This is a genomic window from Streptomyces sp. NPDC007808 (genome assembly GCF_042868655.1).
In the GTDB taxonomy this organism is placed as follows: Bacteria; Actinomycetota; Actinomycetes; order Streptomycetales; family Streptomycetaceae; genus Streptomyces.
On sequence record NZ_JBIAEQ010000001.1, the window covers coordinates 513,610 to 969,139 of the forward strand.

General features: G+C 71.5%; 396 protein-coding genes and 11 pseudogenes (2 of these 407 running past the window's edge). 202 read left to right on the forward strand and 205 right to left on the reverse strand.

The window, feature by feature from the left end; genetic code table 11:
- A protein-coding gene (locus ACFYNL_RS02260) for an ROK family protein (protein WP_388795067.1) crosses the window boundary here: on the forward strand, window positions 1–1,059 show its 3' portion. Its footprint begins 180 nt before the window's first position; the window shows 1,059 of its 1,239 coding nt (coding positions 181–1,239); the start codon falls outside the window, past its left edge; the stop codon is at window positions 1,057–1,059.
- A 149-nt stretch (window positions 1,060–1,208) separates the two neighbouring features.
- On the opposite strand, the gene ACFYNL_RS02265 is transcribed toward ACFYNL_RS02260, so the two are convergent.
- Window positions 1,209–1,496, reverse strand: a complete 288-nt coding sequence (locus ACFYNL_RS02265) for a hypothetical protein (protein WP_388795069.1) — start codon at window positions 1,494–1,496, stop codon at window positions 1,209–1,211.
- Window positions 1,497–1,580: 84 nt separating this feature from the next.
- Here ACFYNL_RS02265 and ACFYNL_RS02270 point away from each other — a divergent pair, with 84 nt between their 5' ends.
- Complete coding sequence (locus ACFYNL_RS02270; protein WP_388795072.1) at window positions 1,581–2,030, forward strand: RpiB/LacA/LacB family sugar-phosphate isomerase; 450 nt, start codon at window positions 1,581–1,583, stop codon at window positions 2,028–2,030.
- On the opposite strand, the gene ACFYNL_RS02275 is transcribed toward ACFYNL_RS02270, so the two are convergent.
- From ACFYNL_RS02275 to ACFYNL_RS02290, 4 genes are read right to left on the reverse strand one after another with little or no spacing between them, the layout of a single operon-like run.
- The gene (locus ACFYNL_RS02275; protein WP_388795075.1) at window positions 2,027–2,473 is read right to left on the reverse strand and encodes a tautomerase family protein; all 447 of its coding nucleotides are present in this window, start codon (window positions 2,471–2,473) and stop codon (window positions 2,027–2,029) included. The two genes, ACFYNL_RS02270 and ACFYNL_RS02275, sit on opposite strands and share 4 nt — an antisense overlap.
- Before the next feature lie 25 nt (window positions 2,474–2,498).
- Window positions 2,499–2,675 carry a DUF1272 domain-containing protein gene (locus ACFYNL_RS02280; RefSeq protein ID WP_388795078.1) on the reverse strand — a complete coding sequence of 59 codons (177 nt, stop codon included), beginning with the start codon at window positions 2,673–2,675 and terminating at the stop codon, window positions 2,499–2,501.
- A 19-nt stretch (window positions 2,676–2,694) separates the two neighbouring features.
- Window positions 2,695–3,267: a DUF4865 family protein gene (locus ACFYNL_RS02285; RefSeq protein ID WP_388795081.1), complete on the reverse strand. Its 573-nt coding sequence runs from the start codon at window positions 3,265–3,267 to the stop codon at window positions 2,695–2,697.
- Window positions 3,268–3,279: 12 nt separating this feature from the next.
- On the reverse strand, window positions 3,280–3,861 hold the full coding sequence (locus tag ACFYNL_RS02290; RefSeq protein WP_388795084.1) for a TetR/AcrR family transcriptional regulator: 582 nt from the start codon (window positions 3,859–3,861) through the stop codon (window positions 3,280–3,282).
- 194 nt (window positions 3,862–4,055) lie between these two features.
- Here ACFYNL_RS02290 and ACFYNL_RS02295 point away from each other — a divergent pair, with 194 nt between their 5' ends.
- Window positions 4,056–4,343 (forward strand): SHOCT domain-containing protein, encoded by a 288-nt coding sequence (locus ACFYNL_RS02295; RefSeq protein ID WP_388795087.1) that lies wholly within the window; start codon window positions 4,056–4,058, stop codon window positions 4,341–4,343.
- Window positions 4,340–4,556: pseudogene (locus ACFYNL_RS02300) on the forward strand (ABC transporter ATP-binding protein); the annotation flags it as partial. The gene ACFYNL_RS02295 and the pseudogene ACFYNL_RS02300, both read left to right, overlap by 4 nt.
- Window positions 4,557–4,699: 143 nt before the next feature.
- On the opposite strand, the gene ACFYNL_RS02305 reads toward ACFYNL_RS02300, so the two are convergent.
- Window positions 4,700–5,239, reverse strand: a complete 540-nt coding sequence (locus tag ACFYNL_RS02305) for an ATP-binding protein (protein ID WP_388795090.1) — start codon at window positions 5,237–5,239, stop codon at window positions 4,700–4,702.
- A 183-nt stretch (window positions 5,240–5,422) separates the two neighbouring features.
- Complete coding sequence (locus ACFYNL_RS02310) at window positions 5,423–5,746, reverse strand: hypothetical protein (protein ID WP_388795094.1); 324 nt, start codon at window positions 5,744–5,746, stop codon at window positions 5,423–5,425.
- Window positions 5,747–6,085: 339 nt separating this feature from the next.
- Here ACFYNL_RS02310 and ACFYNL_RS02315 point away from each other — a divergent pair, with 339 nt between their 5' ends.
- Complete coding sequence (locus ACFYNL_RS02315; protein WP_388795097.1) at window positions 6,086–7,210, forward strand: PLP-dependent cysteine synthase family protein; 1,125 nt, start codon at window positions 6,086–6,088, stop codon at window positions 7,208–7,210.
- A gap of 18 nt (window positions 7,211–7,228) precedes the next feature.
- Here ACFYNL_RS02315 and ACFYNL_RS02320 read toward each other — a convergent pair whose 3' ends face one another.
- Window positions 7,229–7,708 carry an SRPBCC family protein gene (locus ACFYNL_RS02320; protein ID WP_388795100.1) on the reverse strand — a complete coding sequence of 160 codons (480 nt, stop codon included), beginning with the start codon at window positions 7,706–7,708 and terminating at the stop codon, window positions 7,229–7,231.
- A gap of 74 nt (window positions 7,709–7,782) precedes the next feature.
- Window positions 7,783–8,613 (reverse strand): DeoR/GlpR family DNA-binding transcription regulator, encoded by an 831-nt coding sequence (locus ACFYNL_RS02325; protein WP_388795103.1) that lies wholly within the window; start codon window positions 8,611–8,613, stop codon window positions 7,783–7,785.
- 290 nt (window positions 8,614–8,903) lie between these two features.
- On the opposite strand from ACFYNL_RS02325, the gene ACFYNL_RS02330 reads away from it, so the two are divergent.
- Window positions 8,904–11,240, forward strand: coding sequence for a hypothetical protein (locus ACFYNL_RS02330; protein ID WP_388795106.1), 2,337 nt, complete (start codon window positions 8,904–8,906; stop codon window positions 11,238–11,240).
- 65 nt (window positions 11,241–11,305) lie between these two features.
- Here the strand turns inward: ACFYNL_RS02330 and ACFYNL_RS02335 are convergent, their stop codons facing one another.
- The 4 genes from ACFYNL_RS02335 to ACFYNL_RS02350 form a co-directional block, all read right to left on the reverse strand.
- Complete coding sequence (locus tag ACFYNL_RS02335) at window positions 11,306–13,744, reverse strand: right-handed parallel beta-helix repeat-containing protein (protein WP_388795109.1); 2,439 nt, start codon at window positions 13,742–13,744, stop codon at window positions 11,306–11,308.
- 109 nt (window positions 13,745–13,853) lie between these two features.
- A complete protein-coding gene (locus ACFYNL_RS02340; RefSeq protein ID WP_388795112.1) occupies window positions 13,854–14,459 on the reverse strand; it encodes a hypothetical protein in 606 nt (201 codons plus the stop codon).
- 179 nt (window positions 14,460–14,638) lie between these two features.
- Window positions 14,639–15,466 carry an MOSC domain-containing protein gene (locus ACFYNL_RS02345; RefSeq protein WP_388795115.1) on the reverse strand — a complete coding sequence of 276 codons (828 nt, stop codon included), beginning with the start codon at window positions 15,464–15,466 and terminating at the stop codon, window positions 14,639–14,641.
- A 42-nt stretch (window positions 15,467–15,508) separates the two neighbouring features.
- Window positions 15,509–15,937, reverse strand: a complete 429-nt coding sequence (locus ACFYNL_RS02350; RefSeq protein WP_388795118.1) for a DUF6643 family protein — start codon at window positions 15,935–15,937, stop codon at window positions 15,509–15,511.
- A 296-nt stretch (window positions 15,938–16,233) separates the two neighbouring features.
- Between ACFYNL_RS02350 and ACFYNL_RS02355 the strand changes: the two genes are divergently transcribed.
- A complete protein-coding gene (locus ACFYNL_RS02355; protein ID WP_388797240.1) occupies window positions 16,234–17,511 on the forward strand; it encodes a TerD family protein in 1,278 nt (425 codons plus the stop codon).
- Window positions 17,512–17,532: 21 nt separating this feature from the next.
- Here ACFYNL_RS02355 and ACFYNL_RS02360 read toward each other — a convergent pair whose 3' ends face one another.
- Window positions 17,533–18,726, reverse strand: a complete 1,194-nt coding sequence (locus ACFYNL_RS02360) for a glycosyltransferase (RefSeq protein ID WP_388795121.1) — start codon at window positions 18,724–18,726, stop codon at window positions 17,533–17,535.
- Between the two features lie 39 nt (window positions 18,727–18,765).
- On the opposite strand from ACFYNL_RS02360, the gene ACFYNL_RS02365 reads away from it, so the two are divergent.
- Together ACFYNL_RS02365 and ACFYNL_RS02370 are read left to right on the forward strand one after the other, a co-directional pair.
- Window positions 18,766–19,551 carry a glutamate racemase gene (locus tag ACFYNL_RS02365; protein WP_388795124.1) on the forward strand — a complete coding sequence of 262 codons (786 nt, stop codon included), beginning with the start codon at window positions 18,766–18,768 and terminating at the stop codon, window positions 19,549–19,551.
- 106 nt (window positions 19,552–19,657) lie between these two features.
- Complete coding sequence (locus tag ACFYNL_RS02370) at window positions 19,658–20,200, forward strand: hypothetical protein (RefSeq protein ID WP_388795127.1); 543 nt, start codon at window positions 19,658–19,660, stop codon at window positions 20,198–20,200.
- 261 nt (window positions 20,201–20,461) lie between these two features.
- On the opposite strand, the gene ACFYNL_RS02375 is transcribed toward ACFYNL_RS02370, so the two are convergent.
- Window positions 20,462–21,448, reverse strand: coding sequence for an O-antigen ligase family protein (locus ACFYNL_RS02375; protein ID WP_388795130.1), 987 nt, complete (start codon window positions 21,446–21,448; stop codon window positions 20,462–20,464).
- 522 nt (window positions 21,449–21,970) lie between these two features.
- On the opposite strand from ACFYNL_RS02375, the gene lnt reads away from it, so the two are divergent.
- From lnt to ACFYNL_RS02395, 4 genes are all read left to right on the forward strand, one after another.
- On the forward strand, window positions 21,971–23,584 hold the full coding sequence (lnt, locus tag ACFYNL_RS02380) for an apolipoprotein N-acyltransferase (protein WP_388795133.1): 1,614 nt from the start codon (window positions 21,971–21,973) through the stop codon (window positions 23,582–23,584).
- A 126-nt stretch (window positions 23,585–23,710) separates the two neighbouring features.
- A complete protein-coding gene (locus tag ACFYNL_RS02385) occupies window positions 23,711–24,190 on the forward strand; it encodes an NUDIX domain-containing protein (protein ID WP_388795136.1) in 480 nt (159 codons plus the stop codon).
- Window positions 24,191–24,244: 54 nt separating this feature from the next.
- Window positions 24,245–25,063 carry a 3-hydroxybutyrate dehydrogenase gene (locus ACFYNL_RS02390; RefSeq protein WP_388795139.1) on the forward strand — a complete coding sequence of 273 codons (819 nt, stop codon included), beginning with the start codon at window positions 24,245–24,247 and terminating at the stop codon, window positions 25,061–25,063.
- Between the two features lie 85 nt (window positions 25,064–25,148).
- Window positions 25,149–27,089: a helix-turn-helix domain-containing protein gene (locus ACFYNL_RS02395; protein WP_388795142.1), complete on the forward strand. Its 1,941-nt coding sequence runs from the start codon at window positions 25,149–25,151 to the stop codon at window positions 27,087–27,089.
- Window positions 27,090–27,147: 58 nt separating this feature from the next.
- Here ACFYNL_RS02395 and ACFYNL_RS02400 read toward each other — a convergent pair whose 3' ends face one another.
- The 7 genes from ACFYNL_RS02400 to ACFYNL_RS02430 all read right to left on the reverse strand — a co-directional run bounded on the left by ACFYNL_RS02400 (window position 27,148) and on the right by ACFYNL_RS02430 (window position 37,385).
- Window positions 27,148–28,533, reverse strand: a complete 1,386-nt coding sequence (locus ACFYNL_RS02400) for an MFS transporter (protein WP_388795146.1) — start codon at window positions 28,531–28,533, stop codon at window positions 27,148–27,150.
- A gap of 240 nt (window positions 28,534–28,773) precedes the next feature.
- Window positions 28,774–29,727 (reverse strand): cyclase family protein, encoded by a 954-nt coding sequence (locus ACFYNL_RS02405; protein WP_388795149.1) that lies wholly within the window; start codon window positions 29,725–29,727, stop codon window positions 28,774–28,776.
- 180 nt (window positions 29,728–29,907) lie between these two features.
- A complete protein-coding gene (locus ACFYNL_RS02410; protein WP_388795152.1) occupies window positions 29,908–31,071 on the reverse strand; it encodes a substrate-binding domain-containing protein in 1,164 nt (387 codons plus the stop codon).
- A gap of 67 nt (window positions 31,072–31,138) precedes the next feature.
- The gene (locus ACFYNL_RS02415) at window positions 31,139–32,308 is read right to left on the reverse strand and encodes an ABC transporter permease (RefSeq protein ID WP_388795155.1); all 1,170 of its coding nucleotides are present in this window, start codon (window positions 32,306–32,308) and stop codon (window positions 31,139–31,141) included.
- Window positions 32,305–33,810, reverse strand: a complete 1,506-nt coding sequence (locus ACFYNL_RS02420) for a sugar ABC transporter ATP-binding protein (protein ID WP_388795158.1) — start codon at window positions 33,808–33,810, stop codon at window positions 32,305–32,307. Before ACFYNL_RS02420 ends, ACFYNL_RS02415 begins: the two co-directional genes overlap by 4 nt.
- Before the next feature lie 117 nt (window positions 33,811–33,927).
- Window positions 33,928–36,783, reverse strand: coding sequence for a SpoIIE family protein phosphatase (locus ACFYNL_RS02425; protein WP_388795161.1), 2,856 nt, complete (start codon window positions 36,781–36,783; stop codon window positions 33,928–33,930).
- 86 nt (window positions 36,784–36,869) lie between these two features.
- Window positions 36,870–37,385 carry a hypothetical protein gene (locus ACFYNL_RS02430; RefSeq protein WP_388795164.1) on the reverse strand — a complete coding sequence of 172 codons (516 nt, stop codon included), beginning with the start codon at window positions 37,383–37,385 and terminating at the stop codon, window positions 36,870–36,872.
- 273 nt (window positions 37,386–37,658) lie between these two features.
- Between ACFYNL_RS02430 and ACFYNL_RS02435 the strand changes: the two genes are divergently transcribed.
- Window positions 37,659–39,194, forward strand: coding sequence for a fused MFS/spermidine synthase (locus ACFYNL_RS02435; protein WP_388795167.1), 1,536 nt, complete (start codon window positions 37,659–37,661; stop codon window positions 39,192–39,194).
- Between the two features lie 191 nt (window positions 39,195–39,385).
- Window positions 39,386–39,958: a hypothetical protein gene (locus tag ACFYNL_RS02440; RefSeq protein WP_388795170.1), complete on the forward strand. Its 573-nt coding sequence runs from the start codon at window positions 39,386–39,388 to the stop codon at window positions 39,956–39,958.
- 113 nt (window positions 39,959–40,071) lie between these two features.
- Here ACFYNL_RS02440 and ACFYNL_RS02445 read toward each other — a convergent pair whose 3' ends face one another.
- The 4 genes from ACFYNL_RS02445 to ACFYNL_RS02460 form a co-directional block, all read right to left on the reverse strand.
- Complete coding sequence (locus ACFYNL_RS02445) at window positions 40,072–41,082, reverse strand: DUF2278 family protein (protein ID WP_388795174.1); 1,011 nt, start codon at window positions 41,080–41,082, stop codon at window positions 40,072–40,074.
- A gap of 63 nt (window positions 41,083–41,145) precedes the next feature.
- Window positions 41,146–42,126: an endonuclease/exonuclease/phosphatase family protein gene (locus ACFYNL_RS02450; RefSeq protein ID WP_388795177.1), complete on the reverse strand. Its 981-nt coding sequence runs from the start codon at window positions 42,124–42,126 to the stop codon at window positions 41,146–41,148.
- 283 nt (window positions 42,127–42,409) lie between these two features.
- Window positions 42,410–44,599, reverse strand: a complete 2,190-nt coding sequence (katG, locus tag ACFYNL_RS02455) for a catalase/peroxidase HPI (RefSeq protein ID WP_388795180.1) — start codon at window positions 44,597–44,599, stop codon at window positions 42,410–42,412.
- Window positions 44,600–45,096: 497 nt separating this feature from the next.
- Window positions 45,097–45,534, reverse strand: coding sequence for a hypothetical protein (locus ACFYNL_RS02460; protein ID WP_388795183.1), 438 nt, complete (start codon window positions 45,532–45,534; stop codon window positions 45,097–45,099).
- An 84-nt stretch (window positions 45,535–45,618) separates the two neighbouring features.
- On the opposite strand from ACFYNL_RS02460, the gene ACFYNL_RS02465 reads away from it, so the two are divergent.
- The 5 genes from ACFYNL_RS02465 to ACFYNL_RS02485 all read left to right on the forward strand — a co-directional run bounded on the left by ACFYNL_RS02465 (window position 45,619) and on the right by ACFYNL_RS02485 (window position 51,746).
- Entirely contained in the window at window positions 45,619–46,350 is a 732-nt protein-coding gene (locus ACFYNL_RS02465; RefSeq protein ID WP_388797244.1) for a helix-turn-helix transcriptional regulator, read from the forward strand.
- A 26-nt stretch (window positions 46,351–46,376) separates the two neighbouring features.
- Window positions 46,377–47,063: a GTP cyclohydrolase I gene (gene folE / locus ACFYNL_RS02470; RefSeq protein ID WP_388795186.1), complete on the forward strand. Its 687-nt coding sequence runs from the start codon at window positions 46,377–46,379 to the stop codon at window positions 47,061–47,063.
- A 55-nt stretch (window positions 47,064–47,118) separates the two neighbouring features.
- Entirely contained in the window at window positions 47,119–48,981 is a 1,863-nt protein-coding gene (locus ACFYNL_RS02475; protein ID WP_388795188.1) for a glycoside hydrolase family 15 protein, read from the forward strand.
- Complete coding sequence (locus tag ACFYNL_RS02480; RefSeq protein WP_388795191.1) at window positions 48,978–49,466, forward strand: hypothetical protein; 489 nt, start codon at window positions 48,978–48,980, stop codon at window positions 49,464–49,466. Before ACFYNL_RS02475 ends, ACFYNL_RS02480 begins: the two co-directional genes overlap by 4 nt.
- Window positions 49,467–49,595: 129 nt before the next feature.
- Window positions 49,596–51,746, forward strand: a complete 2,151-nt coding sequence (locus ACFYNL_RS02485) for a SpoIIE family protein phosphatase (RefSeq protein WP_388795194.1) — start codon at window positions 49,596–49,598, stop codon at window positions 51,744–51,746.
- 283 nt (window positions 51,747–52,029) lie between these two features.
- Here ACFYNL_RS02485 and ACFYNL_RS02490 read toward each other — a convergent pair whose 3' ends face one another.
- The gene (locus tag ACFYNL_RS02490) at window positions 52,030–54,729 is read right to left on the reverse strand and encodes a SpoIIE family protein phosphatase (RefSeq protein WP_388795197.1); all 2,700 of its coding nucleotides are present in this window, start codon (window positions 54,727–54,729) and stop codon (window positions 52,030–52,032) included.
- Between the two features lie 259 nt (window positions 54,730–54,988).
- On the opposite strand from ACFYNL_RS02490, the gene ACFYNL_RS02495 reads away from it, so the two are divergent.
- Window positions 54,989–56,110, forward strand: coding sequence for a PP2C family protein-serine/threonine phosphatase (locus ACFYNL_RS02495; RefSeq protein WP_388797248.1), 1,122 nt, complete (start codon window positions 54,989–54,991; stop codon window positions 56,108–56,110).
- Between the two features lie 174 nt (window positions 56,111–56,284).
- On the opposite strand, the gene ACFYNL_RS02500 is transcribed toward ACFYNL_RS02495, so the two are convergent.
- Complete coding sequence (locus ACFYNL_RS02500; RefSeq protein WP_388795200.1) at window positions 56,285–57,055, reverse strand: DUF4328 domain-containing protein; 771 nt, start codon at window positions 57,053–57,055, stop codon at window positions 56,285–56,287.
- 227 nt (window positions 57,056–57,282) lie between these two features.
- A complete protein-coding gene (locus tag ACFYNL_RS02505; RefSeq protein ID WP_388795202.1) occupies window positions 57,283–57,633 on the reverse strand; it encodes a DoxX family protein in 351 nt (116 codons plus the stop codon).
- A 117-nt stretch (window positions 57,634–57,750) separates the two neighbouring features.
- On the opposite strand from ACFYNL_RS02505, the gene ACFYNL_RS02510 reads away from it, so the two are divergent.
- Window positions 57,751–58,653, forward strand: a complete 903-nt coding sequence (locus tag ACFYNL_RS02510; RefSeq protein WP_388795205.1) for a LysR family transcriptional regulator — start codon at window positions 57,751–57,753, stop codon at window positions 58,651–58,653.
- Between the two features lie 19 nt (window positions 58,654–58,672).
- Window positions 58,673–58,922: pseudogene (locus ACFYNL_RS02515) on the forward strand (sterol carrier protein domain-containing protein); the annotation flags it as partial.
- Window positions 58,923–58,978: 56 nt separating this feature from the next.
- Here the strand turns inward: ACFYNL_RS02515 and ACFYNL_RS02520 are convergent.
- Complete coding sequence (locus tag ACFYNL_RS02520) at window positions 58,979–59,746, reverse strand: class I SAM-dependent methyltransferase (protein ID WP_388795208.1); 768 nt, start codon at window positions 59,744–59,746, stop codon at window positions 58,979–58,981.
- 175 nt (window positions 59,747–59,921) lie between these two features.
- Here ACFYNL_RS02520 and ACFYNL_RS02525 point away from each other — a divergent pair, with 175 nt between their 5' ends.
- Complete coding sequence (locus ACFYNL_RS02525) at window positions 59,922–61,502, forward strand: Re/Si-specific NAD(P)(+) transhydrogenase subunit alpha (protein WP_388795211.1); 1,581 nt, start codon at window positions 59,922–59,924, stop codon at window positions 61,500–61,502.
- A 6-nt stretch (window positions 61,503–61,508) separates the two neighbouring features.
- On the forward strand, window positions 61,509–62,963 hold the full coding sequence (pntB, locus tag ACFYNL_RS02530; RefSeq protein WP_388795214.1) for a Re/Si-specific NAD(P)(+) transhydrogenase subunit beta: 1,455 nt from the start codon (window positions 61,509–61,511) through the stop codon (window positions 62,961–62,963).
- Between the two features lie 105 nt (window positions 62,964–63,068).
- On the opposite strand, the gene ACFYNL_RS02535 is transcribed toward pntB, so the two are convergent.
- From ACFYNL_RS02535 to ACFYNL_RS02550, 4 genes are all read right to left on the reverse strand, one after another.
- Complete coding sequence (locus tag ACFYNL_RS02535; RefSeq protein WP_388795216.1) at window positions 63,069–63,311, reverse strand: hypothetical protein; 243 nt, start codon at window positions 63,309–63,311, stop codon at window positions 63,069–63,071.
- Between the two features lie 69 nt (window positions 63,312–63,380).
- Window positions 63,381–63,803, reverse strand: a complete 423-nt coding sequence (locus ACFYNL_RS02540; protein WP_388795219.1) for a hypothetical protein — start codon at window positions 63,801–63,803, stop codon at window positions 63,381–63,383.
- A gap of 171 nt (window positions 63,804–63,974) precedes the next feature.
- Window positions 63,975–65,432, reverse strand: coding sequence for a hypothetical protein (locus ACFYNL_RS02545; protein ID WP_388795222.1), 1,458 nt, complete (start codon window positions 65,430–65,432; stop codon window positions 63,975–63,977).
- A 421-nt stretch (window positions 65,433–65,853) separates the two neighbouring features.
- Window positions 65,854–67,053 carry a hypothetical protein gene (locus tag ACFYNL_RS02550; RefSeq protein WP_388795225.1) on the reverse strand — a complete coding sequence of 400 codons (1,200 nt, stop codon included), beginning with the start codon at window positions 67,051–67,053 and terminating at the stop codon, window positions 65,854–65,856.
- Window positions 67,054–67,158: 105 nt separating this feature from the next.
- Between ACFYNL_RS02550 and ACFYNL_RS02555 the strand changes: the two genes are divergently transcribed.
- The 13 genes and pseudogenes from ACFYNL_RS02555 (at window position 67,159) to ACFYNL_RS02615 (ending at window position 82,204) form a co-directional block, all read left to right on the forward strand.
- Window positions 67,159–68,139, forward strand: coding sequence for an ABC transporter substrate-binding protein (locus ACFYNL_RS02555; RefSeq protein ID WP_388795228.1), 981 nt, complete (start codon window positions 67,159–67,161; stop codon window positions 68,137–68,139).
- Between the two features lie 80 nt (window positions 68,140–68,219).
- On the forward strand, window positions 68,220–69,311 hold the full coding sequence (locus tag ACFYNL_RS02560) for a FecCD family ABC transporter permease (RefSeq protein WP_388797251.1): 1,092 nt from the start codon (window positions 68,220–68,222) through the stop codon (window positions 69,309–69,311).
- On the forward strand, window positions 69,308–70,315 hold the full coding sequence (locus ACFYNL_RS02565) for a FecCD family ABC transporter permease (protein WP_388795231.1): 1,008 nt from the start codon (window positions 69,308–69,310) through the stop codon (window positions 70,313–70,315). The genes ACFYNL_RS02560 and ACFYNL_RS02565 overlap by 4 nt, the downstream gene beginning before the upstream one ends.
- Before the next feature lie 17 nt (window positions 70,316–70,332).
- Window positions 70,333–71,152: pseudogene (locus tag ACFYNL_RS02570) on the forward strand (ABC transporter ATP-binding protein).
- 58 nt (window positions 71,153–71,210) lie between these two features.
- A complete protein-coding gene (gene amiA / locus ACFYNL_RS02575; protein WP_004004115.1) occupies window positions 71,211–71,324 on the forward strand; it encodes a streptamidine family RiPP in 114 nt (37 codons plus the stop codon).
- 95 nt (window positions 71,325–71,419) lie between these two features.
- Entirely contained in the window at window positions 71,420–72,241 is an 822-nt protein-coding gene (locus ACFYNL_RS02580) for a hypothetical protein (protein WP_388795235.1), read from the forward strand.
- Entirely contained in the window at window positions 72,238–73,719 is a 1,482-nt protein-coding gene (locus ACFYNL_RS02585) for a CocE/NonD family hydrolase (RefSeq protein WP_388795238.1), read from the forward strand. The genes ACFYNL_RS02580 and ACFYNL_RS02585 overlap by 4 nt, the downstream gene beginning before the upstream one ends.
- Window positions 73,716–75,095, forward strand: coding sequence for a YcaO-like family protein (locus ACFYNL_RS02590; protein WP_388795241.1), 1,380 nt, complete (start codon window positions 73,716–73,718; stop codon window positions 75,093–75,095). The genes ACFYNL_RS02585 and ACFYNL_RS02590 overlap by 4 nt, the downstream gene beginning before the upstream one ends.
- A gap of 960 nt (window positions 75,096–76,055) precedes the next feature.
- Entirely contained in the window at window positions 76,056–76,487 is a 432-nt protein-coding gene (locus tag ACFYNL_RS02595; protein ID WP_388795244.1) for a hypothetical protein, read from the forward strand.
- Window positions 76,484–78,223, forward strand: coding sequence for an ABC transporter ATP-binding protein/permease (locus ACFYNL_RS02600; RefSeq protein WP_388795246.1), 1,740 nt, complete (start codon window positions 76,484–76,486; stop codon window positions 78,221–78,223). Before ACFYNL_RS02595 ends, ACFYNL_RS02600 begins: the two co-directional genes overlap by 4 nt.
- A complete protein-coding gene (locus tag ACFYNL_RS02605) occupies window positions 78,220–79,980 on the forward strand; it encodes an ABC transporter ATP-binding protein (RefSeq protein ID WP_388795249.1) in 1,761 nt (586 codons plus the stop codon). Before ACFYNL_RS02600 ends, ACFYNL_RS02605 begins: the two co-directional genes overlap by 4 nt.
- A 402-nt stretch (window positions 79,981–80,382) precedes the next feature.
- Window positions 80,383–81,813, forward strand: coding sequence for a hypothetical protein (locus tag ACFYNL_RS02610; protein WP_388795252.1), 1,431 nt, complete (start codon window positions 80,383–80,385; stop codon window positions 81,811–81,813).
- 4 nt (window positions 81,814–81,817) lie between these two features.
- The gene (locus ACFYNL_RS02615) at window positions 81,818–82,204 is read left to right on the forward strand and encodes a hypothetical protein (protein WP_388795254.1); all 387 of its coding nucleotides are present in this window, start codon (window positions 81,818–81,820) and stop codon (window positions 82,202–82,204) included.
- Window positions 82,205–82,227: 23 nt separating this feature from the next.
- Here the strand turns inward: ACFYNL_RS02615 and ACFYNL_RS02620 are convergent, their stop codons facing one another.
- Window positions 82,228–82,851 carry a glyoxalase gene (locus ACFYNL_RS02620; RefSeq protein WP_388795257.1) on the reverse strand — a complete coding sequence of 208 codons (624 nt, stop codon included), beginning with the start codon at window positions 82,849–82,851 and terminating at the stop codon, window positions 82,228–82,230.
- A 173-nt stretch (window positions 82,852–83,024) separates the two neighbouring features.
- Between ACFYNL_RS02620 and ACFYNL_RS02625 the strand changes: the two genes are divergently transcribed.
- Window positions 83,025–83,318 (forward strand): hypothetical protein, encoded by a 294-nt coding sequence (locus ACFYNL_RS02625; protein WP_388795259.1) that lies wholly within the window; start codon window positions 83,025–83,027, stop codon window positions 83,316–83,318.
- 128 nt (window positions 83,319–83,446) lie between these two features.
- On the opposite strand, the gene ACFYNL_RS02630 is transcribed toward ACFYNL_RS02625, so the two are convergent.
- The 4 genes from ACFYNL_RS02630 to ACFYNL_RS02645 all read right to left on the reverse strand — a co-directional run bounded on the left by ACFYNL_RS02630 (window position 83,447) and on the right by ACFYNL_RS02645 (window position 91,342).
- Complete coding sequence (locus ACFYNL_RS02630; RefSeq protein WP_388795262.1) at window positions 83,447–85,213, reverse strand: ATP-binding cassette domain-containing protein; 1,767 nt, start codon at window positions 85,211–85,213, stop codon at window positions 83,447–83,449.
- A gap of 26 nt (window positions 85,214–85,239) precedes the next feature.
- Window positions 85,240–86,295 carry a DUF1611 domain-containing protein gene (locus ACFYNL_RS02635; RefSeq protein WP_388795265.1) on the reverse strand — a complete coding sequence of 352 codons (1,056 nt, stop codon included), beginning with the start codon at window positions 86,293–86,295 and terminating at the stop codon, window positions 85,240–85,242.
- Between the two features lie 330 nt (window positions 86,296–86,625).
- Window positions 86,626–89,100 (reverse strand): SpoIIE family protein phosphatase, encoded by a 2,475-nt coding sequence (locus ACFYNL_RS02640; RefSeq protein ID WP_388795268.1) that lies wholly within the window; start codon window positions 89,098–89,100, stop codon window positions 86,626–86,628.
- Window positions 89,101–89,266: 166 nt separating this feature from the next.
- Window positions 89,267–91,342 (reverse strand): SpoIIE family protein phosphatase, encoded by a 2,076-nt coding sequence (locus tag ACFYNL_RS02645; RefSeq protein ID WP_388795271.1) that lies wholly within the window; start codon window positions 91,340–91,342, stop codon window positions 89,267–89,269.
- Between the two features lie 255 nt (window positions 91,343–91,597).
- On the opposite strand from ACFYNL_RS02645, the gene ACFYNL_RS02650 reads away from it, so the two are divergent.
- The 10 genes from ACFYNL_RS02650 (at window position 91,598) to hypA (ending at window position 102,544) form a co-directional block, all read left to right on the forward strand.
- Window positions 91,598–94,972, forward strand: coding sequence for a pyruvate carboxylase (locus tag ACFYNL_RS02650; RefSeq protein ID WP_388795274.1), 3,375 nt, complete (start codon window positions 91,598–91,600; stop codon window positions 94,970–94,972).
- Window positions 94,973–95,126: 154 nt separating this feature from the next.
- Window positions 95,127–95,933, forward strand: coding sequence for an aminoglycoside adenylyltransferase domain-containing protein (locus ACFYNL_RS02655; RefSeq protein ID WP_388795277.1), 807 nt, complete (start codon window positions 95,127–95,129; stop codon window positions 95,931–95,933).
- A gap of 149 nt (window positions 95,934–96,082) precedes the next feature.
- Window positions 96,083–97,615 (forward strand): hypothetical protein, encoded by a 1,533-nt coding sequence (locus ACFYNL_RS02660; protein WP_388795280.1) that lies wholly within the window; start codon window positions 96,083–96,085, stop codon window positions 97,613–97,615.
- Window position 97,616: 1 nt separating this feature from the next.
- Complete coding sequence (locus ACFYNL_RS02665; RefSeq protein WP_388795283.1) at window positions 97,617–98,705, forward strand: hydrogenase expression protein HypE; 1,089 nt, start codon at window positions 97,617–97,619, stop codon at window positions 98,703–98,705.
- 69 nt (window positions 98,706–98,774) lie between these two features.
- Entirely contained in the window at window positions 98,775–100,568 is a 1,794-nt protein-coding gene (locus tag ACFYNL_RS02670) for a nickel-dependent hydrogenase large subunit (protein WP_388795285.1), read from the forward strand.
- Window positions 100,561–101,124 carry a NifU family protein gene (locus ACFYNL_RS02675; RefSeq protein WP_388795287.1) on the forward strand — a complete coding sequence of 188 codons (564 nt, stop codon included), beginning with the start codon at window positions 100,561–100,563 and terminating at the stop codon, window positions 101,122–101,124. Before ACFYNL_RS02670 ends, ACFYNL_RS02675 begins: the two co-directional genes overlap by 8 nt.
- Entirely contained in the window at window positions 101,121–101,717 is a 597-nt protein-coding gene (locus ACFYNL_RS02680; RefSeq protein ID WP_388795289.1) for a DUF5947 family protein, read from the forward strand. Before ACFYNL_RS02675 ends, ACFYNL_RS02680 begins: the two co-directional genes overlap by 4 nt.
- A 39-nt stretch (window positions 101,718–101,756) precedes the next feature.
- Entirely contained in the window at window positions 101,757–101,963 is a 207-nt protein-coding gene (locus tag ACFYNL_RS02685) for a hypothetical protein (protein ID WP_388795292.1), read from the forward strand.
- A gap of 73 nt (window positions 101,964–102,036) precedes the next feature.
- Window positions 102,037–102,186, forward strand: a complete 150-nt coding sequence (locus ACFYNL_RS02690) for a hypothetical protein (RefSeq protein ID WP_388795295.1) — start codon at window positions 102,037–102,039, stop codon at window positions 102,184–102,186.
- Between the two features lie 7 nt (window positions 102,187–102,193).
- Complete coding sequence (hypA, locus tag ACFYNL_RS02695) at window positions 102,194–102,544, forward strand: hydrogenase maturation nickel metallochaperone HypA (protein WP_388795298.1); 351 nt, start codon at window positions 102,194–102,196, stop codon at window positions 102,542–102,544.
- Window positions 102,545–102,598: 54 nt separating this feature from the next.
- On the opposite strand, the gene hypE is transcribed toward hypA, so the two are convergent.
- The 9 genes from hypE to ACFYNL_RS02740 all read right to left on the reverse strand — a co-directional run bounded on the left by hypE (window position 102,599) and on the right by ACFYNL_RS02740 (window position 111,289).
- The gene (gene hypE / locus ACFYNL_RS02700; protein WP_388795301.1) at window positions 102,599–103,669 is read right to left on the reverse strand and encodes a hydrogenase expression/formation protein HypE; all 1,071 of its coding nucleotides are present in this window, start codon (window positions 103,667–103,669) and stop codon (window positions 102,599–102,601) included.
- The gene (gene hypD, locus ACFYNL_RS02705) at window positions 103,662–104,804 is read right to left on the reverse strand and encodes a hydrogenase formation protein HypD (protein ID WP_388795304.1); all 1,143 of its coding nucleotides are present in this window, start codon (window positions 104,802–104,804) and stop codon (window positions 103,662–103,664) included. Before hypD ends, hypE begins: the two co-directional genes overlap by 8 nt.
- A complete protein-coding gene (locus ACFYNL_RS02710; protein ID WP_388795307.1) occupies window positions 104,801–105,082 on the reverse strand; it encodes a HypC/HybG/HupF family hydrogenase formation chaperone in 282 nt (93 codons plus the stop codon). The genes hypD and ACFYNL_RS02710 overlap by 4 nt, the downstream gene beginning before the upstream one ends.
- 3 nt (window positions 105,083–105,085) lie before the next feature.
- The gene (hypF, locus tag ACFYNL_RS02715; RefSeq protein ID WP_388795310.1) at window positions 105,086–107,419 is read right to left on the reverse strand and encodes a carbamoyltransferase HypF; all 2,334 of its coding nucleotides are present in this window, start codon (window positions 107,417–107,419) and stop codon (window positions 105,086–105,088) included.
- The gene (gene hypB / locus ACFYNL_RS02720) at window positions 107,416–108,144 is read right to left on the reverse strand and encodes a hydrogenase nickel incorporation protein HypB (protein ID WP_388795313.1); all 729 of its coding nucleotides are present in this window, start codon (window positions 108,142–108,144) and stop codon (window positions 107,416–107,418) included. Before hypB ends, hypF begins: the two co-directional genes overlap by 4 nt.
- 50 nt (window positions 108,145–108,194) lie before the next feature.
- A complete protein-coding gene (locus ACFYNL_RS02725; protein WP_388795316.1) occupies window positions 108,195–108,782 on the reverse strand; it encodes a hydrogenase maturation protease in 588 nt (195 codons plus the stop codon).
- Window positions 108,779–110,488, reverse strand: coding sequence for an enoyl-CoA hydratase-related protein (locus ACFYNL_RS02730; RefSeq protein ID WP_388795319.1), 1,710 nt, complete (start codon window positions 110,486–110,488; stop codon window positions 108,779–108,781). The genes ACFYNL_RS02725 and ACFYNL_RS02730 overlap by 4 nt, the downstream gene beginning before the upstream one ends.
- Window positions 110,489–110,612: 124 nt before the next feature.
- Window positions 110,613–110,999: a VOC family protein gene (locus ACFYNL_RS02735; RefSeq protein ID WP_388795322.1), complete on the reverse strand. Its 387-nt coding sequence runs from the start codon at window positions 110,997–110,999 to the stop codon at window positions 110,613–110,615.
- Window positions 110,996–111,289 (reverse strand): ArsR/SmtB family transcription factor, encoded by a 294-nt coding sequence (locus ACFYNL_RS02740; RefSeq protein ID WP_388795325.1) that lies wholly within the window; start codon window positions 111,287–111,289, stop codon window positions 110,996–110,998. Before ACFYNL_RS02740 ends, ACFYNL_RS02735 begins: the two co-directional genes overlap by 4 nt.
- 279 nt (window positions 111,290–111,568) lie before the next feature.
- On the opposite strand from ACFYNL_RS02740, the gene ACFYNL_RS02745 reads away from it, so the two are divergent.
- Entirely contained in the window at window positions 111,569–111,961 is a 393-nt protein-coding gene (locus ACFYNL_RS02745) for a VOC family protein (RefSeq protein WP_388795328.1), read from the forward strand.
- Window positions 111,962–112,377: 416 nt separating this feature from the next.
- On the opposite strand, the gene ACFYNL_RS02750 is transcribed toward ACFYNL_RS02745, so the two are convergent.
- Both ACFYNL_RS02750 and ACFYNL_RS02755 read right to left on the reverse strand, forming a co-directional pair.
- Window positions 112,378–113,289, reverse strand: a complete 912-nt coding sequence (locus tag ACFYNL_RS02750) for an SDR family oxidoreductase (RefSeq protein ID WP_388795331.1) — start codon at window positions 113,287–113,289, stop codon at window positions 112,378–112,380.
- A complete protein-coding gene (locus tag ACFYNL_RS02755) occupies window positions 113,286–114,128 on the reverse strand; it encodes an SDR family oxidoreductase (protein ID WP_388795334.1) in 843 nt (280 codons plus the stop codon). The genes ACFYNL_RS02750 and ACFYNL_RS02755 overlap by 4 nt, the downstream gene beginning before the upstream one ends.
- A 78-nt stretch (window positions 114,129–114,206) precedes the next feature.
- On the opposite strand from ACFYNL_RS02755, the gene ACFYNL_RS02760 reads away from it, so the two are divergent.
- The 5 genes from ACFYNL_RS02760 (at window position 114,207) to ACFYNL_RS02780 (ending at window position 118,632) form a co-directional block, all read left to right on the forward strand.
- A complete protein-coding gene (locus ACFYNL_RS02760) occupies window positions 114,207–114,983 on the forward strand; it encodes an enoyl-CoA hydratase family protein (protein WP_388795337.1) in 777 nt (258 codons plus the stop codon).
- 14 nt (window positions 114,984–114,997) lie between these two features.
- Window positions 114,998–115,879 (forward strand): CoA transferase subunit A, encoded by an 882-nt coding sequence (locus ACFYNL_RS02765; protein WP_388797254.1) that lies wholly within the window; start codon window positions 114,998–115,000, stop codon window positions 115,877–115,879.
- Window positions 115,876–116,631, forward strand: a complete 756-nt coding sequence (locus tag ACFYNL_RS02770; RefSeq protein WP_388795340.1) for a CoA-transferase subunit beta — start codon at window positions 115,876–115,878, stop codon at window positions 116,629–116,631. The genes ACFYNL_RS02765 and ACFYNL_RS02770 overlap by 4 nt, the downstream gene beginning before the upstream one ends.
- The gene (locus ACFYNL_RS02775) at window positions 116,628–117,692 is read left to right on the forward strand and encodes an NAD(P)H-dependent flavin oxidoreductase (protein WP_388795343.1); all 1,065 of its coding nucleotides are present in this window, start codon (window positions 116,628–116,630) and stop codon (window positions 117,690–117,692) included. Before ACFYNL_RS02770 ends, ACFYNL_RS02775 begins: the two co-directional genes overlap by 4 nt.
- Window positions 117,693–117,795: 103 nt before the next feature.
- Window positions 117,796–118,632: an NAD(P)H-binding protein gene (locus ACFYNL_RS02780; protein WP_388795346.1), complete on the forward strand. Its 837-nt coding sequence runs from the start codon at window positions 117,796–117,798 to the stop codon at window positions 118,630–118,632.
- A gap of 58 nt (window positions 118,633–118,690) precedes the next feature.
- Here the strand turns inward: ACFYNL_RS02780 and ACFYNL_RS02785 are convergent, their stop codons facing one another.
- Genes ACFYNL_RS02785 through ACFYNL_RS02795 form a run of 3 tightly spaced genes read right to left on the reverse strand, consistent with a single transcriptional unit; the run spans window position 118,691 to window position 121,303 of the window.
- Complete coding sequence (locus tag ACFYNL_RS02785) at window positions 118,691–119,848, reverse strand: acetyl-CoA C-acetyltransferase (RefSeq protein WP_388795349.1); 1,158 nt, start codon at window positions 119,846–119,848, stop codon at window positions 118,691–118,693.
- 24 nt (window positions 119,849–119,872) lie between these two features.
- Window positions 119,873–120,460 (reverse strand): TetR/AcrR family transcriptional regulator, encoded by a 588-nt coding sequence (locus ACFYNL_RS02790; protein ID WP_388797257.1) that lies wholly within the window; start codon window positions 120,458–120,460, stop codon window positions 119,873–119,875.
- A gap of 51 nt (window positions 120,461–120,511) precedes the next feature.
- Window positions 120,512–121,303, reverse strand: coding sequence for an SDR family oxidoreductase (locus ACFYNL_RS02795; RefSeq protein ID WP_388795352.1), 792 nt, complete (start codon window positions 121,301–121,303; stop codon window positions 120,512–120,514).
- A 110-nt stretch (window positions 121,304–121,413) separates the two neighbouring features.
- Here ACFYNL_RS02795 and ACFYNL_RS02800 point away from each other — a divergent pair, with 110 nt between their 5' ends.
- The 4 genes from ACFYNL_RS02800 (at window position 121,414) to ACFYNL_RS02815 (ending at window position 125,238) form a co-directional block, all read left to right on the forward strand.
- Entirely contained in the window at window positions 121,414–122,271 is an 858-nt protein-coding gene (locus tag ACFYNL_RS02800; protein WP_388795355.1) for an enoyl-CoA hydratase, read from the forward strand.
- Window positions 122,271–123,437: an acyl-CoA dehydrogenase family protein gene (locus ACFYNL_RS02805; RefSeq protein WP_388795358.1), complete on the forward strand. Its 1,167-nt coding sequence runs from the start codon at window positions 122,271–122,273 to the stop codon at window positions 123,435–123,437. Before ACFYNL_RS02800 ends, ACFYNL_RS02805 begins: the two co-directional genes overlap by 1 nt.
- The gene (locus ACFYNL_RS02810) at window positions 123,437–124,426 is read left to right on the forward strand and encodes an acyl-CoA dehydrogenase family protein (protein ID WP_388795361.1); all 990 of its coding nucleotides are present in this window, start codon (window positions 123,437–123,439) and stop codon (window positions 124,424–124,426) included. The genes ACFYNL_RS02805 and ACFYNL_RS02810 overlap by 1 nt, the downstream gene beginning before the upstream one ends.
- Before the next feature lie 89 nt (window positions 124,427–124,515).
- Window positions 124,516–125,238 carry a maleylpyruvate isomerase family mycothiol-dependent enzyme gene (locus ACFYNL_RS02815; RefSeq protein WP_388795365.1) on the forward strand — a complete coding sequence of 241 codons (723 nt, stop codon included), beginning with the start codon at window positions 124,516–124,518 and terminating at the stop codon, window positions 125,236–125,238.
- Window positions 125,239–125,315: 77 nt separating this feature from the next.
- Here ACFYNL_RS02815 and ACFYNL_RS02820 read toward each other — a convergent pair whose 3' ends face one another.
- Complete coding sequence (locus tag ACFYNL_RS02820) at window positions 125,316–125,876, reverse strand: TetR/AcrR family transcriptional regulator (RefSeq protein WP_388795368.1); 561 nt, start codon at window positions 125,874–125,876, stop codon at window positions 125,316–125,318.
- A 96-nt stretch (window positions 125,877–125,972) separates the two neighbouring features.
- Here ACFYNL_RS02820 and ACFYNL_RS02825 point away from each other — a divergent pair, with 96 nt between their 5' ends.
- Window positions 125,973–126,575, forward strand: coding sequence for a DUF2867 domain-containing protein (locus tag ACFYNL_RS02825; protein WP_388795371.1), 603 nt, complete (start codon window positions 125,973–125,975; stop codon window positions 126,573–126,575).
- A gap of 429 nt (window positions 126,576–127,004) precedes the next feature.
- Complete coding sequence (locus ACFYNL_RS02830; protein WP_388795373.1) at window positions 127,005–127,442, forward strand: ATP-binding protein; 438 nt, start codon at window positions 127,005–127,007, stop codon at window positions 127,440–127,442.
- Between the two features lie 8 nt (window positions 127,443–127,450).
- On the opposite strand, the gene ACFYNL_RS02835 is transcribed toward ACFYNL_RS02830, so the two are convergent.
- From ACFYNL_RS02835 to ACFYNL_RS02850, 4 genes are all read right to left on the reverse strand, one after another.
- A complete protein-coding gene (locus tag ACFYNL_RS02835; RefSeq protein ID WP_388795376.1) occupies window positions 127,451–127,912 on the reverse strand; it encodes an ATP-binding protein in 462 nt (153 codons plus the stop codon).
- A 139-nt stretch (window positions 127,913–128,051) separates the two neighbouring features.
- Window positions 128,052–128,423: a PRC-barrel domain containing protein gene (locus tag ACFYNL_RS02840; RefSeq protein ID WP_388795379.1), complete on the reverse strand. Its 372-nt coding sequence runs from the start codon at window positions 128,421–128,423 to the stop codon at window positions 128,052–128,054.
- Between the two features lie 72 nt (window positions 128,424–128,495).
- Complete coding sequence (locus tag ACFYNL_RS02845; RefSeq protein ID WP_388795382.1) at window positions 128,496–128,783, reverse strand: DUF5133 domain-containing protein; 288 nt, start codon at window positions 128,781–128,783, stop codon at window positions 128,496–128,498.
- A gap of 88 nt (window positions 128,784–128,871) precedes the next feature.
- On the reverse strand, window positions 128,872–129,735 hold the full coding sequence (locus tag ACFYNL_RS02850; RefSeq protein WP_388795385.1) for an RNA polymerase sigma factor SigF: 864 nt from the start codon (window positions 129,733–129,735) through the stop codon (window positions 128,872–128,874).
- Between the two features lie 351 nt (window positions 129,736–130,086).
- Here ACFYNL_RS02850 and ACFYNL_RS02855 point away from each other — a divergent pair, with 351 nt between their 5' ends.
- On the forward strand, window positions 130,087–130,962 hold the full coding sequence (locus tag ACFYNL_RS02855) for an RNA polymerase sigma factor SigF (protein ID WP_388795391.1): 876 nt from the start codon (window positions 130,087–130,089) through the stop codon (window positions 130,960–130,962).
- Window positions 130,963–131,045: 83 nt separating this feature from the next.
- On the opposite strand, the gene ACFYNL_RS02860 is transcribed toward ACFYNL_RS02855, so the two are convergent.
- Window positions 131,046–131,516 (reverse strand): ATP-binding protein, encoded by a 471-nt coding sequence (locus ACFYNL_RS02860; RefSeq protein ID WP_388795394.1) that lies wholly within the window; start codon window positions 131,514–131,516, stop codon window positions 131,046–131,048.
- A 346-nt stretch (window positions 131,517–131,862) separates the two neighbouring features.
- Here ACFYNL_RS02860 and ACFYNL_RS02865 point away from each other — a divergent pair, with 346 nt between their 5' ends.
- Entirely contained in the window at window positions 131,863–132,264 is a 402-nt protein-coding gene (locus ACFYNL_RS02865) for an STAS domain-containing protein (protein ID WP_388795397.1), read from the forward strand.
- A 213-nt stretch (window positions 132,265–132,477) separates the two neighbouring features.
- Here the strand turns inward: ACFYNL_RS02865 and ACFYNL_RS02870 are convergent, their stop codons facing one another.
- The gene (locus tag ACFYNL_RS02870; RefSeq protein WP_388795400.1) at window positions 132,478–132,957 is read right to left on the reverse strand and encodes a MarR family winged helix-turn-helix transcriptional regulator; all 480 of its coding nucleotides are present in this window, start codon (window positions 132,955–132,957) and stop codon (window positions 132,478–132,480) included.
- Window positions 132,958–133,113: 156 nt separating this feature from the next.
- Here ACFYNL_RS02870 and ACFYNL_RS02875 point away from each other — a divergent pair, with 156 nt between their 5' ends.
- The 6 genes from ACFYNL_RS02875 to ACFYNL_RS02900 all read left to right on the forward strand — a co-directional run bounded on the left by ACFYNL_RS02875 (window position 133,114) and on the right by ACFYNL_RS02900 (window position 138,916).
- Entirely contained in the window at window positions 133,114–134,283 is a 1,170-nt protein-coding gene (locus ACFYNL_RS02875; RefSeq protein WP_388795403.1) for a PP2C family protein-serine/threonine phosphatase, read from the forward strand.
- A gap of 62 nt (window positions 134,284–134,345) precedes the next feature.
- Window positions 134,346–135,245 (forward strand): STAS domain-containing protein, encoded by a 900-nt coding sequence (locus ACFYNL_RS02880; RefSeq protein ID WP_388795406.1) that lies wholly within the window; start codon window positions 134,346–134,348, stop codon window positions 135,243–135,245.
- Window positions 135,242–135,664, forward strand: a complete 423-nt coding sequence (locus tag ACFYNL_RS02885) for an STAS domain-containing protein (protein ID WP_388795409.1) — start codon at window positions 135,242–135,244, stop codon at window positions 135,662–135,664. The genes ACFYNL_RS02880 and ACFYNL_RS02885 overlap by 4 nt, the downstream gene beginning before the upstream one ends.
- Window positions 135,661–136,107, forward strand: a complete 447-nt coding sequence (locus ACFYNL_RS02890; protein ID WP_388795412.1) for an anti-sigma regulatory factor — start codon at window positions 135,661–135,663, stop codon at window positions 136,105–136,107. Before ACFYNL_RS02885 ends, ACFYNL_RS02890 begins: the two co-directional genes overlap by 4 nt.
- Complete coding sequence (locus tag ACFYNL_RS02895) at window positions 136,107–137,177, forward strand: SpoIIE family protein phosphatase (protein ID WP_388797260.1); 1,071 nt, start codon at window positions 136,107–136,109, stop codon at window positions 137,175–137,177. The genes ACFYNL_RS02890 and ACFYNL_RS02895 overlap by 1 nt, the downstream gene beginning before the upstream one ends.
- Complete coding sequence (locus ACFYNL_RS02900; protein WP_388795415.1) at window positions 137,174–138,916, forward strand: PP2C family protein-serine/threonine phosphatase; 1,743 nt, start codon at window positions 137,174–137,176, stop codon at window positions 138,914–138,916. The genes ACFYNL_RS02895 and ACFYNL_RS02900 overlap by 4 nt, the downstream gene beginning before the upstream one ends.
- Window positions 138,917–138,925: 9 nt before the next feature.
- Here ACFYNL_RS02900 and ACFYNL_RS02905 read toward each other — a convergent pair whose 3' ends face one another.
- Both ACFYNL_RS02905 and ACFYNL_RS02910 read right to left on the reverse strand, forming a co-directional pair.
- Window positions 138,926–139,441: a MarR family winged helix-turn-helix transcriptional regulator gene (locus ACFYNL_RS02905; protein WP_388795418.1), complete on the reverse strand. Its 516-nt coding sequence runs from the start codon at window positions 139,439–139,441 to the stop codon at window positions 138,926–138,928.
- A 212-nt stretch (window positions 139,442–139,653) separates the two neighbouring features.
- A pseudogene (locus ACFYNL_RS02910) lies at window positions 139,654–139,791 on the reverse strand (sugar kinase); the annotation flags it as partial.
- A gap of 341 nt (window positions 139,792–140,132) precedes the next feature.
- Between ACFYNL_RS02910 and ACFYNL_RS02915 the strand changes: the two are divergent.
- The 3 genes and pseudogenes from ACFYNL_RS02915 to ACFYNL_RS02925 form a co-directional block, all read left to right on the forward strand.
- The gene (locus tag ACFYNL_RS02915; RefSeq protein WP_388795421.1) at window positions 140,133–140,594 is read left to right on the forward strand and encodes a hypothetical protein; all 462 of its coding nucleotides are present in this window, start codon (window positions 140,133–140,135) and stop codon (window positions 140,592–140,594) included.
- A gap of 57 nt (window positions 140,595–140,651) precedes the next feature.
- A complete protein-coding gene (locus ACFYNL_RS02920) occupies window positions 140,652–141,068 on the forward strand; it encodes a hypothetical protein (protein WP_388795425.1) in 417 nt (138 codons plus the stop codon).
- Between the two features lie 54 nt (window positions 141,069–141,122).
- Window positions 141,123–141,269: pseudogene (locus ACFYNL_RS02925) on the forward strand (transposase); the annotation flags it as partial.
- Window positions 141,270–141,331: 62 nt separating this feature from the next.
- On the opposite strand, the gene ACFYNL_RS02930 reads toward ACFYNL_RS02925, so the two are convergent.
- Complete coding sequence (locus tag ACFYNL_RS02930; RefSeq protein ID WP_388795428.1) at window positions 141,332–142,297, reverse strand: helix-turn-helix transcriptional regulator; 966 nt, start codon at window positions 142,295–142,297, stop codon at window positions 141,332–141,334.
- 107 nt (window positions 142,298–142,404) lie between these two features.
- Window positions 142,405–143,325 carry an NAD(P)-dependent oxidoreductase gene (locus ACFYNL_RS02935; protein WP_388795431.1) on the reverse strand — a complete coding sequence of 307 codons (921 nt, stop codon included), beginning with the start codon at window positions 143,323–143,325 and terminating at the stop codon, window positions 142,405–142,407.
- Window positions 143,326–143,474: 149 nt separating this feature from the next.
- On the opposite strand from ACFYNL_RS02935, the gene ACFYNL_RS02940 reads away from it, so the two are divergent.
- Both ACFYNL_RS02940 and ACFYNL_RS02945 read left to right on the forward strand, forming a co-directional pair.
- Complete coding sequence (locus ACFYNL_RS02940) at window positions 143,475–144,098, forward strand: TetR/AcrR family transcriptional regulator (RefSeq protein ID WP_388795434.1); 624 nt, start codon at window positions 143,475–143,477, stop codon at window positions 144,096–144,098.
- A gap of 51 nt (window positions 144,099–144,149) precedes the next feature.
- Entirely contained in the window at window positions 144,150–145,031 is an 882-nt protein-coding gene (locus tag ACFYNL_RS02945; RefSeq protein WP_388795437.1) for a PhzF family phenazine biosynthesis protein, read from the forward strand.
- Between the two features lie 516 nt (window positions 145,032–145,547).
- Here ACFYNL_RS02945 and ACFYNL_RS02950 read toward each other — a convergent pair.
- The 4 genes from ACFYNL_RS02950 to ACFYNL_RS02965 all read right to left on the reverse strand — a co-directional run bounded on the left by ACFYNL_RS02950 (window position 145,548) and on the right by ACFYNL_RS02965 (window position 150,805).
- Entirely contained in the window at window positions 145,548–147,452 is a 1,905-nt protein-coding gene (locus ACFYNL_RS02950) for a 3-hydroxyacyl-CoA dehydrogenase NAD-binding domain-containing protein (protein ID WP_388795440.1), read from the reverse strand.
- Between the two features lie 405 nt (window positions 147,453–147,857).
- Window positions 147,858–148,634: an SDR family oxidoreductase gene (locus tag ACFYNL_RS02955; protein ID WP_388795443.1), complete on the reverse strand. Its 777-nt coding sequence runs from the start codon at window positions 148,632–148,634 to the stop codon at window positions 147,858–147,860.
- 120 nt (window positions 148,635–148,754) lie between these two features.
- Window positions 148,755–149,972 carry an acyl-CoA dehydrogenase family protein gene (locus ACFYNL_RS02960; protein WP_388795446.1) on the reverse strand — a complete coding sequence of 406 codons (1,218 nt, stop codon included), beginning with the start codon at window positions 149,970–149,972 and terminating at the stop codon, window positions 148,755–148,757.
- Between the two features lie 32 nt (window positions 149,973–150,004).
- Window positions 150,005–150,805, reverse strand: coding sequence for a crotonase/enoyl-CoA hydratase family protein (locus tag ACFYNL_RS02965; RefSeq protein WP_388795449.1), 801 nt, complete (start codon window positions 150,803–150,805; stop codon window positions 150,005–150,007).
- A 101-nt stretch (window positions 150,806–150,906) separates the two neighbouring features.
- Here ACFYNL_RS02965 and ACFYNL_RS02970 point away from each other — a divergent pair, with 101 nt between their 5' ends.
- Complete coding sequence (locus ACFYNL_RS02970; protein WP_388795452.1) at window positions 150,907–151,419, forward strand: winged helix-turn-helix transcriptional regulator; 513 nt, start codon at window positions 150,907–150,909, stop codon at window positions 151,417–151,419.
- A 290-nt stretch (window positions 151,420–151,709) separates the two neighbouring features.
- A complete protein-coding gene (locus ACFYNL_RS02975; protein WP_388795455.1) occupies window positions 151,710–152,888 on the forward strand; it encodes a hypothetical protein in 1,179 nt (392 codons plus the stop codon).
- A 538-nt stretch (window positions 152,889–153,426) separates the two neighbouring features.
- Here ACFYNL_RS02975 and ACFYNL_RS02980 read toward each other — a convergent pair.
- From ACFYNL_RS02980 to ACFYNL_RS02995, 4 genes are all read right to left on the reverse strand, one after another.
- On the reverse strand, window positions 153,427–153,681 hold the full coding sequence (locus ACFYNL_RS02980; RefSeq protein WP_388795458.1) for an EF-hand domain-containing protein: 255 nt from the start codon (window positions 153,679–153,681) through the stop codon (window positions 153,427–153,429).
- A 174-nt stretch (window positions 153,682–153,855) separates the two neighbouring features.
- Window positions 153,856–155,487: a cellulase family glycosylhydrolase gene (locus ACFYNL_RS02985; RefSeq protein WP_388795461.1), complete on the reverse strand. Its 1,632-nt coding sequence runs from the start codon at window positions 155,485–155,487 to the stop codon at window positions 153,856–153,858.
- 48 nt (window positions 155,488–155,535) lie between these two features.
- On the reverse strand, window positions 155,536–156,678 hold the full coding sequence (locus tag ACFYNL_RS02990) for a GDSL-type esterase/lipase family protein (protein ID WP_388795464.1): 1,143 nt from the start codon (window positions 156,676–156,678) through the stop codon (window positions 155,536–155,538).
- A gap of 368 nt (window positions 156,679–157,046) precedes the next feature.
- On the reverse strand, window positions 157,047–158,492 hold the full coding sequence (locus ACFYNL_RS02995; protein ID WP_388795467.1) for a glyceraldehyde-3-phosphate dehydrogenase: 1,446 nt from the start codon (window positions 158,490–158,492) through the stop codon (window positions 157,047–157,049).
- Window positions 158,493–158,649: 157 nt separating this feature from the next.
- Here ACFYNL_RS02995 and ACFYNL_RS03000 point away from each other — a divergent pair, with 157 nt between their 5' ends.
- The 5 genes and pseudogenes from ACFYNL_RS03000 to ACFYNL_RS03020 all read left to right on the forward strand — a co-directional run bounded on the left by ACFYNL_RS03000 (window position 158,650) and on the right by ACFYNL_RS03020 (window position 164,336).
- A complete protein-coding gene (locus ACFYNL_RS03000) occupies window positions 158,650–159,609 on the forward strand; it encodes a LysR family transcriptional regulator (RefSeq protein WP_388795470.1) in 960 nt (319 codons plus the stop codon).
- A 195-nt stretch (window positions 159,610–159,804) separates the two neighbouring features.
- Window positions 159,805–161,739, forward strand: coding sequence for a collagenase (locus ACFYNL_RS03005; RefSeq protein WP_388795473.1), 1,935 nt, complete (start codon window positions 159,805–159,807; stop codon window positions 161,737–161,739).
- A 158-nt stretch (window positions 161,740–161,897) separates the two neighbouring features.
- A complete protein-coding gene (locus ACFYNL_RS03010; RefSeq protein WP_388795476.1) occupies window positions 161,898–163,040 on the forward strand; it encodes a helix-turn-helix domain-containing protein in 1,143 nt (380 codons plus the stop codon).
- A pseudogene (locus tag ACFYNL_RS03015) lies at window positions 163,037–163,584 on the forward strand (cysteine hydrolase family protein). The gene ACFYNL_RS03010 and the pseudogene ACFYNL_RS03015 overlap by 4 nt, the downstream one beginning before the upstream one ends.
- Entirely contained in the window at window positions 163,581–164,336 is a 756-nt protein-coding gene (locus ACFYNL_RS03020) for a Type 1 glutamine amidotransferase-like domain-containing protein (RefSeq protein WP_388795479.1), read from the forward strand. Before ACFYNL_RS03015 ends, ACFYNL_RS03020 begins: the two are co-directional and overlap by 4 nt.
- A 155-nt stretch (window positions 164,337–164,491) precedes the next feature.
- On the opposite strand, the gene ACFYNL_RS03025 is transcribed toward ACFYNL_RS03020, so the two are convergent.
- Entirely contained in the window at window positions 164,492–165,811 is a 1,320-nt protein-coding gene (locus tag ACFYNL_RS03025) for a phosphoribosyltransferase family protein (RefSeq protein WP_388795482.1), read from the reverse strand.
- Between the two features lie 404 nt (window positions 165,812–166,215).
- On the opposite strand from ACFYNL_RS03025, the gene ACFYNL_RS03030 reads away from it, so the two are divergent.
- Complete coding sequence (locus tag ACFYNL_RS03030) at window positions 166,216–166,617, forward strand: SseB family protein (RefSeq protein ID WP_388795485.1); 402 nt, start codon at window positions 166,216–166,218, stop codon at window positions 166,615–166,617.
- A 107-nt stretch (window positions 166,618–166,724) separates the two neighbouring features.
- On the opposite strand, the gene ACFYNL_RS03035 is transcribed toward ACFYNL_RS03030, so the two are convergent.
- From ACFYNL_RS03035 to ACFYNL_RS03055, 5 genes are all read right to left on the reverse strand, one after another.
- The gene (locus tag ACFYNL_RS03035; RefSeq protein ID WP_388795488.1) at window positions 166,725–167,114 is read right to left on the reverse strand and encodes a MarR family winged helix-turn-helix transcriptional regulator; all 390 of its coding nucleotides are present in this window, start codon (window positions 167,112–167,114) and stop codon (window positions 166,725–166,727) included.
- A 124-nt stretch (window positions 167,115–167,238) separates the two neighbouring features.
- On the reverse strand, window positions 167,239–168,270 hold the full coding sequence (locus ACFYNL_RS03040; RefSeq protein WP_388795491.1) for a LacI family DNA-binding transcriptional regulator: 1,032 nt from the start codon (window positions 168,268–168,270) through the stop codon (window positions 167,239–167,241).
- On the reverse strand, window positions 168,267–169,175 hold the full coding sequence (locus ACFYNL_RS03045) for a carbohydrate ABC transporter permease (protein ID WP_388795494.1): 909 nt from the start codon (window positions 169,173–169,175) through the stop codon (window positions 168,267–168,269). Before ACFYNL_RS03045 ends, ACFYNL_RS03040 begins: the two co-directional genes overlap by 4 nt.
- A complete protein-coding gene (locus tag ACFYNL_RS03050) occupies window positions 169,172–170,095 on the reverse strand; it encodes a carbohydrate ABC transporter permease (protein ID WP_388795497.1) in 924 nt (307 codons plus the stop codon). Before ACFYNL_RS03050 ends, ACFYNL_RS03045 begins: the two co-directional genes overlap by 4 nt.
- Complete coding sequence (locus tag ACFYNL_RS03055; protein WP_388795500.1) at window positions 170,092–171,408, reverse strand: extracellular solute-binding protein; 1,317 nt, start codon at window positions 171,406–171,408, stop codon at window positions 170,092–170,094. Before ACFYNL_RS03055 ends, ACFYNL_RS03050 begins: the two co-directional genes overlap by 4 nt.
- A gap of 183 nt (window positions 171,409–171,591) precedes the next feature.
- On the opposite strand from ACFYNL_RS03055, the gene ACFYNL_RS03060 reads away from it, so the two are divergent.
- The 15 genes from ACFYNL_RS03060 to ACFYNL_RS03130 all read left to right on the forward strand — a co-directional run bounded on the left by ACFYNL_RS03060 (window position 171,592) and on the right by ACFYNL_RS03130 (window position 188,461).
- Window positions 171,592–173,613, forward strand: a complete 2,022-nt coding sequence (locus tag ACFYNL_RS03060; RefSeq protein ID WP_388795503.1) for a beta-galactosidase — start codon at window positions 171,592–171,594, stop codon at window positions 173,611–173,613.
- A 109-nt stretch (window positions 173,614–173,722) separates the two neighbouring features.
- Complete coding sequence (locus tag ACFYNL_RS03065) at window positions 173,723–175,291, forward strand: arabinogalactan endo-beta-1,4-galactanase (RefSeq protein ID WP_388795506.1); 1,569 nt, start codon at window positions 173,723–173,725, stop codon at window positions 175,289–175,291.
- 299 nt (window positions 175,292–175,590) lie between these two features.
- A complete protein-coding gene (locus ACFYNL_RS03070; RefSeq protein ID WP_388795509.1) occupies window positions 175,591–175,878 on the forward strand; it encodes an ArsR family transcriptional regulator in 288 nt (95 codons plus the stop codon).
- A gap of 9 nt (window positions 175,879–175,887) precedes the next feature.
- Window positions 175,888–176,850, forward strand: coding sequence for an SMP-30/gluconolactonase/LRE family protein (locus ACFYNL_RS03075; protein ID WP_388795512.1), 963 nt, complete (start codon window positions 175,888–175,890; stop codon window positions 176,848–176,850).
- Window positions 176,851–177,011: 161 nt separating this feature from the next.
- Window positions 177,012–177,473 (forward strand): fluoride efflux transporter CrcB, encoded by a 462-nt coding sequence (crcB, locus tag ACFYNL_RS03080; protein WP_388795515.1) that lies wholly within the window; start codon window positions 177,012–177,014, stop codon window positions 177,471–177,473.
- Window positions 177,470–177,850 (forward strand): DUF190 domain-containing protein, encoded by a 381-nt coding sequence (locus ACFYNL_RS03085; RefSeq protein WP_388795518.1) that lies wholly within the window; start codon window positions 177,470–177,472, stop codon window positions 177,848–177,850. The genes crcB (ACFYNL_RS03080) and ACFYNL_RS03085 overlap by 4 nt, the downstream gene beginning before the upstream one ends.
- Window positions 177,847–178,221: a fluoride efflux transporter CrcB gene (gene crcB, locus ACFYNL_RS03090; protein WP_388795521.1), complete on the forward strand. Its 375-nt coding sequence runs from the start codon at window positions 177,847–177,849 to the stop codon at window positions 178,219–178,221. Before ACFYNL_RS03085 ends, crcB (ACFYNL_RS03090) begins: the two co-directional genes overlap by 4 nt.
- Window positions 178,222–178,504: 283 nt before the next feature.
- Entirely contained in the window at window positions 178,505–179,182 is a 678-nt protein-coding gene (locus tag ACFYNL_RS03095) for an FCD domain-containing protein (RefSeq protein WP_019760039.1), read from the forward strand.
- The gene (locus tag ACFYNL_RS03100) at window positions 179,179–180,618 is read left to right on the forward strand and encodes an amino acid permease (protein ID WP_388795524.1); all 1,440 of its coding nucleotides are present in this window, start codon (window positions 179,179–179,181) and stop codon (window positions 180,616–180,618) included. Before ACFYNL_RS03095 ends, ACFYNL_RS03100 begins: the two co-directional genes overlap by 4 nt.
- A gap of 47 nt (window positions 180,619–180,665) precedes the next feature.
- Entirely contained in the window at window positions 180,666–181,682 is a 1,017-nt protein-coding gene (locus ACFYNL_RS03105) for an asparaginase (RefSeq protein WP_388795527.1), read from the forward strand.
- A gap of 118 nt (window positions 181,683–181,800) precedes the next feature.
- Window positions 181,801–183,207 carry an aspartate ammonia-lyase gene (gene aspA / locus ACFYNL_RS03110; protein WP_388795530.1) on the forward strand — a complete coding sequence of 469 codons (1,407 nt, stop codon included), beginning with the start codon at window positions 181,801–181,803 and terminating at the stop codon, window positions 183,205–183,207.
- Between the two features lie 47 nt (window positions 183,208–183,254).
- Complete coding sequence (locus tag ACFYNL_RS03115) at window positions 183,255–184,196, forward strand: glutaminase (protein ID WP_388795533.1); 942 nt, start codon at window positions 183,255–183,257, stop codon at window positions 184,194–184,196.
- A gap of 75 nt (window positions 184,197–184,271) precedes the next feature.
- Window positions 184,272–185,591 (forward strand): tetratricopeptide repeat protein, encoded by a 1,320-nt coding sequence (locus tag ACFYNL_RS03120; RefSeq protein ID WP_388795535.1) that lies wholly within the window; start codon window positions 184,272–184,274, stop codon window positions 185,589–185,591.
- A gap of 108 nt (window positions 185,592–185,699) precedes the next feature.
- On the forward strand, window positions 185,700–187,094 hold the full coding sequence (mptB, locus tag ACFYNL_RS03125; protein ID WP_388795538.1) for a polyprenol phosphomannose-dependent alpha 1,6 mannosyltransferase MptB: 1,395 nt from the start codon (window positions 185,700–185,702) through the stop codon (window positions 187,092–187,094).
- On the forward strand, window positions 187,091–188,461 hold the full coding sequence (locus tag ACFYNL_RS03130) for a glycosyltransferase 87 family protein (protein ID WP_388795541.1): 1,371 nt from the start codon (window positions 187,091–187,093) through the stop codon (window positions 188,459–188,461). Before mptB ends, ACFYNL_RS03130 begins: the two co-directional genes overlap by 4 nt.
- Before the next feature lie 86 nt (window positions 188,462–188,547).
- Here ACFYNL_RS03130 and ACFYNL_RS03135 read toward each other — a convergent pair.
- From ACFYNL_RS03135 to ACFYNL_RS03150, 4 genes and pseudogenes are all read right to left on the reverse strand, one after another.
- Window positions 188,548–189,378 (reverse strand): annotated as a pseudogene (locus ACFYNL_RS03135) (D-alanyl-D-alanine carboxypeptidase family protein); the annotation flags it as partial.
- 92 nt (window positions 189,379–189,470) lie between these two features.
- Window positions 189,471–190,607 (reverse strand): transcription termination factor Rho, encoded by a 1,137-nt coding sequence (rho, locus tag ACFYNL_RS03140; RefSeq protein WP_388795544.1) that lies wholly within the window; start codon window positions 190,605–190,607, stop codon window positions 189,471–189,473.
- Window positions 190,608–190,853: 246 nt separating this feature from the next.
- Window positions 190,854–191,681 carry a class I SAM-dependent methyltransferase gene (locus ACFYNL_RS03145; RefSeq protein WP_388795547.1) on the reverse strand — a complete coding sequence of 276 codons (828 nt, stop codon included), beginning with the start codon at window positions 191,679–191,681 and terminating at the stop codon, window positions 190,854–190,856.
- Window positions 191,682–191,751: 70 nt separating this feature from the next.
- On the reverse strand, window positions 191,752–192,150 hold the full coding sequence (locus ACFYNL_RS03150) for a nuclear transport factor 2 family protein (RefSeq protein WP_388795550.1): 399 nt from the start codon (window positions 192,148–192,150) through the stop codon (window positions 191,752–191,754).
- Between the two features lie 70 nt (window positions 192,151–192,220).
- Here ACFYNL_RS03150 and ACFYNL_RS03155 point away from each other — a divergent pair, with 70 nt between their 5' ends.
- Complete coding sequence (locus ACFYNL_RS03155; RefSeq protein ID WP_388795553.1) at window positions 192,221–192,778, forward strand: PadR family transcriptional regulator; 558 nt, start codon at window positions 192,221–192,223, stop codon at window positions 192,776–192,778.
- A 5-nt stretch (window positions 192,779–192,783) separates the two neighbouring features.
- Window positions 192,784–193,515, forward strand: a complete 732-nt coding sequence (locus ACFYNL_RS03160) for a class I SAM-dependent methyltransferase (protein ID WP_388795556.1) — start codon at window positions 192,784–192,786, stop codon at window positions 193,513–193,515.
- A 9-nt stretch (window positions 193,516–193,524) separates the two neighbouring features.
- On the opposite strand, the gene ACFYNL_RS03165 is transcribed toward ACFYNL_RS03160, so the two are convergent.
- The 6 genes from ACFYNL_RS03165 to ACFYNL_RS03190 form a co-directional block, all read right to left on the reverse strand.
- Window positions 193,525–194,268: a GntR family transcriptional regulator gene (locus tag ACFYNL_RS03165; RefSeq protein ID WP_388795559.1), complete on the reverse strand. Its 744-nt coding sequence runs from the start codon at window positions 194,266–194,268 to the stop codon at window positions 193,525–193,527.
- Between the two features lie 129 nt (window positions 194,269–194,397).
- The gene (locus ACFYNL_RS03170) at window positions 194,398–195,564 is read right to left on the reverse strand and encodes a serine hydrolase domain-containing protein (protein WP_388795562.1); all 1,167 of its coding nucleotides are present in this window, start codon (window positions 195,562–195,564) and stop codon (window positions 194,398–194,400) included.
- Between the two features lie 142 nt (window positions 195,565–195,706).
- Window positions 195,707–196,675 (reverse strand): acetylxylan esterase, encoded by a 969-nt coding sequence (locus ACFYNL_RS03175; protein ID WP_388795565.1) that lies wholly within the window; start codon window positions 196,673–196,675, stop codon window positions 195,707–195,709.
- 301 nt (window positions 196,676–196,976) lie between these two features.
- A complete protein-coding gene (locus ACFYNL_RS03180) occupies window positions 196,977–197,561 on the reverse strand; it encodes a hypothetical protein (RefSeq protein ID WP_388795568.1) in 585 nt (194 codons plus the stop codon).
- An 83-nt stretch (window positions 197,562–197,644) separates the two neighbouring features.
- Entirely contained in the window at window positions 197,645–198,418 is a 774-nt protein-coding gene (locus ACFYNL_RS03185; RefSeq protein WP_388797264.1) for a ferredoxin reductase, read from the reverse strand.
- A 19-nt stretch (window positions 198,419–198,437) separates the two neighbouring features.
- Window positions 198,438–199,076, reverse strand: coding sequence for a sulfite oxidase-like oxidoreductase (locus ACFYNL_RS03190; protein WP_388795571.1), 639 nt, complete (start codon window positions 199,074–199,076; stop codon window positions 198,438–198,440).
- 327 nt (window positions 199,077–199,403) lie between these two features.
- Between ACFYNL_RS03190 and ACFYNL_RS03195 the strand changes: the two genes are divergently transcribed.
- The gene (locus ACFYNL_RS03195; protein ID WP_388795574.1) at window positions 199,404–200,231 is read left to right on the forward strand and encodes a putative protein N(5)-glutamine methyltransferase; all 828 of its coding nucleotides are present in this window, start codon (window positions 199,404–199,406) and stop codon (window positions 200,229–200,231) included.
- 165 nt (window positions 200,232–200,396) lie between these two features.
- Here ACFYNL_RS03195 and ACFYNL_RS03200 read toward each other — a convergent pair whose 3' ends face one another.
- Complete coding sequence (locus tag ACFYNL_RS03200) at window positions 200,397–202,478, reverse strand: SpoIIE family protein phosphatase (RefSeq protein ID WP_388795577.1); 2,082 nt, start codon at window positions 202,476–202,478, stop codon at window positions 200,397–200,399.
- Window positions 202,479–202,748: 270 nt separating this feature from the next.
- Between ACFYNL_RS03200 and ACFYNL_RS03205 the strand changes: the two genes are divergently transcribed.
- Window positions 202,749–203,621: a hypothetical protein gene (locus tag ACFYNL_RS03205; protein ID WP_388795580.1), complete on the forward strand. Its 873-nt coding sequence runs from the start codon at window positions 202,749–202,751 to the stop codon at window positions 203,619–203,621.
- A 127-nt stretch (window positions 203,622–203,748) separates the two neighbouring features.
- Window positions 203,749–204,129 (forward strand): hypothetical protein, encoded by a 381-nt coding sequence (locus ACFYNL_RS03210; RefSeq protein WP_388795583.1) that lies wholly within the window; start codon window positions 203,749–203,751, stop codon window positions 204,127–204,129.
- Between the two features lie 98 nt (window positions 204,130–204,227).
- Here the strand turns inward: ACFYNL_RS03210 and ACFYNL_RS03215 are convergent, their stop codons facing one another.
- The 3 genes from ACFYNL_RS03215 to ACFYNL_RS03225 form a co-directional block, all read right to left on the reverse strand.
- On the reverse strand, window positions 204,228–204,503 hold the full coding sequence (locus ACFYNL_RS03215; RefSeq protein WP_388795586.1) for a hypothetical protein: 276 nt from the start codon (window positions 204,501–204,503) through the stop codon (window positions 204,228–204,230).
- A gap of 609 nt (window positions 204,504–205,112) precedes the next feature.
- Window positions 205,113–205,592 (reverse strand): hypothetical protein, encoded by a 480-nt coding sequence (locus ACFYNL_RS03220; protein WP_388797267.1) that lies wholly within the window; start codon window positions 205,590–205,592, stop codon window positions 205,113–205,115.
- Between the two features lie 311 nt (window positions 205,593–205,903).
- A complete protein-coding gene (locus ACFYNL_RS03225; RefSeq protein WP_388795589.1) occupies window positions 205,904–206,326 on the reverse strand; it encodes a hypothetical protein in 423 nt (140 codons plus the stop codon).
- A gap of 626 nt (window positions 206,327–206,952) precedes the next feature.
- Between ACFYNL_RS03225 and ACFYNL_RS03230 the strand changes: the two genes are divergently transcribed.
- Together ACFYNL_RS03230 and ACFYNL_RS03235 are read left to right on the forward strand one after the other, a co-directional pair.
- Complete coding sequence (locus ACFYNL_RS03230; protein ID WP_388795591.1) at window positions 206,953–208,968, forward strand: FAD-dependent oxidoreductase; 2,016 nt, start codon at window positions 206,953–206,955, stop codon at window positions 208,966–208,968.
- A 31-nt stretch (window positions 208,969–208,999) separates the two neighbouring features.
- A complete protein-coding gene (locus tag ACFYNL_RS03235; RefSeq protein WP_388795594.1) occupies window positions 209,000–209,551 on the forward strand; it encodes a PadR family transcriptional regulator in 552 nt (183 codons plus the stop codon).
- Window positions 209,552–209,560: 9 nt separating this feature from the next.
- Here ACFYNL_RS03235 and ACFYNL_RS03240 read toward each other — a convergent pair whose 3' ends face one another.
- Window positions 209,561–210,097, reverse strand: coding sequence for a hypothetical protein (locus tag ACFYNL_RS03240; RefSeq protein WP_388795597.1), 537 nt, complete (start codon window positions 210,095–210,097; stop codon window positions 209,561–209,563).
- Window positions 210,098–210,265: 168 nt separating this feature from the next.
- Window positions 210,266–211,243, reverse strand: a complete 978-nt coding sequence (locus tag ACFYNL_RS03245; RefSeq protein WP_388795600.1) for a fibronectin type III domain-containing protein — start codon at window positions 211,241–211,243, stop codon at window positions 210,266–210,268.
- A 413-nt stretch (window positions 211,244–211,656) separates the two neighbouring features.
- Here ACFYNL_RS03245 and ACFYNL_RS03250 point away from each other — a divergent pair, with 413 nt between their 5' ends.
- Complete coding sequence (locus tag ACFYNL_RS03250; RefSeq protein ID WP_388795603.1) at window positions 211,657–212,352, forward strand: glycoside hydrolase family 75 protein; 696 nt, start codon at window positions 211,657–211,659, stop codon at window positions 212,350–212,352.
- Between the two features lie 273 nt (window positions 212,353–212,625).
- Here ACFYNL_RS03250 and ACFYNL_RS03255 read toward each other — a convergent pair whose 3' ends face one another.
- The 3 genes from ACFYNL_RS03255 to dhaK are packed head-to-tail and all read right to left on the reverse strand — an operon-like array spanning window position 212,626 to window position 214,695.
- Complete coding sequence (locus tag ACFYNL_RS03255) at window positions 212,626–213,036, reverse strand: PTS-dependent dihydroxyacetone kinase phosphotransferase subunit DhaM (protein ID WP_388797270.1); 411 nt, start codon at window positions 213,034–213,036, stop codon at window positions 212,626–212,628.
- 7 nt (window positions 213,037–213,043) lie between these two features.
- On the reverse strand, window positions 213,044–213,646 hold the full coding sequence (gene dhaL / locus ACFYNL_RS03260; protein WP_388795605.1) for a dihydroxyacetone kinase subunit DhaL: 603 nt from the start codon (window positions 213,644–213,646) through the stop codon (window positions 213,044–213,046).
- 56 nt (window positions 213,647–213,702) lie between these two features.
- Window positions 213,703–214,695, reverse strand: a complete 993-nt coding sequence (gene dhaK, locus ACFYNL_RS03265) for a dihydroxyacetone kinase subunit DhaK (RefSeq protein WP_388797273.1) — start codon at window positions 214,693–214,695, stop codon at window positions 213,703–213,705.
- 800 nt (window positions 214,696–215,495) lie between these two features.
- Here dhaK and ACFYNL_RS03270 point away from each other — a divergent pair.
- The gene (locus tag ACFYNL_RS03270) at window positions 215,496–217,040 is read left to right on the forward strand and encodes a carboxylesterase/lipase family protein (RefSeq protein ID WP_388795608.1); all 1,545 of its coding nucleotides are present in this window, start codon (window positions 215,496–215,498) and stop codon (window positions 217,038–217,040) included.
- Window positions 217,041–217,502: 462 nt separating this feature from the next.
- Here ACFYNL_RS03270 and meaB read toward each other — a convergent pair whose 3' ends face one another.
- The 4 genes from meaB to ACFYNL_RS03290 form a co-directional block, all read right to left on the reverse strand.
- Window positions 217,503–218,501, reverse strand: coding sequence for a methylmalonyl Co-A mutase-associated GTPase MeaB (gene meaB / locus ACFYNL_RS03275; protein ID WP_388795611.1), 999 nt, complete (start codon window positions 218,499–218,501; stop codon window positions 217,503–217,505).
- A complete protein-coding gene (gene scpA, locus ACFYNL_RS03280; RefSeq protein WP_388795614.1) occupies window positions 218,498–220,690 on the reverse strand; it encodes a methylmalonyl-CoA mutase in 2,193 nt (730 codons plus the stop codon). The genes meaB and scpA overlap by 4 nt, the downstream gene beginning before the upstream one ends.
- The gene (locus ACFYNL_RS03285) at window positions 220,687–222,498 is read right to left on the reverse strand and encodes a methylmalonyl-CoA mutase family protein (protein WP_388795617.1); all 1,812 of its coding nucleotides are present in this window, start codon (window positions 222,496–222,498) and stop codon (window positions 220,687–220,689) included. The genes scpA and ACFYNL_RS03285 overlap by 4 nt, the downstream gene beginning before the upstream one ends.
- A gap of 455 nt (window positions 222,499–222,953) precedes the next feature.
- Window positions 222,954–223,304: an STAS domain-containing protein gene (locus ACFYNL_RS03290; RefSeq protein ID WP_388795620.1), complete on the reverse strand. Its 351-nt coding sequence runs from the start codon at window positions 223,302–223,304 to the stop codon at window positions 222,954–222,956.
- A 258-nt stretch (window positions 223,305–223,562) separates the two neighbouring features.
- On the opposite strand from ACFYNL_RS03290, the gene ACFYNL_RS03295 reads away from it, so the two are divergent.
- The 3 genes from ACFYNL_RS03295 to ACFYNL_RS03305 all read left to right on the forward strand — a co-directional run bounded on the left by ACFYNL_RS03295 (window position 223,563) and on the right by ACFYNL_RS03305 (window position 226,804).
- Window positions 223,563–224,633 (forward strand): zinc-dependent alcohol dehydrogenase family protein, encoded by a 1,071-nt coding sequence (locus ACFYNL_RS03295; protein WP_388797276.1) that lies wholly within the window; start codon window positions 223,563–223,565, stop codon window positions 224,631–224,633.
- A 150-nt stretch (window positions 224,634–224,783) separates the two neighbouring features.
- Window positions 224,784–225,224, forward strand: coding sequence for a pyridoxamine 5'-phosphate oxidase family protein (locus ACFYNL_RS03300; RefSeq protein ID WP_388795623.1), 441 nt, complete (start codon window positions 224,784–224,786; stop codon window positions 225,222–225,224).
- A 689-nt stretch (window positions 225,225–225,913) separates the two neighbouring features.
- Window positions 225,914–226,804 (forward strand): universal stress protein, encoded by an 891-nt coding sequence (locus tag ACFYNL_RS03305; RefSeq protein WP_388795626.1) that lies wholly within the window; start codon window positions 225,914–225,916, stop codon window positions 226,802–226,804.
- An 11-nt stretch (window positions 226,805–226,815) separates the two neighbouring features.
- On the opposite strand, the gene ACFYNL_RS03310 is transcribed toward ACFYNL_RS03305, so the two are convergent.
- The 6 genes from ACFYNL_RS03310 to ACFYNL_RS03335 all read right to left on the reverse strand — a co-directional run bounded on the left by ACFYNL_RS03310 (window position 226,816) and on the right by ACFYNL_RS03335 (window position 233,129).
- A complete protein-coding gene (locus ACFYNL_RS03310) occupies window positions 226,816–227,841 on the reverse strand; it encodes a 6-phosphofructokinase (protein WP_388795629.1) in 1,026 nt (341 codons plus the stop codon).
- Window positions 227,842–228,124: 283 nt separating this feature from the next.
- Window positions 228,125–228,412 (reverse strand): metal-sensitive transcriptional regulator, encoded by a 288-nt coding sequence (locus tag ACFYNL_RS03315; protein ID WP_388795632.1) that lies wholly within the window; start codon window positions 228,410–228,412, stop codon window positions 228,125–228,127.
- A 124-nt stretch (window positions 228,413–228,536) separates the two neighbouring features.
- Window positions 228,537–228,827 carry a hypothetical protein gene (locus tag ACFYNL_RS03320; protein WP_388795635.1) on the reverse strand — a complete coding sequence of 97 codons (291 nt, stop codon included), beginning with the start codon at window positions 228,825–228,827 and terminating at the stop codon, window positions 228,537–228,539.
- Window positions 228,828–229,033: 206 nt separating this feature from the next.
- Window positions 229,034–229,990 (reverse strand): sulfite exporter TauE/SafE family protein, encoded by a 957-nt coding sequence (locus tag ACFYNL_RS03325; RefSeq protein ID WP_388795637.1) that lies wholly within the window; start codon window positions 229,988–229,990, stop codon window positions 229,034–229,036.
- 337 nt (window positions 229,991–230,327) lie between these two features.
- Window positions 230,328–231,713: a rhodanese-like domain-containing protein gene (locus ACFYNL_RS03330; RefSeq protein ID WP_388795640.1), complete on the reverse strand. Its 1,386-nt coding sequence runs from the start codon at window positions 231,711–231,713 to the stop codon at window positions 230,328–230,330.
- A 147-nt stretch (window positions 231,714–231,860) separates the two neighbouring features.
- Window positions 231,861–233,129, reverse strand: coding sequence for an FAD-dependent oxidoreductase (locus ACFYNL_RS03335; protein WP_388795643.1), 1,269 nt, complete (start codon window positions 233,127–233,129; stop codon window positions 231,861–231,863).
- 777 nt (window positions 233,130–233,906) lie between these two features.
- On the opposite strand from ACFYNL_RS03335, the gene ACFYNL_RS03340 reads away from it, so the two are divergent.
- From ACFYNL_RS03340 to ACFYNL_RS03355, 4 genes are all read left to right on the forward strand, one after another.
- Window positions 233,907–234,788 (forward strand): universal stress protein, encoded by an 882-nt coding sequence (locus ACFYNL_RS03340; protein ID WP_388797278.1) that lies wholly within the window; start codon window positions 233,907–233,909, stop codon window positions 234,786–234,788.
- 2 nt (window positions 234,789–234,790) lie between these two features.
- A complete protein-coding gene (locus ACFYNL_RS03345; protein ID WP_388795647.1) occupies window positions 234,791–235,549 on the forward strand; it encodes an HAD family hydrolase in 759 nt (252 codons plus the stop codon).
- Window positions 235,550–235,560: 11 nt separating this feature from the next.
- Window positions 235,561–237,930 carry a glycoside hydrolase family 65 protein gene (locus ACFYNL_RS03350; RefSeq protein WP_388795650.1) on the forward strand — a complete coding sequence of 790 codons (2,370 nt, stop codon included), beginning with the start codon at window positions 235,561–235,563 and terminating at the stop codon, window positions 237,928–237,930.
- 283 nt (window positions 237,931–238,213) lie between these two features.
- Window positions 238,214–239,092, forward strand: coding sequence for a universal stress protein (locus ACFYNL_RS03355; RefSeq protein ID WP_388795653.1), 879 nt, complete (start codon window positions 238,214–238,216; stop codon window positions 239,090–239,092).
- 76 nt (window positions 239,093–239,168) lie between these two features.
- Here ACFYNL_RS03355 and ACFYNL_RS03360 read toward each other — a convergent pair.
- Together ACFYNL_RS03360 and ACFYNL_RS03365 are read right to left on the reverse strand one after the other, a co-directional pair.
- Window positions 239,169–239,397, reverse strand: a pseudogene (locus ACFYNL_RS03360) (CBS domain-containing protein); the annotation flags it as partial.
- Window positions 239,394–239,858: a cyclic nucleotide-binding domain-containing protein gene (locus ACFYNL_RS03365; protein ID WP_388795656.1), complete on the reverse strand. Its 465-nt coding sequence runs from the start codon at window positions 239,856–239,858 to the stop codon at window positions 239,394–239,396. The pseudogene ACFYNL_RS03360 and the gene ACFYNL_RS03365, both read right to left, overlap by 4 nt.
- Window positions 239,859–240,049: 191 nt before the next feature.
- Here ACFYNL_RS03365 and ACFYNL_RS03370 point away from each other — a divergent pair, with 191 nt between their 5' ends.
- From ACFYNL_RS03370 to ACFYNL_RS03380, 3 genes are all read left to right on the forward strand, one after another.
- Window positions 240,050–240,982 carry a carbamate kinase gene (locus ACFYNL_RS03370; RefSeq protein ID WP_388795659.1) on the forward strand — a complete coding sequence of 311 codons (933 nt, stop codon included), beginning with the start codon at window positions 240,050–240,052 and terminating at the stop codon, window positions 240,980–240,982.
- A gap of 317 nt (window positions 240,983–241,299) precedes the next feature.
- Window positions 241,300–242,205 (forward strand): universal stress protein, encoded by a 906-nt coding sequence (locus ACFYNL_RS03375; RefSeq protein ID WP_388795662.1) that lies wholly within the window; start codon window positions 241,300–241,302, stop codon window positions 242,203–242,205.
- Window positions 242,206–242,230: 25 nt separating this feature from the next.
- The gene (locus tag ACFYNL_RS03380) at window positions 242,231–242,854 is read left to right on the forward strand and encodes a universal stress protein (protein ID WP_388795665.1); all 624 of its coding nucleotides are present in this window, start codon (window positions 242,231–242,233) and stop codon (window positions 242,852–242,854) included.
- A 14-nt stretch (window positions 242,855–242,868) separates the two neighbouring features.
- On the opposite strand, the gene ppk2 is transcribed toward ACFYNL_RS03380, so the two are convergent.
- Window positions 242,869–243,672: a polyphosphate kinase 2 gene (ppk2, locus tag ACFYNL_RS03385; RefSeq protein WP_388795668.1), complete on the reverse strand. Its 804-nt coding sequence runs from the start codon at window positions 243,670–243,672 to the stop codon at window positions 242,869–242,871.
- A 61-nt stretch (window positions 243,673–243,733) separates the two neighbouring features.
- On the opposite strand from ppk2, the gene ACFYNL_RS03390 reads away from it, so the two are divergent.
- Complete coding sequence (locus tag ACFYNL_RS03390) at window positions 243,734–246,118, forward strand: phosphoketolase (RefSeq protein WP_388795671.1); 2,385 nt, start codon at window positions 243,734–243,736, stop codon at window positions 246,116–246,118.
- Window positions 246,119–246,493: 375 nt separating this feature from the next.
- Here ACFYNL_RS03390 and ACFYNL_RS03395 read toward each other — a convergent pair whose 3' ends face one another.
- From ACFYNL_RS03395 to ACFYNL_RS03405, 3 genes are all read right to left on the reverse strand, one after another.
- On the reverse strand, window positions 246,494–246,844 hold the full coding sequence (locus ACFYNL_RS03395) for a hypothetical protein (RefSeq protein WP_388795674.1): 351 nt from the start codon (window positions 246,842–246,844) through the stop codon (window positions 246,494–246,496).
- A gap of 103 nt (window positions 246,845–246,947) precedes the next feature.
- Window positions 246,948–247,304 carry a DUF6479 family protein gene (locus tag ACFYNL_RS03400; protein ID WP_388795677.1) on the reverse strand — a complete coding sequence of 119 codons (357 nt, stop codon included), beginning with the start codon at window positions 247,302–247,304 and terminating at the stop codon, window positions 246,948–246,950.
- 38 nt (window positions 247,305–247,342) lie between these two features.
- Window positions 247,343–247,747 (reverse strand): ChaB family protein, encoded by a 405-nt coding sequence (locus ACFYNL_RS03405; RefSeq protein WP_388795680.1) that lies wholly within the window; start codon window positions 247,745–247,747, stop codon window positions 247,343–247,345.
- Between the two features lie 126 nt (window positions 247,748–247,873).
- Between ACFYNL_RS03405 and ACFYNL_RS03410 the strand changes: the two genes are divergently transcribed.
- A complete protein-coding gene (locus ACFYNL_RS03410) occupies window positions 247,874–248,248 on the forward strand; it encodes a four-helix bundle copper-binding protein (protein WP_388795683.1) in 375 nt (124 codons plus the stop codon).
- Between the two features lie 170 nt (window positions 248,249–248,418).
- The gene (locus ACFYNL_RS03415; RefSeq protein ID WP_388795686.1) at window positions 248,419–249,630 is read left to right on the forward strand and encodes an acyl-CoA dehydrogenase family protein; all 1,212 of its coding nucleotides are present in this window, start codon (window positions 248,419–248,421) and stop codon (window positions 249,628–249,630) included.
- Window positions 249,631–249,697: 67 nt separating this feature from the next.
- On the opposite strand, the gene ACFYNL_RS03420 is transcribed toward ACFYNL_RS03415, so the two are convergent.
- Together ACFYNL_RS03420 and ACFYNL_RS03425 are read right to left on the reverse strand one after the other, a co-directional pair.
- A complete protein-coding gene (locus ACFYNL_RS03420) occupies window positions 249,698–249,925 on the reverse strand; it encodes a hypothetical protein (RefSeq protein ID WP_388795689.1) in 228 nt (75 codons plus the stop codon).
- A gap of 197 nt (window positions 249,926–250,122) precedes the next feature.
- Window positions 250,123–251,895, reverse strand: coding sequence for a PucR family transcriptional regulator (locus ACFYNL_RS03425; protein ID WP_388795692.1), 1,773 nt, complete (start codon window positions 251,893–251,895; stop codon window positions 250,123–250,125).
- Window positions 251,896–252,118: 223 nt separating this feature from the next.
- Here ACFYNL_RS03425 and ACFYNL_RS03430 point away from each other — a divergent pair, with 223 nt between their 5' ends.
- The 11 genes from ACFYNL_RS03430 (at window position 252,119) to ACFYNL_RS03480 (ending at window position 263,049) form a co-directional block, all read left to right on the forward strand.
- Window positions 252,119–252,607 (forward strand): general stress protein, encoded by a 489-nt coding sequence (locus ACFYNL_RS03430; protein WP_388795695.1) that lies wholly within the window; start codon window positions 252,119–252,121, stop codon window positions 252,605–252,607.
- A gap of 51 nt (window positions 252,608–252,658) precedes the next feature.
- A complete protein-coding gene (gene dnaK, locus ACFYNL_RS03435) occupies window positions 252,659–254,569 on the forward strand; it encodes a molecular chaperone DnaK (RefSeq protein WP_388795698.1) in 1,911 nt (636 codons plus the stop codon).
- A 9-nt stretch (window positions 254,570–254,578) separates the two neighbouring features.
- Entirely contained in the window at window positions 254,579–255,196 is a 618-nt protein-coding gene (gene grpE / locus ACFYNL_RS03440; protein WP_388795701.1) for a nucleotide exchange factor GrpE, read from the forward strand.
- A 6-nt stretch (window positions 255,197–255,202) separates the two neighbouring features.
- Window positions 255,203–256,150: a DnaJ C-terminal domain-containing protein gene (locus ACFYNL_RS03445; RefSeq protein ID WP_388795704.1), complete on the forward strand. Its 948-nt coding sequence runs from the start codon at window positions 255,203–255,205 to the stop codon at window positions 256,148–256,150.
- Window positions 256,150–256,557 carry a chaperone modulator CbpM gene (locus ACFYNL_RS03450; protein ID WP_358315589.1) on the forward strand — a complete coding sequence of 136 codons (408 nt, stop codon included), beginning with the start codon at window positions 256,150–256,152 and terminating at the stop codon, window positions 256,555–256,557. Before ACFYNL_RS03445 ends, ACFYNL_RS03450 begins: the two co-directional genes overlap by 1 nt.
- Window positions 256,548–259,187, forward strand: coding sequence for an ATP-dependent chaperone ClpB (gene clpB / locus ACFYNL_RS03455; protein ID WP_388795708.1), 2,640 nt, complete (start codon window positions 256,548–256,550; stop codon window positions 259,185–259,187). Before ACFYNL_RS03450 ends, clpB begins: the two co-directional genes overlap by 10 nt.
- Window positions 259,184–259,642 (forward strand): thioredoxin, encoded by a 459-nt coding sequence (gene trxA / locus ACFYNL_RS03460; RefSeq protein ID WP_388795710.1) that lies wholly within the window; start codon window positions 259,184–259,186, stop codon window positions 259,640–259,642. Before clpB ends, trxA begins: the two co-directional genes overlap by 4 nt.
- A 6-nt stretch (window positions 259,643–259,648) precedes the next feature.
- Window positions 259,649–259,912 carry a UBP-type zinc finger domain-containing protein gene (locus ACFYNL_RS03465; protein WP_358331649.1) on the forward strand — a complete coding sequence of 88 codons (264 nt, stop codon included), beginning with the start codon at window positions 259,649–259,651 and terminating at the stop codon, window positions 259,910–259,912.
- Entirely contained in the window at window positions 259,912–261,693 is a 1,782-nt protein-coding gene (locus ACFYNL_RS03470; RefSeq protein ID WP_388795713.1) for an FAD-dependent oxidoreductase, read from the forward strand. Before ACFYNL_RS03465 ends, ACFYNL_RS03470 begins: the two co-directional genes overlap by 1 nt.
- A gap of 46 nt (window positions 261,694–261,739) precedes the next feature.
- A complete protein-coding gene (locus ACFYNL_RS03475; RefSeq protein ID WP_358314785.1) occupies window positions 261,740–262,237 on the forward strand; it encodes an Hsp20/alpha crystallin family protein in 498 nt (165 codons plus the stop codon).
- A gap of 419 nt (window positions 262,238–262,656) precedes the next feature.
- Entirely contained in the window at window positions 262,657–263,049 is a 393-nt protein-coding gene (locus ACFYNL_RS03480; protein WP_358314782.1) for a DUF2267 domain-containing protein, read from the forward strand.
- A gap of 72 nt (window positions 263,050–263,121) precedes the next feature.
- Here ACFYNL_RS03480 and ACFYNL_RS03485 read toward each other — a convergent pair whose 3' ends face one another.
- Together ACFYNL_RS03485 and ACFYNL_RS03490 are read right to left on the reverse strand one after the other, a co-directional pair.
- On the reverse strand, window positions 263,122–264,315 hold the full coding sequence (locus ACFYNL_RS03485) for a PP2C family protein-serine/threonine phosphatase (RefSeq protein WP_388795717.1): 1,194 nt from the start codon (window positions 264,313–264,315) through the stop codon (window positions 263,122–263,124).
- Between the two features lie 149 nt (window positions 264,316–264,464).
- A complete protein-coding gene (locus tag ACFYNL_RS03490; RefSeq protein ID WP_388797281.1) occupies window positions 264,465–264,914 on the reverse strand; it encodes a DUF1931 family protein in 450 nt (149 codons plus the stop codon).
- 600 nt (window positions 264,915–265,514) lie between these two features.
- On the opposite strand from ACFYNL_RS03490, the gene ACFYNL_RS03495 reads away from it, so the two are divergent.
- Together ACFYNL_RS03495 and ACFYNL_RS03500 are read left to right on the forward strand one after the other, a co-directional pair.
- The gene (locus ACFYNL_RS03495) at window positions 265,515–266,648 is read left to right on the forward strand and encodes a hypothetical protein (RefSeq protein WP_388795720.1); all 1,134 of its coding nucleotides are present in this window, start codon (window positions 265,515–265,517) and stop codon (window positions 266,646–266,648) included.
- Between the two features lie 123 nt (window positions 266,649–266,771).
- Window positions 266,772–268,947: pseudogene (locus ACFYNL_RS03500) on the forward strand (FUSC family protein).
- On the opposite strand, the gene ACFYNL_RS03505 reads toward ACFYNL_RS03500, so the two are convergent.
- Window positions 268,921–269,241: a phosphate-starvation-inducible PsiE family protein gene (locus ACFYNL_RS03505; RefSeq protein ID WP_388795723.1), complete on the reverse strand. Its 321-nt coding sequence runs from the start codon at window positions 269,239–269,241 to the stop codon at window positions 268,921–268,923. The pseudogene ACFYNL_RS03500 and the gene ACFYNL_RS03505 overlap by 27 nt on opposite strands.
- A 664-nt stretch (window positions 269,242–269,905) precedes the next feature.
- Between ACFYNL_RS03505 and ACFYNL_RS03510 the strand changes: the two genes are divergently transcribed.
- Entirely contained in the window at window positions 269,906–271,063 is a 1,158-nt protein-coding gene (locus ACFYNL_RS03510; protein WP_388795726.1) for an acetate/propionate family kinase, read from the forward strand.
- Between the two features lie 383 nt (window positions 271,064–271,446).
- On the opposite strand, the gene ACFYNL_RS03515 is transcribed toward ACFYNL_RS03510, so the two are convergent.
- Window positions 271,447–272,223 carry a hypothetical protein gene (locus ACFYNL_RS03515; RefSeq protein WP_388795729.1) on the reverse strand — a complete coding sequence of 259 codons (777 nt, stop codon included), beginning with the start codon at window positions 272,221–272,223 and terminating at the stop codon, window positions 271,447–271,449.
- Between the two features lie 545 nt (window positions 272,224–272,768).
- On the opposite strand from ACFYNL_RS03515, the gene ACFYNL_RS03520 reads away from it, so the two are divergent.
- From ACFYNL_RS03520 to ACFYNL_RS03530, 3 genes are all read left to right on the forward strand, one after another.
- On the forward strand, window positions 272,769–273,032 hold the full coding sequence (locus ACFYNL_RS03520) for a helix-turn-helix transcriptional regulator (RefSeq protein ID WP_388795732.1): 264 nt from the start codon (window positions 272,769–272,771) through the stop codon (window positions 273,030–273,032).
- Window positions 273,033–273,191: 159 nt separating this feature from the next.
- Window positions 273,192–274,100, forward strand: coding sequence for a DUF6083 domain-containing protein (locus ACFYNL_RS03525; protein ID WP_388795736.1), 909 nt, complete (start codon window positions 273,192–273,194; stop codon window positions 274,098–274,100).
- An 81-nt stretch (window positions 274,101–274,181) separates the two neighbouring features.
- Window positions 274,182–275,654 carry a UvrD-helicase domain-containing protein gene (locus ACFYNL_RS03530; RefSeq protein WP_388795739.1) on the forward strand — a complete coding sequence of 491 codons (1,473 nt, stop codon included), beginning with the start codon at window positions 274,182–274,184 and terminating at the stop codon, window positions 275,652–275,654.
- 12 nt (window positions 275,655–275,666) lie between these two features.
- Here ACFYNL_RS03530 and ACFYNL_RS03535 read toward each other — a convergent pair whose 3' ends face one another.
- The 4 genes from ACFYNL_RS03535 to ACFYNL_RS03550 are packed head-to-tail and all read right to left on the reverse strand — an operon-like array spanning window position 275,667 to window position 282,032.
- Window positions 275,667–277,646 carry a TniQ family protein gene (locus ACFYNL_RS03535; RefSeq protein ID WP_388795742.1) on the reverse strand — a complete coding sequence of 660 codons (1,980 nt, stop codon included), beginning with the start codon at window positions 277,644–277,646 and terminating at the stop codon, window positions 275,667–275,669.
- Window positions 277,643–278,893: an AAA family ATPase gene (locus ACFYNL_RS03540; RefSeq protein WP_388795745.1), complete on the reverse strand. Its 1,251-nt coding sequence runs from the start codon at window positions 278,891–278,893 to the stop codon at window positions 277,643–277,645. Before ACFYNL_RS03540 ends, ACFYNL_RS03535 begins: the two co-directional genes overlap by 4 nt.
- The gene (locus ACFYNL_RS03545) at window positions 278,890–281,268 is read right to left on the reverse strand and encodes a transposase (protein ID WP_388795747.1); all 2,379 of its coding nucleotides are present in this window, start codon (window positions 281,266–281,268) and stop codon (window positions 278,890–278,892) included. The genes ACFYNL_RS03540 and ACFYNL_RS03545 overlap by 4 nt, the downstream gene beginning before the upstream one ends.
- Entirely contained in the window at window positions 281,265–282,032 is a 768-nt protein-coding gene (locus tag ACFYNL_RS03550; protein WP_388795750.1) for a TnsA-like heteromeric transposase endonuclease subunit, read from the reverse strand. Before ACFYNL_RS03550 ends, ACFYNL_RS03545 begins: the two co-directional genes overlap by 4 nt.
- 435 nt (window positions 282,033–282,467) lie before the next feature.
- Between ACFYNL_RS03550 and ACFYNL_RS03555 the strand changes: the two are divergent.
- Window positions 282,468–282,923: pseudogene (locus ACFYNL_RS03555) on the forward strand (TniQ family protein); the annotation flags it as partial.
- A 1,017-nt stretch (window positions 282,924–283,940) separates the two neighbouring features.
- Window positions 283,941–284,873, forward strand: a complete 933-nt coding sequence (locus ACFYNL_RS03560) for a transposase (protein WP_388797284.1) — start codon at window positions 283,941–283,943, stop codon at window positions 284,871–284,873.
- Between the two features lie 545 nt (window positions 284,874–285,418).
- Here ACFYNL_RS03560 and ACFYNL_RS03565 read toward each other — a convergent pair.
- Window positions 285,419–285,619, reverse strand: coding sequence for a transposase (locus tag ACFYNL_RS03565; RefSeq protein WP_388795753.1), 201 nt, complete (start codon window positions 285,617–285,619; stop codon window positions 285,419–285,421).
- Window positions 285,600–287,120 carry a TerD family protein gene (locus ACFYNL_RS03570; RefSeq protein WP_388795756.1) on the reverse strand — a complete coding sequence of 507 codons (1,521 nt, stop codon included), beginning with the start codon at window positions 287,118–287,120 and terminating at the stop codon, window positions 285,600–285,602. The genes ACFYNL_RS03565 and ACFYNL_RS03570 overlap by 20 nt, the downstream gene beginning before the upstream one ends.
- Window positions 287,121–287,613: 493 nt before the next feature.
- Here ACFYNL_RS03570 and ACFYNL_RS03575 point away from each other — a divergent pair, with 493 nt between their 5' ends.
- The 7 genes from ACFYNL_RS03575 (at window position 287,614) to ACFYNL_RS03605 (ending at window position 296,428) form a co-directional block, all read left to right on the forward strand.
- A complete protein-coding gene (locus ACFYNL_RS03575; RefSeq protein WP_388795759.1) occupies window positions 287,614–288,840 on the forward strand; it encodes a VWA domain-containing protein in 1,227 nt (408 codons plus the stop codon).
- A gap of 130 nt (window positions 288,841–288,970) precedes the next feature.
- Complete coding sequence (locus ACFYNL_RS03580; protein WP_388797287.1) at window positions 288,971–289,507, forward strand: DUF6308 family protein; 537 nt, start codon at window positions 288,971–288,973, stop codon at window positions 289,505–289,507.
- 1,101 nt (window positions 289,508–290,608) lie between these two features.
- A complete protein-coding gene (locus ACFYNL_RS03585) occupies window positions 290,609–291,919 on the forward strand; it encodes an ABC transporter substrate-binding protein (RefSeq protein ID WP_388795762.1) in 1,311 nt (436 codons plus the stop codon).
- On the forward strand, window positions 291,916–292,935 hold the full coding sequence (locus tag ACFYNL_RS03590; RefSeq protein ID WP_388795765.1) for a carbohydrate ABC transporter permease: 1,020 nt from the start codon (window positions 291,916–291,918) through the stop codon (window positions 292,933–292,935). Before ACFYNL_RS03585 ends, ACFYNL_RS03590 begins: the two co-directional genes overlap by 4 nt.
- Window positions 292,932–293,816, forward strand: a complete 885-nt coding sequence (locus ACFYNL_RS03595) for a carbohydrate ABC transporter permease (protein ID WP_388795768.1) — start codon at window positions 292,932–292,934, stop codon at window positions 293,814–293,816. Before ACFYNL_RS03590 ends, ACFYNL_RS03595 begins: the two co-directional genes overlap by 4 nt.
- A 648-nt stretch (window positions 293,817–294,464) precedes the next feature.
- Window positions 294,465–295,949 carry an RICIN domain-containing protein gene (locus tag ACFYNL_RS03600; RefSeq protein WP_388795771.1) on the forward strand — a complete coding sequence of 495 codons (1,485 nt, stop codon included), beginning with the start codon at window positions 294,465–294,467 and terminating at the stop codon, window positions 295,947–295,949.
- Between the two features lie 95 nt (window positions 295,950–296,044).
- Window positions 296,045–296,428, forward strand: a complete 384-nt coding sequence (locus ACFYNL_RS03605) for a hypothetical protein (protein WP_388795774.1) — start codon at window positions 296,045–296,047, stop codon at window positions 296,426–296,428.
- Between the two features lie 491 nt (window positions 296,429–296,919).
- Here the strand turns inward: ACFYNL_RS03605 and ACFYNL_RS03610 are convergent, their stop codons facing one another.
- From ACFYNL_RS03610 to ACFYNL_RS03630, 5 genes are all read right to left on the reverse strand, one after another.
- The gene (locus tag ACFYNL_RS03610; protein WP_388795777.1) at window positions 296,920–297,060 is read right to left on the reverse strand and encodes a hypothetical protein; all 141 of its coding nucleotides are present in this window, start codon (window positions 297,058–297,060) and stop codon (window positions 296,920–296,922) included.
- Window positions 297,061–297,195: 135 nt separating this feature from the next.
- Window positions 297,196–297,720: a hypothetical protein gene (locus ACFYNL_RS03615; protein ID WP_388795780.1), complete on the reverse strand. Its 525-nt coding sequence runs from the start codon at window positions 297,718–297,720 to the stop codon at window positions 297,196–297,198.
- Window positions 297,721–297,831: 111 nt separating this feature from the next.
- Window positions 297,832–298,212 carry a PPOX class F420-dependent oxidoreductase gene (locus ACFYNL_RS03620; protein ID WP_388797290.1) on the reverse strand — a complete coding sequence of 127 codons (381 nt, stop codon included), beginning with the start codon at window positions 298,210–298,212 and terminating at the stop codon, window positions 297,832–297,834.
- Window positions 298,213–298,307: 95 nt separating this feature from the next.
- Window positions 298,308–299,597, reverse strand: a complete 1,290-nt coding sequence (locus tag ACFYNL_RS03625) for an aldehyde dehydrogenase family protein (protein ID WP_388797293.1) — start codon at window positions 299,595–299,597, stop codon at window positions 298,308–298,310.
- A 154-nt stretch (window positions 299,598–299,751) separates the two neighbouring features.
- The gene (locus tag ACFYNL_RS03630; protein ID WP_388795783.1) at window positions 299,752–301,260 is read right to left on the reverse strand and encodes an MFS transporter; all 1,509 of its coding nucleotides are present in this window, start codon (window positions 301,258–301,260) and stop codon (window positions 299,752–299,754) included.
- 170 nt (window positions 301,261–301,430) lie between these two features.
- Between ACFYNL_RS03630 and ACFYNL_RS03635 the strand changes: the two genes are divergently transcribed.
- Both ACFYNL_RS03635 and ACFYNL_RS03640 read left to right on the forward strand, forming a co-directional pair.
- Window positions 301,431–301,847, forward strand: coding sequence for a MarR family winged helix-turn-helix transcriptional regulator (locus ACFYNL_RS03635; protein WP_388795786.1), 417 nt, complete (start codon window positions 301,431–301,433; stop codon window positions 301,845–301,847).
- Between the two features lie 687 nt (window positions 301,848–302,534).
- The gene (locus tag ACFYNL_RS03640) at window positions 302,535–303,185 is read left to right on the forward strand and encodes a class I SAM-dependent methyltransferase (RefSeq protein ID WP_388795789.1); all 651 of its coding nucleotides are present in this window, start codon (window positions 302,535–302,537) and stop codon (window positions 303,183–303,185) included.
- Window positions 303,186–304,080: 895 nt separating this feature from the next.
- Here ACFYNL_RS03640 and ACFYNL_RS03645 read toward each other — a convergent pair.
- Both ACFYNL_RS03645 and ACFYNL_RS03650 read right to left on the reverse strand, forming a co-directional pair.
- Complete coding sequence (locus ACFYNL_RS03645; protein ID WP_388795791.1) at window positions 304,081–304,485, reverse strand: DUF4345 family protein; 405 nt, start codon at window positions 304,483–304,485, stop codon at window positions 304,081–304,083.
- A 43-nt stretch (window positions 304,486–304,528) separates the two neighbouring features.
- The gene (locus tag ACFYNL_RS03650) at window positions 304,529–305,290 is read right to left on the reverse strand and encodes an SDR family NAD(P)-dependent oxidoreductase (protein WP_388795794.1); all 762 of its coding nucleotides are present in this window, start codon (window positions 305,288–305,290) and stop codon (window positions 304,529–304,531) included.
- A 122-nt stretch (window positions 305,291–305,412) separates the two neighbouring features.
- Here ACFYNL_RS03650 and ACFYNL_RS03655 point away from each other — a divergent pair, with 122 nt between their 5' ends.
- Together ACFYNL_RS03655 and ACFYNL_RS03660 are read left to right on the forward strand one after the other, a co-directional pair.
- Window positions 305,413–306,021 (forward strand): TetR/AcrR family transcriptional regulator, encoded by a 609-nt coding sequence (locus ACFYNL_RS03655; RefSeq protein ID WP_388795797.1) that lies wholly within the window; start codon window positions 305,413–305,415, stop codon window positions 306,019–306,021.
- 1,057 nt (window positions 306,022–307,078) lie between these two features.
- Entirely contained in the window at window positions 307,079–308,617 is a 1,539-nt protein-coding gene (locus tag ACFYNL_RS03660) for a ricin-type beta-trefoil lectin domain protein (protein WP_388795800.1), read from the forward strand.
- 131 nt (window positions 308,618–308,748) lie between these two features.
- On the opposite strand, the gene ACFYNL_RS03665 is transcribed toward ACFYNL_RS03660, so the two are convergent.
- Window positions 308,749–310,272, reverse strand: coding sequence for a long-chain fatty acid--CoA ligase (locus ACFYNL_RS03665; RefSeq protein ID WP_388795803.1), 1,524 nt, complete (start codon window positions 310,270–310,272; stop codon window positions 308,749–308,751).
- 165 nt (window positions 310,273–310,437) lie between these two features.
- Between ACFYNL_RS03665 and ACFYNL_RS03670 the strand changes: the two genes are divergently transcribed.
- From ACFYNL_RS03670 to ACFYNL_RS03685, 4 genes are all read left to right on the forward strand, one after another.
- Entirely contained in the window at window positions 310,438–311,607 is a 1,170-nt protein-coding gene (locus ACFYNL_RS03670) for a PucR family transcriptional regulator (protein ID WP_388797296.1), read from the forward strand.
- 270 nt (window positions 311,608–311,877) lie between these two features.
- Window positions 311,878–312,675: an oxygenase MpaB family protein gene (locus ACFYNL_RS03675; protein ID WP_388797299.1), complete on the forward strand. Its 798-nt coding sequence runs from the start codon at window positions 311,878–311,880 to the stop codon at window positions 312,673–312,675.
- A 63-nt stretch (window positions 312,676–312,738) separates the two neighbouring features.
- The gene (locus ACFYNL_RS03680) at window positions 312,739–314,979 is read left to right on the forward strand and encodes a tetratricopeptide repeat protein (RefSeq protein ID WP_388795806.1); all 2,241 of its coding nucleotides are present in this window, start codon (window positions 312,739–312,741) and stop codon (window positions 314,977–314,979) included.
- 78 nt (window positions 314,980–315,057) lie between these two features.
- On the forward strand, window positions 315,058–316,632 hold the full coding sequence (locus ACFYNL_RS03685; protein WP_388795809.1) for a phytoene desaturase family protein: 1,575 nt from the start codon (window positions 315,058–315,060) through the stop codon (window positions 316,630–316,632).
- 76 nt (window positions 316,633–316,708) lie between these two features.
- Here the strand turns inward: ACFYNL_RS03685 and ACFYNL_RS03690 are convergent, their stop codons facing one another.
- Complete coding sequence (locus tag ACFYNL_RS03690; protein WP_388795812.1) at window positions 316,709–318,478, reverse strand: serine hydrolase; 1,770 nt, start codon at window positions 318,476–318,478, stop codon at window positions 316,709–316,711.
- A 167-nt stretch (window positions 318,479–318,645) separates the two neighbouring features.
- Between ACFYNL_RS03690 and ACFYNL_RS03695 the strand changes: the two genes are divergently transcribed.
- Entirely contained in the window at window positions 318,646–319,755 is a 1,110-nt protein-coding gene (locus tag ACFYNL_RS03695; RefSeq protein ID WP_388795814.1) for a nitronate monooxygenase, read from the forward strand.
- Window positions 319,752–321,305, forward strand: a complete 1,554-nt coding sequence (locus tag ACFYNL_RS03700) for an acyl-CoA synthetase (RefSeq protein WP_388795817.1) — start codon at window positions 319,752–319,754, stop codon at window positions 321,303–321,305. The genes ACFYNL_RS03695 and ACFYNL_RS03700 overlap by 4 nt, the downstream gene beginning before the upstream one ends.
- Window positions 321,306–321,353: 48 nt before the next feature.
- Here ACFYNL_RS03700 and ACFYNL_RS03705 read toward each other — a convergent pair whose 3' ends face one another.
- From ACFYNL_RS03705 to ACFYNL_RS03715, 3 genes are all read right to left on the reverse strand, one after another.
- Entirely contained in the window at window positions 321,354–324,263 is a 2,910-nt protein-coding gene (locus ACFYNL_RS03705; protein WP_388795820.1) for an AAA family ATPase, read from the reverse strand.
- Between the two features lie 187 nt (window positions 324,264–324,450).
- Window positions 324,451–325,494 (reverse strand): (-)-alpha-amorphene synthase, encoded by a 1,044-nt coding sequence (locus tag ACFYNL_RS03710; protein ID WP_388795824.1) that lies wholly within the window; start codon window positions 325,492–325,494, stop codon window positions 324,451–324,453.
- Window positions 325,478–327,334: a cytochrome P450 gene (locus tag ACFYNL_RS03715; protein ID WP_388795827.1), complete on the reverse strand. Its 1,857-nt coding sequence runs from the start codon at window positions 327,332–327,334 to the stop codon at window positions 325,478–325,480. Before ACFYNL_RS03715 ends, ACFYNL_RS03710 begins: the two co-directional genes overlap by 17 nt.
- Here ACFYNL_RS03715 and ACFYNL_RS03720 point away from each other — a divergent pair.
- Window positions 327,333–328,832: an acyl-CoA synthetase gene (locus ACFYNL_RS03720; RefSeq protein WP_388795830.1), complete on the forward strand. Its 1,500-nt coding sequence runs from the start codon at window positions 327,333–327,335 to the stop codon at window positions 328,830–328,832. The two genes, ACFYNL_RS03715 and ACFYNL_RS03720, sit on opposite strands and share 2 nt — an antisense overlap.
- Here the strand turns inward: ACFYNL_RS03720 and paaK are convergent.
- Window positions 328,829–330,169: a phenylacetate--CoA ligase PaaK gene (gene paaK / locus ACFYNL_RS03725; protein ID WP_388795833.1), complete on the reverse strand. Its 1,341-nt coding sequence runs from the start codon at window positions 330,167–330,169 to the stop codon at window positions 328,829–328,831. The genes ACFYNL_RS03720 and paaK overlap by 4 nt on opposite strands.
- A gap of 197 nt (window positions 330,170–330,366) precedes the next feature.
- On the opposite strand from paaK, the gene ACFYNL_RS03730 reads away from it, so the two are divergent.
- The 3 genes from ACFYNL_RS03730 (at window position 330,367) to ACFYNL_RS03740 (ending at window position 333,122) form a co-directional block, all read left to right on the forward strand.
- Entirely contained in the window at window positions 330,367–331,224 is an 858-nt protein-coding gene (locus ACFYNL_RS03730) for an alpha/beta fold hydrolase (protein WP_388795836.1), read from the forward strand.
- Window positions 331,225–331,355: 131 nt separating this feature from the next.
- Complete coding sequence (locus ACFYNL_RS03735; RefSeq protein WP_388795839.1) at window positions 331,356–331,841, forward strand: cation:proton antiporter regulatory subunit; 486 nt, start codon at window positions 331,356–331,358, stop codon at window positions 331,839–331,841.
- A 6-nt stretch (window positions 331,842–331,847) separates the two neighbouring features.
- Complete coding sequence (locus ACFYNL_RS03740) at window positions 331,848–333,122, forward strand: cation:proton antiporter (protein WP_388795842.1); 1,275 nt, start codon at window positions 331,848–331,850, stop codon at window positions 333,120–333,122.
- A gap of 218 nt (window positions 333,123–333,340) precedes the next feature.
- Here ACFYNL_RS03740 and ACFYNL_RS03745 read toward each other — a convergent pair whose 3' ends face one another.
- Window positions 333,341–335,515, reverse strand: coding sequence for a sulfatase (locus tag ACFYNL_RS03745; RefSeq protein ID WP_388795844.1), 2,175 nt, complete (start codon window positions 335,513–335,515; stop codon window positions 333,341–333,343).
- A gap of 116 nt (window positions 335,516–335,631) precedes the next feature.
- Window positions 335,632–337,260 (reverse strand): acyl-CoA synthetase, encoded by a 1,629-nt coding sequence (locus tag ACFYNL_RS03750; RefSeq protein WP_388795847.1) that lies wholly within the window; start codon window positions 337,258–337,260, stop codon window positions 335,632–335,634.
- A gap of 178 nt (window positions 337,261–337,438) precedes the next feature.
- Here ACFYNL_RS03750 and ACFYNL_RS03755 point away from each other — a divergent pair, with 178 nt between their 5' ends.
- From ACFYNL_RS03755 to ACFYNL_RS03780, 6 genes are all read left to right on the forward strand, one after another.
- Complete coding sequence (locus tag ACFYNL_RS03755; RefSeq protein ID WP_388795849.1) at window positions 337,439–338,239, forward strand: crotonase/enoyl-CoA hydratase family protein; 801 nt, start codon at window positions 337,439–337,441, stop codon at window positions 338,237–338,239.
- Window positions 338,240–338,464: 225 nt separating this feature from the next.
- A complete protein-coding gene (locus ACFYNL_RS03760) occupies window positions 338,465–339,445 on the forward strand; it encodes a Zn-ribbon domain-containing OB-fold protein (protein ID WP_388795852.1) in 981 nt (326 codons plus the stop codon).
- Window positions 339,442–340,491 (forward strand): thiolase domain-containing protein, encoded by a 1,050-nt coding sequence (locus ACFYNL_RS03765; RefSeq protein ID WP_388795855.1) that lies wholly within the window; start codon window positions 339,442–339,444, stop codon window positions 340,489–340,491. Before ACFYNL_RS03760 ends, ACFYNL_RS03765 begins: the two co-directional genes overlap by 4 nt.
- The gene (locus tag ACFYNL_RS03770; RefSeq protein WP_388795858.1) at window positions 340,488–341,654 is read left to right on the forward strand and encodes a thiolase domain-containing protein; all 1,167 of its coding nucleotides are present in this window, start codon (window positions 340,488–340,490) and stop codon (window positions 341,652–341,654) included. Before ACFYNL_RS03765 ends, ACFYNL_RS03770 begins: the two co-directional genes overlap by 4 nt.
- Window positions 341,655–341,764: 110 nt before the next feature.
- Window positions 341,765–342,010: a DUF397 domain-containing protein gene (locus ACFYNL_RS03775; protein ID WP_388795861.1), complete on the forward strand. Its 246-nt coding sequence runs from the start codon at window positions 341,765–341,767 to the stop codon at window positions 342,008–342,010.
- Window positions 342,011–342,188: 178 nt separating this feature from the next.
- A complete protein-coding gene (locus ACFYNL_RS03780; protein WP_388795865.1) occupies window positions 342,189–343,094 on the forward strand; it encodes a universal stress protein in 906 nt (301 codons plus the stop codon).
- 13 nt (window positions 343,095–343,107) lie between these two features.
- Here the strand turns inward: ACFYNL_RS03780 and ACFYNL_RS03785 are convergent, their stop codons facing one another.
- Entirely contained in the window at window positions 343,108–344,031 is a 924-nt protein-coding gene (locus tag ACFYNL_RS03785) for a phosphotransferase (RefSeq protein WP_388795868.1), read from the reverse strand.
- A gap of 161 nt (window positions 344,032–344,192) precedes the next feature.
- Between ACFYNL_RS03785 and ACFYNL_RS03790 the strand changes: the two genes are divergently transcribed.
- Together ACFYNL_RS03790 and ACFYNL_RS03795 are read left to right on the forward strand one after the other, a co-directional pair.
- Window positions 344,193–344,690 (forward strand): hypothetical protein, encoded by a 498-nt coding sequence (locus tag ACFYNL_RS03790; protein WP_250084667.1) that lies wholly within the window; start codon window positions 344,193–344,195, stop codon window positions 344,688–344,690.
- Between the two features lie 94 nt (window positions 344,691–344,784).
- On the forward strand, window positions 344,785–347,160 hold the full coding sequence (locus ACFYNL_RS03795; RefSeq protein ID WP_388795872.1) for a glycoside hydrolase N-terminal domain-containing protein: 2,376 nt from the start codon (window positions 344,785–344,787) through the stop codon (window positions 347,158–347,160).
- An 18-nt stretch (window positions 347,161–347,178) separates the two neighbouring features.
- Here the strand turns inward: ACFYNL_RS03795 and ACFYNL_RS03800 are convergent, their stop codons facing one another.
- Window positions 347,179–349,146, reverse strand: coding sequence for an N-acetylmuramoyl-L-alanine amidase (locus tag ACFYNL_RS03800; RefSeq protein ID WP_388795875.1), 1,968 nt, complete (start codon window positions 349,144–349,146; stop codon window positions 347,179–347,181).
- A 262-nt stretch (window positions 349,147–349,408) separates the two neighbouring features.
- On the reverse strand, window positions 349,409–350,551 hold the full coding sequence (locus tag ACFYNL_RS03805) for an aminoglycoside phosphotransferase family protein (protein WP_388795878.1): 1,143 nt from the start codon (window positions 350,549–350,551) through the stop codon (window positions 349,409–349,411).
- Between the two features lie 245 nt (window positions 350,552–350,796).
- On the opposite strand from ACFYNL_RS03805, the gene ACFYNL_RS03810 reads away from it, so the two are divergent.
- Window positions 350,797–352,293 (forward strand): hypothetical protein, encoded by a 1,497-nt coding sequence (locus tag ACFYNL_RS03810; RefSeq protein ID WP_388795881.1) that lies wholly within the window; start codon window positions 350,797–350,799, stop codon window positions 352,291–352,293.
- A gap of 181 nt (window positions 352,294–352,474) precedes the next feature.
- Here the strand turns inward: ACFYNL_RS03810 and ACFYNL_RS03815 are convergent, their stop codons facing one another.
- On the reverse strand, window positions 352,475–353,905 hold the full coding sequence (locus ACFYNL_RS03815; protein ID WP_388795884.1) for a PP2C family protein-serine/threonine phosphatase: 1,431 nt from the start codon (window positions 353,903–353,905) through the stop codon (window positions 352,475–352,477).
- 434 nt (window positions 353,906–354,339) lie between these two features.
- On the opposite strand from ACFYNL_RS03815, the gene ACFYNL_RS03820 reads away from it, so the two are divergent.
- Window positions 354,340–354,753 (forward strand): SsgA family sporulation/cell division regulator, encoded by a 414-nt coding sequence (locus tag ACFYNL_RS03820; RefSeq protein WP_388795887.1) that lies wholly within the window; start codon window positions 354,340–354,342, stop codon window positions 354,751–354,753.
- A gap of 32 nt (window positions 354,754–354,785) precedes the next feature.
- Here the strand turns inward: ACFYNL_RS03820 and ACFYNL_RS03825 are convergent, their stop codons facing one another.
- Together ACFYNL_RS03825 and ACFYNL_RS03830 are read right to left on the reverse strand one after the other, a co-directional pair.
- On the reverse strand, window positions 354,786–355,883 hold the full coding sequence (locus tag ACFYNL_RS03825; RefSeq protein WP_388795889.1) for a chemotaxis protein: 1,098 nt from the start codon (window positions 355,881–355,883) through the stop codon (window positions 354,786–354,788).
- Between the two features lie 71 nt (window positions 355,884–355,954).
- Entirely contained in the window at window positions 355,955–357,538 is a 1,584-nt protein-coding gene (locus ACFYNL_RS03830; protein ID WP_388795892.1) for an alpha/beta hydrolase, read from the reverse strand.
- A 269-nt stretch (window positions 357,539–357,807) separates the two neighbouring features.
- Here ACFYNL_RS03830 and ACFYNL_RS03835 point away from each other — a divergent pair, with 269 nt between their 5' ends.
- Both ACFYNL_RS03835 and ACFYNL_RS03840 read left to right on the forward strand, forming a co-directional pair.
- A complete protein-coding gene (locus ACFYNL_RS03835; protein WP_388795895.1) occupies window positions 357,808–358,467 on the forward strand; it encodes a chaplin in 660 nt (219 codons plus the stop codon).
- A 201-nt stretch (window positions 358,468–358,668) separates the two neighbouring features.
- Window positions 358,669–359,523, forward strand: a complete 855-nt coding sequence (locus ACFYNL_RS03840; RefSeq protein ID WP_388795898.1) for a GNAT family N-acetyltransferase — start codon at window positions 358,669–358,671, stop codon at window positions 359,521–359,523.
- A gap of 118 nt (window positions 359,524–359,641) precedes the next feature.
- Here ACFYNL_RS03840 and ACFYNL_RS03845 read toward each other — a convergent pair whose 3' ends face one another.
- On the reverse strand, window positions 359,642–360,067 hold the full coding sequence (locus ACFYNL_RS03845) for a VOC family protein (RefSeq protein ID WP_388795900.1): 426 nt from the start codon (window positions 360,065–360,067) through the stop codon (window positions 359,642–359,644).
- Window positions 360,068–360,116: 49 nt separating this feature from the next.
- Window positions 360,117–360,671, reverse strand: coding sequence for a nucleoside deaminase (locus ACFYNL_RS03850; RefSeq protein WP_388795903.1), 555 nt, complete (start codon window positions 360,669–360,671; stop codon window positions 360,117–360,119).
- A gap of 96 nt (window positions 360,672–360,767) precedes the next feature.
- Here ACFYNL_RS03850 and ACFYNL_RS03855 point away from each other — a divergent pair, with 96 nt between their 5' ends.
- Both ACFYNL_RS03855 and ACFYNL_RS03860 read left to right on the forward strand, forming a co-directional pair.
- A complete protein-coding gene (locus ACFYNL_RS03855) occupies window positions 360,768–361,544 on the forward strand; it encodes a GNAT family N-acetyltransferase (RefSeq protein WP_388795906.1) in 777 nt (258 codons plus the stop codon).
- A gap of 72 nt (window positions 361,545–361,616) precedes the next feature.
- Window positions 361,617–362,555 (forward strand): NAD-dependent epimerase/dehydratase family protein, encoded by a 939-nt coding sequence (locus tag ACFYNL_RS03860; RefSeq protein ID WP_388795909.1) that lies wholly within the window; start codon window positions 361,617–361,619, stop codon window positions 362,553–362,555.
- A gap of 19 nt (window positions 362,556–362,574) precedes the next feature.
- Here ACFYNL_RS03860 and ACFYNL_RS03865 read toward each other — a convergent pair whose 3' ends face one another.
- From ACFYNL_RS03865 to ACFYNL_RS03880, 4 genes are all read right to left on the reverse strand, one after another.
- Complete coding sequence (locus tag ACFYNL_RS03865; protein ID WP_388795912.1) at window positions 362,575–362,838, reverse strand: GlsB/YeaQ/YmgE family stress response membrane protein; 264 nt, start codon at window positions 362,836–362,838, stop codon at window positions 362,575–362,577.
- A 70-nt stretch (window positions 362,839–362,908) separates the two neighbouring features.
- Window positions 362,909–363,475, reverse strand: coding sequence for an AAA family ATPase (locus tag ACFYNL_RS03870; protein WP_388795915.1), 567 nt, complete (start codon window positions 363,473–363,475; stop codon window positions 362,909–362,911).
- 420 nt (window positions 363,476–363,895) lie between these two features.
- On the reverse strand, window positions 363,896–364,504 hold the full coding sequence (locus ACFYNL_RS03875; protein ID WP_388795917.1) for a hypothetical protein: 609 nt from the start codon (window positions 364,502–364,504) through the stop codon (window positions 363,896–363,898).
- 362 nt (window positions 364,505–364,866) lie between these two features.
- The gene (locus ACFYNL_RS03880) at window positions 364,867–365,307 is read right to left on the reverse strand and encodes an SPW repeat protein (protein WP_388795920.1); all 441 of its coding nucleotides are present in this window, start codon (window positions 365,305–365,307) and stop codon (window positions 364,867–364,869) included.
- Between the two features lie 552 nt (window positions 365,308–365,859).
- Between ACFYNL_RS03880 and ACFYNL_RS03885 the strand changes: the two genes are divergently transcribed.
- Window positions 365,860–366,570 carry a chitinase gene (locus ACFYNL_RS03885; RefSeq protein WP_388795922.1) on the forward strand — a complete coding sequence of 237 codons (711 nt, stop codon included), beginning with the start codon at window positions 365,860–365,862 and terminating at the stop codon, window positions 366,568–366,570.
- Between the two features lie 51 nt (window positions 366,571–366,621).
- Here ACFYNL_RS03885 and ACFYNL_RS03890 read toward each other — a convergent pair whose 3' ends face one another.
- Window positions 366,622–367,887: a cytochrome P450 gene (locus ACFYNL_RS03890; RefSeq protein ID WP_388795925.1), complete on the reverse strand. Its 1,266-nt coding sequence runs from the start codon at window positions 367,885–367,887 to the stop codon at window positions 366,622–366,624.
- 131 nt (window positions 367,888–368,018) lie between these two features.
- On the opposite strand from ACFYNL_RS03890, the gene ACFYNL_RS03895 reads away from it, so the two are divergent.
- A complete protein-coding gene (locus tag ACFYNL_RS03895) occupies window positions 368,019–368,924 on the forward strand; it encodes an aldo/keto reductase (RefSeq protein ID WP_388795928.1) in 906 nt (301 codons plus the stop codon).
- Between the two features lie 107 nt (window positions 368,925–369,031).
- Here ACFYNL_RS03895 and ACFYNL_RS03900 read toward each other — a convergent pair whose 3' ends face one another.
- Together ACFYNL_RS03900 and ACFYNL_RS03905 are read right to left on the reverse strand one after the other, a co-directional pair.
- Window positions 369,032–369,661, reverse strand: coding sequence for a hypothetical protein (locus ACFYNL_RS03900; protein WP_388795931.1), 630 nt, complete (start codon window positions 369,659–369,661; stop codon window positions 369,032–369,034).
- Between the two features lie 166 nt (window positions 369,662–369,827).
- Window positions 369,828–370,286 carry a pyridoxamine 5'-phosphate oxidase family protein gene (locus ACFYNL_RS03905; protein WP_388795934.1) on the reverse strand — a complete coding sequence of 153 codons (459 nt, stop codon included), beginning with the start codon at window positions 370,284–370,286 and terminating at the stop codon, window positions 369,828–369,830.
- Window positions 370,287–370,461: 175 nt separating this feature from the next.
- Here ACFYNL_RS03905 and ACFYNL_RS03910 point away from each other — a divergent pair, with 175 nt between their 5' ends.
- Window positions 370,462–370,848: a VOC family protein gene (locus ACFYNL_RS03910; RefSeq protein WP_388795936.1), complete on the forward strand. Its 387-nt coding sequence runs from the start codon at window positions 370,462–370,464 to the stop codon at window positions 370,846–370,848.
- A gap of 46 nt (window positions 370,849–370,894) precedes the next feature.
- On the forward strand, window positions 370,895–371,959 hold the full coding sequence (locus ACFYNL_RS03915; protein ID WP_388795939.1) for an adenosine deaminase: 1,065 nt from the start codon (window positions 370,895–370,897) through the stop codon (window positions 371,957–371,959).
- Here the strand turns inward: ACFYNL_RS03915 and ACFYNL_RS03920 are convergent.
- Window positions 371,947–372,456: a DUF664 domain-containing protein gene (locus ACFYNL_RS03920; RefSeq protein ID WP_388795942.1), complete on the reverse strand. Its 510-nt coding sequence runs from the start codon at window positions 372,454–372,456 to the stop codon at window positions 371,947–371,949. The genes ACFYNL_RS03915 and ACFYNL_RS03920 overlap by 13 nt on opposite strands.
- A gap of 51 nt (window positions 372,457–372,507) precedes the next feature.
- Window positions 372,508–373,416, reverse strand: coding sequence for a LysR family transcriptional regulator (locus ACFYNL_RS03925; protein WP_388795946.1), 909 nt, complete (start codon window positions 373,414–373,416; stop codon window positions 372,508–372,510).
- 140 nt (window positions 373,417–373,556) lie between these two features.
- Here ACFYNL_RS03925 and mgrA point away from each other — a divergent pair, with 140 nt between their 5' ends.
- Window positions 373,557–374,552: an L-glyceraldehyde 3-phosphate reductase gene (gene mgrA / locus ACFYNL_RS03930; RefSeq protein WP_388797302.1), complete on the forward strand. Its 996-nt coding sequence runs from the start codon at window positions 373,557–373,559 to the stop codon at window positions 374,550–374,552.
- On the opposite strand, the gene ACFYNL_RS03935 is transcribed toward mgrA, so the two are convergent.
- Window positions 374,542–374,829, reverse strand: a complete 288-nt coding sequence (locus ACFYNL_RS03935; protein WP_388795949.1) for a DUF1905 domain-containing protein — start codon at window positions 374,827–374,829, stop codon at window positions 374,542–374,544. The genes mgrA and ACFYNL_RS03935 overlap by 11 nt on opposite strands.
- A gap of 428 nt (window positions 374,830–375,257) precedes the next feature.
- Here ACFYNL_RS03935 and ACFYNL_RS03940 point away from each other — a divergent pair, with 428 nt between their 5' ends.
- The 4 genes from ACFYNL_RS03940 (at window position 375,258) to ACFYNL_RS03955 (ending at window position 379,653) form a co-directional block, all read left to right on the forward strand.
- Window positions 375,258–375,668 (forward strand): hypothetical protein, encoded by a 411-nt coding sequence (locus ACFYNL_RS03940; protein WP_388795952.1) that lies wholly within the window; start codon window positions 375,258–375,260, stop codon window positions 375,666–375,668.
- Window positions 375,669–375,739: 71 nt separating this feature from the next.
- Window positions 375,740–378,085 carry an FHA domain-containing protein gene (locus ACFYNL_RS03945; RefSeq protein WP_388795955.1) on the forward strand — a complete coding sequence of 782 codons (2,346 nt, stop codon included), beginning with the start codon at window positions 375,740–375,742 and terminating at the stop codon, window positions 378,083–378,085.
- A gap of 10 nt (window positions 378,086–378,095) precedes the next feature.
- On the forward strand, window positions 378,096–378,665 hold the full coding sequence (locus ACFYNL_RS03950) for a hypothetical protein (RefSeq protein ID WP_388795958.1): 570 nt from the start codon (window positions 378,096–378,098) through the stop codon (window positions 378,663–378,665).
- A complete protein-coding gene (locus ACFYNL_RS03955) occupies window positions 378,655–379,653 on the forward strand; it encodes a serine/threonine-protein kinase (RefSeq protein WP_388795961.1) in 999 nt (332 codons plus the stop codon). The genes ACFYNL_RS03950 and ACFYNL_RS03955 overlap by 11 nt, the downstream gene beginning before the upstream one ends.
- Window positions 379,654–379,664: 11 nt before the next feature.
- Here the strand turns inward: ACFYNL_RS03955 and ACFYNL_RS03960 are convergent, their stop codons facing one another.
- On the reverse strand, window positions 379,665–380,960 hold the full coding sequence (locus ACFYNL_RS03960) for a streptophobe family protein (RefSeq protein WP_388795964.1): 1,296 nt from the start codon (window positions 380,958–380,960) through the stop codon (window positions 379,665–379,667).
- A gap of 245 nt (window positions 380,961–381,205) precedes the next feature.
- Here ACFYNL_RS03960 and ACFYNL_RS03965 point away from each other — a divergent pair, with 245 nt between their 5' ends.
- The 3 genes from ACFYNL_RS03965 to ACFYNL_RS03975 all read left to right on the forward strand — a co-directional run bounded on the left by ACFYNL_RS03965 (window position 381,206) and on the right by ACFYNL_RS03975 (window position 383,525).
- Entirely contained in the window at window positions 381,206–382,387 is a 1,182-nt protein-coding gene (locus ACFYNL_RS03965) for a DUF6777 domain-containing protein (RefSeq protein ID WP_388795967.1), read from the forward strand.
- A gap of 99 nt (window positions 382,388–382,486) precedes the next feature.
- Window positions 382,487–382,942, forward strand: coding sequence for an ATP-binding protein (locus tag ACFYNL_RS03970; RefSeq protein WP_388795970.1), 456 nt, complete (start codon window positions 382,487–382,489; stop codon window positions 382,940–382,942).
- A 100-nt stretch (window positions 382,943–383,042) separates the two neighbouring features.
- Window positions 383,043–383,525 (forward strand): helix-turn-helix domain-containing protein, encoded by a 483-nt coding sequence (locus ACFYNL_RS03975; protein WP_388795973.1) that lies wholly within the window; start codon window positions 383,043–383,045, stop codon window positions 383,523–383,525.
- A 14-nt stretch (window positions 383,526–383,539) separates the two neighbouring features.
- Here ACFYNL_RS03975 and ACFYNL_RS03980 read toward each other — a convergent pair whose 3' ends face one another.
- The 3 genes from ACFYNL_RS03980 to ACFYNL_RS03990 form a co-directional block, all read right to left on the reverse strand.
- Entirely contained in the window at window positions 383,540–384,142 is a 603-nt protein-coding gene (locus tag ACFYNL_RS03980; RefSeq protein WP_388795976.1) for a ClpP family protease, read from the reverse strand.
- Window positions 384,142–384,783, reverse strand: a complete 642-nt coding sequence (locus ACFYNL_RS03985; protein WP_388795979.1) for an ATP-dependent Clp protease proteolytic subunit — start codon at window positions 384,781–384,783, stop codon at window positions 384,142–384,144. The genes ACFYNL_RS03980 and ACFYNL_RS03985 overlap by 1 nt, the downstream gene beginning before the upstream one ends.
- A gap of 87 nt (window positions 384,784–384,870) precedes the next feature.
- A complete protein-coding gene (locus tag ACFYNL_RS03990) occupies window positions 384,871–386,079 on the reverse strand; it encodes an epoxide hydrolase family protein (protein ID WP_388795982.1) in 1,209 nt (402 codons plus the stop codon).
- A gap of 122 nt (window positions 386,080–386,201) precedes the next feature.
- Between ACFYNL_RS03990 and ACFYNL_RS03995 the strand changes: the two genes are divergently transcribed.
- Complete coding sequence (locus ACFYNL_RS03995) at window positions 386,202–386,684, forward strand: VOC family protein (RefSeq protein WP_388795985.1); 483 nt, start codon at window positions 386,202–386,204, stop codon at window positions 386,682–386,684.
- A gap of 25 nt (window positions 386,685–386,709) precedes the next feature.
- Here ACFYNL_RS03995 and ACFYNL_RS04000 read toward each other — a convergent pair whose 3' ends face one another.
- From ACFYNL_RS04000 to ACFYNL_RS04020, 5 genes are all read right to left on the reverse strand, one after another.
- A complete protein-coding gene (locus tag ACFYNL_RS04000) occupies window positions 386,710–387,618 on the reverse strand; it encodes an SGNH/GDSL hydrolase family protein (RefSeq protein ID WP_388795988.1) in 909 nt (302 codons plus the stop codon).
- A 120-nt stretch (window positions 387,619–387,738) separates the two neighbouring features.
- Window positions 387,739–388,617 carry a geranyl diphosphate 2-C-methyltransferase gene (locus ACFYNL_RS04005; RefSeq protein ID WP_388795990.1) on the reverse strand — a complete coding sequence of 293 codons (879 nt, stop codon included), beginning with the start codon at window positions 388,615–388,617 and terminating at the stop codon, window positions 387,739–387,741.
- A gap of 50 nt (window positions 388,618–388,667) precedes the next feature.
- Entirely contained in the window at window positions 388,668–389,714 is a 1,047-nt protein-coding gene (locus tag ACFYNL_RS04010) for a family 2 encapsulin nanocompartment cargo protein terpene cyclase (RefSeq protein WP_388795993.1), read from the reverse strand.
- Between the two features lie 16 nt (window positions 389,715–389,730).
- Complete coding sequence (locus ACFYNL_RS04015) at window positions 389,731–391,173, reverse strand: family 2B encapsulin nanocompartment shell protein (RefSeq protein WP_388795996.1); 1,443 nt, start codon at window positions 391,171–391,173, stop codon at window positions 389,731–389,733.
- A gap of 188 nt (window positions 391,174–391,361) precedes the next feature.
- Complete coding sequence (locus tag ACFYNL_RS04020) at window positions 391,362–392,369, reverse strand: zinc-binding alcohol dehydrogenase family protein (protein WP_388797305.1); 1,008 nt, start codon at window positions 392,367–392,369, stop codon at window positions 391,362–391,364.
- Window positions 392,370–392,519: 150 nt separating this feature from the next.
- Between ACFYNL_RS04020 and ACFYNL_RS04025 the strand changes: the two genes are divergently transcribed.
- Together ACFYNL_RS04025 and ACFYNL_RS04030 are read left to right on the forward strand one after the other, a co-directional pair.
- Entirely contained in the window at window positions 392,520–393,320 is an 801-nt protein-coding gene (locus ACFYNL_RS04025) for a VOC family protein (protein WP_388795999.1), read from the forward strand.
- A 30-nt stretch (window positions 393,321–393,350) separates the two neighbouring features.
- Window positions 393,351–394,043 carry a ribonuclease H gene (locus ACFYNL_RS04030; RefSeq protein WP_388796002.1) on the forward strand — a complete coding sequence of 231 codons (693 nt, stop codon included), beginning with the start codon at window positions 393,351–393,353 and terminating at the stop codon, window positions 394,041–394,043.
- A gap of 30 nt (window positions 394,044–394,073) precedes the next feature.
- On the opposite strand, the gene ACFYNL_RS04035 is transcribed toward ACFYNL_RS04030, so the two are convergent.
- Window positions 394,074–394,898, reverse strand: coding sequence for a tyrosinase family protein (locus ACFYNL_RS04035; RefSeq protein ID WP_388796005.1), 825 nt, complete (start codon window positions 394,896–394,898; stop codon window positions 394,074–394,076).
- 48 nt (window positions 394,899–394,946) lie between these two features.
- A complete protein-coding gene (locus ACFYNL_RS04040) occupies window positions 394,947–395,336 on the reverse strand; it encodes a tyrosinase cofactor (RefSeq protein ID WP_388796009.1) in 390 nt (129 codons plus the stop codon).
- 340 nt (window positions 395,337–395,676) lie between these two features.
- Between ACFYNL_RS04040 and ACFYNL_RS04045 the strand changes: the two genes are divergently transcribed.
- The gene (locus ACFYNL_RS04045; protein WP_388796012.1) at window positions 395,677–396,900 is read left to right on the forward strand and encodes an FAD-dependent monooxygenase; all 1,224 of its coding nucleotides are present in this window, start codon (window positions 395,677–395,679) and stop codon (window positions 396,898–396,900) included.
- 6 nt (window positions 396,901–396,906) lie between these two features.
- Here the strand turns inward: ACFYNL_RS04045 and ACFYNL_RS04050 are convergent, their stop codons facing one another.
- Complete coding sequence (locus ACFYNL_RS04050; RefSeq protein ID WP_388796014.1) at window positions 396,907–398,598, reverse strand: cholesterol oxidase substrate-binding domain-containing protein; 1,692 nt, start codon at window positions 398,596–398,598, stop codon at window positions 396,907–396,909.
- A gap of 137 nt (window positions 398,599–398,735) precedes the next feature.
- Here ACFYNL_RS04050 and ACFYNL_RS04055 point away from each other — a divergent pair, with 137 nt between their 5' ends.
- The gene (locus tag ACFYNL_RS04055; RefSeq protein WP_388796017.1) at window positions 398,736–399,719 is read left to right on the forward strand and encodes an aldo/keto reductase; all 984 of its coding nucleotides are present in this window, start codon (window positions 398,736–398,738) and stop codon (window positions 399,717–399,719) included.
- 98 nt (window positions 399,720–399,817) lie between these two features.
- The gene (locus ACFYNL_RS04060) at window positions 399,818–400,312 is read left to right on the forward strand and encodes a DUF6328 family protein (protein ID WP_388796020.1); all 495 of its coding nucleotides are present in this window, start codon (window positions 399,818–399,820) and stop codon (window positions 400,310–400,312) included.
- Between the two features lie 37 nt (window positions 400,313–400,349).
- Here ACFYNL_RS04060 and ACFYNL_RS04065 read toward each other — a convergent pair whose 3' ends face one another.
- The 9 genes from ACFYNL_RS04065 to ACFYNL_RS04105 all read right to left on the reverse strand — a co-directional run bounded on the left by ACFYNL_RS04065 (window position 400,350) and on the right by ACFYNL_RS04105 (window position 411,452).
- Complete coding sequence (locus tag ACFYNL_RS04065) at window positions 400,350–401,393, reverse strand: hypothetical protein (protein ID WP_388796022.1); 1,044 nt, start codon at window positions 401,391–401,393, stop codon at window positions 400,350–400,352.
- A 118-nt stretch (window positions 401,394–401,511) separates the two neighbouring features.
- Window positions 401,512–402,489, reverse strand: coding sequence for an LLM class F420-dependent oxidoreductase (locus ACFYNL_RS04070; protein ID WP_388796025.1), 978 nt, complete (start codon window positions 402,487–402,489; stop codon window positions 401,512–401,514).
- Window positions 402,490–402,787: 298 nt separating this feature from the next.
- Window positions 402,788–404,416 (reverse strand): serine/threonine protein kinase, encoded by a 1,629-nt coding sequence (locus tag ACFYNL_RS04075; protein ID WP_388796028.1) that lies wholly within the window; start codon window positions 404,414–404,416, stop codon window positions 402,788–402,790.
- A gap of 156 nt (window positions 404,417–404,572) precedes the next feature.
- Window positions 404,573–405,532, reverse strand: a complete 960-nt coding sequence (locus ACFYNL_RS04080; RefSeq protein WP_388796031.1) for a threonine/serine dehydratase — start codon at window positions 405,530–405,532, stop codon at window positions 404,573–404,575.
- Between the two features lie 136 nt (window positions 405,533–405,668).
- A complete protein-coding gene (locus ACFYNL_RS04085; protein ID WP_388796034.1) occupies window positions 405,669–406,685 on the reverse strand; it encodes a polyprenyl synthetase family protein in 1,017 nt (338 codons plus the stop codon).
- Between the two features lie 44 nt (window positions 406,686–406,729).
- Complete coding sequence (locus tag ACFYNL_RS04090; RefSeq protein ID WP_388797308.1) at window positions 406,730–407,803, reverse strand: tetratricopeptide repeat protein; 1,074 nt, start codon at window positions 407,801–407,803, stop codon at window positions 406,730–406,732.
- 201 nt (window positions 407,804–408,004) lie between these two features.
- On the reverse strand, window positions 408,005–408,682 hold the full coding sequence (locus ACFYNL_RS04095) for an AIM24 family protein (protein ID WP_388796037.1): 678 nt from the start codon (window positions 408,680–408,682) through the stop codon (window positions 408,005–408,007).
- A gap of 65 nt (window positions 408,683–408,747) precedes the next feature.
- Window positions 408,748–410,118, reverse strand: a complete 1,371-nt coding sequence (locus ACFYNL_RS04100; protein WP_388796041.1) for a CAP domain-containing protein — start codon at window positions 410,116–410,118, stop codon at window positions 408,748–408,750.
- Window positions 410,119–410,207: 89 nt separating this feature from the next.
- On the reverse strand, window positions 410,208–411,452 hold the full coding sequence (locus ACFYNL_RS04105) for a serine hydrolase domain-containing protein (protein ID WP_388796044.1): 1,245 nt from the start codon (window positions 411,450–411,452) through the stop codon (window positions 410,208–410,210).
- A 145-nt stretch (window positions 411,453–411,597) separates the two neighbouring features.
- On the opposite strand from ACFYNL_RS04105, the gene ACFYNL_RS04110 reads away from it, so the two are divergent.
- On the forward strand, window positions 411,598–411,906 hold the full coding sequence (locus ACFYNL_RS04110; protein WP_388796047.1) for a hypothetical protein: 309 nt from the start codon (window positions 411,598–411,600) through the stop codon (window positions 411,904–411,906).
- On the opposite strand, the gene ACFYNL_RS04115 is transcribed toward ACFYNL_RS04110, so the two are convergent.
- From ACFYNL_RS04115 to ACFYNL_RS04130, 4 genes are read right to left on the reverse strand one after another with little or no spacing between them, the layout of a single operon-like run.
- Entirely contained in the window at window positions 411,864–414,824 is a 2,961-nt protein-coding gene (locus ACFYNL_RS04115) for a helix-turn-helix transcriptional regulator (protein WP_388796050.1), read from the reverse strand. The two genes, ACFYNL_RS04110 and ACFYNL_RS04115, sit on opposite strands and share 43 nt — an antisense overlap.
- A gap of 59 nt (window positions 414,825–414,883) precedes the next feature.
- Window positions 414,884–415,237: a UBP-type zinc finger domain-containing protein gene (locus ACFYNL_RS04120; RefSeq protein ID WP_388796052.1), complete on the reverse strand. Its 354-nt coding sequence runs from the start codon at window positions 415,235–415,237 to the stop codon at window positions 414,884–414,886.
- Window positions 415,234–416,679, reverse strand: coding sequence for an ATP-binding protein (locus ACFYNL_RS04125; RefSeq protein WP_388796055.1), 1,446 nt, complete (start codon window positions 416,677–416,679; stop codon window positions 415,234–415,236). The genes ACFYNL_RS04120 and ACFYNL_RS04125 overlap by 4 nt, the downstream gene beginning before the upstream one ends.
- A complete protein-coding gene (locus ACFYNL_RS04130) occupies window positions 416,676–418,352 on the reverse strand; it encodes an FAD-dependent oxidoreductase (RefSeq protein WP_388796058.1) in 1,677 nt (558 codons plus the stop codon). Before ACFYNL_RS04130 ends, ACFYNL_RS04125 begins: the two co-directional genes overlap by 4 nt.
- Before the next feature lie 437 nt (window positions 418,353–418,789).
- On the opposite strand from ACFYNL_RS04130, the gene ACFYNL_RS04135 reads away from it, so the two are divergent.
- Window positions 418,790–419,662 (forward strand): universal stress protein, encoded by an 873-nt coding sequence (locus tag ACFYNL_RS04135; protein WP_388796060.1) that lies wholly within the window; start codon window positions 418,790–418,792, stop codon window positions 419,660–419,662.
- Window positions 419,663–419,675: 13 nt separating this feature from the next.
- On the opposite strand, the gene ACFYNL_RS04140 is transcribed toward ACFYNL_RS04135, so the two are convergent.
- From ACFYNL_RS04140 to ACFYNL_RS04155, 4 genes are all read right to left on the reverse strand, one after another.
- Complete coding sequence (locus ACFYNL_RS04140; protein WP_388796063.1) at window positions 419,676–420,908, reverse strand: DUF4032 domain-containing protein; 1,233 nt, start codon at window positions 420,906–420,908, stop codon at window positions 419,676–419,678.
- 41 nt (window positions 420,909–420,949) lie between these two features.
- Window positions 420,950–421,696, reverse strand: a complete 747-nt coding sequence (locus tag ACFYNL_RS04145) for an MBL fold metallo-hydrolase (protein ID WP_388796066.1) — start codon at window positions 421,694–421,696, stop codon at window positions 420,950–420,952.
- Window positions 421,697–421,746: 50 nt separating this feature from the next.
- Window positions 421,747–422,928, reverse strand: a complete 1,182-nt coding sequence (locus tag ACFYNL_RS04150; protein WP_388796069.1) for an acyltransferase — start codon at window positions 422,926–422,928, stop codon at window positions 421,747–421,749.
- Window positions 422,929–423,036: 108 nt separating this feature from the next.
- Window positions 423,037–423,666, reverse strand: a complete 630-nt coding sequence (locus ACFYNL_RS04155; RefSeq protein WP_388796072.1) for an alpha-ketoglutarate-dependent dioxygenase AlkB — start codon at window positions 423,664–423,666, stop codon at window positions 423,037–423,039.
- Window positions 423,667–423,793: 127 nt separating this feature from the next.
- Here ACFYNL_RS04155 and ACFYNL_RS04160 point away from each other — a divergent pair, with 127 nt between their 5' ends.
- The gene (locus tag ACFYNL_RS04160) at window positions 423,794–424,543 is read left to right on the forward strand and encodes a TetR/AcrR family transcriptional regulator (RefSeq protein WP_388796075.1); all 750 of its coding nucleotides are present in this window, start codon (window positions 423,794–423,796) and stop codon (window positions 424,541–424,543) included.
- Window positions 424,480–426,153, forward strand: coding sequence for an FAD-binding dehydrogenase (locus ACFYNL_RS04165; protein ID WP_388796078.1), 1,674 nt, complete (start codon window positions 424,480–424,482; stop codon window positions 426,151–426,153). The genes ACFYNL_RS04160 and ACFYNL_RS04165 overlap by 64 nt, the downstream gene beginning before the upstream one ends.
- Before the next feature lie 33 nt (window positions 426,154–426,186).
- Here the strand turns inward: ACFYNL_RS04165 and ACFYNL_RS04170 are convergent, their stop codons facing one another.
- From ACFYNL_RS04170 to ACFYNL_RS04180, 3 genes are all read right to left on the reverse strand, one after another.
- On the reverse strand, window positions 426,187–426,540 hold the full coding sequence (locus ACFYNL_RS04170) for a DUF488 domain-containing protein (RefSeq protein ID WP_388796081.1): 354 nt from the start codon (window positions 426,538–426,540) through the stop codon (window positions 426,187–426,189).
- Between the two features lie 238 nt (window positions 426,541–426,778).
- The gene (locus ACFYNL_RS04175) at window positions 426,779–427,030 is read right to left on the reverse strand and encodes a WhiB family transcriptional regulator (protein WP_388796084.1); all 252 of its coding nucleotides are present in this window, start codon (window positions 427,028–427,030) and stop codon (window positions 426,779–426,781) included.
- Between the two features lie 106 nt (window positions 427,031–427,136).
- Complete coding sequence (locus tag ACFYNL_RS04180; protein ID WP_388796087.1) at window positions 427,137–428,354, reverse strand: saccharopine dehydrogenase family protein; 1,218 nt, start codon at window positions 428,352–428,354, stop codon at window positions 427,137–427,139.
- A gap of 130 nt (window positions 428,355–428,484) precedes the next feature.
- On the opposite strand from ACFYNL_RS04180, the gene ACFYNL_RS04185 reads away from it, so the two are divergent.
- Window positions 428,485–429,189 (forward strand): TetR/AcrR family transcriptional regulator, encoded by a 705-nt coding sequence (locus ACFYNL_RS04185; RefSeq protein ID WP_388796090.1) that lies wholly within the window; start codon window positions 428,485–428,487, stop codon window positions 429,187–429,189.
- Between the two features lie 20 nt (window positions 429,190–429,209).
- Here ACFYNL_RS04185 and ACFYNL_RS04190 read toward each other — a convergent pair whose 3' ends face one another.
- Entirely contained in the window at window positions 429,210–430,118 is a 909-nt protein-coding gene (locus ACFYNL_RS04190; protein ID WP_388796093.1) for a LysR family transcriptional regulator ArgP, read from the reverse strand.
- Between the two features lie 80 nt (window positions 430,119–430,198).
- On the opposite strand from ACFYNL_RS04190, the gene ACFYNL_RS04195 reads away from it, so the two are divergent.
- A complete protein-coding gene (locus tag ACFYNL_RS04195) occupies window positions 430,199–430,813 on the forward strand; it encodes a LysE/ArgO family amino acid transporter (protein WP_388796096.1) in 615 nt (204 codons plus the stop codon).
- Window positions 430,814–430,863: 50 nt separating this feature from the next.
- On the opposite strand, the gene ACFYNL_RS04200 is transcribed toward ACFYNL_RS04195, so the two are convergent.
- Complete coding sequence (locus tag ACFYNL_RS04200) at window positions 430,864–432,249, reverse strand: hypothetical protein (RefSeq protein WP_388797311.1); 1,386 nt, start codon at window positions 432,247–432,249, stop codon at window positions 430,864–430,866.
- 116 nt (window positions 432,250–432,365) lie between these two features.
- Between ACFYNL_RS04200 and ACFYNL_RS04205 the strand changes: the two genes are divergently transcribed.
- Entirely contained in the window at window positions 432,366–433,625 is a 1,260-nt protein-coding gene (locus ACFYNL_RS04205; RefSeq protein ID WP_388796099.1) for a molybdopterin-dependent oxidoreductase, read from the forward strand.
- Window positions 433,626–433,941: 316 nt separating this feature from the next.
- On the opposite strand, the gene ACFYNL_RS04210 is transcribed toward ACFYNL_RS04205, so the two are convergent.
- From ACFYNL_RS04210 to ACFYNL_RS04220, 3 genes and pseudogenes are all read right to left on the reverse strand, one after another.
- Window positions 433,942–434,706 carry a class I SAM-dependent methyltransferase gene (locus tag ACFYNL_RS04210; protein WP_388796102.1) on the reverse strand — a complete coding sequence of 255 codons (765 nt, stop codon included), beginning with the start codon at window positions 434,704–434,706 and terminating at the stop codon, window positions 433,942–433,944.
- A 404-nt stretch (window positions 434,707–435,110) separates the two neighbouring features.
- Window positions 435,111–435,728 (reverse strand): annotated as a pseudogene (locus ACFYNL_RS04215) (DUF2064 domain-containing protein); the annotation flags it as partial.
- A gap of 29 nt (window positions 435,729–435,757) precedes the next feature.
- Window positions 435,758–436,462, reverse strand: coding sequence for a glycosyltransferase family 2 protein (locus ACFYNL_RS04220; protein ID WP_388796105.1), 705 nt, complete (start codon window positions 436,460–436,462; stop codon window positions 435,758–435,760).
- Window positions 436,463–436,576: 114 nt separating this feature from the next.
- Between ACFYNL_RS04220 and ACFYNL_RS04225 the strand changes: the two genes are divergently transcribed.
- Both ACFYNL_RS04225 and ACFYNL_RS04230 read left to right on the forward strand, forming a co-directional pair.
- Window positions 436,577–437,308: a response regulator transcription factor gene (locus ACFYNL_RS04225; RefSeq protein ID WP_388796108.1), complete on the forward strand. Its 732-nt coding sequence runs from the start codon at window positions 436,577–436,579 to the stop codon at window positions 437,306–437,308.
- A gap of 2 nt (window positions 437,309–437,310) precedes the next feature.
- Complete coding sequence (locus tag ACFYNL_RS04230) at window positions 437,311–438,423, forward strand: sensor histidine kinase (protein ID WP_388796111.1); 1,113 nt, start codon at window positions 437,311–437,313, stop codon at window positions 438,421–438,423.
- Between the two features lie 212 nt (window positions 438,424–438,635).
- Here ACFYNL_RS04230 and ACFYNL_RS04235 read toward each other — a convergent pair whose 3' ends face one another.
- Window positions 438,636–439,640: an NAD-dependent epimerase/dehydratase family protein gene (locus tag ACFYNL_RS04235; protein ID WP_388796113.1), complete on the reverse strand. Its 1,005-nt coding sequence runs from the start codon at window positions 439,638–439,640 to the stop codon at window positions 438,636–438,638.
- A 124-nt stretch (window positions 439,641–439,764) separates the two neighbouring features.
- On the opposite strand from ACFYNL_RS04235, the gene ACFYNL_RS04240 reads away from it, so the two are divergent.
- Window positions 439,765–440,496, forward strand: coding sequence for a flavodoxin family protein (locus ACFYNL_RS04240; RefSeq protein WP_388796116.1), 732 nt, complete (start codon window positions 439,765–439,767; stop codon window positions 440,494–440,496).
- A 121-nt stretch (window positions 440,497–440,617) separates the two neighbouring features.
- Complete coding sequence (locus ACFYNL_RS04245; RefSeq protein WP_388797314.1) at window positions 440,618–441,181, forward strand: DM13 domain-containing protein; 564 nt, start codon at window positions 440,618–440,620, stop codon at window positions 441,179–441,181.
- Between the two features lie 68 nt (window positions 441,182–441,249).
- Here the strand turns inward: ACFYNL_RS04245 and ACFYNL_RS04250 are convergent, their stop codons facing one another.
- From ACFYNL_RS04250 to ACFYNL_RS04290, 9 genes are all read right to left on the reverse strand, one after another.
- A complete protein-coding gene (locus ACFYNL_RS04250; protein ID WP_019759018.1) occupies window positions 441,250–441,705 on the reverse strand; it encodes a cyclic nucleotide-binding domain-containing protein in 456 nt (151 codons plus the stop codon).
- Between the two features lie 346 nt (window positions 441,706–442,051).
- A complete protein-coding gene (locus ACFYNL_RS04255) occupies window positions 442,052–442,273 on the reverse strand; it encodes a hypothetical protein (RefSeq protein WP_388796119.1) in 222 nt (73 codons plus the stop codon).
- A gap of 35 nt (window positions 442,274–442,308) precedes the next feature.
- A complete protein-coding gene (locus tag ACFYNL_RS04260) occupies window positions 442,309–444,552 on the reverse strand; it encodes an FUSC family protein (RefSeq protein WP_388796121.1) in 2,244 nt (747 codons plus the stop codon).
- Between the two features lie 60 nt (window positions 444,553–444,612).
- Entirely contained in the window at window positions 444,613–445,998 is a 1,386-nt protein-coding gene (locus ACFYNL_RS04265) for an NAD(P)/FAD-dependent oxidoreductase (protein WP_388796124.1), read from the reverse strand.
- A 385-nt stretch (window positions 445,999–446,383) separates the two neighbouring features.
- Window positions 446,384–448,291 (reverse strand): AMP-dependent synthetase/ligase, encoded by a 1,908-nt coding sequence (locus tag ACFYNL_RS04270; RefSeq protein WP_388796127.1) that lies wholly within the window; start codon window positions 448,289–448,291, stop codon window positions 446,384–446,386.
- A gap of 133 nt (window positions 448,292–448,424) precedes the next feature.
- On the reverse strand, window positions 448,425–450,632 hold the full coding sequence (gene glgB, locus ACFYNL_RS04275) for a 1,4-alpha-glucan branching enzyme (protein WP_388796130.1): 2,208 nt from the start codon (window positions 450,630–450,632) through the stop codon (window positions 448,425–448,427).
- A 4-nt stretch (window positions 450,633–450,636) separates the two neighbouring features.
- The gene (locus ACFYNL_RS04280; protein ID WP_388796133.1) at window positions 450,637–451,998 is read right to left on the reverse strand and encodes a maltokinase; all 1,362 of its coding nucleotides are present in this window, start codon (window positions 451,996–451,998) and stop codon (window positions 450,637–450,639) included.
- Window positions 451,999–452,033: 35 nt separating this feature from the next.
- Complete coding sequence (gene treS / locus ACFYNL_RS04285; RefSeq protein ID WP_388796136.1) at window positions 452,034–453,758, reverse strand: maltose alpha-D-glucosyltransferase; 1,725 nt, start codon at window positions 453,756–453,758, stop codon at window positions 452,034–452,036.
- A protein-coding gene (locus ACFYNL_RS04290) for a maltotransferase domain-containing protein (RefSeq protein WP_388796139.1) crosses the window boundary here: on the reverse strand, window positions 453,755–455,530 show its 3' portion. 240 nt of this gene lie beyond the right edge of the window; only the last 1,776 of its 2,016 coding nucleotides appear in the window; its start codon lies off the right edge, out of view — the gene reads right to left on this strand; it ends in the stop codon at window positions 453,755–453,757. The genes treS and ACFYNL_RS04290 overlap by 4 nt, the downstream gene beginning before the upstream one ends.

A 455,530-nucleotide genomic window follows, 5' to 3' on the forward strand; every position in this document is an offset into this window, starting at 1 on the left:
GCCGAACTGGAGGCGCTCGGCCTGATCAGGGTCGACGCCCGACCCGGCGCCGCCGCGGGTTCCCAGGGGCGGCCTTCCCACCGGCTGGCGGTCGCCGAGGACGGCCCGGTCGTCCTCGCCGCACAGGTGCACGCCGACGGCTTCCGGGCGGCCCTGGTCGGGCTGGGCGGCCGTATCGTCGCCACCGCGCCGGGCTGCGAGACCGTGGACGCCGATCCCGCCAAGGTCCTCGGGTCGGTCGTGGAAGCGGGCGCCGACCTGCTGCGCGCGACCGGGCGGCGCTGCGTCGGCGCCGGCCTCGCCGTACCGTCCGCGGTCGCCGAACCGGACGGCCTCGCGCTGAACCCGCTGCACGTGGCGTGGCCCGTGGGCGCTCCCGTCCGCCGTATCTTCGCCGAGTGCGTGCGCGCGGCCGGGATCACCGGCCCCGCCTTCACCGCCAACGACGTCAACCTCGCCGCGCTCGCCGAGCACCGGCACGGCGCGGGTCGCGGCGCCCGTGACCTGCTGTGCGTGGCCACCGGGCACCGGGGTGTGGGTGGTGCGCTCGTGCTGGACGGCCGTCTGCACACCGGCAGTTCGGGTCTGGCCCTGGAGGTCGGCCACCTCACCGTGAACCCCGAGGGCAGACCCTGTCACTGCGGGAGCCTCGGCTGCCTGGACGTCGAAACCGACCCGCTGGCGCTCCTCACCGCGGCCGGCCGTGAGCCCGGCCCCGAGGTGTCCCTGCTCCAGCAGGCCAACGACCTGATCCGCACCCGGTACGACGACCCGACGGTCCGCACGGCGACCGAGACCCTCATCGACCGCCTCGGCCTGGGCCTGGCCGGCCTGGTCAACATCCTCAACCCGGACCGCATCATCCTCGGCGGCCTGCACCGCACCCTCCTCGACGCCGACCCCGAGCGGCTGCGCGCGGTCGTCGCCGACCGCAGCCTGTGGGGCCAGAGCGGCGGCGTCCCGATCCTCGCCTGCACCCTCGATCACAACAGCCTGGTCGGCGCCGCCGAGTTGGCCTGGCAGCCGGTGCTGGACGACCCGCTCGGCGCCCTGACATAGGGCCTGCCCCCTGGGTGTGCAGTCCCGGGACGCCTGGCACGCACTCTCGCCGCACGCACCGGACGCCGCAGGGCCCGCCCTCCCTCCGGGCGGACGACGGGACTTTGCGGACACGACCTACCTCGGCCCAGCGGCACGGACCTGCGGCCTCACGCCTCCTCGGCGGTCTCCAGGATCCGCGTGTGCGGCGCACCGGCCAGCGCCGGGGCGTTCTCCGACGACGACCACACCGTCGTCCTGAGGAACCCCAGGAACCGCTCGGCGTCGGCCACCGCGTCGAAGTCCAGGTCCACGACGACATAGGCGGGGTCGTCGACCGGCCGCAGGACGCGGTGGTGCCGTACGTCTGCCTCGGCGCGCTGGGGGGCGAAGCGGTCGAAGGCCGACTTCCAGGTGGCGAAGTCCTTGATCGGGTGCTCGATGTGCAGGGTCGCCATGGTCCCTCCTCGGCCGTCCAGCCGCTCACCTCCATGCTCGGCCGCGGCCCGGGCGGACGCATGCCCGGCGGGTAGGCTCGACCCATGCGGATCTCCGTCTCCTCGGACATGGACGAACCCGTGGCCCGTCTCCTCGTCGCCGAACTGCGCGAGCGCGGCCACGAGGTGGTCACGCACGGCGCGCTGAGCCCCGGGGACAACGCCCAGTGGGCCCCCTGCTCGGAGGCCGCCGCCCGCGAGGTCGCCGCCGGGACGGCGGACCAGGCGGTGGTGTGCTGCTGGACCGGCACGGGCGCGTCGATCGCCGCGAACAAGGTGCCGGGCGTACGGGCCGCCCTCTGCGCGGACGCCTACACCGCGGACGGCGCCCGCCGCTGGAACGACGCCAACGTGCTCGCGCTCAGCCTGCGTCTCACCTCCGAGCCCCTGCTCAAGGAGATCCTCGACGCCTGGTTCGCGGCCGAGGCGAGCGCCGACGCCGAGGACCGGGGGAACGTGGCACACATCGAGAGGCTGGACGACAGCAGGTCCTAGCCCTCCCGCGAAGGCGACGCCGTCCCGCGGGGAGCCGGGGCGTCGGCAGGGGCGGGGGAGTGGGCGTACTGCGCCACTCCCTCGCCGAACGACCAGTCGAGGGGCTCGTTCTCCAGCACGTTGACGAACACGTTGCGCGGCTCCGTGTCCGCGTAGGCGTGGGCGAGTTCGGCGATCCGCCGGTACAGCGCCTGCTTCTGCTCCGGACTGCGCCCGGAGCGCATGGTGATCGTGACGTACACCAGGCCGTCGTCCCGCCGGATGCCGAGGTAGGCGGGGTCGTAACGCAGGGTGCTGTGGGTGCCGTCGTGTCCGACCAGCACCTGGAACCGGTCGTCGGACGGAATCCCGACGGCCTCCACCAGGGCGTCGTGCACGGCACGGCCGAGAGCGTCGAGGCGCTCGGGGTTCGTGCCCAGCGCGTCGATGCGGACGAAGGGCATGTCTGTGGGTCTCCTGTTCAGAACGTCATGAACGGCGGGGCCTCGCGACCAACTCGCCACCGCAGTTGGGACAGATGTCCCGCATCGCGTCGCTGCACGGCACGCAGAAGGTGCACTCGTACGAGCAGATCCGGGCAGCCGCGTCGAGCGGCAGCGCCGCCGTCTCGCAGCGCTCACAGCGATCGCGCATCTCCAGTGCCATGTTTCCTCGTCCTCCCTCGTCAGCCCGGCAGCCGGTCCCGCCCCGGCGCGGACAGGTGCAGCACCTCGTAGGTGTCACCGTCGGCCTTGGGCAGGTGGCTGTCCCAGAGGGAGAAGTGGATCACCTCCCAACGGCCGGCGTCCACGGCGGACGCGGCGAGCACCGCGCCGTCCTCGGCGGCCAGACGCTCGGTCTCCCGGGTCGTCTCCGCCATGAAGTCGGCGAGCAGCCCCCCGTCAGGCACCCGACGCAGCCGGAGCACCGCCCCGCGCGCGGGGGAGTGGGCGGCGACACCGGCCGCGCAGGCCAGCCCGGACCACTGCCGCACCGACGGCCGTCCGAAGTCGTCGACGATGCCCTGGAACGGGCCTTCCCAGAGGAAGCGGTTCATGCCGGCGACGGTGTGCCACAGATAGAACGGCGCGTACTCGTTGACCGGGGATCCGTGCACGCCCCGCTCCCGCACCAGATACGCCTTGAGGCCCAGGCCCTCCCACGCGTCGAGCAGGTGCCCCCTGGTGGCGACGCGTCGGCGGATGATCTCCATGTCGTAGTCGGCGGGCAGGGTGAGTCCGTACCGCATCGCGAGCATCGGACCGCCTTCCTATCGCGACGAGAGAAGGGCGAGCAGTCCCCGTACACCGGTGTCGAAGGCCGCGGGCGACCCCGACGCGCGGGCGAGGACGTAGCCGCCCTGGACCGTCGCGACGATGGTCGCCGCGACCTCCTCGCTGTCCAGCCCCGAGGCGAACAGGCCCTGTTCCCTGCCCTCCTCGACGATCCCGGCGAGCCGTTCACGCAGCCAGTCGAGCGTCTCGTCGACCGGCGCGCGCAACGTGTCGCTCGCCATCACCTCGGGGTCCATCGTGAGCCGCCCGACCGGACACCCGCGCAGCACGTCGCGCTCCCGCCGCAGATACGCCTCGATGCGCTCGTACGGTGTTCCCGGACCGTCGAGTACTCCGGCGGCGGTGGCCCGCATCTCCTCGGCGGTCCGCCGGATCGCCGCCAGGGCGAGGTCCGGCTTCCCCTTGAAGTGGTGGTACATGCTGCCCTGCCCGGCGTCCGCGCGCTCCAGGATCGCCTTGGGGCTGGTGCCCACGTAGCCGCGCTCCCACAGCAGTTCACGGGTCGACTCGATCAGTCGTTCCGAGGTGTCCGAGGTGCTCATGCCCTCACTGTACATACTAGTAGTTACAGAAGTCGAGGGGTGAGCGAGGCAGAAGCCGATCGCCTCGGAGCAGCGCGGTCGACCCCGCGTACTCCCCGCGAGGTACGCGCACTGCAGCTGGCTGTACGACGACCCGGACCCCACGGCCGAGCGAGTCTCGAGGCATCACCGGACGACCCCGTCCGGACCGACTCGGGAGATGACCCGACATGCAGACCCTGGCTCACTTCGCCGACGGCGGGCCCGGCCCGTGGATCCTGTTCTTCCCGCTGGCCTGGGCGGCCGTCGTGATCGGTGGCATCGCGCTGCTGCGCCGCATGGCGTGGCGCGGGCGCGGACACGGCAACCCCTGGCGCGCCACCCCCGACGACAACTCGCCCCTCACCGTTCTGGGCCGCCGCTTCGCCTCCGGTGAGATCGACGAGGACGAGTACTGGCGCCGGCTGTCCGTCCTGGACGAGCAGTTCGGCCGTACCGGCAAGGGCGGCGCCGCGTGACGACCGCGACCCGGACCGCCGCCCGGCCCGGTCCACGCCGTGACGGCGTACGGGAGCGGCGGCACCGGCGTGCGGGCCCTGGACGAGGCGAGCGTCGGCTTCCCGGCCGGCCGCTTCACCACGACCACGGGGCCCTCGGGCTCCGGCGAGTCCGCCGTGACGCACCGCGCGGCCGGTCTCGACACGCTCACCTCGGGCAGAGCCCACGCCGGCCGTGCTGCCGGCCCCTGTCGGCCGCACCGCCGGGCTCTCGCGGGCCCGCGACGGGCGAGCCGGGCGGCACACCTGGACGCACTGCGGGCCATCGCCGCCGAGTGGCCGTCCCCGGCGGAGCGCCGCGAGGGGTCACCGCCCGGTCAGCCCGCAACGACCGACCGGGCGGGAGCACGTTCCGGCCTGCGCAGGTCCACCCGCGCTCCGACCTCGGCGAACCGCCGTACGGGCTCCTCGACCGCGACAGCCGTCCGCCGCGGTGTGCGCGCACCCGAGCCCCGTGAGGCGGGGGGCGCGGGCAGCGTGAACCACACGACCTTGCCGCAGTCGCCGTCCGGCCGCACGCCCCAGCTCTCGCTGACGGCGGCCACCATCGCCAGCCCGCGCCCGCACGTGGCGAGCGTGTCGCTGTCCGCCACGGCCGGCAGCCGCGGGTCGTTGTCGCGCACCGAGACGGTGAGCCGGTCGAGCAGCAGCTCGATCTCGACGGTGCACGTCTTGTCGGGCTGGGCGTGCAGGTGGACGTTGGTCAGCAACTCGGTCACACCGAGCGCGGCGCGGTCTATCAACGGATCCAGGTGCCAGTAGCGCAACTGCGCCGATACGATTCTGCGGACCTGACCGATCCGCGACGGCAGGGCTTGGAGCTCCACCGTGCAGTGCCTGCTTGGGTAGCTGATCACGGCTGCGACTCCCCGACTGAAGAGGTCCGGAAGAACACGGAGTACGGATCCAGCAGGGTGCTTCAGGAAACGGCCGCCTGCTGTCGTGGCCGGCGGGCTGGTTCGCAGCGTTATCGCCGGTAAACCCAGAGTGACGTGAGACCAGAGTGACGCAGGAGCTGCAATACCGCAACTCGCAGTGACTCAGCCCTTACGCCCCGCAGCCTTGCGTACGGCCTCGATGAACCGGCGTGCCGCGGGCGGTCCCGGCTCTCCCGGGGCGGGGTCGTGATCGCCCAGGGTCAGGGAGTAGCGCTTGCCGTTGATGTCCGCCAGCGCCCGGTCGTCCGGGGCGAACCAGGGCTTGGAGGCCCGTACCGCCTGCACGGGTGCGCTGTCGATCTCGCTGCCGTAGCTGGTGAGCAGCTGCAGCCGACCGTCGCTGATCCGCACCTGCCCGGCCCGGGTCAGCGAGCGCAGCCGCTTCCCGATGCGCACGCCCGTGGCCGTGAACTCCGCCTCCGCCATGCCCCGCCCCCTCGTGTGCGTCGGTGTGCCGGCGTGTCCTCGCGGATGCGGCCGGCTCCAGTCGTGATCCAGTGTGCCCCCGTTCGGGATCGTCGTCCCGTCCGGTGCAGTCTGCCCCGGTCCCGCGCCCAGCACCAGTCCATGTGGTCTCCCCGAGCGGGGTCGCTCGGAGCACTCGCGTGAATGCGCCCCCAGGAGTGGGGTGAAGGAGGCGACCCAGGGGTGACTTTGAGGCTCTCAAAGGCCTGTTTATGCAGGTGAGAAGCGTGCGGAAGATGTCTATGCTCGAAGCGACGGCCCCGCGAGTCGCCGTTGCCGCCGAGCCTGAGGAGTACCGCCGTGAGCACCGTCCAGCAGACCCCCTCCGGCGTGACCCTCGACGTCGACCGAAGCGACGGCGCCTATCGCGTCTGGCTCAAAGAGGCCGTCCGAAAGGTCCAGGCCGACGCCAACCGTTCGGCCGACACCCACCTGCTGCGCTTCCCGCTGCCGGAGCGCTGGGGCATCGACCTCTATCTGAAGGACGAGTCGACCCATCCGACCGGCAGCCTCAAGCACCGGCTGGCCCGCTCGCTCTTCCTCTACGGTCTCTGCAACGGCTGGATCCGGCCGGGCCGCCCGGTGATCGAGGCGTCCAGCGGCTCGACGGCCGTCTCCGAGGCGTACTTCGCGAAGCTGATCGGCGTGCCCTTCATCGCGGTCATGCCGCGCACGACGAGCGCCGAGAAGTGTCGTCTGATCGAGTTCCACGGCGGCCGGTGCCACTTCGTGGACGACTCGCGGATGATGTACGAGGAGTCCGCACGCCTCGCGGTGGAGACCGGCGGCCACTACATGGACCAGTTCACCTACGCCGAGCGGGCCACGGACTGGCGCGGCAACAACAACATCGCCGAATCCATCTTCCGCCAGCTCCGACTGGAGCGGTTCCCGGAGCCCGCGTGGATCGTCGCCACGGCCGGCACCGGCGGCACCTCCGCGACCATCGCCCGGTACGTCCACTACATGCAGCACGACACCCGTATCTGCGTCGCCGACCCGGAGAATTCCTGTTTCTTCGAGGGCTGGACCACCGGCGATCCGGACGTCACGTGCGACTGCGGCTCGCGGATCGAGGGCATCGGCCGGCCGCGTATGGAGCCGAGCTTCGTCCCCGGTGCCGTCGACCGGATGATGAAGGTGCCGGACGCGGCGAGCGTCGCCGCCGTACGGGCCCTGGAGCAGGCCATTGGACGCAAGGCGGGCGGCTCCACGGGCACCGGGCTGTGGAGCGCGCTGAAGATCGTCGCCGAGATGGTGGCCGAGGGACGGCGGGGGAGCGTGGTGACGCTGCTGTGCGACCCGGGGGACCGGTACCTGGACAAGTACTACTCGGACACCTGGCTGGCCGAGCAGGGACTGGACATCGCCCCGTACTCGGCGGCCATCGAGCAACTGCTGGACACGGGTGTGTGGCCCGAGTGACCCGCGAACCGGGATGGCCTAGGAGGCCGCTACCGCCAGCCGTCGGTCCAGCGTCGTGACCGTGTCCCGGAACACCCGGTCCAGGCCGGCCCGCGCGAGCCCGAAGGCGAACCGGAACGGAGCCGTCCCGTCCACCGCGAACGTCCACTGCAGCCGGGTGCCGGTCCCCGCAGGGGCGAGCCGCCACTCCTCGACGACCGCCCGCGCTCCGGGCGCGTTGGTGACGTCGACTCGGTAGGCGTACACCTCGGGGCTCTTCGCCACGAGGACCGTCTCCTCGAAGCGGGCACCGCCCCGCAGCCGGACCTCGCGCCGGGCCCCGCCGTCGAGCGGCCGGGCCAGGGTGACCGCCGAGAACCACTGTGCCCAGCCGGGCACGTCCTCGGCGAGCGCGTGGAACACGGCCTCCGGCGCGGCGGACATCTCCCGCGCGAAGACGTGCCGTACGGGCGCGCGCTCGATGAAGTCGAGCCCCACCTCGCGCAGCAGGTGAGCCATGGACGAAACCCCCTATGCCGACGCCGCTCCGGGCAGCGCCACCATAACTGGCACCTCGTCAGATGTCTGCACCCTCAGACGTCTACGTCCTCGTCGGGCTCGCCCGCCACCACCAGCCGCCGCAGATGCTCCGAGATCTCCGAGCGCGCCTCGGTCGCCAGACCGGAGTCCGTCACCAGGGTGTCGACCTGGTCCAGCGTCGCGAACGAACTCAACCCCACCACACCCCACTTGGTGTGGTCCGCGACCACGACGACCCGCCGCGCCGACTGCACCAGACGCCGGTTGGTCTCGGCCTCCGCGAGGTTCGGCGTGGACAGGCCGGCCTCGACCGATATCCCGTGCACGCCGAGGAACAGCACGTCGAAGTGGAGCGTTCCGATCGCCTGGTCGGCCACCGGGCCCACCAGTGAGTCGGACGGGGTGCGCACCCCACCGGTCAGCACGACCGTGGCCGCGCCCTGGCGAGGCCCCGACGTGCGCTGCGCCGCGTGGAAGACGTCGGCCACCCGCACCGAATTGGTGACGACGGTGAGGTCGGGAACGTCGACCAGTTGATGCGCCAGCGCGAACGTCGTCGTACCGCCCGACAGCGCGATCGCGGATCCGGGCGCGACCAACTCGGCCGCGGCCCGCGCGATGTCCTCCTTGGCCGTCAGCTCCAGACCGGACTTGGCTTCGAACCCGGGCTCGTGGGTGCTCGCCTCGACCACCGGGACCGCGCCGCCGTGCACCTTCTCCAGCACTCCCTGCCGGGCCAGCGCGTCGAGGTCACGGCGCACCGTCATGTCCGACACGCCGAGCTTGCGGGTCAGCTCGTTGACGCGGACCCCGCCTCGGCGCCGTACCTCGTCCAGGATCAGGGCGCGCCGCTGCTCCGCGAGGAGGTTCTGATTCTCGCTCACGTACGCTCCGGTCCTTTCGCCTCAGTCGTCCGACACACCCGCGCAACCCCTCCGACAAGGACATTCTCGCCCTCCCCGGGGCGCGGGAGGTCCCATACTCGCACGGGTCGGTACGGGTCGCGCCACTGGCCGTCACGACGCGCTCATGTCACTTCGCCAGGGTCCGTTCCCTTGTTCGTGTCACGGATCGGGGAGATTCCGTGACGAGAGGTGTAGGAAGCCTCATCAGCGGAGATCCTTGTGCCCGCACAGACAGAAGCCGACGGCTCGTCACGGGGGAAGTGCGAACCATGGAACATGCGCAAAAGCGCGTCGCGTCGAACGGGCCCCACGGCCCGGGTCCGCGGCCCGACGAAGCCCGGATCGCCCTGGAACTGCTGGTTCACGGGGTCGGCGGCACCACGCCGCAGGACATGCTCGACGATCCGCGCACCGTGCGGATCACCGGCGACGACACGGCCGCGGTGTTCCGGCGCGCCGACGACGTCGACGCGGAGGACAGATCGCAGGAGTACCAGGGCAGACCGGTGCCCGAGGCGTATGTCTGGTGCAACCTGACCTCGGGAAACAGCGCACGTGCCCTGTGGCTGCTGTTACTGCCGTTCATGGTGGTCAACCTCGCCCACTGGATGCGCCCCACCACCCGGGGGCGCGAGCGGACGGTGCGGCTGTACGGCCTGCTCGTGCGGCTCGCCGGGCTGACGCTCACGGTGCTGCTGGTCGCGGCCGCCTGCGAGGTCGCCCTCGACCTCACGGCCTGGCAGTGCGCGGGCACGCGCGCGTGCGCCGAGCGGCACAGCTGGCTGGGCTTCCTGTCGCCCGTGGTCTCCGACGGCGGCTGGTGGAGCCACCCCGGCCGCCGGCTCGCCCTGGCCGCCCTGGTCCCCGCCGCGCTGACCGGCCTGCTGTGGTACCTCTCCCGCCGGACCTGGAGCGCCTACGAGTCCCAGCAGCCCATGACCCACGAGCCCGAGCCCGCCGAGAAGCCCGGCCGTACCACCTTGGGCCGCCCCGGCTTCTGGTACGGCCGTCGCCTGGTCGCCCGACTGCGCGCCGCGCACACCACCGCCGGCCTGCTGACCGTCGTCGCAGCGGTCGGCTCGGCCGCGGCCCGCTTCGACCGCCGGCCGGGCGGCCCCGTCCTGCTCGACGTGCTGGGCCGGCTCCTGGAGGCGGCGATCGTCGTCGGGGCCGTCGCCGTGATCTGGGTGGTCTGCCGCCGGGGCCGCAGCGAGAACCGCCTCGACCGCGAACTCGACGAGCGTCTCGTACGGCGTCTGCCGCTCGCCGCCCTCGCCCTGCTGACGCTCACCCTGGTGTACGCAGGCTGGGAGCGGCCGGGCTGGCGGTCCGAGGGCCGCCTCCCGGGCGACGCGACCTTCGGTGCCCTCGCCTTCCTCCAGGGCCTGCTCGTGATCGTCCTGGCCGTCGTCGCCCGCGTCCTGCACCGCACCGACCCCGACCCGCGCGCCGCGATGCGGGGCCTGGCCGGACCGGCCGTGGCGATGCTGGCCTGCGCCCTGGGAGGCGTGATGTCCGGCGGCGTGTCCCAGCGGGTCTCCGACTGGCTGGACGGCACGGGCAGGTCCATCGACGGCCCGCCGGTCCTGCTGACCTGGCAGGCCTCCGTCATCCCACCGCTGCTCGTCCTGCTGCTGCTGCTCTTCGGCGTGCTGGCGTGGCGGGCCTGGCGGCTGCGCCGCGCCGAACTCGGCACGGTCGAGCGCGACTACGCCGGGGAGCCCCAGGACAGGGCCCGCACCCGCCGGATCGCGAGCACACGCGCGATGGCCACCCTCACCGACCGCGCCCCGCTCGTCGTCGCCGTCACGTCCACCGCGACCCTGCTCCTGGGTGCCGGAGCCCTGGTCGGCGCGCTGACCAGTGACAAGACACCGAGCGCGGCCGCCGACGGCACGTACGCCTTCGTCCACGGAGCCGCCGAGACGTCCCAGGCGCTCGGCTCCTGGCTGATCGGCGTCGGCTTCATACTCTTCGTCACCTGGGGCAGGCGCGCCTACAAGGACGCCTCCGCGCGCCGCACCATCGGCATCCTGTGGGACGTCGGCACCTTCTGGCCGCGCGCCGCACACCCCTTCGCACCGCCCTGCTACGCCGAGCGGGCGGTACCCGATCTGACCTGGCGGATGGCGACCTGGACACGAGCCGAGCCGGGGCGTCGCCTCGTCATCTCCGGACACTCCCAAGGCAGTGTGCTAGCCGCGGCCGCCGCCTGGCAGCTGCGGCCCTCGGACCGCAAGCGGGTCGCGCTGCTGACCTACGGATCCCCGCTGGAGCGCCTCTACGGCCGCTGGTTCCCCGCCCACTTCGGCCCGGCCGCGCTCGCCTCCCTGCACAGCGAGGTCGACTGCTGGCGCAACCTCCACCGGCCCACCGATCCCATCGGCGGCCCGGTCCGCCTGGCCGGCGCCTGCGGCCCCGCCGTGGACCGCGACGCCCTGAAGGACCCGCTGGCGTACGGCCGTACCGCCGAGCACCCGCTGCCCGCTCCCATCCGCGGCCACTCCGACTACCAGGCGGACCCGGCGTTCGCCGAGGAGCGGGAGCGACTGCTGGCGCGGCTGCGACCGGAGGTGCCCGGGCAACGGCCGGAGACCGACTGCTGACCTCCATGGTTCAGGAGGGCACGCGACGGCGGCGCCGCTCGCCCTGCCCGGCCCGAGCGGCGGCCTCAGGGCAGTTCCGGCAGGTCCTCCGCGTAGAGCAGGGTCAGCTCGTCCGTGCTCGGTTCGTCGAGCTGGGCGACCCGGCTCGCGTGTCGCTCCACCATGGCCTCGAAGGTCTGGCGTGCCGTGCGGCCGTTGCCGAACGCCGGGCCCTTGGGGATGGCCGTGAAGTACTTCAGCAGGGCCTCGGCGAGGCCCGGGCCGAGCCGGTACTCGTGCTCCTCGGCCTGCTGTTCCACGATCCGCAGCAGTTCGTCCGGGCCGTAGTCGGAGAAGGTGATGGTCCGTGAGAATCGGGACGCCACCCCGGGGTTGACCGACAGGAACCGCTCCATCTCGGCCGTATAGCCCGCGACGATCACCACCACCGCGTCCCGGTGGTCCTCCATCAGCTTCACCAGCGTGTCGATGGCCTCCTTGCCGAAGTCCCGGCCCGAGTCCTCCGGCGACAGCGCGTACGCCTCGTCGATGAACAGCACACCGCCGCGCGCCTTGTCGAACGCCTCCTGCGTGCGGATCGCCGTCGAGCCGATGTGCTCACCGACCAGGTCGACCCGCGAGACCTCGACCAGGTGGCCCTTCTCCAGGACACCGAGAGAGGCGAGGATCTCGCCGTAGAGGCGGGCGACCGTCGTCTTGCCGGTGCCGGGGGAGCCGGTGAAGACCAGGTGCCGCTTGACCGACGCCGCCTTGAGACCCGCCTGCCGACGGCGCCGGCCCACTTCGATCATGTCGGTGAGGGCGCGCACCTCGCGCTTGACGCTCTCCAGGCCCACCAGCGCGTCCAGTTCGCCGAGGACGGCCTTGGAGGTCCGCGCCGGCTTCTCCGGCTCGGCGGCGAGAAGAGGCTCCTGCTCGGTGCTGCGCTGGCCGGGGATCGCGCCCAGCAGGCCGGGGGACTGGCCCACGGTCTGCACGGCGGGTTCGGGCGTCGCCGGTGGCTGCCTCAGGCCGGCGCTCTCGTCACTGGTGCAGTCCTCCACCTCCGGGCCCGCCCCGGAGGCCGCGTCCGGGCCGCCCTCCGCGAACTCGTACCCGCCGCGCGCGCACCGCTCCGTACGGCACTTGCGCAGTGTCGTACGGCAGCCGTCGATCACGTGGAAGCCGTAACCGGCGCTGCCCCGCACCCGGCAGTTCAGGAAGGTGCCGCGCCCACCCGCCGAGACGTAGAACCCGGCCTCCGCGGGGGAGTCCACCGTGCAGCGCTCGATGGTGGGGTCGGCGCCCTTGGTGACGATGACGCCGGTCTGCATGCCGTCCAGGGTGCAGTTGTTGAGGGTGCCGCCACTGCCGTGGTCCCGGAACCAGGCGCCCGTCGCCGCGTCCCGGATCCGGCAGTCGTCGAGCTGCGCGGTGGCGCCGTCGCTCACCGACACGGCCGTGTTGCGCACCTGCGTCAGATCGCTGTCGACGACGTCCGCGCGCGAGCCGCGGTCCAGGACGAACAGGGCGTCCGGCACGTCGTGCACCCGGCAGGAGTCCAGAACCGCCGTGGCACCGTCGCTGACCCACACCGCCGGGTAGTCGCCCGTGCTGTCGAAGATCTCGCACTGGTTGGCGTCCACGCGGGTGCCCGGGTCCCACACCGAAAGGCCGTTGCGCCCGAACTGACGCACCGTCGTGCGGGTCAGGGTGAGCACGGAGCGGGACCGCAGATCGACGGCGTTCTCCGGAATGTCGTGGATCCGGCAGTCGGCCAGGGTCAGTACGGCGTCCGTGTCCAGCGTGACTCCGTCGGCGGTCGTGCGGTGCACATCGCAGTCGGTGAGATGGGCCGTCGCCCGGCCGGTGATCTGCACACCGGAACCACGGACCTCGTAGATCTCGCAACCGACCGCTTCCAGGGCGGAGTTCTCGCCGGTCGCCGTCAGGCCGGAGCCCGAGGCGTGGTGGATCCTGCAGCGCTCCAGACGAGGGTGGGCGCCGCCGCGCACGGCGATGCCCGCCTGGCCGGCCGCGACCACCTCGCACTCCTCGAACACCCCGCCGCCGCCGTCGAGTACGGCGATACCGATGCCGGCGGGATTGTCGACCGTGCAGCGGCGCACGGTCGGCCGGGCACCACCGCGCACCTCGATCCCGGCCGCGGACCGTGTGACGACCCGGACGTCCGCCAGCTCCGGGGCCCCTTCCTCGACCAGCAACGCGGGCGCCGCCGCGTCCTGGCCCTCCACATGCAGGTCCTGGACCACCGCGGAGGCACGCACCGTCAGCGGCACGCCGTCCACGGGCGCGATACGCACCGAGCCCGGGGAACCCTCGGGGCCGCGCAGGGTCACCGCCCGCTGGACGACGAGGTTCTCCCGGTACGTGCCGGGGGCGACGGTGAGGACGTCGCCGTCGGCCGCGGCCTCCAGGGCGGCGGCGAGCGAAGCGTACTCACCCGTGCGGCGCCGCCACCGCGATGTGCCGGTGTGCGTCACCTGGACCGTGCCCTGTGCCATGGCGTTGATGTGCCCCCACCTCGTAGTACGCGGGTTGTGCTGCCGAAGAGTTCGGCCGGTCCACCGTAGCGTGCGCGCGGACGGTGGGTTGACCAGAGCGGGAAGGCCGTCAGCTGCCGGTACCGGTCCGGCCCCAGTCGGGGCCCGCCTTGTCCCAGGCCTGGTCCCAACGGACGTACCGGCGAAGGACCATGCGCCACAGAACCAGCCGTCTGCCGCCCTCCACGAGGCCGGCGGCTATCAGGGCCGCGCCGAATCCGGCGAGCACGGCGTGCGTCGACGCCGTGGCGGAGTCCAGGGGACGGGGCACGGGGAGGCCCTTGCGGTCCGTCCATATCGTGAAGCGGTCGCCGGGGCGGGGGGCTTCGAGGTGCGCCGTGAGCGGTGCCCGGTGCACGGTGCCGTCCGGCGCGGTCCAGCCGGCCATGACGCGGCTGCGCGCGCTGCGACCCGTGGCGGACTCCGGGTCGGTGTCCAGCCGGGGGGCGTCCAGCTTGCGGAGCACGGTCGCGGTCACCAGGTGCCGGGACGCGCGCTGTTCGCGGACGGACTTCTGCAGGGCGTCCTGGGCCAGGCCGCCGACCAGGAAACCCGCCCAGGGCGCGACGACCAGGATCAGTGACAGGGCCGCGAGGGCGACCCAGGCCTCGACCAGATCGGTCGTACGCCGCAGCGGATTGCGCCGCCAGCGCCAGAGTCCGCTGATCGACCGCATCGTCCGGTCACCCCCCTTCCCGGTCCCGTGACAACCCCTGTCCGAGCCGTCCACCGACGAGCCCGTCGAAGACAGGGCGGCATCACCTGCGCCCGGGCCCCTCACGAATTTCTCACGACATCCCAACGCACCGGCCCCCGGCCCCGGTTCCCGGGCCGCGCGGCTCGGCGAGATCCTTCTCAGCCCAGGACCGTGACCGGGTCACCGACCCGGATCGTGCCGCGGGACAGGGGCACCAGATTCTGGCCGAACACCAGCTTGCCGTCGAGGCGTCGATGCCTGCCCAGGGTGTACAGGGGTTCCGTGCCGCGCTCGGCGGTGCTCTGGTCGGTCGTGGTCACCACGCATCGACCGCACTTCTTGGGGACGCGGAAGGCCACCTCGCCGATGGCGATGCGCGACCAGTCGTCCTCCGCCCAGGCAGGGCTGCCCGACACGACCACGTTGGGGCGGAAACGGTCCATCGGCAGCGGGCCCTCGTCCGCGTGGTCGCCTTGGGCGATGAGGGAGTTGAGGGCGTCGAGAGAGGCCGCCGAGGTGAGCAGCAAGGGGAAGCCGTCGGCGAAACCGACGGTCTCGCCCGGCAGCGCGTACTCGGGGTCCACGGGTCGGCGGGTGCCGGGGTCGTCCATGTGGACGAGTCGTACCGGCGTGCCGAGCCGGGCGCTGCACCAGGCATGCGCGGCCTCGTCCTCGGCGAGGACCGCCTCGACCTTGTCGCGGAAGATCTGCACGCGAACCGTGCCGAGCGGCCGGGGCACGGGCACGGTCAGTGGTTGCGCGTCCGGCCCGGACAGCCGGACGCCACCGCCGGGCAGCAGGTCGGCGGCGACGAGCGCGAGCCGTGGGTGCCGGCGCTGCGTCACGACCTTTCCCCCGTCGTCGATCAGCGCCCAGCGCCGGTCACCGGCCAGCCCCCAGGGCTCCACCACGGCCTCCCGGGGCGCGAAGCCCCGGCACGCCTTGACCGGATGGACGTGGATCGACAGCAGCTGAGCGTGCCCCATGGCGCCATCGTGCCAGGTGAGGCCGACAGCCCGGGGAACGGGTCAGTAGCCGCGGTACTGCTGGTTGTTGTACGGGTCCTGATAAGGAGCGGCGGGGCGCGGAGCCGCGGGGCGCATCGCCTCGTAACCCGTGCCGGGAGCCGCCGGCCGAGGCTGCTGCGCCTGCGGTCCCGGATAGCCGCGCGGCACGGCCGCCTGCTGCGGGATGTAGGCCGCGGGCGCCTGCTGCAGCGGAGAGGGCTGGGGCGCCTGCGGGTATCCGTAGGAGGGCTGGGAGGGTCCCGCGGGCAGGGCGGGCAGCGCGGACGGCAGGGCGGGCAGACCGCTGCCCGGAGTGTCGTACGCGGCGGGGACCCGGATCGGGGCGATCTGCGGGGTGCCCCGCTCGGCCACGAGCGAGTCGTAGATCGGGGTGTCCGGGAAGGAGGCGGAGTAGTAGCCGCCGCCATAGGTGGAGCGGGGGGAGGTCATGGCGCATACGTTAAGCCCACGATGTGCTGGTTGGGGAGACCGATAAGAGGGTTGTTTTATGTGTCCGTAGTGACGCGGGATCGCCAATGCGAGCGAACTTGTCAAAATGGGACGCAAACCCGGGCCTCAATCGTGTAAAGGCCGAGTTCCGGGCGGGTTACCGGCGGTTGAGCCCCCGGTTCACGGGCCCCTCATAGGACCGGCCCTGCCCGGGGAATAGGTTTGCCCAGGAGAGAACCCGATGAGCTGCCGGGGCGTGCCTGGCGCGGTGACCCGTGATGGGGGCGGACATGTCAATGCCGAAAGGATCGAATGCTCCGGTGCCGACCACGGCGCTGCGAGTCGAATTGGGCTGGCGCTCCGGGCCGGGCGTGCCCGACGCGGACGCCTCGGCGCTGCTGCTGGTCGGTGGAAAGGTGCGTTCCGACGGGGACTTCGTCTTCTACAACCAGCCCGAGCACGCCTCGGGCGCCGTCCGGCACGAGGGCAAGCAGGACGCCGGCGGCCGAGTGACCGACAGCCTGCTGGTCGACCTCGCGCGCGTGGAGCCCGCGATCGAGACCGTCATCCTCGCCGCCTCCGCCGACGGTGGTGCGTTCGGTCAGGTGCCCGACCTCTACATCGAGGTCAAGGATGCCGCCCGGGGCACCGTCGTCGCCCGGTTCGACAACCCGGGCGCCACCGTCGAAACCGCTTTCGTCCTCGGCGAGTTCTACCGCCGCCAGGGCGCGTGGAAGTTCCGCGCCGTGGGTCAGGGGTACAGCAGCGGCCTCGAAGGGCTCGCCACCGACTACGGCATCACGGTCGACGAGCCCCAGCAGCCCTCCCCGCCGGTCGCGCCCCCGGTGACCGTGCCCCCGCCCGTGGCGCCCCCGGTGACCACGCCGCCGCCCGCCGTGCCGCCGGTCCCCCCGCCCGTGCCCCAGGCACCGCCGGTCAGTCTCAGCAAGGTGACGCTCACCAAGGCGGCCCCCTCGGTCTCCCTGACCAAACAGGGCGGCACGTCCGGCGCCATGCGCGTGAACCTCAACTGGGAGGTGCGCAAGCAGTTCTCGGGCTGGGCCGCCAAACTGGGCCGCCCCGTCGCCATGCACAACGACCTCGACCTCGACCTGTGCGCCCTGTTCGAGCTCACCGACGGCAGCAAAGGTGTCATCCAGTCCCTCGGCAACGCCTACGGCGCCCTGCACCACCCTCCCTACATCCACCTCGACGGGGACGACCGCACCGGTGCCGTCGCCAGCGGCGAGAACCTCACCATCAACCTCGACCACCAGCGGGCGTTCCGGCGCATCCTGATCTTCGTGACCATCTACGAAGGAGCACGTTCCTTCGCCGACCTGCACGCCACGGTCACCCTCACACCGCAGCACGGCGCGCCGATCGACTTCTCGCTCGACGAGTGCACCGTTCCCTCGACGGTGTGCGCACTCGCCCTGATCACCAACACCGGCAGCGACCTGGTCGTGCAGCGCGAGGCCCGCTACCTGATCCCCGAGCGGGGAGTGAGCCCGCAGCGGACGGTCGACCACGCCTACGGGTGGGGCATGAACTGGACGCCCGGCCGCAAGTAGCGGGCACTCCACCGCCCGTGGTCACCCCTCGTCGGGCACCGCGTCCGGACGCGCGTAGGTACGCCCCTTCCAGGCGGCACCCCGCCCTCGGTAGTGCTGCACCGCGGAATCGACCGTCATGAGCAGATAGAGGAACGCGGTGACCGGCAGCAGCGGAGCGAGCCCCAGCGGCTGGCGGTAATGGCGGAGCATCGGCACGTACGTCCCGGTCATCACCAGCCAGGCGAGACCACCGCCGACCGCCGCGGCCGTGTCCCCGCCGACCAGACCCGCGACCGCGGCCACGGGCGGCACCAGGTACACCAGCACGAGCCCGGCGACCGTGCCGGCCAGCACGACCGGGCTGTGCCGCAGCTGCGCGTACGCGCTGCGTGAGACCATCCGCCACAGGTCGCGCAGCCGCGGATAGGGACGCACGCTGTCGACCCGCTCGGCCAGCCCCAGCCAGATGTGGCCGCCGCCGCCCTTGACGGCCCGCGCCAGCGCCACGTCGTCGATGACGGCGTGCCGGATGGCATCCGGAATCCGCGCCCGCTCGGCCGCCTCGGTACGCAGCAGCACACAGCCGCCCGCCGCGGCCGCCGTCCGCGCGCCCCTCCTGCCGATCCGGCGGAACGGATACAGCTGCGCGAAGAAGTAGACGAACGCCGGCACGACCAGCCGCTCCCACAGGCTGTCCACCCGCAGCCTGGCCATCTGCGAGACGACGTCGAAGCCCCCGGTGCGCGCCGCCGCGACCAGCACCCGCAGGCTGTCGGGCGCGTGCGCGATGTCGGCGTCCGTCAGCAGCAGGTACTCGGGGGCACGCGCGCGTGCCAGGCCGATGCCGTGCCGTACCGCCCAGAGCTTGCCCGTCCAGCCCGTCGGTGGCTCGCCGGGGGAGTCCACGGTCAGCGGCAGTCCACCGTGCCGCCGCGCGAGTGCGCGCGCCAGTTCCCCGGTGCCGTCCGAACTGCCGTCGTCGACGAGGAACACCTCCGCACGCCCCGGATAGTCCTGAGCGAGCAGCGACGGCAGGCTCGCGGGAAGCACCGCGGCCTCGTCGCGCGCCGGCACGACGACGCAGACGGGCGGCCACGCCCCCGGATCCCGCCGAGGCGGCAGCCTGGTGTCCGTACGCCAGAAGAAGCCCTGGCAGAGCAGCAGCCACACCCAGGCGGCCAGTGATACGGCGGAAGTCCACGCGATCGCGCTCACCAGCGCAGTCTGCCCCACCGGGCAGGTCCGCAAGGGCCCATCGTCTATCGTGGCCGGGTGAAGATCGCGCTGATGGACTCCGGAATCGGCTTGCTGGCGGCCACCGCCGCGGTACGGCGGCTGCGACCCGACGCACATCTCGTGCTCTCCCTCGACCCCGACGGCATGCCCTGGGGTCCGAGGACTCCGGAAGACCTCACGCAGCGCGCCGTGGCCGTCGCCGAGGCGGCCGCCGCGCACCGGCCGGACGCCCTGATCATCGGCTGCAACACCGCGACCGTGCACGCCCTGCCGACCGTGCGCGCCCGTCTCGAACCCGCAATCCCTGTCATCGGTACCGTGCCGGCGATCAAACCGGCCGCGGCCGGCGGCGGCCCGATCGCCATCTGGGCCACGCCCGCCACCACCGGCAGTCCCTACCAGCGCAACCTCATCAAGGACTTCGCCGACGGCGTGGAGGTCACCGAGGTGCCGTGCTTCGGCCTGGCCGAGGCGGTCGAGCACGCGGACGAGACGGCGATCGAGGCCGCCGTGGCAGCCGCCGCCGCGCTGACGCCCAAGGACGTGACGACCGTCGTCCTGGGCTGCACGCACTACGAACTCGTCGCCGAGCGCATCCGCACCGCCGTCCAGCGTCCCGGGTTCCCGCCGCTCGTCCTGCACGGTTCCGCCGGAGCGGTCGCCGCCCAGGCGTTTCGCCGCATCGGAGAGCAGCCCGCTCCCGGGGCCACCGCGGACGGGACCCTGACGGTGATCCTCAGCGGTCGCGAGGGAGCTCTGCCGGAGCCCGCCCTCGCCTACGAGGAAGGCCGCCTCCTCCAGGCGATCGCTTCTGCCCGGTGACCGGCGCCCCCGGCAACGGAAGCCCTCGCTCCGCCCCGCCACGGTCGGCCCAGTCACCCTCCGCAGCGCGGTACCAGCACAGCGAAACCTGAGTAACCTCATAGGCATGAGGGACCACCCCCACGGTAGGAAACCGCACCCTGATGTCTGGACCGGGCGGGCCACCAACCGGGTCCAGTGGCTGATGGCGCTCGTCGGCGCCGCCTGCATGGCGCTCGGCATCGAGCTCGCCATCGACTCGCCGTGGACGGACGGCGTCGCCCCGCTCGTCATGGCCGTCGTCGGCTGCATCGCCGCCGGTCTGCTGGTCCTCTTCGGCACCCTGGCGTTCGTGCACGTCGCGCTGAGAGTCGACCAGGAGTGCCTCGAAGTGCGCTGCGGTCACATCGGTGTGCCGCGTCGCCGTATCCCGCTGTCCGAGGTCGCCGGCGCCGACTTCGTCGCGCACGTCACCCCGCGTCACTGGGGTGGCTGGGGCTACCGGTGGCGGCCCGAGAAGGGCACGGCGGTCGTCGTACGGCGTGGTGAGGGCTTGGTGCTCCGGCTGTGGGACGGCCACACGTTCACCGTCACCGTGGACGACGCGGAGGCGGCCGTAGGAGTGATCAGGGACCGGATCCCGACGCGGGCGCCCGGCCCGGCGCACTGACCACGAGGGTTTCCTGCCTTCGCCGGGGGCGAGGCCGTCGACCATGCCGGTGTGAGGGAGGGCTCGCGGGTCGCGCCGGTGCGGGAGAGGGGGCCGCGGACCGTCACGGAAGGCGCCTCCGGTCCTCGCGCCGCCCGCCGGTGCCATGGACCGAGCCGGTCATCACGTGCGTGTACGTCCCGCTCGCTCTCCGGGCCTGTCGTTCGGATCATGCCGGTTTCGCGGGGCCCTGCTCGGGTCGGCTGAACGGAACCGTCTGTCTCAGCTCACCTGATCCGAGCGACAGGCTTTGGAGGGCTCGCCCAGGATCGGGCGTGCCGTGGCCAGGCCCGCCAGGAGGCCCGCGCCCACCGACACGGCCGTGAAGCTGAGCGCGTTGCCGACCGCGGCGATCGCCGCCAGGGCGGTGAGAGCCGCGCCCGCCGTGAGCGCGACGGGGGCGGGGCGCGCGGTGCGCCACAACGCGAACAGCATCCAGCAGAACGCCCCGGCCAGCAGGAGTACGCCGACGCCTCCTTGTTCCGCCGCCTGCTGCAGGGGCGCCGAGTGCGGCTTGCCGTCGGAGAGCAGTGTCCCGGACGCTGTCTGACTGAGCTCCCCGAAACGTCCGGGACCCACGCCCAGGACGAGATCCTCACGGGCGAGACGCAGTGCGTCCTGCCACAGCTGGATCCGGTGCGGTGTCAGCTGGTTCTCCAGCCAGGAGGCGAACCCGCCGGGCACCGCGCTCGCGGCGACCGCCCAGGTCAGGGCCGTGATCGCAGTCGCCGTCAGGACCAGTCCCGCGATCCCCGCGCCGCGTCGGCGGACGTGGCCGGCGGCGATCGAGCACAGGACGACAGCCGTACAGGTGACGAAGCCGACGGTCGAGCCGAGGACGGCCGCGGTCAGCGCGATCGCCACGGCCAGCGCGCGCAGCCCCAGTCGCAGGGCCGGTGCCGAGGCCGCCCAGGCAGCGCAGCACGCGGCACCGGCGGAGAGGGTCAGTACGGCGGCCGTCGCCCCGGCGTGGCCCAGCGGGGCGACGATCTGGGGCCCGGGGGACAGATGCGGAACGGCCAGCGTCAGCGCCGGTCCGGCCAGGGCTCCGGCGCAGGGCGCGGCCACCGGCAGCAGGGCTCCGCCGATCCGGCCGGCGGCGTAACCGGCGGCCACGGCGAGGATGGCGAGCAGGACACCCTCGGGTCGGCCGCCGTGTACGGCAGCCGAGATCAGCGACCACACGGCGCAGGCCCCCAGGACCACCACGCCCGCGGCATCAGAAACGTTTCGTCTGTCGCCGTCCTGATCCGGACCTGCCGCAGACGTCGTCTTCGTGAGACCCACCCCGCCCCCCGAACCCGGTCCCCCGACCTGTGACGGGCCTCAGCGCCTCCGCCCGGATCCGACCGGCCGGCAAGGCTGAGGCTCCGGCATACCGTAACCGCTGATGGGCGGTTTGTGGACGTCTCGTGCAGGAACGATGCGTCAGGTGGGTGCCGGGGGATCGCCGCGGACCGGGAACGGGCGCTGCGCGCTGAGCGGACGCAGACGGGAACCGCGCGCGTCGAGGACGGCCGAGGGGATCGGCCGAAGGGATCGGTCGAGGGGGTCGGCCGAAGGGACCGGTCGAGGGGAGTCGGCCGAAGGGATCGGCCGAAGGGATCGGCGCCGAGGCCGTGCGCCCGGCCGGGGCACTCCGGGTACCACGACCGCATACGCCCGCCTGGGAGCCCTGCTGTCGCCTGACCGCGCTGTCGGCGCCGAGGTCAACCGCCGTACACTCCCGGAGTGACCGTCACCGCAACTTCCGTGGACGAGTCGGACCAGGTGCAGCCGCAGATCGCCCCCGCCTCGCGGGCGGCCCGGCTCGTACGTCTGGTTCCGGCCCTCGCCGCGGCGCTCTCCGGAGTGCTGCTCTACGTCAGCTTCCCGCCGCGCACCCTGTGGTGGCTGGCCCTGCCGGCCTTCGCCGTCTTCGGCTGGGTGCTGCGCGGCCGCAGTTGGAAGGCGGGACTCGGCCTCGGCTACCTCTTCGGCCTCGGCTTCCTGCTGCCGCTGCTGGTGTGGACGGGAGTGGAGGTCGGCCCCGGCCCCTGGCTCGCGCTGGTCGCGATCGAGGCGGTCTTCGTCGCGCTCGTCGGCGCGGGAACCGCCGCGGTTTCGAAACTGCCGGGCTGGCCGGTGTGGGCGGCGGCACTGTGGATCGCCGGCGAGGCGGCACGCGCGCGTGCGCCGTTCAACGGCTTCCCCTGGGGCAAGATCGCCTTCGGTCAGGCTGACGGGATCTTCCTGCCCCTCGCCGCGGTGGGCGGCACACCGGTCCTCAGCTTCGCGGTCGTCCTGTGCGGCTTCGGCTTGTACGAGGCGGTCCGCCTGATGCTGGAGCGGCGCCGCACCCGGGCCGTCCAGCGGTCCGCCGCGGCGGTGGCACTGCTGAGCGTGGCCGTACCGGTGGTAGGGGCGGTGGCCGCGCGGCCACTGGTCAGCGACACGGCGGAGGACGGCACGGCGACGGTCGCCGTCATCCAGGGCAACGTGCCGCGCGCGGGCCTGGACTTCAACGCCCAGCGACGAGCCGTACTGGACTACCACGCGCGGGAGACCGAGCGCCTTGCCGCCGAGGTCAAGGCGGGCAAGGTCGAAAAGCCCGACTTCCTGCTGTGGCCCGAGAACTCCTCGGACATCGACCCCTTCGCCAACGCCGACGCCCGTGCGGTCATCGGCAAGGCCGCCAAGGCCATCGGTGTGCCCATCTCGGTCGGCGGCGTCGTCGAGCGGGACGGCAAGCTGCTCAACGAACAGATCCTCTGGGACCCGGCCAAGGGGCCCGTCGACACCTACGACAAGCGGCAGATCCAGCCCTTCGGCGAGTACCTGCCGCTGCGCTCGCTCGTCGGGGCGATCAACGAGAACTGGACCTCGATGGTCCGCCAGGACTTCAGTCGGGGCAGCGAGCCAGGCGTGTTCACCATGGACGGCGCCAAGGTCGGCCTGGTCACCTGCTACGAGGCGGCCTTCGACTGGACGGTGCGCTCCGAGGTCACCGACGGCGCGCAGATGATCTCCGTGCCGAGCAACAACGCCACCTTCGACCGCAGCGAGATGACCTACCAGCAGCTGGCCATGTCACGCGTGCGCGCCGTCGAGCACAGCCGGACCGTCACCGTTCCGGTGACCAGCGGGGTCAGCGCGATCATCATGCCGGACGGGACCATCACCCAGAGGACCGGCATGTTCGTGGCCGACTCACTGGTCCAGAAGGTGCCGCTGCGCTCCACCGAGACGCCCGCGACACGACTCGGCATCCTCCCGGAGATCGCCCTGGTGCTCGTCGCGGCGGGCGGTCTCGGCTGGGCGATCGGTGCCGGCGTGCGCACACGGCGCGCCGCCGACCCCGCCTAGCCCGCGCGGGAACCCGCGGGAACCCGCGGGAACCCGCTTGGATCGCCCGCGGAACCGGCCCGTACGGACGCCCCGCCCCCCGGAACTCGCCGGGGGGCGGGGCGTTCGCCCGTTAGGGTCGACGCCATGGCTACTCCTGACTTCATTCGCACGATCCGGGCCGCCGCCGGACACCAACTGCTGTGGCTTCCGGGCGTGAGCGCCGTCGTCTTCGACGACGAGGGGCGGGTTCTGCTGGGGCAGCGCGCGGACAACCGCAAGTGGACGGTGATCAACGGCATCCCGGACCCGGGCGAGCAGCCCGCGGCCTGCGCCGTGCGGGAGGTGTACGAGGAGACCGGCGTCCAGTGCGTCGCCGAGCGCGTGGTCCTCGTCCGATCCGGTGATGAGGTCACCTACCCCAACGGCGACATGTGCCAGTTCATGGACATCACCTTCCGCTGCCGGGCCGTCGGCGGCGAGGCGCGCGTGAACGACGACGAATCACTGCAGGTCGGCTGGTTCGAGGTGGACGCGCTGCCGGTGATGGGCGAACGTCAGCTGTTCCGTATCAAGCAGGCACTGTCCGATGAACCCACATGGTTCGAGCCCATGAGTTCTGGCTGAAGTATGGGTTTCGACCATATGTGGCCCAGCGACGGCGGTGCCTAGGGTCGAGCCATGACCCCGCCCAGCATCCTCCCGGCTCACGGCGCGTCCTCGCCCTCCCCGTCCTTCACGCTCGACCTCGGCGGCCGCAGCGCCCTCGTCACCGGTGCCGCCGGAGGCATCGGCCGTTCCTGTGCGCTGCGGCTCGCCGCCGCCGGGGCCAAGGTGAGAGCGGTCGACCGGGACGCCGAGGGCCTGGAGGCGTTGGCCGGGACGGCACGGACGCTCGCGGGCACGGTCGAGCCGCACGTCCTCGACCTCACCGACCTGGACGCCGCCGAGCTCGCCGCCGCCGGTACCGACATCCTCGTCAACAACGCCGGGTTCCAACTGGTGCGCCCCATACAGGACTTCCCACCGGACGTCTTCCACACGGTGCTCACCGTGATGGTGGAGGCGCCCTTCCGGCTCATCCGCGGCGCCCTGCCCCACATGTACGGGCAGGGCTGGGGGCGGATCATCAATGTGTCCTCGGTCCATGGGCTGCGCGCCTCAGCCTTCAAGTCCGCCTATGTGGCCGCGAAACATGGCCTGGAGGGGCTGTCCAAGACCGCCGCCCTGGAGGGCGCACCCCATGGCGTCACCTCGAACTGTGTGAACCCCGCCTATGTGCGCACCCCACTGGTCGAGAAACAGCTCACCGACCAGGCGCGGGCGCACGGCATCCCCGAGGAGCGGGTGCTGACCGAGGTGTTGCTGCAGGACAGCGCGGTCAAGCGGCTCATCGAACCGGAGGAGGTCGCCGAAGCCGTGGCCTACCTGTGCAGCCCCCACGCGTCCTTCGTGACCGGCACGTCCCTCGTCCTCGACGGTGGCTGGACCGCGCACTGACACACCTGACCATCGAACGTCCTGTCGACTTCCGAGTTGTCCACAGGGCTGACGAGGCGACGGGGAGTTGAGCAATCCTGTGACCATGCCCCGCGATCACGTCCACCCCGCCGAACGTTCCGCCACCGCTGCCGGAGCGCCCCTGAGCAGCGCCGAGACACCGTTCCTCGAACTGCTGGCCCGGGGCGCCTCGGCCGACGCCTACGAGCAGCCGGTGCTGCTCGCGCGGGCCGAGGGCAGACCCACCGAGCGGATCGTCGCCCTCGAACAGGCCAAGCTGCTCGCGCTGCGCGTGCGCTCCGAACTGGAGGGGCGCCGCAGACGGGAGGCCGAGCTGTCGGCCCTCTTCGAGACGGCCCACGACCTCGCGGGACTTCGAGACCTGGACGCCGTACTGCAGGCGATCGTGCAGCGCGCCCGCTCACTGCTCGGCACGGATGTCGCCTACCTCAGCCTGAACGACCCGGCGAGGGGCGACACCTACATGCGGGTGACCGAGGGGTCGGTCGCCGCCCGCTTCCAGCAGTTGCGGCTCGGCATGGGAGAAGGCCTCGGCGGGCTCGTCGCGCAGACGGCCCGCCCCTATGTGACCGACGACTACTTCAAGGACGACCGCTTCCAGCACACTCTCGCCATCGACTCCGGTGTGCGCGACGAGGGACTGGTCGCCATTCTCGGCGTGCCGCTGATGCTGGGTCACCATGTGATCGGTGTCCTCTTCGCCGCGGACCGCCGGGCCCGGGTCTTCGAGCGGGAGCAGATCGCGCTGCTCGGCTCCTTCGCCGCGCTCGCCGCGGCCGCCATCGACACCGCGAACCTGCTCACCGAGACCCGCTCGGCCCTCGCCGACCTGGAGCGGGCCAACGAGATCATCCGCGACCGCAGCGGAGTCATCGAACGGGCCTCGGACGTGCACGACCGGCTCGCCGAACTCGTCCTGCGCGGCGGGGGAGTGCACGACGTGGCCGCAGCGGTCTCCGAAGTCCTCGACGGCACCGTGGAGTTCACCGACGCCGCACCCGCCCAGGCACTGGAGGCCTCCCGCGCCGAGGGCCACGCCGTACGGCACGGCGTCGACTGGATCGCAGCGGTGTCCGCGGGCGGCGAACTGCTCGGCGCGCTCGTGCTGCGCGGGCACCCCGGCCTCGACCCCGTCGACCAGCGCACCCTGGAGCGGGCAGCCATGGTCACCTCCCTCCTGCTCCTCGCCCGGCGCTCCGCGGCCGAGGCCGAACAGCGCGTCCGGGGCGAACTGCTGGACGACCTGCTCGACGCCCGCGACCGCGACCCGCGTCTGCTGCGCGAGCGCGCCGCGCGGCTGCACGCCGACCTCGACGCCACCCATGTCGTGCTCGCCGCCCGCCTCGAAACCGCCGCGGCCGACGCCGACCAGGAAGCGGACACGCGTAGGCGCCTGTGGTCCGCCGCGTCCCACCTGGCCGCGACGCGACACGGCCTGGCCGCCGCCCGCGACGGCGGCACGGTACTGCTGCTCCCTCTCGAACCGGGCGACACCGCCTCCGCCCTGGCCCGCCGTACCGCCCGGCACCTCGGCACGGCCGTCCACGAGGCGGTCACCGTCGGCTCCTCCGCGCCCGTCGGGGACCTGGCCACCGACCCCGACACCGTGGCCGCCGCCTATGAGGAGAGCCGGCGCTGCCTCGACGCCCTGCGGCTGCTGGGTCGCTGTGGGGACGGCGCGGCCGCCGAGGACTTCGGGTTCCTCGGCCTGCTGCTGGCGGGGGACAGGGACATCACGGGCTTCGTCGGCCGCACGATCGGGCCGGTCGTCGCGTACGACGAACGGCGCGGCACCGACCTGCTGCGCACCCTCGACGCCTACTTCGCCTGCGGCATGAGCCCGGCCCGCACCAAGGACGACCTGCACGTCCACGTGAACACGGTCGCGCAGCGCCTGGAGCGTGTCGGCCGCCTCCTCGGCGACGACTGGCAGAGCCCGGCCCGTGCCCTGGAGATCCAACTGGCACTCCGTCTGCACCGGTTGTCGGGCTCGGCACAGCGCTGACCCCCGCACGCCGGGCGTACGGGGGTCGGATGCGCACAGCCGCCGGGCGGACCGCGGGTCAGACCCGGTGCGCGTCCGCCGCTCGGGTCGGCGTGGGCTCCGCGTCCGCCGAGGGCTCGATGTCGGCCAGGTCCCGGTGACGCGTCTCCTTGGCCACGCCCACCGCTACGACCGTCACGAGCGCCGCGGCCATGACGTACAGGGCGATCGGGGTGGAGCTGCCGTAGTCCTGGAGGAGCGCGGTGGCGATGAGGGGCGCGGGAGCACCCGCCGCGACCGACGCGAACTGGGCGCCGATCGAAGCACCGGAGTAGCGCACCCGGGTCGCGAACATCTCGGAGAAGAAGGCGGCTTGGGGCGCGTACATGGCGCCGTGCAGGACCAGGCCGACCGTGACGGCGAGGATCAGGTTGCCGAAGCCGCCGGTGTCGACGAGCCAGAAGAACGGGAACATCCACCCTCCCACGCCCACGGCGCCCAGCAGATACACGGGACGGCGGCCGATACGGTCGGACAACGCACCCCAGACCGGAATCACCGCGAAGTGCACGGCGGAGGCGATCAGTACGGCGTTGAGCGCGGTCTGCTTGGAGACACCGGCGGAGTTGGTGGCGTAGACGAGGATGAACGCGGTGATGACGTAGTAACTGATGTTCTCCGCCATACGCGCACCCATGGCCACCAGGACGTCACGCCAGTGGTGCCGCAGCACGGAGACCAGCGGCATCCGCTCGGCGTCGGCCGTATGCGCCGCCTTACGGGCCTCGGCCTGTGCCAGTGCCTGCCGGAAGACGGGCGACTCGTCGACAGAGAGACGAATCCACAGACCGACGATCACCAGGACACCGGAGAGCAGGAACGGGATCCGCCACCCCCACGTTCCGAAGGCGCTCTCCGAGAGCAGGGCCGTCAGCAGGGACAGCACGCCGGTCGCCAGGAGTTGTCCGGCCGGTGCGCCGGTCTGCGGCCACGAGGCCCAGAAACCGCGCCGCCGCGCGTCACCGTGCTCGGACACCAGGAGCACGGCCCCGCCCCACTCACCGCCGAGCGCGAAGCCCTGCACCAGGCGCAGCACCGTCAGCAGCACCGGCGCGGCGGATCCGATGGTCGCGTGCGTCGGCAGCAGCCCGATCGCGAAGGTCGCCCCGCCCATCAGCAACAGGCTCAGCACCAGCAGCTTCTTGCGGCCGAGCCGGTCACCGTAATGTCCGAAGACGAGCGCGCCCAAGGGCCGTGCGGCGAACCCGACGGCGTACGTCAGGAACGACAGAAGCGTGCCGACGAGCGGGTCGGAGTCCGGGAAGAACAGCTTGTTGAAGACGAGGGCGGCGGCGGAACCGTAGAGGAAGAAGTCGTACCACTCGATGGTGGTGCCGATGAGGCTGGCGGCGACGATGCGCCTGAGGTTGCCCGGCGGTGGGGGAGCGGTGGTTGCGGAGGCCATGTGCGCCACTTCCTCGTGTGCGGTGGGGACGGGTATGTGTTCGCACACCGTAGGAAGGTGCAGGTCAGGGGCACATGTGGTGGGGCAACATACTTCGGGGCGTAGTTGTGCGTGGGGCCACCATGCCCGTTCATGGACGCCGGCGGCGTCGAGTTCGCCGAGGCGGAGGTCGCCCAGGCGTTGCGTACGCCGCAGTCGAGGATGTCCCTGCTGACGCGACGCGGAGGTCCCCTCGGCCCCTCACAGCACCGCCACCGGGTTGACGGGCGAGCCGGTGCCGCCGGGGACGTTCAGCGGGGCCACGATCATCATGAATTCGTAGCGGGTGGCCTGCGCGCAGGCTGCGGAGAGTGCTTCCAGGTCCAGGTTGTCCAGCAGGGGCACGCCCATCGCGGTGATGGCGAGCGCGTGCACGGGGGAGGACACCCCCTCGACCGGGGAGGGCCGTACGTCGCTGTCGCCGTCGCCACCGAGCAGGGCGATTCGACGCTCGGCAAGCAGCGGCATGACGTCCACGTGGAAGCCGGCGCTGGCGTCGTCCGGGTTCCAGGCGCCGAGTTCCCGGCGGCGGCGAAAGTGGCCGGAGCGCAGCAGCACCGCATCGCCCTCGCCGATCGTCACGCCGAGTGCCTTCTCCGCGGCGAGGACGTCGTCGCTGCGCACGGCCCGGCCGGGCTCCAGCCAGTGGACGCCGAGGACGGCGGGCATGTCGATCAAAACGCCCCTGGCCACCAGGGGGCCGAGCGAGTCGACGGCGCCGAAGTGCGCGCCCTTGGCGTCGATGACCTCGGCGGCGGTACGGCCGTCGTAGAGCTGCCCCTGGTAAGCGATGTGGGACAACGCGTCGAGGTGGCTGACGCCCTTGCCGTGGTAGTCCACGGCGATGAAGTCCTTGTGGCAGGTGGGCTCAGGGGCCTCGATGTCGCCCAGCTCGGACATGTAGTGCAGGGCCGGCTTGCCGTTGTCCGGGCCCGGCACCGTGTTCCACGGCAGGGCCATCGGGACGACGGTCCCGGTGCGCACCAGTGCGGTGGCACGCCGGACGTGCTCGGAGGTCACCCGGTTCCAGGCGCCCCGGCTCGCGTCGGACCAACGCCCCCAGGTCCTGAGCGTGTCGAAGAGGGAGTCGAACTGCGCACGGGAGACGCGGGGTCCGTTGCCGGCCGCGGAGGGGAGAGGCGGGGAATCAGTCATGTGCTGCTCAGCGCTCCAAGGCTCACGGGTGTCGTCGACCGGCCCGGAAGGCGAGCCACGGTCGGGAATCCCGTCGGACTCCACGGCAGGGCATGCGCCGACGGCATTGTCGTCCGAGGCGACACGAGGGGCAAACGCACCGTTCCCCGACCTTGCGTGTCGGGCCACCGCGCCGAGCGCCTACTTGCCCCAGATCTCTCGGTATGCCTCCTGGTAGCCCGAGGGGTCCCACGCCGTGGCGCCGTCCGTGTTGTCGGCCGTACTGATGTGGACCGGGGCCACGTACCCGCTGGCGGGGCGGCCGGAGAAGGCGCGGTTGAACTCGTCGATGATCTGCCAGCCCTGCAGGGACAGCGGCTCGGGCACGGTGGCCGCCTGGTACTGCTCGCTGTCGATGCGCTGGAAGGCGGAGGGGTCGCCGTCTCCGGCGCCGATGTTGAAGGGTGGACCGGACCCCTTCCTGCCGGCCGCGCGGAAGGCCGGTGCGGCATCGGCGAAGTACAGGTCGTTGATGGCGACGGAGTGGGTCCACCGGTCCTGGAAGCGGGACAGGAGCGAGGAGACCGCCCGGGGCGTGCGGCTGCTCGCGTCCGGGATCGGGATGTTCTCGTACGCCAGCAGCCTGACATCCGAGCAGGTGGCCAGTTCCTTCCTGATCAGCTCCGACTTGTTCCGGGCGAAGGGGATCGAGGCGTCGGTGAAGACGACTACGCCGGCCCTGCCGCGGGACTGGGAGATCACCCATTGCGCGCTGACTCTGGCCACGTCCCGGACGTTGGTGGTGACGTTGGTGAACAGTTCGGGACGTCGGCTGGGGCCCGGGGAGGCGACCGCGTGCCAGCCGATGAGCGGGATGCGGGCCTCGTTCGCCCGTGCCACCTGCTGCGAGGTCGACTCGGGGTCGAAGCCGCCGATGATGATGCCCGACGGCCTGAGCGCCACCGCCTCGCTCATCGCCGCCTGAATGCCTGCCGGGGTGCCACCGCCGTCGATGACCCTGACCTTCCAGCCGATGACCCGCGCGGCCCTCCGCACGCCGTCGGCGGTGCCCGCGACGCCGGGGTTGGTCATGGTCTGGGCGACGTAGACGATGCTCTTGCCGGAGACCGCGGTCGGGCCGCTGGTCGGTCCGTCCCAAGGGACGTCGGTCCGTTCCGCCCGGCTGACGGCGGCCTCGGCTCTGGCGAGGGCCGCGGGGCAGCCGCTGGGGGCGGTGGCGGAGTCCTCCTGCCCCTCGGACGAGCCGCGTTCACAGCCGGCCAGGGCAGCCGCCACCACCAGCAGTGCGGCGGCGGCGGACCTCGCCCTGGGCGCTCCGGGGGTGGCCTTGAGGGTTGGGTGCACGGTGGCTCCTCGCGCAGGGATGCCGGGAGGACGCGGCAGGGAGCGGTCGCTGCGTCACCGGCCGTGGTCAGGGGGTGCTGCCGGAGGTGCCGTCGTCCTGAGTGGGGGAGGACGGCGGTTGTGTCGTCGCGGCGGGCGAGTCTCTGGCCGCGGTGGCGCCGGTGCGCAGTCGGCGGCGCGCGGCGTAGCCGGCGAGTCCGACGGCGAGCAGAAGCGTGCCGCCGTGGAACAACGGGACCGTCCAGAATTCGGCGCCCATCTGCCCGATGCCCGTGAGACCTACGGCGAGGACGGCGACGGCCACCAGGGTGCCCATGGCGTTGGGGCGCCCCGGCTTGATCGCGGTGGAGCCGAGGAGGGCGCCGACGAAGGCGGGCAGCAGATAGTCGAGGCCGACGCTCGGGTTGCCGATCTGCTGCTGTGCCGCGAGCAGCACTCCGGCGAAACCGACGAGCAGCCCCGACGTGGCGAAGGCGTACACGGTGTACTTGCGGACCGGGATGCCGAGCAGGTCCGCGGCGCGCGGGTTCGAGCCGACGACGTACAGGTACCGGCCCAGTGGCAGCCGCTCCAGCACCAGCCAGAGGACGGCTGCGAGCACGAGCACGTAGAAGGCGGGGACCGGAACCCCCAGGAAGGTGGAGTTGTAGACATCCGTGAAGGCGGCCGGCAGGCCCTGTGGACCGGGGACGATCCGGGCGCCGTCGGTGATCCAGCCGGTCACGGCGTACATCATGCTGCCGGTGCCGAGCGTGGCGATGAACGAGTCGATCCGGCCGAACTCGACGATGACACCGTTGAGTACGCCGACGGCACACCCGCCGATGACCACCGCGAGGCAGGCGAACGGCCAGGGCCACCCGCCGTGCACGACGAGCTGCATCACCATGACATGGGCCAGGCCGAGGCCGTAGCCGATGGAGAGGTCGAACGCGCCGGTCACGATGGGCACCATGGCGGCGAGGGCGAGCACCGCCGGGATCGACTGGGTGGACAGGATGGAGTCGACGGTGTCGAGGGTCGGAAAGGTGCGCGGCAGGGCCAGGGAGAAGATGAGGAAGAGCAGGGCGGTCAAGGCCAGGAGGCCGTAGGCGCCGACGAAATGCCCGGCCGTGTCGCGCAGCGCGGCGGGACGGCTCGGTCCGCCCCGCCGGCGGCGTCGGCCGAGTCGGCTCGGCCGCCCCGGGCGTCGAGATCGCGGGCGCCGGGGTGACGCGGGGGAGGGCGAGGCGGTCACCGGTTCGTCGCTGTCTCGGCAGGAGGCAGGGCCGAGGCCGCCCGGGTGAGCCCGGCGACGGTGAGGGACGGGCCGTTCAGCTCCGCCGCCACGCAGCCGCGGACGAAGACCAGGGCACGTCGGCAGACGCCGGCGACCTCCTCGAAGTCGCTGGAGATGAGCAGGACCGTGAGACCGGTGGTCAGTGCCTCGTCGAGCAGACGGTGAATCGTGGCCTTGGCGCCGATGTCCACGCTCGCCGTGGGCTCCTCCAGGATCAGCAGGCGTAGGTCCACCCGGAGCCATCGTCCGATCATGACCTTCTGCTGGTTACCACCGGACAGGGTGGCGATGGGGGCCTCGCCGTCGCGGGGCCGCACCGCGAATCTGTCGATCAGGGTCGCGGCCTCTCGGCGTTCCCGGCGCGGGCCCATCCAGCGCAGTGTGGGCAGACCACCCGCACGGGGGTTGGCCAGGAGGTTCTCCCTCACCGTCATGCCGCTGAGACAGCCCTCCAGTTGCCTGTCACCGGGCACCAGCGCAACCCCGCGTCGGACGGCTTCGGCCACCGCTCGGGGACGGTAGGGGCGTCCGCCGAGACTGGCCCGTCCGTCGAGGAGGGGCCGCGCACCCGCGAGGGCTCGGCCCAGTTCCAGGTGGCCCGCGCCCGTGAGGCCCACCAGCCCCAGTACCTCCCCGGCCCGCAGCTCAAGGCTCACCGGCCCCGCCCCCGCGGTCCGTACGCCGTCGAGGGTCAGGACGGCCGGCCCGTCGGCGGGCCGCCGGGCGGGGCTGTGCGGGGTCGGTGCCATGCCGATGATGTCGTGCACGAGGCGGGCCGGGCTGTGGCCGGCCGTGGAGCCGCGGCTGACGAGGCGGCCGTCGCGCAGGACGGCGAAGGCGTCGGCGACCTCGTACACCTCGTCCAGGCGGTGGGTGACGTAGAGGATGCCGTGCCCACGGTCGCGCAGGGTGTGCAGGACGTGGAACAGCCGGGCGCAGTCCGCGGCGGGAAGGCGCGCCGTCGGCTCGTCGAGGACGATGAGCTTCGCCCGTGCCGCCAGAGCGCGCGCGATCGCGACCAGGGCACGGTCGGCCGGGGTCAGCGCGGCGATCGGCGTGTCGGGGTCGAGATGTCCGGCGACGGCCCGTAGGGCCCCGGTGCAGCGCTCCCGGGTCCGCCGCCAGGAGATCAGTCCGGCGCGGCGCGGATACCCCGTGCTCAGGGCGATGTTCTCGGCGACCGTCATCCACTCCACCAGGCCGAGGTCCTGGTGGATGAAGGACATGCAGCGGGAGGTGCCGTGGCTTCCGAGCGGGTGCCCGTCCACGGTGATCTGCCCGGCGTCGGCGTGGTGGACGCCGGCGAGCACTTTGATGAGGGTGGATTTCCCGGCTCCGTTGGGGCCGAGGAGGGCGAGGACACTGCCTGGGTGGACGTCGAGGTCGACCCCGGCCAGCGCGAGGGTCCCGCCGAACCGCTTGGCGAGCCCACGGACACGGACCAGAGGTTCCACGGCCATCCCTGGTGATCGGCCTGGCGGGTTCTTCCCGACTGTCATGAGCGATATTAGCGATAGATATGCCTATATTTCAGGCATCTACGGCCTTCGTGTGGCTCCAACGGCTCAGCGGCCGCCTCATGCGGCTCGGAGCTCGCACTCGGCCCAGATGACCTTGCCTTGCGGGGTGTAGCGCGTGCCCCAGCTCTGTGAGAGCTGCGCGACGAGGAAGAGACCGCGGCCGCCCTCGTCGGTGGTGGCCGCCCGGCGCAGATGGGGCGCGGTGTCGCTGGTGTCGTACACCTCGCAGATCAGGGTGCGGCCATGGAGCAGCCGTACGCGGATGGGCCCGGAACCATGACGGATGGCGTTGGTCACCAGCTCGCTGAGCATCAGTTCGGCGGCGAACGCGGCCTCGTCGAGTCCCCAGTCGGCCAGCTGCCTCAGGGCGGATGCCCGGACCTCTCTGACGAGAGCCGGGTCGGCGGACAGCTCCCAGGTCGCGATCCGATGCGGGTCGAGGGTGTGGGTGCGGGCGACGAGCAGGGCGATGTCGTCGCAGGGAGTGGCGGGCGCGACGGTGTCCAGGATCGCCTGGCAGGTCTCCTCAGGTGTGCGCCCGGGGTGGGCCAGGACCACGCGCAGCTGGTCGAGGACCGCGTCGACGTCCCGGCTCCGGTCCTCGATCAGCCCGTCGGTGTACAGGACCAGTCGGCTGTCCTCGGGGACATGGACCTCGGCGGCCTCGAAGGGCAGGCACCCGAGGCCGAGCGGAGGCCCGGCGGGCAGGTCCGGGAAGGTCACCGTGCCGTCGGAGTGGGCCAGTGCGGGGGGAGGGTGGCCTGCACGGGCCATGACGCACTGCTGCGAGGTGGGGTCGTAGACGGCGTAGAGGCAGGTCGCGCCGATGATGCCGGCGCCGTTGGAGGAGGGATCCTCCCGGTCCAGGCGTCCCACGAGGTTGTCGAGGTGGGTGAGGACCTCGTCCGGAGGAAAGTCGAGTTCGGCGAAGCTGCGTGCGGCGGTGCGCAGGCGGCCCATGGTGGCGGCGGAGAGCATGCCGTGGCCGACGACGTCGCCGACGAAGAGGCCGACGCGGGCGCCCGACAGGGCGATGACGTCGTACCAGTCCCCGCCGACATCGGATTCGGCGGGCAGGTAACGATGGGCGACGTCGACGGCGTCCTGGTCGGGGCGGCCGTGCGGGAGCAGGCTGCGCTGCAGGGCCAGGGACATGGTTCGTTCGCGCGTGTAGCGCCGGGCGTTGTCGATGGACAGCGCGGCACGGGCGGCGAGTTCCTGGGCCAGCGAGCGGTCGTCGTCCTCGAAGGCGGCGGAGCCCGCGGCGCGGTAGAAGCCGACGACACCCAGGACGACGCCGCGGGCCATGAGCGGCACGGCGATGAGGGAGCGAACCCGGCTCAGCAACTGCTCGGGATGCTCGGGGTCCCCCGCGAGCCAGACCGCGGCGGCCTTGAGGTCCGGTTCCAGCACTGCCTGCCCGCTCGTCAGGGACCGCAGCTGCGGCGCGGTAGGTCCGAAGCCGACCTGTTTGTCGACCTGCCCGAAGAGCCCGTCGTCGCGGATGCCGTGGACCACCGTACGGCGCAGGTCGTTGCGCGGGTCTGCGGACTCCTCACCGCGCAGTACGGCCTCGGGCAGGTCGACGGTGACGAAGTCGGCCAGTCGTGGCACCGCGGTCTCGGCGAGCTCCTGGGCGGTACGGCGCACGTCCAGGGTGGTCCCTATGCGGGTGCCCGCCTCGGACAACAGCTCGAAGCGGCGCCGCGCCGCCAGGGCGTACGTCCCCACATGAGGTTCCCCCACGAGAACGAGCCCTTTCGCGAGGGACGCGGAGTCGTAGTGGTCCTCCGTCGCCTCGACGACGACGACGTCGGAGGTCGGGCGGCCGTCGCCGGGCACGTTGCCCTGGCGAGGCGCCGCGTCGGAGCGGGATCCGGAGGGCAGCGGTACCAAGGAGATCCCTCCGGACGCCGCGCCGACGGGCGGTGCGGCGAAGCCCAGTGGCTCGTCGGCCTGGTGCGGAATGGCACGGGTCACGCGCGGCGAGGCGAGGGGCAGCACGGCTTCGACGGCCCAGCCCGCCGTCCCGGAGGTGCCCGTCATCGGCAGGCTCACGAGCGTGATGTGCCGGCCGCCGGGCAAGGACACGTCGACTGCGGCGCGTTGCCCATGAGCGATCAGTTCGGCGGCCCGCTCCATGAGGATCGCCCGGTGACGGGGGTGCAGCCCGGCGGCCAGTTCATCCACGGCGATGCTGCGGCGCGCACCGGCGGCGGTCTGCGCTCTGGTGTTCAGGTAGGCCAGGAGCAGGGCCCGCTCGCGTGCCGAGCTCTGCCGCAGCAGGCGTTTCTCGATGGCCTCGGCCGCCTTGCGTATCACGGTGTCCAGCGAGGGGTCCTCGGCGCTGCGGGGATAGCCGAAGCACAGGACCCCCTCGACGCTCCCGCTGAGCGGGTCGCGCAGCGGGAGCGCCCGGCATGCGCTGCCCTGGGACCGCTCGGCGAAGTGCTCGGCCCCGTGGACCCTGATGAGCTGCCGTTCCGCCAGGGCGAGACCGATTCCGTTGGTTCCGGCGGACTGCTCGGCGAACACGAACCCGGGGACGGTCTGTATCGGGGGGAGGCTCCTGGCCAGCGACGCCCTGCCGAAACGGCGCAGCAGAACCGTCCCGCTCGCGTCGGCGACGGAGATGTTGATCTCGCTGCCGTCGAAGCGGACCTGCAGCCGGTCGAGAACGGGCACGGCGGCATGGGCGAGCCGGCTGTCGCTGTCATAGTCCTCCCGGAACGGGAGGTCGGACTGGTCCGGCGACAGCCCCAGGGCCCTGGAGCGCTGCCAGGAGCTGAGGATCAAGGGTCGGACGCCCGCGTCGACGGGCTCGCCCTGCAGGAAACGCTCACGAAAGCGGGCGGGTCCTGTGCCGCCTGTCGCACGCCCCGTCGGTATGGGTTCGCCGCCGGACCGAACCACGCTCCGCCTCACTCATCGACAACGCGATTCCGGAAAAATCTGGCATTGATGAGCATACGGGCATCGGTGTCAGGAGTCACGGTTCCTTAGGTGCTCACGCTGTCGCACAGGACGGCGCCCAGGACCTCGTTGCCCTGCGTTCCGCGCCCCGGGAAGGTGATCAGGGCGCCCGGAGCCGCCGTTCGGCACGGGACCTCGGTTCCGTCCAGGTAGACGACCCTCAGGGTGTAGGTGCTGGAGCAGTCGTTGCGGGCGAAGGTGTAGCGCCAGTCCACGGTGAGGTGTACGCAGTCGGGCGCTGCGACGGGTTCAGGTGTCGATCGCTCGGACTGGTGCGGCGGCTCTCCCGCCTGAGGTGCTGCGGGCGCCGCTGCGCTGGACGTTGCCGCACACAGAACTGCCGCGAGGGCTATGAAGATTGAACGCGTGATCCGCATGATCGAGCTGATTCCTTTCACTTCATGAACACGTGCCCTGAGCGTAGGAGGGGGTGAAGAGACGTGAAAGTTGTTGCAGTGTTTTTCGCAAAATGATGGAAACTCTTTCACTGCCCGGTGTCTCGGGCTCAGGTGCACGTGAACGCCCCAGGTCAGGGCGGTCATCGCAGGACAAGGAGGCCGGTATTGGTCTTCAGCGGGCCGAGAGACACGCGCGGCCGGGTGCCACCGCGCCCGGCGTGAAAGAGCAGAACTCACACCTGCCACCAGCGCCCGGACGGCATCGGGCGGCGACGCCCGCGATACGACCGAAAGTGATCGGTGGTGCACCGGGCGCCGCGGTTCCGGGCGGAAGCGTCAACCCGTTGCCGTGTGCCGTCCCGGCGGTGGCGTCGAACACCGCCGCTGCGCCCCCGAGTTGCGTGCGAGGATGTCGCCGTGACCGGATCGTCTTCCTCGCCCGCCGGCGAGGGCACGCCTCGTGGCCACGGCCTGGGTCCGCGTGCCGCTGCCGTGCTCGTGTTCGGGTCCTCCGCCGCGGTCCTGGTGGTCGAGATCGTCGCATTGCGGCTGCTCGCCCCTTACCTCGGCCTCACGCTCGAGACCAGCACGATGGTGATCGGTATCGCCCTCACCGCGATCGCCCTCGGCTCCTGGATGGGTGGGCGCATCGCCGACCAGGTCGATCCTCGAAGGCTCATCGGCCCCTCGCTCGGGTTGTCGGGGGCGGTCGTGGCGCTCACGCCCGCCGTGCTGCGCACCACTGCGGAGTGGGCACCGGCGATGCTCCTGCTGATCGCGTCGATGACCATCCTGGTGCCGGGCGCGTTGCTCTCTGCGGTGACGCCGGTCGTGACCAAGTTGCGGCTGACCAGCCTCGCCGAGACCGGAACCGTTGTCGGGCGGCTGTCCGGCGTCGGCACGGTCGGTGCCATCGCCGGCACCGTCCTCACCGGCTTCGTTCTCGTATCGCGGTTGCCGGTCAGCGGCATACTGATCGGCCTCGGAACACTGCTGGTGTTCGGTTCGGCGCTGGTCGAATGGCGCACGCGTGGGTGGAGCGGTGCCCCCACCCTGAGCCTCGTGGTCGTTGCCGGAGGACTCGCCACCACGGTCGCGCCCGGTGCCTGCGACACGGAGACCAAGTACCACTGCGCACGCGTCGTCGTGGATCCGGACCGGAGCGGCGGCCGCACACTCGTCCTGGACGGTTTGCGGCACTCCTACGTCGACATCGACGATCCGACCTTCCTGCAGTTCGCGTACGTGCGCGCCATCGCGTCGGTGGTCGACGCCGCGTTTCCCGAAGCCGAGCCACTGGCCGCCCACCACCTGGGCGGCGGCGGGCTCACCCTGCCCCGATACCTCGCGGCCACGCGGCCCGGGACGCGCAGCCTCGTGTCCGAGATCGACAGCGGGGTGGTGCGCATCAACCGTGACCGCCTCGGTCTGAGACCGGGGGACGGAATCGCCGTACGCGCCGAAGACGGCAGGCTCGGACTGCGGCGACTGGACGCCGACAGTCGTGACCTCGTCGTCGGCGACGCCTTCGGGGGCGTCAGCGTGCCGTGGCACCTCACCACGGTGGAAGCGATGAGTGACGTACGGCGGGTGCTCGACGGGGACGGCCTCTACGTCGCCAACCTCATCGATCACGGTGATCTGGCCTTCGCGCGTGCCGAAGCGGCCACCCTCAGCGCGACCTTCGAGCACGTCGCCGTCATCGGCGATCCCGCCGACATCGGCCTCGACCCGACCGCAGCCCCCGACGGCGGCAATCTCGTGGTGCTCGCCTCCGAACGACCGGTGGACCTCCGCGCGACCCAGAAAGCGCTGGACGCCCGGCGAACGGGCTGGAAGATCACCGCTGGTGACGACCTCACGTCCTGGACCGGCGATGCCCGAGCGCTCACCGACGACTACGCCCCCGTGGACCAACTCCTCCAGCCCTCCAGCCCACGGAGCAGCCGGTGACGGGACGCACGCCCGGGCACGACCGACGAGGAACGTGAAGATCTGTCGGCGCCGGGCCGTCACCTGATCGCCGGCGCCTCCCGGACGCGCTCCTGGCTGCCTTCCGGTCGGTACAACCGAACACCCGACTGGCGTGTCTCAGAGTGCGCACCATGCGTCGAACGCACACATGGGCCCAGGGGGGAACGCAGTTGAGAAACGTGACACGCCTCGCGCTGGCCGGCCTCATCGGTGCCGGGACGGTCGTCGCCCTCGGCGGCGCCGTTCACGCGGCTCCGGCGGCGGAGCGCGAAGCCCAGCCGGTCAAGACGATCGAGAAGGGCCATGCGCTGTCCTGCACCGGGCAGTTCGAAGGCATCACCGTAGCGGTGGACCTGTACGAGAACTCCGCGTTCGGGGCGCACACCAGCCTGTCGGTCGAGACGCCGGACGGGGAGTACGGCGGCGGTTACGGACCGCAGGACACCGCCTTGTTCACCAACGGGACGGTCACCGCCGACATCCCGCTCAGGAAGCTGGACGACACGGCCGAGCCGATGGGTGACGCCGTCGTCAGCGGCACCTACGCGGCCGCGGCGAGGCCGACACCCGTGCACGAGGTCGTCGAGGACCCGGCGGGCCACTATGTGATCACTAAGGGAACCAACACGCGGCTGCGCACGGCGGTCACGGTGGACGTGTTGGGCAAGAGGGTCCCGCTGTCCTGTTCCCCCGCCTTCGCCTTCGACCTCACGGTCTGGCGGCTGACGCCTCGTCAGAGCTGAGCGGCGGTTGTGGCTGACAGGCCGCCGGTGCACGGCAGCCGGTCAGGCACGGAACGGAAGTCCGGAGAACCTCCGGTGCCACCGCCGAGGAGAACCTGCGCACGAGGACCGGGTCAGAAGGACACCGTCCACCCCTCGCGACGCGCATCCCCTTCCGTGTACGACACCCCGTGGACCTTGAGACCGGCAGGGTCGAGCAGTGTGATCGCCCCACCGCGGTTGCCGAGCTCGAAGCCGTTTCCGCCCCGGACGACCACGGTCGCGCCTGCGGCGACCCGCTCCGCGGGCAGAGGGAGCATGTGATCGTTCTCGTCGGCCAGTTGCCAGCCGTTGAGGTCGACGGTTTGGGGCGAGGCGTTGAGGAGGGTCACCGTCTCCCGCTCGGGTGCCGGGCCCTGGGGGTTGACCATGGCGGCCAGGATGCGCACCTCCGCCTCGCGCTGGACGGGCCGGGCAGGTGCGGTCTCGATGCGATGGCCGGTCTGGTCGTCGGTGTGCCAGGCCTGGGACTGGAAAGCCAGGAACACGGCCACCCAGCGCGATTCGGCGGGGAAGTGGAGCATCAGCGCGCCGTCCTGCCAGACGCCGTTGCTGGAACGGAAACCCCCGACACTGCCCTGGTTCATGTGGATGTCGTGCACCCCATTGCCGGGCTCGAAGCCGAACACCTTGTCCCGCTTGTTGCGTTCGGGCCCCCAACGCTCACCGAAAAGGTACAGGGCTGCCGTGGGATCGCCGATGGCGCGCTCGATGTAGTGGTCCAGCCTGTCGGACAGGTCGTTGTCGGGGCCGGCCACATCAGGAGGCAGTTTCCGCATCGATTCCGGGGCGAAGAGGTTGCCGCGGATGAAGTCCAGGGCGGCCGTTCCCGGCCGTGACTGCAGTTCCGTCCACCCGCTGCCCGCCGGTGGAAGCTGGGCGGTCACGGGATGCCGGAAATCGTCGATGGCCAGGAACAGCAGCTCGGAAGGAGCCTGCTGGGACAGGACGTTGACCGCACCGCGGTAGTGCGTGCCCGTGCTGTCGGTGAGATGGAGCTGGTAGTGCGGGGTGTCGTCGGGCGCCCCTTCACGACGTCGTTCGACGACTGTGCAGGCCAGCACTCCGTAGTTCTTCAGAGGCATGACTCTTCCCTCCGCCGGTACTGGAGCCGGAACGAAGCCCGTGATGCATACGGGGATCGAGGCTCACAGATCGAGGACCACCCAGGCGGGATCGTGATCCGATCCGTCACCGCCGTGCCGGGTACGTCGGTCGATGTGGGAGCTCTTGTGTCGCGTGGTGAGGCTCTCGCTGAGCCAGATCTGGTCGAACAGCTCGTATTTCGCTGGTTGTCCGCTCTCCTTGAACCGATGGGTCCACGAACCCGAGGCAGGCGGCGGAGGGTCGTCGGGCTTGGGTACCCGGGTCTCCTTCGGGCGGTCGAGCGCCTCCTTCAGCCGCAACGGACCTGTCGGATCGGCGAGTTCGGCGAGCGTCGGTGCGTCAGGAGTGTCGTTCATGTCGCCCAGCACGATGTAACGCCCGTCGGGGCGGGTCCGTTCGCCGATGATCCGGACGATGGTCTCCGCCTGGCGGGTGCGTCGCTCGTCGGCGAGGCGCTTGCCCTCCTCGGGGTCGGTGTTCGGCTCGATGAACTGGCTCTTGAGGTGATTGTTGAAGACGGTCAGCAAATGCTTGTCGGGGTCACGCGGATCCAGTATGTGCACTTCCAACAGGTCCCGGCTGAAGACGCGTTCATCGGGTACGTCCGGATGGACGGCGTGCTGCCAGGAGGTCACCGCCCCGACCGGGAATTTGGACAGGACGGCGACGTCGATCAGGCGGGGATCGTTGCCCTCGATCAGTGAGAGGTGACGGTAGGCGCCGTCAAGGTGCTGAGAAACAAAAAAGCGCAGGGTGTCGATGTCCTCGACTTCCTGCACGGCCAGCACGTCCAGCTTCATTTCGCGGATCCGTCGGGCGAGTACTTTCTGCTCCTCGGGGTCTATCCCTTTGACCAGCTTGCCTCTGTACGTACGTATGCGTACGTTCTCCGGGTCGTCGAAGACATAGCTGGAGGTCAGCTGTCCCTCGTCATCGACCGGGTGCACAGCGGCGATCTCTGCCTGGAAGTTGAATCGTGAAAAGAGATTGTTGAGGTTGAATGTTCCGACGGCGACATCCATGGTGACCTCCGCGATCGACCATCTGTCCCCTGGCGCCTCGAACAATTCCCAGCGTATCCCGATCGCTCGGCCCGCGAAAACCGAGCCGAGGGCTTGGCTGTTGAATGGGAAACCGAGCGGAGGGCTTGGCTGTTGAATAGGAAACCGAGCGTATGAGCCCCGTCCGGGTCCGCCGGACGGTGAGCACACCGCGGGCGCGCGCACTCCGGGTGGAGTGCGCGCGCTCATGGGCGCTGCGGGGACGCGAGCGGCTCGCGTCCCCGCCTTCGCCGGGCCGCCGGGGTCAGGAGAGGTCGAACCGATCGAGGTTCATCACCTTGTCCCACGCGGTCACGAAGTCACGCACGAACTTCCCTCCCGCGTCCCGGGACGCGTACACCTCCGAGAGGGCTCGCAGCTGGGAGTGCGAACCGAAGACGAGGTCGACCGCGGTGGCGGTCCACTTGAGCTCACCCGAAGCGCGATCCCGGCCCTCGAACACGTTCTCGTCCGAAACCGACGCCTTCCACTCCGTGCCCATGTCGAGCAGGTTGACGAAGTAGTCGTTGGTCAGTGTCTCCGGCCGGTGCGTGAAGACGCCGTGGGGGGATCGCTTGAAACCGGTGTCCAGGACGCGCATGCCGCCGATCAGCACCGTCATCTCCGGAGCGGTCAGCGTCAACAGGTTGGCGCGGTCCAGCAGGAGGGTCTCCGGCGACAACTTCTCTCCCGCCCGGAGGTAGTTGCGGAACCCGTCGGCCCTGGGTTCGAGAACGGCGAACGACTCCACGTCGGTCTGCTCCTGCGTGGCGTCCGTGCGACCGGGTGCGAACGGCACGGTGATGTCGTACCCGGCGTTCCTCGCGGCCTGCTCGACGGCCGCGCACCCGCCCAGGACGATCAGGTCGGCGAGCGAGACCTTCGTTCCTCCGGCCTGTGAGCGGTTGAAGTCCTGCCGGATCTGCTCCAGCTTCTGCAGCACCTCGGCCACCTCGGGCGAGTGGTTGACCTCCCAGTCCTTCTGCGGCGCGAGCCGGATGCGGGCCCCGTTGGCCCCGCCGCGCTTGTCGGTGCCGCGGAAGCTCGCCGCCGCCGCCCAGGCGGTGGTGACCAGCTGGGAGACGGACAGTCCCGAGGCGAGGATCCTGCTCTTGAGAGCGGCGATGTCCGCGTCGCCGACGAGCTCGTGGTCGACCGTGGGGACGGGGTCCTGCCACAGCTGGGGCTCCGGGACCCATGGGCCGAGGTAACGCGTGACCGGCCCCATGTCGCGGTGCAGCAGCTTGTACCAGGCCTTGGCGAACGCTTCCGCCAGCATGTCCGGGTTCTCGTGGAAGCGCTTCGTGATCGGGCCGTAGACCGGGTCCAGCTTCAGCGCGAGGTCCGTCGTCAGCATCATGGGAGCGTGCCTCTTCGACGGATCATGGGCGTCGGGCACCGTGTCCTTGGCCGAGGGATCCGTGGGTGTCCACTGCTTGGCGCCGGCGGGGCTCGTGGTCAGCTCCCAGTCGTACCGGAACAGGTTGTCCAGGTACCCGTTGTCCCATCTGGTCGGCTCGTTGGTCCACGCGCCCTCCAGCCCACTGGTGAGCGCGTCGGCGCCCGTGCCGCTGCCGTACGTGTTCCGCCAGCCGAGGCCCTGCTGCTCGATGGGGCAGGCCTCGGGCTCCGGGCCGATGTACGCGGGATCGACGGCGCCATGGCACTTGCCGAACGTGTGGCCGCCGACGATGAGCGCCACCGTCTCCTCGTCGTTCATCGCCATGCGCCCGAAGGTCTCGCGCACGTCCCTGGCGGCGGCCATCGGATCCGGGTTGCCGTTGGGGCCCTCCGGATTGACGTAGATCAGTCCCATCTGCACAGCGCCGAAGGGAGCGGCGAGTTCCCTGTCGCCGCTGTAGCGCTCATCTCCGAGCCAGGTGTCCTCGGGGCCCCAGATGATTTCCTCGGGTTCCCAGATGTCCTCTCGCCCGAAGCCGAACCCGAACGTCTTGAACCCCATGGATTCCATGGCGCAGTTGCCGGCGAAGACCAGAAGGTCGGCCCAGGAGATCTTCTGGCCGTACTTCTGCTTGACCGGCCAGAGCAGACGGCGCGCTTTGTCCAGGCTCGCGTTGTCCGGCCAGCTGTTGAGGGGCGCGAAGCGCTGAGCGCCGCTGCCGCCACCGCCCCGGCCGTCGGCGACCCGGTAGGTGCCCGCGGCGTGCCAACTCATCCGGATGAAGAGCGGCCCGTAGTGGCCGTAGTCGGCGGGCCACCAGTCCTGGGACGCCGTCATCACCTCGAAGACGTCCCGCTTCAACGCGTCGAGGTCGAGGGTCGCGAACTCTTTCGCGTAGTCGAAATCCCCGTCCATCGGATTGGAACGGGGCGAGTGCTGGTGGAGAATCTGGAGGTCCAGCTGATTCGGCCACCAGTCCCGGTTCGTCCTGGGCCGAGTCGGCGTGGGGGTGGGGGAGGCGATTGCTGGGTTTTCGCTTTCGCTGCCGGACACGTCCGTCCTTCTTTCTGTCTGGGTGTTCTCACGCGCAATGCCGATGTCGGTGAGGTGTCGGCGTCCGTATGGTCGCTCACCGCACACCGCACCGCTGTGAAACACGCAGAGCTTCCCCGTATGACGAACGTGCGAGGAAATGCCGTCTTCTTGTCGTCTTCTTGTCGCGTGATGACGTCCGGGGGAATCCGAATCCGCCTCCTTGTGGCCTTGCAAACAACAGCTCAAGAACGTGGCCGGGCCGCGCGCCGAGCCCTGGGCCTGGGGGTGTGGGCCGTGTGGCCGTGGGTGGGGGGTGTACGACGGGGCCGGGCGTCGCGGGCCGTGCCGGCGATCTGCCGGTGGCCAAGGCGCCTGCCCGCGGCGGTCGCGCCCCGGACGGCGACGGCCGCGGGTGAGCCGTTGGTGGCGCCCACCCGCTTGCGTCGCCCTTCAGCGGCCGCTGCCTGCCGTGAGTCGGACGGCCGCTTGCCGTCGTGGCGCTGGGCGAGCTGCCGTCACTCGGACGGCCGCTTGCCGTCGTAGCGCCGGGCGAGCCGGGCGAGGGCGACCGCCCCGAGCAGGAGACCGAAGTCGCGCAGCGCGATGTCGTAGTAGTCGGGGATGGTCAGCAGGTTGACGATGATGCCCGCGAGCCATCCGGCAACCAGCCAGGCCCCGAAGCGCGGGGCCAGGGCGACGGCGATGCCCGCGACGATCTCGATGACGCCGACGGCGTACATGGCCGACTGGGCGCTGCCGGGAACGATGTCGTCGATCCACGGCGCGAGATAGGCGGGCCAGTCCACGAGCAGGTTGGCGAACTTGTCCAGCCCGAACAGGATCGGCGCCACGGCGAACCCGGTGCGCAGGATGACGAACGCCTGGTAGCCGGGGTCGGTGAACGCGGCCCACCGGGGGGCGGCGGACGTGCGGGGTGTGGTTGCGGACGACATGACGCCCTTCCTTCTATCGACAACTTTCACTATCGATAGAAGCGCGGAAACCTTCTTTAGTCAATGCCCATGTGTTTTAGACTGGTGTTCGTGGACGCCCCGAACGAAGCACTCAGCCCCGACGTCTCCGCCGTCGCCGCGCTCGACGAGCCGACCCGCAGGAGGCTGTACGACCACGTCGTGCGCCAGCCGGGACCGGTCAGCCGCGACGAAGCCGCCGAGGCCCTCGGCCTCGCCCGGCAGACCGCGGCCTTCCACCTGGACCGACTGGCCGACGAATCACTCCTCGACGTCGTCTACGAGCGGCGCAGCGGACGCACCGGCCCCGGAGCGGGCCGGCCGGCCAAGCTCTACAAACGCTCCACCCGACAGGTCACCGTCACGCTGCCCGAGCGGCACTACGAGCTGGCCGGGCGCCTCCTCGCCCAAGCCCTGGAGGAATCCGAGGCCACCGGCGAGCCGGTGCGCACCGTCCTGCACCGAAAGGCGCACGAGCTCGGCACACAGATCGCCGGACCGGAGCGCACAGACGTCTTCGCCCTGCTGGAGGAGAACGGGTTCGAACCCCGCTACGACGGTGACGCCATCGTCCTGGGCAACTGCCCTTTCCACGCGCTCGCCCGCGACCACACGCAGACCGTGTGCGGCATGAACCTGCATCTGCTGCGGGGCGTGCTCGACGGACTCGACGAATCCGGCCTGCAGGCATGCCTGTCACCCAGCCCCGGTCACTGCTGTGTACGCCTCCAGCCGGCCACCCCACCGCACGGGGCCGCACCGCGCTCGGAAGGCGCACCACCGGCCGCCGCCCCCTGACCCGGTCCGCACCCAAGGAGCACCCCATGGACATCTCCGCCTCGGCCACCGCCTCCATGCAGGACACGGCCGACCTCCCCGCCCGCTTCGCCGCGATCCCCTCGCCCCAGCCCCCGAGGGCATCCACCGCCCCGCTGCGAGTCGTCCACGACACCGACGGCGTCGACCTCGCCGAAGCCGAACGCGCCGCCGCCCGGTTCCTCGCAGCGCTCGGCATCGAGACCGACACCGAGAGCACGCGGGGCACCCCCGGCCGCATGGCCCGCGCCTACGCCGAACTGTTCAGCCCGCGCCCCTTCGACCTGACGACCTTCCCCAACGACGAGGGCTACGACGAGCTGGTGCTGGCCCGCAGCATTCCCGTCCGGACGGTGTGCGAGCACCACATGCTGCCCGTCGTCGGCACCGCCCACGTGGGGTACCTCCCGGGCCACCGCATCCTCGGCCTGTCCAAACTCGCCCGCGTGGTCGAACACTTCGCCTGCCGCCCCCAGGTCCAGGAACGCCTGACCAAGCAGGTCGCCGACTGGCTGCAGGCTCACCTCGAACCCAAGGGGGTCGGCGTCGTGATCGCGGCCGAGCACAGCTGCATGACCCTGCGCGGCGTCCAGGCCACCGGCTCCAGCACGCTCACCTCCAGCCTCCTCGGCACGCTCCGCGACGACGCCCGTTCCCGCGCCGAATTCCTCTCCCTCACGGGCATGCTGACCTGAAGCCGACGAACCGGATGAGCGAGCGGTACGGCCCGGCGCATGGGAGCGTGGTCGCATGGGGGCCATCAGCGGATCTCCGGGAGCAGGAACAGCACATGCTTCCGCGGCCGGCGGCTCGCGGCTCGGTGGCTACGTTCCGCTGCGCGACTACGCGGTGATCGGCGACGGCCGCACCGCCGCCCTGATCGCCCGGGACGGCTCGGTGGACTGGCTGGGCCTGCCCGACCTCGACTCGGCCGCCGTGTTCGGTGCCGTGCTGGACGCCGACCACGGCGGACGCTTCACGCTGGAGCCGACCGTGCCCTTCCGGGCGGAGCGCCGCTACCTGCCTCACACCAACGTGCTGCAGACGACCTTCAGCACCGCTCGCGGCGCGGTCCGCGTCACCGACGCGCTCACCCTGCACGACGAGGCGGCACTGACACCGATGCGTGAGCTGGTGCGACGTATCGACGGGCTGTCCGGGTCGGTGCCGATGCGTTGGAGCGTGCGGCCACGCTTCGGCTACGGCACGGCTCGCACACGGTTCGTCCGGCGTTCCGGCGTCCCCGTGGCCACGGCCGGCACCAAAGCGCTCGCCGTCTGCTCGTGGGACGCCGGCGCACCGGCATGCGACGGACGGGCCATCAGTGGCGCATGCGAGATTCCGAGCGGCCGCAGTGCCCTGATCGCGATGCCCTTCGCCGACCAGGAACCGCTCGTTCTGCCGGCCCGCGCCGAGTGCGAGGCACGCCTGGACGACACCAGCGCCGCCTGGCGACGCTGGGCCCGTGACCGGAGGTACCCGGGCCGGTGGTCCGAAGCGGTCATGCGCAGCCTGCTCACGCTGAAGCTGCTCGTCCACGCCCCGTCCGGAGCGGTCGCCGCCGCGGTGACGACCTCGCTCCCGGAACAGATCGGCGGTGAGCGCAACTGGGACTACCGCTTCTCCTGGGTACGAGACTCCGCCTTCACCCTCGCCGCGTTCTTGCAGCTCGGCTGCCCTGCGGAAGCGCACGCCTACTTCTGGTGGCTGATGCACGCCTCCCAGCTCACCCACCCCCACCTGAAGGTGCTGTACCGGCTGGACGGCGGCCACCGCACCCCGGAGCGGACCCTGCCCTGGGAGGGCTACCGCGGCTCGGGGCCGGTCCGCACCGGAAACGCCGCGGTCGGCCAGCTCCAACTCGACACCTACGGCGAGCTGCTGCAGACGGCCTGGCAGTACGCGCGCGCCGCCGGACACCTCGACGCCGATGTCGCACGGCGCCTCGCGGAACTCGCCGATCTGGTCTGCGCGAACTGGCGGCAACCCGACGCGGGCATCTGGGAGGTCCGCAGTGAGCCCCGCCATTTCACCCAGTCCAAGATGATGTGCTGGGTGGCCCTGGACCGCGCCGCCGACCTGGCCGAGCACGATCTGATCCCGGACCGGCACCTGGCCCGTTGGCGCACCGAGCGCGACCGGATCCGCGCCTTCGTCGAAACCCACTGCTTCTCGGACGGCCTCGACAGCTACGTCCGCTCCGCCGGCGGCACCGACCTGGACGCCTCCGTGCTCCTCGGCCACCTGTACGGATACCGGGGCGGCCACCGGCGGATGGACGTCACGATCACCGCACTGGCCGACCGGCTGCGGCACGGGCCGTACGTCGAGCGCTACTCGGGGGAGGACGGCCTCAGCGGCACCGAAGGCGCCTTTGTGGCCTGTTCCTTCTGGCTCGTCGAATCCCTCGCCCGTACCGGACGCCGCCTCCAGGCTGTCGACCTGATGGAGGAGCTGGTCGGACTGGCCAACGACGTCGGCCTCTACAGCGAGGAGATCGACCCCGCCACCGGTGACTTCCTCGGCAACCTTCCCCAGGGACTGAGTCATCTGGCGCTGATCAGCGCCGCCTGCGCGATCGATGCCGCCGACGACACGGGCGCGGCGCCGTGAGCGCCTGGGCCGGGGGGACCGCGGCAGGAGCCTTCGTCGGCACCCTGGCCCTGACGACCGCCCTGCGTGCCGCCAGCGAGCTGAGCCTGACCCGTATGGACCTTCCGTTCCTCCTGGGTACGGCGGTGACCGTCAACCGCACCCGTGCGAAGTTCGTCGGCTACCTGATGCACTTCCTCAACGGGCAGATCTTCGCGTTCGTCTACTTCGCCGTCTTCGTCGCGATCGACCGGGCGGGCTGGTGGCTGGGGGCCCTGTTCGGACTCGCGCACGGTCTGTTCGCAGGCACCGCACTGGTCAACATCCTGCTGCCGCTCGTCCACCCGCGGATGGGCAGCCCGCTGACCAGCGCTCCGAACGTCGCCCTGCTTGAGGCCCCCGGCTTTCTCCTGCGCAACTACGGGCCGGGCACCCCCCTTGTCACGGTTGTCGCCCACATCGGCTACGGCTCGATCGTCGGCGGCTTCACGGCGCTGGCGGGCTGACGGACTGGTCGGCGATGCCACCGGCCGGCGTACCGCCCGGCATGGATGCCGTCACGCACAGGGCGGCGTATTGTCCCGGTATGGGTGATGGTCCTCGTCGCTGCCGGGTGCGGGGTGGGGGGTGAGGGCATGCGCCATCACACGGATGAGGACATGCCGCGGCACACGGCCGCGTCGACCGCCTCCGGCGCCGAACGGCTCCAGGCCGTCCTGGCCGACGCCATGCGCAGCACCGGCGCGTCGCTGGGCCTGCTGTACCTGATGCTGCCGGGGGAGCGGGTGCTGCGGCTGGCTGCGGCGGGCGGCGTCTCTCGTCGGATCACCGCCCCCTGGCTGCAGATTTCGATGGACGACCCGATTCCGGTGGTGGACGCGATACGGCAGCAGCGTCTGGTGTGGCTGGCCGGCCAGGAGGAGATCGCGCGCCGCTATCCGCGCCTGGGAATCGTGTTGTCCTACGACATCATGCTGGCCGCGGCCCCGTTCACCGGAGGCACGCGAGCGTCGGGCGGGCTCGTGCTGCTGTGGCCCGTCCAGCACCCCCCGCAGCTGAGTGCGTACGAGCAGGACGCGATCGGCGCCTGCTGTCACCGCGCCGCGCTGCTGGTGCGGCAGGCGGCCGACAGCGGCCGTCCACTGCTGCCCGCGGACCAGCCGTGGCTGCTGCCGCCGACACGGACCCGCGTACCCGACCCCATCCGGGCGGCAGCCGCACTCGACTACGCCGAACGCGTCCCGACCGGGTGCTGCGCGCTGGACATGGACGGCCGGGTCACCTACATCAACCCCGCCGCCGGTGATCTGCTCGGCGTCGGCACCCGAGCCCTTCTGGGCACGCGACCCTGGGAGGTACTGCCCTGGCTGCGCAACCCCCTCTTCGAGGACCGCTACCGGGCAGCGGTGATCAGCCGTCGGCCCACGTCCTTCACCGCGCTGTGCCCGCCGGACCAGTGGTTGTCCTTCGAGCTCCATCCGGACGACCGGGGTATCAGTGTCCACATCGCTCCCGCCGCGACCCGGCCCGCTCCGGCCGAGGACAGCGGACAGCCCTCCGCGACCACCGAGGAGCAGATCGGGGCGGCCGCCCTGTATCACCTGACGCACCTGGCGGCCACGCTCACCGAGGCCGTCGGGGTCGGTGACGTCGTGGAGCGGGTCGCCGACCAGATCGTGCCCGCCTTCGGGCCGACGGCCATGGCCCTCATGGCGGTGCAGGGCGGCCGTCTGCACATCCTCGGCCATCGCGGTTACCCCCGGGAGCTGATGGCCCGGTTCGACGGCGAACCGCTGACTTCGCGCACCCCGGCCGCGCACGTGCTCAACGCCGGCATCCCCAGCTTCTTCGCCACCTTCACCGACCTCAAGCGGGCCTACCCGGCGGCCGTCCACGAGGACGGCATGGCCTCCTGGGCCTTCCTGCCCCTGATCACCTCCGGCCGCACCGTCGGCTCACTCGTCCTCGCCTACGACAGGCCCCGCCGGTTCCCCACACCGGAACGCGCCATCCTGACCTCCCTGGCCGGACTCATCGCCCAGGCCCTGGACCGCGCCCGTCTGTACGACGCCGAACACACCCTCGCCCGAACCCTGCAGACCGCCCTGCTACCCCCAAGCCTGCCCCGGATCCCGGGCCTGGAGGCCGTCGCCCGCTACCTCCCCGCCGATCGACGCACCGACATCGGCGGTGACTTCTACGACCTCATCCACTGCCACCCCGCCAGTGCCGCCGCCACCATCGGGGACGTCCAGGGCCACAACATCCAGGCCGCCGCCCTCATGGGACAGGTCCGCACCGCGGTCTACGCCCACGCCACGACCGCGGCACCACCGGCAGACGTCCTGGCCAGGACCAACCGCCTCCTGACCAACCTGGAACCCGGGCTGTTCGCCAGCTGCCTCTACGTCCAACTCGACCTGGCCCGGCATCGCGCCCGGCTGGCCACCGCGGGCCACCCGCCCCCGCTCGTACGCCACCCCGACGGCCGCAGCGAAGTGCTCGACCTGCCGGCCGGGCTGCTGCTGGGCATCGAGCCGGACGCCGACTACCCCGACGTCGAGCTCCCCCTTCCCCCGGGCACCTTGCTGGCCCTCTACACCGACGGTCTCGTCGAGACACCCGGCACCGACATCGACGACGCCACCAGCACCCTCGCCGAACAACTCGCCCACGCAGGACGGCACGACCTGGACGACCTGGCCGACGCCCTCCTCCACCACGCCGAAGTGTCGGCACCGCGCCACGACGACATCGCCCTCCTGCTGATCCGGGCGACCGCCTGACCCGTCCGACAGGAGTAGTGCCGGCAGGCGCGGTGGCGCACCTTGGTGCGGGCCCGCGCCCGGCGCTGATCATGCCCGGGTCGTAGTGCGTACCCGGATCGTCCGCAGCCTGAACGCCGGACGCGGCGGTGGCCGAGGAACCGGTATCCGCCTCATGGCGCCCTTCAGTTGCAGCCGTACGTATCCGCGCTGCCCCCGCAGGTCCTCAGAACGGCCCGTGCGCGCCGCAGATGCCCACCGCGCTCCAGCGCTGGGCATCTGCGCTGCCCTGTCCTCGCCGGTGTCAGGACGGCTGCCGGTCGACCTCGGGCAGGGCCTGTTCGGCCCAGATCACCTTGCCCTGCGGGGTGTATCGGGTGCCCCAGCGTTCGGCCATCTGCGATACCAGGAACAGGCCCCGGCCTCCCTCGTCCGTCGTCGCGGCGTATCGCAGGTGCGGAGAGGTGCTGCTGCTGTCGGCGACCTCGCAGATGAGCGTGCGGTCGCGGATCATCCGCACGTGGATGGGCTCGCAGCCGTAGCGGATGGCGTTGGTGAGGAGCTCGCTCAAGATCAGCTCCGTGGTGAAGCCGAGCTCTGCAAGGCCCCACTCTTCGAGCTTTTCGGAAACGGCGTCCCGCATCCCGGCGACCGCCGCAGGATCCGGCGGTACGTCCCAGTCGGCGATCCGGTCGGGCGGCAGCCCCCGGGTGCGGGCGACGAGGAGGGCGACGTCGTCCTTGGGGCGCCCGGGTCCGGGAAGCAGGCTGTCCAACACGTCCTGGCAGGTCTTCTCGGGTGGCCGTCCGGGGTGGCCCGTCAGCGCGTCACGCAGGAGTTCCATGCCGACGTCCAGATCACGCTTGCGGTCCTCGATCAGGCCGTCGGTGTACAGGACCAGCTGGGTCCCTTCGGCGAGGTACAGCTCCGCGGTCTGGAAGGGCATCCCCCCGAGGCCGAGGGGCGGGCCGGCCGGCAGGTCCGGGAAGGCGACGGTTCCGTCGGGGTGGACGAGCGCGGGTGCCAGATGGCCCGCTCGCGCCATGACGCAGCGGCGCGTCACGGGGTCGTAGATCCCGTACAGGCAGGTGGCGCCCACGACGCCCGCGGCACTCGTGGTGTCCGCCTCGTCCTGGTCGATACGGCCGACCAGGTCGTCCAGGTGGCTCAGCAGTTCGTCCGGTGGCAGATCGAGGCTGGAGAAATTGTGCACCGCGGTCCGCAGGCGTCCCATCGTGGCGGCGGCGTGGAGGCCGTGGCCGACCACATCACCGACAGCGAGCGCCACCCGGCTCCCCGGCAGGGGAATCACATCGAACCAGTCCCCGCCCACGCCCGACTGGGCGGGAAGGTAGCGGTGGGCGATGTCCACGGCGCTCTGCTCGGGCATGGCCTGCGGCAGCAGACTGCGCTGGAGGGTGACGGCGAGGGCGTGCTCGCGGGTGTACCGGCGGGCGTTGTCGATGCTGACCGCGGCGCGGGTCACCAGCTCCTCCGCCAGCGACAGGTCCTCCTCGTCGAAGCGCTGATGTCGTTCGGTGCGCCAGAAGCTGGCCATACCCAGCACCACGCCGCGGGCCTGGATGGGGGCCACGATGAGGGAGCGGATGCCGTAGTCGATGATCTTCTTGGCACGCTCGGGGTCCTGCACACGCCAGTCCGCGGCGGTCGGCAGGTCGCTCACCAGCTGGGAGAGGCCGCTGCCGTATCCGCGCGCCTGGGGCGTGGCGGGCAGGTAGTCGATCAGCCGGCCCCGTTCGTTGAGCGGATGGTCCTCCGCGAGGCCGCACACGGCCGAACGGCGCATGTCCGTCGCGGTGGGGGCCGGCTCCTCGCCGTGCAGGACGGCGTCGGACAGGTCCACGGTGACGAAGTCGGCGAAGCGGGGGACGGGGACCCGCGCCAGCTCGTCGGCCGTGCGCAGCACGTCCAGGGTGGTACCGATGCCGAGTCCGGCGTCGTAGAGCAGCCTGAGCCGCTCGCGGGCCACCTCCGCCCTGCCGGTCACCGCCTGCAGCTCGGTGGAGTCGCGCAGCGTCACCACGGTCCCCTTCGGACCTCCCGCGCGATCCGTGGGCCGCTGGTTGACCGCCAGCAGTCGGTCTCCGGCGAAGTGCACCTCGTCGCTGGCCTCGCGCCCGGAGATGAGCAGCGCCTTGGTCTCGGGATCGAGCCCCGGCAGTTCGGAGACATGCCGTCCCTCGACGTCCGCGGGCAGCTCCAGCAGCCGTCGTGCCTCGTCGTTCGCCAGCATCAGCCGACCGTCGGCGGCCACGATCACCACGCCCTCCCGGACGGAGTGGAGCACCGCGTCGTGGTGGGCGTACATCAAGGTCATCTCGTCCGGGGCAAGGCTGTGGGTCTGCCGTTGCAGCCGCCTGCCCACCAGCGCGGTCACGCCGGTGGACAGCGCGAGCGCTCCCGCTCCGGCGCCCAGGATGATCGGTAGTTGCCGGTTCACCTGGCTCTCGACGTTCTTGACCTTCAGACCGGCCGAGACCAGACCCACCACGGTGCCGTCGGATTCCTCGATCGGAACCGTGGACTGCACCTCGTGACCGAGAGGGCCGTCGACGCTCTCCACGTAGACCTTCCCCGCCAGCGACGGCTCGATCTCGCCCACGAACCGCTTGCCGATCCGGTCCGGCAGCGGGTGCGTGTACCGGATTCCCTCGGTGTCCATGACCACGATGAAGTCGACGTCGGCGGCCCGGCGCGCCTTCTCGGTGAGCGGCTGGAGGACCTTGCTGGGGTCGGGGCTCTGGAGAGCCGCCAGGACGCCTGGTGAGTGCGCGAACGTCTGTGCCACGGCCGTGGAGCGGCGCCTGGCCTCGGCGTTGGTGTCCCGCTCCGACTGCAGGACGAGGGCGATGACGCCGCAGAGCACGAGCAGCACCACCAGGGCCACCTGGAAGACCAGCACCTGGCCGGCCACGCTTCGCGTGCTCCTGCTGATCAGCCGCTTGACTGACAGGTGCCGAAAAAGGGCGAAACGCCTCGCCATGCGACCTTTCTAACATCGGTGATTCCCGGCGGCTAGGGCTCGCCGGGCCGACCCCTCTCCGATCGGCCCGGCCGGCCTCGGCCGACCTCGGCCGAACTCGGCCGATCCGCGCCCGCCGCGGCGGCCCTCGGGCGTCTGCGCGGGCATCCGCGGCCGGGCCTCGGCGCCTCCCGGAGGCCGGCCGCCGCAATCTGTCGCGCGATGTGTGATTTCTCCGCGCCCGATGTCCGCTTAGGTCGATATGATACTTTTTGTGATCATGCTTGGACGGCTGTGGCGCCGTCGTCCCGCCTATGGCGGCCGATGGGAAACTGCCCGGCTGTCACCGGTGATCCTCACCGTCCTCATCGCCGGACTGGCGTTCTCCACCCCCAGGGAGATCGCCGTCAGCCGCCTTCTGCCCGCCGCACCCGCGCTCGCCGCCGCGATGTGGCCCGTGCTCCCCACGATCCTGCTGGGGACGTTCTGCCTGCTGACCATGGTCACCCTCAGCTTCTTCTACACCGACCTGGGGACGCAGTACACGTCGGCCGCGATCATCGCGGTCACCCTGGCGGCCGCATACGCCAGTCACGTCCGCATCCAGCGCGAGGAGATCCTCTTCCAGCTCCGGCTCGTCGCCGACGCGGCCCAGAAAGTGCTGCTGCGCCCGTTGCCGCGCCGCATCGAGGACGTCGAGATCGAGTCGCTGTACCTGGCGGCCCAGGAACAGGCCAGGATCGGGGGCGACTTCTACGAGGCGATCGGCACGCCCTACGGGGTCAGGCTGCTCATAGGCGACGTACGGGGCAAGGGGCTGTCCGCGGTGGGGGCGGCGTCGGCCGTGATCAGTTGCTTCAGGGAGGCCGCCTACGACGAGCCCGATCTGAAGGGCATCATCCACCGCCTGGAGACCACCGTCACACGTCACAGCGCCGCGTTTCCCGCCCATGACCAGCCCGAGCACTTCGCCACCGCGCTCCTCGCCGAGATCCCGCACGGCGGCGGCCGCGTACGACTTCTCAACTGCGGGCACCCCCCGCCGATGATCGCGCACTGCGGGAAGGTCCGGGTCCTGGAGCCCACCACTGCCTCCCCGCCCCTCAACCTCGCAGCGCTCATCGGTGACCGCTACTGGGTCGACAGCGTCGCCCTCGCCCCGGGTGACCAGTTGCTGCTCTACACGGACGGCGTGTCGGAGACCCGGGACCACGACGGCCAGTTCTTCCCGCTCCAGGAGTGGATGGAGCAGCAGGGCCCGCAGCCGCCCCGCGAACTGCTCGACCGGTTGCACCGGGATCTGCTCCAGCACGGGGGTGGGAAGCTCGACGACGACATCGCGGCTCTCGCGCTGAGATGCTCCGGGGTGCAGGACCGGAGTGCGGTCGACCGGCAGTGCTGAGTCCCGGCGCACGGGGTGAGTCCCCAGGCAGGCGCGGCCACCGTGGAGGGCCGGGAGTGGTCCGTGCCGCCGGTCGGTTGCACCCGGGGCGTGACGCCCGGCCGCGCCTTGGCGGCGATGACCGTGGACAGGAGGCCTCCCCGCTGCCTCTCGTCCGTACCCGTTAATCCGCGGTCAGCCGGGGACGGGCACCGGGACGCCCGGTCCGCTGCGGGCCTTCGTGTCCTGCATCCTGGTCAGCGCGCGTACGAAGACGATGGCGAGAACGGCGGCGACGATGTCGACGGCGTCCGAGAACAGCACCTGCCCCACGGCCCGCCGGACTTCCGCGGCCGTCTCAGCCCTGCGGTACGTGGTGGCGGAGATCCGGCCGGCGAGCAGGCTGATCACCCACGCCGTCCACCAGCTGTTGACCAGCCCGTGCGGCCGGGGCGCGGCCCAGGGGCTGCTGGCATCCCAGACGTCCAGCGCGACGCGGCGGGGGAACCACAGGTTCACGATCGGCACGAACCAACCGCCCACGGCCCAGCCCCGCTTCTTGCGGTGCCCGAACGGATCGAACACCTCGGCGTTGACCCGCACGCGGTGGAACCAGACGAGGAAGACCACGCCGGTGCTCAGAAGGGCGACCGTCTGTGCGACCCCGGCCGCCGCGGACAGCGAGTCCGCCCGCTCCGCCCTGCGCTGCACGGCCTCGGTGAAGTCACCGTCCGCGAGGGTGCCCAGCACGTCGTACGACATGATGTCCGCCCAGACGGCGAACAGGTCGGTCGCGATGACCAGTCCGAGCAGCACGGCGACGGCCCTGCCGAGGCCGACGGGCGAGCTCAGCCGGGCGTTGTGGCCGTGCGGCGGCGCCATGAGCGGAGCCCCGGCCGCGGCGCAGTGGCTGCAGATGACGCCGTCCGGTGTCGCCTCCAAGTGGCGGCATCGCGTGCACAGCATGGTGGAGTGTCCCCCCGAGTCAGGATTCGACAGAACCGTGCGGGTCCTCCCCAGAACCTCACGCACGGTATGCGGAACATACGGCTCACCACCCCCGTACGTCTACTGGTTTCAGCAGCGACATTCTGGGCCTGACCAGGCATGAATCCCGTACGGCGGGCACGGCCGGCGTCCGCGAGCGAGGCGCCGCCCACCGACTGGAAGCGGCCGGCGCTCCACTCCGACGTCTATCGCAGCACGGCGAGGACGACAGACGCTGCGGCCAGAGCCAGGTAGCCACCGGGAAAGGCGAGGTTGTAGTAGACACGCGCACGGATGTGTACGGCGACCGCACCGATGAAGAACAGGACGAGTCCTGTACCGGCGGCGACGCCGATGACCGGCACACCCAGGAGCCCGAGCAGCAGACCGGCGGCCCCGGCGGCCTTGAGGGCAGCAAGCCCCGGAAGCCAGGTCTCCGGGACTCCTACCTCAGCAGAGTTGGCGAGGACGAACCTGGCTCCGAGGAGGTCGGCGACGGCGACCGCGGCATTGGCCAGGACGGCGACGACGGTGATGAGCGCGTAGGCGGTGAACATGTGCCTCGTCCTCCGGTCGAGCGCATCGTGAGTTCGGCGAGTCGGGTGCGCTCACCTCGACAAGCCTCTTCGCGCCACTTGAGCGGCGTCCAATACGTGCTTCCATAACCTGTGAGCATGGACGTGGACACTCGACTGCTTCGCTACTTCGTCGCCGTGGCCGAGGAGGGGACCCTGACCCGCGCCGCGGAACGACTGTTCGTGTCCCAACCGGCGCTCACCAAACAGATCAAGCAGCTGGAGACCCAGCTCGGAGTGCGGCTGTTCACCCGCTCCCGCACCGGCATGACCCTGACGGCACCGGGCCGGACCCTCGCCGACCGAGCGCCCGCCTTGCTGACCGACTGGGCCCAGGTGCTGCGCGAGACCAAGCACACCGCCGACCGGGCGGCCCGGGTGCTCAAAGTCGGCTTCATCGCCAGTGCCGCCAACGAGGCGACCCCGCGCATCATCGCGGAGTTCACCCGGCGCCGCCCGGGCTGGCGGGTGGAGATGCGGCAGGCAGCCTGGTCGAATCCGAGCGCCGGGCTCGCCGACGGAGACGTCGACGTCGCCCTGCTGCGGCTGCCTTTCCCCGGCCAGGACACTGTGCGCACGGCGGTACTGCTCACCGAGCCCCGCTGGGTCGCCCTCCCCGAGACACACCCTCTGGCCGCGCGCAGCGTGATCCCCTTCCGGGATCTGTGGGACGAGCCGTTCGTGGCCGCCCCGCCTGAAACAGGCCGGTGGCGAGACCACTGGCTGGCCACCGGAGAACGCGGCGGCCATCCGGTTCGCATCGGCGCCGTCACCGACCAGCCGGACGACTGGCTCAGCGCCATCGCCAACGGCTACGGGATCGCCCTCGCCCCCGCGTCAGCCGCCCGCTTCTACGCCCGCCCCGGCATCACCTACCGCCCGGTCAGCGGCGTCACCCCCAGTGAGGTCGGTGTCGCCTGGGCCCGCGCCGGCGACCACGATCCCGTCGTTCAGGACTTCGTCCACTGCTGCCTCGATGCATCGGAGGCGGAGGTGCCGTGAGCGGCCATGGCTGGACCGAGATTCGTTCCTCGGCGAGCACGGCCGCCACCTGCTGACCGTCCGGGACCGCAAGGCCGGCTGCGTCCCGACGGACCGGAGCCGGACCTGTCCTTGGACGTGCGGGACCTGGGCTCGGTCCACCTCGGCGGCACCGCCCCGAGCACGCTCGTGCGTGCCGGGCACATCCGAGCCCACCACCCGGACGCGGCCGCCCTCGCCGACGCCCTCTTCGCACCGATCGCCTCCCGCACTGCCTGCACTGGTTCTGACCGAAGCAAAAGGCCGACAGCTCCACCGAAGTCCCCGGGACGCCACACCGATTCCCCTACTCCGCGGCATACGTCGAGAGCAACGGCTGAAAGAAGCCGCTCTCCCGCGGCATCCGCCACCTCGGCGCCACGAACCCCGCGTTCGCGGCGAGAGCGGACAGCCGGTTCCGGCTGAGCGCCCAGTAGGTGGTGCGGTGGACCTGGACGCGCCACTCTCCGCCGGACGGCAGGAGTTGGAACAGCTCCAGGTCGTAGTGCTCGCCGTCGTCATGCCAGTGCCAGAGCTGGAAGGTGACGGCCCGTTCACGACCGTTCGTCGAACGGTGGACCTGCAAAGGCGTGGATTCGGGGCGGTTGCGCAGCAGGTCGTCGTAGGGACGTGTGCTGGCCAGCAGCAGGCCGCCGGGACGCAGCACCCGGCGCATCTGAGTCAGGGCGGCGTGGACGTCCTGCTCCGTCAGCAGGTGGGGCAGGGCGTTGTCGGCGCACACGACGACATCGAACCGGGCGTCGGGGAACGGCAGGCGTCGCATGTCGGCCACGGCTGTGCGCAGCGGCACGTTCCGGCGGGCGGCCTCACGAGCGGCGCGGGCGGCGGCGCGGCGGCTGATGTCCGTCGCGATGACGTCGTGCCCGCGCAGCGCCAGGCCGACGGCCTGTGTGCCGATGCCGCAGGAGCAGTCCAACACCGCTGCTCCGTCCCGTCCGATCAGGGCGTCCAGGGCCTGGCCCTGCCGGCGCATGCTCGCGTCCCAGTCCCCGTAGATCAGGTGGTAGTTGTCGGCCAGGTCGTCGTAGAAGCGTGCCACCGGGGTCTCAGGCATGGCCCGAGGCTACTGCGCCTCGACCTGGACACGTCGACCCAGGAACTCGCTCGTCGCCGGCCGGCGACGGCTCGACTCGCGGCTCGACCCGCCGCGCACAGGAGCCGACTCGCTTCCCGACCGCCGACTGAGGGCAGACCTTCGGCGGAGGGGCACTCGATCAGAGAGGAAGACGATGGTCCCATCGGAACGGGAACCGGAGCAGGAAGCGCAGCGGATCGGCGTACCCGCCGAGTCCACCGCGGGCGAGACCAGAGTGGCGGCGACACCGTCCACCGCGGCCAGACTCGTCGCCCTCGGGTACGACGTGGTCGTCGAACCGGGGGCCGGGGAGTTGTCCCGCTTCTCGGACGCGGCGTACGAGGAGGCGGGCGCCCGTCTCGGCGACCCGTGGCGGGCCGACATCGTGCTGAAGGTCAACGGTCCGTCGAGTGAGGAGATCGGCCGGCTGCGGGACGGAGCGACGCTGATCGCGCTCATCGGCCCGGCCCTGAACCCGGAACTGGTCGAGGAGTTGGCGCGGCGGCCGATCACCGTGCTCGCCATGGACGCCGTCCCACGCATCTCGCGCGCCCAGTCCCTGGACGTCCTCAGCTCGATGGCGAACATCGCCGGATACCGGGCCGTGGTCGAGGCGGCGCACTCCTTCGGCCGCTTCTTCACCGGCCAGGTGACCGCCGCGGGCAAGGTGCCGCCGGCCAAGGTGCTGGTGGCCGGGGCCGGAGTGGCCGGACTCGCGGCGATCGGCGCGGCACGCAGCCTCGGCGCCGTGGTCCGCGCCACCGACCCGCGGCCCGAGGTCGCCGAGCAGGTGCGCTCGCTGGGTGGCGAGTTCCTGGAGGTACGGCTCGAAGGAGCCGACCAGGAGACCGGCGCCGACGGCTACGCCAAGGCCACCTCGGACGACTACAACCGGCTCGCCGCGCGGATGTACGCCGAGCAGGCCGCCGACGTGGACATCATCATCACCACCGCGCTCGTCCCCGGCCGGCCCGCGCCGCGACTGATCACCGCCGAGGACGTGGCGCGGATGAAGTCGGGCAGCGTGATCGTCGACATGGCCGCGGCACAGGGGGGCAACGTCGAGGGGACGGTCGCCGGGAAGGCGGTCGTCACCGACAACGACGTCACGATCATCGGTTACACCGACCTGCCCGGCAGGCTCCCGGCCCAGGCGTCGCAGCTGTACGGCACCAACCTCGTCAACCTGATGAAACTGCTCACCCCCGGCAAGGACGGACGGCTCGTCCTCGACTTCGACGACGTGGTGCAGCGGTCGATGACCGTGGTACGCCACGGTGAGAAGACCTGGCCACCACCACCCGTGCAGGTGTCCGCCACGCACACTCCCGTCCCTCCCCACGGCCCGGGATCCGAGGGAGCCCCCGGCGTCACGGCGAGACCCGAGCGCTCACCGCGGTCGGGGTACGCACTCGTCGGCGCCGGAGCGCTCGCCCTCTTCCTGGTGACCGCCTTCTCGCCGCCCCGACTGATCACGCACTTCACGGTCTTCGTCCTCGCGATCGTCATCGGCTTCTACGTCATCGGCCAGGTGCACCACGCACTGCACACCCCGCTGATGTCGGTCACCAACGCGATCTCCGGGATCGTCGTGGTGGGCGCGCTGCTGCAGATCGGGCACGGAAACACCGTGGTCACCATGTTGTCGTTCGCCGCGATCCTGCTCGCGAGCATCAACGTCTTCGGAGGATTCGCCGTCACCCGCCGCATGCTCGGCATGTTCTCGAAAGGCTGATCAGGGATGACCACCTACACGGCCGCACAGGCCGCCTACGTCGTCGCCGCGCTGCTGTTCATCCTCAGCCTCGCCGGACTCTCCCAGCACCGGACCTCCCGCTCGGGCGTCGTCTGGGGCATCGCGGGCATGGTCATCGCGACGGCCGCCAGCATCGGTCTCGCCTCGCGGTCCCTCACCACCACCGGTCTGATGCTGATCGCCCTCGCCACGGTTGTCGGCGCGGGCATCGGACTGTGGCGCGCCCGGGTCGTCGAGATGACCGGCATGCCGGAACTGATCGCCATCATGCACAGCCTCGTCGGTCTCGCCGCCGCGTTCGTCGGCTGGAACGGCTACCTCGACGTGGACGCCGGCGGCCACGCCGGTGAGGAACTCACCGGCACGCTGCTGCGCATCCACCACGCCGAGGTCTTCATCGGCGTGTTCATCGGTGCCGTGACCTTCACCGGCTCCGTGGTCGCCTACCTGAAGCTGTCGGCGCGGATCAAGTCCCGCCCGCTCATGCTCCCCGGCAGGCATGCCCTGAACATCGGCGCGCTCGCCGCCTTCGCCGTGCTCACCGTGGCCTTCGTCGCGCGCCCCCACATGGGACTGCTCATCGCGGTCACCGTGGTCGCCCTCGCCCTGGGCGCGCATCTGGTCGCCTCCATCGGCGGCGGTGACATGCCCGTGGTCGTCTCGATGCTCAACAGCTACTCCGGCTGGGCCGCGGCGGCCTCGGGCTTCCTGCTCGCCAACGACCTGCTGATCGTCACCGGCGCGCTGGTCGGCTCTTCAGGCGCCTACCTGTCGTACATCATGTGCAAGGCGATGAACCGCTCGTTCATCTCGGTGATCGCGGGCGGATTCGGCGCCCCGACCGCGACGAGTGACGACGACGGCGCACGGGGGGAGCACCGGGAGATCAACGCGGAGGACACCGCGGAACTGCTGCGCGACGCCTCCTCGGTGATCATCACCCCGGGCTACGGCATGGCCGTCGCCCAAGCCCAGTACCCCGTGGCTGAGTTGGCGCGCAAGCTGCGCGAACGAGGCGTCGAGGTGCGCTTCGGAATCCATCCGGTCGCCGGCCGGCTGCCCGGTCACATGAACGTGCTGCTGGCCGAGGCCAACGTGCCCTACGACATCGTCCTGGAGATGGACGAGATCAACGACGACTTCGCCGCCACCTCGGTCGTCCTGGTCATCGGGGCCAACGACACCGTCAACCCGGCGGCCGCCGAGGACCCGGCCAGTCCGATCGCCGGAATGCCGGTCCTGCACGTGTGGGAGGCGGCCCAGGTCGTGGTCTTCAAGCGGTCCATGGCCACCGGGTACGCGGGTGTGCAGAATCCGCTCTTCTTCCGAGAGAACACCCAGATGCTCTTCGGCGACGCCAGACAACGGGTGGAGGACATCCTGCGCGGCCTCGACGCCCTCGACACTCCGGAGCCGGAGATGGCCGGCACGACCCGCTGACGGTCTCCGTACGCCGCTCGCGGTGCCACGGCAGCCCGCCTCCCGCCGGCGAGCGGCGTTCCGCGGCTGGGGCGGGTCGTCGTCGAACGTCGCCCCCCATGGACGTCATGAGGTCGTGGAGAGCCTGAGGGTCGTTGCTCGCCTGACCCCGCCGACGCCCAGCAACTCGGCCAACGCAGCGTTGAAGCTGTCGAGTCCGTCGGCCTCCAGATGGGCGACGATCTCGTTCGGCATGATCTGGCTCGCCAGCACCTTGCAGCCACCGAGGCTGTGGTGCGTCAGACGTTCGAGTGTGTCGCCCTCGCCGGCCGGCTCCACCTCGAACAGTACGTACGCACGGACCAGCATCTGCGAGCACCTCATTCCGTTCGAAGTCGGGTTCGCCAAATAGCGGGCAATGTGATCAGTTCGATGAAATTAACACTGTCGTTCGTCGGTTCCCGGCAGGCGCGGTCGTGCGGTGTGGCTGCCGGCCGCCGCCAGCCCCGCACAGAGGAGGACGTATGCGGCGAGGGCCGGGACCGGTATGTGGCCGCCGATGCGGTCGACGGCGTCGATGAAGTACCCGGAGAGCCCGGCCCAGACCAGCCCACCGACGAGTACCAGCAGCGCGTTGCCGTTCTCCCGCATCACCCGCATGCCGCCCCACAGCAGAACGGGCATGAGAACCCAGGAAGCGGCCGTGGTGAGCAGGAACTCGAAGGCACCGGAGAGCACCGCGTCCCCGCTCGCGGCCTCGCTGTCGCGGGCCCACGCGTAGCCGGTGGACATCAGCCCGTGGCAGGCCGCGGTGGCGGAGCCGGCGGTGAGGGCGCCTTTGGCTGATCGTGCGTACCGCATGGCGGGAACTCCTGGTTCGTCGTGGGCCGGTGGGCCCCGAACAGGTGTACAGGAGCTCACCGGCGCGTGCGGACGGAGGGTGACGACACAGAAGCTCCCGCACGGCCCGGTGGCGGGTGCGCATCGCTCTTCCTGTCCCGCCCTGCCGGTAGGGCCGGGCGGGCGCTTCGGTCAGCCGGCCATGATGCTGCCGAACTCCGGGTGGCCGCTGGTGGAGATGCCGACGGTGGACGGGCCGAAGGAGACCGCTCCCGCGGTGCGGATCGCGGTGCCGTCGGTGAGGAGACCGACGACGGTGCCGTCGAAGTCGTTCTCGCCGTTGGCGCCGACAGTCAGGTCGGCCTTGTGGTCACCGTTGACATCGGTCAGGAAGACCTCGCCGCCGAACTGGTCGGACTTCTCGTTTCCGCCGGGCACGCCGGCGGTGTCCTGGTGCAGGTACTGGCTGCCGGTGGCGGTGACGCCGGCGGCGGATCCGTACAGGACGGTGACCGCCCCGGTGTCGATCACCGAGGTGGCCGTCGTGGTGAGGTTCTCGCCGGGCGCTCCGACGGCGACGTCCGCGTAGCCGTCGCCGTCGATGTCGCCCACGGCCACCTCAAGGCCGAAGCGGTCGCCGGTCTCGGCGACGCTGGGGACGCCCGCGGTGTCCTGGCCGATGACGTCCGCCTGGTAGGAGCGGTAGGTGTTGCCGTAGATGACGCTGATCTTGCCGCCCTTGACGGCACCGGGGATGCCGTCGTCCCAGGGTGCGCCCATGACCACATCGTCCGTACCGTCACCGTTGAGGTCCCCGGTGCCGGTGATCAAGCCGGCCGCCAAGTCGTCCTGGGAGCCGTCTTCCAGTTTGGTGCCGGTGGGCGAGGCGTAGATGAGGACGTTGGTCCTGTACCGGGTGTCGGCGTCGAAGCCGCCCACGATCAGGTCGTCGCCGCCACCTCCGTTGAAGTCGCCGGTGGTCAGCTGCGTGGCACCGGCGTTGCTCGCTTTGACGATGTTCGGCCTGACGTAGTAGGTACCGCCGTTGCCTCCGGCTCTGGTGAAGCCGCCCCGGAAGATCCAGACCTTGTCGGAGGTGCCGCCCGCCGCCAGGTCCGTCTTGCCGTCGGGGTCGAAGTCGCCCGTGGCCAGGGACTGGCCGAACCTGTCCTGGGCCGAGGCGTTCGGGTCGGCGACGGTGGTGCCGCCCGCCAGGCCGGAGGCGGAGCCCCAGACGATGGTGACGGCGCCGCCGTCGGTGTCGCTGCCGACGTCCTCGCCGGGGGTGCCCACGGCGAGGTCGGCGTACCCGTCACCGTTGAGATCTCCGGCCGCTGTGGTGGCGCCGAACATGTCGTCCGTCTCGGCACCGCCCGGGATGCCGGTGGAGTCCTGGCTGATGAGAGTCCGGTTGGTGGCCTTGAGACCGCTCGCCGAGCCGTACATGACGGCGATCTGACCGGCCCGGGACCTGCCGCCGACCGCGGCGAGCGGAGCCGAGACGGCGACGTCGCGGTAGCCGTCGCCGTTGAAGTCGCCCTGCAGGCCGGAGCCGGCGGCGACGGCGGTCCCGGCACCGACCGTCAGCAGGGGGCCGGTCAGCGCGGCCGCCACGGCCGAGGCCATGACGATGCGTACACGTGTGGGCATGCGGCGTTCTCCCGAGCATGCTGGGGACACCGCGTGGTGTCCCGGGCCGTTGGACGTGCCATGGTCCGCGGGCGCGGCGATGGCATATGCCAGACCGTCGAGGTGCGTCGGTGGTTGTACGCGATTCGGTGCGACTTCCAGGGCGCCCGGGGGCCGTGGGGGAGGGCTCGGGCAGGCGAATGCGGGTGGACCGGAACGGGGGCGCGCAGAGGGATCAGCCGTAGGGCGTGAGCGACGGGCGATCTGGCGCACCGACAACCCCCACCCGCACGCCTCGTGGCCCTGCGCCGGACGCCGTGTGACCGAATCCCGCTGACCGACCGATGGTGCCTTCGTCGTACACGTAGTCTCTGGAGACGCGCGGTCGGCCGATGGTGCGTTCGGGCATTGCCGGCCGGGCGGATCGCCGAGTACGGCGGGGCTACCGGCCCACGGTGTCGGCTTCGGCCCTGTCGGTCCTCGTGCGCAGCATCGCGTGGCCGCCGTGATGCAGGGGCGTGTCCAGCTGCCACCGGGCTGCCTCGCTGCCCGTTCGGGTGTCGAAGAGGTGCACCTGGCCGTGGCCGCCGCGGGTGACGGCGACCCAGTCCGCGCCCGGTGAAGCCGCCACCGCACGGCGCTGGACGCCCTCCCAGGGGGTGCCGCCGCGGCGGGGCGCGCCCCGCATGGCCGGGAGGGGAGCGCGGTGCGCAGTCCCGGCTTCGGTGTCCAGCAGGATCAGTTCGTCGCCGTCCGGGTGGATGCGGGTGAAGGCGGTGTGGTTCTCGGCGAGGGCCAGTCGGAAGACCAGTCCGGGGCCGAGGTCCGTCAGGGTCGTACGGTCGGCGTCCAGGTCGTGGTGCCATGCCTGGTTGGTCCACTCCGGCCATCGCAGGGGATCCGCCGGGCCGCCCCGCAGGGTCGACCACAGTGCGGGTCGCCGCGGGTCGAGCCGCAGATACCAGCCTCGGGCGGGCGCCCCCCACCCGATCACCGGCTCCGCGACCAGCGCGTCGCCCTTGCGGCGCGCCCGGTGCACCCCCTCGCCGGTGGCCGCGAACACCAGGCCGCCATCCGGGTCCTGCGCGTCTCCGTGTCCGTCGTCGGGCAGTGCGAGATGCGTGTGGGCGGATACGGCGGGGCAGCCGGGCGGCGCGGCGAGCAGGTCGGCGAACCGGTGGACGGCCAGGGCGCCGGGCTCCCTGTGCCGCAGGACGAGGAGAGGATCCCCGTCGCCGAGCACGGTCACTCCCGGCTCGCCCGCGCGCGTGCGGACGCGGGCCGCGTCCCCCGTGGCGAGGTCGACCACCGTCAGCAGATCCGACCAGGGCTCGCTGTTCCTGCCCAGGCCCGTGGTGACGGCCGCCCACCGGCCGGACGGGTCCACGGCGAGATGCTCGGCCGGCACGGCCACCGGAACGGACTTCTCGACCAGCTCCGGACCGAACGGGTCGAGCACCAGCAGCTCGCCCCTGCGGTCGTCTACGCATGCCACCCGCCCGCCGTGCAGTGCCAGGAAGCCCGCGTGCTCGGAGAGGTGACGTCCTGTCAGGCGAGCTGTCTCGGAACCGTCCGGCACGGTCAGGACATGGAGACACCCCTCCATGTGGTCGGAGACGAGCAGCAGTGGACCGGCGGTCATCGGTGCCTCCCTCATCGGAACGAGATCATAATGAAAACGATTATCATGTATGTTCGGTGGGTCCGGGGAACATCGGGGAACTTCAAGGAAGAAGCGAGGGCATCGATGCTGCGCTCACCGTCGAGATTCGTTCGTAGCTGCGTCGCCGCAGCGGTAGTGGGATCTGTCCTGGCCGGATGCGGCGCGTCCACCGAGCCGGCGAGCGAGCGGAGCGCTGCCGCGGCCGGGCCCAGGACCGACGTGACCGTCGAGAACATCAAGGCCACCCTGCAGTTGACGGACGCGAACGGGGTCAAGATCTCGTTGCGGAAGAAGCCCGAGCGTGTCGTCTGCCTCTTCGCGCTCTGCGACGACATCCTGACCGAGCTCGGCATCGTCCCCACGGCCACGAACAGCGCGCTGCTCGCCCACCCCCGCTTCCTGGGCGCGGCGAAGGCGAAGGAAGTCGACATCATCCCCGGCGGTTTCATAGCCCCCGAGGTGGAGGCGATCCTCTCCCACAAGCCCGACCTGGTGATCGGCCTGCAGGACACGCACGGCAAGCTCGCCCCGGCACTGAAGGGCGCGACCACCTTCTGGCCCATGCAGCCGGAGACATGGCAGGACAGCGTGGGGTACCTGCGCGACACCGCCGCGCTGACCGGCCGTACCGCCGAGGGCGAGAAGGCGGAGAAGACCTTCCGGACCAAGCTCGCCGAGGCCGAGCAGGCCAGGAGCGACAAGACCGCCCTGGTCATCTACGGCAGCGACGAGAACTTCGGTGTCGCCACCCCCGAGACGGACGTGGCGGCCAGCCTCTTCCCCAAGCTCGCCGAGTACCCCTGGAAGTCGCGTGGCGTGGAGGGCAGTTACAGCCTGGAGGAGATCCTCGCGGCCGACGTCGACGTGATCTTCTCCGAGACGATCAGCTTCGGCGATGCGGACGGCAAGCTGTCGCAGAAGCTGGCCGAGAACCCGCTGTGGGGGAAGATCCCGGCCGTGCGCAACGGCGATGTCCACGAGGTGAACTCCGAGGTGTGGGCCAAGGGGCGTGGCACCCGCTCGCTGGGCATCGTGCTCGACGAGGCCACGGCCGCGCTGCGGTGAGCGCACCTCCTGCGACAGGGGTACGGCGGGTGGCCGTGCGGTCCGTACGGACATGGCGACTCGTGGTGCTGCTGGTCCTGTTGGCGGCCTCTTCCGGATGCGCGCTCAGTCTGGGCACGCCTCTCGTGCCGCCGCACCAGCTGCCCGGTGCCTTCCGGGACGCCGACACCACCCTGGCCGGGATCGTCGTCACCGAACTCCGCGTACCCCGGCTGGTGCTGGCCCTGGTGGCCGGTGCCTGCCTGGGCGCCGCGGGACTGGTGCTGCAGGAGGCGCTGCGCAACCCCCTGGCCATCCCGGAGATGCTGGGGGTCTCGTCGGGAGCCGCGTTCGGGGTCGCCGCGCCGTTGGTGCTCGCGGTGTCCGTCCCCGCCGTGGTCCAGCCGATGCTGGCGATCGGCGGGGCGGTGGTGGGCGGCGGACTCACGCTGCTCGCGGCCGGTATGGGACGCAGCCCGTCGGCCGTACTGCTCACCGGAGCGGCGGTCGCCGCCGCGTTGCAGGCCGCGCTGCTCGTGCTCATGGTGATGGCCGACCAGCTCGACCTCCAGCTGATCTACCGGTTCCTGCTCGGCTCGCTGTCCGCCCGTACCTGGGACGACGTCACCGGACTGTGGCCCTGGCTGCTCGTCGCGGTCCCCGCTCTCGTGCTGTGCGCGCCGGTGCTCTCGGTGCTGCGGCTGGGGGACGAGGACGCCGAGGCGCTGGGTGTTCGCGCCCAGCGGGCCCGGCTGGCGGCGCTGGCCATCGCCGTGGTGCTGATCGCACCCGTGACGGCGGTGTGCGGACCGGTGGCATGGGTGGGGTTCCTCGCCCCCCACCTGGCGCGGCGGTTCGACCCGGCTGCGGACGCGGTGCGTTGGCTGCCCTGGTCGACGGCCTGGGGGGCGGTCGTGGTGGCCGTCGCCGACGTCCCGGCGCGACTGGCCCTGGCGCCCGTCGAGACACCGGTCGGCGCCTGGACGGCTCTGCTCGGCGTACCGGTCGGCGTCGCCCTTCTTCGGTCGGGCCGGCGGAGGCCGGCCGGCCGGCGACGCGTATCGCGATGCGCCTCGGCAACCGCCGAGCCGCACGGCAGCGGGCCTCTCCCGCACATGTGCGGGGACGGCCGAGGACAACAACAGCCGGGGGCCCCGTTCGACGGAGTGCCCGGAGCGGGGGAAGCCCGATGAGCCGACGCATCCGGGCACTGGTCGCCCTCGTCGTCGTATGCGCAGGTGCCGGGTTGGTCGCCGGGCGGGGCATGTCCCCGGCCGCGGTCCTGGACGTGCTCGGCGGAGGCGGCGACGCGACGCAACAGCACATCATGTTCCAACTCCGGCTGCCCAGAGTGCTGGTGGCCCTCGGCGCCGGTGCCTGCCTCGGGGTCGCGGGCCTGGTGCTGCAGTCCGCGCTGCGCAATCCCCTGGCCGGACCGGAGGTCACCGGTGTGACGCCGGGCGCGGTGCTGGGGGCCGTCACCGCGACCGGACTCGGCCTCGCCGGGTGGGAATCGCCCATCGCCGTGGTCGTCGCCGCATGTGCCGGCGGGTGCACGGGGGCCGCGCTGTTGTGGCTGCTCGCCGGGCGGGGCCGTGGCGACCCGGCGCAGACCGCCCTGCACGGGGTCCTGGTGTCGGCGGTGCTGGGCGGGCTGACCGCCATGGTCCTGCTGGTCGCGCCGGGGGAGCTGGGCAGCGTCGTCCAGTGGCTCGTCGGCACGACGGAGGGCCGGGTGTGGCAGCACTGGCACCTGCTGTGGCCGTGGGCGCTGGCCTGGGGTGCTGTGGCGTGGCTGCTCGCCGGGCCGCTGACCCTGTTGCGCTGCGGGGACGAACTCGCCACCGCGGCGGGGCTGTCGACACGACGCGCCCGCAGCCTCGCCCTGCTGTGCGCGGTGGCCCTGACAGCCGGTGCGGTGGCCGCCGTCGGTGCCCTGGGGTTCGTGGGACTGCTCGTTCCGCATGTCGCCGTGGCCCTGTTCGGCGCGGACCTGAGGGTCTCGCTGCCCGGTGCCGCTCTGGTGGGCGCGGCCGTGGTGTGCGGGGCGGACGCGGCGGCGCAGCTGCTGTCGAGGCTGCTTGCCGTCGCGTTGGACTTCGGCCGGCTCACCTTGCCGGTCGGGGCGCTCACCACCTGCCTCGGGGCCGCCCTGCTGCTGGTCGTGGTGCGTCGCGCGCCGGACCGTACGTTCTGAAGTCGACGGAGGAAAGCATGACCGAGTCCGTGGGGATCCGCGTGGAGGGGGTCCGCTTCGGCTATCCGGGCCGACCCGTGCTGCGCGGCGTCGACATGAGCGTCGAACCGGGTGAACTGACCGCCCTCATAGGGCTCAACGGCTGTGGCAAGTCGACCTTGCTGCGGCTGTCCGCAGGACTGCTGCGACCGGACGAGGGGCGGGTGCTGCTCGGCGGGGACGATGTCGCCCGGCTGTCCAGGCGTGCCACCGCCCGGCGGGTGGCGTTGTTGCACCAGTCGGCGCCGGCCGTCCCGGGTATGACCGTGCGTCAGCTGGTCCGGCAGGGGCGCTACGCGGCCCGTGGTCCGCTCGGCATGCTGCGTGAGGGGGACGACCCCGTGACGCGGCGTGCCCTGCGCGACGTCGGGGTGGAGGAGTGGGCCGAGCGCGACGTCGACGCGCTGTCCGGAGGCGAGCGGCAGCGGGTGCGGCTCGCCATGGCCCTCGCCCAGGACACCCGCATCCTGCTGCTCGACGAGCCGACCACGTACCTCGACCTGCATCACCAGCTGGATGTGCTGCGGACGGTGGTGCGGCTGCGCGAGGAACGGGGCCTCACGGTGGTGATGGTGCTGCACGACCTGGCGCACGCCGCGCGGTTCGCCGAGCGGATCGTCGCGCTGCGGGACGGCCGTGTGGTGGCCGACGGGGCGCCGAAGGAGGTCGTCACCCCCGGGTTGCTGGCGGACGTCCTCAACGTGGCGGGCCGGGTCGGTGAGGATCCGGAGGGTGGCTGGCCGGTGTGTTACCCGGATCACCCACTCCCCACTAGTAAATGATAATCATATTCATTAGGTTCTCTTCTGCGGCGCTCGTCCGAACGCCGCATCTCCCCTGGAAACAAGGAGAGTTCATGGAGAACGAGCAGGTCTTCGCGCCGATCGCCGACCCGGGTCAGCTGGCCCACGACTCGGCCTCCCACTCCAACGCGCTCGTCGAGAACCCCTTCGACGACACCGAGGAGTGACCAAGGGCTGAGTGCTCTTGACCGGTGGGCCCGCCCGCACTGCCCGGGCGGGCCCACTCCCACCTCCCACGGCCCTTCCTGACAGGAGAATCGACGTGTCCCGCAGCCAGCTCGCACCTGGGGTCGAGGTCGTCACCGTGCCCGGGCGTGGTCTCGCCGTCCGTACGGCCGACGGGGAGTTCCTCAGCGTGCGAACCGGTGAGACGGACCAGGACGCGCTGCTCGCTCGGCTCGCCGGCGCGGCGACCGACGACTGTGACGCCGAACTCGCTCGTCTCGTCGGTGCCTTCGAAGACGCCGGATACCTGATCGACCGCGTGCTGCCCACGACCTGGCCGGCCGAGCGCCGGGACGTCCGGCTCGTCGGCGACCCCGCGGTCACCGGGCCCTTGGCCGCGTACCTGCGGGCCGAGGGCGCCGAGCCCCGGCCGGCAGCACCCGAGGAAGCGACGGAGGGCCGGCCCGCCGCCGTGGTGTGGTGCCTCGACGGGCCCGTGCCCGAAGGGCTGTGGGACGCGGCCGACCGGCTGCCCGAGCGCGGTGTCGCCTGGCTGCGCTGTCACCGCGAGGGCTGGCAGGCGTACGTCGAACCCCTCGCGGCCGCCGCCGGAGACGTCACCTCGGCCCACGTACGGGCGCGCAGACGCGCCGCCACGCCCGCCCACCGCGAACTGGACGCCTACTGGATCGGCCCTCGTACGTCCGGCGGCACCGTGCGTCTCACGGCCGCCGCGGCGGGACTGCTCGCCGCCCTGCTCGCCGACGACCTCACCCGGTGGGCCACCGACACCCCCGGCCCCGGCGGTCTGCCCGCCAGGCGTCGACTGCGCAGGATCGACCTGCGCACGCTCACGGTCACCGACCATCCCGTCCTGCCCGTCCCCGACGTCGCGGCCATCCCCGAGCAGGCCGGATGAGCCTGCTCGGCGCGGCCGTGGACGGCCTCGCCACCGACGTCCAGCTCCCGGACGGCGCCGGCCCCTTCCCGGCCGTACTCGTCCGCACGCCCTACGACCGGCGACGCCACCGCGCCGAACTGCACGGCTGGGCCCGGCGCGGATTCGCCGCGCTGGCCCAGGACGTGCGCGGCCGACACGCCTCGGCGGGGGAGTGGCACCCGTACGAGAACGAGGCCCCCGACGGAGCGGCGACCGCCCGCTGGATCCGCCGACAGCCCTGGAGCGACGGGCGGTTGGTCGCGGCCGGCGCGTCCTACGCGGCGCACTGCGCGCTCACCCTGGCGCTCGACACCCCCGAGGACGCCCGCCCCGACGCCGTCATCGCGGCCGTACCGGCCCTGGGCATCGCCGAGACGGCACGCGAACCCTCGGGCGTGGAGCGGCTGGCGGCCCGTGCCGGGTGGTGGGCGGCCCACGGCGACCGACGCGACTCCGACGAGGAAGCCCTGGTGAAGGCCCTCGCCGCGGACCCGGGACTGCTCACCCACCTGCCGGTGACGGACCTGCCCGCGCGCCTCGGCCGCGACCTCGCTTCCTGGCCGGGCCTGTGGCGCCCTCACGAGCGGGACCGGTTCGCCTCCCTGGCCTCGGACGCCCGCGTGCCGCTGCTCGCGGTGGGCGGTCACCACGACCACTTCGCCGAGGACACCGTCACGCTGTGGAACCGCTGGGGCGGGCCCTCTGCGCGCCTGCTGACCGGTCCCTGGGGCCACGGCCTCGTCGCCGCGCCCGGTCCCGACGCCACGCCGGCGCACCGGGTGAGCCTCGGCGACCTCTACGCCCGCTGGGCCCGCCTCGCCCTCGCCGGCGGACTCGGGCACGGGCGCCGCGGTGCAGTCGGGCTCGGCGGCAGCGCTGTGTGGATGCCCGCCGGCGTCGAGGGCGCGCCGTACCGTCCGCACCTGCGCACGGTCCACGGTGCCTCCTTCACCGCCGACCCCGAACGCCCCCTCGCCTCCGACGGGTTGCGTGTCCCCACCGACGTCACGCCCGACCGCTGCCTGCTCGTCTCCGCGCCGCTGCCGCGTCCGCTGGACCTCGTCGGCCCCGCCGAGGTACGGCTGCGGGGCACCGCCGACACACCCGCCGCGGACTGGTTCGCCAGACTCGCCGCGCTCACCCCGCAAGGCGGGGCCGAGCGGCTGGCCGTCGGCGTCGTACGGCGTGCCGACCCTCCCGGCCGTGCCGCGGAGTTCGGCGTGGCGCTCGGCGGGATCGCACGGCGGCTGACGGCGGGCACGCGGCTCCGCGTCGAGATCGCCGGGCACCACTTCCCGGCCCACGCCCGCAATCCGCACACCGGCGAGGACCCCGTCACCGCCACCCGGTTGCTCGCCTCCCGGCGGGCCGTCGACCCCGGACGGGTGGAGCTGCGGCTGTCCGTGCTCCGTGCCCGTCCCGTCCCCATCGACCCCGCAGAGGAGATACTGCGATGACGGCACTGCCGTGGGAAGCTCTCGTCGACCCCGTCTGCGGCATCGTCCGCAAGGTCAAGCCCGTCGAGCACCCCGTCGGGGCCCCGCCCCGCTACACCGCGCTCACCGCCGAGATCGCCGACGCGCGCAAGCTCGGGCTGTGGCCCGCCGACCGGGTCTCGCTCGGCACTACCTTCGGTGATCCCGAGGGCGCCCGGATCGCCGCCATAGCCGAGGGCGTCGAACGGTACTGCGGCAACCGCGTACCGCCGCCCGGTCACCCCGACGCACCGCTGCGGGCCACCGCCGCCGAGCTGGCCGACAAGGGCCTGCGGCTGTACGGGCCTGACGAACTGCCCGCCTACGCCGACTGGCAGTACGGCCGTGAGAAGTTCCCCTACCGCCCGCTCACCCCCGACACCCCGTCCCTGTGGACGCGCGGCCAGGAACGCCTGCCCGGCGGGGAGACCGCCGAGGTCTGGGCACCGGTGGCCCTCACCCACCTCAACTGGCGCCAGGGGGAGCTGCGTTTACTGCCCCGCACCCACCACCTCAATTACGCGGGCATCGCCACCGGGCAGGGGTTCGACGACGCCGTCGAGCGCGGGCTGCTGGAGGTCGTCGAACGGGACGCGCTGGAGCTGTGGTGGCACCTCGACGGCCCGACCCACGGCATCGACCCCGCCGGCGTGCCCGGACTCACCGACGACCTCGCCGGATCCGGGCTCGACGTATGGCTCGTCGCGATGCCCTCGGAGTTCGCGCCGTGTATCGCCGCACTCGTCCACGATCCCCGGCTCGGCATCCACGCCGCCGGGTTCGCCTGCAAGTACGACCCGGCCGAGGCCGCCCGCAAGGCCGTCCTGGAGGCCGTGCACACCTGGGTGTTCACCCAGGGCCTCACCGACCCCGACGGCTGGGTCTTCCAGGCTGTCGAGGCCGGGCTCCTCGCCCGCGGCCTCTATCTGGACCACCGCGGGGACGGCCGCTACCTCGACTCCTGCGGCGAACACTTCGCGCACGTCAGGGACCTGGGCGCGCACGTGCAGGTGTGGCTGGACGAGCGGATGGCGGCACAGGCGCGGCGGTTCACCGAGCCCGCGCACGGGGTGGTGTCCATCGATGCGGTGGAGCCCGGCAGCCCGGACCGGCTCCGCCGTGCGCTCCAGGACGGCGGCCATCGCGTCATGACCTTCGACGTCACCACCGAGGACGTGGCCGAGACCCCGCTGCGCGTCGCGCGGGTGCTCGTCTCCGGCCTCCTGCCCAACGCCCCTGCCGCCTTTGGGTACTTCGGCTGCCCGCGTCTCGGCGAGGCGGCCCTCGAACGGGGGTGGCGTACGACCGCGCCGTCCGGGCCGGAGGACTTCACGCTCGCTCCTCCGCCCCACATGTGAGGTCGGCCCGTGGATCTCGTCGGCGCTCTCGCGCGCGCCCGTTCTCCGGAGCGGCCCGGCCCGGACACACCCGCCGGTCCCGCCGTCCGCGCGTGGCCGGGACCGGCGGCCCCGTTGCCGCGAGCGGGTGCCGGGCAGCTGGACCTGAGCGAGCTGCTCCGGCTGTCGCTGGCGGCGTCGGACACTGCCGGGCGGCTTCGGCCCGCGCCCTCGGCGGGCGCGCTGCACCCGGTGGACGCCCAGCTCGTCGTGGGCGCCGACTGCGCTGTGCCGCCGGGGCGTTACGGCTACGACCCGCTGGCCCATCGCGTACACCGGCTGGGGCCGGCACCCGACGACACGCCGCCCGGAGCGAGCGTGGAACTGTCCGTCACCGCCCGCCGCACGGTCTCCCACTACGGCCACCGCGCCTGGCCGCTGACGCTGCTGGACACCGGGCACGCGGCGGCGGCGCTGGTGCTCGCCGGCCGCGCGCTCGGGGTCGCGGAAGCCGTCCCGCACCTGGACGGGCTCACCGAAGAACCCTTGGCCGTGGTGCGGTTCGGCCTGCCGGAGCACGCCGCCCCGGACGGGCCACCGAGTCGGGGCGCGTCCGCGGCCGTATCGAACTCGGCTGTCGCGTCTCCGTCCGTCTCGTCTCGGTCCGTGCCGTCCCCGGCTGTCGCGTCTCGGTCCGTATCGTCCGCGGCTGTCACGTCTCCGTCTGTGCCGTCCGCGGCTGTCGCGTCTCGGTCCGTATCGTCCGCGGCTGTCGTGTCTCCGTCCGCGCCGTCCCCGGCTGTCGCGTCTCGGTCCGTATCGTCCGCGGCTGTCGCGTCTCCGTCCGCGCCGCCCCCGGCTGTCGCGTCTCACCCCGTCCCGTCCCCGGCCGGGTTCCGTCCCGCGCCCCACGAGCTGCTGGCCCGCCGCAGTGCCCCGCCTCCGCTGCGGGGCCTGCCTCCCACGGACGCTCTCACGACGGTGCTCGCCACCGCCGTGGAGGCGGGCGCCGGTGAACTCTCCTGGTGCGCGGCCGTCGGCGGACCGCGGCCACAGCTCGTCGCGCCGACCCCGGACGGCGGCCTGCGGCGCCTCGCCGCAGGGGAGGCGCGGCCGACGCTCGCCGCCTGGGCGGCGGGACAGGCGTGGATCGCCGAGACCGGTGCCGTCCTGCTCGGCTACGGCTGCCCGACGGACGCCGACGCCCCCCGGATCCGGCGGACACACCTGCGCGCCGGGTTCGCCGTCCATCTCGCCCATCTGGCCGCCGTACGGCACGGCCTGACAGCCCGCCCCGTCGGCTCCTGGCAACAGGCCGACCTCGGCGCCGCGCTCGGTGCCGCACCGGGCGAGGCCTGGATCGTCCACGGCCTGGCCCTCGGCACCACCCACCCCGAGGAGAAGACCTCGTGATCGTCCACCCCGAGCTCCGCCGCGCCACGCGGCACGCCCGGCGCCCTCTGCTCGCGGCCACCCTCCTGCAGGGGACCGTCACCCTCACGCATCTCGCCCAGGCAGTGCTGCTCGCCCTCGCCCTCGCCGACCTGGCCCGGGGCGCCACGGCCCGGCTCCCCCTGCTCCTCGGCGCCGTGCTCGGCGTCGTCGCCGCCCGGGCCGTTCTCGGCAGCGCGCAGCGGCGTACCGCCACCCGAGCCGGAGCGGAGGTGAGGGTGCGTCTGAGGGACGAACTCCTCACCCACCTCGGACGGCTCGGGCCCGCGCATCTCACCACCGCCCGCGCCGGAGCAGTGCGCACCACGCTCGTCGACGGAGTGGAGGGTGTCGACGCCTACGTCTCCCGCTACCTGCCCCAGCTCCTGATCACCCTCACCGTGCCGCCCCTGCTGCTCGCCGTCATGACCGTCGTCGAACCGCGCGCGCTCCTGGGCCTCGTCCCCGCACTACTGCTCGCCCTGGCCGGTCCGCGCGCCTGGGACCGGGCCCTCGCCAAGCGCGGCAAGGAACACTGGGACACCTACGAAGGGCTGGGTGCCGACTATCTGGAGGCGCTGCAGGGCATGCCGGCGCTGCGGGCCGCGGGCGCCGTCGGGCGCACCCGGCAGCGGCTCCAGGAGCGCTCGGCGGCGCTGCACCGGGCGACCGTCGCCAAGCTCCGCGCGTCGCTGGTCGACACCGGCCTGACCGATCTGGCCATCCAGGGCGGCGTCGTCGCCGCGGCACTGATCGCCTGCTGGTCGGCCGTCACCGCAGCCACCGCGGCGACCGGCACCTACCTGGTACTGCTCCTCGCGTCCGAGTGCTTCCGACCCGTCCGCGACCTGTCACGCGAATGGCACGCCGGGTACCTCGGCGTGTCGGCCGCGGACGGGCTCGCGGCACTGCGCACCACCGAACCCCCCGTCCCGGACACCGGAACGCTGCGGGCACACTGGCCGACCCCGCCCCAACTACGCTTCGAAAACGTCGAGTTCCGCTACGACGGGGCCGACACCCCCGCCCTGCGCAACGTCACCTTCACCGCCGAGGCGGGGCGCACCACGGCGATCGTCGGTCCGTCGGGAGCGGGCAAGTCCACGTTGCTCGCCCTGCTCCTGCGCCACCGCGACCCGCAGCGGGGCCGGATCGGCATCGGCGGTCACGACGTGTCCGCGTACACGCTCGACTCACTGCGGCAGGGCATCGCCGTCGTCTCCCAGGAGACGTACCTCTTCCACGCCACCATCGCCGACAACCTGCGCCTCGCACGGCCGACCGCCACGGACGGCGAGCTCGTGCGGGCTGCGCGCACGGCCGGTGTCCACGACGAGATCGCCGCCCTCCCGGACGGCTACGACACCGTCCTCGGTGAACGCGGCGCCACCCTGTCCGGCGGCCAGCGCCAGCGACTGGCCCTGGCCCGCGCCCTGCTGGCGGACGCGCCCGTACTCGTCCTCGACGAGGCCACCAGCGCGGTCGACGAACGACGCGAGGCGGACATCGTGCGCGAGCTGCTCGACGCCGCGGGCGGCCGGACCGTCGTGGTGGTCGCCCACCGGCTGGCCGCCGTACGGCACGCCGACCGGATCGTGGTGCTCGACGACGGACGCGTGGACGCCATCGGCTCGCACGCCGCCCTCGTCGCAGCGGGCGGCCTCTACGCCGAACTCGTCGCGGCCGGCCGCACTCACGAGGAAGGGCTCGCCGCATGAGCAGCACCACCCAGGACGGCACCGCCGTGGCCGTCGTGCCCGGGCGCGGCGCACTGCGCGCCCTGCTGCCCGCCCTCGCCGGGCACCGGGGCATGATGGCCCGCACCTGTGCCGCCGCCCTGCTCGAACAGGGCTCCCTCGTCGCGCTGCTGACGCTGGCCGCGCACACCGTCGGCACGGCCGTCATCGAGGACCGTGCCCCCTCGGCCGGCACGGTCACCGCCCTCGTTCTCCTCGTCGTCGTACGGGCCCTGACGACCTGGCGTGAGATGGACCTCTCGCACGACCTGGCCTACCGGGTGCTGGCCGAACTGCGCGTGCGGATGTTCGACGGGCTCGCCCGCAGCGCACCCGCGCGCGTGGCCGGCCGGCGCAGCGGAGACCTGGCAGCCACGGCGATGGCCGACGTGGAGGCACTGGAGTTCTTCTACGCCCACACCACCGCCCAACTCCTCGCCTCCGGCGTGGTGTTCACCGGGGGCGCCACGGCGCTGGCCATGGTGGAGCCGTGGCTGTTGTCGGCGGTGCTGCCGGTCGCCGCGCTGCTCGCCGTGGCGCCCTTCGCCGACGCGCGCGGCCGCTCGGTGCGGGGAGCCCGCACCCGGACGGCCACCGCGAAGCTGTCGGCCGACACCGTGGAAACCGTCGACGGGCTGCGCGAGCTGCTCTCCTTCGGCGGGCTCACCGAGCGGCGCCGTCAACTCGCCACACAGGGCCGCAAGGTCGGCGAGGCTCAGCGCGCCGAGGCCGTGTGGGAGGCCATGGCCGCCGCCGTCCGTGACGCGCTCATCGTGCTCGCGCTCCTCGGGGTGGTGGCCGCGGCGGCGCAGTCCGTGACCTCCGGGCGGCTGCACGGCCCTTGGGCTCCGGCGGCGATGGCGCTGGCCCTGTCGGTCCTGGGCCCGGTCGCCGAGTCGGCTCGGGCACTGAGCCAGGCCGTGGGGCTGCGTGCCGCCGCCACCCGCGTGGACGCCGCCCTGAACGCGCCCGTACTCGCCCCGCCGCCCGCCTCTGCCCGCCGGCTCCCGCCGGGCCCGCTGGGGGTGCGGCTGCAGGGGGTGAGCTTCGACTACGGAGGCCCGCCCGTGCTGGACGGAGTCGACCTGACGGTTCCGGCGGGGCAGACCCTGGCCCTGACCGGCGCCTCGGGGGCCGGCAAGTCGACCTGCGCCCACCTCCTGGCCCGCTTCTGGGACCCGTCCACGGGAGCGATCCAGCTGTTGCCCGAGGGCGGCGACCCGGTCGATCTGCGCGACCTGGCCGACGCCCGACTCCGCGCCGCCGTCGCCGTGGTGGGGCAGGACACCCCTCTCTTCCACGGCACCCTCGCGGAGAACCTGCGCCTCGGCGCACCGGACGCGGACGAACGCCTCCTGGCCGAGGCGGCCCGGCTGTGCGGCGTCGACCGGATCGCCCCCATGGACACCCGCGTCGGGGAACGCGGCGCCACCCTGTCCGGCGGTCAGCGGGCCCGTATCGCTCTGGCCCGCGCCCTGTTGGCGGATCCCGAGGTCCTCGTCCTGGACGAGACCACCGCTCACCTGGACAACGCGGGAGACGCCGAACTGGCCACCGCCCTCGGCAAGGGACACCGCACCACGATCGTGATCGCCCACCGTCCCGCCACCATGCGCCGCGCCGACCGCATCGCCGTCCTCGACGCCGGCCGTATCGCGGAGGAGGGCACCTGGGAGGAACTCACCGCCCGCCCCGACAGCGCGCTCAACCGCGTACTGGCCACCGCCACCCCGTCCTGACGCCGCCAACCATGGGCGAGGGCCGTCCGCCGCGGGCCGGGCGGCCGTGGAGGTGGGCGGGTTGACGCTCCACCACGCAGTCCGAAGTGCACCGGAGACCGGATCCCGCGGCGCCCTCGTCTCGCGCGAACCGACGGAGGTGAATGGAGCAAATCGGAGTAAAATAGACACTGCTCGGGTGATCTGCCGATCACGCACGGTGCGTCGACGCACCCGTGCCGCAATCGAACGCATCCCAAGGCAGAAGCGATGAACCCGTCCCTCGACCCTCAGGGCGGCGCACCTCGCGGCCGCCCTCCCGTGCCTCCACCGCCCCCGCGGCCCGACTGGTCCGTGCCCGACAGGGCGCGTGCGCCGGTTCCTCCCCCGCCTCCGCCACCTCCACCCCCGCCTCCGCCGCCCATGCCGCAGTCGCCGTCCGCGGGGCTGGCGCCCGCTCACTTCTCCTACGACGTCACCCGGTACCTGTGCGCCGCGATGCACACCGACCTCGGGCTCGCTCGCAAGGCGGTCGCCCGGATCGTCCACGAACCGCGGCGTGCCGCCGCCTCGTCACCCGGGGTGGACCTCGGTTGCGTGCTGCGACACGCCCTCGCGGCCTGCGCCCGCCAGCGGGTGAGGGACGTCGTTCTCCTCCTCCTGCTGCTCGCCGTCCTGATCACTGCGCCGCTCACCTACGGGGCGTTGCTCCTCCCGGCTCTCTTCGTGGCCTGGGTGGTCGTGCTCACCGAGATGGTCTCGGTGCACTACGGCGTCGTCTCCCGCAACTTGAAGCGGGAGAACTTCGACCCGAGGTACGTCCCCCGGCAGCCAAGGCGCAAGGACGCCGCGCGTCTTGAGGCCATCGAACTCCGTGACCGCGGCAACGTCATGGTCTCCTCGGTCTACGAGCCCTTCGTGGGGCACGGCGGGACCTACAGAACATGGTCGTTCGCCTTGAACACCGGGCGTCCCGAGGCGGGCAAGCAGGTCATCCCGTTCACCGTCCACGAGCTCAACGCCCATGTCTCCACCAGGGTCCGGGCCCTCGAACTGCCCGGCATGGACATCGCCGACGTGCTCCTCGTCAACGGGGCCGACCTGCTGATCGGAATCGACGACCGCACCCGCGCCGAGGTTCTGCGCAACCCGGCCGGCCCACCCGGGGCACAGGTCTCGGGCGCCCTGCTGCGCGAGCTGCGCGAGGACGCCAAGGGAAGGGCCCGGCCCTATCTGGCGATACGGGTCACCGGCTGGAGCGGCGAAGTGGTCAGCACCCTGTTCCTGCGATGCGCGCTGCTGTCCGGCGGTGACACCGCGTTCATCGAGGGCACCAGCTGTCTGCTCGCGCCTGTCCGGGAGAAGTACCGCGCGGTGGACCGGCTCCTCGACGCCCCCACCTTCCGGCAGTGGTGCCGGCTGGCCGTCGATGCCGGCGTGCGCACCCCCTTCCTTCTGGTCCGCGCGCCCTTCGTGATCGTCAAAGACCTCTTCGAGCCGCTCGCCGGACACCGTGCCCAACGCAGGCAGGAGCGCGAGATCCGGCTGCGGACCTTCGACTACGGCGCCCGGTTCAGCCTCCGGGAGGAGGCCAGCGACTGGCTCTTCTACCGGTACTTCCAGCAACTGGACAAGGAGCTGTACTTCAAGACGATCGAACACCGGGTTCTGGACGCCCTCGTGCAGTTCCTGGAGGACCACGACATCGACTCCAGCGACCTCATCCAACGGCAGACCACCATCTACAACTCCGGTCTGATGGCGGGACGCGACATCTCCATCAAGGGGTCCAGCGTGCGCGCCGGAGGAGGCGGCGGCCCGAAGAACACGCCACAGCCGGTGAAACAGAGGTGACGTCATGTCGGATCACGGGACACACAGGCCGGAGGGGAACACCGGCATCCAGGCCGGCCGCGACGTGCGGATCGAGCAGAGCATGGTCGCCCTCGGGCACGCCACGCTGACCGGGACCCAGACACCGGCCGAGCATGCCGAGGCGGTCGCGGAACTGCGTACCGCGGTCGGGCTGCTGCTGGACGAACTCCGCCGCAACGAGGAGCACTACGAGGACGGGGCGGAGTTGGTCGAGGCCGCCGAACAGGTGCAGACGGAGCTCACCCGCGACGAGCCGCGCCGCAACATCCTGCTGCGCTGGCTCGGCTTCATCGCCCCCGGCGTCCAGGCCACCGCCTCGCTCGCGTCGGACGTGACGACCATCCAGGAGAGCGTGAACGCCCTGTTCTAGTCCCGTTCCGGTGCAAAGGCGGTTCACAGCGAGGCGGTCCGCGACGCGGTCCACGCGAAACCGTCGGGGTCGGTGAACGGCCCGGCTTCACTGCCGATCGAGAGCCGGTGCGAGCCGCTGCCCTCGGGAGCGACGCCGGCGACCTTGGCCAGGCCCCGGCGCTTGTACAGCGCCAGCTTGACGGATCCCGACTCGGTGGCGAACTCGACGTACTTGCCGCCGAAGCTCTTGGCCACGGTGAGGCCGTGCTCGACGTAGAACTGCTTGGCGGCCCTCACGTCCGCCACGCCGAGCAGCAGCACGATCTCGTCGATCCGCCCCGTGGCGGGGCCGGTGTCCTTCTTCGACGACGACGCGATCTGCCAGATCGTCCCGTCCGGGGCCTGCACCACGCCGCCGTAGCCCCACAGCGACTTGGAAGGGGGCTTCAGCGTGGTGGCGCCGGCGTCCACGGCCGCGTCGACGAGTGCGTTGACGTCCGCCGGCTGGGAGACCACCAGTGACAGGGTGAACCCGCGGAAGCCGGTCGTCGGCGCGTCCGAGGCCCGCAGCCGCACCTCGTCGGCCAGACCGAAGGCGGTGGCGTAGAACCGGGCGGCGGCGGTGGCGTCGGTCACCTCAAGGGTGACGAATTCGATGGAAGTCATGAAGAAGACGCTAGTCAGGGCGGTGACACCGCGCTTCTCGATTCCTGACCGGATGCATGATCACCGAACCCGGCGCGCCAAAGGGAGATTTGGGCAATTCTTACTTAATCTTCCTGAGTCGTAAGAATTTGCTCCTTTACGGGCAGTATTCACCTCACTTCCTCGGAGATGGCATGCACAAGCTTCGCAAGGTCGCCGTCCTCGCCGCCGCCCTCGGCAGCGTCGGGCTCCTGACGGCCGGGACCGCCCACGCCGACGGCTGGGGCCGGGGCGACGGTCGTCCGGGCAACAGCTACCACGTCCAGCAGAGCACCCAGTGCAAGTCGCACGACCTGAACATCAGCATCCTCGGTGTGGTCGGCCTGCTCAACGGTGCGCTGGGCAACGCGCTCAACGGCGAAGGCGACGCGGGCAGCCAGGGCACCCACCTCGGCTCGACGATGGGCTGCAACAACAGCGCCTTCTGAGCCTGCAGTTCAAGCGAGCCCTCCGTCGGTGACGGAGGGGGCGGGCGGTCAGCCGGCGGCTGGCCGCCCGTTGGTGCGCACGTCGTCCTGTGCGTTCCGGCCGTCGGGAACCCCCGTGTCCCGCGGTGTCAGCCGGGCGGGCGAGCGGTGTGCCGAATGTGATCCACAGGCGTGTCACCGCGCGTGACGCGGGGACATGCGGCCGGCTCCCTCGGATGCCCCACCGTGTCGTCGATCCGCCCCACCGGCTCGTGCACGGTCAGCCTGCCGTCGTCCATGCGCCAGACCACGTCCGCGCGTGCGGCGAGCGCCGGCTCGTCGGTGACGTAGATGACCGTCCCCGGATACCGCCGGAACAGGCGTTCCGCCAGATCGGAACCGAGCGCCTCCTCGGACCGGGCCTCGTCCAGCAGCAGGACCCGCGGCCCGCCGCGCAGCGCCCGAACCATCGCCACCTGGTAGCGAGCGGCCATGGAAAGGCCGTGCCCGCCCTCGCCCACGCGGGTGCCCAGGCCCTCGGGCAGGGCTTCCTCCAGGGCCTCGACGAACTCGTCGTCCGCATGCCCCCGGCCCGCGTCCCCGCCCTCGTCCCGGGGGTCACCGAGCCGCAGGTTCGTACCCACGCTGCCGCGCAGCAGGGGCAGTTCGGGGCTGGCCAGCCTGATCGCCCGGCGTACCGACTCCGGGTCGTGCCGGGCGAGGTCCTGGCCGTCGAGCAGCACCGCCCCCGCGTGCGGATCCTGCAGCCGCGCGATGAGACGCAGCAGCAGTGACTTTCCCGAGCCCGGAGGGCCCTGCAGCACGATCCGCTGCCCTGGGCGTGCGACGGCCGACGCCTCCAGGACACCGTCCACGCGTACGTCCGCGAGTTCCAGTTGCCCGGGCCCGTCCGCGAGCGGCTCGGCTCCGCGCAGTCTGCCCAGCGGCGCCGGTGCCGCGAGGACCTCGGCGATACGCCGCCGCGCGACGCGCGACAGCTGCCAGTGCTCCTGCACCCGGACCAGCGACGACAGGGGTGCGCCGAGGAAGTTCGCCACCGTCAGCAGCGAGGCGAGGGCTTCCCACCCGGTGCCCGCCAGCAGGCCCACCGTGACCACGATCAGCAGGATCCCGATGCCGCACGCCTCGGCCGTCGCCGACATCGCTCCGGTGAGACGGGCCTGGCACACCATCGCCCGACCGTACTCACGGCTGCGCCGGCGCATGACCCGGCGCTCCTGCTCGACCCGGCCGAGGGACTGCATGACGGCGGTGTGGGTGACCCGTTCGTTGACGAAAGCGGCCAGTCGGCCGTTGTACCGCCTGGTCTCGCGTACCCGTCGGCGCAGCCGCCGCCCCAACACCGCGACGGTGGCCGCGGCGAGCAGGACCAGCGCCGCCGACAGCGCGCCGACCACCGGAGCCACGACGGCCAGCACGCCGAGTGCGCACGCCACGAACACCCCGTCCACCAGAATCGGCGCCACACCCTTGCTGATCCACAACCGCAGCGCGGAGGCGTCCCCGGTGAAGCGCAGCACGGTCACACCGACCGTGCGCCGGTACGGTCCCCCCGCCTCGCTGCCGGCGACGTGGTCGAACAACCGCATCCTGATGCTGTGCACGTAACTCTGGGCCAGTCGCTCGGCGAGCGGTTCACCGGCCGCCTTGAGCAGCACGGTCGCGCAGGCCGAGATGACTAGCCCGACGGCCAGCGCGGTGGGCGGGTAACCGGCGACGTGCATGTACAAGGTGCTGCGGTCGTGGCCGGAGCCCGCCTCCCCACCGTGCGTGATGCGGTAGGCCGCACCGTGCACCAGGAGAGCGAAACCGACCACGCACACCGCCTGGCCGAAACCCGCGAGCACCAGCAGCAGCATCAGACGGCGCCGCACACCGCCGAGCGTGTGCGGCATCCGGACGCGCTGCCGTCCCGCCGCCGTCACGCCACGGTTTCGGCCGTCAGAGGGCCGTCGTGGTCCGTCAGCCGCCCGTGCTCCTGCGGCAGTCCGCCGAGGTCCGTCAGCCGGCCGGCGTCCGCGCACAGCCCGCCGCCCGCCACGACGCTCCCGCCTGTGACCCCGCCCGCGAGCACATGAGTGGCGACGGCAGGGTCGGAGAGGGCTGCCGCCGCGTGCACGGGGATGTCCACGCTGGTCAGCGCCTCGGCCGTGGCGAGCGGAGAGGCCGTCAGCACCCCGCTCAGGGCGGCGACGGGAAGACCCTCCTCACGCAGCAGCCGTACCCCCGCCACCGCGCTCACCGAATCACCGGCCGCGAACACGATGGCGTCCACGCCGGCTCGGAACTCCGGCGTCCGCATCAGCGCCGCCGTCTCCCGTTGCAGGATCCCGTCCGCGACCTCCAGCACGATCGCGTCCGCCTGGTGACTCGTCAGATCCGTGATGGCGCTGCGCAGAATGCGGATCACCTGCGGCATCGGCAGTTGGTACGTGGTGGGGAAGCCCATGTCGGTGAAGTCGATGACCCGCGCCGCGCCCGCGTCCGCCATCAGCGTCGGATCCCCCGGCGCACCCGTACCGGTCACCTTCGCCGCGCCGACCCGGTGGCCCGCCAGGCTCAATCCGCGGATGAGGGCGGCCGCCACGGTCGTCTTGCCGGCGTTCATCGAGGTGCCCAGCACGGCGATGGTGCGCGGGCGCGGAGCGAGGGCCGGCACCACGGGCCGGGCCAGGCGGGCGAGGTTGATGACTTCGCCGTCCTCGTCGCAGACCAGGCCCAGGGGCTCCACCCGGGTGGGGGACTTCATCCGGGAGTGGGACGACACGACCCGTCCCGCTATGCCGCCACCCGCGACCAGGTCGCAGGGTCCGAGGTCGGCGGGCACCTCCGCCTCGAACTGGTCGGGGGCGTAGCGCGCGCCGTAGGAGACGACGATCCGGTCGCCGACGAACAGCCGGTTCCGCTTTCCGTGCACCTGCCCGAGGAACCGGTGCTGACCGATCTCGGCCACCCGGCACAGCACCAGGTCACCCATCCGGGGAGGCTCATTTCCCGTGCTCAGCCCCAGTGTTCTCGTGCTTCCGTAACCCAGTTCGACAAGGCGGCGAGCCGTGTAGGAAACCTTCGCCACCTCTTGTCGACCGGAAGAATCGAACCGCACGCTCTGCATGGATTTCTCCTTGTCCCGAGGTCCCGCGGAGCACCAGCATCCGCCGCGTTCGCAGACCGCGCACTCCGGCCTCCGTCATATGCGGCAATCCGGAATCCCCCCGGCTCTCATGAGCGCCAGCCATCCGAGTGAAGGACGACAAGAGAGCCGTTCGTGCCGTTCGTGCGGCGAGGGCGGCCTTGCGCTGCGGCGCCGTCAGCCCGGTTCGTCGGTCGTGAAACGCCGGACGCCCAGGTCCTCCTGACGTGCCGCCAGCGGCTGTTCGGCCCAGATGGTCTTTCGCTCGCGGCCGTAACGGGTTCCCCACCGTTCGGACAACTGGGCCACCAGGAACAGGCCCCGGCCGCCCTCGTCCGTGCCACGGGCCTGGCGAAGATGCGGCGAGGTGCTGCTGGTGTCGGAGACCTCACAGATGAGGTGCCCGTCCCGGATCAGGCGCAGCAGGACCGGTCCCCCCGCGTACCGGTAGGCGTTCGTGACCAGTTCGCTCACGATCAGCTCGGTGGTGAAGGCATGGTCCTCCAGGTCCCACTGGGCCAGCTGGTCCCGCACCAGCGCCCGGGCCCGGCCGGCGGCGGTGGGCTCGGCGGAGAGCTGCCAGGTGGACACGTTCTCCGCCGGCAGCACCCGGGTCCGGGCCAGCAGCAGCGTGACGTCGTCGGCGGGGCGGTCGGGCAGCATGGCGTCCTCGACCGCTTTGCAGATGTGCTCCAGGGAAGTGGCTGGACCGGCCAGCGTGGCACGCAGCACCGCCAGGCCCCGATCCATGTCGCGGGTCTCGGCCCTGAGGAGGCCGTCGCTGTACAGGGCGATCAGACTGCCCTCGTCCAGTTCGAGTTCGACCGTCTCGAACGGCAGCCCGCCCACGCCGAGCGGCGGCCCCGCCGGGATGTCGATCGCGCGCACCCGGTTGTCCGGGCCCAGCACGGTCGGCGGCGGGTGCCCGGCGCGAGCCACGGCGCAGTGCCGGGAGACCGGGTCGTAGATCGCGTACAGACACGTCGCGCCGACGATCCGGGGAGTACCTCCGTCGGCCGCCTGCTGTTCGAGGGCCAGTTGGTCCACCAGGTCGTCCAGCCGGGCGAGGACCTCCTCGGGGGCCAGGTCGAGGTGGGCCAGCGTCTGCACGGCGGCGCGCAGTCGGCCCATGGTCGCCGAGGCGTGCATGCCGTGCCCGACGACGTCCCCGACGACCAGTGCGACACGCAGCCCCGACAGCGGGATGACGTCGAACCAGTCACCGCCGACCCCGGTGGAGGCCTGCGCGGGCAGGTAGCGGTGGGCCGTCGCGACCGCCGGGTGATCGGGCACCTCGCTCGGCAGCAGGCTGCGCTGGAGCGCCTCGGCGGCGTTGTGCTGCTGGGTGTAGCGGCGGGCGTTGTCAATGCAGACCGCGGCTCGTGCCGCGAACTCCTCCGCCAGGGTGAGGTCGTCCTGCTCGAACGGCTCGGCCTGCTGCGAGCGCCACAGGCAGACCAGCCCGAGGACGACTCCGCGGGCGGCCAGCGGTACGACCATCAGTGAGTGGACGCCCAGCGCCAGGGCCCGCTCGGCGCGCGCCGCGTCAGCCTTGAACCACCCGCGGTTGGCCTCCAGGAGGGGCTCCAGGACCGGACGCCGTTCGGCCAGGCAGCGGGTCGGCGCGGTGTCCTCGGGGAAGGTGAAGAGATGGCCGACGGGATACATCAGCTGCTCCGCCTCGGGCCGGACGCTGCGTACCGCCGCCCTGCGCAAGGGGCCCATGGCGTCCGGCGCGGGCTCCTCCCCGCGGGTCACGGGTTCCAGCAGATCCACCGAGAGGGCGTCGGCCAGGGTGGGGACCGCCGCCTCGGCCAGCTCGCGCGCCGTCCTCGCCACGTCCAGGGTGCTGCCGATGCTCGCGCCGGCCTCGTTGAGCAGCGCGAGCCGGCGGCGGGCCCGATGGCGGTCGGTGACGTCCTCGACGATCTCGGTGACCCCCAGCACCCTGCCGGAGGGGTCCTGCATGCGGAACGCCGACACGGAGACGATCAGTTCCTTACCGGGGTCCCGCAGCAACCGGCAGGTCTGCTCGGCGAAGATCAGGGGCTCACCGGTCTCCAGCACCCGCCGGAGCCTCTCCTCGATCAGCTCCGAGTCCGGGCCGAGCAGGAACTCGGAGGTGCGATGCCCGTGGTACGCCTCCGTCGGCAGCCCGCCGAACCGTGCGATCGCCCGGTTCACCCGCAGGACGCGCAGGTCCGGGCCGAGCACCGCGACACCCACCGGCGAGCGGATGAAGAACCCGTCCAGCACGGCCCGGTCGATGTGCCACTGGACGATGTCCTCGGCGAGGGAGCCGACGAGGAGCCACTCGACGGTGGAGTCCAGCCGTTGCACCCTCCGTGCCCTGAACCCCACGTACACGCGGCGTCCCGCGCGGTCGCGGACCGGCAGCAGCCCGTACCAGCCGCCTTCCTCCAGACACGCGTCGGTCGCCTCGTCGACCAGATGCTCGTCGTGGCTGTCGACCAGGACGTCGCGCACCGGGCGGCCCAGCACCTCGTCGGCCCGGTACCCCAGGAGCGCGGTGGCCTGCTCGCTCCAGGCGACGATCCGCCCGCGGCCGTCCAGCACGGCCGACGCAGATCGGTGGATCGAGAACGGATCCTCCGGGCTCTCGCTGAGCGACGTCGGGGGTGTGTTGTGCATCGCCCACCCATCTCGCGCAGTTCACGGGGCCGTGGTACACGCCCCGGGCGCTCCTGCCGTTCCGCATGCTGCCTTTGCAGTGGCTCATTCCAGTATCGGCTGTGGGCGCCTCGTCGGCGCGGCCGGAGCGGTCCCCGGGTGATGCCGCTGCCGGTCCGGGTCCCGGTCACCGGGGCAGTACCCGGGCGAGAAGCACCGCCACGTCGTCGTCCGCGACCTCGGGCATGACATGGGCCAGGAGGTCGTCGCAGACCTGTTCCAGAGGACGGCCGGGCCGCCGCACCGCGTGGGCCAATCGGCGCATGCCCTGGTCGAGATCCGTGCCCCGGGTCTCGATCAGACCGTCGGTGTAGGTCACCAGGAGGCTGTGCGACGCGAGGACCAGCCGTTCCACGTCCCAGTCCTGCCTGCCCACGCCGAGCGGCGGTCCCGCCGGTCCGTCCAGGAAGGCGACCGTCCCCCGCTCGTCGACGACCACGGGAGGCGGGTGGCCGGCCCTGGTGATCAGGCAGTGGCCGGCGATCGGATCGTGGACGGCGTACAGGCAGGTGGCCATCTCGTTCTCGCCCAGGTCGGCCACGGCGGCGTCCAGGGAGCGCAGCACCTGGTCGGGCGCGGTGTCCCGGCGGGCCAGGGTCCGCACCGCCGTGCGCAGCTGGCCCATGACCGCCGCGGCGTGGATGCCGTGCCCCATCACGTCCCCGATCACCAGGGCGGTCCGGCCGTCCGGCAGGGCCACGGCGTCGAACCAGTCCCCGCCGACCTCGTGGTCACCGGCCGGCAGATAGCGCCCGGTGAGCTCCAGCCCGCCGACCGTGGGCAGGGAGGTGTTCATCAGGCTGCGCTGGAGCGTCAGGGCCGCGTCACGTTCGCGGCTGTACATGCGGGCGTTGTCGATGTTCAGCGCGGCCCGGGCGACCAGCTCATCGATCAGCAGGACGTCCTGGTCGTCGAACGGTTCCCGGTCGCGGGTGCGGGTGACCACCACCGCTCCCAGCACCGTGCCCCGGGCCACCAGCGGGATCAGGCGCGCCGCGCCCACACGGGCCCGCAGATACCCGCGCAGCCGGTCGGCGCCGGGCGTGTGGATCAGCGGTCCGATGTCGGCCAGATACAGGTTGATGGGCCGCCCCGCACTCATCACCTGCTCGTACACCGAGCCGCGCGGAACCTGGAAGGTCATGCCCACCGCGAGGTCGTCGGCCGGCGCGTCCGGGTCGGTGAAGACCGCCGCGATGCGCCGCACCACGCCGTGTGCCGACGCGGCGGTCTCATCCGGGGCCACCGCCTCCTCCAGCAGCTGGACGTCGGCGGAGTCGGCCAGCCGCGGCACCAGGACACGGACCACCTCCCGCGCCGTCTGCGCCAGATCCAGCGTGGAGCCCATCTGCGTACCGGCCTCCGCCAGCAGGGCGAGCCGCCGCCGGGCCCGCTCGGCCTCCAGGTGGGCCCGCTGTCCCTCCGTGACGTCGATCAGCGAGGCGATCACCCCGATGCGTTGGCCGGCCCCGCCGAGCAAGGGGGCGTACGAGCACGACCACGTCCGCTGCCGCTCCGGGTCACCCGCGCCGGAGGTGTGGCGGAAGTCCACCACCGCCTCACCTCGGTCGAGGGCCCGCCGCATCACCGACTCCAGCGCGCCGGCGCCGGGGGCGACGTCGGTGACACGCCTGCCGACGTGTGCCGCCACCGGGACGCCGTCCATCCGGGCCAGCGCCTCGTTGACCCGGAGGAAACGCAGGTCGGGGCCGAGCATGGCCAGCCCGATCGGGGACTGGGTGAACAGCCCCTCCAGGGCGGCCAGTGCGTCCCGCATCCGCTCCACCGCGGACGTCTCCGCCGCGATGGCCAGCACGCCGGTACCGCCGCGCCCGTCCGCTATCGGGCAGTGCCACATCTCCATGGCGACGAGGGTCCCGTCGCGATGCCGGACCGGCAGCCGGGCGACCACCGCCGCGCCGGTGGACACCGCTGCGGTCAGCCGGTCGGCCAGCTCCCGGTTCTCCTCGGGCACCAGTACGCGCCTGGCGTCCTGCCCCAGCATCTGCTCCGGGGTGTGACCCAGCAGGTCCTGCGCGGCCAGCGACCACTGCACCAGGAGCCCGTCGGCGTCGACCACCCACAGGGCGAGCGGAAGCAGGTCCTGGAAGACCCCGGCGTGACCCATCGCGAACGTGCGGCGGTCCGGCGTTTCGCCGATCGCATCGGGGGCACGTGCACCGCGGTGACTCGCGCCGGTCATGAGGGCACCTCGCTCACACCACCCTTGACCACATGGGGCTCAAGGACAGCCTAGGTCGTGTCCGCGAAGTCCCGCCTGCCCCGCGACGCCCGGCACGCACTCTCGCTGCACCGGGCGCCGCAGGGCCCGCCCTCCGGGCGGACGACGGGACTTCGCGGACACGACCTGGGCCGGAAGTGGCCCGGCTCACATGGCGTGAACGCAGTCCCACCGACACCATGGGTGCTCCGTCACCGGCAGGCTGAAGGGATCAAGATGTTCCGCAAGGTGCTGGTAGCCAACCGCGGCGAGATCGCCATTCGTGCGTTCCGCGCGGGCTACGAGCTGGGCGCACGCACCGTCGCCGTCTTCCCGTACGAGGACCGCAACTCCCTGCACCGGCTGAAGGCGGACGAGGCCTACGAGATCGGCCAGCCGGGGCATCCGGTGCGCGCCTATCTGTCCGTGGAGGAGATAGTCCGCGCGGCCCGCCGTGCGGGAGCGGACGCCGTCTACCCGGGCTACGGCTTCCTGTCCGAGAACCCCGACCTGGCCCGCGCGTGCGAGGAGGCCGGCATCACCTTCGTCGGTCCGAGCGCGGACATCCTGGAGCTGACCGGGAACAAGGCGCGCGCGGTGGCCGCCGCACGGGAGGCCGGCGTACCCGTCCTGGGTTCCTCGCAACCGTCCAGGGACGTGGACGAGCTGGTCCGCGCCGCGGACGGCATCGGGTTCCCCGTCTTCGTCAAGGCGGTGGCGGGCGGTGGCGGGCGCGGCATGCGGCGGGTCGAGGAGCCCGCCCAGCTGCGCGAGGCCATCGAGGCGGCGTCCCGCGAGGCGGCCTCCGCCTTCGGTGACCCCACCGTCTTCCTGGAGAAGGCCGTCGTCGAGCCCCGCCACATCGAGGTGCAGATCCTCGCCGACGGCGAGGGCGACGTCATCCACCTCTTCGAGCGGGACTGCTCGGTGCAGCGGCGCCACCAGAAGGTCATCGAACTCGCCCCCGCGCCCAACCTCGACCCCGCCCTGCGCGACCGCATCTGCGCCGACGCCGTGCGCTTCGCCCGGCAGATCGGCTACCGCAACGCCGGCACCGTGGAGTTCCTGCTCGATCGCGACGGCAACCACGTCTTCATCGAGATGAACCCGCGCATCCAGGTCGAGCACACCGTGACCGAGGAGGTCACCGACGTCGACCTGGTGCAGTCGCAGCTGCGCATCGCCGCCGGCGAGACCCTCGCCGACCTCGGCCTCGCCCAGGAGACGGTCACCCTGCGCGGCGCCGCCCTCCAGTGCCGTATCACCACCGAGGACCCCGCCAACGGATTCCGCCCGGACACCGGCCGGATCAGCGCCTACCGCTCACCGGGCGGCTCGGGCATCCGCCTCGACGGCGGTACCACCCACGCCGGTACGGAGATCAGCGCGCACTTCGACTCGATGCTGGTGAAGCTCACCTGCCGGGGCCGGAACTTCGACACCGCAGTGGGCCGCGCCCGGCGTGCCGTGGCCGAGTTCCGCATCCGCGGCGTGGCCACCAACATCCCCTTCCTGCAGGCCGTGCTGGACGACCCGGACTTCCAGGCCGGCCGGGTCACCACGTCGTTCATCGAGCAGCGCCCGCACCTGCTCACCGCCCGCCACTCCGCCGACCGCGGCACGAAGCTGCTCACCTACCTGGCCGACGTCACCGTGAACAAGCCGCACGGCGAACGGCCCGACCTGATCGACCCGCTGACCAAGCTGCCCGCGCTCCCGGCAGGCGATCCGCCCCCCGGTTCCCGGCAGCGGCTCACCGAACTCGGCCCGGAAGGCTTCGCCAGCTGGCTGCGTGCCTCGCCGACCATCGGCGTCACCGACACCACCTTCCGCGACGCCCACCAGTCGCTGCTCGCCACCCGGGTGCGCACCAAGGACATGCTGGCCGTCGCCCCGGTGGTGGCCCGCACCCTGCCCCAGCTGCTGTCCCTGGAGTGCTGGGGCGGCGCGACCTACGACGTCGCGCTGCGCTTCCTCGCCGAGGACCCGTGGGAGCGTCTGGCGGCGCTGCGGGAGGCCGCGCCGAACATCTGCCTGCAGATGCTGCTGCGCGGCCGCAACACCGTGGGCTACACGCCGTACCCCACCGAGGTGACCGACGCGTTCGTGCAGGAGGCTGCGGCCACCGGCATCGACATCTTCCGCATCTTCGACGCCCTCAACGACGTCGACCAGATGCGGCCCGCCATCGAGGCGGTACGGGAGACCGGGACGGCCGTCGCCGAGGTGGCCCTGTGCTACACCTCCGACCTGTCCGACCCGTCCGAGAAGCTCTACACCCTCGACTACTACCTGCGCCTGGCCGAGCGGATCGTCAACGCCGGTGCCCACGTCCTGGCCGTCAAGGACATGGCCGGCCTGCTGCGGGCGCCGGCCGCCGCGAAGCTGGTGTCGGCGCTGCGCCGGGAGTTCGACCTGCCGGTGCACATCCACACCCACGACACCGCGGGCGGTCAGCTCGCCACCTACCTCGCCGCGATCCAGGCCGGCGCGGACGCGGTGGACGGGGCGGTGGCCTCCATGGCCGGCACGACCTCGCAGCCGTCGCTGTCGGCGATCGTCGCCGCGACCGACCACTCCGAACGGCCCACCGGCCTCGACCTCCAGGCCGTCGGCGACCTGGAGCCGTACTGGGAGAGCGTCCGCAAGGTCTACGCCCCCTTCGAGGCGGGCCTCGCCTCGCCGACCGGCCGCGTCTACCACCACGAGATCCCCGGCGGGCAGCTGTCCAACCTGCGCACCCAGGCGGTCGCGCTGGGCCTGGGCGACCGCTTCGAGGAGATCGAGGCGATGTACGCCGCCGCCGACCGGATGCTGGGCCGCCTGGTGAAGGTCACCCCCTCCTCGAAGGTGGTCGGCGACCTGGCCCTGCACCTGGTGGGTGCCGGCGTCTCCCCGGCCGACTTCGAGGCGGAGCCGGACCGCTTCGACATTCCCGACTCCGTCATCGGCTTCCTGCGCGGCGAGCTGGGCACCCCGCCCGGCGGCTGGCCCGAGCCGTTGCGGAGCAAGGCGCTGCGGGGCCGGGCCGAGGCCAAGCCGGTGCAGGAACTGAACGGCGACGACCGCGAGGGCCTGGCCAAGGACCGGCGGGCGACGCTCAACCGGCTGCTGTTCCCGGGCCCGACGCGGGAGTTCGAGACGCACCGCGACACCTACGGCGACACCAGCGTGCTGGACAGCAAGGACTTCTTCTACGGGCTGCGCCCCGGCAAGGAGTACGGCGTCGACCTGGAACGCGGCGTGCGGCTGCTGATCGAGTTGCAGGCCGTCGGCGACGCGGACGAGCGCGGCATGCGGACCGTGATGTCGTCCCTGAACGGCCAGTTGCGGCCGATCCAGGTCCGCGACCGGGCTGCCGCCTCGGACGTCCCGGTCACCGAGAAGGCCGACCGGGCGAACCCCGGCCATGTCGCGGCGCCGTTCGCCGGCGTGGTGACCCTCACGGTCGCCGAGGGGGACGAGGTGTCGGCCGGGGACACGGTGGCCACCATCGAGGCGATGAAGATGGAGGCGTCCATCACCGCCGCGAAGTCCGGCACGGTGGCCCGCCTGGCCATCAACCCCATCCAGCAGGTCGAGGGCGGCGATCTGCTCGTGGAACTCGCCTGAGGCCGTCGCGGCCCGAGTCGCCGAACGCCGCCTGCGCCCCGCGGAGAGGAACCTCCGCGGGGCGCAGGCGTTCTGACGGGGTATCAGCAGTGGGTGCCGGGTCCGTGGGCGCTCGCCGTATGCCCCGCCGCGCACCGGAACCGACACTGACGGTATGACCCGTACTCCCGTGGACCCGAACTCCGTACCGGCCGAACTCCGCCCCTACCTCCAGGAACTCGTCCACCGCACGCGGGCCGTGTGCGGAACTCACCTGGTGAGCGTCATCGCCGTCGGTTCGGTCGCGCTCGGCGACTACCGGCACGGGCGCAGCGACATCGACGTGACCGTGGTCGTGGACGGGGCGCTTCCCGGGGCCGCGCCGCCCGAACTGGCCGCCGTACTCGCGCACCCCGCGCTGCCCTGCCCCGCGGCGGGCCTGGAGCTGGTGGTCTACGGCGCGGACTTCGCGGCCCGGCCGTCCGGCGAGGCCGGATACCTGCTGGACCTCAACACCGGCCCGTCGCTGCCCGGCAAGGTCAGCTTCGATCCGGCCGAGTCCCCGGCGTTCTGGTACGTCCTCGACCGTTCCGTCGCGCACCGGGCGGGGCGTGTGCTGTACGGCAGGCCGGCGGCGGAGGTGATCGCCGAGCCCGCCCGTGCCGACGTGCTGAGCGCGGTCCGTGCCTCGGTGCGCGAGCACAGCGCCGGCGAAGGCCATCTCGCGGACAACCGGGTCCTCAACGGTTGCCGCTCCGTGCAGTTCTGCCGTACGGGCCGCTGGCAGGCCAAGCGCCGGGCGGCGAAGGCGGTCGCGGCGGCCGAGGAGCCGTTCCGGGCGCTCGTGAACGCCGCCCTGCGCAGCTATGAACGCCCCTCCCGCGGCGACGCGGCCGCTCTGCCGACCACCGATGTGCGCGCCTTCCTGGCCTGGGTGGCCGAACGCGTCGACGAGACGGCCGAGAGGTGCCGGACCCGCTGAGGCAACGGCGCCCGCCTCCCGGCCCCGTGTGCGTCGCGCGGTCCCGCCGCCCGAACGGCTCAGTGATGCTGCGCCGGAGGGGCGAGGAGGAGTGAAGGGTGTGACCGTGGTGGAAGGGATCGGCGTGCACACGGCGGCGAGGAGGCGCGATGTCCGAGGGATTGGCCGAACGCGGCACGGCTTGTGCTGCCCCGAGCGGCGGCACGGACCTGCCGTCCGATCCGGCCCTGCGCGCCTTCGAGCAGGTGAGTGCCGTCGCCGACGCCGTCCTCTACGAGGGGTATCTGCTCTACCCGTACCGCCGCTCCTCGGCGAAGAACCGGGTGCGATGGCAGTTCGGTGTGCTCTTCCCCCGGGACTGGGTGGAAGCGGACGGCCCGGTGGTCCCGGGGCTCTCCGGTTCCGCCGACTCCTGGTACCAGCAAACCGAGTGCCTGGTGCGGATCCGGCGGCCCGACGCCGAGGTGCGGGTCAGGCTCCGGTACCTGCAGATGCAGCGCAAGCAGGTGTGGGAGGCGACCGGCCGGGCCGGGGACCACCGCGCCGTCGAGTCGCTGCGCACCGACGACGGCACGGTGCACCTGACGTTCGACGAGGCGGTGCCGCGTGAGGCCGACGTCACCGTCCCCCTGGCCGATCTGCTGCACGGTGAGCACACGGTTCCCGTGGTGTCCGAGGCCGGTGCGGAGATCGAGCCGCTGCCGGGACACGCCGGGCGCGTGGAGCGGTGTCGCGAAGAGGTGCGGGCGAGCGTCACGGTCGCCGCCGAACCGCTGACGCCGGAGATCTGCCGGCTCCAGGTGCGCACCGCGAACACGGGGCCCGCGCCGCGGCCGGGCACCGCGCGCGACGAGGCGCTGCGCCGCGCGCTCATCGCGACCCACACCCTGATCGGCGGTGGCGCGGTGGAGTTCGTCTCGCTGATCGACCCGCCCGAGGACCTGGCCGCCCACGTACGCGCCTGCCGCAACGAGTTCACCTTCCCCGTCCTCGGCGGCACCCTCCCCGGTGCGGAACCCGCCCCCTCGCCCGACGGCGAAGCCGGCACCGGCCCCGTGGTCCTGTCGGCCCCGATCATCCTCCCCGACCACCCCCAGGTGGCCCCGGAGAGCCCCGGAGACCTGCACGACGCGGCCGAGATCGACGAGATCCTCACCCTGCGGACGATGCTGCTGACCGACGAGGAGAAGCGCGAGGCACGCGCCACCGACGCACGGGCCGCCGCGATCCTCGACCGGGTCGAGACCATGCCCCCGGAGGTCTTCGCACGCCTGCACGGCGCCGTCCGCTCACTGGCCCCGGCCGCGCCGGTGCCCGCGTCCGCCCCGCCCGAGCGCCCGGCCTGGTGGCAGGAGGGCGCCGACGAAGGGCTCTCCCCGACCACCGACACGGTGCTGGTCGACGGCGTTCCCCTAGGCGGCGGCAGCCGGGTGCGGCTCAGCCCGCGACGCAACGCCGACGCCCAGGACATGTTCCTGGCCGGGCGGACCGCCGAGGTCGCTGCCGTCTTCCACGACGTGGACGGCAGCGTGCAGTTCGCGGTCACGCTCGACGACGATCCCGCGGCCGAACTGCACACCTGGTACGGCCGCTTCCACTACTTCCGGCCCGACGAAGTCGAGCCCCTGGACCCCGCCCCGAAGTCCGCCCCATCCGAATCCCCCGCAGCCGGAGGCCGATGACATGACGACGCACAGCAGTACCACGGAGGTCAGCGGCGAACCCAGTCGCGCCGAGGACCGGCAGGGCATCGACGAGATCACCATCCTCTGGATCTCGGAGGGGATGAGCTGCGACGGCGACACGGTCTCCCTGACCGCCGCCGACCAGCCGTCGATCGAGGACCTGGTGCTCGGTCTCATCCCCGGCCTGCCGAAGGTGAACCTGGTCAACAAGGTGCTGTCGCCGAGCCTCGGCGGCGAGGACTTCCTCGTTCCCTACCGGGCGGCGGCTCGGGGCGATTTGTCACCGTTCATCCTGGTCATCGAGGGTTCGATCCCCAACCAGAACATCATCAAGGGCGACGGTTACTGGACATCCTTCGGCAACGACCCGGAGACCGGCGAACCGCAGACCCTGAACTGGTGGATCGACCAGCTCGCCCCGAAGGCGTGGGCGGTGGTGGCCGCGGGCACCTGCGCCACCTTCGGCGGCATCCACGCGATGGCCGGCAACCCGACCGGCTGCATGGGTCTCGCGGACTACCTGGGCTGGGACTTCAAGTCCAAGGCCGGCCTGCCCGTGGTGAACGTGCCCGGCTGCCCGATCCAGCCCGAGAACTTCATGGAGACCCTGGTCTGGGTCCTCTACCACGCGGCCGGCTCCGCGCCCCCGCCACCGCTGGACCACATGCTGCGCCCGCAGTGGCTGTTCGGAAAGACCGTGCACGAGGGCTGCGACCGCGGCTCCTACTACGAGCAGGCGAGCTTCGCGAAGGACTACAACTCGCCCAAATGCCTGGTCAAGACGGGCTGTTGGGGTCCGGTCGTCAACTGCAACGTGCCCAAGCGCGGCTGGATGGGCGGCCTGGGCGGCTGCCCGAACGTCGGCGGCATCTGCATCGGCTGCACCATGCCCGGCTTCCCCGACGCGTTCATGCCGTTCATGGACGAGCCGCCCGGCGGCACCCTGTCGTCGCTCGCCATCAAGCCGTACGGCGCCGTCATCCGCCGCCTGCGCGGCATGACGAACGAGCTGGTCAACCACGAACCCAGGTGGCGCCACAACAAGCGCAAGCTCACCAGCGGCTACAACCCGCGCTGGCGTCCCTGACACCGGACGCCCAGCCACCCCACCCACCACCCGGCCACCGAACACCTACAGCGAGGGGCAGTACCGCAGATGACGACCACCGAGGCCCGGCCCACGGAGCGCAAACCACCACAGCTCGTGGACATGTCCTGGGATCCGATCACCCGGATCATCGGGAACCTGGGCATCTACACGAAGATCGACTTCGCCAACAGGGAAGTCGTGGAGTGCCACAGCACCTCGTCGCTGTTCCGCGGCTACTCGGTGTTCATGAAGGGCAAGGACCCGCGCGACGCCGGGTTCATCACGTCCCGCATCTGCGGCATCTGCGGAGACAACCACACCACCTGCTCCGACTACGCCCAGCAGATGGCGTACGGCGTCAAGCCGCCGCTGCTCGCCGAGCACATCGTCAACCTCGGCGAGGCGGCCGAGTACATGTTCGACCACACGATCTTCCAGGACAACCTGGTCTTCGTGGACTTCTGCGAGGCGATGGTCAAGGCCACCAACCCCTCGGTACTGGCCCGCGCGGAACGCACCGAGGCCCCCCGCGGCGACATCCACGGCTACCGGACCATCGCCGACATCATGCGGGCCTTCAACCCCTTCGAGGGCGAGATCTACAAGGAAGCCCTGAAGGTCAGCCGGATCACGCGCGAGATGTTCTGCCTGATGGAGGGGCGGCACGTCCACCCGTCCACGCTGTACCCGGGGGGTGTCGGCACGATGCCGACACCCACCGTCTTCACCGACTACCTCAGCCGGCTCATGCGGATCATCGACTTCATCAAGAAGGCGGTGGCCCTCAACGACGACGTCTTCGACTTCTTCTACGAGGCCCTGCCCGGCTACGAGGAGGTCGGCCGCCGCCGCGTCCTGCTGGGCTGCTGGGGCGCCTTCCAGGACCCCAAGGTCGTCGACTACCGCTACGAGACGATGAACACCTGGGGCAAGGCGATGTACGTCACCCCGGGCATCGTGGTCGACGGCGAACTGGTCACCAACAACCTCGTCGACATCAACCTCGGTCTGCGCATCATGCTGGGCAGCTCGTTCTACGAGGACTGGGTGAACGAGGACCCCTTCGTCACCCACGACCCGCTCGGCAACCCCGTCGACATGCGCCACCCGTGGAACCAGACGACGGTCCCGGTGCCGCAGAAGCGGAACTTCGACGACAAGTACAGCTGGGTGATGAGCCCGCGCTGGCTCGACCCGCGCACCGGGGACCACCTCGCCCTGGACACCGGCGGCGGCCCGCTGGCCCGGCTGTGGTCCACCGCGCTCAGCGGCATCGTCGACACCCCCTACGTCAAGGCCACCGGCACCAGCGTCCGCATCTCGCTGCCGAAGGGCGAGAGCCTGCCGGAGACCACCCTGGAGTGGCACATCCCGAGGTGGAGCAACACCCTCGAACGGGACCGCGCCCGCCCCTACTTCATCGCCTACGCGGCCGCCATGTCCCTGCAGTTCCTCGAAGAGGCCATGGGCCTGGTCCGCGCCGGCGACACCAAGGTCTTCGAGAACTACGAGGTACCCGACGAGGCCATCGGCTGCGGCTTCCACGAGGCGGTGCGCGGCGTCCTCTCCCACCACCTGGTGATCAAGGACAAGAAGATCGCCAACTACCACCCGTACCCCCCCACCCCGTGGAACGCCAGCCCCCGCGACATGTACGGCACCCCCGGCCCGTACGAGGACGCCGTCCAGGGCCAGCCGATCTTCGAGGAGAACGGCCCCGACGACTTCAAGGGCGTCGACATCATGCGCACCGTCCGCAGCTTCGACCCGTGCCTGCCGTGCGGTGTCCACATGTACGTCGGCAAGGGCAAGACCCTGACCACCCTGCACTCGCCGACGTACGGAGCGAACCATGGCTGAGTCCGGCGCGCCACGACTGGCCGCCCCGGACGTCGAGGCCCGGCTGGCCCGCCTCGACGAGGTCCTGGAGAGCCTGGAGTCCGCGCCCGGCCCCACCACCCGCCCGGCGACCGAGGCGGTACGGCTGCTCACCGAGGTCTACGGCGAGGCACTGGCCCGCGTCCTGGACCTCGCGGACGCCGCTCTGGCCGAACGCCTCGCCGACGACGAGCTGCTCGACCACCTGCTGGTGCTGCACGACATCCACCCCGAGCCCGCCGAACGCCGGGCGGCCCGCGCGGTCGAGCGGCTGCGCCCCGCGGTGCGCGAGCGCGGCGGCGACGTCGAGTGGGCCGGTGTCGAGGGCGAGGTGGCCCGGGTGCGCCTCAGCTCCGGCGGCGGGTGCGGCTCGGGGTGCGGCTCCGGCACGGACGACGTCACCGACGCGGTGCGGGCGGCCGTGCTCGCCGCCGCTCCGGAACTGGCGGCCGTGGAACCGCTGCCGGCCGCCCCCGACCGGCGGCAGGCGCCGGCCTTCGTCCCGCTGGCCACCCTCACCCACCGGGGCACACCGTGACCACGGACGGCGCCCTGGCCCGCCTCATCCGCTCCTCGGCCGACCGCACCGCGACGGCCGAGGCGGAGGCGTGCGACCTGTGCGCCGCGCCGGTGGCCGGTGACCACGCCCACCTCTACGACACCGCGAAGGACGAGGTGCACTGCGCCTGCGGCCCCTGCTCGGTGCTGTTCGACCGGGGCGGGGCGGGCGACGGCCACTACCGGCTGGTGCCCCGGCGCCGGATCCGGTTGCCCCGGGTCGACACGGCCGTCCTGGGCGTACCCGTCGGACTGGTCTTCTTCGTGCCCCGGGCGGACGGCACGGTCACCGCCCAGGGGCCCAGCCCGGCGGGTGCCATGCGGTGGGAGGTGGACGCCTCGGCCTGGCAGCGGCTGACCGAGACGTGTCCGCAGCTCGCCGGCGTGGAACCCGAGGTGGAGGCACTGCTGGTGAACACCGTCCACGGCCTCGACCACCACTGGATCGTCCCGATCGACGACTGCTACCGGATGGTCGCCGTCGTACGGCGGGAATGGCGGGGCCTGTCCGGCGGCGGCCGGATCTGGCCGGCCGTCGAGCAGTTCTTCGGGGAGCTCGCCGAGCGGTCGTGAGCGTACGCCGCACGGCGCGGACGAGGAAGGAGATCACCCATGGGCACCATCAGAGTGGGCAAGGCCCAGGCAAGGCCCGACACCCCCCGGCACGTGACCGGGATGCACCAGGGCAACAGGGGCCGGTACAAGGACCAGACCGGTCACCACGCGGACGGCACCTCCGACGCGCGCCGGTCCACCGGGATCCATTGGAAGCGGCACGACGCCCTCGCGGAGTCCATGCCGAACATCTCGCCGGGATGACACACAGCTGGGAGTCGCCGCAATGAACGTCCAACTGGCACGTACGTCCGCCACCGCGGGCAGAGGAGCCGCGATGAGCGGCCGACGGGTGCTGAAGGCGGAGGCCGTCGTGATGGGCGCCGCCGCGCTGGCCCTGCTGGCCTGGGAGCTGCCCAGCCTGCGGCGGGAGATGCGGATCTGGCGCATGGCCGGCGGATTCCGCGCCGGCCACCGCTACCCGTGAGCCGGCCGTGCACGAACTGTCCGTCGCGACCGCGATCGTCGAGCGGGCCGGGGAACTGGCCCGGGCCGACGGGACGGACACCGTTGCCGCGGTGACCGTCAGAGTCGGCGAACTGGCCGGGGTCGTCCCCGACGCCCTGGACTTCGCCTTCGAGGTGGCCCGTGACGGCACCGCCCTCGCCACGGCACGCCTCGTGGTCGAGCAGGTGCCCGCGCAGGCCTGGTGCGAGCCCTGCACCGAGGAGTTCGCGGTGGGCATGCCGCCGTTCTTCTGGTGCCCGCGCTGCGACCGGCCCTCCACCGAGCTGCGCAGCGGCCGGGAACTGGAGATCACCGCGATCGAACCGGCCATGCCCTGACATGACGGGGCCCCGCCGGTGCACGCACGCACCGGCGGGGCCCCGTCACGCCCGTCAGCAGATGCGCGGCAACTGCTCGCCCAGCGGCAGGTCCACCACCCTGGTGCCGCCGAGCCCGGTGGCGACCACGACCATGCCGGGGTGGTCGGCGACGCACTCGCCGATCAGCGCGGCCCCGGCGCCCTGCGGATGGGCGCGCATCGCCGCGAGGACCTCCTCGGCGGCCGACGGCGGCACGAAGGCGACCAGCCGGCCCTCGTTGGCCACGTACAGGGGGTCGAGCCCCAGGAACCCGCAGGCGTTCGCCACCGCGTCCGGCACCGGAACGTCCCGCTCGCGCAGCCGCACACCGGTCCCGGAAGCACGGGCGATCTCGTTGAGGGCCGCCGCCAGACCACCCCTGGTGGGATCCCGCAGCACATGGATGTCCGCGGTGACGGCCAGCATCGCCGCCACCAGATCCGCCAGCGGCGCCGTGTCGCTGGCGACCTCCACGCCGAACTCCAGCCCTTCCCGGACGCTCATGATCGCGACTCCGTGCAGCCCGATCGGCCCGCTGACGATGACGGCGTCCCCGGGCCGCGCCCGCTGCGGCCGGATGTCCACCCCGTCGGGCACGAGCCCCACACCTGCCGTGGTGACGTACACGCCGTCACCGTGCCCGGACTCCACCACCTTGGTGTCACCCGTCGCGATCGTGACCCCGGCGGCCTCGGCCGCCGCCCCCATGGCCCGTGCGATGCCCTCGACCACGGTCAGCTCCACGCCCTCCTCCAGCACGAAGGCGGCGGAGAGGTACGCGGGCCTGGCACCGCTCATCGCCAGATCGTTGACGGTGCCGTTGACCGCGAGGTCACCGAGGCAGCCGCCGGGGAAGAACAGCGGCCGGACCACGTACGAGTCGGTGGAGAACGCCAGCCGCGCCCCGCCCAGCTCCAGGACGGCGGAGTCGGTGAGCGCGGCGAGGGTGGCGTTGCCGTAGGCGGGGACGAAGACCTGCTCCATCAGCTCGGCCGACAGGGCCCCTCCGCCACCGTGTCCCATCACCACGACCGGCTGGTCGCGCAGGGGAGCGGGGCAGGTCCAGCCGGCCGGGTCGACCACATCGGCGAGTCGTTCAGGCAACGGGGTTCATCTCCTCACGCGCGGACCGGTCGGCCCTCGGCGTCGTCGCGCTCATCCGGCGGTACAGGTAGTAGGCCGCGCAGGCGCCCTCGCTGGAGACCATGGTGGCGCCGAGCGGGGTGCGCGGGGTGCAGGTGGTGCCGAACGCGGCGCACTCGGTCGGCTTGATCAGCCCCTGCAGCACCTCGCCGCTGCGGCACTCGGCGGGCTCCTCGGTACGGATGCCCGAGACGTCGAAGCGGTGCTCGGCGTCGTAGGCGCGGAAGGCCTCCGTCAGCCGCCAGCCGCTCTTCGGGATCGGCCCGATCCCGCGCCAGTTGCGGTCGGTGACCTCGAAGACCTCCTCGATCATGCGCACCGCGGCCGGGTTGCCCTCCTCGCGCACGGCACGCGGGTAGGCGTTCTCCACCCGGTGCTCCCCGCGCTCCAGCTGGCGGACCGCCAGGCGGATGCCCTCCAGGATGTCCAGCGGTTCGAAGCCGGTCACCACCATCGGGACGCGGAACCGCTCGGCGAGCTCCGGGTACTCGGCGGTGCCCATCACGCTGCACACGTGCCCGGCGGCCAGGAAGCCCTGCACCCGGCAGCTCGGTGCCGTCATGATGGCCTCGACGGCCGGGGGCACCCGCACGTGGGAGACCAGCAGACTGAAGTTGGCCAGGCCCTCCCGGCGCGCCTGGTGCACGGCCATGGCGTTGGCGGGGGCCGTCGTCTCGAAGCCGATGGCGAAGAACACCACCTCGCGGTCCGGGTTGCGCCGGGCCAGCTCCAGGGCGTCGAGCGGTGAGTAGACCACCCGTACGTCACCGCCCTCGCCCTTGACCCGGAACAGGTCGCGGTCGGTGCCCGGAACCCGGAGCATGTCGCCGAAGGAGCAGAAGATCACCCCGGGCCGCGCGGCGATCTCCAGTGCCTTGTCGATGACCTCCAGGGGCGTGACGCACACCGGACAGCCGGGTCCGTGGATCAACTCCACCTGCTCCGGCAGCAGTTGATCGATGCCGTGCCGGATGATCGAGTGCGTCTGCCCGCCGCACACCTCCATCAGGGCCCAGGGCCGGGTGGCGGTGGCGCGGATCTCCTCCAGCAGCCGACGGGCCAGCTCGGGGTCGTTGAACTCGTCGATGTACCTCACGCGGTTCCCGCCTCCTTCGCCGCCTGCTCCCAGGCGTCCCCGAACTCCTCCTCCAGCAGCCCCAGTTCCTCGAAGAGCTTCAGCGAGGCCAGGGCCGACTCCTCGTCCAGACGCTGGAGCGCGAACCCGACGTGCACGATGACGTACTCACCGACCCGCACATCGGGGACGTACTCCAGGCACGCCTGTTTCTGCACTCCGCCGAAGTCGATCAGCCCGGTGAGCGGGTCGGCGCCGACCTCGATGGCCACGACCTTGCCGGGCACTGCCAAACACATGGGTCACTCCTTCTGTCGTCCGTGCGCCGCGACCACCAGCTGGCCGAGGGCCAACCCGCCGTCGTTCGGCGGGACTTCGCCGTGCCGCAGCACCGTGAAGCCGTCCCCGGCCAGCAGCCGGGTGCACTCCTCCTCCAGCAGCGCGTTGGCGAAGACCCCGCCGGTCAGGGCGACGGTGGCCAGACCGGTGTCCCGGCGCGCCCGCCGGCAGATCTGCTGAACGGCCCGCGCGACGGCCCGGTGGAAACGGGCGGCGAGGACGGGCGCCGGGGTGCCCCGGCGCAGGTCGGCGACGAGGGCGCCGAGCACGGGTGCCGGGTCGCATACGCCGTCCACGAGACCGAAGTCGTACGCCGGCCCGTCCGCGTCCCAGGCCGTCACGGCCGCCGACTCCAGCTCCAGGGCCGCCTGGGCCTCGTACTCGGCGCGATGGCAGACGCCCACCAGGGACGACACGGCGTCGAAGAGCCGGCCCATGCTGGAGGTCGCCACTGTCGCCACCGAGCGACTCAACTGCGCTTCCAGCAGGAGGAGTTCCCCGGGCTCGCAGGCGGCCACGCAGGGCAGGTCCGGGTCCCAGCGCAGGCCCGCGGCCCACAACCGCGCCAGCGCCAGCCGACAGGGGTTGGCGACACCCGCGTCCCCGCCGGGGAGCGGGGCAGGGGTCAGATGACCGTAGCGCCGGAAGCCCGTGTAGTCGGCGAGCAGGATCTCGCCGCCCCAGACGGTGCCGTCGTCGCCGTAGCCCGTGCCGTCGAATGCGACACCGATGACGGGGGTGGTGCCGTCCAGGCCGTGCTCGGCCATCGCCGAGGCGACGTGCGCGTGGTGGTGCTGGACGGACACCGCAGTGGCCACGGGCATCCGGGACGCCCGCCGCCGCGCCCACCGCGCCGAGTGGTACCCCGGGTGCCGGTCCGCGGCGACCAGTTCGGGGCTCACGCCGGTCAGGCGGGCCATGTGGGACTCCGCCAGCCGGGCCGCCTCCAGCGTGGCCAGGTCGCCCATGTCGCCGATGTGCGGCCCGAACCAGGCCTGGTCGCCCTCACCCACGCACAGCGCGTTCTTCAGGTCGCCGCCCACCGCGAGCGCCGGCCGCACCGTCACCGGCAGCCGCAGCGGACGGGGCACGTACCCGCGGGAGCGGCGCAGCACCTGCTCGGCGCCGTCGGCGCGCACCCGCAGCAGGGAGTCGTCGCACGGCGAGGCGATGACCCGGTCGTGGGCGAGCCATGCGTCGGCCAGCCCGGCCAGCCGGGTCAGCGCCTCGTCGTCGTCCGTGACGATCGGCTCCCCCGAGCGGTTGCCGCTCGTCATGACCAGCACCCGCGGGCCCGGCGGATCGCCGGGCAGCCCGAAGAGCAGGGTGTGCACAGGGGTGTACGGCAGCATCACGCCGAGGTGCGGGCTGCCGGGACACACACCGGGGGCGAGCACCTCGTGCCGTGCGCTTCGGCGCAGCAGGACGATGGGGCGCCGGGGGCCGGTCAGCGCGGCGAGTTCGGCGGGGGAGGGCGCGGCGATCCGGCGGACGGCGTCGAGGTCCGCGCACATCACCGCGAACGGCTTGCCGCCGCGCGCCTTGCGGGTGCGCAGGGTGTCGACGGCCCGTGCGTCGGTGGCGTCGCACGCCAGGTGGTAGCCGCCGAGCCCCTTGACGGCGACGATCCGACCGGCCGCCAGCAGCTTTCGGGCCGCGGCCACCGCCTCGGTGTCCCGCGCGGCGCGGACATCGCCGCCGGCGGCGGGCGTGAGGCGCAGCCGGGGACCGCAGTCCGGGCAGGCCACCGGCTGGGCGTGGAAGCGGCGGTCGCCGGGATCGCCGTACTCCCGGGCGCAGCGGGGGCACATCGGGAAGTCGGTCATGGTCGTGACCGCCCGGTCGTACGGCATGGCCGTGGCGATGGTGAAGCGGGGCCCGCAGTGGGTGCAGGTGATGAAGGGGTGCCGGTGGCGGCGGTCGGCCGGATCGGCCAGCTCGCGCAGGCAGTCGGCGCAGGTCGCGGTGTCCGGCGGTAGGAGCGTGCGACCGGGGGAGCGGTCGGTGGACCGGATCGTGAAGGTGTCGTCGGCTCCGACGACGGGCAGGTCCTCGAACCCGACGGCGGTGACCGCGGCCAGCGGTGGCGGCTCCGTGGACAGCCGCGCGCAGAAGCGGGCGACACCGTCCGGCGGACCCTCCACCTCGACGACCACGCCGCTCGCGGTGTTGCTCACGAACCCGGCCAACGCGAGCTCGGTGGCCAGCCGGTGCACGAACGGGCGGAACCCCACTCCCTGCACCGTGCCGCGCACCGTGACCCGGCGGCGTACCGCCTGGGTGACGGGCGCCGTCACGAGACGGGGCTCGCCGCGTGGACGTGTCCGTGCGGGTGCGGCGCGAGCGGGGGCCGATGGACGGGGGAACCGTCCCGTACGGCGAGCACCAGCTCCAGGAGCGCGTCGACGCCCTCACCGCTGCGGGCACAGGACCGCAGCACCCGTACGCCGGGATTCACGCGCTGCACGTTGGCCTCGAAGGCCGCCGCGTCGAAGCCGGCGGGCCCGGCCAGATCGGTCTTGGTGAGCACCACCAGATGGGCGGAGCCGAACGCCGTGGGGTACTTCAGCGGCTTGTCCTCGCCCTCCGTCACCGCCATGAGAACGATCCGCATGCTCTCGCCGAGGTCGTAGGAGGCCGGGCACACCAGGTTGCCGACGTTCTCCACGAACAGCAGCGTGGTGTCCCCGGGCAGCCAGTCCTCCACATGGCCGCGCAGCTGCCGGGCCTCCAGATGGCACAGCCCGTCGGTCAGCAGCTGCTTCACCGGCGCCCCGGAGCGGGCGAGCCGGTGGGCGTCGTTCTCGGTCGCCAGGTCCGCGGTGAGGGCGGCCACCGGGACGTGCCGCTCCACCGCCCGGGCCAGCACACGGCCGAGCAGCTCGGTCTTGCCGCTGCCCGGACTGGACAGCAGGTTGACCACGCCGACCCCGCGCCGGGCCAGTTCGGCGCGCAGGCTCGCGGCCAGGCCGTCGTTCTTCGCCAGGACGGCCTGTGTGACCTCGTCCACGGACTCGCACATGGGCGCTGCTCCTCGCGGTCGAATGCGGTACGAACCGGGGTACCGGTCCGCTATCGATCCTGCGTGCCACCGCCGACCGTGCCCCGGAGCCCGGCCGGGGACAGGGCGGCGGATTCGTCCGGGCGGCTCAACGAAGCAGTGGCCGCCGGGTCGGCCAGCAGTACCGGGACCATGCGGTGCAGGGCGACGACGGCCCGTTCCACCGCGTCGCGCACCGTCGCGCTCATCCCGGGGGCGATGTCCTCGTCCCCGCGGGGCAGCACCTCGGGTTCGCAGGCGAGGACGAGGACGCGGGGGAGCGGTTCGTCGCCCAGGTGGGCCGCCAGGGCCAGGACCTTCGCCGGATCCATACCGTGCGCCTCGGGCGGGCAGCCGCCCGCGGCACGGTCGGGGAGGTCCGGCTCGACCAGCGTGAGGGTGCCCGGCCGGTGCCCCCGGGCCGCCGCGTCGACCAGGAGCACCGTGTCGTGGCCGGCGAGGAGTTCGTACGCGAGATCCATCCCGCGGATGCCGAAGTCCCGCACCCGCACCTCGGGCGGCAGCGGGCGCCGGTCCAGGGCGCGGATCACCTCGGGGCCGAAGGCGTCGTCGGCGAGGAAGATGTTGCCGACCCCCGCCACCAGCAGCCGCGCGCTCACCGCGCGCCCGCGATGGCCAGCGGATCGGGGGAGCCGCCCGGCTGCTTGCGGACGAACGCCGAACGCAGGGCGTGGTAGGGGGCGTGCGGATCGAAGAGGATCGCGCGCATACGGGCCAGTTCGTCCCGCCGGTACTCGGCGAGCGGGTGCCGCTCCTCGCTCGCGCGGCGGACCGCGGCCTTCGCGGCGACACGGCGCGCCAGGTCCGGCTCGTCGGCGAGCGCGGCCGCCAGGTGCTCCACCTCGGCGCCGAACTCCTGCGCCGACACATGCACCAGACGGTTGACCAGGCCGATCTCCAGGGCGTTCGCCGAACTCAGCGGCAGTGCCTCGGTCACCAGCCGCTCCGCCGTCTCGGCTCCGACGCGGCGCGGCAGCGTGTACGTCCAGAACTCGGAGCCGTACAGGCCCATCCTGCGGTAGTGCGGGTTGAGGACGGCGCCCGAGCGGCACCACACCTCGTCGGCGGCCAGGGCCAGCATCACGCCGCCGGCCGCGGCGTTGCCGCCCAGCGCCGCCACCACCAGGCGGTCGGTGGTGCGCAGCACGGCTTCGACCAGGTCGTTCAGGGCGTTGAGGTTGGCCCAGGATTCGCCGGCCGGGTCGGCGGCCGCCTCGATGACGTTCAGATGGATGCCGTTGGAGAAGAAGTCACGGGTGCCGCCGAGGACGAGCACCCGGGTCGGGCGGGTGAGCGCGTACCGGTAGGCGGCGAGCAGCCGGCGGCAGTGACTGGTGCTCATCGCCCCGCCGGGGAACGAGAAGGCGAGGAAGCCGACATCGCCGTGCTGCCGGTAGCGGATGTCGGACCAGGTGAGCCGGCCGGGGGAGAGTTCGAGGGGCGCGGCGACCTCGGTGAGCCGCAGCTGTGCCGCTTTCGGGAGCGAGGCCAGCACGGAGGCGGCCGGGCGGCGGAACGGCGCCGGGTCGCCGGAGTTCTTGCGGGGGCGCAGCTCGGGGATCCACACCGCGCCGTCCACCGTGGCCCGGCAGATCGCTCCGGCGCGTGTGGCGAGCAGTTCACCGGGGCGTCCCCGAAGCCGGTCCTCGGGGTGTCCGCCGTGCAGGAACACCTCCTGGCCCAGGAGTTCGTCCAGCACCCCCGGCTGGGAGTCGGCGCCCCGGAGCTTGCGCAGGACCGTCGCGGTGCTGTCCTCGTCCCAGTCGATCCGTCGCCGCTCCTGGCGCAGGAAGTCCCGCCACACCACGCGGATCGAGGGGTCGCTCTGGGCCTGCGGCTTGAACGATCCTTCGGCGTAACGCCGCACGGCCAGCAGGACCGCGGCCGAGGCGGCGTCGGACACCTCGCCCCGGTACAGGTCGCTCTTGCCGACCGGCGGCACCGGGAAGGTGCGGGCGGCCCACACGTCCCCGGCGTCCATGGCCGCCTGGGCCTGGAGCACCGTCACTCCCCAGTGGGAGGCCTCCTCGGCGATCGCCCAGTCCAGCGACGACGGGCCGCGGTCACCGGGTGGTCCCGGATGCACGATGAGGCAGGTGTGCTCCCGCCACACGTCCTCCGGCAACGCCGTCTTGAGCATGGGAGCGATGATCAGCTCCGGGCGGGAGGCGCGTACGGCGGCCCGCACGGCATCGGCGCCGTGCGAGGCGAGCACGACGTCCACCCGGTGCCCCTGGTCCGACAGTTCCGCGTACACGCGCTGGGACAGGCTGTTGAACGCGCTGGCGACGAGCAAGATCTCCATGACGGGGATGTTCGCCGGTTTACCGAGGGGCGAGAAGGACCACGGCGGCGTTTCGCCGGCCATGAGGGCATCTCTTCCGCCAATCGGATTGCATGAACGGACACGGGGGCCGTTCGCGTACGTCCTACTTGCTGTGCACGATCTGGATGAGGTTGCCGCAGGTGTCGTCCAGGACGGCGGCGGTGATGGAGCCCATTTCCAGCGGCTCCTGGGTGAAGTGCACGCCCAGTGCGCGCAGCCGCTCGAACTCCGCCCGCACGTCGTCCACGGCGAAGGAGGCGGCCGGGATGCCGTCCTGGGCCAGCGCCGTCTTGTACGGCTGCACCGCGGGGTGACCCGAGGGTTCGAGCAGGAGTTCGGTCCCGTCGGGATCCTCCGGCGAGACCACGGTCAGCCACCGGTCCGTGCCCACCGGTACGTCGTGCTTCTTCACGAAGCCCAGTACGTCCGTGTAGAAGCGCAGGGCCTGCTCCTGGTCGTCGACGAAGACGCTGGTGATGTGGATCCTCATGAGGTGCTCTCCGGGGTTTCGGGCCTGAGCCAACGGGTGACGAGGCGCTCAAGCGGTTCGGTGGTGAGGTCGTGGAACTTGTAGCGGCCCTGGCGCCGGGTGCGGACCAGTCCCGCGGCTTCCAGAACGGCGAGGTGCTGGCTGATCGCCTGGCGGGACGATCCCAGGCCGTGCTTGGTCGTGAGCCGCGCGCAGATCTCGAACAGTGTCTGACCGTTCCGCTCCGTCAGCTCGTCGAGGATCTTTCTGCGGGTCGGGTCGGCGAGGGCTTTGAAGATGTCGTCCGGCACGCGCCCACCATACGCAAGTGGCTACTTGCCTATCAAGGTCTGCCCCGTCGTGGCGGGCTCGATTCGGCGGACCGCACACCGCTCACCTCGCCGGCCGCCTCACGGGACCTGCCGAGGCCCGGTCCGTCGTCGCAGGCATGACCGCGTTCGGCCCCGTTTCGTGGGGGTGAAGGCGGCACGACCATCCGGACGCGGACGGCGCGGCGTGTGGTGCGGCCGTGTCACGTGTGGTGTGCGCTGGGGCATCAGGACGGTCCAACCACCAAGGAGGCACACGGCATGCTCGGACAATCGCAGGCGTTCAGCGGCTTCTCGGTCGACGACCTCGACGAGGCCCGCCGGTTCTACGGCGAGGTTCTCGGCCTGGACGTGGAGGAGACCGGGCAGGGGGAGATGCGGATGCTGACCCTCAAGCTCGGCAGTGGTGCGCGTGTCTTCGTCTACCCCAAGGAGGGGCACACCCCCGCGACGTTCACGATCCTGAACTTCCCGGTGGACGACATCGAGACGGCCGTCGCCGAACTGGAGCGACGGGGCGTCGGCCTTGAGCGCTACCCCGAGTTCGACCACGACGACAAGGGCGTCGTCCGGGTCGGCGACGGGGGTCCCGCGGCGATCGCATGGTTCACCGACCCCGCCGGGAACGTGCTCGCCGTACTGCAGGAGGACTGATCGGCCGAGCAGCGCGGGCCGCGCGTGAGCCGTAGCCGCGAGCCGCCGCACTCCGCCGTCGTGGCGGGGTGAGGGCTCGGCCACCGCACGGCGTGGGACCACCCGGAGGCCGGAATCGACCTCGGCCGTTCCTGCGGCACGCGGACGAGGAGCCTTGCCGTGGCCCGCGGCCCCGTCGCCGCGCTGCGCGCGCACGGCAGCGGCACCCCGTGGAACACCGGAGGGAACCCGGTCGCTCCTCGGCACCGGCCCGGCACGGTCACCGGCCCCGGCACGGTCACCGGCTCCCGCGAGGCCCCGGGCCCCATCGTGTCCCCGCATTCCCGCCTGCGGGCGACGGCGCGGACGCGGGGCCCGTTTCCGATCCTCGGGCACCTCGGGTTCGGTGCGGAAGCCGGCCGGGAACCGCGCCGAGGCTACCGAGCCCCGTACACCGGCTGCGGCGCCTGCGCCCGAGCCAGCAGCTTCAGCGCTGCCTCGCCCGCCTCGGCGGGGCTCCAGCGGGCGCCCTTGTCCGCCGTCGGCCCGGGGCGCCAGCCCTCCATGACGGTGATACGGCCGCCCTCCGCCTCGAAGACCCGGCCGGTCACGCCGGCCGACGCGGCGGAGCCCAGCCAGACCACGAGTGGGGAGACGTTCTCCGGCGCCATGGCGTCGAAACCGCCGTCCGCGGGGGCGGCCATGGTGCCCGCGAAGGTCCGCTCGGTCATGCGGGTCCGGGCCGCCGGGGCGATGGCGTTGACCTGCACGCCGTAGGGGCGCGTCTCGGCCGCGGCGACCAGGGTCAGGCCGACGACACCGGCCTTGGCGGCCGAGTAGTTGCCCTGGCCGACGCTGCCGAGCAGCCCGGCACCGGAACTGGTGTTGATCACCCGCGCCGAGGGTGTGCGGCCCGCCTTCGCCTCCGCCCGCCAGTGCGCGACGGCGTGCTTCAACGGCAGGAAGTGGCCCCTGAGATGCACCCGCATCATCGCGTCCCAGTCGTCCTCGTCGAGGTTGACCAGCATGCGGTCGCGCAGGAACCCGGCGTTGTTGACGAGCGTGTCGAGGCGGCCGTACGTGTCCAGGGCGAGGCGCACGAGGGAGGCGGCGCCGTCGGCCGTGGTGATGTCGCCGGTGTGGGCGACCGCGTTCCCGCCCAGCGCCCGGATCTCGTCGACGACCCGCTGTGCGGGCCCGGCGGTTCCCCCGCTGCCGTCCAGGCCGACGCCGAGGTCGTTGACGACGACCTCGGCGCCCTCGGCGGCGAAGGCGAGGGCGTGTGCGCGGCCGAGCCCGCGGCCCGCCCCGGTGACGGCGACGACACGGTCGCTGCACAGTCCGGTCATGGTGGCGAAGTCCTTCCGACGATGGGCACGTGACGGGACGGCCCGGCTGACGGGTCGTGGCGCTCCTCGGCGGCGGTGGCCGCGTCCAGGAAAGCCGGCCGCTCCCCGCCGCCGTGCACCAGGAGGCTGGCGCCGCTGATGTAGGAGGCGTGCGCGGAGGCGAGAAAGACGCAGGCGTCCCCGACGTCCGACGGTTCGGCGAGGCGGCCCAGCGGCACGGTGCGCCCGACGGCCGCGACGCCGTCCTCGTCGCCGTAGTGCAGAGGGGACGACTCGGTGCGGACCATTCCGACGACGAGGGTGTTGACCCGTATCCGCGGGGCCCATTCGACGGCCATGGTCCGCGCCAGGTTCTCCAGACCGGCCTTGGCGGCACCGTACGCCGCCGAACCGGGGGAGGGGCGGCTGCCGCTCACACTGCCGATCATCACGATCGACCCGCCGCCGGACTGGCCGCGCATCACGTCGTACGCGGCGAGCGAGGCGGTGAGCGGGGCGAGCAGGTTCAGCTCCACGACGCGGGCGTGCCGGACCGCCCCGCCCTCGTCGAGCATGCGGTACGGGGTGCCGCCGGCGTTGTTGACCAGCGTGTCCAGGCGGCCGTGATCCTCCCGGATCCGGTCGAAGAAGGCGACGGTCGCCTCCTGGTCGCGCAGGTCGACCGGTAGGTACCGGGCCGTGCGCCCGCCCGACTCGACCGGTTCCCGCGGGGCGCGGCGGGCGCAGACGACGACCTCGGCACCCGCTTGCAGCAGGGCCCTGGCGATACCCGCACCCACACCCCGGGTGCCGCCGGTGACGACGGCGACGGACCCCGACAGATCGATGACCGATGCCATAGGACACCTCCCGCAGTGCGTGGACCGCTGCTATCTTCCACCTAACAAACGTTTGGTGGGAAGGGTGCTGATCCGCTCATGGGTGTCTCCGCCTCCGCGCCGGAAGAGGGCGTCGCCGTCGTCGCCGTGGACTTCCCACCCGTCAACGCGCTGCCGGTGCGGGGCTGGTACGACCTCGCCACCGCGATCCGCACCGCCGGGGCCGACCCCGACGTGCGGTGCGTGGTGCTCACCGCGGCCGGACGCGGCTTCAACGCCGGTGTCGACATCAAGGAACTGCAGCGCAGCGCCGACAAGTCGGCCCTCGTCGGCGCCAACCGCGGTTGCTACGAGGCGTTCGCGGCGGTCTACGACTGCGCGGTCCCGGTCGTCGCGGCCGTCCACGGCTTCTGCCTGGGCGGTGGGATCGGCCTGGTCGGCAACGCGGACGCGATCGTGGCGAGCGACGACGCGACCTTCGGGCTGCCCGAGCTGGACCGGGGCGCGCTGGGTGCGGCCACCCACCTGGCCCGCCTGGTCCCGCAGCACCTGATGCGGGCCCTGTACTACACCTCGCGCACGGTCACCGCCGCCGAGCTGCACCGGCACGGATCGGTGTGGCGGGTGGTGCCGCGCGACCAACTGCACCTCTCTGCAATGGAGTTGGCCCGGGAGATCGCCGCCAAGGACGGCCGCCTCATCCGCCTCGCCAAGGCCGCGATCAACGGCATCGACCCGATCGACGTCCACCGCAGCTACCGCTTCGAGCAGGGCTTCACCTTCGAGGCGAACCTCAGCGGCGTCGCCGACCGCGTACGCGACACCTTCGGCACCACCGGCGGCGCCGGGACCTCGGGGAAGGGGCAGCGGGCGTGAGCAGGGACAAGACGATGACCGCCGAGCAGGTCGTCGGCCGGCTGGACAGCGGCATGACGATCGGCATCGGCGGCTGGGGATCGCGACGCAAGCCGATGGCCCTGGTACGGGCGCTGCTGCGCTCCGACATCACAGACCTCACCGTCGTCTCCTACGGCGGCCCGGACATCGGCCTCCTCGCCGCCGCCGGGAGGATCCGCACCCTGGTCGCCGCCTTCGCGACCCTGGACTCCATCCCGTTGGAGCCGCACTTCACGGCGGCCCGGCAGCAGGGCGGCCTGGAGCTGGTGGAGCTGGACGAGGCCATGTTCATGTGGGGCCTGACGGCCGCGGCACACCGGCTGCCCTTCCTGCCGATCCGGGCCGGTCTCGGCTCGGACGTCATGCGGGTCAACCCCCGCCTGCGTACCGTCACTTCGCCTTACGAGGACGCGGAGGAACTCGTCGCGGTCCCGGCCCTGCGGCTGGACGCGGCCCTCGTCCACCTCAACCGTGCGGACCCGTACGGCAACGCCCAGTACCTGGGTCCCGACCCCTACTTCGACGACCTGTTCTGCCAGGCCGCCGATGCCGCCTATGTCTCCTGCGAGCGGATCGTGGACACCGCGGACCTGCTGAAGGACGCCGGCCCGCAGACCCTGCTGGTGCAACGGCCCTTCGTGACCGGCGTGGTGGAGACACCGAACGGAGCGCACTTCACCTCCTGCGTCCCCGACCACGACCGCGACGAGTCCTTCCAGCGGGCCTACGCCCGGGCCGCCCGCGACCCGCGGTCCTGGCGGGACTTCACCGAGCGCTTCCTCTCCGGGGACGAGGACGCCTACCAGGCGGCGGTCGCGGCCTTCCACGAGGAAGCAGCCGAGGACACAGACGCAGCCGGGGAGGTGGCCCGATGACGGCCACCCGGGCCGAGTACTGCGTGGTGGCCTGTGCCGAAGCCTGGCGGGACGCCGGTGAGATCCTGGCCGCGCCGATGGGCACCGTCCCGGCGATCGCGGCCCGGCTGGCGAAGCTGACCTTCGCCCCCGACCTGCTCCTGACCGACGGTGAGGCACTGCTGACGGCGGACGTCCCGGCGATGGGCGCCAGGGCCCAGGTGATCGAGGGCTGGCTGCCGTACCGCCGGCACCTGGCCCTGGTCGCCACCGGGCGTCGGTACGTGATGATGGGCGCCGCCCAGATCGACCGGTACGGCAACCAGAACATCTCCTGCATCGGCGACTGGGCCCGCCCGAAACGGCAGCTGCTGGGAGTGCGCGGCGCCCCCGTCAACACCCTCAACAACCCGACCGGTTACTGGATCCCCCGGCACTCCACGAGGGTGTTCGTCGCGCGCGTCGACATGGTCTGCGGTGTCGGCCACGACCGTGCCGCCGAGGCCGGCCCCTCCGCGACCCGCTACCACCAGCTGACCCAAGTCGTCAGCGATCTCGGCGTGTTCGACTTCCGGACACCGGATCGGACGATGCGGGTACGCTCCCTGCACCCCGGCGTCACCGCCGAACAGGTCACCACGGCCACCGGCTTCGCACTGACCGTGCCGCGGGAGACACCCCGCACCCGTGAGCCCACGTCCGAGGAGCTGCGGCTGATCCGCGAGGTCATCGACCCCGGGCGGCTGCGCGAGGGCGAGGTGCCGGCGGCATGACCGGTCCGGCCCTCGGCACCGCGCTGACCGAGCTGGTCGGCGTACGGCACCCGCTCGTGCAGACGGGCATGGGCTGGGTGGCCGGCCCCCGCCTGGTGTCCGCCACCGCCGACGCCGGGGCGCTCGGCATCCTGGCCTCCGCCACCATGACCGTGGCAGGGCTCCGCGCGGCGGTCCGTGAGGTCAAGTCCCGTACCGACGCGCCCTTCGGGGTCAATCTGCGGGCGGACGCGGGTGACGCGGCCGAGCGGGTCCGGATCATCGTCGACGAGGGCGTGAAGGTCGCCTCGTTCGCACTGGCGCCCTCACGGGAGCTGATCGCCCGGCTCAAGGACGCCGGTGTCGTCGTCATCCCGTCCGTCGGCGCGCGTCGGCACGCGGAGAAGGTCGCGGAGTGGGGCGTGGACGCGGTGGTGGTGCAGGGGGCGGAGGGCGGCGGACACACCGGCGCCGTCGCCACCAGTGTCCTGCTCCCGCAGGTCGTGGACGCGGTGGACATCCCGGTGATCGCGGCGGGCGGCTTCCACGACGGGCGCGGTCTGGTCGCGGCGCTCGCGTACGGGGCCGCGGGCATCGCCATGGGCACCCGCTTCCTGCTCACCTCCGACAGCACCGTCCCCGATGCGGTCAAGGCCCGCTATCTGGCCGCCACCGTCCAGGACGTCACCGTCACCAGCGAGGTCGACGGCCTGCCCCACCGGATGCTGCGCAGCGAACTCGTCGACGCGCTGGAGCGCTCCGGCCGGGCCGCGTCCCTGTGGCGCGCGGTCCGTCACGCCGCCGCCTTCCGGCACGAGACCGGCATGACCTGGGCGGCGATGGTCCGCGACGGCCTGGCGATGAAGCACGGCAGGCAGCTGACGTGGAGTCAGGTCCTGCTCGCCGCCAACACCCCCATGCTGCTCAGGGCCGCGATGGTCGACGGCCGCACCGACCTCGGCGTGATGGCGTCCGGACAGGTGGCCGGGGTGATCCACGACCTGCCGTCCTGCGCCGAACTGGTGGACCGGATCATGGCCGAGGCGCACGCCACGCTCGACCGGCTGCCCCGATCGGCGTGAGCCCCGCGGGCCCTGCCCCTGGCTTCCTTGACCTGAAGCGAAGTCGAGGTTCTAGCGTGCGGGGACATCGGCGTGAACAACGGCCCGCGACAGGAGAAGGACGATGACGATCCTCGTGACCGGGGCGACCGGAAACATCGGCTGCGCTCTGCTGAGGCAACTGCACCGGCGGGGTGCCGCGCCGGTACGGGGCCTCACGCGTGACGCGGCCCGGGCCTCGTTCCCCGAGGGGGTCGAGGCCGTCGAGGGGGATCTCGGGCGGGCGGAGTCACTGGGACCCGTGCTGGAAGGGGTGCGTTCGCTGTTCCTGCTGTCGGGCGCGGGCGGGACGGAGGAGGTCGTGACCGCGGCCCGGCAGGCGGGTGTGGACCATGTGGTGCTGGTGTCCTCGATCACGGTGCAGACGCATCCGCACCTGCCCGCGGCCCGGGAGAACCTGGCCGCCGAACGCGCACTGCGCGGCAGCGGCATGGACTGGACGATCCTGCGGCCGACGCAGTTCGCCTCGAACACCCTGTGGTGGGCCCCGGCGATCCGGGAACACGGTCAGGTGCGGGCGCCGTACGCGGACGTCGGACTGCCCGCCGTCCACCCGGCGGACGTCGCCGCGGTGGCCGCCACGGCCCTGACCGAACCGGGCCACCGCGGCCGGACGTACGCACTGACCGGACCCGAACGCGTCACGGCCCGGCGGCAGAGCGCGGCCATCGCCGCCGCCGTGGGCCGGGACGTGTCCTTCGTGGAGATCGGCCGGGAGGAGGCGCACACCTGGATGGCCTCCTTCATGGGGGACGAGACCGCGAGCGCCGTGCTCGACCTGATGGGCGGTGACGTCAACGACGAACTGCTGAAGGTGCGCGACACGGTGCCCCGGATCACCGGCTCCCCGGCCAGGTCGTTCGAGCAGTGGGCCGCGGAGAACGGTGCCGCCTTCCGCTGAGCCGCCCCCCGCCCGCGCCCCGGTCGCCGGACGACGCGGGCGCAGGCCATGGACCGGATCAGAGCCGTTCGATGATCGTGACGTTGGCCTGGCCGCCGCCCTCGCACATCGTCTGCAGTCCGAACCGGCCGCCCGTGCGCTCCAGTTCGTGCAGCAGCGTCGTCATCAGCCGGGTGCCGGTGGCGCCCAAGGGGTGGCCCAGCGCGATGGCGCCGCCGTTGACGTTGACCTTCTCGGGGTCGGCGCCGGTCTCCTTCAGCCAGGCCAGCACCACCGGCGCGAACGCCTCGTTGATCTCGACCAGGTCGATGGCGTCGAGGGTCATCCCGGACTTCTTCAACGCGTACGCCGTCGCCGGTATCGGCGCGGTCAGCATGCGGATCGGGTCCTCGCCGCGCACCGAGAGGTGGTGGACGCGGGCGCGCGGGGTCAGGCCGTGCTCGCGCAGGGCCCGTTCGCTCGCCAGCAGCATGGCGGACGCGCCGTCGGAGACCTGGGAGGAGCAGGCGGCGGTGATGCTGCCGCCCTCGATGACCGGCTTCAGGGCGGCCATCCTCTCCAGGCTGGTGTCGCGGCGCGGCCCCTCGTCGGTCGTGACGTCCCCGTAGGGCACGGTCTCGCGGTCGAAGCGCCCCTCGTCGACGGCGCGGACCGCCCGCCGGTGGGAGCGCAGCGCGAACTCCTCCATGTCGGTGCGGGAGATGCCCCACTTCGCGGCGATCATCTCAGCGCCGGCGAACTGGTTGACGGGCCGGTCACCGTACCGGGCCCGCCAGCCCTCCGAGCCGGCGAACGGGCCCTGGGTCAGACCGAGCGGCTCGGCGGCCTGGCGGGTCGCGAACGCGATCGGGATCATCGACATGTTCTGCACGCCGCCGGCGACGACCAGGTCCTGCGTGCCCGACAGCACCGCCTGGGCGGCGAAGTGCACGGCCTGCTGCGAGGAGCCGCACTGCCGGTCCACCGTCACGCCCGGCACCTCCTCGGGCAGGCCGGCGGCCAGCCAGCAGGTACGGGCGATGTCACCGGCCTGCGGTCCGACGGTGTCCAGACAGCCGAGGACGACGTCCTCGACGGCCGCCGGATCGACGCCCGAGCGCTCCATCAGGGCCTTGAGCACGTGTGCGCCGAGATCGGCGGGATGCACGGCGGACAGTCCGCCGCCCCGCCGGCCGACCGGGGTGCGGACCGCTTCGACGATGTATGCCTCGGCCATGACGACTCCTCTTCCCTCACCGTGTCATTCGCGCAGCGTGATGCCCTCCAGCACCATCGACAGGTACTGACGGGCGATCTCCTCCGGGCTGTGCTGTCCGCCCGGCCGGTACCAGGACGCGGCCACCCAGACGGTGTCGCGCAGGAAGCGGTACGTGAGCCGGACGTCGAGGTCGGCGCGGAAGGCCCGCTCGGCCACTCCGCGCTCCAAAGTGCCCAGCCATGCCTTCTCGAACCTCACCTGCGACTCGACGAGATAGGCGAAGCGCGGCTGGTTCCGCAGGTGCTTGGACTCCTTCTGGTAGATGGCCACGGCGGCATGGTGCCGGTCGATCTCCCGGAAGGACTCGGTGACGAGGGCCTCCACCGTCTCCCGGGGACCGAGACCGGCGGCGAGCACGGCGTCGTAGCGGGCCCACAGGTCGTCGAGGAAACCGGAGAGGATCTCGTCGAGCATGGACTCCTTGGAGTCGAAGTGGTAATAGAGGCTGCCCGCGAGCATCCCGGCCTCGTCCGCGATCCTGCGCACCGTGGTGGCGCGGTAGCCCTGCGCGGCGAAGACCTCGGCGGCGGTGGCCAGGATCTCCTCGCGTCGCTCGGGGGCGGCGCTCATCGCCGTCTTCTTGCGGTCACTGTTGCTGTTCGGCACCGGATCATTGTCGCCTCACGCATGCCGGCTGCTGACCGAGACGACCTCGCCGGTCATGTACGACGAGTAGCCGGAGGCCAGGAAGACGATCACGTTGGCCACCTCCCACGGCTCGGCGTACCGGCCGAACGCCTCCCGGGCGGTCAGCTCCTCCAGCAGCTCGGGGGTGGTCACCTTCACCAGGTGCGGATGCATGGCGAGACTCGGTGCGACGGCGTTGACGCGGACACCGAACTCGGCGGCCTCCACCGCCGCACACCGGGTGAGCGCCATGACCCCGGCCTTCGCGGCGGCGTAGTGCGCCTGCCCCCTCTGCGCCCGCCAGCCGACCACCGAGGCGTTGTTCACGATCACCCCGCCGCCTGGGCCACCGGCCTTCATTCGGCGCAGAGCCGCACGGGTGCAGCGAAAAGTGCCGTTCAGCGTGACGTCGAGGACCTTCGCCCACTGCTCGTCCGTCATGTCGACGAGATCGGCCGTGCCACCGAGCCCGGCGTTGTTCACGACGATGTCCAGCCGGCCGAACCGCTCCTGCGCGAGGTCGAACAGCGCGGCGACCTGCCCCTCGTCGGTGACGTCGCAGGGGAGCGCCGCCACCCGGTCCGCGCCGAAGGCGTCGGCCAGCTCCGCCGCGGACGCCTTCAGCCGGCGGGCGTGTGCGTCGGACACGACGACCCGCGCGCCCTCCTCCAGCAGCCGCCGCGCGGTCGCGCCACCGATCCCGGCGCCCGCCGCGGCGGTGACGACGGCACCGCGCCCGCTCAGCAGCTCGTGGCCGGGCACGTACGGCGGCGGTGTGGTGACCAACGCGCCTCCTCCTTCGGCAGGTCGAGCACCCGGCGATCCCGGGGCGGCTCTCGACGGCCGACGCCCCGCCGGATAATCTACCAAACACTTGTTAGGGAAAGGAGGGGTCGATGTCGACCGCCCGGACGGCCCCCGAGGAGCCGGTGCGCTACGAACGCCGCGGACCCGTCGCCGTGGTCACGATGAACCGCCCCGAGTACCGCAACGCCCAGAACTCGGCCATGACCTACGCCCTGGACCACGCCTTCTACCGGGCCGCCGAGGACGACGCGGTCAAGGTCGTCGTCCTCGCGGGGGAGGGGCGGCACTTCTCGGCCGGGCACGACATCGGCACCCCGGAGCGCGACGCCCACCTTCCGTTCGAGCGCAGGGCCGGGCTGTGGTGGGACCACTCCGACAAGCAGGGCGCGGAGAGCCGCTTCGCCCGGGAGTCCGAGGTGTACCTGGGCATGTGCCGGCGCTGGCGGGAGCTCCCGAAGCCGTCCATCGCCTCCGTGCAGGGCGCGTGCGTCGCGGGCGGGCTGATGCTGGCCTGGGTGTGCGACCTGATCGTCGCCTCCGAGGACGCCTTCTTCGCCGACCCGGTGGTCCGCATGGGCATCCCCGGCGTGGAGTACTTCGCCCACCCGTGGGCGATGCCGCCCAGGATCGCCAAGGAGTTCCTGTACACCGGAGACCGTATGAGCGCGTGCCGGGCGTACGAGATCGGCATGATCAACCGGGTCGTGCCGGGCGCCGAACTCACCGACCGCACCATGGAACTGGCGGAGCGGATCTGCGAGATGCCCCGGATGGGGCTGGCCCTGACCAAACGCGCCGTCAACCAGGCGGAGGACCTCCAGGGCCTGCACGCCGGCCTGGACTCCGTCTTCGGCCTGCACCACCTGGCCCACGCGCACAACGCCGAGACCTCCGCCGACCCCCTCGGCGGCATGGACGTCCGGGCGATGAAGAAGGCGGGGTCCTGATGGACCTCTCCTTCTCACCCGCCGAGGACGCCTTCCGCGCCGAGGCGCGTGCCTGGCTCGCCGCCCATGTGCCCCGCACCCCGCTGCCCTCCCTGGAGACGGCGACGGGCTTCGAGGCCCACCGCGCCTGGGAGCGCACCCTCTTCGCGGACCGCTGGTCGGTGGTGTCCTGGCCCGAGGAATACGGCGGCAGGGGAGCCACGATGCTTCAGTGGCTGATCTTCGAGGAGGAGTACTACGCGGCCGGCGCACCCGGACGGGTCGGCCAGAACGGCATCAACCTGCTGGCCCCCACCCTCTTCGAGCACGGCACACCGCGGCAGTTGGCCCGTGTCCTGCCGCCCATGGCGAGCGGCGAGGTCGTCTGGGCCCAGGCCTGGTCCGAACCGGAGGCCGGTTCCGACCTCGCCTCGCTGCGTTCCACCGCGCGCCGGACCGAGGGCGGCTGGCTGCTGTCCGGACAGAAGGCCTGGTCCTCCCGTGCCGCCTTCGCCGACCGGGCCTTCGGACTGTTCCGCAGCGACCCGCACACCGACAAGCCCCACCAGGGCCTGACGTACGTGATGTTCGCGCTGGACGCCGACGGCGTGACCGTACGCCCCGTCCGGCGCCTGGACGGCAAGCCGGCCTTCGCCGACATCTTCCTCGACGACGTCTTCGTACCCGACGAGGACGTCATCGGCGAGCCCGGCCACGGCTGGCGGGTCGCGATGAGCACGGCCGGCAACGAGCGCGGCCTCACCCTGCGCAGCCCCGGCCGTTTCACGGCCGCCGCAGCCCGCCTCACCGCTCTGTGGCGCACCACCGCCGGTCCTTCGGACACGGCACTGCGCGACCGGGTCGCCGACGCGGTCATCGCAGCCCGCGCCTATCAGCTGTTCGCCTACGCGACCGCTTCCCGGCCGGCGGGCGGCTCGATCGGGGCGGAGGCGAGCCTGAACAAGGTCTTCTGGTCCGAACTGGACGTCGCCCTGCACGAAACCGCCCTGGACCTCCTCGGGCCCTACGGTGAACTCGCCGACAGCGCCGCCGAGTCGCCCGCGCACGGCAGCTGGGCCGAGGGGTACACGTTCTCCCTGGCCGGCCCGATCTACGCCGGCACCAACGAGATCCAGCGCGACATCATCGCCGAGCGGCTGCTCGGGCTCCCGAAAGGACGCCGGTGATGCGGTTCCGACCGGACGACGAGCAGCGGGAGTTCGCCCGCTCGCTGGACGGCATGCTGGCCGCGGCCGGGACGCCGGCGGTCGTACGCGCCTGGTCGGTGGGGGACCACGGCCCCGGGCGCACGCTGTGGACCCGTCTGGCGGAGGCGGGCGTCTTCGCCCTGGCCGTCCCGGAGGCGTACGACGGGCTGGGTCCGCGTCCCGTCGAACTCGCCGTCGCCTTCACCGAGTCGGGGCGGCACGCCGTGCCCGGCCCACTGGTGGAGACGGTGGCCGTCGCCGCCCTGCTCGACGGACTCGGTGACCCGACGCTCGCCGCCGACCGGCTGCCCGGCATCGCCTCCGGCAAGACGGTCGCCTCGTTGTGCCTGACGGCGTCCGGGGTCCCGTTCGCCCTGGACGCGGACGCCGCCGACGTGGTCTTCGTCGTGACCGACGACACCGTACGCGTGGCCGAGTCGACGGGGCCCGTGCAGCCCTCGGCCGACCCGGCGCGCAGGCTGGCCCGGCCGCTCGGCGGCACGGTCGTGGCGCGCGGGCCCGCGGTGCGGACGGCCGCCGCCCGCGCCGCCGACCTCGCGGCGCTGACCACCGCCGCCCAGGCCCTGGGGCTCGGCCGGGCCCTGCTCGACGGCGCCGTCACCCACGTCAAGCGGCGCACCCAGTTCGGCCGGCCCATCGGGTCCTTCCAGGCGCTCAAACACCGCCTCGCCGACACCCTGATCGCACTGGAATTCGCCGAGCCGCTCGTCCACGCGGCGGCGGTGGCCCTGGCGACGGGCCGGTCGGACGGCGCCCGTGACATCGCGGCGGCGAAGGTGGCGGCGGGCGAAGCGGCCTGCCGCGCCGCCCGCACCGCCTTGCGCTGCCACGGTGCGCTGGGCTACACCGAGGAACTCGACCTGTCCTTGTGGATCCGCAAGGCGCGCGCCCTGCGCACCGCCTGGGGAACACCGGCGGACTGCCGTGCCCGCGTCCTCATGGAGTGACCGCCGCGCAGCCGCCGCCACGCGGTTCCCCGGCTCGGGCCCTCGGCCGCGGGTTGCGTGCCGACAGCCTGGCAGGAGAACGTGGATCGATGATCAACCCTCCTTCGTCCGCAGACCAGTTCGTGGCGCAGGTCCGTGTCTCCCACGCCCGGCTGCTGGAACTGCTCGCCGGTCTCGACGACGAGCAGGTGGGTCAGGCCGTCGACCTGCCCGGCTGGACACGGGGCCATGTGCTGGCGCATCTCGCGGACAATGCGCGGGCTTTCGCACGGCAGGCGCGCCGGGCATTGCGCGGCGCGCTCGTCGACCTGTACGACGGCGGCCCGCGCGAGCGTGACCGGGCCATCGCCCGGGGCGCCACCCGCACTGCGGTGGAGCTGCGCGAGGAGTTGCGGAGCGCGCAGAAGAGCCTCGAAGCCGTCTGGGACATGTGCACGGCCGACGACTGGGCCCGACCGGTCCGCTTCCGCCATGCCACCGTGCTGGACACCGTGCAGGCGCGGTGGCGGGAGGCGGAGATCCACGCGGTGGACCTCCGTGTCGGCTACTCACCCCGTGACTGGTCCGCCCCGTTCGCGCTCCACGCCCTCGACTTCCTCGCCCCCAGGACACCCGAGGGCATCCGGCTCGTCCTGCGGGCGGACGACATCGCCTTCACGCGCGCAACAGGTACCGGAGCCCTGGTGGAAGTCAGCGGGGCGTCGCACGATCTGGCGGCGTGGATGGCGGGGCGCGCCCCGGCCGGGCAGCTGCGGTCCTCGACCGGAACGCTGCCGGAACCGGGGCCCTGGCCACCCGATCCCGCGGACTGAGCCGGGCGGCGCGCTCGCCGGGCGGCAGGGTCGCACCCCACGGAGCGGGAACCGGCGCCGGGGGCGACCCGGGCCCGCTACTCCAGCAACCGTCGCCTGATCAGCCCCAGCACCTCCGCACGGCTGCGACTGCCGTTGTCCGAGGCGTACAAGTGGTGGCCGAGGCGCACCGACACGGTGAGCAGACAGCGGACCTCGACCTCCGCCTCGTCGGGGCAGAAGGCGGCGAACAGGGAACGCAGATAGTCCATACGGCGGTTGTCGACCCGGCGCAGCCGCTCGGCGACGCCCGGGTCACGGCGGGCCCAGTCACGGACCGCGAGGTCGGCGGTGATGCCCCGTACCGGCCCGTCGGTGGTCTCGGCGACGAGGTCGAACAGCCGCCCGAGCTTGGCCCGCGCATCCCCGCCACCGCTCTCCACGTGGTCGATCACACTCGCGGTGACCTCGTGCTCCCAGGTGTCCAGCATCTCCGTGAGCAGCGCGGCACGGTTGCGGAAGTAGCCGTAGAAACCGCCTTTGCTGACGCCCAGTTCCTGCGCCAGCACCTCGATCCGCACGGCCTCGGGGCCGCCCGCGGCGAGCGCCCGCAGACCTTCCTCGATCCACTTGCCCCGTGGCGTGCGGGTCGCGCCCATGGTGTGTGCCTCCTCACGTCACCGCCGAGTATACGGAGGCGTACAGATGGCTCTACGCTCGATCTATACGCCACCGTATAGACAGGGGTTCTGCTCATGCGACTTCCCCGGACCGCCCACACCGACCGCCCCTGGCGGATCCACGAGATCGCCGGCGACTTCACGGTCGAGGACGTGTGGGAACTGCCCACCCCCGGCGGACGCGACGACCTGGTGTGGCTGGTCCGCCAGTTCGCCGGCGGAATGGGAGGCGGGGTGAACGGCGACAGCTTCGTCTCCCGGGCGCTGTTCGCCGTCCGATGGAAGCTCGGGGCACTGCTCGGCTGGGACAAGGCGGAGGCCGGTCTCGGGGCGCGGCTGCCGTCCCTGGGCGACCGGTTGCCGGCCGACCTCCGGGACGGCCCCCGAGGCCCGGACCTCGGACGGTCACCGTTCACCTCGCTCTACCAGACGACGGACGAGTGGGCCGCCGAGATGGGCAACAGGACCGTGCACGGGGTGATGCACATCGGCTGGGTGCCGGACGGCTCCGGCGGCTACCGCGGTCGGATGGCCGTCCTGGTCAAACCCAACGGGTTCTTCGGGACCCTCTACATGGCCGCCATCAAGCCCTTCCGGTACGTCGGTGTGTACCCGGCGCTGATCCGGTCCATCGGCCGCGAGTGGCAGGCCGGCGCCGCGGCGCGGGGTGCGCGATGACGGCCTCGGTGTTCACGGTTCCTGTCCCGCGGGTCCAGGGAGCAGGCGGTCGTGGGGCGAGGCCGTAGAAGTCGACAAAGAACCAAAGGCGCCTCGGATCGTGCACATGTGGCAAGCGCCGCACACGCTGCCGATCGCACTACGCGCATAGCGTTCCGACTCTCGGTCCGAACCGCTCCTGCCGGCCTCCCTCTGGGCCTGTGACCAGGTGCTTCACGGTCCGACGCAGTGGTCGTGCGCTCCTGGTGCGGCTTCCGTGCCGGCCCGGGCGCGGACCGGCACGGCAGGCCCTGGGGTCTCTCCCTGCCACGACGCACCGTCGGCTCCTGCCATCCCGGACGCGTATCCGAGCGCTGTCTGGGAACCAGCAGCGGTGGAAGTAGCACGACGACTCACCACGGCCGACGCCAGGCGGCCGGAGAAGGTGTGATGGGGACCGAATCGCGTGGAGACGGTAAACCGTCCTCCGAAGAGATCAAGGACTGCGAGGTCAGGTTTGACGGAGGCTTCGGTGACGTGACGGGAGCGCGCCTGAGCGCGGAGGAGTATCTGACCACGCTGGCGCGGTCGTCACCGCCCGCGACGCCTGAGTATCGCGACGACATATTGCTGGTGGTCGCGGAGCTGGCCGCCAACGCGATCCAGTACGCTCCGGGGCCGTTCACGCTCACGATGCGCAGGGCGTTCGACGGAGTGCACGTGACGCTCAGCGACACGAGCACCACCCCGCCTGCGCCGCGCCCCTTCCACCCCGGCACCGGCAGCGGCGGCGGCATCGGCTGGTATCTGATCCACACGCTGTGTGACCAGGTCAGCGTGGTGGTGCGGGAGGACGGCAAGGACGTGCACACGTTCCTGCCCTGGTGAGCGCGGGCTCACGTCAGCGGAACCAGCACGCTGACCGTCTTGCCGCCCTCTCGGCGGCGCTCGATGTGGATCTCCCGTGCCAGGCGGATGATCAGAGGCCACCCGTATCCGCTGCCCTCGTGCGTCTGGGGCAGCGTGCCCGGCCCGTAGGCGGCGGACGGGACGGTGTCGCTGTAGTCGTGCACGCTCAGCCGCACGCCCTCCGCGAGGAGGGTCACGTCGAACCCCGCGAGGCCGCGGCCGTGCCGGATGGCATTGGTCACCAGTTCCGACACGACCAGCAGAAGATCCGTGACGGCTCTGTCGTTCGCCGGCCCGGACGGGGCACGCCAGTGCTCCGTCACCAGGGACCGTACATAGCTGCGAGCGGTCGCCGCACTGCTGATCGGGACCGGCCGGGCGCTCGCCGTATCACTGACCCCGGCCGGTCGGTGCTCCGCCGGCTTCACGGTTGCTCGTTCGTCGCCCACGAGATGCCCCTGACCGGCTGGGCATCGCAGGCGCGCATCAAGAGGACTGCGGCTGCCGTCACTTCACCATTCCTCGCACGCTGTCGTCTCCGCTCCTCGTCGTCATGTCCGGGTTCATGAGGCGTTCATGATGCCTCCGCTACCCGCTCTCGCCCGAACCATGGCTCAAAGAGGCGTAGTAGGCACCGACGGCGGAGAGGTACTCGGGATCGAGGGTCTCGCGGTCGGTCCGGAAGCGGGGAGCCGCCTTGGCTTCCTCGCGGGTGCAGGCCACGGTGACCACGCGGGACTCCGTGTCGACGCCGGTGACGGCACCCGCCGGTATCAGCAGGCTCCTGCCGAACACCCAAGCGCCCGTGTCGACGACCAGGTGCCGCCGGGGAGGGTCATCGGCCTGGCGGTCCACATGGCCGATGACCCCGTCGGTCGCCTGCACCGTGAACCCGGTCAGCGTCCGGCCCTCCTGGTGACCGCTGCCGGGAGGGTACGACCAGAGTCCGTCGGTGCTCACGGAGCTTCCTTCCTCCTCAGGTACTGACGTCGTTGCTGCCCTCGTACCCGCGCGGGTAGGAGCATGCGCGGCTCAGCCGATGGCCGCCGGCCGCTCCGCCGCGTGCTCCTTCACGTCGGACGTGATCACCCGCCGCTTCACCGGCACGACCGGGTCGGGCGCGGCGGCGAGCAGGCGGCGGGCCGTCTCCAGGGCCTGCCCCACCTCGCGCGTGCCGGTCGACACGCACAGCGTGTACGCCAGGTCCTGTGCGCGCAGGTCCCGCCGGCTCCTGTCCTCTTCCCCGCCGCCCTCGTGGGCCATGAGCGTCTCGTACTCGTCGACGAGCCTGCGCAGCATCGCCGGATGGGGCATCAGCATGTGTCCTCGCTCCTGGGTGAGTGGTCGTGCCCGCCGGCCGGGGCGGTCGGGCCTGGGGGGAACGGGTGAGGGACGAGGCCCTTCCGCGTCATCGGGTCCGGCCGTCGCCCGCCGGGCTTCCCGGCCGGGAACCCTGGTCGAGCGCCTGCTCCCGCACCTGTGCGCAGCACCGGCTGATCAGACGCGAGACATGCATCTGGGAGATGCCCAGACGCTCGGCGATACGGCTTTGCGTCATGTCCTCGAAGAAGCGCATGTAGAGGATGGCGCGCTCACGTTCGGGCAGCCGCCGCAGCCCCTCCTTCGCCGCCTCACGGTCGACCACGACGTCGAACGCCTCGTCGCACGCGCCGATCGTGTCGGCGAGGCTGAAGCCGTCGTCGCTCGTGGACATCTCGGCGTCGAGGGACAGGGTGCTGAAGCTCTCCAGGGCCTCCAGGCCCGCGTTGACCTCCTCCTCGGTGAGCCCCGTGTGCGCGGCGATCTCGGCGACCGACGGTGTCTCGCCGCCCGAGCCGGCGGCGAGGTCGCGGCGGGCGACCCGTACCTTGTTGCGCAGTTCCTGGATCCGGCGCGGGACCCTCAGGGCCCACATACGGTCGCGGAAGTGGCGCTTGATCTCGCCCGTGATGGTGGGCACGGCGTAGCTCTCGAAGGCACCTCGCCCGGGTTCGTAGCGGTCGATGGCCTTCACCAGACCCAGGGCCGCGACCTGACGCAGGTCCTCCAGCGACTCACCGCGGTTGCGGAACCGACCCGCGATGCGGTGGGCCATGGGCAGCCACGCCTTGGTCAGTCGGTCGCGTACCGCGTCGCGCTCGGGCCCTTCGGGCAGAGCGGCCAGGTGGGTGAAGTCGGCCGCGGTGTCGGGGGCGTCGTCGTGGACGCGGCCGCCGGACACGCGGGGACGGGCGGAGATGTCGGAACCATGTGCGGACGTCTCAACCAGCATGCAGAACAGCTCCAGAACAGCGTTCTCAGGGGGATTGCCGTGGGAAACGGTGCACGGGGCACTGAGGCCCCGGAACGGTCACACCTGTAGCACCGGTGCGCCTCTGGTCCGAAGCACGAACTCCCGCATGCCCCACGACCCGGCCCGCAAACGAGCACGAGTCGAAGAGAGTTGACACGAGGTCCGGTCGGGAGGGGAGCGACCGACGAACGGCCGTGCGTATCGCGCCAAAGGGCGACTTCAGGTCAGAACCCGGCCCGGTACCGAGTTCCCCGCGACGTCAAAGGCATGACTCGCGCAAGTCGGGGCACGCGGGGGACGACAACAGGCTTCGGCGATCGGGAGGGCGGCATGGCAGCCGTGACGGTGGCGCAGGCAACGGCCACGGCACAGGAGACGGTCAGGACGGACGGGGCGGCGCTGCCGCTGATCGACGATCCGACAAGGGTGAGCCCCAAGGACGCGCGGGAGCTGTCGCGTCAGTTCTTCGACCGACTGGTCATGCTGGAAGAGGGCACGCACGAGTACCAGTACGTCCGCAACACGCTCATCGAGATGAACCTGTCGCTGGTGCGGTACGCGGCCTCGCGCTTCCGCTCCCGCGGGGACTCGCTGGAGGACATCGCCCAGGTCGGGACCATCGGGCTGATCAAAGCCATCGACCGTTTCGAGGTCTCCCGGGAAGTCGAGTTCACCACGTTCGCCGTCCCGTACATCGTCGGCGAGATCAAGCGCTTCTTCCGCGACACGAGCTGGGCGGTCCACGTCCCGCGGCGGCTGCAGGAGGCCCGCGCGGAACTGGCCAAGGCGACGGAGGAACTCAGCTCCCGTCTTGGTCGCACGCCGACCACGCGTGAGCTGTCGGAGCTGATGTCGCTGTCCGAGGAAGAGGTGATCGAGGCCCGCAAGGCCTCCAACTGCTACCAGTCCGCCTCCCTCGACGCGGCCGTCTCCGCGGACGCGGAGAACGGCGAGTCCGTCCTGGCCGACCTCCTCGGGGAGGAGGACCCCTCGCTGGAACTGGTCGAGGACTTCCACTCCTTGGCGCCCCTGATCGCCGGGCTGGACGAGCGTGAGCGGCGGATCATCCATCTGCGTTTCGTCGAGGAGCTGACCCAGGCACAGATCGCCGAGCGGATCGGTGTCTCCCAGATGCATGTCTCACGGCTCATCAGCCGCATCCTCAAGCAGCTGCGCGCCGGTCTGCTGGAGCCCGGGGTGGCCTGAGCGGCGGCGACGAGCGAACGAACCAGGGGCGGAGCACAAGGGTGGGCCGCGGCCGTACGGTCGCGGCCCACCCGGCCGTCCGGTCAGGTTCTGTCGACCGGGTGCCCCCACTCCGCCGACAGCGGGATCACCGCGGTGACACGCTTCCCGCCGGCCGGGAGGTCCGACACGAGTACGTCGCGCGCCAGCCGGCAGACGATCGGCCAGCCGCGGCCTCCGCAGCGGTACCGACCGTGCCGGTCGAGCGGACTCTTGACGACCGGCCTGCGGCGCTCCCGGTCACTGACGGACAGGTACAGGTTCTCGCCGACGACCTCGGCATCGAAGTCGGTGACGCCGCCACCGTGCAGCATCGCGTTGGTCGTCAGTTCCGACGCCACCAGCAACGCGTCCGAGAGCGTGTCCGGCGCGCATGTCGCGCCCTGGGCACGTGACTGCTCGGACAGCACCTGCCGCACGGTTCCGCGCGCCTCGGCCGGACTGCGCGGGCCGCGCCGCGCACCGCCCGCGGCCGCCGAGCCCCTGATCGCGTCCGTCCGGTATGTCTCACTCATCCTTTCGCTCCCTGACACAGGCGAGGGAACGGAGAACCCGCCGTACGTCCGTGACGGACCACGGTCGGACCCGGTCTCCCATCCCTTCTCCATTTCCCGTGGTGCCTTCCTTCTCTTCGCGTGACCAGTCGGCGAGCCGTCAAACCGGCCTCGGGGGCCGAGGCGCGCAAAAGCGGCCAGAAGTGGCTGCGCGTGCCGCTACTCGCGCGAGCGCCGTGTGTTCAGGGGATTCGGGGGTAGGCGGCCGAACGCGAAACGCGGGTTCTGAAAATTCTTCGCTCGGCGATGCATCGAATCCGTCCGCCGGGGCACCCGTCCCGGTCGCCAACATCTGTGGGAGGTACTTGTGTCCGTTGCCCAGAATCCCTTGTCGATCAAGGTGGAACTGCCCCGGGAGGACGCCGTGCTGCTGACGGTCGAGGGCGACCTGGACATGGATACGGCAACCGAGTTGCAGCACCATCTGGCCAACCAGTTGCATCACGGCCGACGGCATTTCCTGCTCGATATCGCCGGCGTTCCCTTCATGGACTCGTCCGGTATGAACATCGTCCTGCGGGCCTACCAGGAGGTGCGGGAGATTCCGGGCGGTGTGTACGTCATCTCGCCCACGCCGGCCGTTCGGCGGATCCTGGATCTCACCGGGGTGAGTATCACCGTACCGATCGTGGGCAGTGTCGAGGAGGCGCTCGAAGTCGCGGACGCCGGACCGGTGGATCACGGGCCGACGACCCCGTCGCAGGAGTGAAGACGGCTTGCTGAAGAGGTAGTTCGAAGATCGCGTACCGCGCCCGCAGTGCAACAGTTGCCGTTTGACAACTATGGCCATGAGGCAACAGAGTGAGCGAGTCCAAGAGCGGGAGGGGTGTGGAACGTGCCGATCGGCAACGACGACAGTCTGCGTCGCCGCGCGGCCCGGGCGCGACCTCGTCCCGCTGTCGCGCCCGGGAGGGCGTGCGCCTCAGGCGGTCCTTGCGTCGGAGGCGTCCTCGCCCTCGTGGATCTGCGCGGCTGCCGTCGCGCAGAACGCTTCGAGGCCCTCCAGCAGGGCGGTCCGCTTCGTGGCCGGCATCTGCTCCAGGACGGACTGCAGTGCGGCCTCGCGCCGGGCGCGCAGCTCCGTCAGGAAGGTCCGTCCGCGTCGGCTCAGGCGCAGGCGCAGTTCGCGGCGGCTGGAGGCGCTGGGTCCGCGCTCCACGAAACCCACCGCCTGGAGGCGGTCGCACAGCCGGCTGGTCGACGGCGGCGTGGAGCCGAGAGCCTCGGCGAGGTTGCGCAGATTGATGCCGTCACTGTGTTCCAGGATGAACAGCACACGGATCTGGGAGGCGGACACCGGTGCCGTCGAGGCCCGACCCCACAAGACCTCCAGCAGCTCAGCGGCCTCCGAGGTCACACGCGCCACCTCGTCCGGCCGCGGATGCGAGTAGGAGGAAGTCACGCTCCCACTCTTTCAGGCTTCGCGGACACTGTCAGCCCACCGCTTCGGACAATACGCACACAGCGTTAAATACCGGCAAGAAGGTACCGACGGACGGCGTCCGCGGCAGCGGGGGGCCGGCGCCGTCACCGTGACGAGAATGGCGTATCCAACATCGTGAACAGATTCGTGGCAGCCGAGCGGGCGCTTCGCTCTGCCGCCCCGCACCAGCTGGTGGACGCGGTCCGCGAGGTACTGCGCGAGGCCTACGGGGCGAAGACCGTCCAGCTCTTCCTGGCCGACTACGGCCTCGCCACACTCCAGCCCGTGCAACCGGCTCCCGGCCCCCAGGAGTCGGTGTCCGTGCACGGCAGCCCCGCCGGACGGGCGTTCGGATCCCAGGAACCCTTCGTCCAGACGCCGGCCGACGGCGAGGTGCGCCTGCATCTGCCGGTGAGCGTACGCGGCGACCGGCTCGGCGTCCTGACCCTGACGATGCCCGCGGACCGGGCGGAGGAGCACCTGGCCGAACTGGCCGAGGTGGCGCAGGTGCTGGGCCACGAGGTGATCGTCGCCGACCGGGACACCGATCTGTACCGCCGGGCACGCCGGACCGACCGGCTCACCCTGGCGGCGGAGATGCAGTGGCAACTGCTGCCGGGCCGGTCCTGCAGCCGCCCCGAGTACGCACTCGGCGCCCAGCTGGAGCCCGCCTACGCGATCTTCGGCGACAACTTCGACTGGTCCACGAGCGCCGACCACCTGATGCTCTACATCACCAACGGGATGGGCCAGGGCATCGAGGCCGCACTCCTGACCAACCTGGGCATCAACGCGCTGCGCAACGCCCGGCGGGCCGGCCTGTCCCTCGCGGACCAGGCGGCCCTCGCCGACCAGGCCCTCTACGCCCAGTACCGCGGAGAGGCCCACCTGTCCGTGCTCCTGGTCGACCTCCACCTGCGCACGGGCCGGTTGCAGGTCGTCGATGCCGGCTCCCCGCGGATGCTGCGGCTGCGGGGCCGTAGTGTGACGTCCGTGGACTTCGAGGCGCAGCTCCCCCTGGGCATGTTCGAGGAGACCGACTACGTGGCCCAGGAGTTCGACGTCGAGCCCGGCGACCGGCTCGTCTTCGCCAGTGACGGGGTCTACTCCGTCGCCGCGCCCGGCGGTGAGCAGTACGGGGAGCGCGCGCTGGCCCGGGCCATCGCCTCCACCAGCCTGCTGCCCGCCGCCGAGGTCCCCCGAGCCGTCCTGAGAGAACTGTCCGGGCACCGCGGCACACCGGTGGCCGACGACGACGCGCTCGTGGCCTGTCTCGACTGGTTCGGGCCGCGGCAGGCCCCTTGACCGTACCGTCCGGCGCTCCCCGACGGCCGGGGCGGCGCCATCACGCAGGAGGAGGGAAGTACGTGCCGGAGCAGCAATCGGCAGAACATCAGACGGACTTGGCGCAGGAGGTGGCCACCTTCCTGCGCGAGCGGCGCGAGCAGATCGCCCAGCGGTGGGCCGACGCGGCGCTGTTCCGCACCGTGTTCACCGTGTCCCGGGACGAGGCGGTGGAAGCCGGCCGGACCGTGGTGGAGGCGCTGGCCGCGGTGGCCGCCGCGGGACGCGTGGAGGACGCGGAGGCCGACGGGTTCGCGGTCGTGCGCGAGCAGCTGGCGCGCATGGCGCAGGCGCGGGCCCGCGCCGGTGCCACCATGGCGCAGATCTCGGCGGAGATGGACGCGCTGCGACCGTCCGTCACCGACCTCCTGCTGGACGAGCTCTCCGACACGTCCGCCGAGCGGCTGCGGGAGTGCGCCACGGCACTGACCGTGCTGATGGGCACCCTGCGCCTGGTCATGCTGGAGACGACGACGGTCGCCGGGCAGGAACTCATCAACCGCCAGCGGCTGGAGCTGCTGGAGATCGCCACCCCGGTCATCAAGCTGTGGGAGGGCATCGTCGCCGTACCGCTGATCGGGACGCTCGACAGCGCCCGCAGCCAGGTGGTGATGGAGACGCTCCTGGACGCCGTCGTCGAGCAGAACGCCCGGATCGCGATCCTGGACATCACCGGGGTTCCGACGGTCGACTCCCTGGTGGCGCAGCACCTGATGAAGACGGTGGCGGCGGCGCGCCTGATGGGAGCGGAGTGCATAGTCTCCGGGATCCGGCCGGCCATCGCGCAGACCATCGTCCACCTCGGGATCGACCTCAGCTCGGTGCTCACCCGCGCCAGCCTCGCGGACGCACTGGCCTACGCACTCCAGCAGCAGGGCGCCCACATCGTGCCGAACCCCGCCTCGGCCGCGGAGCCCCGGTGACAGGCGCCTCCGTCTCCCCGTACGAAGGGCACGTTCCCGTACTGAGGCTCGGCGGAATACTGCTGGTGACCCTGCAGGGAGACCTGTACGACAGTACGGCGGAACAGCTTCAGCAGGACATCGGTGAGACCGTCTCCGACAGCACGGTCACCGGGGTGGTCATCGACCTCTCCGGGGTGGAGATCGTCGATTCGTTCATGGGCCGGGTGCTCAGCGACGTCGCGGCCATGACCAAGCTGCTGGCGGCTCAGACGGTGGTGGCGGGCATGCGGCCGGCGGTGGCCATCACCCTGGTGGAACTCGGCCTGACCCTGCCGGGGCTGCGGACCGCGCTCAACACCGAGGACGCCATGCGCCTGCTCGGCGCCCAGGTGTCGGCCCTGCCCCGCAACGGGCGCGCACGCCGGGAGAGCCCGTGACCCACAGCACCGGCAGGGTCTCCGCCTGCCTGCCGATCCACTCGGACCTGGACCTGGTGCGAGTGCGGCAGCACGTGCGGCAGATGACCGCCCAACTCGGGTTCGGTCTGGTGGAGCAGACCAAGCTCGTCACCGCCGCCAGCGAGCTGGCCCGCAACGCCCTCGTCCACGGCGGCGGCGGCCAGATGGAGTGCACGCCGGTGACCAGCGGCAGCGGGGCACAGGGACTGCGTCTCGTCTTCAGCGACGAGGGACCCGGCATCGCGGACCTGGACCAGGCCCTGTCCGACGGCTACACCTCCGGTGAGGGCCTCGGGATGGGCCTGGGCGGTGCCCGGCGCCTGGTCCACGAGTTCTCCGTCGACAGCCGACGCGGCATGGGCACCACCGTTACGGTGACCTCATGGACGTCCCGGCCACCCCGCCCACGCGAGGCGCCTTGATGCCGCGCGTCTGGGAGGTGCCGGTGCACGACTCGACCCGGGTCCGCGACGTCCGGGTGGCGGCCGCCGACGCGGCCGGGCACGCCGGGCTGGCCGGGGACCGGGTCGCCGCCGCCGAGCTGGTGGCCACCGAACTCGCCACCAACCTGCTGAAGCACGCCGGTGGCGGGCGGATACTGCTCGACCTCGTGGAGCCGGCCGTCCCGGCCTACGGCGACGAGCGCACGCCCCTGGTGCAGATCGTGGCGATCGACCACGGGCCGGGCATACGTGACACCTCCGTGGCCCTGCGCGACGGCTACTCGACCGCCGCCTCCCTCGGCGCCGGTCTCGGCACCTGTCTGCGTACGGCCGACGACTTCGGCCTGCACAGCGCACCCGGGCGGGGAACGGTCGCCCTGGCCAGGATCACCTCCCGCCCGAACCGCCGCACCCAGGGCCCGCGCTCCGGGCCGTTCCCGGTACGGGTCGGCGGGATCAACCTGCCACTCGCGGAAGCGGAGTTCTCCGGTGACGCCTGGACGGCCGTCCGCACGGGGGACCGCGTGACACTGATGCTGGCCGACGGCCTCGGTCACGGCCCCCAGGCGGCACGGGCCTCCTCCGCGGCGGTGGAGGAGGTGCGGTCCGCTCCCCACCTGCCGCCGGCGGACCTGCTGCGGCGGCTGCACGGCGCCCTGCGCGGAACCAGGGGCGCGGCCGTGGCCGTGGCCCAGCTCGACCTCGACACCGGGCAGCTGTCCTTCGCCGGGGTCGGCAACATCGGCGCCCGGCTGCTCCGCGGCGACAGCTGGCACGGACTCGTCTCGCGCCCCGGCATCGTGGGCGCCCACCTCCCCACGCACCTGCCGCCGCAACGGCAGCCCTGGACGGACGACTGCCTCCTGGTCCTGCACAGCGACGGACTGCCCAGCCGCTGGAGCCCCGGCCCGGCCGTCGCCCCCTCGTCCCTCGACCCCGCCGTGATCGCCGCCTCGATCGTGCGGGACGCCAGCAGCCCCGCCCGGCCGGTACGTGACGACACCGCCGTCGTCGTGCTGAGCCCCTTCCCCTGGGACCGCTCCTCATGATCCGCACCTGGTACGTCCGCACCATCACGGACGCCGCGCAGGCCCGTATCGTCACGGCACGGCTGGCCGCCGCATGCGCGGTGACCACCGTCGAGCGCACCCGGCTGGTGGCGGCGCTCACCGCGCAGCTGCGGCAGTGCCTCACCAAGGGCGGCGAGTGGCGGGTCGACGTGGAAGTGGTCGTATCACCTCCGGGGGGCGAGTTCCGCGTCGAGGTGACACCGGCGAAGCGGCGGCCGGAGGACCGCCGGCCGGCATGGCGCGTCTCCGTCCCCTGCGCCGAGGACGCCGACCTCTCCGGCGACGAACACGCCGACGACGACCCGGCGACGCTGGCCGAAGCCCTGTTCGGCGCCGACGAGGACGCGGCACTGCTGCTGGAGCGGCTCGACGAGCAGGAGGCTCTGGTCGCGTTCCACCGCGAGGAACTGCACCAGACCAACCAGGGCGTACTGGCGCTGCACGCCGAGCTGGACGCCGCCGGGCGCGCCCAGCGCGAGCTGTTCGCCGCCGAGCAGAAGGCCCGCAAGGAGGCGGAGAACGCCCGCGGCCGGCTGACCTTCCTCGCCGACGCCAGCGCGGCCCTGACGGCTTCGCTCAACCACGAGGCCATCGTGCGGCTGCTGCCCACACTGCTGGTGCCGCGGTACGCGCGCACCGTCGACGTCTGGCTGTTCGACGGTGTGGACGAGGCGCGACGCAGCGGTCCGCGTCCGGCCGCCGCCGTCGTCGCGGCCCGCCGCGGACGCCCCCAGTACGCCGCCGACCACCCCGGCAACCTGCCCGGCGTCGACGACCAGCCGCCCTCGGCCCTCGACCCCGGCCGCCCCCTGCTGTGCATCCCCCTGCTCAGCCGCCGGGCCTCGCAGGGCGTCCTCACGCTCTCGCCGCCCGACGAGCGCTGGGACCCGGACGACGCCGTGATGCTGATCGAACTGACCCGGCGGGCCAGTATCGCCCTGGAGAACGCCCGGCGCTTCGAGCACAACCGGGACATCGCCGAGACGCTGCAACGCGCCCTGCTCACCGAGCTGCCCACCACACCGGGCCTGAGCCTGGCGGCGCGCTATCTCCCGGCCACCCGGGGCCTGAACATCGGCGGCGACTGGTACGACGCCTTCCGCCAGCCCGACGGCAGCCTCATCACCGTCGTCGGAGACGTCACCGGGCACGGGCTGCACGCCGCCGTGATGATGAGCCAGCTGCGCACCGCCCTGCGCGCCTACGCCGTGGACGGCAGCAGCCCCGGCCACCTCCTGACCCGGTTGCACGAGTTCCTGCACCGACTGCGCCTCGACCTCTACGCCACCGCGGTCATCGCCCGCGTCCACCCGGACGAGGCCACCCTCACCTGGGCCGCCGCGGGTCATCCGCCACCGGTGCTGCGCTCCGCCGACGGCCGGGTGCGGACGCTGGACGCCAAGCCCGGCGCGATGCTCGGCATCCCGCTCAAGCAGCAGATCCGCGACCACACGGAGCCGCTCCCGCCCGGATCCACGCTGGCGCTGTACACCGACGGGCTGGTGGAGCGCCGCTCCCGCGGGATAGACCCCGGCATCGAGCGTCTCGCCGAGGTGCTGGGCGAGTTCGGCCCGGCCGAACTCGACGAGGATCTGGAGGGCTCGGCCGACCGGCTGCTGCACCCGCTGCTGCACGACTCCGAACACGACGACGACGTCTGCCTGTTGCTCTGCCATGTGCGCGGCGACGCGCGGCGGCCCGGGACGCCGGAGCCCTGAGCGGGGCCCTCAGCGTTCGCCGCCGGCGTCCGCACCGGGCTCGGGGTTCTCGCTCTCGGCGCCGGGAACCGGGTCGGCCGGGAGCCCTTCGTCGTGAAAGGCGCGCAGCATCTGCTCCAGCCGCAGGCGTTGGGCAGGGGCGACGCCGTCGAAGACGTCGGCCAGGTTCAGCGACAGCCGCTCGGTGACGTCCGCGAGGAACCGCTGTCCCTGGAGCGTGACCTCCAGGCGTACCTCGCGCCGGTCGTCGTGCTGTGCGTGGCGCCGCAGCAGCCCGGCGCTTTCGAGACGGTCGCACAGACGGCTGGCGGTGGGCAGCCCGATGCGCAGATGCTCGGCGAGGGCGGTGACGTTGAGCGTGGGCTGACGCCGCACGGCCCGCAGAGCACGTACCTGGCGGGGCGGCAGGCGCGGACGAACGTCGTCGACAGCCGCGAACCACAGCGTCACCAGGTTCTCCACGGCTTCGACCATCTGCCGGCCCACGACTTCGGAAGGGATCTCGGGATCAGGTTCCCGCCGCATGGCCGTCATCCTCCGAAGGCCGGTGTCGATTCCCCACCCGAGCGCCCGGACAGCCTTGCAGCGATACGCACGAACAATTCTCTCTCGGTCGACTCCGGCCAGGGCTCCATCAACGCATCGCCCTACCCGAAGCGACGGAGACTACACGGACATGGCGCGGACGTGCGCGATATCGCCACGCCGACCGTCGGCCGCACGCGCCCCGGGCGGCCTCAGCCGGGTTCCCCCTGGCGCTCGCGGCCCCGGGCGACGCGCTGTCCGCCCCGTGCGAAGAAGTCGGAGCGGGGGAGGATCGCCGCGCCGACGGTGACCGCGTCCGGACCGATCTCGCCGAGGCCGATCGCGGCGCGCTAAGGCTTCACTCACCTGGGCCGGTTCGCCGCGTACTACCGCGAGGCATTATGGGCAGGTGCCGTCCCGCACCGCCGAAAGGCGCTGGACCCTGCTGGTTCGAGGCGTACTCAGGACCGTTTCACGAATGGATTCCGGCATTCCCGGGGGCTTGTTTCCATTCCGAGGGTGTATCCACCGGGGCGTGAAAGGCCCAGTCCGTTCCGGCCATCCGATATGCGCGGAACACTCGGCGGGGAACGGATAGACGGCGGTCGCCCACCATTCATACGTTGTAACCAAGCTCAGAACACGGCATTTCCCGATGAGCTTTCTCCTACCCCGGCCTGAAAGGCGCAGCATGTCCTTGCAGAAAGACAAGAACCGGAAGACGCGCCGGAACCAGAGGGGTCGGCTGACCCTGCGCGGCCTCGCCCTTGCGGGCGCGGGGGCCGTTCTGGTGACCGCGATGTCCGCCGCGCCTGCATCCGCCGCCTCTGGATCAGGCGCCCGCCGGATTCAGTGGGGCACGGGCATCCTGGGCGTCCAATGGGACGCCCAGTCGCCCAGGTTCCTCAACACGATCAGCGGGAGCTTCCTCTCTGCCACGGGCGTGGGCAATCCACGCCTCCACGTCCGGGTCCTGGACGCCCAGAACAAGGAGATGTTCGGCAGGGACCGCTCGTGGAGCGGCAACCGGCGCGACGAGCTCGCCACGTTCGAGGTCACGGTCCTCATGCCCCGCGACGCCGCGCGCGTCTGCGCCACCCTCTACGAAGCGGGCGGCTACATGGACACCGCTTGCTCCCCGGTCTACTTCTGAGCCCGGCACGCATCGGCCCGGATCGTTCGTCCCCTCTCCGAAAGGAACAACGACACTGTGAAGCGCATGGCCGCCGCGATGGCCGCGGGAATCGTCCTGGCGGGAACCGCCTCCGCCTCCGCCTCCGCGGCCGAGGCCGCCGACATCCGGACAGTTTGCCAGTCGACCACGCTTTTCGTGTCCCACGAGTTGTGTGTGACCTTCCAGAACGTGGCCGACGCCGACGTCGAGAAAATGGAAGTTCGTGCCACCACCAGCACCGGCAGGGGCCACTGGGAGCTGTTCGGCCCGCGTGGCACCATCAGAAACAGCTACGACGGGGAATGGAAGAACATCACGCACTCCTGGTCCGGATACCAGGACGGTGCGAACGGTGACCTGTGGTGCGCGGTCTTCTGGAAGGACATGGGCGGCGGGAGCGGCTACATCAAGGGCACCCAGCCGCTGTGCGTGAAGGCGACCAACCGGTGGTGAGTAGCCTTGGCACCTGGAGCATGTCTCTTTGATGGATTGGTCGGTTGATCGGATCTGTCCGTCCGATCAATGATCACCGATGCGATGTGGGACCGGATCGAGCCGCTGATGCCGGCCGATCCGGTCCGCGTGCGGCGACGTGCCGACCACCACCGCCGCACGCTCGAAGCCATCGCGTGGGAGTACCGCACCGACTCGCCCTGACGGGACGTCCCCATTGAGCTCGGCTCCTTAGTGCGGACTCCGGATTCTCCGGGGTCCGTTCATGAAACGGTGCTGAGTACACCCCGAACCGGCGGGCTCTGTGGCCTTCTGGCGGTGTGGGACGGTACCTGCCCGTACGCCTCGCGGTAGTACGCGGCGAACCGGCTCAGGTGGGTGAAGCCCCAGCGCGTCGCGACCTCGGCGACCGTCTCGGAGGCGGAACCGTCCGCGATGCGCAGCAGGTCCTGGTGTGCCCGGTCCAGCCGTACGCGCCGCAGGTGGGCCGACGGGGTGGTTCCGAGATCGATCCGAAAGCGGTCCTGCAGGGTTCGGGGACTGACGCGCGCCGCGGCGGCCATGTCCGCGACCGACACCGACTCACCCGCGTGTTGCTCGCAGTAGGCCATGGCCCGTCGCACGGCACGCGGCAGCGCCGGACGGGCTTCCGTGGGGTGGGTGGTGGGGTGGTCGTGCAGGGGGTGGGCGGTGGAGTGGTCGTGCGGCTGGAGGTCCTGCTGGCCGTGCGCGAGGGCCTGTTCGGAGTGTGTGCCGGACAGCGGTGAGCGGGCCGCGAGCGGTGGCGCGGTGATCGGAGCGAAGACGCGCGCGGTGCCTGAGCACACGGCCTCCGCCGGGTCGCCGTCCGCGAGGGTGGAGGCGAACCGCAGGGCGGAAGCGAACCGTAAGGCGGGGGTGAGCCACAGCGTGGGGGTGAACGGCAGGGCGGGTGCGGGCGGTTCACCGGTCCGCAAGGGGAGCGCGTTGGCCACCGCCGCCCGCGGCAGACACAGGATGAGGGTGTCCGCCCCGGCCGACAAGGACGTGCCCAGGGCCATCCCGCACCCGGCGACCGACCACGGCGCGTTGGGCTGACGGAGCACCACCAGGGTCACGCCCGTCAGCGCGCCGGCCCCCGAGCCCGGCTCCCAGAAGGCGTTGTACATCTCCGCGGTGACGATGGGCAGGGCGGAGCCCCGTTTCCCTGCCTGGCACGCGTGGGTGGGCGGCACGAGCAGCGCTGACACAGTGTGAGCCTCTCCTTCTCCCCGGACCTGCGACGGGGACACACAGGAGGCTCACATCGGTCCGTGACCGGTCCGTCCGGCGAATGTGACCGGACCATGACCGTTCCTCACCCGTCGCCGTCACACCGCTCGACGGCGGCCGGCCTCGGTTCTTCGGCGGCGGTGCGAGCCTCCAGCGCCCGCAGCACGGCCACCATGTCCTCGCCACCATGGCCTTGTGCCACGGTCTCGGCGAAGAGGGAGTGGCAGACGTCGAGGAGCGGAGAGGCCAGGCCGGCCTGCCGGGCGGCCCCGGCGATCAGCCGGTTGTTCTTCAGGACGTCCCTGGCCGCCGCCTGCACGGCGAAGTCGCGGGACACCAGTTTCGCCCCCTTCACGCGGGAGACGGCGCTGGACATCGGGCCCGCGTCCAGGACGTCCCGGAGCAGCCGCTGGTCGAGCCCGTGCCGGTCGGCGAAGTGGAACGCCTCCGTCAGACCGGTGACGAGCGTGATCAGGAACAGGTTGACCGCGAACTTCATCAACAGGGCGCCAGGGACGCCACCGCAGTCGAACGCCTCACGACACATCGGTGTGAGCAGCGGCCGTACGGCCGTCACAGCGGCCGCCTCCCCGGCCAGCATCGCCACCAACTGCCCCTGCTCCGCCGGGATGCGGGATCCCGAGACCGGGGCCTCGACGTAACAGCCACCCGCGTCACGGATGTCGTCACCCAGAGCGCGCGAGTGCTCCGGCGAGGTCGTGCCCATGTGGACCACGGTGCGTCCGGCGACGTGCGCGGCGAAGCGGGGGGTGCCGCGCGCCAACACCGCGTCCAGGGCGGCCTCGTCGGCCAGCATGAGCATCACCGTGCCGGCCCGGTCGAAGACCTCCCCGGGGTTCGCCGCGACCACGGCACCGGCGTCGCGCAGGGGCTCGCATCCTGCCGCGGTGCGGTTCCAGACCACGAGGGGTGTGCCCGCGCGGGCGAGGTTGAGCGCCATGGGCCGGCCCATGACCCCGAGACCGATGAAACCCACGTACGTCACTGTGCACCGCCGTTTCCGCCTAGTGCTCCGCCTGCGCCGGAAGGCCGAGGCCCAGCCGCGGCCCGACTATGACAGCGGTCATAGTAGCCCCGGCTATGACGGCGGTCATAGAGTGGCGTCGCACCGTCCGAGCAGTGGGAGGCCGGGACATGGCAGCGTCCGAGCGGGGGCCGCGCGAGCGGATGGTCTTCAGCGCGGCCCAGCTCATCCGGCGCGACGGCGTCGCCGCCACCGGGATGCGTGACGTCGCCGCCCACGCCGGGGCACCACGCGGTTCGCTCCAGCACTACTTTCCCGGCGGCAAGGAGCAACTCGTCAACGAGGCGGTGGGTTGGGCCGGGCGGTACGCGGCCAGGCGGGTCGAGCGGTTCCTGGCCGCGCTGGACGAGCCGACGCCCAGCGGGCTGTTCGCCGAGATGGTGCGGCAGTGGACCGACGAGTACGAGCGGGGTGGCTTCGCGGGAGGCTGTCCGGTCGCCGCCGCCACCGTGGACTGCTCGCAGAGCACGGTCTCCGCACAGGAGGCCGCGTCCGCCGCCTTCGGCACCTGGAACGACGCGGTGGCCGGGGCGCTGTCGGGCATGGGCGTACCGCGGGAGCGGGCAGCACCGCTCGCCACGGTCATGATCAGTGCCCTGGAGGGAGCGATCCTGCTCGCCCGGGCCGAGCGCGACGTCCGCGCCCTGACGACCGTGGCCCGCGAACTCGGGCCCCTGCTCGACGCCGCGGTGGAGCGGGACCCTGACCGTCCACCGCCGGGCGAGAGCCCGTGACCGTCCCCGCGGCCGGGAATCGGCGCCCCGGCACCGGTGTTGTCGTACGGCATGACGACGAATGATCGACTCGGGGACGTGCTCCACTACACCGCGTTCTCGTCCCACCCGGACGGCGGCAACCCGGCGGGCGTGGTGCTGGACGCCTCCGGTCTCGACGACACCGCGATGGCGGCCATCGCCGCCGACGTGGGGTACAGCGAGTCGGCGTTCCTGACCGGCCCGCCCGAGGGACTGGCCGGGACGCCGGGGCGGGCCTTCACCATCCGCTACTTCAGCCCGCGGGCCGAGGTGCCCTTCTGCGGCCACGCCACCATCGCGACCGCCGTGGCACTGGCCGAGCGGATCGGCCCCGGAGACCTGGTCTTCGCCACCCGCGCGGGCACGGTGCCGGTGACGGTCACACGTGAGGCGGACGGCACGCTCCGGGCGACGTTGACGAGTGTCGAGCCCCGGATCGAGGAGATCGGCCCGGAGGAACTTGCCGAGGCCCTTGCGGCCCTGGGCTGGCCGCCGGCCGATTTGGACCCGCGGTTGCCGGCCCGTATCGCCTTCGCGGGCGCCCGGCACCTGGTGCTCGGTGCCGGCAGCAGGGAGCGGCTCGCCGACCTCTCCTACGACTTCGAGCGGCTCGCCGCCCTGATGGGGAAGCTGGACCTGACCACGGTGCAGCTGGTGTGGCGGGCCTCGGACACCGTCTTCCACGTCCGGGACCCCTTCCCGGTCGGGGGCGTCGTCGAGGACCCGGCGACCGGTGCCGCGGCCGCCGCGTTCGGGGCCTACGCGCGGGAACTCGCCCTGGTTCCGGCGGAGTCGGTCCTCACCCTGCACCAGGGCGAGGACATGGGCCGGCCGAGCGTGCTGACCGTGACCCTGCACGCCGGTGACCCGAAGGTGCGGGTCGGCGGCGCGGGCGCACGCATGCCGCGGTGACCGGGCGGTCGACCGGTTGCCGGCCGGGACGCCGCGGGGGCCTGCTACGGCGACCCCGCTCGCGGGGGCTCCGGACGCCCCGGGACTGAACGGGCCCTGGCCCAGCTGCTCCCCGATGCCGCCGAGTTGAGGGCTCCGCGCCGGCGACTCGGCGGTCCGGCCGCTGCCCGAGGTCGAGTGGTGGGCGCCGCCGGATCCCGCGGGCGGAAGTGCTCGCCGCCGTCGACGCGGGGTGACCCGGGCCCCGGAGGACGCGGGGTGACCCGGGCCCCGGAGCACGAGCGGCCCCGAGCCCGGCCCGTAGGTCACATCCCGTCGCGCACCATCCTCGTGCCGGCCGCGGCGCGAGGAGCGGGACCGTCCCCTTCCTGAACTCCTGCCGGTACGGGGACTGGTGTCCGGAGCGGAACATCCCTCCCCGGCGGTACAGATCCGTTGGCGGCGGGGGGTGTTCCCTGCGCAGGGTCGGCCTCGGGGGCCAAGGAGCCCTTTCCCCCCGATGCTGGTGACGGCCGCTCAGGCGGGGAAGGTTTCGCCGGCGGCGGCCATGTCGCGGAGGCACTGCGTGGGGCGGAGCTGCTCGCCGTACCGGTCGGCGAGTTCGTCGGCGCGCCTGATGAACGCGGCGAGCCCGATGGAGCCGTCGGGGGCCTCGTAGCCGGTGATGAACTGTGCTGCGCCGCCGGTGGCCGGGGGGAAGCCGAGGCCGAGAATCGAGCCGATGTTGGCGTGGGCTGCCGAGGTGAGCACACCTTCCTCGAAGCACTTCGCGGTCTCCAGCGCTTCACGCACGAGCAGGCGCTCCTGGGCGTCCTTGAGCGGAATCTGCTTCCCGGCGACCGGGATCAGGTCGGCCAGGCCCGGCCAGATCTGCCCCCGCCTGCCGGCGGTGTAGTCGTAGAAACCGGCGCCCTTGAGCTTCCCCGAACGGCCCCTGTCGATCATCGGGCCGACGACCGACTCGGTGACGGTGGGGGTGTCTTCGCCGGCCGCCTCGCGGGTCGTCTTGGCGATCTTGTGCATGAGCTCGAAGTTGAGTTCGTCGGCGAGTTGGAGGGGGCCGACGGGGTAGCCGGCCTGGGTCGCGGCCCGCTCCAGGGAGTAGGGAGCCATCCCTTCGTGCAGCAGTGCCAGGCCCTCCTCGATCCTGGTGCCGATGACGCGTGAGGTGTAGAAGCCGCGGCTGTCGTTGACGACGATCGGCGTCTTCCCGAGTTGCAGGGCCACGTCGTAGGCCCCGGCCAGGGTCGCGTCGGACGTCTCCGCGCCGCGGATGATCTCGATCAGTGGCATCTTGTCGACGGGGGAGAAGAAGTGCAGGCCGATGAAGTCGGCCGGCCGGTCGATGCCCTTGGCGAGGTCGGTGATGGGCAGCGTGCTGGTGTTGGTGCACAGCAGCGCGTCCGGCTTGACGTGCGGCAGGATCTCGGCGAAGACCCGCTGCTTGAGCGAGACGTCCTCGAAGACGGCCTCGATGACCAGGTCGCAGTCGGCCAGGTCGGCCGGGTCGGCGGTGGCGGTGATGCGGTCGAGCAACTCGGCGGCCTGCTTCTGGGTGAGCTTCCCGCGGGAGACGGCCCTGTCGTTCAGGTCCGCCGTGTAGGCCTTGCCCATTGCGGCGTTCTCCACCGTCACGTCCTTGAGCACGACCTGCATGCCGGCGCGGGCGCAGCTGTAGGCGATGCCCGCACCCATCATGCCGGCGCCGAGGACACCGACCTTGACGGCCGTTTTCTTCTCCACGCCGTCGGGACGCAGCGCGCCGGAGTTGATCGATCCCAGGTCGAAGAAGAACGCCTGGATCATGTTCTTCGCCTGCTGGCCGGTGACCAGTTCGGTGAAGTAGCGCGATTCGACGCGCGAGGCGGTGTCGAAGTCGACCTGAGCCCCCTCGACGGGGCCTCGGGCGAGGGCGGTGCGAAGGCCGACCGCGCCGGGGATTACGTACGGGGGGACGAGCTTGCGGACCTTCGCCACCATGGTGTTGACCAGGACCCGCTTCCAACTGCCGAAGAGGTCACCGGCCTCGGTGACGATCACGTGCTCGATGCCTGAGCCGGGCAGGATCTCGGCGACCTTGCCGGCGAAGTTCGCCAGGACCACGAGAGCGCGCGGTCGGGCGTCGGCGACCACCTTGGCCAGTTCGACCGGGGTGTAGAGAGGGTTGGCGTTGACCACGATCAGCCCGGCCTTCTGCGCCCCGAACAACGCGACCGGATACTGCAGAAGGTTGGGCATCTGCAGCACGATGCGGTCTCCCTCGACCAGGCCCAGTTCCTTCTGCAGGTAGGCGGCGAAGTGGTCGCTGAGCTCATCGACCTGAGTGAACGTCAGCCGAACCCCGCGGTGGGAGAACGCCGTTGCGGGGCCGAAGCGTCTCGCCGTGCTCCGCACCATGTCCGGGATCGACGTGTACGCCACGGGGGGAATGTCCGCGCCGACGCCGGGCGGGTAGAACCGTACCCATGGGCGCTGCGCGAGGTCCGCGCCGTCAGGCGTCGGGGCGAGGCTCTGGTCATGGGCCCCGGGCGGCGGCTGCGCTGATGAGTGTTCTGGAGATGTGCTCATGGAGGGTGATGTCCTTCACTCTGAACGTCGTCCGAGACGGAGTCGTGGGTCCACGCCGTTCGGCCGGCTCTGGCCCTGGAACGTCTGCGGCGCCGGTCGAACAGGGCGGGCGGCCCCGAAAGGCCGACCGTGCCTGCTTGGTGGCAGCGCGCCGGCGCATGCGCAACGGCGTGCGCCGAGGTGAGCGGAACGGGAACCGGCGCTGCGGTCCGCGGCGCCGGTTCCTTCGCACGGCGCGAGTGATGCGGGGTCAGGCCGTCAGCGGGTGGCGTTGATCCCGCCGTCGACGGGAATGACTGCCCCGGTGATGTAGCTGCTGGCGGGGCTCATGAGGAAGACGGCGATGCCTGCCATGTCTTCGGGTCGGCCGATGCGCTTGAGGGGGATCTGCCCGGCGACGGCCTCCGCGCCGAGGCTGAGGATGCCGGCGGTCATCTTGGACTCGAACAGGCCGGGTGCGATGGCGTTGACGAGCACATCGGGGGCGAGGGTTCCCGCAAGCTGCTGCGTGAGCATGTGCACGGCTGCCTTGCTGGCGCTGTAGGAGAAGTTGTCGAAGCCGGGGGCGGGGGCGCGCAGGCCGTCGATGCTGCCGGTGTTGACGACCCGGGCGGGGTCGTCGGGCGTCGAGGCCGCCTTCAGCAGCGGCAGCAGGGCCTGGGTGAGGGCGAAGACGCCCTTGACGTTGAGGGAGAGCACCCTGTCCCAGGCGGAGTCGGGGAACTCCTCCAGGGGTGCTCCCCAGTTGGCGCCGGCGTTGTTGAACAGGGCGTGCACGCGACTCTCGCGCTCAGCGATGTACGAGGTCAGGGTCTCGACGCCGTGGGCCGTGGAGAGGTCGGCCGACACCGCGTGAACGTCGCCGAGAGGGCTCAGTTCCTCGACGGCCGACTTCAGATCGGCTTCCTTGCGGCTGGAGATGTACACCGTGGCGCCTGCTTCGAGGAGTCCTCGGGTGATCATCTTGCCGATGCCGCGACCGCCTCCGGTGACGACGGCGACCTTGTCGGCGAGCAGGGGCGTGTGGGTGCTCATGGGATGCTCCGGGTACGGGTGGGGTCAGAGGCGGCCGGGCAAGGCGATGGCGGGTCTGCCTGGCCGGGGGATGCGCTGTGTGCGGGGCGTACTGCGCGCGGCGGGGTGGTGCCGGGGCGCTTACCGGATGCGGCGGCCGGACAGGGCGCGGCTGATGGCGAGGCGCTGGATCTCGCTGGTGCCTTCGTAGATGGTGAAGATCTTGGCGTCGCGAGCCCAGCGTTCGACGGGGTAGTCGCGGGTGTAGCCGTTGCCGCCGAGGATCTGGATCGCGCGTTCGGTGGTGCGGACGGCGACCTCGCTCGCCTTGAGCTTGGCCATGCTGCCCTCGGCGCGGGCGAAGGGCTTGCCGCGCGTCATCATGTGGCTGGCTCGCCAGACCAGAAGGCGGGCGGCGTCGATCTCCATGGCCATGTCTGCCAGGGTGAAGGCGACGGCCTGGTTGTCGATGATCGGGCGGCCGAACTGTTCGCGGATGCCTGCGTATTCGAGGGCGTACTCGTAGGCGGCGCGGGCCACGCCGACGGCCATCGCGCCGATGCCGGGCCGGGTCATCTCGAAGGTGGCCATGGCCGCGGGGACGCGGACACGGGATCCTTCGCGGGCTGCCGCCAGACGCTGGTCCAGGGCCTCCTTGCCGCCGAGGACCAGGTCGGCGGGGATGCGCACGTCGTCGAGGACGACCTCGGCGGTGTGGGAGGCGCGCAGGCCGTGCTTGTGGAACTTCTGCCCTTGGCTGAGGCCGCGGGTGCCGGGCGGGATGAGGAACAGGGCGTGGCCGCGGGCGCCGAGGGCGGGGTCGGTGACGGCGTTGACGACGTGGACGCTTGCGATGCCGCCGTTGGTGGCCCAGGTCTTGGTGCCGTTGATCACCCATTCCTTGGTGGCCTCGTCGTAGCGGGCGTGGGTGCGGATGGCGGCGGCGTCGCTGCCGGCGTTCGGCTCGCTGGCGCACAGGGCGGCCACGGACAGGTCCCCGGGGGTGCCGAAGAAAGCGGGCAGCCAGGTCGCGATCTGCTCCTTGGTCGCGGCGCCGAACAGGGCCGCGGTGGGCAGAAACGTGCCCAGCACAGCCTGGCCCATGCCGCCGTCGCCCCAGAAGATCTCCTCGGCGACCACCGGCTGCAAGAGCCCAGTGGGGTCGGCTGCCATCTGCAGCGCGAACTCGGGGGTGTAGAGGCCGATCCTGGCGGCTTCCTCGATCACGGCCCAGGGCATCTCCTCGCGCTCGTCGTACTCGGCGGCGACCGGCCGCACGTACTTCTCGGCGAAGCCGTGGGCCCACTCACGGGCCTCAGCGATGTCGGGCGGAAGATCGAACAGGTTCGCAGTGGTCACAGCAAGTCTCCTGAAGATGTCGGTCGGGCTGGTCAGCGGCCGGTGAAGGCGGCGTCGCGGCGCTCGATGAAGGACTGGATGCCTTCGGCGCCGTCAGCGGTGGCGAAGAGGCGGGCGATGTCGGGGCGCAGCCGCTCGATCGCGGCCCTCTCACCGCATTCGTGCGCCAGGTGGGCGGAGTCGAAGACGGTCCTGACCCCCAGTGGGGCCGACTTCTCGGCAATGACCCGGGCGATCTGGATGGCGCGCTCGAGCGTGGCCGGTCCGTCGTCGGCGATTTCCTGCACCAGGCCGATGCGGTGGGCCTCAGCGGCGTCGAACTCCTCGCCGGTGAGGATCCAGCGCATGGCGTTGCCCCAGCCGGCCTGCTGGGGGAACCGGAAGGTGGCGCCGCCGAAGGGGTAGATGCCGCGGCGGATCTCGTACTGGGCGAAGCGCGCGTCCCGGGACGCCACGCGGATGTCGGCGGCGAGCAGCAACTCGATCCCGAGGGTCATCACCCAGCCCTGCGCGGCGGCGACGACCGGCTTGGTCCAGGGTCCGTCCAGGCGCCAGGGGTCACGGCTGCCCTCGGGTGCGTCGAACTTACCCGAGGCCAGTTCCGCGCCGACGTCGAGCATGTCCAGGCCGCCGGTGAAGTGGTCGCCGTGGGCGAACAGCACCCCGCACCACAGGTCGTCGTCGGACTCCAGCCGGCCGTAGGCGGCCGCAAGCTCGGCGAGCATGCGCCGGGTGAACGCGTTGCGTTTGGCGGGGCGGTTCAGGCCCATCAGCAGGACGTGTCCGTCCCGCTCGACGGTGACCTCGGCAGCGTCCGCAGATGTGGACATCATCAGACCTCCTCCTCAGTTGCATGATGAGACTTACCGGACGGTAGCCGCCTCCGGCGATCGGCACAAGTTCATCTCATGATGAGACTGATAAGGTGGACGGCATGAGACGGACCTCGTTCGATGGCTGGCCCTGCTCCATCGCCCGCACCGTGGACATCCTCGGCGACGGCTGGACGCTGCTCGTGCTGCGTGACGTCTTCTACGGCGAGTCGCGCTTCGACGGCTTCATCGACTCACTCGGCATCGCCCGCAACACCCTCGCCGACCGCCTGCGGCGTCTGGAAGGGATGGGAATGCTCCAGCGCCGCGCCTACCAGACCGAGCCCGTCCGCCACGAGTACCTGCTGACGGACAAGGGACGTGACTTCTTCGGCGTCCTGGCTGCGATCAACACCTGGGGCGACCGCTGGCAGACCGGCGACGAGGGCGTTCCGGTGATCATGCATCACGCGACCTGCGGCCACGACACCCGGGCAACGGTGGTCTGCTCCTCCTGCAGCGAGCCCCTGCGCCACGAGGACATGGCCGTGCGCACCGGGCCCGGCTACCCGGACCGGTTGCTCGGCAACCCCGCGGTGCGCGCCCGCTTCAACGCTGATGCGAACACCTCCTGATGAGAAACCGGCCCTGACTCGCAGCGAGCGCCGCCACGGCCGTGGCGGGACGGACACCGGCCTGGGCCGGTGAGGCACCGCGCGGCGCGCCGAGGACGTCGCCGCCGCACGCCGGATGTCCACCTGCGGCCGCTACGACCGACTGCAGCAGGACGCGCTTCCAACACCCGCGCAAGGCAGGGCAGTTCGGAAAGGGCGGCGCAGAACCGTGATCCGTACGTGATCAGTACGCCGTAGGCTCTGCTCGACCAGGGGGCTGACGGAACGACGGACCAAGCGGGGGACAGGACATGGAATACCGGCGTGCGGCGATACCGGCGTTGGTCGGAGGGGTGCTCCTCACGGCACTGCTGTGGTGGGCCGGGGAGAGCGCGAACGCGCTGCGGCTGCCCGGCACTTCGGGCGCGCTCGGGGGACGCGTCGCCGCCGAGTTCGAGCGATGGCTGACCCCTTGGTCCTACGACCCTCCGAACTCGGTACGGTTCGGCACCGGGGTGATCGGAGAGATCGGTGAACCCGCGGGGGCCGACGGCTCGCGCTATCTCTCGCTGTACGAGACCGCGCTGCAGATCCGGTTCGCCGCGGTCTTCGCCTTCTTCGTGCCGGGCGCATTGCTCCTGATCCGCAGACTGCCGCCGGTCAACGGCCGGACGTCCGCCGCGCTGCTGTGGGCCTGGGGCCTGGTCGCCGGAATGCTGGCGGTAACCGTCTCCGCGCCCTGGTTGATCGCCTCGTCCGGGCACGGCAGCTACCGCTTCCTGCCGCAGCTGGCGAGTGCGATGGCCGCCGGCCGGCAGATCGTCGTGCTCACCGCGCTGGTCGCGGCGGTGGCGACGGTGCTCGTGGCCCGGGTCGTCACAAAGGGCGACGAGCCGCTGCCACGGCGGCACGTCCCGGCCCGGTCCGCCCGCCTGGCCGCCACCGTCGGGACCGCGGTGGTCGCGCTGTCCCTCGTGGTCCTCTCGTACCAGTCGGTCGCCGCCGCGCTCCAGACGAGCTTCACGGGGGGAGGACTGTTCGCGGAACCGGGGGACCTGCTGCGGCAGTGGCTGCTGCTCGGCGCCTGGACCAGCCCGGCGGGCGCCCCGCTCGGGGACTGGCTGCTGTACCGGGCGGTCGACGTGTTCCTGCTCGCGCTGTTGTGGTGGGCCCTGCGAGTCCTGCCCGGACTGCTCACCCGGGCCACCGTCCCGGCGATGGCGGTCGGCACGGTCTGCGCGACCGTCCTCGCACTGCTGGCGAGCCAGGTGGTGAGGGTGGTCCTGGACGGGTCCAGCCTGCGGTGGGACCTGATGTACCTGTCGGCCGGCATCGGCGGCGGCGTCCCCGCCGCCCTGCTCTGGGGTCTGATCGGGGGCGCCGCTGCCGCGGTGACCCTGCGGGCGACGGCCGGCGGGTCCGAGGACACCGACGCGCCGGCTCCCGTCCGGACGCCCGCCGGTTCGGGGACGGCCCCGCAGCGGTCATGAGCCGCGCCGCTGTCCTTGGCTCTGTGGTGGGGCGTGCGTCCGGGATGCCTCGTAGCGGTTATGAGCCGTGCCGCTGTCCTTGGCTCTGTGGTGGGGCGTGCGTCCGGGACGGCCCCGCAGCGGTCATGAGCTGCGCCGCTGTCCTTGGCTCTGTGGTGGGGCGTGCGTCCGGGATGCCTCGTAGCAGTTATGAGCTGCGCCGCTGTCCTTGGCTCTGCGGTGAGGCATGCGGCAGGGGTGCCCGCAGCTGACAGGCGACCGGACTCATGGAGCGTCCGGCCCTGCCGAGGCTGCCGCGGCTGGATGCCGGGCGTGCTGCCGGACGAGCCCGCGACACGTCTCGGCGTCCGCTTGCGTCGTCCGACCTGGGCTGACGTATCCGTCCGCACGGGGTGACCTCGTCACGCGGACGTCATCGTGGAGGGCCTCGTCCCTCGCGCCGCGCACGGGCTCAGCCGGGGCGGGGCCGGCTGTCGCTGACGGGGGGCGATGCCAAGGGCCGGCCGGACTCGGAGGTCACCGGCCGCGGTACCGAACCTCAGGACCAGCCGAACCGCCGGTCGACCACCGCCGCGAACTCCTCCAGGGTCAGTTCCTCGTCCCCGTTCTGGTCAGCGGCGTCGAACAGCGCCGAGGAGGCTTCCTCGTCCCCCAGGGCCCAGAACGGCAGATCGCCGGACGCGGCCAGCGACGGGCCCTTCGTCCGCAAGGCGGTGATCACCTCTACGCGGGTCAGGGTCCCGTTGTGGTCGAGGTCGAGTGCCTCGAACAGCTTCCGGGCCTTGTCGCTCATCGTGTCACCCTCGTTCCCGTCGGCGGGCGGGGCGCCCGCCGCATCCTCAGGAGAAGACGCCTGCCCCACCTCTCAGGTTCCCTCTTCCGCCCGGACATGCCGACCGGACGGTGAACGCGGGTCTCCCCGGCGCCCGGCCGACGGGACACCGGGGAGCGCGGCGCGCGGCGCGGCTCAGGCCGACGAGCAGGCGGAGCCGTTCAGCGAGAAGGCCGCGGGGCTGGGGTTCGCAGTGCCTTTGCCGGCCGTGAAGCCCACGGTGACCGAGCCGGCCGGTGCGATCGTCGCCGTGTACGACGCGGAGGTGACGGTGACGTCGGCGCCGCTCTGCGCCACCGTGCCGCCCCACAGGTTGCTGACGTGCTGGTCGCCCGGGAAGGTCCAGCGCAGGGTCCAGCCGTTGATCGCGGAGCTGCCGGTGTTGCGCAGGACGACCTCGCCCTGGAAACCGCCGGGCCACTCGTTCGCCACCCGGTAGGCGACCGCGCACGTCGTCGCTGAACCGCCGGAGGACGTGGTCACCGTCACCGTGCCGGAACGCTGCGAGCGGTTGCCGGCGGCGTCGCGGGCGTACACGGCGAAGGTGTGGGCGGTCGCCGGGGCGAGGCCGGTGACCGTGGCGGAGGTGCCGGTCGTGGAGGTGGCCGCGGTCTCGGTTCCGCCACTGACCCGGACCACGTCGTAGCCGGTGACGCCGTGGGCGTCGCTGGAGGCGGACCAGTTCAGGGTGACGGACGAGGACGTCACGGCGGAGGCGGTGGGTGTGCCGGGCGCCGTCGGGGGAGTGGTGTCGCCCCCGGAGGAGTAGATCGCGGCCTCCTCGGAGGTGGCCGCGATGCCGTCCGCGCCGTTGAAGAGGCGCTGCCCCCACGACGTGAGCCGGTTCGGGTCGAACCCGGTGACCATGTCCAGGTACTCGACCCCGCCGCCGTTGCCGCTCCACGACCAGCCCAGGTACCCCAGGCGCAGCTGCCGGGTCACGGCCAGGATGGCGTCCTCGTCGGGGTTGCCGTCCGAGTGGTCGTGGCCGAACTCCCCGACGACGACGGGCAGTTTCGCCGCGACGAAGCGGTTCAGGTAGTCGCTGATCTCGGCGGCGGTGTCGAAGACGCCGTACATGTGGATGGAGAAGACCGTGTTGGCGTCGGGGTCGGCCGCGAAGACCGAGGCGGCGTTGTCGCGCATCGTGAACGCCCAGTCCTGCCCCCAGTTGGGTGCGTCGACCATGAGGGTGTGCTGGAAGCCGGCGCCGCGCAGCTTCTGGACGGCCGCCTTGGTGTCGGCCGTCCAGGCCGCGTAATCGATGTTGCCGTACGGCTCGTTGCCGATGTTGACGATGACGTAGTCCTCCTGGCCGCGCAGTGCGTCCCGCACGCCGATCCAGTAGTCCGCGGCGCGGGAGAGGGTGACGGCGCCGCTCTGCTCGCCGTAGCCGGTGGTGTCGTGGACCTCCAGCACGCAGATGAGCCGGTTCTGCTTGCACTGGCGTACGACGTTCGTCACGTCGGCGGTGTCGTTGCGCGTCCAGCGGTCACCGCTGGAGAGGACCACCCGGACCGTGTTGGCACCCTTGGCCTTGATGTGGGCGAGGGAGCTGATGCGGTCCGGGAACCAGGTGTGGGCGTGGTTGACGCCCCGCATGACGAAATCGTTCCCGTTCGCCTCCAGCAGCCGGCCGTCGGCGACGCGGAAGCCCGCCGGCGCGGCTTGAGCGGGCGTGACGAGGGCGAGCAACGGCAGGAGCAGCCCCAGGAGGGCGGTGACGACGGTGGTCGTGCGTGGGAGGGCCGTGGCGCGGGGTCTCATGGCGGCTCCAGGAGGACGGAGGGGGGAGGGGTGAGGGAGCGAGCGGCGTCAGGCGGTTCTCGTCGTGCAGGTGACGGCCGCGGCGGGGTCGCCGGTCGAGGCCGGCGTACGGGCGATGAAGCCGAAGGCGGTGCTCGCGCCGGGTGCCAGGGTGCCGTTCCACGTGGCGTTGGTCACCGTGGCCGTGCCGTCGGCACCGGTGGCGAGGGTGCCGTTCCAGAGCTGGGTGAGACGGGCGCCGTCCGCCGGTACGACGGTTGCGGTCCAGCCGGACGCGGGGGAGGCGGACGCGTTGGTGACGGTCACCTCGCCCTGGTAGCCGCCCTGCCAGGTGGAGACGGTGCGGAAGGACGCGGTGCAGACGGCCGGATCACCGGGATCTCCCGGGTCACCGGGGTCAGCGTCGAGCAGCGCCGCCAGTGCCGGGTACCAGCGGGCGGCGATCTTCGCGTCGCCGGAAGCGCTGGGATGCACGCCGTCGTAGGTGTCGGTGGCCGTGTCGAAGCCCGTCCACTGGTCGACGACGGTGATCGGGGAGCGGGCGGTGCTCGTGGTCCGGGCCCACTCGGGGATGTGGGCGTTGAAGTCGACGACGCGCCGGGCGCAGGCCGCGCACTGGCTCGGGTTCATGGGGATGAGCTGCGCGACCAGGATCTTCATGTCCGGATCGGCGGCCCGCATCTGACCGACGAGTTTCGTGTAGGCGGTGAGGATGCGGTCGGGGGAGACGCTGCTCCACACGTCGTTGGTGCCGAAGTGCATGACAACGATGTCCGGGCGGGTGGCGGCCAGCCGTCCAGGAAGCAGGTCCTGGTCGGCCACGTGGGTCACCAACTCGCCCCCGTGGCCCTCGTTGTCGCCGTCGTGCGCCTGTGCGCAGCCCTGGTGGCTGAGGGTGCCGACGAAGTCGACGTCGGTGTACCCGGCGCTCTGCAGCCGGTTCCAGAGCAGGGCGCGCCAGCAGCCGGGTGAGCCGGTGATGGAGTCGCCCAGCGGCATGACGCGCACGGGTGCTGCTGCCATCGTCGCTGTCGCTGTCGCTGTCGCTGTCGCTGTCGCTGTCGCTGTCGCCGTCGCCGTCGTGGCGGCCGCGGCCGGTGGCGCGAGCGTCGGGCCGGCGGTCAGGAGCAGGGTGCCGAGCAGGGTGAGCAGCGGGATGATCCGTAAGGGCACGTGGCGGGTGTCGCGCATGGTGGTCCCTTCCCTGGGTGAGGTGGGAGCGCTCCCATCGGACATGAAGCCATCGTTGTCATTGACGCGTCAAGAGGTGGGGCGGTACCTGGGAGCCGGATCCGCGAGCACCGACCGTTCGAGGAGTCGCCCATGTCCGGGCCGTCCGCCCTTTGCGCGCTGGTGAGCGGGGTGCGCGGGCGGCTTCCCGCAGACCGCCGGGCGGCACCGCTGACTGGCTGGCGCAGCTGACGGAGCGGGCGGTGGTGCGCGGGTTGCGTCGCGAGGTGGCTCGATCGAAGACATCGATCGCACGGGGGAAGGCCGAACGCCGACCCGGCTGTCGGCACCGCATTGCCGGCAGACGGGTCGGCGTTGGCCGGGCGGGATCAGACCGCTGGTGCCGGGAAGGTCGGGTACTCCACCCCGGAGACGTGCTGCACGACGCGGATGACCTGGCACGAGTAGCCGAACTCGTTGTCGTACCAGAGGTAGAGGATGGCGTTGTCGCCGTCCACCTTGAGCGCGCCGGCGTCGACGATCGAGGCGTGGCGCGAGCCGATGAAGTCGCTGGAGACCGCGTCAGGGGCCGAGATGAAGTCGATCTGGCGGCGCAGCGGTGAGGTCAGCGACACGTCGCGCAGGTAGTCGAGGACCTCCTCGCGGGTCGTCTCGCGGGCGAGCTGGAGGTTCAGGATCGCTATCGAGACGTCCGGCACGGGGACGCGGATCGAGCTGCCGGAGATCTTCGCCTTGAGGTCCGGCAGCGCCTTGGCGACGGCCGAGGCGGCACCGGTCTCGGTGATGACCATGTTCAGCGGCGCACTGCGGCCACGGCGCTCGGACTTGTGGTAATTGTCCAGCAGGTTCTGGTCGTTGGTGAACGAGTGGACGGTCTCCACGTGGCCGCGCTGGACACCGAACTCGTCGTCCATCGCCTTCAGCGGCGGGACGATGGCGTTGGTGGTGCAGGAGGCGCAGGACAGGATCTGCTCGTCCGGCTTGATCGTGTCGTGGTTGACACCGTGCACGATGTTGGGGACGTCGCCCTTGCCCGGCGCGGTCAGGACGACCTTGTCGACGCCCGGACGCAGGTGCTTGGACAGGCCCTCGCGGTCGCGCCACTTGCCGGTGTTGTCGATGAGGATGGCGTTCTTGATGCCGTACGCCGTGTAGTCGACCTCGCTGGGGTCGTTGGCGTAGATCACCTTGATCGCGTTGCCGTTGGCGTTGATCGTGCTGTTGGCCTCGTCGACGGTGATCGTGCCCTGGAACTGGCCGTGGATGGAGTCCCGGCGCAGCAGCGAGGCCCGCTTGACGATGTCCTGCTCGCCGCCGCCGCGCACGACGATGGCCCGCAGGCGCAGTCCGTTGCCCGAGCCGGCCTTCTCGATCAGCAGCCGCGCGACGAGGCGGCCGATGCGGCCGAAGCCGTACAGGACGACGTCGCGGCCTTCGCCGCCCTCGATCTTGTTGGCGCCGGTGGCGCCGGCGACGGCCTCGGCGGTGAACGCCTCCACGGACAGCCCGCGGTCGTCGCTCTTGTACGTCGCGGCCAGCATGCCGATGTCGATCTGCGACGGGCCGAGGTCGAGCGAGGTGAGGGCCTGCAGGAAGGGCAGCGTCTCGGTGACCGAGAGCTCCTCACCGGCGATCTGCCGGGCGAACCGGTGGGTCTTGAGGATGCTGACCACCGACTTGTTCACCAGGGAGCGGCTGTGGAGGAGGACGGTGACGTCCCGCTCCCGGTGCAGCTTCCCGATGAGCGGGATCATCGACTCCGCGATCTCCTCGCGGTTCTTCCAATTGGTGAACGAGTCGTCGTTGACAGTCACGGGCCTATCTTTCGAGCTAGGTGGCGCTCATATGCTAACCGCAGGGTGCGACGATCGTTCAAAGGGGGGTCTGTGCAGTACGAGAACGCCCGATAATGCAGGGGTTTGCGGCGATGGGCCGGCGGTGGTCGTACCTGGACGGAGAAGGGATGAAGGGGTGGAGCTGGAGCTACGGCATCTGCGCGTCCTGTGTGTGATCGCGGACGCGGGGAGCGTGGGCCGGGCGGCGGCGGAGCTGGGGTACTCGCAGCCCGCCATCAGCACCCAACTCCGCCGGATCGAGCGGTACTTCGGCGAGTCACTGTTCGAACGCGGTCCGTCCGGAGTGCGGTTGACGCCCTACGGCTTCGAGGTCGTGGCCCAGGCCCGTGACGTCCTGGCCCGTGCCGACGCGATCGGCCGCCGTCCCGCCTCCGGCGCCGGGGCCGCGCGCCGGACGCTGCGGGTGGCGGCGACCAACTCGCCGATGCTGGCGGGCATGATGTCGGGCGTCCGCACCCGCCTGCCGGACGTCTCGCTCGCGGTGAGCAGCGTGTACGCCTCCTCGCGGATCGTCGAGCTGCTGGAGGAGGGCGCGGCGGACGCCGCCATCGCCGCGGACTACCCCGGCAGGGAACTGGAGCACTCGGACGCGGTGGCCCACCGCGGGATCGTCACGGAGCCGACGTTCGTGGCGCTCCCGTCCCGGCATCCGCTCGGGCAGCGCGCCCAGGTCGCGCTCGCGGACCTGGCCGAGGAGGCGTGGTTCCTGACGCCGGACGACGGAGCCGGCTGGCCGGGCGTGTTCTACTCGGCCTGCGCGGCGGCCGGGTTCACTCCCGCGGTCGCGCACGAGTTCCTCGGTGACCAGCAGCAGTTGCAGGGAATGATCGCCGACGGTCTGGGGGTGGCCGTCGTGCAGCCGACGATGCGGCCGATGCCGCACGTGGTGGTCAAGCCGCTGACCGGCACGCCGTTGTGGTGCCGGTACGTGCTCGCCTGGCGGCGCTCTGCGGTCTCGGAGGAGCTGGCGGACGCCCTGTTCCAGTCCGCCGCCGAAGCCCACCGCCAACTCGTGGCCCGGTCGCCGCACTTGAGGACCTGGGCAGCGCGGACCTGGAGCACGCCCGGCGTCTAGGTGCGCTGTCCGCACAGTCCCGCCTGCCCCGCCGGGCCGACGACGGGACGGTGCGGACACGACCGACGACGTTATGACCCCCCGGCGTCATGTGCTATGTCACACACCATTGTTGGGGGAGGGCGGCGTTGAGACAGTGCCTCACACGCCTCAGCACCCCATCTCCGAGGCGCATCCGTCCGTGGAGGAACTTAGATGCGCTACCGCATCGTGCTGCCCAGACACCTGGCGTCCGTGCTCGCCGCCTGTGTCGCCCTCATAGGCCTGCCGTCGACCCCGGCACTCGCCGCACCGCCCGACGCCGACCCCACCACCGCATCCCGCACCACGGCCCGTACCACGACCCCCTCCCCGACCGGCTCGACGCCGGCCGCCGCCGCCCGCCCCGCCGTGCAGGAACGGCCGCTCGTCCGGGCCCATGTGCCTCCCCTCACCCCGACGCGCCTGCCGACCCCGCCGAACGTGCAACCCGGCGCCCGGGCCGCCTCCTGCACACCGGCCGACTTCGGCAGCAGGACCGGCGCCGCGCTGGTGGCCTTCGTCAAGGCCTCGACCACGGACTGCGTCAACACGCTCTTCGCGGTCACCGGCACGGACGCGCGCGCCGTCTTCCGCGAGTCCCAGATGGTCACGGTCGCGCAGGCGTTCACGAGCGCGGCACGGCACTACCGGGGCGACAACTCCCTGCGTGTGTGGCAACTCGTCCTGTTCCTGCGGGCCGGCTACTACGTGCAGTTCAACAACCCGGCCGACGTCGGCGCGTACGGCCCGTCCCTGGCCCGGAACACCGTCCGGGGCCTGGACACCTTCTTCGCCCGCCCGCACTCCAGGGACGTCAGCGCCGCGAACGGTGACGTGCTGAGCGAGGTCGTCGTCCTCACCGACAGCGCCGACCAGCAGGCCCGCTATCTGCGGGTCTACCAGCGTGTACTGAAGGACTACGACAGCTCCTACGACACCATCCGCAGCATGCTGGCGGCCGTCAACGCCGTCCACACCCCGCTGTGGCGCGGCAACTGGAACCCCGAGTACGTCAGGGCGGTCGTCGCCGACCCGTCCGTCACCCGGACCCTGCACTCCTTCGCGCGCGGTCACCTGGACCTGCTCGGCACCGATCGCGCCTACCTCACCTCCAACGCCGGGATGACCCTGGCCCGGCACGTCGAGCACGCCCCGCTCCGGGCCACGGTCCGCCCCCGGGTCAAGCACCTGCTGGACATCACCCGCATCACCGGGCCCACCGCGGGCCTCTGGGTCGCCGTGGCCACGCAGGCCGACGCCTACGACGGCGCCGACTGCGCGTACTACGGCGTATGCGACCTCACCGGCCAACTCAAGCGCGCGGCGCTGCCGATCAGCCACAAGTGCGACGCCACACGCACGATCAGGGCCCAGTCGCTCACCCCCGCCGAACTCGCCGCGGCGTGCGCCAGCGTGCTGGGCCAGGACCGTTACGTCCATGACCTGGTCAAGGACGACGGACCCATTCCGGGCCAGTACCTGTCGACCCTCGAACTGGTCGTCTTCGCCGGACGCGACGACTACCGGACCTACGCCGGGGCCATCTTCGGCATCAGCACGGACAACGGCGGCATGACCCTCATCGGGGACCCGGCGGACCCGGCCAACGCGCCGTTCGCGGTCATGTACCAGAAGAGCCGGGACGACGGGCACGCCGCCAGGATCTGGAACCTCAACCACGAGTACACCCACTACCTCGACGCCCGGTTCAACATGAAGGGTGACTTCGCCCAGCAGACGTCGGTGCCGGACGTCTGGTGGATCGAGGGCCTGGCCGAGTACGTCTCCTACGGCTACCGCGGCATCACCTACGACCAGGCGGTCACCGAGGCGGGCAGGCACACGTACCGGCTGAGCACGCTGTTCCGGAACACGTACGCCAACAGCGACGTGACCCGCACCTACCCCTGGGGCTACCTCGCGGTCCGGTACATGGTCGAGCGGCACCCGGACGACGTCCAGCGCATGCTCGCCCGCTTCCGCGTCGGCGACTACGCCGGGGGGCACGCCGTCTACGCCACCGACATCGGCACCCGCTACGACGCCGACTTCGACGAGTGGCTCACCGCTTGCGCGGCCGGCGCCTGCGCGGCCCAGCAGCGGCGCTGAACACGCCACGTGGCCGCGCCGGTTCGCCCGCGCGGCCACAGCGGCGGTCGGTTCAGCAGGTGGGGCGCCGGGCGTGGGCGGGGTCGAGGGCGTTCAGCACGAGGCGATGGGCCAGGTCGCTGAGCTTCCTCGCGGCACGGCTGCGTTCGGAGGGCGAGGTGAAGCGAGCCCGCCGGGCCCTGGTGGAGCGGCTGCCGGAGCAGCCGAGAGGGCGCGAACGCGCACCGCTGGGGCCGCTGGCCGAGCGTGCCCGGTGGAGGCTTCCCGGCGCCGTCGCGTGCGTGGTGGTGCGCTCCGCGGGAGGCTTGTCCGTGCCCGGCGCCGACGCGGAGCTGCTGTCCGTCAGCCGGGGAGGCGATCTCGTCCTGGTGGTGCCCGAGCCCGAGACGAGCGGGCTGGTCGACCGCGTACGGGCGGCGGCCCGGGACCGTGTCACCGTCGTGGGCCCCGCCGTTCCCGCGCCCGAGGCGTGGCTGTCCCCGCAGTGCGTCCGGCTCGCCCTCGACCGTCGTGCGGACCTGCCCGCGCACCCTGACGGCGGTGTCTTCCTGCGCCTCGACGACGAGTTGGCCGAACTGCACCTGCTGCGGGCCGCGCCCATCGGCCGGTTGCTCGGCCTACGGGTGCTGGCCGTCTTCGCCGACCTCCCCACGGGACGGGCCGGCCGGCTCGCCGAGACCCTGGACGCCCTGCTGATGTCCTGGGGCCGTACGGCTCCCGAAGTGGCCCGGGCGCTCGGAATCCATCCTCAGACGGCCCGCAAACGACTGCGCCGGCTGGAGGCCCTGTTCGGCGCCCGGCTGGAGGATTCGCGCTTCCGCTTCGAGGCCCTGCTGGCGCTGCGCCCCCACGCGCTGCGCCCCCACGCGTTGCGCCCCCACGCGCTGCGCCCCCACGCGTTGCGCCCCGACTCCGGCGGAGCGCGGGGGAGTTGCCGGTACGCCCGCGTCCCGTCCTCGCCGACGGATCTTCCCCGGCGACGTGAGCGGTGCGACGATGCCGGGGTGATCGCATCCCCGGACCCGCTCACCGGCACACCCCCGAGCCGGATACCGCAGACGGAGACGCACGGCCTCGACGTGATCGCCGACGCCGAACGCAAGGGCACGCCGCGCACCCTGTTCCGACCCTGGTTCGGGGCCGATGTGTCCGTGCTGGGGCTGAGTCACGGGGCGTTCGCGTTCGGCTTCCTCGGCTTCCTCGGCTTCCCCGGCTTCCTCGGCACGCTCGTGACGCGGCGCGGTCACGTCCGTGCGCAGGTGGGGCGGGCGGCGCCGGCGGACGAAGGGCTACGCGCATGACCACCGGGCTGCTCACCGTCATCGACATGCAGCGTGTCTTCGCCGACCCCGGCAGCCCGTGGGCCGCCCCGAGGTACGCCGAGGCGGCGGCGGGCGTACGGCTGCTGCTGCCGGCCTTCGGGGACCGGGTCACGTTCACCCGTTTCGTGGCACCCGGCGCACCCGAGGGCGCGTGGCGCGCCTACTACGAGCGCTGGCACTTCGCGCTGCAACCCCCCGACGCCGAACTCTGGCAGCTGACCGACGAGTTCGCGGGCGACGCACGGCATGTACTGGACGCAGCCACGTTCGGTAAATGGTCGCCGGAACTGGCCCGGCGCGCCGCTCCGGAGGGCCGCCTGGTCCTGACCGGCGTCAGCCCGACTGCTGCGTCCTGTCGACGGCGCTCGCGGCCGCCGACGCGGGCGTCGAGGTGTTGGTCGCCGCCGACGCCTGCGCCGGCGCGAACGACGACTCGCACGTCACGGCACTGCGGATCCTGAATGCGTACCGGCCGTTGATCCGGGTGACGACGGTCGCCGAGTTGCTTCGGGAGGCGCCGTGAGCCCGCCGCGCCGTCTGGCCCTCCTCGGCGGAGGCTTCTCCACCGACGAGGACGGGCTGCTGGACGACTGGGTGCTGGGACACGCGCGCACGCCTCGCCCCAAGGTGTGCTTCCTGCCCACTGCGAGCGGCGACGCCCCGGCGTACGTCGAGAAGTTCCTCGCCGCGTTCGGTGATCGGCCGGATCGCGAACCCACCGTGCTGCGCCTGTTCGACAGGAGCCTCGACGACGACGCACTGCGCGCGTTCATGCTCGCGCAGGACGTCGTCTACGTCGGCGGCGGCAATACCGCGAACCTCCTCGCGGTGTGGCGCGTGCACGGTGTGGACCGGCTGCTGCGGCAGGCCTACGACCAGGGAACCTTGCTGTGTGGGATCAGTGCGGGCGCCAACTGCTGGGCCGAGGCCTCGCACACCGACTCCTTCGGCCCGCTCACCTTCCTGCCGGACGGACTAGGTGTGCTGCCGGGATCGGTGTGCCCTCACTACGACGGCGAACCCGGGCGCCGCGCTTCCTACCGGTCGGCAGTGGCAGCCGGCGACCTGCCCGCCGGGTGGGCCCTCGAGGACGGCACCGGCGCCCTCTTCACGGACGGCCGGCTCACGGAGACGGTGTCCCGGGCGCCGGGCGCTTGCGTGTACCGGGTGGCGCGGGACGAGGCCGGACGAGCCGGTGAGCGCGCGCTCGCGTGCCGGACGCTGTCCCACGGCACCGGCACCGGCACCGGCACTGGCACCGTGGACGGGCGATGATCGTTCACGGTGTCGTGGTCTCGGATTCGAGGGAATCCCGGGTGGCGCCACCGTAGCCGCCCGATTCGTCGGTGAGAACGACACGGGTGAGCTGGTGGGCGCGCACCGCGCCTTCGACCTCGCGGTCGTGGTCGCCCTCCCCGCCGTAGGGGCCGTTACGCGGACCGCCGGGGTGTCGTCGAGGTGGGCCGGCCGAGGTGGGCGGTGAACCAGTCGCGGGCCAGCTCGGCGACGGTGCCGAGCGTGCCGGGTTCCTCGAACAGGTGCGTGGCACCCGGGACCACGGCGATCCGGTGCTCGCAGTGCATCCGGTCGGCGGCGAGGCGGTTGAGGCTGAGCACCTGGGTGTCGCGGCTGCCGACGATGAGCAGGGTCGGGGCCCGCAGCCGGCTCAGCGCCGCCGGTGTGGCCAGGTCGGGCCGGCCGCCGCGCGAGACGACCGAACGGATCTCGGAACCGGACAGCGCCGCCGCCTCCAGCGCGGCGGCCGCTCCGGTACTGGCCCCGAAGTAGGCGACGGGCAGGCCGGTCTCCCGGCGCAGCCACACGGACGCGGCGTGCAGGCGCCGGGCGAGCAGGAGGATGTCGAAGACGTTGTGCCGGTCGTTCGCCTCGTCGTCGGTGAGGAGATCGAGCAGCAGGGTGGCCAGACCCCCGCGGTTGAGGGCGGTGGCTACGTACTGGTTGCGCGGGCTGTGCCGGCCGCTCCCGCTGCCGTGCGCGAACGCCACCACCTCCGGCGCCCCGTCCGGCACGACCAGCCGGGCGCCCACCTGCGCCCCCGCGGCCGGGATCAGCACCTCGCCGTCGGACGGCGCGGCGGTGGGGGAGCGGGGCGGGGACGGGGCGGCCGCCGCGAGCAGGGCCGTGACCTCGGCGTCCGTGACCTGGGTGAAGTCCCGGTACCAGGCGCCCACCGAGCCGAGCATGCGGTGAGGCTGCGGGCAGACGACCACGTCGGCCACCTCCCGCAGCCGGGCGACGCTGCGGGCCGCGCCGACGGGCACGGCGAGCACGACCTGGGCCGCGCCCCGGCCGCGCACGACCCGGCAGGCCGCCTCGGCCGTGGCCCCGGTGGCGAGCCCGTCGTCGACCACGACGGCCGTACGCCCGGCGACCGGCACCGCCGGCCGGTCCTGCCGGTACCTGCTCACCCGCCGTTCCAGCTCGGCCCGCTCCGCCGCCTCCACGGCCTCCTGCTCGGCCACGTCCAGCCCGGCCTGGTCGATCACGTCCAGGTTGAGGACGCGGACCCCGTGCTCGCCGATCGCCCCGAAGCCCCACTCGGGCTGGTGGGGCACGCCCAGCTTGCGCACCACCAGCACGTCCAGCGGGGCACCCAGCCGCCGGGCCACCTCGGCGGCCACGGGCAGCCCGCCCCGCGGCAGCCCCAGCACCACCACATCGGCGCCGCTCAGCTGCTCAAGCTCCTCGGCCAGCAGCCGCCCTGCCATCCTGCGGTCGTCGTAACGCATACACGCCTCCCGCGCCCACACGGACGGGAGCCTGTCCCTCCTCTTCAGGCTACGACTGTTCGTGCGCGGGCCCGCCACCTCCTCCAGGGCTCGTGTTCCGGACGGCCGGTTCCCGGCACGCGCGCGAGGGCGAGCGGACGCAGCGCTGCTTCTGGGACGCGACCACGTACCGAGCCCACGCGGGCCCCGGCGGGGCGGAGCCGCTCGTCCGCCGGGTCGGCTGCGGCCGGCTGGGGCGCGGCCCTTCGCCCGCATTCGGTGGATCCCCTGGAGCGTGCCCATCGGCCCATCCCCTGGACGGCCATAGGAATGCTCCACTCCGGATCGGGTACGCGAGCAGAACCGCCACGGGGACCAGCACGCCCCTGGCGGGCCGCACGACCGCCGCTACCAGGGGATTCGCCATGGAGACACCCGCGAACGACAACACCGCCACACCGGCACGGCAGGCGCTGGACGCGCTGGCCGAGAACACCGAGGACAGGGCGGCGATGGACACGCTCGCGAGCAGCGACGTCCTCGTCCCCGTACCCGACGACGCGGTCGGGGAGGACGCCATGGACCCGGGCGCCGTGGCCCTGCCGGTCATCGAGCGGCCGGGCGGCGACCCGGTCGTCCCCGTGTTCACCTCCGAGCCCGCGATGGCCGAACTGCTGCCGTACGTCTCCCGCTACCGCCTGGTGCCGCTGGGTGCGCTCGCCTCGCAGTGGCCGGCCGACGAACTGGCCCTGACCATAGACGCCGGCTCCACCCACCCGCTGACGCTGACGTCGGAGGGCGTACGGACGCTTCTGGCGCGGCCGTAACCCGCCAGGGCGGGCAGCGCCGAGGAACGGCGACAACGCGAAGGGGATGGGCGACGGCACCCGAGCCGTCGCCCATCCCCTTCGCGACGCCACGGCGTCCGCCGCCGTCAGCCGCCCAGGGTCCGGGCGAGCGCGTCCCGCTGCAACGGCAGGACCTCCGCGTGCAGATCGCGGCCCTTGCGGGTCAGGGCGACGAACACCCCGCGCCGGTCCTCCGCGCACACCGAACGCTCCACCAGGCCGTCCTTCTCCAGGCGGCCGATGAGCCGGGACAGCGCGCTCTGGCTGAGATGGACGCGTCCGACGAGGTTCTGCACCCGGCACTGGTCGCCCTCCTCCGGTGAGGCGGAGGCCAGGATGTCGAGCACCTCGAAGTCGCTCGCGCCCAGGCCGTGCGGGTGCAGGGCGCGGTCGATCTCGCACATCGTGCGCGCGTGCAGCGACAGGATGTCCCGCCACCGTTCCTCCAGCCCCGCGCCGGCCGTCTTCGCTGCCATACCGGCACGGTAGCACCGATCCGGCCATTTGTTGACTATGCAACTAATGTGCGTACAACAGTGTGCGCGGCAAGGAGCCGGCCCGGCCGCTGGGGGCGCCCCCGTGGGCGCGGTCGCCCACCCGTCAGGTGGAGTCCCGCTTCACCAGCTCCGTCGGCAGGATCACCGCAGCCGGGTCCTCGCCGCCGATCTGCGCGAGCAGCAACCGCACCATCTCGTTGCTGATGCGGTCGTACGGCTGGCGGATCGTGGTGAGGGCCGGGCTGGCCTCGGTCGCCGCGACGGAGTCGTCGAAACCGCCCACCGACACGTCCTCGGGCACCCGGCGGCCCGCCCGGCGCAGCGCCGCGAGCGCGCCCTGCGCCATCAGGTCGGACGCCACGAACAGAGCGTCCATGTCCGGTGCCTGGGCGAGCAGCCGCTCGGTGCCCGCCTCGCCGCTGGCCCGGCTGTAGTCACCGGAGACGACGAGCCGCTCGTCGATCTCGACGCCCGCCTCCGTGAGCACCTCCTTGTACCCGGCGAGACGGTCGACGCCACCCGGCGTGTCCAGCGGACCGCTCACCACGCCGATGCGGCGGCGGCCCAGGGACAGCAGATGGCGCACCATGTCACGGGCGCCGTCCCGGTCGTCCGCCGCCACGTAACTGACCTTGGAACCCGGCCCCATGGGCTTGCCGCACTGCACGAGCGGCACGCCCGCCTCCCGGAGTTCCTCGGCGACCCGGTCACCGGAGTGGCTGGAGACCAGCAGCACCCCGTCGACGTGACCGGCGGTGATGTAGCGCGTGATGCGCCGCCGTTCGTCCTTCGTGCCCGCCAGCATCAGCAGCAGCGGGATGTCGTGCGCCGCGAGCGCCTGTGTGCAGCCGCTCAGCAGGACGTTGAAGTTGGGGTCCTCGAAGAACCGCTCCTGCGGCTCGGTCAGCAGGAAACCGATCGAGTCGGAACGGCCGGTGATCAGGGAGCGGGCGTGCCGGTTGACGACGTAACCCGTCTTGCGGATCGCCGCGTCGACCGCCTCCCGGGCGGCCGGGCTGACGTAGTGCCCGCCGTTGAGCACCCGCGAGACCGTGCCCCGCGACACTCCGGCCTCGCGGGCCACGTCGTGGATGGTCGGCGGTCTGCGTCGGCCCCCCGTGCTGCTCATGGTCATGACTTTACGGCCCCGGAGAGCAGATCCAGACTCCAGAACCGCTGGATGACCAGGAAGAGCGCCACCAGCGGGACGACCGCGAGGAACGCCCCGGTGATCACCAGCGTGTACAGCGCCGGCGTGCTGGCGCCCTGTTCGAGGAGCGTGAACAGGCCCAGTGTGATCGGGAACTTCTCGTCGTCGCTGAGCATGATGTACGGCAGCAGGAAGTTGTTCCAGACGGCCACGAACTGGAACAGGAACACCGTGACCATGCCGGGCACCATCATCGGCAGCGCGACCCGGGTGAAGATCCGCCACTCGCTCGCCCCGTCCATCCGACCGGCCTCGACCACGTCGGCCGGGACGGCTGCCGCGGCGTAGATCCGCGAGAGGTACACGCCGTACGGCGAGAGGATCTGCGGGAGCAGCACCGCCAGGTAGGAGTCCGTCAGGTCGGCCTTCGCCAGCAGCAGGTACTGCGGGACGGCGAGGATGACCGGCGGCATCAGCACACCGGCCAGCAGCACGTTGAACATCGTCTCGCGGCCGCGGAAGCGGTAGATCGCCAGCGCGTAGCCGCTGCACGCCGACACACATGTCGACAGCAGGGCGCCGAGACCGGCGTACAGGGCGGAGTTGCCCATCCACTGCCAGTACACGCCGTCGCGGTAGGCGCTCAGGTCCGAGAAGTTGTCGGCGAAGCCCGTGCCCGGCAGGAAGGTGAACGTGGAGAACAGCTCACCGCCGGACTTCGTCGCCGCGATCACCACCCATGCCACGGGCAGCAGGCAGTAGATCGCGCCGAGCAGCAGGGTGACGGTCGGGATCAGCGCGATCCGGCCGCGCAGCGGCGGGCGGTCCTGGACCGTGCCGGGTGTGGTGCCGGCGGCCGGCCCGGTTTTGCTCACAGCAAGAGAACTCATCGTGCTGCCTCCCGCTTGTGACGACGGTTCGCGGCCCGCAGGAACCCGAAGGACAGCAGGAGCGTGGCCAGGGCGATGATCGTGGCCTGCGCGGCCGCCGCGTGGATGTCGCCCTTGCCGAAGGCGTCCTGGTACACCTTCATCAGCGGACTCCAGGTGGTGGACACGGAGTTGGTGAGCGGCTTGAGGGTGGTCGGCTCGCTGAACACCTGGAGCGTGGCGATGATCGAGAAGAAGAAGGTCAGCACCAGGGAGGGCGCCACCATCGGGATCTTGATCCTCAGCGCGATCTGCAGCGGGGTGGCGCCGTCCAGCTTCGCCGCCTCGTACACCTCGGCCGGGATCGCCTGCAGCGAGGTGTAGATGACGATCATGTTGAAGCCGGTGCCGCCCCAGACCGCGATGTTGGAGAGGGCGAGGTACAGCGGGCCGCCGTCCAGCAGGTCCGGCTGCGGCAGGCTCAGCTTCTCGAGCACGTGGAAGAAGGGGCTGACGTCCGGCAGGTACAGAAAGCCCCACAGCAGCGCGGCCACGACGCCGGGGATGGCGTACGGCAGGAAGATCGCGAGCCGGGTGAAGGGCGCGAGCCGCACCTTGTCGGAGTCGAGCATCAGCGCGAACACCAGGGCGAGGCCCAGCATCACCGGCACCACGATGCAGCCGTAGCCGAGCACGCGCAGCGCGCCGTCGACCAGTTCGCTGTCGGTGAGGGCGTCGGTGTAGTTCTCCGGACCGGCCCAGACCTCCTTGCGGGCGCCGGAACCGAGCCCGAGCCCGGAGACCTTCACCTTGTGGAAGCTGAGCCAGATCGCGTACCCGATGGGCAGCGCGAAGAAGAGCAGAAAGAGGATCGTCGCGGGGAGGAGGAAGGCGTACGGGGCCCCCTTCACCCCGTACGCCTTCCGGCTTGCTCTGGTCACTCGGAGACCTCGAAGCCCTGCTTCTTGAGGTCGGCGACCGTGTCGTCCTGCATGGCCGCCAGCGCGGCGAGGAAGTCCGACCTGTCCTTGGCGGCCTTGCCGAAGGCGTCCTTGAACGTCGTGTAGGCGACGTTCACGTTCGGGCCCCAGGCCGACGGCGCCGTGGTCTCGGCGATCTCGGCGGCCTTGGAGTAGAAGTCGGGCTGGTTGGAGAAGTAGGCCGGCGGGTCGGCGAACGCGCCGCTGAGCTGCGCCGAAGTCGAGGCCGGGTAGATGCCGCTCTCCTTGGCCAGCGCGTTGAGGGCGTCCCCGTCGGTGTTCAGCCAGGCGGCGAACTCGGCGGCGGCCGCCTTGTGGTCGGAGTCCGTGGTCACGGCGGTCGAGGAGCCGCCCCAGCTGCCGGTGACGTTCTCCGAGTCCGACCACTGGGGGAGCGGGGCCATGGCCCACTTGCCCTTGGTGGCGGGCGCGGCCGTGGTCAGCGTGCCCGGCGCCCACACGGCGCTGACCCAGGCGATCTGCTTGCCGGTGTTGAGCGCCTTGTTCCAGGCCGGGGTGTACATCGGCTGGTTGTCGATGGCGCCCTCCTCGACGAGGCCGCCCCAGAACTTCGCGACCCTGCCCGTCGCCTCGTCGTCGATGCCGACCTTCCACGTGTCGCCGGAGGTCGTCCACCACTTGGCGCCGGCCTGCTGGGCGAGCCCGGCGAAGAGGCCGGAGTCGTTGGCGGAGAAGGTGGTCAGGTCCTTGTCCGGTGCCTTCTTCTTCAGCGCGCGGGCGGTCTCGGCGAACTCCTCCCAGGTGGCCGGGACCTTCAGGCCGTACTCCTCGAAGAGGTCCGCGCGGTAGTAGAACATCATCGGCCCGATGTCCTGCGGGACCGCGTAGACCGCGTCGGTGCCCAGCGTGGTCTGCTGCCACACGCCCTCGGCGAACTTGTCCTCGGCGTCGCCGACCTCGCTCGCTATGTCCGCCACGGCGTCATTGCTGACCAGCGTGGGCAGCGCCTGGTACTCGGCCTGGACCAGGTCCGGGGCCTTGCCGGCCTTGTGCGCGGTGAGGATCTTGGTGACCAGCGTGTCGCCGGACGCCTGCTTCTTCACCGTGACCGTGATCCGGTCCTTCTTGCCCGGGCCCTTGTTCCACAGGTCGACGACCTTGTCCATGCCGGGCGTCCAGGTCCAGTACGTCAGCGACACCGGCCCGGACGGTTCCCCGCTCGTGTCTTCGGTGCCGCACGCGGCGAGGGCGGTGGCACCGAGGGCCACGGCGATGGTGGATGCCACGAGGCGGGTGCGCTTCGTGATGGGCATGGATCTCTCCCCTGACCTGGGCCTCCGCCTGCTGCGGAGACCTGCCATGCGTCTGTGAGCGTTCACAGTAGAGAAACATCCCGGACTCTTGTCAATGGTTGTCGCTGTGCGGTTATGTTGGGCTCTCGGTGCTGCCGCTGTGTGTGCACGTTCCCAATTGATCGACCACTCGGGAGAGAATTCATGCCGGAGACCACCCCCAGGGGCCTCACCAGGCTCGCTTTCGGCGGGGACTACAACCCCGAGCAGTGGCCGGAGAGCGTCTGGCGGGAGGACGTCCGGCTGATGCGGGAGGCCGGCGTCACGATGGTGAGCGTCGGGATCTTCTCCTGGGCGCTGCTGGAGCCCTCACCGGGCGTCCACGACTTCGGCTGGCTGGACCGCCTGGTCGACCTGCTGCACGAGCACGGCATCCGCGTCGACCTGGGCACGCCCACGGTCTGCCCACCGGTGTGGTTCTACCGCGCCCACCCCGAGGCGCTGCCCGTGACGGATCAGGGCGTGCGCCACGAGTTCGGTTCACGCGCCGCGATCTGCCACAGCAACGCCGATTACCGTGCGGCCGCCGCGCGCATCACCACCGAACTCGCCCAGCGCTACGGCGACCATCCGGCGCTGGCGATGTGGCACGTCCACAACGAGTACGGCGTCCCCGTCTCGGCCTGTTACTGCGAGTCCTGCGCCGCGCACTTCCGTCGCTGGCTGGCGGCCACGTACGGGACGGTCGACGCGGTCAACGAGGCCTGGGGCACCGCCTTCTGGGGACAGCGCTACAACGACCTGGAGCAGATCAACCCGCCACGAGCGACGCCGACGGTCGTCAACCCGGCCCAGGCGTTGGACTACAAGCGCTTCGCCGACGCCACGATGCGCGAGAACTTCCGTATGGAACGGGACATCCTGCACCGGCTCTCACCGGACGTCCCCGTCACGACCAACTTCATGACGGCCCTCAGCCAGTGCGACTCCGTCGACTACTGGGCCTGGGGCCGTGAGGTCGACATCGTCACCAACGACCACTACCTGATCACCGACGGCCGCCGCACCCACGTCAACCTCGCCATGGCCGCCGACCTCACCCGCTCGGTGGCCGGCGGTGCCCCCTGGATCCTCCTGGAGCACTCCACCTCGGGCGTCAACTGGCAGCCCCGCAATCCCGCCAAGGCCCCCGGCGAGATGGCCCGCAACTCCCTGGCCCACGTGGCACGCGGCTCCGAGGGCGCCATGTTCTTCCAGTGGCGGCAGTCCCGGCGCGGTGCCGAGAAGTTCCACTCGGCGATGCTGCCGCACGGCGGAACCGACACGCGCGTGTGGCGCGAGGTGGTCGAACTGGGCTCCTGCCTCGACTCGTTGGGCGCCGTGCGCGGCACTCGCACCCAGGCCGACGTGGCCATGCTGTGGGACTGGCACTCCTGGTGGGCCCAGAACCTCCAGTGGCGCCCCAGCGAGGACCACGACCCCCGCGAGCGCGCCGACGCCTTCTACGAGGTGCTCTACGACCGCCACCTCACCGTCGACTTCGCCCATCCGGAAGCCGACCTGTCGGGCCATCCCCTCGTCGTCGTACCGGCGCTGTACCTGATGACCGAGGCGGCCGGCCGCAACCTGCGCCGGTACGTCGAGAGTGGCGGCACCCTCGTCGTGTCGTACTTCTCCGGCATCGTCGACGAGCACGACGCCGTCCACGAGGGCCCCTACCCGGGCGCGTTGCGGGACGTCCTGGGCCTGACGGTCGAGGAGTTCTCACCGCTGCTGAAGGACCGGTCGGTGCGCCTCACCGGTCCCGACGGCTCCGAGCTCAGCGGCGACGTGTGGACCGAGTTCGTCGTCCCGCGCGGCGCCGAGACGATCTGGACGTACGCCGACGGCCTGACCGCAGGCCACCCGGCCGTCACCCGGCACCGCCTCGGCGACGGCACCGCCTGGTACGTCTCCACCCGCCTGGCCGCCGAGGGACTCGACGCACTGCTCGGCCGGGCCGTCGAGGACGCCCGCGTCGCACCGCGGGCCGACCTGCCCCGCGACGTCGAGGTCGTGCGCCGCACGGGCCGCTCCGGCACCTATCTGTTCGCCGTCAACCACACCGCGTCCGACGCCAAGGTGCCCCTGGAGACGCCCGGGACCGAGCTGCTGACCGGTCAACGCGCCGCGGGCCTGCTCGAAGTGCCCGCGGGGGCCGTCCGGGTCGTACACCTCGACGGCTGAACCGACTCCCCTTCGCCCGCGCGAGCCGTTCGAGCCGCGGGCGGAGGGGCTCCTCACCGCCCCGGTGAGGGAACCCCACACCCTTACGTCGAAGGGACGACGGACGACGATGTTCCATCCCAGACGCACCCTCCGGGCCCTGCTGCTGCCGCTCGCGGCCGGGCTCGCCCTCACCGCCCTGCCCGCCCGAAGCGCGTCCGCCGCGAGCACGCTCACCAACGGCGGTTTCGAGTCCGGCGGCACCGGCACCGCGACACCGGCCGGCTGGTCCACCTACTCCGCGGCCGGCCAGAACTCCGCCTCCTTCACCGAGGCCGGCGGGCACGGCGGCGGCTACCGCTTGACCCACTGGGCGTCCTCGGCCTACAAGGTGGAGACCTACCAGTACCTGTCCGGTCTGACCAACGGCAGGTACAAGCTCACCGCGTGGGTCCGCTCCGGCGGCGGCCAGAACGCGGCGTACCTGGCGCTGAAGAACTGCGGCGGCGCGGAACAGCGCACCGACCTCCCGGTCTCGGCGAGCGGCTGGCTCCGCATCGTCGTGCCGGTCGACGTGACCGCCAACCAGTGCACGATCAGCATCAACAGCGACGCCAACGCGGGCAACTGGATCAACGTCGACGACCTGACCTTCACGCCGGGAACGTCCGGCACGTCGATCCACGGCGCCGACATATCCTCCCTGCCCAAGAGCGAGGCCAAGGGCGGCCTGTACAGGACCGCCTCCGGCACGACCGGCGACGCGGTCACCATCCTGAAGAACGCCGGGATGAACTACGCGCGCCTGAAGGTGTGGGTCGACCCGGCCGACGGCTACAACAACAAGGCGCGCGTCCTCGCCATGGCCAAGCGCGTCAAGGCCGCCGGCATGAAGCTGCTCGTCGACTTCCACTACTCGGACTTCTGGGCCGACCCCGGACGCCAGGACAAGCCGGCCGCCTGGGCGGGCCACTCGTACAGTCGGCTCAGGACGGACGTGTACAACCACACGTACGACGTGCTGAGCGCGCTGAAGGCGCAGGGCACCACCGCCGACATGGTCCAGGTGGGCAACGAGATCAACGGCGGCATGCTGTGGAACGAGGGCTCCACCGGCAACTGGTCGCAGCTCGCCGGACTGCTCAACTCGGGCTACGACGCGGTCAAGGCGGTCCACTCGTCCACCGCGGTCGCGCTGCACCTCGCCAAGGGCGGTGACCTGTCCGGCACCCGCTGGTGGTTCGACAGCGCGGTCGCGAACGGCGTGAGGTTCGACGCGATCGGCCTGTCCTACTACGGCTACTGGCACGGCTCGCTGTACGACTTCCAGACGACCCTGGACGACGCCGCCTCCCGCTACGGCAAGCCGGTCTTCGTCGCCGAGACGGCCTACCCGTTCCGGCTGGACAGCGAGGACGGGCACGAGGAGATCATCGACACCACAGGCGAACTGGTCGCCGGCTACCCGGCGACCGCGGCCGGGCAGCGCCGGTGGATGAACGACGTGGCGAGCATCGTGGAGGCCGTCCCCAACGGCCGGGGCCTCGGTGTCTTCTACTGGGAGGCGACCTGGACCGCCGTCTCCGGCAACGGCTGGGACCCGACCGACGCCTCCTCCGGCAACGGCTGGGAGAACCAGGCGCTGTTCGGCTACGACGACAGGGCCCTGTCGTCGATGGCGTGGTTCCGCCACCGCTGACCCGTCCAGGACGAGCGGTGCAAGGGGCCCGGCCGCGCCCGGCGGCCGGGCCCGCGACCTTCCGGGGCGCCTGTCACACGGCCGAGCGCCGCGCCCGGCCGTGCGACGGCCCGGCCGGAGGCAGCCCGGGCCCGCCGACCACCCTCCGGTGCCGGCGTCGCCTCCGAGGGTCTGGCGCGGACGCCCCCGCGGGTGGGACCGGTATCGGACAAGCCGCCGCGAAGTCCGTACGCCGGGGCCTGGACTGCGGGACAGTGGGAAGACGCGGCACGAGGAGGCCGGATCCGAAGGGGGGCGACATGCTGAGGACTCCCGTCGGTGAGCGACGGCTGGACATCCTGGAATGGCTGAAGGACCCGGTCGCGCACTTTCCGGCGCAGCGTCACGGCGATCTGAGCGACGACGGCGTCACCGCGCACGCCGTGGCCGCGAAGCTGGGCGTACCGCGTGACGTCGCCGAGACCCACCTCGGTCTCCTCGTGACCATCGGCCTGCTGCGCACGAAGCGCATCAAGCGGCGTCTGTACTACCGGCGTGACGAGGTACGGATCGCCGAAGTGGCCCGCATGTTCGAGAAGGGCTGGTAACAGGCGCACATGCACGAACCCACCGCTCTCGTCCCCGTCCGCTACTTCGCGATCGGCGGCCGAGGCCCGGAGGACGTGGTCGCCGACGCGCGCGGCCGGGTCCTCACCGGCGTCGAGGACGGCCGCGTCCTGCGCGTCGACGGCCTGACGGAGCCGGCCGAGCCCCGTGTCGAGGTGCTCGCCGACACCGGTGGCAGGCCGCTGGGCCTCGAACTCCTCCCGGACGACGCCCTGTTGGTGTGCGACGCAGAGCGCGGACTGCTCCGCGTCGACCTCACCGACGGCACCGTGGACGTCCTCGCCGACTCGGTGGCGGGGGAGAGGCTGCGGTTCTGCAGCAATGTCGTCGCCCTGGCCGACGGCAGCGTCTGCTTCACCGTCAGCAGTCGCCGCCATCCCCTGGAGCACTGGATAGGCGACGTCGTCGAGCACACCGCGACGGGCCGCCTGCTGCGGCTCGCCCCCGGCAGCGACACTCCCGAAGTGCTCCTGGACGGGCTCCGGTTCGCCAACGGCCTCGCCGTGAGCGGCGACGGATCGTTCCTGGTGGTCGCCGAGACGAGCGCGTACCGCCTCACCCGCTACTGGCTCACCGGACCACGGGCCGGCCGGAGCGAACCCTTCGTCGAGAACCTGCCGGGCATGCCGGACAACGTCTGGCGCGGCAGCCCGGACGGCCCCATCAGGGTCGCGCTGGCCGGCCCGCGCGTCCCCGCGCTGGATCTGCTCCACCGGACCGCCCCGGCCGTGCGCCGAGCCGCCGCACGCGTCGCCGTGCACGCCCCCTTCCGCCCGACCGGCACGATCGGCGTGCTCGCGGTCGACGACACCGGGACGGTCGTCCACCACCTGGCCCGCCGCCACTCCGGGTTCCGCATGGTCACCAGCGTCTGCGAGAGCGGGGGCCGGCTGGTCCTCGGGAGCCTGTGGGAGCGGGGCGTGGCAGTCTGCGAGCTGCCCGACCCGAAGTGACCCGCCGGCACCCGCGGAGTTAGGCTTTTCACCGGCCGCGACCTCCTCGCGGCGCGGCGGTGGGGCCCGCCGTACCCGAACCGCGGCATGCGCCGCCAACGGTCCCTACTTGCGATCCGCGCCCGTATGCCCGGGCCCCGGCGAGTAGGAGTCGTACGACCATGACAGTCCCCGAGACGGACAGCCTGCGCGTGGCCGCGCCCGCCCGGCGCCGGCCCGACTGGCGGGGCCAGGCACCGGTCGTCGCGGTGGTGGCGCTCGGCGGAGCCGTCGGCGCGACCGCCCGCTACGCGGCCTCGCTCCGGTGGCCGGTCCAGCCGGGCGGCTTCCCCTGGGCGACCTTCTGGACCAACGTCGTCGGCTGTGCCGTGATCGGCGTGTTCATGGTGGTCATCACCGAGGTGTGGGCCGCCCACCGCCTGGTACGCCCCTTCTTCGGCACCGGAGTGCTCGGCGGCTTCACCACTTTCTCCACCTACGCCGTCGACATCCAGAAGCTGGTGGACAGCGGCCATCCGCGCACGGGCCTGGCCTATCTCGCCGCCACCCTCGTCGCGGCGCTCACCGCGGTCCGGCTCGCGGCGACGGCGACCCGCCGCGTCCTGAAGTGGAGGCGGTCATGACGAGACCGACCGGCAGCGCCCTGCGCCTGACGGTGTACGTCGGCGAGCACGACACCTGGCACCACAAGCCCCTCCACTCGGAGATCGTGCACCGCGCCCACACGGCCGGCCTCGCGGGTGCCAGCGTCTTCCACGGCATCGAGGGCTTCGGTGCCTCCTCCCTGGTCCACACCTCGCGGCTGCTGTCCCTGAGCGAGGACCTGCCGGTGGCCGTCGTGATCGTCGACACGGAGGAACGCGTACGGGCCTTCCTGCCTCAGCTCGACGAACTCCTCACCGAAGGGCTCGTGACCCTCGACCACTGCGAGGTCGTCCGCTACCTCGGCCCCGACACATCCCCGCCCGCACCGGACCCGGAAGGTGAGAAGCCGACGTGAACTGGCTCCTGGTGATCGCGGGCGCCGTGGTCGGCGCCCCCTTGCGCTACCTCACCGATCGCGCGGTGCAGTCCCGGCACGACTCGGTGTTCCCCTGGGGCACGTTCGCGGTCAACGTCACCGGCTGCCTGATCCTGGGCCTGCTGACCGGCGCCGCGGCGGCGGGAGCCGCGAACTCCCAGGTACAGCTGCTGCTGGGCACCGGGCTGTGCGGGGCGCTGACCACGTACTCGACCTTCTCCTACGAGACCTTGCGGCTGACCGAGACGGGGGCCGGACTCTACGCCCTCGCCAACATCGCGGGCAGCGTGACGGCGGGCCTCGGCGCCGCGTTCCTGGGCGTGTGGCTGGCGCAGGGGGCGTGGTCGTAGCCGGCCCGCCTCCGCGTCGGGGCCCCTCGGCTCGCCCCTCGCGGCTGGTCGGACGGTGCGCGCCGGCGTCGTCCCGGTCGCAGTACCGATGTCCGGGCCGCTGGATGCGGGTGTCCTCCACGGCTGCGCCGGGAGCGGGTGTGAGATCCGCTTTCATGCGTCACACTCGGTGAATCTCTCCGCCGGACTCCCTTGACACCACGCCGGGCTCACCCGGAGTATCTCTCCCGTGAACCTGTCAGACAGCCGGACAGCCGGACAGCCGCCGCGACGCGTCAGCGCCATGGAAGCCGTCCTGGCGCACCTGCGCAGCGCGATCGAACACGGGGAGTACGCCATCGGCGACAAGCTCCCCTCCGAGGCGGAGCTCTGCCGCACCCTGGAGGTCAGCCGCCCCGTGCTGCGCGAGGCCCTCAGGGCCCTGCAGACCATGGGCCTGACGGTCTCCAAGACCGGCAAGGGCACCTTCGTCGTGGCCAGCGCGGTCGAGGACCCCACCTTCGGCGACTACGCCGCCAGCGACCTGCTGGAAGTACGCCGCCACGTCGAGATCCCGGTCGCCGGGTACGCGGCGCTGCGCCGCACCCCGGAGAACCTGGACCACCTGGCTCACCTGCTCGACCGCATGGAGCGGGAGACGGACACCACCGCGTGGGTCGCGATGGACACCCTCTTCCACCTGGCCGTGGCCGAGGCCGCCCAGAACCCGGTCTTCCGCCGGGTCATCGAGGAGATCCGTGACGCACTGGCGCGTCAGTCGGCCTTCCTCAACGAGCTGGGCGGTCGCCGCGAACAGTCCAACCGGGAGCACCGGGCCATCGTCGAGGCGCTGATCGACGGTTCCGAACTCGACGCGACCGACGCCATGGCGCACCACCTCGACCGCGTCGAGACGACCCTCACCGACATCGTGCGCCCCGCGCGCACGGACATCCCCACGGAAGGCGGACCCGAGGCGTGAGCGAGCAGCACCTCAAAGAAGAGACGCGCCCCTCGTCCGGTCACGTAGACGCCGGAGACCACGGCTACAGCAAGTCGCTGAAGGCCCGGCACGTCAACATGATCGCCATCGGCGGTGCCATCGGCACCGGCCTGTTCCTCGGCGCCGGCGGCCGGCTCGCCGACGCCGGCCCGTCCCTGTTCATCGCCTACGCGGTCTGCGGCGTCTTCGCCTTCCTGGTCGTCCGCGCCCTCGGCGAACTCGTCCTGTACCGCCCGTCCTCCGGCGCCTTCGTGTCGTACGCCCGGGAGTTCATGGGGGAGAAGGGCGCGTACACGGCGGGCTGGATGTACTTCCTGAACTGGGCGACCACCGGCATCGCCGACATCACCGCGGTCGCCACCTACACCCACTACTGGGGCATGTTCTCCGACATCCCGCAGTGGGTGATCGCGCTCATAGCCCTCGCGGTCGTCCTGACCGTGAACCTGATCTCGGTGAAGATCTTCGGCGAACTGGAGTTCTGGTTCGCCATCATCAAGGTCGGCGCGCTCGTCGTCTTCATGCTGATCGGCATCTTCCTGCTGGTCACCCAGCAGCCCGTGGACGGCCACACCCCCGGCCCGTCCCTGATCACCGACAACGGCGGCGTCTTCCCCAACGGCCTGCTCCCGATGCTGCTGATCGTCCAGGGCGTCGTCTTCGCCTACGCCTCCGTCGAGCTGGTCGGCGTCGCCGCCGGTGAGACCGAGAACCCCGAGAAGATCATGCCGAAGGCGATCAACTCGATCATGTGGCGCGTCGGCCTGTTCTACGTCGGCTCCGTCCTCCTGCTGTCGATGCTGCTGCCCTGGTCCTCGTACAAGGCGGGCGAGAGCCCGTTCGTCACCGTGCTGTCCAACATCGGCATCCCCGCGGCCGGCGGTGTCATGAACCTCGTCGTGATGACCGCGGCGATGTCCTCGCTCAACTCCGGCCTGTACTCCACCGGCCGCATCCTGCGCTCCATGGCGATGTCCGGCTCCGCCCCGAAGTTCACCTCGGTGATGAGCCGCAGCCAGGTCCCGTACGGCGGCATCCTGCTCACCAGCGGTATCTGTGTCCTCGGCGTCGGTCTCAACTTCGTCGTCCCCGCCGAGGCGTTCGAGATCGTGCTGAACTTCGCGGCCATCGGCATCCTCGCCACCTGGGGCATGATCATGATCTGCCACCTGCTCTTCTGGCAGAAGACCCAGAAGGGCGAGCTCACCCGCCCCGGCTACCGACTGCCGGGCTCCCCCTGGACCGAACTCGTGACGCTGGCCTTCCTCGCCTCCGTCCTGGTCCTGATGTACGCCGACGGAGGCGCCGGCCGCACCACCGTGCTGTGCCTGCCGCTGATCGTCGCAGCGCTGGTCGCGGGCTGGTACGGCATCCGCAGCCGTGCCCGGCGTGCCGCCGGCAAGGCCGACGCGTGACATCCGCGTCGGTCGACGACCCCTCATCGACCCACCCCCAGGAAGTGATGTACAGCAGCTCCGCAGCGGACGCACCCCTTGTCCGCGAACCTCTCCACGCCCCCGTCGCCCACCTCGTACGCGGCGGAATGATCGAAGGCACCCACTACGGCTCCGTCGTCGTCCTCGGCGCCGACGGCGACGTACGGTTTCAACTCGGTGACATCGAGGCCGCCTTCTACCCGCGCTCGGCGCTCAAGCCCGTCCAGGCCGTCGCCATGGCGCGGGCCGGGCTCCCGCTCGACGGCGAGCTGCTCTCGCTCGCCGCGGCCAGCCACTCCGGCGAGGAACGCCACCTCGCCGGAAGCCGGCGCATCCTCGAACTCGCCGGGCTCACCGAGGACCACCTGCGCAACGTCCCCGACATGCCGTTCGACCCGGTCGTGCGGGACGCCTGGGTACGGGAGGGCCGCCTGCCCTCCCGGCTCGCCCAGAACTGCTCCGGCAAGCATGCGGCGATGCTGTACACCTGCGCCCTCAACGACTGGCCCCTGGAGAACTACCTCGACCCCGCGCACCCCCTCCAGCAGGCGATCGCCGAGATCGTGGAGGACCTCACCGGGCAGCGGATCGCACGGGTGACCGTCGACGGGTGCGGGGCGCCGCTTTTCTCCGTCTCCCTGCACGGTCTCGCCCGTGCCGCCGCCCGCATCACCACGGCGGCGCCCGGAACGCCCGAGGCGCGGGTCGCCGACGCGATGCGGGAGCACGCCGAGATGGCGTCCGGCTCCGGGCGGGACGTGGCCGCGCTCATGCGGGCCGTGCCGGGGCTGCTCACCAAGGACGGGTTCGAGGGCGTCCAGGTCGCCGCGCTGCCGGATGGGCGTGCCGTGGCGGTGAAGATCGCCGATGGCGCGAATCGGGCGAGGGTGCCCGTGGCCGCGGCGGCGCTTGCCTTCGCCGGAGTCGATCCGGAGCTGCTCACCGAGTTCCGCGGTGAGGCGCTTCTGGGTGGCGGTCGGGAGGTCGGGTGCGTGCGGCCCGTTCGATCCCTTGAGCCTGTCGTGGTTCCGGCTTGCGCCTAAGGGCGCGCCGAGTTCTGTCCTTCCGCGACTGCGGGCCGTCAGTGGCTGGTCGCGCTGTTCCCCGCCCCCCTGAAGGGGCGCTCATCCTCACTCCCTTAGAAAGAGGACCCGCACCATCATGAACGCCGTCCGCAGTGAGCACGATCTGCTTGGCGACCGCGATGTTCCCGCCGAGGCGTACTGGGGTGTCCACACCCTGCGCGCCACGGAGAACTTCCCCATCACCGGCACCCCCATCTCGGCCTATCCGCATCTGATCGACGCGCTGGCCGCCGTGAAGGAGGCGGCGGCTCTGGCCAATGAGGAGCTGGGGTTGCTGGAGCCGGTGAAGGCGGCCGCGATCGTGGCCGCGTGCCGGGAGATCCGCTCCGGGAAGCTGCACGAGCAGTTCGTCGTCGACGTCATCCAGGGCGGTGCCGGGACGTCGACCAACATGAACGCCAACGAGGTGATCGCGAACCGGGCGTTGGAGTTGCTGGGCCACGCCAAGGGCGAGTACGGGTATCTGCATCCGAACGAGGACGTCAACCTCGGTCAGTCGACGAACGACGTCTACCCGACGGCAGTGAAGATCGCGACGGTGTTCGCGGTGCGGGGGCTGCTCCGGGCGATGGCCGTGCTGCAGGACTCCTTCGCGCGCAAGGCGGTGGAGTTCCGTGACGTGCTGAAGATGGGCCGCACGCAGTTGCAGGACGCGGTGCCGATGACGCTGGGGCAGGAGTTCTCCGCGTACGCCGTGATGATCGAGGAGGACCGGTCCCGGCTCGCGGAGGCCGTCGAGTTGATCCATGAGATCAACCTGGGTGCCACGGCCATCGGTACCGGCCTGAACGCCCCTGCCGGGTATGCGGAGTCGGCGCGCCGGCACCTCGCGGAGATCACGGGGCTGCCGCTGGTCACCGCGGCCAACCTGGTCGAGGCGACCCAGGACTGCGGGGCGTTCGTGCAGATGTCGGGTGTGCTCAAGCGGATCGCGGTGAAGCTGTCCAAGAGCTGCAACGACCTGCGGCTGCTGTCGTCGGGGCCGCGCGCGGGTCTGGGGGAGATCAACCTGCCGCCGGTGCAGGCCGGTTCGTCGATCATGCCGGGCAAGGTCAACCCGGTCATCCCGGAGGTCGTCAACCAGGTCGCCTTCGAGGTGATCGGCAACGACGTGGCCATCACCATGGCCGCCGAGGCCGGACAGCTCCAGCTCAACGCCTTCGAACCGGTCATCCTGCACTCCCTGTCGGAGTCCATCACCCACCTGCGGGCCGCCTGCCTGACCCTCGCCGAGCGCTGCGTGGACGGCATCACCGCCAACACCGAGGCGCTGCGCCGGACTGTGGAGAACTCCATCGGTCTGGTCACGGCGCTGAACCCGCACATCGGGTACACGGCGGCGACCGACATCGCCAAGGAAGCCCTCGTCACCGGCCGGGGCGTGGCCGAACTCGTCCTGGAGAAGGGCCTGTTGCCCGCCGACACCCTCGCCGACCTGCTCCGCCCGGACATCCTCGCGGGCAGCGGCCGGACCCCGGCCTGACCCAGCTCTCATCCGCGGACGCGCACCGGGACCGGCACGGAGGCACAATGGTGATCATGGCAGCGTCGACGTCGTCACTGACCTTCCAGCCGATCCTGGAGCGCATCGCGGACGAGATGGGGCGGACTCCCGGCCGAGGCCGGCCCGCCGACTACATCCCGGCACTCGCGGCCCGCGACCCGCGCAGCTTCGGCATGGCCGTCGCCGAGCTGGACGGGACGGTGTACGGCGTGGGGGACTGGCGCGAGCCGTTCTCCACGCAGTCCATCACCAAGGTCTTCACCCTCGCGCTCGACCTGGCCCGCGAGGGCGACGAACTCTGGGAGCACGTGGGCCGCGAGCCCTCCGGCAACCCCTTCAACTCCCTGGTCCAGCTGGAGTACGAGAACGGCATCCCGCGCAACCCGTTCATCAACGCGGGCGCCCTCGTCGTCACCGACCGCCTCCAGACCCGTACCGGCGACGCGGCGGGCGAGCTGCTGGCCTTCCTGCGTGCCGAGAGCGGCAACGCGGCCCTGGACTTCGACAAGGACGTCGCCGCCTCCGAGTCGGCGCACGGCGACCGCAACGCCGCCCTCGCCCACTTCATGGCGTCGTACGGCAACATCGACAACCCCGTCCCCGCCCTCCTCGACCAGTACTTCCGCCAGTGCTCGGTCACGGCGTCCTGCGCCGACCTCGCCCTGGCCACCACCTTCCTCGCCCGTCACGGCATCCGCGCCGACGGCACCCGGCTCCTCACCCGCAGCCAGGCCAAACAGGTCAACGCGATCATGCTGACCTGCGGCACGTACGACGCGGCCGGCGACTTCGCCTACCGGGTCGGGCTTCCCGGCAAGAGCGGCGTCGGCGGCGGAATCATCGCCGTCGTACCGGGCCGCTGCACCCTGTGCGTATGGAGCCCCGGCCTGGACGAGCGAGGCAATTCGGTGGCCGGCGTGGCGGCCCTCGACCGCTTCACGACGCTCACCGGCCTGTCGGTCTTCTGAACGGCCCTGCGCGGGCTGCTGCCGTTCCGCTAATACGCTTGAGCCGGATGCGGGTCCTCGATGAAGATCCTCCCCATGTTCTCGCGCAGGAATCGCCGACCGAAGACCCCCGAACTCCTCAAGGCATGGGAAGCGCTCGACGAGGGCGACATCCCCGGCGCCCTGCGCCAGTTGCGGCACGGCGCGGACGACCTCCCGCTGGGCGAGGTCGCTGTCGTGGTCGCCCGGGCAGCCGCAGCGGCCGGCTTCCAGGATCTCCACGAGGCTGCCGACGCCCTCGCCGCCCGTCCCGAAAAGGCCCGTGCACTCTACGACTTCGGGTACGCCTGCATCGAGCGCGGTGTGCCCCACCTGGCGATACCCGCCCTGCGCGAGGCACTGAAGCAGGCACCGGACGCACTGCCGGTCCTGCGTGAGCTGGTCTGCGCGTACGAGCGCGAGGAACGCCACCGCGAGGCGACGGACCTCCTGGCCGCGCGCGAGAGCGGCCTCACCGACTGGCCGGACCGCTACCTGCTGGTGCACAACGCCCTCATGTCCGGCGACCTCGCCCTGGCCCGCCGCCACCACGCCCTGCTGTCCGACCCCGACGACGCGATGTGGCTGCCGACGCGGACCCGCCAGCGCCACATGCTGGACCGCGCCGCGAGCGCCGAGCCTGCGAGCCCGCTGGATCTCAGCGACCTGCGCGGCTGGCAGTACGTCCTCGGCGGCACCGTGCTCGGCACGCTGTCCCCGTACGGCTTCGACTCGGGCATGACCGGGCGGTACGCCTGGCTCCAGGACTCCCACGACCAGTGCCTGCGAGGCCTGTTGCGGCTGAAGGCGGTCCTCGACGCCGCCGGGGTACGCCCCACGTCCGTGTCGCTGCTGCCCGACCGCAGCAGCAGGATCCTCGGTCTGGCCGCGGCCGGGCTGCTCCAGCTGCCGGCCGAGCCGTTCGCACCCGACCGCCGGGACACCGTCGTCATCGCGTACGACCTGAACGAGCTGGCCGGCGCCGACCGAGGGCCGGACGTCATCGGCGGGCTCTTCGAACGCACCGCCGGACAGGTGCTGCACGAGCACGCGAGCAACTGGACCGACCCGCCGGCCGTCACCGCCGACTCCATCACCCTGCTGCACCAGTCGGCGACGGCACCCTGGGAGGGACAGCTGCGCGCCGACGACGACGGGAACGTGGAGCGCTGCGCCCCCGACGACCGGCCGGAGCAGGAGATCGCCGCCGACATCCTGGCGGCCGACGCCTCGCCCGACGAGGGTGACGGCGAGACACCCCCCGACCCGGTCGCGACCCTCACCCACTTCGTCACCACCATCCGTGACACCTGGCTGCAGGGCGACCGGGCGGGCCTCACCTCGTCGGGGCCGGTGGCCAGCTCGCGGTTCCGCTGACGCGCCGGCCCGGACGGCTCACCCGGCGGTCACGCACAGGCCGCCGCCCCGAGGGCCCGGCGTCGCTTCCCGGCCACCCGGCGTCGACACGCTGACCGAGTGTTGGCCATGGCTTTCCCCGTCGATCTCCGCCGCTGCCAGGTACTCGGTCTGGCCGGTACCGCCTTCCTCGCCCTGGGCGGTGAGACGTCCGGCGCGCTGCCGGTCCGGGAACTCCTCGCCCCCGACTCGGCCCACGCCGCCCTGGGCCTGGTCGGCGCGTACTTCGGACTGGTCCTGCTGATAGCGGCCTGGCTGCTGCTCGGTCGGCTGGTGCGCGGCGCCGACCCGCCGACCCCGCGCGCCCTGCTGCTGGTGCTGGCGGTCTGGGCCGCCCCGCTGCTGATCGCGCCGCCGCTGTTCAGCCGGGACGTCTACAGCTACCTGGCCCAGGGGGCGATGGTGGACGCCCGCATCGACGTGTACGTGTACGGCCCCGCCCACCTCGGCGGCCCCCTCGCGGACGAGGTCGCCCCGCTGTGGCGGCATACGCCGGCACCCTACGGCCCGGTCTTCCTCGGCGTCGCCTCCGCGCTGTCCGGCCTGACCAAGGGAGAACTGCCCGCCGGGCTCCTCGGGATGCGCCTGGTGGCGCTCCTCGGGGTGGCGCTGATGGCGGCCGTGCTGCCGCGCCTCGCCCGGCACAGCGGTGCCGACCCGGCCGCCGCGCTCTGGCTGGGCGCCCTGAACCCGCTCGTGCTGCTGCACCTGGTCGCGGGCGCCCACAACGACGCCGTCATGCTCGGCCTGCTCGGCGCCGGCCTGGTCGCGGCCCTCGGCCGGTGGCCCGTCCTGGGCGCCGTACTCGTCACCCTCGCCGCCCTGGTCAAGGCTCCCGCCGCGCTGGGGATCGCCGCGGTGGTGGCGCTGCGGATACGGGCCGGCCACCGCCCGGCGAAGGCCGTGCTGACCACGGCGGCCGCGTCCGCCGCCACCACGGTCGCCGCAACGGCCGCAGCGGGCACGGGATACGGCTGGACAGGCGCCCTGGACACCCCGGTCTCCTCGCAGAACTGGGCGCTCACCAGCCTGCTCGGCCGAGCCACCGCCGCACTGCTCGACGAGGCGGGCAGCGATCTGGCACCGCTGGCCGTCCCGGCGTGGCACACCTTCGGACTGGTGCTGACGGCGGTCCTCGTGGTGCTCATCTGGTGGCGGCGGCTTCCGAGCCCTGTGTACGCGCTCGGCCTGAGCCTGGCGGCCGTGGCGGCCTTCGGGCCGGCGATCCGCCCCTGGTACGCGCTGTGGGGCCTGTTCCTGATCGCCGCGGCCGCGCCCAGCACATGGGTACGGCACCGGGTGGCGGCCCTGACGGGCGTGCTCACGCTCGCCGTCCTGCCCAGCGGCGGGCCGGCGGGCACCGACCAGCTGGTCCTGGCCGTGTCCGGGGGCGCCCTCGCCGTGGCCGTCCTGTGGCAGGCCCATCTGGCCGCGCGGGCCCCGGCGTCGGAGCGCACGGCATGAGGCTCACGCACACCGACCGCCGCAGGCTCGCGCTGCTGGTCGTCCTCGTCGCCGCCGTGACCGTCTTCACCGCGACCGTGCCGCTGCTGCGCGACTGGTTCGACCTGCGCGTCTACCACGGCACCGTCGACAGCTGGATCCACCACGGCGGCCGTATCTACGACTACCGGGTGCCCGGCACGACGTACGGCTTCACCTACCCGCCGTTCGCCGCGGTCGTCATGATGCCCATGGCGCTGGTCGACCTGCACACGGCGATCGCGGTGGCGCTGCTGCTCGACGTGGCCGCCCTGGCCTTCGTGCTGTACGTGCTGGCGGACGGTGTGTGGCGGCGCCACGGATGGTACGGCTGCGCCCTCGCGGTCTGCGCACTGGCTCTCTTCGAACCGCTCCGGGACACCTTCAGCTTCGGCCAGGTGAACATCCTGCTGCTGGCCCTCGTGCTCCTCGACTGCCGGCTCCTGACCACGGGACGGCACCGCTGGGCGGGGGTGGGCATCGGCCTCGCGGCCGCGATCAAGCTGACGCCCGCCGCCTTCATCGGCCTGCTGCTGGTGGCGAGACGAGGGCGAACCGCCGCCGTGGCGACGGCCGTCGCCACCGCCGCGACGGCACTGGCGGCCTGGACGGCGCCCGGGGCATCCCGCTTCTACTGGACGCACGCGATGTGGGACACCACGCGGGTCGGCCGTCTCGACTACGTCTCCAACCAGTCGCTCCAGGGCGTCCTGGCCCGGCTCGGCCTCATGGACCGGGGCTTGTGGGCGGCGCTCGTCCTGGTGGCCCTGGGCGTCTGGGCGGCGCGCACCCGCCGGGCCGTGGCGGCGGGTGACTGGACGGCGGCCTTCGCCCTGACCGGACTGACCGCCAGCCTGATCAGCCCGATCACCTGGGTCCACCACCTGGTGTGGCTGCTGCCGTCCCTCGCCGTCCTGGTCCGCGCCGGGCGCCCATGGGTGGCGGGCGCCCTGTACGCCGTGCTGTGCACCAGCGTGGTGTGGCTCTGGTTCGACGACGCCTCAGGGGTCGACGGCTTCGTCGGCAGCAACATCTATGTGTGGATCACCCTCGGCCTGCTGCTGCGCCTGCCGGTCGCTCAGTCCTGCTCGGCGCGCTCGACGCCCTTGCCGCGCAGCACCAGTGAGGTGGCGCCGGCTCCCATTCCGGCGGCGCCCGCGATCGCCCAGGCCTCCGCCCAGCCCGCTCCGGCCACCCCGCCCGCTCCACCACGCGCGGCCGCCTTCGAGGCGGGCTCCGGCACCGGCCCCGGTCTCGGCTTGGCCCGCAAGGCGTCGAGCGACCCCACCGGCTCCACCCGTCCCGCCGCGGCGAACCCCCAGTCGAGCAGCTCGCCGGCCTCCTCGTAGACCGCGAGCCCGCCGCCCGCCCGAGGCTTCAGCACCGTGACGACGAGGGTGCGATCGCCCCGGCGGGCGGCGGCGATCAGTGTGCTGCCCGCCTTGCTGGTGTAGCCGTTCTTGACCCCGATCAGCCCCGGATACCGCTCAACGCCGTCCGCTCCGGTCAGCAGCCGGTTGGTGTTGCGGATCTCGTACGGCGAGCCGTCACGCCCGGGGAACCAGGCCCGGGCGGTGCCGCAGTACCGCGAGAAGTCGGCTCTGCGCAGCCCCGCCCGGCCGAACACCGCCAGGTCGTACGCCGACGAGACCTGGCCCGGGGTGTCGTAACCGTCCGGCGACAGCACCTTCGTGTCCAGGGCACCCAGCGCACGGGCCTTCTCCTGCATGCGGTCGGCCGTGAAGCGCCACCCGCCGTTCAGAGCGGCCAGTACCCGCACCGCGTCGTTGCCGGAGCTGAGGAACACCCCGCGCCACAGATCGGCCACCTGGTACACCCGCCCCTCGGCGATCCCCACCAGGCTGCTGCCGGGCCCGATCCCCGCCAGCTCCTCGTCGCTCACCCGGTGCCGGATGCCCCCGGGCAACGTGGGCAGCACTGTCAGGGCGAACAGCGCCTTCAAGGTGCTGGCGGGCGGGAGCTTTCGGTGCGCCTCGCGCGCGGCGAGGACCTCGCCGGTGTCGGCGTCGGCAACCAGCCAGGACAGCGCCGAGACGCGTGGGACCCGGGGCGCCCCGCCCTGCGGTCGCACCAGGGTGCCGGACCGGTACAGCAGCGCGGGCTCGGGGGCCGCCGCCCGCGGTGCGCCGGCGCCGTCGGGGGCGTGCCCGGCGTGGGCGGCCGCGGCGGGGGCGAGCGCCAGGAGGCCGGCCGCGCACAGCGCCCAGGTGGACACAAGGACCCGGGAGGTAAAACCGATCTTCATACCGTCAACGTAGGAAGTGAGCCGCCGTACACCGCGCTGCCCGGGCCGCACACGGCGCGCCTGCACCCGGACGGGCGAGGGCCGGCCGGCGGTCAGTCATTGGGCAGGGTCGGCTGGATCCGCCGCAGGAACGCGGCGTTGTCCGGCGTCTCACGCATGCGCTCCAGCAGGGTCTCCAGGCCGGTCTGGCCGTCCCGCCCCCGCAGCACCCGGCGCAGACCCCGCACGGCGGTCAACTCGGCCGGATCGAGCAGCAGTTCCTCGCGCCGGGTTCCCGAGGGGGTGATGTCCACGGCGGGGAAGACGCGGCGGGAGGCGAGGTCCCGGCTGAGGCGCAGCTCCATGTTGCCGGTGCTCTTGAGCTCCTCGAAGAAGAAGTCGTCGGCCCGGGAGCCGGTCTCCACGAGGGCTGTGGCGAGGATGGTGAGCGAGCCGCCCTCCTCGGCGCAGCGCGCGGCGCCGAAGAACCGCTTCGGCCCGTGCAACGCGGCGGCGTCGACACCGCCGCTGAGGGTACGGCCGCCGGATCCGGCCGCGTTGTTGTACGCGCGGCACAGCCGGGTCAGGGAGTCGAACAGGATGACGACGTCCTCACCGGCCTCGACGAGCCGCTTGGCCCGCTCGATGACCAGTTCGGCCAGCGCGATGTGCTGCTTGGGCGCCCGGTCGAAGGTGGAGGCGTACACCTCGCCCCGCACCGAACGCCGCATGTCGGTGACCTCCTCGGGGCGCTCGTCGAGGAGCACCACCATCAGTCGGCACTCCGGGTGGTTGCCGGTGACGGCCGCCGCGATCTTCTGGAGCAGCACGGTCTTGCCGGTCTTGGGCGGGGCCACGATCAGACCCCGCTGCCCCTTGCCCACCGGGGCGACGAGGTCGGTGACCCGGCCTGTCGGACCGGACGCGGGGTGTTCGAGCCGGATCCGCTCCCACGGGTGAAGGGGCGTCAGCTCGCCGAAGACGCGCCGGTTCCGCTCGGGTGCGCGGCCGTTGACGCGGGCGACCTCGGTCAGGGTGCGCCGGTCGCCGCGCACCCCGTCGACGAGATCGCCCTTGCGCAGGCCGTGGCGGCGGATCAACGCGGGCGGGACCTGGAAGTCGGCGGGGGAGGGCAGGAGGTTCTCGGCGCGCAGGTGCCCCTTCCCGCTCGCGTCGATGTCGAGCACACCGGTGAGGGCGGGGGCCGCAGGCTGCTGTCGGACCGGGGGGCGTTCGAGTGTGGTGGTCATGGTGGTGGGTCCTTTCACGGACGGAAGGCATGGGACATGCGGAAGGAAGGGGAGTGCCGCGGACATCGGGAAGGCGGACGAAAGGCGCCTTCGGGCGGCGGGAAACAGCACCTCGGAGAGGGCGGAACCGCTGATCACGAGGTGGTGACGAGAAGCCGGTGCATCGACCGGCGAACTGAGGAGGAACTGGCACCGGCGCCCGCAGTCGGGCGTACACATGTGCTGTCAGGACCGTACCACGGAGATTCAGCGCGTGGCGAGCAGTGCGTAGAGCAGCGGGATGCGCGGCTCCGGCAGTCGCCACCAGCCGGACGGCCGGCGGACCATCTGCGGCCAGCGCGGCCAGGGGAGCTCGTCGCTCTCGGTGAGTCGCCGGATGGTGAGGCCCGCACCCACCAACGCGTTCACGACCTCGCCTGTTCCGTGCATCCACTCGAAGCTGTCCGTGGCGCCCTCGACGGCCGGCCCGTCGGTGTAGGTGTGCGTGGCGTCCCGGTGGACCGCGCCGCGGCCGCCCAGGTAGTCGTGGCGGAGCAGCAGTTCGGGGCCCTCGCCGGGGGCGGGCTTCGGGCCGAGCGAGTTGAGCAGCGGATGGAACTCGACGACGTACAACCGGCCACCCGGGCGCAGGAGTCGGGCGACCACGCCCGCCCACCGCTCCAGGTCGGGCAGATAGCACAGCGCGCCCTTGCCGGTGTACACGATGTCGAACTGCCGGCCGCCCAGGGCCTCCACCGCGTCGTACACATCGGCCTGTACGTAGTCGACGTCGAGCCCGGCCTTCTCGGCGATGCCGCGCGCGGCGGCCACCGAGGCCGGGGAGAAGTCCAGCCCGACGGCGCGAGCCCCGCGCTGGGCGAACGCGATCGTCTCGGTGCCGAGGTGGCACTGGAGATGGAGCACGTCCCGGCCCGCCGGATCACCGAGGTCGTCCCACTCGAAGGAGGCGAACCATCGGCCGGGATCGAGGTCCTCGTCGAGGCCGTAGAAGCGGCTGGCGAGGTGGACGGGGGTGCGGGCGTCCCAGTTCGCCTGGTTGGCCGCCATCATCCGCGCGTGCTCGTCGCTGGTCATGAGGACATCCAACCGCGGACGCGCGCAGCGCCGCGGCAGAAATCCGGACAGACCCGTCCTGTCGACGGCGCTACGCCGACCGTGCCTCGGCCTCCTTGAGGATCTGGTCGAACCGCGCCCCCATGGCCTCGGCCAGCGCCTGCGCACCGGACAGCGGGCGGACCATGACCATGAACTCCTCGATCAGGCCGTCCGCGTTCAGCCGGAGGAAGTCGCAGCCGGTGATCTCCCGGTCGCCGACCCGCGCGGTGAAGACCAGCGCGTGATCGCGGCCGCCCGTGTCGTTGATCTCGCGTACGTAGCGGAAGTCCTCGAAGACCCGCACGACACCGCGCAGGATGGCCGCCGTGATCGCCTTGCCGGCGTACGGCTTGAACACCACCGGGCTGGTGAAGACGACGTCCTCGGCCAGCAGAGCCTCCATGGCGTCGGCGTCGCCCGCCTCGACCGCCTCGCGGAACGCGCGCATCGGATCACCTCATAGTCAATTAGTTGAGTAGGTGCGGATGACAATAGTCACCTGCTGTTACCGTGTCCATATGTCCCTCAAGTACGCCGTTCTCGCCGCGCTCCTCGACGGCGAGGCCTCGGGCTACGAGCTGTCCAAGGTCTTCGACGTCTCGTTCGCCAACTTCTGGCCCGCGACTCCGCAGCAGCTCTACCGGGAGCTGGAGCGCCTGGAGGGGGACGGTCTCGTGGCGGCCCGCGTCGTGCGGCAGGAACGGCGGCCGAACAAGCGGATGTTCACGCTCACCGAGGCCGGCCGGGCGGACCTCAGGGCCTACGCGGCCGAGCCGCCCCGGCGGCCCACAGCCGTCCGCGACGAGCTTTTGATCAAGCTCCAGGCCATGGAGGACCCCGAGGCCACCCGCGCCCTGATCGAGGAACGCAGGGCATGGGCGCGCGCCAAACTCGACCGGTACGAACGCGTCCGCGACCGCCTCCTCGACGGGTGGACCGAGGAGCGGTACCTGAGCGAGTCCGGCCGCGTCGGGCCCTATCTGACGCTGCTGCGCGGCATCTCCTTCGAGGAGGAGAACCTGCGCTGGTGCGAGCGTGTCCTGACCGTGCTGAAGCAGCGCGTGGCCGCGGGGTGAGGGGGATGTTCGGTCCGCACGGCCCCTCCTTGCGCGAACTCGCCGTTCAGGCGCTGTCGTCCGTCGAGCGCGGATACGACCTGCTCGCCCCGAAGTTCGACCACACCCCCTTCCGTACACCCGACTCCGTGCTCTGCGCCGTCACCTCCGCGCTCGCGCGCACCGGCCCGTACGACGACGGCCTCGACCTGTGCTGCGGCACGGGCGCGGGCGTGGAGGTGCTGGCCGAGGTCTGCCGGCGCAGCGTCACCGGCGTCGACTTCAGCGACGGGATGCTTCAGGTCGCCCGGCGGCGGGTGCGGGGACAGGAGCCACGTCTCGCCTGGGTCCGTGCGGACGCGCGTGCCCTGCCGTTCGCACCCGCCTTCGACCTCGTGGTGAGTTTCGGGGCGTTCGGCCACTTCCTGCCGCGGGAACTGCCGGGGCTGTTCGCCCAGGTCCACTCCGTCCTGCGGCCGGGGGGACGCTTCGTCTTCCCCGCCGTGGCCCCACCCCGCCCCTCGTCGCCGGCCTACTGGATGCTGCTGGGCTTCGACGCGGCGATGCGGGTGCGCAACGCCGTGTGGCGGCCGCCGTTCGTCATGTACTACCGCGCCTTCCGGCTCGGGGAGGTGCGGGGTGAACTGGAGCGCGCCGGCTTCCGGGTGGAGCTCCGAGCACTGAGCGAATTCGGCAGGCGGCGCGACGGGAGCCCGCACGTACGGATGGTGGTGGCACGACGCCCGGGTGCCTGCTGAAGGGGGAGCTCACCCCGCCGCGGGCAGTGTGAACTCGTAGACCAGGGCGTCCCGCTGGGCGTCCACGACGAGATCGGTGATCTCCAGCGGGCGGGCGTACTGGTCGTGCACGCGCCGGGTGACCCGCACCGAGGGTGCGCCGGGGAGCCGGGTGATGGCGTCGCGGTGGTGCAGGGTGAGACCCGCCCTGCGCATCCAGTCGTAGGCGCGCCGCAGTTGGGCCGCCCCGGTGCCGTCGGCGCGGCCGCGGTAGCGGCCCAACTCCGCCACCTCGGCGAGCGCAACCGCGGAGAACGACGTCACGGCGGTGCGCCGGCCGTGCCCGTCGGCGCCCGCGGACTCGTAGCGATGCACCAGGGTCGGCCGGTGCGGGGCGAGCCCCAGCGCCTCGGCGTGCTCCCGCGGGGGAGTCTCCCAGGCGACCGTGGCCCGGTCCGCCGCGCCCGGCGGCGAGGTGCGGGCGCCGACCGGGAAGGTGAGGGACGTCGACGTCTCGACCGGCAGGCCGGGCAGGGTGGCATGGCTGCCCCGCCGGTCGGTGGCGACCAGGCCGCTGCGGCGCAGCACCTCCAGCGCCTGCCGTACGGTCTCCCTGCTGACGCCGAAGTGCTCCGCCAACTGCCTTTCCGCCGGCAGCCGTTCACCGGGTGGAATGCTTCCGTCGCGCAGCTCGCCGAGCAGTCGGGTGGCGATCCTCCCGTACAGCGGCTGAGCTTCGGCGAGCGGGCGGTCGTGCGGGGTGGTGCGGGCCATGCCGCGCCTCCTGTTGGTGACGTGTGGTAGTCGTGCGGGTTCGTTGCGCCACCAGGTCTAGCATTGGTCTAAACCAACAAGGAAGGGCGGCCTGTCACTTCGGCTGAAACGGTCCACGTCGACCGACCGTCACAGAGCGCTGTACAGGGCGTCGATCAGCGTCGTCTTCCGCGGGTCATCGGCGATATGAGGGCCCATCCGGTTCATCACGTAGCCCAGCGACACGCCGGCGTCCGGATCCGCCAGGCCACAGGAGCCGCCGAATCCGTCGTGTCCGAAAGCCCGCGGGTTGGGGCCGTACGAGCCGTGCGGCCCACTGAGCCACAGGCCGAGCCCGATCTCGGTCTCGTGCTCGAACCCGGCTCCGAGAACCAGGTCGCGGCAGCTGCCCTGTCCCTCGCGCACCCGCTCGGCCGCCTCCGCGGAGAGGATCCGGAGGCCGTCGAAGGTCCCGCCGCCCGCGAAGATCCCGTACAGGGCGGCAACCGCGCGCGCCGTGCCGTGCCCGTTGGCCGCGGGTATCTCGGCGGCCCGCCACTCGGGCGAGTTGGCCTGCGCGGCCCCCACGGCGGGGTTGGCCAGCGCGGCCAGTGCCACCGGCGTCAACCGGTCGAAGACCGCCGCCTGTCCACCGGTCGCCCCGACCGGCGGTTGCGTCAGCTCGGCCGCCCGCGCGGCCTCCTTCGGCGGCAGCCCGATCGCGAAGTCGATCCCGAGCGGCCCGGTCACCTCCCGCTCCAGGAAGGCCCCCGGCAGCAGCCCCGACACCCGCCTCACCACCTCCCCGACCAGGAAGCCGAAGGTGAAGGCGTGGTAACCGGACCCCCTGCCCGGCGTCCACCACGGCTCCATCGCCGCCAGCCGCTGCGTCGTCAACTCCCAGTCGAACAGCTGTGGAAGCGAGTGCGGCTCGCGCAGCCCGGACAGACCGGCGCGATGCGACAGCAGATGCCGTACGAGGATCCGCTCCTTGCCCGCGGCGGCGAACTCCGGCCAGTACGCGGCCACCGGCGCGTCCAGATCGAGCAGTCCCCGGTCGGCGAGGATGTGCGCGCACAACGCCGTCGGACCCTTCGACGTCGACCACACGTTGACCAGCGTGTCGCGCTCCCAGGGGCGGGTGCGCGCCCCGTCTGCCCACCCGCCCCACAGGTCGGCCACCGTCCGGCCGCCGACCGTGACGGCGACCGCCGCACCCAGCTCCCCGCGCTCCCGGAAGTTCGCCTCGAACGCCGTCCGCACCGCCGCGAACCGCGGATCGCAGTGACCGTGCACCTGAGCCTCGTGCTCCGCCATGGGCCGCCCTCCGTCGTCAACCGGAAAACCCGGGCCGCGCCGCCGCGCTCCGAGCCGCACCGAACGTACCGACTGGTCGGACCGGGTGGAAGGTGCGGAACGCGCCGAACAGGCGCGCCCGCGGGTGCCGGCGCTGAACCTCTCAGGCGTGCGCGCGCAGCCAGTCCAGCTTGGCCGCCTCGTGGAACGGGCCGCCGCCCTCGTGGTCGTTGAACTCGTACACCTCGATGGCCTTCTCGTGGTGCGCCCAGGCGTTGAAGGCCGCGAACACCGTGGACGGCGGGCACGTCTGGTCCTCCAGGGCCGCCGAGAAGAAGGCGGGCGCCCGGCCGCGGGACGCGAAATGGACGCCGTCGAAGTACGAAAGGGTGCGCAGGACGTCCGCGCCGCGGCCCCGGTGCGTCTTGAGGTAGAGGGCGATCTCGCGGTACGGGTTGCGGTCCGTGACGGTCGTCGCACGCGGGAAGTCGCACAGGAACGGCACGTCCGGCGCGACCGCCGTGAGGTCCGGGACCAGACCGCCGACGGCGATGGCGATCCCGCCGCCCTGGCTCGCCCCGGTCACCACCGTGCGCGAGGCGTCGGTCAGCGGATGCGAGCGGGCGGCCTCCACGGCACGTACGGCGTCCGTGAACACCCGGCGGTAGTAGTAGTCCTCGGGCGCGTCCACGCCCCGCGTCATGAACCCGGGGTACGCGGGTCCGGCCCCGACCGGGTCCGCGGTCTCGCCGCCGGCGCCCCAGGCGCTGCCCTGACCGCGTGTGTCCATCATGAAGTGCGCACGGCCCGTGGAGGCCCACAGCAGGTTCTCGTGCGGCAGGCCCCGCCCACCGCCGTAGCCGACGAACTCCACGACCAGCGGCAGGGGTTGTGTGGTCCCGCTGGGAAGTCGCAGCCAGCCCTTCACCGGGTGACCGCCGAACCCGGAGAACGTCACGTCGTACACCTGCACGGTGGACAGCCCTGCGTCGACCGGCGTGAAGCGGGCGTCCAGTTCATGCGCACGGGCCTCGTCGAGGGTCTCGGACCAGAACGCGTCGAAGCCCTCGGGCTCCACGGACCCGCTGCGGTAGCCGCGCAGTTCGTCGAGCGGGAGGTCGAACAGAGCCATCTGGGACCGCCTTTGCCTGGAGTGACTGCGGATGATCACACCGTACGCGGAAGATCGGATGTCTCGCCAGGTCCCGCCGCGCAGATCCCGTGCGAAGTGGCCATGGCCTCCGTCGTCCACGGACCCGTCAGGAGTGCGTCGTTGCTGGCCGGGGAGCTGAAATGATCTTCCTGAGCCATCGACTTGAGAGCCCGGGCGGCTGGCCGGCCGTCATCGGAGGTCGGGTCACTGGTCCAGGGACATGAACGGTGGAGCAAGCGCGAACGAGCTCTGCAGACGCGGGTGCCGCCTGGCCGCGGGGTCACGCCCGGCGGCCCGTCCACTGCGGCTCCGTGCGGGCCCACGCCCGCTCCCATTCGTCCAGACGACGACGCATCGCGGCACGTCGCACCACTCCGTGGCCCGCCAGGATCGCGGCGACCGCACCGCTCGTGGCGCAGACGCCGATGATGACGGTGTTCTGCCAGACCGCCGCGCCGCCCGGCGGCGGCCCGACCGTCCGGCCCCGGGAGTCGAGCCACACGTCGACGGTCTCACCGGTCTGTGTCCCGGCCGGGACACGTGCCGCGGCCGTACGGGGAGCCTCGCCCGGTTCCGTCCAACGGACCGTCACCCTGGCGGCCGGGTGCCGTCCGCTCTCCGCCACGGGGAGCGTGTCGGACGCCCTGCCGACGACCTCCGCCCGCACGGAACGGCGGTCGGCCCGCTGCTCCCGGACCATGTGCCGGGCCTCGTCATGGGCCCAGACGGCGGCCACCAGCCCGACCAGGGGCGCACCGACGAACGACAGCACGACCACCGCCAGCATCACCCACGACTCGACGACATCGGACCGGCGTCGCAGCGGACTGCGTCGCCAACGCCACCCACGCACCCGGCTTCGCATGGCGGTCAGGTACCCCGTACGGGAGACATCGTTCCTGACGAGCCCGCACGGGCACGCGTCGGCGTCCGCGGCGGGGGCGATGGTCAGCCGAAGCGCTCGATCCGGATGCGGTCCACGGGCTGACCCGCCGCCACCAGCAGCCGCGAGGCGTGTTCCGCGAACCCGTTGGAGCCGCACACATATGCCTCCCACCCACCCGGAGGCCGCTCGGCCAGGAGGGGCGCCACATGTGCCGCGGCAATACGTCCCACCGGCACACCTTCCGGTGCGTTCCGCGTGAAGACGGGCGTCGTCTCCGCGCCGTACTCGCTCGCGTAGATCAGCTCCTCCGGACCGCGCGCCGACACCAGCAACCGCAGGGGGACGTCCAGGCCGCGTGCCCGGTGGTGCCGCACCATCGACATCAGCGGTACGACACCGGAGCCGGCGCCGACCAGCAGGGCCGGCCGGTCGCCGGGCCAGGCGAAGAAGCCGCTGACCGGGCCGCGCACCTCGACCGTGTCACCCACCTCCGCCACCGTGTGGAACCAGCCCGACACCTCACCGCCCTCGACATGGTCGAGGGTCAGCTCGATGTGTCCGGACTCGTCCGGCGCGGACGCGATCGAATAGTGGCGCTGGGCCACATAACCGTCCTCGGCGGTCAGCCGCAGCAGCAGGTGCTGGCCCGGCAGATGGCCCGCCCAGGAGGGCACCGCGAGACGGAAGGTGGTGGCCCGCGCGGTCTCGCGCCGGATCCCGGCGATCGTGGCGATCTGCCACACCGCCGCGGCCTGGTCGCTCACGGCGATCCTCCCGGGCACGGCGAACCGCGTCGGGGGAGTGAACCTTTCGGCCGGCTCGGCCGGCTCGGCCAGGTCAGTCACGTCGAACACCTCAGTCACCGGAGTACCGCTGCTCCTCCCAGGGGTTGCCGCGGGCGTGGTAGCCGTTCTGCTCCCAGAACCCCGGCTCGTCGTGGTCGAGGAGCCGCAGCCCCGCGATCCACTTCGCGCTCTTCCAGAAGTACAGGTGCGGGACCAGCAGCCTCGCCGGGCCGCCGTGCTCGGGGGCGAGCGGCTTCCCGTCGTACTCCCAGGCGATCCACGCCCGCCCGCCGGTCAGGTCGGCGAGCGGCAGGTTGGTGGTGTACCCCGTGTGCGCATAGGCGACGGCGTGGGTGGCCGACACATGGGGGCGGACCACGTCGAGGAAGGCGTCCAGCGAGACGCCTGTGAAGCGGACACCGAACTTGGACCAGCTCGTCACACAGTGGATGTCACCCTCGTACACCGAAGCCGGCAGCTCGTGCGCCTCCTCCCAGGTCCAGCCGCGCGGCTCCGCCACGAGCCCGTCGATACGGAAGGACCACTCGGCGGGCGTCAGCTCGGGTGTGACCTCCGCGGACAGAACGGGCCAGTCGTCACCCGCGTCGTACTGACCGGGTGGCAGCGCGGGGGCGGGGGTGCCCGCCACGCCGTCTGCGCGGTGGGGCAGGGCGCGTGGGCGGCCGGTGAAGCCTCGGGTGACGTTCATGCGGGTGGTGCCTCCAGACCGCCGTCGGTGACGGCCCGCGGTCGCGTGTGATCTGTACCTGTCCGTACAACCGTACGCGTGCCCGCGAACGCACCGACCGGGGGCCGGTGGGTGCCGCCGCATCGCTTCGTCGACGCACGGGAGCGCTGCATGATCGTTGGGGTAGGGTGGCCGTCCGGCCGGGACGGTCCCGGGCGTGCCGAATCCAGGAGGTGAGACCCATTACCGCTGTGTCAGGTCGGGTGCTCTTTCTCCGTATCGGCGCGGACCACCGCCACTAGGCGACCGCGAGAGCACCCTTCGGCTTCCGAAAGGCTCTCGGCTTCCATGCCCCCTCTCTCCGCTTCCTCGCCCGCGTCCTCCTCGCCGCTGCCACCCGACGCCGTCGTGCGCGCACTTCGCGCCGCCGGTTGTGTGTTCGCCGAGGACGAGGCCCGGCTGATCCTGGCCGCCGCCCGCACCCCGGACGAACTGGCCGCCATGGTGGACCGCCGTGTCACCGGCCTCCCCCTCGAACTGGTCCTCGGCTGGGCCGAGTTCCGCGGGCTGCGCATCACGGTGGAACCAGGCGTCTTCGTGCCCCGCCGCCGCACCGAGTTCCTGGTGGAGCAGGCACTCGCGCACGCGTCCGGGGCGTCCGTCGTCGTCGACCTGTGCTGCGGCTCCGGCGCGGTCGGCGCCGCCCTGGCCGCCGCGGTCGGCCCGGTCGAGCTGCACTCCGCGGACATCGACCCGGCGGCGGTGCGCTGCGCCCGCCGTAACGTGACCGCGTTCGGCGGCCAGGTCCACCAGGGCGATCTGTTCGGGGCGCTTCCCGACGGCCTGCGCGGCCGGGTGGACCTCCTCACGGCGAACGTGCCGTACGTTCCCACCGGTGAGGTCGCCCTGCTGCCGCCGGAGGCGCGCGACCACGAGCCGCATGTGGCCCTGGACGGCGGCCCGGACGGGCTGGACGTCCTGCGCCGGGTCGCCGCCGAGGCACCCCGGTGGCTGGCACCGGGCGGCTGTCTCCTGGTCGAGACGAGCGAACGCCAGGCGCGGAAGGCTGTGGAGGCCTTCACCGGCAGTGGACTCTCCGCTCGCCTGGCCTTCTCCGACGAACCGCACGCGCATGTCGTGATCGGCTTCCACCAGGCTCCGTCGACGGCGGGCTGATCCGGGGGAACGCGCGGGATCGGATCCGGGGGCCGCGCCGCCCTTCGACGGACCGTCCGAGGGGCGGATCGCCGTTCACCTGGACCGTGGGGCGAGGTGCCAGGGGCTCCGTCACCGGGACGGACGCGACCAGGCGCCCTGTCCCCGACGGCTCCGGCCCGGCCGTCAACTCGGCGTCAGCACCCGGGCGATGAGCAGCGCGACGTCATCGGAGTTGTCGGGCCGGTGCAGGGTGCGCAGGAGGAGGTCGCAGCACTCCTCCAGGGGGCGGGCGGGGCCGTCGAGCAGCTCCAGGAGCGCGTCGAGACGTTCGTCGAGCGGGTGTTGACGGGTCTCGACGAGGCCGTCCGTGTAGAACACCAGCCGGTCGCCGGGTTCCAGATCGATGGTCGTCGTGGAGAAGGCGACGCCGCCGACGCCCAGTGGTGCCCCCGTGGGCAGTTCGAGGAGCTCGGGGGGACGGCCGGGACGGACGCGGACCGGTGGCAGATGCCCGGCGTTGGCGATCCGGCACTGCCGCAGCCGCGGGTCGTGGACGGCGTAGACACAGGTGGCGATGGAGTGGTCGAGGTTCTCGGTGATCTTGTCGAGGTGTTCCAGGAGGCGGGTCGGTTCCAGGTCGAGGGAGGCCAGTGTGTGCGTCGCGGTGCGCAGGCGGCCCATGGTCGTGGCGGCGTCGATGCCGCTGCCCATCACATCGCCCACGACCAGCGCGGTCTTGCCGTCCTCCAGCGGGATCACGTCGAACCAGTCCCCGCCCACCTCGGCGGCGGCCCCGGCGGGCTGGTAGCGGGAGGCGACCTCCAGGCCGCCCGTCACCGGCGGATGACTGGGCAGCAGGCTGCGCTGGAGGGTGAGCGCGGTGTCGCGGGCGTTCTGGTACCAGCGGGCGTTGTCGATCTGCACCGCCGCGCGGGCGGCCAGTTCACGGGCGAGCAGCAGGTCGTCCTCGCTGAACGGCAGCGGATTGCGGGTGCGCTTGAGGTCGAGGGCGCCGAGCACCTCGCCGCGCGCGATCAACGGCACCGCCAGGTACGAGTGCACCCCCGCACGGCCGAGCTGCACGGCGGCCTCGGGGGAGCGGGCGATGCGGGGCAGGTCCTCGTCCGAGACGTGGGTGATCATGACCGGCCCACCGGTGCGCACGCACTCGGTGACGAGACGGTCGGGGCCGTAGCGGGCGACCTGCCCGGGCGGGTCGGCGGCGCTCAGCGCCTCCGTGGCATGGCCGGCCCGTACGGCCAGCGCGCGGATCACGGCCGGTTCGGAGGGCTGCAGGCTGCTGGCTCTGCCCTCGACCACGGCTTCCAGCAGGTCGACCGCCGCCACGTCGGCGAGTTCCGGCACGGCAACGTCGGCCAGTTCGCGCGCCGTCCGGTCCAGGTCCAGGGTGGTGCCGATCCGCGCGGAGGCGTCGGCGATGAGAGCCAGGCGCCGCCGTGCCGTCTCGGCCTCGACGGCGGCCTGGTGCTGCTCGGTGACGTCCACGGCGATACCGGCCACTCCGAGCACCGTCCCGGCCGTGTCCTCCAGGCGGTACAGCGAGATGGAGAAGAAGTGCTGCTGGTCCGGGTCGGCCGGCGTGCGGTCCACGATGCGCTGGTTGACGAGCGGGTCACCGGTCCGCAGCACCTCGCGCAGAGCGTCCTCGATGGCCGCGGCGGCGTCGGAGTCCGGCAGCAGCTCACGGGGCGTACGGCCGACGTGGTCCTCGGCGGAGATCCCGTTCAGCCGGGACAGCGCGGGATTGACCGAGACGTACCGCAGTTCGGTGTCCAGGACGGCCAGTCCGACCGGCGCCTGCGCGATGGTCCGCGTGGACAGCGCCACGTCCCGCTCCACCTGGCGGACCGTCGCCTGGTCGGCGCACAGGCCCAGGGCGTAGACGTCCCCCTGGTCGTCGAGGAGCCGCATGTTGCGGAACTCCACCAGGCGGGTGCTGCCGTCCTTGCGCCGGATCGGGAAGGCCCCGGCCCAGCCCTCGCCGGTCTCCATGACGTCGGCGAACAGCTTGACGACCAGGTCCCGGTACTGCTCGTGGACCATGACCCGGGCCGCGTACCGGCCGAGTGCCTCCTGCGCCGGGTACCCGAACAGTTCCTCGGCCTGAGGGCTCCACAGCACGATGCGCCCGTCGGTGTCCAGCACCACCGATGCCACGCCCAGGACGTCGAGCAGCCCGCTCGGACCCACTGGCCCGTGCACCCGCTCGTCGTCCTCGGGCACGGGGCGTTCGGCTGCAGCCATCCCACGCACCGCCTTCACCCATTGTCGCGGCACGCCGTTCCCCCGTGCCGACTCCCCTTGTTGTACCGCGCTCAACCGTCTTCGGGCCCCCCTCGCTCGTCCTCCTCCACCATCTCTCAACACGACGAGGAACGTCCGCCGAAGTCGTCGTGCGGGCACGTGTCCGTGGCCGACATGACAGCACGAGTCCGTCTGGTTGGCCTGTACATGACTGCACTGTCCCGCCAGACTGTCGCCCGACACGCCCCCCTCCCCCGAGGAGTCACTCCCATGGCCCTGCGTGCCCGGCAACGTTGTCACACCCTCCTCACCGGTCTCCTCGCCCTCGCGTCCGCGGCCGTGCTGGCCACCGCGGCGCCCGCGCAGGCCGCCGACACCTGGACGGAGGTGGGCTCCGACCGCGTCGACCCGCTGACCGAGAGCCAGGGCCTCGCCTCCGTGGAGGTGCCCGCGCACAGCGCCAACCGCTACACCGGCATCGGTACCATCCCCCTCTCGGTGTCCGGCCGCGGCTGGAACCATGTGGGTGACCCGGACGCCTCCTACGACGGCCACTACATCGAGCCGTACCAGGCCGACTCGGGCGGCGCGAAGATGTTCCGGGTGCAGGCGCCGGACGGGACCTGGTCGGAGTACGTCCACACGCTCGGCCCCGGTGAGGCGCTGAACAACTCCTTCGTCGCCGTCACGCCCGGCGGCCGGTGGATGGTCTCGGGCGAGTGGGGCACCATGACCCGCCTGCTGGTCCATCCGACACCGGGCGTCCACCCCGACACCTCACCCTCGGCGAATCTGCCCTGGTCGTCCACCATCCGGCTCGACCGCGCCGTGCGTGACGTCCAGGGTTGCGACTTCCTGACCGGCACGGCCCTGCTGTGCTCCTCCGACGACCCGGCGGGCACCCTCTTCGGCATGACCAAGCCGCTGCTGCGGATCGACCTCTCCGCGGAGCCGGGCGCCACCGACGTGACCGGCCGTGTCACGGCGCTGCGTCAGCTGCCGCTGCGCAGCTCCTGCTCCGGGCGGTTCGAGACGGAGGGCATCGACTACGACCGCCGTACCGGCACCCTGCGCGTGATCGTGCTCTCGCCCGGCTTCTGCGTGCTGACCGACAGCAAGACGTACCGCTTCACCCGGAGCTGACACCGAGCGGCCGGACGGCACTGTTCCGCCGGTAGTGCGGGGCCGTCCGGGGTGCTTTTCTTGGGTTGGGGTCCGTTTCGCGGGCAACCCGTGGTACCGCGGTGCGGCCACGAGAGGAGCGATCACGATGGACCGTGAACGACTGCACGAGGAACCCGTTTCCGTCGAGATCAGCGGGTGCAGCAAGGAGGACGCCCGGATCGTGTTCGACGCGCTGTGCACGTGCTTCGAGTCCGATCGGAAACCCGAGGACGTGCCGCAGCAGCTCCATGAGACCCGGCCCATGGTGTGGCTCGGCACGTTCGAGGTCACGGACGCGCAGGAGTGCCCGCCCCCTGCCCGGCTCTCGTCGTCCGTCGAGGCCGACGCGCAGGGCGGCTACTGGGCCATCGAGCGGCTGCGCACGACGCTGGACTCCCTGTTCACGGTGCACGACCTCACCTCGGCCTCGGGCGACCAGGAGCGTGAGCTGCACGTGGTGCTGGAGAGCCGCCCCGGCGCCTCATGACGCGCCCCGCCCTCGACGACGCGCCCGGGCCTTCATGACGCGCCCGGGCCATTCATGAACGTCCCCGGCCCAACCTCACGCGAGAAGAACCCGCCCTTCTACGACGACCCAGCAGGCTGAGCACGGCACGCCGGTAGACGGCGTGGACCGGCGGGCAGGTCCTGGACACAGGCCCGCTCGCCGGTGCCGTGCAGCCCCGCGTACCGCACGCCGAAACCCGCCCTGGCCGGAATGCCCTCGCCCGCGAGCAGGCTGCCCATGTTGGAGGGCCCGGCGCTCTGCGGCCGGACGGTCAGCCCCTCCGCGGCGACGTCCAGCAGCGCGGCCGCGGGCTGCCGCCCCTCGGTCAACCGGTACGGCGGCCAGACGGCCACCCGGGTGACGGTGGTGGGCCGGGGCGTGGGTACGCGCGCGGGCGTCGAAGGCCGGGGTCGTGCGGATGTCGACGCCCAGCTCACACAGGTCGGGCACGACCGGGAAACCCTGACCGCTGTGGCAGGACGCGGCCGTGCAGTCACGGTCCGCGGCACGCTGCACCGGGGCCTGCTGCACGCCGGCGGCAGCGCTGTTCGGACAGGACGAACGCCAGAGGCTGGGAACGGTCGTCGGCCACCAGGTCGATCTTCGTGGCCGGTCCGCCGCGGGACAAGCCGATGGCGTGATCGTCCGGCTCGCCGCCCGGGCCCCTTCTTGCGCCGCGGCCGTGTGCTGGTGGGCGCGCACGATGGTGGAGCCCACGGAGACGGCCCAGGTCGAGGTCTTCGTCGGCGTCGGGGCCATCAGCGCGGTGACCACTCGCTCCCAGGTGCCGTCGACTGCCCACATTCGCAGCTGGTTGTGGATGCCTCGCCGGTTGCCGTACGTCTCCGGCAGGTGGACCCACTGGGTTCCGGTGCCGCGACCCGATCACCACGACCTTTGCTGCGGAGCTGGTTCTGCGCGGTGTTCAGGCGGTTGCCGGACGCGGTGAGTCCGGTGGGCCGTCACCGGTCGGCAGTGGCCCGTGGATCGACCTCGCAGCGAGCGATCTCGTCCAGGCGCCCTGTGCTGGCCATGGCCACACGGTAGGTTGTCGTGTCCTTCGCCGGCACCGACACTTGATTCCCAGTGTCGATCATGGTGGATCCGTGCTTGTCCTTAGCGTTGATCTTCACAGTGAAGACGGCGTCGCGTCCGTTCGGATTCCTGATTTCGACCGTTGCGTACGGGTCATCCGGGCTCGCGCAGCTGATGAGCACCGCCGTGCCGTCCTTCAAAGGCGGGGCGGTCTCGCTGGGGGAGGTTGTGGGGGTGGAACGGCGAGTGGGCGTCTCGCCGCCGCTGCCACCGGTAGTGGCCCCCGAGTCATACGCGGCACTGCTGGACGAGCCGCTGGACGAACTGCCGTGTGCGCCTTGGGCATCATCACTGCGGCTCCCGTGACCGCAGCCCGACGAGAACCCGGTCAGGGCTAGCACGGCCATCGCCGACACCGCTGTGAATCTGAGCCTGCGCCCCCGCGTGTACATGCCGTCACCTTACCCACAGCCGTCACACCGCCCCGGCGACGTCCGAGCGATGGCACGGGCAAGCCTTCTTCAGAGGCGGGCTCGTACGTCACCGTCTCCTCGGGACAGCCTGCCGCTGCACATTCAGGCGGCAGCCGCCACCGAAGGTGTGTGGGTCGACCGCTTCGCACCCGCTCCAACCACGCACCTGAATCACGTGACGACAGCCCGGCCGGGGACGCCGAGGCGCCCAACGGCCGGGAGGCGGACCGTGGGTGCTCAGCAGGTCAGTTTGCGGCGCAGACGTTGTGGGTGGTCCAGATGCCGTAGGAGCCGGTGACGTAGGAGCCGTTGTCGACGAGGCCGACCCGGAAGAGGAAGCAGGCATCCTCGTCCATGTTGGTGTTGTAGGTCCACGCGTTGTCCGTGTTCCACCCGGTGTACCCACCGGTGTAGTCCACGGTGACCTTCGCGTCGTCCTTGGAGGGCATACCCGTCGTCGGGTTCGTGTACTGCAGACGCACGCCTCTGCCGTCCGAGCAGGTGTCGAGGAAGCGGAAGACGTCACCGTAGTCGGTGAACGACACGACTCCGCAGGAGTTGTCGGAGGCCTGGGTGGTGGTGGTCGCGGCGTGGGACGACGTCGCCATCGCAACGGTGAGCACAGCGGCGGTGAGGCTGGGTATGACGACGCGTCTGAACTTGGGCATGCTGGTATCTCCTCGCACAGCGGGCTGCGTGGAAGGCGTTCACGTGCCCGCCACGATGTGAACGGACTATGCTCCTTATTTGATCTTTATACAAGGCTCCCCAGTCTGGTTGCTGTCGCTGACCGGCGACTGGCGTCCGCGCAGCGACCCCTTCGTCGGCATCCAGGCCCAGCGCTGGGGCTGCGCCGCCGGCCGTCCCGACGGCGAGGTCCACCTGATCTTCCACGGCGCCGACGCCAGCCTTGCCGAGGGTCCGCACGGCCGCTGCGTCCTGGGCTGGGAGGCGGCCCTCCAGCGGGTGGACCGCTCATATACCGTCCGCCAGGGCCCCTGTGGCGTTCCGGCAGGTCGCGCCACGGAGTACCGGTCCGCAACCACCCAACGCCCCCGTAGAGACTGCGTCCTCCCAAGGTGCTCAGCATGATGCCGAGTGCGGCGATGGGCTGGGCGAGGTCGATCACCTCGGCGTCTGCGGTCATTGGGTCCACTGTGCCCCGGCGTGGTCTGTGTCACCTGTGTCCGGGCGTGGCCCGTGTCACCCCTCCCCCCTTGTGCAACTAGTTGCATAAACATCTCGCGGTCCTCTACAACTGGTCAGGCACGACACCCGCGCATGGAGGGGCCCGATGAGCCGATACCCGCACCTGCTGAGCCCGCTGGACCTGGGCTTCACCACGCTGCCCAACCGCGTCCTCATGGGCTCCATGCACGTGGGCCTGGAGGAGGCCGAGCGCGGCTTCGAGCGCATGGCCGCCTTCTACGCCGAGCGGGCGCGCGGGGGAGTGGGCCTGATCGTCACCGGCGGCATCGCCCCCAACGACGAGGGTCGGCCGTACGAGGGCGGCGCCAAGCTCACCACGGAGGCGGAGGCCGAGCAGCACCGGGTCATCACGGAGGCCGTGCACCGCGAGGGCGGCCGGATCGCGATGCAGATCCTGCACTTCGGCCGGTACGCCTACCACCAGGACCTGGTCGCCCCCAGTCCGCTCCAGGCGCCCATCAGCCCCTTCCAGCCGCGCGAGCTCACCGACGCGGACGTCGAGCGGACCATCGACGACTACGCGCGCGCCGCCCGCCTCGCCCGTCAGGCGGGGTACGACGGCGTGGAGATCATGGGCTCCGAGGGCTACCTGATCAACGAGTTCATCGCCACGCAGACCAACCGGCGCACCGACCGCTGGGGCGGTTCGTACGAGAACCGCATGCGCTTCCCGGTCGAGATCGTCCGCCGGGTGCGCGAGGCCGTCGGCGAGGACTTCATCATCGTCTACCGGCTGTCCATGCTGGACCTCGTCCCCGGCGGGTCCACGCTGGACGAGGTGATCACGCTCGCCAAGGCCGTCGAGGACGCCGGGGCGACGATCATCAACACCGGTATCGGCTGGCACGAGGCGCGCATCCCCACCATCGCCACCTCGGTGCCGCGCGGCGCGTACACCTGGGTCACCAAGCGGCTGATGGGCGAGGTGTCGGTCCCGCTCGTCACCACCAACCGCATCAACACCCCGGAGCTGGCCGAGGAGTTGCTGGCGGACGGCTGCGCCGACATGGTGTCCATGGCCCGCCCGATGCTCGCCGACCCCGACTTCGTCGCGAAGGCCGCGGCCGGCAAGCCGGAGGCCATCAACACCTGCATCGGCTGCAACCAGGCCTGCCTCGACCACACCTTCAGCGGCAAGATCACGTCCTGCCTGGTCAACCCGCGCGCCTGCCACGAGACGGAGCTGGTGCTCTCGCCGACCCGGCGGCGCAAGCGGGTCGCGGTGGTGGGCGCCGGACCCGCCGGGCTGGCCTGCGCGGTGAGCGCGGCCGAACGCGGCCACGCCGTCACGCTGTTCGACGCCGCGAGCGAGATCGGCGGCCAGCTCAACGTCGCCCGCAAGGTGCCGGGCAAGCAGGAGTTCGACGAGACGCTGCGCTACTTCCGCCACCAGCTCGACTGGCAGGGCGTCGACGTACGGCTGAACACCTGGGTGTCGGCCGACGACCTCGCCGGCTACGACGAGGTCGTCGTCGCCACCGGCGTCACCCCGCGCACCCCGGACATCCCCGGTGTCGACCACCCGAGCGTCGTCGGCTACCTCGACGTGCTGCGCGACGGCGCCCCCGTCGGCGACCGCGTCGCCGTCCTCGGCGCGGGCGGCATCGGCTTCGACGTCGCCGAGTTCCTCACCGACGGCGGCGACAAGGCGAGCGAGGACCCCGAGACGTACTTCCGCCTCTGGGGTGTCGACATGGACTACACGGGCCCCGGCGGCCTCGCCGCCCCCGAGCGCCCCGCCTCGCCCCGGACCGTCCACCTGCTCCAGCGCAAGACCAGCAAGGTCGGCGCGGGCCTCGGCAAGACCACCGGCTGGATCCACCGCACCGAGCTCAAGCACCGGGGCGTCACCATGGTCCCGGGCGTGCGCTACGACCGTATCGACGACGCCGGGCTGCACGTCACCGTCGGCGAGGAGAGCACGGTCCTCGAAGTCGACACGATCGTGCTGTGCACCGGGCAGGAGCCGCGCCGCGACCTGTACGACGAGCTGCTCGCCGCGGGCCGCAGCGCGCACCTCATCGGCGGTGCCGACGTGGCCGCCGAACTGGATGCCAAGCGTGCCGTCAAGCAGGGCACGGAGCTGGCGGCGGCCCTGTAGGGGCGCGGCAGCGCGTCCCTAGGATGAGCCCATGTCACTCCCGCACGCGATCCTCACCGCCCTGCTCGAAAGGCCGTCCTCGGGGCTGGAGCTGACCCGCCGGTTCGACAAGTCGATCGGCTACTTCTGGTCGGCGACGCATCAGCAGATCTATCGCGAGCTGGGGAAGCTGGAGACCGAGGGGTTCATCCGCACACTGCCGAGCGAACAGCCGGCCCGCGGGCAGAAGAAGAGTTACGAGGTCCTGCCCGCGGGGCGCGCCGAACTGGCCCGGTGGACCGCCGCCTCCCAGGACCCCCGGCCGCACCGCGACACGCTGTTGCTGCGGATGCGTGCCGCGGCCGTCGTGGGGACGGAGGGCGTCGAGAACGATCTGCGACGCCATCTCGACCTCCATCGGCGGCAGTTGGCCGAGTACGAGGAGATCGAGCAGCGCGACTTCCCGCCGGGCCGGGACAGCTCCCAGGATCGGTTGCGGCACCTGGTGCTGCGTGCCGGCATCGATCTGGAGACCTTCTGGATCCACTGGCTCACGCACGCCCTGGAGGAGTTCGCCGAGCTGCCGGGACCCGAGACGGTCTGACCCCGGTCCTCAGAGCCGGTACGGCTTCGACTTGCGGCGCAGGAACCACACCGTGGCCAGGGCGCCCGTACCGACCAGAGCGCCTCCTCCCACCAGCGTCAGGGTGCCGTAGTCCTTGGTGGCGCCGCCCACGCCGCCCATGACGCCGCGCGAGGGCGTGGGGGAGGGCCTGGGCGTCGGGGGTGCCGTGACGATGACGGACTGGGTGCCCGCCGTCGAGCCGTTGGAGCACACCACGATGACGGTGTACGTGCCCGGGCTCACCCCGGACCAGGCCGCCGACTGCAGGTTGGAGGTACCCGACAGGGAGACCTGCCGGCCCTGGGCGAAGTTCGCCTGTCTGCTGGTGAGCAGCGAGGCGGTGCCCCAACTGCCGTTGATGTTGGTGCAGGCGCTCGTCGTGACCGAGACCGTGGACCCGGTCGTGCTCACGGAGATCCCCGAGACCGCGCCGGCCGAACCGGCGGCCAGGGCGAGGGGGAGAGCGGAGGCGGCTGCCACGGTCAGACCCGAGCGGAGGAGGAGCGATAGCGATGAGTTGCGCATGTGGACTGCCCTCCGGCGGCACGGTCGGCGGTACATCCGGTGCGCCGCCGGGGATCGGGAACGCCCGTGCTGCCTCAGGGGCAGCCAACGCGCCCCGGGCCCGCCCCGCATGCGGGCCTCACCCGGACAGGTGACGTACTGCTGCATTCGAGGGGCCCGGGCACCTGGTCAGTCCCGCGCCCCGGTCGTCACCGTCCGCTCCGTCGAGAAACCGCCCCAGGTGCCGTCCGGCAGCCTGCCCCGGATCCGCACCCGGTGGACCGCCCCGTTCTCCGGCCCCAGGTAGAAGCTGTAGGTGGCCCGCTCGCGCGGCGCGCTCCCGCCGTACACCAGTGAGGTGGCCCTGCGGCCGTCGAGGTGCACCTCGTACTCGACGACCACCCCGTCCGTCCGCGGCGGCACCCAGCTCAGGTCGAGGTGGTGGGCCCCGTCCTCGCGATGGGTGGTCGCCCGGAAGCCGGTCGGCGCGGTGCCGCGCCCGTCGTCGGTGCCCGGCGTGGTGACACGGACGGTCCCGGTGGCGGCGGAGAGGTTGTCGGCCGCGTCCCTGGCCCTCACGGTGAAGGAGTAGCGGGTGCCTGGCCGCAGCCCGGTGACCACCGTCGCCGTCTGGTTCCCGCCCACGCTGTGGATCTTCGTGTCGCCCTGATGGATGTCGTACGACACCACAGCCCGGTCGTCCGTCGCCCCCGACCACGACAGCTGGACCGCCCGGCTGCCCACCGCCCGTCCGCGGAGCCCGCCGGGGCGCGTCGGCGCCGAGCGGTCGGCGGCCGCGACCGCGGGGGTCGTGGCCCGCACCGCCCTGCTCGGCGGCCCGAGGCGCCCCTCGGTGTCACGGGCACGGACGGTGAAGGCGTACGAGGTGGACGGCTTGAGCATGGTGACATCGACCATGTGTGCGGAGCCCGGCACTTCCTTGACCTTTGTGGGGCCTCGATACACCTCGTAGACGCGAACACCGTGATCGGTGGAGACCGCGTTCCACATGACGTGCACGCTGGTCGCGCTGCCCGCGGCGGCCGTGACGCCGGTGGGTGCCCCCGGTGGCCGGCCGCCGCCCTCGTCCGCCCCGCCCCAGGCGCAGGCACAGAGCGATACGAGCACTGCGCACAGGACGGACACGAGAACGAGAACGCGTCGCACGACTCTGCCTCCGGGGGCGGCCTCGCGGCAATGGTCCGGACCAATATGGCGCGATTGGCGCGCTCACATCAAGAGGGTGGTCGTCGTCGGCGTCCTCGGGGAGTTACGTATGCTGAAGCTCCTCACGGCTGAACTCGCCACGGGGGCCCTGGAGTTCATGCTGCCGACGCGGGACCGCTGTCGTCGCTGAACCCGCGCCGGACACGGGTGGCCGGGGGCTCGGGTCCGACACGGACTCAGGCTCCCGGCTCCTGCCGGGTGGTTCGGGGACGCGCCGCTGTCAAATCGGGATGCGCCGTTTGGGGCCCAGTGATGGCAGCATGACCGAAACGGCGCACATGGGTCGTATGTACCTATGGGTGGCCGTTCGGGCTGAATGCCGGTCAGTGTCCCCGAGGAGAGGGCCTCTTGTAGTGCGAGTCCAGTCGCTGACGTTGGCGGTGGCGAGTGCCGCCCTGCTCGCTCCGACGACGCCGTCCACCGCCCCGCCCACCCCGCAGGAAGGGCCCGCGGCGCGCCGCGAGACCGAGGTCAGCGCCGCTGACCTGTTGGCGAAGGTGCGTGACTGTGACGCCGTCTCCCGCGGGCGCTACCGCACCGACCGCGGTGCGCCCGCCCGGATTCCGGTCTGCTCGATGCGGGGGGCGGTGTTCTGGAAGGCCGACATGGACATCGACTGCGACGGGCGGCCCACCCACCACTGCAACCGCCGTACCGACCCCTACTTCTCCGCCGCGACGGCGTACCAGCAGTCCGACGGCCGGTACCTGGACGCCGAACGCCTCCCGTACATCGTCGTGCCCGCGCCCAGTCACCTCTGGAACTACCGTGAGGACGGTATTCGAGGCGGGTCCGTCGCGGCCGTCGTGTACCGGGACCAGGTGCGGTACGCGGTCGTCGGCGACGTCGGCCCGCGCGACATGATCGGCGAGGCGTCGTACGCCACCGCCAGGGCCCTCGGCATCCCGGCCGACCCGCACAGCGGCGGCACGCCCTCCGGAGTCACCTACATCGTCTTCAAGCAGGGGCCGGTGACACCCGTCGAGAACCGCGCGGCCGCGGCGGCGGCCGGGGAGAGGATGGCGAGGGAGTTCGTGAACCGCGGGTGAGCGGGGCTGCGACCGCCGACCAGCCTTTGCTCCTCGGGCCGGGCCTGCTTGCCGAGGTCGACGAGACACCCCCCTGGTGCCGTCGGCCCGTGGGCCTCCTGAGCGGCGTCCACGACGATGCCGGCCCGCGTGCCGCCCGGGGCGATGACGCCGGGGAGCGCGGCCGAAGGCCTCGTGGCGCGAAGGCGCGGCCACGGGGCCGCGCGACCGGCGAGGCAGGCCCCTCTCGGACCGGCGAGGCAGGCCCCTGCCGGACCGGCTGCCCGGCCCTCCTCACACCTTCCGGTACGCGTACGCCTCCGCGGCCGCCGCCTCCACCGCCGCCAGGTCGGCGCCGGTGCCCGCCGTGACGACCGCGGCCACGGCGCCCTCGACGAACGGGGCGTCCACCAGCCGGGTGTCGTCCGGCAGTTCGTCGCCCTCCGCAAGCAGCGCCTTCACCGTGAGCACCGCGCTGCCCAGGTCGGTGAGGACCGCGACCCCGGCTCCTCGGTCGACGGAGGCGGCCGCCGCCGCGATCAGCTCGGCGCTGGTGCCCAGCCCGCCGGCCTCGTTGCCACCCGCAGGGGCCACCGGCACGGCCTTCCCACCGCCCGCGAGCCCCTGAGCGAGTTCGGCCACCGACGCCGCCACCTGCGCGCTGTGCGAGACCAGCACGATGCCGACGAGCCGCTCGCCGCTCACCTTGTCCTCACTCACCGTCGGCCTCCGTCAGTCCCGCGATCAACAGCGCCGAGGACGTCGCCCCGGGGTCCTGGTGCCCGATGCTGCGCTCCCCGAGATAACTCGCCCGGCCCTTGCGGGCCTGCAACGGAGTCGTGGCCAGGGCGCCCTCCTCGGCGGCGGTCCGTGCCGCGACGAAGCCCCCTTCTTCGAGGGCGTCCACGGCCGGCACCAACGCGTCGATCATGGTCTTGTCGCCCGGCGCGGCACCCCCGAGGGTCATGACCGCGTCCACCCCCGTCCGCAGCGCCCGGGCGAACTCCTCCTCGCTCACCTCGCCGGCGTCCCCGAGGGCCTTGCCGGTCCGGCGCAGCAGCGTCCCGTACAGCGGCCCCGACGCCCCGCCGACCGTCGAGATGAGCTGCCGCCCGGCGAGGGTGAGGATCGCGCCGGGCGTCCGTGGGGCCTCCTTCTCCAGCGCCGCCGTCACGGCGCGGAACCCGCGTTGCAGGTTGCTGCCGTGGTCGGCGTCCCCGATGGGCGAGTCGAGGGCGGTGAGCCGGTCCGCCTCGCGGTCGACGGCAGTGGCGGTCGCCGTCATCCAACGGCGGAAGAAATCGGCGTCGAGCACGGAATCTCCTTGCGTGGTCGGTACGTCGGCACCTCGGTGTCGCAGGTCGCGAGGTTCTACACGCCCCAGCGCAGCCCCGGCGTCTTCACCGGCGCGTTCCACAGCCGCAGCAACTCCTCGTCGACCTGGCACAGGGTGACCGAGGCGCCTGCCATGTCGAGCGAGGTGACGTAGTTGCCGACGAGGGTGTGGGCGACGGCGACACCGCGCTCGGTGAGCACCCGCTGCACCTCGGCGTTGAAGCCGTACAGCTCCAACAGCGGTGTGCCGCCCATCCCGTTGACGAGGACGAGGGTCGGGTTGCGCGGGGTCATGTCGTCCAGGAGGGCGCTCACCGCGAAATCGGCGATCTCGCCCGAGGTCATCATCGCCCGCCGCTCCCGGCCGGGCTCGCCGTGGATGCCGATGCCCAACTCCAGCTCACCGGGCGGCAGATCGAAGGTGGGCGTGCCCTTGGCGGGCGTGGTGCACGCGCTGAGGGCGATACCGAAGCTGCGGGAGTTCTCGTTGACCTGCCGCGCGATCGCCTCCACCCGTTCCAGCGGCTGCCCTTCGTCGGCCGCGGCGCCCGCGATCTTCTCCACGAACAGCGTCGCGCCCGTACCGCGCCGCCCCGCCGTGTAGAGGCTGTCGGTGACCGCCACGTCGTCGTTGACGAGGACCTTGGCGACCCGGATGCCCTCGTCCTCGGCGAGTTCGGCGGCCATGTCGAAGTTCAGCACGTCGCCCGTGTAGTTCTTGACGATGAACAGCACACCCGCGCCGCTGTCCACCGCGGCCGCGGCCCGCACCATCTGGTCGGGTACCGGCGACGTGAACACCTCGCCCGGACAGGCCGCCGACAGCATCCCCGGGCCCACGAATCCACCGTGCAGAGGCTCGTGCCCCGAGCCGCCGCCGGAGATCAGCGCGACCTTCCCCGCCACGGGGGCGTCCCGCCGTACGATCACCCGGTTCGCCACATCGACGACCAGTTCGGGATGGGCGGCCGCCATACCGCGCAGCGCGTCCGCGACCACGGTTTCCGCGACGTTGATCAGCATCTTTATGGGTACCTCCCGGTGCGGCTGGCAGAGGGCTCGTGCTCTGCGTCTCAGCGGGTCGGACTGGGTCGGGCCGGTAAGTCGATCCTATGGTCCGCGGGGGTCGGCGGTGGTGTCGGACACAAAACGCCGCTGTCGGCAGTATCGACCTTGCGGCAGCGGAGGTCACGTGGGCGGCCGCTCCCGGGCGGCGTGAGGCCGGCGGGTGGCCGGCGGGTGGCGGCCCGGCCACCGACGCGAGGCGCCGACCGGGCGTCCGGCCGACGCCTCGTCGTTCCCCATGGCCCGCGACGGCCTCCCCCCTCGCCATCGGCCGCACCGCACACCCCGAGGGCGGCCGGTGGGCCGCCCGGAGCACACCGCGCCGGCGGCCTCCGGACGACGTCTCGGGTCTCGCCGGGGTGCGGGGCCGGTGCTCGACCGCGGGGAGATCGGCGGTGCGAGCAGGTGGTGCCGGGCGGGCACGTCGGGAGGGGCGGGGGCCTTCGACGTACAGCGCGACGGCCCGGCGGCCTCTCCTCGGCCGGCCCGTCCGCCGCGGTGGGCTGACCTGTGCGTGGCGGATGCTTCACCTTCCGGCACCGAGTGCCACGTGGGGAAGGCGGGCACACCGGTCCGCGCCGAGACCGGCGGTGAGGTCCGGGCGGCACGCCCGACCCGTAGGCCCCGGCCCCGTAGGCCCCGGCCCGTAGGCCCTGACGGAGCCTGTCCACGGCCGGTGAGCGGTCCGAATGATTGCCTGAGGCAAGCGGAGCGTGCTTGAGTGACTCAAGGATGCTCAGCCGCCCGACAGGTGAGGACGGACGATGACGACAGCCGGACCCCGGGACTCCACAGCCGAAGACCTCGTCGTGCGCACCACAGCCGGTGCGGTGCGAGGACGGGGCGAGGGGGGTCTCGCCGTCTTCCGCGGCATCCCGTTCGCACAACCCCCGGTGGGCGAGGCCCGGTTCGCCGCCCCGCGTCCCGCGCGCGCCTGGGACGGGGTCCGGGAGGCCCACCATTTCGGCCCGCCGCCCCCGCAGGAGGCGGTCTTCCAGGGCCTTCGAGGCGAACTCGACGCGCCCACCGGTGACGACTGGCTGACGGTCAACGTCTGGACGCCCGACGCGGACCCGGCGGCCCGCCGACCGGTGATGGTGTGGATCTACGGAGGCGCCTACAAGCTGGGTCACGCAGGCAGCCCCGGCTACGACGCGCAGCATCTCGCGCGGGCCGGTGACCTGGTCGTCGTCTCCTTCAACTACCGCGTCGGCGTCGAGGGGTTCGCCCGTATCGACGGGGCGCCCGCGAACCGGGGCCTGCTGGACCAGGTCGCGGCGCTGGAGTGGGTGCGGGACAACATCACGGCGTTCGGCGGCGACCCGGGGCAGGTCACGGTCTTCGGGGAGTCGGCGGGGGCCGGATCCGTCGCCTCGCTGCTCGCCATGCCCGCCGCACGGGGCCTGTTCCGGCGGGCGATCGCGCAGAGCGTGCCCGGCACGTTCTTCTCCGACGAACTCGCCCGGGACATCGCGCACGCGATCGCGGCCGAGGTCGGACTGCCGCCGACGGCAGCCGCACTGTCCGCCGTCGATCCGCGTCGACTCACGTCCGCCGACACAGCCTTGAGCGCGAGAATGCGGCAGTACCAGGACAGGTGGGGTCGAGCCGCCCCCACCGTCACGCCCTTCTCGCCGGTCGTCGACGGAGAGGTGCTTCCCCGCACGCCCTGGCAGGCCCTGACCGAGGGCGCGGCCCGGGACGTGGAGCTGGTCGTCGGACACAACCGCGACGAGTGGCGGCTGTTCCTCTTCCTCGCCGACCAGCTCGACAAGATCGACGAGGAGCAGGCGGCGTGGGCGCTGCGAACCTTCGCGCCCGGCCCGGACGGCGAACGGGCCTACCGCGCGGCCTTCCCGGACGCCACGCCGGGGGAGCTGTACGAACGCGTCCAGACGGACTGGCTGTTCAACCGGCCCTCGCTGCACCTGGCCGAGGCGCAGACCGCGGGCGGCGGCCGGGCCCACGTCTACGAGCTGACCTGGCAGGCCCCGGGATACGGCGGCGTACTCGGCGCCTGCCACGGCTTGGACGTCCCGCTGCTGTTCGGCACCTACGAGGCGGACCTCGGCCGGCTGCTGTTCGCGGGCACGGGCGTACCGCCGGAAGCCGAGGCGCTGGGCGCCCGCTTCCGGGCGTCGTGGACGGCGTTCGCACGCACCGGGGACCCGGGCTGGCCGGCGTACGACAGCGGGAGCCGACTGACGCAGGTCCTGGACGGGGTGCCGGAGGTGCGGCCGTACCCGGAGGAGGTCTCACGACGCCTGTGGGACGGGTACGACTTTCCGGTTCTGCCTCTGCTGAAGTGACCGGGCAGGCTCCTACGCCTCCGCCGGGCGGGCACGGTGTGCCCTCTGCGCGAGACCGGTGCGGGGCAGGGCGTGCACGTGGGCTCGGTCGCGAACCGCGCGTATGTGACGTCCTGTTCGGCCGAGTCGACGTCTTTCACCCTCAGGGTCGCTCCGAGGTCGGCCTGCGAAGCTCCCGGCGGCGCCGGGTCTGCCCAGGCGGCGCCCCCGATGCCCGGTGGCGGTCGAGCGAGCCGGTGCCGTCCGCCTGGCGCCACGCACGCCGGGTGGGGCACTGAACGTCGGCCGGCCGCTCGAACACGCCGTGACGGACGGCGTCCTCGTCCGCCGCCCGACGGAGGAGCCCAGGCTTGCGGTGCGGGCCACGGCCCAGACGTACGGCGCTCTCAACGGCGACCCGCCGCCCGTGCGAGCCACCCCGGCCCGACACGCCCCCCAACCCTGGAAGGGAAACCTTCGCGCTCAGGAGGTGCCCGGCGCCGTCCCGAAGTCCTTGAGGGCCCCCAGAATGCGCTCGGCGGCCAGCGTGGGGGTCAACTCGCCGTCCCGCACCCGCTGTTCCAAGGCGGGCGCGAGAGCCCGTACCGCCGGGTCGGCGTGCAGACGCCCGAGGAGCTCGTCGCGGACCATGCTCCACGTCCAGTCGACCTGCTGGTCACGGCGCTTGTCGGCGAGGCGTCCGGTCGAGTCCAGGAGGGTGCGGTGCTGTTCCAGGCGCTCCCAGACGGTGTCCAGACCGGTCGACTGCCGTGCGCTGCAGCTCAGCACGGGCGGCGTCCACACCGCGTCCTTGCCGTGCATCAGCCGCAGCGCGCCCGCCAGTTCGCGCGCGGCGGCGCGGGCGTCGCGTTCGTGCGGGCCGTCCGCCTTGTTGACGGCGATCACGTCGGCCAGCTCCAGGACGCCCTTCTTGATGCCCTGCAGCTGGTCGCCGGTACGGGCCAGGGTGAGCAGCAGGAAGGAGTCGACCATGTTGGCGACGGCGGTCTCGGACTGGCCGACGCCGACCGTCTCCACCAGGATCACGTCGTAACCGGCCGCCTCCATCACCACGATCGACTCACGGGTCGCCTTGGCGACACCGCCGAGCGTGCCCGCCGTGGGGGAGGGGCGCACGAAGGCAGCCGGGTCCACGGCCAGGCGTTCCATGCGCGTCTTGTCGCCGAGGATCGATCCGCCCGTCCGGCTGGAGGACGGGTCGACCGCGAGCACGGCCACCCGGTGTCCGAGCGAGGTCAGCATCGTGCCGAACGCGTCGATGAACGTCGACTTGCCCACGCCGGGCACGCCGCTGACACCGATCCGCCGGGCCCGGCCGCTGTGCGGGAGCAGCTCGGTCAGCAACTCCTGGGCGAGCGCCCGATGTTGGGGCCGGGTCGACTCGACGAGCGTGATGGCGCGAGCGATGACCGCCCGCTTGCCGTCGAGTACGCCCTTCGCATACGCGTCGACATCGATCACAGGTCGTGCCCGAGGTCGTCCGACAGTCGCTTCACGAGGTCGTACGCCGCGTCCGGGATCACCGTCCCGGGCGGGAAGACGGCCGCCGCGCCCATCTCCAGCAGCGTGGGCACGTCCTGCGGCGGAATCACGCCGCCCACCACGATCATGATGTCCTCGCGCCCCTCCTCGGCCAGCGCCTCGCGCAGCGCCGGTACGAGGGTCAGGTGCCCGGCCGCCAGCGACGACACACCGACGATGTGCACGTCCGCCTCCACGGCCTGACGGGCCACCTCGGCCGGCGTCTGGAACAGCGGGCCGACGTCCACGTCGAAGCCGAGGTCGGCGAAGGCGGTCGCGATGACCTTCTGGCCGCGGTCGTGGCCGTCCTGGCCCATCTTGGCGACCAGGATGCGCGGACGGCGTCCCTCGGCCTCGTCGAAGGCGTCGACCAGAGCACGGGTGCGGTCCACGGACGGGGACTCGCCTGCTTCGTTGCGGTACACACCGGAGATCGTACGGATCTGGCTCGCGTGCCGGCCGTACACCTTCTCCAGGGCGTCCGAGATCTCCCCGACGGTCGCCTTGGCGCGGGCCGCGTGCACCGCGAGCTCCAGCAGGTTGCCGTCGCCGCCGGCCGCGCGGGTCAGCGCGTCCAGCGCGTCCTGGCACGCCCTCTCGTCGCGCTCCTCGCGCAACCGCCGCAGCTTGGCGATCTGCTGGGCCCGCACGGAGGAGTTGTCGACCTTGAGGACCTCGATCTGCTCGTCGCTGTCCACGCGGTACTTGTTGACGCCGATCACCGGCTGGCGGCCCGAGTCGATCCGGGCCTGCGTGCGGGCCGCGGCCTCCTCGATGCGCAGCTTGGGGATGCCCGCGTCGATGGCCTTGGCCATACCGCCCGCGGCCTCGACCTCCTGGATGTGCTGCCAGGCCCGGCGCGCGAGGTCGTAGGTCAGCTTCTCCACGTAGGCGCTGCCGCCCCACGGGTCGATGACGCGGGTCGTCCCCGACTCCTGCTGGATGAGCAACTGGGTGTTGCGGGCGATGCGCGCCGAGAAGTCGGTGGGCAGCGCGAGCGCCTCGTCGAGGGCGTTGGTGTGCAGCGACTGCGTGTGGCCCTGCGTCGCCGCCATCGCCTCGACGCAGGTGCGCGTGACGTTGTTGAAGACGTCCTGCGCGGTCAGCGACCAGCCGGACGTCTGCGAATGGGTGCGCAGCGAAAGGGACTTGTTGTTCTTCGGGTCGAACTGCCTGACCAGCTTCGCCCACAGCAGGCGGGCCGCGCGCAGCTTGGCGACCTCCATGAAGAAGTTCATGCCGATCGCCCAGAAGAACGACAGCCGGGGCGCGAACGCGTCCACGTCCAGGCCCGCCTCGCGGCCCGCCCGGATGTACTCCACGCCGTCCGCGAGCGTGTACGCCAGCTCCAGGTCGGCCGTCGCACCGGCCTCCTGGATGTGGTAGCCGGAGATGGAGATGGAGTTGTAGCGCGGCATCCGCTGCGAGGTGAAGGCGAAGATGTCGGAGATGATCCGCATCGAAGGCTTCGGCGGGTAGATGTAGGTGTTGCGGACCATGAACTCCTTGAGGATGTCGTTCTGGATGGTCCCCGCCAGCTTCTCCGCCGGAACGCCCTGCTCCTCCGCCGCCACGATGTACAACGCGAGCACGGGCAGCACCGCGCCGTTCATCGTCATCGACACGGTCATCTTGTCCAGCGGGATGCCGTCGAAGAGCTGCCGCATGTCGTAGATCGAGTCGATGGCCACGCCCGCCATGCCGACGTCACCGGTCACCCGCGGGTGGTCGCTGTCGTAGCCGCGGTGCGTGGGCAGGTCGAAGGCGACCGACAGGCCCTTCTGGCCGGCCGCGAGGTTGCGCCGGTAGAAGGCGTTGGACTCCTCGGCCGTGGAGAAGCCCGCGTACTGGCGGATCGTCCAGGGCTGGTTGACGTACATCGTGGGGTACGGGCCGCGCAGATAGGGCGCCGCGCCCGGATACGTCTCCAGGAAGTCCAGGCCCTCCAGGTCCTGGCCGGTGTAGAGCGGCTTGACCGGGATGCCTTCCGGGGTCTCCCAGAGCAGGTCGTCCCCGCCGGCCGCGTTCTTGACCGCCGTACGCCACTCGTCGGGGCCGCCGCCGGCGGCCGGGGTGCCCAGCTCGATCCCGGAGAAGTCGGGCACGGCGGAGCCGGAAGGGGCGGTCATCGGGACACTCCCATGCGGTCGAGGGTCGCGGACAGCACGGCCACGGCGTCGCAGCCCGCGAAGACGTACGAGTCGACGGCGGCGTACTGCCCGGGTCGCCCGGCGAGGAACACGTGCGCGGCGCCTGCGGCCTTCAGCTGCGCGGCCACCGCCTCGGCCTGCTCCTCGTACAGCGCGTCACTGGAGCACAGCACGGCCTCCGCCGCGCCGCTGTCCTCGAAGGTGCCCTCGGTGACGGGCTCGATGCCGCCCGCCTGGAAGAGGTTCGAGGCGAAGGTGAGGCGGGCGGTGTGCGCGGCGGCCGGGCCGAGCGCGGCCAGGAAGATCCGCGGCCGGGAGCCGGTCGCGGCGAGGTGGGCGTCGGAACGGCTGCGCAGCTCCTCGAACGCCTCGTCGCGGCGGACCCGCGGCAGGCCGCCGGACGGCTGCTCGGGCGCGCTCGCGCGGTCGACCGGCTTCTCCGCGAGGTGCGGGAACTCACTGACACCGGTGATGGGTTCACGGCGCCTGGCCAGCCGCTCGGTGCGCGCCTGCCAGGTGTCGGCCAGGTCCCGCGCGAGGTCCCCGGAACGCAGGGCGGCCGCCTGACCGCCGAGCCGTTCGATCCGCTGGAAGAACTCCCAGCCCGCGTGGGCGAGTTCGTCCGTGAGCCGCTCCACGTACCAGGAACCGCCCGCGGGGTCGATGACCCGCGACAGGTGCGACTCCTCGATGAGGATCGTGGAGGTGTTGCGGGCGATGCGCCGCGCGAACCCGTCCGGCAGACCCAGCGCGTGGTCGAAGGGCAGCACCGTGACCGAGTCGGCCCCGCCCGCCCCCGCGGCCAGGGTCGCGATGGTCGTGCGCAGCATGTTCACCCACGGGTCGCGACGCGTCATCATCACCGGCGAGGTCACCACGTGCTGGCGCTGCGCCCCCGCGGCAGGGGCGCCGCACACCTCGGCGACCCGGGCCCACAGGCGACGCGCGGCCCGCAGCTTGGCGATCGTCAGGAACTGGTCGGCGGTCGCCGCGTACCGGAACTCCAGCTGCGCGCAGGCCTGTTCGACGCTCAGACCGGCTGCGGTCAGCTCTCGCAGGTAGGCGACGCCGGTGGCCAGCGAGCAGCCCAGCTCCTGGGCGGCCGAGCCGCCGGCCTCGTGGTAGGGCAGCGCGTCCACGGTCAGCGCCCGTAGTCCCGGGTACTCCTCGGCGCACCGCCGCGCGAGTGCGGTCACCGGCGCGAAGTCGTGCCCCTGTCCCGTGCGGGCCTCGAAGCCGAGCGGATCGGCACCCAGGTTGCCGCGCGCCGCACTCTTGGCGACGCCGCGCTGCTCGTACAGGCTCAGCAACTCGCGGGCGGCGGGCTCGACATCCCGACCGGCGTCCAGGACGACGGGGGCCAGGTCGAGGTAGACGCCCTCCAGGGCCGCGCTCAGCGAGGACACCGAGATGCCGCTGTCGCCGACGACCAGCCACAGCGAGGTGACGCCGTTCTCCAGGTCCGTGAGGATCGCGCCGTCGGCGGCGGTGGTGTGCCGTTGACGTACGTCCCAGCCGCCGACCGTGTTTCCCTCCGCCCGACTGCCGCGCACAAAGGGGGTGAACCCGGGCAGGCCCGACTCGGGCGCGGTGTCGTGCGCGGTGTACAGGGGCCGGGTGCGCAACCCGTCCTCGAGCGCGGTGGACAGGGCTTCCTCGGCCTCCGCCCCCTCGACGTCCTTGCCCGACTTGCGCAGCACGCCCGCAACGAGGCGCTGCCACTGCTCGTGGGTCACGTCAGGGAACTCGGCGGCCAGCTCAAGCCCGTCGTCAGGCAGGACCGTCATGCTCGGATGCTAGGCCACAAGCGCAAAGGAGCAGCAGGGGGCATGGCTGTGACCTTGCCCTCCCCGTCGCTGTGACCTGGCCCTCTTCGTGCCGATCTTGAGGGGCTGCCGCGCGCGCCGCCGCAGCGCCACCCGCGACCGGTCCGTCCATGGGCGGGCTCGCACGCTCCCGGAGAGGAGGACGGGGTGAGCGTATGGCCTCGCGTCAGTTCCGTGACGTCGCGTGCCGACCGCGTCGGCGGCGACGATGGCGCCGATGCCCGCTCGCTCCGGTCCGCCCAGGAGTCCGGGTCCCGGTTCCGGCGGCACCGTTCGGCGCTGCCGAGTCCGGCGCTGCCGAGTCCGGCGCCGGTCCGCCGCGTACGCTCAGCCGGATCTCCGGCAGGGGCCACCGGCCCCGCGCCGCCGCCGGCCCGGCGTGACGGTGACGGTCCGCCTCAAGGTCACGTCCGCCGTCAGGAGAGTCGGGGCAGACGGGGGTGGATCTCGAAGACGTCCGTCAGCCCGACGATGCGCAGCAGTCGCAGGAAGCACGCGTCACGCGTGATCAGCCGGAGCCGGCCCTGTCGGGCCAGGACGCGGTTGCGGGTCCGGCACAGGACACCGAGGCCCTGGCAGTCGATGAAGGACACGGCACTCATGTCCAGCACCAGATCAGGGCACGTGGCGGCGGTCAGCGCATCCAGCCGGGCCGTCAGCGACTGCGCCACGAGGAGGTCTATCTCACCGCTGAGCTCCGCAACGGTCGTGCCGGTGGCCACGCGCACCGCCAAGGGGGGAGCTGTCTGGGTGAGGTTCTCGGTCATGGTGCGAGGAAAGCCCATGGCTCCGGTCCTTCGAAAGGGCCGAACGGCCCCTCCTCGGCGATCCTCCCGGGGCCGTGCGGACCCTACCCGCGCGTATGCCCCTCCGGTCGGCCGATCGGGGCCGATCGGCCCAAGTCGGACAATGGAGGAAGCAGACAAGCTGGTAGATGCCCCGTGAATCCGGCGCCCGTCCGTCATCCGGTCGGCAGCGACACCTCAGGGCGGGCGCCGGACGCGACCGAGGAGGAGAGGATCGCCATGAAGGGCTTCGTCTTCCACGGCTCCGGACACGCCTCCTGGGAGGAGATCCCGGACCCCGCCGTCAAGGACCCCACAGACGTGATCGTGCGCGTGGACACCGTCACCATCTGCGGCACCGACCTGCACATCCTCAAGGGCGACGTGCCCGAGGTGCGTCCCGGCACGGTGCTGGGGCACGAGGCGGTCGGCGAGATCATGGAGACCGGCGCCGACGTACGCACCGTACGGCCGGGGGACCGGGTCCTGGTCTCCTGCATCACCGCCTGCGGACGCTGCGCCTACTGCCGCACGGCCATGTACGGCCAGTGCCGGGGCGGCGGGGGCTGGATCCTCGGCCATCTGATCGACGGCACCCAGGCCGAGTACGTGCGCGTGCCGCACGCCGACCTCTCCGTCCATCCGCTGCCCGGCACCCTGGACGGCAAGGACGCCGTCCTGCTCGCCGACATCTTCCCCACCGCCTACGAAGTGGGCGTGCTCAACGGGCGGGTGCGCCCCGGCGACACCGTCGCCGTCGTGGGCGCGGGCCCCATCGGGCTCGCCGCGATCGCCACGGCCCGGCTGTTCGCCCCGGAACGGATCGTCGCCGTGGACCTGGCCGCCGCCCGGCTGGAGGCCGCCCGGCGGCTCGGCGCCGACGCCGTGGCCGACGCCCGGGAGGACCCCGAGCAGCTGATCGCCGACCTCACCGACGGACTGGGCGCCGACGTCGTCGTCGAGGCCGTCGGGATCCCGGAGACCTTCGAGATGTGCACGCGCATGGTGCGGCCCGGCGGACACGTCGCCAACGTCGGCGTGCACGGCCGGCCCGCCACGCTGCACCTCGAAGACCTGTGGATCAAGAACGTGACCATCACCACCGGCCTCGTCGACACCCACTCCACCCCCACCCTGCTGCGCATGGCGGCGGCCGGCCGGCTGCCCACCGCGGAGCTGGTCACGCACACCTTCCCGCTGGACCTCATGGAGGAGGCGTACGACGTCTTCGGCCGGGCCGCGGACACCGGGGCCCTCAAGGTCGCCCTCGGCGGAGAGCGGCACGACACGGTCGCCGTCCGCGGGGCCTGACGACCGTGACGTCACCGGAAGACGGGCCACCCCGTGATGAGGGGCCGTTGTCCGGCGGGATCGGGACCCATGGCCCTTCGCACAGACCCCTCGGCCGCCCGATCGTGGGGAGACGACCCACCGACCGCGTACCGAGAGACGGACTGGTCCATGTACCGCAACGACGGATTCCGCGAACTGGAACGACAGGAGTGCCTGCGCCTGCTGGCCAAGGTGCCCGTCGGCCGGATCGTGTACACGCGCCAGGCCCTGCCCGCGGTGCTGCCGGTCAACTTCTCCCTGGACCACGACGGCGCGGTCCTGCTGCGCACCGCGGCCGACTCGCAACTGGTTCGCGCGATCGACGGCGCGATCGTCGCGTTCGAGGCCGACGAGGTCGATGCGGCCGCGCACTCCGGCTGGAGTGTGATCGTGACCGGAGCCGCCGCGGTCGTCGGCGATCCTCACGAGCGGGAGCGTCTGTCGCGTGTCGGCCCGCGCTCGTGGGTGCCGTCGCCCGACGAGGTGTTCGTCCGCATCGAGCCCGACCTGGTGACCGGCCGTGCGGTGGTCGGCGGGCGCAGCGTGTACGGGTTGGACGTCTCGTCCTGAACTCCCTTGCCCGGAGCGCTCGGCCGAGCGCCCGTCCACCGGGCCGAACGGCCCCTCGCGAGGGGCCACCAGCAGATCCGGGGCTCGCGCGACAAGGAGGAGGAGTCGGCCCAGGACTTGGGGACAAGGCATGGGGCCGGTCGGACCCTGTCGTAGGCCCTTCGGTCCTGTCGCTCCCGTGGCCGCGGTGCCAGGCTGGAAGTCGGCCGTGAGGCGCGTCGGCGGATGGGGGACGCCTCGTACGGCCTCTCGGGGAAGGGCAGAGCGGCCTGCCCGTGCCGGACCCGCGTCAGGCCGACAGCGGTCACGCCGGGGACGTGTGATCCGTCCGCTCGGCGGGTCCGGCACCATCCCGGTACGGCCGGTGGTCGCCTTCGGCGGTCGAAGGGGCGGCGGCGCGGCGGTCGAGGGGGCGGCGGCGCGGCGGTCGAAGGGGCGGCGGCGCGTGGCGCCGAGCCCGGCGGAACCACCGCGCAGCCGCGGAGGAATCGCAACCAGCGGCAGCCCCAGGACCAGGTGCTTCGACCCCGTGGCGCGCGGCCCGTCGCGGCGGTGCGAGGCACGGACGGAGCAGGGCCCGCCGGTCCTCTCGGCGAGATCTCCGAGGCCCGCCGTGGAACAGTGGAGGAAGGGGCCGAGGCGTCGCGGGACGGTCTCGCGGACATGCGCGGCGGGCGAAGGAGGGCGCGATGAGTCGTCCTGTGCTGGCGGGTGTCGACGGATCCGAGCGCAGCCTGGCCGCGGCCGACTGGGCGGCGCGGGAAGCGGTGTCACGTGGCGTCCCCCTGCATGTCGTGCACGCCTCGCCGCCGCTGCTGGGCGGTGTCGTCCCGGGCACGGCCGCTCAGACGCTGCGGCAGGTGGGTGAGCGCATGCTCCAGCGGGTGACCGCCGACCTCGGCACCCGCCACCCGGACCTGGAGGTGCGGGGCGAGCAGACCGCCGACGCCCCGCCCGACGCGCTCCTCGCCAGGGCCCACGAGGCCGGACTGCTCGTGGTCGGCGCACGGGGCTCGGGAGGCTTCGAAGGCCTGGCGGTCGGCTCGGTGGCCCTGCGGGTGGCGGCCGCGGCAGCCTGCCCCCTGGTGCTGGTGTCCGAGCGGCCGCTGGCGGCCTTCGGCCGGGGGACCGGTGCGGTGGCCGGTGCCGCCGGGATCGTGGCGGGTTTCGACGCACACCGTCCGGTCGGTGAGGTGGCGGACTTCGCGTTCGCGGCCGCGCGGGCGCGCGGGGTCCCGCTGCGGGTCGTCCAGGCCTGGCGGCTTCCCGCCGAGGCGGTGTCTCCCCGGACGCTGTTCGTGACCGAGGAGGACCGTGCCACCTGGGAGGACCAGGAAGTCCTGCTCATGGCCGACGCCCTGCGCGCCTGGCAGGACAAGTACCCGGAAGTGGCCGTGCACGCCGACGTCGTCCTGCTGCACCCCGCTGAGGCGCTCGTCAACGCGTCCCAGGGGGCGGACCTGCTGGTGGTGGGGCGGCGCACCGGCCCGGACGCGGCAGCGAGCAGACTGGGCCCGGTGACCCATGCCGTGCTGCACCACGCCCGCTGCCCGGTGGCGGTCGTACCGCACACCGGATGACGGCGCGGGGATCAGCCGAAGAACACCTCGAACTCGTCGTACAGCGACGGATCGACCACCTTCGTCGTGGTCCTGGTCTCGGTGAGCGGGACCCGGACGATCCGGGTGCCGCGCAACGCCGTCATCGTGCCGAAGTCGCCGTCCTTCAGCGCGTCGACCGCGTGCAGCCCGAAACGGGTGGCCAGCCACCGGTCGAAGGCGCTGGGAGTGCCGCCGCGCTGGATGTGGCCGAGGACCGTGGTGCGGGCGTCCTTGCCCGTGCGCTCCTCGATCTCCTGGGCCAGCCACTCCCCGATGCCGGACAGGCGCACATGGCCGAACTCGTCCAGCGACTGGTCCTTGAGGACCATCTGCCCCTCCTTGGGAACGGCTCCCTCGGCGGCGACGACTATCGGCGCGTAGTTGGTCCGGAAGCGGTTCTCCACCCACGCGCAGACCTGGTCGATGTCGAACGGCCGCTCGGGGATGAGGATCACGTTGGCGCCTCCCGCGACGCCGGCGTGCAGGGCGATCCAGCCGGAATGCCGCCCCATCACCTCCACGACCAGGGTGCGCATGTGCGACTCCGCGGTGGTGTGGAGACGGTCGATGGCCTCCGTGGCGATACCGACGGCCGTGTCGAAGCCGAACGTGTAGTCGGTGCCGGACACATCGTTGTCGATCGTCTTCGGCACGCCGACCAGACCGACCCCCTGGGCGCTCAGCTCGGTGGCCACGCCGAGGGTGTCCTCCCCGCCGATCACGATGAGCGCGTCCACCTGGTGCTTGGCGAGGGTGTCCTTGATACGCCGCACCCCGTCCTCGTGCTTGAACGGATTGGTGCGGGAGGAGCCGAGGATGGTTCCGCCGCGGGGCAGGATCCCGCGCACGCTGGAGATGTCCAGCGGCACGACGATGTCCTGCAGCGCACCGAGCCAGCCGTCACGCAGGCCGACGAAGTCGAAGCCGTACTCCTGGACGCCCTTGCGGACGGCGCTGCGGATCACGGCGTTGAGGCCGGGACAGTCACCGCCGCCGGTCAGCACTGCGACCTTCATGGCTTCCTCCCTTGCCGGCGCGGAGCCACTGCGCGCCGTCGGGACGGTGGTCGAAGGGATGGTGACGATGAGGTCGCCCTCGGCGAGAGGACGTCCACGGCCTCGGCCGGTACGGCACGGGCGGCGGCGCCGTCACTGCGAGCGCTCCGCGCTGCCGGCCCGTACGAGAGCGGACGGGTCGCGCCGCGCGCCGGGTGGCTCTCCTTCCATCATGAGCGCCGACGGCCCCGGCGGCGACCCGCCTCGGGGTCCGGTCGGACGAGGCACACGGCCGCTGCGCGCACTACGCCAACGAAAGGAACAGCTTTTCCAGCCGGGCGCGCATCGCGTCCGTGTCCTCGCCGTTCCTACGACCTGACTCGATGTCCGTCACACACCGCTGCAGACCGGTGGCGATGATCGCGAAGCCCGCTCGGTCCAGAGCCCGGGATGCGGCGGCGAGCTGCGTGACCACGTCCTCGCAGTCCCGCCCCTCCTCGATCATCCGGATCACACCGGAGATCTGGCCCTGTGCGCGGCGCAGCCGGTTCAGCACGGCCTTCAGTTCCGCGCCTTCGAGCTCCAGTTCCACGTTCACTCCTCGAAGAAATACCCCTAGGGGTACTGTACGTCCCGGTTCGGGACGGCGTCGACCGTCAAGGATCGACATGCGCGTCCGCTGAGCGTCCTCGCGAGTGCCGGGCGGAGCGCCGAAGTCAGAGCGCGGAGGGGGCCTTTCGCGGCCGTCCACCCGCCGCGGCGCCGTGTTCCGCCAGCCCCGCGTGCAGCAGGAGGAGGCCGGCCAGGTCACGTGCCTCGTCGGCGGTGAGCGCCGCCCACACCCCCGGTTCTCCGCCCTGATCCCGGCCCACGTCCAGGGCGATCCGGCGGACGGGCCGGTCCGCGGACGCGAGCCGCAGACACCGCACGGCGATCCGCCGCCCGCAGGTGGTCACCAGGGACGCGTCCTCGGCCGCGGCGGTTCGGTCCTGTCCTGCCTGCTGCATGGTGCTCACACTCCTGTGAACGGGCGGCGGGCCGTGGCCGGCGTCGCCCGGGGAACTGATACCGGGAGGGGTACGAGTGTCAGCGCCGGGCGGACCTGGAATGTTCCCGCCCGAGGGGCGCTCGGTGGTCCTCGGACCGGCAGGGGTGGCGTCGGCGCGACCCAAGGGGCGCCGTCAGCACGAGAGCCTTGACGGCGGGCACGTCCTCATGGGTCGCGGGGCGGCGGAGCCGAGCCGCTCCCGCGGGACGGCGGCGAGAACACGCGCCCCTCCTCGCCGCCCGTGGGGCGGGCCGGGTCGCCGGGGCGGTCCGGCCCTCGTCCGAAGCGGCGCGGCACGAGCCGGCCGACCACGATGCCCGCGACCACGGCCGCGCAGCCCCAGCTCCAGGGGCTGGTCAGCAGCATCTGCCGCAGCCCGGAGCCGGTCTGCCGGGCCAGGACGAGGGCACCCATGACGGCGACGAACCAGCCGAAGGACCTGCGCAGCGCGTCCTGAGGGATCCGTCCGGCGATCCGCCCGCCGAGGAGACCGCCGACGACGGCGGACGCCGTGACGAGAGCGGCCAGAGCCGGGTCGATGTGCGCGTCGGCGAGATGACCGGCCAGCCCGGCAGCCGACTTCATGGCGATGACCAGCAGGGAAGTGCCGACCGCGACGTTCATCGCAAGCCCGCCGAGCAGGGCTAGGGCGGGCACCACCAGGAAGCCCCCGCCCGCACCGACCAGTCCGGTGACCAGGCCCACGACGACGCCGTCCACCAGGAGGCGCGCGGTGGGCAGTTCCCGACGGCGTTGTCCCGGCGCGGTGCGGCGGCCGCGGATCATCGCGACTGCGGTGCCGATCATCATCACGGCGAACAACGTCAGCAGGACCGGGCCCGGGACGAAGGCGGCCAGCCGTCCGCCCCCGTAGGCGCCGATCATGCCGGCCAGGCCGAACAGCAGCCCCGTACGCCACCGCACCCGCCCGGCGCGGGCGTGCGGGACCACTGCGGCCGCGCTCGTGACGCCGACGACGAGCAGCGAGGTGGCGATGGCCTCCTTGGTGTCCACGCCCGCGAGGTAGACCAGCACGGGCACCGTGAGGATGGACCCGCCGCCGCCCAGGACGCCGAGGCTGACCCCGATGAGCAGCGAAGCGGCGACGACGAGGGTGATCACACGACGCTCCGCGTGCCGGTCGCGCGCGAAGCGAGACCAACACGCGGCTCCGGGACCCGGGGCGGCCTCGGCCGCGACAGGCTCTCGGCGCCGGTGCCGGTCGGCTCGGCCTCCGTGACCCCGGTCGTGAGGAGCGGGGCGCCGGCGGACGGTCTGGCGGTCATGGCAATGCCTCGCTGTCGGGGAGTTGGCCGGGCGTCGGTGGGTGGTTGATTCGGCTCGTCGCCGGGAGCGCGATGGTCAGTGTCGGCGGGTGGTTGATTCGGCTCGTCGCTCGGAGCGTGACGGTCAGCGTCGGCGGGTGGTCGATTCGGCTCGCCGCCCGGAGCGCGACGGGTCAGGCGTCGGCCGGCGCGGTCCGGGTGGCCCAGGAGCCGTAGCCGCCCAAGAGGTCGGAGACATCGCTGAGCCCCCGGTGCCGGAGCAGGGCGGCGGCTACGGACGAGCGGTGGCCGCCCGCGCAGTGCACGACGACAGGGCGGTCGGCGGGTATCTCCCCGACCCGGCGCGTGAGTTCGGCCAGGGGGATGTGCAGCGAGCCCGCGATGAGGCCCGTCTCGCGTTCGGCGAGGTTGCGTACGTCCAGGACCAGTGGCGGCTCGTCGCCCGCCAGCGCCCGGCGCAACTCGTCCGCCGTCAGCCGGCGCGCCTGCCGCATCTCGTCCGCGAGCAGCACGAACGCGCCCTCGGGGTCGCGCAGACAGCCGCCGACCTCGTCGAAGCCGATCCTCGCGAGCCGCGTGACGAGCTCCTCCTCACGGCCCTGGGGCGCCACCACGACGACCTCCTGCCCCGGGGCGACCACCATGCCGGCCTGCTCGGCGAAGCGGCCTTCGGCGGGCACGTTGAGCGAGCCGCGAAGGTGACCGGCGGCGAACTCCCGCGGTGAGCGGGCGTCGATCACGACCGCGCCTGCGGCCCGTCGACGCGTGAACTCCTGGACGGACAACGGCCGGGCCCCGGCGGAGGGATCGAACAGGCCGTGCTCCGTGCGGTTGAGCGTGGCGTCGTGGGCGAAGTAGGCGGGCGCGGCTGGCTGTCCGGCGGTGACCAGCTCGACGAACTGCTGCTCGCTCATGGGCCGGCAGGCGTAGTTGGTGGCGCGCTGCTCGCCGATGGTGGACTGCCGCCGGGTGGAGAGGTTCCTGCCGCAGGCGGAACCGGCGCCGTGGGCGGGAAAGACCCGCACCGTGTCGGGCAGCGCCATCAGCCTGCGCTGGACGCTGTGGTGGAGCATCCGGCCCAGCGCGTCGGCGGTCGCGCCGAGCGAGGCGAGCAGATCGGGGCGGCCCACGTCGCCGATGAACAGGGTGTCCCCGGTGAGGACGCCGTAGGGGACGCGGTCGGCGGCGTGCTCGTACACCAGGATGCTGATCGACTCGGGTGTGTGGCCCGGGGTTTCGAGGATCTCCAGCTGGACGTCCCCGAGGCTGATCCGCTCGCCGTCCGCCAGCCCGCGGATGGGGTACTCGGCCTCGGCGTGCCGCCCGTAGCCGATCCAGGCGCCGGTGCGGCCGGCCAGTTCCAGGTGGCCGGCGAGGAAGTCGGCGTGGAAGTGGGTGTTGATGACGGCCTCCACGGTGAGACCGTGTGCGTCGGCGTCGGTGAGGTAGTCGGAGATGTCCCGGCGTGGGTCGACGACCACCGCCCTGCCCGTCTCCTCGTCGGCGATCATGTACGACGCCTGGGAGAGGCAGTCGAGGTAGTACTGGACGAAGAGCATGGTCGGGTCCTCCGTGGGAGACGGATGCGGGATTCGCGGCGGCCATACCCCAGGGGGTATCGAGAGTTCCGTGTCGGGTCCTCCTTGCCGAGGGTGGTCGCGAGGGAAAGGAGGCCGGCCCGGTCGGGGGAGGCCCGGGCCGGCCGGTCAGAGGCGGCCGCGGAGCATGCCGTGCCAGTACACCCGCGGCAGCGCGTACCGCTTGAACAGCCACATCGAACGCCGCTCCTTGAACGGGTCGAGCAACGGGAACGTGGGGGCGGGTCGCAGGTCGTAGTCGAACTCGGCGAGCAGCATCCGGTCCCGGGCGGTCACCAGCGGGCAGGACGTGTACCCGTCGTAATGGTGCGACGGAGCGCGGCCGTTCATGACGTCGAGCAGGTTTCCGGTCACCACGGGGGCCTGTTTGCGGATCGCCGCACCGGTCTTGGAGGTCGGCAGGTGTGCCACGTCGCCGATGGCGAAGACGTCGTGGTGCGTGGGGTGTTGCAGGGTGTACTGGTCGGCGGCGACGAAGCCCTGCGGGCTGGCCGGGTCGGCGAGCGGGCTCGCTGCGACCCAGTCGGGGGCGCGCTGCGGGGGCACGGCGTGCAGGAGGTCGTAGCCGATGGTCTGCGCGGTGCCCGTCGCATGGTCGGTGACGGTGATCTCGCGGGCGCCGCCGTCCACCGCGGTCATCTCGGAGCGCAGTCGCACCTCGATGCCGTAGCGCTCGGCCACCCGCTGAAGGACCTCCGACCAGGCGGGCACCTTGAAGAGGGTCTGATCGGGGACGACGAGGACGACACGGATGTCGTCGAGCACCTTCTGCCTGCGCCAGTGGTCGGCGGCCAGGTAGGCGATCTTCTGCGGGGCGCCGCCGCACTTCAGCGGGGTCGCCGGGTGGGTGAAGACCGCTGTGCCCGAACGCATCCGCCTGATCAGCTCCCAGGTGCGCGGTGCGTACTCGGGTGAGTAGTTGCTGCTCACCCGGTCATGACCGACGGCCTCGGCCAGGCCCGGCACACCGTCCCAGTCGAGCTGGAGGCCGGGCGCCATGACCAGGTGCTCGTAGGCGAGTACGGCGCCGTCGGCCAGGTTCACCGTACGGGCCTCGGGGTCGACGCCCAGGGCGCGGCCACGGATCCAGCGCACGCCATCGGGTATGAGGGAGCCTTCCGGGCGGCGGCTGGTGCGCAGCGGGGCCTGGCCGCCGCCGACGAGGGTCCACAGCGGCTGGTACCAGTGCGTGTCGGACGGCTCGACCAGGGCGATGCCGGTGACGCCGGCGCGGTGCAGACGGGCGGCGACGCTGATCCCGGCACTGCCGCCACCGATGACGACGACGCGGTGACGGCCGGAGGTCGGCTCTGTGCCGCCGCCGCGGGGTGCCGGCGACGTCGGGTGCTCGGATGCGGGTGGGGGAGTGGCGGGCAAGGCGGTGCTCCTTTCCGGTTGTGGCATTTCGTTGCCTCCTCAAATACCCCCGGGGGTTTCCTGTTCGGGAGAGTAGGACGGGCCTTGGAGGCCGTCAAATACCGGGCGGGGTATTTGCCTGTCAGGCAATGTCCGGAATGGCGCGCCTCTCGGGAACCGGTCCGGACGACCGGCGGAGGACCGGCAAGCGGAATGCGGACCGGCGTCAGGAGTGGGACCAGGTCAGCAGTGGGACCGGGCCAGGAGGGGAACCGACTCGGGGGAGGGCAGGGCCAGGAGGCGCGAGTCAGATGTCCGGCCCGAGCGTGACGGGGCACCGCCCGGCGCTCGGGAAGGCGAACGCGAGCATCCCCTCGCACGACCGCGCGGGCTCGAAGCCCATCACGGCGGATGGCAGGACAGGAGAAAGGGGCGGAAAGGACCCATCCACTTCTCGCGGATCCTGATTGCGCGGTGCGCGGCCCGAAGCCGCTTCCCCGCGCCTGGGGCGTGGGCCCTTTCCGTCACCTCCAGCACACCACACACGGCACGGCACGACCAGGGCCGGTGCGCCCTGCGGCGGGAGACGAACGGCCCGCCCGGCCGGGGGCACGGTCACCGTCGTGGTCTCGGGCGCCTGATGCGGGGACAGGCCGCGCACAGCGCCGCGGAGCGCAAGCCTCCCGACGGACCCGGGCCGGGGCCGAATGGCCCCACGCCGATCCCGGGACGGGCGTGCGACGGTGGAGTGGGAGCCGCGCCGCATCACGCCGCGGCCTGAGGAAGGCGGTGGCCGCGATGGAGCTGCCCGAGGTCATGGGGGTCGACGGATCGGAGCCGAGCCCACGGGCGGTCCACCGGGCCGTGGACGAGGCGGCCCGGCACGCTGTGGCCCCGCGCCTGGTGTACGCGTCCTTGTGGGAGCGCTGCGAGCAGGGCGAGCCGCGCTCGTACGGCGGCCCGCAGAGCCCGTCCGGGCAGCTGACGGCGGACACCGTCGTCCCCCGAGCGGCGGAACGCGCCCGCCGACGCGCTCCCGATGTGCAGGTCTCCGTCGACGTGGTACCCGACGAGCCGGTGAACGCGCTGCTGAATGAAGCCCTCCATGCCTTCGCCGTGGTGACCGGGTCCCGGGGCCGCGGCGGGCTCAGCGGCCTGCTCCCGGGTTCGGTCGGCCGCACCGTGGCCGCCCGCGCGCCCGGGCCGATGAGCGTCGTCCGCGGTGACAGGGCCGGCCCGGAAGGCACCCACGAGCGGATCCTGCTCGCTGCCGCCGATCCCGCCGTCGCCGGTGAAGCGACGCGGTTCGCCTTCCGGGAGGCGGAGACACGCCGGTGCACGCTCGACGTCGTACGCCCCTATCGGGCACCCGCGCACCGGACCGCCGACCATGTCCCGCTCACCGGGGAGCCGGCCCACCATCAGGAGGAACAGGCCTCCGCCCTGATCGACGCCGTGCTCCATGACGCAAGGGTCGACCACCCCGGCGTGCGGGTGCGCCGTACCACCGCGCGGGGCCCGGCCCACCGGCTCCCGCTGCACCGGTCGGCCGCCGCGGACCTCGTCGTCATCGGTGCCCGCCGCCGATCGGGCCGTTTCGGGCTTCAGCTCGGTCGGGTGGGGCACACGCTGCTGCACCACGCCGACGCCCCCGTGGCCGTCGTACCGCATCCGGAGTGATCATGGAGCCTCCCCTCACCCCGACCACCTCCCACCCCGCGCTCGCACCCGCGCTCCGGGACATCCGGGCAGTCGTCTTCGACACCGACGGAGTGATCACCGACTCGGCCCGGGTGCACGCGGCCGCGTGGAAGACGGCGTTCGACGCCTTCCTGCGCGAGCATCCGCCCGCGGACCCGGCTCAGCGGCGCCCGTTCGACGACCGGGACGACTATCTGCGCCACGTGGACGGCAGGTCCCGCCTCGACGGGGCAGCCGCCTTCCTCGCCTCGCGCGGCGCCGACACCTCGCAGGAGACGGTGCGGCAGGTCGCCGCCGACAAGGAGCGGCTGTTCACCGAGCGGCTGCGCGAGCACGGCGTGGCCGCGTTCCCGGGAACGGTACGGCTGGTGCGCGCCCTGCGCGGAGCGGGGACATCCGTGGCGGCGGCCTCGGCGTCCCGGCACGCCCGTGAACTGCTCACCCGGGCGGGGGTGCTGGACCTCTTCGACGTGCTGGTGGACGGCGGCGAGGCCGCCCGGCTGGGACTGCCGGGCAAGCCGCGCCCCGACCTGTTCCTCACCGCGGTCGAGCGGCTCGGCGCAGACGCCGGCCGGGCCGCCGTCGTCGAGGACGCCCTCGCCGGCGTGGAGGCGGGGCGCAACGGCGGCTTCGCCCTCGTCGTCGGCGTCGACCGGGCCGGCACCGGGGACTCGGGGGAGGCGCTGCGGCGGCACGGCGCCGACCTCGTCGTACGCGATCTCGCGGAACTGCTGGTGTGAGGAGCGACCAAGTGACGGGCTGGACCTGGGAGTACGAGGGCTACGAGCCCGCGGACGAACGGCTGAGGGAGTCCCTGTGCACCCTGGGCAACGGCTACTTCGCCACCCGGGGCGCGCTCCCGGAGTGCGACGCCGACGACATCCACTACCCGGGCACCTACATCGCGGGCATCTACAACCGGCTCACCTCCGACGTCTCGGGCCGCAAGGTCGAGAACGAGGACATGGTCAACATGCCGAACTGGCTGCCGCTGCGGTTCCGCCTGCGGCACGGGCACTGGCTCAGCCCGGACACCGCCCCGGTCCTCACGCACAGCATGGGCCTGCGCCTGTCCTCCGGCATCCTCGAACGCCACACCCGCTTCGACGTGGGCGAGGGGCGGGTGCTGTCGGTACGCCAGCAGCGGCTCGTGCACATGGGCGATCCGCATCTGGGCGCCCTGCGCACCGAGTTCACCGCCGACAACTTCTCCGGCGAACTCGACGTGGAGGCCTCCATGGACGGGGGCGTCACCAACGACGGCGTGCCGCGCTACCGCGACCTGGACGGCCGTCACCTCACCCATGTGCACGCGGGCATCGCCGGACCGGACACGGTGTGGCTGCGCTGCCGCACCCGCACCTCGGACATCCGGATCGGCATGGCCGCCCGGCTGACCGCCGACGCGCCCGTCATGTTCCGCAACAAGAACCCGCGCACCGCCCAGCATGTGCGCCTGCACCTGAGCGAGGGCGACACCAGGACCGTCGACAAGACCGTCGCCCTGCACACCTCGCGGGACCCGGCCATCAGCGACCCCCTGTACGCCGCCGTCGACCGGGTCGGCCGGGCACCCGACTTCGACGCCCTGCTGGAGTCGCACCTCACGGCCTGGAACCAGCTCTGGCGCCGGGCGGAACTCGATGTCGAGGGGGAGTCGGGCCGCATCCTGCGGCTGCACCTGTTCCACGTGCTCCAGACGCTCTCACCGCACACCGCCGACCTCGACGTGGGCGTACCGGCCCGGGGGCTGCACGGTGAGGCCTACCGGGGCCATGTCTTCTGGGACGAACTCTTCGTCCTTCCCTACCTCAACCTGCACTTCCCCGAGGTCTCCCGGGCCCTCCTGCGCTACCGCCACCGGCGCCTCGAACCTGCCCGCAACGCCGCCCAGGCGGTGGGCCGCAGAGGCGCGCTGTACCCGTGGCAGAGCGGCAGCGACGGCCGGGAGGAGACCCAGCAGCTCCACCTCAACCCCCGCTCGGGACGCTGGCTGCCCGACCACTCCCACCTGCAGTACCACGTCGGCTCGGCCATCGCCTACAACGTGTGGCAGTACTGCGAGGCCGGCGGCGACATGGAGTTCCTGCACACCAAAGGCGCCGAGATGCTGTTGCAGATCGCCCGCTTCTGGGCGGACTCGGCCACCTACGACGAGAGGATCGGCCGGCATCGCATCAGGGGCGTGGTCGGCCCCGACGAGTACCACGACGCCTACCCCGGCGCCACGGCGCCCGGCCTCGACGACAACGCGTACACCAACGTCACCGCCGCCTGGGTGCTCGCCCGCACACTGGAGCTGCTGCACGCCCTCCCGGAGCCCCGCCTGCGGGAACTCGTCGAGCGCACGGGACTCGACGGGGGCGAGCTCGACCACTGGGAGGACGTGTCCCACACCCTGTACGTGCCCTTCCACCGCGGCGTGATCAGCCAGTTCGACGGCTACGGCGAACTCGCCGAGCTCCCCTGGGACGAGTACCGGCAGCGCTACGGCGACATCCGCCGACTGGACCGGATCCTGGAGGCGGAGGGCGACACCGTCAACCGCTACCAGGCGTCCAAGCAGGCCGACGTCCTGATGCTCGGCTACCTGTTCTCACCCACCGAACTGCGGGGCCTGTTCGACCGGTTGGGGCTGCGCCTGGACGACGATACCTGGCACCGCACCGTCGACTACTACCTGCACCGCACCAGCCACGGCTCCACCCTCAGCGGCCTGGTGCACGGCTGGGTCCTGGCCCGCGCCCGGCGTGCCGAGGCGTGGCAGTTCTGCCAGGAGGCCCTCCAGGGCGACATCGCCGACGTCCAGGGCGGAACCACCGGCGAAGGCATCCACCTGGGCGCCATGGCCGGCACCCTGGACCTGGTCCAGCGCGGACTGACCGGCCTGGAGACCCGCGACGGCGCCCTCTGGCTCGACCCGGTGCCGCTGCCGGAACTGTCCTCCTACGGCTTCTCCCTGCGCTACCAGGGGAACTGGGGCGTGCGGCTGCGCCTGGAGCGAGGCAAGCTGGAGATCGCCGTGCCCTCGTCGGACGCGTCCGCGATCGACGTACGGCTGCCGGACCGAGCGGTCGTCGTCGAACCAGGGGAGACGACCCGGCTGGAACTGCGCGACTGACGCCCGCCCCAAGGACGCCGACGCGGACGACCGCCTCGACGCGACCGGCACCGGGCCGAGGTCGGCCGTACGGCCTCGGGGCCCCGGGGCCGTACGGCCCTGTGCGGGATGCCGTCGGCGGAGTGAGGCTGGGAGGAGGACGAGACGACGGCGGCCGGCCGAGACCGCCGGATCCCGGGCCCGGCCGTACGGTGCCGCCCTCGCCCCGAGGTACGAGGACCGGCGGTCCCGGCACGGGGAGACCGCACGGAGCCCACGGAACTCGCCCGGAAAGGGGAGTGCGATGAACGGCCCGGTTGTGGTGGGGGTGGACGGCTCGCCGTCGAGCATGGCGGCCGTGGAGATCGCGGCGCGCGAGGCCGGGTCGCGGGGGGTGGGGCTCCGGCTGGTGCACGCCTTCGGGTGGCCGGCCGCGCACGTCCCGCCGGGTCGGCCCTGGGACCCGAGCGGTGCCGGGCTGCGCGAACTCGTCGACGGCACCCTCGCCAAGGCGGAACGGCGCGCCCACCAGGCCGCGCCCGGCACCGACGTGATACGCGAGATCGTCGTCGGCGAACCGGTGATGGTGCTGGAGATCGAGTCGCGCACCGCGTCCCTGGCGGTGGTCGGCAGCCGGGGTCTGGGCCGGTTCGGCAGCCTGCTGCTCGGCTCCACCGCCGGTCATCTGGCCGCCCACGCCGGCTGCCCGGTGCTGGTGGTGCGGGGCCGGACCAGCCCGCAAGGGCCCGTCCTGCTCGCCGTCGACGGGTCACCCGCCGCCCGCGGAGCCGTCGAGTTCGCCTTCGCCCAGGCATCCCGGCACGGCACCGACCTGATCGCGCTGCACGTCTGGAGCCCGCGCACCGAACGCGCCTACGACGGCCCGGGCGACCCGCCCTTCGTGACGTACGACGAGGACCGGCTGCGGGACGAGGAGCAGCGGGTGCTGGCCGAGGCGCTCGGCGGGCTGGGGGAGAAGTACCCGGACGTCACCGTGCACCGCGAGCTGGTCCGGGGCCGGGTCCGGCACTCGCTCATCGAGGCGAGCTCCGACGCCGGGCTCGTCGTGGTCGGCGCGCGCGGCCACGGCGGTTTCGCCGGGCTGCTGCTGGGCTCGGTCAGCCAGGCCCTGCTGCACCACGCGCACTGCCCGGTCGCCGTCGTCCGCACGGGCGAGGAGTGACGTGCGAGGGGCGGGGCGTCTCGGCCCAGCCCGCCGTCAGCGCGCGGCCGTCGACCCCGGCGGAGATCGGCGGATGCAGACGCTTGACCCCGGCCCGGGCCATGGTGCGGGCGGCCTGCGCGAGCGTCGCGTCGGGCAGGACGGTCAGGGCAGGTCACGTCATCAGCTCGTCCGCGGTCACCGAACCGGCCTTCTCCAGGTCGGACCCCGAGGAGCCGGCCCGCGCCGACCACCACCGGCAGGGCGCTGACCCTGCGGTCCTGAGCCTCTCGGTGGGCTCGTTCGCGGGACGACCGTGTCCTCAGCGCGGGCCGCCACTGCCGTACGGGCCGTACAGGTCCAGCAGCCGGCCACGGGCCGCCTGCAGGCGGTGGGCCACGACCTCGCCGACCCACCGGGCGATGCTGCGGCCGAAATCCGGGTCCGCCTGGCACATCGAGCGCACCGTCGTCGCGTCGAACTCGTACGTCCGCAGCGGCGTGGCCGCCTCGGCGCCCAGGTGCCAGGTGTACGGCGGATACAGCCAGGACCAGCCCACGAGTTCGTTGTGCCCGAGGGACTCGATGACGGCCGGCCGGCGGCCGGGTACCCGCGTGTCGAGTTCGACCGTGCCGGTCCGGATGATCCAGAACCGGTCGGCGTGACCGCCCTCGTCGAAGAGCCGTGCGCCCTGCGGGAACGACACCTCACGGGCGATCCGCAGCAGCCGGTCCCGGTGCTCCACGGGCAGCGCCCGGGGCATGCTGGCAGTTACCGGTGCGTTCATGGCGTGCCTCCAGGTCGGGCGTACGGAGCTACCACCTCCAGCGTGGACACCCGCCGCGGGCGTGGCCATGGGCCGTCCGGCCCCAGGGACGGGCCGACCGGCGGGCCGCGGGCGCCCTTCGGGCCCTGGGGCGGCCCACCGCCCGCCGTCCGATGATGAGAACGGGGACACTCGCGGAGAGGGGCGAGGCCATGCGCATCGTCGTCGCACTGGGGGACAACGCCCTGCTGCGCCGCGGCGAGCGCCCCGACGCGGACGTGCAGCGCACGAACATCGTCCGCGTCGCCACCGCGATCGCCGCCCTCGCCCATGAGCACGAACTCGTGATCACCCACGGCAACGAACCCCAGCTCGGCCTCCTCGCCGCCCAGAGCACCGCCGACGCCGCCCTCAGCGCTCCCTACCCGCTGGATCTGCTCGGCGCCCAGACCCAGGGCATGATCGGCAGCCTCCTGGAGCGCACCCTGCGGGGAGTGCTGCCCGGGCGCAGGGTCGTCACGCTGCTCACGCACACCCGGGTACGGCCCGACGATCCCGCCTTCGCGCATCCCTCCGCGTTCGTCGGACCCCTCTACCCGCAGCGGGCCGCCCGGTTCCTGGCGGCGAAGTACGGCTGGCTCATGGCGCAGGACCGGCACGGCTGGCGGCGCCTGGTCCCCGCACCCGACGCCGAGCGGATCCTGGAGGCCGACGTCGTTCGCGTCCTGCTCGACGCGGGGACCGTGGTCGTCTGCGCGGGAGGCGGAGGCGTTCCCGTCGTCCGCGATCGGGCCACCGGCGCGCTGCACGGCCTCGACGCGGTCGTCGACAAGGACCTCGCGGCCGCCCGGCTGGCCGAGGAAGTGAAGGCCGACTTCCTGCTGGTCCTCACCGACGTCCCCAACGTGTACGCCGCTTACGGCACCCCCGACCAGCGGCCGGTCCTGGACGCCACGCCCGCGGAACTGCGTGACGCCCACTATGCCGAGGGCTCGATGGGTCCCAAGGCCGAAGCCGCGGCCCGCTTCGTCGAGAACACCGGCCAGCTGGCCGGCATCGGGGCGCTGGACGCGGCGTACGAGATCGTGCACGGCCGCTCCGGAACCCTCGTGCAGCCCGATCTCCCGGCGACCGATGTCAGTTGACGCGACCGTCACCGACCGCGGCGCCACGTCCGGCGAGGACAGGCACCGGCTGGTGCCTTCGAAGCGGACGTTCAGTCCCCCGGCCCCGGTCTTCCCTGCTGCGACATGTCCGCACCCGCACCCGCGTTCGGCCCCGGGTCCGGCAGCGGCCCGACCGACGGCGGCCCGCCGGCCGAGGGCTTCCCGAGCGCCACTCCCGGCTGCGCCGACCGCGAGGGGCCGTGGGGCCGGTCGGTCCCGGCCGGGGACCAACGGCCCCTGCAACCACGGCCCGCCGGATCCGACGCTTGAAGCAGACCCCCTGAGGAGGAAGAACCATGGTCCGCACTGTTGTGGCAGGTCTCGACGGATCGGCGGAGAGCCGGGCCGCCGCCGAGTGGGCGGCTCGCGAGGCGACGTTGCGCCATCTGCCGTTGAAGATCGTCCACGTCTGGGAGCCCGTACCGGAACCGATGGCCCAGGCCCCCCTGCTCGGCGCAGAGACCCAGCAGCACTGGAGCGAGCGGATTCCACGTGAGGCCGCCGAGGGGATCCGGCTGCGTCACCCCGGTGTCGAGGTGACCACCGAGCAGGTGACCGGCGGGGCCGTCGACGCCCTGGTCGAGGCCGCCGCGGACGCGGAGCTGCTGGTCCTCGGTTCGCGTGGTCTCAGTGGCTTCGGCGGGTTCATGGTCGGTTCGGTGGGCCTGTCCGTGGTGGCCCGCTCCGAGCGGCCGGTCGTCCTGGTCCGCGCCGGCGAGCAGGCCGCCGACGAGCACGAACCGGATCGCACGGGCATCCCGTCCGCCGCCACGCCCTACCGGCCCGTCGTCCTCGGCCTCGACGCCGCAGCTCCCGACGACACCGTCATCGAGTTCGCCTTCGAGGAGGCCGCCCGGCGCGGGACCGGCCTGCGGGCGATCCACGGCTGGAACCTGCCGCCGTACTACGTCTACGGCCTCGCGGTCGACAGCCGCTTCCACGACGAGATCGCCCGGCAGCAGGCCGCCCTTCTCGCGGAAGCCCTGCGGCCCTGGCGGAAGAAGTACCCGGACGTCGAGATCACCGAGGAGACCCCGTCCGGCAGCCCGGGCATCCGGTTGGTGGACGCCGCCAAGGAAGCATCCCTGGTCGTCGTCGGCCGCCGTATCCGCCGCAGCCCCTTCGGCACCCACATCGGCCCCGTCACCCACGCCGTCCTGCACCACGCCACCGCCCCCGTAGCCGTCGTCGCCCACAACTGATCGCCGACTTCCAGGAGTTGACCTCATGAAGGCAGCGGTCGAGGAGCCCGGACCCGCCCTGGCACGCGAGTGCCGGGCCGGCTGCGCGCTCGTCGTCGGCAACCGCGGGCGCAGCGGCATCGCCGCCGCACTGCTGGGCTCCGTCAGCCGGACTCTGGCCGCGCGCGCCGACCGCCCGGTCGTCGTACCGCGCGGCAGCCACGACAACCAGGCCACGCCTGCGGTGCGCGGCCGGATCGTCGTGGGGGTCGGCGAGGGCGCCGCGGGCTCGGCCGCCGTCCGGTTCGCCCGCGAAGAGGCGCGGCGCCGCGGTGTCGCCCTGGAGGCCGTACGGGCCTGGCGCCGCCCGGCGCACGAGACCGGCGACCACCCGCTGCCGGCCGACGACCCGGCCCGACCGCAGGAGCGGCACGCCGACGAGATCCTCACCGAGGCCCTTCGCGACACCCCGCCCGGCGTTCAGGTGCACCGCCGTACCGTCGAGGCTCCTGCCCGCCGCGCGCTGGTGGACGCCTCGCACGGCGCCGACCTCCTGATCGTCGGATCGAAGCGCCGCACGGGACATCCCGGGCCGTCACTCGGCCGCATCGCGCACGCGGCCCTGCTCCACTCCGTCTGCCCGGTCGCCGTCGTCCCGCAGCAGGCGTGAGCGCCGTGGCCGGTTCACAACGTCGCCGCGTGGTCCCTGACGTAGGTCTGCAGATCACGCGGCGTCCGCTGGTAACCGGTGGGTTCCGGCCGTTCCGGCAGCTCCAGCACCGGCGGGAGCACATCCTCGTACGGCACGGACTCCAGCAGGTGGGCGATCATGTTCAGCCGGGCCCGGCGCTTGTCGTCGCTCTCGACGACGAACCAGGGTGCCTCGGGGATGTCGGTGTGCACCATCATCTCGTCCTTGGCCCGGGAGTACTCCTCCCACCGGGTGATCGACTCCAGGTCCATCGGGGACAGCTTCCAGCGCCGCAAGGGGTCCTCCAGACGGCGGCGGAAGCGCTCCTGCTGCTCCTCGTCGCTCACCGAGAACCAGTACTTGCGCAAGAGGATCCCGTCCTCCACCAGCATCCGCTCGAAAATCGGGCATTGACGCAGGAAGAGCTGGTACTCCTCCCTGGTGCAGAAGCCCATCACGTGCTCGACGCCGGCCCGGTTGTACCAGCTGCGGTCGAACAGCACGATCTCCCCGGCGGCCGGCAGATGCTGGATGTACCGCTGGAAGTACCACTGGGTGCGCTCGCGCTCGGTCGGCTTCGGCAGGGCCGCGATACGCGCCACGCGCGGGTTGAGGTGCTCGGTGACCCGTTTGATGGTGCCGCCCTTGCCCGCCGCGTCCCGCCCCTCGAAGATGACGACAAGGCGGGCACCCTCGGTACGCACCCACTCCTGCAGCTTCGCCAACTCGCTCTGCAGACGCAGCAGTTCCTTCTCGTACACCTTGCGCGGCAGCTTCTCCGCCTGTTTGCCGGCCATGCCGCCTCCCACCGCCCGTCGACCCCGTCGACGACCCACTCGACGACTTCCGGAGTCACCGATGCCCGAGCTCGAACACCAGGACAGCACCGTACTGACCGACGACGAGCTGCGCACCCTGGACGCCCACTGGCGGGCCGCGAACTATCTGGCCGCCGGTCAGATCTATCTCCTGGCCAACCCGCTCCTGCGCGAACCGCTCAGGGCGGAGCACATCAAGCCGAGGCTGCTCGGCCACTGGGGCACCTCGCCCGGCCTGAACCTCGTGTACACGCACCTGAACCGGGTGATCAGGGCCCGCGACCTGAACGCGCTGTGCGTGTGGGGACCGGGCCACGGCGGCCCGTCCGTGCTCGCCAACTCCTGGCTGGAGGGGTCGTACAGCGAGACGTACCCGGACGTCGGGCGGGACGCGAGCGGCATGGGACGGCTCTTCAGGCAGTTCTCCTTCCCCGGCGGCGTGCCGAGCCATGTGGCGCCCGAGACGCCGGGCTCCATCCACGAGGGCGGTGAGCTCGGGTACGCGCTGTCGCACGCGTACGGCGCCGCCTTCGACAACCCGGACCTGGTGGTCGCCTGTGTGATCGGCGACGGCGAGGCGGAGACCGGGCCGCTGGCCGCGTCCTGGCACTCCGACAAGTTCCTCGACCCGGTGCACGACGGTGCCGTCCTGCCGATCCTGCACCTCAACGGCTACAAGATCGCCAACCCGACCGTTCTGGCCCGTCTGCCCGAGGCCGAACTGGACGCCCTGCTGCGCGGCTACGGCCACGAACCGATCCATGTCACCGGCGACGACCCGGCCACCGTCCACCGCGCCATGGCGCGGGCCCTCGACGACGCGCTCGACCGCATCGCCCTGCTTCAGCGCACGGCCCGCGAGGAGGGGGTGGGTGAGCGGTCGCACTGGCCCGTCATCGTCCTGCGTACCCCGAAGGGCTGGACCGGTCCCGCCGAGGTCGACGGTGTCCCCGTGGAGGGCACCTGGCGTGCCCACCAGGTCCCGCTGGCCGGCGTCCGGGAGAACCAGGACCACCTGCGGCAGCTGGAGGCGTGGCTGCGCTCGTACCGCCCCGAGGAACTGTTCGACGCCGACGGCAGGCCCGTCGCGGACGTCCTCGCCTGTGTCCCCGAGGGCACTCGACGGCTCGGTGCCACCCCGCACGCCAACGGCGGCCTCCTGCTGCGCGAGCTGCCGCTGCCGTCCCTCGACCGTTTCGCGGTGCCGGTCGACAAGCCCGGCACGACCCTGCACGAGCCGACCCGCGTCCTCGGCGACTACCTCGAACAGGTCATGGCGGACACCTCGACCCGCCGCGACTTCCGCCTCGTCGGCCCCGACGAGACCGCCTCCAACCGCCTGCAGGCCGTGTTCGGCGCCAGCGGCAAGGCGTGGCAGGCGGAGACCCTCCCGGTCGACGAGCACCTCGACCGGCACGGCCGGGTCCTGGAGATCCTCTCCGAGCACACCTGCCAGGGCTGGCTGGAGGGCTACCTCCTCACCGGCAGGCACGGGTTGTTCTCCTGCTACGAGGCGTTCGTGCACATCGTCGACTCGATGGTCAATCAGCACATCAAGTGGCTGAAGACCTCCCGCGAGCTGCCCTGGCGGGCCCCCGTCGCCTCCCTCAACTACCTGCTCACCTCGCACGTGTGGCGCCAGGACCACAACGGCTTCTCCCACCAGGACCCCGGCTTCGTCGACCACGTGCTCAACAAGAGCCCCGAGGTCGTCCGCGTCTACCTGCCGCCGGACGCCAACACCCTGCTGTCGGTCGCCGACCACGCGCTGCGCAGCCGGGACTACGTCAACGTCGTCGTGGCCGGGAAGCAGCCCTGCTTCGACTGGCTGTCCATGGAGCAGGCCGTCGCCCACTGCGCGCGCGGTGCCGGAATCTGGGACTGGGCGGGCTCGGAGAACGGCGGCGAACCGGACGTGGTCCTCGCCTGCGCCGGCGACGTCCCCACGCAGGAAGTCCTGGCCGCCGCCCAGCTGCTGCGCCGCCTCCTGCCCGACCTCGCCGTACGCGTGGTCAACGTCGTCGACATGACCCGGTTGATGCCGCGTGAAGAACACCCGCACGGCATGACCGACTTCGAGTACGACGGCCTGTTCACCACCGACAAGCCGGTGATCTTCGCCTACCACGGCTATCCGTGGCTGATCCACCGGCTCGCCTACCGGCGCACCGGCCACCCGAACCTGCACGTGCGCGGCTACAAGGAGTCGGGCACCACCACCACGCCGTTCGACATGGTCGTCCGCAACGACCTGGACCGCTACCGCCTGGTCATGGACGTCATCGACCGCGTTCCCGGCCTCGCGGTGCGCGCGGCGGGCGCCCGGCAGGAGATGGCCGACGCGCGCACCCGGCACCACGCGTGGATCAGGGAGCACGGCACGGATCTGCCCGAGGTCGCTGAGTGGACGTTCGCGCTCCGCTAGGGCCTGTCGTTTGGATCATGCCGGCGTCGACACGGCGATTTCCGATGGATCATGCCGGCGTCGAGACGGCGCTTTCCGAGCCGTGTCTCGCGCCGCGGATTCTTCGCCGCGAGCCGTGGCGCCGCCGGGACGGCCCACCGACGGGCCCGCACCGAGATCTCCCTCGCGGGCACCGTCGGACCGCAGCCATCGGGACGCCGGCACCGTCCTGTCGACACCTCGCCCCCGCCGCCCGCGTCGGGGCATCACGCCCCGGGCACGACACGACGGGCCCGCGCCGGAGCGCGGGCCCGTCGAACCTCCCCGGCGCGGATCACGGGAGGCCCCGTGCCGACATCGGGAGGCGTACGGTCACGTACGTCGGGATACGTACGATCACGTACGGTCGCTCTTCGGCTTGCCGCGCTGGTCCGGCGTGCCGTGCGGCGGCGGACCGGACGGCTGGGGCGATGTGGCGGGGGAGACCGGGGAACCGGCGTGGCGCGTGCTCTGCTCCGGACGCAGGGCACCGGGGTCGCCGGACGTGGGCTCGGCACCGGACCTCAGCTGCTCCAGCCGGGCGGACAGCAGCTCGGTCACCGGCAGCCGGTCCGCGTGCGACCGCTCGTAGGCCAGCAGTTCCTCCACCTCACCGGTGTCCAGCGACCGCACGCGGCTCTCCAGTCCGCCGATCGGCAGGTGGTCGTAGTCGGGCAGCGGCAGCGTGCTGCGCGCGTGGTCGGCCATGGTTCTCACTTCCTGTGTACGGACGGCCCCGGACAGGGCCGGACGGTGCGGGGCGTGGCGGGGCGGCGGCCGACGGAGCGGTCAGCCGGGCGGGCGCCGGGTGTCAGCCCGGGCCCCCGCTGCCGAACGACCCGCTGCTGCCCTCGTCCCAGCGCGGCCGCTCCTTCGACTCGCTGGGTCGCGAGGCCATGTTGCCGTGGGCGGGCATCTCGTGGGCGGTCAGCCGGTGGTCGCTTCTGGGCATCTCATGGGGCTCGCGGTTCTCCCGGACCTCGTGGACCGGGCCCTCCGCGGGCAGACGGGGCTGCTCCTCAGGGCGTGGCGGCGCCGGCTCCCGACGCCTGATGCGGGCGCCGAGGACGAAGGCGCCGATGAGCAGCGCCACGACGACCAGACCGGCGACGATCAGTCCGATGCCGAGCGCACCTTCCGCGGCGATGTTCATCGATGCGATGTTCATGGCCCCGCGAGTACCCCCGGCGTCCCGGGTGAACCCGCTCACCTTGATCGTGCCGCGCGGGTCCTGGAACGGTTCGCCCCCCGGATCGCGTCGATCAGTTCCGCCTTCGACATCCGGGAGCGGCCGTCGATGCCGAGGTCACGGGCCAGGTCGTAGAGGTGCTGCTTCGACGCCTTCTCGTCGACGCCCTCGCCGCTTCGGCCGCCCCGCCCGCGGGGCCGGGCCGACCGCGGGTCGGAGGGCCCCTTGCGGCCACCCTCCTTGCGCTGCCAGTGGTCGCCGACTTTCTCGTACGTGTGCTTCAGCGCGCCGAACGCCACCCGGTGGGCCCTTTCCCCCTCGCCGTACGTCTCGACGGCCGAGTCGTGCGCCTTGATCCAGGTCCGCCGGGCGTCCTCGGGGGAGCGCTCCAGGGTCGACGGCAGTTCCTGTCGTCCGGGCATGTCGCCCACCTCCCTCCGTCGTGATCGGACCGGCCGTCCGAGTGCCCGGCGCGATGGGCGGGAAAACCGGCCCGAGCCCCTGCGAGCACCGGGTTTGGCGGCACCCCGACCGGCTACCCGGCGGATGTGACATCGACAACGTCCCAGCAGCAGCTCGTCCAGTTCCTGGAGGACCGCTTCACCTGCGCGCAGGCGTGCACCGACTGCGCCCGGGCCTGCGCCCTGCGTGCCAGCCTGGTGGATCCGGACGGAACCGAGGAGCAGGAACAGGTGCGGCGCAAGGGCATCCTGTGCGCCGAGGTGTGCGACGCGACCTGCCGTGTGCTCGCCGAGCAGAACCAGATGGACGAGGCCGCGCTCCGCGCCCAGCTGGAGTGGACCCGGACGGTGTGCCTGGAGTGCGCCCACGCCTTCGACCGGTACCCGGGTGCCGAGGACGCGGCGCAGGCGTGCCGGGACTGCGCGCAGGCATGTACGGAGTTCATGGCCACGCTCGACTGAGGGGCCCGCGCCACCGGCCCGCGAGGGGCCACCGACGCCCGCGACGGGCCACCGGCGCCCGCGAGGGCGGCAGCGGCCGCACGCCGGTTCGGGCATCGCCATTCCCAATTTCTGAAACACGTTCTACGGTGTGCGCCGTCAGGACCGCCCTTGGGGAGCCTGGAGGCGCCGTGCACCTCGAATACACGCCCGAGCAGCAGCGGCTGCGCACCGAACTGCGCGCCTACTTCGCCGGACTCGCACCGCACCCCGACCGCACCCCGCCCCAGGACGGGAAGGGCGCGACGGGCACCCCCGTCGCCGACCCGGGCGCTCAGAAGCGCCACTACCGGGCGACGATCCGCCGGCTCGGCGCGGACGGCTGGCTCGGGGTGGGATGGCCTGAGGAGTACGGCGGACGCGGCCTGACCGCGATGGAACAGTTCATCTTCTTCGACGAGGCGGCCCAGGCGGGCGTACCGCTGCCCCTGATGGCGCTCAACACCGTCGGACCGACGATCATGCGGTACGGCACGGACGAGCAGAAGGCGTACTTCCTGCCGAAGATCCTCTCCGGCGAGATCGACTTCGCGATCGGCTACAGCGAGCCCGACGCCGGAACCGACCTGGCCGCCCTGCGGACACGTGCCGTACGCGACGGCGACGAGTACGTCGTCAACGGCCAGAAGATCTGGACGACCAACGGCGACACCGCGGACTGGGTGTGGCTGGCCACGCGCACGGACCCCGAGGCCCCGCCGCACAAGGGCATCACCATGCTCCTCGTCCCCACCACCGACCCGGGCTACTCCTGCACCCTCATCAACACCCTCGCCTCGCACGACACCACGGCCAGCTACTACGAGAACGTCCGTGTCCCCGTCTCCCGCCGCGTCGGCGAGGAGAACCAGGGCTGGCGCCTGATCACCAACCAGCTCAACCACGAGCGCGTGACCCTCGCCGCCCACGGCACCATGGCCGTCCGTGCCCTGCACGACGTCCAGCGCTGGGCCATGGAGACCAAGCTCGCCGACGGCCGCCGGGTGATCGACCTGCCCTGGGTGCGCCGCCGCCTCGCGCAGACGCACACCAGGCTCGACGCCCTCAAGCTCCTCAACCGGCGGATGGTCGGCGCCGTCCAGGACGGCACCCTCACCCCGCAGGACGCCTCCGCGGTCAAGGTCTACGGCTCCGAGGCGCGCCGCGACGCGTACGCGTGGCTGATGGAGGTCGTCGCGGCACCGGGGGCGCTGAAGGAGGGCTCGGCTGGGGCGGTGCTGCGCGGCGAACTGGAACGCGGCTACCGCTCGGCCGTCATCTTCACCTTCGGCGGCGGCAACAACGAGATCCAGCGGGAGATCATCTCGTGGATCGGCCTGGGGATGCCCCGGGTCCGGCGGTAGCCCGCGTGTGACGAGGATTTTTAGTTGGCACAAAAGAGGGATAGTTGGCACCAAGATCACGATCCTTTCAGAGGTGTTGGCGCAGCACCTCGATGCATGTGGCTCGGGCCGCGTTCGATCGGTCCCGGGGGTACGGGATACCGAGGTTCATGCCGCTGTCGGTAGTGATCGGTGGTTGCTGCCAGGCGAGGCTCATCTGCGCGCCGGCTTCCGCTCGCGCCGTGGCCACGAGGGTCGCGTAGGGGCCCGCGGCGGTTGGGGCCTCGATCTGGAACCACGCTTGGTGGAAGGCCATTCGCGCCAGCAGACTGCTGACCTCGTCGGTGAGCTGCTGTCGTATGGCGGACGAGGACTCGGGGCGGCGCCGGGCGGCAAGGTCGCATTCGAGCCGCTGCCGACCGTCTGGTGATAGCTGACGAGCCTTCGGCGGAGGGGCAGCCTGCTCCTACGGCGATGGGGACAGTGGAGCCGGCCCCGCGGTGCGTGGGCTCCTCACCCCGGTCCGCCCAGCATGATCTTCCATACCCGGGTGGCGACCTGCAGGTTGAGGCGGTCCTCCACGCTCGTGAGGTCATGGCCGCTGATCTCACGGATGCGCTGGAGCCGGTAGCGCAGCGTGCTGCGGTGGATCGCCAGGGATTCGGCGGTCTCGGCGTAGTTGCCACCGCAGTCGAAGTACCGGGACAGGGTCTCCACGAGAGCCGTACGGTGCCGGCCGTCGTAGTCGACGAGGGAACCGAGCCATTCCCGAACGAACGCCTCCAGCTCCTGGTATTCGTTTCCAGGCCCCAGGATGCGATAGAGGCCCAGATCGTCGAAGAACGTCGTGCCGTATCGCCTTCGGGACCGGAGGCGAACCTCCAGGGCGCGCAGTGCTTCCTGGTAGCGGCCGGGGATACCGTCCGGGGTGTCGCAGCGGGCGCTCACCCCGATCGTCCCGTCCGGTGTTCCGGTCTCCCGGGCGAGCGTCTCGTACAAGGCGTGGTCGTGGGGGCTGCCCTCGGCGATCAGAACCACGTGGTCGGAACGCCGAGTCACCAGCGACGGCATGCCCACGGCCGAAGCCGCCCGGCCCACGGTCCGCGCGAAAGCGTCGTCCGCGGCCTGGTTCCTCCACTGCACGACGACCACGTACTGGATTTGATGCAGGTCGTGTCCGAACGCCTCGGACCGGGCGTAGGCGCTCGCCTCGTCCGTGCCCCCCAGGAGATCGTCGACCAGTTCGCGGCGCAGTCGCAGCTCGGCCTCCGCCAGATGGCGCAGGTGCGACAGTTCCACGGCGAGTGACGTGGTGGCGTGCTCCAGCGCGAACACGGTGTACTCGTCGGCGTCGTTCTCGGGATCGACCAGGGCCAGTACTCCGAGGACCTCACCGCGGGGGCGTACCAGGGAGATCAGCCGGTCGTTGATGCGCACGGGCCCGCCTCTCCGGGCGACCCCCTGGAGCATCTCCTCATGGCGTGCGGGGTCCGGTTCCGGATAGGGGTCGGGCCGGCCGGGACCGGTCCAGGACCGCAGTCGGCCGAAGCGATCCTCCACCAGCACGGGAAATCCGGTGAGCTCATGCAGTGCGCTGGTGATGGCCTCCTCGCCGCCGCCCGAGGCCGCGACCTCGGCGAGGGCCTCGTGCACGGCCCGCCGATATCTCAGCTCGACCACGAGAGAGATCAGCCGCCCCTGGAAGGCTGCCCGTTCCCGTCGCAGTCGGTGCAGCTCCAGGGCGTCTTCCCGCTGCCTGCGGTGCGCGACGGCGACCGACAGGGCCGCGGCGGTGAGGCGTACGAGCGTGGCGAGCAGGAAGTGCTGGGCTTCGGTGGGCCGGGAGCGAGACGTCACCACAAGGTAGCCGTGCAGGCCCCCGGGTCCGTGCAGGGCCAAGGCCCGGCCCCTGGACCGGCCGGGAACGGTCACGGGGACGTCCCGCCCTGTCAGCTCTCGCACCGTCCGGTCCACGGCTGACACATGACCCGGCCCGACCTGCGGGCTGGGGACCATATGGCCGTGCACCCTGAGGTATCCGGCCTCGGCTCTGAACGGGCCGACAGTCGACACGTGGCTCATGGCCAGGCGCAGGATCTCGCTTTCGTCCCGAGTGTCGAACAGGGCGCGAGAGACTGCCGGCCACTGGTGGGATGCCAGGGGGGAAAGCGGCGGGCGAGCCTCGCGCCGCGAGATCGTGGGGTGCTGTCCCAGACGGCCCGGCGGAAGGCCGCCTTCCCGGTGGGGACGGCGTCGGTACACGCTCCGGCCCCTGAAGCTGGCCATGGGATTGCTCCCTTCCCTGAGCCCCCAGAGAGGTGACAGCGACTCTTCCTCTGCGCCGTCCCCGACCAAAGTACCCGAGATGTCCGGTGTGTCCCTCTCGTGCTCGCGGGGGGACGGGCTCCGTTGTTCTTTGACCTGCCGGGTGCAGGCGCAGAGCTGCTCGGCTCGCGAGTCTGGGGGCGTGCCGGGGGCCGCCGTGCACACGGGCAGGAAGGACTGGGTGATGAGCGAGCAGCCTCGTAGGCCCGTCGCCACGTACGAGACGTACCAGGAAGCCGAACGCGCCGTCGACCACCTCTCGGACCAGGGGTTTCCCGTGCAGAGGGTGGCCATCATCGGACAGGACGTCAGGCTCGTCGAGCAGGTCGTCGGCCGTATGGACTACGGCAGGGCCGCCCTGCACGGAGCGGCGAGCGGGGCCCTTCCCGGGGCGCTGATCGGCTGGCTCTTCGGCCTGGTCGACTGGGTGGACCCGCTCGTCTCCGCCCTGCTCGTCGCCCTCTACGGCCTGATTTTCGGAGCGATCGTGGGGGCGCTGTTCGGCCTGCTGCTGTACGCCCTGCAGGGCGGCCGACGGGACTTCGCCTCCGTCCGCTCGATGCAGCCCAGCCGGTACGACGTCGTCGTGGACGAAGCGGTCGCCGACGAGGCGGTACGGCTGCTCGGCGGGTTGCCGACCGCCGGTGCCGGGGGACGTCCCGCCCATACCTGAACGATCGGATCCGCAGTGCCGGCGCTTGCCGCCGCACGGGAGGAGTTCCTCATGGCCAAGGCAGTGGGCATCGACCTGGGCACCACGAACTCGGTGATCGCCGTGTGGGAGGGCGGCGAAGCTTCCGTGGTGCCCAACACCGAGGGCAACCGTACGACGCCGTCCGTGGTGGCCTTCACCGACACCGGGGAACGGCTGGTGGGCCAGCTGGCCCGACGCCAGGCGATCCTCAATCCCAAGGGCACCATCTACTCGGCCAAGCGGTTCATCGGCCGGCACTTCGAGGAGATCCCGGACGAGGCCAGAGCGGTGGCGTACGACGTCGTCGAGGGTGAGGGCGGCGTCGCCCGCTTCAAGGTGCGCGACAAGCTCTACGCGCCTGAGGAGATCAGCGCCCAGGTGCTGCGCAAACTCGCCGACGACGCCTCCAAGCAGCTCGGGGAACGGGTCACGGAGGCGGTCATCACCGTGCCCGCCTACTTCAACGACGCCCAGCGCACCGCCACCAAGGACGCCGGGCGGATCGCGGGACTGGAGGTGCTGCGGATCATCAACGAGCCGACCGCGGCCGCCCTGGCGTACGGCATGGACAAGAAGCAGCACGAGACGGTGCTGGTCTTCGACCTCGGCGGCGGGACGTTCGATGTGAGCATCCTCGACGTGGGCGACGGCGTGGTGGAGGTGCGTTCCACGGCGGGCGACAGTCACCTGGGCGGTGACGACTTCGACCGGCGTCTGGTGGATTACCTCGCGGACGACTTCCAGAAGGAGAACGGCATCGATCTGCGCAAGGATCCGCAGGCCCTGCAACGCCTGTTCGAGGCGGCGGAGAAGGCCAAGACCGAGCTGAGTTCGGTGACGCAGACGCAGGTCAGCCTGCCGTTCATCACGGCCGATGCCTCGGGGCCCAAGCATCTGACCGACTCGGTCATGCGGTCCACGTTCGAGCAGATCACCAGCGATCTGGTGGAGCGTTGCCTCGGGCCGGTCCAGCAGGCCATGGCCGATGCCAAGGTCGGCGAGAGCGACATCGACGAGGTGATCCTCGTCGGCGGCTCCACCCGCATCCCCGCCGTCCAGTCCCTTGTGCGCCGGCTGACCGGCGGCAAGGAACCCAACATGAGCGTCAACCCCGACGAGGTCGTGGCCCTGGGTGCCGCGATCCAGGCCGGGGTGCTCAAGGGCGAGGTCAAGGACGTCCTGCTGCTCGACGTCACACCCCTGTCTTTGGGTGTCGAGACACGCGGCGGCGTGATGACGAAGATCATCGAGCGGAACACCACCATCCCCGTGCGCCGCACCGAGACCTTCTCCACCGCCGAGGACAACCAGCCCGCCGTCGACATCGTCGTCCTGCAGGGCGAGCGCGAACGGGCCGCCGACAACCGGGTGCTCGGCCGCTTCCAGCTCACCGACATACGCCCGGCGCCGCGCGGCGAAGCGCAGATCGAGGTCACCTTCGACATCGACGCCAACGGCATTCTCAACGTCAAGGCCCGAGACCGGGACACCGGCAAGGAACAGGGCATCACCATCACCGAGAGCTCCAACCTCGACCGTGGCGAAGTCGAACGCATGGTCCAGGAGGCCGAGCGCAACCAGGGCCAGGACAAGGCCCTGCGCGAGGCCGTCGATGCCCGCAACGAACTCGATGCCGTCGCGTACCAGGTCGAAAAGCGCCTCGCCGAGCTGGGCGACGGCGCACCCGCGCACGAGAAGGCACGCGCCGAGATGCTGGTGTCGGACGCCCGGGCGGCGGTCAAGGAGGAGGCAGGTGTGGAGCGGGTGCGGCCCCTGACCTCCGAACTCCAGCAGGTGCTGTCAGGGCTGGTGGCGCATCAGGCCGGCGCCACCACGGGCGGTCCCGACCAGGACACCACCGGGGACGGTGCGACCGGTGGCGGCCCGAGCGGCGGTGGCGGTGACGACGACGTCATCGATGCCGAGTTCGACAAGGACTGAGGAACCGCCATGCCGATCCACCCCAGGGAATCCGACCCCGCCGTGCCGGACCCGGCCCACCCGGCTCCGGAGGGCGCCGTACGCCCTCCCCGAGGGGATCTTCCGCGCTCCGGCCCGCCGACCGGGCCGGGGCCTGACACGGACGAGGAACCCGGCCCCGACGCGGCCGGCGGCTCCGCACCGCCCGAGGACGAGCACACGGCCGAGCTGAAGGAACTCGAGGACCGCTGGCGGCGCGCGCTCGCCGACCTCGACAACCTCCGCAAGCGCCACACCAGGGAACTGGAGCGGGAGCGGACGGCCGAGCGGTCCCGCACGGCCGCCGCCTTCCTGCCCGTCCTGGACAACCTCGAACTCGCCCTGACCCATGCCGGATCCGACCCCGGCGCGATCGTGGAAGGCGTCCGAGCGGTCCGCGACCAGGCGGTGAACGTCCTCGAACTGCTCGGCTACCCGAGGCACGCGGAAACCGGCGTCGCCTTCGACCCCGCCCGGCACGAGGTGGTCGGCGTCGTCCAGGACCCCGCCGCCCCACCGGGCACGGTCGTCGAGGTGCTGCGCCCGGGCTACGGGGACGGGGAACGGCAGCTCAGGCCCGCCGCCGTGACTGTCGCGAAGCGGGAGTGACCCGTCATGGCACAGGACTTCTACGAGGTGCTGGGTGTGTCACGGACCGCGAGCCAGGACGAGATCCAGCAGGCATATCGCCAACTCGCCCGCAAGTACCACCCGGACGTCAACAAGGACCCGGGGGCGGAGGAACGCTTCAAGGACCTCAACGAGGCATACAGCGTCCTTTCGGACCCCAAGACACGGGCCCGTTACGACCGCTTCGGAGAGGACTTCCGCAAGATCCCCGAGGACTTCGACGAACGGGTCGCGGCCGGAGCGGGCGGCGGCTTCCGCACTCGCAGGACTGCTGGTGCGGGCGGCCCCCGCGTCCGGTACACGGGCTTCGGCGACGACTTCGCAGCGGAGGGCGTCGACATCGACGACCTGCTCGGCTCGCTCTTCGGAGCAGGCGCCGCCCGCGGCGGTGTACCGGGGGCCGACCAGGAGGCCGAACTGCCGCTCACCGTCGAGGAGGCCTACCGGGGCGGACGCCGCACCGTCACCCTCGCCGGCCCCACCGGGCAGCCGCGACGGTACGAGGTCGACGTACCGCCCGGGGTCACCGACGGGCAGCGCATCCGCCTGGCGGGCGAGGGCGGCCGGGGCAGTGGTGACGCACCCGCGGGCGACCTGTACCTGCGGGTGCGAATCCAGCCCCACCCCCGGTTCCGCCTGGACGGCCGCGACGTCCACGTACAGGTCCCCGTCACCCCCTGGGAGGCGGCCCTGGGTGCGACCGTGCCGGTGCCCACCCCCGGCGGCGGCACGGCCAAGGTCACGGTGCCCGCGGGCTCCTCCAGCGGCCGGCGGCTGCGGCTGCGCGGCGAGGGCATGCCGAACCCGCGCGGTGCGAACGGCGACCTGTACGCCGAACTCCGCGTCATGGTGCCGCCCGCCCTCGGCGACCGGGAGCGCGAGCTGTTCGAGGAGCTCGCCGCCACCTCTTCGTACGACCCCAGGAGGACGTGATGAGCGACCGACCCTCATGGGCGGCGACCGGCGGTCAGGCCGCGCGGGCCGACGCGGGCGGGCGTCCCGTACGGACGAGCGCCGGGTCCACGACCGTGCGGTACGCGCTCGTCCCCGTGCCCAGGCTTTCTCTGGACACCGTGGCCCGCCGCTCGGGCCTCCATCCCGACCTGGTCCGCCGGTTCGTCGCCCTCGGCCTGGTCGACGCCGAACGCGACGCCGCGGGGCACCTCGTGTTCGACCCCGCGGCCCCGGCGATCCTCGCCCGCGTCCAGCGGCTGCGCTCCGGACTCTGCCTCAACTACGCATCCATCGGTCTGGTGCTCGACCTGCTCGACCGCATCAGCCTGCTCGAAGCCGCACTGCGCGACCGCGGCAGGAGGAGTGACTCACCCCCATGGACATGAACCGTCTCACCCAGAAGTCACAGGAAGCCCTCCAGGAGGCGCAGACCGCCGCCGTCCGCATGGGCCAGACCGAGGTCGACGGTGAGCATCTGCTGCTCGCGCTCCTCGACCAGGAGGACGGCCTGATCCCGCGGCTGCTGCAACAGGCGGGCAGGGAGCCCGGGGAGCTCAGTGCGGCTGTGCGTGAGGAGCTTTCCCGACGGCCCAAGGTGACCGGCCCGGGTGCGGCGCCGGGCCAGGTGTTCGTCACCCAGCGCCTGTCCCGGCTGCTGGACGCGGCCGAGCGGGAGGCCAAACGCCTCAAGGACGAGTACGTGTCCGTGGAGCACCTCCTGCTCGCCCTGGCCGAGGAGGGCTCGTCCACCGCCGCCGGACGGCTCCTCAAGGAGCACGGCATCACCCGGGACTCGTTCCTGAGCGCGCTCACCCAGATCCGCGGCAACCAGCGCGTGACCTCGGCCAACCCCGAAGTGGCCTACGAGGCGCTGGAGAAGTACGGCCGCGACCTGGTCGCCGAGGCCAGGGACGGCAAACTCGACCCGGTCATCGGCCGGGACGCCGAGATCCGCCGCGTCACCCAGATCCTCAGCCGCAAGTCCAAGAACAACCCGGTCCTCATCGGCGACCCCGGCGTCGGCAAGACCGCCATCGTCGAGGGCCTGGCCCAGCGCATCGTCCGCGGCGACGTCCCCGAGGGCCTGCGCGACAAGACGGTGTTCGCACTCGACATGGGCTCCCTGGTGGCCGGGGCTAAGTACCGGGGCGAGTTCGAGGAACGCCTCAAGGCCGTGCTGTCCGAGGTGAAGGCAGCCCAGGGGCACATCCTGCTCTTCGTCGACGAACTCCACACCGTCGTAGGCGCGGGCGCCGCCGAAGGGGCCATGGACGCGGGCAACATGCTCAAGCCGATGCTCGCCCGCGGCGAACTCCACATGATCGGTGCCACCACCCTCGACGAGTACCGCAAGCACATCGAGAAGGACGCCGCCCTCGAACGCCGCTTCCAGCAGGTCCTGGTCGAGGAGCCGAGCGTGGAGGACACCATCTCCATCCTGCGCGGACTGCGCGAACGCCTGGAAATCTTCCACGGCGTGAAGATCCAGGACACCGCGCTGGTATCCGCGGCCACCCTCAGCCACCGCTACATCACCGATCGGTTCCTGCCCGACAAGGCCATCGACCTCGTGGACGAGGCGTGCGCCCGGCTGCGTACCGAGATCGACTCGATGCCTGCCGAACTCGACGAGATCACCCGCCGCGTCACCCGCCTGGAGATCGAGGAGGCCGCCCTCTCCAAGGAGACCGACCCCGCCAGCAAGACGCGCCTGGAGGAGCTGCGCAGGGAACTGGCCGACCTGCGCGGCGAGGCCGACGCCAAGCACGCCCAGTGGGAGGCCGAACGGCAGGCCATCCGCCGCGTGCAGGAGCTGCGCCAGGAACTGGAGCAGGTGCGCCACGAGGCGGAGGAAGCAGAACGCGCCTACGACCTCAACCGCGCCGCCGAACTCCGCTACGGCCGCCTCCAGGACCTGGAGCGCCGGCTCGCCGCAGAGGAGGAGCAACTGGCCGCGAAGCAAGGGGAGAACCGGCTGCTGCGCGAGGTCGTCACGGAGGAGGAGATCGCCGAGATCGTCGCCGCCTGGACCGGCGTCCCCGTCGCCCGCCTCCAGGAGGGCGAACGCGAGAAGCTGCTGCGCCTCGACGAGATCCTGCGCGAGCGCGTCATCGGCCAGGACGAGGCCGTCCAGCTCGTCGCCGACGCCATCATCCGCGCCCGCTCCGGCATCCGCGACCCTCGCCGCCCCATCGGCTCGTTCATCTTCCTCGGCCCCACCGGCGTCGGGAAGACCGAGCTGGCCAAGACCCTGGCCCGAGCCCTGTTCGACTCCGAGGAGAACATGGTCCGCCTCGACATGAGCGAGTACCAGGAGCGGCACACCGTCAGCCGGCTGATGGGGGCCCCGCCCGGATACGTCGGCTACGAGGAGGGCGGTCAGCTCACCGAGGCCGTACGCCGCAAGCCGTACTCGGTCGTGCTGTTCGACGAGATCGAGAAGGCGCACACCGATGTCTTCAACACTCTGCTGCAGATCCTCGACGACGGCCGCATCACCGACGCCCAGGGCCGCACCGTCGACTTCCGCAACACCGTGATCATCATGACGTCCAACATCGGCTCCGAGCACCTCCTCGACGGCGCCACCGCCGAGGGTCAGATCAAGCCGGATGCCCGCGCCCTGGTGATGGGTGAGCTGCGCGGGCACTTCCGCCCGGAGTTCCTCAACCGCGTCGACGACATCGTGCTGTTCAAGCCGCTCGGTGAGCGGCAGATCGAGCGGATCGTGGAGCTGCAGTTCGACGAGCTGCGGCAGCGGGTCGCCGAACGCCGCATCACCGTCGAACTCACCGACGCGGCACGAGAGTTGATCGCCCACCAGGGCTACGACCCGGTGTACGGCGCTCGGCCGCTGCGGCGTTTCATCTCCCACGAGGTCGAGACGCTGGTCGGGCGCGCCCTGCTGCGCGGCGACGTCCAGGACGGCGCGAAGGTCCGCGTCGACGCCGAGCACGGAGAGCTGGTCGTCACCTACGACCAGCCCGAGGACGTGAAGGGAGCGAGGGCGGCATGAGTACCGTGCAAGCCACCAACGTCACCTGCCCGCACTGCGGGCGCACCAACCGGGTACCCGTGGCCGCCGAGGGCCGCCCCAGGTGCGCCAACTGCAAGCAGCCTCTGCCGTGGATGGCCGACGCGGGCGACGACGACTTCACCGAGGTCGTCGAGCAGGCCACCGTGCCCGTCGTCGTCGACCTGTGGGCCACCTGGTGCGGCCCCTGCCGCATGGTGAGCCCCGCGCTGGAGAAGGTCGCCACCGATCTCGCGGGAAAGATCAAGCTGGTCAAGGTCGACATCGACCAGAACCCGCGCCTGGCGCAGCGGTTCGAAGTCCAGGCGGTACCGACGCTGTTGGTCCTCGACAAAGGACAGACCATCGCCCGGCAGGCGGGTGCCGCACCTGCCCCTGCCCTGCGGCGGTGGGTGGAGCAGTCGATCGCGGGCCGCGAACCGGCCGGGAAAGGGTGATCAGCCATGACCGTACGAACCGACCCCCACCTCGCGCTCGTCCGGCCGGTCCAGCCACGGACCCCCGAAGGATGTCAGGAGTGTCTGCTGCTCGGCTCTCCGTGGGTCCACCTCAGGCTCTGCCTGACCTGCGGCCACGTCGGCTGCTGCGATTCCTCGCCGAACCGGCACGCGCGCCGTCACGCCGCCGCCGACGGCCATCCGATCGTGGCGTCGCTGGAGCCCGGCGAGGACTGGCGATGGTGCTTCGTCCACGAGGCGTTCGTGTGATGCCCGGCGACGAGACGCGGCCGAGCCCGGCGCCCGTGCCGGACGAGGCGGAGGAGAGCGTCCCCTTCGAGACCGCCGACATCTACGGCGCCTATCCCCGCCTGCCGGACGACCAGGTGTCCCGCCTGGCGCAGCACGGTCGGCGGCTCGCGGTTGACGCCGGTGATGTGCTGATCCGGGAGGGCGAGCCGTGCGAGACGTTCTACGTCGTCCTCAGTGGTTCGGTCGCCATCGTCGAGGGCTACGGCGCGACCGGTGAACGTCTGCTGCGTGTGCACGGCCCCGGCCGCTTCATCGGCGAACTCGGCCTCCTGCATGGGCAGGTGGCCTTCTACACCGCCGTGGTCAGGGACCCCGGTGAGGTCCTCGCTCTGTCCATGGACCAGCTGCGTGACCTGGTGACCCGGGACTCCGTCCTTGGTGATGTGGTGCTGCGCGCTTGCCTGGGCCGGCGTGCTCTGCTCGTCGGGCAGGGTGCAGGTTTCCGCATCGTCGGCTCGCGCTATTCGCCTGACACCCGGCGGCTGCGTGAGTTCGCCGCCCGCAACCGGCTGCCGTACCGCTGGATCGATCTGGAGGCCGACGAGGAGGCCGAGGAACTGCTGCGCCGCTTCGGCGTCGGCCCGGAGGAGACACCGCTCGTCATCTGGCGGGACACCACTCTGTTGCGCAACCCCAGCAACGCGGAACTGGCCCGGCTCATGGGCCTGCCGTCGCTGCCCGCCAAAAACCATCACGGCGATCTCCTGATCGTCGGCTCCGGCCCCGCCGGTCTCGCCGCCGCGGTGAACGCCGCCTCGGAGGGCCTGGACACGACCGTCGTCGAGGCCATGGCCAGCGGTGGCCAGGCCGCCACGTCGTCCCGCATCGAGAATCTGCTCGGCTTCCCCTCCGGCATCTCCGGCGCCGAACTCACCGAACGCGCCGTGCTCCAGGCCGACAAGTTCGGCGCCAGGATCAGCGTCCCGGCGGAGGCGGCTCGGCTCGAACCGCGGGGCGGGCACTACGCCGTCGGGTTCGCCGACGGCAGCGAGATCACCGCCCGTACCGTCGTCCTGGCCACCGGCGCTCGTTACCGCCGCCTCCAGGTGCCCGGCATCGAACGCCTGGAGGGAACGAGCGTCCACTACTCGGCGACCGTCTACGAGGCCCAGCAGTGCCGCACCGACCCGGTGGCCGTCGTCGGCGGAGGCAACTCCGCGGGCCAGGCCGTGCTCTTCCTGGCCGGGTACGCACCGCAGGTGTATCTGCTCGTCCGTGGGCCGAGCCTCGAGGCACACATGTCCCGCTATCTGATCGATCAGGTCGAGCGCCACCCGCGGGTGCGCGTGCTGCTGCACACCGAGACGACCGAGGCACTCGGCGACAAGGTGCTGGAGTCGGTCACCGTGGTCGACCGCCGTACGGGTGAGCATCGGCACCTCGCGGTGCGCGCCCTGTTCGTCTTCACCGGCGCCGAGCCCCACACCGAGTGGCTGTCCGACGCGCTCGCCCTCGACGCGCGCGGTTTCGTCCTCACCGGGGCGGAGGCGCAGGCCTGCTCCGTCCCCGGACTGTGGCAGAGCCAGGGCCGCGACTGCCTGACGTTGGAGACCAGCCTGCCGGGCGTCTTCGCCGCCGGCGACGTCCGCAGCGGCTCGGTGAAACGCGTGGCCTCCGCGGTCGGCGAAGGTGCGATGAGCATCCACTTCGTGCACCGCTACCTGGGCCACACGGCCGCGCCCGGCGGCACCGACAGCTCCCCGCACACCCGCCCGAAGGAGTCCGCTTGGCTCGGATGACGTCAAAGAGAGACGAGATCACGAGAAGGAGAAGGAGGCGACGGCAATGACTACGCCCGTCCGGCACCAGCGGGGTGCCGCAATGCAGGCCAGGCCGCTTGGCTGGGCACGCAATCCGCTGACGGAGTTCGATCAACTGCTCAGCGAGATGAGCGGACTCATCGAATCCACGGTGGGAGGCGCGGCGCCCGCAGTCGCGTGGACACCCCTGGCGGACGTCACGGAGGCCGACGACGCCTTCCACATCGAGATCGAACTCCCCGGCGTCAAGAGCAAGGACATCGACGTCGAAGCGAACGGCCAGGAGTTGGTGGTCACCGGAGAGATCAAGGAGAAGGAACGCAAAGGCGTCCTGCGACGGAGCACCCGCCGCACCGGAGCGTTCGAGTACCGGCTGCGGCTGCCCGGAGAAGTCGACACCGAAAAGATCAACGCGCGGATGTCGGACGGGGTGCTCACCATCAGCGTCCCCAAGGCCGAGGTCGCAAAGCCCCGGCACGTCGAGATCAGCGAGACGAGTGAAAGCACCGGGAGCAGCGGCTGAGACGCGAACGCCGCGGTTCCGGACATCCGTCCGGCACCGCGGCCGGGCCGGCGAGGTTCGACACCCGGGGTGACTCATGAACGACGTCTCGTACCACAAGCCCTCACCGCGGCGGAGGGTCGGCATGTGGCTCGCCACCCGCTTCTTTTCGGCTCCGCAGATGCCAGGCGCGCAGCAGCCGAAGGGGGAGCAGACCCAGCGGGGATCGCCGGCCCATGTCCGCCTGGTCCTCGCGGTCGAATGCCCGTGCGTAACGCTCAGCGTTCTGGGCTGTCGGATATCGCTTGCTTCCCTCCTCTCCGCACCCGCGCGCGCAGCGCCAGAGCATCGTGTCGCCCGCATGGCAAAGCGCTCGGCGGGCTCGACAGCGCACCGGGCGACCCCATGACCAGCGATGACCGGCGCAGAAGGAGGCAGCGATGAAATACGACGGATTCCTCGCCCACGTACGCGAACGAGGCGAATACAAGAACCCGGACGAAGCCGCAGACGTCACCAACGCCGTGCTGGAAGTGCTGGCCCAACGGATCAGCCCGGGAGAGGTCAAGGACCTCGCATCCCAGATGCCCGGCCCGCTGGGACAGGTTCTGGACCATGCAACGCCCCAGCGGGCGCAGAGCTTCGGGATCGAAGAGTTCTACCGCCGGGTCGCCGAGCGCACGGGTGCCCGGCCGCGTACGGCACAGTGGGACGCCAGCGCGGTCCTGACCACCGTCGCCGACGCTGTGACCGGCGGAGAACTGAATCAGATCATCAGCCAACTCCCCTCCAGTTACGCGGTCCTGTTCGGAAAGGCCGACCTCGCGGACTGAGCTTGTGCAGCGCTCAGAACGAAAGGCCCACGCAGCGGCGCCCCGGCCGCCCCAGTACCAGGTCGCGGGCGGTCACGGATCAGGGGGCTGCCACTCGAACAGCAAGATCGTGGCGTCGTCGCTGAGTTCGTTGTGCTGATGCTCGAGGATGGCATGGATGAGCAGGCGCAGCACTTCCGGGGCGCTCTGCCCTGCTGCGGTCGACCGGATGATGTAGTCGGTGAAGCGCTCCAGGCCGAACTCCTCGCCCGCCTCGTCGCGTGACTCCACGACGCCGTCCGAGTAGAGCAGTATTCGGTCACCGGGTTCCAGGCTGACGTCGTGCACCTGACGGGCGGTCCCGGCGAGATCGGCGGGCAGACCCAAAGGAGGCTCCGGTGGCCGCTCCAAGGCCTTGTGGAGCAGGCGGTGTCGACGGATGAGCAACGGAGGCGGGTGGCCGCAGTTGCACCACCGCAGCACACCGGTGGGCATGTGCAACTGGGCGAAGACACCCGTGCAGAACTGCTCCGGAAGCCACTTCGCCAACGCCTCGTCCATGGTGCCCGCGAGTTCGTTCAGATCTGCCCCGCTGCGTCGGGCGTTACGGCAGCCTGCCATGGCGACAGAGGTGGCAAGTCCGGACGCCAGATCGTGCCCCATGCCGTCAAGGACTGCGGCGTGCAGAACGTCCTCGGTGAACGCATGGTCGAAAGCATCCCCGCCCAGTTCGTACGCAGGCTCCAGAACCGCCGTCGACACGACCCGCCCGGTGCCGATCGACCGGGGAGGGAGAAAAGCCCTCACCATCTCCGTGGGCAGGTGCATCGGCCTGGTACGCATACGCTGCGCTATCGTGTCGCTGTAGGTGCGCTTGGACGTGATGATCAGTGCGAGGAGCAGCGCCGTCGTTCGGCAGCGCCGTAGCTTGAGCCCGTCCAGGGTGCTCACGTTCAGCTCCACGACGCCCAGCCGCTCCGCCCCGTCGGCCAGGGGCAACCACACCTTCAGCCCTCCGGAGAGGTCTTCTTCCATGCGGAGAGAGTCGGTGCGGTAGGCCCATCCGGCCAGCGAAGTGTCGAGCTCCAGTTCCGGCTCGCCTTCGGCGAACGGCACCAGCAGTCTCTGCTGGATGTCGACCAGATAGACAACGGCCCTGCCCAAGCCCATGGCCTCGGTGTACCGGTTCAGGACCGCGGGCAGTTCCGCAGGTGATGCCAGCTGGGCGGCCCTGACCAGTTCATCCAGCAGCCGCTCCCCGGACCCGACGGACACGTTCCTGTCCATGCCTTCGATGATCCCTTCGAGGACGAGCTGTCACCATCTGAGCTCTCCGACACCCGAGCCGGGGGCCGGTCAGGTCGCTGCGCAGCCGAGGGAGCAGAACGCGCTGACGCTGCTCGGCCGTGGCCTGCACCGCTTGTTCCGGTCGCCACTCACAGCAGGAGGTCGAAGACGGCTCGAGCCTCGTCCCAGTGCTGGGTCTGGGGGTTTTTCAGGTCGGGGTGGAGAATCTTGAAGCTCTGGGCAAGGGCCAGGCTGAGTCCGCCGATGATGTCCGGATAGGCCGACTCGGTCTCCTCATCGGGCGTGCGGTCCAGAGCGGGGTGGGTGGCGAGCTGTTCCAGGATCGGCTTGAGTTCTATTTCCTGGTCGATCTTCCGGAAGTGGTGAATGCTCTCCTGCAGGCCCTTCGTGATCGGCAGGTCACTGGTCCGGATGATGTCGCGCCCGTTGGCCTTGGCCGTGGCCTGGGCGACGGTGAGCAGATCGTAGAGCTTGGCGTCGACGAAGTCGCTGTGGCGCTTGAGATCGTTCTTGTCGACGTCCAGCCCTGCGGCCGCACGGAAGAACCTCTCGAACCTGGCAATGGACATCACGGTCATGACGACAACCTCCGGCTGCGGGAGCCGGGCGGCTCCCGGCCCCAGGGCTTCCCAGTCAGCCTGGCCGACGAGGGCGCGCGAACGCATGCGCATGTCGGGCCCAATTGGCCTCCCTGTATTGCCCTGCCAGGCCCAGACGTCCGACTGCCCGGGTTGTCGGACGGGCGTGCGGACCGACAGCAGGGCCACCGAGCGCTTGGCAGAGGCCGGCCGGCGGCAGCCAGGCCCGGTTGACGCGCTCCACCCCGCCCACCAGCCGCCCCGACGCCGGGCAGGACGTAGCGCTGTGCCTCGCAGGCGTTCTGGAACTTTCCCGTGTGGCAGGACTCTGCCGGACTCCGGCTCCGGGACAGACACCGAAACGGGGTGGTCGGTGGCGCGGCGTGCGGGCGTGCCGCGGGCGCGTGAGCGGGTGTTCGCGGTGGCGGACGCGATCGCGCCCGGTCGTGGGAGCAGGCCCCGTGCTGGGAAGATGAGGAGATCCGGCCGTACCGCCCGCACCTGCTGGCGGAGGTCGGCGTGTCACGCGGCGTCGGCGTTACCTCGGTGGCGTCTGTGGGCCCTTGGGATCGCGGGGCAGCCGACGAGGAAGGTTCCCTCATGCGAGTGTCGTCTCAGGGCGTTACGGTCGTGGCTCTCCTGGCGGATCCGGACGCGCCGACGGAGATCGCGCAGCGCATGGCCCGGACACTCGCTGCTCGGCTCGCCGACAAGTCGGGCCAGGGGCGACGGTTCGACGTCGAGGTGGTCAGTGAGCCCTTCACTTCGGGGACGGAGGACCCGCCCGCTTTGATGCGCCGGATCATGGACCGTGGCAGTGCGGAGAACTGGGACGTCGTCGTTGCCCTCACCGACCTTCCGCTGCACTCACACGGACGCAGGCTCGCTGTGAATCTGAATCACGAACACGGCTTGGCGCTGCTCTCTCTTCCCTCACTGGGGGGTCTGCGGCTGCAGACGAGGGCCCGGCGGGCCGTCGAAGAAGCCGTGCTCGACTTGGTAGGCCCGCACACCACCGGGGCTGAAGCACCTCCGCGAAGGAGGCCGTTTCTTGGGCCCTTCGTCAATCGTCTCGCGCCTGTTCATCCGGGCCCGCTCGGTGAGAGGGAGACCGACGGTCTTCGGTACGTCGTCGGCGGGCCTCGCGGCTACCTGCGAGTGCTCTTCGGCATGGTTCGCGCCAACCGGCCGTGGCGGTTGGTGACGGGCTTGTCGAAAGCCCTGGCGGCCGCCCTCGCCACGGGGGCCATCGCCACCCTGGACTCCACCACCTGGAGCCTCGCTGGGGCCCTGAGCGCGCCACGCCTTGTGATTGCCATGGTCGGGTCCGTCGGGCTCATGATCGGCTGGCTGATCGTGGACGGGGAGCTGTGGCATCGATCAACAGAAGGCTCACCGGAGGCGAGGCAGAGGGCCAGGCTCTACAACGCCTCGACGGTCGCGACCGTGGGTATCGGCGTGCTCGTCTGCTACCTGGGTTTGATGGTCATCAACTTGGTGTGGGCACTGTTCATCCTCAACGACCAAGTGTTCGCTTCCATGACGCGAACCCCGCTCCACGCCACGGAGTACTTGACGCTGTCCTGGTTCGTCGCTTCGGTCGCCACCGTGGGCGGCGCGCTGGGATCAGGCTTGGAGAGCGACGACGCGATCCGGGCAGCCGCCTACTCCAAGCGCGAACAGGAACGTCGTCACGCCCTCCAAGACGACCACGGTGACCAGCCTTCGACGTGAACCGATACCGGCGCAACCGGCAGCGCGACGTCGGCCCGGGGCCGCGCGTCCGGGCGCGGTGCCGTCAGGAGGTGGCGGCGGGCCGACGCGCCCCGGCGGGACGTTCCGGCTAGGCTCACACGGGTGAGGTGGCTGCGGACCTTCGGGGAGGTCGTGCGATCCGGGCTCACGATCGAGGAGGCGCGGCTGGAGCCCCTGCTCGCGCTGCGTACGGCTGCTGGGGTGGCGATCGTCATCGGGTTGGCGCTGTGGCTGGTGTCCCCTGCGTACGCCGCGTCCGCCGCCCTCGGTGCCTACTCCGCGGGTGCGGCCACCTTCCAGCGCACTTGGCGTCCGCGCAAGGTGATCGCGCTCGGCGCGGGCGCGGGTCTGGCGCTCAGCACCTTCGTGGGCTACCTGGCGGCGGGGCGACTCGTGACGCTCCTCCCGCTGCTGGCCGTATGGGCCTTTGCCGCGGGGATGGCGTGGTCCCTCGGATCGACTGCTGGGATCGTCGCAGCGACGACGGTCGGCAGCATGTTGGTGACCATCACCCTGCCCACCAGCGTCGGGCGGGCCCTGGAACATGCCGGGGTCATCGCGCTCGGAGGCGTGGCGCAGGCCGCGCTGATCTTGCTGTTCCCGATTCGCCGCTGGGGGGCGCATCGTGACGCGCTGGCCGAAGCTCTGGCCGCCGTGGCTGACTACGCCCGCCGGCTGCGGCACGACCCGACCGCGCCGTTCGACCCGGAGCCGCTGATGACGGCCCGGGACGCGGCCGCCGTGACGCCATCACAGGCCCGCACCCGGCCTCCCGTCCTCCACGGCCCGAGGGGCCTCGCCGAGCGCATTCTGCCGGTCGTCGCCGCGCTCGCCGACCCGGACGTCGGCGCCCCGGCGGAGGGATCCGGGCGGGACCGCGCACGGGAGTTGCTCGATGCGGCCGCCGACGTCCTGGACGCGGTCGCCCGTTCGATCCGCCGCGGCACTCTCGCCGAGGTGCCGCCCGCGAGCGCGGAGGTCCTGCGCGTCGACGAGGAGGGCGAGGTGTTGGAGGGGCCCGCCCGGCAGGCTGCCGAACGGCTCGTGGAACTGCTCGCCGAGGCGTTGGAGATCGCCGGGAGCGGTGGGGCGCGCGACAAGGCGCCTGCGCCGCCCGGGCCCGCGAGCGCTCAGTTCTTGGTGCGCCCGACCATGTTCCGGCTGCTCACCGGTCGTCGTCCGGGCGGTTCGCCGGGAGCTGCGCCGGGACTCGCCCGTGTTCCGGCATGCCGTCCGCCTGGCGGCAGTGGCCACGCTCGGCTATCTGATCGCTTCCCGGCTGCCCCTGGAGCACGGCTACTGGGCGCCCATCGCCTCGGTGATGGTGATGCGGCCGGACTTCCACCGGACGTACGCGCGTGCGGTGGGCCGTCTCGCCGGGACCCTGGCGGGGGTCGCGCTCGCCACCGGCATGGTGCAGGCCCTGGGCCCGGACGCCCCTGTGTTCGGCGCACTGGCGGTGGTCTCGGCGGCTCTGTCGTACACGCTGCTCCGTACCGGCTACGCCTACTCCCAGTGCTTCACTGCCGCGTACGTCGTCTTCCTGCTCGGCATGGGCGGCCAGGCATGGGAGCAGACGGTGCCGGAGCGGGTGGTGCTCACCCTGCTCGGCGGGGCCCTGGCGATGCTGGCGTACGTGGTGTTCCCCGCATGGGAGACCCCCCGGCTGCCGGGCCGTCTGGCGGACTGGCTCGCCGCCGACGGCCGCTACGCGGCCGCAGTGCTCCGCAGCTACGCCGAACCGACCCGGGAGCATCGCGCCGACATGCGCAGGGCCTTGCTGGCGAGCAGGGAGGCACGTGCCGCCTGGCAGGCGGCCTACGACCAGGCAAGGCAGGAACCGGTCGGCCCCAGAGGTCTGACATCGCGCGAGGCGGAAGAGGCGCAGGAGGCGCTCCAGGGACTTGACCGGGCGGCGATGCTCATGGAGAGCCACGTCCCGCGGGCCGGCAGTCGTTTCGCCCCCGAGGCGGAGCGGTTCGCCGAGGCATTGGAGGCAGACACCGCGCGGGCGGCAGTCGATGTGCGTGAGCACAGGAATCCGGACTGGGGGCGCGTGGAGGAGGCGCTCCACGCGTGGGAGGGCGCCGCCGGGGACCGGAGCCCGGTGATACGGCGCGGGGCAGAGCTGCAGAAGCGGGCCCTGGAGGACCTCGCGGCAGCAGTGAGCCGCACACCCCTGGAACGGGACGTCAGCTCAGCTCGCGAGGAGCAACGGGTGCGGGCGGCCGTGGCTGGGGAAGGTGACGGATCAGGACCCGCGCACCGGGGTGGGTGACGGTTCCGGCGACCGTGAGCGCCGCGCCTCCTGGAGCGGGACGTAGTCTCCCGGCCGTGTCGAGCGCCGCCACACGTACACCGCTGCCGCCATCACGAGAATCAGCCCCGCCAGGACGAGCAGTTCGATCCCCTCGACGTTCCACCGGAAGGACTTCTCCGCCTCGGCCGTCACGATGAGCACCTTGCGGATGCCGGCAAACAGGCCGACGACGAGGAACGGCTCCGCGTAGAGGGTCCGGTTCCTGATGGTGAGGCGGACTGTGTGGAGCAGCTCGGCCACGATGAACAGCACCAGGCTGCTGTCCAGGGCGGAGAGACGACCGTCTCCTCGCGGTACGGCCCTTGGACCGACCGGATGACGTCATGGACGACCCCGACGGTCAGGATCCCCGCGAGCAGTACGAGGAGCGCCGCGACGACGAGGTGGATGCCGTCCTCGATGAGCTGTAGGAGGCCCTGTACCCGGCCGCCCTCGATCTTCGGGAGAATGGGTGGCACAGTCAGCATGTCAGGAGTGCCCCGGCCCGGAGGCGCTGCCTGCTGGGCGAACGGGTGGACGGGCGGATCCCTCCCTGTCGTGGCAGCCTGGGGAAGCGGCGGAGCACGACAGGCCTGCCATGCAGCAGGGACCACCAGGTAACCCGACGCGGTCACAAACGGCAGGAACCTGCGGCCCGTCCTGGCGCCGACCCGGGGTCTGCCCTCCGATTCGGCCCGGGACCTCGCCCCGGCCTGCGGGAGGAACCGCGCTGCCGCACCGCCAGGCGGACACCGATGGTGCCCCCTCGCGGCGAGCGAGCAGGTCGACGTGTCCGACGTGGCCGGAACGTCGGCACCGCCTGGAGGACGGCGGCTGGGACATCGGCGTCTTCCTAACCCAGGCCGACCATGAGGGCAGAGCGCACTCCGTGGCGGGCGCACCGTGCCGGAGGACGCAGGGGCACTGGAGGTGTGTGATGAGAGCTGACCGCTCCCACGAGAGCCGTGATGGTCACGTACTGGTCCTCGATGCCGGTTCTTCGAGCCTCCACATCGCTCTGTTCGCGGCGGACGGTGAACGGGTGGCGGAGCGAGACGCCTCGGAGCCTCCGGGGCCTGCTGCGGCGGCGGAACTGCGGAACTTCCTCAGCGAGGTGCCCGCTCCGGCGGCGGTTGGTCACCGCATCGTCCACAGCGGTCCGCACCTGACTGGACATACGCTGATCGACACACCCGTACGGGCTCTGCTGGGGGACGTCGCCGATCTCGCGCCGCTGCACGTGACCCCTGCCCTGCGTGTGGTCGATGCCGCACGGGAACTCCTGCCCGACGTTCCTCATGTCGCCTGCTTCGACACTGTCTTTCACAAGGATCTGCCGGCACAGGCGCGCACGTACGCCGTGCCGGAGCGATGGCGAGCCGAATACGGGCTGCGCCGGTACGGCTTCCACGGGCTCTCCTACTCGTGGGCACTGCAAAGGACGGCGCAGGCGTTGGGCCGACCCGTCGACAACCTCCAGGTCGTGCTCGTGCACCTGGGCGGCGGCTGCTCGGCCTGCGCCGTCCGGAACGGACACAGCGTGGACACCACCATGGGCCTCACTCCGCTGGAGGGCCTGGTGATGAGCCGGCGCAGCGGCAGCCTCGACCCCGGCGCGCTGCTGTGGCTGCAGCGGCGGCACGGTCTGAGCACGGCCGAATTGGATGACACACTCCACCGGCATTCCGGTCTGCTCGGTCTCTCCGGTACCTCAGGAGACACCCGGGACCTGGTGCGCGCCCGCGCGGAGGGTGATGCCGCGGCCGCGTTGGCGCTGGCGACGTTCACACTCAGCTGCCGCAGGGGCATCGCCTCGATGGCCGCCTCGCTGGACCGGCTGGACGCGCTGGTCTTCACCGGCGAGATCGGCGAGGACCAACCCGAGGTTCGCGAGGAGATCTGCTCGGCCCTGACTGTTCTCGGTGTACGAGGCGGGCTACTCGTCCCCGAACTGGAGGATTTGATGCGTGAAGGCCTCCGGCGCATCGATCAGGCGGTGAGAAGTGTCCCGGTCCTCGTGGTCGCAACCGGCGAGACACAGCAGATCGCCGTCGAGACCCGACGGGTGCTCGGCGTTGCTGACCGGACACGGTAGCTGTCACCAGTTGGACAAGTTTGTTGTCATGTCTGGTGCGTGGCCAGTCGTGTTGTTACCAGATAACGGACGTCGCCTTCGAGGACGACCACCTGGACGAGGCCCGGAGCCAGGGCTGTAGCGTGCTCGCCGTGGGCCCCACGAGCGTCGTCACGGACCCCCACGCCATGAGGGCAGATCGACACCCACAGTTGCGCCGGGCACAGCTGCGCGCGGTACACACCTGGCGGGTACCGTTCTCCCACGGCTTTGCCGACGCCGAAACACGTGCCCGGTGCACGGCGGAGGAGAGCGCGAGCTGGCGGAGCTCGCACCGCGGCACGAGAAGTACCCGCGCCGCCGTCGTGAAAGAAGAGCTCCACGAGGGATGGCTGGCGCCGCCCCTACATTGCCTGCTCGGACCGGCGTGACTGCCCTTCCAGCGGTAGGTCGATGCCGGCGAGCGTGAGATGGCTGTTTTCCCTTCGCTCTCCGGTGTCACCCTGGTGCCACATCGACCGCTTGTCCGCTGATACCGATGCCTCCGGCAGCAGTTCCCAGTGCAGATCTCCCGAGCTGGAGACAACGTGCCAGCCGATGAGACATGTGGCCAACCGATCGAGCACAGCGATGAGCTCCGCGGGAACGAGTCCGCACTCACGCGCGATCCGCTCCAACTCGGCACATCCTCGACCAGCGGAGGCATCTGTGTGCGCCGCAAGGCAGAGAGCGGTAAGCCGCAGAGACAGGTTGCCGGCGGCCATACATCCACCGCTCGCCATACGGAGAGCCCAGTCAGCGGCGCTCCTGCGGTCCGGACGCGCGGGACTCTGAGTAAACAACACGCCGTCGAGGAGCTGGGCGGTCACCACGCCGTCGGCTGCCCCGGTCGCAGTAGGCGTTCTGCGGAGCCAACGTGACTGCTCCAACTCACTCCACGGAAGCGGGTCACGGCCCAGACGAAGACTGCGCATCACGCCGGCCGCCAGCCGGACTTTCGCCTCTGAATCCATGCGTAGGGCGCACTGCACGGCGAGCAGCCGGGCCGCAGCACCGGTGTGGCTGGGCAGGGCAGCGGCCAGGTAGCTGAGCATCTCGCGCACCCGAATCTGGTCACCCGGACCCTTGGGCCGCCGGTTGCGACGCCGCGCGACGCTGCTTCCGGAAGACGTCATGGTCACACGCGGGACGCTTTCAGGCACCACGGCGGCCTGTTCCGTCACCGACGCGCATGCCGTACATGCATCCGCAAGCCGCCAGAGGCGGCCGCCCCGCTCGCGGGTGAGAAGTAGACGGACAGGTCCTGCACAGCCACGGTGGCGTGGGTGCCAGCGGCAGCCTCGCTCACGGCACTGGCAGATCCGCATGTATGACGGCAGAGCGTCACGCCGGGCATGTCCCACTAGATGCTCGAGCGCCGCTGAGCGTGCGGAGGCGGCCACGAGCACCATGCCCCCGATGCCGCACTGCCGACAAACAAGCTGCGGCCCGCCTGAACCGGTCCGCAGTTCCACTGTCCAGGCACGCTGCTTCGCTGAGCGTGTTGTACGGAGTCTCATGGAACGCGCGCTCCTCCCAATCGATCCCGCGCTGTCGTCCTCTCGTGCGAGAGCGACGGCCGCACACGGTAGTGCAGACCTCTGCCCTCTCGCTCGCATCCTCACCGGCAGAAATAGGGCAGAGGTCTGCACTGACAGGGCAGTGGTCTGCCCCGTCGGATGGTCAGGTGACGATCTTCCCGCCCGATCCGGACTTCGAGGCCCTGCGCCTGGAGCTCGCGCGCCTCCGGGCGGTCCGCGGATGGAGCTATGACGAGCTTGCTACCCGCAGTGGACTCGCCCGGCGCACGCTCATCGAGATCGAGCAGGGCCGCACGATTGGGACTCTGAAGTCCTGGCATGCCCTTGCGCATGCCTTGAACACCCCTCTCGATGAACTCTTCGCCGCCCTGTGCAATGGGCATCAGCCCCCCAAACACGCCGACGGGTGACGGGGATTGCGAGCGGCGGTTGCCATCCGCCCGGATCGGTGACTGGCTACGAACCCGTGTTCGGGCGCTCGAAAATCAGTGTCATCAGATGCGGCAGTCCGGGGGACATGAGCGGTGTGACGCCGGCTGGTCGGCGTGTTGCCTGGCAGGTTCGCCCGCATGCGCTCAACACCCCTTCCTTCACGCCATTGGGACGGCAGCCTCTTCCATGTCCGTAGGAGGCGTTCCCTGCGCCTGAGCAGCGACAGCGCAAGCCGTCTGCTGCGATGCGGTCAGGGTGACCGGTGCCGGGATTGCGGCAACCGAATCGAGTGGTACCACAGCACCAACGAACGGCCCGTCCGCCTGCATCCTCACGAGCTGCCTGCTGAGAAAGTGCCGCCATCGTGCCATTGGCACGTCAGCAGTGGCGTCGCACATCCAGCAGGGGACGGCAGCGGCTGGTGCCGCCTGCCGCACGCCATGGTGTGTCCGGCTCGCGACACCAATCCGGCCGCGCCGGAACTGACAGGGCTGCGTCGCGCTCTGGCGGTCAACACCCGTCGCCTGATCGACAGTGGCGCATTCGTTCCCCCTCCCGCCCTGCCGGACACCAAAGCGTCAGCGAGCACTACCTGCCGTCCGGCCCGTCCCGTCGTGCAGCTCCTGTATCTCCGCTACCTCGCCAATCACCCCGTGGACGAAATCCAGTGCGTTGCCCAGACCCGCCGACGTCACCGCTGCACCAGCCCACTCCTCACCCATGACACGCGGGCAGGTGTCTGGACTCTCCTGCCCTCCACCACATCGCACGGCCAACTTCCCTTGCCTGGCGAGTTCATGGCCGTCTACTCACTCACCGGTCTGTCCTATGCAGAGCAACTTCGCTGGCGGGCTCAACGCTGCCCTGAGCACGCCGCCATTCCGACGGCCGCCGATGTGGCGCTGGCCGAATGGGAGCCCTTCGACCCGCTTCTTCACCACGAGCACATCCGCACCCGGCTCCCGACGCTCGCCCGACGCCGGGCGCCTGCTGGCTATGGCAGCAAGGCACCCCGAGCTGACCGCGCACCGCACCGTGGGAGCTGATGAACTCGAGGACCTTCCCCAGCCGTCACAACAGCCCGTTTCAGCGCTCCGTCCCGCTCCGCCTCTTCCTGAGGAGCCCTTGTGCCTACCCCGACCGACGAACAAGTCCGAGCCGCCGACACCTTCCGGGCGGGACACCACCTCGTCCTGCAAGCGGGAGCCGGTACCGGGAAGACGACCACCCTCGCGATGCTCGCCTCCAGTACAAAACGCCACGGTCGCTACCTGGCCTTCAACAAAGACATCGCTCGTGACGCCGCCGCACGCTTCCCCCGCACGGTGATGTGCAAAACGGCCCATGCGACCGCGTATGCGGCGCTCGGGCACCGCTATGTGAGGCGACTCAACGGCCCACGCCAACCAGCCTGGAAGACCGGCCAGGCCCTCGGTATCACCCGGCCCGTCCGCATCGGTGATCACGAGATCAGTCACAAGACGCTCTCCCACACGGCGCTACGAACCGTGACACGCTTCTGCTACTCCGCCGATCGAGCTCTGGCTCGCCACCACGTGCCGCGCCTTCGCCGACTGACGGCGAACGACGAACACGCCGAGCTCACGGACGTCGTCATGCCGTTCGCGACCAAGGCCTGGGCCGATCTACAGGATCCCGAGCAGGGCGTGGTCCGCTTCGAACACGACCACTACCTGAAGATGTGGGCCCTGACTGAGCCCAAGATGGCAGCGGACTTCCTCTTCCTTGACGAGGCCCAGGACACCAACCCGGTGCTGGAGCATGTCTTCAACGCCCAACGCGATCATGCCCAACTCGTCATGGTCGGCGATTCTGCCCAGGCCATCTACGGCTGGCGCGGCGCACGCGATGTGATGACTGACTTCGACGCCACTGCCCTCACGCTGACCTGCTCATTCCGCTTCGGCCCACGTCTCGCCGAGCATGCCAACCACTGGCTCGAACTCGCCGAGGCACCCATCCGTCTCACCGGCAGCGAATCCATCCCTACGGAGGTCGGCGACGTCACCCACCCGCACGCGGTGCTGTGCCGCACCAACATCGGCGCCATGGCCGAAGTCATGCGTCTCCTTTCCGCAGGCCGCCGAGTCGCTCTGGCCCGCGGTGGCCACACGCTTGCCGCACTTGCCCTGGCGGCTCGTGACCTCAAGGAAGGCCGCCGCACCAGCCATCCGGAGCTCGTCCTCTTCGCGTCTTGGGGAGATGTGCAGGACTACGCGGCGTACGACCCCGCTGGCGGAGACCTCCAGCCCTTCGTCGACCTCGTCAACACGCATGGTCCGGACGCCATTCTCACCGCGGTCAACGAGCTCACCGGCGAGGACCGTGCTGACGTCATTGTGTCCACCGCCCACAAGGCCAAGGGCCGAGAATGGCAGACCGTCCGCATCGGTGAGGACTTTCCACCGCCCAAGGACACTGACCAATGCGACGCCGAGGGCCGCCCAATTCCGGAGCCCATCAAGGACGCTGACGCACGCCTCGCATACGTAGCCGTGACCCGGGCACGCCGCCGCCTCGACCTAGGGGGGTTGTCTTGGGTCGAACCGCCAACAGTTTCCAGCATGGTTGCAGGCTGATGATTCTGGCGGTCAGCGAACCCCGAGCCACCAGGTAGCCCCTTCTTCCTCTCGGCCCTGCACATGTTGCTCAGCAAGGACAGCGTCCGTAATGAGCTGGCTGCCGCGCGTCTGATCGCACACGAGTGCCAGACGACTTGCGAAATGCCCCAGCCGATCAGCCAGCAGTGCTTTCTCCCCCTTACGCCGGCAGGCAGCTCGGAGGACCTGGTTCAGGCTGGCGACCACGTACTTGGTGTCGCCTCCGGACGCACGCAGGTCACGGAGAACAGGACTGTGCAGGTAGTCGCCTTGAGTGACTTGAGCCCAAACCAAGACGGTCGCGGCTGCCGGGCTAGGCGAGGTCGGTGCGCCACTGAACGTATTGAGTCCATCGGACAGCTCGCTCCATGCTGCTTCGGACAGGCGCCAAGAGTGCAAAGCGCGACGTCGCTTCGCGTAGTCGATGCGTTGTGGATCTGAGTCCAGGTCACAGGCGATTCGTTCAACTGATCGGTCGAATTCCGCCCGCGACTTCGTCGGATCCAGTACTTGCTTGAGGACTCTGAGGCTCTGCTGTGCTGTGGCCCAGGGAATACCGAGGGCTTCAGCGCACTCGGACCACGTGCCACCTGCCGCCATCTCTGCAAGCTTCAGTGAGGTGGCCCGGCGCAGATGGCGGATATTCCAGTTTGTGAGGGGACCCAGGCGTTCCTGGAGCGGGGTGAAGTGAAGGGCCGCACTTGCTGTGGGCAGTAACGCTGAAACGTGCTCGATACGGAAGACGCACTCCCGCGATGGTGTTCTGAGGCTGGAGCCACGGTGGCCGCCCGCCCGGTAAAAGCCGTTGAACTTACGAGCCAGTGCACGGGCGAGAACCGGTGAGAAATCCATACGACGGAAGCCTGCGGCCTGGTTCGGCGTCAGCCGCTCGAGTGCTGTGCGCGCCAGCGGGTGCACTCGGTCCCGGAACTCTGCATCGCCTTCATCCCGGTGGCTGAGAACCTGGGCGGCCGCAACGAGGAGGGCGGCGCATTGAGCTGGATCGTCAGGAGCAGGCCACGGACTGGATGACCGTTCGCCCCGGTCGTGCGCCAGATCCAGCTGCCGGGCGATTACCGTTGCATGGCTGTCGATCAGTGAGCACAAGCGTGCCGAGCCGACCAGGGGAGCACCTAACGGCCAGCTGCATTTGATGAGATGAGCGACGGCGACCAGATCGAGGAAGAAGTAGGGATCATTCTTTGTGCGGTGGGAAGGCCCGGTGAACAGGTTCCGTTCGATGCGGAGCTGAAGAGCGAGAACGCGATCAAGTTCCTCGGGCGTCATCATCGGTGCCTTGCTGGGTGACCGATCGAGCCGGGCTCCGCAACAGCGGTGGCTCTCGGTCGTGGCCGAGTGGGCGCTGTCCAGCGGCTGACGGCATTGTGCCGGATGGAGCCCGATCGCGGCCCGCTGCATGAGCAGGCCGGAGCGCTCCGTTCCGGGGGGCCGGTTGGCCAGATTGCCGCACTGTGGGCAGGCACTGGACAACAGCGTCGCGTGCTTGGTACATGCGAACACGACGGGGAGGTGCCATCGGAGCTTCCACGCACCACCAAGTGCATCCTGTACTGGGCTTCCGTTGCCGGCCAGGCATTGGGGGCAGAAGCGGCTGGACAGGTTGATCGCCCAGCGCCGTCGCGCTGCGGCATGGTTACGACCTTGGTCCAGACGGGTCGTGCGGAGCGGCGCGTATGTCGAGGCGAGCCCCGACCCAGCGAGGGTGAGCCCCTGTGCTTCGGCAGAGGAGAGCCGTGTGGCTTCACCGAGGGTGGCAGCGGGCTGCGGAGGCAACGTGAGCAGATAGTCGGCGGGCAGGCGACGGTGCATGGTGCTGAGCCCGCACAACTTGCCGATGCGGGCAGGCGACCGTTCCAGTCGGCAGGCGAGTCGGAGCAGGAAACCGGGCAGCGACTCTTCAGGCAACGGGGCCAGGCTGCGGGCTAGTGCCCGGCTCTCCAGCCGGTTCACCCCGCCGACCCGGCGGCTTCCGGACCAACGTCGTCAAACACGGTGTTGCGGCCCTTGGGCTTCTTCTTCGCCGTTGCTTCGTGCGGCGGGATAGTGGGCTGTTCGCCGGATGCGGCGTCGAGGTCGGGCATGTCGCCGGGGGTGACGGTGAACTGGTTGAGAAGGCATTTCGTCAGCCGCTCGCTGCCGTCCTCAATGGCGAGACGTAGTCCGCGCTGGATGAGCTTTTCCAGTACTCCTACGATGCCCCCGGTGCGGCGGAACAGGTACTCCGGCATGTCGCCGTCGGTGAGCATGCCTTTGGTGTCCGCCAGGAGCCGCATGTGGCCCTCCAATCCGCGCAGATGGGTAATCCAGGCCTTCATCTCCTTTGCAGTGCCGTACCGAAAAGGACCCATATCGACCACCTGGAAGCGGCGCTCGTGCTGACTGGCGGCGTGGTCGTTGGGGCTGCGGCCGCGGTCCCTCACCGGCGGATAGATCCACTCACCCGTCTTCGGATCACGACTGCCATCACGCAACAGCCCTGAAGTGGGGATGCCGACGCCGACGAGCACGAGCGTGACGGGCATGCTCATCATCTCGCGGATCAGGTCCAGGACGTCCTGATCGGCTTCTCGATGGAGCTTGAGGCGGGTGATGTCGTCGATCACAAGCGCCTTCGTGGCGTGCTCGATGATCGCCGTTTTGACGGTGCGGATCAGATCCTCAAGCCGCATGCCCTTGTAGTCCTCGCCGTAGAAGTCGAGGATGCGCTGACAGGTGGAGATGGGCGTGGCCTTCACCGGGCAGCGTACGTAGGCGACCGGTGCGACCAGATCGCGAGTGCCGGGCATCGCATCCGGGTTCATGTAGTTGTGCAAGTGCAGCCACTCCTCCATGAAGAGTGCCATCGCCTCGCACACTGTTTCCGTCTTGCCCTGGGCGCCGTCCCCATTGACCATGATCCCGCCGCGCGTGCCGGCCTTGTGGCTGAAAGCGCCTTCCTCGACCCTGGCTCGTACCGCGTTGGCGACTCTCTCGCTCATCGGGGTGGCCTCGATTGGCAGGCTGCTGTGCGTGGCGATCCGGTACAGGTTGTAGAGGCGCTGCTGGCGTCGTGACATGCGAGCAAACTCCTCTGCTGTGAGCACGGGAGCGGGAATGAAGTCCTTGCGGGTCTCGCACCAGCGCTGCCAGCCTTCCCAGGTGGTGCGATCCAGCGGGGGTCCGGGCAGGAAGGAAGGATTGCTGCATTCGAGGCTCACTGGCTGGCTTCTTCCTCGGTCCTGGCGGTCGGCTGGCCAGGTTCCTCATCGTCGAAGTCGTCATCAGGCAGGGCCATAAAACTTGAGGCACGCAGCCGTTCGGACAGATCCTGGGGCGGAGCGGGCTGCTCGGGCACAGCGGCCTCCCGGCGGCGTCGGCGTTCGCGGGTCACCGCATCCTCGCCCTGCTGAGCGCGCTCCTTCCAGCGCAGGGGGACGACCTTGCCGTCGCCGGAGCCGGCTCGAGCTGTCGGAACGGCGACGACGGGTGAAGGCATTGCTTCTTGCTTGGCTTTCTTCTTGGCTGTGGCGCCTGTGGGGCGGTCGGCTGCTGCCGCGGCCGCCTGAGCCACCTCACGTGCATGCTCGGTGCGCTCTTTCTTCGACAACTGCGTCGGCCATTGGTCGACCGGGACATTTTTCCCGATCAACTCCAGTAGTACGGGAAGTAGTTCGGTATCCGGCTTGGGCGCGAGGCCCCGTCGGCGCAGCTCCCGCATGGCTTCGCGTACCCGGGCGTCGCTGAAAGCCGGCACCTTGCCCTCGTCGGGCAGCCCCGTCCAGCGCAGAGTGTGCCAGTCGTGCGTGCGAGGGTCCTGGAAGAACACGAAGCACGGATCGCGCGGGTCACGGTGGATGACGTATCTGTTCTTGTGCCGCCCACCGCGACGTGAGAGCTCACCGCGGTAGGGACCCAGGGCGTCGCCGTCGTACCAGAGGTTTTTGATCTTCACGCCGCGCTTGCCGTGAATCACGACTTTGTGCCGCGGCAGCAACTGGTAGTACAGCTCGGCAGACGGAATCCGCAGTGCGAAGCCGCCCTGGGCCATGGCGGCGGCGAACAGGCTGTTGGGACTGTGAGCGCCGCCTGGGTCCCAGCTCGGCGCGTACGAGTCGAAGCGCCGGTTCTGCCAGACCTTCACGATCCACGTGGCGATAAGATGTTCCAGCTCCGCCATCGTCAGGCAGGCGTCGGCCTCCGGGTCTACGCCGCGGTCGGCGGTGTCCACGCCCTGATAGCCGGGCAGGATGCCGAACACCAGTGACTGGATGGCGCCGAACGTCCGCTCCACGGACCACTTGTCGGTGGGACGCAGTACGCGACTGGGCTTGATGTTCGCTTTGATGACGCGCTGTACTTCGACCAGATGATGGTTGCGGTAGACGGCGCCGTGGTCGGTGGTGACGGTCTCGGGGGCGAAGAACGGAAGCCCGGCCACCTCGTGCCCGGCGAAGTCCGCGACCACCGTGCCGGGGACACCGGGATAGGCCCATTCCATGTCCTGGCCCCAGTCCGGACGCATCGGCAGCGGCATCATCATGTCCCGCAGCACCATCGCCACGTCCATCGAGGTGTCGGAGACAAGACTCAGCCGGAACGCGACGATCGAGCGCGTGTAGACGTCCAAAGCCAGTGTCAGGTACACCGACACCGGATCGCCGAACACGTTTTCCAGGACTTTGACCGGCAGTACCGTGGTGTCCAGCGCCACCACCTGTCCGGGCCGGTGCACGACGACGTGTCGGCCGGTCGCGTACCCCTTCGCCTTCGCGGCCGAGCGCGCATAACGCTGCCGAGCCCCGTTGGAGCCGAACCATTCTCTCCAGATGGCCCGCAGGGTGTCGTAGCCGGGGATCTGCCCGTGCTGTTCGTCAGCGGATTTGGCATTCTCCGAGCCGAACACCTCGCGCATGTATTGGCGGATGAGGCGTTCTTTCTCCCGCATGGTCAGTTTCGAGCGGTGCTGCGCCTCGGCGTACACCGCGTACAGGGCCTCGCGCAGTTCGGGCGAGATCTGGTGGCCGGTCGCCTTCCGCAACCACCGGTCATCTGCCACGCCTACGGGACCGCACTTGCCTCGTCCGGTATCCCAGCGCACCAGCGTGCGCAGACTCACCCGGTGCAGGCCGTTCGCCTTCGCCTGTGTGGGTGCTTCAGCAGCGGCTCGGCGTAGTTCCTGTACTTTCGCGAGCCGACGCTGGGTGAGCGTTGTTGTGTCCGGGTCGTACTGCGGGCGCGGTTCATGCGGCAGCGCGGCCAGCGGGTCGCCGCTGCGGTAGCCGGTCTCGACCTCGCGCAAGTGCTCCAGCCGGAGCATGACGATGGTGCGCTGCACCGGTTCCAGGTCGTCCATCGACTTCGGCTGGCGACCACGGTCAGCGGCCGGCAGGTCTGTACGGGTCCGAGTCGAAGGGCGGCAGTCCGGACGATGGATCAGTTCGCTGACTGAAGTCTTCCACGACTCGCCGTCGTCATTGACGAGCGTCACCCGACCCAAGTGAGGCAGACAGGACTGGATCCGCCACGCGGCGCCGCTGACGATCAGCTCTGCGCCCGGTTCCAGGGTCCACATGGCCTCCACTGCGGTGCTCACCGCTCAAGCCCCCGGTGGTGCTGCCGCGGAGTCAGCCGGATCAGGCTCGCGTCCCCGAACGGTACGGAGAAATCCACGCCCAGACGCCGACTCCACAGCAGATGCAACGCATGCGCCCGGCCGATAGCCGGCAGGCAGCAGCGCTCGACCAACTCTGCGTACGACAGGGGCCCTTGCGCGGCCGTCTCCTGTAATTGCGTCTGGATTCCGAGTACGTCCGGCAACGGGCGCCGCTCCGCCGACAGTGCGTCCACGTTGGTCAGCACATGCTGGCGCCACCCCACCACGACGCCATACCGCCAGCCCGCTGACAGCGCGGCTTCCGCTGAGGCGGCGAACTTCAAAGCGTCTTCCGCTTTAATCCGGCCGGCCGGACGTACATCGATCAGGAAAAGCCCGGAGTCAGTCACCAACAGGAAGTCCGGCGTGTGCTCGATCTTCCTCCCCTCGGCGGTGAACCGCAGCCGGAACGGCTGAGACAGGGCCTCCACCAGCCCGGAGGCGAAGTCTGAGACCAGCAGCAGACACTCTTCCTCATGGCTCTCAAAACCATGGTGTCTGTCCGTTGCCATCAGGTACTCGAGCCCCGGACGGTGGGACTGGTCAGTGCGCCACGTGAAGCGGCGGACAGGAGCGCTCCGCCCGACGTCTACCTTGTCCAGGTCGCGCACCGGGCCGGTTACGAGATTCCGGCCGAACTTCCACGTCGTGGTCCACCGTACGGGCCAGTTCTCATCAAGATCTAACCACTGCACGTAGTCCATGAACCCGGCATCCAGAACTGCAAGATCCTCAAGACGGCAAGCGTCAGACCACGCGGCGTCGGAGGAGCGCACTGACGATCGGCAGGACCAACCGTCCTTCGGATCCGTCGAGTTCACCTGCTGCGACTCCCCTGACCGACTTCACCGACATCGCCCCATGATCTGTGCGCTAAGAGCATTAGGACGGTACGGCTTACCTCGCGATCTGAGGTAGTCAGTCTTTTCGAGAGTCACACGATTGAGTGAATGTCATCCCGTGTGTCTTCCGTGACGACAGGCGAGCTGTTCTGTTGGGCTGGGAGGGCGTTGCGCGATGCATCGAGATGATCTATCTATCGTTGAAGCGACGTGGGCGTGATCATGCGATCTCCCAGGCAACCTGGTCGGCCCAGCTTTGACCTCGGTGCACCTATTGAAGGCGCGTGGATGGCAGTCATGAGCTCTAGGCAGTTGCCCCGAAGTCTGGACCCTCTACCGCAGGAATCTTTAGCGGGCTTCTTGCTCCGCATTTCCTACCGTCTAGGTCTCTCCCCTTCACGTATTGCCAGTTTATGCGAGCTCGTAACGCCAGGGCGCGCTTGCTCATACTCCAGCCTCCGAAGTCTGCCGCAACATTCGGTAACACATGTGGCACACACATTGCGCCTTACTGCAGACGAGGTGAATGGTCTCACGCTGCGGGGATTCGCGGACACGTATCCCGCACTGGGTCGGCTTAGGGTGGGTGAAAAGCGCGTTGGCACCGGTGCAACACATAATTGGGCGGTTTTACCCAGCAGTCGTTATTGCCCTGATTGCCTACTGGGCGATGGGAGTCCCGTGCAGAACGCCCTTGGAGGTCCTTGGAGTACTCTCTGGCATCTGCCTGTTGTTTTCGCCTGCATCCGTCATGGTCGGCTGCTGGAACACCTTTGTCCGAGCTGTGGACAGCTGATCAACGGATCAAGCGGAGAGAAACAGGAGATTGTAAAGAACCCGTCCATGATTGGCATCCATCCGGTGGCGTGTCGAAATAGGGTTCCTGTTCTCGGGCCTCTTCGGAGTCTCGGAAAGCGGCATCGGAGCGTTCCTTGCGGCTCCCTCCTAGACCGAAGTCGGAACGGCATTGAAGCGTCTCGTTCTAGTGCCGAATTGAAGATGCTGATGGACTTGCAGAGGCGCCTCCTGGACCACCTTCATGGTCGGCAACAGGAGAAGGCGGATAATCCGCTCACTCGGTCAATGATCTTCCCGGATTTGATCGCCGTGACCCATCTTGTCCGACTGACGTGGCCACTGGCGGCGGGCCACCTGCCTTCATCGCGCCTGGTTGGCTGCATCGATCACCACGTTGAAGATCTATTCTCGGGCCTCGGTGAGGCCGACGAAGAGAACAGGTGGTCAGGGCGTATGCTGATGAAGGGAGCCCCTGGGGACTCGGAAATCTGTGGCGCACTGTTGGTCGCTGCAGAGTCAATTCTAGGGGATCGGGAACCAGAATCCCTCCGCGCTCGCATAGAGCCAATCGTTCGTGAGGCGTATCGTAGATCACGCAGCTTGGCGAATCGTGTGTGTAATCACAAGGAACTCTCACCCGCACTTGTGCGTGCGACATCACTCCGGCTTCACGGCGCAACGTCTCGTGTGAGGCTAAGAGTCACGCCAACTGCTCATACGTATAAGATCACTGAAATCCCATCATTTCTCCCTCGGCTTTGGCTCGAAGCTCACTTCTCAGATCTCATTAGTCGCCTACCGGCGTTCGATGGGCTAATGGAGCGCCGCCTTCGACGTTCCGCATCATTGCGGCTTGTCCAGCAAGTCTCAGGGCTCCCCTGGAGTGAATGTGCATCTATCTTGGATATGAAGCAGAGTCGAGCACTGCAGTCACTTAAGTGGCTCCAAAGTCAACTGGATGACCTTGGATTGATGGCGATGTTCGATACGGCCGTCGAAAATGTGGCGCAACATCTTGATGCCGCGACAACACGGGTGGACTTTGCTAATCGGCGCGATCGAATGGCGGATTACAGCCTAAGCGTGGCTGATTGGCTTGTATTGCTGGATGGTTTACCGCGCCTTGACGGGCTGAGGAAAGCTAAAGATTCTACGATCGGATCAGTGCTCCTATGGAGTGGGGTTACGCAGGGTGAGCGTATGTGTAGTCCCGCGGCTGAAATGATGCGCCGACAAGGCAAGAGCACTCAAGACCTCTCGTCGCAGTTGACGCGCATGACCTACATGGATTCTCGGGGTTCCACGCTGCGTCTTATGCGGCGTGTTGAACTGTATTCGGGCCTACTGGCGAATGCCTGCGATGAAGGGCTGGATCTCAGGGTTGCGGCAATTGACTGCATCGCTGACGAGCCCAACATCGAATCACGCGGCGCGAATGTTGGAGGGGAGCCGCAGGCCACTCTGCCTTATGCAGCTCCCACTACGCTAACCATGAGTTCAGATCGAATTCCATGTAATGTGGGAGATGTCCGTGCAGAGATTCTCTCCGATTCTGTATGGCGCCTATTTGCAGGTGTAGCGCTTTGCGGTGAGAGCCAACGATTGCGACGGACGAGTGATAGGGATGCGTTGGCGGCAATCCTATTTGTCGCGACATCTGGCTGTTCGTGGCTAAAGCTTCCGCCGGACTTCGTCGTGTCAGCGCAAACGACGTTCCGGCGATTTAGCGAATGGTCTGATGCTGGAGTTTGGGGGCCTTTTTATCAAGCCGTGCTTGACGCCGCTACCGATGGTGATGACCTAGGGTCAGCCCTGGCTTCGATTCAGATGGTAATGCGCCGTAGCGCAAGGAGGGGGCATTCTAAGCGCGCCGGCCCCACGAATCACAGTCCGGCGGATGACTGAGACATTCTCGCTCCGATGAGGCAGTCCGGTGGAGTGGGAAGGCTGATCGCCGGGTCAGGTGAGGCTCACGGTATGGCGAGTATTCGACCTCACCGACGGCTGGCTCCACCTGCCCTGCCTACCGTGCTGCGTAGGCGACAACTGGGCAACCGGGTAGACGGTATCGGTATCTGACTTCCTAGTACTCCAGCCGTAGATCGTGATCTTCATGGGTGAAGGGTGGCTTGGTGGCGTCGAGGCCAGGTTGACCAACGCTGTCGGTGGGCGGTGTCGCGGACTGGTTGAACGGTCATGGCGATGAACAGGCGCTGCGGTGGTCGGCGCGCTGCGAGCCGGCCGGGGTGGGGCAGCGGTTGGGGCACGAGGCCGCGAGCATGTAGCCCAGTTCGCGTGTCTCCAGGGCGACTCGGAGTTTCGGGTTGTCGCCGTAGACCTCGTCGGCGGCTGCCCATGCGGGCCGGAGCCCCGGTGTCCAGGGCGCGTTCGACCATCTGCTGGGCGAGCTGCGGCTTGGTGGTGACGTCCACCTTGTCCGGGACGGCGGCCTACTCGCGGCGTTCGACGTCGCCGGTCCAGGACTTGGGCAGGTGCAGGGCACGGTCGATACCCGCGTGCCCGTGCCGGGAGGTGTAGGTGAGGTAGACGGCGCCCTGGGCGTTCTCGGTCGTGCCGGCGGGGCCGGTGTACTGGCGTTGGACGCCAACCGTGTGCGTGCCCTTCTTCAGATCATGCGACGTCGACTCCATAGGCGCGGGCGAGGCCGTCAAGCCCGTCTGCCCAGCCCTGGCCGAGGGCCCGGAGCTTCCATAGCGGGTGGCCGTCGACACTGTGCCGATAGAGCTCGGCGATGACCATGGCTCGGATGGAAGGGTCGGCGGGAGGCCTGAAGGTCCATCCGACGCCGCCTGCGCAGTCGAGATCCAGGGCTGCGTGGGTGAGGGATCCGCAGGTCAGACCGGTTTCGACGTCCATGTTGATGGCGATGGCGACCCGCTGCACCCCATCGGGCAGGGCGGACAGATGGACGATGGCGCGTTCGACTGTCTGGTGGCCCTCCTGCTGTTTGCCGAGGAGGCGTGCGCCACCGTCGGCAGCGGACGGCTGGTTGTAGAAGACGAAGTCCTCGTCACCAGAGACCCGGCCGTCGTTTCCGACCAGGAACAGGGTGAGGTCGGCGTCGGCGCCGGCGAAGTTGAACGAGACGCGAAGTCCCTGCCAGGCTTCCTCGGGCAGGACGAGGTTCTGGCCCGGAATGAGCGCAGTGGACGCCGTCGGGGGAACATGGGGCGTGGGGTGGGACGGGGAGAGAGTCCGCTGCTTCCACTCGGCGAATGACCTGATCCGGTACGGGTCGTCGGCCCTGGCCGGGGGCTCGGAGGGTGCGTTGGCGCCGAGGGTGATGTCCAGGCCGGCGAGGGAGGACTCGCCGGAGTCGGAGGCGTCCTGGGCGCCGTCCAGCAGGTCTTGGAGGCCAGGTACGCGGGTGGTGTCCAGAGGCTTGAGGGTGCTCGAGAAGTTGCCGGAAGCGGTGGTGGTGACGGAGCAGGCCAGGTCCTGACCGATGTCCAGGAAGCGCAGGGCGTCGTCCGGCTCCCGCCAAGGCGTCGAGTCGATCGCGTGCCGTGTCCAGCGGCCGTAGGCGACAAAGCCGAGTCGCTGAGTGTCGGGCAGGCGAGTGAGGACGGCCAAGTCGATGGCTTCGATGCCGGGCGCTGTTGCGAAGCCCTCTTTGAGCGTGGCGACGATATTGGAGCCCATGGCCGTCAGCCACCACAGGATCCGGTCGCGTTTGGTGAGGTTCTTCAGGGTGGGGCGCCCGCTGGTTGTGAGGCCGGCGGTTTGGGTGGGCATCGTGTCGAGGTCCTGCTGTCGCATGACGACCGACAGGACGGAGCCGTCCACGCCGACTGCGCAGCCGGCGGCAGGGTTGTCGGAGAAGGCGGTGTTCACTGCCTCGCAGACGGTGGCCTCGTCGTTGGAGAGCAGTGCCTGCCACCACTGGCCGGCCTCAGTGACCATCTGTTCCCGGGCGGCGTGCAGACGTTCCGTCTCCGTGGCCAGGTATTCGGGAGCGTCATGCTGGGCGCGCTGTTTGGCGGCAGCGCGCTCGGCCCGTGCCAGGCGGCCCACTCCTTGCAGGTGGAAGGTTTGGGCCTCGGCGAGTGCCCATGGCAGACCGAGATGCGGAGCGGCTGGGATCAGGGGCGGTTGCGCGGCGGCGAAGGACTGCAGGTGGACGCTGGTCATCTGCAGTCTCAGCTCTTGCAGTTGAGCGATGGCGGCGTCGCGCTCCGCCTCCTGTTGTGCTCTTTCTGCCTGGCGGCGCGCTCGCTCCAATTGGGCGGCCGAAGGAGTGACCGACCGGGTCTGCGTGGTACGCCGTGTGGTGGTACGTCGACGACCGCCGCTTAGGGAACTGGACGCGTAGAAAGGGCCGAGGCCCGTCGACACCCTTGCTCCGCCGCTGCCCACAGTGAGCCTCGCCGCACGTGGCCCCAGAGAGGTCCGCACACCGCGTGTTGAGACACGCACACTCATCCCAGGCACACCGACACGGAATCCGAATCCCATGGTCCACCCCTTTCCCGGGGGCACAGTGTGGCACTAACAGATGCTTCTGGAGTACGAGCGAGGCTCATCGGCCCCTGGGGAAGTTCGGCAGGGGCGAATTCTGTCCAAAGCCGGGACGGTCGGGCGTCAGAGGTCTACCGTTTCCCTCTCGGCGATCAAGGGGGCGAGGATGCAGACGACGTCGTTGCGTAAAGGAGAGAACACCGGGCTGTTGACGGCGCCGGTGGTACTGACGGTGTCGGTTCAGGGGTTGGCCGCGGATGTCTCGGCACTGTTACTCGGAGCGAACGGCAGGGTTCGGACCGACGACGACTTGGTCTTCTACAACCACCCGGCTCAGGACGGCGTATCAATCACCGGCTCGGCGGTCACGGCCGATCTTGTGCGCGTGCCGACTGACGTGGACAGACTGGTTGTCGTCGTGAGTGCCGATCCGCTGCAGCCGGGCGCGGTCTTCACCCGTGCACCGATTCTTTCCATCTCCCAGACAGGCTCGCCGACCAGGTCGTTCACAGCGCCGGACTTCACGTCCGGGGAGACGGTCGCGGTGCTGGCGGAGCTCTACCGACGAGATGGCGGATGGAAGATCCGCGCAGTGGGACAGGGCTACGCCTCCGGTCTGGCTGGTCTCGCGACCGACTACGGCGTCGATGTCGAATCCGAGCCAGCCGCAACCCCTGTGCCACTTCCCGCCCAAGGACGCCAGAACTCCAGTTCTGCGGGGCCATCGGTGGACCTGTCCAAGGTCGAACGGCTGGCCCCCGGACTGCTCTCTCCAGCACGACAGGCCGGCAAGGCCCTTGCGGACCGGGACATCACGAACCGGCGGGCTGCGGTATATCTGATTCTGGATCACGACTGGCACATGGAAGAGCTGTACGAGTCATTCGCAGTGCAAGCTTTCGCCGAGCGCGTCTTGGCGCTATCGGCCAACCTCGATGACGACGGCACCGTGCCCGTGGTCTTCTCCAGCGGAAGGGAACCATTCCTGGAGGAGATCCGCCTCGACAACTACCGCGGTCGCATCGGGCAGCTGCACACTCAGGTCGACTGGGGGTGGGGCAATGTCGCCGACGCCATGCGTCGTGCAGTAGGGCATTACCAGGAGTCCGGGGCCGCTGATCCCGCCTTCATCGTGACTCAGGTCGGTGATGAGCCCTGGGACAAGGCCGAGGTCCGTTCCCTGTTGCAGAACACCGCATCCCTCGGGGTCTTCTGGCTGTTCGTCGGGTTCGGGCGCGGCAAGCTCGCGTTCTACAAGAACCTCAACGCATCCGTCTCCGCTTCCTTCACCAACGTCGCCTTCTACGACGCGAGCAAGAATCCGGGATCGGTGCCCGACGAGCGGTTCTATGCAGGGCTCGTCGATGCCTTCGCCCTCTGGTTGCGGCATTGAGCCAACCGCCACTTATCCACCGACTGACTAGACTCATCACCTCTGATCAGGCCGTATCCAATCTCCGCCGCTACTACGGCACCGGCCAGCTCGGTGAAGCAGCGCCGTTCACGGTAGGCGTTTTGAGCATCTGGCCGGCGGAGGGGGCCGTCAGGCGGTCGCGAACGTCGTGACCGCCGATGATCTGATCGCTGTGCAGACCCTGTCGGTCAGGATTCCCGCACAGGCCGCCCTCGACCTCCTTGAAGGCGATCTCGGTGTCCGGTTGTCCAAGTTGCTGAGCAGCGTTCCCTTCGACATCGACATGGCGGAAGCCGAGGCTGCCGACCTGGCCGAAGGGTCGCCGGCCCACACTGCCTGGCGCGTCCTCTGCAACGAGACCGGAATCGGGTGGGTGACGGCCGGCAAGCTCCTCGCCCGAAAGCGGCCGCGGCTGCTGCCCGTCTACGATCAGGTCGTTCGCTGCATTCTCGGTCGGCCGAGGTCATTCTGGCTCGACCTGCATGGCGCGCTGAGTGCCGACAATCACGCGCTGCACCGCGAACTGTTGGCCCTACGGCAGTCCGCCGACCTCCCCGCGACAGTCAGTGCGTTGCGGGTGTGCGACGTGGTGCTCTGGATGCATCACCGTACGGACCACCAACAGAGAAGCTGCGTCGGGACCTGAAGTCGTCGGCCACACACGAGGGAGACCTCTGCCCGGAGAGCAGATGCCCCCGCGCTCCCGGCGAGACACCCTGTGACCTGCGGTGTACCAAAGTGCCAACTATCTCTCTGATTCCGTACCTGCAGGTGCTGAACCTAATTGGCATCGGTGCAGGTCACGAAGGTTGTCCAGTGCCAACTACCGATCCTGGTCACACCGCGTGTGACCAGGCTTCCTGGTCGACCCAGGGTCAGGGGGTCAGCGCAAACCTGGGTCGTGCGGGGCTTCGGCCCGTGTGACGTCGCTGCGGACGATGATCGAGGCGATGCGGGAATCAGCCGTGGTACGCATCCGCGTGAGTCCGGGCAGCTCTCCAGCCGTGGTACGCATACGCGTGAGTCCGGGCAGCTCTCCGAAGTGGCGGCGCCAGTGGCCGTCGGCCGTACTTCACCTTGCCCTTCTGCGGCGTCGGTCGGCATAGCGGGTCCGATGCGCCGAGGCGGGAGTACCGGGGGCGCGGAGTCTGCCACGCACCAGGAGTCCGGGGTGGTGGGTTCGGCGGCCCGTTCGAGACCGCGCGCGGCCAGGACCGGGGCCACGCCTTGAAGCCTCTGGCCGCCTCCCGCTTGGGCCACTGGAGACCGGCGGACAGCTGTACCACCAGGGCCATGACGCCGACATCCGTGCGGCACAGCTTCGCGTCCGCGTGGATGACGAGGCGGGCTCGGTAGCTACGGCGCCGGTGCCCGTCAGGCGCGAGGGAGTGTCGGCGCGCGCGAGCCACCGGTTGACTTCGGCGGCCAGGCGCGCGGGGCCGAAGCGGGGGGCGACTGTGCCCAGACGTTGAAATGTGCTCGAAATGTGCGGCGCAGGCGCACGCGCGTTATGGGAGCGCCCCCATCGCGTCCCCCCTGCGGCAATCCCCTCAACTGGCGGCAGGGGAAAGCGATTTCCCAGGTCATGGGTTTTCGTAGGGGTCGCAAAAAGGGATTGCGCACCTCTTGACGTTCGGTAGATCGAACCGCTCTCATGGGGTCCACTGTTTGATCTAGTTTGATTCTGATTGACCTTGTGCCCTTGCGGTCTGATCCCGATGGTCGCTGCTCTGCTCCAGGAGTCGTCATGCACCTCTCTTCCTCCGGTCTCTCCTCTCCCGCTCCAGATCGCCGCACGCTGCTGCGTGGGTTGGGCGGGGCGGTCGCGCTGGGGGCCGGCATTCCCCTGCTGAGCGCCTGCGGCGGCAGTGCCACGGCGACTGACCCGAAGACCGTCACGGTCGGCTCCAACGCGTCGGACGCCGTGCCGAAGAAGGCGTACGCGGACATCTACGCGGCCTACAGGAACAAGTCCGGCGTCACGGTCGACGTGAACATCAAGGACCACAACACCTTCCAGGAGCAGATCAACTCCTACCTGCAGGGCACGCCGGACGACGTGTTCCACTGGTTCGCCGGGTACCGCATGCAGTTCTTCGCGGCCAAGGGCCTGGCCACGCCGATCGACGACGTGTGGAAGACCATCGGCGGCAACTTCCCCGTCGCGATGAAGGTGCTCAGCCAGGGCGAGGACGGCAAGCACTACTTCGTCCCGCTGTACACGTACCCGTGGGCGATCTTCTACCGCAAGAGCGTCTTCAAGGAGAAGGGTTACGAAGTCCCCACCAAGTGGGACGACTTCGTCGCCCTGTGCAAGCAGATGAAGAAGGACGGGCTCGTTCCGATCGCCTTCGGTGACAAGGACGCCTGGCCCGCGATGGGCACCTTCGACCAGATCAACTTCCGTGCCAACGGTTACGACTTCCACGTCGAGCTGATGGCCGGCCGGGCCTCCTGGACCGACGCCAAGGTGCGCAAGACCTTCGACCTGTGGTCCGAGATCCTCCCGTTCCACCAGGAGGGCGCGGTCGGCCGCACCTGGCAGGACGCGGCCCAGACACTGGCCTCCAAGAAGGCGGGCATGTACCTGCTGGGCACCTTCGTGGCCCAGCAGTTCACCGACAAGGCGGCCTTGGAGGACCTCGACTTCTTCGCCTTCCCGGAGATCGACCCGGCCCACGGCCAGGACACCGTCGAGGCGCCCACCGACGGCTTCATGCTCTCCAAGGCCCCGAAGAACAAGGCCGGTGCCGTCAAGCTGCTGGAGTACCTGGGCACGCCGGAGGCCGAGGCGCTCTACCTCAAGTCGGACCCGAGCGTCGTCGCCGCCTCCAGGACGGCGGACACCTCCTCCTACACCCCGCTGCAGAAGAAGGCGTACGAGATGATCTCCGGCGCGAAGTCCCTGACGCAGTTCATGGACCGTGACAGCCGCCCTGACTTCACCTCCACCGTGATGCAACCCGCGCTGCAGAAGTTCATCCGCGACCCCAAGGGCGTCGACAGCCTGCTCTCGTCCATTGAGCGCCAGAAGAAGACGATCTTCGCCACCTCATGACTCTCACACGGAACACCGGTACCGGGACCGAAATCACCAACACCCCGGCGGCGCCGAACCCCCCGCCCCCGGGGCCCCCGGAGACGCAGTCGACAAAGGGGAGGAGCCGGCGAGTACGACAGGGCCACCGACGTCTGCTGACCCGGCGCGACCGGCTCACTCTCTGGCTCATGGCCGGCGTGCCCACCATCCTGCACATCGCCTTGGTGTGGGTCACCGCGCTGGCCTCGATCGCGCTGGCCTTCACCACCTGGGACGGCATCGGCTTCAACTCGATCACATGGGTCGGGCTGGACAATTTCAGGGAACTGTTCACCACCAACCCGCAGTTCTGGCCCGCCGTCCAGCACAACGTCATCTGGCTCGCCGTTCTGATCCTCGTACCCATGCCGTTGGGGATGTTCCTGGCGGTACAGCTGGACAAGAAGATCCGATTCAGCAGGGTCTACCAGACGGCCTTCTTCCTGCCCGTCGTGATGTCCTTCGCCGTCATCGGCTTCGTCTGGCAGCTCGTCTACAACCCCGACACCGGCCTGATCAACAGCCTCATCGGAGCCAACGAGCCCGGCCACTACATCGACTGGATCGGCGACCCCGACCTGAACCTCTGGGCCGTGCTGGTCGCCGCCTCCTGGCGGCACACCGGCTACCTCATGATCCTTTATCTGGCCGGTCTGAAGGGCGTAGACCCCGCGCTGCGGGAAGCCTCCGCGCTCGACGGCGCCAACGAATGGCAGACGTTCAAGAACGTCGTCTTCCCCACCCTGCGGCCCACCAACACCATCGTCCTGGTCGTCACCATCATCGAGGCCCTGCGCGCCTTCGACCTGGTCTTCGTCTTCAACAAGGGCGCCGAGGGCACCGAACTGCTCTCGATCCTCGTGACCAACAACATCATCGGCGAGTCCAGCCGCATCGGATACGGCTCCGCGATCGCGGTCGTCCTGCTGCTGATCTCGCTCGCCGTGATCATCCCGTACCTGGTGGCCACCTTCCGGAAGGAGCGGCGCGTATGAGCATCACCGCGATGACCAAGCCCCGTACGCCGATCCGCCCCGCCCGGATCCTGCTGCACGTCTTCCTCGCCGGAGCCGCACTGGCCTGGCTCGCCCCGCTGCTCTGGGCGATCCTCGCCGCCCTGCGTCCGTACGGAGAGACCAGCGCCAAGGGCTACGTGTCCTGGCCCGACACATTGAGCTTCGACAACTTCACCGACGCCTTCCAGCAGTCGGACATGCTGCGCTACTTCGGCACCACGCTGCTGATCGCCGTGCCGGCGGTGCTGCTGACGCTGTTCCTGTCCTCCATGGTCGCGTTCTACGTCAGCCGCTTCGACTTCCGCCTCAACCTGGCGCTCCTGCTGGTCTTCACGGCCGGCAACCTGCTGCCGCAGCAGGTCATCATCACCCCGCTGTACCGGCTGTACCTGCTGATCGACCTGCCCGGCATCACGATGAGCGGCAAGCTCTACGACTCCGCCCTCGGCCTGGTCCTCATCCACGTCGCGTTCCAGTCCGGCTTCTGCGCCTTCGTACTCAGCAATTACATGCGCTCCCTGCCGCACGAGCTGACCGAGGCCGCGCTGGTGGACGGCGCCTCGGTCTGGCGGCAGTACTGGCAGATCACCCTGCCGCTGTGCCGTCCGGCCATGGCCGCCCTGGCGACACTGCTGTCCATCTGGATCTACAACGACTTCTTCTGGGCCATCGTCCTCATCTCGACCGGCGAGAACATGCCGATCACCTCGGCCTTGAACAACCTCTCCGGGCAGTACTTCACCGACCCCAACCTGATCGCCGCCGGTGCCCTGCTCACCGCGATCCCGGTTCTGATCGTGTACTTCGTGCTGCAGCGCCAGTTCGTCAGCGGGCTCACCCTCGGGGCCAACAAAGGCTGAGCGTCGGCCGCGCTGCACCCGTCCCGCCCTTCCCACCCCGTCATCCTGGAGCCGGTTTTGAGCACGCAGCGGCGGCTGTCCCTCCCCAGCACGAGTACCCACGCCCCACGACACCCCTCCCGATCAACAGCAGGAGACTCCGGGCAGATGAATGCCGACGTCTGCTTCAGGTGCAGCCGCTGGACGGACGCCCCCGTATCCGTGGGCCTCATCCAGCGGTCGAGCGCCCCCGACCGGACGCTCTCCGTGTGCCCGGACTGCGTCCCTCGTTTGATCTGAGCCCCTCTCACAGCCCACCGACCCCATCCGCCCCGCACCAGCCAAGGCCGGCTGGGCGCCGATGACGGCGTCGCCGACCGCGGTGACGACGGCCTCGCCAGACTCCTGGCGGGCTGCCGTCGAACACCTCGGGGAAGTCCGCTGAACGGGACCCGGCCGAAGGCCGGCAGCGGACGCACCCCACTGCCAAATCCCTCGATCTTGGCCCCACCCCGCACGGCATGTCAGCCCCTGACCAGAGTGGGGTCAACGGGTCAACCCTCATTCCCGATCAAGCTCAGCTCAGATCGACGAATGGGACCAAGAGCCGCCCGAGGGCGGGTTCGACTCTCCTTCCCCAAGCCGCCCTCCCGTTCACGAGGAGCAATGATGCTCAGACGTGTTCTCACGCCGTTGCTGGCTGTCTGCGCCAGCGTGCTCGCACTACTGTTGGTCGCGCCACCCGCCCAGGCGGCCCCGGTCACCCTGGACGATCCGCACGACTTCATCGGGACCAATGGCGACCCCGTCGACGCACACGGCGGCGGGATGATCAAGCACACCGATGGCTACTACTACTGGTTCGGGGAGAATCGCCACCCGAACTACACCTTCAAGGCCGTCTCCGTCTACAAGTCGGCCGACCTGAAGACGTGGGAGTGGGCAGGCGATGCCCTCAATCAGGCGAGCGATCCCGAGCTGCAATCCGCCAAGATCGAGCGTCCCAAGGTGATCTACAACAGCACCACCAAGAAGTTCGTCATGTGGATGCACAAGGAGAACGCCACGGACTACGTCGAGTCGAGGGCCGCCGTCGCCGTCTCCGACAAGATCGAGGGTCCCTATGACTATCTGGGCAGCTTCCGGCCGCCGAACGGCAACGACACCACCCAGACCACCGAGTCCCGGGACATGACGCTGTACGTGGACAAGAACGCGGACGGAAGTGAGACCGCGTACCACGTGACGGCCACCAAGGACAACGCCGACCTGCGCATCCACAAGCTCAACGCCGACTTCACCGGGTACGCCGACCATCCGTTGGTCGCCAACCCCTGGCCGGGCCAGAACCGGGAGGCCCCGGCGCTGTTCAAACGTTACGGTGTCTACTTCATGCTGACCTCCGGCCTCAGCGGCTGGAACCCCAACCAGCAGATGTACGCCACCGCTGCCGGCATCGCCGGCCCCTGGTCGGAGATGAAGGAGGTCGGTGACGGCATCGGCTACAACTCCCAGACGACGTTCGTGCTGCCCATCGAGGGCACGTCGGGCAACACCTCGTTCCTGTACATGGGCGACCGATGGGCCGGCGCCACCATGAACGGGAATGGCCCGGTCAACGACTCCACGTACGTCTGGCTGCCGTTGACCTTCCCGACCAGGACCACCATGAACCTGCCCTGGTACCCGAAGGTCGAGATCGACGCGGCGGCGGGGACGGTCAAGGGCGTGGGCGGCGGCCCCTACTACAACCTCGTGGCCCGGCACAGTGACAAGTGCGTCGACGTCCAGGACAACTCCGCCGCCGACAACGGCCACGTCCTCCAGTACGCCTGCAACGGCGGCCTCAACCAGCAGTGGCGTCTGGAGGACGCGGGCGACGGCTACTACCGCATCCTCGCCCAGCACAGCGGCAAGTGCCTGGATGTCGAGGGTGGTTCCACCGCAAAGGCCTTCGTCAACCAGTACAAGTGCGGCAGCGGCCAGAACCAGCAATGGAGGTTCGAGGACCAAGGCGATGGCTACTACCGCCTGGTGGCCCGGCACAGCGGACTCTGCCTGGACGTCACGGAGGGCTCCTCCAAGGATGTCCGCCTCATCCAGTACAAGTGCGGGACCGGCGCCCATCAGCAGTTCAAGCGGCTCACCGTTTGACCCGCTGGACCGACGCGGTTGTGCACACCGCCCGATGCGGGTGCCGGGCCGACCCCGGACCGGCACCCGCGTCGGCCGCCCCGAGCCCGTGGGCCATGTTCATGCCTCTGGCCATGCAGCACGCCCAGGTCCGGACTCGACACTGCGAGCCGTACGAGTGCCAGTCCTGCCACGGACGGCTCGCCGCCGCGGCCCGAACCCTCAACGGTGGATACAACCAGAAGTGGACGCAGCTGGCCGACGGCGGCCTCCGCGCCACCCGGTCCGGCCGATGCCTGGACGTCCCGGAGTTCGCCACCAGCCCTGTCGAGGTCGAGATCTGCACCTGCAGCGGCGGTAACAACCAGGGGCGGAAGCTCCCCGTCCAGAACATCGCGCCGCTCTCCGGGGGCCGTTGCGCAGTCCACCGCACCCGCCTCCACTCGATCCCCACCGACGGCAAGTCCCTTTGCTTCGCCATCCCCGGCCCTGCCCACTGAGCCCCGCTCCTTTGAGTGCCGTTGTCCCGGTGCAAGAGGTGGACTGCCGGACCTTCGGATGCCCGCGTCGCGTCCCTCCCACGCAAAGACCCAAGAAAGCAGTTCCCATGCGCATAACAATCCGTCTCGCGGTCCCGGTCGGCCTGGGCCTCGCGGTGTGCGAATGTCGCGAGCAAGAAGCTGTGACGGGTGCACCCGGGGCGGTCGAGGCGAGTCCGCCGTGAGTCAGCGTTCCTCGCCGCCGTACTCGCCGTCGCCGGCCTGGCCACCCTCGACCGGCCGGAGTCTTCGGCGCCTCTGCCCGCCGAACCGGCCGCCGTGAGCACCTCTCAGACAGATGTCACCCCGCCGCCGAGGGGCTGGGCGTCGTGGAACAGCTTCTTCTCGGTGAGCACATCATCAGGCCGGGGGCGCTGTCGGTGCGCGGATGGCCTCTCCGGCTGGAGAGGGTCGGGCGATGGTGTCGCCGCCCTGATCGTCACCGGCCGTCGTCAGTCCAGGGCGTCGCGGACGGCGGCCAGGATGGCTTCGGTGTCGGCGCCCAGCGCACGGGCGGCAGAGGTGAAGTCCCGGGCCAGTGTGGCGAGTTGGTACGGAGCGAGGCGAGGTGGCTCGGACGCGGGCGCCGCCACCCGGGTGCCTGCCCCCCGGCGGGTGCGGATCAGCTTCGCGGCTGACAGGTGAGCCGGCCCCGCCGCTGGAGTGTGCTGTCGAAGCCGGCCGGCGGCGCGGCTGCTCGTCTGGCGCGGCGAGCGCCCACGTGACGGTCAGGCGGCGTGGCCCAGCACCACCGGCCCGGCGGGTGCCGCGGCACGGGCCGCGGTCGCGTGCACGGGGCGGGCGGTACGGACGGTGGCCGCGACCCGCGAGCGGCCCCGCGCGAAGACGACGAGGCGCAGCATCGCGAACCGCGCGATCCCGGCGAGTGCGGAGGCGGTCAGATAGACGGCCTGCTGGAGCGCCACGCCGGGTGCCGTCACCAGTTGCTGCAGGGAAAGCATCGCCACGGAGGTCACCGCATACGCGGCCGCCGCGGTTCCGGCCGACTGCGCGTGCTGGCGCCGGGTCGCGCGCCCGCCCGCGCCGAAGGTGAAGCGGGCGTGCAACTCGGTGGCGAGGAGGGTGGAGACCACGGTGATCAGAGCGTTGGCCAGGCCCCAGTACATCCACGAGGCGAGGGCCGCCACGGCGAAGCTGGAGGCGAGCCCCACGCCGCCGCCGAAGAGTACGAAGCGGGCGAAGGCGGTGAAGGTGCCGGGTGCCGTCCGCTGCTGACTCCCCGCGATTTCCATGATCCGACCTCCTCGACCACTCGCTCTTGTGTGATGTGACCGTCTGATGGCGTTCACCGAGGCCATCCGAGAAGAAGCCACCGATGCGGGAGCTGACGGTGCGTCATGCTGCTACGGGGTGAGCCGCACGCGGATGCCCAGCGTGCTGTCAGCGCCCCGCAGCCGGCTCTGGAGGATCATGAGGCGGCCGAGGATGCCGTACTTGCGGGCGATGAGTTTGCGGTAGCGGGCACCGGTCGCCTCGTCGGTGATCTCGGCGGTGGCCGGGATCTGCTCGCCCGTCGGGTTGCCGTTCAGGTCGCAGGGGCCGACGAGGATGTCGCGGCGGGCCCGGATCCGCTTGACCTTCCAGGAGTCGGCGGGGGTCCGCACACCCAGCGTGTCGCCGTCGCGGACCACCCACACCGGGGTGGCGACCGGGGTGCCGTTCTTGCGGTAGCTGGTGATGAGCATGTATTTGCCGGCGCCGAGCCGCGCCAGCGTGTCGTTCATGGTGTGTTCGTGCTCCTCGCTCTTGCGGCGATTGGCTTCGGGGGCGTCGGCCACGTGGGCGGCATGTCGCATGGGGTGCCTTCTTCCGGGTTGGCTCAGCCCAGCGGGACGTCGAGGACGGCCTTGCGGTGGCTGAAGGTCTCGATGGAGTAGCGGCCGTGGTAGTTGCCCATGCCGCTTTCGCCGACGCCGCCGAAGGGGAGGGTCGGTACGGCGAGGTGGTGCATCGGCAGGCCGAAGTTGAGGCCGCCCGAGGAGGTCTCGGCGGCGAGGCGGCGCTTGGTGGTGTCGCTCTCGGTGAAGGCGTACAGGGCGAGCGGCTTGTCGCGCTCGTTGATGAACGCGATCGCCTCGTCGAGGTCCGCCACGGTGAGGATCGGCAGGATGGGACCGAAGATCTCCTCCTGCATCACGGGCTCGTCGGGGCGGACGTCGGCCAGCACGGTCGGGGCGATGTACGTGTCCGCGCGGTCGGTTTGCCCGCCTACGACCGTGCGGCCGGAGGCCAGCAGCGCGGACAGTCGGTCGAAGTGCCGCTCGTTGACGATCCGTCCGTAGGCGCCGGACGTCTGCGGGTCCTCACCGAACAGCCCACTGAGCGTGACGACCAGGGCGGCCTGCAGTTCGGTCGCGGTGTCCGGGTCGGTCAGGACGTAGTCGGGGGCGACGCAGGTCTGTCCGGCGTTGGCGAACTTCGTGGCCGCCAGGCGCTGCGCGACGGTCACGATGTCGGTGTCGCGGTCCACGAACACCGGTGACTTCCCGCCGAGTTCGAGGACGACCGGGGTGAGGTTCTTCGCGGCGGCGGTCATCACGATGCGGCCGACCGTGCCGTTGCCGGTGTAGAAGATGTGGTCGAAGTGCTGCGCGAGGAGCGCGCTGGTCTCCGGCGCGCCGCCCTCGACGACCGCCGTCGCATCGGTGTCGAGGTACGCGGGCAGCAACTCGGCCAGCAGGGCCGAGGTGTGGGCGGCGTGGTCGGCGGGCTTGATGACGACCGCGTTGCCGGCGGCGAGCGCGCCCGCGACGGGCACGAGGAGCAGATTGACCGGGTAGTTCCACGCCGAGATGACCAGGGTGACGCCCAGTGGGTCGAAGACGGTGCGGGCAGTGCTGCCGGGAATTCCGGGCACCGTGACGGGGGCAGGCTGCGGGGCGGTCCACCCCTCCAGGTGCTCCAGGTAGTCGTCGATCTCGGCGATCGTGGTGTCGATCTCCATGGCGTCGGCCTCGGCGCGGTTCTTGCGCAGGTCGGCGTAGAGGGCGTCGGCGATCGCCGCACGGTTGTCGGTGAGCAGGTCGCGCAGGCGGGTCAACTGCTGCCGACGCCAGGCCAGGGGCCTGGTGCGGCCGGTACGGAAGGTGGCGCGCAGCCGGTTCACCAGCGCGGTGGCTTCGGTGGCGGTGAAGGTGTCGTCGAGGGTGAAGGCTGCCTTGGCGTCGGTCACAGTCGTGTCCTGTTCGGGCTGTCGGGTGCGAAGGGAAAGCCGGTCGGCATCCGAGGGGAAGAAGGTCGCGGCCCTGGCGTTCGGGGCGAGGTCAGACCGTGACGGCCGTGCGCGCGGGCGCGGTCTCACCGTCGCCCGACGGGGCGGGCGCGTCGGTGGCGGACGAGGGGGACCTGCGGCGGATCGCCAGGCCGACCATCGCCACGCCGATGACCAGCAGGAACGCCATACCGGCGAGGGCGAAGGTCAAGGTGTACTGGCTCTCGGCGGGCAACGCGGGCACTCCGGCGGGCAGGTTGTCGAGCGTCCGGGAGGCGAGCAGCGAGGTGACGACGGCGCTGCCGATCGCACTGCCGGCGGAGCGGGAGATGGAGTTGATGCCGTTGGCGATGCCGGTCTGGTGGTGCGGGACGCCGGCCACGATCAGGGCGGGCATCGCGGCGTAGCCGAAGCTGATGGCGACGCCGACGACCATGCCGGCCAGGACCACCGACGCGGTGGTGTCGTGGGCGAGGGTCAGCCAGGCGAAACCGATGACACCGAAGGCGGCACCGACGGCGAGTGTGAGACGCGCGCCGATACGGCGTACCAGCATGCCTCCGAACTGGGCGGCGACGAGCGAGACGAGGGCGGAGGGCAGCAGGTAGACGACGGAGGCGCGCAGGACGGAGGCGCCGAAGCCGTAGCCGGCGATCTCATCGGGCGTCTGGACGAGGTAGGACACGCCGATGAACTGGGCGAACATGGCGAATCCGACGAGCAGTCCGGCGACGTTGGTGAACAGCACCGGCCGGTGGACGAACATCTTCATGTCGACCAGCGGGTCGCGGACCCGGCGTTCGATCACGACCCAGACGACGGTCATGACGGCGGCACCTGCGAAGAGGGCGAGCGTGCGGGCCGAGGTCCACCCCCAGGTGTGGCCCTGTGAGATGGGCAGCAGGAGCAGGACGAGCACCAGGGCCAGGCCGGTGGCGCCGAGCCAGTCGGTGCGCCCGCCGGTCCGGGTGCGAGGCGCGGGGACGGCCACAGCGACCGCGATGAGTGCGGCGGTGGCGAGTGCGGCGGCCAGCCAGAAGACCTGGTGGTAGTCGGGGTCGGCACCCTGGGAGAGGAGTCCGGCGCTCACCAGGGCGAGGCCGCTGCCGAACCCGAGCGTTCCGCTGACCAGGGCCATGGCTCCGGGCAGCCGCGCGGGAGCGACCTCTGCCCGCAGCACGGACAGTGCGAGCGGGAAGATCGCGGTGGCGGCGCCCTGCATCACACGGGCCACGATGAGCCACAGCATGGAGCTCGTGGTGGCGGCGAGCACGGATCCGGCGACCATGACCACCAGCACGCCGAGCAGGGTCGGCTTCGTGCCGTGCTGGTCGCCGAAGCGGCCGAGGAGCGGCGTGAAGACCGCGGCCGACAGCAGCGTGGCGGTGGTGACCCAGCTGACCTGCGCAGTGGTGGCGCCCAGGTCGTTCTGGATGATGCCGAGGATCGGGATGACCAGGGTCTGCATCATCGACACGACCATGGCGGCGAGGCCCAGTACCAGGACGAGGCTGAGGCTGCCGGTGCGGCGCTCCGGCGCGGCGGCAAGGGAGGACTTCACGGTCTTCTTTCCGGTGGAAGGGATGCCCGAAGGAGGGGAGCAAGGATGTGTGCATCGATGGTCGAGGAGTCAGACCATTGAGGTACTCGATGCTTGAGGACATCAAATAATAAGAGCTTGGTGAATGTCAAAGGTTGGGAGGTTCAAGCTTTTCGCGATACCCTCAAGGCATGTCCCCGATCCCGTCCAAGCCGCAGCTCATGGAGCTGCTCGCCCATGCGGTCAGTACGCATTACGCCGACTTCACGACAGCCGCCGCCGACCTGGGCCTCACTTCCAGCCAGGCAAAGACCCTCACGGTGCTGCGCCGCGGGCCCGCTTCGATGCGCTCGCTCGCCCACACCCTTGCCTGCGACGCGTCGAACATGACCGGAATCATCGACCGGCTCGAAAAGCGCGACCTGGTCCACCGCGAGGTCAGCACCACCGACCGCCGTGTGAAGAACGTCGCCCTCACCGAGGTGGGCGAGAAGGCCATCGACACGATCCGCGAGCGCATGGAACAGACGCAGACCGGCCTGGACCAGCTGTCCGGCGAGGAGCGCGCCGAACTCTTCCGCCTGCTGACGGTCGTCTTCCCGCGCTGAGCTGCCCCGTACGGGTGCTGGTCCGCCGGGAGGTCGAGCGGTGACTGGAGGGCCGTCCGTGTTCCGCGAGTGATCTTTGCGCGCAGTTGGACGGTGGCGCAGGCGCATTCGACGGGGCCGGAAGTCCGTGGACGGTTTCAGTGTTCGGGGGATGGTGCAAGCCGGCGACTCGGCCCTCTCGTCGATGATTTCGTGACCCCAGGGGTGCTTCGCGCTGCCGTGGCGGAGCACCGCTTGATCGTCTGGGGCACGTCTTGCGGTTCCTGGCGCTGTGAACGCCAACCCCGACGCCAATCCGACGCCGACGCCGACTCGACGCCTTCGGGCGGGAGGCCGACGTGGCCTCGCGCGAGGCCTTCCGGGGGCCGAGAGATTCGCCCCCGCCTGCCGGGACCGCAGCCCGCCGCCTCCCGTGGGCGCAGCGGCAGGGTGGGTCTGCGCAGGGCTCTCCCCGGCTCGCGAGGGCCGTCGTTGAGCGCCGCGAAGGTATTCCATCGGGGTGGCGAGTGGCGCGGAGCCTTCGGGGGCGCTATCTTTCAGGTAGAACGACCGGTCTTTCTGCTAAAGCTCGGGAACATCGCGCCGGCTCGCCTGCAGGCGGAGCAGTGCCGCGGATCCCGGTGCACCGTAAGGGCCTTGTTCACACCGACCCGATCTGACCACCGCACTCCCCGACAAGGCCTCGACATGACCACCAGCACCGCGCCCCGAAGAGCCCGGCACTGCCGTCTCTGCAGGTCTCCGCACGAGGCGAACGACTACACCCTCTTCCTGCGCCAGTGGGTGCGCTCACCTGCCCGTATGGGGGCCATCGCGCCCAGCTCGCGCCACCTGGCCGAGGCGGTCTGTGCCACCGTGCCGGAACGCGGCGAGCCCGTCGTGGTGGAACTGGGGGCCGGCACCGGACCTTTCACCGCCGAGATCCAGCGCCGGCTCGGCGGGCGCGGCCGCCACCTGGCCGTCGAGATCGATCCACTCCTCGCCCAGCGCCTGCGCGACCGCCACGCGGGGGCCGAGGTGATCCAGTGCGACGCCGTACACCTGCGCAACCTGCTGGACGAGCGCGGCATCGAGAGCGCCGACGTGGTGGTCAGCGGCCTGCCTTGGGCGCTCTTTCCCACCGCCGTCCAACATCGGCTGATGGACGCGACGTCCGCGGTGCTCGCCCCGGCGGGTGCATTCACCGCGTTCACCTACCTCCACGCGGTTCCCCTCAGCCCCGCTCGCCGGTTCCGAGGGCTGCTGGCCGAGCGCTTCGAGGAAGTCGTCCCCAGCCGCACGATATGGCGCAACACACCCCCGGCCTTCGTCCTCCACGCCCGCAGACCGCGCCCGTAACCCCTGCTTCCCGTGGTCCTCGCCTCCGGGTACACGGGGTGGCCCAGCCGAGTCGAGAGGGAGCGCTCGAACTCGCGACGAGTTCGAACTCGCGATGGGCTCGAACTCGCGACGGGCTCGGCCTCGCCACCCCTTCCCTCGCTCGTCTCTGACGAGGTGGTGACCGAGGCGGTCGAGGTGGGCGCCGTGCGACCCAGCCATGTCGCCGGCTGCGCGAGCGACGGCGGGGGCTCGTACCCTCCGCGGCCCGCTCCGGGCCGCGGACGGTGGTGCCGAGGCGGGCGCCCAGGTGGCCGGAGGGGTCATTCGGTCTCGGCCACGGCAGCGAGAAGCAGGTCGCCGACGGCCCGGACTCTGTCCTGTGATCAGGCGGCCGCCCCGCACGGCGCGGGGCCATCGGACTGGTGGAGCGCATGTACATGGCGCCAGCTGGCGCGCAATTCGTTCTCCAGCGGTTCTCCAGCAACAACGGCCCCTGACCGCACCCGGCCGTCTCTTCCTCGACCGTCGAGAAGTCGGTGACGGTGCGGTCCTGTACGAGCGCGTCTCCGTCGGCGTCGCGGAGGTTGATGAGGGTGCGGGCGCCGTGGCGGACCGAGGAGCGATGCCGCCGCCGGCGGAAGTGGACGACTTCAGCCGAGCGCGGGCCGGTCAGGTGCGCGCTTCCCCGAACTGTGCCGAGCCTCGACCTGCTTATGTCCGTGCGGCTCCACCAACCCGCACACGAAGCGCCGAGCCTCGACGTGCGCATCGTCCGCGCGACTCCACCAACCCGCACACGACACTCGTCCGCGGCACCTGCAGGCCGCGCCGCGCCAAACCCGTGAGCCGTCGCGGCGCCAAGGGCACACCTCGGCACTCGTGTGCGACGGCCGGGCAGCCCACGACGGGTACTTCAGGCGGCCGCCCCCACCCGCCTGGACCTGAGTGCGGTGCTGTGCGCCCGGACGATGACGATCGAGAGGGTGAAATCCAGGAGGGCGGAGGCGAGGAAGATTCCGACCGGGCTGGGGATGCCGTTCTGGGCGAACGACACCAGCCGGCCCACGCCTCCGAGGAAGATCGGGACTGCCAGGAAGTAGACGAGCACTCCCTGCCGGTGGATCGTTGCCGCCGTCCAGAAGAACAGGGGAGCCCAGCCGATGTAGACGCCCGCCATGAAGCGGTGCACGTTGTCCGCGTCCGTGGGGCTTCCCTGTGCCAACAGTTGCAGACCGTCTCCGAGCGCGATGGCGGTGGCGAGCAGCAGGCAGACGCGGACGACGGTGTCGGCTGCTGTGACAGGGGCGCGGGCCGCCATCACGACTCCTTGCGTGTCTGGGAGTTGGCCTCGGAATGGGCGGTCAGGCCTGCTCGGTGGGGCGTACGAGCAGTTCGGCGACGGCCACGTGCCGGGGGCGGGTGACGATGTAGCCGACGGTGTCGGCGATGTCGTGGCTCTGCAGCCGGTCGATGTCGCCCAGGGCGGAGACGATGTGCTGCTGGATGACCTCGGGGTTGTGCGTGCGGAGTTCGGTGTCGACGCTCCCCGGCTCGATGACGGAGACGCGGACGTGCTGGCGTGCCAGTTCCTGGCGCAGCGACTCGCTGAAGGCGTTGACGCCGAACTTGGTGGCGCTGTAGACGGCGGACATGGCGTAGGCGTTGCGGCCGGCGAGCGAGCTGATGTTGACGATGTCGGCGACCTGGCGCGGCTCATCGGCGGCGGCCTTGACCAGGTGGGGGACGGCCGCGTGGGCGGTGTACATCAGGCCCATGAGGTTGATGTCGATCATGCGCCGCCAGTCGTTCAGGTCCGCGCCGGGGGTGGGACCGAGCAGCATGAGTCCGGCGTTGTTGACCAGGATGTCCAGGCGGCCCAAACCGTCGACGGTCCGCTCGACCGCCTCCGCGGCGGCCTCGGCGGTGGTGATGTCGGCGGGCACGACCAGGGCCTTCCCGCCGGCGTCCGTGATCTGCGCGGCGAGGTCGGTGAGTCGGTCCTCGCGCCGACCGACCAGGGCCACGGCGGCGCCCTCGCCGGCCAGCTCCAGAGCGGTGGCGTGGCCGATGCCGCTGGAGGCTCCGGTGACCAGGGCGGCGGTTCCTTCGAGGCGACGAGTCATGGTTCAAACCTTTCGATGAACGGCCACGCCGTTGCGGGCCGTAGAGATGGGGAGTGACAGCCCGGGTGCGGCCGTACGGGGGTGGAGGCCACTCGGGGCCGGGCCACGGGCAGAATGGGGAAGTGAGTACTACTGGGCAGAAGACAACCAACGCCAAGCGTCAGAACAGCACGAGCGAGGCCGACCTGCCTCCTCGCGAACGTCTGGTCCGGGCCGCGTCGCGGCTGTTCTATTACGAGGGTGTGCGCGCGATCGGCGTGGAGCGGCTGATCGCTGAGGCCGGCGTGACGAAGGCGACCTTCTACCGGCACTTCGCCTCCAAGGACGACCTGGTCGTGGCCTATCTGCTGACCAAGGACGCCTACTACAAGGGAGTGGCCGAACCGCTGGCCGCCGCGCATCCGCCCGCGGAAGCGATCGACCTGATCTTCGAGGCGATCGCCGAGCACGCCCGCGAGCGTGGCTTCCGCGGGTCGCCGTTCATGAACGCCGCCGCCGAATACCCGGACGCCGACCATCCGGTCCGGGGTCTGGTGGCGTCCCACCGGGACTGGATCCGTGCCCTCTTCCAGGACCTGCTCACACGGCTCGGGCACGGCGCCCCGGAGTCGGCTGCCGGTGCGCTGCTGATGCTGTACGACGGCGCGATGGCAGCCGGCTATCTGGACGACTCGACGGCCGCCCACAAGACCCTTCTGGACGCGGTCCGGTTGATCCGGTCGGGAGGCTGACCCCGTCGGGGTGGCATGGAACAGCGACTCTGTGCGGGGCCCCGGCTGGGGGCGCGGATTGGCTTCACGGAAATCTTGATCTCTCTTCGACGTGCACCGGCGACCTACTGGCATGTCCCGGCCTGGGGGTGGCCCGGTCAGGAAGTCCGAGCGATACCCTCCAGGAGGTAGGAAGACCGGTCGTTCTACCCTCTGACGATAACTCCCCAGACGTCCGCGCGCCACTTGTGGACCTGCTTGTGGGCTCCCTCACGCGCTCCTGCTTCGGCTGGGTGGTGACGGGGCAGGCAGGTTCGGTTCCCGGTTCTTCCTCGCCGACTTGCTGACACCGAGCCGGATTTCGGCTGCCACGCTTACGGCTCGACGCGAGATGACTCCAACGGGCTGTGCCTCGGAACATAGGAGTTCCACAGGGCTTCTGCAAGGGGTTGGAGGAAGTCGCTTCCATGCTCTCGGAGCCGCGTTCGGGAGTGGCTCCTGCGCGCCCTGTCGCTCGACGGTCCCGCGACTGCACGGCCCGGCAGCGCATTCACGCCATGGGAGCGCGCCCATCACATGCGGCCAGCGCGGATCCATCAACGACCGTCCAGGGGGAGCGATTTCCCCAGCCCCTCCCGTTTTCGTAAGGGTCAGAAGAAGTCGATGCACGACTCTTGACGTTCGGCAGGCCGAACGGATTTCATGGGCGGCGCCGTTCGGATTCGTTTACTTCTGATTGAAGCTGTGTTCTCGAAGGAGGGGCCCACCCGCAAAGTCTGCCGGGGGCAGGAGTTGTTCGCCGCGCGCTCCTGCCCCCGGTACCCAGCCCCCCGATCCACCCATCCGCGCAGGGCGGACGACTACGCCGAAAGGCAGCGGTGGCGCGCACCGGCGTCTGCGCCACTGCACATCACGTGGGCACCACAGACGAAGCCTGCTTACAGCGGCCCCCTTGAGCCGACAGCTGCCACGGCTCGAACGACGTCGGCCCTCGGCCTCGGTGCCCGTCCGCCACTTCGATCGGCGGGTTGGCACGAAGCCGTATGTACAGAGCCGCAAGCACAGGAAGGGACACGACATGCTCAACTACCAGCGCACCCGGCCCAGTCCTCACTCCACCGCACCCCCTTCCGCGGGTACCCGTTCCCCGCGGCGCGCGGCAACTGCTCTGCTGGTCGGGCTGATCACCATGTCGATCGGTGCCGTGTCAGGGGCGTCACCGGCCGCCGCCGAAGAGCCCACGCTGGACGCCGGTCAGTTCCAAGGCGTGAACTGGGCCAGAGTGGGAGACAACTTCACCTACGGCGCCGTTGTCCCCGAAGGGCTGAACGAATCCGACAGCTACGAGACCGTCAAGGTCAAGGCCGACGCCATCCTCAGCGGGTTCCGGAGCACGCTCGGCGCCAACACCGTACGGCTGCCGATCAACAGCCACTCCGTCCCGGGCACGACGTGGGGCGACAGGTACGCCGGCGCCATCGATGCCGCGACAGCCAAGGGCTTCAAGGTCATCCTCTCCTACTGGGAAGGGGACGGCGAGGACAGGAACAACGACGGGAAACCGGACGGGCCCGGCTGGAGCGGCAAGGTCGTCGACGCGGACGCGTTCAAGTCGATGTGGAAGGCCGTGGCGGACAGATACGCGTCCAACGGGCTGGTCTACTTCGAGCCGTTCAACGAGCCCCATGGGCACAGTGCCACCGAGTGGGCGGACATCGCCGCCAAGTGGATCGCCGACCAGCCGTCGGTCCCCAGGAACCGGATCATCGTGAGCGGGCCCGGCTACAACGACTACGTCACGAGCGTGTGCGCCGACTCCCGCCTCGACGGGACCTATCTCTCGCTCCACCACTACGCCTTCAGTAAGCCGGCGAGGACCTACGGCGAGTGGGTCACCGACTTCAAGAGCAAGGTCGGCACCTGCGCCAAGCGCACCGTCCTGGACGAGTTCGGCGCACCGATGGGCGGCGCAGGCGCGGACGCCGGCAAGGACTACAACGACGCCGACAGCACCGACAACTTCGTGCGGTACCTGCGCGCCGACACCGACACCGTCCGCGAACTCGGCATGGGCGCGGTCTACTGGCCTGCCATCGGCGGCAAGTACCAGGAGTACCCCGACCACGACTACTACTCGCTCTTCGACCTCAAGGGCAGCGGTGCCGACCTGACGCTCGGCATCCGCAACATCAGCGGCATCGACGCCGTCAAGCGTGCCTGGGGTGCCGACCCCGGCTCACACACGAGCATCCTGCGCAACGCCGACGGCAACGGCTGCCTCGACGTCCCCTACGTCAGCCGCGACAACGTCCAGGTCCAGGTCTACGACCAGTGCTCGGGCGGCGCCAACCAGCAGTGGACCCTGACGCCCTCCGGGCAGCTCACCGTCTACGGCGGCACCAAGTGCCTGGACGCCTACCGTGAAGGCACGAGCAACGCCACCCAAGTCGGCACCTACGACTGCAACGGGCAGAACAATCAGAAGTGGATGTTCTACTCCGACGGCACGATCCGCTCAGTGAAGTCCGGTCTGTGCCTGGACAAGGACCTGGCCACCGCCAAGGTCCAACTGTGGTCCTGCTGGGGCGGCGACAACCAGAAGTGGAAGACCAGCTGACGGACGTCCCCCCGGGGCACGCCCCGGGCCGGTCGCGGAAGCCAGGAGCCGCGACCGGCCTCCGGGGGGCGCGGGGAGTGAACGAGCCGGCCGCGGCCCCGGAGCAAGACGGGGCCGACGGGCCCAGAAGGTCATCCCACCCGGTCGGTCGACGTGACAGAGCCGTCCCGGTGGGCCGGCGCGGTGATCTCCCTTTTCAGGATCTTGCCGCTGGGGCCCGTGGGCAGTGTGTCCACGAGCCACACCTGGCGCGGGTACTTGTACGCCGCAACGCGGTCCTTGACGAACTGCTGGAGCTCGTCGGACGTGGCCTGCGCCTTCGGGCGCAGCACCACCGCGGCCGCTATCTCCTCGCCCAGATGCGCGTCGGCCACGCCCACCACCGCGGCCAGTGCGACGGCCGGGTGCTCGTGGAGCACCTCCTCGATCTCGCGCGGGTAGACGTTGTAGCCGCCGCGGATGATCATGTCCTTCTTGCGGTCGACGATGTACAGGTAGCCGTCCTCGTCCTGGCGCGCGAGGTCGCCCGAGCGCAGCCAGCCGTCCTGGATGGTGGCCGCCGTCTCCTCCGGGCGTTTCCAGTACCCCTTCATCACGTTCGGCCCGCGGACGGCCAGTTCGCCGATCTCGCCCTGGGCCACGTCCTGGCCCTTGTCGTCGAGGAGCCGGACCTCCACGTCCTTGATCGGGGTGCCGATGGACCCGGCCTTCCGCGGCCGGTCAGGGTGGTTGAACGTGACCACCGGACTGGTCTCGGACATGCCGAAGCCCTCCAGCACCACACAGCCGAAGCGGCGCTCGAAGCCGTGCAGGACCTCCACCGGCAGTGAGGCCCCGCCGGAGACGCACATCCGCAGCGTCGACACGTCCGCCTCCGAGGGGTGCTGGAGCAGCGCCGCGTACATGGTCGGCACGCCCTCGAAGATCGTCGCCCGGTCGCGGGCGATGGCGTCCAGCACGGTCTGCGGGTCGAAGCGGGGGATCAGGGTGAGTGAGGCACCGGCGCGGAGGGTCACGCTCATCGTGCAGATCTGGCCGAAGATGTGGAACAGCGGCAGACAGCCCACCACCACGTCGTCCGGCGTCACCTGCTGCACGTGGACCGCGTTGACGTCGGTGTTGTGCCGCAGCCCGGCGTGGGTGAGCGTCGCCCCCTTGGGGCGGCCGGTCGTACCGGAGGTGTACAGCAGCACGGCCACGTCCTCGCCGTCCGGCTCGCTCACCTCCGGCAGCGGCTCATGACCGGCCAGCAGCTCCGCGAAGGCGGCGGGCTCGACGGCCATGTGCCGCACACCGGCGGCGGCCGCGCCCTGCGCGCCCTCGCCCGGCGCCTGGTGCCACTCGCAGAGCATGACCGCGCCGGAGTCGCGCAGGTGGTACTCGGTCTCCCGGGTCTTCAGTAGCGGGTTCATCGGGACGACGACCGCGCCGGCGCGCAGCGCGCCGTAGTACAGGACGACGAACTCGGGAACGTTGGGCAGCATCAGGGCGACCCGGTCTCCCGGTCGTACGCCCTCGGCCCGAAGCAGCGCGGCGGCGCGGGCGCTGCGCCCGTCGAGCTCCGCGTAGCTGATGACCTGGTCCCCGAGTCGCAGCGCGGGGCGTTCCGGCTGCCGCCGTGCCGTCTCCACCAGAAACTCAGCCAGATTGGCCATGACCCGCCTCCACGAACGTCACCGTTGAAATCCGTTGTTCACGTTGACGACATGGTGCTGATGTCCGCGCCGACGGCCTATGTGCGGTGGGACAGCGCGTGTACTCCAAGATTGTTCCTGATGACAAAACACGGGCATTAAGCTGCTGGAATGGACATCTCGGGGGTGGTCTCGGCGCTTCATGCAAGGCTGCCGGAACTGGGCGAGCGGATGGCGCAGCGCATCCGCTCGGACGTCGATGCCTACAGGGACGAGTCGCTGATCCCCTTCGACTCGCTGCGCCGCTCGTGCACCGCCAACGCGGACATGCTCCTGAAGCAGCTCGGCCGGGCGGGCGAGCAGGACCCGAGCCCGGCCCGGGAGACCGGCCGCATCCGCGCCGAGCAGGGCGTGCCACTGGCGGACACCCTGCACGCGTACCGGATCGGCTTCGAGCTCGTGTGGACCGAGATCCTCATCGAGGCACGCACCCATCCCGAGGTCTCCGACGCCCGGCTGGTGTCCCAGTCGGCCGAGATCTGGGCGCTGTTCGGCCGCTACGCGGAGGCGGTGGCGGCGGCCTACCGGGAGACCACCGCCGAACTGACCTCGCGGCGTCAGGCCCGCCGCTCGGCACTGGTGGAAGCGCTGTTCACCGGCGCCATCGCCGACCACACGCTGTGGGAGGCCGCCCGCGAGCTGGGACTGCCCGACCGCGGGCCCTACGTGGTCGCCGCGGCGGCGGCCGACGCTCCCGGCGAGGAGCCGCTGGCGGGGACGGAGACGGCGCTGCGGCAGGCCCAGGTCCGCTTCGCCTGGCGGCTGCTGCCCGACCAGCAGATCGGTCTGGCCGCCCTGCCCACCGCGGCCGCGGAGGGCACCTGCCTGCGCATCCTGCGTCGCGCGGGCGCCCGCGTGGGCGTCAGCCCGTGCTTCGACTCGTTGCGGGACACCCCACGGGCTCTGCGCTTCGCCCGGCTTGCACTGGCCGGCCTCCCGGGCACCGGGCCCGGCGTCGCGCGCTTCGACGACGACCCGCTGGCGATGGTGGTTGCCGCCGCCCCGACCGAGGCGGCGCACCTGGTGGAGGTGGTCCTCCAGCCCCTGCTCGATCTCCCGGCCGCCGAGCGCGCCCGGCTCCTGGAGACCATGGAGCACTGGTACGCCGCCGCCGGCTCCGCCACGGACGCGGCGCGCAGCCTGTTCGTCCACCCCAACACCGTCCGCTACCGGCTGCGGCGCGTCGAGGAGCTCACGGCCCGCTCGCTGTCCGATCCACGGGCGACGGCGGACATCCGCGTCGCGCTCCTCGCGGCACGCCGGGCGAGCGCGTCGTTCAGCGACGTCAGTCAGTAACGACGCCTGTGTACTGCTCCGCACACGGCGTGGGGTGAGGCCCGGCGCCTCGGGCCGCGCGGGCGCCGGTACACCTCGCGGGACCTGCGCCGGACCACGGTGCCACCGGTCTCGGTGACGCCGTACCTGCGGTCGCCTCACCCGGTCGACATCGGCAGAGGTCATGAACGTTGCCTGGTGCCGGCCGGGGATCCTGGTCACACTGCTGAGGTGGACGCCATACACAGAGGTGACCCCGGTCTGTTCGGGCCCCGTTCCGTGACCTGGCAGATGCACGGCGACCCGATGATGTGGGTCGCGGGCATCCGCGCGCTCTACCTCCAGGCCCTGCACCCGCGTGCCGTACGCGGTGTCATGCAGAACTCCGACTTCCGGCGGGACGCCTGGGGCCGGCTGCTGCGGACGGCCGACTTCGTCGGGACGACGACGTACGGCACCACCGAGGCCGCCGAGAAGGCGGGCGCCCGGGTGCGCGGGATCCACCGCAGGCTGCGGGCCACCGACCCGGACACGGGGGAGCGGTACGGCGTCGACGAGCCCGGACTGCTGCTGTGGGTGCACTGCGCGGAGATCGACTCGTATCTGCGGGTCGCGCGGCGCTCGGGCTTTCGCCTCACCGACACCCAGGCGGACCGCTACATCGCCGAACACCGGGTCAGCGCCCGCCTGGTGGGCCTCGACCCGGACGCCGTACCGGCGAACCAGGAGGAGATGGCCGCCTACTTCGACACGGTGCGCCCCGAGCTCGCCTGCGGACCCGAGGCACGCGCGGTGGACGACTTCCTGCTCCGTCCGCCGACCCACCCCCTGCTCGTCCCGGCGCGCGAGGTCCTCTGGCGGCGCGTGGCCGACCTGGCGTACGCCGCTCTGCCGCCGTACGCCCACGAGCTGTACGGCAGACCGGCGCCCGAACCCACCACCGTCACCCGCCAGTTGCGTGCCACGGGCACCCTGCTGCGCTGCGTTCCCGCACGTCTGCGCTGGCAACTCCCGCCCAAACACATCCTGCGCGCCATGGCCCGGCTCGGCCCGGAGACCCGCCCGGCGCCGTACAAACCAGGGCGATAGCCCGCCATACTGGACGGGCCGGGGGAGGGTGGGGCGGACCGTCACGGGGGGCGATCGCGGGAGATGGGGGACAGCAGGCTGATCCAGGGCCGGTACCGGCTGCTGGAACCGATCGGGCGCGGCGGCATGGGCGAGGTGTGGCGCGCCCGCGACGAGTCGCTGGGCCGGCAGGTCGCTGTGAAGTGCCTCAAGCCGCTGGGACCGCACCACGACCAGTCCTTCACCCGCGTCCTGCGGGAGCGGTTCCGTCGCGAGGCCCGGGTGGCAGCCGCGCTCCAACACCGCGGGGTGACCGTCGTGCACGACTTCGGTGAGTCCGACGGCGTTCTGTTCCTCGTCATGGAACTGCTTCAGGGCCGCAACCTCAGCCAGCTGCTGGAGGACAACAAGCAGCATCCGCTGCCCGTCCCCGACGTCGTCGAGATCGCCGACCAGGTCGCCGCCGCCCTCGCCTACACCCATCAACAGGGCATCGTGCACCGCGATCTGAAGCCCGCGAACATCATGCGGCTCGCCGACGGCACGGTGAAGATCTGCGACTTCGGCATAGCCCGCCTCGGCCATGACATCGGCTTCACGTCCCGGCTGACCGGCACCGGCATCGCCATGGGCACCCCGCACTACATGTCGCCCGAGCAGATCGGCGGGGAGGAGGTGGACCAGCGCAGCGACCTGTACTCGCTGGGATGCGTGCTGTACGAGATCGCCACCGGCGTACCGCCGTTCGACCTCGACGACCCCTGGGCGATCCTCGTCGGCCACCGGGACACCCCGCCCCGGCCGCCCCGCGTCCACCGGGCCGAGCTGCCCGAGTACTTCGAGAAGATCATCCTCGACCTGCTGGCGAAACGACCCGAGGAACGCCCCCACGACGGGCGCGAGTTGGGCCGCCGGATCGATCTGGGCCGTACCACACCGGCGTACGTGCCCACCGTGGTGAGCCCGCGACCCGACCTGCGGCCCCCGGAGCCCGTGGCCCGGGAGCCCCGCCTGCCGTCCTGGACCCGCGGTATGACCACCGGCCACAAGGCCACCGGCGCCGGACTGCGCACCACGCCCCCCGACGCCGCGGCCGGCCTCACCGGCGAGTGGATCCCCCGGCCGGCCACCGGCCGGCCCGAGGAGACCGCGGCCCCCCACGAACCGCCCGCCCCGTCCGCGGCGACGCTCTCCGCGCTGGCGGGACGGCACAACGCGGGCCTCAGCCTCGGCCGGCTGGGTCGCTGGGCGGAGGCCGGTGAGGTGCACCGGGCCGTCGCCGCCGAGCGCGAGCACCTGCTCGGCCCCGACCACCCGGACACCCTCGCCAGCCGCTACGAGGTCGCCTTCACCCTCAGCCGCACCGGCCGCGCCGCCGACGCGCTGCGCGAGTACAAGCACGTCGCCCGCGTCCGCAGCCTCGCCCTCGGCCCGGATCACCCAGACACCCTCGCCGCCCGGCAGGAAATGGCCTACGTCCTCGGTCAGTTGGGCCGCCACTTCGACGCCCACCAGGTGTACCTGTCCGTGCTCACCGCCCGTGAGCACGCCATGGGCGCCGACCACCCGGACACCCTGCGCTGCCGCCACAACCTCGCCTTCAACCTCAGCAGACTCGGCCGTCTGGAGGACTCCTACCGCATGGCCGCCGAGGTCGCCGTCGCCCGCGCCCGCGTCCTCGGCCCGCACCACCCCGACACCCTGGTCACCCGCTACGAGGTGGCGTACGCCCTCGGCCAGTTGGGCCGCTGGGAGGAAGCCCTGCGGACCTACCGGGAGGTCGCCGAGGCCCGCGCCCAGGCCCTCGGGCCCGACCACCCGGACACCCTGGCCGCCCGCTACGAGGTCGGCATCAGCCTCGGCCGCCTCGGCCGCAGCGCGGAAGCGCTCCGGCTCTACCGCGACCTCATCGAGGACCGCACCCGCGTGCACGGCCCCGCCCACCCCGAGACCCTCCGCGCCCGCCACGGGTTCGGCGTCAACCTCGGCCGCCTCGGCCGCTGGGAGGAGGCCCTCGCCGAGTCCCGTGACGTGTGCGCGATCCGCGAGCGCGTCCTGGGCCCCGATCACCCGGACACCCTGGTCAGCCGCCGCGAGGTCGCCGTGAGCCTCGGCTGGCTGGGCCGCTGGCCCGACGCGCTCACCGAGTACCGCCGTGTCGCCGCCGCCCGCGAACACGTCCTGGGCCCCGCCCACCCCGACACCCTGGCCAGCCGCAACGACGAGGCCCACTGCCTCCAGCAACTCGGACGGGGTACCGAGGCGGCCGAGCTGTACCGGAGGGTGGCGGCGCTGCGGGAGCGGGGAAGCACCGGCGGGGGGTGAACCGGGCGCGTCCCCGGCCCGTGACCCCGGCGCGTCCCACCTATGGCCGACCTAGATCATCACGTGTTACGAAGAACCATGCGTGCACACGAGGGACACCCCGGACACCGTACGTACGACGCCGTCATCGTCGGTGGCGGCCACAACGGCCTGGTCGCCGCCGCCTACCTGGCCCGCGCCGGCCGGTCCGTGCTTGTGCTGGAGCGGCTGGACCGGACCGGGGGCGCCGCCGTGTCCACCCGGCCGTTCGCCGGTGTCGACGCTCGGCTCTCCCGCTACTCGTACCTGGTCAGCCTGCTGCCCAGGAAGATCGTCCGCGATCTCGGCCTGGACTTCCGGGTCCGCACGCGCAACGTCTCCTCGTACACCCCCGTGGAGCGCGACGGCAGGCCGACCGGACTGCTCGTCGGTGGCGGCGAGCGGCGCACCCGGGAGGCGTTCGCCCGGCTGACCGGCGGCGAGCACGAGTACGCCGCCTGGCGGCGCTTCTACGGCATGACCGGCCAGGTCGCCAAGAAGGTGTTCCCGACCCTCACCGAACCCCTGCCGAGCCGTGACGAACTGCGCCGCCGGGTGGACGACGAGGAGGCCTGGCGGACCCTCTTCGAGGAGCCCATCGGCGTAGCGATCGAGGACCGGTTCGCGGACGACCTGGTCCGGGGCGTCGTCCTCACGGACGCCCTGATCGGTACCTTCGCCGACGCCCACGATCCGTCGCTCAAGCAGAACCGCTGCTTCCTCTACCACGTCATCGGCGGCGGCACCGGCGACTGGGACGTCCCCGTCGGCGGGATGGGCGCGCTCACCGACGCCCTGGCCGCGGCGGCACGCGCGGCCGGCGCGGTCCTCGCCACCGGGCACGAGGCGGTACGCATCCACACGGACGGACGTACGGCGGAGATCACCTACCGGACGGCCGACGGCGAAGGCGTCACCGCCGCCCGGCACGTCCTGGTGAACGCCTCCCCGCAGGACCTGGCCGCGCTCACCGGGGACACGCCCCCGGACCCCGCCGAGGGCGCCCAGCTCAAGGTGAACATGCTGCTCAAGCGTCTGCCCCGACTGCGGGACAGCTCCGTCGACCCCCGCGAAGCCTTCTCCGGCACGTTCCACATCGCCGAGGGCTACGACCAGTTGGCCACCGCCCACGCCCAGGCCGCGGCGGGGGATCTCCCCGCCGCGCCGCCGTCGGAGATCTACTGCCACTCGCTGACGGACCCGACCATCCTCGGCCCCGACCTCGTCGAGAAGGGCTACCAGACCCTCACCCTCTTCGGACTGCACACCCCGGCCCGCCTCTTCGCGCGGGACAACGACGCCGTCCGCGAGGAGCTGCTGAAGTCGACCCTCGCCCAGCTGGACGCCCAGCTCGCCGAGCCGCTCGCCGACTGTCTGGCGACCGACGCCGAAGGCCGTCCCTGCATCGAGGCGAAGACCCCGCTGGACCTGGAGCGCGACCTGCGCCTGCCCGGCGGCAACATCTTCCACCGCGAGCTGGCCTGGCCGTACGCCCAGGAGGGCACCGGGCGCTGGGGCGTCGAGACACCGCACCCGAACGTGCTGCTGTGCGGGGCCGGTGCGGTACGAGGGGGAGGGGTGAGCGGAGTGCCGGGGCACAACGCGGCGATGGCCGTCCTTCAAGCGGACGCATGATTGCAGGGTGCAGCGCGCGCGAGCACGGCAGGAGCTGTGCGCGGGCCGCCTGACACCGATGCGAGAGCCCGGGTGATCAGTCCGAGGAGCGGCTCCAGCCGGTCGCCGTGATCCGCGTCGCGTCCGCCGGCCGGGCCTCGTCGAAGAGGACGGTGCCCGCCGCGTCCACGCGCAGTGCGTCGACGTAGGCCCCACGGCCCACGTACAGCCGATCGGTGGTGTATCGCCAGCGGAGCTCCAGCTGCCGATGCGTGGGCAGTCGGGCCGTGAGCCGGTGCCAGACGCGGCCCGACCAGCCCGTGACGGTACCGGTCGGGTGGTCCTGGTACGGCTCATGGCGACGTGCCGTGGCGAAGGGGAGCGGCTGCCAGGTGGCGCCCCCGTCGGTCGTCGCCTCCAGCGCGAGGACGTCCGCCCGTGGTTCGGTGTCCCACCACAGGGCGCAGTGCAGCCGGGCGCCGCCCGCGGACGTGTCCAGCGGGGGCAGCGCGAGGGTGGCGGCCGTCGCGTTCGCCATGCCGGAGAACCAGGCGGTACGGCCGTGCCGCGGGCGGACCGGGACGGCGCGGGCCAGGTGGTTGGCGGCGGCCACCCTGGGCGCCGAGCCGGAGCGCCAACTGCGCACCGGGTGGACCGAGTTGCCGAGGATCACCAGAAAGGAGTCGGTCGTCGGGTCGAGGACCAGCGAGGTGCCGGTGAAGCCGGTGTGGCCCGCGGTGCGCGGGGTGGCCATCGCGCCCATGTACCAGTGCTGGTGGAGCTCGAAGCCGAGGCCGTGCTCGTCGCCGGGGAAGGCGGTGTTGAAGTCGGTGAACATCAGCTCCACCGACTCCGGCCGAAGGATGCGGGCCCTGCCGTAGGCGCCGCCGTCGAGGAGTGTGCGGCCGAGGATCGCGAGGTCCCAGGCGTTGGAGAACACGCCCGCGTGGCCCGCGACGCCGCCGAGGCTGAAGGCGTTCTCGTCGTGCACATCCCCCCACACCAGCCCACGGTCCAGGCCGGACCAGGGCCTACGGGCGTCCTCCGTGGCCGCGATCACCGGCTTCCAGGCGGCGGGCGGGTTGTAGCGGGTGCGGTGCATGCCCAGCGGGGCGGTGATCTCCTCGCGCAGGAGGGTGTCGAGCGTGCGGCCGGTGACCTTCTCCAGGACGAGCTGGAGGGAGATGAGGTTCAGGTCCGAGTAGAGGTAGGCGGTGCCCGGAGGGTTCAGCGGGGCCTCGTTCCAGATGAGCTGGAGCTTGGCCTCGTACGTCGGCGCGTTGTACAGCGGGATCCACGCGCGCAACCCCGAGGTGTGCGTCAGGAGCTGACGGATCGTGATGTCCTGCTTGCCCGCCCGGCCGAAGTCCGGGAGGTGGGAAGCGACCGTCGACTCCAGCGCGAGCGCACCCCGCTCGATCTGCTGGACGGCGAGGACGGAGGTGAACAGCTTGGACACCGAGGCCAGATCGAAGACGGTGTCCTCGGCCGTCGCGATCTGCCGCTCCGCCGGGAACTCGACGCCCGTGCCGGTTTGTTCGTCGTACGCCTGATAGCGCACCGCCATCCCGATGGGCCGGTGCAGGGCAACGGTGTGGCCGCGCCCGGCGAGCAGGACGGCGCCCGCGTACCAGGGGTGCGTGGGGGAGGGGCCGAGGAACGTTTCAGCGTCGGTGACCAGGCGGCGCAGGTGGGCGGCGAGGAGGCCGGCCCGCTCGGGGGAGCCGTGGCGCAGTGTGCTGCGGCCCGGGGACGCGGTCGCCCGGGCCGGACCGGCAGGGAAGGGCGCGAGGGCCAGGGCGCCACCCAGGGCCATGGTGGCTCTGCCCAGGTGCCGCCGGGTCAGTCCGCTTCGGTCGTCGGTCATCGAGGCCTCCCGCGGCTCCGCCTGAAAGAATCTTTCCGGGATCACCTTGCGTGGTGAAACTTTCGTGTCAGGTGTGGACCGTGTCAACGGGGCATGCGGCGCAACTGATCTGACGGTGTATCAGAAAAGGCCTTCCGTCGTCCGGAGGACTGCGGCATCCTGCGCCCATGCAGACGGAGCTGAGCAAGAAACTGGGAGTCGAGCACGCCGTCTTCGGCTTCACGCCGTTCCCCGCCGTCGCCGCGGCCATCAGCCGGGCCGGCGGCTTCGGAGTGCTCGGCGCGGTCCGCTACACCGCCCCCGACGACCTCACACGCGACCTCGACTGGATCGAGGCCCATGTCGAGGGCAGGCCCTACGGCCTGGACGTCGTCATGCCCGCCAAGAAGGTGGAAGGCGTGACCGAGGCCGACGTCGAGGCGATGATCCCCGAAGGACACCGGCAGTTCGTCGAGGACACCCTCGCCAAGTACGGCGTGCCCGAACTCGCCGAGGGCGAGGCGTCCGGCTGGCGCATCACCGGTTGGATGGAGCAGGTCGCCCGCACCCAGCTCGACGTCGCCTTCGACTACCCGATCAAGCTGCTCGCCAACGCTCTCGGCTCACCGCCCGCGGACGTGGTGGAGCGCGCCCATGATCAGGGCGTCCTCGTCGCCGCCCTCGCGGGCAGCGCCCGCCACGCGGAGAAGCACAAGGCCGCGGGTATCGACATCGTCGTCGCCCAGGGGTACGAGGCAGGCGGGCACACCGGCGACATCGCCTCCATGGTGCTCACACCCGAGGTCGTGGAGGCGGTCGACCCGCTGCCCGTGCTGGCGGCCGGCGGCATCGGAAGCGGCCGGCAGGTGGCTGCCGCGCTCGCCCTCGGCGCCCAAGGGGTGTGGCTGGGGTCCATATGGCTGACCACCACAGAGGCCGACCTCCACTCACCGGCCCTGACCCGCAAACTGCTCGCCGCCGGATCCGGCGACACGGTCCGCTCCCGCGCCCTGACCGGCAAACCCGCACGCCAGCTGCGTACCGAGTGGACCGACGCCTGGGACGACGCGCACGGGCCCGGCACCCTCCCCATGCCCCTGCAGGGCCTGCTCGTCGCCGACGCCGTCTCGCGCATCCAGAAGTACGAGGTCGAACCGCTGCTCGGCACCCCCGTCGGGCAGATCGTCGGCCGGATGACCGCCGAGCGCAGCGTCCAGGCCGTCTTCGACGACCTCACCAGCGGCTTCGAACGAGCCGTCGACCGCATCAACCGCATCGCCGGAAGGAGCGGCCAGTGACGAACACACCGCCCGTGGGCTTCTGGGCCCAGGCCGCGGCCGACCCCCACCGCACGGTCCTCGTCGCCCCCGACGGCGAGGCGTGGACCGCCGGACGGCTGCACGCCGACGCCAACCGCCTCGTACACGGCCTGCGCACGGCCGGTATGGAGCGCGGGGACGCCTTCGCGGTCGTCCTGCCCAACAGCGCCGAGTTCTTCACCGCCTACCTCGCCGCCAGCCAGGCCGGGTTCTACCTGGTGCCGATCAACCACCACTTCGTCGGCCCCGAGATCGCCTGGATCGTGGCCGACTCCGGCGCCAAGGTGCTCCTCGCCCACGAACGCTTCGCCGCCCCCGCACGCCACGCCGCCGACGAAGCCGGCCTGCCCGGCAGCCACCGGTACGCGATCGGCACGGTCGAGGGCTTCCGGCCGTACGCCGAACTCCTCGACGGGCAACCGGAGTCGGCACCCGGCGACCGCACCCTCGGCTGGGTCATGAACTACACCTCGGGCACCACCGGCCGCCCCCGCGGCATCCGGCGCCCCCTGCCGGGCAAGGCCCCCGAGGAGGCGTACCTCGGCGGTTTCCTCGGCATCTTCGGCATCCGCCCGTTCGACGACAACGTGCACCTCGTCTGCTCACCGCTGTACCACACCGCCGTCCTGCAGTTCGCGGGCGCGTCCCTGCACATCGGCCACCGGCTGGTCCTCATGGACAAGTGGACACCGCAGGAGATGCTCCGTCTCATCGACACCCACCGGTGCACCCACACCCATATGGTCCCCACCCAGTTCCACCGGCTGCTGGCACTTCCCGAGGACATCCGGGCCCGTTACGACGTGTCCTCGATGCGGCACGCCATCCACGGCGCCGCGCCCTGCCCCGACCATGTGAAACGGGCGATGCTCGACTGGTGGGGGCCGTGCGTGAAGGAGTACTACGCGGCCAGCGAGGGCGGCGGCGCCTTCGCCACCGCCGAGGACTGGCTGAAGAAGCCCGGCACCGTCGGCAAGGCCTGGCCGATCAGTGAACTGGCCGTCTTCGACGACGACGGCAACCGGCTCCCACCGGGCGAACTGGGCACCGTGTACATGAAGATGAACACCGGCGGATTCGCGTACCACAAGGACGAGGCCAAGACACGCAAGAACCGCATCGGTGACTTCTTCACCGTCGGCGACCTCGGCTACCTGGACGAGGACGGCTACCTCTTCCTCCGCGACCGCAAGATCGACATGATCATCTCGGGCGGGGTGAACATCTACCCGGCCGAGATCGAGTCCGTGCTCCTGTCGCACCCGGCCGTGGCGGACGCCGCGGTCTTCGGCATCCCGCACGACGACTGGGGCGAGGAGGTCAAGGCCGTCGTCGAACCGGCCCCCGGCCACGAGCCCGGCCCCGCACTCGCCGCGACCCTTCTCGACCACTGCGCGGAGCGACTCGCCGGGTACAAACGGCCGAGGAGCGTGGACTTCACCGCCGAGATGCCGCGCGACCCCAACGGCAAGCTGTACAAGCGGCGGCTGCGGGACCCCTACTGGGAGGGGCGCGACCGAGCGCTGTGAACCCGGCCCCGCGACGCCGGCGGCGGCTGCCCGAGGTGACCGACGGCTTCAGGGACGGAGGCGAGGAAGGGCCTGAAGGGCACTGGCCAGGCCGGTCGCGTCGGTGCCGATCTTGCGGTACACACTGGACAGCAGCGACCGCACTCCCTGTTCGGTGAGGTGCAGGTCCTTGGCGATCACCGCCACCGGCTCGCCCTCAACGGTCAGTTCGGCCGTACGGTGCTCCTGGGCGGTCAGCGTTTCGGCCGGGGCGTAGCGCAGCGGCAGCGGGCGCAGGCCGGCCGCCGACAGCTCCTCCCTGGCCTTGCCGGCCAGCGCCTCGGCCCCGCAGTGGACCGCGCCCTCCAAGCCCCGGTAGAGCCGGTCGGCGGCCTCCTGGAGCTGCCCGTTGCGGGACAGCGCGGCACCCTGGCCGACCAGGGCGCGGGCGAGTTCGTACGACGAGGGCGACTGCTCCAACTGGTCGACGGCCTGCGCGTACAGGTCGAGCGCCGCCGGTCCGCCGGTCACCTCGGCGAGGGTGTGAAGGGCCTGCCCGAGAGCGGAGGCGGCGCCGAAGCCCCGGGCGCGCTCGACGGCGTCCCGGGCATGGCGGACCGCCTCGTCCGGGGCGGTCGGGGCGAGCGCGGAGGCGAGCCGCAGCTGCCACGGGCACCAGGCCGGGTTGCGCCAGGCCCGTTCGTCCAGCCAGTCGCCGACCGCGGACAGCACCGGCACCGCCTCGGCGTGCCGTCCCTCCGCCAGGAGCAGTTCCGCGTACACGGTGCGCGGGTCGGGATAGACGACCGCGCTCGGGACCGTCTCACCGAAGCGGTGTTCGTCGGCGAGGGCGCGCGCCTCGGTGATCCGCCCACGGGCCAGCAGGATCTTGATGAGGATGCCGACGCCGAACCACCGGGCGGCCACGACCCCCTCCACCTTGTCGGCGATGCGCAGGCCCTCCCGTACGAAGTCCTCGGCCTCGGCGAGACAGCCGCGTCGGTAGCGGATGTAGGCGGCGATGGTCTGCCCGAAGGCCAGGTGGGAGCCCCGCCAGCCCTTCGCCGCGCAGTCGGCCATGCCCCTGTGGAACAACTCCTCGGCCCGCCGGGGCTGATCGCCGTACATGTAGACCAGGGCGACCGACAGAGGTACCTCGAACCCCCGGTTCTCGTCGCTCCAGCTCATACCGCCGCGCAGAGCCCTGTCGGCATGGGCGAGGGCGGTCTCGCGCGGCTCTCCGCGCTTGACGGCGTCCCAGGCCCGCAGCCCCAGGATGTAGCGCTCCTCCAGACTGCGCCCGGGCAACTGCTCGGCCAGCCGCGCCAGCGTCCGGGAACGGGCCACGGAGTCGCAGTCCTCGGCGCGGACCATGCTCCAGACGAACTGATCGGCCTGCATCCGCAGTTTGACGCGCGGATTCGTGGCCTGCCTCGCCTCCTGCGCCGCCACCGCCACGGCTTCGGCCAGCTGATCGGTGTGGGCCAGCGCCGTCGTCAGCCGATAGACGACGGACGCCCGCAGATCGGGCTCGACATCCGGTTCGGCCAGCGCCTGGCGGAGATAGCGCACCGTGGCCGTGGGCTCGATCAGGAACGTCGAGCACGCGAGTTCGTGCAGGACCACGGCGCGGTCCTCGGGCAGGGGCGGTTCGTGCAGAGCGCGGGTCAGCAGACGCCGGGCGGCCTCCGTCGCCCCGGCCCGCAGATACTCGCGGGCGGCCTCGCGCAGGCAGTCGACGGTCTCGGGGTTGCCCTCGCAGGGCACCTCCAGCAGATGCCGGGCGGCCGCGGTGGGGCCGTACCCCGCGTCGAGGAGGGCCACCGCGGCGGCGTTGTGCAGACCGGTGCGGAACGCCTTCGGGAGGGAACGGTAGATCGTCGTGGCGATCAGCGGGTGGACGAACTCGAACTCACCCCCGGCCACCCGGCCCTCGGCCAGGATCCGGGCGCCGCGCAACTCCTGGGTCGCCTCGGCGAGCGCCTCGTCGCCGAGCACCGCGATGGCCGCGGCCAGCTGCGGCGAGAAGGGCGACCCCAGCACGGACGCCGTCTGGGCGAAACGGACGGTCGCCGGATCGAGCCCTTCCAGACGCTCGAGCAGTCCCGGACCCTTCACCGCCGCGGCGAGCTCACGCATCGCCGGCAGGTCCTCCTCGGTCCCTGCGAGCCGCCGCTCGCCCAACCCGATGGCGAGCTCCACCGCTTCGAAGGGGCTGCCACCGGTGGCCGCCCAGCATTCCTTGCAGAACCGCTCCTCGGCGTCCTCCCCGACCTCGTCCCTGACGATCCGCGCCACGCCGTCGGCGGAGAGCCGCGCCAGCTCGTGAGGGCGGCCCCCGTGACGTCCGAGAAGCCCGCCGAGTTCGTCCGCCTCGGGCGGCAACTCGCCCGGCCGGTAGGCGACCACGATCAGCAGCGGAAGGTCGTCGACCCGCGGCGCGAAGGAGGTGAGCCAGGTCAGGGACTCGGCGTCGGCCCAGTGCAGGTCGTCCAGGAGCAGGACGACCGGAGCCTTCTCCACCGTCAGGCGCGTCATGACCCAGTCGAGACCCTCACGGACACCGGTCGGGTCCGGCGCGGGGGCGGGCCCCCGCGCCTCCAGACCGAGCACCGCGGCCACGATGTCGTACCAACTGCCCAGGAAGGCCCGCCGTTCCGCCTCGTCCATCCGTGCCAGCGAGGGCTGGACCAACTGGCGCACCACACGGAACGCCAACTCCTGCTGTTTCTCCCCACCTCTCCCGGAAAGCACCGTGAACCGGTGTGCCGCGGCGCGGACACGTGCCTCCGTGATGAGCGCGGTCTTGCCCAGTCCGGCCGACCCGGTGAAGGCGAGCAGCCCCCTGCGCCGCGCACGCGGCACGCCGTCCGTGGTGCGTCGCAGCTCCTTGAACGCGGCGTCGAGGGCCTGAAGTTCCCGTCGGCGCTCGATCAACGTCCGTTGTTCGGTGATCGGGTGCCGCGGCTCCATCGCCATGCGCCGTACCGCTTCCTGTCGTTCGGCCTCGGGTGGGCCGAGCGTACGCCGCGTGGGCCTGCGGCAGGGCGGATCGGGCACCAACGGGTGAATCATGAACTTCCGGTGGGAGAAGGGCCGTCCCGCGGGTAGGAGGTCCGAATGGGCACCTGCCGGTGGCCCTGCCGCACGAGCACGCCGGGCGCCATCAGGGAACCGCCGGCACGGACGTCACATCCGCATAGCGGGGCACGGTACGGGACCAGTCGTAGCACCCGCGGATCCAGCCGATCACGCCCCGCGCGTAGCCGACGCCCGCGGGACTCAGCTCCGGTTCGATCTCGGCGCAGAGCTTGCGGACCTCCTCGATGGTGTCGTTGATCTCGCCGATGGCCATGACGACGGCCGTCTGAAGGGAGCACCTGCTCTCCCGCTGGTGCGCGAGCGCCAGGTTGATCATTTCGCCCGCGCGCTGCTCCTTCACCGCGGAGAACAGGTCGGCCGTCCACACCGCGGCGTTCGCCGAGAGCCCGCTCAGGCGCTGTACGACGGGGTGGTGGAGTTCGGCGTCGGGTACCTCGTGAGGCTGGGCGGCCTCGTACAGCGGGAAGAACGGCTCGACGCCCGCGGTCAGCGACCGGATCGAGGTGCAGTCCGCGGTCCGCAGCGCGCCGGAATGGGCCTGTGCCACCGCCTCGTACAGCAGACCGTGTACGTACTCCCGGCTCTTCGCGGCCCAGCGCGCCGCCTGCGCGGGGGTGCAGCGCTCCCTGACCTGGCGGTACAGGTCGGCCAGCGACGCTCCGAGGGGTGTGCTGGGTGGGGCGCCGTCGCACAGGACGGAGACGCTCTCGCACAGCATGGGCAGCAGCGCGCCCGGAGAGCGCCGGCCGACGTCCTCCGCCCGGTCGTCGAAGACGAACTGATAGGCGATCTGATTGGCCACGATCTGGAGGAGACCCTGATCGACGGCGGGGCTGGTGCGGGATGCCAGCTCGGCGGGGCGGGTCCGGGCGATCATCGCGGACACCCCCGGGTCGTCGGTCAGTCCCCACGCGGTCAGCCATGCCTGCACGCCGGCCGCCGCCGCGGGCTCGTGGGGATTGCGGCGGGCCGGGAAGGGCATGTGCAGGCGGGTGTCGATCAGCTCCTTGAGACTCGACGACGGGGTGGCGCCCGATACGTCGTCCCGTGGGCCGGCCGGTACGCCGGCCCGTACACCGACCGGGATGTCCTCATGCGTCGTCGACACCGTTGTCACCTGCCGTCCGAAGATCCGGTGCGTGAAGTGCGGCTGTCCGCAGGGGCGGATGCCGTTCGCAGCCCATGACGAGGGAACGCGGCCCGAGGGTGATCGTGGGTCGAGGCGTGTCGTCGACATGACCCGGCAGATGGCGCAGCCGCACACGGCCGGCGATCGTCGCGAGCGCCAGGGTGGCCTCCACCATGGCGAACTCGTCGCCGAGGCATTTGCGGCTGCCCGCGGAGAACGGCATCATCGCGCGCCGCTGCCCGGCGGTGACCTGATCCGGCAGCCAGCGCTCGGGAAGGAACCGGTCGGGCTCGGGGAAGGACGACGGATCGTGGTGCAGGAGGTAGGGGCTGTAGAGCACGGTCGCCCCGCGCGGCAGGCGGCACCCGGCGAGTTCCGTCTCCCTGGTGGCGACGCGGGTGAAGAGCCAGCCGGGTGACGTGTGGCGCAGCGTCTCGGAGACGACGCAGCGGGTGTACACGAGCGCGGGCAGATCCTCGGGACGGGGCCGCCGGCCGCCGGGGAGTACGGCGTCGAGTTCGGCGTGCAGACGGCGCTCCGCCTGCGGATGACGGGCCAACAGGCTGAAGGCGTCGGCCAGACAGAGCGCCGGGGCCTCGACGCCCGTGAGCAGCAACGTGATCAGGTGGTCGTGGACCTCCTGGTCGGTGATCGCCGCCTCCCCGGCCTCGCCGCGCGTGGCCGCCAGCAGGACCTCCAGCACGTCGTCGTGGGAGGAGCCGTCCCGGCGCCGCTGCGCGATCGCCGCGTCGATGACGGCGTGCACGCGGGCCACGGCTCGCCGATAGCGGCGGTTGGCCCGGGTGGGGAGCCGGAACGGGGCGTCGATCGGTACGACCGTGCGGACGAACAGGCCGCGGACGATGACGGTGAGACAGTCCCGCACCTCGGCGCAGGTCGCGTCGTCGAGCGAGTCGGAGAGGAGGACGCGGCTGATCACCCGTGTCGTCAGCGCCATCATCGCCTCACTGACGGGCACCTCCTGCCCGGGCGTCCAGGTGCGGCACGCCGACTCCGCCTCCTCGGTGATCAGCTCCGCGTGAGCGACTGCACGGGAGGGACGGAAGCTCGGTTGCAGCAGCCTGCGCTTGTCCCGGTGCGCCTGGTGCGGGCAGGTGACGAGACCGTCGCCCATCAGCGTCCCGAGCCGGTCGAAGAGCGGGCCTCCCTTGTCGAAGGTGCGCGCGTTCCTGAGCACCTCATGGGTCAGCTCCGGATGGCACACCATCCAGGCGCGTCGCGGGCCGAGTCGTATCTCGACCAGATCTCCGTACGTGGGCAAAGAATTGAGAAACGTCAGCGGTTGACGGAACAAAGCGATACCGTGACCGAGGAATGGGAATATGCCTGGAGCAGTACCTGTCCTCCACGCTCGCTCTTGTTCAGGCACAGCACGACTCATGGAAACCTCCTGCCGGATGTGACACGCGAAATGGTGGGGCGCGTCACGGACTTGACGCTTGAGACAGTCCTGCCCAGTTGAAGCGGCGCTCGGTTTCGGGAAACCTTTCTCCAGAGGGGCGCAAGGGAGCACGGCGAAGCGAAAACGGCAAGAAGAAGCAGGATGAAGCATTCGACGAACGGGCTCGGTCGCCACATACGTTGACAGCGATTGCCGTTCGCCACTCACATGTGTTTCCGCCTCATGTGGCGCAAGCCCATGTCGCCCGCCGCCATGTGGCTGCGCTCGATGTGGCCCGCCTCTGTGTGGCTGCGCTCCATGTGACCCGCCCCCATGTGGTCCCGCCCGAGCCACCGCCGTGGTGTCCTGCGTCGTGCTTGACCTGTCCCCGGCGCCACACCGAGGATCATGTGCCATGACGCCTGGACACGGCAGCACGGTCGACGGGGTGCTGCGCCGGACCGCACGGCGCACCCCGGCGCGCGTCGCGATCGACTACCGCGACCGCTCCTGGACCTACGCGGAACTCGACGAGGCCGTCTCGCGCGCGGCGAGCGTCCTGCTCGACCAAGGGCTCGCCCCGGGCGACCGGGTCGGCGCCTACGGCCACAATTCGGACGCCTACCTGATCGCCTTCCTCGCCTGCGCCCGCGCGGGACTGGTCCACGTCCCCGTCAATCAGAACCTCACCGGCGACGATCTCGCCTACCTCGTCGGCCAGTCCGGCAGTTCCCTGATCCTCGCCGACCCGGATCTGTCGGACCGGCTCCCGGACGGAGTCCCCGCGCTGCCGTTGCGCGACGCCGACGACTCCCTGCTGGCGCGGCAGGCTACGGCCCCCGTGCACGACGGCCCGGAGCCACGCGGCGAGGATCTGGTGCAACTGCTCTACACCTCGGGCACGACGGCCCTGCCCAAGGGCGCGATGATGACCCACCGAGCCCTGGTCCACGAGTACCTGAGCGCGATCACCGCCCTCGACCTGAGCGCCGGCGACCGCCCCGTCCACGCACTGCCGCTGTACCACTCGGCCCAGATGCACGTGTTCCTCATGCCGTACCTGGCGGTGGGTGCGACGAACACCATCCTGGACGCTCCCGACGGCGACCGGCTCTTCGACCTGATCGAGACGGGCCGCGTGGACAGCCTGTTCGCCCCGCCGACGGTGTGGATCGGGCTCGCCGGCCGGCCCGACTTCGCGAGCCGTGACCTCGACGGGCTGCGCAAGGCGTACTACGGCGCTTCGATCATGCCGGTGCCGGTCCTGGAGCGGCTGCGTGAGCGGTGGCCGAAGCTGGCCTTCTACAACTGCTTCGGCCAGAGCGAGATCGGCCCGCTCGCCACGGTACTGGCCCCCGACGAGCACAGGGGCCGCATGGACTCCTGCGGCCGTACCGTCCTCTTCGTGGACGCCCGGGTGGTCGACGAGAACGGCCAGGAGGTACCCGACGGCACACCGGGTGAGATCGTGTACCGCTCCCCGCAACTGTGCGAGGGCTACTGGGACAAGCCCGAGGAGACCGCCGAGGCGTTCCGGGACGGCTGGTTCCACTCCGGCGACCTCGCCGTGCGGGACGCGCACGGCTACTTCACCATCGTCGACCGGGTGAAGGACGTCATCAACTCCGGTGGCGTCCTGGTCGCCTCGCGCGAGGTGGAGGACGCCCTGTACACGCACCCGGGCGTCGCCGAGGTCGCTGTGATCGCGCTGCCTGACGAGCGGTGGATCGAGACCGTCACGGCGGTCGTCGTCGCGCGCGGTGAGGTGACCGGGCCCGAACTGATCGACCACGCCAGGGAGAAGCTCGCCCACTTCAAGGCGCCGAAGCGGGTGGTGTTCGTGGACGAGCTTCCCCGCAACGCGAGCGGGAAGATCCTCAAGAGGGAACTGCGGGACCGGTTCGCAGGCGGCTAGACCGTCCTGGACGGACCCGGGCTGTGCCGGGCAGGGTCGGTCCGGTGGGGCCGCAGGTCCTCGATCCGTCGGATCTTGCCCACGGAACGCTCCAGGGACTCCGGCTCGACGATCTCCACGGCGACCGACACCCCGATGCCGTCCTTGACCGCGGCCGTGATGGACCGCGCGGCCGCGTCCCGGGTCTCGGGTGTCGCGTCGGGGCGGGCTTCCGCCCGTACGGTCAGGGCGTCGAGCCGGCCCTCGCGGGTGAGGCGCAGCTGGAAGTGGGGCGCGACTCCCGGAGTGCGCAGCACGATCTCCTCGATCTGCGTCGGGAAGAGGTTGACCCCGCGCAGGATCACCATGTCGTCACTGCGGCCGGTCACCTTCTCCATCCGTCGGAACACCCGCGCCGTGCCCGGCAGTAGCCGCGTCAGGTCCCGGGTCCGGTAGCGCACGATCGGCATCGCCTCCTTGGTGAGCGAGGTGAAGACCAGTTCCCCCTCCTCGCCCTCGGGCAGCACCTCACCGCTGATCGGATCGACGACCTCCGGAAAGAAGTGGTCCTCCCACACATGGAGCCCGTCCTTGCTCTCCACGCACTCCTGCGCGACCCCCGGCCCGATCACCTCGGACAACCCGTATATGTCGACGGCGTCGATCGCGAAGCGTTCCTCGATCTCCTGACGCATCCGCTCCGTCCAGGGCTCGGCGCCGAAGATGCCGACACGCAGGGACGTGCCTCGTGGATCGACGCCCTGCCGCTCGAACTCGTCGAGGATCGTGAGCATGTACGACGGCGTCACCATGATGATCTCGGGGCCGAGATCCTGGATCAGCTGGACCTGACGGGCGGTCATGCCACCGGAGGCGGGGATGACCGTACAGCCCAGCCGCTCCGCCCCGTAGTGTGCGCCGAGCCCACCGGTGAACAGGCCATAGCCGTACGCCACATGCACCTTGTCCCCGGGGCGGCCGCCCGCCGCCCGGATGGAGCGCGCCACCAAGTCCGACCACAGGGACAGGTCGGCATCCGTGTAGCCGACGACCGTGGGACGTCCGGTGGTGCCGCTGGAGGCATGGATGCGGCGAATACGGTCCTGGGGTACGGCGAACATGCCGTACGGGTAGTTCTCGCGCAGGTCGGCCTTGGTGGTGAACGGGAAACGGGCCAGGTCGGTGAGTGAACGGCAGTCCTCGGGCCGTACGCCGGCCTTGTCGAAGGATTCCCGGTAGAACGGCACGTTGTCATAGGCGTGCCGCAGCGACTTGCGCAGCCGCTCCAACTGCACTGCCCGCAGGGCGTCCGGGGTGAGCCGTTCCCCCGCGTCCAGCAGCTCCGTCGCATCCGCCATGGGGGCTTCTCCCTCGCCAACCGCGCCGATCCGGACGACCGATCATTCGGTCAGGGTCTCGGGGATCAGTAATCCAGGTGGGAGTTGATCAGGCAAGAGGACGGCCTGCACTTTCACTCACCGAGAACTACGGCTCGTACGTCCCGCGTCCGGAACCCCGTTGCCATGGCGGCGGTGGGGTGGCCAAGATCGACGCCATGCCGACTTTCATCGCCTCCGACGGGACCGAGATCGCCTACCACCTCCGGGGTCGCGGCGCACCACTCGTGGTGCTGCCCGGGGGCCCGATGCGGGCCTCCGCCTACCTCGGGGACCTGGGAGGGCTCACCGCACACCGGCAGCTGGTGCTGCTCGACCTGCGGGGCACCGGGGGCTCGGCGGTGCCCGCGGACCCGGCGACGTACCGCTGCGACCACCTGGTGGACGACGTGGAGATGTTGCGGCACCACATGGGTTTGACACACATGGATCTGCTGGCGCACTCCGCGGGCGGGAGCCTGGCCATGCTGTACGCCGCCCGGTACCCGCGGCGGGTGTCACGGCTGGCGCTGATCACCGCCATCCCCTGGGCACTGGGCATGCCCGCCACCGCTGAGGACCGCCTGACCGCCGCCCGGCTCAGGGAGGGCGAGCCGTGGTTCGCGCAGGCGTTCCCGGCGTTCGAGGCATGGCTGAACGGGACCGGCGACTTCACACCTTCCCTCGCACCCTTCTTCTACGGACGATGGGACGACGCGGCGCGGGACCACTACGCACGCGGCGACCATGAGCACAACGACGAGGCCGCCGGCATCTACGGCTCCGGCGGCGCCTACGACCCGCCCGCCACCCGCCACGCTCTCGCCCGGCTCGGCGCACCGGTCCTCGTCCTGGCCGGCGCGCTCGACGGCGGCCCGTGCCCGGACCTCGCCCGCCGCACCGCCGACGTCTTCCCGAACGCCGAACTGGCCGTGCAGCCCGGGGCCGGGCACTATCCCTGGCTGGACGACGCCGAGTGGTTCACCCGGTGTGTGGTCGGGTTCCTGGGCGCAGAGCGTCCGAAGTCGGCGCGGTGAACCGGGAACGACGTGTGCGATCCCCCAGGGCCGTTTCGAAGCACCCCGCAAGGACCGCGTTCTCCCGGGTCGCCGGCGGATGGTTAGGGTTCGGAGCGGAACCGCACACCTGAACGAGACAGGGGACGACCGTGAGCGCGCCACGCCTGAGCAGCACACCCTTGCCCGGCATCGGAGTCCGCTACGACCTCACCACACGCGAACAGCGCCGCCTTTCGGTGGTCGCCCACCGGGACGGAACGCGGACGCTCAGCGCCTACCGGAAGGACGACCCGGACGCGTGCGCGCTGTCGGTACGGCTCAGCTCGGGTGAGGCGGCGACCCTGATCGACGCGCTGATGCCGGCTCACCACAGCCCCAACCTGCTGTCCACCACCGAACTGGGCCTCGTGGCCGAGCGGATCGAGCTGTCCGCCACGTCGCACTGGAACGGACGCCTGCTGGGCGAGACCCGCATGCGCACCGAGACCGGCGTGTCCATCGTGGCCGTGCTGCGCCGCGCCGATGCCATCCCCTCGCCGACGCCCGACTTCCGGCTGGCCGGCGGTGACACCCTCATCGTGATCGGTACCCGCGAGGGCGTCGAGTCCGCCGCCGCGATACTCGGGCGGGAGTGAGCCACGATGCACTCCTCCGCGGTCTTCCTCATCGAGTTCGGCGCGATCATCCTCGGCCTGGGCCTGCTCGGCCGCTTCGCCGCACGGTTCCAGTTCTCTCCGATCCCCCTGTACCTGCTGGCCGGGCTCGCCTTCGGCGAGGGCGGGCTGCTTCCCCTCGGCGCCAGCGAGGAGTTCGTCGCCATCGGGGCCGAGATCGGGGTGATCCTGCTCCTGCTGATGCTCGGCCTCGAGTACACGGCGAGCGACCTCGTCTCCAACCTCAAGTCCCAGTACCCGGCCGGGCTCGTCGACGCCACGCTGAACGCGCTGCCGGGTGCCGCCATGGCCCTGCTGCTCGGCTGGGGTCCGGTCGCCGCCGTCGTCCTGGCCGGCGTCACCTGGATCTCGTCCTCCGGCGTCATCGCCAAGGTCCTCGGCGACCTCGGGCGGCTCGGAAACCGCGAGACCCCGGTCGTCCTGAGCATCCTGGTCCTCGAAGACCTGTCCATGGCCGTCTACCTGCCGATCGTCACCGCTCTGCTCGCCGGCGCCGGTCTCGCCGCGGGCAGTGCCACGCTCGCCGTCGCGCTCGGCGTCGCCGGACTCGTCCTGCTGCTCGCGGTCCGCTTCGGCCGGCACATCTCCCGCTTCGTCTCCAGCGACGACCCCGAGAAGCTGCTGCTGGTCGTACTCGGCCTCACCCTGGTCGTGGCCGGGCTCGCGCAGCAACTCCAGGTCTCCGCCGCCGTAGGGGCGTTCCTGGTCGGCATCGCCCTGTCCGGCGAGGTGGCGGAGGGGGCCTACACCCTCCTTGCCCCGCTGCGGGATCTGTTCGCCGCGGTCTTCTTCGTCTTCTTCGGACTGCACACCGACCCCGCGAGCATCCCGCCCGTGCTGCTGCCCGCGCTCGCCCTGGGTGTGGTCACCGCCTTGACGAAGATCGCCACCGGCTACTGGGCCGCCCGGCGCGCCGGGATCTCCGTGAAGGGACGCTGGCGTGCGGGCGGCACGTTGGTGGCCCGCGGCGAGTTCTCCATCGTCATCGCCGGGCTGGCCGTCACCGCCGGCATCGAGCCGTCACTGGGGCCACTGGCCACGGCCTACGTCCTCGTCCTGGTGATCCTCGGCCCGCTCACCGCCCGCTACACGGAGCCGGTGGCGATGCGTCTGACGCGTCGCCTGCGCAAGCCCGCGCCGACGGACCGGACGGTGGGGGAGGGCAGCGAGCCCGAGGTCGCGCTGCCGGTGGACCCGCCGCACGAGGCGGTGGAGGGCCAGGGAGTGGCCGGCAGGCCCTGAGAGGGCCGTCGGGTCCGCTTGGCTCCTGGTCGGACCGGCCGTCGGATACGTGTCGGACGGACATCCGGGTGTGCGTCGCGTCGTCTCCCCGGCCGGCCGTCGGAACGAGCTGGTCGGGAGTGGCACCAGTGGTGGTCGTCCCGCGCGGCGGACAGAACCGTGCGCGGCGACGCTCATACGGCGGTGACGACGGTCCGCGGACTCCGCGACACCCCGGCTCAGCCCGACGCCGGTCCGTACGCCGTCATGAAGCGGTCGCGGAAGCGGTCCATGCCCCAGGTCGGGGCGTTCTGGGCGGGCTTGAGACCGTCGGTCCAGTTCCAGTCGGCGATCCTGTCCAGAACCTTCTGGTCGCGAGCGACGATGGTGACGGGAACGTCCTTGCTCGTGCTGCCCGCGGTGACGGTCGGGACGGGCTGGTGGTCGCCGAGGAAGACGAGGACCGTGTCGTCGGTGCCGTAGCGCTCGACCCATTCGGTGAGGCTGTGCAGCGAGTACTCGATGGCCCGGCGGTACTCCGTGCGCACCCGCTCGGGGTCCTTCCAGACCTCGGCGGGGTCCGTTCCCTCCTTCTTGATCTGGTGGAAGACCGACCCGTCACCGAGGTCGTCCCAGTCGATCATCCGGGCGATGGGGGACCAGGGGTTGTGACTGGAGGCCAGGATGATCTCCGCCATGATCGGCTCGCGGTTCTTCTTGCCGTGCTCCAGACGCTGGAAGGCCTCCAGGCTGAACTGGTCCGGCACGGGCGTCCAGCTGAAGTACGGGCCGTGGTAGCCCAGATGCTCGGAGTCGTAGATGTGGTCCAGGGCGAAGTACTTCCCTTCCGGCCACGCCCGTCGCACACCCGGCACGATGCCGACCGTGCGCCACGCGCCGGTCTTGCGGAAATAGCTGTTCAGCGTGGCGCGGTCGCTGGTGGTCAGGCTCCGGTACCGCTGCTGGTTCTTGATCCATAGACCGGACAGGAAGGTGGAGTGCGCCAGCCAGCTGCCCGCCCCGGTGACCGGGGACCGCAGCCACGCGCTGCGTGAGCGGAATCCGGCAGCCTTGAGGTTGCTGGTGCCTTCTTCGAGCGCCGCGTCGATCTGCGGGGCCATCGCCGGGTCGTCGATCGCGACACGACCGTAGCTCTCGATGAACGTGAACAGCACGTCCTTGCCGCGCAGCCCCGTCAGCAACTCCTCCGGCGGAGTCTTGGCGAAGGCGTCCACGGCCGCCTGCTTCTGGAAGACGCGTCCGTCCTCCAGGCCCGCGCGCACCTGTTCGACACGGTTGTCGACCAACTCGGCGTTGCCCTTGGTGGCCAGCGGCACGCCGGTGATCTGGATGCCCAGGGTCATGCAGGTGATCCAGGCGGTGCCCGCGATCAACGTGGTGCGGGTGGCGACGGCGCGGTGCCGGACCATCAGGTTCGTCACCCGCACCATCGCCAGCGTCATGAGGACGAGTACGGCGGCCATCAGGACGATCACCCCGACCACCGCGAGCACCTGACCGGAACGTCCGAAGGACTCCCGGACGAACTCCGCCGCGTCGTCGAGCAGGATCCAGTCCAGGACGAGGTCGAAGGGGCGGGCGAGCACCTGGTAGAAGCCCATGTCGACGAACTTCAGGACGGTCAGGAGCCCGAGGAGCGCCCCGGCGACCACCGCCACCGGGCGCCGGGCTCGCGCGGGCAGCGCCAGCAGCAGGCCCGCCAGCAGGATCCCCTCGGCCGGCAGCCGGAAGAACGCCTCGGGGCCGAGCCGTTCGAGGCGGTTGGGTACGAGGAGCGCGAAGAGCAGGAGCGCGCCGGCCAGGACCGTCGTGCCGACGGTGACGCAGCGGGCGGTACGGGGGTGACGGCGCCGCCGGCCGAACCAGCCGGACGGCTCCGCGGGTGGGGCCGCCTCGGTGCCGCCGGTGGCCTCGGAGGCTGCCTCGTCGTCCGCTTCGACCGCCTTGCGGGGACGGTCCGCTTCGACCGCCTTGCCGGGTCGGTCCGCCTCGACCGCCCTGAGGGCCGACCGGCCGCCGTCGTCGCCTTCGCCCTCCTTGCGCGGGCCGTCCGTCCCAGCCGCCTCACCGGCACCGGCGGCGGCATCGGCACCGCCGCCGGAGTCGCCCGCCCCGTCCGGGTCCGCACGGTCCGGGTCCGTCCCGTCCGGGTCCGCACGGTCCGGGTCCGTCCCGTCCGGGTCCGCCGCGCCGACCCTCTCCTCGGGATCGTCCGCCCGGACCGCAGCCCGACCGTCGCCGGGCCCCTCGGGCACCTCGCCCGTGTCGCCGGCCTCGGCCGCCGCTGTCGTGTCGCCCGCCTCGACCGCCCCGGCGTCGGCCCCGTCGGCCGCCGCTGTCGGCCTCGCTCGTTGCGACGACTGCGTTGCGTGCTGCGTTGCCTCCTGCGACACCCGGAGGTCCTCCTGTGCGGTCTTGCGATGGCATGGCGAGCAGCGCCCGTCGAGCGGGCCTGCCACCACAGGTACGTCCGCACGTCACCTTAGGTTCAATCGGGGCTGACCGGAATTCACCGGTCCGCCGCCACCGCCACCTTCCGCGCCCAGCGGTAGTCCGCCTTGCCGCTGGGGGAGCGCCGGATCGAGTCCGTGATCACCAGCTGACGCGGGATCTTGTACCCCGCGAGATGGGAGCGGCAGTGCGACTGGATGTCCTCCAGGGACGGCCGTACCGCACCGGCCCGCAACTGCACCACGGCCGCCACATGGTGTCCCCACGTGGCGTCCGGCACCCCCGCCACCAGCGCGTCGTACACGTCGGGGTGGGATTTGAGCGCCTGCTCGACCTCCTCGGGGTACACCTTCTCGCCCCCGGTGTTGATGCACTGCGAGCCCCGGCCCAGCACGGTGACCACACCGGTCTCGTCGACGGTGGCCATGTCGCCGAGGAGCACCCAGCGCTCGCCGTCCTTCTCGAAGAAGGTCTCGGAGGTCTTTCGAGGGTCGTTGTAGTAGCCGAGCGGAACGTGGCCGCACTGCGCGACCCGCCCCACCTCACCCACCGCGACCGGCTCGTGCGTGGCCGGATCCACGACCTGCGTACGAGAGTTGACGCGTATACGGAAGCCGCGCTCGGGGCCGGAGTCCTCGGTGGCGGTGCCGTTGAAACCGGACTCCGACGAACCGAAGTTGTTCAGCAGCAGCACGTTCGGGACCAGTTCCTGGAACTCCCGGCGCACCGTGTCCGACATGATCGCCCCGGACGACGACACGCTGAACATCGACGAGCAGTCCGTGCCCTTCATGGCCCCGTTCAGGGCGTCGACCAGCGGTCGCAGCATCGCGTCGCCGACCAGCGACATGCTGGTGACCTTCTCCCTCTCGACCGTGCGCAGGACCTCCTGCGGCGCGAACTTGCGGTGGATCACCACGCGCTGGCCGAAGTTGAAGCCGATGAAGGCCGTCAGCGTGGACGTCCCGTGCATCAGCGGGGCGGTGGGGAAGAAGGTGATCCCGTCGCCGCCCGCGGCCACCCGCTCGGCCAGTTCCTCCGGCCTCTTCACCGGCTCCCCGGTGGGAGCACCGCCGCCCAGCCCCGAGAAGAACAGGTCCTCCTGCCGCCACATCACGCCCTTGGGCATCCCGGTGGTGCCGCCGGTGTAGATGATGAACTGGTCGTCGCCCGACCGGGCCGGGAACCCCCGCTCGGGCGACCCGCCGGCCTCGGCGTCCTCGAACGCGACGGCGGGCACGGACGGGGCACCCGGCGCGTCCGTCGCCGCGGCGCCCACCCGCACCAGATGCCGCAGCCCCTCCACCCGGGGCAGCGCCGCCGCCACCCGGTCCGTGAACTCCGTGTCGAAGACGAGGGCCACCAGATCGGCGTCCCGGTAGAGGTAGACCAGCTCCTCTTCTACGTAGCGGTAGTTGACGTTGACCGGAACGATCCGCGCCTTGAGGCAGGCCAGCACCGTCTGCAGGTACTCGACGCCGTTGTAGAGGTGGAGTCCGAGGTGCTCGCCGGGGCGTATCCCGCTGTCGATCAGGTGGTGGCCGATGCGGTTGGCGGCCTCGTCCAGTTCCGCGTACGTCAGCCGGCGCTCCGCGCCCGTGCCGGGGTGGTCGACGTACACGAGTGCCTCACGGCCGGGAACCGCGTCGACCACCGACTCGAAAAGGTCGGCAAGGTTGTACTCCACCGCTCCTCCTGACCTCGGCCACGGCCTGGCGCCTTGACGGTTCGCCGGTCATCAGAGCAAAGGGCGGCACAACTGTGAAGTCTCCGCGCAAAAGAATCTGACTGCCTGTCAGAAAACCCTTGAAGTGCTCTGCCGCCTACTGCAACCTGTTCTCGTTCTGTCAGAGGGGAGACGGCTCATGGGTGGGACGGAACACCTCACGGTGCGGCGCGAGGGCGCCACACTGGTGCTCACGCTCAACAGGCCGCAGGCGAAGAACGCGCTCTCGTTGCCGATGCTGGTGGGTCTGTACGACGGCTGGGTCGAGGCCGACGCCGACGACTCGATCCGCTCGATCGTCCTCACGGGCGCGGGCGGTTGCTTCTGCGCCGGAATGGACCTCAAGGCACTCGCAGGCGACGGCATGGCGGGGGAGCGGTACCGCGACCGCCTCAAGGCCGATCCGGACCTGCACTGGAAGGCCATGCTGCGCCACCACCGCCCGCGCAAGCCGGTGATCGCCGCCGTCGAGGGGTACTGCGTCGCGGGCGGCACAGAGATGCTCCAGGGCACCGACATCCGCGTCGCCGGCGAGTCCGCCACGTTCGGCCTGTTCGAGGTCAGACGCGGGCTGTTCCCGATCGGCGGCTCCACGGTCCGCCTCCAGCGCCAGATCCCCCGCACCCACGCCCTGGAGATGCTGCTCACCGGCCGCCCCTACAGCGCCCGGGAGGCCGCCGGCATCGGCCTGATCGGGCATGTCGTCCCCGACGGCACGGCGTCGGCCAAGGCCCTGGAGATCGCCGAACAGATCAACGCCTGTGGTCCGCTGGCCGTGGAGGCCGTCAAGGCGTCCGTCTACGAGACCGCCGAGATGACCGAGACCGACGGCCTCGCCGCCGAACTCGAACGCGGGTGGCCCGTCTTCGACACCGCCGACGCCAAGGAAGGCGCCCGCGCCTTCGCGGAGAAGCGGCCGCCGGTCTACAAGCGTGCGTAAGCGCTGCACCGGCCGGGTCCGGTTCTCGAACCGCAGGCGCTGCACCGGCCGGGTCCGGTTCTCGAACCGCGTGCCGTTCGGCGGCCGGTGGCGCAGCGCCTGCGCCCCTGGGGCGCTCGCGAAGCCCGCCCGCCCCACGGACGACCCCAGGGGGCGCGCCGTACCGATTCCGCTCGGTTGCCGTCCACCCCACGCACCCTGACCTTCGCAGGAGGCAAGCCCCCGATGCCCGAAGTCCTCAAAGCGCCGCTCGTCGTCGAGTTCCCCTTCACCCGCTCCCTCGGCCCCGTCCAGAGCGCCTTCCTCACCGGTCTGCGCGAACGCGTCGTCCTCGGGGTGCGCACCGGCGACGGCCGCACCCTCGTCCCGCCCGTCGAGTACGACCCCGTCACCGCCGAGGAGATCCGCGACCTGGTCGAGGTGGCCCCCACGGGCACCGTCACCACCTGGGCCTGGAACCCCGCCCCCCGCCGCGACCAGCCCCTCGACACGCCCTTCGCCTGGGTCCTCGTCCGCCTCGACGGCGCCGACACCGCCCTCCTGCACGCCCTCGACGCCCCCGGCCCCGACGCCGTCCGCACCGGCATGCGCGTCCGCGTCCGCTGGGCCGGGGAACGCACCGGTGCCATCACGGACATCGCCTGCTTCGAGCCGTACCAGGACGACCCCGGCACGCCCGACAGCGACGTTCCTGGCAACGGCAGCCGGGGCGAAGCGATGCCGCACACCGGCGAGTTCGAGGACCCGGTCACCGGGACGGTCGCCCCCGCCCGCCTCGACTACACCTACTCACCCGGCCGTGCCCAGTCCGCCTACATCAACGCCCTCGCCGAGAACCGCAACGTCGGCGAACGCTGCCCGTCCTGCCGAAAGGTGTACGTCCCGCCCAGGGGTGCGTGCCCCACATGTGGGGTCGCCACATTGGAACAGGTCGAGGTGGGTCCTCACGGCACGGTCACCACCTTCTGCATCGTCAACATCAAAGCGAAGAACCTCGACATCGAAGTCCCCTACGTCTACGCCCACATCGCTCTCGACGGCGCCGACCTCGCCCTGCACGGCCGGATCGGCGGCATCCCCTACGACCAGGTGCGCATGGGTCTGCGGGTCGAACCCGTGTGGACGGAAGGCGCCCGCCACCCCGACCACTACCGGCCCACCGGCGAGCCGGACGCGGACTACGACACCTACCGGGAGCTGCTGTGAGCCGTGAGATCGCCGTCGTCGCCTTCGCGCAGACCGACCACCGGCGCACCAGCGAGGAGCTCTCCGAGGTCGAGATGCTCATGCCCGTTCTGCACGACGTGCTCGCGCAGACCGGCCTGAAGACCGCCGACATCGGCTTCACCTGCTCCGGCTCCAGCGACTACCTCGCCGGCCGCGCCTTCTCCTTCACCCTCGCCCTCGACGGCGTCGGCGCCTGGCCGCCGATCTCCGAGTCGCACGTGGAGATGGACGGGGCGTGGGCGCTGTACGAGGCGTGGACCAAGCTGCTGACGGGGGACGCCGACACGGCACTGGTCTACTCCTACGGCAAGTCGTCACCCGGCCCCCTCCGAGACGTCCTCACCCGCCAGCTCGACCCCTACTACGTGGCCCCCCTCTGGCCCGACTCCGTCGCCCTGGCCGCCCTCCAGGCGCGTGCCCTCATCGACGCGGGCGACACGGACGAGCCCGCGCTCGCTGCGGTCGCCGCCCGCAGCCGAGCCGACGCCACCACCAACCCCCATGCCCAGCTGAGCGGTTCGGTGCCGCAGGGCGAGTACGTCGTACGGCCGCTTCGCACGGGAGACTGCCCGCCCATCGGCGACGGAGCCGCCGCGGTGATCCTCGCGGCGGGGCAGCGGGCCCGCGAGCTGTGCGCACGGCCCGCCTGGATCCGCGGCATCGACCACCGCATCGAGGCGCACGCACTGGGCGTCCGAGACCTGACCGACTCGCCTTCGACGCGCCTGGCCGCCGAGAACGCCGGAGTCTTCGAACGGCCCGTCGACACCGCCGAGTTGCATGCGCCGTTCACGTCCCAGGAGGTCGTCCTGCGCAAGGCGCTCGAACTCGACGACAGCGTGCGCGTCAACCCTTCGGGCGGGGCCCTCGCCGCCAACCCGATGATGGCTGCCGGACTCATCCGCGTCGGGGAGGCGGCCGCACGTATCCACCGGGGCGAGTCCGACCGGGCGCTCGCGCACGCCACCTCCGGCCCGTGTCTGCAGCAGAACCTGGTCGCCGTACTGGAAGGAGATCCGCGATGAGCAAGGAACCCGTGGCCGTCGTAGGCGTCGGCCAGACCAAGCACGTCGCGGCACGCCGGGACGTGTCGATCGCCGGGCTCGTCCGCGAGGCGGCACAACGAGCCCTGGACGACGCCGAGTTGAGCTGGTCCGACATCGACGCCGTCGTCATCGGCAAGGCGCCCGACTTCTTCGAGGGCGTGATGATGCCGGAGCTGTACCTCGCCGACGCGCTGGGCGCCGTGGGCAAGCCCATGCTGCGGGTGCACACCGCCGGCTCCGTCGGCGGATCCACCGCCCTCGTCGCCGCCAACCTGGTCGCCGCCCGCGTCCACGCCACCGTGCTGACGCTCGCCTTCGAGAAGCAGTCGGAGTCCAACGCCATGTGGGGGCTGTCCCTGCCCATCCCGTTCCAGCAGCCCCTGCTGGCCGGCGCGGGAGGCTTCTTCGCACCGCACGTACGTGCCTACATGCGACGCAGCGGCGCACCCGACACGGTCGGCTCCCTGGTGGCGTACAAGGACCGGCGCAACGCCCTGAAGAACCCCTACGCCCACCTCCACGAGCACGACATCACCCTGGAGAAGGTGCAGGCCTCGCCCATGCTCTGGGATCCCATCCGCTACTCGGAGACCTGCCCGTCCTCCGACGGTGCCTGCGCGATGGTCCTCACCGACCGTGCCGGAGCCGCCCGGGCGCCCGGCCCGCCCGCCTGGATGCTCGGCGGCGCCATGCGCAGCGAGCCCACCATGTTCGCCGGCAAGGACTTCGTCTCGCCCCGGGCCGGCAAGGACTGCGCGGCCGACGTGTACCGGCAGGCCCAGATCGCCGACCCGCGCCGTGAGATCGACGGCGCCGAGATCTACGTGCCGTTCTCCTGGTACGAGCCCATGTGGCTGGAGAACCTCGGCTTCGCCGCGGAGGGCGAGGGTTGGAAGCTCACCGAGTCCGGGGTCACCGAACTCGACGGCGACCTGCCCGTCAACATGTCGGGCGGCGTGCTGTCCACCAACCCCATCGGAGCCTCCGGGATGATCCGCTTCGCCGAGGCCGCCCTGCAGGTGCGCGGACGCGCCGGGGAGCACCAGATGGAGCGGGCCCGCAAGGTGCTCGGGCACGCCTACGGCGGCGGTTCGCAGTTCTTCTCCATGTGGCTCGTGGGCTCCGAGCCCCCGGACACCTGAGCCGACCGCGGTGGGGACCACTTGCGCAAAGGTCCCCCTCGCGTGGCCTGTCGACACCCGGAACCGATCGCTAGGCTGGCCGCGGACGACGAACCGGGAGGAGCACGGACGTGGCCGAGAGCACCACCATCCAGCAGCAGCCGCTCACGGGCTGGGACAAGCCGGAGCTGGACCTCAGCAACGCCGACTGGCACTCGAGCAGTCGCGGCCTGGGCGATGTCCAGATCGCCTTTGTCGAGGGATTCATCGCGATGCGCAACAGCGACCGCCCACAGAGCCCGTCCCTGATCTTCACACCCGCCGAATGGGGTGCCTTCGTGTCGAACGCGCGGGAGGGCGAGTTCGACCTGACGTGAGACGCGGCCACAGGTGGGCCGGCGGGCGGGGCCCGCGCGCCGACCGCCACCGCCCGGCCGATCCGGGTGTGTTCCGCGCGTTTTTCCGGACACGCGACCGCAGAACCCCCCTGGGGTCGACGCCTGAGCGAGGCTGGCGACGGGAGGGGCAAGGTCGTACTCCGGAGGTGAGGAACCCATGAGCACCCTGCCGGTCATCGTGGCGGTCGATGGCTCCGACGACAGCCTGGTCGCCCTGGACTGGGCCTTCGACACAGCCCTGGTGCTCGGGGCGCCGCTGCGAGTGGTCCATGTGCAGCAGTTCCCCGCCTGGGCCAGGCCCGGCGTGCTGCCCGCGGGACGACCCGTACCGGAGGACGACCCGGTGCTCGACCACGTAGGCCGGTATCTGGCGGGACGGGTCGAACGGCCGGAGCTGCGGTACGTCGCCCTTGAGGGCGCGCCCGGTGCGATGTTGGCCGAACTGGGCGCCGAAGCGGAGCTGTTGGTGCTCGGATCCCGGGGGCGCGGCGGCTTCGCCGGCCTGCTGCTCGGCTCGACCGGTATGGCCGCCGCACGCGACGCGCAGTGCCCGGTCGTCGTGGTGCCCAAGCCGGGACGTCAGGTACCCGAGGACGTGCCGGTCGAGCCGGGGCCGCGCGTCGTGGTCGGGCTTCAGGTCGACAGCCCCGACGAGGCCACGCTGGCCTTCGCCTTCACCCAGGCCGCCCTGCGCGGCGCCTGGCTCCAGGTCGTCGCCGCCTACCCGTGGCCCGCGCACATCTGGACGGCGGCCCCCGCCCAGATCATGCCGCCGGCCGTGGACCAGGACGCCGTCGAGCAGGACACCCGCGTCCTCGCCGAGGGCTTCCTCGCCCCGCACCGGGCACGGCACCCGGAGGTCCACGCCGAACCGTACGTCGTCCCCGGCGACGCCGCCGGCCATCTGGTGGCCGCGTCGAAGGACGCACACCTGGTCGTGGTGGGCCGTCACCGGCGCCGCCTGCTGGCCCCCGCCCGCATGATGGGCACGGTGGCGCAGGCGGTCCTGCTGCACGCCGCGAGCCCGGTGGCGGTGGTGCCGCCGGCGCCGCCGCAGGAGTGACGGCCCGAGCAGGTCAGCCGGTACCGAACCAGGCCTCGGCCAGGGACGGCAGCGTGCCGTCGGCAGGTGCTCCCAGCTCCCTCAAGTACCACGGGAGATTGCTGTACACGTGCAGCAAGGTGTACGCGAGCATCTCGGCCGGGTCGACGGACATGCCGTACGACTTGGTGAGACGGGCCAGCAGCCGCGTGTCGCCGCGGGTGACGAACAGGCCCACCCCGACGAAGTCGTACGCCCGGTCCCCGATCATGGCGGGCTCGAAGTCGAACAGGCCGGTCAGCCGCCAGCCGTCGGGATCGACGAGGAAGTGCTGCCGCATGACCTCGGTGTGCAGCAGCGAACCCCGCGGAGCCCGGGGCAGCGGCACCGAGGCGAGGAAGTCGGGGATCTGCTCCAGCCAGGCGGCGGACAACCCGTGTCCGTGCTGCTGCGCCACGGCCCCGGCCCGCTGCCGGTCCACGAAGGCGCCCCAGTCTCCCGGGCCCAGGACGTCGTCGAGCGGCGTGGCGTCGAGCCCGTGCAGCACGGCGAGGGCCTCACCGATCTCGGTGACCAGCCGCTCACGGTCGGCGGACGGGATGCGGTCCCAGGCGCCGGCCAGGTTCTCACCGCGCAGCCGGGACATCAGGACGTACCGCCAGCCGTTCTCGTACGTGCCGGTGTCGCGCACGTGCGGAGTCGGTACCGGCAGCAGCCCCTGGACGTGCGTCAGGACGCGCCCCTCGGCCTCGCCGTCCCGTGCGGCCGCCGAAGGGAACAGCTTGAGGACGTGCTCGTCGCCCACGGCGTAGACCGGTTGCGAGCCCTCCGGGAAGCGCGCCAGCGGCAGGCCGCCGACTCCGAGGCGGGCGCACAGGTCCTCCGCTCCGGGGCGCATCACCGTCTCGTCGGGGACGACGGCGTCCCATTCCTCGTCTGTTTCCACCAGGGGCAGCATGATCGGGACCGTAGGACGGCAGGCTGCCGCCGGCAAGGGAATTTCCCGGCGCCCGGCGGCCCGACGGGGGCGCCCGAGTGCCCGTTCCCCCGGGCCGGGGAGCGGTCCTCCAACCGATGCCCGCACGTCATGGAACACCCCCGGCCACGTACCATGGCGACATGTCGTTCCTCCGCCGCCGCAGTGCCACGCCCGCCGGGCCCGACTTCGACGTTCTGGCCATGGACCCGGGCGACTGGCCCGGCAACCTGGGTGCCGGGCTGCTGCCCGCCCCCGACGGCAGTTGCCAGGGCGTCTTCCTGCGTTACGACCTCTTCGGCGGCCGCGGCCCCGCGATGATCATCGGCAACCTTCCCGAGGGGTCACCGGCCCGCGAGGTCGCCGAGGGCGAGATCCCGTTCGAGGTCGCGCAGCTGCTGCTGGCCCTGGAGAACGACGAGGAGGTCACCGTCGTCGGCAGCGAGGACGTGCCGGTGATGCAGGGCGACAACCTCCTGATCGTGCGTCGGCTGAAGCTCTCCGAGAGCCGGATCTCCTGCGTACAGTTCGACCGCAGCGACAATGTCCTGGTCACCATCGCAGCCTGGGACCGCCCCATCACCGACGACCTGTACGCCCTCCTCAAGCCGCTCCCGGCGGAGCTCTTCCAGCAGGGCTGAACCCGCCGCGCGGGCGCCCTCGACCGGACGAGGGCGATGTTCGTGTTGTCATGACCCTTGCCGCAGAGTCATCGGATCTCTAGCGTCGAGGGTCATGTCGTATGAGTCTCATGGGATCACTCGGAGAACGACGTTAAAAGCAGCCGCCGGAGGAGCAGGAGGGCTTGCCCTGAGTGGCGGGGCGACGGAAGCAGCCATCGCTGATTCATCCGATGTATCACCCTGGACATCCGTCCTCTGGTACGGCGCCCCTGCCTCGGACTGGGAGCGCGAGGCGCTCCCCATCGGCAACGGCGCACTCGGCGCCACCGTCTTCGGCACCCTCGCCTGCGAACGGCTTCAGTTCAACGAGAAGACCCTCTGGACCGGCGGCCCCGGCTCCGCGCAGGGCTACGACCACGGCAACTGGCGTGCGCCCCGCCCGGACGCGGTCCGCGCGGTACAGGACGACCTCGCCGCGCGGACCTCCCTGGACCCCGAGTCCGTGGCCGCCCGGCTCGGCCAGCCGAGGATCGGCTACGGCGCCCACCAGACCTTCGGCAACCTCCGTCTCGACCTGCCCGGCGCGCCGACGACGACCCCGCCCGACTACCGCCGCGAACTCGACCTCGACAACGCCGTCGCCTCGGTCGTCTACACCCACCAAGGCGTCCGCCACCAGCGGGACTTCTTCGCCTCCGCCCCCGACGGCGTGATCGTGGGCCGGCTCGCCGCCGACCGGCCCGGCAGCGTCGCCTTCACCCTGCGGTACACCTCGCCGCGCTCCGACCACACCGCCACCGCGGACGACGGAACCCTCACCGTGCGGGGCGCCCTCGCCGACAACGGGCTGCGTTTCGAGACGCGGGTAAGGGTGCGCAGCAAGGGCGGCACCGTGACGTCCGGCGCCGACGGCACGATCACCGTGACCGGCGCGGACAGCGCATGGTTCGTGCTGGCCGCGGGCACCGACTACGCGGACACCTACCCCGACTACCGGGGCCCGGACCCCCGCACCGCCGTCGGTCGAGCCGTGCAGCGAGCGGCCGGCGAACGCTACGGGACACTGCTCGCCCGGCACGTCCGCGACCACCGCGCCCTGTTCGGCCGCGTCGCCCTCGACATCGGCCAGAAACTCCCCGCGGACGTACCCACAGACCGGCTGCTGGCCACCTACAGCGGCGGGACGAGCCCGGCCGACCGAGCCCTGGAAGCCCTCTACTTCCAGTACGGCCGCTATCTGCTCATCGCCTCCTCACGCCCCGGCTCCCTGCCCGCCAACCTCCAGGGGCTGTGGAACAACAGCACCACCCCGCCCTGGTCCGCCGACTACCACACCAACATCAACATCCAGATGAACTACTGGCCCGCGGAGGCCGCGAACCTCGCCGAGACGACCCAGCCCTACGACCGCTTCGTCGAAGCCCTGCGCGCTCCCGGCCGCCGTACGGCACAGCAGATGTTCGGCTCGCGCGGCTGGGTCGTGCACAACGAGACCAACCCCTACGGCTTCACCGGGGTGCACGACTGGGCGACCGCGTTCTGGTTCCCCGAGGCGGCCGCATGGCTCACCCAGCAGCTCTACGAGCACTACCGGTTCGGCGGTTCCACCCACTACCTGCGCACCACCGCGTACCCGGTGATGAAGGAGGCCACCGAGTTCTGGCTCGACAACCTGCGCACCGACCCGCGCGACGGAACCCTGGTGGTAACCCCCAGTTACTCGCCCGAGCACGGCGACTTCACGGCGGGCGCGGCCATGTCGCAGCAGATCGTCCACGATCTGCTCACCAACACCCTCGAAGCGGCCGGGATCCTGGGCGACTCACCCGCATTCCGCCGCCGCGTCGAGGAGACGCTGAAGAGGCTCGACCCGGGACTGCGCATCGGCTCCTGGGGACAACTCCAGGAATGGAAGGAGGACATGGACGACACCGGCGACACCCATCGCCATGTCTCCCATCTGTTCGCCCTGCACCCCGGCCGGCAGATCGAACCCGGCAGCGCGTGGGCGAAGGCCGCCGAGGTGTCCCTGAGGGCACGCGGCGACGGCGGCACCGGCTGGTCCAAGGCATGGAAGATCAACTTCTGGGCCCGGCTGCGCGACGGCGACCACGCTCACAAGATGCTCCGTGAACAACTCAGGTCCTCGACTCTTCCCAACCTCTGGGACACCCACCCGCCGTTCCAGATCGACGGCAACTTCGGAGCGACGTCCGGCATCGTGGAGATGCTCCTGCAGAGCCAGCACGACGTCATCGAGGTGCTTCCCGCCCTGCCCGCCGTCTGGCCGGCCGGCTCGGTGCGCGGCCTGCGCGCCCGCGGCGGCGCCACCCTCGACATCGAGTGGGCGGACGGCCGGGCGACCCGCATCGCCCTGACGGCGACCCGCACCCGCGAACTCACCGTACGCAGCGATCTGTTCGACAACGGCACGCTGACCTTCAAAGCCGTGTCCGGGCGGCGTCACATCTGGCAGAGACAGGACTGACGTCTCGCGGTGGTGCCGTCACGATCCCGACGGCACCACCCGCATGTCCGCCGCCCGCACGAACGCCACCCGGTGCCCGAACTGGATCTGGTAGTACTCGTCCTCGCCGACCACGACCCGGTGCGCGTCCTCGTCGAACGTCACGGCGTAGTAGTACTCGCCCGGCCGCTTGTCGCCCACCGCGTACCTCTGCCCCGCGGGCACGGTGTACGGCAGCGGCGACACCGCCTGGACGGGGACGTCGGCCGGATACGCCGCTGCCTCCGGGTAGGCGCGCCCGTACACCGGGACGGACGTGAGCCCCTCCTTGGGCGTCACCACGAGGCCCTTCGCGTCGACCGCGGTCGGGTTCTTCTGCGGGTTCCTGAACCACGCCTTCTGGCCGAGGTACCAGATCGCCGTCCAGTCGCCGTCCCGGCCCGCGACCGCGTACTGCTGACCCGTCGAGACCCGCGACGACAGGTCGTTCACCCCCGTGGACGGGGTGCTGCCCAGACCGATGTCCTTGATCAGCGGGTAGGACTCGCCCGGCCCGGAGTACAGCCGCACCGCGCTCGAACCGTGGGCCGGGCAGGGCCGGCCGGCGGTGACGCAGCCCGTGTACCCGGGCCGGTTGGTGGCGTAGTCGGGGCGGATCGTCACCAGACCGCCGTCCGGGCCCGCCGTGGGGACGAGGGGACGGCCGAGCAACTCGAAGTAGTGCCGCCAGTCCCAGTACGGGCCCGGGTCGGTGTGCATCCCGCGGACCGTCGACGCGGTCGGGCCGGGCACGGTGTCATGACCGAGGATGTGCTGCCGGTCCAGCGGGATGTCGTACTTCTCGGCGAGGTAGGTCACCAGGCGTGCCGAGGACCGGTACATCGCCTCCGTGTACCAGGCGTCCGGCTGCGCCAGGAAACCCTCGTGCTCCAGGCCGATCGACTTGGCGTTGACATACCAGTTGCCCGCGTGCCAGGCCACGTCCTTGGCCTTCACGTGCTGGGCGATGTGACCGTCCGTCGAACGCAGCGAGTACTGCCACGACACATAGGCCGGGTCCTGGACCATCTTCAGGACCCCCTCCCATGCGCCCTCCGTGTCATGGACCACGATGTACTCGATGCTCTGGGAGGCAGGGCGGTCGGCGAGGTCGTGGTTGCCGTAGTCACCGTCCCCGAACTGCTCGTAGGGCGCTGGGATCCACTCGCAGGACACCGTCGGCGGGCACTCGGTCCCGGCGGCGTCGGCGTCGCGCAGTCCGGCCCGCCGCAACTGCCCGGTGTCGGGGGCGAGGTCGGGCCGGGCGGCCAGGGCGATCCGCTGGCCCGTGTCGGTCAGGCGCTTGTGGCCGGTGCGCAGCACGTCGTAGACGTCGTTCGCGTACGCCGCCGCCGTCGCGGTGTCGTCGGCGCCGGAGAAGCGGGCCACCGCGCCGTACCAGTCCGCCGGGTCGTCGCTCAGCGGCCGGCCCAGCTCATTCTGCGCGGCGGCGAGCAGGGCGGCGCCGCCGGCCACGTTGGCGGCCGGGTCCGTACGCAGCTGCCGCGGACTCAGCCCGGTCAGCTCGGCCGCCCTCGGCAGGGTCCTGAGGCGGGCCGGGAGCCGGGAGGGCTCCGGCAGCCGTCCCTGTGGGGCCAGGGGCGGGCGGGCACTGTCGCCCCGCGGGTCCTCCGAGCCCTCGCTGTGATGCGGCGTGGCCCGCGCGAGGGCCGTGCGGGCGTCGGTGAGGTGCATCGGGCCGTAGCCGCCGGTCACGCTGGGCGCCCCGTCGTGCGCGTCCCAACGGGACTGCAGATAGGAGACGCCGAGCAGGACGCTCTCCGGCACGTGGTACCGGGTGGCGGCGGAGGAGAAGGCCGACTGCAGGCGGTCCGCCGAGGTGTCGGAGTCGGACGGGGCCGCACCCAGCAGCGGCAGCAGCAGCGCCACCGAGGCCACCGCGCGGACGGCGCCCCGGCCGTGGGTGCGCCCGACCGCTCTGCCGGGGGCGGTGACGGATCCTCGCATGGCAGCCTCCTGGGACGGTCGGTAGCGATGAGCCGTGCGGTGGCCGGGCGTGCGTCAGTGCTACCGGCTGTCCGACGATCCGTCAATCATGCCAAGAGGCCGGGGTGATCCCTCGTCAAGCGGGGTCTCCCGGGAGTTTCGCGATGGCGCCGCCCGGGCCTGCGGGGCATCAGTGGCGTACCCCGGTGGAGGGTCCGCGGGCGGGCATACGAAGGCCCGCGGTGCGCCGTTGTTTCCGGCGCACCGCGGGCCACCGTCCCCGTCAGCGAGTGCCGACCGCCGCACGCACGGCCCGGCGGGCCAGCTGGCAGTCGTCGTGCAGCCGCCGCAGCAGCAGCCGCTGTTCCTCGCCGGACGGCGCAGCACCCGGGTGGGCCTGACCCGGTGCCGCCGGGGTCGTGTCGTGCATCGAACGCTGCACGGCCGTCTCGTAGGTACGGATCTCACGGGTCAGCACGAGCATCAGGTTCACCAGGAAGGCGTCCCGCGAGGCGGGGCCCGCCGACTGGGCGATCTGACTGATCTGCCGCCGCGCGACCGGTGCGTCCCCGAGCACCGACCACAGCGTCGCCAGGTCGTAGCCCGGCAGGTACCAGCCCGCGTGCTCCCAGTCCACCAGCACTGGACCGGCTGGTGAGAGCAGGATGTTCGCAAGCAGTGCGTCGCCGTGGCAGAACTGGCCCATGCCCTGGCGGCCCGCGGTCGCCGCGATGCCGTGCAGCAGCTTCTGCAGATCGCCCATGTCCCGGTCGGTGAGCAACCCCAGCTCGTGGTACCGGGAGATCCGGGCGGCGTAGTCGAGCGGTGCGTCGAAGGTGCCCGCCGGCGGACGCCAGCTGTTGAGCCGGCAGATCGCGCCGAGCGCCGCCCTGATGTCCGCACGCGGCGGGGTCTCCAAGGGGTGCCGCTGAAGTGCCGCCACCCGTCCCGCCATCCGCTCGATGACCAGTGTGCAGTTGTCCGGATCCGCTGCGATCAGTCTCGGCACACGCACCGGAGGGCGGTGCCGGACGAACGAGCGGTATGCCGCTATCTCGTGGCGGGTCCGCTCGGCCCACACGGGGGAGTGGTCGAGTAAACACTTGGCGACGGCCGTGCTGCGCCCGGTCGTGCCGACCAGGAGTACGGACCGCCCGCTGCGGCGCAGTACCTGCACCGGGGCGAACTCCGGGCAGATCCGGTGCACCGACGCGATCGCCGTACGCAGCTGGGCGCCCTGGGGGCCGGACAAGTCGAGTCTCCCGCTGAGCGGTTGGGTGCCGAGCCCCGCGGGACGCGGCGTCCGGCCCGCACCGAGCACGGGCGTGCCCGCCGTCCGCGCGGGGGCGAGGTAGGGGCCGCCGCCCGTCGGACGGGGGTGCAGCGACCGGGGCGGGGCGGACACGGAGGACGATGCTGCGTACATGGGAGAGACAGATCCCTTCGTGTGCCTGCGACGTCAAAGCGCTGCCCGATCCGGCCGCCCAGGTGCACCCTGGGGAATGCACCAGCCGTAGCTGGAGGGCGACCGGGTCGGGGTGGCGCGTTCCTACCTGACACCCGATGCCCAGTGGCACACCATCTGGCGCACCCTGGCGAACCCTGGCGAATAGTCCCGGGGCAACTCTCACCGGGCTACTGTCAACTCAGCCGAGAACCTGGGGGCTTGACGTGAGCGGAGAACCCAACACCCGCCTGGCGGACCTGTTCGGCCTGGCCGGCTGGTCCAAGGGCGAACTCGCGAGGCTGGTCAACCGGCAGGCGGCGGCCATGGGCCACCCCCAGCTGGCGACCGACACCTCGCGGGTGCGGCGGTGGATCGACATGGGAGAGATCCCGCGCGATCCGGTGCCGAGGGTGCTGGCAGCCCTGTTCACCGAGCGTCTCGGCCGTGTCGTGACCATCGAGGACCTCGGTCTGGTCCGGCACGGGCGTACGGGGAAACGGCAGGACGCCGGGAATGTGGAGCATCCCGACGGTGTGCCGTGGGCGCCCGAACGGACCGCCGCGGTCCTCACCGAATTCACGGGAATGGACCTCATGCTCAACCGACGCGGCTTGGTGGGCGCGGGCGCCGCGCTCGCCGCGGGATCCGCACTCAGCAGCGCCATGCACGACTGGCTGCGCACCGACCCGGCCCTCAAGGCCGACGCCCCCCAGTTCGACGACCCTCTGCACGCCGACCCCGCCGGGTTCGACCGCTACGAGGCGGCCCCCATCGGGTCGCAGGAGATCGAGGAACTGGAGCGCTCGGTCGAGGTGTTCCGGGCCTGGGACGCGGCCCGCGGCGGCGGGCTGCAGCGCAAGGCAGTCGTAGGACAACTCAACGAAGTGGGCGGCATGCTCGCCTACCGTCACCCCGAACATCTCCAGCGGCGCCTGTGGGGCGTCGCCGCCAACCTCGCCGTCCTCGCGGGCTGGATGTCGCACGACGTCGGCCTGGAGCCCACGGCACAGAAGTACTTCGTCATCGCCGCCCACGCGGCCCGAGAGGGCGGCGACCGGCCCCGCGCCGGGGAGGCGCTCTCCAGAGCGGCTCGCCAGATGGTGCACCTCGGCCGGCCCGACGACGCACTCGACCTGATGAAACTGGCCCAGTCCGGCTCCGGCGACCAGTTGCTGCCGCGTACCAAGGCCATGTTCCACACCATCGAGGCCTGGGCGCAGGCGTCGATGGGCAAGGGCCAGGCCATGCGTCGCACCCTCGGCCAGGCGGAGGACCTCTTCGTCTCCGACAAGAGCGACGTGCCGTCGCCGAGCTGGATGCAGACCTTCAAGGACGAGGATCTGTACGGCATGCAGGCCCTGGCCTACCGCACGCTGGCCGAGTTCGAGCCGGGAGCGGCCGTGCACGCCCAGCACTACGCGGAGAAGGCCCTGGCCCTGCGCAACGACGGCAGGGAGCGGTCGAAGATCTTCGACCATCTGTCCATGGCGTCCGCCTGCTTCATCGCGGACGACCCCGAACAGGCGGACCGGTACGCACGGCTGGCCCTGATGTCGATGGGCGCGAACTCCTCCGGTCGTACCTGGGACCGGCTGCGCCAGATGTACCGGCTCACCGCCGAGTACTCCAGCTACCCGAAGATCCACGAACTGCGGGAGGAGATCGAGTCGGCGCTGCCCAGGGCGAGGAAGCCGGGCGGCGGCAACAGGGCACAGGCATAGGGCGCCGGCACAGGAACAGGAGCACGTACAGGAACGGATGCACGTACAGGAACGGAAGCATGTGCAGGAACGGAAGCATGTGCAGGAACAGGGGAGATGTGCGCCCCGCCCGACCGTTGTGAGTAACCGGTTCCCTTGACCACCAGGACGTTGACTGCACCCGGCCTGGTGACTACCAGGCCTAGGACGTCACCCTGGCCACGAGCACGCAGGCGTCGTCCTCGCGCTCGCTCTCACCGAACACCTCGATGATCAGCCGTACGCAGTCCTGTGCGGTGTCCGCCTCGCCGAAACGCGGGGCGAGGTCCAGGAGGCGGTTCGCGCAGTCCGCGCCGCTGTGCTCCGGCACCAGTCCGTCGGTGTGCAGCAGCAGCAGGTCGTCCACCTCAAGGGCCTCCTCGGCCTGTGCGTAGACGGCTCCCGAGACGGCGCCGAGCAGGACGCCGTCCGGTGCGCTCAGCCTGCGCCCCGTCCCGCCGCGGAACAGCAGTGGGGCGGGGTGTCCGGCCTGTGCCCAGGTCAGGGTGCGGGACGCGGGGCGGTAGCGGCAGCAGACGGCGCTGCCCAGGGCCGGCTGGACGGTGGCGTCGAGCAACTGGTTCAGCCAGGAAAGGAGTTGGCCCGGCTGGGTGCCCGCCATGGCCATGCCCCGTACGGCGCCCAGCAGGGTCGCCATGCCCGAGGTCACGGCGACACCGTGCCCTGTGAGGTCGCCCACGCTCAACAGGGTTTCCCCGTCGGCCAGTTCGAGGGCGTCGTACCAGTCGCCGCCGATCAGCGCGCTCGTCGCGGAGGGCAGGTAGCGGGCTGCCAGGTCCAGCGCCTCGGGGCCTCGATGCGGGAGCCGCAGGGAGCCGCGCCACGGCGGCAGCACGGCCTCCTGCAGCTCGACCGCGAGCCGGTGCTCGGTCTGCTCCTCGTGCCGGTGGCGCCGCAGCGAGTCACGGGTCTCGCTCACCGCGCGCCGGCATCGGCGCAGTTCGCTGACGTCCCGCAGTACGGCCCACATGGAGGCGGTACTGCCGTCAGTGTCGAGCACGGGCTCGCCCATCATGTGCACGGTCCGGACCTCGCCGTCCGGCCGCACGATGCGGAACTCCCCGTCGATGGGCTTGGCGTCGATCAGACAGCCGGTGACCATCGCCGTCAGCGTCGACCGGTCCTCGTCGAGCACCAGGGACGGCAGCTCGTCGAGGGTGAGCGGCGCGGCGTCGGGGTCCCGCCCGAGGATCTGGTAGAGCTCCCCCGACCAACTGGCCTCGTCCGTCAGCAGGTTCCACTCCGCGCTGCCGACCCGGCTGAGCAGCGAGCCGCGCCGGGCGGCGGGCGGGACGGCCGACTCCGCCGGCGGGGCCGCGGCTCGCGGGGTGGCGAGGGCGGGGCCGTCCCGCAGCTGGGCCAGGTGCTCGTCGAGGTCGTCGAGCTGGTGCAGCGCGAGGTCGTACACCGCCCGCTGCCAACGCTCCCGCGGGTCCGTGTCGTCGCTGTGCGTGTCCCTGCGTACGGCGTCGACCTCGCCCTTGAGTCGTCGCGTCTGCGATATGAGCGCGTCGACCGAGCCGCGTCCGGGCGGCTGTGCGGCGGGGCGGTCCGCAGAGAGATGGGGCGGCATGACGCACTCCGATGCGGGGACGGTACGACCAAGGCTGACGGAAGGACCGTTACGACTCTTGCACAGCCCGCGACGCCCTGTAAGGGATTTGGCAACACCCGATACGGTGGTGCGTCCGGCATATGCCAGAGTCTTCACGGAGGGTCCGCCTCGCGCCGATGCGGTATGTCGCCCAGGGCTCAAGTCGTAGGCGGCGTACGTGATTTGGCGCCCGACCGGGCCGATCGCCTCGCGCTCATTCGAGTGTTCGACGGCAGTGTGTTCTAAAAGCTTGTGGTGATCACTGCAGCCGCGCGCCGACGGAACGGTTGCACCGCCGAGGAGTGATGTACCTCACACAATTGGATGGCGCTCGGGTGTAATGCAAACGGCTTCTGCGGGCTCGTAAAAGGCACAGCGGCAAAACCGTCCGACGAACCGCAGGGGAGACGCCCATGGACATCGCCCTCGAGCAGCCCGCCCGTGCCCGTCTGATCACCGCCGAGGAGCGCGAACTCCCCGTTGCCGCCCGGCTGCGGTACGCCTCCACGGACCCGCTGGCGGTGCACATCGACTTCCCGGGCGAGGTCTCCCTCGACGGTAGCGGTGCCACCTGGACCTTCGCCCGCAGTCTGCTGGAGACGGGGTTGTGCGGGCCCGCCGGGGCGGGGGACGTGCACATCCGGCCGTGCGGACCGGGGCAGACGGCCATGGAGCTGCACTCGCCCCACGGCATGGCCCTGCTCCGGTTCGACACTCCCGCCCTCGACCGTTTCCTGCTGCGGACCTACGCCGTGGTCGCGGCCGGCGAGGAGGACCTAGGTGAGGTCGTCGAGCGCGGCCTCAGCGCGCTCTTCGACGGTGTGTGAGGCGAAGCCCGCGCCTCCTCGCCGCCGTGGCGTCAGTACCGCAGCACGCCCGCGATGCCCTGGGCGTCGCCCAGCGTGCCGTCCGGTACGAAGCGGACCTGCGCGCCGGTCTCCAGGCACTGCTCGACGATCTCGTCCACGATGTCCTCGCGGGCGTCGAGATCGCCGCTCTCGGCGGGGATCAGATGATCGCCGTCCTCGCCCCGCACGGTCGCCCGATAGTTCTCCTCGACCGCCAGCAGCCGGATCCGGCCCTCGCGGGCGCTGCGCCACACCTCGTCGACCCCGGCGGCGAACGCCTTGCGGCCGCGCGCGGATTCGAGTTCCCGCGTCACCGCGGCGGTGTCGCGCCGGTCCTGATCGGCGACCTGCGGCAGCACCGCCTGCCACACCGAGGCCGCCACGCCGTGCGCGAGCCCGCCGTGCGGGACGCGCCGTGCGTCCTTGGTGACGCTGCCGAGCTCGTCCAGCACGGCCAGCGCCTCCGGTGCCCCGGTGAGGTACAGCGGCCGTGGGTCGTCGCGCATGAGTTCGCGCAGTGCGAGGTCGGCGTCGCGCAGGAAGTGCCGGGTGTCCTCGTCGTTGAAGGTGCTCGGGATGTTGCCGATCCGCTCCTGGCGCTCGGCGTCGAAGTTCTCGATGCGTCTGGTCCGCGGGAAGCCGCCGACCCTGGCCTCCGTGACGCGGTCCGGGCTGCCGTTCCACAGCGTGACGCGGTCGGCGGAGACCGACAGCACCCAGAACGGTCGCTCGGCGGCGTGCGCGGAGACGAGGTTGCGGGTCAGGAAGGTGTCCGAGAGCACCACACGCTCGGGCACCGTGCGGGCGAGCGACCACACCTGGTGCTCACCCGGGGCGGCGAAGATCGCCAGGCCGTCCTCGGCGTACGTGAGATCGACCTCGGCCAGGGCCTGGTCGAGCTGTCGCTCGACGTCCACCCGACGCTCCCGGGTGACCGACGGATCAGCCTCCAGTTGCTTCTTGGCCTCGGCCACGACATTGCGCAGCCGGACCTGGTCCTGGGCTCGATAGGGCTCCCGGCGATGCGTCGGCGTCAGCACGGACACCGCCGGATAGGGGCGCGGGCGCCGCAGCTCGGAGAGGGTCGTGGGACTGAGTGCGTGCTCCATAACAGCACGATAGGACCGATTCACCGATCGGGCATTAGGGGCAATCCGGCACCCCCTGAACCGGCCCGCACCTACTCCCGGTCGTCCTCCGGGCCGCACGAGCTGCCATCGGCCGGCAGGGTGCCGTACAGCAGGAAGGCGTCGACCTTGCGGTGCACGCACTTGGAGGAGCCGTATCCCGTGTGACCACTGCTTCTGTTGTCCAGGACCACGGCGGAGGAGCCGAGCCGGTCCGCCGTCTGCACGGTCCAGCGGTACGGCGTCGCCGGGTCGCCGCGGGTTCCGACGAGGAGCATCTTCGGCGTGTCCACGTCCTTGACCTCGTCACGGATGAAGTCCGTGCCCCTGGGGCGGCCGTAGCACATCAGCACCCCGGTCAGCCGGTACGGGCCGAAGACCGGTGACGCCGCCTCGTACTCGGCGCGCAGCCGGTCCAGATTGCGGATGATCCGGTCGGCGGTGGGGCGGTCGGGATCGTCCGCGCAGTTGATCGCCATCAGCGCCGCGGGCGGGTTGTCGAGGGGGACGTCCTCCTCGTCGACCAGACTCCCGTCCGGGTCCTCGGTCTCCTCCCGGCGCCCCGGCGCGGCCCCGCCGGAGGCGAAGGACTCGATGGCGTGTGTGTCTCCGTCCTCGACCAGCGAGGCGAGGGCGCGCTCCAGGGAGGGCCACAACTCCTCGCTGTAGAGCGCCTGTCCGATGGCTCCCACGAGGTCCTGTCCGGTGAACGGCTCACCGAAGGCCGACGGCACCGGGTCCTCGTCCAGCGAGTCGACCAGCCGTACGACCTCCTTCCTGGCCTCGCGCGCGTCCGTCCCGAACGGGCAGGCGATGTCCTTCACGCACCAGTCGATGAACTCGTCCAGCGCCTGCTGCTGCCCCTTCGCGCCCGCGACCCCCTGCTCGGTGAGCGGTTCGGTCAGCGTGTCCACGCCGTCGAGCACCAACCGGCCCACCTTGTCCGGGAATTGCGCGGCGTACACCGCGCCGAGCCGCGTGCCGTAGGAGAAGCCGAGGTAGTTGAGCTTCTTGTCGCCCAGGGCCGCGCGCATCACGTCCATGTCCCGGGAGGCGTCGACCGTGCCGATGTGCCGGAGCACCGGCCCGGAGTGCCGGGCGCAGGCGTCGGCCGCCTGCTGCAACTGGTCGAGGACGTGGCGCGGATCGCGGTCGAGTTCCGTGCCGTCGTCCGGGAGGTCGACGTTCTCCTCGACGTCCCCGCAGCTGACCGGCGAGGATCGGCCGACACCGCGCGGATCGAAGGTCACGATGTCGTAGCCGTCCGTCAGCTCCATGAACTCCTTGCCGCCCGACATGAACTCGGGTACGCCGGCGCCGCCCGGCCCGCCGAAGTTCAGCAGCACCGAGCCCTGCTTCTCGCCGGTGGCCCGGTAGCGGGCGAGCGCCAGATCCAGGGTCCCCTCGCGCGGGTGGGCGTAGTCGAGGGGGACGGTGATCTTGCCGCACTGCAGATCCTCGGGCAGGCCCTCACCCGGGCACTTCGCCCAGCTGATCTTCTGCTCGTAGAAGCGGCTGAGGTCGGACTCGGCGTCGTCCCTGGCCGCAGGCAGCCCGGTGCCGAGCACGGCGAGTCCGACCGCACCGGTGACCGCGCAGCGCCGCAGCGCGGGCCGCGTTGACAGCTTGGCCAGCATCGATGCCTCCAAGGACGCCCGTCGCGGACCGGGATGCGGCGTCCTCGCTCACGATAAGCACGCTCCGGGGCGCCCTGCCTCCCGAGATGCGGGACCGCCTCGGGCGACGTACTCTGCCCGCCGCGTTCCGCTCGGATGTTTTTACCGCTAGTTCGACAACCCTGACGCTCGATGGGGTGAATGGCCGATAAGCCATAACTCGGATGGTTCGCCTGCGTTTTATCCGGTGCGGGTGAGTGCCCGCGACCATGTGTGGAAGGCAGGGACCTATGAGACGGGTTACCCGATACGGTGTGATCGCCGTCGCCGCCTCGGGCGCGATGGCCATGACGATCCCCGCGTTCGCCGACTCCGCGGCGGAGGGTGCCGCGACCGACTCGCCGGGGGTGCTCTCCGGGAACACGATCCAGCTTCCCGTGCACGCCCCGGTGAACGTCTGCGGGAACACCGTGAACGTCGTGGGGCTCCTCAACCCCGCCGCGGGCAACCGCTGCGCGAACGAGGACGGTGCCGCCAAGCAGGAGAAGCCCGCCGCGAAGGGCGGGGCCTCGGCCGAGGGAAGCGGAAAGGATTCGCCGGGGGTCGTCTCCGGGAACACGATCCAGCTGCCGGTCCACGTGCCGGTGAACGTCAGCGGCAATTCGGTCAACGTGGTCGGCGTCGGCAACCCCGCGACCGGCAACGAGTCCGTGAACACGCCGGGCGACCGCCCTCCCGCGACGACGAAGCCCGTGCCGAAGCCGTCCGTGCCCAGGGCCCACCCCCCGCGGCCGAAGGAGGTGCCGCCGGTGCACGTCCCGCACGGACCCGAGGGCAGCCTCGCCCGGACGGGAGCGGACCACACGCTCGCCGCCGCGGTGGGCGGCACGGGGCTCGTCCTGGGCGGCGCCATCCTGTACCGGCGTTTCCGCCCGCAGGCGGTGCGCTGACCCCGCGCTCCGCGCGGCACGAAGGGCCCCACCGGGCGGCGGGCGGTGGGGCCCTTCCGGTGCGCACACGCGTTCACCGGTTCCCTCTCGACGTGCCGCAACGGCTTGATCGCGCCTGACGCCGTTCCGGATGATCCGCAAGGATGCTGGGGTGCGGTCGACCATCGCGCATACGCCCCCCACCAGGAATGGAGCGCACCCATGGCCTCTCCGGCCCGCGAAGACCTCGACATCGCTCGAGCCGGCCTCGACGACTGGTCGGTGATCAAGGACTGGGCGGCGGACGAGAGCTGGAATCCCGGGCTCGCCGACGCACCGGCGTTCTTCGCGCAGGATCCCGACGGGTTCTTCATCGGCCGGATCGACGGTGAGCCCGTCTCGGCGATCTCGGTCGTGAACTACGGCACCGACTACGCCTTCCTCGGCCACTACCTGGTCCGCCCCGACATGCGCGGCCGCGGCCATGGCCTCACCACGTGGAAGACCGCGCTCGCCCACGCCGGGAACCGCACGATCGGACTGGACGGGGTCGTCGCCCAGCAGGACAACTACCGCCGCTCGGGCTTCGAACTCGCCTACCGCACCGCCCGCTTCACCGGCACCGCCCCCGCCTGCGACCTCCCGGCGGACGTCCGTGCCGTACGGCCCGAGGACGTCGCGGACATCATCGCGTACGACGCCGGCTGCACCCCGGCCGACCGTCCCCGCTTCCTCACGCAGTGGCTCGCCGGCCCCGGACGCCACGCCGTGGTCCGTCGGGCCGGCGACCGCGTCACCGGCTACGGCGTGATCCGGCCCGGCCACGACTGCCCCAGGATCGGCCCGCTCTTCGCCGACACCACCGAGGACGCGCGTGCCCTGTTCGCCGCCCTGACCTCACAGGTGGTGGGCAGGCAGGTCGCCGTCGACGTACCGCAGAACAACCCGGCGGGCGTCGCTCTCGCCGAAGAGGCCGGCTTCTCGCCCTCCTTCGAGACGGCCCGCATGTACACCGGACCGGTGCGGCCGTACGCCGAGGAGCGCGTCTTCGGCGTCACCACGCTGGAGCTCGGCTAGACCGTGTCCGCCCTCGGGGGTGGGCCTTGAGGGACGTGACGGCCCGCATCCGCGCGACCCTCACCGGTCACGGCGGGCCCGGCCCAGACACCCGGCCGTTCTGGCGAAGAGTCCGAACCTAGCCGATCCGTTCGGCCAGAGCGACGATGATCCCCGAGGGGCCGCGGAGATTGCAGAGTCGGTAGGCGTTCTCGTACCGCGCCACCTCGCCGAGGAGCTCGGCGCCATGGCGGCGCAGACGGGTGATCGTGTCGTCGATGTCGTCGACGGCGAACATGACACGGTGCAGGCCCAGAGTGTGGGGCGGAGGGTCGGGCGGTCCGGCACTGATCGCCGCGGGGTTGTGGAACTGCGTCAGCTCCAGCTTGCCGTGGCCGTCCGGGGTGCGCATCATCGCGATGGCGCTGCGGACGCCGTCGAGGCCGAGCATCCGGTCCGCCACGACCCCCTCGATCCGCGCTTCGCCCTCCAGCTCCATGCCGAGGTCGGTGAAGAAGGCGACGGCGGCCTCCAGGTCGTCGACGACGATGCCTACGTTGTCCATCCGCTGAATCGTCACGGGGGCTCCCTGTTCGTCGTGTGGTCGGGTTCGGCTACCGGTCCCCCTGGGACGGAGCCGGTGCCGTGTCCTCGACATCCGGACGTGTCGCAGCCTGACCGGCCCCGCCCGTACGGCGGTGAAAGCGCACGTGCAGCGCGCGGATCTCGTCCGTGAGCTCGGGCACCGGACCGTCCACGGTCACGGCGGGCGCGACCTCCCGCACCGGCAGCGTTCGCACCGGCGGGGCGGGCGCCCCCAACTCCGCCAGCCATCCGGCCAGTTGCTCCGACGAGGCGACGTACACGATGCGTCCGAGGCCCACCCACGCATGGGCGGCCGCGCACATCGGGCAGTGCTCGCCGGAGGTGTAGACGGTGGCGGCGGCCCGCTCCTCGGGCGTCATCCGGGCGGCGGACCAGCGGGCCAGTTCGAACTCGGGGTGGCGGGTGCGGTCGCCCGCGGCCACCCGGTTGTGGTCCTCGGCCAGCACCGCGCCGTCCGCCCCCACCAGAACGGAACCGAACGGCTCGTCCCCGGCCTCCAGCGCCTCGGCCGCGAGCTCGACGCAGCGGCGCAGATACGGCAGTTCGGCATCCTTCACGACCATGGCGTACGGGCCTCCTCGTGGCGCGATCGTCCCTGCCCCACCCTATGGCCGAGTAAAGCCGTTGCCGTGGATCCGGCCCGGTGCTGGAGTGAACCCATGGATCATGCCGCGATACTCGCCCTGTACGACCGGGACATGCGCCGAGGCGCGCAGCCGGACAGCCCGAACGCACGGGTGGAGCGGATCGGGCGCGTGGTCCGCCAGGTGTCGTCCGCAGGCGGATGGAACGGCGTGGTGTGGTCCGACCTGGACGGGGCGAACGCCGACGCGGCCATCGCCGAGCAGATCACCCACTTCACCGGCCTCGGCCGCGAGTTCGAGTGGAAGCTCTACGGGCACGATCTGCCGGTCGACCTCGGCCGACGGCTCAGGAGCGCGGGCTTCACGGCCCGGCCCGAGGAGACGCTGATGATCGGCGAGGTGGCCGCGCTGCACCTGGACGCCGCGCCGCCGGAAGGCATCCGCGTCCTCGCCGTCACCGACGCCGAGGGCGTCGGACTGGTCGCGGAGGTGCATGAGAAGGCGTTCGGCACCGACAGTTCCCGAATGCGTCACCAGTTGCTGGCGCGTATCGAGGCCGCTCCGGACACCGTGGTCGCCGTGGTGGCGCTGGCCGGGGACACGCCCGTGAGCGCGGCTCGTATGGAACTGGTGCCCGGCACCCGCTTCGCCGGGCTGTGGGGCGGGGGCACCGTCGAGGGATGGCGCAGTCGCGGCATCTACCGTGCCCTCATCGCCCACCGGGCCCGCGCCGCCATGGACCGCGGCTACCGGTATCTCCAGGTCGACGCCATGAGCACGAGCCGCCCCATACTGGAACGCCTCGGGTTCGCGCCGCTGACCACCACCACACCGTACGTGTACGTGCCGTAACCGTGCGCGGCGCGGGGTCGATCGCCCGGCCCCGGATGTCACATCCACCCTCGCCCGATCCGTCGCAGGGGCATGACGACGAACCAACCGAACCAGGACAGCCGGAGCATCCTCCTGGCGGGAGCCGGTGGCGTCCTCGGCGTCCACCTCACCCGGGCCCTGCGGGCGGCGGGCCACAGGGTCACCGGTCTCGGCCGCGGCCCGCGCAACGACATCCAGGCCGACCTGACCGACCGCGACGCGCTGCTGCGTGCCGTCGACGGCCACCGCTTCGACACGGTGATCCACGCCGCGACCGCGCTGCGCAAGCCGCCCATGCGCCACCGCGGCATGCACGCCACCAACGCGCTGCGCACCGACGGAACCGCCCACCTCATCGAGGCCGCGCGGGCCACCGGCGCCCGGCGCTTCGTGGCGGAGTCCATGGTCTTCGGGTACGGCTACGGCGACCACGGCGACCACGAGATCACCGAGGACGACACCTTCGGCCCGGGCGGCCGCGACCCGGAGCTGGAACGCCACATCGCGGCCATGCGCACCAAGGAGCGACTCACCCTCGGCACCCCGGGCCTCCAGGGCGTCGCGCTGCGCTTCGGCCTGTTCTACGGCTCGGGCGGCACCGACGCCCTCGTGCGGATGCTGCGCAGACGGCAGTTGCCCGTTCCCGCCGACCACGGCCGGGTGCTGCCCTGGATCGAACTCACCGACGCCGCGCGGGCGGTGGTCGCCGCCGTCGAACACGGTCGCCCCGGCCAGGCCTACAACATCGCGGACCGCACTCCCATGGGCTTCGGCTCCCATGTCCGCTGCGTGGCCGAGGAGTTCGGGCTGCCGAAACCGATGACCGTACCGTTGTGGCTGATGAGGCCCATGTCGTATGCGCACACGGTGATGTCGACGACGCTGCGGGTCTCCACGGCGAAGGCGGAGCGAGAACTCGGCTGGGCGCCCGTGCACGCCTCGGTCCGCGACGGCCTCGCCGCGCTGCGGGCCGTCGCGGGGCGTGTGTGAGCGGCGCTCGCGGACGGTGTCAGCGGCGCGCCTTCGCCCGGTCGAGTGCCGCCACACCCAGTGCGGCGAGGCCGATCTGGATGAGCCACTCGACCCAGTCGACGCCGTCGGTGTCGCCCACGTCGAGGCCGGCCGCGACGGCCGAACCGATCAGTGCGGCCACGATGCCGACGAGGATCGTCCACAGAACTCCGATGCGCTGACGGCCCGGAACCACCAGGCGCCCCAGCACACCGATGACGATGCCGATGACGATGGCACTGATGATGCCCGAGATCTCCATTTCGCCCCTCTTCCTCCTGTCCCCGCATCTCTTCGGGTTCCCCGAGGAGGGGCTGACAGTCGGTCCCGGCTCAACCAGTGGCCGGGGCCGGACTCGGTACACCGGCCACGGCCCACCCGGTGGCGGCCACCAGCTCGGTGGCGATCTCGATCACCGTGCGGCCGTCGGTCACCACGCGCAGCACGTCCGCCGGGGCGCGTTCGTCCAGGAGCCGTGCCTTGCGGGCGCTGCTGTGCAACTCGTGCTCCAGCTCGGAGCCGAGCTCACGACCGGTCAGCCGCTGCTCGGCCGTCGTGTCCGTGGCGGTGAGCAGGACCCGTATGAGCCGTACGTCCTGTCCCATGGCCCGGCGGAACATGGGCGCGGCCTCGTCGAGCACGCTGACGGTGTTCGTGTAGACGAGACGCCGGTACCCCAACTCGGCGTAGTTCCGCCACACGGCGGTCAGGTTCCGCTCGGTGACGGCGGCGCGGTCCGGGTCCTCGGCCGGTGCCGGATGGACGGCTCCCATGAAGTCGCCGTCGATCACGGCGTGCGCGACGTGCGCGGCCCTCAGCCGGGCCGAGACCTCCCAGCCCACCGTGGTCTTGCCGACCCCGGCCCGTCCTCCGATGAGCAGTACTTCTGCTTGATCCATAGGGGCAGGGTGCCTGATGAGGGCATGCGGGGCGAGGGGTTCCAACCGCGTGACCCATTGACGGAGGTACGCATGGAGGAGCGGGTGCTCGGTGGCGGGGCCGTCAGCGAGGTCGTGCGGGTCGGGACGACCGTGCGGCGTTCGCCCTCCCTGCGTGCGGAACACGTACGGGAGTTGCTCGCCTTCTTCGAGCCGCGGATGGGTGGGCTCCCGCGGCTCATCGGGACGGACGAGCGCGGGAGGGAGAGCGGGGGAGGGAGGTCCTCGGACACCTCGAAGGGCGGGCCGCCGTCACTCCCCGGGAAGGGGCCGCGGCTGCACCGACGTGGCGCTCGTCCGCGTCGCCCAACTCGTCCGTGCCCTGCACGACATGACCCTTGGCACTCCACTCGCGGTCCTGCGATGAGGCAGGGCGTCACCTCAAGGGGAGACTGAACCGTCCTCCATCCACGAGGTCAACCGCCCGTCCGGCTGAAGGGTGATGTGCAGACCGTCGTTCTCGCCGTACGCGGCGCGGCCCTCCGCGACCAGGGTGGTGATCCGCGCGCCGTCGGCGAGGATGTCGGCCTCGTGGTGGTCGGCCGTGAGCCTGTGGACCTCCGCCGTGGTCGCTCCGTCCGCGAGCGTCGGTGCGGCGACCAGGATGCGTACACCCACCGGCCGCGGCTTCGGCCTGGCCCCGTCGAACCGCGACGTGACCTTGCCGTTCGGGCGGAGCGTGACGTGCAGACCGTTGTTCTGGGCGTACGCGGGTCCGCCGTGCGCGTGCAGGATCCCGCACCGCGAGCCGTCGGCCCATATCTCCGCCTCATGGTGGTTCTTGCCGCTCCGGAAGACCTTCGCCCGGCTGACCCTGTCCGCGAGCTTCACCGTCTTCACATGGACGCGTCCGGCCCGAGGGGGACGGGCCGCTGACATGACGGTCCGAGCGGCCGCACCGGCCGCGAGGGCGGCGGCGACCGAACCGGCCAGCGCGGCGGCCACGCCGGTGACGACGAGGGCGGTGCGCAGGGTGCAGGGAAAGCGCATCGGTGAGGCGTTCCTTCGATGGGGTTCGTTCCGACGCTTTCGAAGGTAGGGACCGTCCATTACGGAACCCCGCACGTCATGTAACAGTCGCCCGGCGTATGCCTCTCGGACTCTCGGAACGAGCAAGCTTTGCGAGGTGGCCACGTCCGTGCGGGCGGCTCGGGCGTCGCCGACGGGGTCGGTGTCGTCGCGGAGAGTGAGCGTCCGGCGATGTGCTGCCAGGGGAGTCCTGGCTGGTGCCGATGTGCTGCCGCGGAAGTTCTGGCCGGTGCCGGCGCGCCGGAGCGGGGCCAGGGGCGGGGGCGCGTGAAGGCCGGCCCGCGGAAGCGGACCGGCCGGCATGCCTTGCCTTCCGAGTGCTCCTATGTCCTCGGGCTGCTCTTCGCGACCGAGGCGGCGCACATCGCCCCGAGGATCAGGGCCAGCGCTCCGATGATGATGTTGTTGACGACGACACCGGCGTCCGGGCTGTCGCCGACGATCCACGGCGCGACGATCATCCAGACCCCTATCGCGCAGAAGGCCCAGCTGAGGCCGTACATGCGCTCCGGGGCCCGGGTGAACCCGAGGGCCAGGAGGCCGATCGCGATGCCCACAATCAGGTTGTGGGTGACGAGCGGGGGCTGGCTGGTCGTGTAGTGGAGTATCCAGGGGGACACCGCACAGTACAGACCGAGCAGGAACACCGGTCCGTCCACGAGAGCCACGTCTCGACCGCCCAGCACGCGGTCGTAGCGTTCCCGCATCTCGGGTACGTCGGGGTGGGCGGTTATGTCGCCTCTGGTGGGCTGCACATTGGCCATGACTCGTCTCCTTTGACTCGCAGGCCTGACCGCGTCTGATGCGGTATGCGGTAAGCGCCGCCTAGAAGGCATTGTGCTCTTATTTCTTCTTTATGTGTAGGGATCGTCGGGTTCATGACGATCCGGGCACCGCGCCGGGTCGGGGCGGGCCGTTTGCGCGGGCCGATGCCTGACAGGCCCGTTCCTGGCCGGCGGTGCCGGGTGTGATCGTCGAAACCGGCCCCGGTGCCCCCTCCCGCCCCCCGGCGGACCGAGGGTGAGGGGCCGGGGTGCATGGCGGGTGTGGGTCCGCGGGGCCCGGCGGCGGGCCGGGCCCAAGGGGCGCCCGCCGCGCCTGCCGAGCGTCCTGCGCGGCCCAAGTCGCCTACGCCGCTGGCCGGTTGACTGGTCTACACCCTTGACTGGTACAGACCAAAGCGGTTGAGTGTGTCCCACACCCCCCACCACGGCCGCCCCCACGCCGTGGCCGACCTGGTCGGCGCGAGCGCGCAAGGCTCTGCCCACCCCTGCCCTGGTACGGGTGCGGCCGTGCTCCGCAGAGGAGTTGGTCCCTTGTCGAGGCACCGCACAGCCGCAGTCCTGTCCTCACTCGCCCTCGCGAGCGCCGCGCTGGTGCTCCAGTCGGCCCCGAGCTCGTCCGCCGCCGGCTTCGTCGTCAGCGAAGCGCAGTTCAACCAGATGTTCCCGAACCGGAATCCGTTCTACACGTACAGCGGCCTCACCGCCGCCCTCAGCGCCTACCCCGCCTTCGCCGACACCGGCAGCGACACGGTGAAGAAGCAGGAGGCGGCGGCGTTCCTCGCCAACGTCAACCACGAGACCGGCGGCCTGGTTCACATAGTCGAGCAGAACCAGGCCAACTACCCGCACTACTGCGACCGGAGCCGGCCCTACGGCTGCCCGGCCGGGCAGGCCGCCTACTACGGTCGCGGTCCGATCCAGCTCAGCTGGAACTTCAACTACAAGGCCGCGGGCGACGCTTTGGGCATCGACCTGCTGAACAACCCCTGGCGGGTGCAGAACGAGTCGGCCGTCGCCTGGAAGACCGGCCTGTGGTACTGGAACACCCAGACCGGCCCCGGCACCATGACCCCCCACAACGCCATGGTCCGCCAGGCCGGGTTCGGCCAGACCATCCGCAGCATCAACGGCGCCCTGGAGTGCGACGGCAAGAACCCGGCGCAGGTGCAGAGCCGTGTCGACGCCTACCAGCGCTTCACACGGATCCTGGGCGTCACTCCTGGCGGCAACCTGTACTGCTGACGCCGCGCCCACCCCGGCAAAGGCCCGACGCCACAGCGGGCCGGGCTGGTCCTACGCCTGCTCCACCGCGACCCGCAAAGGCGCGCGGAAGGACAGCAGGCCCAGCATCGGTGTGCCCGCGGCCTCCGGCCCCGGCTGTATCCGCGGCAGGCGGCGGGCCGCGACCCGGAGCGCCACCGCCGCCTCCGTCCGCGCCAGCGAAGCGCCCGGGCAACGGTGCCGACCCACGCCGAACGACAGGTGCTGGCGTACGTTGGCCCGCTGCGGGCACAGGCGCTCCGGGGAGGCGAACACGTCCGGGTCCGAGCCGCTGCCCATCAGCATCAGGAGCAGCTGCGCGCCCGCCGGCAGGTCCACCCCGCCCAGCTCCACCGGGCGCGCGGCGACTCTTCGCCACGTGGTCACCGGAGGCTCCCGCCGCAGGACCTCCTCCACCCATGCCTCGGCCAGGCCCTCGTCCCGCGAGACACGCGACCACAGGCCGGGCTCGGCCAGTGCCCGGCTGAGGACGGTGGCGATGAGCTGGCCGGTCGTGGACTGCCCGGCGATGAAGACGAAGAAGCACACGCCCACCGCGGTGGGCACATCGAGTGGCCTGCCGTCGGGCAGGCGGTGCTCGGCCAGGGCGCCGAGGAAGGAGTCGCGCGAGGCGGTGCCGCCGGTCACCGTCCGGGTCAGCCATTGGTGGAACTCGCCCACCAGTTCTGCCAGCTCCAGCTGACGCGACGGCGTGGGCCGGCCCCAGAAGAGCTCCAGCGAGGCGTCGCTCCAGCGGATCAGGGTGGCGGGGGAGACGCCGTCGATGCCCAGCAGCTCCATCAGCACCCGGCAGGGCAGGACCTGGGCGAAGGACGGGAAGAGGTCGTGGCCGCCCTCGGTGTCGATCCGCTGTGCCGCGGAGGTCAGCAACTCGTCGGCGATGCGCTCGATGACCGGTACGGCGGCGGCGACCCGCCGGGCGTTGAAGAACCGGGTGACCAGCCGGCGCAGTCCGGGATGGCTGGGAGTGCCGTTGTCGGCCAGCGCCGGTGGCATCCTGAAGCCCGCACGGGCGAGCACCCGCAGCACGCCGACCGGCAGCGGAGTCACGGCGTGCTGGGCGTTGTCCGGATGGAAGGCGTCCGGGTCGAGCAGGACCCGGCGGATGTCCTCGTACCGGCTGATCAACCACAGTCCGGTACCGGGATCGTGATGGACCGGTGCCTCGGCCCGCAGTGCGGCCAGCCAGGGGTACGGGTCACGCACGAAGCCGTCGCCGAACAGGTCGAGCAGCCCGAGCGGATCGCCCGCGGATGCCCTCTGAGCTGGGGAAGTCACGCGCCGGACGCTAACACGTGACCCTTCGGCTACCTCCGGTAAGTGCGCGGCATCACGCGCGGGCCCCTGGCCGCTGCACCGCACCGCCCGGGCGCGGCCCTCTTCCCCGCGCCGTGTGCCAGACTCCGCCGATGACCACCGAAACGATCACCGCGGACGCCGCGGGCACCTGGAACCTGGGCGACCTCTCCGTCAGCCGCGTCGGCCTCGGCGCGATGCGGCTGACGGGCAGTGCAGCCTTCCACCACGGCACTCCGAGCGACCGGGAGCGCTCGACGGCCGTGCTGCGCAAGGCGATCGAGCTCGGCATCAACCACATCGACACGGCGGCCTTCTACTTCTCCGCCCTCCGTTCCGCCAACGAACTCATCAACAGCGCGCTGGCGCCTTACCCGGACGACCTGGTCATCGCCACGAAGGTCGGCCCCTACCGCGACTACTCGGGCGAGTGGGGCACCTCGGCCCGGCCCGACGAACTGCGCGGACACGTCGAGGAGAACCTGCGCCAGCTCGGCCGCGACCACCTCGACGTCGTCTACCTGCGCCGCATGCGCCAGGACTCGATCGCCGAGCACTTCGGCGCGCTCGCCGAACTCCGCCAGGCCGGCCTGATCCGGCACCTCGGGATCTCCGCCGTGGCACCCCGGCATCTCGCGGAGGCACAGGCCATCGCTCCCGTGGTCTGCGTACAGAACCGGTACGCCGTCGACCGCCCCGACCCCGTGGACGACGAGGTCCTGCGTGTCTGCGCGGAGCAGGGCATCGCATTCGTCCCCTTCTACGCCGTGGCCGGCGCGGTCGGCGCGGAGGGCGCGACCACCGCGCACGACGAGGAGGTCCTCGCAGTCGCGCGGGCGCACGGAGCGAGCCCCACCCAGGTGCGGATCGCCTGGACGCTGCACCAGGGGCCGCACGTCCTCGCCATACCCGGCACCGGCAACGCCGGTCACCTGGTCGAGAACGTGGCCGCGGGTGCTCTCCGCCTCACCGGCGAGGAGCTGTCCCGGCTCGACGCGGCACGTCGGCGCGCCGGCTGAGGGGAGGGCTCGGAGCCTCGACCATCGACGGGCGGGGAGCCGTTCGGAGATCGCCGGCCTCGCTCCACGCCCAGCGGACGCGAAGGCGGGAGCGAGCCCGGCGGCGTTCAGGACTCCGGCAGGTTCACCGAGAACACCGGTCCCTCCGCGTCCGGATCCTCCGACCCGTTGTAGCTCACGGTCCCGCCCTCGTCGCCGACGTCGAGGAGCAGGAACCCCGTGCGGGACTGACCCGGCTCGTACGTCGTGTCGAGTCGGCGCCCGTCGCCGGCACCGTCCGGCGTCGAGGCGGCCTGAGCGGCCGTGTCGGTGCCCTCCCATTCCATCCGGCCGTACGTCCTGATCTCCGCAGGAGCGTCGCCGATGTTCTTGAGCTTCAAAGTCAGCTTGACGTACTGACCGTTCTCCGGCTCCTTCGGCGTGCCGGCCTCCTCCGCCGTCAGGTACCGCGCGTCGACGACCTCGACGGACATCTTCGACGTGACCTTGTACGTCGTGCCGTCCTCGTCCATCACGCCGGTCGCGAACTCGCCCGTCTCCCCGACCTCCAGGACGGGGCCACGGCGCGGCGAGGACGCCGACCCGGAGGGCTCGACGGTCGCCCTTCCCGGCGCTTCGGCCGTCGTCTCCCGCTGCGAGGCCGACCCCCCGGAGTCGCTCTGCGACGAACACCCCGCCAGCAGAACGGCGGACATGGCGACGGCCGGCACGACGGCACGGCGAACACAGGCGCGCATGGCGCAATCCCCCCCATGACTCGGTGACCCTCCCCGGTCACCTGGAGGAGCAAGCGTAAGGCACACCGCAGCACGGGCATGCGGCGGAGCCCGTCGGTGGTTCCTCGCAACTCCCTTACGGCAGGCGGCTGTCCGGCCCCTCGGTGCCGAACGGTGTACGCCCGCCTCAGACCACCCAGACCCCGTCCCGCATGAGGAACCGGCCGGGCATCTCGTGCTCCCCGTTCCGCGCCTGCACCGTGCGCGGACGCACCCGGAAGTAGACGTACCGGGCGGCGTCAGCCCGGGGATCCCATCCCGTCTTCGCCGAGAACGCCTCCGCCGCCGCTGCCGGTACCTCGTCGGCGGTGTACATCCGTGCGGCCCCGTCGACGAGTACGACGTCCAGGGTGTCCCCGAGTGCCAGCCGGACGTGTCCCCCGGCGCCCAGGTTGCGGCCGGTCGGGGTGCTTGGCCGGGTCGCCAGCCACACGCACTCGCCGTCCCACAGGAACCACAGCGGGACCAGGCACGGCACTCCGTCGGCGCCTGCCGTGGCCACCCAGACGTCCATCTCCTTCTCCAGCCGGGCAAGGAGGTCGTGCTTGCGCTGCGCGGGGGCCCGGGGCGGCTCGGTGATCTTCATGGCCGGGACGGTACCGGGGGAGGCGGGAGGCGCGGATCGGGCTCGGGTCCCGGCTCGGGTCGGGCCTCGGTCCTACGTCCCCGGCACCGGACGGAGGTCTTGTCTCCCGGTGACTGGCGCCTGTGGGGTTTTACGTATAACCTCTCCCGTCAATCGCACCTCCCGGAAGGCCCCGATGAGACGCATCGCCCTGGTCACCCTCGTCGTCGACGACTACGACGAGGCGATCCGCTTCTACACCGAAGCCCTCGGCTTCCGGCTCGTCGAGGACACCCCGCGCCCGGACGGCTCCCGCTGGGTCGTCGTGGCCGCCGACGACCAGGGCAGCGCACTGCTGCTGGCCCGGGCCAAGGGTGATGAGCAGCGCACCCGGGTCGGCGACCAGACCGGCGGGCGGGTCGGGTTCTTCCTGCACACCGACGACTTCGTCCGCGACCACGCCCGCATGGTCGCCGCGGGTGTGACCTTCCTGGAGGAGCCCCGCCACGAGCCGTACGGCTCGGTCGCCGTCTTCCAGGACCTGTACGGCAACCGCTGGGACCTGCTCCAGCCCGCCGGCTGACCTTCTCCGCCGCTTCGAACCGCCCCGCTCGACGAAAGATCACACCATGACTGCTACGCGCGTAGATGAAGAGCTGATCCGCCGCCTCCCCAAGGCCGTCCTGCACGACCACCTCGACGGTGGCCTGCGCCCCGCCACCGTCGTGGAACTCGCGGAAGCGGTCGGCCACACCCCGCCCACCACCGACCCGGACGAGCTCGCCGCCTGGTACTTCGAGGCCGCGAACTCGGGTGACCTGGTCCGCTACATCGCCACGTTCGAGCACACCCTCGCCGTGATGCAGACCCGCGAGGGCCTGCTGCGCACCGCCGAGGAGTACGTCCTGGACCTCGCGGCCGACGGTGTCGTCTACGGCGAGGTGCGGTACGCCCCCGAGCTGAACACCAGGGGCGGGCTGACGATGAGCGAGGTCGTGGAGACCGTCCAGGAGGGCCTCGCCGCGGGGATGGCCAAGGCGGCCGCCGCCGGGACGCCCGTGCGCGTCGGCACCCTGCTGTGCGGCATGCGGATGTTCGACCGGGTGCGCGAGGCCGCCGACCTGGCCGTCGCCTTCCGGGACGCCGGCGTGGTCGGCTTCGACATCGCCGGCGCCGAGGACGGCTTCCCGCCCGCCGACCACCTCGACGCCTTCGAGCATCTGCGCCGCGAGAGCGTGCCGTTCACCATCCACGCCGGTGAGGCGCACGGCCTGCCCAGCATCCACCAGGCCCTCCAGGTGTGCGGCGCCCAGCGCATAGGCCACGGCGTGCGGATCACCGAGGACATCGTGGACGGCAAGCTCGGGCGCCTGGCCGGCTGGGTGCGCGACCGCCGTGTCGCGCTGGAGATGTGCCCCACGTCCAACCTCCAGACCGGCGCCGCCACCTCGATCGCCGAGCACCCGATCACCGCGCTGAAGGACCTCGGCTTCCGCGTCACCCTCAACACCGACAACCGCCTGGTGTCGGGTACCACGATGACCCGGGAGATGGCGCTGCTGGTCGAGCAGGCGGGCTGGACCGTCGAGGACCTGCGCACGGTCACGGTGAACGCCGTGAAGAGCGCGTTCATCCCCTTCGACGAGCGCAAGGCCCTCATCGAGGAGGTCGTGCTCCCGGGCTACGCGCTCTGAAGCAGCCCGCGTACGTAAGCGGCCTGTCCGACGTGCTGGAGATCGTCGGACAGGACGCTGACCAGCCGGACCCCCAGGGTGACCGGCGGGTCCCAGCGCTCGTCGACGATGCGCTCCAGATCCTTGGCGGCCAGCTCACCCAGGGCGCCGAGGGTCTGGGCGTGCACGGCGTCGTAGTAGCCGGTCAGCAGGTCGCCGGAGTCGACCCGCACCTTGGCGACCTTCGCGGCGGTGTGGCCGTAGCCGGTGTCGTGGCGCGGCAGGTCCAGTGCGAAGGTCTTCTGGAAGTCCTGCGTCAGCCACACCTGGTCGAGTTCGAAGGCGTCGGCGATGTGGTCGTCCTGGACGCGGGCGAGGTGCCAGACCAGCCAGGCGATGGAGTTGGCGTCGGGGGAGGGGCGGGCGATGAGGTCGTCCGGGCCGAGGCCCTCGACGGCGGCGTGGACTTCTTCCTGGATGCGGTTGTACCCGTCGATGAGGATGTCCTTGGCATGCATGCTCCCACCATCGCGCAAAGCCGTCCGCCACGCGCCCGCTGGGCCCGCACGTCACACGCCCTCTGGACGGTCCGCCTCCCGCCCCGAGTCCAGCAGGCCCATCAGGGCCCGGGCCGCCGGGCTCGTCGCCTGTGCCGGGGGCAGCAGCGCCACCGTCTCGTAGACGGTCTCGCCGGTGCCCTTCACGGGCAGCGCGGTCAGTGACCGCCGCTTGTGCCGGAAGTGGCGCGGGACGACGGCGATGCCGAGGTTCTCGTCCACCAGGTCCAGGAGGCTGTGCACGTCGTTCACCTCCAGGGCGACCGACCTGCGGACCCCCGCGGCGGCGAACGCGGCGTCCGTCGTGCGGCGCGGCCCCCAGTCCGGGTGGAAGTCGACGAAGACCTCGTTGCCCAGTTCCTCGGGGGTGACGGCGGCGCCGGCGGCGGCGAGCCGGTGGCTCGGGTGGCACAGGACGGTCATCGGCTCACCGGCCAGTGGTACGGCCCGCAGCTGGTCGGTGTCCTCCTCGGCCGTCCGTACCACGAAGGCCAGGTCCAGGCGCCCGGCCGCGACCTCCTGCGTGAGCGCGCCCGCGCCCGCCTGCCGCAGACAGATCTCCACGTCCGGATGCTGCCGCCGGAAGGCCGCGAGCAGCCCCGCCACATGCACACCGGCGATGCACTGCTCGGACCCGAGCGCCAGCATCCCGCGCAGCACGCCCTGCACCGCGGCCACCGCCTCATGGGCCGACCTGACCTGTGCCAGGATGCGCTCCGCCTCGCCCAGCAGGGCCCGCCCGGCCGGAGTGAGGGTCACCCGGCGCGTCGTCCGTACGAACAGCGGGGTCTGCAACTCGCGCTCCAGCGCCCGGATCGAGGCCGACAGACCCGACTGGGACACCATCAGGCGTTCTGCCGCCCGGGTGAAGTGCTGGTCCTCGGCGACCGCCACGAAGTGCTGCAGATGGCGCAGTTCCATGATTGAGCAGCGTAGTCGCTCAATCCCATCTGATTTACCTGTTGGACCACTGCCCGCAGGTCACGGAAGAGTGGAGGCGACCGTACCGCCGGTTCCACGGAACCGTCACTCGTGTGCCAGCCAACCCCTCTGGAGTCGCGTTGTACACCGCACACCCCGACCGCTACGCGGAGATGCCCTACCGGCGCACCGGACGCAGCGGCCTCAAGCTCCCCGCGCTGTCCCTCGGACTGTGGCACAACTTCGGCCCCGCGGACCGCTCGGTCGAGCACCAGCGAGCCATCCTGCGCCGCGCCTTCGACCTCGGCGTCACCCACTTCGACCTGGCCAACAACTACGGCCCGCCGCCCGGGGCCGCCGAGTCCGCGCTCGGGCGGTTCCTGAAGTCGGACTTCGCCGCGTACCGCGACGAGCTGGTCATCTCCACCAAGGCCGGCTACCTGATGTGGCCCGGCCCGTACGGCGAGTGGGGCTCGCGCAAGTACCTGCTGTCCTCGCTGGACCAGAGCCTGCAGCGGATGGGCCTGGACTACGTCGACATCTTCTACTCGCACCGCCCGGACCCCGACACTCCGCTCGAGGAGACGATGGGCGCCCTGCACTCGGCGGTGCAGCAGGGCAAGGCGCTGTACGTCGGTGTCTCCAACTACTCGGCCGAGCAGACCCGCGAGGCCGCCCGCATCCTCGGCGAGCTGGGCACCCCGCTGCTGATCCACCAGCCGCGCTACTCGATGCTCGACCGCCGCCCCGAGGACGAGGGTCTGCTCGACGCCCTGGACGAGCTGCAGGTCGGTTCCATCGTGTTCTCCCCGCTGGAGCAGGGCCTGCTGACCGGCCGCTACCTCGACGGCATCCCGGAGGACTCGCGGGCCGCGAGCGACAGTCCGTTCCTGAACTCGGACGCGCTGACCGAGGACCTGGTGGCCAAGCTGCGCGCGCTCGACGACATCGCCAAGTCCCGCGGTCAGTCCCTGGCCCAGCTGGCCCTCGCCTGGGTGCTGCGCGGCGGCCGGGTGACCTCGGCGCTGGTCGGCGCGAGCAGCGCGCGGCAGATCGAGGACAGTGTCGCCGCGATCGGCAACCTGGACTTCGACGAGGAAGAGCTGACCCGCATCGACGCGGTGATCAAGGGCTGATCCGTTCCGTGAGGCGGACGGTGACCCGGTCGCCCTCCTGCTTCCCGATGGCCTTGCGGACCTCGGCCCTGACAGGGAGTTTGTGGGTGCCGTCCCCGAGCGCCATGAACGAACTCCGGAACGGATGTCCGTCGATCGTCCCGCGGATCCTGACCAGACCGCGGGTGCCGAAGAAGTCGACGGACTCCGGCCAGACGACATAGGTCCAGCCGCCCTTGTGGGGGCTCTTGCGCAGGGTCGCGGTGAATTCCGCGTCCAGTGTCCCGGCGGTGGTCATGGCGTCCTCCGTTCGCGGCGGTCCTCGCGGCTTCACCGGTGTGGACCGCCGTGCGACCCGGAACTCATCGCTCGCGTCACGGCGGGCGCCCGGTGCGGCCGTGGGGCGGAGGCGATCCGTCCCCCGGCGGTCAGGGTGACGTCAGCGGATCCGGCCACCGGCGCCGCCCCTCGCCCGCGGGGTGCCCGTCGCCGCTCCGCCGCGTCACGCACCGGGTTTGACGTGTACCCGCCGTATTTCGGCCAGCACCGGCTGTGAATATGCCAGGAGACTGGCCGGAAAGTCGTGGTGACAGTGTTTCAGTACTGAACATACTCGTCTACGCGGGCGCTTCACTTGGGGCGACGGCGCCCTCACCCACCGCTCATGAGCCGCACGGAAAGCGAGGCGCACGCCGACACGGCGAACGGCACCCCGGGGGAGGCAGCGTGCACGACGAATTCCTGTGTCATGTCACCGCATACGGAGTCTGCGGCGGCCGGCGCATCGGGGTGCCCCTGGGGACCTACCGAGCGCCCACCTTGGCCCTCGCCCTGTGGTGGCTGCGCGACCGGGCGTCCTGGATGGCCGAGCGACTGGACCCGCGGCCCGAGGTCGAGCACTTCCCGCCGGGCGCGCTCGTCCCGGTCACCGCCACCGTGCCCGACGTTCCGGCGGTGCTGCGCGCGTGGTGCGGTGACCCCGAGCGACAGGACCTGGTCGCGGACGAGTTGGCGGCCGGACGGCTGGTGCGGATCGCCGTGAGCGACGACACCACCGAGTACGAACTGCTCGCCGAGTCGGTGGACGCCCTGCGTATGCAGAGGACCCTCCCGGCGCTGGTCGTGCCGGTCGCGTGAGCCGCCTCCTGCGGGGACCCCGCACCCGGCGCAGGCAGGCACATAAAGGGATAGATCGATAGAATCCTCGCATGGCGGAGCGGCCGGTCGCACCGACTGCGCCCGTACTGGTCCTGGAGACCGAGTCGGGCTCCACCGTGATGACCCCGGGCCGTGACTACCGCGTGGGACGCGACCCGCTCAGCGACGTCGTCATCGACGACGCCCGGGTCTCCTGGCACCACGCGGTACTGCGTCCCGGGGCCGACCGCTGGACCCTGGAGGACGAGAACAGCACGAACGGCACCTACACCGACGGCCAGCGCGTCCATGAGTGGGACGTCGGCCCCGGCACCGTGATCCGCTTCGGCAACCCCTCCGACGGCCCGCGGGCCGTGCTGCTGGACCGCCCCGACCCGGCGTCCGCACCGGAACGCCCCTCGGTGGTCTCCCTGCCCGGACGCACCGGCACCTTCCGGCAGCCCACCAACATCCGCCCCCTGCCCACCCGCACCGTCCGCATCGGCCGCGCCGCCGACAACGACCTCGTCATCGACGACCTGATCGTCTCCCGCCGCCACGCCGAGCTGCGCGCCCTGCCCGACGGGACGTACGAGATCGCCGACCTCGGCAGCCACAACGGCACCTACCTCAACGGCGGCCGCGTCACCCGCGCCCTCGTCGCTCCCGGCGACGTCGTGGGCATCGGCCACTCCGCGTTCTGCCTGGTCGGGGACGAGCTGCAGGAGTACGTCGACACCGGCGAGATATCCCTCGAAGTGCAGGACCTCGCGGTCGCCGTCGACCACGGCCGCAGAACCCTGCTCGACCACGTCTCCTTCCCGGTGGGGGAGAAGTGCCTGCTCGCCGTGGTCGGCCCCAGCGGCGCCGGGAAGTCCACGCTCCTGAACGCCCTCACCGGCCAGCGTCCCGCGGACCACGGCACGGTCCTCTACGACGGCCGCGACCTCTACCGCGACTACGCCGAACTGCGCCAGCGCATCGGCCTCGTCCCGCAGGACGACATCCTGCACGCCCAACTCACCGTCCGCGGCGCCCTGTCCTACGCCGCCGAGCTGCGCTTCCCCCAGGACACCGCCAAGGCCGAACGCCGGGCCAGGGTCGACGAGGTCATCCGCGAGCTGGGCCTGGAGAAGCGCGCCGGGCAGCGCGTGCACAGCCTGTCCGGTGGACAGCGCAAGCGCGTCAGTGTCGCCCTGGAGCTGCTGACCAAGCCGTCCCTGCTGTTCCTGGACGAGCCGACCTCCGGCCTCGACCCCGGCATGGACCGCTCGGTGATGCAGATGCTGCGCGGCCTCGCCGACGACGGCCGTACCGTCATCGTCGTCACGCACAGCGTCCTCAGCCTCGACATGTGCGACCGGCTCCTGGTCCTCGCGCCCGGCGGACGCATCGCCTACTACGGCCCGCCCGAGGAGGCGTTGCCCTTCTTCGGGTTCGCGCACTGGCCGGAGGCCTTCGAGGCCTTCGAACGCGACCAGGAACGGGACTGGGCGGGCGAGTACCGCGCCTCGCTCCACCACCGGCGATACATCGCCGACGCCGCCGCCCAGCCCAGGCAGCCGCGCACCGGCCCCGTCGTCATCACCCGGCCGCCCCGGCCACGCAGCCGCGGTGCCCAGCTCGGCACCCTGATCCGCCGCTACGCCGGCGCGCTCGGCGCCGACCGCACGTTCCTCGCCATCATGGTCGCCCTGCCGTTCGTGATGGGCGCCATGGCCCGCGCCCTGGCGGGCAGCAGGCTGACCCAGGAGACGGCGATGAACGCCCTGCTGATCCTGTGCGTCGGCGGCGTCCTCACGGGCGCGGCGAACGCCGTACGGGAACTGGTCAAGGAGCGTGTCATCTACCAGCGCGAACGTGCCGTCGGCCTGTCCAGATCGGCGTACCTGATGTCCAAGGTGGTGGTGCTGGGGACGATCACCGTGCTGCAGGCGGTCGTCCTGACCCTGGTGGCCCTGCTCGGCGTCGATCTCAACGCCCCCGGAGGCGACGGCGTGTTGATGCCGCCCCTGGTCGAAATCACCGTGGCCGTGGCCCTGCTGGCCTTCACCGCGATGATGCTCGGCCTCGTCGTCTCCGCCCTGGTGAGCAAGGAGGAGGTGACGATGCCGCTGCTGGTGCTGCTCGCCATCGTCCAGGTCGTCTTCTGCGGCGCCCTGCTCAAGCTCGACGGCGTCCCCGGCCTGGAGCAGCTGTCCTGGCTGGTGCCCTCGCGATGGGCGCTCGGTGCGATGGCAGGCACCCTTGAGCTGTCCCGGATCGTGCCCGGTGACCTGACCGGCGATCCGCTGTTCGAGCACTCGGCCGGTGTGTGGCTGTTCAACGTGGCCATGCTCGTGGTGCTCTGCGCGGCCTTCGGCTTCGTCGTCTCCCGGTTGCTGCGCCGGCACGAACCCGTCGTGATGCGGAAGTAGGAGCGCGCCCATGACCTCCCCCGGCTTCCGGCCCACCCACGTCGTCCCCCAGCACGGCATGCCCGCCTGGGAGGCGCCCGACCCCGCCCGCCCGACCCTGCCCCTCGACGCGTTCCTGCCGGTCCAGCTCGTCGAACGACGCGGCGACTGGGGACTCGTCCTGTGCTCCAACGGCTGGTCGGCCTGGGTCGACGGCCGCTTCCTGGTCGCCGTACCCCAGGACCCGCCCACGGCCGACGGGAGTCCGCTCGCCCGCACGGCCGACCCGCGCCCGCTGCTCGCCGGCGCCGAGCGGGTGCTGACGGGCTACCGCCTTGCGGTCGAGGACCTGGCGGCCGGCGCCCTGGACGGCGAGTCGTTCAGGGCGCGCACCTCGGGCCTGCGGATGGGGGTGGTCGTCGACGGGGAGTCGATGTGGCTGTACGACGCCGAGCGCGCGCGGTGGGTGTACGCCGACGGCACCCGCGTGAGCATCTACGCCGCGGACGACGGGCCCAGCGCCACCGCCGAGTCCGGCCCTGCCCCGACCGCCGGGCCCGGCCACGCCCCGACCCAGGTCGTCACGCCCGATGGCCCGTGACACGAGCCTCTTCTCGGGCCGGCCCTCCGAGCTGATCGGCCGGCAGGTCGCCGGTTACCGCATCGAGCAGGAGATCGGCCGCGGTGGCATGGCCGTCGTCTACCGCGCCCGAGACCTGCGTCTGGACCGCAGCGTCGCGCTGAAGCTCCTCGCCCCCGAACTCGCCCGCAACGACACCTTCCGCCGCCGTTTCACCCACGAGTCCAGGGCGGCCGCCGCCATCGACCATCCGCACATCGTGCCGGTCTTCGAGGCGGGGGAGACGGACGGTGTCCTGTACATCGCCATGCGCCACGTCGCCGGCGCCGACCTGCGCCACCTCCTCGACCGCCAGGGACCGTTGCCGTTCCCGACGGCCCTGCGCATCGCCGCCCAGGTCGCCTCCGCCCTCGACGCGGCGCACGAGCACGGGCTGGTCCACCGGGATGTCAAACCCGGCAACATCCTCGTCGCGCGCGGCACCGACAGCGACCACCCCGAGCACGTCTACCTCACCGACTTCGGCCTGACGAAGAAATCGCTGTCCCTGACCGGCTTCACGACCGTCGGCCAGTTCGTCGGCACCCTCGACTACGTGGCCCCCGAGCAGATCTCCGGCAAACCGGTCGACGCGCGCTGCGACGTCTACGGCTTCGCCTGCGTGGTCTACGAGTGCCTGGCGGGCCACCCGCCGTTCCGCCGCGACGACGACATGGCCCTGCTGTGGGCCCACCAGTACTCCGAACCGCCGCTCCTGACCGAGGCACGCCCGGACCTCCCCGCACCCGTCGACACCGTGTTCACCAAGGCGATGGCCAAGAACCCCGAGGAGCGCCACGACTCCTGTCTGGCCTTCGTCGCCCACCTGCGCGCCGCCGGGGCCGGTGGTGCGGGCGCCGGGCACCCGCCGACGCAGGTGGACCTGGGAGGCGTGGGGTTGCCGGCGAAGTCCGACAAGGACGCGCCGAAGTCCCCGCCCCGCTGGGCCGAGCCGGTCTTCCTGCGCTGACCTCCGACCGCTCACCCCGGCCCGCGCGCGACCGCCTCGCCCCGATGCCGCGCCCGTCGCGCCAGGAGTCCCCCGAGGAACCCGGCCACCAGCCCCCACAGCAGCGCCAGTCCGACCGCGCCCCCCACCTCGGCCCGCAGGAACAGTTCCCCGCCCAGGTCCCCGCCGAGGTCGCCGATGCCCAGCACCGACAGCCCGTAGTGAGCCGAGATCCGGCCGACGAGGCAGATCATCAGCACCGTGAGCGCGAGGGCGACCGCCAGATGCACGGCGTGCTGCCAGGAGCGGATGCGGGCCGGTGACCGCCTCGCCATCACGAACGCGGCGGCCGACAGCAGGACCGCGTCGACGACGAGGAGCCACCACACTCTGCCGTCGTGCTCGGCGAGCGTGCCCAGATTGAGGTCGGCGACCTCCCGGCCGCGCAGCACCTCGTCGAGCACATGCGGCATCGGCAGCCCGAACGGGCCGTCCACCCGACCGTTCCAGGTCGCGCCGAGGCCGAGCGTGAGGGCGAGCCACACCAGGTTCGGCAGGCCCAGCAGGATCACCGCGAGGGTCTCGGCCGCGTGGCCGCGCGTCGCCGCGACCACCAGCGCGATGACGACGCCCAGCACCACCCAGGCGAGCAGCAGCGCCACCATGGCGTACGCGGCGGGCCGCACCGACTCCTGGAAGCGCAGCAGCCCGCCCGGCAGCGGGGCCCCGCGCGAGACCAGCAGCGCCAGGATCAGCACGCCGGCGAGCCACAGCAGCCCGAAGAACAAGGTCGCCGGCACATCGGTGGTGAAGCCGACCCGCGGTGAGATACCGAGCAGGTCACCGAGGTCGCCGAGGGCGTCCTCCCCGAGGTCGCTCAGGGACAGGGAGAAGGTCTGGCGGGCGGCGAAGGACAGTGCCGTCAGCGCGACCAGCCACAGGACGGCGATCCGGGCGGCCCAACCGGCCAGCTCCCCGGCACCGGCGACCGCCCGGTGCCGCAGCGGTCGCAGGAAGCCGCCGGCCAGGACCAGGGCACCGACGAGCGTGACGGACAGCGGGATCACACTCAGCCCGACGTCCGACTCGGCCAGCTCTCCGGCGTTGCCCGAGAGTTCGACCGTGCCGCCGACCGCCGTGATGACGGTCGCCGCGACGACCCGAGGGAAGGCGTTGTCAGGGATGTCAGCGGCACCCGCCGCCCACAGCCCGAGCGCGGCCACCACCCCCATCACCACCAGTGCGGCCAGCACCGCGCCGACGGCCTGTGCCCAGCCGTGACGGGCCACGGCCGGACGGGAGGGGGGCGGCACGCTCACCCTGCCCACGCTAAGCAGCGCCCCGGTGGCGCGCCCGCCGGGTGGTCCGTCCGCGTCGGCTTGCGGGAGGTACGGAACCTGCGCACAGAATGGGATCAAGCGCCCTGAAGCGACAAAAGTACAAGTCCTCAAGTGGCCATGTCGCCAAGTCGCCAGTAGCCAGTCGGTTGTCGGTTGTCGCTGATCGGTTGGCAGTCATCAGTCGTCAGTCGTGGATCAGCGTCGCAGGAATCCCTCGTCGGGAAGAAGGCCTCGTGAGCGTCGAACCTCCGTCGTCGGGCCGCCCCACAGGCCCGCCCTCGGGCCCCCTGTCCGGCCCCTCCCAGCCGCCCTCCGGCCCGCCCTCGCAGCCGCCGGGCGGCGGCGGAGCGGGGGCGCACGGTCCCGGACCCCACCATCCCTGGTGGCGGTCCGTGCCGCGGCTCGTCGCGATCACCGTGGTGGCGGTGGCCGCGGTGATCGTCGCCGTCGTCCTGTCGCGCGGCGGCGGTGGCGGCGGTGGCGGCGGCACGGCCGCGGGCGGCGAGGTCTTCCTCCAGGCCGCGGGCAAGACCGGCCCCGACCCCTTCACCGAGTCCACCGCGACGGACAGCTCCGCTGCGCCCGTCACCCCGTCCCCGGCCCGTGAGTCGGCGCCCTCCAACGCCGTACGCGGGGTCGACGGCGGTGCGCCCGGCCTGTACGGCGGCAGCCGCAAGGTCGCCGCCTGCGATGTGGAGAAGCAGATCGACTACCTCCGAGCGGCCCCCGACAAGAACCGGGCGTTCGCGTCGGTCGCCCGCGTCGACGCCGACGACGTCCCCTCCTACCTGCGCTCGCTCACCCCCGTGCAGCTGCGCATGGACACCCGCGTCACCAACCACGGCTACCGCGACGGGGCCGCCACCGAGTACCAGGCCGTCCTCCAGACCGGTACGGCGGTCATGGTGGACGACCGGGGCGTGCCCCGAGTGCGCTGCGCGTGCGGCAACCCCTTGACGCCGCCGGTCGCCCAGCAGGGCACGCTGCGGCGGACGGGTGACTCCTGGCCGTCCTACAGCTCCCAGAATGTCGTGGTGGTCTCTCCGTCGACCACGGTCGTCAAGGTCTTCGTCATCTACGACGACGAGCGCGGGGAATGGATCGCCCGCGAACGCGGAGACGAGGGCCACAAGGACAAGAAGACCCACCCGCCGGTGAAGCCCTCCCCGTCGGTGAGCGTGTCGACGCCGAAGCCGCCCACCTCTCCGCCCACCTCTCCGTCCACGTCGAAGTCGACCGCCCCGTCCTCGCCCACACCGAGCCCCGAGACATCGACCACACAGCCCCCGACGACGCAGTCCACGACGGAGCCCGAATCGCCCGAGACGTCTCCCTCCGAACCGTCGGACACGGACACCACCACCACGTCACAATCGGAGTCGACCGTGAGCGCGCCGGAGTCGCCGGCGCTGTGACGCACGGCGCTGCCTGCGGGGGGACTGCGGCGCTGTGCGCTGGGTACGAGGACAGATGCAGCAGCGTCCGGCCAGGTCCGGCTTCCGAGAGAGACATGCATGATCGAGCACGTGGGCGGGGCAGTGATTCCGACTGGTTTCGACGTGCCCGTGGAACCGCTTCGGCGGGCGGCGCACTACAGCGGCGAGCCAGGATGCATCGCCGAGGCGCGGTCCTTCGCCGCGCTCTTCCTGGGCAGGCTCCGGACCGAGTGGTGCGCCGCGATCGACGAAACCACCCAGGACAAGGTGCTCCTGGTGGTCAGCGAGCTGGTCACCAACGCCGACCGGCACAGCAACGGCCCCTACATCCTGGACATGGAGGGCACGGACGACGCGGTGACGGTCTGCGTGTACGACAGCAGCTCCGCCCTGCCCCGCCGCTTCCCCAAGGACCCGGAACGGATCGGACGGCACGGCCTGGAGATCGTGCACGCCCTGGCGGCGGAGGTCTCCGTGGAGCGGGTCCCGGTCGGCAAGCGCGTGCGTGCGGTGCTGCGACTGAGTGCCGGGTGACGGACGCGGCCGGTGGCCGGCCCGCCGACCGAGCCGGGATTTCCCCCAGGGCGCAATCCCGACCCCTTCCCCCGACGTCCCTGACTTCTAGGCTGGTCGGGTGAGCGAACAAGCGACGAACGAAGCCCGCGTCATTCCCCTGCGCGCACCGGGCGCCCGCCCGACGGCCCCGCGCCCGGGAGCGACCCGCCCGGCGTCCGAACGCCCTGCCGCCGCGCCCCCCACCGCCGTGCCCGCGGCACGCCCCGGGCCCGGGTCACCGGCCGCCGCCCCCAAAGAGCCCCTGTGGCGCGACCTGATCGGCGATGTCCTGCGCCGCGAGCGCCTCGCGCAGGAGCGCACGCTCAAGGACGTGGCCGACGCCGCCCGCATCTCCATGCCGTACCTCTCGGAGGTCGAGCGCGGCCGCAAGGAGGCCTCCTCGGAGGTCCTCGCGGCCGCCGCACAGGCCCTCGGTCTCGGCCTCGGTGACCTGCTGTCGCTGGCGCAGGGCGAACTGGTCCGGCTCGCCGGCCGCCGCGCGGCGACCGGCAGCCGCGGCAGGGCCGGTTCGTCGTACGACGGGCTGTGCCTGGCCGCCTGACGCCGACCGGCGCCTCAGACCTCCATGAGGCGCCGGCTCAGCACCTCGTCCGCGAGGCCGTACGCCACGGCCTCCTCGGCGGTGAACACCTTGTCGCGGTCCATGTCCGCACGCAGCGTCGCGACGTCATGGTGCGTGTGCCGGGCCAGCACCTCCTCGACCTGAGAGCGGATCCGGACCATCTCCTGGGCCTGCAGGGCGAGGTCGGAGATCATGCCCCGGCTGCCACCGGAGGCGGGCTGGCCGAGCAGTACGCGCGCGTGCTCCAGCACGAACCGCCGCCCCGGGTCCCCGCCGGCCAGCAGCACGGCCGCCGTGGACGCCGCCTGTCCGACGCAGCACGTCGAGATCGGCGCCTTCACGTAGGACATCGTGTCGTAGATCGCCATCAGTGAAGTGAACGAGCCGCCCGGCGAGTTGATGTAGATCGAGATCTCGCTCTGAGGGGCCGACGACTCCAGATGAAGCAGTTGCGCGATGACGACGTTGGCGACGCCGTCGTCGATCTCGGTGCCGAGGAAGATGATCCGCTCGTTGAGCAGCCGGCTGAACACGTCGTACGACCGCTCGCCCCCCGACGTGCGCTCGACCACGTTCGGAATCGTGTACGTCCCCATCACTGCAGCCCCATCCTGCGTCGCGACGTGGCCGGGCGGACGTCCGTGAGGGACTCCACGATCCGGTCCACCATGCCGTACTCCTTGGCCTCCTCGGCCGTGAACCAGCGGTCCCGGTCGCCGTCCCGGGAGATGGTCTCCGGGGTCTGGCCGGTGTGCTCCGCCGTGATCCGCTCGATCGTCCGCTTCGTGAACTCCAGGTTCTCCGCCTGGATCTCGATGTCCGCGGTGGTGCCGCCGATGCCCGCCGACGGCTGGTGCATCATGATCCGCGCGTTCGGCAGCGCGAACCGCTTGCCCCGCGTGCCGACGCTCAGCAGGAACTGGCCCATGCTGGCGGCGAAGCCCATGGCGAGCGTAGCGACGTCGTTCGGGATCAGCCGCATCGTGTCGTAGATGGCCAGGCCCGCGTGCACGGACCCGCCCGGGCTGTTGATGTACAGGCTGATGTCGGTGCGCGGGTCCTCCGCCGACAGCAGCAGCAGCTGGGCGCAGACCCGGTTGGCGGAGGCCTCGGTGACCTCCGTGCCGAGGAGGACGATGCGCTGACCGAGCAGTTGGGCGGCGAGATGGTCGTCGAACCGCGTGGGCGGCGCGTCGCCCTCCTCGGCCCGGGGCGCGAACGCGGAAAGTGGAGTCATCGGATCTCCTCGTGGTGGTGGGGATGCCGTCGACTCCACTGTCGACGCAGGACGCCGCCGAAGGCCGCTTTCTCTGCCCGCGGCAGATCAGCTGACGGCAGAGCCCGGGCCCAACTCCCGGAAGAACGCACGTACATCACCCACGAGCAGGTCCGGTTCCTCCATCGCCGCGAAGTGCCCGCCGCGGTCGAACTCCGTCCACCGCACGAGGTTCTCGGTCCGCTCCGCCTTGTGCCGCAGCGGAATCTGCGGTTCGGCCGGGAAGAGGGCGAGCGCGGTCGGCACGCAGGACGGCTCGGCGGGCCTGGCGACCCGGCCTTCGGTGTGCGCCCGCTCGTAGTAGATGCGGGCGGAGGAACCGGCGGTCCCGGTGAGCCAGTAGAGCATCACATCGGTCAGCATCCGGTCGCGGTCGATGGCCTTCTCGGGAAGGTCCTTCGAGTCCGTCCACTCGCGGAACTTCTCGACGATCCAGGCGAGTTGTCCGACCGGCGAGTCCGTGAGCGCGTAGGCCAGGGTCTGCGGCCGGGTGGCCTGCACGTGGTAGTAGCCGATGCCGTCGCGCGACCACGCCGCCCAGCGCCGCCAGGAGGTGAGCGCCCGCTCCCGCTCCTCGGGACCCAGTGCCGCAAGCTCCTCGGGTGTCGGTTGGGCCGTCGCCTGGGCGCCCGGCAGCAGGTTCAGATGCACGCCGATCACCCGGTCCGGGTGGGCCCGGCCGAGCTCACGGGAGATCGCCGCGCCCCAGTCGCCGCCCTGCGCGCCGAACCGCGCGTAGCCGAGCCGGCGCATCAGCTCGGCCCACGCGTCGGCGACCCGGCCCGCCTCCCAGCCGGGTTCCGTGGTCGGCCCGGACAGCCCGAACCCCGGAATGCTCGGCACCACGACATGGAAGGCGTCCGCCGGGTCGCCGCCGTGCGCGGCCGGGTCGGTCAGCGGCCCCACCACGTCGAGGAACTCCACGATCGAACCCGGCCAGCCGTGCGTGATGATCAGCGGGGTGGCGTCCGGTTCGGGGGAGCGGACATGGGCGAAGTGGACGTTCGCCCCGTCGATCGTGGTGGTGAACTGCGGCCACTCGTTGAGCCGGGCCTCGGCCGCGCGCCAGTCGTAGGTGTGCCGCCAATGCCGTACGAGGTCGCGCAGATAGTCGGTGGGCACGCCGTACGCCCATCCCGTACCCGGGATCTCGTCGGGCCAGCGGGTGCGGTCGAGGCGGTCGTGGAGATCGTCCAGGTCGCGCTGCGGGATGTCGATGCGGAACGGGCGGATGCTGTCCGAGGGCGATGACGTCATGACGAGAGGGTAGGCCGAGTGGGTGTAGCGGCCACCTGAATCGGTCGGCGGCTCAGCGATGAGTTTCGCCGCGCGCGTCGGTCGACACAGATGACAGCGCACCCACGCTCCAGGAGGCCCTCATGGCAAGCGACGGATTCACCACGTGTCTCTGGTTCGACGGACAGGCCGAGGAGGCGGCCCATTTTTACGTCTCGGTCTTCAAGAACTCCAGCGTCGGCAAGGTCGCGCGCTATCCCGAGGGAGCGCTTCAGCCCGCGGGCAGTGTCATGACCGTCGAGTTCACGGCCAACGGCCACCGGTTCCTCGGACTCAACGGCGGCCCTCAGTTCAAGTTCACCGAGGCGGTCTCCTTCATGATTTTCTGCGAGAACCAGGAGGAGATCGACCACTACTGGACCAAGCTCACCGAGAACGGCGGCGAGCCCGGCCCCTGCGGCTGGCTCAAGGACCGGTTCGGTGTGTCGTGGCAGGTCGTGCCGGACCGGCTCGACGAGATGATCACCGACCCGGATCCGGCGAAGGCGGCCCGCGTGACCCAGGCGTTCATGGCGATGAGCAAGTTCGACATCGCCGCCCTGGAGAAGGCGTACGCGGGCGAGTGATCCGCTCCTGCGACGGCCCCCGCCGCTACGGGTTCTGGCGGACCACCCGGGTGATCTCCTGGGCGATCCGCAGGATCCCGGGGGAGCGGACCGGGCAGGGCTTCGGCTTCGACGTCGTGGGCGCCAGACAGAAGTGCAGGTAGTCGTCGTCGCGGTGCAGGGCCGTGCGGTCGCGGCCCGGCTGGGTGCAGTACCCGGCGTGCTCGCGTTCGTACGCCGTGCACGGCAGGTACTGGACCCAGGAGTAGCGGGCCCCGGCCGCACTCACGGCCTTGCCCGCGTCGGCGACCAGGTCGCCCGCTTCGGCGGCGTGCTCGTCGTACAGGGCGTTGACGCGCCGGACCCGGTCGGGAGTGAGGGGGTCCGGGCCCTGCAGCACCCAGACGATCCGGGCGTCCCCCGCCGCCGCGATCTGGTCGGCGAGCCGCCTCATGTCGGCCGCGTACCGGTCGAAGTACCGTCGCGGTGAGGCGTCATGGGTGATGCCGTCCATGCACGGCGTGTAGCCCCACGCGTTCCCCCAGAACTGCAGCACCACGAAGTCCGGCCGCAGCCGGCGCACCAGCGCGGCCGCCTTGTCCGCCGTCGGCACGAGTGACCGCTCACCCGTGCCTTCCAGGTAGTCGCACAGCGTGGTCCCCGAGTACGGGGCACTGGTGTACTCCGCGCGCACCGCGCGGCGCAGTTCCCGGCCCACGACCTGCTGTGCCTCCATCGCGAGCGAGTCGCCCAGGTACAGCACGGTCGGCGCCGCCCCGGGGGCGCTCGGGGCCCTGCCCGCGGCGCTCGGTGAGGCGGGCGCCCGCTGCTGCGTCGTGGCCGACGCACGAGGTGCCTCCGGCGGCGGCGCGGCCTGCGGCCCGGACGCCGGATCCCCGCAGGCGCCGAGCAGCACGGCGGCCAGCACCATTCCCACGCACCACGGCTTGCGCATACGGCAACTCCCGCCCCGGGCCCCGAAAACGGTTCCCCAGGCAAGCACAGCCGGACCGCGGGGGGAAGACCCGCGTCGGCCACGGAGCGCTCCGCGGCCGACGCCGTACCCGAGGCCGGCTCAGACGCGGTCCGCCGCGATCAGCAGGTACTGGAAGCTGCCGTTGCGGTACGCGTCGAGGAAGGTGTCCTCGATGCCCGTCACCAGGTGGTCCGCCTCGCGACGCAACTCCCAGTAGGGGATGGCCGCCTCGGTCAGGTCCTGGACATGGACCGGCACGAGCCGGTTGCGGGCCATGGCCCGGAAGTACGCCGAGCGCGGATGGATGTCGCAGATGTAGTGGGCGTTGATCAGGGACACCTCGCGGGAGGCGCGTCCGTAGGTGTCGTTGTAGCAGCCGGTGATGGTGACGTAGCGGCCGCCGCGGCGCAGCAGCCGCGCGTGCTCGGCGAACAGCAGGTCGAGTTCCACGTACATGGTGGACTCGTTGTTCCACGAGGCCGCGAACGCCCCGGTCGGCAGGCCGGTGTCGAGCATGTTGCGGCAGTGGTAGCGCACGCGGTCGTCGATGCCGCGCTTGCGGGCCTGTTCGTTGGCGAACTCGGCCTGCTTGGCCGAGATGGTGACCCCGTCGGCCTCGCAGCCGTAGCGCAGATGCGCCACGACGCTGCCGCCCCCGCGTCCGCACCCGGCGTCGAACACCCGGTCGTTCGGCGTGAGCGGTCCGAGCCGGTCGGCGAGCAGTTCGGCCTGCGCGTGCTCCAGTCGGTGCAGTTCGGCGGTGACGCGTTCCCGGCGGCGCGCGGGGTCGGGTTCACCGAGCACGGAGCGGTCGGCGTCGCCGATGCCGTAGTGGTGGTGGTACAGGTCGTCGATCTTTCCGAGTTCGAGGTTGACCGGGTTCTCCTCGGAGTTCCAGTAGTCCGCGACGCGGGTCTGGTACGAGGACTGGGACGGCACCGGGGCGGTGGTGGTGCCGGCTTCGGGGGCGATGGTCAACGGTGACTCCTCGTGCTGGTTTCGGTGACGCTCAGTCATGCGATGGCGCTTTACCAGTAGTTGGGCAGGTGGTAGCGGTGGCTGTTGGTGGCGTGCCACTCGTGGTTGCCGGCCACCCAGTCGGACAGGCTCCGGGTGTAGCGCTCGACCAGGGGCGAGCCGGCGGACAGCAGCGCGGACTCCTCCTCGAAGGCCTCCATGATCCGGTTGTGGATCTCCACGGCCTTCAGATAGGCGGCCTTCAGTCCGCACCGCTCGTTGGCCGCGATGACCTGCGGCAGGTTGAGGTGGGTCGGGTCGCTCGTCAGCTCCTTGGTGAAGGAGTACAGGTCGTTGACGATGGTGGTCGCGTTGCAGGCCAGCGCCGTGATCCGCTGGATCTCCGGCCGGGCGTAGACGGCCTCGGGCAGTTCGTAGCCGTCCACGGCGTCCACGATCGACAGACAGGGACGGAAGTTGTTGAACTGCCGCATCACCAGGTACTCCCAGACGCGCGGCACATGGCGGGTCTCCGCCCAGGCGGCCTCGGCCAGATAGCCCAGATGCAGCCGGGCGATGTCGTGCACGAAACGGTCGGTCTGGCTGGGCGTGGCGAAGACGGCGTAGTCCGTGAGGGCGAAGTGGTACGACCGCAGCGGACCGTCGGCCCGCACTCCCTCGCGCCACTCCTCCTCCAACTCCGGAATCCCGTGGTACGGATCGATCGCCGACTGGGCCATGATCAGCCGGCCCCCGAGGCCCTGGCGAGCTGCGCCCCGGCCCTCGTCCTCCTCGCAGTAGCAGGAGTCGACGACGTTCTCGGCGAGCAGCAGCTCACCGGCCACGGTCAGCCGGTCCAGGTCGACCGCCTCCGGGTGCTGGAGCACCACGGCCCGGCCGAACTGGAACCCGGAGAAGTCCCCCTTCCACGCCTCGGGGAACAGGTCCAGCCGCCTGGCCCAGGCCTCCAGCCTGCGGTCGACCTCCGCGGCCTTCACGGGGTCGGCGGGGGCGACCTGCCGGTGGCGCAGCCCCGGGACGGCCCCGCCGCGCCGGGTGCGCAGGGTGCCCGCCAGGTTCGGGGGGCCCGGCATGCGGAAGCCGGTCGACGTGCTCATGGCGTGCTCCACGCGGTCACTCGGCCGTCCGGCCGATCTGGGCGTTCTCCAGGATCCCGACGGCGTCGGGCACGAGGATCGCCAGCGAGTAGTAGGCCGTCACGAGGTAGCGGATGATCGAGTTGCCGTCGATGCCCATGAACCGCACGTTCAGACCGGGCTGGTACTCCTCCGGGATCCCGGTCTGGTACAGCCCGATCGCGCCCTGGTCGCCCTCCCCGGTGCGCAGCGCGATGATGCTGCTGGTGTGCTGCGGGCTGATCGGGATCTTGTTGCACGGGAAGATCGGGACGCCGCGCCAGGCGGGGATCTCGTGCCCCTCCACGGTCGCCGTGCCGGGGACCAGGCCGCGACGGTTGCACTGCCGGAAGAAGGCCGCGATCGCCTTGGGATGGGCGATGAACAGCTTGGTCTTGCGCCGCATCGACAGCAGCTCGTCCATGTCGTCCGGAGTCGGCGGCCCGGTGAAGGTGCTGATGCGCTGCCCGTAGTCGGCGTTGTGCAGCAGCCCGAACTCCCGGTTGTTGACCAGCTCCCACTCCTGGCGCTCGCGGATCTCCTCGATCGTCAGCCTCAGCTGCTGCTCGGTCTGGTCCATCGGGTTGTTGTAGAGGTCGGCGACCCGGGTGTGGACGCGCAGTACGGTCTGCGTCAGCGACAACTCGTACTCGCGCGGGGCGAGTTCGTAGTCCACGAAGCCGCCGTTGATGGTCGGCTCGCCGACATGGCCCGCCTGCACCGGGACGTCGGCCTCGCCCTTGCGGTTCATGGGCAGGCGCTGGCGCGCGGCGTACGCCTGAAGGTGCGCGGCGAGCGACGGCACCCGGTCCGTGAGTTCCCGGACCACGCTCCAGGGGAGCACCAGCAGCACGCCGGCGGTCTCCGCACGGACCGAGCTCAGCCACAGCGGGTCGTCCCGGCCGATGGCCTCGTCGCCGATCTGGTCGCCGTCGGTGACGACGCCGAGGATCTCCTCCTCGCCGTACTTGCCCTCGGTGAAGCGGGTGAAGCGGCCGTGCGCGACGAGGTAGGCCTCGGTGACCGGCTGCCCGGCCTCGACCAGGATCTGGCCGGCGCGGATCTCCCGGACCCGGAAGCGGCCGGCGACCTCCCTGAGGACGTCGGTGTCGGTGTAGCCGCGCAGGACCGGAAGCTCGGTGAGGGTCTCGGGGATGACCTTGATGTCGTCCGCCCCGTTCTGGTCGAACTGCACCCGGCCCCGGCCCACCCGGAGCTGAAGCCGGCGGTTGACCCGGTAGGTGCCACCCTTCACGTCCACCCAGGGGAGCATCCGCAGCAGCCAGCGCGAGCTGATGGCCTGCATCTGCGGTTCGGACTTGGTGGTGGTGGCCAGCTGCCGGGCGGCCTGGGTGCTGAGACTGGTGAGCTGAGCGTCGGACCGGGGTTCGGGATCGGGTTCGTCGATGGCGGGACCGGTGGCGCTGTCCGGTGTGGACACATTCCCTCCAGGGATGAGCGGGCTGGCCAAGCGCGTGCACCAGCCAAACAGCCACTGGGGCTCCCGGGTCAGGGCGTGAAGGGGGCGGCTTCGGACTCCGAAGGTGCCAAACCTGCCGTACGAGGCAGTGGGTGCACCGTGAGTGCCACTGCTCCCCTTGCGTGCCCCCGCACGCTGGAGTGACGCACTCAGGACAGGTCGTTCACCAGCACCGCGGCCCCGTCGAACCGGCCCGCCTTCAGGTCCCGCAACGCCGCGTCGGCCCGCGACAGCGGATAGGTGTGGGTCGTGGCGCGTACGGCGTGCTCGGCGGCCAGCGCCAGGAACCCACGGCCGTCCTCGCGCGTGTTGGCGGTGACGCTGCGCAGCTGCTTCTCGTAGAAGAGCTCGCTCTCGTAGCGCAGCACCGGGACGTCGCTGAGGTGGATGCCCGCGATCGCCAGTGTGCCGCCCCGGTCCAGGGCCCGCAGCGCCACCGGGACGAGGTCGCCGACCGGCGCGAACAGGATCGCGCTGTCCAGCGGCTCCGGCGGCGACTCGTACGCGTCGCCGGCCGAGGCGGCACCGAGGTCGAGCGCCAGCCTGCGAGCGTGCGCACCCCGCGTCAGTACGTGCACGGTGGCGCCCTCCGCCAGCGCCAGCTGCGCGCACAGATGGGCGCTGCCCCCGAAGCCGTACAGTCCGAGCCGCCCGCCCGCCGGGAGCGCCGATCGCCGCAACGCGCGAAAGCCGATGATCCCGGCGCACAGCAGCGGAGCGCACGACACGTCGTCGATGCCCTCGGGCAGCCGGTAGGCGTACGCGGCCGGCACCGTCGTGTACTGCGCGTAACCGCCGTCGGCGTCCCAGCCGGTGTACCGCGAGGCCGGGCACAGGTTCTCCGACCCGCGCGCGCAGTAGGCGCAGGTGCCGTCGGTGCGCCGCAGCCAGGCCACCCCGACCCGCTCCCCGTCCTCGAAGCCGCGCACCGCCGCCCCCGCCCCGGCCACCACCCCGACCGCCTCGTGCCCGGGCGTGACCGCGGGCCGGCGCACCGGCAGGTCCCCCTCGGCGACATGCAGGTCGGTGCGGCACACCCCGCACGCGCGGACCCGTACGAGCAGCTCGTCCTCGCCCGGGGCGGGGACCGGCCTCTCGACGAACCGCAGGCCGCCCTCAGCCACCGGACCCGGCTCGACCACCGCCCACGCACGCATCGTCCCGCCCGCCATGTCGCACCCCCATCCGTCGCAGAGCCGCCGTGTCCTCCCAGTCTGTGACGCGGGGGCGCGTTCGGCGCGCGGTCCGACGAGGGCGTGACTACCGTGAGGAACCGGACAATCGCCGATTCGGAAAGGTCCGCAGCCATGGCCGTACAACCAGAGGGAACGCCCTGTTGGGCCGATGCGATGTTCAGCGACCTCGAGGGGGCGAAGAGCTTCTACGGCGACGTCCTGGGCTGGACCTTCGGCGAGTCGTCGTCGGAGTACGGCAACTACACCCAGGCCTACGTGGACGGCAAGGCGGTCGCCGCCGTCGTCCCGCCCATGCCCGGCCAGGAGGGGCAGTCCGCGTGGTGCCTGTACTTCGCCGCGTCCGACGCCGCCGCCACCGCCGAGAAGATCCGGCAGCACGGCGGCGAGGTGCTGATGGAGCCGATGCAGGTCGGTGAGTTCGGCACCATGTGCCTGGGCCGTGAGCCCAGCGGCGCCGTCTTCGGCGTGTGGCAGGCGGGGACCCACGAGGGCTTCGAGGCGCCGATGGAGCAGCCCGGAGCGTACTGCTGGGCCGAGGTCTTCACGCGGGAGCCGGAGAAGGCCGACTCCTTTATGACCGCCCTCTTCCCGTACTCGATGAAGCAGATGCAGGACGACGCGGTCGACTTCAGGCTGTTCGACCTCGGTGACCGGACCGTCCTGGGCCGGATGAAGATGACGGAGGAGTTCCCGCCCGAGATCCCCTCCTACATCAACGTGTACTTCACCGTGGCCAACTGTGACGACGCGGTCGCCGCGGCCACCAAGCTCGGTGCCCAGCTGCGCTTCGGCCCGATGGACAGCCCCTTCGGGCGGTTCGCGGCGCTCACCGATCCCCAGGGCGCGAACTTCTCGGTGATCGACGTCACGACGACGGCCGGGGAGATGCCGCAGACCACCGAGGTCTCCTGAAGCGGTTCGGCGCCGTCATCCGGTCATGGCATGATCGATCCCATGCGTGAACGTGTGGTGGCCGCGTGCGACGGGGCTTCGAAGGGCAACCCCGGGCCGGCCGGCTGGGCCTGGGTCGTCGCCGACGAGCGGGAGACCGCGGACCGCTGGGAGGCCGGCCCGCTCGGCCGGGCCACCAACAACGTCGCGGAACTCACCGCGCTGGAGCGTCTGCTCGCGTCGACCGACCCCGGCGTCCCGCTGGAGATCCGGATGGACTCCCAGTACGCCATGAAGGCCGTCACCACCTGGCTGCCCGGCTGGAAGCGCAACGGCTGGAAGACGGCGGCCGGCAAGCCGGTCGCCAACCAGGACCTGGTCGTGCGCATCGACGAACTGCTCACCGGACGCACAGTCGAGTTCCGCTACGTACCCGCCCACCAGGTCGACGGCGACCCGCTGAACGACTTCGCCGACCGCGCCGCCAGCCAGGCGGCCACCCTGCAGGAGCCCGCGGGCAGCGGCCTCGGCTCGCCGGAGCCGCCGCCCTCCCCGGACACCCCGTCGGCCAAGGCCCCGCGCCGCAAGTCCGCGCCCGCACGGAAGAACGGCACCTCCTCGCGCACCATCAAGGCCAAGTTCCCCGGCCGCTGCCTCTGCGGCCGGGGCTACGCCGCCGGTGAGTCCATCGCGAAGAACGCGCAGGGCTGGGGCCACCCGGAGTGCCGCACCGCGCAGGCATGAGCGGAGGCCGGGACATACGGCGACGCGGTTTCAGGCCGCGTCGAAGGTGTAGTGCGCCGTGTGGTCCAGCAGGTCGGCGGGGGTCATGTCGTTCCAGGGCTTCATCGTGTCGTTGAGGTCGACCACGTTCGGGGTCCCGGCCGTCGGCACGTAACCGGAGCCCGGGTGGCGTTTCTGCCAGTCCGCCCACAGCTTGTCGATGAAGGCGTGGTGCATCCAGAACACCGGGTCGTTGGGCGACATGCCGGTCGCCATCTGACCGCCGACCCAGACATGGACCCGGTTGTGCAGATTGACCCCGCGCCAGCCTTCGAGATGGTTGCGGAAGCCGTCCGAGGCGCTGTTCCAGGGCGGCATGTCGTACGTGGGCATCGCGAGCACCGACTCCACCTCCGCCCGCGTCGGCAGCTCCCGCACGGCGGTGCCGAGCGAACGGCGCAGGAACGTGCGGCCGTCGACTCGCACGTTGACGGGCCAGTTGCCGGAGGTCGCGGCGAACGGCCCGTCCATCACCCGCCCGTCCAGGCTGCGTCCGGTGCCGCCGAGGAAGTCGGGCGCCCAGAGCGAGGACCGTATGGAGCGGTCGGCGGTCCAGTCCCAGTAGGGCAGGGCGACCGAGGCGTCCACCTGCTGCAACGCGCGCTCGAACTCCAGCAGGAATCTGCGGTGCCAGGGGAGGAAGGACGGTGAACGGTGCCCGGTGCGCTCGCCGTTGTCGGTGTCGCCGAGGATGAAGGCGTTGTGGGTCGTGACGAACTCGTCGTAGCGGCCGTTGCGCTTCAGTTCCAGCACGGCGGCGACGAAGCGCCGCTTCTCGTCGGCGGTCAGCAGGGCCTGGTTCTTGCGGACGGTCATGGTCGGTGGTGCTCCAGAGTGCTCGTGTGTGCGGGTGGGCCGGGCAGGTCAGTTGGCGGGGAAGGGGAGGAGCTTGGCTCCCTGGAGCTCGTCGACGGCGGCGCGGGCGGCGGCGCGCGGGGTGGGGACCGGCTCGTAGTGGCTGACGACGCTGATCCAGCTGCCGTCGGCGTTGCGCATCAGATGCAGCTCCACCCCGTCGACGAACACGGCGTAACCGGCGCCGTGATGCTGGTGACCGCCGCCCGAGGCCGGCCGGCCCTGTATGCGACGGCCCTTGTAGACCTCGTCGAAGGAGGCGGGGGAGTGGTGGTCGTGCCCTGCCTCGGCCGGGGTGGCCGCCGTCGACGCGGTGGGGGCGGCGATCGCATGGACACCGGCTCCGGTGGCGAGGGCGGCTGCGGCGGTGAGTGCACGACGACGGCTGAGTACCGGCATGCGGACCTCCTGGGTGGGGTTGTTGCGGATCACGACTCCGCATGCCTACCGGTCAGGCCGAGAGCCGGAGAAATCGGCCGGGAGTGGTTGGGCGCGATCAGGACAAGTGCCCACATGTCATGCAGGATTGAACCAAGATGATCTTGCTTGAGGTGGGCCCCGGGTTACCCGGAAGGGGAAATTCCTCCCCCTGCGGGTGGCATTCGGGGTGGTACTTCGCGCGCCGGTGCCGCGCCGGTGGTCCACCTCACTCGCAGAAGCTGACGCGATCCGGAGCGTCACGAGGAGGGGCGCCCGTCCTGCTACGCTGCGGAAACGATATGACCGTTTCATGTAATTGATGGGGGTATGCGTGAAGGTCGCCTGCGTCGGCGGCGGACCCGCCGGCCTGTATCTCTCGATCCTGCTGAAGCTGCGGGACCCGTCCCACGAGGTCACCGTCCACGAGCGCGACCCGGCGGGCTCCACCTACGGCTGGGGCGTCACCTACTGGCGCGGACTGCTCGACGAACTCGGCGCCCACGACCCCGAATCGGCCCGCGCCATCGCCGCCGGCTCGGTCCGCTGGCGCCAGGGCGTCGCCCACGTACGGCACCTGACGACCCGTCGGCCCGGCGACGAGGGGCACGGCATCGGCCGCCACCGGCTGCTGGAGATCCTCGCCACCCGCGCCCGCTCGCTCGGGGTACGGCTCGTCCACGAGCAAGCGATCACACCGGAGAACCTGCCCGACGCCGACCTCGTGGTGGCGGCCGACGGTCTGCACAGCGCCCTGCGCACCCGCCACGCCGACCACTTCGGCACGCGGTACACGCAGGGCCGCAACCGCTACGTCTGGCTCGGCACGAGCAAGGTCTTCGACGCTTTCACCTTCGCCTTCGTCGAGACCGGCCACGGCTGGATCTGGTGCTACGGCTACGGCTGCGGTCCCGAGGCCGGAACCGTCGTCGTCGAATGCGCCCCGGGAACCTGGGCCGGCCTCGGCCTCGACACCGCGCCCGCGACCCACGGCCGGGCCCAGCTGGCCGAGCTCTTCGCCCATGTCCTGGACGGCCACCCCCTCACCGGCCCCGCGAGCGCCGACGGCAGGGACCGCTGGCTGAGCTTCCGCACCCTCACCAATCGCACCTGGCACCGCGGCAACCTCGTCCTGCTCGGCGACGCCGCCCACACCACCCACTACTCCATCGGCGCCGGCACGACCCTCGCCCTCCAGGACGCCATCGCCCTCACCGCCGTACTGCACGAGCACTCCGCGCTCCCGCAGGCCCTCACCGCGTACGAACAACGACGCAAGCACGCGCTGTTGCCCGTACAGAGCGCGGCCCGCCTGAGCGCCCAGTGGTACGAGAACCTCCCCCGCTACATCGGCCTGCCCCCCGAGCAGATGTTCGCCCTGCTCGGCCAGCGCCACTCACCCCTGCTGCCCCATGTGCCGCCCCGGCTGTACTACCGGATCGACAGGGCGGCGGGGCGGTCGGCGGCGCTGCGCCGCCTCAAGCGCCGGCTCGGGCCGAAGGTCGCGCGTGCCGTCCACGCGAGGACCCTCGCCGGCAGCGGATGACCGCACTCACCGGAACAACCGGTCGAGGAAGGTGTTGCCGAACACCCCGTGCGGGTCGAGCCGGTCCAGCACCGCGGACGCCTGCCCCCACGCGCTCTGCCCGATGGAACCGGGAACGGCCGAGTCCAGCACGTCGTCGTCGCTCCAGGCGGCCTCGTCGGTGTAGGCCCAGCCCTTCGACCACTCCACCCGGGACAGGGCGTACCCGCCGTCGAAGGTGCGCAGCACGAACTGCTCCAGCTCGCGCAGGAACTCCTGCGCATGCGGGGTCCCGGGCAGCGTCAGGACGTTCAGCCAGACGGCCGTGTTCCAGTCGGGACGGTCCGCGCGCGGGCCGAGCGCCGACAGCAGCGGGGTCCGCGCACCGGTCGCACCGACGTCCGCCGGATCGTCCAGACCGGTCACCCGGATCTCCACCGAGCCGTTGACCGGGAACCGGCCCCGAGCCGCGTACGCCGCCAACCGCTCCCGGTAGAAGGCCGTGAACTCGGCCAGCACGCGCTGCACCTGGTCCCGGCCGGTCAGCACCGCGTACCCGTTCGTCGCGATGCGCAGCGTCGTCGGACGCAGATACAGCAGCGTGTTCTTGGACGGCCCCCAGATGTCCGCCGACCGCGTCGCCACGAGCCCGAGCGCCGCCACGTCGTACTGCGCGTTGCCCAGCACCGGTGCCAGGTACCAGGCGCCGTCCGACACCATGCGCCCGACCAGGTCCGCCACCGGGGTCGGGACGTTGTCGGAGAACGGGTAGTTGTACGGCGTCCGCACATGGCGCGAGGTCAGCGGCCGGGTGGGGGAGACGCTCCACACCTTCAGCCACGGGAACTCGGTGAAGGCGAACCAGATCGCCTCGACCCGGCCCGCCCGGTCCAGGAAGCTCGCGAGCGTGCGGCCGTCGGTGCCGGGCGCGGCGAAGAGTTCGCCGGCCGGGATGTCCGTACGGCTGACGCACCGCAGGTTGGTGTCGGCTCCCGCGCGCAGCACGACCTCGGTGACCAGCGACCGGCCGAGATGGGTGAGCAGGGCGGCGCAGTCCGCCGTGTCCCGGTCGTACGTCCGCAGCACGTACGCGCCGCTCGTCTCGTCCCAGACCACGGCGGTCAGCGACAGCACGAGATTGCTCAGGGAGCCGTACGTGTGCCCGGGCAGCCGCTGTTCGCCGCGCGCCGGCACCGCGGTGCCGTGGGCGTCGACGGCGAGGGCGCCGCCGAGGGTGAGGTTGCCGGGCGCGGGTGCCGCGGTGACGCCGAGCCCGTGCTCCTCCAGGTAGCCGAGCAGGGCCTCCAGGGTGACACCGGCGCCGGCCCGTACCGAGGTGGCCGACTCAAGGGCCAGGCCGGTCAGGTGGGCGGCGGTGTCGACGAGCAGGACCGGTGCGTCCGACGACGTGCCCGGCGTGACGGTCAGCGGTGACCAGCCGTGCGAGGCGCCGCGGGCACGGACCCTCCAGCCGTGCCGCCAGGCCCAGTTGACGACGGCGACCACATGGTCCGGACCGGCCGGTGCGCACGCCCACAGTCCGTCGGCGGTGATCTCACCGACCCAGTTCCGGTACGCCGAGCGGTACAGGGCCACATCGGCGGGGAAGTCCGGTAACTCCTGTGCGGCGACGGCCGGGTCGGCCGGCAGGAGGACCGGTACGGCGGTCAGGGCGGCGGTGTGGAGGAGGAAGCGCCTGCGGCTGAAGATGTCGGTCACACGGCCAAGCTAGGGACCGACTCGACACACACGGCCCGTCTGTCGAAACCATTCACCAGTGTGAGTGAGGGCTTCACATGTGACCGGGCGGAGGGGTCAGCTCCGCATACGGGGACGACGAATGACACACTGACGCCATGGACGAGCGTGTAATCGGTAGGTCGGGTCAGCGGGCATCCGTCGTCGGACTGGGGACGTGGCAGCTGGGCGCCGACTGGGGAGACGTCGACGAGAAGGACGCCCTGGCGGTGCTGGAGGCGGCGGTCGAGTCGGGGGTGACCTTCTTCGACACCGCCGACGTCTACGGCGACGGCCGCAGCGAGCAGACCATCGCCACGTTCCTGCGTGCCAGGCCCGAGCTGGACGTCTTCGTCGCGACCAAGATGGGCCGCCGCGTCGACCAGATCCCGGAGAACTACGTCCTCGACAACTTCCGGGCCTGGAACGACCGTTCCCGCCGCAACCTCGGCGTGGACCGCCTCGACCTGGTCCAGCTGCACTGCCCGCCGACGCCGGTCTACTCGACCGACGAGGTGTTCGACGCCCTGGACACCCTGGTCGCGGAGGAGCGCATCGCCCGCTACGGCGTCAGCGTGGAGACCTGCGAGGAGGCGCTGACCGCGATCGCCCGCCCGGGCGTCACGAGCGTGCAGATCATCCTCAACCCGTTCCGCATGAAGCCCCTGCGCGAGGTGCTGCCCGCCGCCCGGGAGGCCGGTGTCGGCATCATCGCCCGCGTTCCGCTCGCCTCCGGTCTGCTGTCGGGCAAGTACACCAAGGACACCGTCTTCGCCGCCGACGACCACCGGACCTACAACCGGCACGGCGAGGCCTTCGACCAGGGCGAGACCTTCTCCGGCGTCGACTACGCGTCGGGCGTGGAGGCCGCCGCCGAGTTCGCCGACCTCGCGCCCGAGGGGTTCACCCCGGCCCAGCTGGCCCTGCGCTGGATCATCCAGCAGCCTGGTGTGACCACCGTGATCCCCGGCGCCCGCTCGGCCGAGCAGGCCCGCGCCAACGCGGCCGCCGCCGCGCTGCCGGACCTGTCGGACGAGACGCTCGACGCGATCCGGGCCCTGTACGACCGGCGGATCAAGGACCAGGTGGAAGGCCGCTGGTAGTCACCGGCGGGTAGACCCGCGGCCGACGGGACAGAATCGTCGCTCAGCGGGTACTCGCCGCATCGAGGGCTCAGGTCGCTCGAAGGCAGGAGGACACGGTGACGGCACAGCAGGACGGAGCTACCAGGCGCAGAGGGCGCAACGAGACCGAGGAGGAGAGAGCCGACCGCATGTGGGTCGAGCTCCTCCAAGAGGTCCGCGTGGCCCAGATGGGGGTGCAGATCCTCTTCGGCTTCCTGCTCACCGTCGTCTTCACCCCGAAGTACGACGACCTGGACTCCACGGACCAGACGATCTACATCGTGACGGTCGTGCTGGGCGCCGCCGCCACCGGTGCCCTGATAGGCCCCGTCTCCCTGCATCGGCTGGTCTCCGGGCGGCTCATCAAGCCCAAGGCGGTGGAGTGGGCCTCCCGGTTCACCCTCATCGGCCTGATCCTGCTGCTCGTGACGATGGCGTCCTCGCTGCTGCTGATCCTGCGGGTCGCCACGCACGACGGCTATGTGCCCTGGCTGGTCACGGGCGTGGTCGTCTGGTACGTCGTCTGCTGGTTCGTGCTGCCACTGTGGGCACGCCGCCGCTACACGGAATGAGCGGCGGCGTGCCCACGGTGCGTCGGCCCGGTCGCGGCTACTCGGGCCGCGCCGAGCCCTGCTGGGCCCCGCGCAGCGCGGTGATACACGCGGAGATGGCCTGCTGGAGCTCCTCCAGCTGGGACACCATGTCGTCCTCGACGAACTCCTGCACGTCGTCGAAGGTGAGCTCCTCGAAGACCTTCGTCGCCCGCTGCAGGCTGCTGTAGAACTTCGTCCGCCGCTCCTGCACCCGCAGCTCGGGGTCGGCCTCCACCGCCTCGGCGACCAGGGACTTCATGGTGCCGTAGGCCTCGGTGGCCCATTCGCCGGCGTCCTCGTCGTCCGCCAGCTCGTCGATGAGGGACAGGTGCCGCTCGGCCTCCTGCCGCAGGTCGCCCGGCGCGTCGACGGTCTGCCCGGCCGGCGTCTTGATCAGGCCGGACTCCGCGATCTGGCGGACGTAGTCGATCCGGTCGGCCGACCGGTTCTCCCCGGCCACGGCCTTCTTCAGCTCCTCGGTGCGGACCACGTCCCGCGCCAACTCGGTCTGCAGGTCCGGGTCCTCACGAACCCGGTCGAGGAGCGCCTGGCGGGCCGCGCGGGCCGTCGAGGGGTCGGCGAGGATCGCGGCGCGCAGCGCCGTGGGGTTCTCGGCGACCTCCAAGGCCTTGGTCGGGCGGATGCCCTCGGCCTCCGCGGCCTCGGCGATGGCGGTGCCGCGCTCGGACGTCGCGCTGGTGCGGGAGACGTAGTAGCCGAGCCACACGTCGGCGTCCGGAAGCTCCACCTCCTGGCCCGGCGCGAGGGCCTCGAAGTGCGGCACGAGACCGTCGTCGGCGGCCCGGTCCCAGGCCTTGTAGTAGCGCATGACGCGTTCGGGGGAGCACCCGGCGAGTTCCGCGAACTCCTTCGCGGACACCTTCGGCGTCTCGCCCGCGCTCTGACCGCCGGGCCGCACACTGCGCGCCACCATCAGGCCGAAGGCCCACCCTCCGGTCCGCGCGTAGACACCGAACTCGCGGGCGTCGCGCGCGATGAGATCGGACGGCGGGGCCTGGGGTGCGGGGGACGTCTCGGGCGGGACGAACGCCAGGGTCACGGATGACTCTCCTGTACGGGGACGGGTTGCCCGGAAGGCAACGACAAGTGCATCCGGCAGCTTATGGCACCCGCGAGGGACGCTCGTCCCACTCCGAAACCGCCCGCGCGCGCTGCGCCTAGGGTCGGCCGAGAGCGTCCCGCAGCGCGGGCAGCAGTGTCTTCTCCGCCCAGTCGAGGTAGGCCGGCTGGCTCTCGCCCCCGATCTGCACCAGCGCGATCTCGGTGAAGCCCGCCTCGGCGTACGGGCGGACCGCCTCCACGAAGGCGTCCGGGTCGTCGCCGCACGGGATCGCGTCGGCGACGTCGTCCTGGGTGACGAACTGCGTCGCCGCCTCGAATGAGTCGGGGTGGGGCAGTTCCGAGTTCACCTTCCATCCGCTGCCGAACCAGCGGAACTGCGAGTGCGCCCGCTTGATCGCGGTGTCCCGGTCGGGGTCGTAGCACACGGGCAGCTGACCCACGCGCGGCTTGCCCCGGCCGCCGTGCCGGTCGAACGCCTCCAGCAGGCCGGCCTTGGGCTCCGTGGCGATCACAAGGTCACCCAGCCTGCCCGCGAGCGCGCAGGACCGCTCCCCGGAGACCGCGATGCCGATGGGCGGCGGCTGGTCCGGCAGGTCCCACAGCCGGGCCGATTCAACGTCGAAGTGCGTACCCCGGTGGTTCACATGGCCGCCCTCGAAGAGCGCCCGGATGATCTCCACCGCCTCTTCGAGCATCTCGTGCCGCACGTCCACGGACGGCCAGCCGCCGCCCACGACATGCTCGTTGAGGTTCTCGCCCGAGCCCAGCCCCAGCCGGAACCGGCCCTCGGACAGCAGCTGCATGGTGGCCGCCTTCTGCGCCACCACCGCCGGGTGGTAACGCACGGTCGGGCACGTCACGTAGGTCATCAGCGGGATCCGCGAGGTGGCCTGGGCGGCCGCGCCCAGCACACTCCAGGCGTACGGGGAGTGACCCTGCGAGCGCAGCCACGGAAAGTAGTGGTCCGAGGTCACGGAGAAGTCGAAGCCCGCCTCCTCGGCGCGGACCACATGGTCCACCAGCTCACGAGGGCCGGCCTGCTCGGTCATCATCGTGTATCCGATCTGCACCATGCGCACCGAGTCCCCGGACACGGCTGACCGAAAACGGGACGGAGGGGGCAGGAGGGGCCGTGCGTGGGCGAGAGGGGGCTGCGCGGCGGGCGAGTGGGGGCCTGAAGGGCGGCGGACGGGGGGATCCACGGGCGACGGCGGCGGCAGGATGCCCGCATGCCCTCCCGCCCCTGCCCTCCAGCACCCCGTCGGCCCCAGGGGCCGACGCCCGCGGCGTCCTCGCCTTCCTGGACGCCTTCGACGCGATGCGCGGCCTGCCCCCGCGGGCGATGTGCGCACCCCGCGCGGTCCCGCCTGATCACCCCTCGGGCACCCGGAAGGTGCGCAGGATGACGTCCAGGGCCTCGCGATTGCCGGGGTCGTCCCAGTTGGCTTCCGGTGTCGTCCAGCGCAGCGAGTAGCCGCGGTGCTCGGCGACGACGAAGCCGCGGCCGAGGGTACGGATGCGGGTGCCGTCGCTCTCGGCCACCCATTGCATGTCGGCGGCCTTGAAGCCCTGGTACGTGGTCGCCTCGATGTCGCCGATCCGCCGGAACCCGGCCCGCTCCTGCAGACCCGGCTGGACGTCGTCCCGCCACACGGCGACGGGGTCCGGGCCCACGCGTTCGCTGTAGGTGACGGCCAGGCTGCGTGGATCGTCGTCGGCGCCGAAGATCACTCGGTACGCCAGGTTCGAGGCCCGCTTGGTGAGCTGCGCCTCCCAGCCTTCGGGCAGGGCGACGGAGAAGCCCTCCGGTGAGGTGTACGTCCGGAAACCGGCGGGCAGGGCCGTGCGCGAGGGAGTGGCGGTGGGCGTCCCCGGCTCCGTCGCCTCCCGGGTGGGTGACGAACTGGGGGTGGGAGCCGGGGGCGTGTCGGTCGGTGTCCCGGCCGTGGTCGACGGAGCGGGTGTCGGAGCCTCGGCGGAGGTCGAGGGCGCCGGTGTCGGAGCCGCCGCGGAGGGATCGGTGTCGTCCGGCCGCTGGTCGGTGACCATGAGGACCGCGGCCGCGACGGTCACGACGGCCAGCGCGGTGCCGACGACCACGGCCCGCCTGCTCCATCCCGGCCCCACCGCGTACCGGCCGCGCACCCGGGGGCGCGGTGCGGCCTGCAGGGACGCCCCGGGGTCCTCGTCGAGGACGCGGACGAAAGCGTCGCGCACCACCGGTCTGCTCAGCCGCTCCCTGGAGTCCTTGCGCAGCAGCCCCTGTACGACCTGGGTGAGCGGCCCGGCACGCACCGGGGCGCGCAACGGCAGCCGGTCCACGCCCTTCAGCGTGGCCTCGGGCCGGTCCCGTTCGCGGTACGGCGGGCGGCCTTCGACCATCGTGTAGAGGATCGCGCCGAGCGCCCACAGATCGGACGCCGGTCCGATGCGCTCGTCGCGGGCCTGCTCGGGGGAGGCGTACGACGGCGCCGCGACCCGCGGGGCGAGGGTCGCGCCGGCCAGCCCGAAGCCGGTGACCACGACGGAGCCCTCGTCGCCGACGAACACCTGGCCCGGACTCAGCTCGCCGTGGGTGATGCCCGCGACGTGCGCCGCCTCCAGCACGTCGAGCAGTTCGAGGCCGATGCGCGCCGCCCGGACATGGTTCAACGGGCCCTGCCGCGCGAGGAGTTCCCCGAGGGGCGTGCCGTCGAGCCACTCGGTGACGATCCACAGGCTCCCGGACTCCTCGACGGCGTCCAGGACGGTGGCGACCCGGCCCGGACGCAGCAACCCCATCCGCTCTGACGTCCGAAGGATCCGCGAGGTCGCCCGGCGCCTGTCGTCCGGGCCCATGTCGTCGGGCAGGCCGATCTGGGAGAGAAGGCACGGACGTCCGGTCTCCATGTCCTCGCCGCAATAGCTGTCGCGATTCGTCTCACGATGGACGACATCGACGAGTCGGTACCTTCCGGCGATCGACCCGACTGTGGAGACGCGCGCCTTGACCATGGCCATCCCTCGCTGAACCCCTGGCTCTCATTTCTCACAGGAAGTACGAGAGACGCGACGGGAAGCGTTCAACGGAATCCGCAACGAAAGGCCGTTTCTTTTCCTTTGTTTCTGACGAGTAAGTAAGCTGACCGAAGGTTTAGGGAATTGAGTCGGAACACTTCAGTGCAGACCGAAATCCTTCGCCCAGCGCAGCACATCGACCGTCGTCGCGTTGCCCCCGCAGACGACGAACCCGAGCCGGGCACCGTCCCCGACCCGCTCCCGTACCCGCCGCGCCGCGGGCAGCAGACAGCCCGCGGCGGGCTCGGTCCACACCTTGGCGTGCTCGGCGAGGTCGAGCACACCCCGCACCGCTTCCCGGTCCGGGACCACGAGCACGTCGTCGACCAAGGCGCGGACATGGTCGTAGGTCAGTTGCGACACGGACGGTGCGCTCAGGGTCGACACGATCGACGACAGGGGCACCGGCACCGGCCCGCCCGCCGCCAGCGCCCGGGACATGGCCTCGGCGCCCTCGGTCTCCACTCCCCAGATCCGCACGTGAGGACGGCGGGCCCGTAGCGCCACCGCGACACCCGCGATCAGTCCGCCGCCTCCGACGCTGACGAGCACGTCGGTGAGATCACCGGCGTCGTCCGCCAGCTCCAGCCCGACCGTGCCCTGGCCGGCGATCACCACCGGGTCGTCGAAGGGGTGGACGAGTGAAAGGCCCTCGTCCCGCAGCCTGGTGACGAGCGAGAACGCCCCGTCCATGTCGTCCGTCAGCCGCACCGACGCCCCCGCGTCCCGGGCGATCTCCACCGCGCGGGCCGGTGCCGAACGCGGCATCACCACGGTGGCCTTCACATCCAGGGCGGCGGCGGTCATCGCCAGCGCGATCCCGTGGTTGCCGCCGCTGACCGCCACGACCCCGGCGGCGCGCTGGGCGTCGGTCAGCGACAGCAGCCTCGCCGTCGCCCCACGGGCCTTGAACGAGCCGGTGCGCTGGAGGAGTTCGAGCTTCGCCGTCACCGGAACGCCGAGCAGGGCCGACAGCCCCGGGCTGGAGACGGTCGGGGTGTGCACGACATGGCCGGCGATGAGTCCGGCCGCGGCTTCGACGTCCGAGATCCCGATCAAGGCAGTCACCTCTCCGGCGCGGGGCGGTGATCCGCGCCGTTTCGCACCCTGACGCGGGAAGCGGGCGCCGGTCAACCGGGTTGCGCCGCACGCCGACAGCCCCGCCGGTCATCGCCGCCCGGCCCCGAACCGGGCCTCACAGATCGCGCCGCACCAGGAAGTCCAGCAGCGACCGCAGCTCAGCGACGGCACCCGCCCGCAGCGGTACCTCCGACAGAGCCGCGTCCGCGGCCCGCACCTGGCGGCGCGCCTCGGCCAGCCCCGCCGAGCGGCCGCCCAGCTCCTCGATCAGCCCGGCCGCCGCATCGGGGTCGGCGGCCGACTCCAGCAGCGCGCACAGGTGACCGGCGGCGGGGGAGTCGAGCGCGGCCAGCACCGGGTACGTCTTCTTCCGTTCCCGCAGATCGCCGTGGACGGGCTTGCCGGTGACGGCGGGGTCGCCCCAGATGCCCAGCAGGTCGTCGACCACCTGGAAGGCGATGCCCAGGTGCCGTCCCGCGCGGTCGAGGGCCGAGACCGTCGTGGCCGGCGCACCACCGAGCAGGGCGCCCAGTGCCGCCGCACAGCCCAGCAGGGCGCCCGTCTTGTGCTCGGCCATCCTCCGGTACTCCCGCGGCCGCACCCGCTCCGCGCCCCGCCAGGGACGGGTGGCGAACAGCAGGTCGTCCGCCTGCCCGCGCACCAGGTCCTGCAGGGCCTGCGACAGCAGCCGCACCGCCCGCGGACCCGCCGGGGCCTCGGCGAGCGTCTCGACGGCCAGCGCGAACAGCGCGTCCCCCGCGAGGACGGCCGGTCCCGTGCCGTACGCCTTCCACACGGTGGGGCGGCGGCGCCGGGTCGCGTCGCCGTCCATGATGTCGTCGTGCAGCAGCGAGAAGGCGTGCACCAGCTCCACCGCGACCGCGCCCGGCACCGCCACGGACCCCTTCGCGCCGGCCGCCTCGGCCCCGAGCACGGCCAGCGCCTGCCGTACGCCCTTCCCGCCGCAGGCGTCGGCGGGCGCGCCGCCCACCTCGCACCAGCCGAAGGAGTACGCCGCCATCTCACCGACCCACGGGTGGGTCCGCCCCACCGCCTCCCGCAGTGCGGGCCGCACCAGGGCACGGCAGCGGTCGAGGACGTGGCGGCCGTCCGGGGGGACAGGTGCGGACATCTCGTGTGCGGTGCGGGACGCCCGAACCGTCGAGGACGAGGCGGTCATCGCGCGCCCACCGTATCGGCGCCCGCGGCATGCTCCAGGGGTTCGTCCATCCCTGCGAACTCCTCCTGCGCCCGCGCCACCATCTCCCGCGCGTGCCGCAGCCCGATCCGTTCCAGCACCCCGGCCAGCTCGGCGAGTTCGGCTGCCGTCTCGGCGCGGTCGCGCCCCAGCCGGGCCCGGGACTTGACCAGCCCCAGTCGGGACAGCGCCGCACCGCGCGGCTCGCTCATCTCGCGGAACTCCGCGAGGGCCAGTTCGTACAGCTCGCGCGCCTCGGCGTAACGGCCGGCGCGGTAGAAGACGTTGCCGCGCATCTTGTGGTTGTAGGCCAGCGCGCTGGACAGCTTCATCGCCCGGCACGTGGTCTCCGCCTCGGACAGCAGCTCCAGCGCCCGTTCCGTGTCGCCGTCGCGGACGGAGACGATGTCGGCGAGCCCGCGCAGCGCCCAGGCGTGGCCGCGCCGGTCCTCGGCACGCGCGGCGATCTCGGCCGCCTCCTCGAACAGGGCGTACGCCGTGTCGTACGAGCCGGTGTTGCGGTGGATCTGGGCGATGCCCTCCAGCGCCCACACCGTGTGCCGTGCCTCCCCGCGCCGCCGTGCCTCGGCCAGCAGCTGCTCGTGCAGCCGGTGCACGGCCTCGTAGTCGCCCTGGATCCGGCCCGTCTCCGCCAGGCCGGCCAGTGAGTAGCCGCGTACGACGACGTCGCCGCCGCGCTCGCCGAGGTCCGCCGCGAGTTGCAGCAGCCGCCGGGCCAGCGGGAAGGCCCCGCGCTGGCGGGCCAGGGTGCCGCCGCTCCACAGCGCCCAGGCCATCGCCGCGGTGTCGCCGGCCTGCCGCGCCGAGCGGTAGCTCGCCTTCCATGCCCGGTCCGCGTCCCCGATCTGCCCCAGCCGCCGGTGCGCCTCGGCCACGGCGAGACCCGAACGCGCCGCCTCACCGTGCTGCCCGGCCCGCTCGGCGGCGCGCAACTGCTCGGTACCGGCGGCCAGTACGTCGGTGAGCGACGAGTTGACGGACAGTGTGGTCAGGGCGCCCTGGTACTCGGGTGCGAATGCCTTGCCGTACATCGATCCCTCTCGGTTGATACACACCGTGCCTACGCTGCTTCTATTCGCGTGATGTATACGCACGGTGTATACGCAGCGTGTATAGCGCGTCGAAAATCCGCCCTGGCCCCTTGCGGGGGACCAGGGCGTCACCTGTTGCCGATCAAGACGCCGACACGGCAGAGAGGGTTGCCCGTGAGGCGCAGATCACGTTCGGGCCGGTCAGTGCTGCTGCGCCTTCTGCGGCGTCACCTCGCTAGGCCGTACCACGACATGCCCCTGGCCCTGGAGCATCAGCTGCACGGCCTCACCCGAGCCGCCCCGCAACATCGAGCCGAGGGACTGCGAACGGTGCAGGGAGGTCTGCAACCCCGCCGTCCAGCCGACCACGGCGTCCGTGTCCACGTACACCGGGAAGTCCGGTGACACCGGGATCACCAAAGGATTGCCGTCGCACACCAGCCCCAGTCTGCCGTGCCCGGTGAAGACGCTGTTGAACAGCCCGCCGCCGGAGATGCCCGCGCCCTTGACCGTCGCTATCCGGTACGACAACGAGGCGTCGAAACACAGGACGTTGCGGCCGTTGACCGTGAACTCGTCGCCGGGATCGACCTCGATGACGAAGCAGTTCTGCGCCTCGTGCGCGAACCAAGCCTCGCCCTGCCCGCGCACCGCCATCGGCGGCAGTCCCTCGCCGGTGACGGCCCGCTTGAGCATGCCGCCCACGCCCTGGCCCTTGCGCTCGAACTGGAGGTTGCCTCGGTAGGCGACCATCGCCCCCTGGCGGGCGTGCATCTCACCATTGACCGCGTACTTGATGCATTTGGCGTTCTCGACCGTCATGCCCGGCGCCGTGGCGGGCTGGACCATGTGCTCACTGGAAAAGAGGTCACCCTTCATGCGGGCATCCTGTCCCGGACGCTGTCGTTCCGGCCAGATCGCGTCGTGCCGCGCCTCACAGCTCGTCAGGCGCCGAAGAGCTGTGTCCAGTACGAGCCCGCCGGGCCGCCGCCCGCGAAGCCGGCGCCCATGTGCGTGAAGTCGCGCTTGAGGATGTTGGCGCGGTGCCCCGGACTGTTCATCCAGCCCTCGACCACCTCGGCGGGGGAACGCTGGCCGCACGCTATGTTCTCGCCGATCGAGCGCATCCGGGAGCCCGCGGCGGCCGCCCGGTCCCAGGGCCGGGTCCCCTCGGGAGAGGTGTGCGCGTAGAAGGCGCGGGCCGCCATGTCGGCGCTGTAGGTTTGCGCGGCGGTGCTGAGCGCGGCATCGACGGCCAGGGGGCGCAGCCCGGCCCGGGCCCGCTCACGGTTGGTCAGGTCGACGACCTCGGCGGCAGTGCGGGTGAGGTCGCCCGGCATGAGCGGCCTGGCCCACAGTGCCGTCCAGTAGGTGTCGCCCGAGCGCCCGCCCGTGGCGTGGGCCAGGGCGGCGTGGCTGAACGCCGGGTCGTGCAGAGTGCGGCGGGCCTGATCGGTGCGCAGGCAGTACGCGACGAACTCGGCGGGTGTACGCGGGCCGGAGACCAGGTGCTCGCCCACGGTGAGGTAGGCGTACCCGGCGGCCGTGACGCGCTGGTACAGGAAGACCCCGTCGCGGCCCTCGACACCGAGCCGCCCTGCCGCGGCCATGGCTGAGGCGTGGGCCAGGGCGGCGGAGGCGAGGCGGGGGTCGAGGGTGACGGCGGGTGAACCGGCGGCCCTGCGGGCGGAGTTGACCAGGCCGAGGAAACCGTCGGTGTCGGGGGAGGGGAGGTGCGGGGAGGCGAGGGCGGACAGGGTGTGCATCGCCGGCCGTGCGGTCGGGGCAGCGGGAGCGGCCGGTGCAGGCGTCGCCGGGACCGGGGCCGGCGCCGTGTCCTCGACCACGTCCACCCCGAAGTCGCGGGCGAGTCCCGCCAACCCGTCCGCGTAGCCCTGCCCCAGGGCCCGCAGCTTCCAGCCGGAGCCCCGCCGGTAGAGCTCCGCGAGCAGCAGCACGGTCTCCTGCCGTGGGGGCGGCGGGACGAACCGGGCGATCGTGCCGCCGCCCGGACCGCTGACGTGGAGCACCGGGGCGGGCAGCCGGCCCAGCGAGGTGCCGGGATCGGCGGGGCTGACGACCACCGTGACGCGCGTGGCGCCCGGCCTCAGTCCCGGTGGGTCGACGGTCAGGGTGTCGCCGTGGAGGCGGGCTCCCGGGGCGGCCGGCTGGTTGTAGAACACGAAGTCCGCGTCGTCCCCGACCTTGCCGCTGTCGTCGGTGATGAGCGCGGACACGTCGAAGGGCCCGGGGACCCGGACGGACACGCTGCCGCCCGGGAGGGGCAGGTTGCCCCCGGGAACCAACTCGCTCATCGCGCCGTCCTGGTGGGTGGTTCGAGATCCGGTGGGGATGTCGGGGAAACGTCCACCGGAACGCGCGGGTTCCCGACCGGCCTGAGCTCTCAGCGCGGGTCCGGGTTCACCGGGACTCCCGGAGCGACGTCCTCGTGCCGTTCGGTGGGCGTGGCCCGTTGACCCGACTTCGCCTTCTTGCCGCAGAACGCGGACTCCAAAGTGCCCAGCATGGTGTTGAGGACCGTGCCGTTGTTGGAGGTGTTGGCGAGCGCCGCGAGACTGCGCGCGCCGTCCTTCGACGCGAACGCGTACGTGTAGTAGCCCTGGACGGCACCTGTGTGGCCGTAGACGGAGACCCCGCAGGAAAGATCGCGGCGCCGCAGCCCGAGCCCGTATGCCTGCGTGCCGCCCGCCGGCACCCACCGCTGCATCTGCGCGAGCTGCGTCCGGGAGGTCAGCCGCCCGCCGAGCAGCGCGGACAGGAACGTGTTGAGGTCCCGCGTGGTCGAGATCACCGCGCCCGCGCTCTGCGCCCAGGACACCGTCTGCTCGGTGGCGTCGACGAGGGCAGTGCCCGCCGTGTCCGGGGTGAGATAGCCGCGCGTGTGACGGCCGGGGATCTTCTTTCCGGGGTGCACGTAGAAGGTGTCGCGCAGTTCCAACGGGTCGATGATCCGGTTCTTGTACTCCGTGCGCACCGAGTGACCCGTGAGCTTCTCGATGAGCATGCCGGCCACGACGAAGTTGGTGTTGGAGTACGAGTAGGCGCCACCGGGCCTGGTGGTGCGCGGCTTGCTCAGGGACCGGTCCATCAGTTGCCGGTAGGTGAAGACCTTGCTGCGCACCGCCTCGAAGCCGGGAACCGTCCGCGCGAACATCTCGTTGGTGTAGTCGTGCAGGCCGCTTCTGTGGCTGAGTACATGGCGTACCGTGATGCGGTCGTCGGGCAGCAGCCCCGGAAGGTAGCGGTTGACCGGCGCGTCGAGCTTCAGCTTCCGCTCGTCGGCCAGTTGCAGCAGCACGACGGCAGAGAAGATCTTGGTGACACTGCCGATGCGGAACCGGTCCGTGTTGCTGAGGGCCCGTCCGGTCGCGCGGTCGGCGACCCCGGTGGCCGCCCAGTACACCGTGCTGCGGTCGTCCAGGCGGGCCATCGCACCGGGGGCGCCGTGCCGCCGTGCGGTGCGCAGGACGCCCCACAGGCCGTCGATGTCGGGTTCGGGCTGCGCGCTCGCCGCGGGGGCCGCCGTGGTGGCGCCGGGCTGTCGGGGTGCGGCATGTGCGGGGACCGCCAGGAGCGACACCAGGGCCGCCGTGACCGCCGTACCCCTGACCACCGTTGCTGAGACCATCCGGATTCCTCTCGCTTCCGCTGAACGTCACTGATGCGTGAACAGTCGCGCTTCGTGCGGGGCCACTGTCTCGCATCCCGTCAGATCTCAACGCACGACTCACAAGTCGGACATGGCGGATCACCGGGTGGGAGTCCCCGAACGCATGCCGCGGCCGAGGCGGTCCGCCGCGGAAGGCCCGCACTGCCTCACCGCCGACGACCTGATCGAGGGCTACCGCGAGTTCGCCGACCGCTCGCGCGCGCCCGGCACGGGGGTCGTCGGCGCGACCGCCGGGCCCTTCCAGGGCCGGCACGCAGGGGGCCCGGCCGCTGGGGCCGCACGCCAAGAGGTCGGCGTCCGCATCCGCAGCGGTGGAGAGCCGACGCCGTCACCGACCGACGTCCTGGACGACCGGTGGTCGCCGACGCGTCAGCCCACCGTCTCCGCGCGGGAGATCAGGCCCTCCCGGTAGGCGATCGCCACCGCCTCGGTACGGCTCGCGGCGCCCAGCTTCGCCATGATGCGGGAGACGTGGACGCTCGCCGTCTTGCCGGTGATGTACAGCTCCTCGCCGATCTGCCGGTTGCTGCGGCCGAGTGCGAGAAGACGCAGGACGTCCTGCTCGCGGGCCGTGAGCGGGGCGGCGCCGCCTGCGACTGCCGCCGTACCGTCGGTGGCGTCCTTGAGGCGGCCGCGGCGGACCAAGGCGTCCAGCCGGTCGAGGAGGGGCGTCGCGCCGAGCCGGGCGGCGGTCTCCCGCGCCGCGGCGGCCTCGGCGGCAGCCGTGTCGCGGTCGCCGACCGCCAGCAGGGCCTCGGCGTGACGCAGCCGGCACCGCGCCCGCTCGTACGCGTCGCCGTAGTCGAACGCGGCCACCGCCTTCGCCCACGCCTGCGGGTCCGGCCCGGACACCGCGCGCGTCCACTCGGCCTCCGCACGGGCCAGCCACGCCGAGCCCTCCGGGCCCTGGGGCGTGCCGTCCTTGCCGCGGCCGGCCGTGGCCCGCGCCAGCTCGACCAGTTCGGTCGCCGTATCCGCCCAGCGGCGCAGGCCGCTCTCGTCGCCGGTCAGGCGCAGTTCGGCGGCCCGGTCGGCGACCGCGGACAGCGCGAGGGCGGCGAGTCGGACCGTCGCGTCGGGCAGCGTACCCCCGTCGTCGGTGAGGGCCGCGACCGTGGACCGCATCCGCTCCACGGCCGCCTCCGCGTCACCGCGCAGCGCCGCGGCGTCGGTGAGCGCGACGCCCGCGATCAGCGTGCCCATCCAGTCGAACGGGCCGTCGAGCAGGACTCGGGCCCTGTCGACGGCCGCGGTCTCCCCGCGCGCGAGAGCCACGTACATCGCCGGACCGGCCGCGAATCCCGCCGCCGCGGGCAGCGCCTCGGCATCGGCCGCCGCGACCCGCAGGCACTCCTCCCAACGGCCCAGCGTGTACAGCACCAGGGACTGCAGGTACCGCATCTCCAGCGGATACGGCGAGGACAGCAGCCCGGCACGCCGGGCCCGCTCCAGCCCCTCCGCCAGCCAGGGCAGCGACTCCTGCAGATCACCGGACTCGAAGCAGCCGACGGCGAGGTTGAACAGCGCCCGCATCTCCACCGGCCCGTTGCCCGAGCGCCGCGCCAACTCGCGTGCCTCTTGCAGCCGTTCACGGCCCTGCGGGGTGCGGCGGCCACCGCCTTCCAGCCCGGCCAGTGAGATGAGCAGGTCCGCCCGTGCGTCGGTCACCCGCAGTTCCTCGGCGACCCGAAGCGCCTCGCGGGCGACGCGCAGCGCCGTCTCGTTCTCCCCGACCTGACGGGCCGCCAGGACATGGGTGGCCGCCGCCCACACCCAGGTCCGCGACGGCGGCTCGGCCGGGATGAGGGCCAGTGCCTCGCTGCTGTGGGTGAAGGCCGCCGTCAGAGAGTCGACGCCGAGAAGGTTGCCGGCCAGTGTGTAGCGGACCCGGGCGGCGAGTTCGGCGTCCGTGTCCTGGCCGACGCCCGCGAGCGCGGAACGGGTCAGCGAGACCGCGCGGTGCGCCTCCCCGGCGTGTGCCGCCGCCGCGGACGCGCGCAGGGTGAGGGTCACCCGGTCGTTGCCCTCGCCCGAGGGGCGCGCGGACGGCTCCACCGACGACCACAGGTCCAGGGCCGCCTCCAGATGCCGCAGTTCCTCGGCGGGCGCGCCGACCTGGTGCGCGTGCGCGGCGGCCTCCAGCGAAGCGGCCAGGGCATCGGGCAGGTCGTGGCTCGCGCGGTAGTGGTGGGCACGCTCCGCCGCCGTCTCGGCCGGACGGCCCCGCCCGGCGAGCAACCGGGCGAACGTGCCGTGCAGCCGGGCCCGTTCACCGGGGAGGAGGTCGGCGTACACCGCCTCGCGGGCGAGCGCGTGCCGGAACGCGTACGTGTCGCCGTCGCGGAGCACCAGCAGCTGCCGACCGACGGCCTCGCGCAGCGCCGACTCCAGCTCCTCCTCCGGGATGCCCACGGCATCCCGCAGCAGGTCGTGCTCGACACGCCGTCCCGCCACGGCCGCCGTGCGCAGCACCTGCTGCGCCCTGTCGGGCAGCTGCTCGACACGGATCAGGAGGACGTCGGCGAGCCCGCTGGGTACCCCGCCGGCCTCCGAACCCGTCGCCGCGACCAGTTCCTCGGCGTAGAACGCGTTGCCCTCGGCCCGCTCGACGATCCGCCGGACCGTGCCGTCCGGCAGCGGCCGCTCCTGCACGGCCCGCACCAGCCTGGCCACCTCGCCGTCGGCCAACGGCCGCAGCTCCAGCCGCTCGACGGCGGGCAGCCGCACCAGCTCGGCGAGCAGCGGCCGCAGCGGATGCCGTCGATGCAGATCGTCCGCGCGGTACGAGGCGAACACGGCCAGCCGGTGCCCCGCTGCCCCACCCGCCGACCGCTGCAGGATCCCGCGGCTGAGCAGGAACCGCAGCAGGTCCCGGGACGACTGGTCGGCCCAGTGCAGATCCTCCAGGACGAGCAGCACCGGTGCGGCGTCCGCGAGATCGGCCAGCAGCCCGGCGATGCCCTCGAACAGCCGCAGCCGGTCCCGCACGGCGTCCGTCCCGCCCCCCAGCAGCCCCTCGACCACGGGATGCGCCCGGAGAACCTCCGAGAACCGCCCGTCACCGGCGAGTTGACCGAGCACCTCGGTGAACGGCAGATACGGCAGCCCGACCTCACCGAGATCCACGCAGTGCCCGGTCAGGACGAGCATCCCGTCCCCGGCCGCCCGCCCCGCCACCTCGTCCAGCACCCGTGTCTTGCCGACGCCGGCGTCCCCGGCGACCAGGACCGCCCGGGCCTCACCGTCGCGGGCTCGTTCCAGCGCACCGCAGAGCCGGGCGAGCTCGCCCTGCCGCCCGATGATCGGCGTACCGAATGAGGTCTGTGACACGGACACATCCTGTCACTCGAACTCAAGCGCCCGCGCCGACCTCTGTGCCCCCTCGGTGCCTACGCGCGCAACGTCTTGGCCCAGTCCGCCGGCACCCGCCCCGCGGGGCCCGGCGCCGGCTGCTCCGTGGGATGGCTCACCGGCGGCGCGAGCTCGGGCCCCGACTCGTACAGCTCGTTCGTCTCGAAGTTCCAGTACCAGCTCTCACCCGGCTCGAAGCTCTGCACGAAGGGATGCCCGCTCTGCCGGAAGTGCGCCGTGGCGTGCTTCGCGGGCGAACTGTCGCAGCACCCCACGTGCCCGCACTGCGCGCACCGCCGCAGATGGAACCACCACCCGCCCTGCGCATCGCACTCCACGCACCCGCTGCCGCTCGGCGGCACGCTCGGTTCGATTCCCTGGTGGCCGGTCATGGGGTGTCCTCCTCGGCGGCTGTGAGCGGCAGCAGCACCTGGAAGCGGGTGTCACCCGGCTCCGACTCGACCTGGATGCTGCCGTGGTGCTTGTTGACGACGATCCGCCAGGAGATGTCGAGCCCGAGCCCGGTGCCCTCGCCCACGGGTTTCGTCGTGAAGAAGGGATCGAAGATCCGCCCCCGGTCCTGCGGGGGAATGCCGATGCCGGTGTCCCGGAACTCCACGAGCAGCCGGTCGTGATCGGGCGCCGTCCGCACCGTCAGCGTGCCTTCGCCTCCCGCGCTGCCGATGGCGGAGACCGCGTTGTCGATGAGGTTGGTCCACACCTGGTTGAGCTCCGCCGGGTACGCCGGGATCCTCGGCAGCGTACGGTCGTACTCCTTGACGACCTTGATCCGCGGGCCGATCTTGCCCGACAGCATCAGCAGGGTGCTGTCGAGCAGTTCGTGCACGTCGGCGTTCTGGAAGGGTGCCCGGTCCAGCTGGGAGTACTGCTTCGCGGCGTCGACGAGGTGCGAGATGCGTGTGGTGGAGTCGTTGATCTCGTCCATCAACAGCTCGGTCTCGACGGTGTAGTTGAGCCAGCCGATCGCGCTCGGCAGCATCTCCTCGTCCACCGCCGCCGCGACCTCGTCCAGCCAGTCCGCGTCGAGACCGGCCTGCACGAAGGTGGGCGCGATCCGCCAGCCCTCCGGGATGCCGTGGTCGTCCAGCCAGTCGGTCACGTCGTCCTCGCGGTCCGACGCCTCCAGCGGACTCAACGCCGGTGCCTTCGCGACCCGTTCGGCCGTGCGTTCCTGGATCTCGATGAGGTTCGCCATGACCTCGGGGGAGTACGAGCCCTGGGCGATGACGGCCAGCTTGTGCCGCATCTTTCCGACCCGCTCCCGCAGCGTCGCGGTCGCCCGTACGGCCGCCGCCGCCGGGTTGTTGAGCTCATGGGTGAGACCGGCCGACAACGAACCGAGCGCCAGCAGCCGTTCGCGCTGGTTGATCGCCACCTGGGTGCTCTTCTGGCCGAAGAAGAGCCCCTCCAGCAGATGCAGGGCCATCGGGAACCACTCGCGGATCACGTCCGCGAAGGTCGCCGCGGGCAGCACGAAGAACCGCGTCGGCTCCGTGACGCGCATCGAGCTGTTGTACGTCTGCGGCACCCGGTCCCCGAGATAGGCCTGCCAGGCACCGGAGTACACCCCGCGCTGGGAGGTCCGGGTGACCTCCACGTCGTCCGCGCCGACCCGCCGGGACAGCACGACGGTGCCCTCGATCATGACGTAGAAGCAGGTCGCGGGCTCGCCCTCGGTGTACACGGGGCCGGGCGGGAAGACTTCCACCCGCCCCTCGCTGCACAGCCTGCCCAGCTGCTCGGGGGTGAGCTTCTCGAACAGGAACAGCGCCCCGATCTCACCGGGGTCGCACGGCATCGACTGCCCGCTCATGACTGTTCCAGATAGCGGTGGACCAGCATCACGGCCATGGCTCCCTCTCCGACGGCGGACGCGACCCGCTTGGCGGACTCGGCACGGGCGTCGCCCGCCACGAACACGCCGGGAACGTTGGTCTCCAGGTGGTACGGCGGCCGGTCCAGCTCCCAGCCGGCCGGTGGCCGTCCGTCCGGGCTCAGGTCGGGGCCGGACAGGATGAACCCGCGCTCGTCGCGCAGCACGGTCCCGGCCAGCCAGTCGGTCAGCGGGGCCGCGCCGATGAACACGAACATCCACTGCGCGTCGACGAGTTCGGTGCGCCCGCTGTCCACGTCGCGCAGTGTCAGCTGCTCCAGGTGGTCGGAGCCGTGCGCGGACTCGACGACCGTGCGCGTGCGCACCGAGATGTTCGGGGCCTCGTCGATCTGCTGGATCAGGTAGTGCGACATGGACGCGGACAGATCCGGCCCGCGCACCAGCAGCGTCACCGACTTCGCGCCCCTCGCCAGGTACATCGCCGCCTGACCGGCCGAGTTGGCGCCGCCTACGATGTACACGTCCTGCCCCTGGCATGCGGGCGCCTCGGTCAGGGCCGACCCGTAGAACACCCCGCAGCCGGTCAGCTCGTCGCAGCCCGGTGCCGCCAGCTGCCGGTAGGACACACCGGTTGCCAGGATCACGCTGTGCGCGGCGACCGCAGAGCCGTCCGAGAACCGTACGATTCGGGCGGCACCGCTGACCTCCAGCCCCGTCACCTCGCGCGCGGTGAGCATCTCGGCGCCGAACTTCGCCGCCTGCCGCCGGGCCCGGTCGGTGAGTTGTGCTCCGGACACGCCGTCGGGGAAGCCGAGGTAGTTCTCGATCCGGGAGCTCTGCCCGGCCTGCCCACCGGTCGCCGACCGCTCCACCAGCACGGTGCGCAGGCCCTCCGACGCCCCGTACACGGCCGCGCCCAGCCCCGCCGGGCCGCCGCCGATGACGACGAGGTCGTAGAAGTCGGCCGTCGGCGTCGTGGCCAGCCCCACCTCGGCGGCCAGCTCGGGCACCTCGGGCGCCACGAGGGGCGTGCCGTCCGCCGTGATCACCAGCGGCAGTCGCCGCCCGTCCTGTCCGGCGGCGGCGAGCAGCCGCTGCCCCTCGGGCTCGTCGGCCGAGTACCAGCGGTACGGCACCTGGTTGCGGGCCAGGAACTCCCGCACCTGGGAGGAGTGCGCCGACCAGCGGTGGCCGACCACCTTGGTGCTGGGCACCGGCCGGTAGTCGCTGCGCCGCCAGGCCTCCAGCAGGTCGTCCAGGACCGGGTAGAGCTTCTCCTCGGGCGGGTCCCAGGGTTTGAGCAGATAGTGGTCGAGGTCGACGACGTTGATCGCGTCGATCGCCGCGTTCGTGTCCGCGTACGCGGTCAGCAGCACCCGCCGGGCGCCCGGATACACGTCCAGGGCCTGTTCGAGGAACTCGATGCCGTTCATCTGCGGCATCCGGTAGTCGGCCAGGATCACGGCGACCAGGTCGCCCCGCAGTTTCAGCTCGCGCAGCGCCTCCAGCGCGGACGCGCCGGACTCCGCGCGCACGATGCGGTGCGCCTCGCCGTAGCGGCGCCGCAGATCACGGGCGACCGCCCGGGACACTCCCGGGTCGTCGTCCACGGTCAGGATGACGGTCCGCGCTGCGTCGGCGGCCTGTGCCATACGTCTCCCACCCCGGGGGCTCTCGTTCTCGGCACGGCGGACAGCGACCCGATGGCGCAGTCGCCGCGCCGACTCGGCCCCATCGTATGTTCGATCCGCCCGCTTCGCTCGGGTATGCGGGCGGCGGGAGCCCCGAGCGTGCGGCTGCCTCTCGACCGCGTCCTGCTCCCGGCTCCGGCGCGGGCCCGGTACGCGGACCCCGTCGACCTCCGGATCGGCCGGAACACCCACGGCTCGTGGCCCGGCCGGACGTCCGCGTGCCGGGTGCCGGGTGCCGGGTGCCGGGTGCCGGGCGCCGAGGACGCGGAGCGGGCGGCCTCGGGCCGAAGGGGTCGGCCGTGTCGACGTTCACCTGCTCCCACTCGAAGGTGAGGAAGGCGCGGTAGGGAAGACTGGGCCCCGACGGATGTGATCACGACACGAGGAGGCAACCGGACATGACGCGCCCGATCACGGCAGGGGTGGACGGATCGGAGGAGAGTCTCGCCGCACTGGGCTGGGCGGCCCGGGAGGCGGTGCGCCGCGGGCTCGCCCTGCGGGTGGTGCACGCCTGGCGGTTCCAGCCGCACGAGGCGATCGACGCGGGGGACGCCGAGTCCCAGGCCCACTGGGTGCGGGAGCAGCTCGCGGAGACCGCCCGGTCCGTCGCTGAGCGGCACCCCGGCCTCCAGGTGACCACCGACCCGGTCGAGGGCGGTCCGGTCGAGACGCTGGCCGCCGCGGCGGCGGACGCGGAGATGCTGGTGCTGGGCTCGCGGGGGCACGGCGCGGTCGTCGGGTTCCTGCTGGGTTCCGTCGGTCAGCAGGTGATCGCCGGGGCCGAACGCCCCGTCGTGCTCGTTCGAGCCGGGGACGAGGCGTCCGCGGAGGCCGCCGGACGCGAGATCGTCGTCGGTCAGCAGGGCGACCCGCAGGACAGTGCCGCCGCGCTGCGGTTCGCCTTCGAGACGGCCGCGGCGCGCGGTGCGACGGTACGCGCCGTACGGGCCTGGACCCTGCCTCCGCTGTTCGCCTACAGCCCCGGCTCACTGAAGCTGCTCGACGAGGCGGGCGGCCTGGAGCCGTACGAGAAGAAGGCGCTGGGCGAGGCGCTGCGGCCGTGGCGCGAGCAGTTCCCGGACGTGCGGGTGGTCGAGCACGTCGAGATGGGCAGCGCCGGGCAGGTGCTGCTGTCGGTGGCGGGCCGGGCTCAGCTGATGGTCGTCGGGCGACGGGCCCACCGTACGGCGGTGGGAGCACGCATCGGCTCGGTGGCGCACGGGGTCCTGCACCACGCGGACTGCCCGGTCGCCGTGGTGCCGCACGACTGATCCGCCGGGCCGGTCAGTCGGACGTGGGCTGCAGCGTCGCGCGGGCCTTGGGCAGGATGTTCTCGATGTAGTCCGCGACCACCGCCTCCAGGGCGATGTCGTGCTGCGCCCGCTCGGACAGGTACCAGCGGTGTTCGAGGAGTTCGTGGTAGATCTCGGCCGGGTCCATCGAGCCGCGCAGCTCCGGCGGCACGGCCCGTACCGTCGGCCGGAAGACGTCGCGCACCCAGCGGTGGGCGAGCACCTCGGGCCGGGCGCCGAGGGGGTCGCCCGGGGCGTAGTCGTCCTGGGTGGCCATCCAGCTCTCCAGGTCGTTCAGCAGTCGCCGGGCCTGGTTCTCCTCGGTGTCCAGGCCCGTCAGGCGCAGCAGCTGCCGCTGGTGGTGGCCGGCGTCGACGACCTTGGGCACGAAGGTGACGGTGTCGCCGTTCGAGGCGTGCTCGATCTGCATCTCGGCCACGTCGAAACCGAGCTCGTTCAGACGGCGTATCCGGCGCTCTATGTAGTGGTACTTGCCCGCCGGATAGACCGAGGTGCGGGTCAGCTCCTCCCACAGGCCCTGGTAGCGGGCGCAGATCTCCATGCCGAACTCGACCGGGTCCACCGACGGATGCAGGGCCCCCGACGCCTCCAGGTCCAGCAGCTCACCGCTGATGTTGACGCGGGCGAGCTCCAGGTCGTAGTCGCGCTGGCCGCCGCTGAGCCGGGCGTGCAGATCACCGGTCTCGGCGTCCACGAGGTAGGCGGCGTAGGCGCCCGCGTCCCGCCGGAACAGCGTGTTGGACAGCGAGCAGTCGCCCCACGCGAACCCGGCGAGGTGGAGGCGGACCAGCAGCACGGCCAGGGCGTCCATCAGCCGGTGCATCGTCGCCGGGCGCATCGTCGTCTCGAACATCGAACGGTACGGCAGCGAGCCGCCCAGGTGCCGGGTCACCAGGACCGACTCCAGCGGGCCGCCGTCGGCGTCGGTGCGCCCGGTGACCACGGCGAGCGGGTCCACCGCGGGGATGCCGATGCGGTCCAGGTCGCGCAGCAGTTCGTACTCGCGCAGGGCCGGGCGCTGGGCGAGCTCCTTGACGGCGATCACCTCGCTGCCGGCCCGGGCGTACCGCACGACGTGCCGGGAGATACCGCGCGGCAGCGGGACGAGGACCTCCTGCGGCCACTCCTCCAGGGGCAGATGCCAGGGCAGCTCCAGCAGGAGCGCGGGGTGCTCCGGGTTCGTCGCGCTGATCTGCAGTGCCATGGGCCGTTCGTCCTCGCCTCGCCGGTGATCGTCACCTCACCTTAGAGCGCGCGCTCCCGGGCCTGAAGAGCCGCTTCACGCACGGTGCCGCGGTGCACCGGGCCGTGTCCGGGCAGCAGCAGGTCGGCCTCCAGCTCGTGGAGCACGTCGAGCGAGGCGACGGCACGAGCCCGCTCGCGGTGGAACATGTCCGGCAGCAGCTGCGGCCCCTTGAGACGCGAGGTGGGGTGTCCGCTCACCAGGGCGTCGCCCGAGACGACCACGCCGGCGTGCGGCAGGTGGTAGGCGCAGTGCCCGTCGGTGTGACCGGGCGTGTGCACCGGTACGGGCCGGCCGGGCAGGTCGAGCGGACCGGCCGAGGGGAACGGCTCGGGGGAGGTGACCGGGACGTGTGCCGTGCCACCGGAGCGGATGGCGTGTACCGCCCAGGGCAGCACACCCGGCCGCCAGCCGTTCCTGAGCACAGTCCGGACGTCCACCTGGTGGAGGAAGTCACGGCGGGCGTGCGGTACTTCGGCCTCGTGGAGGTGGACGGGCGTGCCGTACGTGGCGCGCAGGTACTCGGCGCTGCCCAGGTGGTCCGTGTGCGCGTGCGTGATCAGTACGGCCGTGACCGCCTCGGGGGAACTTCCCACCTCCGCGAGCGAGGCGAGGAGTCGTGCCCGGTCCCCGGGGTAGCCGGTGTCCACCAGCGTGACCGCGTCCCCCTCGGCCAGGATCACCCAGTTGGTGTTGCTGCCGCGTACCAGGTAGGTGCCGTCGGCGACTTGCTGCATGTCTGTCCGCATGATCGTCCCCCCGTGGTGAGGTCCTGCCCGACGCGGGACAGCAAAGCAGATCAGGACGAAGGCGTGGGCGGCGGGTGAGGGCGCATGCCGAACAGGAACCGCGTGAGGCGTGTTCTGCGCACCACGCACTCGTACAGCGCGAGGATCAGTGCCAGTGAACCCGTCACGATCATCACGTACTTGACGGGGATCGGCGCCGGCAGGCCCACCACGCCGTACGCCAGGGCCACCACGACCGGCTGGTGCAGTACGTACACCGGCAGGGCGGCGACCCCGAGGTACAGCATCGCGCGCGAGGGCGGCCGGGCCTCACGGGGCCGGTCCAGCAGACCGAGGATGGCCAACACCCAGCACCAGCCCGCCGCGCCGAACGCCGCCCGGGTGACCAGCGCGAAGGCGCTCCACTCGGTGAACGGGTCGGCGAGCGCAAGGAAGCCGGGCGCGGTCCCGGCGAACAGCGCCAGCCCGAGCAGGCCCACCGCGACCGCCGCCCGGCGCAGCGCGGCACGCACGCGCGGGTCGTCGGCGAGGGCGTAACCGAACAGGAAGAACACCAGGTACGCCCAGCGGTTCCAGCCCGCGAAGCCTTCCTCCATACCGAGGAAGGCATTGATCGCGGCGAGCGGCAGCGCGGGCAGTACGAGCAGCGCGGGACGCCTTGCCACCGCCCGCGACAGGGGCTCCGCCCAGCCGGCCAACGATGCCGCGACCGGGGCCAGGAGCAGGCTGAAGGCCAGCAGGAGTACGACGAACCACAGATGACCGGTCTCGAAGTGCTCCCCTTCGAGGACGAAGGGGAAGTCGGCCGCGTCCGGACGGACCGTGAGGAAACGCAACCAGAAGCGCGCGTACGACTCGTCGTACGCGGGGTCGGCGGCCCGCAGCCGCAGCCACTGGGGGAGCGGGCACAGGACGAGCGTGGCGAAGACCAGGGGAACACCCAGGCGCAGCAGGCGTTCACGGGCGAAGCGGGCGGATCCGCGGCGCCGGATCGAGTACCGGGAGCCGAGCCCCGCGACGAGGAACAGCATGGGCATCGCCCAGACCACGCCCAGCCCGGCGAGGACGGTGACGGCTCCGGTCGTCTCCTGGTTCTTCACATAGAAGTCGTCGTCCGGGGAGAAGACCAGGGCGGAGTGGAAGAAGACCAGCCCGAGGACGACGTACACGCGCAGGGCGTCCAGTTCCCCGCGCCGGGGACCGGTGGGCGGAATCCGCTGCTGGGCGCTCACCCGACCAGTCTGGGCGTCCGACGGGGTCCCGCCCAGAGGAAGGGCTGCCTCCGGCACCGTCCGCCGGAGGCAGCCCCCGCGCGCACCCGAAGCGGTCGGCCCTGCGCCTCAGTGCACGCCGTGCGGGCGGAACTGGATGCTGATGCGTGGTCCCGTCGCACGCGAGCTCTTGGGTATCGAGTGCTCCCAGGTCCGCTGGCAGGAGCCGCCCATCACGATGAGGTCGCCGTGGCCGAGGGGGCGGCGCAGCGACCTGCCGCCGCCCCGCGCGGGGCGCAGCAGCAGATCACGGGGGGCGCCCACGGAGAGGATGGCGACCATGGTGTCCTCATGTGCGCCTCGCCCGATGCGGTCGCCGTGCCAGGCGACGCTGTCCCGGCCGTCGCGGTAGTAGCAGAGCCCGGCCGTGGTGAACGGCTCGCGCAGTTCCTCGGCGTAGTGCGCCGAGAGCGCGGCGCGGGCCTCCGCCAGCACCGGGTGCGGGAGCGGGTCGTCGGCGCCGTAGTAGGCGAGCAGCCGGGGTACGACCACGACGTTGTCGTACATCCTGCGCCGCTCGGCACGCCAGGGGACCGTGGTGGCCAGCTGTTCGAACAGGGTGCCGGCCCCGCTGAGCCAGCCGGGCAGGACGTCGATCCAGGCGCCGTGGTCGAGCGGGGTCCTGCGGATCCCGGAGAGGGGCCCGAGCCGCAGCTCGTCGGTCTGGTCGAACAGGGAGCCCTGGAGGTGCCTGGTCATGCCCTCCAGCGTACCGCTTAATCGAAAATCTGTTCCCATTCGATCTTCCGGGGTGTTCTCCCAGCGGGCCTTCCGTGCATTCGCGGGCTCCGGGGTCTTTGGATGCATTGCTGTATCGGATACATTCATGCATCGAACGGAGGTGGGGGAGGAGATGACGACGGACGGCACGGCCAAGCGCGTCACCAAGCGCAGGGCCCGCACCCGGGCCAACCTCCTCGACGCCGCGTTCGCGGTGTTCGCCGCCAAGGGGTTCGGCCGGGTCTCCATCGAGGAGGTCTGCGAGGCCGCCGGGTACAGCAGGGGCGCCTTCTACTCCAACTTCGCCAGCCTGGACGAGCTGTTCTTCGCCCTCTACCAGCAGCGGGCCGACCTGATCGCGGAGCAGGTCTCCGGTGCCCTCGCCGTCGACGGGCCGGACCTGGACGTGCCCGCCGCGGTGGACCGGGTGACCGAGGTGCTGCTCCTGGACCGTGACTGGCTCCTTGTGAAGACCGACTTCCTGGTGCACGCCGCCCGTGAACCGGCCGTCGCGCGGACCCTGCTGGAACACCGCGCACGACTGCGCGGCGCGATCGCCGACCGGCTCGCCCGCGCGCGGGGGCACACCGCACTGCCGGCCGTGCTCGGCGACATCGAGGGCGCCGCCCACGCCGTGGTCGCCGCCTACGACGGCGTCACCACGCAACTGCTGCTGGACCAGGACGTCGAACGCGCTCGCGCCTGGTTGCAGCAACTGCTCACCGCGCTGCTCACCGACGGCAGCGACACCACCCAACAGCGCCACCACCTCATCGGGAAGGGACGGTCGCCATGGATGCCGACGTCATCGTCGTCGGAGCGGGACTCGCGGGCCTCGTCGCCGCGCACGAACTGACCAGCCGGGGCCGCAGGGTCGCGCTCGTGGACCAGGAGAACGCCGCCAACCTCGGCGGGCAGGCGTTCTGGTCCTTCGGCGGGCTGTTCCTCGTCGATTCCCCGGAGCAGCGGCGCCTGGGCATCAAGGACTCCTTCGACCTGGCCTGGAGCGACTGGCAGGGCAGCGCCCAGTTCGACCGGGTGGACGACGAGGACTCCTGGGCGGTGCGCTGGGCGCGCGCCTACGTGGAGTTCGCGGCCGGCGAGAAGCGGGCCTGGCTGGACGGGCACGGCATCAAGTTCCTGCCCACCGTGGGCTGGGCCGAGCGCGGCGACCTGCGCGCCCACGGCCACGGAAACTCGGTGCCCCGCTTCCACATCGCCTGGGGCACCGGCACGGGAGTGGTGGAGCCGTTCGTCCGGTACGCCGAGCAGGCCGCGCGCGACGGGCTGCTCGCGTTCCACCACCGCCACCAGGTCGACGAGCTGGTCATCGAACAGGGCAAGGTGCGTGGCGTGCGCGGCACGGTCCTGGCCGACGACGACTCGCCCCGCGGTGTCGCCTCCAACCGGGAGCGCGCAGGCGAGTTCGAACTGACCGCCCAGGCCGTCGTCGTCACCACCGGCGGCATCGGCGCCAATCACGAGATCGTCCGCCGCCACTGGCCCGAGCGGCTCGGCACCCCGCCCACCGAGATGGTCACCGGCGTGCCCGCCTACGTCGACGGGCGGATGCTCGACATCAGCGCGGAGGCGGGCGTACGCCTGGTCAACCGCGACCGCATGTGGCACTACACCGAGGGCCTGCAGAACTGGGACCCGATCTGGCCCGGCCACGGCATCCGCATCCTGCCCGGACCGTCCTCGATGTGGTTCGACGCCCTCGGCCGCCGGCTGCCCGACCCCTGCCTGCCCGGCTACGACACCCTCGGCACCCTCAGGCACCTGCGCACCGACGCGGCCATCGCCGGCCACGACCACTCCTGGTTCATCCTCAGCCAGAAGATCATCGAGAAGGAGTTCGCCCTGTCGGGCTCCGAGCAGAACCCGGACATCACCGCCAAGGATCGCGCCGGGTTCCTGAAGGAGCGCGTCCTCGGCAAGGGCGCCCCCGGACCGGTGGCGGCGTTCCTGCGCAACGGCGCGGACTTCGTGACCGCCCCGACTCTGGAGCAACTCGTCGAGAAGATGAACCGGTTGACGGACAAGCCGCTCCTCGACGCCGAGACCATCCGACGCCAGATCGAGGCCCGCGACCTGCAGATCGCCAACCCGTACAGCAAGGACGCCCAGGTCCAGGGCATCCGCAACGCTCGCCGCTACATCGGCGACCGCCTCGGCCGGGTCGCCACCCCGCACCGCATCCTCGACCCCGCGGCCGGCCCTCTCATCGGCGTCAAGCTGCACGTCCTGACCCGCAAGACCCTCGGCGGCATCCAGACCGACCTCGACTCCCGCGCGCTCGCGGCCGACGGGAGCCCCGTCGACGGGCTGTACGCGGCCGGAGAAGTCGCCGGCTTCGGCGGTGGCGGCGTCCATGGGTACAACGCCCTGGAGGGAACGTTCCTGGGCGGCTGCCTCTTCTCCGGGCGAGCGGCCGGCCGGGCCGCGGCCGAGCAGACCGCCTAGTGCAGGCCCGCCGAGCGGACAGCCCAGCGTTCGCTAACCCTCGCCGAGCACCCGGGCGAGCACGGCCGCGTGACTGTGCTCCGGGGTCTTGACCGCGGTCAGCAGCGTCACCGGCCCCTTGCGGGACAGCTCGCGCACGTGGTCCAGGAGCTCGGCCGCCTCCGGGGCGGCGAGCTCCGCCTCGTACCGCTCGCCGAACTCCTCGTACGACCCCTCGCCCGCGTGGTACCAGCGGCGCAGCTCGGTCGACGGGGTGAGGGCCTTGGGCCACTCGTCCACGCGTGCCGCGTCCTTCGACACACCGCGCGGCCACAGCCGGTCGACGAGCACACGGACACCGTCATCCGGCTCGGGCGCTTCCTGGACCCGGCGTACACGCACGCTCATGATCGGCCTTCCGGTGGGCGGGGCGTGCCGCGAGCGTACTGCCCCGGCCCGCCGGAGGCCGCTCGTGCGATTCCGTTCGGGTCGCCGGCGCCCGGCCGCTGTGCCGGATCGATCAGCGGGTCATCGACGAGGCGAGGACAGCGGTGTCCCGGCAGTCGAACCTTGGGGGCCGCTGCACCGCAGCGGCCGCTGAGGCCCTGATCCTGCCGGGACGGCTCCGCCCGCTTCCGCAGGGGAGTCAGCCGGCGCGGCGGGCCGCGGCCGTACGGCGCCTGAGCGCTCGCCGCTCCGTCTCGCTCGTCCCGCCCCACACACCTATGGACTGCCCCGTCTCCAGCGCGAACTCAAGGCACGGCTCCTGGACGGGGCAGCGCCGGCACACCGCCTTGGCCCGCTCGGTCTGGAACAGAGCCGGCCCGGAGGTGCCGATCGGATAGAAGAGGTCGGGGTCCTCATGGCGGCAGGCCGAGTGGTCTCGCCAGTCGTCCATCAAAGTCACCTGCGATCGTCGTACGTGCCCTCGGTGGATGCATTACTCGTTTTCGAGTCGCCTGTCGATACGTGAGTGAAACCCCGTCGGAGCCCAACGATTTCGGTCAGTGTTCGCGCATGCCCCACGGGGAGCCGTACGCGGTCAGCAGATCGAGGAAGGGCCGGGCCGGGAACGCCTCCGGACCCAGCACACCCGAGCCGGACCAGGCGCCGGTGGCGAGGAGTTCGAGGGCCACCACCGGGTTCACGGCCGTCTGCCACACCACGGCCTGGCTGCCGTACTCCGCCATCGACCACTGGTTGTCCACCACGTGGTACAGGTACACCTCGCGCGGCCTGCCGTCCTTGACGCCCCGCACCCAGGTCCCCGCGCAGGTCTTGCCGTGCATCCGCTCACCCAGCGTCGCGGGGTCCGGCAGACATGCCGCGACGACGTCCCGGGGCGACACCCGCACCGGTCCCGCGGCGCTCGGCACGGTCACCGGCTCGGTGCGGTCCAGACCCAGCAGGCGCAGCGTCTTCAGCGTGCGGATGAAGTCCTCGCCGAGGCCGTACTTGAAGGTCACCCGCCGCGCGTCGACCCAGCGCGGAACCAGCAGAACCTCCTCGTGCTCCACGTTCACGCACTCGACCGGGCCGATGCCCTCCGGAAAGTCGAACACCTCCGGCTCGCTGAACGGCTCGGTGGTGAACCAGCCGCGCCCCTTCTCGTAGACCACCGGCGGGTTGAGGCACTCCTCGATCGTCGTCCAGATGCTGAAGGACGGCGCGAAGTCGTACCCGTCGACGGTGAGGTTCGCGCCGTCGCGGACGCCGATCTCCTCGATCTCGTCGAAGAGCTCGTCGGCCGCGTACCGGGCGAACACGTCCGACAGCCCCGGTTCCACGCCCATGCCGACGACGGCCAGAGCCCCTGCCTTCTCCCAGTCGGCGGCCTCCTCGAACTGGGCGTCGCCCAGCTTCACGCCGCACTCCTCGTACGGTCGCTGCGGATGCGGCCGCGACAGCGACATCGCCATGTCGACATAGGTGGCCTCCGCCGCGCGCGCGGCACGGAACAGCGGCATCACGAAACGCGGGTCGGTGGCGTTGAGGAGCACGTCGCACGCGTGCCGCTCCAGCAGCGCGACCACCGTCGACTCGTCGCCGGCGTCGACGCGCTCGGCCCGGAACCGGGCGTCGCCGTCGAGGGCCGCCACAGCAGCCTCGGCCCGCCCGAGGTCGTAGTCGGCGACCACCATCGCCTCGAAGAACGGCCGCCGGGCGGCGATCCGGGTGACGGCGCTGCCCACTCCGCCGGCTCCCACGAGCAGTACACGCATGACAAGACTCCCTCGACTGAAGGTCTACGACGTGAACGGGGCCCCGCGAGAGATACAACGACGGCCGGTCACGTAAGGTCAATGGCGTTGGCATAAGGCCCACGGCCCGGGTGAGAGGACGGAGAGCGAGATGCCCAAGCCGGTCGTTCCGGAGGAGAAGAGGCGCCGGCGCCGTCCCACGAAGAGCGGCACCGTGCTCTCGGAGCGCCTGATCGTCGAGACGGCCCTGCGCATGCTGCGCGAACACGGCAGCGCCGGCCTCACCGCCCGCCGCCTCGGCCTGGCCCTCGACGCCGACCCGAGCACGCTGTACCGGTACTTCCGCGGCATGGACGACCTGACCCTCGCCATCGGTGACGCCCTCATCGGCCAGGCGCTGGAGGGCTGGCGGCCGACGGGGGAGTGGCGGGACGACCTGCGCGCCGTCGGGCTGCGTATCCACGCGGCGTACGTCGCCCATCCCCAGGCCGCCGTGCTGACCACGAACCGCGTCACCGGCCGGGCCAACGAACTGGCCGCCGACGAGGCCGTGCTGGACATCCTGCGTACCGCGGGGTTCCCGCTGCCGGACACGGTGCGCATCTACCACGCCTTCATCGACCAGACGCTGGCCTTCGCCGCCCTGGACGCCGCGTCGCTGACGCTGCCGAGCGCTTCGCTGCGGGCCGACGAGGACATGTGGCGCTCCACCTACGCGCGGCTGCCCCGCCGTACGCATCCGCGGATCGCCGAGGCGGCACCGCTGCTGGCGAACCGGATGGTGACCAGCGCGTATCCGACGGCCTTGGAGATGCTCCTGGACAGCGCCGCCGCCGAGCTGGCCACGCCGCGGTAGCGCCGTGCCGTGCCGTGCCGTCAGGCCCGCAGCGCCTGCGCCGCCGCGGCGGTCACCGCTTGCGTCACCGCGACCAGCGCCGGTGAGTCCAGCTTCCACTGCTGCCAGTACAGCGGGACGTCCACCGGCCGCTTCGGCGCGAGCTCCACGAGCCGGCCGTCCGCCAGCAGCGGCAGCGCCTGCACCTCGGGGACCAGACCCCAGCCCAGACCGGCGGTCACCGCCGCGAGGAACCCCTCCGACGTGGGCACGTGGTGCCGTACGGCACCCGCGTCGGCACGGCCGCGCCGCAGCCTGCGCACGAACGCGTCCTGGAGATCGTCGCTACGGTCGAACACCAGCACAGGCGCCCGCACCAGCGCCTCCCGCAGCGGACCGCCCAGATGCCGCTCGGCGAAGGCGGGGCTCGCCGCCGCGAGATAGCGCATCCGGCCCAGCGGACGCACCGAACACCCCGCCACCGGATCCGGCGACGAGGTCACCGCGGCCATCACCAGCCCTTCCCGCAGCAGCGTCGCCGTGCGGCTCTCGTCCTCGCGCCGCAGCTCGAAGCAGAGCGGAGGGTCCTCGGGCACACGAGTGAGCACCGGCAGGAACCACGTCGCCAACGAGTCGGCGTTCACCGCGATCGACACCCGGGTCACCTCCCCGGCGGCGCTCAGGCCCAGCTCGGCCCGAGCGTCGCGCTCCAGCCGGGCCAGCTGCCGGGCGAACCGGACGACGACCTCGCCCGACTCCGTCGGCCGCACCGGCTTGGTCCGCACGAGCAGCACCCGCCCCGTGCTCTGCTCCAGCGCCTTCACCCGCTGACTCACCGCCGACGGCGTCACATGCAGCGCCGCGGCGGCCGCGTCGAAGGTGCCCTCGTCCACCACCGCCAGCAGGGTCCGCACCTGGTCGAGGGGGAGCTCCGTCAGCTCGGTCCGCATCGGCCCTCCTTCACGAGAGCTAAGGATACTTAAGAATCTTTAGCTGTACTCGCAGTGATCCTCTCTCTAGCGTCGATGCCATGACCAACGCTCTGACCACCGTTGCCGCGGGATTCGGCACCGGCCTCTCCCTCATCGTCGCCATCGGCGCCCAGAACGCCTTCGTCCTGCGCCAGGGCATTCGCCGGGACGCGGTCCTCGCCGTCGTCGGCATCTGCGCCCTGTCCGACGCACTCCTGATCACACTCGGCGTGGCCGGCGTCGGCGCGGTGGTCGTGGCATGGCCCGGAATCCTGACCGCGGTCGCCTGGATCGGCGGGGCGTTCCTGCTCTGCTACGGCGCCTTCGCCGCCCGCCGGGTGTTCAGGCCGGGCGGTGCCCTCCTGACCGACGGTGACGCGGCCGGCTCACGGCGGCGCGCGGTGCTGACCTGTCTGGCGCTGACCTGGCTCAATCCGCACGTCTATCTCGACACCGTGTTCCTGCTCGGCACGGTCGCCGCCGACCGCGGACCGCTGCGCTGGACCTTCGGCCTGGGCGCCGTGCTCGCCAGCCTCTGCTGGTTCGCGGCCCTCGGCTTCGGAGCCCGGCTGCTGAGCCGGCACCTCGCCAAGCCCACGGCCTGGCGGGTGCTGGACGCACTGGTGGCCGTGACGATGCTCGCGCTGGGCGCCCTGCTGATCGCGGGCGCCTGAAGCAGGTCGCGCAAGGCCGTGAACAGGCATTCCGCGACACGCTTCAGCGGTCACCATCCGGTGAGCAGCAGATGGTTGAGGAGCAGCGTGAGCACCGCCTGGGCGGCGAGCCAGGCGCGGGCGCCCGTCAGGAAGGCACACGCGGGCAGCAGCCACACGGCGAAGGGAAGCCAGATGCGTTCGGTCTCCGCCTTGCTCATTCCGGACAGGTCGGCCACCAGCACGGCGAGCAGAGCGCCGGACACCAGCAGGGCGAGGCGGACGTCGGCGACCCGGCCGGCGGTGCCGCCGCGGCGCCGGACGAGGACCGCCCCGGCCCGCCGCAGCCCCGCCACCGTCGCCAGGCCGGTGACGAGCACCGCGCAGGCCGGGTTGGCCCACACCCAGTAGCCGTAGGGGCGGATGCCGCCCACGCCCTGGTGATAGCGCGTGACCAGCAGGTGGTACGCCTCCCACCAGTCGAACCCGGCGAGCGTGAACGCCGCCGGGACCACGGCCAGACCGGCGAGCAGCGCCACGAGCACCGCGGGGCGTTCGCGGACCCCCTTCCTGCCGAGCAGCAGGACCACCGCCCCGATCGGGGCGAGGAGCGTGAGACCGTACGACAGGTAGCAGGCCAGGCCGAACAGCAGCCCGGACGCCGCCGCCCGTCCCGGGGACCGACGGGTGACCGCCAGCGCCAGCAGCGCCACCGCCCACGCGGCCACCGCCGTGAAGTACGCGTCGGCCGAGGTGCCCATCCACACGGCGGCCGGTGCCAGGACGAGGAAGGGCGCGGCCCTGCGCGCCAGTGCCTCGTCGGCCAGGGCGCGGACCGTGACCAGCACCGCCACGCAGGCCGTCGCCCCCGCCACGATGCACCACATCCCGGCCCAGCCTCCGCCGCGCAGCCCGACCCGGTCCAGCAGGACGAAGGTGAGCGTGGCCCCGGGCGGGTGGCCGGCGACGTGGGCGGGCCAGTTGTCGGGGGACTGGAGCAGGATGTGGTCGACGAAGGTCCTCAGCGCGGCCGGGATGTCATGGAAGCGGTCGATCGCCCGCAGGTACTCGTGGCGGGTGGTGAGCCGCCCGGCGATGCCGCGGTGCCAGCCGTCGATCAGCGCGAGCGAACAGGTCCAGGCCGTGGCCGTGGCGAACGCGAGCGGCAGCAGCGCCCGCCAGGGAAGGCGGGCCGCGACGCAGGGGCCGTACGCCACGGTGGCGATCGCCACCAGGACCGCCGCCGGTGTGCCGGCGCCCAGGTGGGGGCCCCAGGACGCCAGCAGCGGGGGCCAGTCGACGAAGAGCGTGTGGCGGGACCCCTGGATGTGACGGCCGACCAGCGCGGCCGCCGTCACGAGCAGCACGGCGGCCCCGGCGGCGTACAGGTCACGTCGCGCCTCACGGCGGACGCCGGAGCGCGCGGGGCCGGGCTCGGCGGAGGTCAAGGTGCGGATCACACCGGAACGCTAGGCCGCACGGCCGGTCCCGGACCGCCGTCCGGGCCTGATGTCAGCGTTTCGTCATGGGTCGAGCACCCTTTCGCGGGGCGGCCCCGGCCTACCGTCGGGACATGCGCGACCCCGACACCCCACGGCTCCCCCTGCGAGCCGACCCCCGGCTCCCCTCCTCGCCCGGCTTCTGGCGCAGCCCGCTGCGCGGCCCCCGGTTCACCTCCGTGCTGGGTCTCGTCCTGCTCGCCGGCATCACGGTGCTGTTCGTGACCGGGCTGGTCTCGTACGCCGCCTACAACCCGAACCTGTCGACGGTGAACGACAAGACACCGGACAAGGGGATCCTCGGCTTCTACCTCTTCCCCTGGCCGACGAACCCGCACTGGCTGTACCGGCTCAACCAGGGCGTCCACGTCACCCTCGGCATCACCCTGATCCCGGTCCTGCTCGCCAAACTCTGGTCGGTGATCCCCAGACTGTTCGCGCTGCCACCGGCCCGCTCGATGGCGCACGCGCTGGAGCGCATCTCGCTGCTGCTCCTGGTGGGCGGGGCCCTGTTCGAGTTCGTGACCGGTGTGCTCAACGTCCAACTGGACTACGTCTTCCCCGGCTCCTTCTACCCGCTGCACTTCTACGGCGCCTGGGTGTTCTTCGCCGCCTTCGTGGCCCACGTGCTGCTGAAGATGCCCATCGCGCTGCGCAATCTGCGCCGACTGCGGGAGGAGGAGAACGACCTGGTGCCGCCGCGCCCCACCGAGCCGACCATCACCCGACGGGGCGCCCTGTGGTTCGTCGGAGGCGGCTCGCTGCTGCTGTTCGCGACGACCGTGGGGCAGAACTTCGACGCCCTGCGGCGCACCGCTCTGCTCGCACCGCACGGCGGCGGTGAACCCGGCGGTGGCCCGAACGGCTTCCAGATCAACAAGACCGCCGCGTACGCCGGGATCGACGCGGCTCGGACGGGCGAGGACGCCTGGCGGCTCGTCATCACCGGGCGCACGGGCACCGTCCGCCTCAGCCGCGCCCAGCTCGCCGAACTCCCCTTGCACAGCTCGGCGTTGCCCATCGCCTGCGTGGAGGGCTGGTCGACGTCGGACCAGTGGTGGCGCGGGGTGCGACTGCGCGACCTCGCGGCGCTCGTCGGGTACCAGGACGAACCGCCGGACGTGTTCGTCGAGTCCCTCCAGCGCAGAGGCGCCTTCCGGGAGGCCGCCCTGCGCGCCAACCAGGTGGCCGACCCGCGTTCGCTGCTCGCCCTGTACGTCAACGGCGAGGAGCTGTCCCTCGACCACGGCTACCCGGCGCGCGTCATCGTGCCCGCCGCGCCCGGTGTGCTCAACACCAAGTGGGTGGCCCGGATGACGTTCGGAGACCTGTGATGCGCCGACCGCGGATCCGTGTGGGGAGCCCCCTGACCCTCCTGCTGCTCGCCTGCTCGTTCGCACTCACCGGCTACGCGGGGGCGAGGCTGCTCGCCGACGACTGGTTCGGTGTGACCCTGTGGTTCGTGGGGGCCGCGCTGCTGCACGACCTCGTCCTGCTGCCGTTGTACGCGAGCGCGGACCGGGCGGTCGTGCGGGGCCTCGACGCGGCCGGGCGCCGCGCGTGGGTGCCGTACGTGCGGGTACCGACGGCCCTGTCCGGGCTGCTCCTGCTCGTGTGGTTCCCGCTGATCAGCGGGATGGTGGAGCGGCGCTACCGGTCCGCCACCGGGCTGCCCCCGGACGTGTTCCTCGCGCGCTGGCTGCTGATCACCGCCGTCCTCTTCGGCGCCTCGGCGCTGCTGCTGGCGCTGCGCCTGCCGCGGTTGCGCAGGGCGGCGAAGCACCGTCCGCCGGCCGTCCACTGATCGGCCCGCTCCCACCCCCGGGCGTGACGCAGCAGCGCCGGCGTGCCGAGCCGCGCCCAGGGGAAGGGGATGCCGGTCGTGCCGGTGCCGGTCAGGTCGACCACCTGCACCCGGGAGCGTTCGTCGATGTCCTCCGGGGCGGTCTCGGCCACCAGCAGGCCGCCGGGGCGCAGGAGGCCGGCCACCCGGTCCAGCAGGGCGCGTGGATCACCGCCGATGCCGATGTTGCCGTCCATGAGCAGGACGGTGCCCCAGCGCCCCTCGCCCGGCAACGGCTCGAACACCGAGCGCCGAAGCGCCTGGCCCCCGAGCCGTACCGTGCGGTCCACGGCTGCCTCACTGACGTCGATGCCGAGGACGGGCCGGCCCCCGGTGGCGAGTTCCGCGACCAGCCGTCCGGGACCGCACCCCACGTCGAGGACGGTGCCCTCGCATCGGGCCAGCACGTCCCGGTCGACCGCGTCGGCCCGAGCGCACCAGCGTTCCACGTCCAACGGCAGCAGCCAGCCGTCGGCCCGGCGCAGGAACAGTGGACCGTGGCCGGCACGCAGGGCGGCGGCGTAGGGGTCCGCGGCGGCCCACGCGAGGCCGGTGGCGGGCGGCGCGCTCACCGGGAACCGGCCGGGCGCGGTGCCGGTGCGGGGGCAGACGGGTGCTCCCGGGGGAGACCCGGCGGCGAGGTCTTCGGCCGGGGGGCGGGCTGTGCGCCGGCTCCTGTGGCCGGCGGTGGCGCCGATGGCCCGGCGATGGACCGCGTCGGATCGGGTCCCGTGGTCGGCGGCGCTCCTGGGTGCGGGGCCGGCCGCGGGTGCGCACTCGTGGTGGGTGGGGTGCCGGAGGCGGCTGCGGGACGCTGGTCGCGGTCGGCGGCGGGTGGGGTGCCGGCGTCTGTGCCGGGTATCGCGTAGGGGCCGGCCTCGGGTTCTGTGGCGGCCGGTGCGCTCGGGCCCGCCGGGGACGGCCTGCCGGGTTCCGTGACGGACCGCGTATCGGGTCCCGTGGCCGGCCGAGCGTCCCGCCCCCTGGCCGCCGTACACACTGCCAAACGCGCCGCGAAACGCCCTCGCGGAGCCAGCGCCGCCACCGCGTGGGCGTCGGCCGCGGTGTCCACGTCGCGCAGCCGGGGCAGGTCGCGCACACGCAGACCGGCCGCGACGAGCCGGTCGCGTTGGACCGCGCCCGTGGCGGAGGTCGACATCGGCACGCCCCGCAGCAGGGCGGGGTCGGGGCACGCCAGGCCGAGAGCCCAGAAGCCGCCGTCCTCCGCCGGGCCGAACCAGGCGTCGCAGTCGGCGAAGTCCACGGTGAGCAGCCCCGGCGTGACCTGCGGAGTGTCCATGCCGATGAGCAGGGCCGGGCCGGCGCAGCGGGCGAAGGCGTTCGCGAGCCGCTCGTCCAAGCCGCCGCTGCCCTGCGGGACGACGTCGAAGCCCGGCGGCAGCCAGGGGCCCGGGGCGCCGTCGAGGACGAGGACGCGCCGCGCGGCGGGTGTGGCCGCCACGGCGTGCAGGGTGTCCGCGAGGGCCGCCTCGGCCAGTTGAGCGGCCTGGTGGGGTGTGAACGGCGGGGTCAGCCGGGTCTTGACCCGGCCCGGCCGCGGTTCCTTGGCGATGACGAGGAGCGCGGGCGACACACGGGACGGGTTCGAGGCACTCGAAGGGCTCAACGGACGGTTTCTCCTTGGTGCGCGGGGCTCTCGCTCAGCACCCGGCTCATGTCTCGTACGGCCTGCCAGGTGCCGCGCCAGGTGCCGGTCACCTTCGACGCGCCGGTGCGCGGCAGGTACGGCACGTCGTGCTCGGCGATCCGCCAGCCCGCGTCGGCCGCGCGTACGACCATCTGCAGCGGATAGCCACTGCGCCGGTCCGTGAGGCCGAGGGCCAGCAGCGGCTCCCGGCGGGCGGCGCGCAGGGGACCGAGGTCGTGCAGGCGCAGCCCGGTGCGGTGGCGCAGCATCCGCGCGAGCGCGAGGTTGCCGACGCGGGCATGCGCGGGCCACACGCCCCGGCCCTGCGGACGCCGCCGCCCGAGCACGAGGTCGGCCTCGCCGGCCCGCACCGCACGCGCGAACGGGACGAGGAGCGACGGGTCGAGGGAGGCGTCGCAGTCGCAGAAGCACACCACGTCGGCCGAGGCGGCGCGCAGCCCGGCGTGGCAGGCCGCGCCGAAGCCCCGGCGCGGCTCGTGCACGACGGTCGCGCCCAACGCGCGGGCGACCTGGGCCGAGCCGTCCGTGGAACCGTTGTCGACGACCAGGGCACGCCAGCCCGGCGGGATCCGTTCGAGCACCCAGGGAAGGGCCTCGGCCTCGTTCAGGCACGGCAGCACCACGTCGACGTCCGAATGTTTCGTCGTCACGGTCCTCACCCTACGAACCCGATTCGGGCATAACGGACTTCCGGTCCTTACGAAACGCGGACGTCGACGGCCGACAAGCCGCTCGGACGCCGCACCGGCGGCGGGTGGTGCCAGGCTGGGGGCATGCAGCAGCCGTACGAGCCCCCCGAGCCGCGAGCCGATGACTCCCCCCGGATCCTGGTCGTCGACGACGATCCGACCGTCGCCGAGGTCGTCGCCGGTTACCTGGACCGCGCCGGCTACGTCGTGGACCGCGCCGACGACGGACCGACGGCCCTGACCCGGGCCGGCGCCCACTGGCCGGACCTGGTGGTGCTCGACCTGATGCTGCCCGGCATGGACGGCCTGGAAGTGTGCCGCCGGATGCGGGGACAAGGGCCGGTCCCGGTCATCATGCTCACCGCCCGGGGCGACGAGGACGATCGCATCCTGGGCCTGGAGGTCGGCGCCGACGACTACGTCACCAAGCCCTTCAGCCCCCGCGAACTGGTGCTGCGCGTGGAGTCGGTGCTGCGCCGCAGCAGGCCGCCGGCCGCCGACGGGCTCCGCCTCGGCGCCGCCGGTCTGGCGCTGGACCCGGCGGCCCGCCGAGCCACCAAGAACGGCAGCGAACTCGCCCTGACCCTCAGGGAGTTCGACCTGCTCGCCTTCTTCCTGCGCCACCCCGGGCGGGCCTACGCCCGAGAGGACCTGATGCGCGAGGTGTGGGGGTGGGACTTCGGTGACCTGTCGACCGTCACGGTCCACGTCCGCCGCCTGCGCGGCAAGGTCGAGGACGACCCTGCCCGGCCCCGCCTCATCCAGACCGTATGGGGCGTCGGCTATCGCTTCGACCCCGGCGCGGGGGAGGCCTGACCATGCGCGACACCCTCCTCATCGCTCTGTACGCCTTCGCCGGAGCCGCCGCCACCGGGCTGGCCGGATCGGGCGTACTGCGCCTCATCCGGCGCCGCTCGCTGACCGCCTCGCTCGCCGTGGTCGCGGCGGTCGGCGTCGTCGCGATGCTCGCGGGAACACTCGCCGTCGCCTGGGCCATGTTCCTCTCGCCGCACGACCTGACCGTCGTCACCACCGTCGTCGCCATGGCGGCGGTCGTCTCCCTGGCCACCGCGCTGCTGCTGGGCCGCTGGGTCGTCGCCCGCAGCCGTGAACTCGCCGTGGCGGCACGCTCCTTCGGCGAGGGCGGGACGTTCGCCGCCCCCCACGGCCCGGCCACCGCCGAACTGGAGTCCCTGAGCCGCGAACTGGCCGCCACCAGCGCCAGGCTCGCAGAGTCCCGGGAGCGGGAGCGTGCGCTGGAGACCTCCCGGCGCGAACTCGTCGCCTGGATCTCCCACGACCTGCGTACCCCGCTCGCCGGTCTGCGCGCGATGTCGGAGGCATTGGAGGACGGCGTCGCCGCCGATCCCGACCGCTATCTGAAGCAGATCCGCACCGAGGTCGAACGCCTCAACGACATGGTCGGCGACCTCTTCGAACTCTCCCGCATCCACGCCGGCACGCTCCCGCTGGCCCTCACCCGCATGTCCCTGTACGACCTGGTCGGCGACGCGCTGGCGGGAGCCGACCCGCTGGCCCGGGAGCACGGGGTGCGGCTGGTGGGCGGCCGCATCGAGCCCGTACCCGTGCGCGTCGACGGCAAGGAGATGAGCCGGGTGCTGGGCAACCTGCTGGTCAACGCCATCCGCCGGACCCCGGCCGACGGGACGGTCGCCGTCTGCGCGGAGCGTTCCCCCGAGGGCGTGGTGCTGTCGGTGACCGACGGCTGCGGCGGCATCCCCGAGGACGACCTGCCGCGCGTCTTCGACACCGGCTGGCGCGGCTCGCACGCCAGGACGCCCCCGGCGGGCGCGGGCCTGGGGCTCGCCATCGTCCGGGGCATCGTCGAGGCGCACCAGGGCCGGGCCACCGTGCGCAACATCCCCGGCGGTTGCCGCTTCGAGGTGGTGCTGCCCGCCGCCGCTTCCTGATCGCGGGCAGCACCACCGGTCCAGGTGTGCCGGGCCTGGGCCGTGTCCGCAAAGTCCCGCCTGCCCCGCGACGCCCGGCACGCACTCTCGCCGCACCGGGCGAAGCCCCACGTACATCCAGTACGAGGGACTCCGCCCGGCGCGCCGAGAGCACGCACCAGACGCCGCACGGCCCGCCCTCCGGGCGGACGACGGGACTTTGCGGACACGGCCTAGGGGGTCTCCCGCATCCCGGCCCGCGCGAACTCCGCCATGCCTTCCTCGAAGCCGACCTCCGGCTTCCAGCCCAGCCCGTCGCGCAGCCGTGATGAGTCCGCGGTGATGTGCCGTACGTCCCCGAGCCGGAACTCGCCGGTGACGACCGGGTCGGGCCCGCCGTACGCGTCGGCCAGTGCCCGCGCCATCTCGCCGACGGTGTGCGGGTCACCGCTGCCGGTGTTGTACGCGGTGAGCGCACCCGGGGCGGCCTCAGCCTCCAGCGCCACCGCGTTCGCCGCCGCCACGTCCCGTACGTGCACGAAGTCCCGCCGCTGCCTGCCGTCCTCGAACACGCGGGGTGCCTCACCGCGGGCGAGGGCAGAACGGAAGAAGGAGGCGACACCGGCGTACGGCGTGTCACGCGGCATCCCGGGCCCGTACACGTTGTGGTAGCGCAGCGACACCGCCGACCCGCCGGTGCAGCGGGCCCAGGCGGCGGCCAGGTGCTCCTGGGCGAGCTTGGTGGTCGCGTACACGTTCCGCGGATCGGCCGGTGCGTCCTCGCTGACGAGGCCGGGGGAGAGGGCGTCCCCGCACACCGGGCAGGCGGGTTCGAACCGGCCCGCGTCGAGGTCGGCCACGGCACGCGGGCCGGGTCTGACGACACCGTGCCTCGCGCACTCGTACCGCCCCTCCCCGTAGACGACCATCGAGCCGGCCAGCACGACGCGCCGGACACCCGCCTCCGCCATGGCGGCGAGCAGCACGGCGGTGCCCAGATCGTTGTGCGAGACGTACTGCGCGGCGTCGCGGACCCCGTCGCCCAGCCCGACCATCGCGGCCTGATGGCACACCGCGTCCACGCCGCGCAGGGCCCGGCCGACCGCCGCCGGGTCCCGTACATCCGCGCCGGACCCCTGCCGTACGTCGAGCACGAGCGCCTCGTGGCCGCGCGATCCGAGCGCGCTGACGACATGGGACCCGATGAATCCGGCACCGCCGGTGACCAGTACACGCATACGGCCACGCTAGATCCGCGGCGCCGCCCTGCCACGGGGCCACGCGCGCACGTCATGACTCCGTAAGGCATGCACGGGTGCGTCGGACCGGGACAAAACGGACCACACGCGAGACGCTGCCTCCATGACGGTTCCTCCCTCAGCCGATGCCCAGTACCGCTTCGACGATCTGACCGCCCTGTTCGTCAACTGCACCCTGAAACCGTCCCCGGAGCTCAGCCACACCCAGGGGCTGATCGACCGGAGCGCGGAGATCATGATGTCGCGCGGGGTCACCACGTCCGAGATCCGCGCCGTCGACCACGACATCGCGCCCGGCGTGTACCCGGACATGACCGAGCACGGCTTCGCGACGGACGAGTGGCCCGCGCTGTACGAGCAGGTCATGGCCGCGGACATCCTGGTCGTCGCCGGGCCGATCTGGCTCGGCGACAACAGCTCCGTGACGAAGAAGGTGATCGAGCGCCTCTACGCCTGCTCCAGCCTGCTGAACGCGCAGGGGCAGTACGCGTATTACGGCCGGGTCGGGGGGTGCCTGATCACCGGCAACGAGGACGGTGTGAAGCACTGCGCGATGAACGTCCTCTACAGCCTCCAGCACCTCGGCTACACGATCCCGCCCCAGGCCGACGCCGGCTGGATCGGCGCGGCCGGCCCCGGACCGTCGTACCTCGACCCCGGCTCGGGCGGGCCGGAGAACGACTTCACCAACCGCAACACCGCCTTCATGACCTGGAACCTGATGCACGTGGCCGCCCTGCTGAAACGCACCGGGGGCATCCCGGCCCACGGCAACCAGCGCACGCAGTGGGACGCCGGCTGCCGACCGGGCGCCGACAATCCCGAGCACCGCTGACGGTCCCTGGCCCGGCGGGTCGGCGGACGTAAGGATTTCGTCACCCCGCCGGTCATCCCCCGCCGCACGTTCCGCCCGTTGAATGGGAAGCGACGTGCAGGACTACCAGGAGGTGGGCGGTATGGAACCGGGACGACGCGGGTGGATCAGGCCGTGGACGGTGGGTGTGCTGGTGGTGGCGGTCGCCGGGGCCGGGTTCGGCCTGTACTGGTTCCAGCCGTGGAAGCTGTGGCAGGACGAGACGGTCCAGGAGGCCCTCCCCGTTGCCGTGGACGCCTCCAGGAAGCCCACCGAGGTGCCGTCGTCCGGCGCTTCGCCCACCCCGGCCGGACCGGTGACACTGGCCGGCGGCGAGCTGATCAGCCACGAGCACACGACCTCCGGCACGGTGCGGCTCGTGCGGCTGCCCGACGGCTCCCACGTGGTGCGCCTGGAGAACCTCGACACCAGCAACGGCCCCGACCTGCGGGTGTGGCTCACCGACGCGCCCGTGAAGAAGGGGCTCGACGGCTGGCGGGTCTTCGACGACGGGGAGTACGTCAGTTTGGGCAAGCTCAAGGGCAACAAGGGCAGCCAGAACTACGTCGTCCCCGCTGACGTGGACCCGGCCCGGTACAGCAGCGTGAGCATCTGGTGCGACCGCTTCGACGTGTCCTTCGGCGCCGCGGAACTCGCCCGCACCTGAGACGGGGACGGGAGTCCCGAGGGCCGGTCCCGGGGCCGTCCTGCTCACGTGACCCCTGGCTCCGACGCTCACAGCGCACTGCGCCGGCGCTGCCCGTACTGCTCCATGAGCCTGCCGCGGGTCAACTCCAGCCGGTGCGCCAGGATCTCGGCGACATGGCGCACCAGGGACATCCCGAGCCGGGGGTCCTCCTCGCACAGCCGCAGCACCTGGGCGGCGTCGAACTCGTGGGCGCGTACGGGGCTGAAGGCCTCCGCACCGAAGTCCCACCGGTACGGCGGGAACAGCCAGGACCAGCCGAGCAGATCGCCCGCCCCGAGACTCGCGACCGTGACCCGCTGGACCGGCGTCACGCGCTGGTCGAGGGAGACGGCCCCCGAGCGGATCACCCAGAAGCGGTCGGCCGTACCGCCCGCCTCGAAGATCCGGGCGTCCTCCGGGAAGGCGACGTCCCGGGCGAGCGACATCAGACGCTCTCGCTGCGGTGGTGGAAGGGCGGTCAGCAGTTTGATCGCTTTGGTCATGACACGGGGCTCCTCACGGCGACTGAGGTTCCGTTGCTTCCCTGCGTCCATTTCAGCCGCTGCCGGCCCGGTGAGCACCTCGGCGGAGGACGGTTTCCACGGGAATTCACGCCCTGCGTGGTGCCTGCGCCCGAGGGCATGAAAAAGCCCTGGCTGGACGGGGGAGGCCAGCCAGGGCCGTAGGTGGTGGTTCAGGGGGACGGACACGGTCTACCCCTCGACCACGTATGTATGAATCGTAAACCATCTGTGGGGGTTCCGGGCCAGCTGGGGGCGGGTTACGTGACCGGTTTCACTCGGATCCATGTTTCGAGACCCTTCACGTCCCGTTCGCCGGGTTTCTCGGTCAGGAACCGTCGTGGTGCCGGCCCGGCGTGAGGATCTCCTCCAGCACGGTGAGGACGGTCTCGTAGGCCACTGTCCTTACCGCCGCCTCCCGGGCGCCCTCGGGGTCGGTCGACCTCAGCTCCTCACTCCGTGCCCGCCATGTCCGCTCCTCCTGCCGGGCACAAGTCCTGGCCCGCTGCATGCGTCGCAACAGTTCGTCTGAGTCCACGACATCGGTCATGCATTCCGCGTACCCGCTTTGGCTCCGGTGAGCCGTCAGCCCTCCAGCGCCTTCACGGGGACGTCCAGCGGGCGGGCCAATCCGGCCACGCCCTCGTCGAGGCGTTGCAGATGGCGCAGCACGCGGTCGGTGACCCGGCCGTAGCGCGGCACGCCTGGAGCCGTCGGTCCCAGGAGCGAGGCGATGCTCGGGCCGGTCTCGATCTCGGCCCCGGCGCCGTCGCCCGTGACGTGCGCCGCGACCGCCTCGATGTTGTGCGCGATGCGCGCCGCGGCCCTGCGCAGCCGGGGGTCCGCCGCGATCGCGGGATGGGTGGGCAGGAGCTCGGCGGTGGCGGCCAGCGAGCGCGCGTGGTACGCGCAGGTCTCCAGCAGCGCGACCACATAGCGGGCGGTCTCCCGCCGGGCCCGCAGCGGCGTCACCGGGTGAGTGAGGGGCTGGGTGGCGGCCCTGAGGTCGGCCAGCGCCTGGTCGAGGTCCCGTGCCTGGTCGAGCAGGTCGACGGGCGGCCCGCCGCTGAGCTGCTCCACGGCATTGCGGGTGACGTCCCCGAGCCGCTCCAGGACGGTCGCGAGCAGTTCGTTGGTACGCCGGTCCGTCTGCACCGGCAGGACGAACGCGGCCGCGATCACCCCGCAGGCCGCGCCCAGCGCCGTCTCCCCGATGCGCAGCACGAGCACCGACAGGCTGTAGGTGTGCAGCAGGGTGTAGAGCAGCCCGAGCGCCGCGGTGACGAAGAAGGACATCAGCGTGTAGGACAGCGGCGCGAAGTAGAACATCAGGAAGACGAACACCAGGACCAGCGCGAAGGCCGTCCAGGTGTGGCCTCCGACGGCGCCGGCCAGCACGATGCCGGCCAGGACGCCCAGGACGGTACCCAGCAGCCGGCGATATCCCTTGACCAGGATCTCGCCCGTCGAGGCGGTGTTGAGGAACACGATCCAGCAGGTCAGCACCGCCCAGTACCAGCGGTCCCGGGACAGCAGCTCACCGCCGACGATGGCCAGCGCCGAGCCCACGGCCACCTGCACGGCGGCCCGCGTGGTGGGACGCCGAAGTCCGGCGGGCTCCTGCGGGGACTCCTCCTCCCCGGCGTCGAGCACGGCTTCCTCCGCGTCCAGTTCCTCGCGCGAGCGGGCCGTGGCGGGGCTGTCGTCCGACTCGTCCGGGGCGCTGCCCAGGGCGATCCGCAGCCCCAGCACCGCACGGGCGGCCTCACCGATGCGCCGGAAGACGTCCTGCACGACGGGTGCCGCGACGGGCAGGTTCTCGTCGTCGCGGTAGCCGAGGAGCCGGTTGCGGACATGGGACAGCGCGGTGCCCGCGTCCGCGGCGACCGGCCGCAGCACCAGCAGACGCAACGCCTCCAGGTCACGGCGCAGCGTGACGGTCGCCTCGTCGCGTACCGGATGCCGTCCGCCCGTCGGCACCGGCGCGCCCGGCAGGTGCAGGGCCAGGGTGTCCGCCCGCTCGGCACCGCGTGCGGCGAGCAGCGACAGGCCGAGCCGTTCGGCGGCGATTTCGGCATCCGCGACCCGCCGCTGGACGAGCCGGGCCACCGCCTCGTCGGCGGTCCCCTCCGCCAGCCGGCCCTGGATCAGCAGCGCCGTCTCGTGCAGCCGCGCGGTACCGTCGCGCACCCGCTCCAGAGCACGGTCCGCCTCCCGGGGCCCGGCGTCGAGCAGATCGAGCTGCGCGGACAGCAACTGGGCCAGCCGGAGACGGAACGCCTCGCGCAGCCGTTCCAGCACGCCCGCAGGGGTCTCGGGGACGACGGCGAAGCGCACGAGCGCGCTGCACGCGAAGGCGACGGCGACCGCCGCGCACAGCTCGGGCAGGTCGGAGACCGTGGCACCGACGAAGAGGGACACGAAGTAGATCTGGAAGCCGATCAGGCCGAGCGCCGTCCCGCGGTCCCCGAACCGGCGGCCGTAGACGGCACAGAAGATCAGCGCCACGAAGAACAGGTCGCCGGCCACGACATGGCGGTGCAGCAGCGCCGCCAGCGTCATGGAGGCCAGGGCCACCGGCAGCCCCAGGGCGAGCGTGACGGCCTGCTGCCCGCGCTGCTTCTCCCGGATGGCGAAGGTGGCGACCATCGCCGCCATGGCCCCCGCCACCAGGTGCGTCACATCGCTGCCCAGCACGGCCAGCACGGCCACCGCGAGGGCGATCGCGCCCACCGTCCGCAGACCCGCGGCCAGCCGCAGGAGCCCGGGGTCCGACGCCGCGATCCGGTCCCGGACCTGCGCCCGGACCGGTCGTCCCGCTGCCCTCACGCCGCCGTACTCTCTCCCTCGCTCCCCACGTGCCGCGCGCCCCGAACCGGGGCCGTCACCTCACCCGGCCGTCCCCGCGGGCCCGTCCTTCCCGCCGACGTGCTCCCGCAGTTGCTCCGGCGTCAGATACGCGTGGATGAACTCGAAGTCCTTCAGCTTGGCTGGCCTGCGCGACTGGAAGCCGGTGCGTACGAAGTCGTCCCCTGCGACGGCGTTGAGCAGCCAGTTCGTCAGCACGCGCGTCTTGGCGACGTTGGTGCGCAGCGCCGACCAGTGGTAGCCGCGGGCGACGGCGAGCGCGGGCAGGCCCTTGAGCTCGACACCGAGCGGCTTGGACACGGCGTCGCGGCCGCCGAGGTCGACGACCAGGCCCAGGTCCTTGTGCTCGTACCGGCGCAGCGGCTGGTCGCGCAGGGCCGCGATGACGTTGTCGGCGACCACCTTGCCCTGACGCATGGCGTGCTGGGCGGTGGGCGGGCAGACGGCGCCCTCCTGGCCCTTGGCCAGGTCGGGCACCGCGGCGGCGTCGCCGAGCGCGAAGACGCCGTCGTGCCCGGGCAGGTTCATCTCGGCGGTGACCGCGAGCCGGCCCTTGACGGTCTCCGCGCCCAGCGTGCCGATCAGCGGGCTGGCGACGACACCGGCGGTCCAGATCAGGGTGTGGGTGGGGATCACCCGGCCGTCGGTGAAGGTGACCTCGTCGGGACCGGCCTTGGCGATGGAGACGCCGAGCGAGATCTCGATCCCGCGCCTGCCCAGCACCTGCTGGGCGGTGCTGCCCAGCTTCTCACCGAGCTCGGGCATCAGCCTCGGCGCGATGTCGATCAGGTGCCACCGGATCAGGTGCGGGTCGAGCCGCGGATAGCGCTTGACCGCGTTGTGGGTCAGCTGCTGCAGGCACGCGGCGGTCTCGGTGCCGGCGTAGCCGCCTCCGACCACCACGAACTGCAGCCGTGCGGCGCGCTCCTGCGGGTCCTGGCTGGCGTCGGCGAGGTCCAGCTGGGAGATGACGTGGTCGCGCAGGTAGGCGGCCTCCGCGAGGGTCTTCATGCCGTACGCGTGGTCGACGAGGCCCGGGATGTCGAAGGTGCGGGTCACACTCCCGGGGGCCAGCACGATGTAGTCGTACGGCTCGTTGACGATCTTGTCGGTGATGGTGCGGATCACACAGACCTTGGCCGCGAGGTCCACGCCGATGGCACCGCCCGGGATGATCCGGGTGCGGTACCTGCGGCTGCGGCGCAGTGAGAGGGCGATCGACTGGGGGGTGAGGACGCCGGAGGCGACCTGGGGCAGCAGCGGCAGGTAGAGCTGGTAGGAGGACGGCGTCACCAAGGTGATCTCGGCCTCGTCGGGGGCGAGTTTGCGTTCCAGCCGGCGAACGCATCCCACTCCGGCGAAGCCTGCGCCAACCACCAGGATCCTGGGTCGTGTCACGGTGATCATCCCTTCTGCGGCTCCAGGCGGTCTGCCTCGACGTCGTTCGCCTGCCCCTGAATCGCTGCTTCGCACGCATCGATCCCACCGCGCCGCCGGTCGTTCCGCCAGCCGGGAGCAGCAGGCAGACGAACCCGTCGACAGCCACCTTCCCCCAGTCGGCCCGGGGGCACACCGGTTCGGAAGTGAAAGACATGTACGCGTGATCTCTTGACAGCCGAATGGTCTGAACCTGACGTCCGAACGGTTCACCCGAGGAGGGGACTGTTGTTCGCGTACATGAACGGCGGGTCGATGTGGATTCCCTCCAGGAACGCCTCCTTCAGGATCCGCGCCCTCGCCCGCGGCGAGCCGTCCGGTGTCGTACGGCCTCACCGCGGGCGAACGGGCGTCCTCAGCCGAAGACGTTGTCCGTGTCGTCCCAGAGCGCCGACTCGTCCGCCACCTGCTCCCGGGAGACCCGTGAACGGGCCTGGTACATCGCATCGATCTGCAGCGCGTAGTGCCGTACGATCGCGTCCCGACGCAGCTTCATCGACGGTGTCAGCAGACCGTTGGCCACGTCGAACGGCTCCGGCAGCACCCGGAACACCCGGATGGACTCCGCACGTGACACCGCGCTGTTGGCGGCGGCCACGGCTCTGGTGATCTCCTCGCGCAGGGCGTTCTCCTCCCGTGCCTCCCGCATTCGCGCGTCACTGCGCGCCGCGAGGGAGTCCCGCCAGAACGCCAGGAAATCCGGGTCCAGAGTGATCAGGGCGCCGACACAGGGCCGGTCGTCGCCCACCACCACCGCCTGGTGGACCAGCGGATGCTGCCTGAGCCGCTGCTCCAGCAGCGCCGGGGAGACGCTCTTGCCACTGCTCGTGACGATGACGTCCTTCTTGCGTCCGGTGATCGTCAGATAGCCCTCGGAGTCCAGCCGCCCGAGATCCCCGGTGGCCAGCCAGCCGCCGCGCAGCACCGCCCGCGTAGCGGCGTCGTCGTTGACATATCCCTGGAACACCGACGGCCCCCGCACCAGGATCTCCCCGTCGTCGGCCACCCGGATGTCCGTGCCCGGCAGTGCCCGCCCGACCGTTCCGGACATCTCCCGGCCCAACGGCTGCGCGGTGACCCCGCCGCTGGTCTCGGTCAGGCCGTACCCGTCGTTCACATAGATGCCGATGCCCTCGTAGAACAAGGACAGTTCACGGTTCAGCGGGGAACCGCCGGAGGTCGCCCGGCACACCCGGCCGCCCAGCGCGGCCCGCAACTTGCGGTACACCGTCCGCTCGTACAGGGCGTGCTGAAGCCGCAGATCGAAACCCGGCCCGGGGCCGCCGCCCAGCCGGTGCCGCTCCTGAGCCGCCGCGAAGTCCCGCGCGGTGTCCGCGGCCCGCTCGAACAGCGCGCCGCGGCCCGCCTGCTGGGCCACGCGCAGGAAGTTCTTGTAGATCTTCTCGAAGATCGACGGTACGGCGCAGAAGTACGTCGGGCGGAAGGTCCGCAGCGCCGAGGACAGCGCCGCCTCGCTCAGGTCGGGCTCGTGTCCCATCAGCATGCCGCCGCGCACGCACAGGGTCTGCACCAAAAGCCCGTACACATGGGAGAAGGGCAGGAAGGCGAGCACGGACGCCTGGTGCTCACCGGGCGGGATCACCGTGTGCCCCCAGCCCGCGAGCAGCGTGTCGCAGGGGCTCGCGAGGCTGCGGTGGCTCGACGCGCAGCCCATCGGCCGGCCCGTGGTGCCGGAGGTGTACGAGACGGCGGCCGTGGAGTCCGGCAGCACGATGCGGCGCAGCGACTCGACGGTGGTGAGCGGGATGAGCTCGCCGCGCTGGACGAGCTGTCCGAGCCCTCCCGTGTCCAACTGCCAGACGTGGCGCAGCCGGGGCAGCGATCCGCACACCGAACCCACCGTCATGACCGACTGCTCGTCCTCCACCACGACGGCCACGCACTCGGCGTCCCGGAGGATGAACGCGACCTGGTCGCGCGAGGCCGTCGGATAGATGGGCACCACCTCGGCGCCCACCGTCCACAGCGCGTAGCTGAGCACCGTCCACTCGTACCGCGTGCGCGCCATGATGGCCACGCGGTGGCCCGGCGAGATCCCCGACGCGATCAGACCCTTGGCCAGATCGGTCACTTCGTCGCGCAGTTCCACCGCGGTCACCTCCTCCCAGGTGGTGGAGGAGGGGGCCGGACGGCGCGCCAGCATCGGCAGCATGGGGCTGCGGGCCGCCGTCTCGAAGAGACTGTCGGCGAGCCCACCGGTCAACGTCGTGACGGTCGGGGGAGCGAGGCCGAGGTCGCGCATGCGCTGCTCCTGCTGTGTACCGGGCGTGACATCACCGACGAGTTCCGTTATCGGCGGTGCCCGAATCTAGCCCAGCTGAGAGCGCCTGGTGTCGAGAACTGACAATTGATCCCGTCCGGTGATCTCGGTCCGCTCAGGGCGACAGCCACACCGTGGCGAGCGGGGGCAGGGTGAGCCGAATGTGCCCGTCCTCCGGCTTGACGGGGCCGGGGTTGGTGACGTCGCTCCCGCCGTAGTGCGCGGCGTCGGTGTTGAGGGTCTCCTGCCAGACGTCGACGTGGTCCGGCACCCACAGCCGGTAGTCGTGCCGGACGACGGGGGAGAAGTTGGAGACCGAGAGCAGGACGTCGCCGTCGGCGCCGTACCGCAGGAACGCGAACACGTTGTCTTCGGCGGCGTCCCCGAGCACCCACTGGAACCCGGCCGGTTCGGTGTCCCGCTCCCACAGGGCCGGGCTCGCCCGGTAGAGCGTGTTGAGGTCGCGGACCAGGTCCTGCACCCCCCGGTGGTCCCCCGCCGACGCGTACCCCGGATCCAGCAGCCACCACTCCGGCCCGTGCGCCTCGGACCACTCGGCGCCCTGCGCGAACTCCTGCCCCATGAACAGCAGTTGCTTGCCCGGGTGGGCCCACATGAAGCCCAGGTAGGCGCGGTGGTTGGCACGTCGCTGCCACCAGTCGCCGGGCATCTTGGAGACCAGCGCCTGCTTGCCGTGCACCACCTCGTCGTGGGAGATGGGCAGGACGTAGTTCTCGCTGTAGGCGTACACCATCGAGAACGTCATCTCGTTGTGGTGGTACTTGCGGTGCACCGGCTCCTTGGCCATGTACTGAAGGGAGTCGTGCATCCAGCCCATGTTCCACTTCAGCCCGAACCCCAGCCCGCCGCTGTCGGTGGGCCGGGTCACCCCGCCCCAGGCGGTCGACTCCTCCGCGATGGTGACGACCCCTGGGTTGCGCCGGTACACGGTCGCGTTCATCTCCTGCAGGAACCGCATCGCGGCCAGGTCCTCGCGCCCGCCGTGCTCGTTCGGCGCCCACTGCCCGCTCTCGCGCGAGTAGTCGAGGTAGAGCATGGAGGCGACCGCGTCCACGCGCAGCCCGTCCACGTGGAACTCCTCGCACCAGTAGGTGGCGTTGGCGACGAGGAAGTTGCGCACCTCCGTGCGGCCGTAGTCGAACTCGAACGTCCCCCAGTCCGGGTGCTCGGCACGCCGTGAGTCCCCGGGTTCGTACAGCGGGTCCCCGTCGAACCGGCTCAGCGCCCAGTCGTCCTTGGGGAAGTGGGCCGGCACCCAGTCGACGATCACCCCGATGCCGGCCTGGTGCAGACGGTCCACCAGGTACTTGAAGTCGTCGGGGGTACCGAGCCGTGCGGCCGGCGCGTAGAAGCCGGTGACCTGGTAGCCCCAGGAGCCGGCGAAGGGGTGCTGCGCCACCGGCATGAACTCGACGTGGGTGAACCCGAGGTCCCTGACGTACGCGGGCAGTTCCTCGGCGAGTTCCCGGAACGTCAGCCCGGGCCGCCAGGACGGGAGGTGGACCTCGTACACGGAGAAGGGAGCCTGGTGCACGGGGACGTCACCCCGGTGCGCCATCCACTTCTCGTCCCCCCACTCGTAGCGCGAGGCGTGCACGATCGACGCCGTGTCCGGCGGCACCTCCGCGCGGCGGGCCATCGGGTCCGCCTTGAGGAACCGGCCGCCGTACCGGGAGGTGATCTCGAACTTGTACCGGGTGCCCTCACCGATGCCCGGCAGGAACAGCTCCCACACCCCGGACGCGCCCAGGGACCGCATCGGGAACGCCGTGCCGTCCCAGTGGCAGAAGTCCCCGGCGACCCGCACCCCCCGCGCGTTCGGCGCCCACACGGTGAACCGGGTGCCGGCCACGCCCTGGTGGGTCATCGGCTCGGCGCCCAGCGCCTTCCACAGCTGCTCGTGCCGGCCCTCCCGGACGAGGTGCAGGTCCAACTCGCCGAGGGCGGGCAGGAAGCGGTACGGGTCGTGGACCTCATGCTCGTCGGACTCGTCCTCGGCGTACGCCACCAGCAGCGTGTACGCGGGGATCGCCGCCAGGGGCAGGACGCCGGAGAACAGGCCGCCCCCCTCGGAGACGAGCCGGGTGCGTGCGCCGTCGACGACGACGCTCACCGCCCGCGCGAACGGGCGCAGCGCGCGGAAGGCGATCCCGCCCGGCACCGGATGGGCGCCCAGCAGGGCGTGCGGATCGTGGTGGGCGCCCGACAGCAGGCGATCACGTTCGGCCGGGTCCAGGGCGGGCGCGGCGGCCCACCGGTTCGGTCCGGCCGACTCAGGGCGCGAAGTCTCGTGCAGGGCCATGCGGTCAGGCTCCTCTCACGGCGAGGCGTTCGATCGCCGCCATCGGTACGGGCAACCAGTCGGGTCGGTGCCGGGCCTCGTACAGGACCTCGTACACGGCGCGGTCTGTTTCGTAAGCACGCAGCAGGCCGTGCTTCTGGCGCGGGTCCCACCCGGCCGAGGCGGCGTAGCCCGCGCAGTAGGCCTCCCGGCAGCGGCGCGCCCACTCCGGTCGCCACGGCCGGCGCTGGCGGGCGGCGTAGTCGAAGGAGCGCAGCATGCCGGCGATGTCCCGCACCGGCGAGTGGACGCCGCACCGTTCGGCGAGCGGTCGGGACGGCTCGCCCTCGAAGTCGATGACGAACCACTCACGGCCGGCCCGCAGCACCTGCCCCAGGTGCAGGTCACCGTGGATGCGCTGGGCGGGCGGCCCCGGATCGCAGCCGACGAGGGCGCCGAAGGCGTTGCGCAGGCCGGGGACGTACGGCTGCAGCGCGGGGACGAAGTGCGCGGCGTTCTCCAGGCGCTCGGTCATCGCCGCCGCCGTACGGCCGTTCTCGCCGCGGGACAGGGAGGGGAAGGCCGACGCCAGGGCCACGTGCACCTCGGCCGTCGCGCGCCCCAGTTGACGGGCCTCGGCCGTGAAGTCGGCACCCGAGGCCAGCGCGTCCAGAGCCAGGGTCCAGCCGTCGTTGGCGTCCCGCAGGAAGGGTTGCAGCACGCCGAGCGTCGCCTCCCAGGGATGCGTCGTGCGGAACCAGGCCACCGGGGCCGGGACCCGGCGGCAGTCCTGCCCGGCCAGCGCGACCGGCACCTCCAGATCGGGGTTGACGCCCGGCTGGATGCGCCGGAAGAGCTTGAGGATGAACGCGTCCCCGTAGATCAGCGAGGAGTTGGACTGCTCCGCGTCCAGCAGCCGCGGCACGAGCCCGGCCGGCACCGGCACGGACGGCTCCCCGTCGAAGCGCAGCGGGCCCGCCGCGCCCGGGTGCCGCAGCCGCTCCAGGAGCAGCTGGGCGGACCGGGGGTCCTGCAACGCGTCGAACACGGTCAGACCGGCCAGCGGCCCCTCCTCGGCACGGCCGATGAGCGCGCGTCCGAGCCGCGGTGACAGGTGCTGCCGTACGCCGAGCAGCAGCTGGTAGCAGTCACCGGCGGGCGGGGCACCGCCGGGCGCGGGTACCGCCGTGTGTCCGGCGTGCACCAGCAGATGCAGACAGCCCGGGAACAGCTCTGTCATGGACAGCAGCGCGAGGTCCGTGACCGGGCGGTCCTTGCCCGCGAACCAGCGCTGCCGTGGCAGCCATTCACGCAGCAACCCGGCGAGCGAGGCCATGGGGCCCGCGTCGACCGTACGGCTCGGTCGGACAGATGCGGTCTTCTGCATGGTGACGCGTCCTTTCCTCGGCGCCTGCTCAAAGCTCACGCTGAGAGTCGTCGGCCGATGCGGGATGCGACTCGGGAGAGCCGGAACCAGTAGAAGCCGTGGCCCCCGAGGGTCAGCAGGTAGGGCAGCTCGCCGATCGCCGGGAAGCGGACCCCGCCGAACAGTTCGACCGGATGGCGTCCGCTGAACTCGCGCAGATCGAGTTCGGTCGGCTGCGCGAAGCGCGCGAAGTTGTTCACGCACAGCACCAGGTCGTCCTCGTACTCGCGGAGGAAGGCCAGCACCGCCGGGTTGGAGGACTGCAGTTCCGTGTAGGTGCCCAGGCCGAACGCCGGGTTCTGCTTGCGGATCTCGATCATCCGGCGCGTCCAGTGCAGCAGCGAGGACGGCGAGGCCATCGACGCCTCGACGTTCGTGACCTGGTAGCCGTAGACCGGGTCCATGATCGTGGGCAGGGTGAGGCGGCCCGGATCGCAGGTGGAGAACCCGGCGTTGCGGTCGGGTGTCCACTGCATCGGGGTGCGGACGGCGTCGCGGTCGCCGAGCCAGATGTTGTCGCCCATGCCGATCTCGTCGCCGTAGTAGATGATCGGTGAGCCGGGCAGCGACAGCAGGAGCGCGGAGAACAGTTCGATGGTGTGCCGGTCGTTGTCCAGCAGGGGGGCGAGCCGGCGGCGGATGCCGATGTTGGCCCGCATCCGCGGGTCCTTGGCGTACTCCGCCCACATGTAGTCGCGCTCTTCGTCGGTGACCATTTCGAGGGTCAGCTCGTCGTGGTTGCGCAGGAAGATGCCCCACTGGCAGCCCGACGGGATGGCCGGGGTCTTGTTGAGGATCTCCGAGACCGGGTAGCGCGACTCGCGTCGCACCGCCATGAAGATCCGCGGCATCACGGGGAAGTGGAAGGCCATGTGGCACTCGTCGCCGCCCGCCCGGTAGTCGCCGAAGTAGTCGACGACGTCCTCCGGCCACTGGTTGGCCTCCGCCAGCAGCACCGTGTCCGGGTACATCGCGTCGATCTCGCGGCGGACGCGCTTGAGGAACTGGTGGGTGGCCGGGAGGTTCTCGCAGTTGGTGCCCTCCTCGGCGTACAGGTAGGGCACGGCGTCGAGCCGGAAACCGTCGATGCCGAGGTCCAGCCAGAAGCGGAGGGCGGCGAGGATCTCCTCCTGGACGGCCGGGTTCTCGTAGTTGAGGTCCGGCTGGTGGGAGAAGAAGCGGTGGAAGAAGTACTGCTTGCGGACCGGGTCGAAGGTCCAGTTGGAGACCTCGGTGTCGACGAAGATGATGCGGGCGTCGCCGTACTGCTTGTCGTCGTCGGCCCACATGTAGTAGTCGCCGTAGGGGCCGTCGGGGTCCTTGCGGGACTCCTGGAACCACGGGTGCTGGTCGCTGGTGTGGTTCATGACGAAGTCGATGATGACCCGCATGCCGCGCTGGTGGGCGGAGTCGACGAACTCCACGAAGTCGGCCAGGTCGCCGAACTCGGGCAGGACGGCGGTGTAGTCGGAGACGTCGTAGCCGCCGTCCCTGAGCGGTGACTTGAAGAACGGCGGCAGCCACAGGCAGTCGACGCCGAGCCATTGCAGGTAGTCCAGTTTGGCGGTCAGGCCCTTGAGGTCGCCCACGCCGTCGCCGTTGCTGTCCTGGAAGGAGCGGACCAGCACCTCGTAGAAGACGGCGCGTTTGAACCAGTCCGGGTCGCGGTCCTTGGCGGGAGTGTCCTCGAAGGTGTCCAGCACGGGCTCGTTGACGGTCATGACGCGGGAGACCCTCCGATCTGAGGTGGTGAAGCCTGGACATGGAGCACGTGCGCGGGTGCCCTGCCGGGCTCCAGGCGTACGTAGTTGGTGCTGCCCCAGCGGTAGGTCTCACCCGTCAGTTCGTCGTGCACGGACAGGGAGGCATCCCGGTCCAGGCCGAGGTGCGGCATGTCCAACGAGACCGTGGCCTCCTGGGTGTGGTGCGGATCCAGGTTGGCGACCACCACGACGATGTCCGGGCCGGTGCGTTTGCTGTAGGCGATGACCGCGTCGTTGTCCGTCCGGTGGAAACGAAGGTTCCTGAGCCGGTGCAGGGCCGGATGGCTGCGTCTGATGGTGTTGAGCCTGGTGATCAGGGGGCTGATGGTGCGGCCCTCGCGTTCGGCGGTCTCCCAGTCGCGGGGGCGCAGCTGGTACTTCTCCGAGTGCAGGTACTCCTCGCTGCCCTCGCGCAGGGGGGTGTTCTCGCACAGTTCGTAGCCGCTGTAGATGCCCCAGGTGGGCGAGAGGGTCGCGGCCAGGACGGCGCGTACCTCGAAGGCGGGGCGTGCGCCGTGCTGGAGGTAGGCGTGCAGGATGTCGGGGGTGTTGGCGAAGAAGTTGGGCCGCATGTAGGCGGCCGCCTCGCCGGACAGTTCGGTGAGGTACTCGGTGAGTTCCTGCTTGGTGTTGCGCCAGGTGAAGTAGGTGTAGGACTGCTGGAAGCCGATCTGGGCCAGGGTGTGCATCATGGCCGGCCGGGTGAAGGCCTCCGCCAGGAAGATCACGTCGGGGTCGGTGCGGTTGATGTCGGCGATCACCTTCTGCCAGAAGACGACCGGTTTGGTGTGGGGGTTGTCGACGCGGAAGATACGCACCCCGTGGTCCATCCAGTGCCGCAGGACACGCAGGGTCTCGGTGATCAGGCCGTCCATGTCGGCGTCGAAGGCGATGGGGTAGATGTCCTGGTACTTCTTCGGCGGGTTCTCGGCGTGGGCGATGGTGCCGTCGGGGCGGTGGTGGAACCACTCGGGGTGTTTGTGCACCCAGGGGTGGTCGGGGGAGCACTGCAGGGCGAAGTCCAGGGCGATCTCCAGGCCCAGTTCGCGGGCGGCGCCGACGAAGTGGTCGAAGTCCTCGATGGTGCCCAGGTCGGGGTGGACGGCGTCGTGGCCGCCCTCGGGGGAGCCGATCGCCCAGGGCACGCCGACGTCGTCGGGGCCGGCGGACAGGGTGTTGTCCGGGCCCTTGCGGTGGGTCGTGCCGATGGGGTGGACGGGTGGCAGGTAGACGACGTCGAAGCCCATGGCGGCGATCGCGGGCAGCCGGCGGGCGGCGGTGCGGAAGGTGCCGTGGGGCCGGTCGGCGGTGCCCTCGGAGCGGGGGAAGAACTCGTACCAGGCGCCGTACAGGGCGCGTTCGCGTTCCACGAGCAGCGGCAGCGGGTCCGAGGCGGTGACCAGGTCCCGCAGCGGATACCGCCCCAGCACCGCGTCCACGTTGGCAGCGAAGGCCGCCGCCAGCCTCGACTCGGGCGGCAGCGTGTCGTCCCGCAGCGCCCGGGCGGCGGCCCGCACGGTCGCCCGCCCCGCCGCGTCGGGTACCTGGGCCGCCGCGCGCTCGTACAGTTCGCCGCCCTCCTCCAGGACCAGCCCCACGTCGATGCCGGCCGGGACCTTGATGCGGGCGGCATGGCGCCAGGTGGCCACCGGGTCGCTCCAGGCCTCCACGTGGAACGTCCAGCGGCCGGTCGAGGGCGGCGTCACCCGGGCGCCCCAGCGGTCGGTGCC

Coding starts and splice junctions, on each gene's coding strand:
- ACFYNL_RS02265 (WP_388795069.1), bottom strand. CDS start 1,496: ATGGCGACCCTGCACATCGAGCACCCGATCAAGGACTTCGCCACCTGG.
- ACFYNL_RS02270 (WP_388795072.1), top strand. CDS start 1,581: ATGCGGATCTCCGTCTCCTCGGACATGGACGAACCCGTGGCCCGTCTC.
- ACFYNL_RS02275 (WP_388795075.1), bottom strand. CDS start 2,473: ATGCCCTTCGTCCGCATCGACGCGCTGGGCACGAACCCCGAGCGCCTC.
- ACFYNL_RS02280 (WP_388795078.1), bottom strand. CDS start 2,675: ATGGCACTGGAGATGCGCGATCGCTGTGAGCGCTGCGAGACGGCGGCG.
- ACFYNL_RS02285 (WP_388795081.1), bottom strand. CDS start 3,267: ATGCTCGCGATGCGGTACGGACTCACCCTGCCCGCCGACTACGACATG.
- ACFYNL_RS02290 (WP_388795084.1), bottom strand. CDS start 3,861: ATGTACAGTGAGGGCATGAGCACCTCGGACACCTCGGAACGACTGATC.
- ACFYNL_RS02295 (WP_388795087.1), top strand. CDS start 4,056: ATGCAGACCCTGGCTCACTTCGCCGACGGCGGGCCCGGCCCGTGGATC.
- ACFYNL_RS02310 (WP_388795094.1), bottom strand. CDS start 5,746: ATGGCGGAGGCGGAGTTCACGGCCACGGGCGTGCGCATCGGGAAGCGG.
- ACFYNL_RS02320 (WP_388795100.1), bottom strand. CDS start 7,708: ATGGCTCACCTGCTGCGCGAGGTGGGGCTCGACTTCATCGAGCGCGCG.
- ACFYNL_RS02330 (WP_388795106.1), top strand. CDS start 8,904: ATGGAACATGCGCAAAAGCGCGTCGCGTCGAACGGGCCCCACGGCCCG.
- ACFYNL_RS02335 (WP_388795109.1), bottom strand. CDS start 13,744: ATGGCACAGGGCACGGTCCAGGTGACGCACACCGGCACATCGCGGTGG.
- ACFYNL_RS02340 (WP_388795112.1), bottom strand. CDS start 14,459: ATGCGGTCGATCAGCGGACTCTGGCGCTGGCGGCGCAATCCGCTGCGG.
- ACFYNL_RS02345 (WP_388795115.1), bottom strand. CDS start 15,466: ATGGGGCACGCTCAGCTGCTGTCGATCCACGTCCATCCGGTCAAGGCG.
- ACFYNL_RS02350 (WP_388795118.1), bottom strand. CDS start 15,937: ATGACCTCCCCCCGCTCCACCTATGGCGGCGGCTACTACTCCGCCTCC.
- ACFYNL_RS02355 (WP_388797240.1), top strand. CDS start 16,234: ATGCCGAAAGGATCGAATGCTCCGGTGCCGACCACGGCGCTGCGAGTC.
- ACFYNL_RS02370 (WP_388795127.1), top strand. CDS start 19,658: ATGAGGGACCACCCCCACGGTAGGAAACCGCACCCTGATGTCTGGACC.
- ACFYNL_RS02385 (WP_388795136.1), top strand. CDS start 23,711: ATGGCTACTCCTGACTTCATTCGCACGATCCGGGCCGCCGCCGGACAC.
- ACFYNL_RS02390 (WP_388795139.1), top strand. CDS start 24,245: ATGACCCCGCCCAGCATCCTCCCGGCTCACGGCGCGTCCTCGCCCTCC.
- ACFYNL_RS02395 (WP_388795142.1), top strand. CDS start 25,149: ATGCCCCGCGATCACGTCCACCCCGCCGAACGTTCCGCCACCGCTGCC.
- ACFYNL_RS02400 (WP_388795146.1), bottom strand. CDS start 28,533: ATGGCCTCCGCAACCACCGCTCCCCCACCGCCGGGCAACCTCAGGCGC.
- ACFYNL_RS02405 (WP_388795149.1), bottom strand. CDS start 29,727: ATGACTGATTCCCCGCCTCTCCCCTCCGCGGCCGGCAACGGACCCCGC.
- ACFYNL_RS02420 (WP_388795158.1), bottom strand. CDS start 33,810: ATGGCCGTGGAACCTCTGGTCCGTGTCCGTGGGCTCGCCAAGCGGTTC.
- ACFYNL_RS02430 (WP_388795164.1), bottom strand. CDS start 37,385: ATGACCGCCCTGACCTGGGGCGTTCACGTGCACCTGAGCCCGAGACAC.
- ACFYNL_RS02445 (WP_388795174.1), bottom strand. CDS start 41,082: ATGCCTCTGAAGAACTACGGAGTGCTGGCCTGCACAGTCGTCGAACGA.
- ACFYNL_RS02450 (WP_388795177.1), bottom strand. CDS start 42,126: ATGGATGTCGCCGTCGGAACATTCAACCTCAACAATCTCTTTTCACGA.
- ACFYNL_RS02460 (WP_388795183.1), bottom strand. CDS start 45,534: ATGTCGTCCGCAACCACACCCCGCACGTCCGCCGCCCCCCGGTGGGCC.
- folE (WP_388795186.1), top strand. CDS start 46,377: ATGGACATCTCCGCCTCGGCCACCGCCTCCATGCAGGACACGGCCGAC.
- ACFYNL_RS02475 (WP_388795188.1), top strand. CDS start 47,119: ATGGGGGCCATCAGCGGATCTCCGGGAGCAGGAACAGCACATGCTTCC.
- ACFYNL_RS02485 (WP_388795194.1), top strand. CDS start 49,596: ATGCGCCATCACACGGATGAGGACATGCCGCGGCACACGGCCGCGTCG.
- ACFYNL_RS02490 (WP_388795197.1), bottom strand. CDS start 54,729: ATGGCGAGGCGTTTCGCCCTTTTTCGGCACCTGTCAGTCAAGCGGCTG.
- ACFYNL_RS02495 (WP_388797248.1), top strand. CDS start 54,989: ATGCTTGGACGGCTGTGGCGCCGTCGTCCCGCCTATGGCGGCCGATGG.
- ACFYNL_RS02500 (WP_388795200.1), bottom strand. CDS start 57,055: ATGCTGTGCACGCGATGCCGCCACTTGGAGGCGACACCGGACGGCGTC.
- ACFYNL_RS02505 (WP_388795202.1), bottom strand. CDS start 57,633: ATGTTCACCGCCTACGCGCTCATCACCGTCGTCGCCGTCCTGGCCAAT.
- ACFYNL_RS02510 (WP_388795205.1), top strand. CDS start 57,751: ATGGACGTGGACACTCGACTGCTTCGCTACTTCGTCGCCGTGGCCGAG.
- ACFYNL_RS02520 (WP_388795208.1), bottom strand. CDS start 59,746: ATGCCTGAGACCCCGGTGGCACGCTTCTACGACGACCTGGCCGACAAC.
- ACFYNL_RS02525 (WP_388795211.1), top strand. CDS start 59,922: ATGGTCCCATCGGAACGGGAACCGGAGCAGGAAGCGCAGCGGATCGGC.
- pntB (WP_388795214.1), top strand. CDS start 61,509: ATGACCACCTACACGGCCGCACAGGCCGCCTACGTCGTCGCCGCGCTG.
- ACFYNL_RS02535 (WP_388795216.1), bottom strand. CDS start 63,311: ATGCTGGTCCGTGCGTACGTACTGTTCGAGGTGGAGCCGGCCGGCGAG.
- ACFYNL_RS02540 (WP_388795219.1), bottom strand. CDS start 63,803: ATGCGGTACGCACGATCAGCCAAAGGCGCCCTCACCGCCGGCTCCGCC.
- ACFYNL_RS02545 (WP_388795222.1), bottom strand. CDS start 65,432: ATGCCCACACGTGTACGCATCGTCATGGCCTCGGCCGTGGCGGCCGCG.
- ACFYNL_RS02550 (WP_388795225.1), bottom strand. CDS start 67,053: ATGACCGCCGGTCCACTGCTGCTCGTCTCCGACCACATGGAGGGGTGT.
- ACFYNL_RS02555 (WP_388795228.1), top strand. CDS start 67,159: ATGCTGCGCTCACCGTCGAGATTCGTTCGTAGCTGCGTCGCCGCAGCG.
- ACFYNL_RS02565 (WP_388795231.1), top strand. CDS start 69,308: ATGAGCCGACGCATCCGGGCACTGGTCGCCCTCGTCGTCGTATGCGCA.
- amiA (WP_004004115.1), top strand. CDS start 71,211: ATGGAGAACGAGCAGGTCTTCGCGCCGATCGCCGACCCGGGTCAGCTG.
- ACFYNL_RS02585 (WP_388795238.1), top strand. CDS start 72,238: ATGAGCCTGCTCGGCGCGGCCGTGGACGGCCTCGCCACCGACGTCCAG.
- ACFYNL_RS02590 (WP_388795241.1), top strand. CDS start 73,716: ATGACGGCACTGCCGTGGGAAGCTCTCGTCGACCCCGTCTGCGGCATC.
- ACFYNL_RS02605 (WP_388795249.1), top strand. CDS start 78,220: ATGAGCAGCACCACCCAGGACGGCACCGCCGTGGCCGTCGTGCCCGGG.
- ACFYNL_RS02610 (WP_388795252.1), top strand. CDS start 80,383: ATGCCGCAGTCGCCGTCCGCGGGGCTGGCGCCCGCTCACTTCTCCTAC.
- ACFYNL_RS02615 (WP_388795254.1), top strand. CDS start 81,818: ATGTCGGATCACGGGACACACAGGCCGGAGGGGAACACCGGCATCCAG.
- ACFYNL_RS02620 (WP_388795257.1), bottom strand. CDS start 82,851: ATGACTTCCATCGAATTCGTCACCCTTGAGGTGACCGACGCCACCGCC.
- ACFYNL_RS02625 (WP_388795259.1), top strand. CDS start 83,025: ATGCACAAGCTTCGCAAGGTCGCCGTCCTCGCCGCCGCCCTCGGCAGC.
- ACFYNL_RS02630 (WP_388795262.1), bottom strand. CDS start 85,213: ATGCCGCACACGCTCGGCGGTGTGCGGCGCCGTCTGATGCTGCTGCTG.
- ACFYNL_RS02635 (WP_388795265.1), bottom strand. CDS start 86,295: ATGGGTGACCTGGTGCTGTGCCGGGTGGCCGAGATCGGTCAGCACCGG.
- ACFYNL_RS02640 (WP_388795268.1), bottom strand. CDS start 89,100: ATGCACAACACACCCCCGACGTCGCTCAGCGAGAGCCCGGAGGATCCG.
- ACFYNL_RS02645 (WP_388795271.1), bottom strand. CDS start 91,342: ATGACCGGCGCGAGTCACCGCGGTGCACGTGCCCCCGATGCGATCGGC.
- ACFYNL_RS02650 (WP_388795274.1), top strand. CDS start 91,598: ATGTTCCGCAAGGTGCTGGTAGCCAACCGCGGCGAGATCGCCATTCGT.
- ACFYNL_RS02655 (WP_388795277.1), top strand. CDS start 95,127: ATGACCCGTACTCCCGTGGACCCGAACTCCGTACCGGCCGAACTCCGC.
- ACFYNL_RS02660 (WP_388795280.1), top strand. CDS start 96,083: ATGTCCGAGGGATTGGCCGAACGCGGCACGGCTTGTGCTGCCCCGAGC.
- ACFYNL_RS02665 (WP_388795283.1), top strand. CDS start 97,617: ATGACGACGCACAGCAGTACCACGGAGGTCAGCGGCGAACCCAGTCGC.
- ACFYNL_RS02670 (WP_388795285.1), top strand. CDS start 98,775: ATGACGACCACCGAGGCCCGGCCCACGGAGCGCAAACCACCACAGCTC.
- ACFYNL_RS02675 (WP_388795287.1), top strand. CDS start 100,561: ATGGCTGAGTCCGGCGCGCCACGACTGGCCGCCCCGGACGTCGAGGCC.
- ACFYNL_RS02685 (WP_388795292.1), top strand. CDS start 101,757: ATGGGCACCATCAGAGTGGGCAAGGCCCAGGCAAGGCCCGACACCCCC.
- ACFYNL_RS02690 (WP_388795295.1), top strand. CDS start 102,037: ATGAGCGGCCGACGGGTGCTGAAGGCGGAGGCCGTCGTGATGGGCGCC.
- ACFYNL_RS02710 (WP_388795307.1), bottom strand. CDS start 105,082: ATGTGTTTGGCAGTGCCCGGCAAGGTCGTGGCCATCGAGGTCGGCGCC.
- hypB (WP_388795313.1), bottom strand. CDS start 108,144: ATGTGCGAGTCCGTGGACGAGGTCACACAGGCCGTCCTGGCGAAGAAC.
- ACFYNL_RS02730 (WP_388795319.1), bottom strand. CDS start 110,488: ATGGAGATCTTGCTCGTCGCCAGCGCGTTCAACAGCCTGTCCCAGCGC.
- ACFYNL_RS02735 (WP_388795322.1), bottom strand. CDS start 110,999: ATGAGGATCCACATCACCAGCGTCTTCGTCGACGACCAGGAGCAGGCC.
- ACFYNL_RS02745 (WP_388795328.1), top strand. CDS start 111,569: ATGCTCGGACAATCGCAGGCGTTCAGCGGCTTCTCGGTCGACGACCTC.
- ACFYNL_RS02750 (WP_388795331.1), bottom strand. CDS start 113,289: ATGACCGGACTGTGCAGCGACCGTGTCGTCGCCGTCACCGGGGCGGGC.
- ACFYNL_RS02755 (WP_388795334.1), bottom strand. CDS start 114,128: ATGGCATCGGTCATCGATCTGTCGGGGTCCGTCGCCGTCGTCACCGGC.
- ACFYNL_RS02760 (WP_388795337.1), top strand. CDS start 114,207: ATGGGTGTCTCCGCCTCCGCGCCGGAAGAGGGCGTCGCCGTCGTCGCC.
- ACFYNL_RS02765 (WP_388797254.1), top strand. CDS start 114,998: ATGACCGCCGAGCAGGTCGTCGGCCGGCTGGACAGCGGCATGACGATC.
- ACFYNL_RS02770 (WP_388795340.1), top strand. CDS start 115,876: ATGACGGCCACCCGGGCCGAGTACTGCGTGGTGGCCTGTGCCGAAGCC.
- ACFYNL_RS02775 (WP_388795343.1), top strand. CDS start 116,628: ATGACCGGTCCGGCCCTCGGCACCGCGCTGACCGAGCTGGTCGGCGTA.
- ACFYNL_RS02780 (WP_388795346.1), top strand. CDS start 117,796: ATGACGATCCTCGTGACCGGGGCGACCGGAAACATCGGCTGCGCTCTG.
- ACFYNL_RS02785 (WP_388795349.1), bottom strand. CDS start 119,848: ATGGCCGAGGCATACATCGTCGAAGCGGTCCGCACCCCGGTCGGCCGG.
- ACFYNL_RS02790 (WP_388797257.1), bottom strand. CDS start 120,460: ATGAGCGCCGCCCCCGAGCGACGCGAGGAGATCCTGGCCACCGCCGCC.
- ACFYNL_RS02800 (WP_388795355.1), top strand. CDS start 121,414: ATGTCGACCGCCCGGACGGCCCCCGAGGAGCCGGTGCGCTACGAACGC.
- ACFYNL_RS02805 (WP_388795358.1), top strand. CDS start 122,271: ATGGACCTCTCCTTCTCACCCGCCGAGGACGCCTTCCGCGCCGAGGCG.
- ACFYNL_RS02810 (WP_388795361.1), top strand. CDS start 123,437: ATGCGGTTCCGACCGGACGACGAGCAGCGGGAGTTCGCCCGCTCGCTG.
- ACFYNL_RS02815 (WP_388795365.1), top strand. CDS start 124,516: ATGATCAACCCTCCTTCGTCCGCAGACCAGTTCGTGGCGCAGGTCCGT.
- ACFYNL_RS02820 (WP_388795368.1), bottom strand. CDS start 125,876: ATGGGCGCGACCCGCACGCCACGGGGCAAGTGGATCGAGGAAGGTCTG.
- ACFYNL_RS02825 (WP_388795371.1), top strand. CDS start 125,973: ATGCGACTTCCCCGGACCGCCCACACCGACCGCCCCTGGCGGATCCAC.
- ACFYNL_RS02830 (WP_388795373.1), top strand. CDS start 127,005: ATGGGGACCGAATCGCGTGGAGACGGTAAACCGTCCTCCGAAGAGATC.
- ACFYNL_RS02845 (WP_388795382.1), bottom strand. CDS start 128,783: ATGCTGATGCCCCATCCGGCGATGCTGCGCAGGCTCGTCGACGAGTAC.
- ACFYNL_RS02850 (WP_388795385.1), bottom strand. CDS start 129,735: ATGCTGGTTGAGACGTCCGCACATGGTTCCGACATCTCCGCCCGTCCC.
- ACFYNL_RS02855 (WP_388795391.1), top strand. CDS start 130,087: ATGGCAGCCGTGACGGTGGCGCAGGCAACGGCCACGGCACAGGAGACG.
- ACFYNL_RS02860 (WP_388795394.1), bottom strand. CDS start 131,516: ATGAGTGAGACATACCGGACGGACGCGATCAGGGGCTCGGCGGCCGCG.
- ACFYNL_RS02895 (WP_388797260.1), top strand. CDS start 136,107: ATGCCGCGCGTCTGGGAGGTGCCGGTGCACGACTCGACCCGGGTCCGC.
- ACFYNL_RS02900 (WP_388795415.1), top strand. CDS start 137,174: ATGATCCGCACCTGGTACGTCCGCACCATCACGGACGCCGCGCAGGCC.
- ACFYNL_RS02905 (WP_388795418.1), bottom strand. CDS start 139,441: ATGCGGCGGGAACCTGATCCCGAGATCCCTTCCGAAGTCGTGGGCCGG.
- ACFYNL_RS02915 (WP_388795421.1), top strand. CDS start 140,133: ATGTCCTTGCAGAAAGACAAGAACCGGAAGACGCGCCGGAACCAGAGG.
- ACFYNL_RS02940 (WP_388795434.1), top strand. CDS start 143,475: ATGGCAGCGTCCGAGCGGGGGCCGCGCGAGCGGATGGTCTTCAGCGCG.
- ACFYNL_RS02945 (WP_388795437.1), top strand. CDS start 144,150: ATGACGACGAATGATCGACTCGGGGACGTGCTCCACTACACCGCGTTC.
- ACFYNL_RS02955 (WP_388795443.1), bottom strand. CDS start 148,634: ATGAGCACCCACACGCCCCTGCTCGCCGACAAGGTCGCCGTCGTCACC.
- ACFYNL_RS02965 (WP_388795449.1), bottom strand. CDS start 150,805: ATGATGTCCACATCTGCGGACGCTGCCGAGGTCACCGTCGAGCGGGAC.
- ACFYNL_RS02970 (WP_388795452.1), top strand. CDS start 150,907: ATGAGACGGACCTCGTTCGATGGCTGGCCCTGCTCCATCGCCCGCACC.
- ACFYNL_RS02975 (WP_388795455.1), top strand. CDS start 151,710: ATGGAATACCGGCGTGCGGCGATACCGGCGTTGGTCGGAGGGGTGCTC.
- ACFYNL_RS02980 (WP_388795458.1), bottom strand. CDS start 153,681: ATGAGCGACAAGGCCCGGAAGCTGTTCGAGGCACTCGACCTCGACCAC.
- ACFYNL_RS02985 (WP_388795461.1), bottom strand. CDS start 155,487: ATGAGACCCCGCGCCACGGCCCTCCCACGCACGACCACCGTCGTCACC.
- ACFYNL_RS02990 (WP_388795464.1), bottom strand. CDS start 156,678: ATGCGCGACACCCGCCACGTGCCCTTACGGATCATCCCGCTGCTCACC.
- ACFYNL_RS03005 (WP_388795473.1), top strand. CDS start 159,805: ATGCGCTACCGCATCGTGCTGCCCAGACACCTGGCGTCCGTGCTCGCC.
- ACFYNL_RS03025 (WP_388795482.1), bottom strand. CDS start 165,811: ATGCGTTACGACGACCGCAGGATGGCAGGGCGGCTGCTGGCCGAGGAG.
- ACFYNL_RS03030 (WP_388795485.1), top strand. CDS start 166,216: ATGGAGACACCCGCGAACGACAACACCGCCACACCGGCACGGCAGGCG.
- ACFYNL_RS03035 (WP_388795488.1), bottom strand. CDS start 167,114: ATGGCAGCGAAGACGGCCGGCGCGGGGCTGGAGGAACGGTGGCGGGAC.
- ACFYNL_RS03040 (WP_388795491.1), bottom strand. CDS start 168,270: ATGACCATGAGCAGCACGGGGGGCCGACGCAGACCGCCGACCATCCAC.
- ACFYNL_RS03045 (WP_388795494.1), bottom strand. CDS start 169,175: ATGAGTTCTCTTGCTGTGAGCAAAACCGGGCCGGCCGCCGGCACCACA.
- ACFYNL_RS03055 (WP_388795500.1), bottom strand. CDS start 171,408: ATGCCCATCACGAAGCGCACCCGCCTCGTGGCATCCACCATCGCCGTG.
- ACFYNL_RS03060 (WP_388795503.1), top strand. CDS start 171,592: ATGCCGGAGACCACCCCCAGGGGCCTCACCAGGCTCGCTTTCGGCGGG.
- ACFYNL_RS03065 (WP_388795506.1), top strand. CDS start 173,723: ATGTTCCATCCCAGACGCACCCTCCGGGCCCTGCTGCTGCCGCTCGCG.
- ACFYNL_RS03070 (WP_388795509.1), top strand. CDS start 175,591: ATGCTGAGGACTCCCGTCGGTGAGCGACGGCTGGACATCCTGGAATGG.
- ACFYNL_RS03075 (WP_388795512.1), top strand. CDS start 175,888: ATGCACGAACCCACCGCTCTCGTCCCCGTCCGCTACTTCGCGATCGGC.
- crcB (WP_388795515.1), top strand. CDS start 177,012: ATGACAGTCCCCGAGACGGACAGCCTGCGCGTGGCCGCGCCCGCCCGG.
- ACFYNL_RS03085 (WP_388795518.1), top strand. CDS start 177,470: ATGACGAGACCGACCGGCAGCGCCCTGCGCCTGACGGTGTACGTCGGC.
- ACFYNL_RS03095 (WP_019760039.1), top strand. CDS start 178,505: ATGGAAGCCGTCCTGGCGCACCTGCGCAGCGCGATCGAACACGGGGAG.
- ACFYNL_RS03105 (WP_388795527.1), top strand. CDS start 180,666: ATGTACAGCAGCTCCGCAGCGGACGCACCCCTTGTCCGCGAACCTCTC.
- aspA (WP_388795530.1), top strand. CDS start 181,801: ATGAACGCCGTCCGCAGTGAGCACGATCTGCTTGGCGACCGCGATGTT.
- ACFYNL_RS03115 (WP_388795533.1), top strand. CDS start 183,255: ATGGTGATCATGGCAGCGTCGACGTCGTCACTGACCTTCCAGCCGATC.
- ACFYNL_RS03120 (WP_388795535.1), top strand. CDS start 184,272: ATGTTCTCGCGCAGGAATCGCCGACCGAAGACCCCCGAACTCCTCAAG.
- mptB (WP_388795538.1), top strand. CDS start 185,700: ATGGCTTTCCCCGTCGATCTCCGCCGCTGCCAGGTACTCGGTCTGGCC.
- ACFYNL_RS03130 (WP_388795541.1), top strand. CDS start 187,091: ATGAGGCTCACGCACACCGACCGCCGCAGGCTCGCGCTGCTGGTCGTC.
- rho (WP_388795544.1), bottom strand. CDS start 190,607: ATGACCACCACACTCGAACGCCCCCCGGTCCGACAGCAGCCTGCGGCC.
- ACFYNL_RS03145 (WP_388795547.1), bottom strand. CDS start 191,681: ATGACCAGCGACGAGCACGCGCGGATGATGGCGGCCAACCAGGCGAAC.
- ACFYNL_RS03150 (WP_388795550.1), bottom strand. CDS start 192,150: ATGCGCGCGTTCCGCGAGGCGGTCGAGGCGGGCGACGCCGACGCCATG.
- ACFYNL_RS03155 (WP_388795553.1), top strand. CDS start 192,221: ATGTCCCTCAAGTACGCCGTTCTCGCCGCGCTCCTCGACGGCGAGGCC.
- ACFYNL_RS03160 (WP_388795556.1), top strand. CDS start 192,784: ATGTTCGGTCCGCACGGCCCCTCCTTGCGCGAACTCGCCGTTCAGGCG.
- ACFYNL_RS03165 (WP_388795559.1), bottom strand. CDS start 194,268: ATGGCCCGCACCACCCCGCACGACCGCCCGCTCGCCGAAGCTCAGCCG.
- ACFYNL_RS03170 (WP_388795562.1), bottom strand. CDS start 195,564: ATGGCGGAGCACGAGGCTCAGGTGCACGGTCACTGCGATCCGCGGTTC.
- ACFYNL_RS03175 (WP_388795565.1), bottom strand. CDS start 196,675: ATGGCTCTGTTCGACCTCCCGCTCGACGAACTGCGCGGCTACCGCAGC.
- ACFYNL_RS03180 (WP_388795568.1), bottom strand. CDS start 197,561: ATGCGAAGCCGGGTGCGTGGGTGGCGTTGGCGACGCAGTCCGCTGCGA.
- ACFYNL_RS03190 (WP_388795571.1), bottom strand. CDS start 199,076: ATGAACGTCACCCGAGGCTTCACCGGCCGCCCACGCGCCCTGCCCCAC.
- ACFYNL_RS03195 (WP_388795574.1), top strand. CDS start 199,404: ATGCCCCCTCTCTCCGCTTCCTCGCCCGCGTCCTCCTCGCCGCTGCCA.
- ACFYNL_RS03200 (WP_388795577.1), bottom strand. CDS start 202,478: ATGGCTGCAGCCGAACGCCCCGTGCCCGAGGACGACGAGCGGGTGCAC.
- ACFYNL_RS03205 (WP_388795580.1), top strand. CDS start 202,749: ATGGCCCTGCGTGCCCGGCAACGTTGTCACACCCTCCTCACCGGTCTC.
- ACFYNL_RS03210 (WP_388795583.1), top strand. CDS start 203,749: ATGGACCGTGAACGACTGCACGAGGAACCCGTTTCCGTCGAGATCAGC.
- ACFYNL_RS03220 (WP_388797267.1), bottom strand. CDS start 205,592: ATGGCCGTGCTAGCCCTGACCGGGTTCTCGTCGGGCTGCGGTCACGGG.
- ACFYNL_RS03225 (WP_388795589.1), bottom strand. CDS start 206,326: ATGCCCAAGTTCAGACGCGTCGTCATACCCAGCCTCACCGCCGCTGTG.
- ACFYNL_RS03230 (WP_388795591.1), top strand. CDS start 206,953: ATGAGCCGATACCCGCACCTGCTGAGCCCGCTGGACCTGGGCTTCACC.
- ACFYNL_RS03235 (WP_388795594.1), top strand. CDS start 209,000: ATGTCACTCCCGCACGCGATCCTCACCGCCCTGCTCGAAAGGCCGTCC.
- ACFYNL_RS03240 (WP_388795597.1), bottom strand. CDS start 210,097: ATGCGCAACTCATCGCTATCGCTCCTCCTCCGCTCGGGTCTGACCGTG.
- ACFYNL_RS03270 (WP_388795608.1), top strand. CDS start 215,496: ATGACGACAGCCGGACCCCGGGACTCCACAGCCGAAGACCTCGTCGTG.
- scpA (WP_388795614.1), bottom strand. CDS start 220,690: ATGACCGCCCCTTCCGGCTCCGCCGTGCCCGACTTCTCCGGGATCGAG.
- ACFYNL_RS03285 (WP_388795617.1), bottom strand. CDS start 222,498: ATGACGGTCCTGCCTGACGACGGGCTTGAGCTGGCCGCCGAGTTCCCT.
- ACFYNL_RS03290 (WP_388795620.1), bottom strand. CDS start 223,304: ATGACCGAGAACCTCACCCAGACAGCTCCCCCCTTGGCGGTGCGCGTG.
- ACFYNL_RS03295 (WP_388797276.1), top strand. CDS start 223,563: ATGAAGGGCTTCGTCTTCCACGGCTCCGGACACGCCTCCTGGGAGGAG.
- ACFYNL_RS03300 (WP_388795623.1), top strand. CDS start 224,784: ATGTACCGCAACGACGGATTCCGCGAACTGGAACGACAGGAGTGCCTG.
- ACFYNL_RS03305 (WP_388795626.1), top strand. CDS start 225,914: ATGAGTCGTCCTGTGCTGGCGGGTGTCGACGGATCCGAGCGCAGCCTG.
- ACFYNL_RS03310 (WP_388795629.1), bottom strand. CDS start 227,841: ATGAAGGTCGCAGTGCTGACCGGCGGCGGTGACTGTCCCGGCCTCAAC.
- ACFYNL_RS03320 (WP_388795635.1), bottom strand. CDS start 228,827: ATGCAGCAGGCAGGACAGGACCGAACCGCCGCGGCCGAGGACGCGTCC.
- ACFYNL_RS03330 (WP_388795640.1), bottom strand. CDS start 231,713: ATGCTCTTCGTCCAGTACTACCTCGACTGCCTCTCCCAGGCGTCGTAC.
- ACFYNL_RS03340 (WP_388797278.1), top strand. CDS start 233,907: ATGGAGCTGCCCGAGGTCATGGGGGTCGACGGATCGGAGCCGAGCCCA.
- ACFYNL_RS03345 (WP_388795647.1), top strand. CDS start 234,791: ATGGAGCCTCCCCTCACCCCGACCACCTCCCACCCCGCGCTCGCACCC.
- ACFYNL_RS03355 (WP_388795653.1), top strand. CDS start 238,214: ATGAACGGCCCGGTTGTGGTGGGGGTGGACGGCTCGCCGTCGAGCATG.
- ACFYNL_RS03365 (WP_388795656.1), bottom strand. CDS start 239,858: ATGAACGCACCGGTAACTGCCAGCATGCCCCGGGCGCTGCCCGTGGAG.
- ACFYNL_RS03370 (WP_388795659.1), top strand. CDS start 240,050: ATGCGCATCGTCGTCGCACTGGGGGACAACGCCCTGCTGCGCCGCGGC.
- ACFYNL_RS03375 (WP_388795662.1), top strand. CDS start 241,300: ATGGTCCGCACTGTTGTGGCAGGTCTCGACGGATCGGCGGAGAGCCGG.
- ACFYNL_RS03380 (WP_388795665.1), top strand. CDS start 242,231: ATGAAGGCAGCGGTCGAGGAGCCCGGACCCGCCCTGGCACGCGAGTGC.
- ppk2 (WP_388795668.1), bottom strand. CDS start 243,672: ATGGCCGGCAAACAGGCGGAGAAGCTGCCGCGCAAGGTGTACGAGAAG.
- ACFYNL_RS03390 (WP_388795671.1), top strand. CDS start 243,734: ATGCCCGAGCTCGAACACCAGGACAGCACCGTACTGACCGACGACGAG.
- ACFYNL_RS03395 (WP_388795674.1), bottom strand. CDS start 246,844: ATGGCCGACCACGCGCGCAGCACGCTGCCGCTGCCCGACTACGACCAC.
- ACFYNL_RS03400 (WP_388795677.1), bottom strand. CDS start 247,304: ATGAACATCGCATCGATGAACATCGCCGCGGAAGGTGCGCTCGGCATC.
- ACFYNL_RS03405 (WP_388795680.1), bottom strand. CDS start 247,747: ATGCCCGGACGACAGGAACTGCCGTCGACCCTGGAGCGCTCCCCCGAG.
- ACFYNL_RS03420 (WP_388795689.1), bottom strand. CDS start 249,925: ATGGCCTTCCACCAAGCGTGGTTCCAGATCGAGGCCCCAACCGCCGCG.
- ACFYNL_RS03425 (WP_388795692.1), bottom strand. CDS start 251,895: ATGGCCAGCTTCAGGGGCCGGAGCGTGTACCGACGCCGTCCCCACCGG.
- ACFYNL_RS03430 (WP_388795695.1), top strand. CDS start 252,119: ATGAGCGAGCAGCCTCGTAGGCCCGTCGCCACGTACGAGACGTACCAG.
- dnaK (WP_388795698.1), top strand. CDS start 252,659: ATGGCCAAGGCAGTGGGCATCGACCTGGGCACCACGAACTCGGTGATC.
- grpE (WP_388795701.1), top strand. CDS start 254,579: ATGCCGATCCACCCCAGGGAATCCGACCCCGCCGTGCCGGACCCGGCC.
- ACFYNL_RS03445 (WP_388795704.1), top strand. CDS start 255,203: ATGGCACAGGACTTCTACGAGGTGCTGGGTGTGTCACGGACCGCGAGC.
- ACFYNL_RS03450 (WP_358315589.1), top strand. CDS start 256,150: ATGAGCGACCGACCCTCATGGGCGGCGACCGGCGGTCAGGCCGCGCGG.
- clpB (WP_388795708.1), top strand. CDS start 256,548: ATGGACATGAACCGTCTCACCCAGAAGTCACAGGAAGCCCTCCAGGAG.
- trxA (WP_388795710.1), top strand. CDS start 259,184: ATGAGTACCGTGCAAGCCACCAACGTCACCTGCCCGCACTGCGGGCGC.
- ACFYNL_RS03465 (WP_358331649.1), top strand. CDS start 259,649: ATGACCGTACGAACCGACCCCCACCTCGCGCTCGTCCGGCCGGTCCAG.
- ACFYNL_RS03470 (WP_388795713.1), top strand. CDS start 259,912: ATGCCCGGCGACGAGACGCGGCCGAGCCCGGCGCCCGTGCCGGACGAG.
- ACFYNL_RS03475 (WP_358314785.1), top strand. CDS start 261,740: ATGACTACGCCCGTCCGGCACCAGCGGGGTGCCGCAATGCAGGCCAGG.
- ACFYNL_RS03480 (WP_358314782.1), top strand. CDS start 262,657: ATGAAATACGACGGATTCCTCGCCCACGTACGCGAACGAGGCGAATAC.
- ACFYNL_RS03485 (WP_388795717.1), bottom strand. CDS start 264,315: ATGGACAGGAACGTGTCCGTCGGGTCCGGGGAGCGGCTGCTGGATGAA.
- ACFYNL_RS03490 (WP_388797281.1), bottom strand. CDS start 264,914: ATGACCGTGATGTCCATTGCCAGGTTCGAGAGGTTCTTCCGTGCGGCC.
- ACFYNL_RS03495 (WP_388795720.1), top strand. CDS start 265,515: ATGCGAGTGTCGTCTCAGGGCGTTACGGTCGTGGCTCTCCTGGCGGAT.
- ACFYNL_RS03510 (WP_388795726.1), top strand. CDS start 269,906: ATGAGAGCTGACCGCTCCCACGAGAGCCGTGATGGTCACGTACTGGTC.
- ACFYNL_RS03525 (WP_388795736.1), top strand. CDS start 273,192: ATGCGCTCAACACCCCTTCCTTCACGCCATTGGGACGGCAGCCTCTTC.
- ACFYNL_RS03550 (WP_388795750.1), bottom strand. CDS start 282,032: ATGGACTACGTGCAGTGGTTAGATCTTGATGAGAACTGGCCCGTACGG.
- ACFYNL_RS03560 (WP_388797284.1), top strand. CDS start 283,941: ATGGCGATGTTCGATACGGCCGTCGAAAATGTGGCGCAACATCTTGAT.
- ACFYNL_RS03565 (WP_388795753.1), bottom strand. CDS start 285,619: ATGGAGTCGACGTCGCATGATCTGAAGAAGGGCACGCACACGGTTGGC.
- ACFYNL_RS03570 (WP_388795756.1), bottom strand. CDS start 287,120: ATGACCAGCGTCCACCTGCAGTCCTTCGCCGCCGCGCAACCGCCCCTG.
- ACFYNL_RS03575 (WP_388795759.1), top strand. CDS start 287,614: ATGCAGACGACGTCGTTGCGTAAAGGAGAGAACACCGGGCTGTTGACG.
- ACFYNL_RS03585 (WP_388795762.1), top strand. CDS start 290,609: ATGCACCTCTCTTCCTCCGGTCTCTCCTCTCCCGCTCCAGATCGCCGC.
- ACFYNL_RS03590 (WP_388795765.1), top strand. CDS start 291,916: ATGACTCTCACACGGAACACCGGTACCGGGACCGAAATCACCAACACC.
- ACFYNL_RS03595 (WP_388795768.1), top strand. CDS start 292,932: ATGAGCATCACCGCGATGACCAAGCCCCGTACGCCGATCCGCCCCGCC.
- ACFYNL_RS03600 (WP_388795771.1), top strand. CDS start 294,465: ATGCTCAGACGTGTTCTCACGCCGTTGCTGGCTGTCTGCGCCAGCGTG.
- ACFYNL_RS03605 (WP_388795774.1), top strand. CDS start 296,045: ATGTTCATGCCTCTGGCCATGCAGCACGCCCAGGTCCGGACTCGACAC.
- ACFYNL_RS03615 (WP_388795780.1), bottom strand. CDS start 297,720: ATGGAAATCGCGGGGAGTCAGCAGCGGACGGCACCCGGCACCTTCACC.
- ACFYNL_RS03620 (WP_388797290.1), bottom strand. CDS start 298,212: ATGAACGACACGCTGGCGCGGCTCGGCGCCGGCAAATACATGCTCATC.
- ACFYNL_RS03635 (WP_388795786.1), top strand. CDS start 301,431: ATGTCCCCGATCCCGTCCAAGCCGCAGCTCATGGAGCTGCTCGCCCAT.
- ACFYNL_RS03640 (WP_388795789.1), top strand. CDS start 302,535: ATGACCACCAGCACCGCGCCCCGAAGAGCCCGGCACTGCCGTCTCTGC.
- ACFYNL_RS03645 (WP_388795791.1), bottom strand. CDS start 304,485: ATGGCGGCCCGCGCCCCTGTCACAGCAGCCGACACCGTCGTCCGCGTC.
- ACFYNL_RS03650 (WP_388795794.1), bottom strand. CDS start 305,290: ATGACTCGTCGCCTCGAAGGAACCGCCGCCCTGGTCACCGGAGCCTCC.
- ACFYNL_RS03660 (WP_388795800.1), top strand. CDS start 307,079: ATGCTCAACTACCAGCGCACCCGGCCCAGTCCTCACTCCACCGCACCC.
- ACFYNL_RS03665 (WP_388795803.1), bottom strand. CDS start 310,272: ATGGCCAATCTGGCTGAGTTTCTGGTGGAGACGGCACGGCGGCAGCCG.
- ACFYNL_RS03675 (WP_388797299.1), top strand. CDS start 311,878: ATGCACGGCGACCCGATGATGTGGGTCGCGGGCATCCGCGCGCTCTAC.
- ACFYNL_RS03680 (WP_388795806.1), top strand. CDS start 312,739: ATGGGGGACAGCAGGCTGATCCAGGGCCGGTACCGGCTGCTGGAACCG.
- ACFYNL_RS03685 (WP_388795809.1), top strand. CDS start 315,058: ATGCGTGCACACGAGGGACACCCCGGACACCGTACGTACGACGCCGTC.
- ACFYNL_RS03690 (WP_388795812.1), bottom strand. CDS start 318,478: ATGACCGACGACCGAAGCGGACTGACCCGGCGGCACCTGGGCAGAGCC.
- ACFYNL_RS03695 (WP_388795814.1), top strand. CDS start 318,646: ATGCAGACGGAGCTGAGCAAGAAACTGGGAGTCGAGCACGCCGTCTTC.
- ACFYNL_RS03705 (WP_388795820.1), bottom strand. CDS start 324,263: ATGGCGATGGAGCCGCGGCACCCGATCACCGAACAACGGACGTTGATC.
- ACFYNL_RS03720 (WP_388795830.1), top strand. CDS start 327,333: ATGACGCCTGGACACGGCAGCACGGTCGACGGGGTGCTGCGCCGGACC.
- ACFYNL_RS03715 (WP_388795827.1), bottom strand. CDS start 327,334: ATGGCACATGATCCTCGGTGTGGCGCCGGGGACAGGTCAAGCACGACG.
- paaK (WP_388795833.1), bottom strand. CDS start 330,169: ATGGCGGATGCGACGGAGCTGCTGGACGCGGGGGAACGGCTCACCCCG.
- ACFYNL_RS03730 (WP_388795836.1), top strand. CDS start 330,367: ATGCCGACTTTCATCGCCTCCGACGGGACCGAGATCGCCTACCACCTC.
- ACFYNL_RS03740 (WP_388795842.1), top strand. CDS start 331,848: ATGCACTCCTCCGCGGTCTTCCTCATCGAGTTCGGCGCGATCATCCTC.
- ACFYNL_RS03755 (WP_388795849.1), top strand. CDS start 337,439: ATGGGTGGGACGGAACACCTCACGGTGCGGCGCGAGGGCGCCACACTG.
- ACFYNL_RS03760 (WP_388795852.1), top strand. CDS start 338,465: ATGCCCGAAGTCCTCAAAGCGCCGCTCGTCGTCGAGTTCCCCTTCACC.
- ACFYNL_RS03770 (WP_388795858.1), top strand. CDS start 340,488: ATGAGCAAGGAACCCGTGGCCGTCGTAGGCGTCGGCCAGACCAAGCAC.
- ACFYNL_RS03780 (WP_388795865.1), top strand. CDS start 342,189: ATGAGCACCCTGCCGGTCATCGTGGCGGTCGATGGCTCCGACGACAGC.
- ACFYNL_RS03785 (WP_388795868.1), bottom strand. CDS start 344,031: ATGCTGCCCCTGGTGGAAACAGACGAGGAATGGGACGCCGTCGTCCCC.
- ACFYNL_RS03790 (WP_250084667.1), top strand. CDS start 344,193: ATGTCGTTCCTCCGCCGCCGCAGTGCCACGCCCGCCGGGCCCGACTTC.
- ACFYNL_RS03795 (WP_388795872.1), top strand. CDS start 344,785: ATGTCGTATGAGTCTCATGGGATCACTCGGAGAACGACGTTAAAAGCA.
- ACFYNL_RS03800 (WP_388795875.1), bottom strand. CDS start 349,146: ATGCGAGGATCCGTCACCGCCCCCGGCAGAGCGGTCGGGCGCACCCAC.
- ACFYNL_RS03805 (WP_388795878.1), bottom strand. CDS start 350,551: ATGTACGCAGCATCGTCCTCCGTGTCCGCCCCGCCCCGGTCGCTGCAC.
- ACFYNL_RS03815 (WP_388795884.1), bottom strand. CDS start 353,905: ATGCCGCCCCATCTCTCTGCGGACCGCCCCGCCGCACAGCCGCCCGGA.
- ACFYNL_RS03820 (WP_388795887.1), top strand. CDS start 354,340: ATGGACATCGCCCTCGAGCAGCCCGCCCGTGCCCGTCTGATCACCGCC.
- ACFYNL_RS03825 (WP_388795889.1), bottom strand. CDS start 355,883: ATGGAGCACGCACTCAGTCCCACGACCCTCTCCGAGCTGCGGCGCCCG.
- ACFYNL_RS03830 (WP_388795892.1), bottom strand. CDS start 357,538: ATGCTGGCCAAGCTGTCAACGCGGCCCGCGCTGCGGCGCTGCGCGGTC.
- ACFYNL_RS03835 (WP_388795895.1), top strand. CDS start 357,808: ATGAGACGGGTTACCCGATACGGTGTGATCGCCGTCGCCGCCTCGGGC.
- ACFYNL_RS03840 (WP_388795898.1), top strand. CDS start 358,669: ATGGCCTCTCCGGCCCGCGAAGACCTCGACATCGCTCGAGCCGGCCTC.
- ACFYNL_RS03845 (WP_388795900.1), bottom strand. CDS start 360,067: ATGGACAACGTAGGCATCGTCGTCGACGACCTGGAGGCCGCCGTCGCC.
- ACFYNL_RS03850 (WP_388795903.1), bottom strand. CDS start 360,671: ATGGTCGTGAAGGATGCCGAACTGCCGTATCTGCGCCGCTGCGTCGAG.
- ACFYNL_RS03855 (WP_388795906.1), top strand. CDS start 360,768: ATGGATCATGCCGCGATACTCGCCCTGTACGACCGGGACATGCGCCGA.
- ACFYNL_RS03860 (WP_388795909.1), top strand. CDS start 361,617: ATGACGACGAACCAACCGAACCAGGACAGCCGGAGCATCCTCCTGGCG.
- ACFYNL_RS03865 (WP_388795912.1), bottom strand. CDS start 362,838: ATGGAGATCTCGGGCATCATCAGTGCCATCGTCATCGGCATCGTCATC.
- ACFYNL_RS03870 (WP_388795915.1), bottom strand. CDS start 363,475: ATGGATCAAGCAGAAGTACTGCTCATCGGAGGACGGGCCGGGGTCGGC.
- ACFYNL_RS03875 (WP_388795917.1), bottom strand. CDS start 364,504: ATGCGCTTTCCCTGCACCCTGCGCACCGCCCTCGTCGTCACCGGCGTG.
- ACFYNL_RS03880 (WP_388795920.1), bottom strand. CDS start 365,307: ATGGCCAATGTGCAGCCCACCAGAGGCGACATAACCGCCCACCCCGAC.
- ACFYNL_RS03895 (WP_388795928.1), top strand. CDS start 368,019: ATGACCACCGAAACGATCACCGCGGACGCCGCGGGCACCTGGAACCTG.
- ACFYNL_RS03900 (WP_388795931.1), bottom strand. CDS start 369,661: ATGCGCGCCTGTGTTCGCCGTGCCGTCGTGCCGGCCGTCGCCATGTCC.
- ACFYNL_RS03905 (WP_388795934.1), bottom strand. CDS start 370,286: ATGAAGATCACCGAGCCGCCCCGGGCCCCCGCGCAGCGCAAGCACGAC.
- ACFYNL_RS03910 (WP_388795936.1), top strand. CDS start 370,462: ATGAGACGCATCGCCCTGGTCACCCTCGTCGTCGACGACTACGACGAG.
- ACFYNL_RS03915 (WP_388795939.1), top strand. CDS start 370,895: ATGACTGCTACGCGCGTAGATGAAGAGCTGATCCGCCGCCTCCCCAAG.
- ACFYNL_RS03920 (WP_388795942.1), bottom strand. CDS start 372,456: ATGCATGCCAAGGACATCCTCATCGACGGGTACAACCGCATCCAGGAA.
- ACFYNL_RS03925 (WP_388795946.1), bottom strand. CDS start 373,416: ATGGAACTGCGCCATCTGCAGCACTTCGTGGCGGTCGCCGAGGACCAG.
- ACFYNL_RS03935 (WP_388795949.1), bottom strand. CDS start 374,829: ATGACCACCGCCGGGACACTGGACGCGGAATTCACCGCGACCCTGCGC.
- ACFYNL_RS03945 (WP_388795955.1), top strand. CDS start 375,740: ATGGCGGAGCGGCCGGTCGCACCGACTGCGCCCGTACTGGTCCTGGAG.
- ACFYNL_RS03950 (WP_388795958.1), top strand. CDS start 378,096: ATGACCTCCCCCGGCTTCCGGCCCACCCACGTCGTCCCCCAGCACGGC.
- ACFYNL_RS03955 (WP_388795961.1), top strand. CDS start 378,655: ATGGCCCGTGACACGAGCCTCTTCTCGGGCCGGCCCTCCGAGCTGATC.
- ACFYNL_RS03970 (WP_388795970.1), top strand. CDS start 382,487: ATGATCGAGCACGTGGGCGGGGCAGTGATTCCGACTGGTTTCGACGTG.
- ACFYNL_RS03980 (WP_388795976.1), bottom strand. CDS start 384,142: ATGGGGACGTACACGATTCCGAACGTGGTCGAGCGCACGTCGGGGGGC.
- ACFYNL_RS03985 (WP_388795979.1), bottom strand. CDS start 384,783: ATGACTCCACTTTCCGCGTTCGCGCCCCGGGCCGAGGAGGGCGACGCG.
- ACFYNL_RS03990 (WP_388795982.1), bottom strand. CDS start 386,079: ATGACGTCATCGCCCTCGGACAGCATCCGCCCGTTCCGCATCGACATC.
- ACFYNL_RS03995 (WP_388795985.1), top strand. CDS start 386,202: ATGGCAAGCGACGGATTCACCACGTGTCTCTGGTTCGACGGACAGGCC.
- ACFYNL_RS04000 (WP_388795988.1), bottom strand. CDS start 387,618: ATGCGCAAGCCGTGGTGCGTGGGAATGGTGCTGGCCGCCGTGCTGCTC.
- ACFYNL_RS04010 (WP_388795993.1), bottom strand. CDS start 389,714: ATGAGCACGTCGACCGGCTTCCGCATGCCGGGCCCCCCGAACCTGGCG.
- ACFYNL_RS04020 (WP_388797305.1), bottom strand. CDS start 392,369: ATGCGTGCGTGGGCGGTGGTCGAGCCGGGTCCGGTGGCTGAGGGCGGC.
- ACFYNL_RS04025 (WP_388795999.1), top strand. CDS start 392,520: ATGGCCGTACAACCAGAGGGAACGCCCTGTTGGGCCGATGCGATGTTC.
- ACFYNL_RS04030 (WP_388796002.1), top strand. CDS start 393,351: ATGATCGATCCCATGCGTGAACGTGTGGTGGCCGCGTGCGACGGGGCT.
- ACFYNL_RS04035 (WP_388796005.1), bottom strand. CDS start 394,898: ATGACCGTCCGCAAGAACCAGGCCCTGCTGACCGCCGACGAGAAGCGG.
- ACFYNL_RS04040 (WP_388796009.1), bottom strand. CDS start 395,336: ATGCCGGTACTCAGCCGTCGTCGTGCACTCACCGCCGCAGCCGCCCTC.
- ACFYNL_RS04045 (WP_388796012.1), top strand. CDS start 395,677: ATGGGGGTATGCGTGAAGGTCGCCTGCGTCGGCGGCGGACCCGCCGGC.
- ACFYNL_RS04055 (WP_388796017.1), top strand. CDS start 398,736: ATGGACGAGCGTGTAATCGGTAGGTCGGGTCAGCGGGCATCCGTCGTC.
- ACFYNL_RS04070 (WP_388796025.1), bottom strand. CDS start 402,489: ATGGTGCAGATCGGATACACGATGATGACCGAGCAGGCCGGCCCTCGT.
- ACFYNL_RS04075 (WP_388796028.1), bottom strand. CDS start 404,416: ATGGCCATGGTCAAGGCGCGCGTCTCCACAGTCGGGTCGATCGCCGGA.
- ACFYNL_RS04085 (WP_388796034.1), bottom strand. CDS start 406,685: ATGTCCGCACCTGTCCCCCCGGACGGCCGCCACGTCCTCGACCGCTGC.
- ACFYNL_RS04090 (WP_388797308.1), bottom strand. CDS start 407,803: ATGTACGGCAAGGCATTCGCACCCGAGTACCAGGGCGCCCTGACCACA.
- ACFYNL_RS04095 (WP_388796037.1), bottom strand. CDS start 408,682: ATGAAGGGTGACCTCTTTTCCAGTGAGCACATGGTCCAGCCCGCCACG.
- ACFYNL_RS04100 (WP_388796041.1), bottom strand. CDS start 410,118: ATGAGCGAGTTGGTTCCCGGGGGCAACCTGCCCCTCCCGGGCGGCAGC.
- ACFYNL_RS04105 (WP_388796044.1), bottom strand. CDS start 411,452: ATGGTCTCAGCAACGGTGGTCAGGGGTACGGCGGTCACGGCGGCCCTG.
- ACFYNL_RS04110 (WP_388796047.1), top strand. CDS start 411,598: ATGCCGCGGCCGAGGCGGTCCGCCGCGGAAGGCCCGCACTGCCTCACC.
- ACFYNL_RS04120 (WP_388796052.1), bottom strand. CDS start 415,237: ATGACCGGCCACCAGGGAATCGAACCGAGCGTGCCGCCGAGCGGCAGC.
- ACFYNL_RS04125 (WP_388796055.1), bottom strand. CDS start 416,679: ATGAGCGGGCAGTCGATGCCGTGCGACCCCGGTGAGATCGGGGCGCTG.
- ACFYNL_RS04130 (WP_388796058.1), bottom strand. CDS start 418,352: ATGGCACAGGCCGCCGACGCAGCGCGGACCGTCATCCTGACCGTGGAC.
- ACFYNL_RS04135 (WP_388796060.1), top strand. CDS start 418,790: ATGACGCGCCCGATCACGGCAGGGGTGGACGGATCGGAGGAGAGTCTC.
- ACFYNL_RS04140 (WP_388796063.1), bottom strand. CDS start 420,908: ATGGCACTGCAGATCAGCGCGACGAACCCGGAGCACCCCGCGCTCCTG.
- ACFYNL_RS04145 (WP_388796066.1), bottom strand. CDS start 421,696: ATGCGGACAGACATGCAGCAAGTCGCCGACGGCACCTACCTGGTACGC.
- ACFYNL_RS04155 (WP_388796072.1), bottom strand. CDS start 423,666: ATGACCAGGCACCTCCAGGGCTCCCTGTTCGACCAGACCGACGAGCTG.
- ACFYNL_RS04160 (WP_388796075.1), top strand. CDS start 423,794: ATGCATCGAACGGAGGTGGGGGAGGAGATGACGACGGACGGCACGGCC.
- ACFYNL_RS04165 (WP_388796078.1), top strand. CDS start 424,480: ATGGATGCCGACGTCATCGTCGTCGGAGCGGGACTCGCGGGCCTCGTC.
- ACFYNL_RS04170 (WP_388796081.1), bottom strand. CDS start 426,540: ATGAGCGTGCGTGTACGCCGGGTCCAGGAAGCGCCCGAGCCGGATGAC.
- ACFYNL_RS04175 (WP_388796084.1), bottom strand. CDS start 427,030: ATGGACGACTGGCGAGACCACTCGGCCTGCCGCCATGAGGACCCCGAC.
- ACFYNL_RS04180 (WP_388796087.1), bottom strand. CDS start 428,354: ATGCGTGTACTGCTCGTGGGAGCCGGCGGAGTGGGCAGCGCCGTCACC.
- ACFYNL_RS04185 (WP_388796090.1), top strand. CDS start 428,485: ATGCCCAAGCCGGTCGTTCCGGAGGAGAAGAGGCGCCGGCGCCGTCCC.
- ACFYNL_RS04190 (WP_388796093.1), bottom strand. CDS start 430,118: ATGCGGACCGAGCTGACGGAGCTCCCCCTCGACCAGGTGCGGACCCTG.
- ACFYNL_RS04195 (WP_388796096.1), top strand. CDS start 430,199: ATGACCAACGCTCTGACCACCGTTGCCGCGGGATTCGGCACCGGCCTC.
- ACFYNL_RS04205 (WP_388796099.1), top strand. CDS start 432,366: ATGCGCGACCCCGACACCCCACGGCTCCCCCTGCGAGCCGACCCCCGG.
- ACFYNL_RS04225 (WP_388796108.1), top strand. CDS start 436,577: ATGCAGCAGCCGTACGAGCCCCCCGAGCCGCGAGCCGATGACTCCCCC.
- ACFYNL_RS04230 (WP_388796111.1), top strand. CDS start 437,311: ATGCGCGACACCCTCCTCATCGCTCTGTACGCCTTCGCCGGAGCCGCC.
- ACFYNL_RS04235 (WP_388796113.1), bottom strand. CDS start 439,640: ATGCGTGTACTGGTCACCGGCGGTGCCGGATTCATCGGGTCCCATGTC.
- ACFYNL_RS04240 (WP_388796116.1), top strand. CDS start 439,765: ATGACGGTTCCTCCCTCAGCCGATGCCCAGTACCGCTTCGACGATCTG.
- ACFYNL_RS04245 (WP_388797314.1), top strand. CDS start 440,618: ATGGAACCGGGACGACGCGGGTGGATCAGGCCGTGGACGGTGGGTGTG.
- ACFYNL_RS04250 (WP_019759018.1), bottom strand. CDS start 441,705: ATGACCAAAGCGATCAAACTGCTGACCGCCCTTCCACCACCGCAGCGA.
- ACFYNL_RS04255 (WP_388796119.1), bottom strand. CDS start 442,273: ATGACCGATGTCGTGGACTCAGACGAACTGTTGCGACGCATGCAGCGG.
- ACFYNL_RS04265 (WP_388796124.1), bottom strand. CDS start 445,998: ATGATCACCGTGACACGACCCAGGATCCTGGTGGTTGGCGCAGGCTTC.
- ACFYNL_RS04270 (WP_388796127.1), bottom strand. CDS start 448,291: ATGCGCGACCTCGGCCTCGCTCCCCCGACCGTCACGACGTTGACCGGT.
- glgB (WP_388796130.1), bottom strand. CDS start 450,632: ATGGCCCTGCACGAGACTTCGCGCCCTGAGTCGGCCGGACCGAACCGG.
- ACFYNL_RS04280 (WP_388796133.1), bottom strand. CDS start 451,998: ATGCAGAAGACCGCATCTGTCCGACCGAGCCGTACGGTCGACGCGGGC.
- treS (WP_388796136.1), bottom strand. CDS start 453,758: ATGACCGTCAACGAGCCCGTGCTGGACACCTTCGAGGACACTCCCGCC.